The 461373-nt window shown below is 50.5% G+C and carries 387 protein-coding genes, 4 tRNA genes and 1 pseudogene (2 of these 392 running past the window's edge); 219 read left to right on the top strand and 173 right to left on the bottom strand.

Features of this window, described 5'->3' with window-relative positions:
* From truA to D4L85_RS09525, 5 genes are all read left to right on the top strand, one after another.
* On the top strand, nt 1–730 hold the 3' portion of the coding sequence (truA, locus tag D4L85_RS09505) for a tRNA pseudouridine(38-40) synthase TruA (RefSeq protein WP_119754100.1). 26 nt of this gene lie to the left of the window's left edge; 730 of the gene's 756 nt are visible here — the last part of the coding sequence; its start codon lies beyond the left edge, outside the window; the stop codon is at nt 728–730.
* A 68-nt stretch (nt 731–798) separates the two neighbouring features.
* A complete protein-coding gene (locus D4L85_RS09510) occupies nt 799–2511 on the top strand; it encodes an ABC transporter ATP-binding protein (RefSeq protein ID WP_119758721.1) in 1713 nt (570 codons plus the stop codon).
* A 68-nt stretch (nt 2512–2579) separates the two neighbouring features.
* Nucleotides 2580–3314, top strand: coding sequence for a hypothetical protein (locus tag D4L85_RS09515; RefSeq protein WP_119754101.1), 735 nt, complete (start codon nt 2580–2582; stop codon nt 3312–3314).
* 101 nt (nt 3315–3415) lie between these two features.
* Nucleotides 3416–4168, top strand: coding sequence for a hypothetical protein (locus tag D4L85_RS09520; protein ID WP_119754102.1), 753 nt, complete (start codon nt 3416–3418; stop codon nt 4166–4168).
* Nucleotides 4169–4226: 58 nt separating this feature from the next.
* Complete coding sequence (locus tag D4L85_RS09525; RefSeq protein ID WP_119754103.1) at nt 4227–5252, top strand: tetratricopeptide repeat protein; 1026 nt, start codon at nt 4227–4229, stop codon at nt 5250–5252.
* An 8-nt stretch (nt 5253–5260) separates the two neighbouring features.
* Here the strand turns inward: D4L85_RS09525 and D4L85_RS09530 are convergent, their stop codons facing one another.
* Nucleotides 5261–7063 (bottom strand): ABC transporter ATP-binding protein, encoded by a 1803-nt coding sequence (locus D4L85_RS09530; RefSeq protein WP_119754104.1) that lies wholly within the window; start codon nt 7061–7063, stop codon nt 5261–5263.
* 155 nt (nt 7064–7218) lie between these two features.
* Between D4L85_RS09530 and D4L85_RS09535 the strand changes: the two genes are divergently transcribed.
* The 10 genes from D4L85_RS09535 to D4L85_RS09580 all read left to right on the top strand — a co-directional run bounded on the left by D4L85_RS09535 (nt 7219) and on the right by D4L85_RS09580 (nt 18608).
* Entirely contained in the window at nt 7219–8319 is a 1101-nt protein-coding gene (locus D4L85_RS09535; RefSeq protein ID WP_119754105.1) for a Glu/Leu/Phe/Val family dehydrogenase, read from the top strand.
* A 492-nt stretch (nt 8320–8811) separates the two neighbouring features.
* Nucleotides 8812–9951 (top strand): transcription antitermination factor NusB, encoded by a 1140-nt coding sequence (gene nusB, locus D4L85_RS09540; protein ID WP_119754106.1) that lies wholly within the window; start codon nt 8812–8814, stop codon nt 9949–9951.
* A gap of 114 nt (nt 9952–10065) precedes the next feature.
* Nucleotides 10066–10374 (top strand): YtxH domain-containing protein, encoded by a 309-nt coding sequence (locus D4L85_RS09545; RefSeq protein ID WP_073143396.1) that lies wholly within the window; start codon nt 10066–10068, stop codon nt 10372–10374.
* 52 nt (nt 10375–10426) lie between these two features.
* Entirely contained in the window at nt 10427–10954 is a 528-nt protein-coding gene (locus D4L85_RS09550; protein WP_228450836.1) for a DUF1573 domain-containing protein, read from the top strand.
* 101 nt (nt 10955–11055) lie between these two features.
* Complete coding sequence (yajC, locus tag D4L85_RS09555) at nt 11056–11364, top strand: preprotein translocase subunit YajC (RefSeq protein WP_073143397.1); 309 nt, start codon at nt 11056–11058, stop codon at nt 11362–11364.
* A 97-nt stretch (nt 11365–11461) separates the two neighbouring features.
* Nucleotides 11462–12406 carry a CdaR family protein gene (locus tag D4L85_RS09560; protein WP_119754107.1) on the top strand — a complete coding sequence of 315 codons (945 nt, stop codon included), beginning with the start codon at nt 11462–11464 and terminating at the stop codon, nt 12404–12406.
* 4 nt (nt 12407–12410) lie between these two features.
* A complete protein-coding gene (gene coaE, locus D4L85_RS09565; protein ID WP_119754108.1) occupies nt 12411–13031 on the top strand; it encodes a dephospho-CoA kinase in 621 nt (206 codons plus the stop codon).
* Between the two features lie 61 nt (nt 13032–13092).
* On the top strand, nt 13093–14133 hold the full coding sequence (locus tag D4L85_RS09570; protein ID WP_160143634.1) for an efflux RND transporter periplasmic adaptor subunit: 1041 nt from the start codon (nt 13093–13095) through the stop codon (nt 14131–14133).
* Between the two features lie 31 nt (nt 14134–14164).
* Complete coding sequence (locus D4L85_RS09575; protein ID WP_119754110.1) at nt 14165–17281, top strand: efflux RND transporter permease subunit; 3117 nt, start codon at nt 14165–14167, stop codon at nt 17279–17281.
* Nucleotides 17271–18608, top strand: a complete 1338-nt coding sequence (locus D4L85_RS09580; protein WP_160143635.1) for a TolC family protein — start codon at nt 17271–17273, stop codon at nt 18606–18608. Before D4L85_RS09575 ends, D4L85_RS09580 begins: the two co-directional genes overlap by 11 nt.
* 38 nt (nt 18609–18646) lie before the next feature.
* On the opposite strand, the gene D4L85_RS09585 is transcribed toward D4L85_RS09580, so the two are convergent.
* Complete coding sequence (locus tag D4L85_RS09585; RefSeq protein WP_228450837.1) at nt 18647–18847, bottom strand: helix-turn-helix transcriptional regulator; 201 nt, start codon at nt 18845–18847, stop codon at nt 18647–18649.
* Nucleotides 18848–18972: 125 nt separating this feature from the next.
* Here D4L85_RS09585 and D4L85_RS09590 point away from each other — a divergent pair, with 125 nt between their 5' ends.
* Nucleotides 18973–19242 carry a hypothetical protein gene (locus tag D4L85_RS09590; protein WP_119754112.1) on the top strand — a complete coding sequence of 90 codons (270 nt, stop codon included), beginning with the start codon at nt 18973–18975 and terminating at the stop codon, nt 19240–19242.
* A gap of 288 nt (nt 19243–19530) precedes the next feature.
* Complete coding sequence (locus tag D4L85_RS09595) at nt 19531–20718, top strand: acetyltransferase domain-containing protein (RefSeq protein WP_119754113.1); 1188 nt, start codon at nt 19531–19533, stop codon at nt 20716–20718.
* A 55-nt stretch (nt 20719–20773) separates the two neighbouring features.
* On the opposite strand, the gene D4L85_RS09600 is transcribed toward D4L85_RS09595, so the two are convergent.
* Nucleotides 20774–21511: an FKBP-type peptidyl-prolyl cis-trans isomerase gene (locus D4L85_RS09600; RefSeq protein ID WP_119754114.1), complete on the bottom strand. Its 738-nt coding sequence runs from the start codon at nt 21509–21511 to the stop codon at nt 20774–20776.
* Between the two features lie 177 nt (nt 21512–21688).
* On the opposite strand from D4L85_RS09600, the gene D4L85_RS09605 reads away from it, so the two are divergent.
* Nucleotides 21689–21979, top strand: coding sequence for a DUF1330 domain-containing protein (locus D4L85_RS09605; protein WP_119754115.1), 291 nt, complete (start codon nt 21689–21691; stop codon nt 21977–21979).
* Nucleotides 21980–22002: 23 nt separating this feature from the next.
* On the opposite strand, the gene D4L85_RS09610 is transcribed toward D4L85_RS09605, so the two are convergent.
* From D4L85_RS09610 to D4L85_RS09620, 3 genes are all read right to left on the bottom strand, one after another.
* Nucleotides 22003–23145, bottom strand: coding sequence for a glycoside hydrolase family 5 protein (locus D4L85_RS09610; protein WP_119758723.1), 1143 nt, complete (start codon nt 23143–23145; stop codon nt 22003–22005).
* A 139-nt stretch (nt 23146–23284) separates the two neighbouring features.
* A complete protein-coding gene (locus D4L85_RS09615) occupies nt 23285–25063 on the bottom strand; it encodes a glycoside hydrolase family 15 protein (protein WP_119754116.1) in 1779 nt (592 codons plus the stop codon).
* Between the two features lie 3 nt (nt 25064–25066).
* Nucleotides 25067–27280 (bottom strand): bifunctional alpha,alpha-trehalose-phosphate synthase (UDP-forming)/trehalose-phosphatase, encoded by a 2214-nt coding sequence (locus D4L85_RS09620; RefSeq protein ID WP_119754117.1) that lies wholly within the window; start codon nt 27278–27280, stop codon nt 25067–25069.
* Nucleotides 27281–27862: 582 nt separating this feature from the next.
* On the opposite strand from D4L85_RS09620, the gene D4L85_RS09625 reads away from it, so the two are divergent.
* Nucleotides 27863–28837: a hypothetical protein gene (locus tag D4L85_RS09625; RefSeq protein WP_119754118.1), complete on the top strand. Its 975-nt coding sequence runs from the start codon at nt 27863–27865 to the stop codon at nt 28835–28837.
* Between the two features lie 99 nt (nt 28838–28936).
* Here the strand turns inward: D4L85_RS09625 and D4L85_RS09630 are convergent.
* Nucleotides 28937–29011 (bottom strand) — tRNA-Val (locus D4L85_RS09630).
* Nucleotides 29012–29256: 245 nt separating this feature from the next.
* Between D4L85_RS09630 and D4L85_RS09635 the strand changes: the two genes are divergently transcribed.
* The gene (locus D4L85_RS09635) at nt 29257–31746 is read left to right on the top strand and encodes an AsmA family protein (protein WP_119754119.1); all 2490 of its coding nucleotides are present in this window, start codon (nt 29257–29259) and stop codon (nt 31744–31746) included.
* A gap of 18 nt (nt 31747–31764) precedes the next feature.
* Here the strand turns inward: D4L85_RS09635 and D4L85_RS09640 are convergent, their stop codons facing one another.
* Nucleotides 31765–32427 (bottom strand): DUF2461 domain-containing protein, encoded by a 663-nt coding sequence (locus D4L85_RS09640; RefSeq protein WP_119754120.1) that lies wholly within the window; start codon nt 32425–32427, stop codon nt 31765–31767.
* A gap of 50 nt (nt 32428–32477) precedes the next feature.
* On the bottom strand, nt 32478–33761 hold the full coding sequence (locus D4L85_RS09645; RefSeq protein ID WP_119754121.1) for a UDP-N-acetylmuramoyl-tripeptide--D-alanyl-D-alanine ligase: 1284 nt from the start codon (nt 33759–33761) through the stop codon (nt 32478–32480).
* A gap of 145 nt (nt 33762–33906) precedes the next feature.
* Here D4L85_RS09645 and D4L85_RS09650 point away from each other — a divergent pair, with 145 nt between their 5' ends.
* The 6 genes from D4L85_RS09650 (at nt 33907) to ftsY (ending at nt 38598) form a co-directional block, all read left to right on the top strand.
* Entirely contained in the window at nt 33907–36135 is a 2229-nt protein-coding gene (locus D4L85_RS09650) for an FG-GAP-like repeat-containing protein (protein ID WP_119754122.1), read from the top strand.
* Between the two features lie 78 nt (nt 36136–36213).
* Nucleotides 36214–36861 carry an HAD family hydrolase gene (locus D4L85_RS09655; protein ID WP_119754123.1) on the top strand — a complete coding sequence of 216 codons (648 nt, stop codon included), beginning with the start codon at nt 36214–36216 and terminating at the stop codon, nt 36859–36861.
* 103 nt (nt 36862–36964) lie between these two features.
* Complete coding sequence (gene rpmB / locus D4L85_RS09660; RefSeq protein ID WP_073134563.1) at nt 36965–37204, top strand: 50S ribosomal protein L28; 240 nt, start codon at nt 36965–36967, stop codon at nt 37202–37204.
* Nucleotides 37205–37220: 16 nt separating this feature from the next.
* Nucleotides 37221–37403 (top strand): 50S ribosomal protein L33, encoded by a 183-nt coding sequence (gene rpmG, locus D4L85_RS09665; protein WP_119754124.1) that lies wholly within the window; start codon nt 37221–37223, stop codon nt 37401–37403.
* A 2-nt stretch (nt 37404–37405) separates the two neighbouring features.
* On the top strand, nt 37406–37561 hold the full coding sequence (locus D4L85_RS09670; RefSeq protein ID WP_073134559.1) for a DUF4295 domain-containing protein: 156 nt from the start codon (nt 37406–37408) through the stop codon (nt 37559–37561).
* 71 nt (nt 37562–37632) lie between these two features.
* Complete coding sequence (gene ftsY, locus D4L85_RS09675) at nt 37633–38598, top strand: signal recognition particle-docking protein FtsY (protein ID WP_119754125.1); 966 nt, start codon at nt 37633–37635, stop codon at nt 38596–38598.
* On the opposite strand, the gene D4L85_RS09680 is transcribed toward ftsY, so the two are convergent.
* Together D4L85_RS09680 and D4L85_RS09685 are read right to left on the bottom strand one after the other, a co-directional pair.
* On the bottom strand, nt 38572–39291 hold the full coding sequence (locus tag D4L85_RS09680; protein ID WP_119754126.1) for a DUF6048 family protein: 720 nt from the start codon (nt 39289–39291) through the stop codon (nt 38572–38574). The genes ftsY and D4L85_RS09680 overlap by 27 nt on opposite strands.
* A 15-nt stretch (nt 39292–39306) precedes the next feature.
* Nucleotides 39307–40143 (bottom strand): DUF6452 family protein, encoded by an 837-nt coding sequence (locus tag D4L85_RS09685; protein WP_119754127.1) that lies wholly within the window; start codon nt 40141–40143, stop codon nt 39307–39309.
* A gap of 102 nt (nt 40144–40245) precedes the next feature.
* Between D4L85_RS09685 and rimO the strand changes: the two genes are divergently transcribed.
* From rimO to D4L85_RS09700, 3 genes are all read left to right on the top strand, one after another.
* Entirely contained in the window at nt 40246–41577 is a 1332-nt protein-coding gene (gene rimO, locus D4L85_RS09690) for a 30S ribosomal protein S12 methylthiotransferase RimO (RefSeq protein ID WP_119754128.1), read from the top strand.
* Between the two features lie 68 nt (nt 41578–41645).
* Nucleotides 41646–43214: a bacillithiol biosynthesis cysteine-adding enzyme BshC gene (gene bshC / locus D4L85_RS09695; RefSeq protein WP_119754129.1), complete on the top strand. Its 1569-nt coding sequence runs from the start codon at nt 41646–41648 to the stop codon at nt 43212–43214.
* Nucleotides 43215–43245: 31 nt separating this feature from the next.
* Nucleotides 43246–43833, top strand: coding sequence for a 5-formyltetrahydrofolate cyclo-ligase (locus D4L85_RS09700; RefSeq protein ID WP_119754130.1), 588 nt, complete (start codon nt 43246–43248; stop codon nt 43831–43833).
* Here D4L85_RS09700 and D4L85_RS09705 read toward each other — a convergent pair.
* From D4L85_RS09705 to D4L85_RS09740, 8 genes are all read right to left on the bottom strand, one after another.
* Nucleotides 43830–44933, bottom strand: coding sequence for an agmatine deiminase family protein (locus D4L85_RS09705; protein ID WP_119754131.1), 1104 nt, complete (start codon nt 44931–44933; stop codon nt 43830–43832). The two genes, D4L85_RS09700 and D4L85_RS09705, sit on opposite strands and share 4 nt — an antisense overlap.
* Before the next feature lie 149 nt (nt 44934–45082).
* Nucleotides 45083–45928 carry a carbon-nitrogen hydrolase gene (locus tag D4L85_RS09710; protein ID WP_119758724.1) on the bottom strand — a complete coding sequence of 282 codons (846 nt, stop codon included), beginning with the start codon at nt 45926–45928 and terminating at the stop codon, nt 45083–45085.
* A gap of 188 nt (nt 45929–46116) precedes the next feature.
* A complete protein-coding gene (locus tag D4L85_RS09715) occupies nt 46117–47589 on the bottom strand; it encodes a glutamate synthase subunit beta (protein WP_119754132.1) in 1473 nt (490 codons plus the stop codon).
* An 11-nt stretch (nt 47590–47600) separates the two neighbouring features.
* Nucleotides 47601–52139 carry a glutamate synthase large subunit gene (gltB, locus tag D4L85_RS09720; RefSeq protein ID WP_119754133.1) on the bottom strand — a complete coding sequence of 1513 codons (4539 nt, stop codon included), beginning with the start codon at nt 52137–52139 and terminating at the stop codon, nt 47601–47603.
* A 274-nt stretch (nt 52140–52413) separates the two neighbouring features.
* Nucleotides 52414–53091: a tRNA (5-methylaminomethyl-2-thiouridine)(34)-methyltransferase MnmC2 gene (mnmC2, locus tag D4L85_RS09725; protein ID WP_119754134.1), complete on the bottom strand. Its 678-nt coding sequence runs from the start codon at nt 53089–53091 to the stop codon at nt 52414–52416.
* A complete protein-coding gene (gene ispF / locus D4L85_RS09730) occupies nt 53091–53573 on the bottom strand; it encodes a 2-C-methyl-D-erythritol 2,4-cyclodiphosphate synthase (RefSeq protein ID WP_119754135.1) in 483 nt (160 codons plus the stop codon). The genes mnmC2 and ispF overlap by 1 nt, the downstream gene beginning before the upstream one ends.
* Nucleotides 53574–53594: 21 nt before the next feature.
* A complete protein-coding gene (locus tag D4L85_RS09735) occupies nt 53595–54833 on the bottom strand; it encodes a M16 family metallopeptidase (protein WP_119754136.1) in 1239 nt (412 codons plus the stop codon).
* Nucleotides 54834–54921: 88 nt separating this feature from the next.
* Nucleotides 54922–57951, bottom strand: a complete 3030-nt coding sequence (locus D4L85_RS09740; RefSeq protein WP_119754137.1) for a sensor histidine kinase — start codon at nt 57949–57951, stop codon at nt 54922–54924.
* Nucleotides 57952–58076: 125 nt separating this feature from the next.
* Here D4L85_RS09740 and D4L85_RS09745 point away from each other — a divergent pair, with 125 nt between their 5' ends.
* The 3 genes from D4L85_RS09745 (at nt 58077) to ytxJ (ending at nt 62626) form a co-directional block, all read left to right on the top strand.
* Complete coding sequence (locus tag D4L85_RS09745) at nt 58077–60056, top strand: alpha-ketoacid dehydrogenase subunit alpha/beta (RefSeq protein ID WP_119754138.1); 1980 nt, start codon at nt 58077–58079, stop codon at nt 60054–60056.
* Nucleotides 60057–60245: 189 nt separating this feature from the next.
* Nucleotides 60246–62279 carry a hypothetical protein gene (locus D4L85_RS09750; protein ID WP_160143636.1) on the top strand — a complete coding sequence of 678 codons (2034 nt, stop codon included), beginning with the start codon at nt 60246–60248 and terminating at the stop codon, nt 62277–62279.
* 5 nt (nt 62280–62284) lie between these two features.
* On the top strand, nt 62285–62626 hold the full coding sequence (gene ytxJ, locus D4L85_RS09755; protein WP_119754140.1) for a bacillithiol system redox-active protein YtxJ: 342 nt from the start codon (nt 62285–62287) through the stop codon (nt 62624–62626).
* On the opposite strand, the gene D4L85_RS09760 is transcribed toward ytxJ, so the two are convergent.
* The gene (locus D4L85_RS09760; protein ID WP_119754141.1) at nt 62616–63020 is read right to left on the bottom strand and encodes an OsmC family protein; all 405 of its coding nucleotides are present in this window, start codon (nt 63018–63020) and stop codon (nt 62616–62618) included. The genes ytxJ and D4L85_RS09760 overlap by 11 nt on opposite strands.
* 73 nt (nt 63021–63093) lie before the next feature.
* Here D4L85_RS09760 and D4L85_RS09765 point away from each other — a divergent pair, with 73 nt between their 5' ends.
* Entirely contained in the window at nt 63094–63825 is a 732-nt protein-coding gene (locus D4L85_RS09765) for a hypothetical protein (protein ID WP_119754142.1), read from the top strand.
* A 64-nt stretch (nt 63826–63889) separates the two neighbouring features.
* Here the strand turns inward: D4L85_RS09765 and chrA are convergent, their stop codons facing one another.
* The gene (gene chrA, locus D4L85_RS09770; RefSeq protein ID WP_119754143.1) at nt 63890–65089 is read right to left on the bottom strand and encodes a chromate efflux transporter; all 1200 of its coding nucleotides are present in this window, start codon (nt 65087–65089) and stop codon (nt 63890–63892) included.
* 24 nt (nt 65090–65113) lie between these two features.
* Nucleotides 65114–66085: an isopenicillin N synthase family dioxygenase gene (locus tag D4L85_RS09775; RefSeq protein WP_119754144.1), complete on the bottom strand. Its 972-nt coding sequence runs from the start codon at nt 66083–66085 to the stop codon at nt 65114–65116.
* An 80-nt stretch (nt 66086–66165) separates the two neighbouring features.
* On the opposite strand from D4L85_RS09775, the gene D4L85_RS09780 reads away from it, so the two are divergent.
* The gene (locus tag D4L85_RS09780) at nt 66166–66909 is read left to right on the top strand and encodes a superoxide dismutase (RefSeq protein ID WP_119754145.1); all 744 of its coding nucleotides are present in this window, start codon (nt 66166–66168) and stop codon (nt 66907–66909) included.
* An 81-nt stretch (nt 66910–66990) separates the two neighbouring features.
* Here the strand turns inward: D4L85_RS09780 and recO are convergent, their stop codons facing one another.
* From recO to D4L85_RS09800, 4 genes are all read right to left on the bottom strand, one after another.
* Nucleotides 66991–67659: a DNA repair protein RecO gene (recO, locus tag D4L85_RS09785; protein WP_119754146.1), complete on the bottom strand. Its 669-nt coding sequence runs from the start codon at nt 67657–67659 to the stop codon at nt 66991–66993.
* Nucleotides 67660–67735: 76 nt separating this feature from the next.
* Nucleotides 67736–69967, bottom strand: a complete 2232-nt coding sequence (gene porZ, locus D4L85_RS09790; RefSeq protein ID WP_160143637.1) for a type IX secretion system anionic LPS delivery protein PorZ — start codon at nt 69965–69967, stop codon at nt 67736–67738.
* Between the two features lie 2 nt (nt 69968–69969).
* Nucleotides 69970–70566, bottom strand: a complete 597-nt coding sequence (locus D4L85_RS09795) for a thymidine kinase (RefSeq protein ID WP_119754148.1) — start codon at nt 70564–70566, stop codon at nt 69970–69972.
* 84 nt (nt 70567–70650) lie between these two features.
* Nucleotides 70651–71067 carry a 2Fe-2S iron-sulfur cluster-binding protein gene (locus D4L85_RS09800; protein WP_228450838.1) on the bottom strand — a complete coding sequence of 139 codons (417 nt, stop codon included), beginning with the start codon at nt 71065–71067 and terminating at the stop codon, nt 70651–70653.
* Between the two features lie 38 nt (nt 71068–71105).
* On the opposite strand from D4L85_RS09800, the gene D4L85_RS09805 reads away from it, so the two are divergent.
* Nucleotides 71106–72209, top strand: a complete 1104-nt coding sequence (locus D4L85_RS09805) for a hypothetical protein (protein WP_119754149.1) — start codon at nt 71106–71108, stop codon at nt 72207–72209.
* 57 nt (nt 72210–72266) lie between these two features.
* Entirely contained in the window at nt 72267–72953 is a 687-nt protein-coding gene (locus D4L85_RS09810) for a DUF2306 domain-containing protein (RefSeq protein WP_119754150.1), read from the top strand.
* Nucleotides 72954–72965: 12 nt separating this feature from the next.
* Here the strand turns inward: D4L85_RS09810 and rodA are convergent, their stop codons facing one another.
* From rodA to D4L85_RS09870, 12 genes are all read right to left on the bottom strand, one after another.
* Nucleotides 72966–74240, bottom strand: a complete 1275-nt coding sequence (gene rodA / locus D4L85_RS09815; protein ID WP_119754151.1) for a rod shape-determining protein RodA — start codon at nt 74238–74240, stop codon at nt 72966–72968.
* Nucleotides 74240–76054, bottom strand: a complete 1815-nt coding sequence (locus D4L85_RS09820) for a penicillin-binding transpeptidase domain-containing protein (protein WP_119754152.1) — start codon at nt 76052–76054, stop codon at nt 74240–74242. Before D4L85_RS09820 ends, rodA begins: the two co-directional genes overlap by 1 nt.
* 71 nt (nt 76055–76125) lie before the next feature.
* A complete protein-coding gene (locus D4L85_RS09825; protein ID WP_174236150.1) occupies nt 76126–76638 on the bottom strand; it encodes a Rod shape-determining protein MreD in 513 nt (170 codons plus the stop codon).
* Nucleotides 76635–77477, bottom strand: a complete 843-nt coding sequence (gene mreC, locus D4L85_RS09830; RefSeq protein ID WP_119754153.1) for a rod shape-determining protein MreC — start codon at nt 77475–77477, stop codon at nt 76635–76637. Before mreC ends, D4L85_RS09825 begins: the two co-directional genes overlap by 4 nt.
* A 3-nt stretch (nt 77478–77480) precedes the next feature.
* Nucleotides 77481–78506: a rod shape-determining protein gene (locus D4L85_RS09835; protein WP_073134508.1), complete on the bottom strand. Its 1026-nt coding sequence runs from the start codon at nt 78504–78506 to the stop codon at nt 77481–77483.
* A gap of 185 nt (nt 78507–78691) precedes the next feature.
* Nucleotides 78692–80218, bottom strand: coding sequence for a bifunctional phosphoribosylaminoimidazolecarboxamide formyltransferase/IMP cyclohydrolase (purH, locus tag D4L85_RS09840; RefSeq protein WP_119754154.1), 1527 nt, complete (start codon nt 80216–80218; stop codon nt 78692–78694).
* Between the two features lie 115 nt (nt 80219–80333).
* Nucleotides 80334–81164, bottom strand: coding sequence for an amidohydrolase (locus tag D4L85_RS09845; protein WP_119754155.1), 831 nt, complete (start codon nt 81162–81164; stop codon nt 80334–80336).
* Between the two features lie 173 nt (nt 81165–81337).
* A complete protein-coding gene (locus D4L85_RS09850; RefSeq protein WP_174236151.1) occupies nt 81338–82501 on the bottom strand; it encodes a methionine aminotransferase in 1164 nt (387 codons plus the stop codon).
* Nucleotides 82502–82505: 4 nt separating this feature from the next.
* Complete coding sequence (def, locus tag D4L85_RS09855; RefSeq protein ID WP_119754157.1) at nt 82506–83060, bottom strand: peptide deformylase; 555 nt, start codon at nt 83058–83060, stop codon at nt 82506–82508.
* 99 nt (nt 83061–83159) lie between these two features.
* On the bottom strand, nt 83160–83573 hold the full coding sequence (gene ruvX, locus D4L85_RS09860) for a Holliday junction resolvase RuvX (RefSeq protein ID WP_119754158.1): 414 nt from the start codon (nt 83571–83573) through the stop codon (nt 83160–83162).
* 277 nt (nt 83574–83850) lie between these two features.
* Nucleotides 83851–84357, bottom strand: a complete 507-nt coding sequence (locus tag D4L85_RS09865) for a dihydrofolate reductase family protein (RefSeq protein ID WP_119754159.1) — start codon at nt 84355–84357, stop codon at nt 83851–83853.
* Between the two features lie 159 nt (nt 84358–84516).
* On the bottom strand, nt 84517–85272 hold the full coding sequence (locus D4L85_RS09870) for a hemerythrin domain-containing protein (protein ID WP_119754160.1): 756 nt from the start codon (nt 85270–85272) through the stop codon (nt 84517–84519).
* A 206-nt stretch (nt 85273–85478) separates the two neighbouring features.
* Between D4L85_RS09870 and D4L85_RS09875 the strand changes: the two genes are divergently transcribed.
* The 3 genes from D4L85_RS09875 to D4L85_RS09885 all read left to right on the top strand — a co-directional run bounded on the left by D4L85_RS09875 (nt 85479) and on the right by D4L85_RS09885 (nt 88929).
* Nucleotides 85479–87101 (top strand): S41 family peptidase, encoded by a 1623-nt coding sequence (locus D4L85_RS09875; protein ID WP_119754161.1) that lies wholly within the window; start codon nt 85479–85481, stop codon nt 87099–87101.
* 147 nt (nt 87102–87248) lie between these two features.
* Nucleotides 87249–88439 (top strand): homogentisate 1,2-dioxygenase, encoded by a 1191-nt coding sequence (locus D4L85_RS09880; RefSeq protein WP_119754162.1) that lies wholly within the window; start codon nt 87249–87251, stop codon nt 88437–88439.
* A 40-nt stretch (nt 88440–88479) separates the two neighbouring features.
* On the top strand, nt 88480–88929 hold the full coding sequence (locus D4L85_RS09885; RefSeq protein ID WP_119754163.1) for an acyl-CoA thioesterase: 450 nt from the start codon (nt 88480–88482) through the stop codon (nt 88927–88929).
* Here D4L85_RS09885 and purN read toward each other — a convergent pair.
* The 6 genes from purN to panC all read right to left on the bottom strand — a co-directional run bounded on the left by purN (nt 88926) and on the right by panC (nt 94432).
* Nucleotides 88926–89507, bottom strand: a complete 582-nt coding sequence (gene purN, locus D4L85_RS09890) for a phosphoribosylglycinamide formyltransferase (protein WP_119754164.1) — start codon at nt 89505–89507, stop codon at nt 88926–88928. The genes D4L85_RS09885 and purN overlap by 4 nt on opposite strands.
* 75 nt (nt 89508–89582) lie before the next feature.
* Complete coding sequence (locus D4L85_RS09895) at nt 89583–90440, bottom strand: geranylgeranylglycerol-phosphate geranylgeranyltransferase (protein WP_119754165.1); 858 nt, start codon at nt 90438–90440, stop codon at nt 89583–89585.
* A 151-nt stretch (nt 90441–90591) separates the two neighbouring features.
* Nucleotides 90592–91434, bottom strand: coding sequence for a hypothetical protein (locus D4L85_RS09900; RefSeq protein WP_160143638.1), 843 nt, complete (start codon nt 91432–91434; stop codon nt 90592–90594).
* A gap of 679 nt (nt 91435–92113) precedes the next feature.
* Nucleotides 92114–93154 (bottom strand): lysylphosphatidylglycerol synthase transmembrane domain-containing protein, encoded by a 1041-nt coding sequence (locus D4L85_RS09905; protein WP_119754167.1) that lies wholly within the window; start codon nt 93152–93154, stop codon nt 92114–92116.
* A gap of 23 nt (nt 93155–93177) precedes the next feature.
* Nucleotides 93178–93525, bottom strand: coding sequence for an aspartate 1-decarboxylase (panD, locus tag D4L85_RS09910; protein ID WP_073134483.1), 348 nt, complete (start codon nt 93523–93525; stop codon nt 93178–93180).
* Nucleotides 93526–93589: 64 nt separating this feature from the next.
* Nucleotides 93590–94432, bottom strand: a complete 843-nt coding sequence (gene panC / locus D4L85_RS09915) for a pantoate--beta-alanine ligase (RefSeq protein WP_119754168.1) — start codon at nt 94430–94432, stop codon at nt 93590–93592.
* Between the two features lie 120 nt (nt 94433–94552).
* Between panC and D4L85_RS09920 the strand changes: the two genes are divergently transcribed.
* From D4L85_RS09920 to glmS, 3 genes are all read left to right on the top strand, one after another.
* The gene (locus D4L85_RS09920; protein ID WP_073134480.1) at nt 94553–95356 is read left to right on the top strand and encodes a glycogen/starch synthase; all 804 of its coding nucleotides are present in this window, start codon (nt 94553–94555) and stop codon (nt 95354–95356) included.
* Nucleotides 95357–95501: 145 nt separating this feature from the next.
* Nucleotides 95502–96842 carry a DUF4270 family protein gene (locus D4L85_RS09925; protein WP_160143639.1) on the top strand — a complete coding sequence of 447 codons (1341 nt, stop codon included), beginning with the start codon at nt 95502–95504 and terminating at the stop codon, nt 96840–96842.
* Between the two features lie 6 nt (nt 96843–96848).
* Nucleotides 96849–98684 (top strand): glutamine--fructose-6-phosphate transaminase (isomerizing), encoded by a 1836-nt coding sequence (gene glmS / locus D4L85_RS09930; RefSeq protein WP_119754170.1) that lies wholly within the window; start codon nt 96849–96851, stop codon nt 98682–98684.
* A 78-nt stretch (nt 98685–98762) separates the two neighbouring features.
* Here the strand turns inward: glmS and D4L85_RS09935 are convergent, their stop codons facing one another.
* Entirely contained in the window at nt 98763–99953 is a 1191-nt protein-coding gene (locus D4L85_RS09935) for a M20 metallopeptidase family protein (RefSeq protein ID WP_119754171.1), read from the bottom strand.
* A gap of 160 nt (nt 99954–100113) precedes the next feature.
* Here D4L85_RS09935 and D4L85_RS09940 point away from each other — a divergent pair, with 160 nt between their 5' ends.
* The 3 genes from D4L85_RS09940 (at nt 100114) to D4L85_RS09950 (ending at nt 104769) form a co-directional block, all read left to right on the top strand.
* Nucleotides 100114–102051, top strand: a complete 1938-nt coding sequence (locus D4L85_RS09940) for a 3-keto-alpha-glucoside-1,2-lyase-like domain-containing protein (RefSeq protein ID WP_119754172.1) — start codon at nt 100114–100116, stop codon at nt 102049–102051.
* A 3-nt stretch (nt 102052–102054) separates the two neighbouring features.
* Entirely contained in the window at nt 102055–103989 is a 1935-nt protein-coding gene (locus D4L85_RS09945; protein ID WP_418219864.1) for a DUF7133 domain-containing protein, read from the top strand.
* 129 nt (nt 103990–104118) lie between these two features.
* Entirely contained in the window at nt 104119–104769 is a 651-nt protein-coding gene (locus tag D4L85_RS09950; RefSeq protein ID WP_119754173.1) for a response regulator transcription factor, read from the top strand.
* Here D4L85_RS09950 and D4L85_RS09955 read toward each other — a convergent pair.
* From D4L85_RS09955 to carB, 6 genes are all read right to left on the bottom strand, one after another.
* Nucleotides 104748–105530, bottom strand: coding sequence for a sensor histidine kinase (locus D4L85_RS09955; RefSeq protein ID WP_160143640.1), 783 nt, complete (start codon nt 105528–105530; stop codon nt 104748–104750). The two genes, D4L85_RS09950 and D4L85_RS09955, sit on opposite strands and share 22 nt — an antisense overlap.
* A 113-nt stretch (nt 105531–105643) precedes the next feature.
* On the bottom strand, nt 105644–106183 hold the full coding sequence (locus tag D4L85_RS09960) for an SPOR domain-containing protein (protein WP_119754175.1): 540 nt from the start codon (nt 106181–106183) through the stop codon (nt 105644–105646).
* Nucleotides 106184–106188: 5 nt separating this feature from the next.
* Nucleotides 106189–109557 carry a preprotein translocase subunit SecA gene (gene secA, locus D4L85_RS09965; protein ID WP_119754176.1) on the bottom strand — a complete coding sequence of 1123 codons (3369 nt, stop codon included), beginning with the start codon at nt 109555–109557 and terminating at the stop codon, nt 106189–106191.
* 137 nt (nt 109558–109694) lie between these two features.
* Entirely contained in the window at nt 109695–110468 is a 774-nt protein-coding gene (gene dapF / locus D4L85_RS09970; protein WP_119754177.1) for a diaminopimelate epimerase, read from the bottom strand.
* Nucleotides 110469–110513: 45 nt separating this feature from the next.
* Nucleotides 110514–110732, bottom strand: a complete 219-nt coding sequence (locus D4L85_RS09975) for a hypothetical protein (protein ID WP_119754178.1) — start codon at nt 110730–110732, stop codon at nt 110514–110516.
* A 136-nt stretch (nt 110733–110868) separates the two neighbouring features.
* A complete protein-coding gene (gene carB / locus D4L85_RS09980; protein ID WP_119754179.1) occupies nt 110869–113685 on the bottom strand; it encodes a carbamoyl-phosphate synthase large subunit in 2817 nt (938 codons plus the stop codon).
* A 178-nt stretch (nt 113686–113863) separates the two neighbouring features.
* Between carB and D4L85_RS09985 the strand changes: the two genes are divergently transcribed.
* The 3 genes from D4L85_RS09985 to D4L85_RS09995 all read left to right on the top strand — a co-directional run bounded on the left by D4L85_RS09985 (nt 113864) and on the right by D4L85_RS09995 (nt 118079).
* Nucleotides 113864–115558 carry a GMC oxidoreductase gene (locus D4L85_RS09985; RefSeq protein WP_119754180.1) on the top strand — a complete coding sequence of 565 codons (1695 nt, stop codon included), beginning with the start codon at nt 113864–113866 and terminating at the stop codon, nt 115556–115558.
* A gap of 50 nt (nt 115559–115608) precedes the next feature.
* Nucleotides 115609–116955, top strand: a complete 1347-nt coding sequence (locus tag D4L85_RS09990) for a Gfo/Idh/MocA family protein (protein WP_119754181.1) — start codon at nt 115609–115611, stop codon at nt 116953–116955.
* An 80-nt stretch (nt 116956–117035) separates the two neighbouring features.
* Entirely contained in the window at nt 117036–118079 is a 1044-nt protein-coding gene (locus tag D4L85_RS09995; RefSeq protein WP_119754182.1) for a DUF6807 domain-containing protein, read from the top strand.
* Nucleotides 118080–118081: 2 nt separating this feature from the next.
* Here the strand turns inward: D4L85_RS09995 and D4L85_RS10000 are convergent, their stop codons facing one another.
* The 8 genes from D4L85_RS10000 to D4L85_RS10035 form a co-directional block, all read right to left on the bottom strand.
* Nucleotides 118082–121621: a S8 family serine peptidase gene (locus D4L85_RS10000; protein ID WP_119754183.1), complete on the bottom strand. Its 3540-nt coding sequence runs from the start codon at nt 121619–121621 to the stop codon at nt 118082–118084.
* 103 nt (nt 121622–121724) lie between these two features.
* A complete protein-coding gene (locus D4L85_RS10005; RefSeq protein WP_119754184.1) occupies nt 121725–123056 on the bottom strand; it encodes a DUF58 domain-containing protein in 1332 nt (443 codons plus the stop codon).
* Entirely contained in the window at nt 123057–124034 is a 978-nt protein-coding gene (locus D4L85_RS10010) for an AAA family ATPase (RefSeq protein WP_119754185.1), read from the bottom strand.
* Between the two features lie 44 nt (nt 124035–124078).
* The gene (locus D4L85_RS10015; RefSeq protein ID WP_119754186.1) at nt 124079–125257 is read right to left on the bottom strand and encodes a DUF4350 domain-containing protein; all 1179 of its coding nucleotides are present in this window, start codon (nt 125255–125257) and stop codon (nt 124079–124081) included.
* 8 nt (nt 125258–125265) lie between these two features.
* Nucleotides 125266–126072: a hypothetical protein gene (locus D4L85_RS10020; RefSeq protein ID WP_160143641.1), complete on the bottom strand. Its 807-nt coding sequence runs from the start codon at nt 126070–126072 to the stop codon at nt 125266–125268.
* 25 nt (nt 126073–126097) lie between these two features.
* Nucleotides 126098–127084, bottom strand: coding sequence for a hypothetical protein (locus tag D4L85_RS10025; protein ID WP_119754188.1), 987 nt, complete (start codon nt 127082–127084; stop codon nt 126098–126100).
* Complete coding sequence (locus D4L85_RS10030; protein WP_119754189.1) at nt 127071–128030, bottom strand: stage II sporulation protein M; 960 nt, start codon at nt 128028–128030, stop codon at nt 127071–127073. Before D4L85_RS10030 ends, D4L85_RS10025 begins: the two co-directional genes overlap by 14 nt.
* Before the next feature lie 71 nt (nt 128031–128101).
* Nucleotides 128102–129352: a dipeptidase gene (locus D4L85_RS10035; protein ID WP_119754190.1), complete on the bottom strand. Its 1251-nt coding sequence runs from the start codon at nt 129350–129352 to the stop codon at nt 128102–128104.
* 42 nt (nt 129353–129394) lie between these two features.
* Between D4L85_RS10035 and D4L85_RS10040 the strand changes: the two genes are divergently transcribed.
* From D4L85_RS10040 to D4L85_RS10060, 5 genes are all read left to right on the top strand, one after another.
* A complete protein-coding gene (locus D4L85_RS10040) occupies nt 129395–130123 on the top strand; it encodes an RDD family protein (RefSeq protein WP_119754191.1) in 729 nt (242 codons plus the stop codon).
* 1 nt (nt 130124) lies between these two features.
* A complete protein-coding gene (locus D4L85_RS10045; RefSeq protein WP_119754192.1) occupies nt 130125–130364 on the top strand; it encodes a cytochrome b5 domain-containing protein in 240 nt (79 codons plus the stop codon).
* A gap of 136 nt (nt 130365–130500) precedes the next feature.
* A complete protein-coding gene (locus D4L85_RS10050) occupies nt 130501–131346 on the top strand; it encodes an N-acetylglucosamine kinase (protein ID WP_119754193.1) in 846 nt (281 codons plus the stop codon).
* 3 nt (nt 131347–131349) lie between these two features.
* Entirely contained in the window at nt 131350–132156 is an 807-nt protein-coding gene (gene murQ, locus D4L85_RS10055) for an N-acetylmuramic acid 6-phosphate etherase (protein WP_119754194.1), read from the top strand.
* Nucleotides 132149–132715, top strand: coding sequence for a hypothetical protein (locus D4L85_RS10060; RefSeq protein ID WP_119754195.1), 567 nt, complete (start codon nt 132149–132151; stop codon nt 132713–132715). The genes murQ and D4L85_RS10060 overlap by 8 nt, the downstream gene beginning before the upstream one ends.
* Here the strand turns inward: D4L85_RS10060 and D4L85_RS10065 are convergent.
* The 4 genes from D4L85_RS10065 to era form a co-directional block, all read right to left on the bottom strand.
* Nucleotides 132697–133323 carry a SprT family zinc-dependent metalloprotease gene (locus D4L85_RS10065; protein ID WP_119754196.1) on the bottom strand — a complete coding sequence of 209 codons (627 nt, stop codon included), beginning with the start codon at nt 133321–133323 and terminating at the stop codon, nt 132697–132699. The two genes, D4L85_RS10060 and D4L85_RS10065, sit on opposite strands and share 19 nt — an antisense overlap.
* Before the next feature lie 65 nt (nt 133324–133388).
* Entirely contained in the window at nt 133389–133571 is a 183-nt protein-coding gene (locus tag D4L85_RS10070; RefSeq protein WP_119754197.1) for a hypothetical protein, read from the bottom strand.
* Between the two features lie 74 nt (nt 133572–133645).
* Nucleotides 133646–134953: a ribosome biogenesis GTPase Der gene (der, locus tag D4L85_RS10075; protein WP_119754198.1), complete on the bottom strand. Its 1308-nt coding sequence runs from the start codon at nt 134951–134953 to the stop codon at nt 133646–133648.
* Between the two features lie 15 nt (nt 134954–134968).
* Entirely contained in the window at nt 134969–135784 is an 816-nt protein-coding gene (gene era, locus D4L85_RS10080; protein ID WP_335621961.1) for a GTPase Era, read from the bottom strand.
* Between the two features lie 321 nt (nt 135785–136105).
* Between era and D4L85_RS10085 the strand changes: the two genes are divergently transcribed.
* Both D4L85_RS10085 and D4L85_RS10095 read left to right on the top strand, forming a co-directional pair.
* Nucleotides 136106–136178: transfer RNA gene (locus D4L85_RS10085), tRNA-Met, on the top strand.
* 489 nt (nt 136179–136667) lie between these two features.
* On the top strand, nt 136668–136928 hold the full coding sequence (locus tag D4L85_RS10095) for a GIY-YIG nuclease family protein (protein ID WP_119754201.1): 261 nt from the start codon (nt 136668–136670) through the stop codon (nt 136926–136928).
* Between the two features lie 253 nt (nt 136929–137181).
* Here D4L85_RS10095 and D4L85_RS10100 read toward each other — a convergent pair whose 3' ends face one another.
* Complete coding sequence (locus tag D4L85_RS10100) at nt 137182–137985, bottom strand: polysaccharide deacetylase family protein (RefSeq protein WP_119754202.1); 804 nt, start codon at nt 137983–137985, stop codon at nt 137182–137184.
* Between the two features lie 338 nt (nt 137986–138323).
* On the opposite strand from D4L85_RS10100, the gene D4L85_RS10105 reads away from it, so the two are divergent.
* From D4L85_RS10105 to D4L85_RS10120, 4 genes are all read left to right on the top strand, one after another.
* Complete coding sequence (locus D4L85_RS10105; RefSeq protein ID WP_119754203.1) at nt 138324–140837, top strand: phosphocholine-specific phospholipase C; 2514 nt, start codon at nt 138324–138326, stop codon at nt 140835–140837.
* A gap of 238 nt (nt 140838–141075) precedes the next feature.
* Nucleotides 141076–141771, top strand: coding sequence for a hypothetical protein (locus tag D4L85_RS10110; protein ID WP_119754204.1), 696 nt, complete (start codon nt 141076–141078; stop codon nt 141769–141771).
* A gap of 251 nt (nt 141772–142022) precedes the next feature.
* The gene (locus D4L85_RS10115; RefSeq protein WP_119754205.1) at nt 142023–142862 is read left to right on the top strand and encodes an alpha/beta hydrolase; all 840 of its coding nucleotides are present in this window, start codon (nt 142023–142025) and stop codon (nt 142860–142862) included.
* A gap of 231 nt (nt 142863–143093) precedes the next feature.
* Complete coding sequence (locus D4L85_RS10120) at nt 143094–145445, top strand: ABC transporter permease (protein WP_119754206.1); 2352 nt, start codon at nt 143094–143096, stop codon at nt 145443–145445.
* Nucleotides 145446–145450: 5 nt separating this feature from the next.
* Here the strand turns inward: D4L85_RS10120 and D4L85_RS10125 are convergent, their stop codons facing one another.
* A complete protein-coding gene (locus D4L85_RS10125; RefSeq protein WP_119754207.1) occupies nt 145451–145951 on the bottom strand; it encodes a transposase in 501 nt (166 codons plus the stop codon).
* Nucleotides 145952–146154: 203 nt separating this feature from the next.
* On the opposite strand from D4L85_RS10125, the gene D4L85_RS10130 reads away from it, so the two are divergent.
* From D4L85_RS10130 to D4L85_RS10140, 3 genes are all read left to right on the top strand, one after another.
* A complete protein-coding gene (locus D4L85_RS10130) occupies nt 146155–146976 on the top strand; it encodes a LytTR family DNA-binding domain-containing protein (protein ID WP_160143642.1) in 822 nt (273 codons plus the stop codon).
* A gap of 78 nt (nt 146977–147054) precedes the next feature.
* Nucleotides 147055–148197, top strand: a complete 1143-nt coding sequence (locus D4L85_RS10135) for a serine hydrolase domain-containing protein (protein ID WP_119754209.1) — start codon at nt 147055–147057, stop codon at nt 148195–148197.
* 114 nt (nt 148198–148311) lie between these two features.
* Entirely contained in the window at nt 148312–148803 is a 492-nt protein-coding gene (locus D4L85_RS10140) for a hypothetical protein (protein WP_160143643.1), read from the top strand.
* A 67-nt stretch (nt 148804–148870) separates the two neighbouring features.
* Here D4L85_RS10140 and D4L85_RS10145 read toward each other — a convergent pair whose 3' ends face one another.
* Nucleotides 148871–150931: a copper-translocating P-type ATPase gene (locus D4L85_RS10145; RefSeq protein ID WP_228450839.1), complete on the bottom strand. Its 2061-nt coding sequence runs from the start codon at nt 150929–150931 to the stop codon at nt 148871–148873.
* Between the two features lie 129 nt (nt 150932–151060).
* Nucleotides 151061–151134, bottom strand: a tRNA-Cys gene (locus tag D4L85_RS10150).
* Between the two features lie 470 nt (nt 151135–151604).
* Between D4L85_RS10150 and D4L85_RS10155 the strand changes: the two genes are divergently transcribed.
* The 11 genes from D4L85_RS10155 to D4L85_RS10205 all read left to right on the top strand — a co-directional run bounded on the left by D4L85_RS10155 (nt 151605) and on the right by D4L85_RS10205 (nt 162700).
* Entirely contained in the window at nt 151605–152039 is a 435-nt protein-coding gene (locus tag D4L85_RS10155; protein ID WP_228450840.1) for an AAA family ATPase, read from the top strand.
* Nucleotides 152029–152796, top strand: a complete 768-nt coding sequence (locus D4L85_RS10160) for a tRNA(His) guanylyltransferase Thg1 family protein (RefSeq protein WP_119754212.1) — start codon at nt 152029–152031, stop codon at nt 152794–152796. The genes D4L85_RS10155 and D4L85_RS10160 overlap by 11 nt, the downstream gene beginning before the upstream one ends.
* On the top strand, nt 152793–153341 hold the full coding sequence (locus D4L85_RS10165) for a prolyl hydroxylase family protein (RefSeq protein WP_119754213.1): 549 nt from the start codon (nt 152793–152795) through the stop codon (nt 153339–153341). The genes D4L85_RS10160 and D4L85_RS10165 overlap by 4 nt, the downstream gene beginning before the upstream one ends.
* Nucleotides 153342–153761: 420 nt before the next feature.
* Nucleotides 153762–154184, top strand: a complete 423-nt coding sequence (locus D4L85_RS10170) for a hypothetical protein (protein ID WP_119754214.1) — start codon at nt 153762–153764, stop codon at nt 154182–154184.
* A gap of 11 nt (nt 154185–154195) precedes the next feature.
* The gene (locus tag D4L85_RS10175) at nt 154196–155215 is read left to right on the top strand and encodes an SPFH domain-containing protein (protein WP_119754215.1); all 1020 of its coding nucleotides are present in this window, start codon (nt 154196–154198) and stop codon (nt 155213–155215) included.
* 24 nt (nt 155216–155239) lie between these two features.
* Nucleotides 155240–156169: a diacylglycerol kinase catalytic domain-containing protein gene (locus D4L85_RS10180; protein WP_119754216.1), complete on the top strand. Its 930-nt coding sequence runs from the start codon at nt 155240–155242 to the stop codon at nt 156167–156169.
* A 10-nt stretch (nt 156170–156179) separates the two neighbouring features.
* A complete protein-coding gene (locus D4L85_RS10185) occupies nt 156180–157142 on the top strand; it encodes an ADP-ribosylglycohydrolase family protein (RefSeq protein WP_119754217.1) in 963 nt (320 codons plus the stop codon).
* 2 nt (nt 157143–157144) lie between these two features.
* Nucleotides 157145–158734, top strand: coding sequence for a class I SAM-dependent methyltransferase (locus D4L85_RS10190; RefSeq protein WP_119754218.1), 1590 nt, complete (start codon nt 157145–157147; stop codon nt 158732–158734).
* A gap of 398 nt (nt 158735–159132) precedes the next feature.
* Nucleotides 159133–161199, top strand: a complete 2067-nt coding sequence (locus tag D4L85_RS10195) for an ATP-dependent metallopeptidase FtsH/Yme1/Tma family protein (protein ID WP_119754219.1) — start codon at nt 159133–159135, stop codon at nt 161197–161199.
* Between the two features lie 31 nt (nt 161200–161230).
* Nucleotides 161231–162220: a hypothetical protein gene (locus tag D4L85_RS10200; RefSeq protein ID WP_160143644.1), complete on the top strand. Its 990-nt coding sequence runs from the start codon at nt 161231–161233 to the stop codon at nt 162218–162220.
* 126 nt (nt 162221–162346) lie between these two features.
* The gene (locus D4L85_RS10205) at nt 162347–162700 is read left to right on the top strand and encodes a cyclic-phosphate processing receiver domain-containing protein (protein WP_119754221.1); all 354 of its coding nucleotides are present in this window, start codon (nt 162347–162349) and stop codon (nt 162698–162700) included.
* 49 nt (nt 162701–162749) lie between these two features.
* Here the strand turns inward: D4L85_RS10205 and D4L85_RS10210 are convergent, their stop codons facing one another.
* The 3 genes from D4L85_RS10210 to D4L85_RS10220 form a co-directional block, all read right to left on the bottom strand.
* Nucleotides 162750–163580, bottom strand: coding sequence for a hypothetical protein (locus tag D4L85_RS10210; RefSeq protein WP_160143645.1), 831 nt, complete (start codon nt 163578–163580; stop codon nt 162750–162752).
* Nucleotides 163581–163904: 324 nt separating this feature from the next.
* Nucleotides 163905–164912 carry a bestrophin family protein gene (locus D4L85_RS10215; RefSeq protein WP_119754223.1) on the bottom strand — a complete coding sequence of 336 codons (1008 nt, stop codon included), beginning with the start codon at nt 164910–164912 and terminating at the stop codon, nt 163905–163907.
* Nucleotides 164913–165177: 265 nt separating this feature from the next.
* Complete coding sequence (locus tag D4L85_RS10220; RefSeq protein WP_119754224.1) at nt 165178–165636, bottom strand: lipocalin-like domain-containing protein; 459 nt, start codon at nt 165634–165636, stop codon at nt 165178–165180.
* 172 nt (nt 165637–165808) lie between these two features.
* Here D4L85_RS10220 and D4L85_RS10225 point away from each other — a divergent pair, with 172 nt between their 5' ends.
* The 6 genes from D4L85_RS10225 (at nt 165809) to D4L85_RS10250 (ending at nt 173359) form a co-directional block, all read left to right on the top strand.
* Nucleotides 165809–166861 carry an endo alpha-1,4 polygalactosaminidase gene (locus D4L85_RS10225; RefSeq protein WP_228450841.1) on the top strand — a complete coding sequence of 351 codons (1053 nt, stop codon included), beginning with the start codon at nt 165809–165811 and terminating at the stop codon, nt 166859–166861.
* A gap of 92 nt (nt 166862–166953) precedes the next feature.
* Complete coding sequence (locus tag D4L85_RS10230) at nt 166954–168162, top strand: hypothetical protein (protein ID WP_119754225.1); 1209 nt, start codon at nt 166954–166956, stop codon at nt 168160–168162.
* Nucleotides 168163–168264: 102 nt separating this feature from the next.
* Nucleotides 168265–168939 carry a response regulator transcription factor gene (locus tag D4L85_RS10235; protein ID WP_119754226.1) on the top strand — a complete coding sequence of 225 codons (675 nt, stop codon included), beginning with the start codon at nt 168265–168267 and terminating at the stop codon, nt 168937–168939.
* Nucleotides 168940–169064: 125 nt separating this feature from the next.
* Nucleotides 169065–169823: a sensor histidine kinase gene (locus D4L85_RS10240; protein WP_160143646.1), complete on the top strand. Its 759-nt coding sequence runs from the start codon at nt 169065–169067 to the stop codon at nt 169821–169823.
* Between the two features lie 188 nt (nt 169824–170011).
* Nucleotides 170012–170413 carry an Hpt domain-containing protein gene (locus D4L85_RS10245; RefSeq protein ID WP_119754228.1) on the top strand — a complete coding sequence of 134 codons (402 nt, stop codon included), beginning with the start codon at nt 170012–170014 and terminating at the stop codon, nt 170411–170413.
* Between the two features lie 9 nt (nt 170414–170422).
* On the top strand, nt 170423–173359 hold the full coding sequence (locus D4L85_RS10250; RefSeq protein ID WP_119754229.1) for a PAS domain S-box protein: 2937 nt from the start codon (nt 170423–170425) through the stop codon (nt 173357–173359).
* On the opposite strand, the gene D4L85_RS10255 is transcribed toward D4L85_RS10250, so the two are convergent.
* The 4 genes from D4L85_RS10255 to D4L85_RS10270 are packed head-to-tail and all read right to left on the bottom strand — an operon-like array spanning nt 173356 to nt 178488.
* Nucleotides 173356–173727 (bottom strand): response regulator, encoded by a 372-nt coding sequence (locus tag D4L85_RS10255; RefSeq protein WP_119754230.1) that lies wholly within the window; start codon nt 173725–173727, stop codon nt 173356–173358. The two genes, D4L85_RS10250 and D4L85_RS10255, sit on opposite strands and share 4 nt — an antisense overlap.
* Entirely contained in the window at nt 173724–176303 is a 2580-nt protein-coding gene (locus tag D4L85_RS10260) for a PAS domain-containing protein (RefSeq protein ID WP_119754231.1), read from the bottom strand. The genes D4L85_RS10255 and D4L85_RS10260 overlap by 4 nt, the downstream gene beginning before the upstream one ends.
* Nucleotides 176304–176309: 6 nt before the next feature.
* Nucleotides 176310–176678, bottom strand: coding sequence for a response regulator (locus tag D4L85_RS10265; RefSeq protein WP_119754232.1), 369 nt, complete (start codon nt 176676–176678; stop codon nt 176310–176312).
* 4 nt (nt 176679–176682) lie between these two features.
* On the bottom strand, nt 176683–178488 hold the full coding sequence (locus D4L85_RS10270) for a PAS domain S-box protein (protein ID WP_119754233.1): 1806 nt from the start codon (nt 178486–178488) through the stop codon (nt 176683–176685).
* A gap of 306 nt (nt 178489–178794) precedes the next feature.
* On the opposite strand from D4L85_RS10270, the gene D4L85_RS10275 reads away from it, so the two are divergent.
* Complete coding sequence (locus tag D4L85_RS10275; protein ID WP_119754234.1) at nt 178795–179982, top strand: MFS transporter; 1188 nt, start codon at nt 178795–178797, stop codon at nt 179980–179982.
* A gap of 241 nt (nt 179983–180223) precedes the next feature.
* Nucleotides 180224–182200: a glycoside hydrolase family 127 protein gene (locus D4L85_RS10280; RefSeq protein ID WP_119754235.1), complete on the top strand. Its 1977-nt coding sequence runs from the start codon at nt 180224–180226 to the stop codon at nt 182198–182200.
* 45 nt (nt 182201–182245) lie between these two features.
* Here the strand turns inward: D4L85_RS10280 and D4L85_RS10285 are convergent, their stop codons facing one another.
* The 3 genes from D4L85_RS10285 to D4L85_RS10295 form a co-directional block, all read right to left on the bottom strand.
* Nucleotides 182246–183538, bottom strand: a complete 1293-nt coding sequence (locus tag D4L85_RS10285; RefSeq protein ID WP_119754236.1) for a PAS domain-containing protein — start codon at nt 183536–183538, stop codon at nt 182246–182248.
* A 144-nt stretch (nt 183539–183682) separates the two neighbouring features.
* Nucleotides 183683–184639, bottom strand: coding sequence for an SRPBCC family protein (locus D4L85_RS10290; protein ID WP_119754237.1), 957 nt, complete (start codon nt 184637–184639; stop codon nt 183683–183685).
* 42 nt (nt 184640–184681) lie between these two features.
* Nucleotides 184682–185233 (bottom strand): hypothetical protein, encoded by a 552-nt coding sequence (locus D4L85_RS10295; protein WP_119754238.1) that lies wholly within the window; start codon nt 185231–185233, stop codon nt 184682–184684.
* A gap of 280 nt (nt 185234–185513) precedes the next feature.
* Between D4L85_RS10295 and D4L85_RS10300 the strand changes: the two genes are divergently transcribed.
* From D4L85_RS10300 to nagA, 6 genes are read left to right on the top strand one after another with little or no spacing between them, the layout of a single operon-like run.
* Nucleotides 185514–186812 (top strand): prolyl oligopeptidase family serine peptidase, encoded by a 1299-nt coding sequence (locus tag D4L85_RS10300; protein ID WP_119754239.1) that lies wholly within the window; start codon nt 185514–185516, stop codon nt 186810–186812.
* 36 nt (nt 186813–186848) lie between these two features.
* Nucleotides 186849–188252, top strand: coding sequence for a Gfo/Idh/MocA family protein (locus tag D4L85_RS10305; RefSeq protein ID WP_119754240.1), 1404 nt, complete (start codon nt 186849–186851; stop codon nt 188250–188252).
* Nucleotides 188252–189379, top strand: a complete 1128-nt coding sequence (locus tag D4L85_RS10310) for an acyltransferase family protein (protein WP_119754241.1) — start codon at nt 188252–188254, stop codon at nt 189377–189379. The genes D4L85_RS10305 and D4L85_RS10310 overlap by 1 nt, the downstream gene beginning before the upstream one ends.
* 55 nt (nt 189380–189434) lie before the next feature.
* Nucleotides 189435–190187, top strand: coding sequence for a glucosamine-6-phosphate deaminase (locus tag D4L85_RS10315; RefSeq protein WP_119754242.1), 753 nt, complete (start codon nt 189435–189437; stop codon nt 190185–190187).
* A 29-nt stretch (nt 190188–190216) separates the two neighbouring features.
* The gene (locus D4L85_RS10320) at nt 190217–191575 is read left to right on the top strand and encodes a sugar MFS transporter (RefSeq protein ID WP_119754243.1); all 1359 of its coding nucleotides are present in this window, start codon (nt 190217–190219) and stop codon (nt 191573–191575) included.
* On the top strand, nt 191550–192731 hold the full coding sequence (gene nagA, locus D4L85_RS10325; RefSeq protein ID WP_119758730.1) for an N-acetylglucosamine-6-phosphate deacetylase: 1182 nt from the start codon (nt 191550–191552) through the stop codon (nt 192729–192731). Before D4L85_RS10320 ends, nagA begins: the two co-directional genes overlap by 26 nt.
* A 226-nt stretch (nt 192732–192957) precedes the next feature.
* On the opposite strand, the gene D4L85_RS10335 is transcribed toward nagA, so the two are convergent.
* Nucleotides 192958–194343 carry a radical SAM protein gene (locus D4L85_RS10335; RefSeq protein WP_119754245.1) on the bottom strand — a complete coding sequence of 462 codons (1386 nt, stop codon included), beginning with the start codon at nt 194341–194343 and terminating at the stop codon, nt 192958–192960.
* Nucleotides 194315–195094 (bottom strand): prolipoprotein diacylglyceryl transferase family protein, encoded by a 780-nt coding sequence (locus tag D4L85_RS10340; protein WP_228450842.1) that lies wholly within the window; start codon nt 195092–195094, stop codon nt 194315–194317. Before D4L85_RS10340 ends, D4L85_RS10335 begins: the two co-directional genes overlap by 29 nt.
* A 186-nt stretch (nt 195095–195280) precedes the next feature.
* Here D4L85_RS10340 and D4L85_RS10345 point away from each other — a divergent pair, with 186 nt between their 5' ends.
* Nucleotides 195281–195721 carry a hypothetical protein gene (locus tag D4L85_RS10345; protein ID WP_119754247.1) on the top strand — a complete coding sequence of 147 codons (441 nt, stop codon included), beginning with the start codon at nt 195281–195283 and terminating at the stop codon, nt 195719–195721.
* A gap of 1 nt (nt 195722) precedes the next feature.
* Here the strand turns inward: D4L85_RS10345 and D4L85_RS10350 are convergent, their stop codons facing one another.
* Nucleotides 195723–199010, bottom strand: coding sequence for an FG-GAP-like repeat-containing protein (locus D4L85_RS10350; protein WP_160143647.1), 3288 nt, complete (start codon nt 199008–199010; stop codon nt 195723–195725).
* Between the two features lie 260 nt (nt 199011–199270).
* Here D4L85_RS10350 and D4L85_RS10355 point away from each other — a divergent pair, with 260 nt between their 5' ends.
* Complete coding sequence (locus D4L85_RS10355) at nt 199271–201250, top strand: SBBP repeat-containing protein (protein ID WP_160143648.1); 1980 nt, start codon at nt 199271–199273, stop codon at nt 201248–201250.
* Nucleotides 201251–201314: 64 nt separating this feature from the next.
* Here the strand turns inward: D4L85_RS10355 and D4L85_RS10360 are convergent, their stop codons facing one another.
* The 4 genes from D4L85_RS10360 to D4L85_RS10375 all read right to left on the bottom strand — a co-directional run bounded on the left by D4L85_RS10360 (nt 201315) and on the right by D4L85_RS10375 (nt 206844).
* Complete coding sequence (locus tag D4L85_RS10360) at nt 201315–202340, bottom strand: fatty acid desaturase (protein ID WP_119754250.1); 1026 nt, start codon at nt 202338–202340, stop codon at nt 201315–201317.
* 150 nt (nt 202341–202490) lie between these two features.
* Nucleotides 202491–205127, bottom strand: coding sequence for a TonB-dependent receptor (locus tag D4L85_RS10365; RefSeq protein WP_160143649.1), 2637 nt, complete (start codon nt 205125–205127; stop codon nt 202491–202493).
* 39 nt (nt 205128–205166) lie between these two features.
* Complete coding sequence (locus tag D4L85_RS10370) at nt 205167–206147, bottom strand: FecR family protein (protein WP_119754252.1); 981 nt, start codon at nt 206145–206147, stop codon at nt 205167–205169.
* 115 nt (nt 206148–206262) lie between these two features.
* Nucleotides 206263–206844, bottom strand: coding sequence for an RNA polymerase sigma-70 factor (locus D4L85_RS10375; protein WP_119754253.1), 582 nt, complete (start codon nt 206842–206844; stop codon nt 206263–206265).
* A 340-nt stretch (nt 206845–207184) separates the two neighbouring features.
* Here D4L85_RS10375 and D4L85_RS10380 point away from each other — a divergent pair, with 340 nt between their 5' ends.
* Nucleotides 207185–209926, top strand: coding sequence for a tyrosinase family protein (locus D4L85_RS10380; RefSeq protein ID WP_119754254.1), 2742 nt, complete (start codon nt 207185–207187; stop codon nt 209924–209926).
* A gap of 137 nt (nt 209927–210063) precedes the next feature.
* Here D4L85_RS10380 and D4L85_RS10385 read toward each other — a convergent pair whose 3' ends face one another.
* Both D4L85_RS10385 and D4L85_RS10390 read right to left on the bottom strand, forming a co-directional pair.
* Nucleotides 210064–211131: a hypothetical protein gene (locus tag D4L85_RS10385; RefSeq protein WP_119754255.1), complete on the bottom strand. Its 1068-nt coding sequence runs from the start codon at nt 211129–211131 to the stop codon at nt 210064–210066.
* Between the two features lie 75 nt (nt 211132–211206).
* Complete coding sequence (locus D4L85_RS10390) at nt 211207–211488, bottom strand: hypothetical protein (RefSeq protein WP_228450843.1); 282 nt, start codon at nt 211486–211488, stop codon at nt 211207–211209.
* Between the two features lie 243 nt (nt 211489–211731).
* Here D4L85_RS10390 and D4L85_RS10395 point away from each other — a divergent pair, with 243 nt between their 5' ends.
* The 4 genes from D4L85_RS10395 (at nt 211732) to D4L85_RS10410 (ending at nt 221315) form a co-directional block, all read left to right on the top strand.
* Nucleotides 211732–212625, top strand: a complete 894-nt coding sequence (locus tag D4L85_RS10395; protein ID WP_119758731.1) for an SDR family oxidoreductase — start codon at nt 211732–211734, stop codon at nt 212623–212625.
* A gap of 21 nt (nt 212626–212646) precedes the next feature.
* The gene (locus D4L85_RS10400) at nt 212647–213561 is read left to right on the top strand and encodes a helix-turn-helix domain-containing protein (protein WP_119754257.1); all 915 of its coding nucleotides are present in this window, start codon (nt 212647–212649) and stop codon (nt 213559–213561) included.
* Between the two features lie 339 nt (nt 213562–213900).
* Entirely contained in the window at nt 213901–220710 is a 6810-nt protein-coding gene (locus tag D4L85_RS10405; protein ID WP_119754258.1) for an FG-GAP-like repeat-containing protein, read from the top strand.
* A 152-nt stretch (nt 220711–220862) separates the two neighbouring features.
* Nucleotides 220863–221315 carry a hypothetical protein gene (locus D4L85_RS10410; protein ID WP_160143650.1) on the top strand — a complete coding sequence of 151 codons (453 nt, stop codon included), beginning with the start codon at nt 220863–220865 and terminating at the stop codon, nt 221313–221315.
* 36 nt (nt 221316–221351) lie between these two features.
* Here D4L85_RS10410 and D4L85_RS10415 read toward each other — a convergent pair whose 3' ends face one another.
* From D4L85_RS10415 to D4L85_RS10430, 3 genes are all read right to left on the bottom strand, one after another.
* On the bottom strand, nt 221352–221954 hold the full coding sequence (locus D4L85_RS10415; RefSeq protein ID WP_119754260.1) for a peptidoglycan recognition protein family protein: 603 nt from the start codon (nt 221952–221954) through the stop codon (nt 221352–221354).
* Between the two features lie 185 nt (nt 221955–222139).
* Nucleotides 222140–222763 carry a fibronectin type III domain-containing protein gene (locus D4L85_RS10420; RefSeq protein WP_119754261.1) on the bottom strand — a complete coding sequence of 208 codons (624 nt, stop codon included), beginning with the start codon at nt 222761–222763 and terminating at the stop codon, nt 222140–222142.
* A 1024-nt stretch (nt 222764–223787) separates the two neighbouring features.
* Nucleotides 223788–224093, bottom strand: a complete 306-nt coding sequence (locus D4L85_RS10430) for a hypothetical protein (protein WP_119754263.1) — start codon at nt 224091–224093, stop codon at nt 223788–223790.
* Between the two features lie 297 nt (nt 224094–224390).
* Between D4L85_RS10430 and D4L85_RS10435 the strand changes: the two genes are divergently transcribed.
* Together D4L85_RS10435 and D4L85_RS10440 are read left to right on the top strand one after the other, a co-directional pair.
* Nucleotides 224391–224822, top strand: a complete 432-nt coding sequence (locus D4L85_RS10435; protein WP_119754264.1) for a helix-turn-helix domain-containing protein — start codon at nt 224391–224393, stop codon at nt 224820–224822.
* A gap of 254 nt (nt 224823–225076) precedes the next feature.
* A complete protein-coding gene (locus D4L85_RS10440; RefSeq protein ID WP_119754265.1) occupies nt 225077–226174 on the top strand; it encodes a hypothetical protein in 1098 nt (365 codons plus the stop codon).
* 213 nt (nt 226175–226387) lie between these two features.
* Here D4L85_RS10440 and D4L85_RS10445 read toward each other — a convergent pair whose 3' ends face one another.
* The 9 genes from D4L85_RS10445 to D4L85_RS10485 all read right to left on the bottom strand — a co-directional run bounded on the left by D4L85_RS10445 (nt 226388) and on the right by D4L85_RS10485 (nt 235495).
* Nucleotides 226388–226954: a hypothetical protein gene (locus D4L85_RS10445; protein ID WP_119754266.1), complete on the bottom strand. Its 567-nt coding sequence runs from the start codon at nt 226952–226954 to the stop codon at nt 226388–226390.
* Nucleotides 226941–227486 carry a hypothetical protein gene (locus tag D4L85_RS10450; protein WP_119754267.1) on the bottom strand — a complete coding sequence of 182 codons (546 nt, stop codon included), beginning with the start codon at nt 227484–227486 and terminating at the stop codon, nt 226941–226943. Before D4L85_RS10450 ends, D4L85_RS10445 begins: the two co-directional genes overlap by 14 nt.
* Nucleotides 227487–227647: 161 nt before the next feature.
* Nucleotides 227648–228589, bottom strand: coding sequence for a putative phage abortive infection protein (locus D4L85_RS10455; protein WP_119754268.1), 942 nt, complete (start codon nt 228587–228589; stop codon nt 227648–227650).
* Between the two features lie 44 nt (nt 228590–228633).
* Nucleotides 228634–229008, bottom strand: coding sequence for a very short patch repair endonuclease (locus D4L85_RS35095; protein ID WP_418219876.1), 375 nt, complete (start codon nt 229006–229008; stop codon nt 228634–228636).
* 38 nt (nt 229009–229046) lie between these two features.
* Complete coding sequence (locus tag D4L85_RS10465) at nt 229047–230726, bottom strand: ATP-binding protein (RefSeq protein WP_119754270.1); 1680 nt, start codon at nt 230724–230726, stop codon at nt 229047–229049.
* Complete coding sequence (locus D4L85_RS10470) at nt 230701–231771, bottom strand: DNA cytosine methyltransferase (RefSeq protein ID WP_119758732.1); 1071 nt, start codon at nt 231769–231771, stop codon at nt 230701–230703. The genes D4L85_RS10465 and D4L85_RS10470 overlap by 26 nt, the downstream gene beginning before the upstream one ends.
* Before the next feature lie 77 nt (nt 231772–231848).
* Nucleotides 231849–233981: a Z1 domain-containing protein gene (locus D4L85_RS10475; protein ID WP_119754271.1), complete on the bottom strand. Its 2133-nt coding sequence runs from the start codon at nt 233979–233981 to the stop codon at nt 231849–231851.
* Between the two features lie 120 nt (nt 233982–234101).
* Nucleotides 234102–235106 (bottom strand): HNH endonuclease, encoded by a 1005-nt coding sequence (locus tag D4L85_RS10480; protein ID WP_119754272.1) that lies wholly within the window; start codon nt 235104–235106, stop codon nt 234102–234104.
* Entirely contained in the window at nt 235103–235495 is a 393-nt protein-coding gene (locus D4L85_RS10485) for a (deoxy)nucleoside triphosphate pyrophosphohydrolase (RefSeq protein ID WP_119754273.1), read from the bottom strand. Before D4L85_RS10485 ends, D4L85_RS10480 begins: the two co-directional genes overlap by 4 nt.
* A gap of 488 nt (nt 235496–235983) precedes the next feature.
* Between D4L85_RS10485 and D4L85_RS10490 the strand changes: the two genes are divergently transcribed.
* From D4L85_RS10490 to D4L85_RS34615, 3 genes are all read left to right on the top strand, one after another.
* A complete protein-coding gene (locus D4L85_RS10490; RefSeq protein WP_160143651.1) occupies nt 235984–236580 on the top strand; it encodes a hypothetical protein in 597 nt (198 codons plus the stop codon).
* Nucleotides 236581–236781: 201 nt separating this feature from the next.
* Nucleotides 236782–237444, top strand: coding sequence for an HNH endonuclease (locus tag D4L85_RS35100; protein WP_418219866.1), 663 nt, complete (start codon nt 236782–236784; stop codon nt 237442–237444).
* A complete protein-coding gene (locus tag D4L85_RS34615; protein WP_162500952.1) occupies nt 237363–237707 on the top strand; it encodes a hypothetical protein in 345 nt (114 codons plus the stop codon). The genes D4L85_RS35100 and D4L85_RS34615 overlap by 82 nt, the downstream gene beginning before the upstream one ends.
* A 173-nt stretch (nt 237708–237880) precedes the next feature.
* Here the strand turns inward: D4L85_RS34615 and D4L85_RS35060 are convergent, their stop codons facing one another.
* On the bottom strand, nt 237881–238123 hold the full coding sequence (locus D4L85_RS35060; protein WP_119754277.1) for a CDGSH iron-sulfur domain-containing protein: 243 nt from the start codon (nt 238121–238123) through the stop codon (nt 237881–237883).
* A 496-nt stretch (nt 238124–238619) separates the two neighbouring features.
* On the opposite strand from D4L85_RS35060, the gene D4L85_RS10510 reads away from it, so the two are divergent.
* Nucleotides 238620–239831, top strand: coding sequence for a DUF5018 domain-containing protein (locus tag D4L85_RS10510; RefSeq protein WP_119754278.1), 1212 nt, complete (start codon nt 238620–238622; stop codon nt 239829–239831).
* Between the two features lie 214 nt (nt 239832–240045).
* Here the strand turns inward: D4L85_RS10510 and D4L85_RS10515 are convergent, their stop codons facing one another.
* From D4L85_RS10515 to D4L85_RS10535, 5 genes are all read right to left on the bottom strand, one after another.
* Nucleotides 240046–240855, bottom strand: a complete 810-nt coding sequence (locus tag D4L85_RS10515) for a helix-turn-helix domain-containing protein (RefSeq protein WP_119754279.1) — start codon at nt 240853–240855, stop codon at nt 240046–240048.
* 2 nt (nt 240856–240857) lie between these two features.
* On the bottom strand, nt 240858–241901 hold the full coding sequence (locus D4L85_RS10520; protein WP_119754280.1) for an SDR family oxidoreductase: 1044 nt from the start codon (nt 241899–241901) through the stop codon (nt 240858–240860).
* A gap of 328 nt (nt 241902–242229) precedes the next feature.
* The gene (locus D4L85_RS10525) at nt 242230–243576 is read right to left on the bottom strand and encodes an alkaline phosphatase family protein (RefSeq protein WP_119754281.1); all 1347 of its coding nucleotides are present in this window, start codon (nt 243574–243576) and stop codon (nt 242230–242232) included.
* A gap of 1270 nt (nt 243577–244846) precedes the next feature.
* A complete protein-coding gene (locus D4L85_RS10530; RefSeq protein WP_119754282.1) occupies nt 244847–245431 on the bottom strand; it encodes a Crp/Fnr family transcriptional regulator in 585 nt (194 codons plus the stop codon).
* A gap of 32 nt (nt 245432–245463) precedes the next feature.
* On the bottom strand, nt 245464–246054 hold the full coding sequence (locus tag D4L85_RS10535) for a hypothetical protein (protein ID WP_228450844.1): 591 nt from the start codon (nt 246052–246054) through the stop codon (nt 245464–245466).
* Between the two features lie 271 nt (nt 246055–246325).
* Here D4L85_RS10535 and D4L85_RS10540 point away from each other — a divergent pair, with 271 nt between their 5' ends.
* The 4 genes from D4L85_RS10540 (at nt 246326) to D4L85_RS10555 (ending at nt 248893) form a co-directional block, all read left to right on the top strand.
* The gene (locus D4L85_RS10540) at nt 246326–246715 is read left to right on the top strand and encodes a hypothetical protein (RefSeq protein ID WP_119754284.1); all 390 of its coding nucleotides are present in this window, start codon (nt 246326–246328) and stop codon (nt 246713–246715) included.
* Nucleotides 246716–246723: 8 nt separating this feature from the next.
* Nucleotides 246724–247566 carry an IS3 family transposase gene (locus D4L85_RS10545; RefSeq protein WP_119754285.1) on the top strand — a complete coding sequence of 281 codons (843 nt, stop codon included), beginning with the start codon at nt 246724–246726 and terminating at the stop codon, nt 247564–247566.
* Between the two features lie 456 nt (nt 247567–248022).
* On the top strand, nt 248023–248307 hold the full coding sequence (locus D4L85_RS10550) for a hypothetical protein (protein ID WP_119754286.1): 285 nt from the start codon (nt 248023–248025) through the stop codon (nt 248305–248307).
* 67 nt (nt 248308–248374) lie between these two features.
* Complete coding sequence (locus D4L85_RS10555; RefSeq protein WP_119754287.1) at nt 248375–248893, top strand: hypothetical protein; 519 nt, start codon at nt 248375–248377, stop codon at nt 248891–248893.
* A gap of 65 nt (nt 248894–248958) precedes the next feature.
* Here D4L85_RS10555 and D4L85_RS10560 read toward each other — a convergent pair whose 3' ends face one another.
* From D4L85_RS10560 to D4L85_RS10595, 8 genes are all read right to left on the bottom strand, one after another.
* Nucleotides 248959–249699: a LytR/AlgR family response regulator transcription factor gene (locus tag D4L85_RS10560; protein ID WP_119754288.1), complete on the bottom strand. Its 741-nt coding sequence runs from the start codon at nt 249697–249699 to the stop codon at nt 248959–248961.
* Nucleotides 249696–252743 carry a sensor histidine kinase gene (locus D4L85_RS10565; protein ID WP_160143653.1) on the bottom strand — a complete coding sequence of 1016 codons (3048 nt, stop codon included), beginning with the start codon at nt 252741–252743 and terminating at the stop codon, nt 249696–249698. The genes D4L85_RS10560 and D4L85_RS10565 overlap by 4 nt, the downstream gene beginning before the upstream one ends.
* Before the next feature lie 66 nt (nt 252744–252809).
* Nucleotides 252810–253892, bottom strand: coding sequence for a hypothetical protein (locus D4L85_RS10570; RefSeq protein WP_160143654.1), 1083 nt, complete (start codon nt 253890–253892; stop codon nt 252810–252812).
* Nucleotides 253893–254107: 215 nt separating this feature from the next.
* Entirely contained in the window at nt 254108–255481 is a 1374-nt protein-coding gene (locus D4L85_RS10575; protein ID WP_119754291.1) for a glycosyl hydrolase family 18 protein, read from the bottom strand.
* A 416-nt stretch (nt 255482–255897) separates the two neighbouring features.
* Nucleotides 255898–258204 (bottom strand): GH92 family glycosyl hydrolase, encoded by a 2307-nt coding sequence (locus D4L85_RS10580; protein WP_119758733.1) that lies wholly within the window; start codon nt 258202–258204, stop codon nt 255898–255900.
* A gap of 111 nt (nt 258205–258315) precedes the next feature.
* Nucleotides 258316–259905 carry a SusD/RagB family nutrient-binding outer membrane lipoprotein gene (locus tag D4L85_RS10585; protein WP_119754292.1) on the bottom strand — a complete coding sequence of 530 codons (1590 nt, stop codon included), beginning with the start codon at nt 259903–259905 and terminating at the stop codon, nt 258316–258318.
* Nucleotides 259906–259910: 5 nt separating this feature from the next.
* Entirely contained in the window at nt 259911–263252 is a 3342-nt protein-coding gene (locus D4L85_RS10590; RefSeq protein ID WP_119754293.1) for a SusC/RagA family TonB-linked outer membrane protein, read from the bottom strand.
* A 209-nt stretch (nt 263253–263461) separates the two neighbouring features.
* On the bottom strand, nt 263462–264433 hold the full coding sequence (locus D4L85_RS10595; protein WP_119754294.1) for a FecR family protein: 972 nt from the start codon (nt 264431–264433) through the stop codon (nt 263462–263464).
* A gap of 564 nt (nt 264434–264997) precedes the next feature.
* On the opposite strand from D4L85_RS10595, the gene D4L85_RS10600 reads away from it, so the two are divergent.
* The 5 genes from D4L85_RS10600 (at nt 264998) to D4L85_RS10620 (ending at nt 275434) form a co-directional block, all read left to right on the top strand.
* Nucleotides 264998–265576 (top strand): RNA polymerase sigma-70 factor, encoded by a 579-nt coding sequence (locus D4L85_RS10600; RefSeq protein ID WP_119754295.1) that lies wholly within the window; start codon nt 264998–265000, stop codon nt 265574–265576.
* Nucleotides 265577–265938: 362 nt separating this feature from the next.
* Complete coding sequence (locus D4L85_RS10605; protein ID WP_228450845.1) at nt 265939–269049, top strand: SusC/RagA family TonB-linked outer membrane protein; 3111 nt, start codon at nt 265939–265941, stop codon at nt 269047–269049.
* 45 nt (nt 269050–269094) lie between these two features.
* Nucleotides 269095–270714, top strand: a complete 1620-nt coding sequence (locus D4L85_RS10610; RefSeq protein WP_119754296.1) for a SusD/RagB family nutrient-binding outer membrane lipoprotein — start codon at nt 269095–269097, stop codon at nt 270712–270714.
* An 81-nt stretch (nt 270715–270795) separates the two neighbouring features.
* On the top strand, nt 270796–274119 hold the full coding sequence (locus D4L85_RS10615; RefSeq protein ID WP_228450846.1) for a VCBS repeat-containing protein: 3324 nt from the start codon (nt 270796–270798) through the stop codon (nt 274117–274119).
* 1 nt (nt 274120) lies between these two features.
* Nucleotides 274121–275434: a vanadium-dependent haloperoxidase gene (locus D4L85_RS10620; RefSeq protein WP_119754297.1), complete on the top strand. Its 1314-nt coding sequence runs from the start codon at nt 274121–274123 to the stop codon at nt 275432–275434.
* Nucleotides 275435–275457: 23 nt separating this feature from the next.
* On the opposite strand, the gene D4L85_RS10625 is transcribed toward D4L85_RS10620, so the two are convergent.
* From D4L85_RS10625 to D4L85_RS10635, 3 genes are all read right to left on the bottom strand, one after another.
* Nucleotides 275458–276543, bottom strand: a complete 1086-nt coding sequence (locus tag D4L85_RS10625; protein WP_119754298.1) for a DUF2652 domain-containing protein — start codon at nt 276541–276543, stop codon at nt 275458–275460.
* A 146-nt stretch (nt 276544–276689) separates the two neighbouring features.
* Entirely contained in the window at nt 276690–279128 is a 2439-nt protein-coding gene (locus D4L85_RS10630; protein WP_119754299.1) for an outer membrane beta-barrel protein, read from the bottom strand.
* Nucleotides 279129–279203: 75 nt separating this feature from the next.
* On the bottom strand, nt 279204–280262 hold the full coding sequence (locus D4L85_RS10635; protein ID WP_160143655.1) for a helix-turn-helix domain-containing protein: 1059 nt from the start codon (nt 280260–280262) through the stop codon (nt 279204–279206).
* Nucleotides 280263–280817: 555 nt separating this feature from the next.
* Here D4L85_RS10635 and D4L85_RS34735 point away from each other — a divergent pair.
* From D4L85_RS34735 to D4L85_RS10655, 4 genes are all read left to right on the top strand, one after another.
* On the top strand, nt 280818–281606 hold the full coding sequence (locus D4L85_RS34735) for a LuxR C-terminal-related transcriptional regulator (protein WP_119754301.1): 789 nt from the start codon (nt 280818–280820) through the stop codon (nt 281604–281606).
* 121 nt (nt 281607–281727) lie between these two features.
* Nucleotides 281728–282837, top strand: a complete 1110-nt coding sequence (locus D4L85_RS10645; RefSeq protein WP_119754302.1) for a flavin-containing monooxygenase — start codon at nt 281728–281730, stop codon at nt 282835–282837.
* A 109-nt stretch (nt 282838–282946) separates the two neighbouring features.
* Nucleotides 282947–283354, top strand: a complete 408-nt coding sequence (locus D4L85_RS10650; protein WP_119754303.1) for an ester cyclase — start codon at nt 282947–282949, stop codon at nt 283352–283354.
* 9 nt (nt 283355–283363) lie between these two features.
* A complete protein-coding gene (locus tag D4L85_RS10655; protein WP_160143656.1) occupies nt 283364–283822 on the top strand; it encodes an anthrone oxygenase family protein in 459 nt (152 codons plus the stop codon).
* A 319-nt stretch (nt 283823–284141) separates the two neighbouring features.
* Here D4L85_RS10655 and D4L85_RS10660 read toward each other — a convergent pair.
* Nucleotides 284142–284226: transfer RNA gene (locus D4L85_RS10660), tRNA-Ser, on the bottom strand.
* Between the two features lie 78 nt (nt 284227–284304).
* Complete coding sequence (locus tag D4L85_RS10665; RefSeq protein WP_119754305.1) at nt 284305–285840, bottom strand: putative Ig domain-containing protein; 1536 nt, start codon at nt 285838–285840, stop codon at nt 284305–284307.
* 55 nt (nt 285841–285895) lie between these two features.
* Between D4L85_RS10665 and D4L85_RS10670 the strand changes: the two genes are divergently transcribed.
* The 3 genes from D4L85_RS10670 (at nt 285896) to D4L85_RS10680 (ending at nt 287505) form a co-directional block, all read left to right on the top strand.
* A complete protein-coding gene (locus D4L85_RS10670) occupies nt 285896–286243 on the top strand; it encodes an MGMT family protein (RefSeq protein ID WP_073134248.1) in 348 nt (115 codons plus the stop codon).
* A 134-nt stretch (nt 286244–286377) separates the two neighbouring features.
* Nucleotides 286378–286692: a hypothetical protein gene (locus tag D4L85_RS10675; protein ID WP_160143657.1), complete on the top strand. Its 315-nt coding sequence runs from the start codon at nt 286378–286380 to the stop codon at nt 286690–286692.
* 357 nt (nt 286693–287049) lie between these two features.
* Complete coding sequence (locus D4L85_RS10680) at nt 287050–287505, top strand: nuclear transport factor 2 family protein (protein ID WP_119758736.1); 456 nt, start codon at nt 287050–287052, stop codon at nt 287503–287505.
* A gap of 34 nt (nt 287506–287539) precedes the next feature.
* On the opposite strand, the gene D4L85_RS10685 is transcribed toward D4L85_RS10680, so the two are convergent.
* On the bottom strand, nt 287540–288994 hold the full coding sequence (locus D4L85_RS10685; protein WP_119758737.1) for a sodium:solute symporter: 1455 nt from the start codon (nt 288992–288994) through the stop codon (nt 287540–287542).
* Nucleotides 288995–289378: 384 nt separating this feature from the next.
* Between D4L85_RS10685 and D4L85_RS10690 the strand changes: the two genes are divergently transcribed.
* The 4 genes from D4L85_RS10690 (at nt 289379) to D4L85_RS10705 (ending at nt 292289) form a co-directional block, all read left to right on the top strand.
* Nucleotides 289379–289660, top strand: coding sequence for an ATP-dependent Clp protease adaptor ClpS (locus tag D4L85_RS10690; protein WP_119754307.1), 282 nt, complete (start codon nt 289379–289381; stop codon nt 289658–289660).
* Nucleotides 289661–289684: 24 nt separating this feature from the next.
* Entirely contained in the window at nt 289685–290290 is a 606-nt protein-coding gene (recR, locus tag D4L85_RS10695) for a recombination mediator RecR (protein ID WP_119754308.1), read from the top strand.
* A gap of 141 nt (nt 290291–290431) precedes the next feature.
* Nucleotides 290432–291631, top strand: a complete 1200-nt coding sequence (locus tag D4L85_RS10700) for a pyridoxal phosphate-dependent aminotransferase (RefSeq protein WP_119754309.1) — start codon at nt 290432–290434, stop codon at nt 291629–291631.
* A gap of 193 nt (nt 291632–291824) precedes the next feature.
* Complete coding sequence (locus D4L85_RS10705; protein ID WP_119754310.1) at nt 291825–292289, top strand: hypothetical protein; 465 nt, start codon at nt 291825–291827, stop codon at nt 292287–292289.
* Nucleotides 292290–292364: 75 nt separating this feature from the next.
* On the opposite strand, the gene D4L85_RS10710 is transcribed toward D4L85_RS10705, so the two are convergent.
* A complete protein-coding gene (locus D4L85_RS10710) occupies nt 292365–293345 on the bottom strand; it encodes a helix-turn-helix domain-containing protein (RefSeq protein WP_119754311.1) in 981 nt (326 codons plus the stop codon).
* A gap of 330 nt (nt 293346–293675) precedes the next feature.
* On the opposite strand from D4L85_RS10710, the gene D4L85_RS10715 reads away from it, so the two are divergent.
* Nucleotides 293676–294569 carry a response regulator transcription factor gene (locus tag D4L85_RS10715; protein ID WP_160143658.1) on the top strand — a complete coding sequence of 298 codons (894 nt, stop codon included), beginning with the start codon at nt 293676–293678 and terminating at the stop codon, nt 294567–294569.
* 317 nt (nt 294570–294886) lie between these two features.
* Here the strand turns inward: D4L85_RS10715 and D4L85_RS10720 are convergent, their stop codons facing one another.
* Nucleotides 294887–296092, bottom strand: a complete 1206-nt coding sequence (locus D4L85_RS10720) for a carboxypeptidase-like regulatory domain-containing protein (protein ID WP_119754313.1) — start codon at nt 296090–296092, stop codon at nt 294887–294889.
* A 151-nt stretch (nt 296093–296243) separates the two neighbouring features.
* Between D4L85_RS10720 and D4L85_RS10725 the strand changes: the two genes are divergently transcribed.
* Nucleotides 296244–297371, top strand: a complete 1128-nt coding sequence (locus tag D4L85_RS10725; protein ID WP_160143659.1) for a sensor histidine kinase — start codon at nt 296244–296246, stop codon at nt 297369–297371.
* Nucleotides 297368–298111, top strand: coding sequence for a LytR/AlgR family response regulator transcription factor (locus D4L85_RS10730; RefSeq protein ID WP_073134231.1), 744 nt, complete (start codon nt 297368–297370; stop codon nt 298109–298111). Before D4L85_RS10725 ends, D4L85_RS10730 begins: the two co-directional genes overlap by 4 nt.
* A 61-nt stretch (nt 298112–298172) precedes the next feature.
* Here the strand turns inward: D4L85_RS10730 and D4L85_RS10735 are convergent, their stop codons facing one another.
* The 3 genes from D4L85_RS10735 to D4L85_RS10745 are packed head-to-tail and all read right to left on the bottom strand — an operon-like array spanning nt 298173 to nt 300843.
* Nucleotides 298173–298823, bottom strand: a complete 651-nt coding sequence (locus D4L85_RS10735; protein WP_119754314.1) for a DUF4230 domain-containing protein — start codon at nt 298821–298823, stop codon at nt 298173–298175.
* Between the two features lie 21 nt (nt 298824–298844).
* Nucleotides 298845–300287 carry an energy transducer TonB gene (locus tag D4L85_RS10740; protein WP_119754315.1) on the bottom strand — a complete coding sequence of 481 codons (1443 nt, stop codon included), beginning with the start codon at nt 300285–300287 and terminating at the stop codon, nt 298845–298847.
* Nucleotides 300280–300843 carry an RNA polymerase sigma factor gene (locus tag D4L85_RS10745; RefSeq protein WP_119754316.1) on the bottom strand — a complete coding sequence of 188 codons (564 nt, stop codon included), beginning with the start codon at nt 300841–300843 and terminating at the stop codon, nt 300280–300282. The genes D4L85_RS10740 and D4L85_RS10745 overlap by 8 nt, the downstream gene beginning before the upstream one ends.
* Nucleotides 300844–300929: 86 nt before the next feature.
* Here D4L85_RS10745 and D4L85_RS10750 point away from each other — a divergent pair, with 86 nt between their 5' ends.
* The 10 genes from D4L85_RS10750 (at nt 300930) to D4L85_RS10795 (ending at nt 312049) form a co-directional block, all read left to right on the top strand.
* Nucleotides 300930–302852: a vWA domain-containing protein gene (locus tag D4L85_RS10750; protein WP_119758738.1), complete on the top strand. Its 1923-nt coding sequence runs from the start codon at nt 300930–300932 to the stop codon at nt 302850–302852.
* 160 nt (nt 302853–303012) lie between these two features.
* Entirely contained in the window at nt 303013–304248 is a 1236-nt protein-coding gene (locus D4L85_RS10755; protein WP_119754317.1) for a glycosyltransferase family 2 protein, read from the top strand.
* Between the two features lie 13 nt (nt 304249–304261).
* Nucleotides 304262–305164, top strand: a complete 903-nt coding sequence (locus tag D4L85_RS10760) for a hypothetical protein (RefSeq protein WP_160143660.1) — start codon at nt 304262–304264, stop codon at nt 305162–305164.
* 72 nt (nt 305165–305236) lie between these two features.
* Nucleotides 305237–305827 (top strand): sigma-70 family RNA polymerase sigma factor, encoded by a 591-nt coding sequence (locus D4L85_RS10765; RefSeq protein ID WP_073134221.1) that lies wholly within the window; start codon nt 305237–305239, stop codon nt 305825–305827.
* Nucleotides 305828–305830: 3 nt separating this feature from the next.
* Nucleotides 305831–306097: a mycothiol system anti-sigma-R factor gene (rsrA, locus tag D4L85_RS10770; protein WP_228450847.1), complete on the top strand. Its 267-nt coding sequence runs from the start codon at nt 305831–305833 to the stop codon at nt 306095–306097.
* A 6-nt stretch (nt 306098–306103) separates the two neighbouring features.
* The gene (gmk, locus tag D4L85_RS10775) at nt 306104–306667 is read left to right on the top strand and encodes a guanylate kinase (protein WP_119754320.1); all 564 of its coding nucleotides are present in this window, start codon (nt 306104–306106) and stop codon (nt 306665–306667) included.
* 82 nt (nt 306668–306749) lie between these two features.
* Entirely contained in the window at nt 306750–307337 is a 588-nt protein-coding gene (gene nadD, locus D4L85_RS10780; RefSeq protein ID WP_073134215.1) for a nicotinate (nicotinamide) nucleotide adenylyltransferase, read from the top strand.
* A gap of 21 nt (nt 307338–307358) precedes the next feature.
* Nucleotides 307359–310094, top strand: a complete 2736-nt coding sequence (locus D4L85_RS10785; RefSeq protein ID WP_119754321.1) for a DUF5686 family protein — start codon at nt 307359–307361, stop codon at nt 310092–310094.
* A gap of 127 nt (nt 310095–310221) precedes the next feature.
* Nucleotides 310222–311160 carry a lytic transglycosylase domain-containing protein gene (locus D4L85_RS10790; protein WP_119754322.1) on the top strand — a complete coding sequence of 313 codons (939 nt, stop codon included), beginning with the start codon at nt 310222–310224 and terminating at the stop codon, nt 311158–311160.
* 127 nt (nt 311161–311287) lie between these two features.
* Entirely contained in the window at nt 311288–312049 is a 762-nt protein-coding gene (locus D4L85_RS10795; protein WP_119758739.1) for a creatininase family protein, read from the top strand.
* A 373-nt stretch (nt 312050–312422) separates the two neighbouring features.
* On the opposite strand, the gene D4L85_RS10800 is transcribed toward D4L85_RS10795, so the two are convergent.
* Complete coding sequence (locus D4L85_RS10800) at nt 312423–313187, bottom strand: segregation and condensation protein A (RefSeq protein WP_119754323.1); 765 nt, start codon at nt 313185–313187, stop codon at nt 312423–312425.
* A gap of 140 nt (nt 313188–313327) precedes the next feature.
* Here D4L85_RS10800 and dxs point away from each other — a divergent pair, with 140 nt between their 5' ends.
* The 3 genes from dxs to D4L85_RS10815 all read left to right on the top strand — a co-directional run bounded on the left by dxs (nt 313328) and on the right by D4L85_RS10815 (nt 316867).
* Nucleotides 313328–315241, top strand: a complete 1914-nt coding sequence (dxs, locus tag D4L85_RS10805) for a 1-deoxy-D-xylulose-5-phosphate synthase (protein ID WP_119754324.1) — start codon at nt 313328–313330, stop codon at nt 315239–315241.
* A 14-nt stretch (nt 315242–315255) separates the two neighbouring features.
* Nucleotides 315256–316029 carry an alpha/beta fold hydrolase gene (locus tag D4L85_RS10810; protein WP_119754325.1) on the top strand — a complete coding sequence of 258 codons (774 nt, stop codon included), beginning with the start codon at nt 315256–315258 and terminating at the stop codon, nt 316027–316029.
* Nucleotides 316030–316129: 100 nt separating this feature from the next.
* The gene (locus tag D4L85_RS10815; protein ID WP_119754326.1) at nt 316130–316867 is read left to right on the top strand and encodes a hypothetical protein; all 738 of its coding nucleotides are present in this window, start codon (nt 316130–316132) and stop codon (nt 316865–316867) included.
* A 182-nt stretch (nt 316868–317049) separates the two neighbouring features.
* On the opposite strand, the gene D4L85_RS10820 is transcribed toward D4L85_RS10815, so the two are convergent.
* From D4L85_RS10820 to serS, 3 genes are read right to left on the bottom strand one after another with little or no spacing between them, the layout of a single operon-like run.
* Nucleotides 317050–317472 (bottom strand): hypothetical protein, encoded by a 423-nt coding sequence (locus tag D4L85_RS10820; protein WP_119754327.1) that lies wholly within the window; start codon nt 317470–317472, stop codon nt 317050–317052.
* Between the two features lie 58 nt (nt 317473–317530).
* Nucleotides 317531–318571 (bottom strand): nucleoid-associated protein, encoded by a 1041-nt coding sequence (locus D4L85_RS10825; RefSeq protein WP_119754328.1) that lies wholly within the window; start codon nt 318569–318571, stop codon nt 317531–317533.
* Nucleotides 318572–318621: 50 nt separating this feature from the next.
* Entirely contained in the window at nt 318622–319896 is a 1275-nt protein-coding gene (gene serS / locus D4L85_RS10830; protein ID WP_119754329.1) for a serine--tRNA ligase, read from the bottom strand.
* Nucleotides 319897–320186: 290 nt separating this feature from the next.
* On the opposite strand from serS, the gene rho reads away from it, so the two are divergent.
* Nucleotides 320187–321791, top strand: a complete 1605-nt coding sequence (gene rho, locus D4L85_RS10835; protein WP_119754330.1) for a transcription termination factor Rho — start codon at nt 320187–320189, stop codon at nt 321789–321791.
* Between the two features lie 115 nt (nt 321792–321906).
* Here rho and D4L85_RS10840 read toward each other — a convergent pair whose 3' ends face one another.
* On the bottom strand, nt 321907–322245 hold the full coding sequence (locus D4L85_RS10840) for a hypothetical protein (RefSeq protein WP_119758740.1): 339 nt from the start codon (nt 322243–322245) through the stop codon (nt 321907–321909).
* A 97-nt stretch (nt 322246–322342) separates the two neighbouring features.
* Nucleotides 322343–323476, bottom strand: a complete 1134-nt coding sequence (hemW, locus tag D4L85_RS10845) for a radical SAM family heme chaperone HemW (protein ID WP_119758741.1) — start codon at nt 323474–323476, stop codon at nt 322343–322345.
* A 64-nt stretch (nt 323477–323540) separates the two neighbouring features.
* On the opposite strand from hemW, the gene D4L85_RS10850 reads away from it, so the two are divergent.
* The 7 genes from D4L85_RS10850 to porN all read left to right on the top strand — a co-directional run bounded on the left by D4L85_RS10850 (nt 323541) and on the right by porN (nt 331157).
* Nucleotides 323541–324647, top strand: a complete 1107-nt coding sequence (locus D4L85_RS10850) for a DUF4271 domain-containing protein (protein ID WP_119754331.1) — start codon at nt 323541–323543, stop codon at nt 324645–324647.
* Nucleotides 324648–324664: 17 nt separating this feature from the next.
* Nucleotides 324665–325441: a uroporphyrinogen-III synthase gene (locus D4L85_RS10855; protein WP_073134198.1), complete on the top strand. Its 777-nt coding sequence runs from the start codon at nt 324665–324667 to the stop codon at nt 325439–325441.
* Nucleotides 325442–325551: 110 nt separating this feature from the next.
* Nucleotides 325552–326502 carry a PorP/SprF family type IX secretion system membrane protein gene (locus D4L85_RS10860; RefSeq protein WP_119754332.1) on the top strand — a complete coding sequence of 317 codons (951 nt, stop codon included), beginning with the start codon at nt 325552–325554 and terminating at the stop codon, nt 326500–326502.
* 125 nt (nt 326503–326627) lie between these two features.
* The gene (porK, locus tag D4L85_RS10865; protein ID WP_073134195.1) at nt 326628–327713 is read left to right on the top strand and encodes a T9SS ring complex lipoprotein PorK/GldK; all 1086 of its coding nucleotides are present in this window, start codon (nt 326628–326630) and stop codon (nt 327711–327713) included.
* Nucleotides 327714–327784: 71 nt separating this feature from the next.
* A complete protein-coding gene (gene porL / locus D4L85_RS10870) occupies nt 327785–328609 on the top strand; it encodes a type IX secretion system motor protein PorL/GldL (protein ID WP_073134193.1) in 825 nt (274 codons plus the stop codon).
* Between the two features lie 44 nt (nt 328610–328653).
* Entirely contained in the window at nt 328654–330246 is a 1593-nt protein-coding gene (gene porM / locus D4L85_RS10875; protein ID WP_119754333.1) for a type IX secretion system motor protein PorM/GldM, read from the top strand.
* Nucleotides 330246–331157 carry a type IX secretion system ring subunit PorN/GldN gene (porN, locus tag D4L85_RS10880; protein WP_119754334.1) on the top strand — a complete coding sequence of 304 codons (912 nt, stop codon included), beginning with the start codon at nt 330246–330248 and terminating at the stop codon, nt 331155–331157. The genes porM and porN overlap by 1 nt, the downstream gene beginning before the upstream one ends.
* Before the next feature lie 30 nt (nt 331158–331187).
* On the opposite strand, the gene uvrC is transcribed toward porN, so the two are convergent.
* From uvrC to porW, 3 genes are read right to left on the bottom strand one after another with little or no spacing between them, the layout of a single operon-like run.
* Complete coding sequence (uvrC, locus tag D4L85_RS10885) at nt 331188–332984, bottom strand: excinuclease ABC subunit UvrC (protein WP_119754335.1); 1797 nt, start codon at nt 332982–332984, stop codon at nt 331188–331190.
* A 5-nt stretch (nt 332985–332989) separates the two neighbouring features.
* Nucleotides 332990–335299 carry a transglycosylase domain-containing protein gene (locus D4L85_RS10890; protein WP_228450849.1) on the bottom strand — a complete coding sequence of 770 codons (2310 nt, stop codon included), beginning with the start codon at nt 335297–335299 and terminating at the stop codon, nt 332990–332992.
* Nucleotides 335268–337871 (bottom strand): type IX secretion system periplasmic lipoprotein PorW/SprE, encoded by a 2604-nt coding sequence (porW, locus tag D4L85_RS10895; protein ID WP_160143661.1) that lies wholly within the window; start codon nt 337869–337871, stop codon nt 335268–335270. Before porW ends, D4L85_RS10890 begins: the two co-directional genes overlap by 32 nt.
* A gap of 95 nt (nt 337872–337966) precedes the next feature.
* Between porW and D4L85_RS10900 the strand changes: the two genes are divergently transcribed.
* The 12 genes from D4L85_RS10900 to D4L85_RS10955 all read left to right on the top strand — a co-directional run bounded on the left by D4L85_RS10900 (nt 337967) and on the right by D4L85_RS10955 (nt 346440).
* Complete coding sequence (locus D4L85_RS10900; RefSeq protein WP_228450850.1) at nt 337967–338827, top strand: M23 family metallopeptidase; 861 nt, start codon at nt 337967–337969, stop codon at nt 338825–338827.
* 12 nt (nt 338828–338839) lie between these two features.
* A complete protein-coding gene (locus tag D4L85_RS10905) occupies nt 338840–339271 on the top strand; it encodes a bactofilin family protein (protein WP_073134182.1) in 432 nt (143 codons plus the stop codon).
* A complete protein-coding gene (locus D4L85_RS10910) occupies nt 339225–339461 on the top strand; it encodes an AtpZ/AtpI family protein (protein ID WP_119754338.1) in 237 nt (78 codons plus the stop codon). Before D4L85_RS10905 ends, D4L85_RS10910 begins: the two co-directional genes overlap by 47 nt.
* The gene (locus D4L85_RS10915; protein WP_160143662.1) at nt 339458–339832 is read left to right on the top strand and encodes a hypothetical protein; all 375 of its coding nucleotides are present in this window, start codon (nt 339458–339460) and stop codon (nt 339830–339832) included. Before D4L85_RS10910 ends, D4L85_RS10915 begins: the two co-directional genes overlap by 4 nt.
* A 90-nt stretch (nt 339833–339922) precedes the next feature.
* Nucleotides 339923–340969, top strand: a complete 1047-nt coding sequence (atpB, locus tag D4L85_RS10920) for a F0F1 ATP synthase subunit A (protein WP_119754340.1) — start codon at nt 339923–339925, stop codon at nt 340967–340969.
* A gap of 58 nt (nt 340970–341027) precedes the next feature.
* A complete protein-coding gene (gene atpE / locus D4L85_RS10925; protein ID WP_073134174.1) occupies nt 341028–341276 on the top strand; it encodes an ATP synthase F0 subunit C in 249 nt (82 codons plus the stop codon).
* Between the two features lie 79 nt (nt 341277–341355).
* Nucleotides 341356–341850 carry a F0F1 ATP synthase subunit B gene (gene atpF, locus D4L85_RS10930; RefSeq protein WP_119754341.1) on the top strand — a complete coding sequence of 165 codons (495 nt, stop codon included), beginning with the start codon at nt 341356–341358 and terminating at the stop codon, nt 341848–341850.
* 3 nt (nt 341851–341853) lie between these two features.
* Nucleotides 341854–342414 (top strand): ATP synthase F1 subunit delta, encoded by a 561-nt coding sequence (gene atpH / locus D4L85_RS10935; RefSeq protein WP_119754342.1) that lies wholly within the window; start codon nt 341854–341856, stop codon nt 342412–342414.
* Nucleotides 342415–342427: 13 nt separating this feature from the next.
* Nucleotides 342428–344008 carry a F0F1 ATP synthase subunit alpha gene (atpA, locus tag D4L85_RS10940; RefSeq protein WP_119754343.1) on the top strand — a complete coding sequence of 527 codons (1581 nt, stop codon included), beginning with the start codon at nt 342428–342430 and terminating at the stop codon, nt 344006–344008.
* 23 nt (nt 344009–344031) lie between these two features.
* A complete protein-coding gene (gene atpG / locus D4L85_RS10945; protein WP_119754344.1) occupies nt 344032–344922 on the top strand; it encodes an ATP synthase F1 subunit gamma in 891 nt (296 codons plus the stop codon).
* Nucleotides 344923–344980: 58 nt separating this feature from the next.
* Nucleotides 344981–345811 carry a hypothetical protein gene (locus tag D4L85_RS10950; RefSeq protein ID WP_119754345.1) on the top strand — a complete coding sequence of 277 codons (831 nt, stop codon included), beginning with the start codon at nt 344981–344983 and terminating at the stop codon, nt 345809–345811.
* Nucleotides 345793–346440 carry a class I SAM-dependent methyltransferase gene (locus D4L85_RS10955; RefSeq protein WP_119754346.1) on the top strand — a complete coding sequence of 216 codons (648 nt, stop codon included), beginning with the start codon at nt 345793–345795 and terminating at the stop codon, nt 346438–346440. The genes D4L85_RS10950 and D4L85_RS10955 overlap by 19 nt, the downstream gene beginning before the upstream one ends.
* 38 nt (nt 346441–346478) lie before the next feature.
* Here D4L85_RS10955 and D4L85_RS34675 read toward each other — a convergent pair whose 3' ends face one another.
* Nucleotides 346479–346856, bottom strand: a complete 378-nt coding sequence (locus D4L85_RS34675) for a helix-turn-helix domain-containing protein (protein ID WP_185154865.1) — start codon at nt 346854–346856, stop codon at nt 346479–346481.
* A gap of 171 nt (nt 346857–347027) precedes the next feature.
* Between D4L85_RS34675 and D4L85_RS10965 the strand changes: the two genes are divergently transcribed.
* Nucleotides 347028–347444, top strand: coding sequence for a hypothetical protein (locus D4L85_RS10965; protein WP_119754347.1), 417 nt, complete (start codon nt 347028–347030; stop codon nt 347442–347444).
* A gap of 12 nt (nt 347445–347456) precedes the next feature.
* On the opposite strand, the gene D4L85_RS10970 is transcribed toward D4L85_RS10965, so the two are convergent.
* Nucleotides 347457–348107, bottom strand: coding sequence for a DUF4349 domain-containing protein (locus tag D4L85_RS10970; protein WP_160143663.1), 651 nt, complete (start codon nt 348105–348107; stop codon nt 347457–347459).
* 58 nt (nt 348108–348165) lie between these two features.
* Nucleotides 348166–349035, bottom strand: a complete 870-nt coding sequence (locus D4L85_RS34740; RefSeq protein ID WP_228450851.1) for a YdeI/OmpD-associated family protein — start codon at nt 349033–349035, stop codon at nt 348166–348168.
* A 303-nt stretch (nt 349036–349338) separates the two neighbouring features.
* On the opposite strand from D4L85_RS34740, the gene D4L85_RS10980 reads away from it, so the two are divergent.
* Genes D4L85_RS10980 through hemH form a run of 3 tightly spaced genes read left to right on the top strand, consistent with a single transcriptional unit; the run spans nt 349339 to nt 353350 of the window.
* Nucleotides 349339–351165: a PAS domain-containing sensor histidine kinase gene (locus D4L85_RS10980; protein ID WP_119754349.1), complete on the top strand. Its 1827-nt coding sequence runs from the start codon at nt 349339–349341 to the stop codon at nt 351163–351165.
* Nucleotides 351165–352334: a hypothetical protein gene (locus tag D4L85_RS10985; protein ID WP_119754350.1), complete on the top strand. Its 1170-nt coding sequence runs from the start codon at nt 351165–351167 to the stop codon at nt 352332–352334. Before D4L85_RS10980 ends, D4L85_RS10985 begins: the two co-directional genes overlap by 1 nt.
* Nucleotides 352335–352342: 8 nt before the next feature.
* Nucleotides 352343–353350, top strand: coding sequence for a ferrochelatase (gene hemH, locus D4L85_RS10990; RefSeq protein WP_119754351.1), 1008 nt, complete (start codon nt 352343–352345; stop codon nt 353348–353350).
* Here hemH and D4L85_RS10995 read toward each other — a convergent pair.
* Together D4L85_RS10995 and D4L85_RS11000 are read right to left on the bottom strand one after the other, a co-directional pair.
* Nucleotides 353347–354087: a LytR/AlgR family response regulator transcription factor gene (locus D4L85_RS10995; protein ID WP_228450852.1), complete on the bottom strand. Its 741-nt coding sequence runs from the start codon at nt 354085–354087 to the stop codon at nt 353347–353349. The genes hemH and D4L85_RS10995 overlap by 4 nt on opposite strands.
* A complete protein-coding gene (locus D4L85_RS11000) occupies nt 354084–355181 on the bottom strand; it encodes a sensor histidine kinase (protein ID WP_119754352.1) in 1098 nt (365 codons plus the stop codon). The genes D4L85_RS10995 and D4L85_RS11000 overlap by 4 nt, the downstream gene beginning before the upstream one ends.
* A 189-nt stretch (nt 355182–355370) precedes the next feature.
* Here D4L85_RS11000 and D4L85_RS11005 point away from each other — a divergent pair, with 189 nt between their 5' ends.
* Nucleotides 355371–355667 carry a hypothetical protein gene (locus D4L85_RS11005; RefSeq protein ID WP_119754353.1) on the top strand — a complete coding sequence of 99 codons (297 nt, stop codon included), beginning with the start codon at nt 355371–355373 and terminating at the stop codon, nt 355665–355667.
* A gap of 61 nt (nt 355668–355728) precedes the next feature.
* Here D4L85_RS11005 and D4L85_RS11010 read toward each other — a convergent pair whose 3' ends face one another.
* Genes D4L85_RS11010 through D4L85_RS11020 form a run of 3 tightly spaced genes read right to left on the bottom strand, consistent with a single transcriptional unit; the run spans nt 355729 to nt 357889 of the window.
* Complete coding sequence (locus D4L85_RS11010) at nt 355729–356127, bottom strand: DUF2721 domain-containing protein (protein ID WP_119754354.1); 399 nt, start codon at nt 356125–356127, stop codon at nt 355729–355731.
* A gap of 6 nt (nt 356128–356133) precedes the next feature.
* Nucleotides 356134–357372: an MFS transporter gene (locus D4L85_RS11015; RefSeq protein ID WP_119754355.1), complete on the bottom strand. Its 1239-nt coding sequence runs from the start codon at nt 357370–357372 to the stop codon at nt 356134–356136.
* 4 nt (nt 357373–357376) lie between these two features.
* Entirely contained in the window at nt 357377–357889 is a 513-nt protein-coding gene (locus D4L85_RS11020; protein ID WP_119754356.1) for an AAA family ATPase, read from the bottom strand.
* Nucleotides 357890–357976: 87 nt separating this feature from the next.
* Here D4L85_RS11020 and D4L85_RS35030 point away from each other — a divergent pair, with 87 nt between their 5' ends.
* Entirely contained in the window at nt 357977–359446 is a 1470-nt protein-coding gene (locus D4L85_RS35030; RefSeq protein ID WP_119754357.1) for a flavin monoamine oxidase family protein, read from the top strand.
* Nucleotides 359447–359462: 16 nt separating this feature from the next.
* On the opposite strand, the gene D4L85_RS11030 is transcribed toward D4L85_RS35030, so the two are convergent.
* The 4 genes from D4L85_RS11030 to D4L85_RS11045 form a co-directional block, all read right to left on the bottom strand.
* Nucleotides 359463–359864: a response regulator gene (locus tag D4L85_RS11030; RefSeq protein ID WP_119754358.1), complete on the bottom strand. Its 402-nt coding sequence runs from the start codon at nt 359862–359864 to the stop codon at nt 359463–359465.
* A 36-nt stretch (nt 359865–359900) separates the two neighbouring features.
* Entirely contained in the window at nt 359901–361382 is a 1482-nt protein-coding gene (locus tag D4L85_RS11035) for a sensor histidine kinase (RefSeq protein ID WP_119754359.1), read from the bottom strand.
* A 99-nt stretch (nt 361383–361481) separates the two neighbouring features.
* Complete coding sequence (locus tag D4L85_RS11040) at nt 361482–362252, bottom strand: sulfite exporter TauE/SafE family protein (RefSeq protein ID WP_228450853.1); 771 nt, start codon at nt 362250–362252, stop codon at nt 361482–361484.
* 146 nt (nt 362253–362398) lie between these two features.
* On the bottom strand, nt 362399–363085 hold the full coding sequence (locus D4L85_RS11045) for a septal ring lytic transglycosylase RlpA family protein (protein ID WP_119754361.1): 687 nt from the start codon (nt 363083–363085) through the stop codon (nt 362399–362401).
* A 169-nt stretch (nt 363086–363254) separates the two neighbouring features.
* Between D4L85_RS11045 and guaB the strand changes: the two genes are divergently transcribed.
* The 8 genes from guaB to D4L85_RS11085 all read left to right on the top strand — a co-directional run bounded on the left by guaB (nt 363255) and on the right by D4L85_RS11085 (nt 373076).
* The gene (gene guaB / locus D4L85_RS11050) at nt 363255–364727 is read left to right on the top strand and encodes an IMP dehydrogenase (RefSeq protein ID WP_119758745.1); all 1473 of its coding nucleotides are present in this window, start codon (nt 363255–363257) and stop codon (nt 364725–364727) included.
* Between the two features lie 188 nt (nt 364728–364915).
* On the top strand, nt 364916–366991 hold the full coding sequence (locus D4L85_RS11055) for a GAF domain-containing SpoIIE family protein phosphatase (RefSeq protein ID WP_119754362.1): 2076 nt from the start codon (nt 364916–364918) through the stop codon (nt 366989–366991).
* A 74-nt stretch (nt 366992–367065) separates the two neighbouring features.
* Nucleotides 367066–367410, top strand: coding sequence for an STAS domain-containing protein (locus D4L85_RS11060; protein WP_073134124.1), 345 nt, complete (start codon nt 367066–367068; stop codon nt 367408–367410).
* A complete protein-coding gene (locus D4L85_RS11065) occupies nt 367400–367819 on the top strand; it encodes an ATP-binding protein (protein ID WP_073134122.1) in 420 nt (139 codons plus the stop codon). Before D4L85_RS11060 ends, D4L85_RS11065 begins: the two co-directional genes overlap by 11 nt.
* A 45-nt stretch (nt 367820–367864) precedes the next feature.
* The gene (locus D4L85_RS11070) at nt 367865–369793 is read left to right on the top strand and encodes a peptidylprolyl isomerase (protein ID WP_160143664.1); all 1929 of its coding nucleotides are present in this window, start codon (nt 367865–367867) and stop codon (nt 369791–369793) included.
* An 85-nt stretch (nt 369794–369878) separates the two neighbouring features.
* Entirely contained in the window at nt 369879–370688 is an 810-nt protein-coding gene (locus tag D4L85_RS11075) for a peptidyl-prolyl cis-trans isomerase (protein WP_228450854.1), read from the top strand.
* 1 nt (nt 370689) lies between these two features.
* Nucleotides 370690–372108 (top strand): peptidylprolyl isomerase, encoded by a 1419-nt coding sequence (locus tag D4L85_RS11080; protein ID WP_228450855.1) that lies wholly within the window; start codon nt 370690–370692, stop codon nt 372106–372108.
* On the top strand, nt 372108–373076 hold the full coding sequence (locus D4L85_RS11085; RefSeq protein WP_119758747.1) for an AAA family ATPase: 969 nt from the start codon (nt 372108–372110) through the stop codon (nt 373074–373076). Before D4L85_RS11080 ends, D4L85_RS11085 begins: the two co-directional genes overlap by 1 nt.
* Nucleotides 373077–373087: 11 nt before the next feature.
* On the opposite strand, the gene D4L85_RS11090 is transcribed toward D4L85_RS11085, so the two are convergent.
* The 7 genes from D4L85_RS11090 to D4L85_RS11120 form a co-directional block, all read right to left on the bottom strand.
* The gene (locus D4L85_RS11090) at nt 373088–374509 is read right to left on the bottom strand and encodes an amidohydrolase (protein WP_119754365.1); all 1422 of its coding nucleotides are present in this window, start codon (nt 374507–374509) and stop codon (nt 373088–373090) included.
* Nucleotides 374510–374674: 165 nt separating this feature from the next.
* Nucleotides 374675–377206, bottom strand: coding sequence for a heme lyase CcmF/NrfE family subunit (locus D4L85_RS11095; RefSeq protein WP_119754366.1), 2532 nt, complete (start codon nt 377204–377206; stop codon nt 374675–374677).
* 96 nt (nt 377207–377302) lie between these two features.
* Nucleotides 377303–377707 carry a cytochrome c maturation protein CcmE domain-containing protein gene (locus tag D4L85_RS11100; protein ID WP_119754367.1) on the bottom strand — a complete coding sequence of 135 codons (405 nt, stop codon included), beginning with the start codon at nt 377705–377707 and terminating at the stop codon, nt 377303–377305.
* An 86-nt stretch (nt 377708–377793) separates the two neighbouring features.
* Nucleotides 377794–378030, bottom strand: coding sequence for a CcmD family protein (locus D4L85_RS11105; RefSeq protein WP_119754368.1), 237 nt, complete (start codon nt 378028–378030; stop codon nt 377794–377796).
* Nucleotides 378014–378691: a cytochrome c biogenesis protein CcsA gene (gene ccsA, locus D4L85_RS11110; protein WP_119754369.1), complete on the bottom strand. Its 678-nt coding sequence runs from the start codon at nt 378689–378691 to the stop codon at nt 378014–378016. The genes D4L85_RS11105 and ccsA overlap by 17 nt, the downstream gene beginning before the upstream one ends.
* Nucleotides 378692–378752: 61 nt before the next feature.
* Entirely contained in the window at nt 378753–379409 is a 657-nt protein-coding gene (locus D4L85_RS11115) for a heme exporter protein CcmB (protein ID WP_119754370.1), read from the bottom strand.
* Nucleotides 379406–380260, bottom strand: a complete 855-nt coding sequence (locus tag D4L85_RS11120) for a hypothetical protein (protein WP_119754371.1) — start codon at nt 380258–380260, stop codon at nt 379406–379408. Before D4L85_RS11120 ends, D4L85_RS11115 begins: the two co-directional genes overlap by 4 nt.
* A gap of 92 nt (nt 380261–380352) precedes the next feature.
* On the opposite strand from D4L85_RS11120, the gene D4L85_RS11125 reads away from it, so the two are divergent.
* From D4L85_RS11125 to D4L85_RS11270, 30 genes and pseudogenes are all read left to right on the top strand, one after another.
* Nucleotides 380353–381372, top strand: a complete 1020-nt coding sequence (locus tag D4L85_RS11125) for an NAD-dependent epimerase (protein WP_119754372.1) — start codon at nt 380353–380355, stop codon at nt 381370–381372.
* Between the two features lie 16 nt (nt 381373–381388).
* On the top strand, nt 381389–382639 hold the full coding sequence (locus D4L85_RS11130) for a nucleotide sugar dehydrogenase (RefSeq protein ID WP_119754373.1): 1251 nt from the start codon (nt 381389–381391) through the stop codon (nt 382637–382639).
* A gap of 8 nt (nt 382640–382647) precedes the next feature.
* A complete protein-coding gene (gene galE, locus D4L85_RS11135) occupies nt 382648–383676 on the top strand; it encodes a UDP-glucose 4-epimerase GalE (RefSeq protein ID WP_119754374.1) in 1029 nt (342 codons plus the stop codon).
* A 24-nt stretch (nt 383677–383700) separates the two neighbouring features.
* Complete coding sequence (locus D4L85_RS11140) at nt 383701–384840, top strand: DegT/DnrJ/EryC1/StrS family aminotransferase (protein ID WP_335621962.1); 1140 nt, start codon at nt 383701–383703, stop codon at nt 384838–384840.
* A 1-nt stretch (nt 384841) separates the two neighbouring features.
* The gene (locus D4L85_RS11145) at nt 384842–385426 is read left to right on the top strand and encodes an acyltransferase (RefSeq protein WP_119754376.1); all 585 of its coding nucleotides are present in this window, start codon (nt 384842–384844) and stop codon (nt 385424–385426) included.
* Entirely contained in the window at nt 385423–386334 is a 912-nt protein-coding gene (locus D4L85_RS11150; protein ID WP_119754377.1) for a Gfo/Idh/MocA family protein, read from the top strand. The genes D4L85_RS11145 and D4L85_RS11150 overlap by 4 nt, the downstream gene beginning before the upstream one ends.
* Nucleotides 386335–386372: 38 nt before the next feature.
* Nucleotides 386373–387239, top strand: a complete 867-nt coding sequence (rfbD, locus tag D4L85_RS11155) for a dTDP-4-dehydrorhamnose reductase (RefSeq protein WP_119754378.1) — start codon at nt 386373–386375, stop codon at nt 387237–387239.
* A gap of 45 nt (nt 387240–387284) precedes the next feature.
* Nucleotides 387285–387707, top strand: a complete 423-nt coding sequence (locus D4L85_RS11160) for a GtrA family protein (RefSeq protein WP_119754379.1) — start codon at nt 387285–387287, stop codon at nt 387705–387707.
* 162 nt (nt 387708–387869) lie between these two features.
* The gene (gene pseB / locus D4L85_RS11165) at nt 387870–388880 is read left to right on the top strand and encodes a UDP-N-acetylglucosamine 4,6-dehydratase (inverting) (protein ID WP_119754380.1); all 1011 of its coding nucleotides are present in this window, start codon (nt 387870–387872) and stop codon (nt 388878–388880) included.
* Nucleotides 388877–389755: an aldo/keto reductase gene (locus D4L85_RS11170; protein WP_119754381.1), complete on the top strand. Its 879-nt coding sequence runs from the start codon at nt 388877–388879 to the stop codon at nt 389753–389755. Before pseB ends, D4L85_RS11170 begins: the two co-directional genes overlap by 4 nt.
* A gap of 31 nt (nt 389756–389786) precedes the next feature.
* Nucleotides 389787–390938, top strand: a complete 1152-nt coding sequence (pseC, locus tag D4L85_RS11175; RefSeq protein ID WP_228450856.1) for a UDP-4-amino-4,6-dideoxy-N-acetyl-beta-L-altrosamine transaminase — start codon at nt 389787–389789, stop codon at nt 390936–390938.
* Between the two features lie 2 nt (nt 390939–390940).
* Nucleotides 390941–391609 carry a class I SAM-dependent methyltransferase gene (locus D4L85_RS11180; protein ID WP_119754383.1) on the top strand — a complete coding sequence of 223 codons (669 nt, stop codon included), beginning with the start codon at nt 390941–390943 and terminating at the stop codon, nt 391607–391609.
* 51 nt (nt 391610–391660) lie between these two features.
* Nucleotides 391661–392419: a cytidylyltransferase domain-containing protein gene (locus D4L85_RS11185; RefSeq protein WP_119754384.1), complete on the top strand. Its 759-nt coding sequence runs from the start codon at nt 391661–391663 to the stop codon at nt 392417–392419.
* Nucleotides 392420–392425: 6 nt separating this feature from the next.
* On the top strand, nt 392426–393715 hold the full coding sequence (locus tag D4L85_RS11190; RefSeq protein WP_119754385.1) for an aminotransferase class III-fold pyridoxal phosphate-dependent enzyme: 1290 nt from the start codon (nt 392426–392428) through the stop codon (nt 393713–393715).
* Nucleotides 393716–393724: 9 nt separating this feature from the next.
* On the top strand, nt 393725–395164 hold the full coding sequence (gene pseG / locus D4L85_RS11195; protein ID WP_160143665.1) for a UDP-2,4-diacetamido-2,4,6-trideoxy-beta-L-altropyranose hydrolase: 1440 nt from the start codon (nt 393725–393727) through the stop codon (nt 395162–395164).
* On the top strand, nt 395161–396207 hold the full coding sequence (pseI, locus tag D4L85_RS11200) for a pseudaminic acid synthase (RefSeq protein WP_119754387.1): 1047 nt from the start codon (nt 395161–395163) through the stop codon (nt 396205–396207). The genes pseG and pseI overlap by 4 nt, the downstream gene beginning before the upstream one ends.
* Nucleotides 396208–396682: 475 nt before the next feature.
* Nucleotides 396683–396838: pseudogene (locus tag D4L85_RS35105) on the top strand (DapH/DapD/GlmU-related protein); the annotation flags it as partial.
* 410 nt (nt 396839–397248) lie between these two features.
* Nucleotides 397249–398247 carry a phytanoyl-CoA dioxygenase family protein gene (locus D4L85_RS11210; RefSeq protein WP_119754389.1) on the top strand — a complete coding sequence of 333 codons (999 nt, stop codon included), beginning with the start codon at nt 397249–397251 and terminating at the stop codon, nt 398245–398247.
* Nucleotides 398248–398279: 32 nt separating this feature from the next.
* Complete coding sequence (locus D4L85_RS11215; RefSeq protein WP_160143666.1) at nt 398280–399566, top strand: MATE family efflux transporter; 1287 nt, start codon at nt 398280–398282, stop codon at nt 399564–399566.
* Nucleotides 399553–400878, top strand: coding sequence for a capsular polysaccharide export protein, LipB/KpsS family (locus D4L85_RS11220; protein WP_119754391.1), 1326 nt, complete (start codon nt 399553–399555; stop codon nt 400876–400878). Before D4L85_RS11215 ends, D4L85_RS11220 begins: the two co-directional genes overlap by 14 nt.
* Before the next feature lie 4 nt (nt 400879–400882).
* Entirely contained in the window at nt 400883–402157 is a 1275-nt protein-coding gene (locus tag D4L85_RS11225; protein WP_119754392.1) for an O-antigen ligase family protein, read from the top strand.
* 24 nt (nt 402158–402181) lie between these two features.
* Entirely contained in the window at nt 402182–402970 is a 789-nt protein-coding gene (locus D4L85_RS11230) for an FkbM family methyltransferase (protein ID WP_119754393.1), read from the top strand.
* Between the two features lie 15 nt (nt 402971–402985).
* Entirely contained in the window at nt 402986–404119 is a 1134-nt protein-coding gene (locus D4L85_RS11235) for a glycosyltransferase family 4 protein (protein ID WP_119754394.1), read from the top strand.
* Nucleotides 404095–405384 carry an O-antigen ligase family protein gene (locus tag D4L85_RS11240; protein WP_119754395.1) on the top strand — a complete coding sequence of 430 codons (1290 nt, stop codon included), beginning with the start codon at nt 404095–404097 and terminating at the stop codon, nt 405382–405384. Before D4L85_RS11235 ends, D4L85_RS11240 begins: the two co-directional genes overlap by 25 nt.
* Nucleotides 405381–406166: a WecB/TagA/CpsF family glycosyltransferase gene (locus D4L85_RS11245; RefSeq protein ID WP_160143667.1), complete on the top strand. Its 786-nt coding sequence runs from the start codon at nt 405381–405383 to the stop codon at nt 406164–406166. The genes D4L85_RS11240 and D4L85_RS11245 overlap by 4 nt, the downstream gene beginning before the upstream one ends.
* A 279-nt stretch (nt 406167–406445) precedes the next feature.
* Complete coding sequence (locus D4L85_RS11250; protein ID WP_119754397.1) at nt 406446–407252, top strand: glycosyltransferase family 2 protein; 807 nt, start codon at nt 406446–406448, stop codon at nt 407250–407252.
* Nucleotides 407253–407337: 85 nt separating this feature from the next.
* Nucleotides 407338–408387: a glycosyltransferase family 4 protein gene (locus tag D4L85_RS11255; RefSeq protein ID WP_119754398.1), complete on the top strand. Its 1050-nt coding sequence runs from the start codon at nt 407338–407340 to the stop codon at nt 408385–408387.
* A 72-nt stretch (nt 408388–408459) separates the two neighbouring features.
* Nucleotides 408460–409494 carry a phenylalanine--tRNA ligase subunit alpha gene (gene pheS, locus D4L85_RS11260; protein ID WP_119754399.1) on the top strand — a complete coding sequence of 345 codons (1035 nt, stop codon included), beginning with the start codon at nt 408460–408462 and terminating at the stop codon, nt 409492–409494.
* Between the two features lie 6 nt (nt 409495–409500).
* Nucleotides 409501–410370, top strand: coding sequence for a 3-hydroxyacyl-CoA dehydrogenase NAD-binding domain-containing protein (locus D4L85_RS11265; RefSeq protein WP_119754400.1), 870 nt, complete (start codon nt 409501–409503; stop codon nt 410368–410370).
* Nucleotides 410345–410809, top strand: a complete 465-nt coding sequence (locus D4L85_RS11270) for a Rieske (2Fe-2S) protein (protein WP_119754401.1) — start codon at nt 410345–410347, stop codon at nt 410807–410809. Before D4L85_RS11265 ends, D4L85_RS11270 begins: the two co-directional genes overlap by 26 nt.
* Before the next feature lie 91 nt (nt 410810–410900).
* On the opposite strand, the gene D4L85_RS11275 is transcribed toward D4L85_RS11270, so the two are convergent.
* Entirely contained in the window at nt 410901–413468 is a 2568-nt protein-coding gene (locus D4L85_RS11275) for a phosphoenolpyruvate carboxylase (RefSeq protein ID WP_119754402.1), read from the bottom strand.
* Nucleotides 413469–413710: 242 nt separating this feature from the next.
* A complete protein-coding gene (locus D4L85_RS11280) occupies nt 413711–414127 on the bottom strand; it encodes a DUF1573 domain-containing protein (protein ID WP_119754403.1) in 417 nt (138 codons plus the stop codon).
* Between the two features lie 227 nt (nt 414128–414354).
* On the opposite strand from D4L85_RS11280, the gene D4L85_RS11285 reads away from it, so the two are divergent.
* Nucleotides 414355–415620, top strand: a complete 1266-nt coding sequence (locus tag D4L85_RS11285) for a sensor histidine kinase (protein WP_119754404.1) — start codon at nt 414355–414357, stop codon at nt 415618–415620.
* 18 nt (nt 415621–415638) lie between these two features.
* Nucleotides 415639–416325: a response regulator transcription factor gene (locus D4L85_RS11290; protein WP_119754405.1), complete on the top strand. Its 687-nt coding sequence runs from the start codon at nt 415639–415641 to the stop codon at nt 416323–416325.
* Between the two features lie 101 nt (nt 416326–416426).
* Here the strand turns inward: D4L85_RS11290 and D4L85_RS11295 are convergent, their stop codons facing one another.
* The 8 genes from D4L85_RS11295 to D4L85_RS11330 form a co-directional block, all read right to left on the bottom strand.
* Nucleotides 416427–417872: an amino acid permease gene (locus D4L85_RS11295; protein WP_119754406.1), complete on the bottom strand. Its 1446-nt coding sequence runs from the start codon at nt 417870–417872 to the stop codon at nt 416427–416429.
* 161 nt (nt 417873–418033) lie between these two features.
* Nucleotides 418034–418729: a lipoprotein signal peptidase gene (locus D4L85_RS11300; protein ID WP_119754407.1), complete on the bottom strand. Its 696-nt coding sequence runs from the start codon at nt 418727–418729 to the stop codon at nt 418034–418036.
* Nucleotides 418730–418777: 48 nt separating this feature from the next.
* Nucleotides 418778–422206 (bottom strand): isoleucine--tRNA ligase, encoded by a 3429-nt coding sequence (ileS, locus tag D4L85_RS11305; protein WP_119754408.1) that lies wholly within the window; start codon nt 422204–422206, stop codon nt 418778–418780.
* 146 nt (nt 422207–422352) lie between these two features.
* Nucleotides 422353–424779 (bottom strand): efflux RND transporter permease subunit, encoded by a 2427-nt coding sequence (locus D4L85_RS11310; protein WP_119754409.1) that lies wholly within the window; start codon nt 424777–424779, stop codon nt 422353–422355.
* A 180-nt stretch (nt 424780–424959) separates the two neighbouring features.
* The gene (locus D4L85_RS11315; protein ID WP_119754410.1) at nt 424960–426285 is read right to left on the bottom strand and encodes a deoxyguanosinetriphosphate triphosphohydrolase; all 1326 of its coding nucleotides are present in this window, start codon (nt 426283–426285) and stop codon (nt 424960–424962) included.
* A 146-nt stretch (nt 426286–426431) separates the two neighbouring features.
* Nucleotides 426432–427022 carry an LURP-one-related family protein gene (locus D4L85_RS11320; RefSeq protein ID WP_119754411.1) on the bottom strand — a complete coding sequence of 197 codons (591 nt, stop codon included), beginning with the start codon at nt 427020–427022 and terminating at the stop codon, nt 426432–426434.
* Between the two features lie 118 nt (nt 427023–427140).
* Nucleotides 427141–428685 carry a glycine--tRNA ligase gene (locus D4L85_RS11325; protein WP_119754412.1) on the bottom strand — a complete coding sequence of 515 codons (1545 nt, stop codon included), beginning with the start codon at nt 428683–428685 and terminating at the stop codon, nt 427141–427143.
* Between the two features lie 123 nt (nt 428686–428808).
* On the bottom strand, nt 428809–430086 hold the full coding sequence (locus D4L85_RS11330) for a sensor histidine kinase (RefSeq protein WP_119754413.1): 1278 nt from the start codon (nt 430084–430086) through the stop codon (nt 428809–428811).
* Between the two features lie 259 nt (nt 430087–430345).
* Here D4L85_RS11330 and D4L85_RS11335 point away from each other — a divergent pair, with 259 nt between their 5' ends.
* Together D4L85_RS11335 and D4L85_RS11340 are read left to right on the top strand one after the other, a co-directional pair.
* Nucleotides 430346–431203 (top strand): universal stress protein, encoded by an 858-nt coding sequence (locus D4L85_RS11335; RefSeq protein WP_228450858.1) that lies wholly within the window; start codon nt 430346–430348, stop codon nt 431201–431203.
* A complete protein-coding gene (locus D4L85_RS11340; RefSeq protein ID WP_119754414.1) occupies nt 431196–432443 on the top strand; it encodes a cation:proton antiporter in 1248 nt (415 codons plus the stop codon). Before D4L85_RS11335 ends, D4L85_RS11340 begins: the two co-directional genes overlap by 8 nt.
* A 21-nt stretch (nt 432444–432464) precedes the next feature.
* On the opposite strand, the gene mazG is transcribed toward D4L85_RS11340, so the two are convergent.
* Nucleotides 432465–433277 carry a nucleoside triphosphate pyrophosphohydrolase gene (mazG, locus tag D4L85_RS11345; RefSeq protein WP_119754415.1) on the bottom strand — a complete coding sequence of 271 codons (813 nt, stop codon included), beginning with the start codon at nt 433275–433277 and terminating at the stop codon, nt 432465–432467.
* Nucleotides 433278–433652: 375 nt separating this feature from the next.
* Between mazG and glmM the strand changes: the two genes are divergently transcribed.
* The 3 genes from glmM to D4L85_RS11365 all read left to right on the top strand — a co-directional run bounded on the left by glmM (nt 433653) and on the right by D4L85_RS11365 (nt 436795).
* Nucleotides 433653–435056, top strand: coding sequence for a phosphoglucosamine mutase (gene glmM / locus D4L85_RS11355; RefSeq protein WP_119754417.1), 1404 nt, complete (start codon nt 433653–433655; stop codon nt 435054–435056).
* A gap of 26 nt (nt 435057–435082) precedes the next feature.
* On the top strand, nt 435083–436228 hold the full coding sequence (locus D4L85_RS11360) for a cysteine desulfurase family protein (protein WP_119754418.1): 1146 nt from the start codon (nt 435083–435085) through the stop codon (nt 436226–436228).
* Between the two features lie 90 nt (nt 436229–436318).
* Nucleotides 436319–436795: an SRPBCC family protein gene (locus D4L85_RS11365; RefSeq protein ID WP_119754419.1), complete on the top strand. Its 477-nt coding sequence runs from the start codon at nt 436319–436321 to the stop codon at nt 436793–436795.
* Between the two features lie 158 nt (nt 436796–436953).
* Here the strand turns inward: D4L85_RS11365 and D4L85_RS11370 are convergent, their stop codons facing one another.
* From D4L85_RS11370 to D4L85_RS11385, 4 genes are all read right to left on the bottom strand, one after another.
* A complete protein-coding gene (locus D4L85_RS11370) occupies nt 436954–437820 on the bottom strand; it encodes a Calx-beta domain-containing protein (protein ID WP_160143668.1) in 867 nt (288 codons plus the stop codon).
* A 170-nt stretch (nt 437821–437990) separates the two neighbouring features.
* Entirely contained in the window at nt 437991–439778 is a 1788-nt protein-coding gene (locus D4L85_RS11375) for a MutS-related protein (RefSeq protein WP_119754421.1), read from the bottom strand.
* Nucleotides 439779–439811: 33 nt separating this feature from the next.
* A complete protein-coding gene (locus tag D4L85_RS11380; protein ID WP_119754422.1) occupies nt 439812–440294 on the bottom strand; it encodes a GAF domain-containing protein in 483 nt (160 codons plus the stop codon).
* Between the two features lie 14 nt (nt 440295–440308).
* A complete protein-coding gene (locus tag D4L85_RS11385) occupies nt 440309–440668 on the bottom strand; it encodes a cupin domain-containing protein (protein ID WP_335621963.1) in 360 nt (119 codons plus the stop codon).
* A gap of 43 nt (nt 440669–440711) precedes the next feature.
* Between D4L85_RS11385 and D4L85_RS11390 the strand changes: the two genes are divergently transcribed.
* On the top strand, nt 440712–441407 hold the full coding sequence (locus tag D4L85_RS11390; RefSeq protein ID WP_160143669.1) for a glutamine amidotransferase-related protein: 696 nt from the start codon (nt 440712–440714) through the stop codon (nt 441405–441407).
* On the opposite strand, the gene ribD is transcribed toward D4L85_RS11390, so the two are convergent.
* Nucleotides 441378–442442, bottom strand: a complete 1065-nt coding sequence (gene ribD / locus D4L85_RS11395; RefSeq protein WP_119754425.1) for a bifunctional diaminohydroxyphosphoribosylaminopyrimidine deaminase/5-amino-6-(5-phosphoribosylamino)uracil reductase RibD — start codon at nt 442440–442442, stop codon at nt 441378–441380. The two genes, D4L85_RS11390 and ribD, sit on opposite strands and share 30 nt — an antisense overlap.
* 29 nt (nt 442443–442471) lie before the next feature.
* On the opposite strand from ribD, the gene prmC reads away from it, so the two are divergent.
* Nucleotides 442472–443383: a peptide chain release factor N(5)-glutamine methyltransferase gene (gene prmC, locus D4L85_RS11400; protein ID WP_119754426.1), complete on the top strand. Its 912-nt coding sequence runs from the start codon at nt 442472–442474 to the stop codon at nt 443381–443383.
* Nucleotides 443384–443413: 30 nt separating this feature from the next.
* Nucleotides 443414–444187: a Rossmann-like and DUF2520 domain-containing protein gene (locus D4L85_RS11405; protein WP_236849100.1), complete on the top strand. Its 774-nt coding sequence runs from the start codon at nt 443414–443416 to the stop codon at nt 444185–444187.
* Between the two features lie 70 nt (nt 444188–444257).
* Here the strand turns inward: D4L85_RS11405 and D4L85_RS11410 are convergent, their stop codons facing one another.
* On the bottom strand, nt 444258–444776 hold the full coding sequence (locus D4L85_RS11410) for a GNAT family N-acetyltransferase (protein WP_119754428.1): 519 nt from the start codon (nt 444774–444776) through the stop codon (nt 444258–444260).
* Nucleotides 444777–444831: 55 nt separating this feature from the next.
* Entirely contained in the window at nt 444832–445947 is a 1116-nt protein-coding gene (locus D4L85_RS11415) for a serine hydrolase domain-containing protein (RefSeq protein WP_119754429.1), read from the bottom strand.
* Between the two features lie 98 nt (nt 445948–446045).
* On the opposite strand from D4L85_RS11415, the gene hemB reads away from it, so the two are divergent.
* The 3 genes from hemB to D4L85_RS11430 all read left to right on the top strand — a co-directional run bounded on the left by hemB (nt 446046) and on the right by D4L85_RS11430 (nt 450243).
* Nucleotides 446046–447035, top strand: a complete 990-nt coding sequence (hemB, locus tag D4L85_RS11420; RefSeq protein WP_119754430.1) for a porphobilinogen synthase — start codon at nt 446046–446048, stop codon at nt 447033–447035.
* Nucleotides 447036–447049: 14 nt separating this feature from the next.
* On the top strand, nt 447050–449035 hold the full coding sequence (locus tag D4L85_RS11425) for a sensor histidine kinase (RefSeq protein ID WP_119754431.1): 1986 nt from the start codon (nt 447050–447052) through the stop codon (nt 449033–449035).
* A gap of 68 nt (nt 449036–449103) precedes the next feature.
* Nucleotides 449104–450243 (top strand): helix-turn-helix domain-containing protein, encoded by a 1140-nt coding sequence (locus tag D4L85_RS11430; protein WP_160143670.1) that lies wholly within the window; start codon nt 449104–449106, stop codon nt 450241–450243.
* Nucleotides 450244–450278: 35 nt separating this feature from the next.
* Here the strand turns inward: D4L85_RS11430 and ruvB are convergent, their stop codons facing one another.
* Nucleotides 450279–451310, bottom strand: coding sequence for a Holliday junction branch migration DNA helicase RuvB (ruvB, locus tag D4L85_RS11435; protein ID WP_119754433.1), 1032 nt, complete (start codon nt 451308–451310; stop codon nt 450279–450281).
* 144 nt (nt 451311–451454) lie between these two features.
* Between ruvB and D4L85_RS11440 the strand changes: the two genes are divergently transcribed.
* The 3 genes from D4L85_RS11440 (at nt 451455) to D4L85_RS11450 (ending at nt 454366) form a co-directional block, all read left to right on the top strand.
* Nucleotides 451455–452480, top strand: a complete 1026-nt coding sequence (locus D4L85_RS11440; protein WP_119754434.1) for an FAD:protein FMN transferase — start codon at nt 451455–451457, stop codon at nt 452478–452480.
* Nucleotides 452481–452489: 9 nt separating this feature from the next.
* Complete coding sequence (locus D4L85_RS11445; RefSeq protein WP_119754435.1) at nt 452490–453248, top strand: ZIP family metal transporter; 759 nt, start codon at nt 452490–452492, stop codon at nt 453246–453248.
* A 101-nt stretch (nt 453249–453349) separates the two neighbouring features.
* Nucleotides 453350–454366, top strand: a complete 1017-nt coding sequence (locus D4L85_RS11450) for a radical SAM protein (protein ID WP_119754436.1) — start codon at nt 453350–453352, stop codon at nt 454364–454366.
* 21 nt (nt 454367–454387) lie between these two features.
* On the opposite strand, the gene D4L85_RS11455 is transcribed toward D4L85_RS11450, so the two are convergent.
* From D4L85_RS11455 to D4L85_RS11465, 3 genes are read right to left on the bottom strand one after another with little or no spacing between them, the layout of a single operon-like run.
* The gene (locus D4L85_RS11455; protein ID WP_119754437.1) at nt 454388–455569 is read right to left on the bottom strand and encodes an amidohydrolase family protein; all 1182 of its coding nucleotides are present in this window, start codon (nt 455567–455569) and stop codon (nt 454388–454390) included.
* Nucleotides 455566–456231, bottom strand: a complete 666-nt coding sequence (locus D4L85_RS11460; protein WP_119754438.1) for a class I SAM-dependent methyltransferase — start codon at nt 456229–456231, stop codon at nt 455566–455568. Before D4L85_RS11460 ends, D4L85_RS11455 begins: the two co-directional genes overlap by 4 nt.
* Nucleotides 456231–457733 (bottom strand): B12-binding domain-containing radical SAM protein, encoded by a 1503-nt coding sequence (locus D4L85_RS11465; protein ID WP_119754439.1) that lies wholly within the window; start codon nt 457731–457733, stop codon nt 456231–456233. The genes D4L85_RS11460 and D4L85_RS11465 overlap by 1 nt, the downstream gene beginning before the upstream one ends.
* Before the next feature lie 240 nt (nt 457734–457973).
* Here D4L85_RS11465 and D4L85_RS11470 point away from each other — a divergent pair, with 240 nt between their 5' ends.
* The 3 genes from D4L85_RS11470 to D4L85_RS11480 all read left to right on the top strand — a co-directional run.
* A complete protein-coding gene (locus D4L85_RS11470) occupies nt 457974–459068 on the top strand; it encodes a glycosyltransferase family 4 protein (RefSeq protein WP_119754440.1) in 1095 nt (364 codons plus the stop codon).
* A 35-nt stretch (nt 459069–459103) separates the two neighbouring features.
* A complete protein-coding gene (locus tag D4L85_RS11475; protein ID WP_160143671.1) occupies nt 459104–460204 on the top strand; it encodes a glycosyltransferase in 1101 nt (366 codons plus the stop codon).
* Nucleotides 460205–460414: 210 nt separating this feature from the next.
* Nucleotides 460415–461373, top strand: the beginning of a protein-coding gene (locus D4L85_RS11480) for a tail fiber domain-containing protein (RefSeq protein ID WP_160143672.1). 1156 nt of this gene lie beyond the right edge of the window; 959 of the gene's 2115 nt are visible here — the first part of the coding sequence; the start codon lies at nt 460415–460417; the stop codon falls past the right edge of the window.

Consider the following 461373-nt stretch of genomic DNA (forward strand, 5'->3'; position numbering starts at 1 on the left):
CAACGGTAAAAACTACGCCGGCTGGCAAAGCCAAGCCAACGCCACCGGCATCCAGACCGTGGTGGAAGACGCGCTTTCCAAACTCCTCCGCACCCCCATCCGGATTGTAGGAAGCGGCAGAACCGATACCGGCGTGCACTGTGAACAGCAATTTTTTCACTGCGACCTCGAAAAACTCCCCTTTGACCACCCCACGCTGCTGCAAAAACTCAACTCTTTCCTCCCCAGGGATGTGGCCATCCCATCTGTCCGCCGGGTAAAAGACGACGCCAGCGCGCGCTACGATGCGGTGGAGCGTACCTACCACTACCGGATCACCCGTAAAAAAAACCCGTTCAAGGAAGGTCTGGCCTGGCATTATTTTAAGACCGCCGATGTTCAAACCATGAACAGCGCGGCTGCGTTATTACTGGGCGAGCACGATTTTGAATGTTTCAGCAAAGTAAAAACGGATGTAAATCACTTTCTTTGCGACATTAAAAAAGCAGCCTGGCGCGAAGAAGGAGATTTGCTGGAGTTTACCATCACGGCCAACCGCTTCCTCCGGGGAATGGTCCGTGCCGTCGTCGGCACATTGCTGGACGTAGGTACTGGCAAAACGTCGCTGAAGGAATTTCAGGCCATCATCCAGAGCCGCGATCGTAAAAAGGCCGGGGCCAATGTTCCTCCGTATGGTTTGTATCTGTCGAAGGTAAAATATCCGCCTTCGGTTTTTGTAAAAGAATCTTAACGCCACCCGTGGAGAAAGAAAAAGTAAGTAGCGGCAATATCATCGACTGGTCGGTGCTCTCGCGCCTGATGAAATTTGTAACCCCGTACCGCTGGCGGTTTGTTGTTGTGATCGTCCTCACCGTGGTGCTCGGCGTACTCGCGCCCACACGGCCCTTCCTCATTCAATATACGCTCGACAACGATGTTGCCAATGGCGACTATGCCGGCATGGTGAACATGATGTGGATCCTGCTGGGTCTCCTCGTTTTCCAATCCATCGCCCAATACATCCACACCTATATTTCGGGCTGGCTTGGCCAACAGGTCATCCGCGACATTCGCGCCAAGCTCTACGAACACATCATCAGTCTGCGCCTCACCTTCTTTGATAAGACCCCCATCGGCCGGCTCGTCACTCGTACCATCTCGGATGTGGAAACGCTCGCCGATGTTTTCAGTGAAGGTCTCGCTGCCATGGTGGGTGACTTGCTGCAGATCGTTTTCATCCTGGGATTCATGTTCTACCAGGACTGGCGTCTGGCCCTGCTCAGCTTGTCGACCATACCGCTGTTGCTGATCAGCACGTACGTATTCAAAGAAAAAATCAAAGTGGCATTCAATGATGTGCGCAACGCGGTGGCCAATCTCAACACCTTCGTACAGGAACACATCACGGGCATGAACGTCGTCCAGATCTTTGGCAGCGAAAAGATCGAGTTCGAAAAATTCAAGGAGATCAACGAAGAGCATAAACAGGCCAACCTCCGTTCGGTGCTGTATTATTCGATTTACTATCCCGTGGCCGAGATCATTGCCGCCGCCGGCATCGGTTTGTTGGTGTGGTATGGCGCAAAGGGCATCATTAATTTTGAACAGACCGGGCTCACCACCGGCAAGCTCGTGGCGTTTATCATGTACATCCAGATGTTCTTCCGCCCCATCCGGATGATTGCCGACCGCTACAACACGCTGCAAATGGGGATCGTGAGTTCGTCGCGCATCATGAACCTGTTGGATGCCACCGAGCATGTGCAGGAAAATGGTGAGATCAAACCCACGCAGATCCAGGGCGCCGTGAGATTCGAGCACGTGTGGTTTGCCTATAACGAGGCCAACTACGTTTTAAAAGACATCAACCTCGACATCCAACCCGGCGAAACCGTGGCCATCGTGGGGGCAACCGGGGCTGGAAAATCCTCGATCATCAATTTGCTGAACCGGTTCTACGAGATCAACCGCGGCTCCATCCAGGTGGATGGCATCGACATCAAAGCATATGAGCTGGGATCGCTCCGCAAAAACATCGGTGTGGTGTTGCAGGATGTGTTCCTTTTCTCCGATACCATTTTTAATAACATCACCCTCGATCATCCCGAAGTGACGGAGGATATGGTTTGGCACGCCGCCGACCTGGTGGGCGCCCGCAAATTCATCGACCGCTTGCCCGGAAAACTGGGATATAACGTCATGGAACGCGGCTCTACGCTCAGTGTGGGGCAGCGGCAGTTGATTTCGTTTATCCGCGCCATGGTCTATGATCCACGGATCCTGATCCTGGACGAAGCCACCTCATCCGTCGACAGCGAAACGGAGGAAATGATCCAGCAGGCCATCGGTAAAATGATGAAAGACCGCACCTCCATTGTCATTGCCCACCGCCTTTCCACGATCCAGAAGGCCGACAAAATTATTGTGCTCGACCATGGCGAAATCAAGGAAATCGGGCGTCACGAGGACCTGCTTTTACAGGAGGGTTATTATGCCCAGCTCCACAGGATGCAGTATAAGGAGTTTGTTTGAAGCTGGCATCGGCGCAATTAACGTTTGAAGGCCGGCACTGAAGGACAAAACGTTTATATTTGTCCTGAATGCATTTTCAGAAAACGTTTTTCATTCTGTCATTTTGCCTTTGCGCGATCGCTACCTATGCGCAAAAGGCCCGTATCTACAATGGCGGCAAAAGCATGTACACCCGCGAGCGCTATGGCGCCGCAAACAAAGTGAAAGGTGCGAAGGCCAAAACGATCTGCCCCATCTTCATCACCAGCAAATATCCCTACCAGGGCATCGGCATCAAGCTTGGCGACCCTTTCGCCATCACCTATAAATATTACTTCAATAAAAGGGTTGCCGTGGCCGTCGACCTTGGGAAGGCCTCCAGCGGGCTCTACAACCGCTATTTCCGTGAGAAGTTCGACCAGTACGCTGTGCGCGACACTTTTTCCAACAAAGAGGCCACCATTGAGTACTACACCCACAAAGTGCTCGCCGATCTTATCGGCGAAGTAAAATTCCTCTACCATTTCGATGCCTCCCGGGTGTCGCAGGGCTTGCAGTTCTATGTTGGCGCCGGCTGGGAGTGGAAAAACACCAAACTGCAATACGACTACACCTACAAAGCCGATGTTTTCTCACCCGATAAATTCGGACGTTTCACGGAGACGCGATTTACGATGGGGCCTCAGGCAGTGGTCGGCATTGAGTATGCTTATTTCAAGATCCCCATTTCAGCGTTCATGGAGCTGGAATATTTTGCCGACGTGCTGGCGGACCCTGGGTGGAGAAGGGCTGAGGGGGGTGTTGGGTTGAGGTATGTTTTTTAGCGGGTAGCCCTTTTGGTTCTGTGATTTTTAGAATCCTCTATACGACAGTCATTTTGTAGTCGTTTGATTTACATTCCCGGTTCTTTACGTTCTGAATTGCCATGAACGATTCACGTGCACTTTTTTTGATGTTTGTCTTACTGTTATTCTGCGACGTACTCCAGGCACAATACCCGTTCGAAAAATTTCCCGCTATTCAGTACAAGGAGTTTGACAATTGGAAAGAATACGATCGGCTAGAGAAAGAACAAAAAATACATTTCACACTAACCATCCCCGATTTTTACGTCAACCACGATACCGTAACGATCCAACTCACGGGTTTTCGGGACAGGATGGACACTGCTCTTATTCGGGTCTTTAGAAATAAAAATCTAATTAAAAAGATAAAAGAGCCCATGTTCTTCATCAGTACGAATGTCAGAGATCAGCCGGTGCGTGTCGCCGATATAAATGGGGATTCACTAGACGATATAAAGTTGGTGATTCCCTACATGGGCAACGGCATCGCTAGCTTGAACGTGCGGGTGATCTATTTTTTTCAAAAAACCGACGGCAGTTTTCACAAAATCTCTTTCTTCGACAAAATGGGCGGGCCCGAGCGAGATTTTAACACCGACAACAATTTCGAGATCGTCACCATGACGTTGGATCATTATGAGAATCACAGCTATTGGACGTTCAATATTTACAATTTTGAAAACGGTACGTTGGTGAATCAAAATCAGAAATATGGATACCCCATTATGATCCAGTTTCTTTACCGCGACAACTATAAGGTAACGAACAAAATTTCTGCGCAAAAAATGAAATCTTTTGAAAAGACATTGCCGGAAGACTTCGACAAAAAATAAAAGCTGTAAATTGCATCTGCTTTAACCCCCACGCTGCGAAAGAGAGCGTCAACCGCCCATGAAACCGATAGCCATTACTGTTGCACTTCTCTGTTGCTTCATCACACCTACGTATGCGCAACACGGCGACGATGTTGACAGTCTGGAATATTTTAGTGACCAGGAAGATTTGGAAAAGGCCACCGTCTATTTGGACAACCTTATAAAAATGGATCCAACCTCGGCTGCCCTCCGGATGCGGAGAGCCGAATGGCTGGTCAAAATGCGCCAGTTTGACGAAGCAAAAAAAGAATTCACCAAAGTCATTGAGATCGATCCGGCAATATGGCAAGCTCACGGACAAAGAGGATCGATCTATCTGAATTCCAAACAATACGATTCTGCTATACTTGATTTCACCCAGATCATGGGCACGAGCCGGGAAGTGGATTCGTTGACGTATTCATTCAGGGCATATGCCTACCTGGAATCGAAAAATTATAAGGCGGCGTCGCGTGACTATGATTCTATCATCCGGCTGAGACCCAAAGATCCTAACCTCTTAAACAACCGGTCTTATGCCCGCGAGCAACTGGGTGATCTTAAGGGTGCGTTGCAAGACGTGAATGACGCGATCGATGCCGACAAAACATATGTCAGGGCGTATGGACCTCGAGCCCTTCTTTATTTACGGATGGGTGATCGGGATGAAGCCCTTGCCAGTATAGAAGTGTATCTAAAAGCTTATCCCCGCGATGAAATGGCAAATTGTCTGGCAGGGGAGCTTTTGTCTCATAAAAGGGATTATGAAAATGCAATTCCTCACCTCACGGTATGCGTGCAAAAAGAGGCTCGCAAAGACGCCTATCTGTTAAGAGCGATGGCCTATTACAACACAGGCGACTGCTCGGCGGCGATAACGGATTTTTTAAAAATCTTAACATTCAAACTCAGCGCGCCAGAAGAGGCCGAAGCATTGTATCACATCGGTGTCTGCAAGAACCGGCAAAAACCGAAATCGGGATGCGATTATATCAGGAGGGCATTTCAAAAAGGCACATATGATGAAAAGCAAAAGCATGCCTTATTGACGGAATGTCAATGACCTCCTCTCTATTGGTCATAATCCTTTGCCTCGGCCTCGTCGAGCTGTCCTTGTTTTTCGAAGAGGTCTTTGTACATACCCTCGGCCGCGATGAGCGCATCGTGCGTGCCTTCTTCGACAATATGACCATCGACAAGCACCACAATGCGGTTTGCTAACTTGGCAGACGACACGCGATGAGAGATGATGATGGTCGTACGTCCTTGCATGATCCGCTTCAGGCTATTCAAGATGGTGTTCTCCGTTTTCGTATCCACTGCCGACAGCGCATCATCCAACATCAATATCTTCGGCTCACGCACAATGGCCCGCGCAATCGACACGCGTTGCTTCTGTCCACCGGATAAGGTAATGCCCCGCTCGCCCACGCGTGTACTGAATCCGTTGGGAAAGCCCATAATGTTTTCATACACATCCGCATCTTTCGCGGCCTGGATCACCTTCTCCTCTTCGGGGTCCTTCAAGCCGAAGCCGATGTTGTTATAAATGGTGTCGCTAAAAAGAAATACATCTTGCGGCACATAACCGATCTGGGTTCGCAGCGCGTGCAGGTCGTAGTCGGCGATGGGGACACCGTCGATCAGGATCTCGCCATCGCGCGCGTCATACAAACGCGAGACCAGCGCCGACACCGTGCTTTTGCCCGAGCCGGTAGTGCCGATGATGGCCAGCGACTCGCCGGGCTGGATGGAGAACGAAATATTTTTTAACGCTTTGATTCCCGTGTCGGGATAGGTAAAGGATACATTTTTGAACTCCAGCTTTCCCTGGATCTCGCGATCGAGTTTTTTTTCCGAGACGATGTTGGTCTGGATCTTCAAAAACTCATTGATGCGTTTCTGCGAAGCTTCGGCGCGTTGCACAAGGCTGCTGGTCCATCCCAATGAAGTGACGGGCCATGTTAACAAGTTCACATAGATGATGAACTCGGCGATGTTGCCAAAGGTGAGGTTTCCTTGGATCACCTGCACACTTCCGGCATACACGGTGAGGATCGTGCTGATGCCGATCAGCCCCATGATGAGCGGGAAAAAGAGTGACTGCACTTTGGTGAGCTTCAGCGATTGCCGGCGATAGATATCGGTTTCCGATTCGAACTTGGAGAGCGACTGCTGTTCCCGGTTAAAGGATTTCAATACACGAATACCGCTGAAGGCTTCTTGAACAAACGTGGAGAGACGCGATTGACTTTTCTGGATCTGCTCCGACCTTCTTTCCATTTTATTGTTTACCAAAAAAATGCTGAGCGAAAGAAAAGGCAGCGGGCTGAGTGCATACAATGTTAGCTCGGGGCTTTTGCTGAACATGAAAGGGATCAGCATCATGAACAGCGTGATGAGCTGAAGACCGTACATAATGGCAGGCCCCAGATACATCCGCACGCGCCCAACATCTTCGGCAATGCGGTTCATAAGGTCGCCGGTGTTGTTCCTTCTGTAAAAGCTGAGGGGGAGGGTTTGATAATGCTCGAAGATCTCATTCTTCAGATCATATTCCACGTAGCGCGACATCACGATCAGCGTTTGCCGCACAAAGTAGAGGAAGATGCCGCGCAGGAAGGCCATCAATAAAATAAGTCCTGCATAGACTAAGATGCCGAAGGCAAAAACTTTGAAATAATCCTGCTGTTGCGGTGTGCCTTTGAAGGCTTGGAAGATGCGGATATTATCGGCCACCAGGTCGATGGAGTGTCGCACGATGATGGCGGGAACGATCTGAAAAATGTTGGAGATGATGACCCACAGCGTTCCGAAGAGGAGCAGCCATTTATATTTTAACAGGTATTTATTGAGGTACTTTAATTCTTTCATTCAAAAAAATTTGGCGGGCCTTCCGTTAAACGAAATATACTTCCAATAGTTCTTGCAAACGTTTGAAACGACGTAATTTTGCGTATTCCTTAACAAAAAGGGACCTTGGAAAACCGGGGTTTAAAACTACAACAATCAAACGTAAAACAAATCCGATGGAGATTAAAGAACTTGAAAAAGTGCAACACGCGGGCATCTTCGGCACGCTGTCACAACTGGGTCATGAACAAGTCGTGTTTTGTCAGGATTCGGCCACGGGCCTCAAAGCGATCATTGCCATTCACAACACAGTGCTGGGTCCCGCCCTCGGCGGCACGCGCATGTGGAACTACACTTCAGAGCAAGAAGCCCTCACGGACGTTTTGCGTCTCTCGCGCGGCATGACCTTCAAAGCCGCCATCAGCGGTCTGAACCTGGGCGGTGGCAAGGCTGTCATCATCGGCGACGCCAACACCATGAAAACGGAAGCCTTCCTGCGCCGTTTCGGAAAATTTGTGAACAGCCTCAATGGCAAATACATCACTGCCGAAGACGTGAACATGAAAACGACCGACATGGAGTTTGTCGCCATGGAAACCAAACACGTCACCGGCCTCCCCGAATCCATGGGGGGTGGCGGAGATCCTTCGCCGGTAACGGCCTATGGCGTTTACCTGGGCATGAAAGCCACCGCTAAAAAAGTATACGGCAACGACAGCCTCAGCGGCAAGAAGATTGCAGTTCAGGGCATTGGCCAAGTGGGCATGCACCTCGTGGAACATCTCGTAAAAGAAAACGCCACGGTCTACATCACCGACATCCACGAAGCCAAAGTAGCCGACATCGTCCGCAAACACGGCGTGACGGCCGTAGGTCAGGATGCCATCTATGACCTCGACATGGACATCTACGCCCCCTGCGCCCTGGGTGCCACGGTAAACGACGACACGATCGTCCGCCTCAAGTGCAGCATCATCGCCGGCGCCGCCAACAACCAGCTCAAAGACGAAGTAAAACACGGCTACATGCTGGTTGACCGCTCCATCGCCTACGCTCCCGACTTCCTCATCAATGCCGGAGGACTGATCAATGTCTATAACGAATACCTCGGGCACTATAACCGCCAGCGGGTTATGGAGCAAACGGAGAAGATCTATGATACGTGCTTGAATATTTTAAACCTGGCCACCCGCGAGAAGCTGTCGAGCCAGGAAGCGGCCATAAAGCTGTGTGAGAAGCGGATAGCGGAGATGGCGCTTGTGAAAGTATCGAGATAGCTTTTCAGGAGCCAGAATCCAGAAGCCAGGAGCCAGGAGCTAGTGCTTCGGCGGCAGTAGCCAGTAGTCAGTAGCCAGTAGGGTGCGGGAGTGAGGTGTGAGGGTCGAGTGTTGGTGGTTTGAGTTTGTAAACGTTTCCGCTGACTTACCATGACACCCACCAATCATTCCAACGCACTTGACGCTGGCTCCTGAATACTGGATTCTGAAGACCAACCCCTAAGTACTGACCCCCGGGATCCTGACTACAGACTCCCAAGTACTGGTGGCCCTGGCTACTGGCTACTGACTGCCGCCTGCCAAGCACTGGCTTCTGGCTCCTGGCTCCTGATAACATCCTCCCAAGCTCAAGAAATCCCCATCCCGTTAGTGAAAGCTGGCGGGATGTTTTATTTTTGTGCCCCCGTTACCTTTTGTATAATAGTGATGGGTTAATCGTCTGGGTTTGGATTTTTTTGGGCCCGGATTTTACTTTAAACGCTGTTCTTTACCATGCTTAACAGAAGAAGCCTTCGAATAAAAGTGATGCAGAGCCTGTTTGCACTGCAACAATGCAAAGAAGCCAATTATGAATTGTGCCTCGAAAAAATAAACGAAGCCTTTTTGCCCGACCTCAATTCCATGGAGGTGCAGGACAAGCCGCTGCTGAACGCCCAAAAGAAAAAGGCGGCAAAACTGTTTGAATCCACGTTTGCCAAGCATGAGACCTCGGTGGACCATGAAGATGCCAAGATCAAGAAAGTGGTGAACGAATGCTTCGTTTTCTACAGCAAACAAACCAAAAAAGACACCGATTTTTTCCGCAAGAACCTGGTGAGCGAAGTAGAGAAGATCTACGACCGCTACATCGAGGTGCTCAAGCTGGTGCCGGCCTTTGCCGAACTGGCTGCCGCCGATAAAAAAGTGAGCCACAAAAATTTTGTGAACAACGCCTGGATAAAGGGCCTGGTGGAAAGTGAAGCGCTGAACAAAGACGCCCTGAAATTGGGCCGTCACTGGCAGGACAAGCCGGAGCGCGTGAAGGTGTGGTTCCGCGATGTGATCCGCCAGGAAAATGAATACCTGAACTATCTCGACAAGAAAAGTCCCACGCTGGAAGACCAGAAAAAATTCATCAACCACCTCTACAAAAAAGTGATCCTGGGAAAGACCGTCATCAACGACTTTTTTGAGGAAGAGGTGTTGCGTTGGGCAGAGGACAAGGACATTGTGAAAGGCATGGTGGAGAAGACCATCAAGTCGTTCGATCCCGAGGCAAAGACGCCGCTGACCTTGCACACGTTGTCGATCAACTGGGACGACGACAAGGCATTTATTGAAAACCTGTACGACACCACCGCGTCGCTGGATGTGAAATACAAAGAGCTTATTGCCAACAACACGCGCAACTGGGAGGTGGACCGTTTGCCGCTGACCGACCGGGTGATCCTGGAGATGGCCATTGCCGAGTTGCTGATTTTCCCCAACATTCCGGTAAAAGTTTCTATGAACGAATACATCGAGCTGGCCAAGAACTACAGCACCCCCAACAGCCGCCAGTTCATCAACGGCATTCTCGACGTGATTGCCAAGGAATTGAAAGACGCCGGCACCCTGAAAAAGAGCGGTCGCGGGTTGATCGACAACAAATAAAAACGCCCTTTGCCGGGTTAATCACCGGAACGTCCCGGCAGGGCCGGAAGCGATTTGTTAAAAATTGTTAAAATTTTGAATTTGCGCAGAAACCCTAATTAATTTTAAACTTTTATGAGCAAAAAGAGCGGAAATACATTGATGGCTTTTCTTTTCGGTGCGGCAGCGGGCGCGATTTTGGGCATACTGTACGCTCCCGACAAGGGAACAAATACCCGTGAAAAGTTGTCGTTCCAGTTAGACAAATACCGGAACATGCTCCAGGACCTGATCAACGATTTCGTGTCAGGTAAAGAAACACCGCTCACCAGCGAAGCCAAATCGCAGGGCCAGAAAGTGGTGGACGAAGCGAAGAACAAGGCCGAGCGCCTGTTGGAAGATGTGGACGACTTGTTGGAACAGATCCGCGGCAAAAAAGGTTAACCCCGCTGAACGTTGAATTGAAAAACAGAAGAACCGATAAATTTAAATGAACATGAAACAGTATTTGGTAAAGCCTTTCATTCTGCTGGCCTTTGTGGCCGTGATGACCAGCGCCTGCAAGGACAAGAACGCCGAGAAGCGGATCGCACAACTGGAAAGCCGCCTGGCTGAATTAGAAGGCAAGAAAACCGCCACACCGGGAGCACCCGCCCCCACCACGCCGGCCCCTGAGGCAAAACCCGAAGGCCCGCTGCCCAAGATGGAATTCCAGACCCAAGACCACGACTTCGGCACGATCAACGAAGGCGATGTAGTGGAATATACTTATGCCTTTAAAAACACCGGCGAAGCACCCCTCATCATCCAAGGTGCGCAAGGCTCCTGCGGATGCACGGTGCCCGATTGGACAAAAGAGTCCATCCCGGTTGGTGGAACGGGCTTTGTGAAAGCGAAATTCGACAGCAACGGAAAATCCAATATTCAGAACAAGACCGTGACGGTAACGGCCAACACCTGGCCCAAACAAACGGTGCTGCGCTTCAAGGCGATGGTGACCCCCAAGGCGGGCCCTGCGAAGTAAGCGCATCCGAGATCAACCAACGCATCCCAATCTGCCTGAGCAGGTTGGGATGTTTGTTTTAATTGAGATACCTTTGAAGCCTTAAAAAAAATTTCAGACTTATGTATTCCATCCTATTGCAAGCATCATCCGGATTTCAGGTACAACAATTGATCCCCATTGCCGGTATTATCCTGGTGTTTTATTTCTTCATGATCCGTCCGCAGCAAAAGAAAGCCAAAGACGGAAAGAAGTTCATCGACGAACTGAAGAAGGGCGACTATGTTGTAACTATTGGAGGCGCACACGGTTATATAGCCGAAATGGAAGGCGATACCTTTATCTTGGAAGTGGAGAAAGGCGGACGCATCCGCTTCAATAAGACCGCCATTTCAATGGAGGCTACCAAAGCCGCCAACACAAAAAAATAATACCGGATTGAGGGGTTAAACCAAAACGGGACACGATCCCGGCGGTACGCAGTGACGCAACATGTGGACTGTGAAAAAGTAATTCGACCGATACGCGATGAGTTTTTTCAAATCCATATTCAACATACTTCGATTTAACCGGAAAAACTGGAACGCCATCGTGCTGTGCATTTTTGCCGCGATGGTGTTCTGGTTTTTTAATGCCCTCAACAAGAACTACACCACCAATATTAATTTTCCGTTAGCCTTTGATTACGACCACGAAAACTTTGTCCCCGTGCGCCCGTTGCCCAAGTCGGTGCGCATCAACGTTTCGGGCATCGGTTGGAACCTGTTCCGCCGCAGTGCCGGGTTGAAAGTGCCCGCGCTCGTGATCTCCCTGGAGCGACCTGCCGACGTGAGAAAGATCGTGGGGAGCACTTTGCCGGCGTTGTTCTCCACACAGTTGGAAGAGTTTAAGATCAACTTCGTTATTAGCGACACCCTGCGCATCGCCATCGAACCCAAGGCCTCGCGCTGGATCCATCTGCGCCTCGATTCGCCGAGCATCTTATTTCGCGATGGCTATGCCATCACAAGCCCCGTCTCGGTCGTGCCGGATTCGGTGTTTATCGAAGGGCCGCAAAAGCTCATCAACAGTTTGTCCAGCCAGTTGTATTTGAAGATACCCGATCGCAACATCGACGAGAACTTTCACGACGATGTGGAGGTTACATTCCTGAACAACGAGTTGGTGAAGCGCGACCCCCCGACCGTGGCCGTGAGCTTCTCCGTCGATCGCATGGTGGAGCGCGACGACTCCATTTCACTGAAAGTGATCAATCCGCCCAAGCGCGCATGGGCTTTCATCGAGCGAAAGAAAATTCCCTGCAAGGTGACGATCCCGCAAAGTGCGTTGGCTTCTTATCATCCTGACTCGGTAAAAGCGGTAGTTGATTTAGGGAACCTGGGCCGTGGAGAAAAGAAACTCTTCCCGGTGTTGACGGGTTTACCTCCCTATTCAAAAGTGCTTGCCGTGGACTCCATTTACGTAAAGTTTTAACCTTTTGCATCAACCGCTACAAATTGGCATTACAGGGGGCATCGGCTCAGGCAAGAGCCTGGTAAGCAGAATTTTCCGGGCACTAAACGTACCCACGTATGATGCTGACAGCCACGCGAAAGAACTAATGACCACCGATGGAATACTCGTGCAACAGATCAAGAAAGAATTCGGAGAATTGTCGTTCCATGAGGATGGGAGCCTGAACCGTGGATACTTGAGCCGCACTGTGTTTAATGATGTAGAGAAGTTGGAAAGACTGAACCGTTTGGTGCATCCGCGGGTAGGCCAAAATTACAAACAATGGGTAGCGCGTAACCGGCACTATCCTTATGTCCTGAAAGAGGCCGCCCTGCTCTTTGAAGCAGGGTCTCATCAATCACTAGACAAAGTTATCGTGGTTCACGCTCCGGAAGCCTTGAGAATAAAACGTGTGCTCGCCAGAGACCCGCAGCGCACAGAAGAACAAGTAAAAGCCATCATCCGAAACCAAATGCCGGAGGAAGAAAAAATGAAACAGGCAGACCACATTGTCGTAAACGATGAAACAGCGTTGTTGATTCCGCAGGTTCTGGAGTTGCACCAACAGTTCATCGCCGTCGGCCTGACTCCTTCACGCGCCTGAACCGGAATCCATCCTTCGTGTTAATCTAAATAGCTATCGAACTTATAATATGCGTTCATTTTTGAGAATCAGTGGAGTATTTTTTGCCGTAGTGGTACTGGCGTCGTGCGCAAAAAAGAAAGATTTCGCGACCGGTGGCAAGAAGCCGCAAGGGCCGTTGTCGGTGGATGGATTTGTGGTAAGCGCCCGTTCGATCAGCGAAAAAATTGAAGTGCCCGGCTCGTTATTGCCTTTCGAAGAAACACCTATTCGCGCGGAAGTGGGAGGGCGCATCGTGCAATTGAACATCAAAGAAGGTGGTCTCGTCCAGGGAGGAACGTTGTTGGTGAAATTGTTCGACAAAGACCTGCAAGCCAGCCTCCACAAGCTGGAAGTGCAATTGCAGATCAAGCAAAAGACCGAAGAACGCAGCAACGAGCTGTTGAAGATCAATGGCATCAGCCAACAAGACTATGACCTCAGCGCACTCGATGTAGAAAACCTGAAAGCCGATATTGAGTCCACCCGCATCGCCATTTCCAAGACAGAGATCCGCGCGCCGTATACCGGCAGAGTTGGTTTACGCGGCATCAGTCTCGGTTCCTACATCGCGCCCACCGACATCATCACCACGTTGCGCCAGGTAGACAAACTGAAACTTGAATTTTCTATTCCTGAAAAATATGCCAAGGAGATTGTAGCCGGATACGTAGTCACCTTCATGGTCGACGGCGGCAAGGACTATCACCGAGCCACGGTGATGGCCACCGAAAACAGCGTAGACGCCAACACGCGTACACTCAAAGTGCGGGCCACCGTGAACGAGAACCACCGCGAGCTGGTGCCCGGCGTATTTGCCAAAGTGAATTTGCAATTGGGTAAAGACGACCAGGCATTGCTGGTGCCGACCCAGTCCATCATTCCCACGGCCCGCGACAAGCAAGTTATTTTACTCCGAAAAGACAGCGCCTCCTATACGGTGGTCGAAACCGGTATCCGCGACTCAGCCTTTGTTCAGATCGTGAAAGGGTTGAAAGTAGGCGATACCGTGATCACTACCGGGTTAATGGCCATCCGGCCGAATGCAAAGATTAAAGTCATGCGGGTTTCATCCCAGAAGTGACAGGATCATTTTTTTCTAACGTCTTTAGGTTATGAACATATCAGAAATAAGTTTAAAACGTCCCGTCCTGGCGTTTGTGATGAACATCATCATTGTGCTGTTTGGGATCATCGGTTTTAAATTTTTAGGGATCCGCGACTACCCGGCCATCGACCCACCAAACGTGAACGTGCGCACGAGCTATTCGGGCGCCAACGCCGACATCATTGAGTCGCAGATCACCGAGCCGTTGGAAAAATCCATCAACGGCATCGCGGGCATCAAGAACATCACCTCGTCGTCCAGCCAGGGTACCAGCAACATTAACATTGAGTTCGAGTTGGGTGTGGATTTGGAAACGGCGACAAACGACGTGCGCGATAAAGTTTCACAATCGTCGCGCTCGCTTCCGCAAGATCTCACGACACCTCCCGTCGTATCGAAGGCCGACGCTAACTCCGACGCCATCATCTCCATGACGGTGCAGAGCAAAACACGCAACCCGCTGCAGTTGACCGAGTATGCCAACAACACCCTCGTTGAACGCTTGCAGACAATTCCCGGTGTGAGCAGTGTGCAGGTTTGGGGTGAAAAAAAATATGCCATGCGCATCTGGCTCGACCCGGCCAAATTAAGCGCCTACAGCCTGACGCCACTGGACGTGCAGGCCGCTTTGAACAAGGAAAACATCGAGCTTCCCTCCGGCAAGATCTCCGGCAACAACACCGAACTTACCGTGCGCACCTTTGGAAGGTTATATACGGAAGAAGATTTTGAAAATGTGATCATCAAGTCGGCGCCCAGCGGCGACATTCGCTTGAAGAATATCGGTGAAGCTGTGTTGGGCCCGGAAAGCGAAGAGTCGATTCTGCGTGAGAGCAATATCCCCATGGTCGGCCTCGCCATCGTGCCGCTGCCCGGCTCCAACTATGTAGAGATTGCCAGTGAGTTTTACAAACGCCTGGATCAGATCAAGAAAGAAGTTCCCGAAGACATAGAGCTGAGCATTGCCATGGACCAAACGGTGTTCATCCTGCGCTCTATTGAAGAAGTGGAGGAAACGCTCATCATCTCTTTCCTGCTGGTGGTGCTCATCATCTATTTGTTCTTCCGCGATTTTGTCATTGCCATTCGCCCGCTCATCGACATTCCGGTGTCGCTGGTGGCCACGTTCTTTATCATGTATCTGCTGGGCTTCTCCATCAATGTGCTCACCATGTTGGGCATCGTGCTGGCTACCGGTCTTGTGGTGGACGATGGTATTGTGGTGACGGAAAACATTTACAAGAAACTGGAGAGCGGCATGAATAAATACCAGGCCGCCCTGGAGGGATCGAAAGAAATCTTCTTTGCCGTTATCTCCACCTCCATCACGCTGGCGGTCGTGTTCCTGCCGATCCTGTTCTTGCAGGGTTTTGTGGGACGCCTGTTTCGCGAATTTGGTATCGTGGTGGCCGGCGCTGTGCTGGTGTCCTGCTTTGTGTCGCTCACGCTGACGCCCGTGTTGAGTGTGAAGCTCACGCGCAGCCACCATGAGCACTCGTGGTTCTATCGCGTCACCGAACCATTCTTTGCCGGCATGGAAAATGGCTATAGCCGGATGCTGGCGGCGTTCATGCGCGTGCGCTGGGTGGCCTTCGTGATCATCCTGGCGTGTATTGGCTCGTTCCTCATCATTGGCATGAACCTGCAATCGGAACTCGCACCCATGGAAGACCGCAACCAATTCCGCTTGCAGCTTTCGGCAGTGGAAGGCACTTCCTATGACTACATGGACACGTATGTGCAGGACATGACAAAGTTTATCATGGACTCCGTTCCGGAATACAGAACCGCCCTTTCCGTGACCGCCCCGGGCTTCTCGGGCGCAGGTTCGGTGAATAGCGGATTTGTTCGCATAACCTTGTCCGATCCCCAAGACCGCACGCGATCACAACAGCAGATCGTAGACTACGTCGGCAAAAATTTGTCGCGTTTCCCCGAAGGCCGCGCTTTCGCGATACAGGAACAAACCATCTCCGTGAACCGGAGAGGAGGGCTCCCCGTGCAATTCGTGATCCAAAACAACAACTTCGACAAATTGCAAAAAGCATTGCCCAAGTTCCTGGACGCTGCCAACAGCAACCCGGTGTTCCAGGGCGTGGACATCGATTTGAAATTCAATAAACCAGAATTAAAAGTTGAGATCAACCGTCTGAAGGCTGCACAACTCGGCGTGAGCGTTCAGGACATAGCCCAAACGTTGCAGCTGGCCTATAGCAACCTGCGCTTTGGCTACTTCACGAAAGATGGAAAACAATACCAGGTGATGGGCCAGGTGTCGCGGTTGGACCGCGATGACCCGGACGATCTTAAGAACCTGTATGTCCGCACCTCGTCCGGTCAGCTCGTTTCGATCGACAACCTGGTGAACGTAGAAGAATCCACCACGCCACCTTCGCTGTATCACTTCAACCGCTATAAATCCGCCACGATCTCGGCCGGTCTGGCGCCTGGAAAAACCATCGGCGACGGCATCAAGGTGATGAATGAGATCAAGGGGCAGGTGTTGGACGACACCTTCACCACGTCGCTGGCGGGCACATCGCGCGACTATGCCGAAAGCTCGAGCAACACGATGTTTGCGTTTTTGCTGGCCCTGGTGTTGATCTATTTGATCCTCGCCGCGCAGTTTGAGAGCTTTGTCGATCCGTTTACGATCCTGTTCACGGTGCCGCTTGCGCTTGCCGGGGCGTTCATTGCGCTGTATGCCTTTGGACAAACCTTGAATATTTTCTCACAGATCGGTATGATCATGCTCATCGGTTTGGTAACGAAAAACGGTATCCTCATCGTGGAGTTTGCAAATCAAAAGCGTGAAGAAGGCATGTCGCGTTTGGATGCCGTGCTGGAAGCATCGCGTTTGCGTCTGCGCCCGATCCTGATGACCAGCTTGGCCATGGCACTGGGCTCGCTGCCGTTGGCATTGTCGCTTGGAGCAGCCTCTACGAGCCGCCGGCCGTTGGGGATCGTGATTGTTGGTGGGGTTATGTTTGCGCTGATCCTCACCTTGTTTGTGATCCCCGCCATGTATTCGTATTTGTCGCGTAAGAAAAAGCATGTTGACTTTGGTAAAGAATTTAAAAACGAAGAAGTCCCTAAAAAAGCGGAATTGGTTTATGAAGCGTAGTGTATTAACAGCGGTCTGCTGTGCTATTATTTTTTCGGGAACCGTTGTCGCGCAGGAAAACACCGCTACGCAGGTAAAAATAGAATTGGATCAGGTCGTGGCGTTGGCGCTGGAGCAAAACTATGATGTGAAGCTCTACAAGAGCTATCAGGAGCAGGCCGCCACCGACGACAAATATTCGGTTGGCGTACTTTTGCCGGTCATCAACGCCACCGGTAGCCGCATTTGGAACTCAACGGACCAGCGGCAGGTTTTGGCCAATGATAGTGTGACGCAGCGTAAAGGCGTTAGATCCAATAGTCTGAACGGTACCCTTCAACTGACGTGGACCTTGTTCGACGGCGCCAAAATGTTTGCCACACGCGCCAGACTTTCAGAAATTGAACAGCAGGGTGAGCTGAATGTGAAGGGGCAAATGGTGAATACCATCGCGCAGGTGGTGAACAACTACTACAACGTGGTGCGCCAGGAACAGCAGTTGAGGGCCATCGTGCTGCAGATGTCGGTAAGCGAGGAGCGGGTGAAACTGGCCGATCGGCGGTTACAGGTGGGTACCGGCGCCAAACCTGAATTGTTGCAAGCCAAAGTGGACCTCAATGCTCAACGTACGGCTGTGTTGCAGCAACAAACTATCATTCAACAACTGAAAGACCAGTTGAACGGCTTGGTGAACATGCAGCTGCCTGCCGTTTACAATGTGGCAGACACCATCATCATTGACCTCGATTTGAAGGAGGAAGAGATCGCCACAAATATCGAGAACACTAACTTCAGCTTGTTGTCATACAAAAAGAGTATCGATGTGGCTGCTTTCGCGTTGCGCGAACGTCACGGGGAACGCTACCCGGTGATTAACTTTACGTCGGCCTACACCTACTCGCATTCGATCAACTCGTTAGTTATCAATAATTTTACACCATTGGACAACCGGAACAATGGATTCAACTATGGTCTCACCCTAAACATGCCTATCCTGAATGGATTCAACAACCGGCGCAATATCCAGCAGGCCCGGATCCTCGTCGAGCGTCAGACGATTTTGTATAATCAACAAAAGAACCTGGTCGATGTGGGGGTGAAGAATGCGTTCGTCAACTACGACAACGCCAAGAAGGTGCTGCTGATCGAAGAAGAGAACATTTTGGTAGCCCGGGAAAACTTATTCATTTCATTGGAAAGTTTTAAACGCGGCGTGGCCACCTTCATCGAATTGCGCACGGCCCAACAAAGCCTGGCCGATGCCTACAACCGTTTGATCAACGCCCGTTACCTGGCCAAGATCGCCGAAACGGAATTGCTGCGCCTCAACAGCGGCTTGTTGAAATAATAGAGCTTGAAAGCAAAACGTTGACGAGGGCGGAGGGCTCAGATCTTGAGCAATTCGGCCAGCGTGATCTCCAGGGCGGAGGCCACTTCGTAGAGCGTGTAGGCCGTGGGGTTGGTGGTTCCCCGTTCCAATCGTTCAATGCTTTGACGATCTTTCAGACAAACGCGAGCCAATTCCGCCTGCGACCAGCCTTTCTTTTCCCGCAACAGGACGATACGCTTCCCCAATTTCCGTGACAATTCCTGCTTTTTCAATCGTTTAACATTGTTGAGAGTAAGTTCCAGGAAATGCTCAAAAAATGTGTCATCATATTTGTTGACACCGGGTTTATTCTTTTTTAACTTCCTGGTAAAGGTGAAGATCCATGCCATCGAAAAAGAAAACAGCCAAACGCCATCCCGCCTTGCCACAGCCGTTCCGCCTCACGCGGGCGGGCATCCGGGAGCTCAACAATCTACTGGAGTTCACTTCTCCCGAGGACCTGCGCAACACCCTGATCGAGATCTACCACACCTACATCATCCAGCAACACCACGCCCTGCCCGTCAACTTCGAAACCATGTCGGGTCAAATGTACATTCTGCTCGAAACCCTGAAGCATCTTCAGCCAACCGAAAAAAAGCCGGAGTCATAATTCAAAAGCGCTAACGCAGGGGCCGGCGCTCCTGGAACCATGCTGTGCGTTCAAACCTACACTTCAACCGATAACGGAGAACCGCGGACACGAATAGTCAGGTCAGTTGCCATCAAATGGATAACAAACAATCGGCAAAAAATCTTCCCCTTCCAACCCGATTCTTGTTATCTTCAAATCCTGGAAAAAATCACCTCGCCTGATGAAAAGATTTCAGTAATCATTTCTGGATCCCCACTAAATCCTTTTTTCAACGCCTTCGTTGAATAGAAATCTAATCCCTCTTCCATGATAAAGAGCGCTTCAACCCAACGCATTGAATCCATTGACCTCCTCCGCGGCATTGTCATGATCCTGATGGCCCTTGACCACGTGCGCGACTATTTCCACGCCGACGCTTTTCTTTACAATCCCGTCGATCTCAGCAAAACAAGTGTCACTTTATTTTTTACACGCTGGGTCACGCACTTCTGCGCGCCCGTATTTGTTTTCCTCGCCGGCACTTCGGCGTTTCTGGTGGGAAGCCGGAAAGGAAAACAAGAGCTCACCATGTTCCTGCTCAAGCGCGGCCTCTGGTTGGTGGTCCTGGAACTGACGATCATAAACTTTTCATGGTTTTTTAATTTTCATTTCCCATTGCCCTCCCTGTTCGTGATCTGGGCGTTGGGTATGGGCATGATCATTTTGTCGGTGTGCATCTACCTGCCGTTCCCCGTCATTCTGGGACTGGGCGTTGTGCTGGTGGCCGGTCATAATTTATTGGACGGCATTCACGTGGAGGGCGATGGTGCCGGCGCTATTCTTTGGTCGATCCTCCATGAATTCCACCTGTTTGCCCTGAGCCCCGATCGCAACCTGTTCGTTGGCTATCCGCTCATTCCCTGGACCGGCATCATGTTGCTGGGCTATTGCTTTGGCACGTTGTATACATCTTCTGTCGCCGCTGCGGATAGAAAAAAGATATTGGTATACTTGGGCAGTTCTGCCATCGCGTTGTTCATCGTCATCCGCTTCTTCAACAGCTATGGCGAGCCCAATCCCTGGTCGGTGCAATCTTCCCCCGTGTACACGTTCCTGTCGTTCATCAACGTCACGAAATATCCGCCATCGTTGCTGTACGCACTCATCACGCTGGGTCCAGCATTGTTGGTGTTGGCGGGTGTGGAGGCCTGGAGGGGAAGCGTGGCTGCGGCCATCACTACCTTGGGCCGTGTGCCGATGTTCTACTACTTGTTGCATATTTACCTGATCCATATTCTGGCCATCGTCGCCGCCTTGGCCACGGGCTATCAAGTATCGGACATGGTCTTCACCACGTGGGTGACCGACTCCCCGAATCTGAAAGGCTATGGCTTTGGATTGCCCGTGGTGTATCTCATTTGGTTTGGGGTGGTCGCGGGATTGTATCCTTTATGCAAATGGTACGAACGCTACAAAGCAGAGCATCGCGCGCAGTGGTGGCTGAGCTACCTGTAGGCACAAAAAAAATCCCGGAGGCTGTCCGGGATTTTTTTTTGGTATGGGATGTCGATCAATTCACTTTGATCAGTTCCACTTCAAAGATCAGTGTCGAGAAAGGAGGGATAGTTCCTCCGGCACCTTGCGCACCGTAGGCCAGTTCCTGGGGAATGAACACCATCCATTTGTCGCCTTCGTGCATGAGTTGGAGCACTTCGGTCCAGCCGGGAATGACTTCGTTCACACCAAAAGTAGCGGGCTCGCCGCGTTCAACAGAACTGTCGAATACGGTGCCGTCGGTGAGCTTGCCGATATAGTGCACGGTAACCTTGTCGGTGGCCACAGGAGCCTTGCCTTTGCCGGTGGTGAGCACTTTGTATTGCAAGCCGCTGGCGGTGGTCTTAATGCCTTCTTTGGCTTTGTTTTCGTTCAGGAACGCCAGGCCGGCTTGTTTCGCCTTTTCGTTCTTGGCTTCCATGGCGCGCGTCATGTATTCTTGCACGGTGGCCATGGCTTCCTGCTGTTCCATTTTCGGCTTCTTGTTTTGGAACACGTCTTTCACAGCAGCGATGAACATGTCTACATTGATGGAGTCGCCGCCCTGGGTTTTCAGGTTAGAGCCCAAAAGCATGCCCAGGCCATAGCTGGCCTTATCGTGAATGTTGGTGGTGTCGAGGGTAACAATCTTCTCCATTTTGAGCTGCACGATCTGCGACTTCAAAGAAGTGATCTCGGCCTGCAATTCTTTCTTGGATTGGGCGAAGAGTGTGGTGCTCACCAGGAGCGAAATACAAAAAACGAATAGTTTCATGAGTTATGCGGATATTAATAATGCCGCAAAGAAAACAAATAACCACACAAAAAAGTATGTAACCCCCCACAATTTAGCCGAGGTTTTTCGACGGGCCGGTGACAAATCCGCAAACTCCGTTTACTTTTGGCCTGCCCACAAAAGCATCCAAATAGTCCATCCTAAAGCAAAAAATACATGAAAGCCTACATTATCGTTGACGTGACCGTGACCGATCCCGTGCGCTACGAAGACTACAAAAAACTGACCCTGGCATCGCTTCGCCCGTTCGACGGCAAATTTATCGTGCGCGGCGGCGCCACCGAGGCATTGGAAGGCGATTGGAAACCGGGACGCCTCGTGGTGCTGGAATTTCCCTCGCCCGAGCAGGCCAAAGCATGGTGGTCGTCGCCTGGCTATGCACCGGCCAAAGCCATCCGGCAATCGGCCTCTACGGCTAATTTATTGCTTGTTGAAGGGGTGGAATGATGATCGTTAGTTGATCCTTCCGATTAAGCACGGCGCGTGATCAGCTTCAGCAGTTCGCGATCCAGTTTTTGGCCATGCCAGTCTTCATAGACCACATCGGCACGGTTGGAGTTGAGCACGCCGAAATCGCCGCTAAATTCCCAGAGCGCAAAGCCGATCTTGTATTGGTTCAGAATGTCGAGCACGTCTCCGAACCACGCCAGGAAAACTTTGTGTGGCGTTTTGTTCCAGCATCCGCATTCGCCGCAGTGAACACCAATCCCTTTTTGCACCAGCTCACCCCAGGGCTTGTAATAATCCTCCAGCATCTGGCGGCTCAAATACTTGTCGCCCACCTGGCCGGGCCATTTGGGTTCGGGCAGGTGCTCGGGATCTTTGTTGGCCCACGGTGCTTTGTAGTGCGAGATGATGCCCGGCATATAGCCACGGCAGCTTTGTGAGATGTTAAGATCTTCCAACTCCGGAATAACATTGTTGCCCACCTGGTTGCCATCGGCCAGCACAATGCGTGCGGGATTTTCTTTATGGATCACATCCAATGCGCCCTTGGCAACTTTGCGATAGAGCTCTCCGGGAACAGCGCTCGACTTCGAGTGCTGGTCGTTCATGTCTTCGCGCATGGAGGGCTCATTCAGCAAGTCGAAGCTGAGCTTTTCTTTGCTGAGGCCCTTGTAGCGCTTGGCCCAGAAACTCCAATGGTGATAGAACGCATCCTGTGCCGCCTGGTCTTTCCAGAGATTGAAAGGCTCATGGAAACCGGCATTGATGCAATAGCCCGGCGCGCGATGCAGGTTCAAACTCACGTGGATGTTGAACTTGTGAGCGGTCTCTACCAGCGCATCAATTTTTTCCACCGCTTTCAGATTGATCTTGTAGGTGTCTTCGGCAGTGATGTCTTTGGTTCGATCGATATCGAGGTAATACGGATAGGCAATGGGAATTCTCACAAAATCAAAGCCCCAGTCGCGCATCCATTCAAAATGATCGGCGCTTGTTCCGCCGCGCGAATGCTCAGGGTCTGGCGAAAAGAAATCCAGTATGTTGAAACCGCGCCATGGGGGGAGTTTGTTTTTGCTTTGGAACGGTGCGGCCCACGCTTGCGACCCGGCCAGACCCAGGGCCGTAGCGGTCAGGGCGGAATGTGTGATGAAGGTTCTTCGGTTCATAGCGAATAGGGAGTAGGGAATAGCAAGATAGGCATAAGGCCAGGGTGTCGTCACGCCGCTTGCGTAAAATAATTCTTTCACACGAGCCGTAGTTTTACGTGCGTGAAATGGACGGCACCGCGATCAAGCTTGAGGAGCCCTAGAATTTGAAGCTCGGCAAGTCAAGTTTTTTCGAGATCCGAAAGACGGCATTGATCAGCCCCACATGACTATAGGTTTGCGGATAGTTGCCCCACTGCGATCCGTCCAGGCCCACATCTTCGCTGAAGATGCCGAGGTGATTGGCATACGGCAAAATGCCATTCAAAGTCTTGATGGCATCGTCGACACGACCCACACACGCCAGCGCGTCGACATACCAGAACGCGCACACAAGGAACGTGGCCTCCGGCTTGCCAAAATCATCCTGGTGAACATAGCGATAAAAGAGCCCCTGGTCGGTGCGCAGCAAACTCTCCAACGCCTTCAAATGCTGTTGCGCTTTGGGCGATGTGGGGTCGAGATAGTTCATGGTGATGAGCTTGAGCGTGCTGGCATCCAAATGCTCCGAGCCCAACGCCTGGCGATAGACACCGGCCGCCGGGTCGTAGCATTTTTCAATTCGCTCCACGCTCATCTTCAGCAAACGCGATGCACGTTGCACCAGCTCGTTGTCCTGCATGAGCGTGCCGATCTTCAAGGCCGCATGACATCCCGCCCAATGGAAGAGCAATGTATAAGTGTGAATCTGTTTCACATTCCGGAATTCCCACAACCCGGCGTCCGGCTCGTCGAGGGTGACCTCGATCCAATGCAGCAAGCGCGTGACCAGGGGTTTGTACATCCGCTTTTTGGAAAAACTCAGACGCTTGTCGGTAAAGAGCGGCAACAACCCCACGAGCACTTGTCCATAGACATCGTTCTGAATTTGTTCATAGGCTTTGTTGCCCACGCGCACCGGCTGATTGCCCAGATAGCCTTGCAAGGGAAGATGGATCTCCTCGATGTCTTTTTGCCCGGTGATGGTGTACAAAGGCTGCATGCGATCGCCATCGCGCATCAGGATATTCTGAATGTATTCAAAGTAACTCTCCAACTCATCAAAGTGGCCCATTTCGTTGAAGGCCTTCAAGGTGTAGTAGGAATCGCGAAACCAACAATAGCGATAGTCCCACGTGCGTGCGCTGCCGTTATGTTCCGGCAAGCTCGTGGTGCCCGACGCGATGATGCCGCCGGTGTCTTCGTATTGGTGCAGCTTGAGCACAAGCGCCGAGCGGATCACGCTGTCCTGGTACATGTCGGGCACATAGGTGCTCTTGATCCACGTTTGCCAATGACGCACGGTCTTGTTGATGAAATCTTCGGCCGTCGCTTTGAGCGGTGCCTCTAACGGTTCTCCGTAGGTGAAGACCAGGTAGCGGTTTTGATCCAGAACAAAATCCTGCTCCTCACGAATGTAGGACAGCGACAAGTCTGTGGTAAGCCGCGTCTGCATACCAAAATTGAGAAAGCGAATGTGATTACTTCCCGTCACCACTTCCGGGATCATATTGCCATATTCCCCCACCGGTGCGCACTTGACTTTGATGACCGGATTGCCCTCGATCAATTCCAGTTTACGGATCAACATCAAGGGTTTGAAGAAGCGCTCGTACTGAAAAAACCGTGGCGCACAGTCGATCACCCTGAACTTACCCTGCGCACATTCAAATTCTGTGCACAACACATTGGTGCTCTCGATATAGTATTGCCGGCTCGTGAATTCTCCCTGCGGAGCGATGGAGAATTCGCCCCCGCGTTGCTCGTCCAGCAAGGAACCGAACAGGAACGAGCTGTCGAACCGGGGCAGACACATCCATTTCACATAGGCATGCGTGTCGATGTAGGCGATGTAGGAACAGTTTCCTACAAGACCCATGTTATAGCGATGGATACTCATACGTTAATCAACCAGTTGATAAAGCAGACCGAGAACTTCCTTTTGTGACGGAACGGTGTATTGCGCCTGCGTGTGACCCGGACCCACCTTGATCGTAATGCCTTTGTCGGCAAGCGCCCTGAACATATCTTCATCCGTTTTGTCGTCGCCAATGGCCAACACAAATTCGGAGGGATTTTCCTGGATAAGATTGCGCGCGGCCACACCCTTGTCCACACCGGCCACGCGCACTTCAATCACCTTGTTGCCATCGATCACCTGGAGTTGGGCATTGCGCACCAGGTGGTACAGGTTATCTAACAACTCGCGCGAGCGCACGAATCCGAGCTCGGGATCTACATTGCGATAGTGCCACGCCAGCGTATGATCTTTTTCTTCAACAAACGAACCCAGACTGCGTTGCGTGAACAGATCCAGCATAGGACGGATCAACGGCTTCCACGACTGATCGGCCGACTGCTCGTTCCACGTACCTTCCGGGTGGCGTATAGCCGCGCCGTGTTCTGCCACCAGGTTGATTGGTAGATTTCGAAACCAGCCTTCCAGCAACGGGTAAGCCCGGCCGCTGATGATGGTGACCTGCGTACGATCGTCGGCCGAAAGCCGGGCCAGCAATTGTAACAAATTCTTATCGGGCACGGCCTCTCTTGGATGTTTCGCGAAGGGTACAAGCGTGCCGTCGTAGTCCAGGAAAAGGTGTCGGCTGTGAGCGGCTTTGAAAGCCGTGGCAATAGAAGTGCGCGCGGCGCGGTTTACGTATTTGGTCTCCTGCATTTTTTGCAGCTCTTTCACATCCTGGAGTTGTTTCAAAAAATCGTTCACCCAATGAATGACGGTGTACTCCTGCAGACGCTGTTGAAGGATGGCCATGTTTTGTTTTTGGGTTTCTTCGGGTTGTGTGAGGGCCGTAAAGATGGCCTGGGCCATTTCTTCTTTGTCGACCGGGTTCACCAAAATGGCTTCTCCAAGCTCGCTTGCAGCGCCCGCCAGCTCGCTGAGAATAAGCGTGCCGCGGCCATCGCGCTGGCTGGCCACATATTCTTTGGCCACGAGGTTCATGCCGTCGCGCAACGGTGTGATCAATCCGATGTCGGCCGACTGATACAAGGCCGACAACTCGGCAAACGACAAATGACTGTAACGATAAATGATCGGCTGCCAGGTCAGCGTAGAGTATTTGCCATTAATGCGGCCCACCTGTTCTTCGATGAGCTTGCGCCGTTGATTGTATTTCGAAATGATCTGCCGCGAAGGTACGACCACCATAATAAACACCACCTTTTCTCGCCAGGTGGGATGTTGTTCCAAAAATCGCTCGAAGCCCGCTAACCGGTGGGTAACACCCTTGGTATAATCCAGCCGGTCCACAGAGAAAATAATTTTCCGCTCCCCAAAGTTTTTAAGAATAACTTCTTTTTGCTGCACCACGGGGAGTTGTTCCGATGCGTTATGGAATTTTTCATAGTCGATGCCCAAGGGAAAGAGATCGGCCTTCACGATGCGGTCGTCCACATAGATGGCGCGGTAGTAGTGATCCAACCCCGCCACCATGCGCACGGTCTTCAAAAAATGCTGTACATATTCCTGTGTATGAAAACCCAGCAGGTCGGCGCCGAGCAAACCGTGAATGATCTTTTCTTTCCACGACCGGTGCATCAACCGGAAGATCTCGAAGTTGGGAAAAGGAATGTGCAGGAAAAATCCGATGGTGACCTCGGGCTGCATTTTGCGGATCATGCAGGGCAGGAGCATCAATTGATAATCGTGGATCCACAACACATCGCCTGGTTTTAAGAAGGCGATCAGCTTATCAGCGAAATGTTGGTTCACCTCTTCATAGGCGCGAAAGGTGTCGTCGTCAAATTCTACAAAGGAAGGGAAATAGTGAAAGAGCGGCCAGAGGGTGGCATTGCAGAAGCCGTTATAGTAGCGGTTGTATAATTTGGTGTCCAGAAAAAGCGGCGCTACTTCAAAATCCTGGGGGCGTCTTCTTTTGTCGTTGTTGAAACTTTCCCATCGCTTTTCCGGAAAGTCGGCCGATCCGATCCACCACTTTTCGTCAAACGTATGAGAGGTATCTCGCGCAAAATAACTTTTGAGGGCGCTCACCAAACCACCGTCGCTCTCTTTCAGCGTGATCCTCTTGTTCTTCTCTAAAAGTTGAAACGGCAGGCGGTTCGACACCAGAACAAGCCTCCGGTTTTTCTTTTCGTCCATATCTCGGGGTTAAGGGTAAAATAGGGTTCGAGACAACGGAAAGTATGCAACAACCGTCCCAAAGCATAGTTGAAAGGAGTTTTTTACTCAAAAGGCATCCCTGTTATCGGGAGAAATCGAATTTCTGATGATATTATCAGGGATTCGAAAAAATTGTGCCCTAAAAAAGAGAGATCGTTGATGGCGCGCTATGCCTGAAACTGTGGTAAAGATTCCACACATAGTTGAAAGCAAAAAATATTCCTGATATGGAATACCAGCCGAGTAGCGAGGTTTTTTCCGTAAAATGATTGGTAACATTGATAGGAAAAGCCGTTCAAAAAGTCAGGGAAGGCTTAAAGGCTAAGCAAGGAGGCCTTGCGCTGACTTCGGGCAAGAGGACTGCGCGTTATCATTGAATTGGAGAAAGGCAGGCACTTGTCAACTTGATAAGGTTTTGGCGGTTTAGTTACGGTAGATATCAAAATGGAACTAACGCTGCCCCTACTGAAAGGTGACGAGAGCGCGAAATAGCGAAAGCTTGCCTTGTCGACGGAGTGACCATTTGTTATCTTTAAATAAATACCTATCGCGAAATAGATCATGGAAAACGGGTGGAAAAAATTTCTTCTTAAATCCGGCCTCCCGTTTGAATACGAGGTCAAGGAATGCTTCGCCAAAAGTGATTGCACTGTCTGGGACGAATATTATTATTTAAAAGAGGACGAAAATAACGTTGAAAAAGAATTTTCATACGATCTCGATGCGAACACTTGGAGAGATGGGTGTTCGATCGATTTCATGGTCGAATGTAAGTATAAGACTGAACCGACTAAATGGTTTTTCACACCAGATCCTTACGCCTATCAGCAAGAAGTGAATCGAAATTCATTTCTTCATCCAATGGATCATTTCACGAAGCAAAAATTTCTTTTTAACAATCCGCCCTTTGATAAAGTGGTCGAAGAACCGCTCGGTCCGTTTTGCCTGAAAGGAATTGAGATACTTAAAAATGATGGTGTTGAAGTAAACATTACTCGGGCTATAAGCCAACTTTCGTATGCATTTGTTGACAAGATAATCAGTGCAATGGACAGTCAACTAAATATTGAGAGTTTCTTTGAAACTGTTTTCTTGCACGTTCCAATTATTATCACGAACGCTGAGCTTCACCTGTTAAAGACCAACGTAACGACGAAGGAAATTGAGGACTCGAAATCAATTGAGGAGATTTCCACAAAACATAATTTTCTATTCTATAATAATAAGCCCGGTGGACATCTTCACGATTATAATCGTTCGAAACTTGTCGGGTTCTTTGCGTCACAGGATCAAGAAAAAATTAAAACTCGTATTAACTCTTTTACAACTGATCTAAATCATCTGGTTGAGGTTATCTCAACGAACTACTGTCCATCAGTGATTTGCATCATGCATCATGACGAACTACATCAGAACTATAAAACACTATTCGATTATATAGATTTCCTAACATTTCACACGGAAAGCCTTCAGCAAAGAATTAAACAGGTTAAAGCTGATGCCGATCAAAAATTTAGAGAATTCGGAGAAATATGAAAAAGAGGAAATAGACGGGTGGATGCAGAGCTATAAGGTGTGAATCCCTTATAAATAAAAAGCCACTTACAAGCTGTCTTGTAAGTGGCCGACTTTCCGTGGGAGCTGAGGGGTTCGAACCCCCGACCCTCTGCTTGTAAGGCAGATGCTCTGAACCAGCTGAGCTAAGCTCCCATTAAGTTGATATCCCCATCGTTTTGGGATTGCAAATGTAGTAGAGAATTTTATTTGTGCAAAAAACTTTGTCCGAAGTATTGAAAATTTGGCCTCCGGAACGTCAAAAAACCCGAAATAGGGTCAGGACACGGACTTTGCAAAGGTTTTCGGCCTTATAAACCCGCTTCAAGGCCCGGGAAACTGCCTCAGGCAGAGTTGGTTTGGATTTTGTCTTGTACTTTTGCACCATCATTTTTTAAGCTTTGAAAACCTTCCGGAAAATCCTTTTTTATCTCCTGCTGGCAATCGTTGTTCTGGTGGCGGCCCTCTCCCTGTCGGTCTTTCTGTTCAAGGACAAGATCATCAACCAATTCATCCGGGAGGCCAACAAGCAGCTGAACACCCCCGTCAAGATCGCCAAGATCGACGTTTCCGTGTGGCAGAATTTCCCCATGCTCTCGATCGTCATGCACGATGTTTATGTGGAAGACAGCCAACCCGGTCAGTACCCCTTGCTGACGGCTGCCGAGATCTCGTTCCAACTCAGCCTGGTGGATGCCTGGCACGAAGACTATAAGATCCAGGGCCTGCGTATCAAAGACAGCGAGACCAATCTCAAGATCAACGACAAAGGCGAGAATAACTACACCATTGCCAAGGACACCGGCGGAGAAGGCGGTGGCGGAAGCATCAGCTTCGACTTGCGCAACGTGAACCTTCAAAAGACCACCGTCCACTATACCGACGCCAAGTCCGACCAGCGGTTCACGTTTGTGAGCCAGGCGCTGGTGTCGTCTATCCACACCGTGAACGACGTCTATAACATCGACGCCGCCGGCGAAGTGACCACAGAGCAGATCGAGATCAACCGCACTTCTTTCCTGGCGGGGAAATCGTTTCAACTGGAGAGTCAACTCATTTACGACGACCTTCAAAAGATCCTCACCATCAAACCTTCGGTGCTCAATTTGAAGAATGCCGGCTTTGACGTGAGCGGCACGTATGCCTGGAAAAAGAAGAACCTGATCGACCTGGTCGTGAAGGGGAAAGACACCGACATCCAGACGATCCTGTCGCTGCTGCCCGGTTCGGCCGCCAAGACGTTCGAAAAATATAAGAGCGATGGCGATGTATACTTCAACGCAAAGCTCAAAGGAGAGATTGGCAAGCACAAAAGTCCAGGACTGACCATCGATTTTGGTTTTGCCAATGCCACCGTATATCACCCAGACTACAAATCGCGCATCGAAGAAGCCAGTATGACCGGCTCTTTTGCCACACCGGAAGTGATGGAAGTGTCGCAGGCGGTGCTGGTGCTCAAAGACATCAAGGGAAAACTGAACAGTGAACCCTTCTCGGCAAATTTCGTCCTTCAGAATTTTAACAACCCGGAAGTGATCTGCGACTTCAAAGGACGGGTGGATGCCGCGGCGGTGCTCAGTTTCTATCCGATCGAAAACCTGACCGATGTGTCGGGAGCCTTGTTGGTCGACGTGTCGTTTGAAGGCCGCGTGGAGCTGTTGAAAAAGAAGGCCACGGCGCAGCGGGTATCCACGCAAGGAACCATCGACCTTCAAAATATCGGGCTCACCTATGGGGAGGAGAAGATCAAGCTGCAAAACTTGTCGGGCAACCTGCAGTTCAGCAACAACGACCTGGCCTTGAGCAATGTGACAGGCCTGGTGGGCAACAGCGATTTCATGTTCAATGGTTTTTTTAAGAACATCATCACGTTCCTGCTGTTCGAAAATCAACCCATCGGTATCGAAACGGATTTGAAGTCGAATTTTCTCGATGTCGATCAGCTCTTCGCGATGGGGTATGGCAATCCGGCGGCGGGGAAGAATCAGCAATACGAATTCAGCATTTCGCGCAACATCAATCTGAATTTTAACTGCGATGTAAAACGCCTGCGCTACAAACGGTTTCATGCCAGCAACATCAAAGGCGATTTGCTGGTGAAAAACGAAATGGCTGTGGCGCGCAACATCAACCTTCATGCCATGGGCGGCAACATGACCTTGGCGGGCATTGTGGACGCGCATAACCCCAAAGCGATCGACGTGGTGAGCAACGCGAAGTTCGAGGGCATCTACGTCGACAGTGTGTTTTATGTATTTGAAAACTTTGACCAGGACTTTATCCAGGACAAACACCTGAAGGGGCAGACCTATGCCGACGTGAGCCTGGAGATGACGCTCAACCAAAACCTGAAGCTCTTCAACGAAACGCTCATCGCCGACATCAGTGCCAACATCAAGAATGGCGAGTTGAACAACTTCGAGCCCATGAAAAAGCTGAACCGCTTCCTCAACGACGAAGGCCTTAGCAAACTGCGTTTCTCCGACATCAAGAACGACATCCACATCGAAAAGAAAACCATCTACATCCCGCAGATGGAAGTGCGCAGCAACGTCACCTCCATAAAGGTGAGCGGCACCCACACCTTCGACCAGCACATCGACTATCACATCATTGCCCCCCTGCGCAACGACCGGAGCATCAACTCCGTGGAAGCCCGCGCCGCCCTGGAGGAAGACGGCAATGGCCAAAGCAAACTCTTCCTCAAGATCACCGGCACCACCGACGACTACCGCGTCAGCCTTGACACCGACGCCGTGCGCAAAAAGATCGCTTCTGATCTGAAGAAAGAAGTGCAGGAGCTAAAAGACGCCTTCAAAAACAAAGGCACGAAAAAGAAGAAGGAAGTCGAGTTGGAAAAAGACGAATACTTCGAGGATTGGAATAACTGATCAGATGTGTTGCCCCGATCAGGCTATCGCTTCCTTTAGATAATCCGTCAACGGCTTTGCGGCACTCATCACCGTAGTTAACTTCTTGAGGAATTTTTTGTCGAGCACTTCCTTGTCGGTGAAGTTGTGTACCAAAATAAAGCTCTTCAAGCGCAGCCATTCAATGTAAGGATGATCTTTGTCGTAGCCTTTGGGCGTGGTCTTTAAAGCATCTTCGTCCCAGAATTTCGGAAAGGTCGATTTGAATTTTTTATCGTTCAGGATCTTGGCCAGTTTATCGCCCGTGTAGTCGATCTCCTGGCGGATCTTGGCCAGATTTTCGGGTATGGGTTGGAACAACCCCACGGCCACAAAGCTTTTATCGCCCGGTTCGAGCTGAAAATAATAACCCGGCGTGCCCATGCCTTTGCCCGTTGACGACAACGCGGCGCTCATGTTGGTTTTGTAAGGCGTTTTGTCTTTGCTAAAGCGCACGTCGCGATAGATGCGGAAGGTGAGCTTCTTGGCGTCTAGCCCGGCCAGCGAATCGTCGTGGGGGATCATTTCCTCCAGCAGGTCGGCAACAAACAGGTCGAAGTCGGCCTTCAGCGCGGTGTATACCGGCTTCTTCTTCTCAAACCATTCGCGGTTGTTGTTCTTGCGGATATCTTTTAAAAATTTGAATGCGCCTTCGAAGTCCATGACGTAATTTAATTATGGATGGATGATTTTTTTGTTTGATAAATTAATACCTAAAGAAATTCCACGATCGTTTCCAGGCCGATGCCGCGCGAAGCTTTCACGAGGATGGTGGCGTTTTGCGGAGGATCTTTTTTCAGGGCCTCCACTAACAACGATTTATTTTCAAAAAGGATGGCGCCGGGAAATGCTTCTTTGGCGGCTTTCATCAGCGTACCACAGAGATACACTTTGTCGAAGCCAAGCTTTTGCGCCAATTGCCCGATGAGGCGGTGTTCTTTTTCGGCCTCTTCGCCCAGTTCGAACATGTCGCCCAGGATCACCATTTTGTGCGGCGCTTTCATGGCGGCCAGATTTTCCAGGGCCACTTGCATAGAACTCGGGTTGGCGTTGTAGGCGTCGAGGATCACCGTGTTGGTTTCCTTCTGGATCATCTGCGAACGCATGTTGCCGGGCAGATATTCAGCAACGGCCTGGTTGGCCAACGCGGCCGGCACCTGGAAATATTTGCCGATGCAGAGGGCCGCGGCGATGTTTTCGAAATTGTAGGCGCCAATGAGATGCGTCAGTACATCTTCGCCGTTCTCGGCTTTGATCTTTACAAAAGGATCGGCGCCCATTAGGGTTGCCTCGTAATAATCTCCCTTTGCGGGGTAAAATAATGGTGCCTTAAACCGCTTTGCCATGTTGGCCAGGATCTCGTTTTGTGAATTGATGAACACCGTGCCGTTGTGGGTGAGTAAGTGTTGGTACAATTCCGACTTGGCGCGAACAATATTTTCAAACCCGCCAAACATGCCAATGTGCGCCCGCCCGATATTGGTAATAAAACCATGCGTGGGGTTGGCAATGGAGCAAAGCAGCGCGATCTCTCCCAGATGGTTCGCCCCCATTTCCACCACGGCCATTTCGACAGAAGCATCGATCGACAACAAGGTGAGCGGCACGCCGATGTGGTTGTTGAGGTTGCCCACGGTGGCATAGGTCTTGAATTTTTTGCTGAGCACGGCGTTCAGCAATTCCTTGCTGGTGGTCTTTCCGTTCGACCCCGTTAACCCAATCACGGGGATGGTGAGCTGATCGCGATGGTGCCGCGCCAGCTTTTGCAACGTGGCCAGCACGTCGTCTACGACGATGCAACGGTCGTTCACGGCATATTCTTTTTCGTCCAGCACCGCGTAGGCTGCGCCGTTGTCGAGCGCTTGCTGGGCAAAGGTGTTGGCGTTGAATTTGTCGCCCTTCAATGCAAAAAAGATCGAACCTGCCGCGATCTTGCGCGTGTCGGTCGAAACTTTGCCGGATTGACGATACAACGCGTATAATTTCTCTATCTCCATCGCTCGCTTTTACAGTTTCTTTGTGCCGGTTACCTCCCCCCGGCCATCCTAACTTAATAGGGAATGTTCACCGGGAAAAAGTATCTTGCGGGAAAGATAACAGGTGACTCCGGCTCACGTTAAGGATAAAAGAAAATTTTTTTTGATGACCAACCTACTGCGTCTTTTCCTTGTGCTCTTGCCGTTCTCCCTGCAGGCGCAGTTTACGTACGTGCTCGACCAGGACGTGCCGGTAAAAAACGCGGATGGGTCGGCCGTGCCGATGCCCTGGGTGGGGGGTCTGAACGCGGCGCACTACAACACCATGGACCTGGACAACGACGGCAAAGACGACCTGGTGCTCTACGACCGCAATGCCGACAAGATCATCACCTTCCTGAACCGCGACAACCAATACCAATACGCTCCCGAATACGAATCGTTTTTCCCGGACGAAGTGACCAACTGGATCCTGCTGCGCGACTATAACTGCGACGGCAAGAAAGATATTTTCACCGGCGATATTCTGGGCATCAAAGTCTTCACCAACGTGACGCAGCCCGGTCAGCCGATGGCCTGGAAACAATTCTTTTTCTATAGCGGCCCCGGCAATACCAAAAGTTCCGTATTGCTTTCGCTTGGATTTTCAGGACTCATCAACGTACAACTCCAGTTCGATGACCTGCCCTCGCTGCTCGACGCCGATGGCGACGGCGACCTCGACTTGTTCGACATGCGCTTTGTGGGCAATGGCACGGTGGAGTATCACAAGAATTTCAGCATCGAACGTTTTGGTACCTGCGATTCGCTCACCTTCGAACGCCAAACCCAGCGTTGGGGTGGCGTGACGGAATGTACCTGTGGCAATTTTGCATTCAACGATGAGGACTGCCCGCCCCCGGGTGGCCGCCAGGATCCCACCGGTGGCCGTACGGAACACGCGGGTGGCAAAAGCCTGCTCATCCTCGATGCCAACGGAGACGCTACACTGGATATGTTGTATTCGGAAGCCACCTGTTCCAATCTTTATTACCTGCCAAACCAAGGCACGCTGGATGCGCCCTCGATCCAATCCTTCTCCATTTTTCCACAGCCCCGCCCGGTGAACTTCCTAGTTTATCCCGCGGCTTTCTATGAGGACCTTGACTTCGACGGCACGAAAGATCTTGTTTCGATACCCAACATTTTTGCCAAGACATTTTTGAACAGCGACCTGGCGCACTCCAACTGGTTGTATAAAAACACGGGCACGAACGCGAGCCCCTCGTTTTCGTTTGCGCAGGACAACTTTATGCAAGACAAAATGATCGACGTGGGCGACAACTCCGTACCGGCCTTTGCCGACTATGACGGCGACGGTGACTATGATCTTTTTGTAAGTGAGAACACATCGAACGGCACCGACATTGTCGCCACGGTGAAGCTATACAAGAACACCGGCACCACCGCTGCTCCCGAATTCACCCTGGACCACGACGACGCGTGGGGCTTTTCAGGGTTGTCGTTCTACAATCTGAAGATCCAGTTTATCGATGTGAATGGCGACAACAAGATCGACCTCGTCTTCACCGGCACGGCGTTGCAAAACGGCGTCACCAATTTGTATTATGTACTCAACACCGCCAATTCCGGCATCAGTTTGGGGAATCAACAGATCCAACCAACCGGTTTCCAGATCTTCGCTTCCGAAAATATTTCTGTCGTGGATGTGGACCGCGACGGCCTGGTGGACTTGCTGGTCGGGAAGACCAACGGCTCGGTAGAATATTGGAAGAACAACGGCTCCGCCGCCAGCCCCAGCTTCGCGTTGCAAACCAGCAGCTATCTCGGGCTGTCGTCGACCGTGCTCCGTCAGAACCTCACGATTTCGGTTGCCGACCTGGATGCTGATGGAAAGACCGACATGCTCATCGGCAACCAGGACGGTCGCATCACCGTCATCAACGATTTCCGGACGGCGGTCGACGCCACCACGGGTGCGACCCAGATTGTTTACAATCCCATTGCCCAAGCCTACCAGGCCCGCAACATGGGCGGCCGCATCTGGACGGCCCCCGCCAACCTGTTTGGTACCACCAAACCCGCCATCGTCGTGGGCAACATCCTGGGGGGACTCTCCATTCTGCGCAACGACGACGGAGCGCTGCTCCCCGAAAACGCGACCATCGAGGTCTATCCCAATCCCAGCCCCAAAAACGGCAACGTCACCATCAAGGCCGACCGCAACGTGACCCTGCAGATCTTTACCAGCGTGGGCCACCGGATCACCGGCCCCATCCAGGTTCCGGGCAATTCCGAGTACGGCCTGAACGTACCAAACCTGGCGGCGGGGGTCTATATTCTCCGGTTCACCCAAAACAGCAAAACCTTTGTGAAGCGGCTGGTGGTTTATTGAGCATTCCCCATCTTTGCATCGGAAAATCTTCCTGGGTTTCAAAAACCATGATTATTTACTTAAGTCAACAAATTTTAAATGCCCTACGCTTTCATTTTTGACATGGACGGGGTCCTGATCGACAGCAATCCCACCCATAAGATCGCCCTGCAGCAGTTTTGTGAAAAGCATGGCTACCACCTCACCGAGCAGCAGTTGCGCGAGAAGATCTACGGCCGCACCAACCGCGACTGGCTTCTGAACTTGTTTGGAAATCTCAGCGACGCCACCCTCCGCCAATATGCCGACGAGAAAGAGGCCCTTTTTCGCACGCTTTATACGGACATAAAACCCATGGACGGCCTCTTGTCGTTCCTGGAAAAGCTGGATCAGCAGCGCGTTCCCCGGGCGATTGCCACCTCGGCACCCCGCGCCAATGTGGATTTCACGTTGCTCCATACCGGGACTGAGCGATTTTTCCCGACCATATTAGATGACTCTTTTGTGAGCCAGGGCAAACCCAACCCGGAGATCTACCTCAAATCGGCGGCAGCCCTTCAGTTCGAGCCGGCGCGCTGTGTGGTGTTCGAAGATTCGCTCGCAGGGGTGCGGGCAGGGAAGGCGGCGGGCTGCAAAGTAGTGGGCGTCACCACCACGCACACCCCGGAAGAGCTTCACGAAACGGATCTGACGATTGATAATTTTGTGGATCTGGAGCCTGAATGGCTGGTTTCCAAGCTTTTTTAGAAGGAATTCCGGATTATTTGCCGGGGGCTTTGGAATATTAGGTGGCTTTTAGCGATATTTGCAGTCCCTTTTTAGGAGGGTACATTTTTAAAACCAAGCGGATATGGCACGAGTTTGTCAAATAACTGGAAAAAGACCTCAGGTAGGTAACAACGTTTCGCACGCGAACAATAAGACCAAGAGAAGATTTCTTCCCAATCTTCAGAAGAAGCGTTTCTACATTCCTGAAGAAGATAAGTGGGTAACCTTGAAAGTGTCTACGAAGGCCATCAAGACCATTTCGAAATACGGCATCACCGCCGTGATGAAAGAAGCAAAAGCGAACGGCAACCTCGTGTTGTAATAAATCATAAAGAATCATGGCAAAGAAAGGTAACAGGATCCAGGTGATTTTAGAGTGCACAGAGCACAAAGCTACGGGCATGCCGGGCATGAGCCGCCACATCACCACCAAGAACCGTAAGAACACAACGGAGCGTTTGGAGTTGCGCAAATACAACCCCGTGCTGAAAAAATATACTGTTCACAAAGAAATTAAATAACCATGGCAAAGAAAGTAGTTGCGTCCCTCAAGAAAACCGACGGCAAGAGCTATGCTAAAGTGATCCGTGCGGTGAAGTCTGAAAAGACCGGTGCTTACACCTTCAAAGAAGAAATTGTTGCTGCTGACCTGGTGAAAGAAGTCCTGGCCAAAAAGTAATTCAATTCGGTAAGAATTTGAAAAGTCCCCTCGCGGGACTTTTTTTGTTTTAATCAATCTCCCTCTCATTTATGGCATTATTCGGCAACCTGTTCTCTTCCGAAAAAAAAGAATCGCTCGATAAAGGCCTGGAAAAATCCAAGGAAAGCTTCTTCGGCAAACTGGGCAAAGCCCTGGTCGGCAAATCGACCGTCGACGACGAAGTGCTCGACAACCTGGAGGAGATCCTGGTGTCGTCTGATGTGGGCGTGACCACCACCCTGAAGATCATCGAACGCATTCAACAGCGCGTGGCGCGTGATAAATACCTGGGCACCTCCGAGCTGGACCGCATCCTCAAAGAGGAGGTCGCCGGCCTGCTGTCGGAAAACAACACCGACGACATCGGAGACTTTGAAACCCCCGCGGACAAAAAGCCTTATGTGATCATGGTCGTGGGGGTGAACGGTGTGGGCAAAACCACCACCATCGGGAAGCTCTCGGCCCAGTTCACAAAAAAAGGAAAGAAAGTATTGCTGGGCGCTGCCGACACCTTCCGGGCTGCGGCCGTGGATCAATTGAAATTGTGGGGTGAGCGTGTAGGCGTGCCGGTAGTCTCAAAAGGGATGAACACCGACCCCTCTGCCGTGGCCTACGATGCCGTGCAGGCTGGCGTGGATCAGAACGCCGACGTCATCATCATCGATACGGCCGGAAGACTTCATACCAAGGTGAACCTCATGGCCGAGCTCACCAAGATCAAACGCGTCATGCAAAAAGTGATCCCCGATGCACCCCACGAAGTGTTGTTGGTTTTGGATGGGAGCACCGGTCAGAACGCCATGATCCAGGCGCGCGAGTTCACCAAGGCCACGGAGGTAACGGCGCTCGCCATCACCAAGCTCGATGGCACAGCCAAGGGCGGCGTGGTGATCGGCATTTCGGATGAATTTAAGATCCCGGTAAAATATATCGGCGTCGGCGAAAAAGTCGGCGACCTCCAGACCTTCAGCAAGACTGAATTTGTAGACTCACTTTTCCGGAGAAACAGTGGGTAGTTTCCGGAAGGGAATGCGAATGAAGATCTGATAGTTGAAGCCCCAGTACGAATCTTTTTCGGCCAGGCCATAGCCGGGCACATCGTGCGGCAACATGGCCGGTGTGCCGCCGGTGCTGAGACCGAATTTGAAACGGGCCGTGTAGCCCATCCAGATCATTTTCCAAATCTTTACGCGCAGTCCCGTAGTCAGCTCCAGCCAATGTGCGCTCACATCGGTATTGTTGTAGGTCCCGCTATACACATAGTTAGTTCCTGGGGCCCAAAGCGAGTCGACGACAATCACGGAATACTGTTCCGAAAATTTTGACACGCCATAGCGAAATCCAACAAAGAACATGTTGCGGTCCGGATCGTTCTTCAGAAAATTCACGTCTATGCCTACGCGGAAATAATTGCCGGTGTTCGTATAGTTGCTGCTGTCGCCATCGGAAAGATAGGTGCGCCCCCAATGGCCGTAGTCAACCGCCAGATAGTAGCGGTAAAAGTCGATGTCACCATTGAACTCCCAGCCTTTGAAAGTCTTGTCATAATGGCTTTTTGCCAAAGCAATGGCGTCGGTGCCAAAGCGCACCCCGGTGGGCCGGAAGTCAGGCTTCACCTTGACCTTCGTCGTGTCTGACTTTTCTTTTTCCTGGGCAAGCGCCGGAAGGGAGAAGAACAGGAGAAGCGCTATGGTATAGAATAACTTCAAGATGAATCGGATGGGCTAGTTTAGGATGGTTTCAAGGTTGAGGATAGCAGGGTCTATGGTGTTTTTATTGAGAAATTTGTAATGCAGGGTGTCCCCGACCAGTGTGGTGGTCTTCGCTACTTTCAGGGCTGTAAACAACGTAGTCGTATCGCACGCGTCAACCGCCCACAGTCTTCTTTGGCGGGTATAGGTGATATCGAGCACACGGGTCCCCACCGAACCGAAATCAAATACATACTGCACGTGGTCTGTCTTTTTGTTGAGGGGCAGGTACACCGACGAAAGCGTATCATTCGGGAGCGTGATCACAGCGTCGAAATCTGATGTGATCGATTGGATGGCCACCAGGCTATCTTCCGTGGTGGTGGACGTAAGCCTGTGCTTAAAGCTCACCCCAAAAAAATCGGGATGAGCACAGCGAAAGATCTGAATGTTTACCGACGAAGGATTTGTGGGCTTGGTACTATAGATGCTGAGGGAATCGAACGTGTTTGCCCGCACGTCGAGTCCATCGAAAACATGGCGCTCGCCGCAATCGGCGGAAACGAATTGGATTTTGGCATTATATCCTAAAAGAAAGGAATCTTTGCGGCCGTCGGTCCAGTGAAAAACATATTGTAATGTGTCGCTCAGGGGGTCCAGGGGCAGGCCAATGGAGGAAGCGATGGTGGAGACTACCGTGATGTTTGTACCGGAGATTTCCGCGTGGTCGAGCGTCTTTTCGTCGGCACCAAAGCCCATGACCCTGAAATTGATGCCGAATTCGCTGTTAGTCAACCGAAAGCAATCGGGGTTATCGAGGCACGAAATGGCAATAGCAGCTAAAAAAGTGAACCAGATGGCTTTTTTCATGGTTATGATGCGGCTGTAAAGATAAGTTAACGGCCCAAAGCCCAAATTCCGTGCCCGTTAATTTTTAGTATTTTTGCACCCTATTACAAGACGCGAATTGCATTGAAAACGAAGGGAACCAAGAACACCAAAGTCAACATCGTCACCCTGGGCTGCTCCAAGAACCTGGTAGACTCCGAAGTACTGCTCACCCAATTGCGGGGCAACGGCATCGACGCCGTGCACGAGTCCAAAACCGACGACGCCAGCGTGGTGGTGATCAACACCTGCGGTTTCATCGATAACGCCAAACAAGAGTCCATCGACACCATTCTGCGCTATGTAGACGCCAAGGAAGAAGGGATTGTGGACAAGGTCTACGTGACCGGCTGCCTTTCGCAGCGCTACAAAGACGACCTCGAAAAAGAAATCCCCGAAGTGGACGCCTGGTTTGGCACCCGCGACCTGTCGCGCATGCTCAAGGTGTTCAAGGCCAATTACAAGCACGAACTGGTAGGCGAGCGCATACTGACCAACCCAAGCCATTATGCCTACCTGAAGATCTCCGAAGGCTGCGACCGCCCCTGTTCATTCTGCGCCATACCCATCATGCGCGGCGGCCACATTTCGCGGCCCATGGAAGAGCTGGTGCTGGAAGCCCGGAACCTGGCCAAGAACGGCACAAAAGAATTGTTGCTCATCGCCCAGGACTCCACCTACTATGGGCTTGATCTGTATAAGAAAAGAAATCTCGCCGATCTGCTCCGGAATCTTTCGGATGTGGAAGGCATCGACTGGATCCGCTTGCACTATGCCTTCCCCACCGGTTTCCCCATGGACGCCCTGGAAGTGATGGCCGAGCGCAGCAACATCTGCAAATACATCGACATCCCCCTGCAACATGCATCCACCCGGATGCTGCAAGTGATGCGGCGCGGGACCACGCGCGATAAGACGGAAGCCTTGTTGCAAACCATCCGCGAGAAAGTGCCGGGCATTGCCATCCGCACGACCATGATCGCCGGCCATCCCACGGAGAGCCAGCAAGACTTTGAGGAGATGATGGACTTTGTTGAGAAGTCCCGCTTCGACCGCCTCGGCATATTCTCCTATTCACACGAAGAAAACACACACAGCTATAGCCTGCCCGACGATGTGCCGGCAGAGGTGAAACAACAACGCCTCGAAGACGTGATGGCACTACAAGAGGGCATTTCGCTGGAGCTGAACTCGCAAAAGATCGGCAAGACCTTCAAGGTATTGGTCGACCGCAAAGAAGGCGGCAACTTCATCGGCCGCACCGAGCACGACTCGCCCGAGGTAGACAACGAAGTGATCATCGAAAGTCCCGGTGACTACCTCCGGTTGGGAGATTTTGTTAACGTATTCATAACGGGTGCTACCGAGTTTGATTTAACCGGTAGCGCGGTTCAAGGAGCGGCTGTAAAATCTTAAACCTAATCCATAAATTGCCGTTATTCGGATTATGGTTTTAAAGCGTCCCACCAACTTTAACTCTTGCCATGCAGCTTGATAAGGTCTCCCTTGCTGATACCCATGCGTTCAGCAATTTCTTCCTCGACTATCTGCAGCAAAAAGAAACACTCAAACCCTTTTATCATCGTTTTCCCACCCTCGAAAATTTCGGCGGACAGATCGCGGATAAAAAGTCTTCGTTCACCCCGCATCAACGCGAGGTGTTGGTCACAGCACTGCAAAAACAATATGAAGGCTTCACGCTCTCACCGGCGGTTGCAGAAAACATTGCAGCGCTCAAAGCGGGAAATACTTTTTCGGTGACCACCGGGCACCAGCTGAATATCTTTACAGGGCCGCTGTATTTTATTTTTAAGATCGTCACGGTCATCAACACGTGCCGTGAACTGAAGGCGCGCTACCCCGAATCGAATTTCGTGCCCGTCTATTGGATGGCTTCGGAAGACCATGACTATGAAGAGATAAAATACTTCAAACTGTTTGGTAAAAAATATACTTGGGAAACCGATCAGAAAGGCGCGGTAGGACGATTCCACACCAAGGGATTGGATAAACTTGCACAGGAGATATCTGGAGACACCAAGATCTTCACGGAGGCCTATTCAAAACGAAAGACGCTGAGTGCGGCCGTAAGACACTATGTAAATGCCTTGTTTGCCAACGAAGGCCTCGTGGTCATCGATGGCGACGATCGTTCTCTAAAGTCGCTGTTCGTCGATGTGATGCGTGAGGATGTGCTTCGTCAAAACACGAAGAAGCTCGTGGATCCCACCAACACCGCGCTGGAAAATCAGGGCTACAAGACGCAGATATTTTGTCGTGATATAAATTTCTTTTACCTGGCATCCGGCGTCCGGAACCGTATCGAAAAACAAGGTGATCGCTTTACTGTATTGGAGAGCGATCTTTCTTTTTCGGAGCAGGAAATGGAAAAGATCATCGCTGAAGAACCGGAGAAGCTTAGCCCCAACGTGATCCTACGGCCGTTGTACCAGGAAATGATCCTGCCCAACGTGGCCTATGTGGGCGGTCCGGCCGAAGTGATCTACTGGCTGCAATTGAAAGAAGTGTTCGATCAGTTCAAGACCCCTTTTCCGATGATCATGCCCCGCAATTTCGGGATGGTCATGGATCACGAAGTGGCGCGCAAATTTTCCAAGACCTCGCTACAGCTCAAGGATCTGTTTGAAGAAAAGAATTACCTGTTCAATCATTGGGTACTCACGCATTCGCCGCGCAACCTCACCGTGGGCCAGGAGCGCGCTGCTGTCACCGAACTCTTTGCGACGTTGAAGCGACGGGCCGAGTCCATCGATACCACCTTGGAGCCTTTTGTGGGCGCAGAGGGAAAACGGGCTTTGAATAGCCTGGAGAAAATTGAGCGCAAGCTGCTGCGCGCCGAGAAACGCCAGCACGGCGACAAGCTCCGCCAGATCGAAGCGGTGAAAGACCAACTTTTTCCCAACGGCGGATTGCAGGAGCGCACCGACAATTTTCTCAACTTCTACCAGCGCGACCCGGAGTTTATTACTCGCCTGTTGAAAACATTCGATCCCCTGGATTACAGCTTCAACATCTTGTCGTACGTAGACTAGGCCGAATGCAATAGCCTGCTATCTTTGTTTCATGACCAAAGCATCGCTGCGAAAAGAGTTTCTGCAAAAGCGGCTGGCACTCTCCGAGGCCGACTACGCGCAGTTGAATTTTCAGCTTTACCAAATTTTTTTCTCCAGCATGGACCTCTCCTTCATCAAGGTGCTGCACACCTTTTTGCCGTTGCAAAAAAATAAAGAACCCGATACGTGGATCATCATCGACCGGATACGGCGGGAGTTTCCGCATATCCTTTTGTCCCTTCCCCGCATAGACCAAGCAACAGGAGCCTTAGAGAATATTTTTTTTGAAGGCCTACACCAATTGGAAAAGAACACCTGGGGCATAGCCGAACCCAAACAAGGTGTGCCCACACCGCCGCAGCAGATCGATATGGTTTTGGTACCCCTGCTGGCGTGCGACACGAATGGGCAACGCGTTGGCTATGGCAAAGGATTTTATGACAAGTTCCTGGTGACGTGCCGACCCGATTGCATCACCGTGGGCATTTCCTTTTTTGAGCCGGTCGAACCCATCGACGACGTCAATGCGTTTGATGTGCCCTTGCAATACTGCCTCACACCGACAACGCTACACCGTTTTCGTCAAACGTCCTTTTAGACAGCAGGCTCCTGTTGGCTCAGGCAGTGGAAGGACCCCAGCCCCCAAATGATATCAAGCGAATCGAGGCCGATCACTTTGCGGTCGGGAAAGCATTGCTGCAGAATTTGCAGGGCTTTGTCGTCTTGCTTATCGCGGAAGGTGGGGACCACTACATATTTGTTGCTGATATAGAAATTCGCGTACGATGCAGGAAGCCGCATGTCTTCGTAGACCACCGCCGAGGGTAGCGGCAACTCCACAATGTTGAGTGGCTTGCCATTTTCGAGGCGAAGCGTTTTTAAGGTCTTGAGATTCTCGTGGAGGGGCTCGTAGTTTTCGTCTTGCTTATCGGTTTCCACCACGGTCACGACGGTGTCTTCATTGACAAAGCGCGTGATGTCGTCGATGTGGCCGTCGGTGTCGTCGCCGACAACACCATCGCCCAACCAAAGAATATTTTCAACACCGTAAAATTGATGAAGGAATTCTTCGATCTCTTTTTGATTGAAGGTGGGATTCCGATTCGGGTTGAGGAGACAAGAAGTCGTTGTCAAAACGGTGCCCTTTCCATTGAAATCTACCGAGCCGCCTTCCATGACGATGCCCGGGTAGATAATGGGGATATTATAATGCTCTGCGATGTGCGTGGGAATGCGATCGTCCAGGTCGAACGGAGGATATTTTCCACCCCAGGCATTATAGCCCCAGTCGACAATGATCTTTTTTTGTGTAGTCTTCGGGTTGATCAGGAACGCAGGGCCGTGGTCGCGGCACCAGGCATCGTTGGTGGGGTGGACGAAGATGTTGATGTTTTTGAAATCGCCGCCGGCTTGTTCGATGTGTCGCGTGGCTTTCGCCTTCATCGCTTCATCGACTACGTTGATGTTAACTTTTTCGCCCTCGGCGACGAGCTTGATGAACTGGGCGTAGATGGGGTAGATGGTTTCGATCTTGCCGGGCCAGGAGGCTTCTTTGTGAGGCCAGCTTAGCCAGGTGGCAGTGTGGGGTGCAAACTCTGCGGGGAAATGATAGCCGAGTTGCTGAGGGGTGTGCGTGGCGGGAAGGCCAACGGTTTTGAAATCAGAAAGCTTAGTGGTTCGAAAATCGGATGGATGCATCTGTCGGTTCAGTTTCGGATAGAAAAATCAAAAGTTGAACCGCAAAGACGCAAAGAGCGCAAAGTCAACGCAAAGAAAATACAAGCCTTGCTTTGCGTTAACTTTGCGTCCTTTGCGTCTTTGCGGTTTAATGTATTTTTTCGGACGCCTCAGTCTTCATCAATATACCGCTTCGTAATCGGCTGATACGAATCGATACGACGGTCGCGCAAAAACGGCCAATGCGTTCTATACCGATCGGTTTTACTCAGGTCAAGCGACAACACCTTCACCTCTTCCTGATCGGCGGAAGCCTGATACAAAATGCTTCCAAACGGGTTCGAAAAAAACGATCCTCCCCAGAACTTCATCGCCCCATCCTGCTCGAACCCAACACGGTTCACGCTCACCACGTGCACACCATTCGCCACGGCGTGACTGCGCTGAATGGTTTGCCAGGCATTGTATTGCTCCGTGTTTGTTTCTTCGTCCTGAGAAGTGGCCCAGCCGATGGCGGTGGGATAAAATAAGATCTCTGCGCCCATCAACGCGGTGATGCGGGCAGCTTCCGGGTACCATTGATCCCAGCAGATGAGCACGCCGATGGTGGCAAACCGGGTCTTGAAAACTTTATAGCCCAGGTCGCCGGGCGTGAAATAGAATTTTTCATAATACGCCGGGTCATCGGGGATGTGCATCTTGCGATACTTGCCCAGGTAGGCACCATCGGCATCCAGCACGGCGGTGGTATTGTGATAAATGCCTTCTGTGCGTTTTTCGAAAAGCGACGCGATGATGACCACCCCAAGTTCTTTGGCCACGACCTTCAGGGCATCGGTGGAGGGGCCGGGAATGGATTCGGCCAGTTTAAAATTCTGGTAATCCTCCACATCACAGAAGTACAAAGAAGTAAACAATTCCTGGAGGCAAACGATCTGCGCGCCTTTCGCGGCGGCTTCGCGGATCTTGGTGATCGCCTTTGCCAGATTTTCGCCCGGGTCTTTGGTGCACGACATCTGCACGAGTCCCACATTCACTGTTTTTCCTGCCACGTTTTATAAAATTTTTATGGGTGCAAAATTAAAAAAGTAAATCCGGTTCATAACTATGAATCCCCGGCTATGGTTCCCCTGAAAAATGTGGTGGAAATAAAAAAACCTCCCGGTGACGAGAGGTTTCTTCATATAAAATTAATGTTGAGCGATCAGGCTTCGTGGCTGAGGTGCACGAACGATTCGTCCTTGGCTTCCAGGTTCGATTCGCCCATCAGCCAGGTGTCTACCGCGCGGGCGGTTTCACGGCCTTCGGAGATGGCCCAAACGACCAGCGATTGGCCTCTGCGGATATCGCCGGCGGCGAAAATGCCTTCCTGCGACGTCATATAATTCTCGGTGCGGATATTGCCGCGTTCGTCGATCTCCAGCTTGAGTTCTTCCACCATGCCGCCTTTTTCGGCGCCCACAAAACCGATGGCCAACAGGGCCAGTTCGCAGGGGATGATGCGCTCGGTGCCGGCAATCTCTTCAAAGCCCATTTTGCCTTGAGGATTCACGCCCCACTTAATGTCCACGATCTTCAGACCGGTGAGACGGCCTGTGTTGTCGCCGAGGAATTCTTTTGTGAGGATCGCCCACTGACGCGCTACACCTTCTTCGTGCGAAGAGGACGTGTTCAGGATCATGGGCCACAGCGGCCAGGGGTTGTTATCGGCGCGGTCTACAGGAGGCTTTGCCAACAACTCGATCTGAGTTACCGATTTTGCATTCTGACGGTTGGACGTTCCCACGCAGTCGGAGCCGGTGTCGCCACCGCCGATGACCAGAACATTTTTGTCGGTTGCCAGGATCTCTCCGGAGAAGATCCGGTCGCCGGCCACGCGCTTGTTTTGCTGGGGCAGGAAGTCCATGGCATAGTGCACGCCGTTGAGTTTACGGCCTGGGATGGGCAGATCGCGCGGGGCAGAGGCACCACCGCACATGACGATGGCGTCGAACTCATCTTTCAAATGTTTTGCGCTGATGTTCACGCCCACGTGCGCGTTGGTGCGGAAGATGATGCCCTCCTGTTCCATGATACGGACACGACGTTCGATCACGGTCTTTTCCAGCTTGAAATCAGGAATGCCATAGCGGAGCAAGCCACCGACCCGGTCGCTGCGCTCGAACACAGTCACCCAATGGCCAGCCTTGTTCAACTGCGCGGCGGCAGCCAATCCCGCAGGGCCAGAGCCAACGATCGCGATGCGCTTGCCGGTTCTGTGCTTGGGAGGATTTGCTTTGATATAGCCCTTCTCGAACGCCTGCTCGGCGATGGTCTTCTCGATGTATTCGATGGTGACCGGCTTGTTGTTGATGCTGAGCACGCAGCTGGCTTCACAGGGTGCCGGGCAAATGCGGCCCGTAAACTCCGGGAAGTTGTTGGTGCTGCTCAGGATCTTGATCGCATCTTCCCACTTGCCTTGATACACGGCATCGTTGAAGTCGGGGATGTTGTTGCCCAGCGGGCAGCCGTTGTGGCAGAAGGGCACGCCGCAGTCCATGCAACGCGAGGCTTGCTGCTTCACTTTTTCTTTATCGAGGGGATTGTATACTTCCCTGTAATCCTTGATCCGTTCTTTGGGATCGCGCGACTTGGGCATCTCGCGATCGAACTTCATAAATCCATCTATCTGTCCCATGTTCGTCTAAATCAATTTTTAACTGTAACTTTTCCAACCTTGGCTGCCGGTACTTTCGAGGCTTTTGCTTTTTGCAGCACCGCCTTGTAGTCTTTCGGCATCACCTTCACAAAGAGTTCGGAAGCTTCTTCCCACTTCTCGAGGATCCACTCTGCCGGGTCGCTGCCCGTATACTTGAAGTGTTTCTCGATCATGGCCTTCACTTCTACCTTGTCTTCCGCTTCCATGGTCTCTACATCGACCATGTCTTTGTTGCAAAGGCGTTCCAGGGCGCGTTCGGGATCAAATACATAGGCAATGCCACCGCTCATCCCCGCAGCGAAGTTCCGTCCGGTTTTACCCAGCACCACCACGCGGCCACCGGTCATGTACTCGCAAGCGTGATCGCCTACGCCTTCCACCACCGTGGTCACACCCGAGTTACGAACGCAGAAGCGCTCGCCGGCTTGTCCGCGGATATACGCTTCACCGGAAGTTGCACCATAGAAGGCTACGTTACCCACGATGATGTTGTCTTCGGGCTTGAAGGTCGACTCCTTGTCGGGATACACGATCAGTTTTCCACCCGACAAACCTTTTCCAAAGTAGTCGTTTGCTTCGCCCTCCAGTTCGAATGTCACACCCGGTGCAACGAAGGCTGCAAAGCTCTGGCCTGCCGATCCTTTGAATTGGAAGTGGATGGTATCTTCCGGTAAACCTTTGCCTTTATATTTTTTCGAGATCTCGTTCGACAGCAATGCGCCCGTGGTGCGGTCGGTATTGCGGATGATGAATTTCTCTTGAACCGGTTCGGCTTCGTCCAGTGCGGCACGTGCAGCTTCCACCAGTTTCCAATCCAACACTTTCTCCAACTCGAAATCCTGGTCGATCTGTTTGTAGAGACCGATGTGTTCCAACACAGGCTCGCGTTGCAGGATCGGGGAGAGGTCGAGTTTCTTGATCTTCCAGTGGTCGATGTCCTGACGCACGCGCAGCATGTCGGCACGGCCCACCATTTCGTTCACGGTACGGAAACCGAGTTCGGCCATCACTTCACGCAGGTCGTGCGCGAGGAAGGTGAAGAAGTTCACGACGTGGTCCGGATCGCCCGTAAACAATTTGCGCAGGTCGCTGTCTTGCGTGGCAATACCTACGGGGCAAGTGTTCAAGTGGCATTTGCGCATCATGATACAGCCTTCTACAACCAGTGCAGCCGTAGCAACACCCCATTCTTCGGCGCCCAGCAAAGCAGCGATAGCGATGTCACGGCCCGTACGGATCTGTCCGTCGGTCTGCAGCACTACGCGGCTTCTCAAATTATTTTTCACCAGGGTCTGGTGCGCTTCGGCCAAGCCAAGTTCCCAAGGCAGACCGGCATGACGCACGGAGCTGATCGGCGATGCACCGGTTCCTCCATCGGAACCGGAAATGAGAATGGCATCCGCTTTTGCTTTTGCCACACCGGCCGCTACGGTACCCACACCGGCCTGAGAAACAAGCTTCACGTTGATACGGGCCTGGCGGTTGGCGTTTTTCAAATCATAGATCAGCTGTGCCAGATCTTCGATCGAATAGATATCGTGGTGAGGAGGAGGCGAGATCAATCCTACACCGGGTGTAGAGTGACGCACGCGTCCGATCCATTCATCAACTTTGTGGCCGGGCAACTGACCACCTTCGCCGGGTTTTGCGCCCTGCGCCATTTTGATCTGGAGCTCGTCGGCGTTAGCCAGGTAGTAGCTTGTCACACCAAAGCGACCCGATGCCACTTGCTTGATGGCCGAACGCTCCCAGTCGCCGTTAGGCTTCTTCTCAAAACGTGCCTCATCTTCTCCGCCTTCGCCGCTGTTGCTCTTGCCGCCGATGCGGTTCATGGCAATGGCCAGCGTGCTGTGGGCTTCGTGCGAAATGGATCCGAACGACATGGCTCCGGTAGCGAAACGTTTGAAGATTTCTTCCACCGCTTCCACTTCTTCCAATGCAATAGGATTGCGCTTCTTGAATTCGAACAGACCGCGGAACGTGAGGGTGTCTCTCGTTTGGTCGTTGATCTTTTGCGCGTATTTTTTGAAGAGCTCGTAGTTGTTTGACTTAGTCGAGTGTTGCAGCAAGTGGATCACTTCGGGGCTGAACAAGTGTTTCTCACCCCGGCGTTTCCACTGATATACGCCGCCTACCGGGAGCTCCTTGCTTTCGTTCTCATAAGCAAGCTCGTGACGCACCAGTACTTCCTTCGCGATATCATCAAACGACAAACCTTCAATGCGGCTGATCGTTCCTCTGAAACATTTCTCCACCACATCGCTACCAATACCCAGCGCTTCAAAGATCTGTGAAGACTGGTACGACTGCAGTGTGCTGATACCCATCTTGGACATCACCTTCAACAAACCATTGCCAACGGCCTTCTGGAAGTTGGAGTAGGCTTCTTCATCGGGAAGGGGCTTGTAGAAAGCACCTTGCTTGTTGAGGAAGTGGATGGTCTCCAAGGCCATGTAGGGGTTTACAGCGCTGGCGCCGTAGCCCACGATGGTGGCAAAGTGATGCACTTCCCACGCGTCGCCCGCTTCTACGACGAGGCCGGCTTGCGTGCGAATTCTTTTTTCTACCAGGTATTGATGCACAGCCCCTACCGACAACAGCGAAGGGATGGGTGCAAATTCGTTGCTGATCTTCCGGTCCGACAGGATCAGGATCTTCTTTCCGGCACGCACGGCCTTTTCGGCTTCGTTGCAGATGCGGTCGAGGCTTTCCTCCAAACGGCCCGGCTCGCCATCGGCTTTGAACACGCACTGAATTACAGCGCACTCAAAACCCTGATCTTGCAAGTGTTTGAATTTTTCCAGGTCGGCGTTGAGCAACACCGGTTGTGAGATGTGGATCTGGCGGGTATGCTCAGGCGTTTCGGCCAACACGTTGAGGCTTGAGCCCACGCGTGTGAACAGCGACATCACCAACCGCTCGCGGATGGGGTCGATGGGCGGGTTACTTACCTGCGCAAAATGTTGTTTGAAATAATTCGAAAGGTGACGGCTCTCTTTCGACAACACGGCTTGTGGCGTGTCGTCGCCCATGGAGCCAACGGCTTCGTATCCTTTTTCGGCCATGGGGAGCAACAGCATCTTCACATCCTCGGCCGTGTAGCCGTAGGCGTTCTGGCGTTGCACAAGTGTCTTTTCGTCGAAGTTGCTTTCCACCCATTCGTGTTCGGGCTCCAGGCGCAGTTTCAACCGGTTTTGGATGATCCAGTTGTAGTACGACTTGCCTTCGTATACGGCACGCTTCACTTTTTCGTCGTCCAGCACTTTGCCCAAGTTGGTGTCAACCATGAGCATCTTGCCGGGGGTGATGCGTCCTTTTTCGATGATGTCTTTGGGATCTACGGGCAATGCGCCGGCTTCGGAGGCGGCGATCACGCGGCCTGAACGGGTCACGCAATAACGCAAGGGGCGAAGGCCGTTGCGGTCAAGCGTGGCGCCAATGCGTGTGCCGTCGGTGAATACGAGGGCGGCGGGGCCATCCCACGGTTCCATCATGGACGCATGGTATTTGTAGAAAGCCTTGCGGTGCGGGTCCATCAGCTTGTTGTCTTGCCACGCTTCGGGCACCAGCATCATGAGCACGTGCGGCAATGAACGTCCAGACAAGACCAGCATTTCTACCAACGCATCCAGGTTGGCGGAGTCGGAGCCGTCGGGACTGGTGATGGGCAGCAGCATCTTCAATTCTTCGTCGGTAAAGAACGTCGATTTGAAGAGGGCTTCCTTGGATTTCATTTTGTTGACGTTCCCGCGAATGGTGTTGATTTCGCCGTTGTGGGCGATGAAGCGGAACGGCTGGGCCAGTTTCCAGTTGGGGAACGTGTTGGTCGAAAAGCGGGAGTGTACCAGCGCCAAAGCGGTCTTCAGGCGGGGGTCCTGCAGGTCATAAAAATATTCGCGAAGCTGTTCGGTGCGCAGCTGGCCTTTGTAGATGATGGTGCGCGCCGAGAAGCTGGTAATGTAAAATTCCTTGTTGCTGCCTTTCACATCGCGGGCAATGGCGTGCGAGGTGAGGTTGCGCAGCACGAACAATTTGCGTTCGAAGCTTTCGCCTACGAGTGTTTCGTCCTTGGCCTTCACGAACACCTGCTCGATGACAGGCTCCACTTCGGCAGCACCGGGACCGGGCACGCTGTGGTCTACGGGCACCACGCGATAGCCGAGCAACTCCAGGCCAAGTTCTTTGATATTCTTTCTAAGCACCTCGCGGCAGGCGTTCATCACCTTTTTGTCGCGCGGGAAAAACACCATACCGGTTCCATAGCGGCCCGCGGCGGGCAACTCGAAACCGAGACGGTTACATTCTTCAACAAAAAAATCGTGGGGCAACTGGATCAGGATCCCCGCGCCGTCGCCGGTTTTGGGGCTACTTCCCTTGCCTCCGCGGTGTTCCATGTTTTCGAGCATGGAGAGGGCATCGCGCAGGTTTTGGTTAGTTTTGGTGCCGTTGATGTTGGCGACGAAGCCAATGCCGCAGGCATCATGTTCCAGTTCAGGGGTGTACAAACCACGTCTGGTCTTCTCTTTCATCTTCTGGTCGTTTAATTATGCGTCAAAATACACCGCTCAGGGCAGAACGGAGTTTTGAATTTATCAAACAAACAGAAGGAAATTGGGGCCTTTTATGACTTCTTCCCAATTTTTTGAATCTTTTTACTATTGATCCGAAAGGTTATAAAAATTACAAAACGTCAACGATTGCAGGGTCCGCAATTTTGAAAAATTGAATTTAGAGCGAAATCGTTTGATATTTTTCAATTTTCAGAACACTTGTTAGCGTCATTTTTACACTTTCATGATGGCGTCAACCCGCCACCGCACGCGTCGCCCGCACCATCTCCTTCTTGCCGGGCGGGCCGGATAGGGTCTCCGTTGTGAGCCCCAGACTTTTGAGGTCGCGCTTTAACTGGCCCTTGGCGCAGTAGGTAACAAACACCCCGCCAGGCTTCAGCAAAGCGGCTACCTTTTCCAGTATAGGCAGCGTCCACAAGTCGGGTTGCTTGTTGGGAGCGAACGCGTCGAAGTAGATCACATCAAACGACGAGGCCGGGAGAATCACATTTTCCAATGTTGTATGCATTTTTCGCAGACGAAACGAGGCGACGATCGGTTGTTCCGTTTCCCAGGGGACCTCGTGCAGTGAATAGAATTTCTTTTGGGCTTCTTCCGTGGAAGCATAGTTCAGCGTTCGCCAGATTTCTTCCGGCACGGGGAAAGCTTCAATCGATGTATACGAGAGGAGCACCGCATTTTCCAAAGCATAATGCACCGTCAGCAACGCATTCAGCCCGGTGCCAAAGCCGACTTCGAAAACGGAAAGGGGTTCGTCGTGCGAATCCTGCAAGCGATGCTCCAACCCATTCCGGATAAAGACGTGCACCGATTCTTGCACGGCGCCATGTACGGAATGATACGTTTCATTCAGCGCCTCGTTTCGCAATGAATGCGAGCCATCGCCGGTGGTGATGATGGTGAGCGACATTATGCTTTCTGGATCAACGCCACGGCATAAGCACACACGCCCTCTTCGCGTCCAACATAGCCTAGTTTTTCGTTGGTCGTGGCCTTGATCGACACATCGTCTTCGGTGATGTCCATGAGCGGAGCCAGGATCTTTTTCATGGCGGGAATATGCGGATTCACCTTGGGTTTCTCCAGGCAAATGGTGCAGTCTACGTTGCCGATGCGCCACCCTTTTTCGTGGACGAGACGCGTCACTTCTTTGAGAAAGAATGTGCTGTCCATGTTCTTCCACCGGTCGTCGGTGTTGGAAAAATGGAAGCCAATGTCGCGCAAGTTGGCGGCACCCAGCAGGGCGTCGCAGATGGCGTGAATGAGCACGTCGGCGTCGGAGTGCCCAACGGCACCCTTAGGCGCATCGGGCAACGGCATGCCGCCGAGGTAGAAATTTCTGCCTGCTTCCAATTCGTGCACGTCGAAACCCATGCCTACGCGTATCTTCATCGGTCGTTCAGTTTATGCATCCTATTTTTTTTCCGCGCGATAATAAAGTACGCTGGAATTTTCTTCGCGCAGAATCGACCGGGCCACGCGCTGCATGTCGGCGGTTGTCACGGCGCGGATCAGTTTTGCTTCTTCGTTCACCAGGTTGGTGTCGCCCGATAGTTTGGCAAAGGCCAGGTTCATGGCGCGGTTCATCACCTCCACCTCGCCAAATTCAAGGGTCGACTCGGTTTGGTTTTTTACTTTTTCAAGCTCCTCCTCGTCGGTTCCTTTGGCCACGAGCGTGGACAGAATTTCATTCACTTCGCCCTCGGCTTGCTCCACGGTGATGCCGTCCTTCACGCGGCCGCTGATCACAAACAGACCGGGATCTACCGTCCCCATCACAAACGAAGAAATGGAAGTGAAAATCTCTTTCTCTTTCACCAGTTTCTGGTATAGACGGCTGGATTGTCCGCGGCTCAGCACGTCGCTCAGCAAGTCGGAAGTATAATAATCGGCGTCAAAACGCGCGCCCATGTGATAGGCTTTGTAAAGGGCATTTGCCGGAACGTTGGCGTTGACATCCAGCGCCCTTTTTTGTTTTTGTGCGGGCTCTTTGGGCAGCGAGCGCGACTGCTTGCCGGCGCGGATCGGGCCAAACCATTTTTCGGAAAGCCGTTTCACTTGGTCCACCGTTACGTTTCCGGCGACCACGAGCACGGCGTTGTCGGGTACATAGTGATGGAAGAAAAATTCCTTCACATCCTCCATCGTGGCGTTCTCGATGTGGCTGATCTCCTTGCCGATCGTAGCCCATTGATAGGGGTGAACATGATAGGCCAGCGGCCTCAGCTTCAGCCAGACATCGCCATACGGCTGATTGAGATAGCGCTGTTTGAATTCTTCGATCACTACCTTCCGTTGTACTTCCAGCACCTTGGGATCGAACGACAAACCGTTCATGCGGTCGCTCTCCAGCCAGAAACCGGTCTCGATATTGGAAGCGGGGAGCGTAAGGTAATAGTTGGTGATATCGGTATTGGTGAACGCGTTGTTTTCGCCGCCCACGCGTTGTAACGGTTCGTCGTAGTTGGGAATGTTGGCCGATCCGCCAAACATCAGGTGCTCGAACAAATGGGCAAAGCCGGTTTTGTCCGGGCGCTCATCGCGGGAGCCGACGTCATACAAGATGTTCATGACTGCGATCTGCACCGTGGGATCTTCGTGCACGATCACGCGGAGCCCGTTCTCCAGTTGAAATTCGCTAAAGGTTATCATCGGGCACAAAAGTAATAAACCTGGCGATGTTTGATGGTCAACAAAAAATTAAGTTTCAGGAGGGAAACCGAAAGCCGGTCTTCCGCGTTTAGGCCGGCTGCACCTGCTCGAGGTGGACCCGGTCGGGCAGGGTGATCGTGAAGGTTGCGCCTTCGCCAAAGACGGATCGCACCTCCACAAAGCCACCCAATTTGGTGACCGTCTCTTTCAAAATATACAAACCCAATCCGGAGCCCTGTGCATTTTCGGTGGCGCGGTAGAACATCTCGAAAATACGTCCCAGGTGTTTTTCCTCGATGCCCTGGCCATTGTCCTCCACCACGATCAGGTATTGCTTGGCTTTACACCGCAGCTCGATATTCACATAGGGTTGGCGACCGTTCTCGAACAGGTGAAATTTAATGGCATTGGAGATCAGGTTGTTCAGTACGATCCGTACCCGTATCGGGTCGCTGATCAGCTCGGCCTGAAGTTCGTCTTTCACGGCGAACCGGATCTTGGCAAAACCCGGGGAGTATTGAAGATCTTGTAAAATGCTTTTCACCATATCGTCGAAGCGGAACGGTTCCAGCTTCACGGGCATGCGCGTGTTCCGCGAATAGCTCACCACGTCTTTGATGAATTCCTCCAGCTTCAGCACGCTGCGTTCCATCATGGTGAGGTATTCTTTGTGCCCGTCGCCGGGATTGTCGAGGCGCGCCACGCGGATCAGACCCAGGATGGATTTCAGCGGTGCACTCAGGTCGTGCGAGGCGCTGTAGACAAAACGGTCCAGTTCATTGTTGCGTACCGTAAGCTCTTCATTTGCTTTTTGCAGCTCCTCCGTCCGTTTGTTTACCAGGTTTTGAAGAAACTCTTTGCGCTTTTGCATGATCCGCGAGCTGACGCTGAACGAGGCCCACGAAATGAGCAGCACGGCACAAAGCACCAGCATGATAAATTCGGCGCGTTGCCAGAATGGCGGCGAGATATAAACGTCCACCGTGCGCGTGTCGCTCCATCCTAGACCCATGTTCTTTTTGGCACGCACCTCCACGGTGTGCTTGCCGGCCGAAAGATTGGACAGACTCGCTTCGTGATGTTCCATTTTATGCCACATGCTGTCGCCCCGCATGCGCCACTGCAGGTTGATCTTATTTTCGGGAAAGGTGATGGGCGAGAACTGGATGTTGATGAAAGAACCGTAAGGAGCGTACACGCCCTTCACAAACGGGGTATGCTTCGCGTCTACCTGCGCGCTGACGGCATAAGGTCTTACGGTCTTCTTGTTTTCGGTTAGCGACTCCTGGGTATAGCCCAAACCGAACGAGGTACCGATCCACACATCCCGGTCGGGGTCGATCGAGAGACCGTGATCGGTGATGGCGTTGCTGGGCAACCCGGAGTTCTCATCGTAGAGACCGAACTCGCCGGAGACTACATTGTAACAAAACAGTCCGAAAGAATTGGAGAAAATGATATTCTGCCCGTCAAGCGTTTCCACAGAGCTGACGGAAAAGGTGGAGAACACTTCGCCAAATTCTATCCGTTTGATCGTGTGGCCATCATAGCGCAGCAATCCCTCTGTCGATGCGATCCAAAGAATGTTGCCCTGGAAGGCCATGTCCTGAATGTTGAAGTCACCGTGCGTCTGGAACGTAACGGGGAGGCTAACATTTTTAAAGGCAGAGGCTTTGTGGGGTTTGAGAAACAAGTATCCACCCACGCCGCTGGCCGCGACATATATCCCCTCCGGTCCTTCTCGCACCAGGTTGATCTCGCTTTGCCTGGAAACCGGAACTTCATAGTGGCGGACGGTCAACGAATCGGTGATCACCGTGACCCGGTTTGTTCCCGCCTGACCCAGCCATACGTTGTCTTGTTTGTCGATATAAAGGTCGTGTACAAAATTCCCCTGCGAGGCAAAGTTCCATTGCTTTTTGACAACGCCATTCTCAAATAGAAAGACATCCGACACGCTGCTGGCCCACAAGCCTCTTTTGTTGAACGCGAGCGATTGGAAATAAGCATCTTTATTGTTGTAGCGCAACGTGTGCTCCCAACTGCCGTCGGTGGCGGGCTTTAATTCCACAAGGGTTTCTTTGGTACAGTAGTAGGTGAGGTGGTGGTTGCCGTCGTGGGCGATGCCTTCGATGAAGTGGCCTTCGGAATTCACGTCGGCCTGTAAAAAAATCTCTTTCTGCACCAACACGATTCCCTTGTCGGTCGATACCCAGATGTCGCCTTCGCTGCTGGCATAGCAACTGTTGATCCCCTTGAAACTATAGTCCAGTACTTTCAGGTCGAAGTAGTTGTTGTGCGACAGGCGGTAAAGCTCCTGGTCATAGGTGCATACCCACAACGCATCGTCGGTGGCCATCAGGTAGGATGCATTTAGAATGGGAAGTACCTTCTTGGCGCTTTTAATATGAAGATCTTCCATTTCTGCTTCGAACAACCCACTGCCGCTGGCCACCAGCAGTTTGCCCTGGAAGAACAAGACATGGTTTACGTTGCGTGGCAACTCGCCGGGTACGGGCACAAAGTCGCGCAGAAGATCGTCGTAGCGAAAAATATTTCCCTGGTAGGAGACCGCATAAAGATTATCGTGCGAATCTTCAAAGAAACTGAACGATCGAATGAAGATGGGCGAGCGGTTGGCTTCCCCGAAATTGAAACGCTTGACAGATTTTCCATCGTAGCGCATCACCGATTGTGGCTCGCCCAGCCAGATAATACCATGACGATCTTCATAGATTGATTTGGGAGACCACACCGTAGAATCGGTTGGCGTGCGCGAACCCTGAATCAAGGTCTTGAAGAGCACCGTATCGATCTTGTTTTGGATCTCCACCACGTCCAGGTCACCGATGACCAGCAATCGCCGGCTGCGCGTTTTTAAAAAACCTTTTATGTACTGGCTGCGAAAAGCGTGTTTGTAGGTGGTGAACGAAAGACCGTCGTATTTCACCAGACCATCGTCGGTGGCCATCCAAAGGAAGTTGAGGGAGTCTTCGGCGACGGCCTTGGTCACGTCGCTGGGCAGGCCTTGTTCAACACGGTAGAGGCGAAAACGGTATTCCTGGGCGGTCAGCCCTGAGAAAATTAACACAAACAAGGCCAGGATGCCGAAACGCATGGTTTAGATCTAGGAATACCCTACCAGTATAGAAGTTTTTCCCTGAATTTCAAAGGTTTGTAAATACGCTCCACCCAATTCAGGACTCGAAAACTCGGTTAACTTTGCGGCCACATATTCGCGATATGATCTTTCAGAAAAAGCACCTTAGCGACAGCACCTTAAAAGGTCTTTACCAAGCCCTGCTCCGTCCCCGCCTCATTGAAGAAAAAATGCTGATCCTGCTGCGGCAGAATCGCATCAGCAAATGGTTCAGCGGCATCGGGCAGGAAGCCATCGCCGTGGGCATCACGCAAGCCCTGGACAAGGATGAGTACATTTTGCCCATGCACCGCAACCTGGGTGTTTTTACAGGCCGTGAAATGCCTTTCGACCGGCTGTTTGCCCAATGGCAAGGCACACCCATGGGCTATACCAAAGGCCGCGACCGCTCTTTCCATTTCGGCACGAACGAGCACCACATCGTCGGCATGATCTCACACCTCGGTCCCCAAAACGGTGTAGCCGATGGCATTGCCCTGGCCTCAAAACTGAAAGCAGAAAACAAGGTCACGGTCGTGTTCAACGGCGATGGGGGCACCAGCGAAGGCGACTTCCACGAAGCCGTGAATGTGGCGGCGGTGTGGGACCTTCCCGTGATCTTCGTTATCGAAAACAACGGCTATGGATTGTCCACCCCAAGCCAGGAACAATTCCGCTGCGAGAGCTTTGCCGACAAAGGCATCGGCTATGGCATCGATGCCCTCAGCATCGACGGTAACAATATCCTGGAAGTATACGACACCGTTCGGCTGCTCGCAGAAAACATGCGCCAACAACCCCGCCCGGTGTTGCTGGAGTGCCGGACGTTCCGCATGCGCGGACACGAGGAAGCATCGGGAACGAAATACGTACCCAAAGCCCTCATGGAAGAGTGGGCCAAGAAAGATCCCGTAGACAACTACGAACAATACCTGCTCAAAGAAGGCATCATCGACCAAGCCTATGTGGACGATCTTCGCCAGATCATAAAAAGAGAAATTGAAGAAGGCCTGGCCATTGCTTTCGAGGAAAAACATCCCGCGGCCGACACCGAGGTGGAGATGGCGGATGTGTATGCTCCGTTTCAACAAGCGGTGGTGGAACCGGCATCAGAACAAAAATCAGAGAAGCGATTCATCGACGCCATCAGCGACGGACTGCGACAAAGCATGGAGCGCTACGACAACCTGGTGTTGATGGGTCAGGACATCGCCGAATACGGGGGCGTGTTCAAGATCACCGAAGGATTTGTGGAAAAGTTTGGCAAACCACGGGTGCGCAACACGCCCATTTGCGAATCGGCGATTGCCGGTGCGGGTTTAGGACTGTCCATCAAGGGCATGAAGGCCATGGTGGAAATGCAGTTTGCCGATTTCGTAACAGAAGCCTTTAACCAGATCGTGAACAACCTGGCCAAAGCCTATTGGCGCTGGGGACAGAACGCCGACGTGGTGGTGCGCATGCCCACCGGCGCGGGCACGGCTGCAGGTCCTTTCCATTCGCAAAGCAACGAAGCCTGGTTCTTTCACACGCCCGGTCTCAAGATCGTCTATCCTTCCGATCCTTATGATGCCAAGGGATTGTTGTGTGCTGCCATTGAAGACCCGAACCCGGTGATGTACTTTGAACACAAATTGCTCTACCGCTCCATAAAAGACACCATCCCCGACGATTACTATACCGTGGAGATCGGCAAGGCAAAACGCTTGCTCGAAGGAACGGATGTGTCCGTCATCACCTACGGCATGGGCGTTCATTGGGCACGCGAGATCGCCGCAGAATTAGACGGCGTTTCCATAGACCTCGTCGACCTGCGCACCTTGTTGCCCTGGGACAAAGACATGGTTGCCGAAAGCGTGAAGAAAACCAACCGTGTGCTGATCCTGCATGAGGATACATTGACCGGCGGCATTGGCGCCGAGATCAGCGCCTGGATAAACGAGCATTGCTTTTCGTCGCTGGATGCCCCAGTAAAGCGCGTGGCCTCGCTGGATACCGCCATACCCTTTGCCCCGACCCTGGAACAGAACTTTTTGCCCAAGGGCCGGTTGAAAAACGCCCTTGAAGAGCTGTTGAAATTTTAATACCGGCAGTCGAAAAGAAAAGGGGTTCGGCTGGCGTTTTCATAGCCCGGGCCGGGCCCTGGAGAGCAATCATAAATTTTCCTTATCTTAGCCTGTTTCTGAGACCATTTTTTGAACGCCATCGCGCACCATACTCCTGTCCGTTCTTCAACCTGGAAATTCCTGGTCCTGGGCATCCTTCTGATGTTTTTGGCAGCCCCTTCATTTGGTCAAAATTCGAAGGGCGACCGGCCAAGCCGCGAGAGCCGTTTTAGCACGCCCTTCCGCAAATCCGGGGGCAGCGGACCCGGAAGAAAAGCCAGAAATAAAAAACGGATAAAATCCAGCGAGCGATCCTCCGCCGGCAACGCGCATGCATATGTGCCGCATCGCAGGGCATCGGGTACCGATCGTCCGGGCAAACCCATCCGTCCCCTCTGGGCGCCCAAACCTAGGAAGAATGAACAAAAAGCGTGGCGTGGCGACATTACCGGGCGCCGCATTCGCAACCGGGAATCAGCCGGAAGCGCACGCAATGTCTATCCTCAATACAGCCGATACACGAACAATTCTTCCGGTCGCCCAAGATCCAACACGGAACAAGCCATGTCGAACAGGGGCACGTTGGCGAGGCTGAAAAAAATTCAAGGCCCGCTTCCGAAAGAAGGAGGTCCCAAACCTCGCATCATACCGCGGTCTGGCTCTCGGGCATTTACCGCGCGCAAAAGCATAAATGTCTACGCTAACTTTCCGCGTCCCAAGCGCAGGGCTGAGCAGGCCACCACGCGCGACCTGGCAGGAAAACCGCTACGCAAGAGAACACCCCAAACTTCCAGCGGTCGTGTGATCGCCCCAACGTTCCATCCCTATGCCGGCAGAAAGTCGCGCCTGGGCGACAAGGCCTATAAAGGGCCTGCGGCGGGTGGTCATCGCACCACCATGCGCCGGGGCGAAAATGCATGGACGGGCGATGTGGCCGGCCGCAGGGTGAGGGGAAGAAATTTTAGCAGCAAGAGAAGAGTTGAAGGCCTGCCGATCTTATCAAAACGGCCGCGGTCGATCTCCGGAGCGGTCTACGGGAAAGCTCGGGGCTACCAGGCGAAGACAAAACCGAGAGAGAGCCAAGTAGGAATGCCCGTACCGCCGAAAGGACCCGGAAGGAGCGACGAGAGCATACGCCGCTATCAAAACCACACAAAAGGGAGAAAGATCTATGGCGGTGGAGGCTCTGTGAGCGGCGGATGGAACAACAATGGCCAACCTTTAATGTCGCGTAGACCTTCGAGACAAGGAGCAGGTATAGCAATCTTTCAAGGAAATATTAAAGGCCATCGCCCCGACAAAGGAGGTGGCAGCGTGAGCGGCCGCCTGTGGAACAACCAAGGCCGCCCGCTCGACGGAACCGCTCCCAAAACCAATGGCAAGGAAGCGTTGTTCTCAGGAAATGTCAGGGCTCGTCGCCCTGAAAAAGGTGGTGGCAGCGTGAGCGGAAAATTGTGGAACAACAAGGAACACGCCATCATCGTGAGGCATCCAAAGAACGGTGGCAGGGAGGCTCTTTTCCAAGGGAACATTCGCGGTCACCGGCCGGAAAAAGGTGGTGGCAGCGTGAGTGGAAAATTGTGGAACAACAACGAAGAGCCGATCATCTCCAAGACACCGCTCAACGACGACACCCAGGGTCTCCAGGTCAAAGTGAAACGCCGTCCCTATGTCAGGAACAAGAACTCGGCGGATGAGGCCTTGTTAAAATTAAAGCCGACGGATGCCACCTTCCAGGCGGGTGAGCTGCAGGTGAAAGTGAAGCAACGCGAATACGGCAAAAAGCCTCATGCAGCCGAGGGCGCCATGCCCGGTATAAAACCATCCAAAGCGACCGTAAAAGCCAGCGAATATGCACGCAGCATGAAGCGTAATTGGGATTACGTTCGCAACCCGAGCAGCTCGGAGGAAGCCCTGAAAACCCGCGAGCCCGGCAAAGCATTCGCGCGCGCGTCGGCCTACCAGGGCAACATCAAAATGCAAAAATTCAAACTCTTTGCGAAAAACAAAGAGCAACACCCCGATACCAAATTTATCAAGCTCAACAAAAACAACGTTGACGACGAAAGGGATATGCTCACGAACTTTAAGCTATGGTGGGCGCGTTTATTCAAGAAACAAGATACACAGCCTGACCACTTGAAAGAAAAGGGCAGAAAGCCCCGTTATGACAAAGGTGAAGCGGGAATGTGGAACGACTAACAGTTATGAAGTGGAGTGAGCTGAAATCCCCTCAACAGGTAGATCAAATCCTGGAGGAATCCAAAGAAAAGGCCGTGCTGATCTTTAAACACAGCACCCGTTGTTCCGTGAGCCGCATGGCCCTGGATCGCCTGGAGCGCAACTGGAACGAATCGGAGATGGGTCATCTCAAACCCTATTTCCTGGACCTGATCAACAACCGCGATATTTCCAACCGCATTGCCGACCAATTTGAGGTGGAGCATGAATCGCCCCAGGTGCTGATCATCGAAAAAGGCGCGGCCGTCTATGACGAGTCGCACATGGGCATCGACTACCGCGCCATCCGCGACGTGCTTAAAAGTTAAATGTTACCGTTTGCTTTATGTTTTCCGAAAGGCTCAGTGCCACGGGGCAGGTGAGCGCGGCGCGTCGCAGCTTTTCTTTTTGAACATCGGTGGCCACGAGGTTGTCGTGGGTGAAGGTGATCTGGACCTCCAGAATTCTGCGGGGAGAGGGGTGCATGATCTTGACGATCTCAGAACGCAGGCCGGCCAGGTCGATATTCTCGCGTTGGGCCAAAATCCCCATTAGGGTCATCATACAGCTATTCAGGGAGGCGCAGGTGAGGTCGGTAGGGCTAAAAGCCTCTCCTTTGCCGTTGTTATCGGGGGGCGCGTCCGTTATCACCACATTGCCCGACTTAAGATGGGTGACTTCTGTTCTTAAATCGCCCTTGTAATACCCGGTCATGGAAACCATAAAGAATAACTTAGAGTTTAGTGTTTGCGTTAGGTAATTTTAACCCTAAATTTATCGTAAAGATTTCAGACAGATGCGGCGGCGCGAAAAGTTTTCTCTCCTTACCTTTTTCCTGGTGTTGATCGTTGCGGGGACCTACGGCCAAACACAAGACAGCTATGAATACGGTTCGGAATTTACGTGGGGTATAAACAAAAATACTTCCGGAGGATTGATCGGTGGTCTCGTGTTCAAAAAAGCCCGCAAGCTCAATGACCGCGTTCTGGAGACGTTTGGCCTGGAATTGATGAACGTGAAACATCCCCAGGAAAGAAGAACCAACTCCATCCAAACCGGCAATCTTTTCATCTACGGCAAATCGAATTATCTCTATGCCATCCGCCTGCAATATGGCCGCGATATCATCCTGTTTAAAAAAGCTCCTCACCAGGGCGTTGAAATAAAAGGCGTGTTTGCCATTGGTCCCACCATTGGCGTAGTAGCACCTTATTACGTTGAATATTTTCCGGAAGGTGGAGGCAGCTACACCGTGCGCGCCCCGTATAACCCGAACATCAACATCGACTACATCGCCGGCACAGGAAGACTTTTCGAAGGCTTGTCGGAATCCAAGATCAAGCCCGGGCTGAACTTCAAAGCGGCCATGAACTTTGAGTTGGGAACGATCAAAAGCCAGGTGACGGGTTTTGAAGCGGGCTTTTTAATCGATGCGTATTCCAGCACCATCGAAATGATGCCTTCCACAAAGAACTATGCCGTGTATCCCACGCTGTTCCTCACCCTCTTCTACGGCAGTAGAAAATAATCTCTGTTTATTTTTTTGAGAAGCTAGTTTAGGATGGTCGTTGAGCCGTTCGGCAAAATTCCTTTTAGAATCCCCTCAGCAGAAAGCCCAAGATCAACCCGCCAAGAATGATCAGCGGGGAAGGAATGCGCGTAAAGGCCAGTAGCAGGAACGTTATGATGGTCGTGGAGAAATTCAATAGCGTATTCTCCAGCGGCTGAAACATGATGATTGCCGACGTCGCTACTAATCCAGCGCTAGCCGCCGTAATGCCTTCCAACGATGCGCGCACGGCCCTGTATTTTTTTAAGCTCTCCCAAAACCGGATCGTGAAAAAGATCAGAAACGTACCCGGCAAAAAGATGCCCCCCGCCGAAGCTAGCGCCCCTAATAATTTTCCCAGCGTGCCCTGGTCGCGCATGGAAAGCGTGCCGATGTAAGCACTGAAAGAAAACACCGGCCCGGGTAAGGATTGTGCGATGGCGTATCCCGAAAGAAATTCTTCGTGCGAAGTGGGGTGGTAGGGCTTTGGTGCATACTGAACGAACTCGGTGTAGAGCAAAGGTGCCAGCACCTGTCCTCCCCCAAACACCAGGCTCCCGTTGCGATAAAAATTTTCAAACAATCGGACCGGCAATGCCTTCGTGATCGCGCCCAACACGGCGGCAAAAATGAGCACGCCTGCCCAGAGCAGAAAGTTATTCCAAGGCACAATTACTTTTTTTCGATCCAATTCCTTGGGCTGTGCTTTATATTTTAAGGCGGTGATCAATCCGGAGACCACGAGGATGATCGGAAATACGTATGGGGTTTGTAAAAAATACGAAGCCACCGCGGCCATGACCATGAGGGCAATGCCCGTTTTGGTGGTCACCGTCTTCTGACTGATCATGTAGGCACCATAGCTCACAAACCCTACGGCTATGGGCTGGATGAACCGCGTGAACTCCAGCGACCAGTTCTTGGCCTCGATGCTCGACATGATCATGGCGGCTGCCGTCATCAGCGAAACGGCGGGCAAGATCCACACCAGCAACGTGAGGTAGGCCAGGTTGGGTCCGCCGATCTTGAAACCGATGGCGGTCAGCGTTTGGGTGGACGTTGGACCGGGCAGGATCTGGCAGAGGGAGTTGATCTCCATCAGTTCCTCTTCCGTGAGGTAATGACGTTTGTCGATGAGCACCTTGTGAAAATGCGCAAGGTGCGCCTGCGGCCCTCCGAATGTGGTGAGGGCCAGGCTGAGCACATCGCGCAGAAAAAGGTAATATCGGACGCGTTGGACCACCAGGTTAGGGCTTTGTGGTGGTCGTCATTTCTTCAAGCCAATTTCACGAAGGCGTTGATCCAGAAATTCGCCGGCCGTGATGTCGGGCCAGGCTTTCGGTTGTGCTGCGCTTACGCAGTGGGGTAACGCCGCCAGGCTCATCTCCGACCGGGGGTGCATAAAGAACGGGATGGAGTAGCGTGGGGTGTTCATGAGTTGCCGGGGTGGGTTCACCACGCGGTGGATGGTGGACTTCAGGGTTTTGTTGGTGAGACGTTCCAGCATGTCGCCTACGTTTACCACCAATTGGTCGGGCAAGGCTGTGATGGGAATCCATTTGCCATCGCGACGCAACACCTGGAGGCCGTCGGCGCTGGCGCCCATGAGCAGCGTGATGAGGTTGATGTCGCCGTGTTCGGCGGCGCGTACGGCGTCGGCAGGAACGGCATCGGGATTTTCGATCGGGAAGTAGTGAATGGGGCGAAGGATGCTGTTGCCGTGTTTGATCTTGTCATCGAAATAATGCTCGGGCAAGTTCAGGTAGAGCGCGATGGCGCGCAGCATATAGGTGCCGGTTTTTTCCAGTGCGCGGAACACATCAGTAGACACTGCTTCAAACTCGGGCACCTCGGCAGGCCAGATGTTTTCGGGATAGCCTTCCTTGGCCAGCTCCGCCGGGGGCAACTCCTGGCCCACGTGATAGAATTCTTTCAAGTCGCCGGTGTTTCTTCCCTTTGCGTGTTCTTTGCCTTTACCGGTATAGCCGCGTTGTCCGGCCAGGCCGGTGAGCTCGTGTCTTTTCTTCACCTCATCGGGCAGGGCAAAATATTTTTTGATCGCTGCATATAACTTATCCTGCATCTCGGTTGTTAGGAAATGATGTCGAATGGCGGCGAAGCCAATGCTGTGGTAAGCGGCACCAAGATCGGCGACAAATTTTTTCTTCTTCGCGGGATCATCACCATAAAAATCGGCGAGATCGAGCGATGGAATTTCGTCATATAATATTTCTTCCATAGGTAATGAGCGATGTTAATTGGTTCAGCAAGCTAAAGATTTTTAAGTAAATTTACTTCAGACAAAACGCACCACAATTTATGAACACCTCACGCAGAAAGTTTATTCAGAATTCACTGAAGGCAACGGTAGTGGCCACAGTGAGTTCACCGGTCATTGCCAAGGCCACAGCCGCCTTTTCTACCAAACCTTCAGATACGAACGTTGAAACAAAAACTTTAACTGCCCTGCAATTTTCGCAGGTGGCGTTGCCCTATGCCTACAATGCGCTCGAGCCCAGCATCGACGCCACCACCATGGACATTCATTACAACAAGCATCATACCGCCTACATCAAGAACGTGAATGATGCCATTGCTGCCGATAAGATCACCTTTGCAACGGAGAAGGAATTCTTCGCCAACGCCTCCAAACTGTCGCCCAAAGCTAAGAACAACGGCGGTGGTGCCTGGAATCACAACTTCTTCTGGCAAGTGATGGGCCCTCCCGGTGGTGCCGGACCCACCGGAAAGATCGGCGATGCCATCAACGGCGCGTTCGGTTCGTTCGATAAATTCAAAGAACAATTCACCCAGGCCGCCATGGGCCGCTTTGGCTCCGGATGGGCCTGGCTGGTCAGCGATGGCGGCAAACTCAAGATCGGCTCCAGCCCAAACCAGGATAATCCCCTGATGGACAGCAGCGAATTGAAAGGCACGCCGATCCTGGGACTCGACGTGTGGGAACATGCCTACTATCTCAAATACCAAAACAAACGCAATGACTACGTGGCTGCCTGGTATAACGTAATAAACTGGGACGAAGTGGCCAAACGGTTAGGATAGACCGGTTAGATTCAATCTATAAAAAAAGAAGGTGGCGTGTTCCACCTTCTTTTTTTTGAAAATGCCCCACCGTTTTTTGAATTAGCCCATCACATCGCGCAATACTTGTACCGACCGCATCTCCCCAAAGGTGTCAATATGATCGGCATAAAATTTTAGCAACAGTTCAAGGATCGCCCGCCGCTGTGTATTGGTCAGGGGGATAAAGGTGTTGTAGTCGGCATGAATAAGTTGGTCCAATAGCCGTTCCGTTTCTTCGTCGGATGCTCGTGGGCCCAAAACTTCAATCAGGTTATACGCGCCAAATCCGAGAAGCCGGCTCAGCTTGAGGAGGAACATGAGGTGAAAATTCTCTGCTTTTTCCGTCATCCGGTCCAGAGCCTGCAAGGATTCCATGAGGAAGGCACACAAATCTTGCGCGTGACTCTCGTCCTTCACGGTCTTATTCAAAACTTCGTTTATAAAAATGGCCAGGGCCGATTTCTTGATGTCTACCGGGATGGTTTGATAGGGATAGAAGCACTTCACCTCTTTGATCCGGTTGATGTTGGCATTCTCCCGATGGTAGACCACCATGTCCAGCAACGTGAGCGGTTGATACAACGCGATCTTATTCTTTGAAGATTTACTCCGCACACCGTTCACGATGTAGCTCTGCAAACCGAAAAGTTCCGTGAAGATGTTGACAATGATGGACGTCTCGCCATACTTCGTAAACCTGAAAACGATGCCCCTGGTCTTATGCAGCATGCCGGAAAGTTACGCGATAACCGAACGGACCGCTTCACTACGCCATGATTTTTATTGCGTAGATCTCTTTTTACACTTAATCAACAAAGGCAATCTTGCCCACAACACTTTCCGCTCCGTCGGGTGTTGCACTGAACACGAGATAGATCCCCGTCGACGGACGTTTCCCGGTATAGTCAAGGGCATTCCATGAGGCCGTGCCGCCGTTGGCCTGGGTTTGCCAGATCAATTTGCCGGTGATGTCGGTGATCTTCACGATCGCGTCCGTCGCCAGCCCCGTGATGCCCACCGTGCCGGCGAACTCGGCGGAGACGGGATTGGGAAAGATCTTCACGGTTTGAAAGGTCGATGTGCTTTCCGTGGCATCGGCGCGAAAAGACACTATGCCTTCGTCGGTAGCAAAGAAAACTTCCCCACTTTTTCCATCGATCGCGATATCACGGATCACGTTGGAGAGCAGGGGACTGTTTGCCGTGGTGAAATTATAGACTTGACTTTGTCCATCCGGGCCGAACAACCAGACCCCGCGTTCGGTGCCCATCCATTTCCGGTTGCCTCCGTCTACGGCGATCGCCGTTACTTTATCGTCCTTCAGCAGAAAGCGGTCATCGAAAATCGGCTTGATGGCATCCACCGCTCCGTCATAGACGCCATAAGGATCGATGAAGTACGCCACGCCCTGGTCAGTTCCAACCCAAACCAGCCCGTCGCGGTCGATGGCGATGGAGCGCACGGCCTTGCTGGGTAACCCGCCCGCGCTCGCAATGTTGGTGAGGTAGACCGACTTGGTTTTGTTGAACGCCACCAGGCCACCACCGGAATCGGGGTTGGGCACGACCCAGACATTGCCATAAAGATCCGTGGCCAACTTTGTTGGAAAGCGCGCCGCCGAATACGTAAAGGAAAAAGATTGCCAGGTGTTGTCGCTCTTCAACAAATGCAACGGCTTTGCGGCGCCATAGTTGGCAACCCACAACCCGTCTTCGGAAACGGCCAGGCTGGTGATGTTCACATGACGATCCGGTGGCGTCGAATTAACGAGCGGACTATTGGTCTCGTCGTAAAGCGTTACTGTGCCTTGTTCATCGCGTTGTTGCACACCCCATCCAAAAGATGATACGTATTGCCTCGTCGCGGAGTAAGCAACATCGGTGAGATCCTGCAACGCCGTGGTCTCCAGCGACCAGGACCCTTGTTGAAACATATCGAGTATGCCCGGGTTGCCTTGTCCTTTGAAATCAGCGGTGTGTCCGCCGGCTGCGGCATACAACACTTGATTTTGAGACGTCAGGCGGACCGCTGTGGCATTGGCGGGACTGTTGGGTACATAGCGGGTGAAAGGGCCATTTGCGTTCGTGACCAGGCCGTTGAGGGCGTCGCCGATCCACAATTTGCCGGCGTCCAGCAAGGCCATAGCGGGATGCGTGATGAGCTTGTCGGCCACCAGCGACAATGCATTGGAGGCGGAAAGCGTCCAGACCTTATCATCTTGCGCAATGATGAGCGTCGATTCGGCCGCGTTGAGGGATTGGAATGTGGCGCCTTGCAAAAATGTTTCTTTGGTCCAGCTTCCACTGCCGTATTCAAAAATGCCCGAAGCGTTGATGGCGGCGTAAACTTTTTCGTTTACCGACGCAACGGATTGGATAGACGCATTGAATTCGCCGGTGTCAAATCTTTTCCAGTTGTTAAAATCCAGCAAGTTGTCGTCGAGGTTGCCGGCGATCACGCCCTTTTCGGTGGCCAGGAAAACGCTGTCGGTTGTGAAGGCGCTTTGCAGGATCTTCAGTGTTTCGCCAGTGGCACCCAAGTCGCGCCAGGTTTCTTTTACCTGTTTGTTCCGGACATCGAAGAGCACCACACCATAGTCTGCGGCGAGATAGGCGACGTTGTTGCGAAGGGTGATGTTGTTAATTTTCTTTGAACCGGCAAGAGAGGAATTTTTTGTGGGGTCGAGACTGGTGATCACCAGTTGGTTATCGACAATATCCAGGATGCCATTCTCGTAGGCGATGAGCAGTGTCTGTGAAGTGGCGTCGTAGGCAATGGAAGTGATGGCTTGCCCTTTCAGACCATCGAGTTTTGAATAGGTCGTGATGCTGTTGTCGGCCCGGTCAAATACCATCACACCGTTGCGTGCTGCCGCGTACACTTTTTGATTGCCTAGCGCGATGCTGTTGATCTGGTTATAGGAGATGTGCATCCGCCAGTTGCCCAACGGGATGTCGCCTTGGGCAGCACCCGGGTGAGGGAGTAAAGTGAAGCTTAAAAATAAAGCTGTAACGATCCGGCAAAGAAGACGGGGCATTTTCATTTCTTTCTTTCTTTCATGCCTTGCAGGAAGGCGGTCCGGCTGCGCGCCTCATATTCTCCTTTTTCGCCCAGCATCACCTGCGCATCGTTGTCGCTCAACCGGAAAGAGAACGACGCCAGTTCGCCGGTTTGTGCACAGATGGCGTGAACTTTTGTGACAAACTCGGCCACGGCCAGCAATTGCGGCATCGAGCCAAAAGGTTTTCCTTCATAATCCATGTCCAGTCCCGCCACGATCACGCGCTTGCCCTGGTTGGCCAGCGTATTGCATACGTCTACGATAGCATCGTCAAAGAACTGGGCCTCGTCAATGCCCACCACATCGCAGGTGCCGGCCAGCAGCAAAATGTCGTTGGCGAAATTGACGGGTGTGCAGCGAATGGCGGTTTCGTTGTGCGACACCACCTGCTCCTGGTGATAGCGCCGGTCGATCACGGGCTTGAAGATCTCCACATATTGTTTGGCAATGATGGCCCGGTTGAGCCGGCGGATCAGCTCCTCGGTCTTACCGGAAAACATACAGCCGGCGATCACTTCGATCCAGCCCGCCTGTTCGCGCCTGGATTTTCCGCCAAGATGGGGTTCGATAAACATGGGCTTAAAGATAGAGGTTGTCGCCGGATGTGGGGTGGAAGGCAAGGGCAAAGTTTCTGCGGTTGACCGGAAACGTGGGCGAACTTAGGGTGAGTACTGAACGTGGGGCAGCTTGCCCGATTCCGGCACCCGGATGCAAACATCATCCTGTAGCGTGGCCTGGCACGCCAGCCGTTCATTTTCCCGCAACAGGCCCTCCTGGCGATATCGCAATTCCGGGGCCGTGGGCGCGTTAAGATGCTGCAGACCGCTCACGACAATGGCTTTGCAGGTGGTGCAGCGGCCTTTGGCACCGCAGGAGTGCATCCAGTCAACCCCGTGGCTGTGCAGGTGGTGCAACAGGCTTTTGGAGAGATCGTGGACCTCCAATTCGCGGTGAAAAAGATTTTCGATCGTGAGCTTGGTCATGGCGTTTTCGGTAGATTGAAATAGGGAAAATTCAACGGCAAAAACCAGGGTTGATCCGGAGGGTCCGAACGTGCACATTGCTGAATTATCCATTAACTTTATAGCCAAAGTATTAATCTGACTATTACCGCATGGACGAAAAGATTAGTCTGGAAGCCATCGCCCTCTATGGCGATGCCTACGCCGACAAAGTGCTGAAGGGATTCTTTGCCTCGAAGGAAAAAATCACGGGACAGGAAATTCTGTCGCTGTGCAACGTACAGCAGGTAAATCTTTTTATCGTGCGCGAGCTGTTCAAGGCGTGGCGGGAGGAGACCAAGAAGCTGAAAAGCGCCTACTTCGACTATGAGAACGAAGAAGTGAAGGATTCGCTTGAGAATTTAATGCGGGTGTTGTCGCAAAACATTTCCATCGGCCAGGCCCACTTTGCGCCCTTGTTGAAAAAGGCCGTGAGCCAGGCCCTGCTGGCCGTGTTCGATCCCTACGATTTCTTTGCCATGGTCTTGGCCGGAAAAAACAATAAACTGGAAGTGGCGCCCTTTCGTGAAGAGATCAAGTACCTGAAAATAAATAAGGCGCCGCTGGAGCGCATGTTGCAAAAACTGGAAGAAAGGGATGTGAAGGAAATCTCCGGAAACGAAGCCTTTGCCATCCTGGACCAGATCCTGGAAGAAGTGAACTTCAACCCGGAAGATGTGGAGGAATACCTGGAAAAATTCTCTGCTGTGGTGCCCCTGGACGCAAACAAATTTTATGTGTCCAAAATGCAGGCTCCCGAATTCACGGCGCCGCCCACGACTCCCAGACCCACACCTCCGGCCAGCCCGCAACCAGGCCAGCCGTTGATCACGCCGCTGGTAAAAGAAACACCTGCACCCGAGCCTCCTAAACCCGCGCCGCAGCCTCCCAAGCCAGCGCCCGAGCCAAAGCCCCCGGTGCCCCAGCCCTCGCTGAACGAATCCATCAAGCAACAGCCCCGCGCGGCGGTGATCGACAATTTTCAAAAGATCGGGAAGATCAAAGACAGCCTCACCATCAACCAAAAATTCATGTTCACCAAGGTGCTCTTTCACGGTGACTTCGAATTGTTCAGCCGCGCCATCGACCAACTCGATCGGTACGACAACATCAAAGGGGCTATGCGCTACATCGAAGAAGAACACGCCGCCGGTTGGGACCACGACAGCGAAGAGTTTCATGAATTTATGGAGCTGGTGGAAAGACGATTCCTGTAAACACCACCCGCAAAGTCCTTTCCCGGCATCTTTCATTTTATCACCTAACCTAAACCGATGGAAAAACTCTTCAAGATTGTTCTGTTCCTTCATATTTCCGGAGGCGCCATCGGATTGATCGCCGGCACCATCAACATCATCAAAAGCAAGGGCGACAGGCTTCATCGCAGGGTGGGCAAGGCCTTTCTTTTTGCCATGATCACGGCGGGAGCATCTTCTCTGTTGTTATCGGCGCTGCATCCCAATTATTTCCTATTCATGGTGGGCGTGTTCACATTGTACCTGGTCGGCACGGGTGAGCGTTACCTGTATCTGAAAAAGCTTGGCGAAGGCCAACAGCCGGCGGTGATCGACTGGATCCTTACCCTGAGCATGATTGTCTTCGGTTTCGGATTTATGGGATTGGGTGCGTATCAGTTATGGAAGGGAGAACAGTTTGGCGTAGTCTTCCTCGTTTTTGGATTTTTTGGTCTGAGGCTCGCACAAAAAGATGTGCGCTATTATCGGCATACCATAGACAGCAAAAGATTCTGGCTCGTTGCGCATTTGCAACGAATGATCGGCTGCTACATCGCGGCACTCACAGCATTTCTTGTGGTGAACAACAACACGTTCGCACCGCCCCTCGTCGCCTGGCTTTCCCCTACAGTAATTTTGGTACCACTCATCGTGCGCTGGTCGCGACACCATCGCGGTGAAATGATCCCGGTACCTGCGGCCGCCGAAAGCGAAACAAAGAAATAGATAGAGGAAACGTTAGATCCGCTGCAATACTTGCATCCGGTGAATGTCCAGCTTGAGCAGGATAAACAACAGGATCGTAAAGCCCCACAACGAAGATCCGCCATAGCTAAAGAACGGCAATGGAATCCCGATCACAGGGAACAACCCGATGGTCATCCCGATGTTGACGGCGAAGTGGAAAAAGAAAATGCACGCCACCGAATAGCCATACACCCGCGCAAAGCGATTTTTCTGTCGCTCCGCCAAAAACACAATCCTCAGCAGCAACCCTACGAAGAGGGCCATGATGAAGAGGCTTCCCAGCCAGCCGTGCTCCTCGCCGATCGTGCAGAAAATAAAGTCGGTGCTCTGCTCGGGCACGAAGTCGAACTTGGTTTGTGTGCCTTTCAAAAATCCTTTCCCCAGGAATCCGCCGCTGCCGATGGCGATCTTTGACTGGGTCACGTTCCATCCAAATCCAAGCGGGTCGGCATCGGGATTGATGAGTGCCTTGATCCGGTTTTGTTGGTGGGGGCGCAACACGTTCGTCACCACGTAATCCACGCTCTTGATCACCCCGCACAAAGCGAAAGCTATGATCGTGAGTGTGGCAATACGCTTTGGCTTTTTCTTGCCCATGATAATGGCTACGAGCAGTGCAATAACGATCGCGCCGAACAGGTAGTATGACTTGACCAGCAGCGTGAGGATAAAGATCGCTGCTGCAGCCACGCCACAAATGATTAGCATCGGCGACATGCCTTCGCGGAAAAAGACTAACGTGAAAACGGTGAACACCAGTGCGGTACCCGTATCCTTTTGCAACAGGATGAGCAACATCGATGCCCCGATCATGGCAAAGAGAATGATCTGGTTGCGCAATTGGTCCATCCTAAACCCAACGGAACCGATATACTTGGCCACGGCCAGCGCCGTGGCGAATTTGGCGAACTCCGAAGGTTGAACACCAAACGATCCAATGCCCAACCAAGCCTTGTTACCACCCACTTCTTTTCCGATGATCGGCACCAGCAACAACAGGAAGAGGATCGCCCCATAGATGACATACGCGAAGGTTTCGTAAAACCGCATGTCGATGATGAGAATGGCCAGGATAATAAAAATAGAACCAACAATGAAAATAAGTTGCCGCCCCGAGTTGATATCGACATTGAAGATCGAAATGCTCTTGGCCTGGTCGTAGGTAACCGCGTAGATGTTGATCCATCCCAGGAAGACAATGGCGAAATAGAGCGCCACGGTCACCCAATCCATCTTGTCGGATATGATGTCGTTGTTGTTTCTCATCAGTTCAGGAATTTTCCTTTCAACACATATTCCTCGATTTGCGGACGCTGCGTGGCGCCGTACAAGTATTTCTCAATCATCAAACTGGCGATAGAGGCCGCGGAACGTCCACCCTGACCGGCGGATTCAACATACACAGAAACGGCGATCCGCGGATTTTCTTTCGGAGCGAAGGCAATGAACACGGCGTGCGCAGGCTTCGGATCGTTCTGAACGGTTCCGGTCTTGCCACACACAATAACATCTTTCAGTTTGGCCCGGTACTGGCCCGTTCCCTCTTCCACCACGCGCTGCATCGCGTCGGCCGCTACCCTGAAGTACATCGAATCGATGGTAGTGTAGTGCTTTTCTATATACGCAGGCAAGGGTTTGCCGGAATTGCCAATGGACTTCACGAGATGTGGCGTGATGTAATATCCTTTGTTGGCCACTGTGGCCGCAAAGTTGGCCATCTGTAGCGGCACCACGAGGTTTTCGCCCTCACCGATCGCGATGGAGTAAATGTTTGAAAATTTCCAGGGCCGCCCACCATAGGCACGGTCGTAGAAGGCCGGGCTGGGTACCAATCCGTTTTTCTCGTTTGGCAAATCAATGCCAAGGCGCTTTCCAAAACCGAAACTGCCGATGTGCTTGTCCCATTCGGCCAGACCGATGCGCGTGTCGTCGAACGGATTGTTGGACTTGCCCTTGTTCAGCATGCGGCGGAGCACGTCGCGGAAATAGGGGTTACAAGAGTTGGTGATGGCCCCGCGCAGGTCCTCATTGGTATGTGGGCCGTGGCAGTCGATGATGGAACGGTCGCAGCGGATGCGCGTCTCCGGTGTGATCACCCCTTCCTGCAAGGCCACCATGGCCTGCGCAATTTTGAAGATGGATCCGGGACGGTACTGGGCCATGAGGGGCCGGTTGAACAGCGGCTTCATGGTATCATTGCTGATGAGCACGAAGTTGGAGCTGTAGTTCTTTCCCGTCAACAGCGTGGGATCATAGGATGGACCGGAGACCATGGACAAAATCTCGCCCGTGCTCGGTTCGATGGCGATAATACTTCCGGATTTCCCCTTCATGAGGTATTCGCCGTATTTCTGAAGCTCCAGGTCGAGGGTCGTAGTTAAGTCCTGGCCTGGGGTGGACAAGGTGTCCATTTCGCCGTCGCGGAAAGATCCTTTTTCGATGCCATCAACGTTCCGGAGTTTGAAACGCACGCCGCGGGTGCCGCGGAGGTATTGCTCGTAATAGGCCTCGATGCCGCTTTGGCCGATGTAGTCACCTTGTTTATAGATGCCGGTTTTATCTTTTTCCAGTTTTGTTTTCGAGATCTCGCTCACATACCCAATGGCATTGGCCGCCGCCTGGGCGTTATAGGCGCGCGTGGTACGGGCCTGGATGTAGAAGCCGGGAAACTCGTCGATGTTGTCTTCGATCTTGGCAAAGTCGCGTGCGGAAAGTTTCGTCAGGAAGATGGTGGGTTTTACCGGGGAATATTCCTTTTTCAGCTTCAATTCTTTGAAGGTTTGAAGCAGCTCTGCACGGGTGAGCGAAAAGACATCGAGGAAACGGGCGGTGTCCAGGTTCTTCACTTCGCGGTGGATGATCTGGAGATCGAATTCGGGTGTGTTATATACAATGAGCTTGCCGTGGCGGTCGCGGATCAGGCCGCGCACGGGATAGTCGATCTGGCGTAAGATGGCGTTGCTGTTAGCCAACTGGGCATAGCGGTCGTCCAGCACCTGGATAAAGAAAAGTTTCACCAGGAAGATGAGGGCCACCAGCACAAAGACGATCTGAATTATTTCTTTCCTGCCTTCATTCATTTTTCGACAAAATTTTAAATCCTTCTACCGGGCGTAAAAAAAATACAAAGGACACATGTCGCGCGCAAAGCTTAGCGACCTCTTCCGCTGGGGAACAAGAACTGCGCAATTAAAATTACAAACAAAGTAAAAAAAGTGCTGGTAATTGCTTTCCACAGCGTGAACCAAAACATACCGAAGCCACCGGCCTCTATATAGAACAGCACCACGTGGTGCAGGAACAGCATGGGTGTGATGTAGACCACGAACCATTGCGCGCCATACGACAGCGAAGGTACGGCACCGCTGTCGTAACCGCCTTGCGGTGTAAGATTATTGAGCCAATAGTTGCGCACGTACATAATGAGCACGCAGGCGAATGCGTGCTGCCCGATGCTCTCGTAAAAGAGGTCTACCGTGAAGCCCATCATAAACCCGATGCCCATCAGGATGAGCGGGTTGGTTTCCACGGGGAGCACCAGCAGATAGGCCACATACAAAAAACAAAAGGCGGTGTGCCACAGCACCACGTTTTGCAGGATCAATACCTGGTAGAACAGGTAAATGAAAAAGGATATGATGCTTAAGATGCTGAACCTGCTCATCGTTCCAGTTTAAGAATAACCTGTTCCACCGAATCCTGCTCTTGCTGCAGATTGTTTTTGACCAGGGTCACGAAAGACAGCTTCCGGAAGTCCTGGCTCAGTTTCACCTGCAGGTCATAGAAAAGCGCTCCATTGCGAAGCTTCACATCGTCCACCACACCGATCATGACGCCTTCGGGGAAGATGGCATTGAAGCCGGAGGTGACCACCGAATCGCCCACGATGGGCTTGACGTGGGGTGGAATGTATTTTAGGATGATATGATCCGGATCGCTGCCTTGCCATTGCACGGTGCCGAAATCGCCGGTGCGCTTCAGCAGCGCCGACACCATCCAGTCGATGTGCAAAATGGAGGTGACCACGCTGTAGTGGCTGGACACGGTTTTTACTTTGCCCACCACGCCCAAAGGACTGATCACGCCCATGCCCGCTTCCAGGCCGGCGTCTCTCCCCTTGTCGATGGTGATGTAGTTTTTAAAGAAGTCAACATGGTTGTTGACCACCTTGGCGCTGATGAAATCGTATTGTTTCACCATCACCGAGTCGCGGATGGTCAGTGAATCCAGGGGATAGACCAGGGGATGCCCGGGACGGCCCAGCTGCTTTTTAAGGGCGGCGTTTTCTTCGGCCAGCATCCGGTTCACTTCGCTAAGCTGGAAATAGTCGCGCACCCCTTGCGAGAAGTTGTTCATGGTGGCGACGAGCCCATTGGAGGAATTAAAGAACTTGGTGCCCTGGTACTGATTGTTCTGCACGATCAGCCAGGCGCAAAAAATCTCTAATGCTAGAAAGGAAAAAAAGGCGCGGTTTTGATAAACAAACAGAAGGAGCCGCTCCATGTCTTACGTCATCAATACTGCACGATATTGTTGAATATTTTTCAAGGTCTGGCCGGTGCCGCGAACCACGGCACGCAGCGGATCGTCTGCCACGTGAATGGGCAACTTGGTCTTTAAGGCCAGGCGCTTGTCGAGCCCGCGCAACAAAGCTCCTCCACCCGTCAGGTAGATGCCACGTTCGTAGATGTCGGCCGACAATTCCGGGGGTGAGGTCTCCAACGCTTTCAATACGGCTTCCTCCAGTTTGGAAACGGATTTGTCGAGTGCGAAAGCAATTTCAGAATAGCTGATCTTGATGGTCTTGGGGATACCGGTCATGAGATCGCGACCGCGGATCTCGTAGTCCGGGGGGCCGTCATCGAGTTCCGTCAAGGCCGAACCTACTTCGATCTTCACTTTCTCGGCAGAGCGCTCGCCGATCAGCAGGTTGTGCTGGCGGCGCATATAGTCCAGGATGTCGCGGTTGAAGGTGTCGCCGGCGACGCGGATTGACTGGTCGCATACGATCCCCGAAAGGGCGATCACCGCGATGTCGGTAGTTCCTCCACCGATGTCGACGATCATATTGCCGATGGGTTGCTCGATATCGATGCCCGTGCCGATGGCGGCAGCAATGGGTTCATAGATCATATATACTTCCTTGGCGCCGGCATGTTCGGCCGAGTCGCGCACGGCGCGCTTCTCCACTTCGGTGATGCCCGAGGGAATACAGATCACCATGCGGTATGACGGTGGGAACAGGCGTTTGCCCGTGTCGATCATTTTGATGAGACCGCGGATCATCATCTCGGCTGCCTGGAAGTCGGCAATCACGCCTTCTTTCAAGGGGCGGATGGTCTTGATGTGATCGTGGGTCTTTTCATGCATTTGCATAGCCTCCCGGCCGATGGCCAGAACTTTCGTATTCACTTTGTCGAGCGCGATGATGGAGGGCTCATCGACTACGATCTTATCTTTGTAGATAATCAGGGTGTTTGCAGTGCCCAGGTCTATCGCAATATCGCTGGTGAAGAAGTCAAAAAATGCCATGTATGTCTTTTGCCTATTGTTAAAAGTAGTGAACGCCTGATATACTGGAGGGTAAAACGCAAAATTGCATTTAATTTACCAAATTAAAGATTTACGCTTCAAAAATGTAAGTTTTTTAGCGCCAGTAAAAATAATTTATCGCTCGGAACTTACACTCGAAGAAGTAATCAACAACTACAACATTATTAGTGTTTGAAGTGTCGGATGCCGGTGAAGACCATGGCCATTTCGTGTTGGTCACAAAAGGCAATAGAATCCTGATCCTTCACCGAACCCCCGGGTTGAATGACCGCCCTGATCCCATGTTGTTGAGCAATTTCCACACAATCCGGGAAAGGGAAGAAAGCATCCGAAGCCATCACCGCACCGTTGAGCGCGAAGCCAAACGCGGCCGCCTTCTCGATCGCTTGCTTCAAAGCGTCCACGCGCGAGGTCTGCCCCACGCCACTGGCGACAAGTTGTCCGTCAACTGCCAGGATGATCGTGTTGGACTTGGTGTGTTTGCAGATCTTGCTGGCAAACAACAGGGCGTCTACCTCCTGGGCGCTCGGTACACGCTTCGTCACAACCTTCAGATCTTCCTTGGCGTCGGTCTTTAGGTCGAGGTCTTGCTCGATCACGCCGTTGAGGATGCTCTTATATTGAATGGTTTCCTTCAGCGACTGTTTTTGCAGCAGGAGCATCCGGTTCTTTTTCGATTTCAACAAGGCCAAGGCGTCCTCGTCGTATGCCGGGGCGATGAGGATCTCGAAGAAAAGTTTGTTGATCTCCTCGGCGGAGGCCAGGTCGATCTTCTTGTTCGTGGCCAGCACACCACCAAAAGCAGAAAGGGTGTCGGCCTGGAAGGCTTTCAGATAGGCTTCCTTTACCGTGGGGGCTACCGCCACACCACAAGCATTGGTGTGTTTGATGATGACAAACGCGGTCTCGCCATCGAATTCCTTCACCAGGTTCACGGCGGCGTCTACGTCGACAAGATTGTTATAGGAGAGCTCTTTGCCATTCAATTGCTCGAACAAACCGTCGAGATCACCATAGAAGGTCCCCCGCTGGTGGGGGTTCTCGCCGTAGCGGAGGGTGCGCCCGTCGGGGATGCTCTTCTTGAAACCGGGGAATTGGAATTCCTGGTTGAAGTAGTTGAAGATGGCCGTGTCATAGTGCGATGTGACGTCGAAGGCCATGGCGGCAAACTTTTTCCGCTCCGCCAGCGAGGTCGTGCCGTTGCCTGACTGCAGCAGATTCAGCAAGGCGCCGTAGTGCTTGCGCGACGAGACGATGAGCACATCCTGGAAATTTTTGGCCGCGCCGCGGATCAGCGAAATGCCGCCGATATCGATCTTCTCAATAATATCTTCTTCACTACCCCCTTTGGCCACCGTTTCTTCAAAGGGATATAAGTCCACGATGACAAGGTCCAAGGGCGCAATGTTGAATTCCTGGGCCTGTTTCAGATCACCCGAATCTTCACGCCGGTAAAGGATTCCTCCAAAAACGGCGGGGTGTAGGGTCTTCACGCGACCCCCAAAAATGGAGGGATAGCCCGTGAGTTTCTCCACCGGCACCACCGGGTAGCCGAGCTTCTCAATAAATTCCTGCGTGCCCCCGGTCGACACAAACTCCACGCCTTGCTTGGCCAGCGTGTGAACGATGGGTTCCAGATTGTCTTTATAGAAAACAGAAATGAGGGCGCGGGTGATCTTGCGGCTGGACATGGAAGTTTATGAGATTAAAGCGTTTACAAATCGAGGTGCAAAAGTAGGCGTTGCGCAACGAAATAGAAAACAGCCCCGAGAAATTTCCGGTCCTTCCCCTCAAGCCCGCGGGAGATTATCCGGGGAGATAATCCGACTCTTCGTATTCCTCAAACTCGATCGTGAAATCATCGGCGTCCATGAACGCCGGGAAGCGGTCGCGGAACGCCTGGAGTGCGTTGGCGCTGAGTTCGGTTGTGCGGATGGCTTCCATGCCTTCGTTGGTATAGATCGTGTCGCCTTTGGGACCGATCACCGACGAGTGGCCGTTATATTCAATGCCCTGGCCGTCCTGGCCGATGCGGTTCACGCCCACGATGTAGCTTAGGTTTTCAATGGCGCGGGCTTTTAAGAGCGTATCCCAAGCATCGATGCGGGTAATGGGCCAGTTGGCCACGTAGATGGCCGCATCATAGGAAAGCCTTTTCGAAGTGAGGTCCCACTTGTTGCGGCTCCACACCGGGAAGCGCAGGTCGTAGCAAACCAGGGGGCAGATCCTCCAACCGCGCCAGGTGCCGATGAGGAGGCTCTCGCCGGGCGCATAGGTTTTATGTTCGTTGGCCATCCGGAAAAGGTGGCGCTTGTCGTAAGTCTTAAAATTTCCGCCCGGCTCCATCCACAGCAAACGGTTGTAATAGCGGTCGTGGACCGTCACAATATAGCTGCCCAGGATGAGCGCGCCGGTTTGATCGGCCATCTGCTTCATCCATTTGAAGGTGCGCATGTTCATGTGTTCGGCATATTTCTGTGCCGACATCGTGAATCCGGTCGTGAACATTTCCGGGAGCACGATCACGTCCGTCGAGCCACTGATCTGCCAGATCTTCTCCTCGAACGACGACAAATTGGCGTCGACGTCTTCCCAGTGAATATCCGACTGAATTAAGGTGATTTTTAAGTCGTGCATGGCAGGTGTAAAATTATCCGGACCGCAAAGAAAACAAATGCCGCGGGAAATGCGAAGCGCTTTTTGGCCGTCGCATAGAAAGCGTTTAAAATCGGCGGACAGCCACGTTTTCGGGCCTTTTTATTTTTTTATGCTCCGAGCTGTTGGAAGATCGGTTCCGTTTCCGGGACGGCCTAAAGTTTCCGGAGAATTTCGCAGGCCTTAGCCAGCGTCTCTTCCTTTTTAGCAAAACAAAAACGCAGCAGCCGGTTGTCGGTCTTATCCTGGTAGAAAACGGAGACCGGGATGGCCGCCACCTTAAATTTCTGCGTCAGCTCCTCGGCCATGGCCACGTCGGGCTGTGAGGAGATGCCGCGGTAGGAGACCAATTGAAAATATGATCCTTTGCAGGGTCGCGGCTCAAAGGACGAACCCTTGATTTGTTCCAGGAAGAAATCGCGCTTTTGCTGATAGAAGTCACCCAGTCGTTCGTAGTGATCCGGTGTTTGCAGGTACTCCGCCAACGCCAGTTGCACCGGGGTGTTCACCGAAAAGGCAATAAACTGATGAGCCTTGCGCACCTCCTTCATGAGCGCCGCCGGTCCCACTGCATAGCCCACTTTCCAGCCGGTAGCGTGGAAGGTCTTGCCAAACGAAAACACGGCGAGACTTTGTGCGGCCAGCCCGGGATAGCGCAACACACTTTGGTGTGGCGTGCCGTCATAGATGAGTCGTTCATAAACCTCATCGCTCAACACGAGCAGATGGTGTTGCAAGGCGATGCGCTCCAGCTCGCGCAGGTCGGCCTCGGACAACACCGCGCCGGTGGGATTGTGCGGTGTGTTGATCATGATCATGCGGGTGCGCGACGTGATCTTTTGCCGTACCTCGGCCCAATCGATGGAGAAGTCGGGCTGGCGCATGTGGAGGTGCACCGGGATGCCTCCGTTCAAGCGGACGGCCGGGTTGTAGGAATCATACGACGGATCGAACAACAAAACTTCGTCGCCCGTGGTGATGAAAGCGGCAATGATGGAGAAGATGGCTTCCGTGGCGCCGGGCGTAACGGTGATCTCGGTTTCGGGATCAACGGTACGTCCATACGTGCGGCCGATCACCCCGGCAATGGCGTTGCGCAACGCCACGGCCCCGGGCATGGGGGCATATTGATTGTGGTCTTCCACCATGTAGCGATGCACCAGCTCGATGATCGTGCGGTCGATGCTGAAATCGGGGAAGCCTTGCGACAGGTTGATGGCACCGTAGTCCAGCGCCATCTTCGACATGACAGTGAAGATGGAGGTGCCAACGTCGGGTAAGCGCGAGGGAATATTCATGGGCAGCGGAGAGGTTGCCACGGCATTATTTTTTCAAGGGCGCGGCGATCCGGTACTCTGTGTCCACTTTGCCTTTGGAGATATCGGCCAGCTTTCCCTTCAGCAGTCGCTTCTTTAATGGTGTCAGGTAATCGACGAACATTTTTCCTTCGATGTGGTCGTATTCGTGCTGGATGATGCGGGCCTTCATGCCGTCGTAGTGCTCTTCATGGAGCACCCAGTCGGCGTCGTAGTATTTGATGATGAGGTTTTCCTTGCGGGATACTTTTTCGCGGATGTTTGGAATGCTGAGACAGCCTTCTTCATATTCCCACGGTTCGCCGGCTTCTTCCACCATCACCGGGTTGATGAAAACCTTTTTGAAGTCGGCCATGGCCGGCTCGTCGTCTATGATGGTGCCATCGACCACAAACAGCCGGATACTTTTTCCGATCTGTGGCGCGGCCAGCCCGATGCCACTGGCATTGTGCATGGTTTCAAACATGTCTTCAATCAACTGGTGCACGTCCGTGCCGTGTTCCAGGTTGCTCGCCCGCTGACGCAGCACTGGATCGCCGTACATGATAATAGGATAGATCATGGCGCAAAGGTAATAACACACAATTAATTCTTTCTCGCCCACGAAGATACTTTTGGAGCAAAATCTTTTCCGGGACCGGGCCTGAAACGGAGGAGGAGACTAGCGTTTTGCTTCCAGGAAGGATTGCAGGATGATGGTGGCACTGATCTTGTCGACGTTGCCCTTTTGCTGGCGGTCCTTTTTCTTCATCCCCCCGTCGATCATGGCGCGCATGGCCATGCTGCTTGTAAAACGCTCGTCGGCCAGGTGGACGGCCTTGTCGGGGAAAGTTTTTTTCAACGTCTCCACAAATTTCCGTACCAGCGGCGCAATGGCCGAGTCTTCGTTCAAAAGGGTCTTGGGCATGCCGACGACAAACTCGTCGACGGTTTCTTTTTTTGCGTAGTCAACTAAAAAAGTCAACAGGCCTGCCGATGCAACGGTCTCCAGCGGCGTGGCAATAATGCGCAAGGGATCCGTCACAGCAATGCCGGTGCGCTTAGTGCCATAGTCGATTGCGAGAACCCTGCCCATTGAGAAGTGTGTTGAGGTGGCAAGCTACAACAAAACTTGTGAAGTGCTTCTGGCCGATCAGCAAAAGCACGTCGTTCCGCAGGCACGCCCCTCCTCTGGCTTCGCACGATTTCAAGGAACCCCGTGGACAGCACAATTGGATCAGGCAGCATTTGATGGGACCAGCGGCCTATCGGTGTTTGCCAGGTCTTGTTCTACATGAAGCCGCACTCGAAACTCTGGATGTCTTGAATCTAAGCGTAGTTCTTTAAAAAAAATCGTGCCCGCGACATGAGAGTCACTTCTTATAATACAGCTGCACCAGCCCCGAAGGATATGTAATACTATCCATCAACTTAAAAGCCTTCCGCTCATTTAACTTCCGGAACAAAGGCAACCCATCGCCTAACAGCACCGGGTGCACCGACAGCATCAGTTCGTCCACCAAATCATTCTCCAGCAAAGGATGGATGATTTCCGCGCCACCAAACAACCAAATGCTCTTCCCTTCTTTTTCTTTCAGTGCTTCAACAAACTCAGCAATGTCGTCACGGGTGAACACCACGTTTGCATACGGTGTTGATTTTTCGGTGCGTGTGAAAACGTAGTTCGTATATTCCGGATAGGGTGCGCCATACTGCAGAAGAAGCCGGTACGATTTGCCGCCCATGACCACGGCGTCGATGCTGTTGAGGAAGTTGGTCATGCCGTAGTCGGCGTCGGCAAAGCACCAGTCGTATTCGCCGTTGGGGCCGGCAATAAAGCCGTCGAGGCTGACGGCCAGGTTCAGAATGATCTTTCGCATAGTAGGTTAAGGAACGGAACTACAACGTTGGAGATGCGTGCGCCAATATGTTTTTCGACGAAAGTTTTACCGCAGTTGTTTTACGGATGAGCCACAGAATATTTTGCCGCAATTCGCGGGAGACGTTTTTTGTCGGGACGTGAAACTGTTGACGTGTCGTTAATTCAGCTTGGCTTTTTCGAAGAAGGTGGTCTTCACTTTGCTTTCCAGGGCCATGGCCTTGGGGAAGAGGATTTCGTTTTCGATGCGGGCGTGGGTGATGAGGCTTTTTTCGAAGCCTTTCAATTCGTTGTATAAAACTTTTACGTGCAACGGCGCCTGGGGCGTGAGGGTATAATCTTTTGTGATGTTGCGGATGCCTTCCATTTCGTCGTCGTGGGCTTCGTGTTCCATGGCGAATTTTTGGACGGAATTTTTCTCCATCAGGTAATACAATTTCGTGGGCAGGTAGCGGCCTTTTGCTGCGCGTTCCAGCGCCTGGATGTAGCTGAAAAGCGTGTCCTCCTCTTCATAGATGTGCGCGATAAAATCTTCGACGAACAGCGGGAAAACAATTTTCAGGTCGCGTTCCACCGTCCGGAAATCTTCGTGGTTTGCTTTAAAGCTCTCCACGAGTCGCGCGATGTAGGGAAGTTTATGCTTGATGAATAAAAAATGCGAATGCTTCAGGTATTCGATGATGAGGTCGGTGGGGTAGGAAACCAGCGGCAGGTCGGCTTCCTGGAGATGCGAAGGCGCCTCCATTTCGCGGATCACCTGGTCCACTTTCAGGCCGCGTTGTTGGCACACCTGGTCCAGGGTGAGCTCGGAATATTCATAGAACCGGATACCAAAATAAAACAGCACATAGGCATGGACATAGTTGCGGTCCACCAGTTCCGAAATGCGCGTATCTTTTAGGGCTACCTTGCTCATGATTCTTGTAAAGATAAACGAAAATTCGTGTTTCTGGCGACTTTTTGACCCCGAAGAAACAGATTTAAAACGGCCCATTTTTGGATTAGGATGGAGCCCTCCCTGGCCTGGGAGCCCATCCAGGCACAATTTGTGCACAGACTATACGAGTTTGACTGCCAACATTTAATTTAGCGGTTCGTTATTACTTTTTATTTACTTACGAGATGACGGAGAATAGCAATTCAAAATATCAGATCAGGCTCCCCCTGGTGCTGTGCCTGGGCCTCGCGGCGGGCGTTTTTGTGGGAGCGCGCCTGAATACACCGAAGGGATCCAGTGACGTGGGCAGCGAAGTCCAGAAATTTCGCGAAGTGCTCACCCAGATACAAAATGATTATGTGGACACCGTGAACACCAGCGAATTGGTGGACGACGCCATCCAGCATATGCTGAACAAGCTCGATCCCCACTCGGCCTACATCAATGCGGCCGACCGTATTGCCGCCAACGAAGACCTGCGTGGTAATTTCGACGGCATTGGCGTGGAGTTCAACATTTTTCACGACACCATCGTGGTGGTCTCCGCCCTCAGCGGCGGCCCCTCGGAAGCCCTCGGCATCCAGTCCGGCGACAAGATCATTAAAGTGGACGACAAGCTGCTGGCCGGCATTGGCGTGCAATCGCCCGATGTGATGAAAGCTTTGAAAGGACCGAAAGGGACCGAGGTAAAGGTCACCATCCTGCGCGGCAGTAAAGAGATCGACTATAAAATTGTCCGCGACAAAATTCCGCAATATTCTGTGGACGTGTCCTACATGGTCGATGCACAAACCGGCTACATCAAAGTGAACCGCTTTGCGGCCACCACGTTCGAGGAATTCCACGAGGCCTTGAAGAAATTGAAGGAAAGTGGTATGAAACGACTGGTGCTCGACCTCCAGGGAAATCCTGGTGGCTACATGAACATGGCCATCGACATGGCGGACGAATTTTTGTCGGAAGGAAAAAAGATCGTGTTCACCAACGGCAAAGAGAAAAAATACAACTCCGAAGCCATGTCAACGGCGCGCGGCGATTTTGAAACTGGGCCACTCATTGTGTTGGTCAACGAAGGCAGCGCCTCCGCTTCCGAGATTCTATCGGGTGCCTTGCAAGACAACGACCGCGCACTCATTGTAGGTCGCCGCAGCTTTGGCAAAGGATTGGTGCAGTCGCCCTTCGACCTCAGCGATGGTTCCGAACTTCGCCTGACGATTTCACGCTACTACACGCCGACGGGTCGCTCCATCCAAAAGCCCTATGAAGATGAGGATGAATACTCCCGCGACATCATCAGCCGCTACAACCACGGAGAATTTTTTCACGCAGACAGCATCCGCTTTAACGACTCGTTGAAATATGTCACACCGAACGGTCGCACCGTCTACGGCGGTGGCGGTATCATGCCCGACTATTTTGTGCCCCTCGACACCACGTTGAACAGCCATTATCTCAACGAACTTTATACGTCCACCTCCATCCAGGAATACACCTTCGGCTATGCCGAAACGCACAAGGACGAGCTTCAGAAAAAAGGATTTCAAAGCTTCCTGAAGAACTTTAATGTTTCGGACGATATGCTGGAAAGCCTCGTAAAAGTGGGCGAACGCAACAAAGTGAAGCCCGACCGCAAAGAGCTTCGCCTGAAAAAGAAACTGTTCCAGGTCCACATCAAGGCACAAATTGCCCGCAAGCTGTGGAACAACGAAGGCTTCTTCCAGGTGATGAACGAAACGAACGAGATCTTGCTGCAGGCGATGAAGCTCTTCGATCGCATTCCCAATGAACTCGACCGCCGGAAAATGTGATCGACGAAAAATAATATTCAGCAAATCCCGGTATGATCCACATGCCGGGATTTTTTATTTGGCAAAAGTTGAAATTACAGAACAGTCTTCCGAATGGTGGGAACGCAGGGCGCGATTGTTTATTTTTGATAAACTAACCTTCGCGCCATGTACTATCATCGTCTGGGCCAGATCCCGCCAAAGCGACACACACAGTTCCGCCAACCCGATGGGAGCTTGTACAAGGAAGAAGTGGTCAGCTCCGAGGGGTTTTCCGGCATATACTCCATCCTATACCACACGCATCCACCCACGCGCGTGAAGCAAGTGGGAGAGGCCGTGAAGTTCGGCCCCACGCGCATCGACGAATATTCACTCCGCCACACGCACCTCAACACGTCCAAAGTGGAAACCACCGGCAGCGACTATCTCGATGCCCGCAAGGTGCTGCTCATGAACAATGACTGCTCGCTTTCCATCTGCGCCCCCGCGAAGCGCACCATGGATTATTTTTATAAAAATGCAGAAGGCGACGAAGTGATCTTCGTACACGACGGCGCCGGCACGCTGATCTCTCCATTTGGTAAATTGGATCTCCGCAAAGGCGACTATGTAGTCATTCCCCGCACCGTCATCTATAAACTTGAATTTGAAGAAGGACCGTTGCGTCTGCTCATCATTGAATCAGCTTCGCCGGTGGAAACGGTGAAGCGTTATAGAAATCAACTGGGACAATTGCTCGAGCATTCTCCATATTGCGAGCGCGATATTCGCCCACCCCACACGTTGGTGAACGACACCAGCAAAGGAGATTTTTTGTTGAAGATCAAAAAACAGGGCTACCTGCATCACTACGTGTATGACTACAGTCCACTGGATTTGGTGGGTTGGGATGGATTCTTGTGGCCCTATGCATTTTCCATACACGACTTCGAACCGATCACGGGCCGGCTGCATCAGCCACCCCCGGTGCATCAAACGTTTCAGGGACACAATTTTGTGATCTGTTCGTTTGTGCCGCGGTTGTTCGACTATCATCCGCTGTCTATTCCCGCGCCCTACAATCACAGCAACATCGACAGCGACGAAGTGTTGTACTATGCCGAAGGAAACTTCATGAGCCGCAAAGGCATCGAACGCGGTTCGTTCACGTTGCATCCGGGCGGCTTGCCCCACGGGCCCCATCCGGGAACGGTTGAAAAAAGTATCGGCGCAAAAGAGACACACGAACTGGCCGTGATGCTCGACACGTTCAAGCCACTCTTTCTCACCACCGACGCCCTGGCCTTCGTCGATAAAAACTATCCGATGAGTTGGACAGAAGGCTCCGGAAATTTTAATGAGGTGAACGCACCCTAAACCAGCGGCATCCGTTAATTTTCCGGTAAATACTTTTTGAATGAGCGCCAAGTACGTTAAGACCATACAGATCCGCTGGGCGGATATCGATGCCAACCGCCACCTTCGTCACTCTGCCTACTACGACTATGGCGCCACGTTGCGCATGATGATCCTCAGCGAGAACGGCCTCACCACTGAGAAGCTGGAGCAACTGCAGATCGGCCCGGTACTGTTTCGCGAGGAGGCTGTCTTCCGGCGCGAGATCCGGTTGGAAGATGTGATCACGGTGGATGTGGAACTGCTGAAAGCCACGCCCGACTATGGCCGCTGGAGCATCCGGCACAATTTCCTTAAGGCCGACGGCTCGCTGGCGGCCGTCATCAACATCGATGCAGCCTGGATCGACATGGTGAAGCGCAAGCTCACCGTGCCCGACCCATTCATTCAAAACATCTTTGCAAATTTCCCCAAGCCCGACGACTTTGAGTTTGTCGTGAAGAAGGTTTAGGCTGAGCCGAGGATCCACTCCTCGATCACACGCGGATAGTGCGCATACTCCAGCCGATGCACCTGTTGTGCGATGGTTTCGGGCGTGTCTTGGGGACCAACCGGACAAGAAATCTGAAAGATCACGCGACCTTCGTCATAATGCTCGTTCACCAAATGGATGGTGATGCCGGTGGAGGTCTCGCCCTGTTCTTTTACGGCCTCATGCACTTTCATGCCATACATGCCCTTGCCCCCGAATTTGGGCAACAACGACGGGTGGATGTTGATGATGCGATCGGGGAAAGCGTCGGTGAGATAATGGGGAACGAGCCACAAAAATCCGGCAAGCACCACGTGGGTTACCTGTTTCTCCCGGAGCCATTCCAGCACGATCTGGGATTCTTTGTATTCTTTACGCGTAAAGACTGCGGTAGGAACATTGAATTTTTCCGCACGTTTCAATGCATACGCTTCCGGGGTGTTGCTGAGCAACATCGCCACCTCCACTCGGGGATGATGGCGGAAGTGTTTCATGATCTCTTCTGCATTTGTTCCGCTTCCGGAAGCGAAAATGGCGATTCGGAATTCTTTCGGCATGTGGACTTACCCCGTCAATGATTCGGGGCCGCAAGATCGCAGAAGATTTTCAAACAAAAAATTTCGGGGCAAAGCTTAAATGAAAGCCATGCTGGAGATGCCCAGCAACATAATGACCTTGCAAAAAGCACTGAGCCAGGCAAAGTCCTTTTTCATATCGGCCCGCAGCAGGCGATAGAACAGCCACAGCAGAGGGATGAACAAGAACACAACATAATATTGCAGGGGGAGCGCTTCGTACAGCACGTTAAGCGCGAACACCGTAGCGGAAAAAATGGCGAGGATGGCATAGATGATCACCTTCGTTCGGCGCATGCCCAGCACGATGGGTAGCGTTCTGCATCCAAAGGTGTTGTCGCCTTTCAGGTCTTCCATGTCCTTGATGATCTCGCGCACCAGGGTCATAAAAAACGCAAACGCCGCATAGATGATGACCATCGCGCTGTGCGTTCCGTAGTAGAGGTCCACCACATAGATCGAAAGGCCCGTGAGCATCGCCACGGTCAGGTTGCCCACAAAAGGCAGGCGCTTCAGGCTGTTGGAATAGAGCCACAACAGAAAAACGGAGAACACATTCACCGCCCCAATGCGCCACGACAAAATCACCCCCAATAAAATACCTGCCGACGAAAGGACCACGTGAAAAAGAATCGCATACCGCCGCGTGATCTGCTTGCCGATCACCACGCGCTCGGGCTTGTTGATGTAGTCGATCTTTACATCATAATAGTCGTTGATGATATACCCCGCCGCCGCTATGGACACCGTTGACAGGGAAAGAATGGCCAGGTGGACGTCGGTGAAGGTTTGGGGGCCGATCAAAAAGCGGGCGGTAAAATATTGCGCGAAGGCAATGATCACAAGGTTCCCGAACCGCGTCAGTTTGAACAACGATTCCACAAAATTGCTAACCTGTGATAATTCCTGTGCCATGGTCGGAGAATAGCGGGGTAAAAATAACTACGAAATGCGACCGGCAAAGGGTGTAAGGAATTTAGTTTTTTTATCATAGGTCCATTAAAAACAGCAGCGGCCCGGAAACACAAGGCTCCCGGACCGCTTGCTTACTTAAAACCAGAACCCACTAGCTCCCAATCGTTACCGAATAGGTTCTTCTGAAAGTGGTGATCGTAATGACATTGTCGCACACGCCATCGCCATAGTAAACTGTTCTTTTGCGGACACTATAGCCGTTCAGCTTGGTCAGCTCCACCACACCGGACACACGGGCGAAGTTGCCTTGGGCAGCACACGACCAGTCGGAGATGATCGGCTCCACAATTTCCTGCGTGAAGCTCCGGCCGGTGGTAGATTCGCCGGTGACCGTGCCCGTGATCTTGTATTTGTTGTTGGTGGGATCATCATCGCCGGCGCCGGCCAACCATTCCCGCGTACGGCTACCATTGTAAACGACTTTCTGGCCGTTGGGGAAGGTGATGGTGAGATCCTTAAGCCTGTTGGTGGACTGCAAGTTATCGTCGGCATTGATGGAGACGTCGCGCAATTCGATGGTGCCCGTCACGCCTTTATTGTTCACAAAAAAGTTTTCGAAGGTGATGATGCGGTTCGCGAGACTGTCGCCAACTTCTGAGCTATACGCGATCAGGATCTTTCCTTTTCTTTCGCGGCCATAAGGGCCGACGCATCCATCGCCGAAGTCGATGGTGATGATGTGGTGCTCTTTGTCATTGGTGACGGTAGCGCACATGTTGTACTTCACCCGGCCGCCGGAAACGGTCAACTGGTGCTCGCCTTGGTAGGCCATCTCCAAGGCGTCGTCTGCGGAATCGTCACCCTCGGAGGAGGTTTCTACGGCTTGCTCCTCTTCGGTGTCCGTTCCTTGTTGCATGTCTTCGTCGCGATTACATGATACGGCCAGGAGGCCTACGAGCATCATCGCGCCGTATGTTGATTTTAAGAAGTTCATTTTCATTTTTTATTTATGGTTAAGCTCTTGTTATATAAAATACAGAACCCACACCTTGGCCAAGTTTGGAATTCGAAATGGAGTGCAGCGTTTGCTGCAGGATATCTTTCGTTGTTGGGAAAGATGTTGCTTAGAGGAAGGTGAGGGGCAAAGGTTTAATGATGGTCAAATTTTTTTTTGAAAAGAATGCAATGCGATCTGGAATGCATGAAAACGTGGATTTGGCTTTGTTGTCTCGGCCAGGGTTAGGGACTGCGGAACGCACTTTGGGTTGACGTCGCTTGGCCGCCGAAGCTTCAGCGAAGGAGGGTGTCTTTCTGTGTTCGCTGAAGTTAGGTTTAAGCTGATTCTAGGCGATAGAAATCATCGGGGATGGGGTTGTGGGGCTGAGCGCTTGGTGAGATAGTTGGGTTTTGTGCGTGGATTTTTTGTTGCATTTCATAGCTCCGCTCCGGGGCCGCGGGGGCCCCGCATGTTCCCATCAGGGCTTAACCCTATCCGCACATTCCATTGCCAGGCCGAAGATAGGCTTAGGCCCTGATGGGAACATGCTGGAAGAGGTGTGGGTGTGGGGTTGGGTGTGAGAGTGTGAGTGTGGGTGTGAGTGTGGGTGTGAGTGTTGGGTGGGTGGGGTGTTGAGTATAGGGGGGATTCTTGTTCTCCGGGGGTTGGGGGTGTCTTATTCTTTAATGGGTTGAATTTCTTTTGACGAGGATACGGGGCCTCGTTTTACCAGGAAGGATGTTGCTATCAGGGAGATGGCTCCGGCTACGATCATGATGAACGTTTGCCATCCGTGGAAGATAAAGGTGAACGCTACGGCGTCGCTCTGGGGGATGCTGTACAAAAAAACAAGGCCTTGTGGGACTAGCACGTGATAGGAACCTGTGCCCCCTGGCAACGGTGCGGCCATGGCAATGGAGCCAATCGCAAACAAACTGAGCACTGCGTGAAAGCCCAACTCGCTGGTGGCCGGGAACGCTTTTATGACGGCATAGCTCATGGCGAAATACAATAACCAGATGAGCACGGAGTGAAAAATGAACAATCCCTTGTTCTTCAATTTGAAAACCGACAACACACCATCTTTAAAGCCATGCCACGTCTTCATCACCCAGGCATTCATTTTTTTGTTTTTCCGGACGAACCAGATGCCTACACTGCCCAGCACGACCAAGCCGCCCACCAAGTAGAGCAACACGGTATATTTCGATTGGTGGTCACCCTGCCCGATGGGCAGCGTTTCGATGAACGCAAATAATTTCTGCGACTCGAGTATAAAAGAAAATGCAATGAGAATGAGCAGGCACAAGACATCGACGATCCTTTCCAGCACCACCGTACCAAAGGAAATTTCCACCGGGATCTTATCGAGCTTGTAAAGATTGTAGCACCGCGACACTTCACCACCGCGGGGAATAACCAGGTTGACGAGGTAGCCCACCATCAGGGAAAAAAAACTGTGACTCAATTTAGGAGACTCGCCCAGCGGGGTCAGCAGCATGCGCCAGCGTTCGGCCCGCACCACGTGGCTGGCCATGGCAATGACGGCCATCAACAACAACCATCCTTTGTGGGCGCTGTCCCAGGTATGTTTCAGATAGTCCCATTTGTTCTCGCCTTCGGCAACGTGAAGACCGCGGAGCGAAAACCAGATGAGCAGCGCGGTGGCTGCCAGGATAAACATGTATTGGAGGAACGTCTTGAGGCTGGAAGACACGATTTGGAATTAAAAATTTCCGCTCAAGGTAGTTTATTATCGGGAGTTGGGAAAATGATAGTCGGTTTGAAGGTTTTGGCCTTCTCGAATTTCATGGATGCATAAGAGATGATGATCACGATGTCGCCCACTTGCGCCTTGCGTGCAGCAGGTCCGTTCAGACACACCATGCCCGAGCCTCTTTCGCCTTTGATCACATAGGTCTCCAGGCGCTCGCCATTGTTCACGTTCACCACGGCCACTTTCTCCCCTTCGATCATGTTGGCGGCGTCCATCAGATCTTCATCGATGGTGATACTGCCCACATAGTGCAATTCCGCTTGCGTGATCTTGGCGCGGTGAATTTTCGACTTTAAAACTTCTATTCTCAAGGTGCTTAAAGTTGGTTGCTTCTAAAACTGTAAAGGCAAAAGAAAAGTTTGTTACGCATTTTCACTACAAAAACAGGTTGTCGATCAAACGAATTTCACCTGCATGGCCGGCGATGCAAAGGATCACATGCCCGGCGTCTTTAACGTTATCTAAAACCGTTAAGTTTTTGCTATCGGTCGCCTCGAAATATTCCAGTCGCATGCCCGGTTCCTGGTCAACCATGCTCCGCACACGTTGTTTTACCTCGGCAACGGCCTGGCCGCTGCGAAGGGCTTCGCGGGCATAGGATAAAGCTTTATAAAAAATCGTTGCGTGGGCTCTTTGGTGCTCGTCCAACCGCAAATTGCGTGACGACATGGCCAAACCGTCAGCCTCACGCATGGTGGGCACGAAGTGAAGCTCCAGGCCGAATTTTAATTCCTCTACCAGCGTTTTAATAACAGCAAATTGCTGCCAGTCTTTTTGTCCGAAATAGGCATGGTGAGGTTCTACGATATTGAACAATTTGGAGACCACGAGGGCAACACCGCTAAAATGTCCTGGCCGGAATTGACCTTCCATCACTTTGTCAAGATGGCCGAAATCAAATTTAAGCCGGGACGGTTGGTCATACATTTCTTCTGTTTCGGGGCAAAAAACAGCGTCGCAACCAACTTTTTCCAACAAAGCCACATCCTTGTCGAGGGTCTTGGGATATTTCTTCAAATCCTCGGGATTATTGAACTGGGTGGGGTTGACGAAAATGGTGGCGACGGTGACCGAATTCTGGGTTTTAGAGGCTTCTACCAGCGAAATGTGGCCCTTGTGAAGGGCGCCCATGGTGGGCACCAGACCAACGGTTTTACCGGCCAGTTTGGCGCCTTTTAGGAATGCTTTGAATGGGGCTATCTGCTTGAAAATCTCCATTTTAGGCCATTTTGGCAAGGGGCGCAAAGATATAGGGAAAACTGAAAATAAGTTGATCAAGGGGGTAATTTTTTGTACTTTTGTGGCTCAATTTTTCATTCTACTTTAAATTCAATCAATATGTCAAAACTTCGAGTTCTTTATGTAGCCAGCGAGATCAACCCGTTTCTGCAAACCTCCGAAGTAGCGGACTTTGTGCGCAAACTTCCACAGGCGATGCAGGAAAAGGGGATGGAGATCAGGATTCTGGTGCCGCGGTTTGGGATTATCAATGAGCGTAAGAACCGGTTACATGAAGTAGTGAGGCTGTCGGGTATCAATATTGCGGTGGGAGACGAAGAAAAGCCGTTGATCATTAAAGTGGCTTCTATTCCGAATGCTAAGCTTCAGGTCTATTTCATCGACAACGAAGATTATTTTCATCGCAAGTCGGTTTTCCATGATAAAGAAAACAACTTCTATGAGGACAACGACGAGCGCGCTATCTTCTTCTGCAAAGGGGTAATCGAAACGGTTCGCAAATTAGGCTGGGCTCCCGATGTCGTGCATTGCAACGACTGGATCACCAGCTTCATTCCACTGTACCTGAAAACCACGTACAAGAACGATCCGTTGTTCAAAAACGCAAAAACGGTTTTCACCATCTACAATAATTCCTTCTCTCACAAGTTTAAGGGAGATATCATGGACAAAGTGAAGATGATGGATATCGAAGACAACATGCTGGGCAATCTGAAGACCGCCGATTTCGAAGGCTTCATCAAGCTGGGTGTTGAGTTTTCCGATGCCGTGATCGTGGCCGGAGAGAACAAAAAGCTGGAAGGCCTGTTCAAGAAGATCAAAGAAAAGAAAGTTGAAAACTTTGATAACGACGAAAACTCAACCGAATCGTATTATAATCTCTATAATGAACTTATGGGTTAACCGTATAGGGCAACTGACCATATTGGCAGTTGCCCTATTTTTTTTAGCGTGCCAAGAAGACGTCAGCCTCCTCGGATACCAAAATCCAAATTCAAAGCTTAAAGTTTCCTATGTTGAAATACCGATAGGCAGCAGTGTGCTGCTGATGGACTCTATTCGTACGAGCAACTACACGTATTCGGGCGAGACCAATCGACTGTTGGTGGGAACCTACAAGGATGAAGTCTTTGGCAATATCACCGCCTCGGCGTTCAGTCAATATCTTCCCGCAACGGGAGACACACTGAGAGGTTCGGCCGTGTTCGACTCCGTGACGCTGCGTCTGAAATATGATTTCTATACCTATGGGACACCCGACGGTTCGGGACAGGCACTTTCTGTCTATGAACTCGACAACCCGCTGGATCCTAAGGCCTACTATGTCAACCACTCCGACATACCGGCCTCGGCGCTGCTCGGCACCAAAAACTATGGCGTGAACAGCACGGACTTCAAGAAATTCGTTACCGATGGCAAAGACACCATCATCACACTGAACGTTCCGCTGGAGTCTAGTTTTGGACAGCGAATTTTTAATAGCGCATTGGAGTATCGCCTTCAATACATCGACGCCAAAGCGACGGGTAAAACGGCGGAGGAAATAGCAGAGTTGATGTTTATTAACCCGGCGAAGTTCACCGCGCAATACAAAGGCATCGCCATCAAGCCCACCAGCGGTGATAAGATCGTCGGTTTTGATCCTTCTTCGACTGAGTCGCGCATCATTTTACATTATCACGATGCCAAAGACGACAGCCTGACCTTGTCGCTTCCCTTGACTACGGTTTACGGATTTAATCAGATCAAAACAGATCGTTCCGGGTCCGCCTTGGGAGAAATGAATGACTTCTATAAGGATTACCTCGTGGATGGAGACAACCGTTACGTGCAATCCGGAACGGGCGTGGTGACCAAGCTGGACTTTAGCAAATTCTATGACTTTGCCGATACGCTGAAAAACTCTGTGATCCATTCGGCGGAACTCGTAGTGGATAACGTTCAATCGTCCACCACGAATGGTCCGCCTGCAGGTCTGTCGTTGCGCATGCTGCTCGACAACAATCATTTGAACAAGTACAATGCTAAAAATAACCAGGACCAATACGATTTGGTGTATTTCACCAACTTGAGGATCCAGGCAGCATTTCTACGTTACGATTTTGCGTCGAGCGGTAGTGGCGCGGTGCCCATCATCGAAAACGACAGTGCGTTCTTCGCCGCCGGCGACAGAATTGCTTACTTGCCCTACTCGGGCACGACGACTTCATACCGGGGAGACTGGACCTTGTTCTTTCAGAAATTGTCTGAGAAAGATGACCAGAAAACGCGCTTCAAATATTTTGCGCTTTATCCTACGGGCACCAAGACGCTAAACCGCGCGGTGTTCCCGAAGAATAGCATCAAATTGAAAGTGTTCTATACCAAATCGACAGCCGTCGCAAATTAAGACCTTATGTGTGGAATAGTTGCTTACATCGGCCATCGCCAGGCCCACGAGATCATTATAAAAGGATTGAAGCGTTTGGAATACCGGGGCTATGACAGCGCCGGCATCGCTTTGTTGAACGGAAGCCTGAGCGTCTACAAAAAGAAAGGCAAGGTTTCGGATCTTGAAAAATTCCTTCAGGACAAACCCCTCAACAGCAACATTGGGATGGGTCACACCCGCTGGGCTACGCACGGCGAGCCCAACGACCGCAACGCGCACCCACACTATTCTGCGAGTGGCAAACTGGCCATCATTCACAACGGTATCATTGAAAATTATGGCGCACTGAAGCAGGACCTCATCAACAAAGGCCACAGCTTCCTGAGCGACACCGACACCGAGGTGCTCATCCATTTCATTGAAGACATAAAAGAACACAACAACGTCGCGCTCGAAGAAGCGGTGAGACTTGCGCTGACCAAAGTGGTGGGCGCCTACGCCATCGTGGTGATGTCGTTGGAAGATCCTTCGTTGTTGATCGCTGCCCGCAAAGGCAGCCCGCTGGTGTTGGGCATCGGGAAGGGTGAGTTCTTCATGGCCTCGGATGCGACACCCATCATTGAATACACCAACGAAGTGGTCTACCTGAACGATCAGGAGATCGCTGTGATCAAGAACGGCGAGCTCAGCGTGAAGAACACGGCCAACTTGCCGCTCACACCCTATATTCAAACCATCGACCTGGAGTTGGAAGCCATTGAGAAAGGCGGCTTCGAACACTTCATGTTAAAAGAAATTTTCGAGCAGCCCCGCTCCATCCGCGACTGTATGCGCGGTCGTCTCGATTCGACCCAAGGCCGCCTGGTGCTGGGAGGCTTGAGCGAATACATCACCAAGCTGGTGAATGCAGACCGTATCCTCATTGTGGCCTGCGGCACGTCGTGGCACGCCGGTTTAGTGGCGGAATATTTCTTCGAAGAATTCTGCAGAATTCCTGTAGAGGTAGAATACGCGTCCGAGTTTCGCTATCGCAATCCCGTGATCCGCGAAGGCGATGTGGTCATTGCCATTTCACAATCCGGTGAAACCGCCGATACACTGGCCGCGATCGAGCTGGCCAAATCAAAAGGCGCCATCATCTTTGGAGTGTGTAATGTCGTTGGTTCTTCTATTGCCCGTGCTACACATGCCGGTGCATACACACACGCCGGCCCCGAGATTGGGGTGGCCAGTACGAAGGCCTTCACGGCGCAACTCACCGTGTTGAGCATGATCGCCCTGTCGGTCGCCCAGCGCAAAGGCACCATCACCGAACAGAAGCTCCATGAGCTATTGGTAGAAATGGAAACCATTCCTGCCAAAGTGGAAAAAGCGCTGACGCTGAACGACGAGATCAGAAAGATCTCGGCCCTCTTCAAAGATGCCCGCAACTTCATCTACCTCGGCCGTGGCTACAATTTCCCTGTGGCCCTCGAAGGCGCGTTGAAGCTGAAAGAAATTTCCTACATCCACGCCGAAGGCTATCCCGCTGCCGAAATGAAACACGGCCCCATCGCCCTCATCGACGAGGAGATGCCCGTGGTGTTCATCGCCACACGCGATAGCTCATACGAGAAAGTAGTGTCCAACATTCAAGAAGTGAAAGCACGAAAAGGCCGTGTTATCTCCGTGGTAACGGAAGGCGACAAGTTGATTCCCGCCATGTCGGAGTTTGTCGTGGAGGTTCCTGCCGTGCACGATGCATTGATGCCGCTGGTGTCGGTGATACCATTGCAGCTTTTGTCGTATCACATCGCTGTGATGCGCGGTTGCAATGTGGATCAGCCTAGAAATTTGGCGAAGTCGGTGACGGTGGAATAAGGCGTCGTATCAAAAATAAAAAGAGAGGCTGTCTTTTTGAAGGCAGCCTCTCTTTTTTTTTGCGACGGTGTTTGGGATCTATGGAAGCTCCAGTTCCTTCACCGCCATCCAAGCCATCAATCCAGGACCGATCTTCAACGCGTCTTCGTCGATATCAAATGTGGGCGTATGCACATAGGAAGAGATGCCTTTCGCATCGTTGCGCGTGCCCAGTCTGTAGAAGGCAGCGGGAATAACTTGTGAGTAATAGGCGAAATCTTCTGCGCCCAGCGTGATGTCAATGTTGAACACATTTTCCTTGCCTACATATTCTTCGGCAGCGGCGCGTATTCTTCGCGTGAGCTCGGGGTTATTTTCCAGGTAGGGATAGCCCCGTGAAATATCAACCTCACACCGACCGCCCATACCTTCGGCGATGCTCTCGGCCATCTTCTTGATCTTCACCAAAGCGGACTCGCGCCACTCTTCGTTCATGGCCCGGAACGTGCCGGCGATGTTCACCTCGTTGGGGATGATGTTGGTGGCGCCGTGGCCAATAATATTTCCAAACGTGAGCACGGTGGGCTGTCGTGGATTGGCGTTGCGACTAATGATTTGTTGCAGTGCAATGATGATGTGAGAAGCAATAACGATGGGATCGATGGCCAGGTCCGGTGCGGCGCCGTGCCCTCCCTTGCCAATCACTTTCAGATAAATTTCATCGGCGCTGGCCATATACATGCCTTCGCGAAACCCGATCTTGCCGGCCGGCAGCAAGGGGAACACGTGTTGCCCGAGAATAGAAACCGGTTGAGGATTCTTCAGCGCGCCATCGCGGATCATATACGAAGCACCCCCGGGATTTTTTTCTTCCCCGGGCTGAAACAACAAGCGCACAGTGCCTTCAAACTGGTCCTTTACCTGTTGCAGGATTTTGGCGGTGCCCAACAGCGACGACGTGTGCACATCATGCCCGCAAGCATGCATCACCCCAGGGTTGGTAGACTTGTAGGGCACTTGGTTGGCCTCTTCGATCGGCAGCGCATCCATATCGGCACGCAGCGCAATGGTTTTCTTTTTCGGGTTGCGTCCCTTTATCTCTGCGAGAACGCCCGTTGTCGCAATGGTTTGTGGTTCGATGCCAGCGAGGCGCAATTGCTCGGCAACATATTTGGCGGTATTAAATTCCTGATAAGATAACTCAGGATGGGCGTGTAAATGACGGCGGTAGGCGACCACGCTTTCACTATAAGTTTGTGAAAGGGTCTGTATTTGTTGAAGGAGGCTCATGAATCGTTGTTAAGAAAACAAAGGTATCCATTAGCGATCTTATTTGAAATCCGGGGACACAATTCCGAGGGCAAACATCAGTGTATATTTTGTAAACAATCTTTGCGATTAAAGAGCGAAGGTCGATATTAGCGAACTTCATTTTTAATCCTTTTTCATCATGTATAATGTCAAAAGATGTTTTTTCCTGGTGGTCGCCGCGGCCGGATGCCTCACGGTGCGTGCACAGGAATCGACGTTCAGGAAAGTTTCCTTCGAAGATATGTCCGATTTCAAATCCCAGGCGGGCAACTGGCAAGTCGTGGGCGATGTGACCATAAATCCCGCAGCAGACATTCACGAGGCGCACGATAAACCGGCGGCTCCCGAAACCAAAAAGAAGAGCAAGCGCTCCAAAGAAGAGGCAGCACCGGCAAAGCCGCAGGTCGTTTCGTTCCAACCCGGCAAAGGCATATTGCTCAACCTGAACGACGAGACCAAAAAAGACAACCTGGTCTCCACCTTCGAACACGGCGACATCGAACTCGAGTTTGAAGTCATGTTGCCCAGAGGTTCCAACTCCGGCGTATACTTCCAGGGTCGCTACGAAATGCAGCTCTTCGACAGTTGGGGTGTGAAGGATCCGAAGTTCTCCGACATCGGGGGCATCTACCGCAATTGGGAAACCGAACGAGGCAAGATCTATATGGGCAAGGCCCCGCTCTCCAATCCGGCGAAAGCTCCGGGCTTGTGGCAAAAATTCAAAGTATCGTTCCGCGCCCCGCGCTTCAACGCCGCGGGACAAAAAATTGCCAACGCGCGCTTTGTGTCCGTTGAGTTGAACGGCGTGCTCATCCACGACAACGTGGAAGTGCCTTTGCCCACGGGTGGCCCCATCGAAAACAACGAAAAGCCCATGGGGCCGTTGCTCATCCAGGGCGACCACGGCCCGGTAGCCATCCGCAATATGTCCTACCGCCTCATGAAAGAGGTGAACTTCTCGCTCTCCAACATCACCTACAATACCTACTACGGAAACTTCAAAACGATCTCGGATTTCACCGCGCTGAAACCCGCTGCCACAGGGTCGATCCCCCAGCTGACGTGCGAAGTATTGACGAATGAGAATGCTTACGGCGTTTCCTACAAGGCCGATCTGGACGTGCCGCAGGATGGCACCTACCAGTTTCAATTGGCGCACACCGGAGGGGGCCGCCTGATCATCAATCATCAACAGCTCGCCGACCTTCAGCGTCCCGATGCCTATTCCGACCAGTGGGCAACGATTACCCTAAAAGCAGGTAAAGTGCCGGTAGAGATCTATAATTACAAAGACGCTTCCTGGATGCCGCCACGCCTCGGCCTCACCGTGAAGAGCGCCACCACCTACCCACAAGCGCTGCACGCTTTCAATTCACTTCCTCCCGATGACGAACCGGTGTCGCCCATCTATCTCGATGCGACCAGCGAACCCCGGTTGCTGCGCGCTTTCCTCGACTTCAAAGGCGACCGCGCACAGCGTCTGACGCATACCATTGGTGTGGCCGATCCCAGCGGCACGCATTATGTCTACGACATGAAATCGGGCAACCTGGTGTGCGTATGGCATGGCTCGTTTGTGGATGCCACACCCATGTGGCACGATCGCGGCGATGGTTCATTCCGTCCGCGGGGAGCAGCCCAATATCTGTTCAACAACCAGCCGTTGGCTTTCCTCGCGTCTCCAAGCGAACCGTTCCCTGTCATCCTGAAGGAAGACCTGGTGAAAGAAAACGAACACCGCGGCAAAGGATTTGAGCTTGAAGCAACCACACACCGTCCCGTATTCAAGTATACCTATGAAGGCCTCGATGTAGAAGACAAGATCTATCCCGACGACCAGAACAGGGTCATCACACACGAAGTGAATATTAAGAACCGCGGCACCAAGACCGGCCTGTATTACAAGCTGGGCGAAGGCAGTGCCATCGCGCAGATGCCCGACGGTTCCTACGCGATCGACGACAAGCAGTATTACATCAAGGTGACCACCGGCCAGCCCGTTGTACGCGATGTGAACGGCAAGAAGGAATTGATCGTGGCCGTAGACAGTGCTGTTAAATATTCCGTGATCTGGTAACCCATGAACGCTAAGAAAATGAACTCTATTGCAAAGAAATTTTTCGCTTATGCGCTTCTGGTTTTCGGAGCGGTGAGCGCTATGGCACAAACCCCTCAGGAAGAGGAATACTACAGGATCGTCACCGTGCCCACACCCGAAGGCGTATTGCTGGAAGTGGGTGGCGTGGCAACACTGCCCGACGGACGCATCGCTTTGAGTACACGTCGCGGAGATGTGTGGATCATTGAAAATGCGGATGGCTCCGCCCCGCAGTATACGTTGTTTGCTTCCGGTCTTCACGAACCCCTGGGCTTGCTTTATCACCAGGGCGCCCTCTATGCGGCCCAACGCGGCGAACTCACGAAGCTGGTCGACAAAGATGGCGACGACAGAGCCGATGTCTACGAAACGGTATATGCCTGGCCGCTCTCCGGCCACTACCACGAATATTCCTTTGGCCCCAAATTGGCGCCAGACGGAAACTTTTTTGTGACGGGCAACGTGGCCTTTGGTGACGAAGAGTGGTGGCGTGGCGAGAGCCGCGTGCCCTATCGTGGCTGGACCATGAAGATCCACACCGACGGCACCCTGGAACCGTGGGCCACGGGCATGCGCTCGCCCTGCGGCATTGGCATGATCAATGGCGAACTGTTCTACGACGACAACCAGGGCGACTGGCAAGGCACCGGCTCCATCTATCACCTCACCAAAGGAAGCTTCACCGGCCACCCCGCCGGTCTGCGCTGGACCAGCCTGCCAAACTCCCCCGTGAAACTGACCACGGCCGAGCTATACGCCAAGTTTGACCCGCGCCAGTTTAAACGCGAAGGCCAATACGTGAAGCCCGAGAACGTGGTAAACGAAACACCCGCGTTTCTTTACATGGTGAAAAAGGAATTCCCCGAAACAAGACTACCTGCCATCATGCTGCCACACGGCGTGCTGGGCATCTCCAATTCGGAGATCATTACCGACGACACCAACGGAAAGTTCGGCCCCTTTGCAGGGCAGATCTTTGTGGGCGATCAGGGTCAAAGTAAGATCATGCGCGTGGTCATGGAAAAAGTGAAAGGCGAATATCAGGGCGTTGCCTTTGATTTTAAAAGCAGCTTTCAGTCGGGTGTGTTGCGGATGAACTGGGGTCACGATGGCTCCCTGTTCGTGGGCGAGACCAACCGCGGCTGGGGATCGGCTGGCACCACCACCTCCGGCTTGCAGCGCCTGGTCTGGACGGGAAAAGCCCCGCTGGAAATGTATACCGTCCACGCCATGCCCGATGGATTTGAAATTGAGTTCACCCTGCCGGTCGACAAGAAACTGGCAGAAGACCTGTCGTCCTACAACGGCCGGAGCTTTATCTATAAATACCACGCCGTGTATGGTAGCCCGACCGTTAATGAAGAAAAACTGAACATCAAAGGTGTCAAAGTTTCTGACGACGGGAAGAAGGTTCGGTTGGTGATCGACAACTTGCGACAATATTATTTGCACGAGATCATGGTGGGGGGTATCCGCACGCAGACCGGGTTGGCCGTGTTGCATCCCACAGCCTACTATACGCTCAACAACATACCTGAAGGCGCGCCGCTGCCGGCAAGCGAATGGAGCACCAAGCGCTCTGTTCCGCTGGCGAAACCGGTGGCTGTAAAAACGGCAGTGGCAGCTCCCAAGGCGGCACCGCTAAAGGCACCGACCTACGCAGAGATCGAACCGCTGCTGGTTAAAAACACTTGCACCGCCTGCCATCAAGCCAGCAAACGCCAGGTGGGTCCTGCTTTTGCCGATGTGGCCAAGCGCAAGTACAGCAACGAGCGCATCGTGCAACTGATCTACAACCCCGAGCCCAAGAACTGGCCCGAACACGAAACCCCGATGGCGCCCATGCCGCAAGTGCCAAAAGCCGAGGCCTTGAAAATTGCGGCGTGGATCAATTCGCTGCGTCCGGAAAAAGATTAAAAACGGCTCCCCCCAGTTTATAAAAAGCCCTGGACGCAAAAGCGCCAGGGCTTTTTTTGTATTAATACCTGGAAAAAATGTGCAGAAAACAGGGCGTGTGCCCTAGAAGTTTTCTCCACAAATTACGAGATGTCATTTCTTCCATCCAAAAACAAGCTCACGTTCCTTCTCGCTGAAGACGACCGCATGGTGCGTGAGGGCTTCAAGGCATTGCTTGAACGAGAACCGATGGTTGCCTCGGTCGTGGAGGCCGGTAGTGGCGACGAGGTACTGGCCATATTGGCCGTTCAGTCCATCGATATTATTTTGCTGGATGCGAAAATGCCGGGTGTGCCCAGCATGAACGTGGTGAAGCAAGTGGTGAGTGAATACACCGACACAAAGATCATTGTCGTGTCGGGCCTGAGCGGCACGGCCCTTCAATTCAATTTGCTCCGCGCCGGCATCCATGGATTTGTGCAAAAGCTGAACGGCTTTGACGAAGTGCGCAAGGCCATCGATGCCGTCATTCATTCGAACCAGTATTTTCCCCCCGCCATTCTCAAGTTGCTCCAGGAAAATTTCAGGGAGTTCAATTCCCCACCACCCATCCAGCTCACCGACAAGGAATTTCGCTTGCTGCGCGCCATCGTAGACGGTCTTCCCACCAAGCGCATTGCCGAAAAACTAAACATCGCCATGAGCACGTGCGAAACAAACCGCAGCCGGCTGTTAAAAAAAACGGGAACACAAAATACTGCCGAACTGATTGCCTTTGCCTATAACAATGGTTTGATCTGATACGGATAGATCAAGGTGACGATAGTGCCCTTGGCGCCCTGGCGAAAATTTATGGAGGCATCTAATATGCTCAGGCGCATGCGCAAGGGAAAGAAGAGTGACCGGGTTTTATTCAAGGTGTCCCGGAGTTCGTGAAAAGCCTGGCCGTCGTCTTCGATGGTGATATACAATTCGTCGGTGGCGAATTTCAGATGCACCTGGATGTGCCATGCGATGGTGTGCTTTAAGATGTTGTTGATCAACTCCTCGGTGACGCGAAGGAGGTGTTGCCGGTGTGAGGGGATCAGTTCGCATTCTTTGCCCTCGCTGCTGAATTCAATAAACGCTACACCCGGTACCTCAATTCTCCGGCAGAGTTCCTGCATCAGACCACCAAACGAATTGATCTCATCGTCGGGCAAAAGGTGGCGCGAGATCTTGCGGATAGAAGCGACGATCTGCTGAAAATCTTTTTTCATTTTTGATGTGATCATGTGCACGGCCATCAGGCTGTCGGCCAATTCCAGCTTGTCGACGTATAGCCGGTAGACAGTCAGCTTTTGGATGAGTTCGTCGTGAAGCTCGGCACCCATTTTTTGAAGCTCATGTTCATATTGATCGATGAGCTCGTGCACGAATTCTTTTTGATAGTCATTCGACTTTACAGACTCTGCACGCTCCTGAAGCTTTTGGATTTCCGCTTCGCAGTTATAGCGTTGGATCACCTGATGAAGATGGATCAGCAACGAGGCGGCTATGAGCACGAGCAAGACGTAAATCATGATGCATGGGGATGAGAGGCCCACATGCGATTTACATCAGACCACTGCAACCAGATTGCAGTGGTCAGGAAATTTTAAAAATTGGAGATCACCCCGGAAATGGGGAGTCATGTTTAGTTGATGGCCACCCGGTCGGGGATGATGATGGCGGTGGGAAAGCGTTTTTTTACTTCCGTGAAATCTTTCTGGGCATCCAGGCGGCTGATGTATTTACCCACCTTCACCCGGAAGTTGGGTTGAGCATACTGCACGTCGGCTTCCAGATCGGGCAACGAGGAGGCCAGGGTTTTCTTGGCATTGAGCGCCTCCTCCCGTTTCAATCCGGAATAGATCTGGATGGTGAAGCCGTCTACGGCCTTGCTTTGCAGGTTGTAGCGGTCGATGCTGTCGAGCACCACGTCAACCTTTTTGTTGACGGCGTATTTTGGCTCCACATAAGCCGTTGGCTTGCGGCCATCCGGCGTCTGGGTAGTCGTTGTACCCGTGGTGGTGGTCGTCGTAGGGACCTGGTCAGGCTTGGGACGATACACCGATAGATCCTCGGTATATTTTCCGCTACCGGTGGATGCCGTGGAGGTTTTCTTTTGGGTGGCACATCCCACAATGAAAAGCCCCAACCCCAGGATGTAGATCGAATGACGCAATGATGCCATAAGCTTTAGTCGATTATGATACAGCGGTTGTGGAGAATATCGTCCTCAACCTTTTTGTATTTAACGTCGCGCAACACTTTTCCGTCGGGATACTGAACGCTCACTTTGTCGTTTCGACCGGCCAGTTTCTCGGATTTGACGGGCATCACCTTCTCCTGCGGGGGCCGGTTGGGTTGTTGCTGTTGCGGCGATCCTTCGCCGCCGCCACCACCACCGCTCAACAATGAGCGCGATTCTTCTTTCTGTTCGTTCAGCTTCACCTTGGTGCGGGGCGCCCGGGCCTCCTGCACGTCGTTGGATTGCTGCACGGGAATGTCGGCTTTCAACAGGAAGGAAATGGTGTCCTCGTTCACCTTGGCGATGAAGCGCTTGAACAATTCGAAGCCTTCGAATTTATAGATCAGCAAAGGATCCTTTTGTTCGTACACGGCATTTTGAACGGACTGCTTCAAGTCGTCCATCTCGCGCAAGTGCTCTTTCCAAAGCTGGTCGATGATGGCCAACGCGATCATCTTTTCCATGGATTTGATCAGCTCGGCGTTTTCCGTTTGCAAGGTCTTTGCCAGGTTGGCCACGACGCCGATCTGTTTCTGACCATCGGAGAAGGGCACCATGATGTTGTCGACCGTTGCGCCGCGGGACTTGAAGAGGTCGCGGAAAATCGGCAACGCTTTTTCGGCTACCATCTTGTTCTTGCGGTGGTAGTTGTCCAGGGCTTTGTGGTAGAGGTCGTCGGTCAGCTTTTGCTGATCCATTTTGTCGAACGTCTCTCTTGATATTTCATAATCCAGGCCCAGTGTGCTGAGGGCATTCAGGCGAAGGCTTTCGTAGTCGCTGGCGTTCTTGGCGTTGATCACCATGTCTTCGCAGGTGTCGAAGAGCATCGTGAGGATGTCCAGCTCCAGGCGTTCGCCAAACAAGGCATTGCGACGGCGTTTATAGATGACTTCGCGCTGCGAGTTCATCACGTTGTCGTATTCCAGCAAGCGCTTGCGGATACCGAAGTTGTTTTCCTCCACTTTTTTCTGTGCCCGCTCGATGGAGCTCGTCACCATGGAGTGCTGGATCACTTCCCCTTCTTTCAAGCCCAGGCGGTCCATGTACTTGGCGATGCGCTCGGGCATGAACATGCGCATGAGGTTGTCTTCCAGCGAAACATAGAACTGCGAAGTTCCGGGGTCACCCTGACGTCCGGAACGGCCGCGCAACTGGCGGTCTACACGGCGCGATTCGTGGCGCTCCGTACCGATGATGGCCAAACCTCCGGCGGCGCGCGATTCGGGGGTCAGCTTAATGTCCGTTCCCCGGCCGGCCATGTTGGTGGCGATGGTCACGGTGCCGGGTTTGCCGGCTTCGGCCACGATCTCGGCTTCGCGTTGGTGCTGTTTGGCGTTCAATACCTGGTGTTTGATCTTTCTCAGTTGCAACAGGCGGCTCACCAATTCTGAAATTTCCACGGAAGTGGTACCCACCAGTACAGGTCGGCCTTCCTGCGTGAGCTTCACGATCTCGTCGATCACGGCATTGAATTTTTCGCGCGTGGTCTTATAGACCAGGTCGTCGAAATCTTTGCGTACGGCCTGCCGGTTAGTGGGGATGGTCACCACGTCCAGTTTGTAAATATCCCAGAGCTCGCCTGCTTCCGTTTCGGCTGTTCCGGTCATACCGGCCAGCTTGTGGTACATGCGGAAATAGTTTTGCAGGGTGATGGTGGCGTAGGTTTGCGTGGCATCCTCCACCTTCACGTTTTCTTTTGCTTCGATGGCCTGGTGTAAGCCGTCAGAATAGCGACGGCCTTCCATGACGCGGCCCGTCTGTTCGTCGACGATCTTCACTTTGCCGTCTACGATGATGTATTCCGTGTCTTTTTCAAAAAGTGTATAGGCTTTCAGCAGCTGGTTCACGCTGTGGATGCGCTGTGATTTTACCTGGTAGTCGCGGATCACCTCTTCCTTTTTCTGGAAACGGGCGGCCTCGTCGAGCGACGCGTCTTTCTCGATGTGGCTCAATTCGGTTCCGATCTCCGGAAGGATAAAGAACTTTGGATCTTCGCCTTCGCCCGTGATCAGGTCGATGCCTTTTTCGGTGAGGTCTACGCTGTTGTCTTTCTCATCGATAATAAAATACAAAGGCTTGTCGGCCTCGGGCATGTTGCGCTTATTATCTTGCAGGTAGTAATTCTCTGTTTTTTGCAGGAGGGTCTTCGTGCCCGTTTCGCTCAGGTATTTGATGAGGGGTTTGTGCTTGGGCATGGCGCGGAAGGCGCGGAAGAGCGGAAGACCGCCTTCTTTTTCGTTGCCTTCGGTAATGAGCTTGCGCGCGGAGTTCAAATATTCGTTCACCAGTTTCTTCTGCGCTTCCACCAGCTTGTAGATGCGGGGCTTCAGGTCGGCGAACTCGTGCTCGTCGCCGCGTGGAATGGGACCGGAGATGATCAATGGCGTACGCGCTTCGTCGATCAAGACGGAGTCCACTTCATCCACCATGGCAAAATGGTGTGAGCGTTGCACAAGGTCTTGCGGCTCGCGGGCCATGTTGTCGCGCAGGTAGTCGAAACCAAATTCATTGTTGGTTCCGTAGATGATGTCGGCCTGGTAGGCCTTGCGGCGGGCTTCCGAGTTGGGCTCGTGTTTGTCGATACAGTCGATGGTGATGCCATGGAATTGGAAGATCGGCGCCATCCACTCGCTGTCGCGAACGGCCAGGTAATTGTTCACCGTCACCAGGTGAACGCCGCGACGGGAAAGGGCATTGAGAAATGCCGGGAATGTGGCGACGAGTGTTTTACCTTCACCGGTAGCCATCTCGGCGATCTTGCCTTCGTGCAACACGATGCCCCCGATGATCTGCACCTCGTAGTGCACCATGTCCCAGGTGATGAGGTTACCGGCGGCCATCCATTGGTTGGCCCAAATCGCCTTGTCGCCTTCGATCTTGATATTGGCCTGCGTGGCAGCAAATTGACGGTCGTAGTCGAGGGCAGTAACTTCCAACGAAGTGTTTTCCTTGAAGCGGCGAGCCGTTTCGCGAACAATAGCGAAGGCACGGGGCAACACTTTGAGAAGCACTTTTTCCAGTTCTTTGTTGCGTTCGCCTTCCAGTTTATCGATCTCGGCAAAGACACCTTCCTTGTCGTTGATGTCCATGTCGGGGGTGTCGGCAATCTTTTTATGCAGGTCAGCCAGTTTGTCGTCGATCGACTTCAAATCGGCATTGATCTCGGCTTGTATGAGTTGGGTTTCGTTCCGGAGTTCGTCGTTGCTGAGGGTTGTCAGCCTTTCTCCCGCCTTTTTGGTTTCCTCCACCAGAGGCATGATGCGCTTGATGTCTTTCTCTGATTTCGTCCCAAAGATCTTGGCAATGAATTTTAGCATACTTCAGTCATTAGTCGGTTTAAGGTTAGCCTTGAACGGGTTCATCGGGGAGGTAAAACGATAAGAAATCCGCAAAAAGGTTAACTGCCCAAATGGGGCTTAAAGTTAATTTGTTTTTTGAGATTCAGGATGAACAATTACAGTTCCAAACTGCCTTCGAAGACCATTTTGGCAGGCCCGATCAGGAAAATTTCTTCAAATGTGCCGGAGTGGCTGGATTTGAATTCCACCAGGAGGTTGCCCCCCCGGGTTTGGATGCTCACGGGCGACGGGTAGCCCTTGAAAGAAGCTGCCAGGGCGGCAGCTGTGACACCCGTGCCACACGATAAGGTTTCGTCTTCTACACCCCGTTCATAGGTGCGCACCTTCAGGGCTTGGTTGGGCAGGCGCTCCACGAAATTGACATTCGTTCCGCCCGGTTTGAAGGCTTCGCTGTAGCGGATCTTGCGGCCCTCTTCAAACACGGGATAGGCATCCACGTCGTCTACAAACCGTACGATGTGGGGCGAGCCTGTGTTCAAAAAATAGTCGTCGCCTATTTTTCGGGTTTCGCCGACGGGGCTCATCTTCAGGCGGATGATGCCGGAAGGAAGTAGCTCGGCCACGTGCTCGCCGTCATAGGCGTTGAACGATGCTTTGCCGTTGACCATGCCCAGCCGGGCGGCAAATTGAACGGCGGCGCGGCTGCCATTGCCACACAGGCTTTGGGATCCGTCGCTGTTATAATATTCGAGGTTGAAGTGCAGGGTGGGGTGTTTTTCGATAAGCATCAATCCATCGGCGCCTACGCCAAACTTGCGGTCGCAGAGGGCCTCGATCTGTTGACGCGTGAGCGAAAGACCGGCTTCCCGGTTGTCGATCACCACAAAGTCGTTGCCCGTGGCTTGATATTTATAGAAATGGATTTTCACTGGAGTTTCGCTTGTTGCGTGAGAGAAGGTTGCGTTGGGGAGGATTTATTTTATTTCCTCGTAGTCGATGTATTCACCGGCCTTGTTGTTGCCCTTGCCCTTCTTGTCTTTTTTCACATCTTCATTCGCTTCAAAATTGCGGCGTTGCTGCTGTTGCTGGTTGCGAAATTGTTGAGAAGCCGCTCCCGCCCGGAAAAACAATCCGCCGATCTTATAGATCACATACGATACAAGAAATACGGTGAGGAGGAATTTGAAAACCATAAGCGTTATGCTTTAAACCGGTAAACCGGAAAACAAAGGTATAGGTTCAATTTTAAACGGACAATTCTTAACTAAAATCTTAAAGGTCAGCGTGTTTGCGATGATTTTGTCAATCGCAAACACGCTGCATTGAAAATCAGCGGCTCAAATAGAGATTACGTTCAGAATAAATCTTCATGAAATAATCGTCCATCAGGTCGTCGATGAAGTAGATGGACTCGCCGGTCGATTTCATTTCGGGGCCCAGTTCCTTGTTCACTTCAGGGAACTTATGGAAGGAGAACACGGGCTCCTTGATGGCATATCCTTTTTTGGTGGGATTGAACGTGAAGTCTTTCACTTTCTTTTCGCCCAGCATCACCTTGGTGGCGTAGTTCACATACGGTTCATCATAGGCCTTGCAAATGAACGGCACCGTGCGCGAGGCACGGGGGTTGGCTTCGATGATGTATACTTTGTCGTTCTTGATGGCAAACTGGATGTTGATCAGACCCACGGTCTCCAAGGCCAGCGCGATCTTGTGCGTGTAGTGCTCGATCTGCTTGATCACAAAGTCACCGAGGTTGTAAGGCGGCAACACGGCGTATGAATCACCGGAGTGAATACCTGCCGGCTCGATGTGTTGCATGATGCCGATGATGTACACGTCCGTGCCGTCGCAAATGGCGTCGGCTTCCGCTTCGATGGCGCCGTCGAGGAAGTGATCCAGCAACACTTTGTTTTCGGGAAGGTGTTTCCAGATGTCGAGGATGTGATCTTCCAACTCTTGTTCGTTGATCACGATCTTCATGCTTTGTCCACCCAACACATACGAAGGCCGTACCAGCAACGGGAAGCCTATGGTTTTCGATACCTCAATCGCCTCGTCTGCATTTTGAGCCACACCGAATTCAGGATAAGGAATGGCAAGTTCTTTCAGCAGGGTAGAGAAGCGTCCGCGATCTTCAGCAAGGTCGAGCGCATTGTAGGATGTGCCAATGATCTTGATGCCGTACTTGTGCAGTTTCTCGGCCAGCTTCAACGCCGTTTGTCCACCCAACTGCACGATAACGCCTACGGGTTTTTCGTGTTGGATGATGTCATAGAGATGTTCCCAGAATACGGGTTCGAAGTACAGCTTGTCGGCAATGTCGAAGTCGGTGGAAACCGTTTCGGGGTTGCAGTTGATCATGATGGTTTCGTAGCCGCATTCTTTTGCAGCCAACACGCCGTGCACACAGGAGTAGTCAAACTCAATGCCTTGTCCGATGCGGTTCGGGCCCGAACCCAACACGACGATCTTTTTCTTGTCGGAAACGATCGATTCGTTTTCGGTGTCGAAGGTCGAATAGTAATACGGTGTCTTCGCTTCAAATTCGGCGGCGCAGGTGTCCACCAGTTTGAACACGCGCTTGATGCCCATGTCGATGCGCTTGTTGTGGACGTCGCTTTCATAGCAATCCAACAGGTGGGCGATCTGGCGATCGGCATAGCCCTTCTCCTTGGCTTTGCGCATCAACTCGGCGGGGATCGTGTGAAGTTCATATTTGGAGATCTCTTTCTCCATTTCGATGAGCTCCTCAATTTGTTTGAGGAACCAGCGGTCGATGCGCGTTAGCTTCTGCACCGTCTTCAACGGTATGCCTAGCTTCAGGGCGTCGTAGATGTGGAATATGCGGTTCCAGCTGGGGTGTTCCAGACTGTAGAGCAGTTCGTCTTGTTTGGTCAGTTCTTTTCCGTCTGCGCCCAACCCATTCCTGCGGATCTCCAGCGATTGACACGCCTTCTGCAGCGCCTCCTGGAAGTTGCGGCCGATCCCCATGGCTTCGCCAACGGATTTCATTTGCAGTCCCAGCTGGCGGTTGGCGCCATGGAATTTATCAAAGTTCCAACGCGGCACTTTCACGATCACATAGTCGATGGCCGGCTCGAAGTAAGCCGTTGTAGTTCCCGTGATCGCATTCGAGAGTTCGTCGAGATTATAACCGATGGCCAGTTTCGCGGCGATCTTGGCGATGGGATACCCGGTGGCTTTCGAAGCCAGGGCCGAAGAGCGCGACACGCGCGGGTTGATCTCGATGCCGACGATCTGGTTGTCGTCGTCGGGATTGAGCGAGAACTGTACATTACAGCCTCCCGCAAACATGCCGATGCCGTTCATCATTTTGATGGCCAGGTCGCGCATGTGCTGATAGACCGTGTCGGGCAGGGTCATGGCCGGCGCCACGGTGATGGAGTCGCCGGTGTGGATGCCCATGGGGTCGAAGTTTTCGATGGAGCAGATGATGATCACGTTGCCGATGTTGTCGCGCAACAGCTCCAATTCGTATTCTTTCCAGCCCATGATGCTTTGTTCCACCAGCACTTCGTGGATGGGGGAAGCATGGAGGCCATTATTGAGGGCGTCGTCAAAATCTTCGGGGTTGTTCACGAACGCGCCGCCGGTGCCGCCCAAGGTATAGGATGGTCGAATAACGAGGGGAAAGCCGATTTCCTGCGCGATCTCTTTGCCGTCCAGGAAGGAGGTGGCGGTGCCGCCTTTGCAGACCATCACGCCCAGCTCGATCATTTTGAGGCGGAATTTCTCCCGGTCCTCGGTGGTCTCGATGGCTTTTATATCTACGCCGATGATGCGCACGCCATAGTGCTGCCAAATGCCGGCTTTGTCGCAATCAATGCAGAGGTTCAACGCCGTTTGCCCGCCCATGGTGGGGAGCACCGCATCGATATGATGCTTTTCCAGAATTTCGCGGATGGATTTCTTCGTGAGCGGTTTCAGATACACGTGGTCTGCCGTCACTTTGTCAGTCATGATGGTGGCAGGGTTCGAGTTGATCAGCACCACTTCTATACCTTCTTCACGCAGCGAACGCGACGCCTGTGAGCCGGCGTAATCAAATTCACATGCTTGACCGATAATAATGGGACCGCTACCGATGATGAGTACTGAGCGAATACTTCTGTCTCTTGGCATTGTTTTAAGATGGGAATGGGGTGAACAAAATTGCGCAAAAATAAAACACAGATCGGAATGATTTCAAAAATGGGGATATTAATTATTGGCGGGTTTTAAGCGGTCCCGCTACCGTTTGAAACTTTCCTTTCCAAAGTATTAGGGATTTTTCCAACTTTTAACGTCATAAGAAAAAGGGATGAATCTGAACGGGAAAACAAAATCGGCCAATACATACGACGCCATCGTGGTGGGTTCGGGCATTAGCGGTGGGTGGGCTGCCAAGGAGCTTTGTGAAAAGGGATTGAAAGTGTTGATGCTGGAACGCGGCAAACCCCTGGAACATCCCAGCTACCCAACCAGCACAAAAGATCCATGGCAACTGGATCATGGGGGGAAACTCACTGCAGAGGACCGGAAAAAAAGCCACGTCCAGGCCCGCCACTACAGCTTCCGTGGCGACAACAAAGCCTTCTATATTAATGACCTCGAGAATCCCTATACCGAAGTAAAGCGATTCGACTGGGTCCGCGGCAACATCGTTGGGGGAAGGTCCGTGCTTTGGGGCCGGTTGTGCTACCGCTGGAGCGATCTCGACTTCGAAGCCAACCTCCACGACGGCCACGGCGTGGACTGGCCCATCCGCTATAAAGACCTGGCACGCTGGTACGACTACGCCGAGCGGTTTATCGGCGTGAGCGGCACCCGCGAAAACATTCCCCATCTACCCGACGGCATCTTTCAGCAGGGTATGGAGATGAATTGCGTGGAAAAGGATTTTAAGCAGCGTATGGCCAAAAAATATCCCGATGTGGCCATCACCATTTCGCGTGCGGCCAACCTGACGGCGCCCGTGAAAGGAAGGGGCCAATGCCAATATCGCAACCTCTGCCACCGCGGCTGTCCCTATGGCGCCTATTTCAGCACCAACGCCAGCACGCTGCCGGCCGCCTTTGCCACGGGCAACCTGACCCTGCGCCCAAATGCTTTGGTCAACCGTGTTTTGTATGACACGGGAAAGGGAAAGGCCTCCGGAGTGGAGATCATCGACACGGAAACGAATGAGGTGGTGGAATACTATGCCCGCATCGTGTTTTTAAATGCGGCCACGCTGGCGACGGCGCATATTCTTTTGAATTCTGCATCCGATCGCTTTCCCAACGGTCTGGGGAATGGCAGCGACCAGATAGGACGCAACCTGATGGATCATCATAAAGGAGCAGGTGCCAGCGCTTCCGTGGAGGGATTTGAAGACTCTTATTATTTCGGACGAAGACCTACCGGGATCTATATTCCCCGGTTTAGAAATCTGAAAGACAAACACAAAGATTTTATCCGCGGCTATGGCTACCAGGGCGACGCCTCTCGCGGAGGATGGTCGTCTTTCACCACCAGCACCCATTTGGGAGCACCGTTGAAAGAAGCGGTTCAGCAGCCCATGGATTGGTCGATCAATTTTGGCGCCTATGGCGAATGTTTGCCCTACGCGGAAAATCGTGCGACGCTTAACCCCTCCGTTAGAGACAAATGGGGACGACCCACGCTGACCATCGACGCCGAATTCAAAGAAAACGAAAAAGCGATGCAGCGCGACATGGCTTCGACCATGGGTGAAATGCTGGAAGACATCGGTTATAAAAATGTGAAGATGCACATGAACACATCGTTTCCCGGCAACGCCAACCACGAAATGGGCACGGCGCGCATGGGACGCGACCCCAAGACGTCTGTTCTCAATGCGTTCAATCAAATGCACGAAGTGAAAAATGTCTTCATCACCGACGGCTCGGCCATGACCTCGTCGGCCTGTGTGAATCCTTCACTCACCTACATGGCCTTGACCGCCCGGGCCTGCGACTATGCAGTGAAGGAACTCAAACGTTTAAATCTTTAAATATTTTTAAAACATTCATAACCGCCTAAAACCTCAAAACAAAGAACAGTATGCGTAGTACACGAAGAGAATTCATCAAACGATCCACCGCCATTTCCATGGGTGCGTTGGCGTTCAGTGCAAAGAGTTATGCCAACATCATCGGCGCCAACGACCGCGTGCGGGTGGGAGTAGTGGGTTTTTCCGACCGGTTCAGGGGAGCGCTGTTGCCCTCGTTCATGAATCACTACAAAGAACTCAACTTCGACATCGTGGCGGTTTCCGATATCTGGAAATATCGCCGCGAAGAAGGACAAGCTTATCTGAAAGAAAAATTCGGCCACGACATCAAGGCTTGTGTGAACAACGATGAGTTGTACAAGACCAAAGACATCGACGCGGTGATCATCAGCACGGCTGACTTTCAGCATGCGCTGCACACCATCGAAGCCGTGAAAGCCGGATGCGACACCTACACGGAGAAGCCTTTTGCCGAAACCATGGAAGACAATCGCGCGGCACTGAAGGCTGTTCGCGAATCCAAGAAGATCGTGCAGATCGGATCGCAACGCCGCAGTGGCAAAAACTATCATGCAGCCAACGACTTTATAAAAAGCGGCAAGTTCGGCAACATCACCATGGTGGAACTGACCTGGAACGTTAACCAGCCAGGCCGTTGGCGCAGGCCCGAAATGGTGGCAAAACTGCGCGAGGCCGACACCGACTGGAAACGGTTTTTGATGAACCGCCCCGTGGAGGCTTTCGATCCCCGGAAATACCTGGAGTTCCGTTTGTTCTGGCCCTATTCTTCCGGCATGCCCGGCCAATGGATGAGCCACCAGATCGACACCGTGCATTGGTTCAGCGGCTTGAAACATCCGCGCAGCGCCGTATCCAATGGTGGCATTTACCAATGGAAAGACGGCCGCAAGAATTGGGACACCACCACCGTGGTCTTCGACTATGGACCGGAAACCGACCCGACGTCGGGCTTCCAGGTGATCTTTACCTCGCGGATGCACAATGGCGACGAAAATCCCGCGGAGATCTATTACGCCAACGGCGGTGAGCTGAACCTGAACACCAACAAAGTATCCGACAAAGGAGGGCTTTCCGAGAAAATGGCCAGCGCCATGGGCATGCACGCCAACCTCTTGCCCGACCTCGACCTCACGGCATCGGCCGAAAAAGTAGTGACCTCCGCCAACACGGGCGGCGACTCACTCACGTCGGCCCACATGCGCAACTGGATGGAATGCGTGCGCAGCCGCCAGGAGCCCAACGCGCCGGTCGAAGCCGGATATTCACACGCCATTGCCAGCATGATGTCAACCGCCGCAGCCCACACCGGCTCGCGCGCCACCTTCGACGAAAAGACACAAGAAGTGATGGCCAACGGCAAACCGTTCAAGTACTAGTAATCCATGTTTTTAATGCCTGCATTCCTGTCGCGAAAAATCAACGACAGGAATGCGGGAGTTTTTTCTGAACGCACCCTATGAAAAAAATATTCCTCTTCTTCCTCCTGTTGATGCAGCTTTCACTGATCGCGCAAAAGAAAAACGACGACGGTTTTCACCTCGTCGATCAAATGGATAAAAAGCAAATCGATGTGCTCTACAACGGCAAGTTGCTCACCTCCTATTACTACGCCGACTCGGCCATGAAGCCTATTCTTTATCCGATCAACTCCCTGGGGGGCATTACCGTGACACGCGGATGGCCCATGGCGCCGCGTCCGGGCGAACGTGTAGACCACCCGCATCACCTGGGGATGTGGTTGAATTATGAATATGTGAACGGCCTCGACTTCTGGAACAATTCCACGGCCATCCCTTTCAAGGACCGCGCGCACTATGGCAGCATCGTGCACCAGGCCGTGGTGCAAAGCTCGCCCGGCAAGGACAAGGCGAAGCTGGAAGTGACGGCGAATTGGGTCGACCATTATGGCAAGATCCTGTTGAAGGAAAAGACACTGTACACGTTCCAGGTAGAAGACAATAACTTTATCATCGATCGCACCACGCAGCTCACGGCTGTGGTGCCCACCGTTCAGTTCAATGATGTGAAAGACGGATTTCTCGGCATCCGCGTGGCCCGTCAACTGGAACACCCTTCCGATGAAGCCCAGATCTTTGTGGACAATCAGGGGAACTATACATCGGTGCCCGCCATTAGCAACGAGGGTGTCACGGGCGAATACCTCAGCAGCGAGGGAAAGAAAGGCAACGACGTGTGGGGCACCCGTGGCACGTGGGTGAGCTTGCGTGGGAAGATCAATCGTCAACCGGTGTCCATCACCATCATCGATCACCCAAAAAATGCCGGATACCCTACCTACTGGCATGCGCGCGGCTATGGTTTGTTTGCGGCTAACCCGTTGGGACAAGACGTGTTTAGCAAGGGCACGGAGAAGCTAAACCTGGCATTGAAAAAAGATGAATCCACGACATTCCGTTATCGCGTGGTGATTCGGTCGGGAAGCGAGTTGCCGGTCGAAGCGATTGGCAAACTGGCCAAGTCGTTTGCAAAAGTGAAGTAGCCCTAGCGCAGGATCACGATCTTCAGCGTCCGTGATGCGCCGGTGGCGGTTGTTACGATGAGGGTATACACCCCGTTGGCCAGCTGGCTTAGGTTGAGGGGATAATCATTCAGCTTGCCCTCAGCGTATTCGTCCAGTACATGTTGTCCTTGTGCGTTGAAGAGACTGAGCACGGCGTTTTCTCTTCCCGGATAATTTATCGCTACCAGGGCGGTGTTCACCGGGTTGGGATGGGCTGTTAGCTGATTCCCAATGCCCGGTTCAGCGTTTGTAACGATATCGATGTGTTGTGTAGACCTGCTCTGACAATAGTTCGATGCTGTCACGGTTAGCGAAACTACATAGGTGCCCAGGGCGTCATAGACGTGCGTCGGGCTCTTGTCGTTGCTTTCTGTGCCATCGCCAAATTCCCAGAACCATTCGGCATCGGGCGTGTCGTCGGGCGTGAATTGAACGGGCGTGCCGGGTGTGAGATCGACCGACATGGTGAAGGCTGCGGAGGGCACGGGTTTCACCGTCACGGTGAGCGCGTCGGGTGACGTGCAATTCAGAGCATTGTCGCGCACCACCACGTTGTAGGTGCCCGCGGTGCTCACCTCGATGCTTTGTGTTTTCTCACCCGTGTTCCAGGTATATTCATCGGCCTCATTTACGGAAAGTATCACCGACTCGCCGTCGCACAGTACAGGGCTGCGCGAAGTCGTGATGGTGGGATTGGACTTCACAAATATATGCGCCGCTGTGCGCAGGCTTTCATAGGATTTTTCGGCGTTTGAAACGTACAGCACCGTGTCGTTGAACATGGCCGGGGTGGAGAGGTCGGTGCCGGTGTGGATTGGCGCGCCGCCGGTAAAATCTTTGTACCAGTTGAACTTGGTTGCTCCCGTGGCGTGTAACAAGGCGCTGGATCCAAAGCAGACCTCGACATCAGCAACGGCTGGCATAGGCGCTTTCAGTGTGTAGTTGTAGACCGAGTCGGCATATTTGGCGCTGGTGATCGCATCGACCGTGTTGCTGGCCGCGTGCAGGGCGAAAGCGATCGTGATCTCTTGGCCGGCGGCGATGGTGTAGGGCCCTGAGGCTACTGCATGGCTCACGTCATTGCCCGTGGTGGGATCACCTGCCTGGATCTTGGTGAGGCCGCTGGAAATGGACAGGAATTTTTCGCTGTCGGTATAGCCGTCATAAACCCCAAAGGGATTTCCGGCAATGGTCTGATCATTGTCGATGGCATAGTACTGAGGCTTCGAGCTCAGCATCTGGATGCCCACCGTCGGCGAAGTGGTGGGCAGCGCCGGATAGATATAGCCCAAGCGCGTGGCGGCATCCCAGGAGGCGCGATCTCCGGCACCGCTGTTCTCCACATCCCAATCGGCATACAGACCCATGTAAAAACCGTTGAACGCGGTAGCAGCCGTGTTTTTGATCTTGTATTCCAGGATGATAAAATTTTGATAGGGTACATTTTTCCAAACCAGGCTGCGATACGAAACGAGCAATGACGCAGACGCCGCATCCGGGGCATTTTGAAATGCGCCGCTCACTTCGGAATAGGAGCGTGTGCCCGGTGTCGATTTCATGATCTTGGTGGCCGAGGTAAAGTCCTGGTCGTACTGACCACTCAAAGCCCGCACATTGTTGAACAGCACCGATGAAGAAGTTCCCATGATCACCCCCATCTCATACAACAGCGACCGGTCGTTGTAAATAAATCCCGAGCCGTTGGTTTGCGATTCGGGGTTGGAAAAACCGATGCGACCTGCGGAGCTGAGGGTGGTGGTGATGTTATTTTCATTGATGTCGATAAACGACGGCACGACAAAATTTAACAATTGAAAGTCTTCATAGGCGCCGTCTTTGAATGTGAGCAGGATTTCGATCGGCTGATCGATGGGCACGGTGGGCGAGAGCGACAGCTTCAACGGCGTGTTGGTGTTGCGCACCTTGCCATTCTCTGCGATGGTTCCCAGGTTAACAACATTCTGGGTGATGGTGATAAAGGTCGAGGATGACGAAAGCGTAACGGTCAGTCCACTGGACGAGGCTTTCAGATAATTTGTAAAATCAAAATACAAATTGGCATCGTCGCCCCGGTCCGGGGGTGTGCCATCATCTTTCACCAGCAGTTGTTTGCTGGCGCGGATGGAAGGACTCTGAAAGGTCAGCGCGTTGGCGATGTCCAGGCGGCCTTTGCCCAACTTGTTGATGTAGCCGGGATTTTTGTCATACAGGGTTGCATCGGATGAAATTCTCAACTGCTCCGCCACTTGCAAGGGGGTCAGGGACGGATCTACCGTCCACAACAGGGCGGCGGCGCCGGAGACGATGGGTGCCGAAAAAGAAGTGCCGCCGTCCTGGCCATAGCTGTTGTCGAAGGTGGTCGTGTAAATGTTGGAGCCCGGGGCAGAGAGGTCTACCGTGCCGCCGTAGTTTGAAAAGGAAGAGCGGACATCATTTTCATCAGAGGCCGCAACGGACAATACGTTGTCGTAGGCTGCGGGGTATAATGGTGACTCCACGTTGCTGTTGCCGGCAGCGGCGACTACCAAGCATCCCAGATCAAGTGTCACGTGGTTGATGAGGTCTTGGGCGATGCTGCTGGCGTTGCTTCCGCCCCAGGAACAGTTGATGATCTTTGCGCCGTGGGTGGCCACATACAACACACCAAAATAGGTATTGGAAGAATAAGAGGACGCGTTGTCAGGCTGATCGTCGGAGTAGTGCTTGGTGAACAACAATTTGCTTTTGAAGCCCACGCCCGCAATGCCGATGCCGTTGTTTGTTGCCGCCGCCGCGCAGCCGGCCACCATGGTGCCGTGACCAAAAAGATTTCCTTTGGGCACGGAAGGATCATTGTCGCCAATAAATCCCGGTGTGCCGACCAGCGAAGCTTTGGCGCCGGAAAAATCCCAGCCGCGGTTGTTGTCGATATAGCCGTCGCCGTTGTTGTCGAGGCCATCGAGTGGCTCGGCCGGGTCAATATAAAGTTGGCTTTGTAGGTCGGGGTGATCCAGGTCGCCGCCGCTGTCGACAATGCCGATCACGATCGATGCATCGCCCTGCGTGACGTCCCAGGCTTCGTAGGCGCGAATCACCTGGAGATAGTATTGCGAACCGATGGAGGCATCGTTCGGAGTCATCAGGGAAGACACGGTGAATTCCGGCTCCACCGTTTCGAAATATCCGGTGGCATAAAGTTCCTCGATGTAGTCATCCATCGACCGGCTTTTGTCGAAGGCAAGTTGGTAGTACAGTGAAATGTCGACGTTCAGTTTGCGGGGACCGAGACGTCCCTGTGATTTTTGCCGCTCGGCCTGCGACACGAAAGGTCGTGGCTGGGCCGACCGGATGGCGGCGGGCATTCGTGCGTTGGCGGATTTGGATTCAAAAATGCCTTTGTATTCAGGCTTGAGTTTTACCCACACCGAACCGGGAACATAGCTGGCGGGGTCAAGACGCCTTGCCGGCACTTTGCCCGTCTGGCCTTGCGCGCAAAGGAACAGGAGAACCCCCAGAAAAGTTGTCGCCAGCCGAGCCTGCATGCCTGCCAAATTTTTTTAGATCAATACTAAATACACCGGACGATATTAAAGGTAAGAAGGGATCGACAAAGAAACGCTCGAAAACACGAGAATTAATGTTTCCTTAAATCATGCCCCGGGCCTTCAGTTCCAGGTATTTGTTGATGGTGTTCACGGTCAGGTGCTCGGGCGTGGTGAGCAGGGCCTGGATGCCGTGTTGGGACAGCTCTTTGGCGATGAGTTTTTTGTCGTAGCTGAACTTCTCGGCGATGGCTTTGTAGTAGACCTCCTTCAACCCTTCGGCGGGTGTTTCGAGGAAGCTTTTCATTTCCGTGTTCTCAAAGAAGATCACTACCAATAAATGCTGTTGCGCCAATCGTTTCAAATACGGCAACTGGCGGTGAAGACCATGGATGGACTCGAAGTTGGTGAAAAGCAACAGCAGGCTGCGCTGGGTCACTTTGCGCCGCACGTGCGCAAAGAGGGTGGAATAGTCCGTTTCGCGGTAGGCGGTTTTCTGGTTGTAGAGCACCTCCAGGATCTGGAACATCTGGTTGTTCTGGCGACTGGCCGGCAACATGGTGCCGATCTTGTCTTGAAAGGTGATGAGCCCGGCCTTGTCCGATTTTTTTAGCGCCACACTGGAAATGACCAGGCTGGCGTTGATGGCATAGTCGAGCAAGCTCAGCCCGTTGAAAGGCATTTGCATGACGCGTCCCTTGTCGATGAGGCTGTAGACCTGTTGTGAGCGCTCGTCCTGGTAGTGGTTCACCATGAAATGATTTTTGCGCGCCGTAGCTTTCCAGTTGATGGTGCGGAAATCGTCGCCGTTCACATATTCCTTGATGGACTCGAATTCCATGTTTTGACCGATGCGGCGGATCTTTTTGATCCCGTATTCGGTGAGGCGGTTGGAGATGGCCAGCAACTCGTACTTGCGCATCTGGATATAAGACGGATACACCGGCACCAACGCATCGCCCGAGAAGCGAAACCGGCGCGAGAAAAGTCCCAGGGGTGAACGCGCAAATACATTCACGGCGCCAAACGAGTACTCGCCCCGTTTTGTAGGACGCAGAAAATATTTGATGACCTTCTTCTCTCCCGGAAGAATTTCCAGGGGAAACGTGAGGTCGCGCCGTTGGAATTGGTGCGGTATTTCATCGATCACCTGCAGCGCCACCTTGAACAAATAGAAATTTTCGAGGTGGATGCGGATCTCGTTGTCGTCACCGTTGGAAAGCTTTTCGGGGGTGAAGCGAGAGCCGTGCAGGCCGCGTCGCGTGCGGAAAAGCAGGATGATGTCCGTGACCATCACCGCGAGCACAAGATAGAACAGTCCCTTCGGCACCATGGTCCACGCATCGGCAATAAAACTGACGATGAAGGCGACCACCACCGCGCCGAGGGCGATGAAGAGGCGGTTGTTGAGGTATAGCGCGCGCAGCAGTTTCACTTAGCGGGGCACTTCAATTTTGTCTACGATCTGTTTCACCACGTCATCGGTGGTCACGCCTTCCATTTCTTTGTCGGGCGTGAGGATCACGCGGTGGCGCAATACGGGGAGGGCAATCACCTTCACGTCTTCGGGGGTCACAAAGTCGCGACCGTTCAGGGCTGCGAAGGCTTTCGTTGCGTTCAGGATCGCCACCGAGGCGCGTGGCGAAGCGCCAAGGAACAGCGCGGGACTGTTGCGGGTCTCGTGGATGATCTGGGCGATATAGCGCAGTACGTTGTCTTCCACATGAAGTTGGCGGACCACTTCACGGTAATTACGGATCTCTTCGGCCGAGAGCACGGCCGTTACGCCGGTGAGCGGTTGTGAGTTTTTGCGTTGGTGATGTCCGGTGAGGATGGAAACTTCCTGGTCCAGCGAAGGGTACGTCACTTGGATCTTGAAGAGGAAACGATCCAACTGTGCTTCGGGCAGACGATAGGTGCCTTCGTGTTCGATGGGGTTTTGCGTGGCCACCACGATGTAGGGAGGCTCCATGGCATAGGTGGTGCCGTCCACGGTAACTTGCCGTTCTTCCATCACCTCAAACAGGGCCGCCTGTGTTTTGGCGGGAGCGCGGTTGATCTCGTCGATGAGGACGATGTTGGAAAAGATCGGACCGGCCTTGAACTCAAAGGCGGAGTTCTTCACGTTGTAGATGGAGGTGCCCAACACATCCGAAGGCATGAGGTCGGGTGTGAATTGGATGCGGCTGAATTTTACGGAGATCACTTTCGACACCAGCTTTGCCGTTAGGGTCTTGGCCACGCCGGGAACGCCTTCAATGAGCACGTGGCCGTCGGCGAGAATGGCGGTGATGATGAGGTCCACCATTTGCTCCTGGCCCACCAGGACCCTGCCTACTTCTTCTCTTATCTTTTTGATGCTTTCGTTGAGGGCGCGCAGGTCGAGCCGGCTTTCAAATACATTTTCTTCCATGATGTGTTTTTTTCTTGAGCGTTGTGGCCGGGGTTTGCAACGGTTTAGCGATTGAATTTTTCCAGTCGTTCGTCAAACTCGATCAATATGTCGGCCAAAATAGTTTTGTTCTTTTGAATGTAGGCGATAATGTTCACCAGCGCGCGAACCTCCTCTTCCGGCTTCCCCGATTTTTGTGTCAGTGTGTGGACAAAATCTTCGTCGAACACAATGTGGGTCAGCCAATAGCGGGAGCGAAGCTGGTCTGCAAAATAGTGAATTCTTTTTTCGGCGATGTTCTTATGTTCGGCGCGCTGGTAGTAGAGGTTGCCGATCGTGTGCACAAAGTCCAGCGTGGTGTTGGTCAGGGGTTTGATGATGGGGATGATGCGTTGCTTGCGCTTCATCTCAAAGAGCATGAACACCAGCAAGGCCACGAGGGTGATGTAGTAGGCCCATCGCAGCGGTTCGGTGGTGAGGATGAAACGCAGCGGCGTGGAGATCTCCCGGCGGCCCAGGTGATAGTATTCGGTCCACCACAGCGGCGAGGAGGGCAAATAGGAGAGCGTGTTGGAAAGGAAGCGGTGGTTTTGCCCGTTCAGCAGGTAGATGTTGGTGAACGCCATGGGTGTGCTGTTCAAAATAAAACTGCCCTTGCCCCACTTCACACGGAGGGTGATCGGCTGGTTCAATTCGTTCCGGGCAATCACCGTGGTGCGCGTGGTGTCGAACCGGGTGAAGTAGTTGTGGATGTTGCCTGTCCGGAACATGTAGTGTTGCGTGGTGTCCATTGCGGGGCTGGCAAACTTCAGGTAGCTGCTGTCCTGGTTGAAGAGGTTGTTGTTGCCGGAAAACAAAAAATCGGATGTGCGCAGATCCAGCGTGTCGCCAAATTGACTATAAAAGTAGTGCGCTGAGATGAACACGGAGCCGCCTCCGTTCACATGATCCAGTAAAACATCGGTGTCTTCTTTGGAGCCTGAAAAATTGGAAGCAACGATCAATACGTTGGCGGATTTCGGCAGGGAATCCTTTAGCTCGTAGAGGGTTTTATAGGTGTGATGAACGCCTTGTGGAAACAGCGCGGGCAACACGGCGTTGAAGACATAGGCGCCATAGGGATTCCGGTCTTCCTGTGCAAAAGTAATCGTCCAGTCGTGCTGCTTCGGACTCAATAACTTCACCGCCAGGAAAAGTCCGAAGGCCGAGCAGATGTAGAGCAGGTATTTCCAATCTTTCTTCATAAACGGCCTCAGGCTAACTTGCTCCTCCAGGTGCTGAACGTTTTCTGTACGGTCGAAAACATGGTCGCATTGATATTGAAATTGCCGTACCAGGCATATTCGAAATAGTAGTTCAGCTCGTTAAAGCCGTCGTGGAGGTCTGCATTTTTTAATTCCGTAAGATAGTCGTGATTGGTCTTGCCTTGCTCCCAATGAACGAAGCCTTTGTCGGAAAGTATTTTCAACGCATACAGAAAAATGAGACGCACACCCGCGCGATGATCGTTCCGGGCAGCGGCCTCACGGATCAGTTTCTCAAAATCCATTTCATGAATGTTCTCGTCCAAAGCGCCGTAACGGATGGTGCTGGCGCCTTCGCCTGCATAGAAGATGCGGAAGGCATTGATTCGCAAGATGGTTAGAATGATCACGATGACAAGGCCAAAGCCTACCAGGAAAGTGATTACGCGGCCCCAGTTAGTGCCGACTGCGTTGCGAAACAACGCTGAGAGAAACTCTCCCAAATAGCCCATCAAGCGGTCCCACAAACTTTCTCCTACCGTGGTGGGTTCCTGGTATTGAAACGTGGGATCATTTTTTAATTCCTCTATCTGCTCGCCATTGAAACCCCGCGCGGTCACGGCAGTTGAATCCGGTGGAGCGTTGAAAACTTTGTGGTCGTCGTCATCGTCCTCTTCTTCGGAAAAAAGATTTTCGTCGTCGCCGTCATCACTCGCGTGAATGGAGTCTGTTTTCACCCCCACGGAATCTTCCTGGGCATAAGCAAGGGATGTAAACGATAAAAAGAGAATGACAAGGCCCGCGATCCGTTTCACGTTCTTCCGCAATTGTTAAGACTTTTTAGTATTGTTCTTCGTGTGTGGAGGCCGGTCCCTCGGTGCCCAGATTGTCGATGTGTTTCATCAGACCCGGGGCCTCTTTGCGTTCGACCAGATTAAAATACTGGAATGCGATGCCCAGGTTCGGCAGCGCACCCAACAGCACCTGCACCAAATAGGACAGTGAAAAGAAGGCTACGGACAGGATGTTCATACTGGACGACGGTCCCTCAAACGACTCTGTCGACGTATTGTGCAAGGTATTCACCACCGTCAGCGCATAGTAAGGGATGGAGACTACATAGGAAATGACGGTCCCGATGATGATCAGCACGAAAAGAAGACCGAACGTGCTCCACCACTTGCCCCGCACCAGCATAAAGGAACGGCCGATCGCTTCGAAAAATCCCTTGTTCTCATAGGTGCGGATAATGAATGTGAGCGAAACAGCAAATAGCGCGTAGACGAAAAAAAAGAATATGGCGAAGCCGGCCAGCACGACCAGGGCCGTCGAGATCTTGGCCAGCACGATCACGAAGATGACAATGACGAGGTAGACGGCCATCAGCAACAGGAAAAAGAAAAACACCGTACCGCAATACATCCAGAACGTACTGCGAACGCGCTCCCAAACGTCGCTGAACTCAATTTTATTGGTCTTCTTTTCGTCGTAAAGGACAATGTAATTGTTGATGGTGGACAGGGCCATCACCGAACTCACGACGGAGAGGACGATCATCAACAAGATCTGAAGCCAGAAGGTGGGTGTTGTAAAGGATTTCGTCATCATGTCCGACGCGCCGAAGCGCGCCATGCTGCTGGTGAGGGCTTGCAGATCCGTCATGAATGTGCCCACCATCAGGCCGGTAGCGATAACAGGCGGTCCCGCGATGAACAGGAGGCTCTTGCCGAGACCCTTGAAATTTTGACGAATGAACTCGAAGGTAACATTCATCTTGTTGCTGAAGTCGCGCGTACGATGAAATTCGATCACTTTAAAATTTTCCATGGCGTTTGAGGCGTAGGGGGTAGATGACAAAATAGTAAACCATGAGCAGCGCCGAAAGCGATATGATCAAAGTTTTCAGGCTCCAATGCATAAAGGCATAGCGGGTGACAAAAGACTCGATGAATCCGGCCAGGATAAAGAAGGGAACCAATCCCATCACGATCTTCAGCCCTTTCAGGCCACCCTGTTTGAACGAATCCAATCGCGAATAGGTGCCGGGAAACAACAAGCTGTTTCCCATCACGAAACCAGCCGCCCCGGCAATCACGATCGATGTCAATTCGATGGTGCCGTGCAGCATGATCACCGGAAGGGCTTGTCCCAATTGTTGCTCCACATAAAAGAACATGATGAATGCGCCGACCATCAAGCCATTGTAGAACAGGTTGAATCCCGTTCCCAGCGAGGCTAAGATCCCGAACACGAATACGCGAAAGGAAACGTAGATGTTGTTGATGGTGATCATAAAGAACATCATGAGCGGCCCACTGTCACCATACACGGCCGTGGGGTTGCCATTCTTGATGTTCTCCAGCGTCATGTTCACATAGCCGTCGCCCAGGATCAGCCGCACAAACGTGTCGTCATAGCGGGCAGAGACGGTGCCGATGACACCGGCCACGATAAAGATGATGAACGAGTACAGCAACGGTTTTTGCGTGCTGTACATCACCTCGGGCAATTCGTATTTCCAGAAGGTGACAAAACGATTGCGTTCTTCTTTTTTGTTTTTATAGATCTCCAGGTGAACCTTGCTGGCGAGCGCATTCAGATAGTGCGTGGTGCGGCTGTCGGGATATTGCGTGCGGGCAAACGAGAGATCGTCGGTCACCTGGATAAACAGTTCGGCCAGCCGGTCGGGCGGCGCCTGCTGCTGATTTTTGACAACATGTTCAAACTCCTCCCAGCGCGATTTGTTCTGTTTTATAAAAGCCGCCTCCTTCATTGTTCCACCTCTTGGATAACTTGTTTCATGGTCCCCTCGCAGGCGGACCTATTTTAAATTTTGCCTATTCCTTATTTCACCGAGGCCGAGGCCTGTGACGCAGCAATCACTTCGTTCCATACCCGGAAAACATTTTTAGAGCAGATCTTTTCAATGTCTTCGGGCGTATAGCCGCGTTTCAATAACACATAGAATAAATTCGGATACTCCGACACATCTTTCAGACCTAGCGGCAGGCTGTCGCCCACGCCATCGAAGTCAGAGCCGATGCCCACATGGTCGATGCCGATGAGCTTCACGATGTGGTCGATGTGGTCGGCCACGCGTTCCACATCCGAATACAGCGCCACATGATTTTTCGAGTACTGGTCGATGATGGTTTGTGCGGCCGAGTCGCGGGAATTCAGGCCTTGCGCCTTCAATTTTTTCTCCACCGTATCCAACACGGCGATGTTCGTGCGCGCTAATGAATCCAGGAAGGAGGCGCCGAAATTGATCTGGATCACGCCGCCGTTTTTGCCCAATGCCTTGATCATGTCATCCGACATGTTGCGCTGAAACCCCGGCGTAAAGAACCTGCACGACGAATGCGATGCAATGAGCGGTGCCTTGGCGATGCGGATCACATCAAAGAAAGTGCTGTCGGTAACGTGTGAAATGTCTACCATGATGCCCGTGCGCTGCATTTCGGCCACCACCTTTTCGCCAAAGGGGCTCAGTCCATTCCACAAGGCCGTGCTATCATAGGAAGAGTCGCAAATCTGGTTGTTCTTCGCGTGGGTCAGTGTGATGTAGCGGATCCCGCGGTCGTAGAAATACTTTACATTTTCGAGTTTATCTCCGATCGGCGCGCCATTCTCCATGCCCATGGGCAGGGAAATTTTGCCTGCCTTGGTGTTGACTTCAATGTCTTGTGGCGTCTTGGCCAGGGCATATTTGTCGGGAAGGGAAGTGGCAATGCCTTCGATCAGCGCGATCAGCGAATCGGCCAGGCTCTTTCCATTGTCGGCTTGCTTTTGATAGCGCGACGGGATATAGATGGACATGAAGGGCGCGTCGAGACCGCCTTTGCGGGCCCGCTCAAAGTCGAAATCGCCTTTCTCATCGTTTACAGGGATGCCCAGGTTCTGCGGTGCCAGCTGGAAATGAATCTCCTGGAGCCGCTCGGGGAAGTCTACGTGGGTATCGACAAGAATAAATTTTTGGGCCAGCTCCCGGGCCTGGTTGCGGAGCGCCTCATCGGAAGCGGTCTCCGTCTTCTTTTCCTGGCAGGCAATAAGGGCAATCGCGGTTATTCCCAGCAGGACAGAAGTAAATTTCATGGTTAATGCTTTAATTTGAAATTTGCACAAAAATAGAAGGCGATGCAAACCATTCGAGTACGCACCACACAAAATGTTTTTATCGATTATCCATTGGCCAGCATTGGCGACCGCATCGTGGCCTACCTGATCGACCGGCTCATCCTTTTTCTCTACATCCTGTTGGTCATATCGCTCATGGTGGGTATGAAAGCATTCGAAAATGAAACCCTCCTGATCACCCTGGGCCTGATCTTCATCGTATTCCCGATGATGTTCTACGGCCTGCTTTTCGAGATCTTCATGAACGGCCAAACCCCGGGCAAGCACGCCATGAAAATACAGGTGATCCGCCTTGACGGCACCCCGGCCTCCGTAGGCGGCTACCTTTTCCGGTGGCTGTTCAGCATCGTGGATTTTGGGATTTTCGGTGGGGTGGTGGCCGTGGTGATCATCGCCGTCGGCGGGAAAGGCCAACGCCTCGGCGACATCGTTGCCGGGACAACCGTGGTAAAACTGGCGCAACAAAAGGAGATCAATTCCAGCGACATTTTTATCGTGCCCGAATCAACCTATGTTCCAACATTTGAACAGGTGGTTCAGCTGAGCACGCGCGACATCGAGGTGATCCAGCGCGCCCTCGACGCCAACCGCGACCATGGAACGTATCAACCCATCGAGATCATCACCGAAAAGATCAAGAGCATGCTGGGCATACACTCCGACCTGCCGCCGTCCGAATTTCTCTATACCATCGTGAAAGACTACAACAGCCTAACGGCTGGAAGGTGAAATGGACAATCTCCCGGAGTATACACGCGCCTACCTGGCCCTGCGCAACGGGCAGGACAAGCCCGAAGTGTGGGTAGCCTACAACGGACTTATCTATGATGTTACGCGCTCGCGTCTGTGGATGCGAGGGAAACACTATGAACACTGGGCCGGTCAGGACCTCACCGACGAACTGAAGGACGCCCCACACACCGAAAATGTGTTCGACCGCTTTACGATCATCGGTAAGTTGAAACACTGATCGAAAAAATCTGTTCGCACACGAACACATTGTCCACTTCTGTTTTTTCTGTTAAATACAAATTTTAGCTTTGCGTTGATTTTACGATAACGATGTAGTCTAACTCAGTCCCACGAAATACACTTACCTTTAGCAAATGATTCTTATAGCAGATAGCGGAGGCTCCAAGACCGACTGGAGGCTCCTGGAAGCCGATGGCACCATCGATCAGGCCGGCACGCCGGGCTTCAACCCCTATTATCAACCCATCGAAGACTTGAAGAAAAACGTGCATGAGGTGTTGCTGCCCCGCATCAAACATCCCGTGACGAAAATATTTTTCTATGGCGCCGGCGTGTCGTCTATGAAAAATCAGCTCACCATCAAGAGTGCTTTCCTGGAATTTTTCCCCGAGGCCCACATCGAGATCGGTTGGGATTTGTTGGCCGCGGCGCGCGCCTTGTGCGGCCACGAGCCCGGCATCGCCTGCATCATGGGCACCGGCTCCAACTCCTGTTTGTATGACGGCCAGAACATTGTGGGCAACGTCGCTAACTTGGGATGGATACTTGCCGATGAAGGCTCCGGCGCCAATATCGGCCGGAAGTTTTTGGTAGACTACCTGCGCGAAATGATGCCCGAAGGATTGCGCAAACAATTTCACGAGCGCTTCCCCCTCACCCGCGAAGAGTTTTTGGAGAAAGTCTACCAGCAAGAGCGCCCCAGCGCTTTCCTGGCAAGCTTCGCCAAATTTATTTTCCAACACCTCAAAGAACCCTATTGCTACGAGCTCGTCTATAACAGCTTCTCGGAGTTCTATGAGAACAACGTGATGAAGTACGAGAACTATCAAAAACTGAAGGTGCACTTCACCGGCTCCATTTCGTTCTACTTCAGCGACATTCTCCGCCAGGTGGCCAACGACAAAGGCATCACCGTGAAGAATATCCTGGAAGGCCCCATTGCAGGCCTCACCCTGTTCCACAAGAAAGACCTGAACTAGGCCATGGCTACCACCGAGGGCGCATCGCACTACGACCACCTCGAGCACATGAGCGTGCACGACCTGCTGGCCAACATCAACCGCGAAGACAAGAGCGTGCCCCAGGCCATCGAAAAGGCGATCCCCCAGATCGAAGCCCTGGTCAATGTCATTGTCGACCGCATGCAGCACGGCGGCCGGCTGTTCTATATTGGCGCCGGCACCAGTGGCCGGCTTGGGGTGGTCGATGCTTCGGAAATACCGCCTACGTATGGAGTGCCCCACGGCCGCGTGATCGGCATCATCGCCGGTGGCGACGGTGCCATACGCAAAGCCGTAGAAAAAGCCGAAGACAATCCCACGCAGGCGTGGAAAGACCTGGAAGAATATTCCATCAATCAGCAAGACGTACTCATCGGCATCGCCGCCTCCGGCCGCACGCCCTATGTGATCGGCGGTCTGAAAGACGCCCGGGCCAACGGGGTGGCCACCGGCTGCATTGTATGTAATAGCAACTCCGCCGTGGCTGCGCAGGCCGACTTCCCCGTGGAGGTGATCACCGGCCCTGAATTTGTTACCGGCAGCACCCGCATGAAGGCCGGCACCGCCCAAAAGCTCACGCTCAACATGGTGTCTACCACGGTCATGATCAAACTGGGCCACGTCCGGGGCAACAAAATGGTGGACATGCAACTGACCAACGAAAAGCTCGTGGATCGCGGCGTGAAAATGGTGATGGACGAACTGAAAATTCCCTATGCCGAGGCCGAACAATTGTTGCATCAACACGGTTCTGTGAGGAAGGCTGTAGACAGCCGTCGCCATGCATGACATCGAACCTTACTACAACTGGCTGAAATACTACGACCCCGCCGACGACGAGCGCTCGCCCTTCCACGGCAAGCAATATAACCACGACGTCTACTCCGAAACCATCTATGGCTACTACATCGACCCCGCCTGGGATTCCATCGGGTCGGAGACGCTCTATGTAAAAATTCTCTACGCCGACTACCTCCAGGGATTTGCCGTGATCGAATTCATCGGCGAATGGAACGACACCCTTCACAACGACATCATGACGCTCAAGCGAAACCTGCTCGAAGTCATGATCAACGAAGGCATCAACAAATTCATCCTCATCGGCGAAAACATCTTCAACTTCCACGGCTCCGACGACAGCTATTACGAAGAATGGTTCGAGGAAGTAGGCGACGGCTGGATCGCTGCCGTTTCGTTTCCTGACTTCATCTTGGAAGAATTCAAGAAATACCACCTCGATAGCTACATCAACATGGGGGGCACCCTGCAGATCCCGCAGTGGCGCACGTTGCAACCGTTGAATTTTTTTGATTTGGTGAACAGCCTTGTTCAGAGAAGGCTCAACTGAACGTTGGTGACCAGCGCATCTACCGGCACCAGGTAATCGCGTTTAGACTTCAATTCCTTACAAAGGACACGGGTGCGGCGAAGCTTGCCCTTGATAAAAAACTTACCCTGCAATTGGAAAATGCTGCCTTCCGGGATGTCGGAAAGCACGGCCATGGATTGGGCATTTTTATCAAATTTACGGAAGGCGGCCGTCAGGTCGGTGTCGGCAAAGGAACTGGCCTTGGGATTGATCATGTGACGGCGCAGTTCATGTAAGATTTCCTCAGGAAAAACACTTTCCCAGAGTAAAGGAACCGTCAAATCGGTGAAAGTGGTCTTCCATTTCTCACCGTGAGGGTCAACCCTAGCCCCATGGGCGAGGTACACCCGGAGGTGGGCTACTTCGTGCACATAGGTCAACAGGAAGAGGTAGGGATTGAGATCGTTGTTCAGCGTGATGCGGGGGTGGGCCTTGGTGTGCTTGCTGGTGAAGTCGCCCACTTTTGTCTGACGGCTCCTGGTGATCTTGAGTTCGAACGGGCTTTGCTTCCACAAGTTGAAACAGTATTCTACCGCAGAGGGTGGAACATGCGTTTGCAGGATAGCGAAAACCTTGTCGGCCGTCATAGAGGCTGTAAAATAAAAAAGGCTTTAGAAACCTAAAGCCTTTTCGTCTCAATCTTAAGGATTGATTACTGAACTTTCGTAGTGTCAGTTTTGGTAGTGTCAGCAGCAGCAGAATCAACAGCTGCGGGAGCAGCAGCTTCAACAGCAGCAGAATCTACGTCGGTAGTAGCAGTTTCAGCTTTCTTGCCACAAGCAGCGAAAGCCAAAGCGAAGCCACATACGGCTACAAATGCGATCAATTTTTTCATAGTTTACAGGTTTTAAAAAATTCACCGCAAATATAACAGTTATCGCCCACACGGGGCCCAGGGGGTAATAAAATTTATTTTTTTCTAAAGATTAACCGTATGGGTACACCCTCAAAATCGAACTGAGCACGCATCTTATTTTCGAGGAAACGCTCATACGAAGGCTGAATGTACTGGGGCAGGTTACAGAAGAAAACAAACGATGGAAACCGGGCGTTTACCTGGGTTATGTATTTTATGTTGATATGCTTCCCCTTAATGGAGGGGGGTGGCTGACGCTCGATTTCGGGCAAAATGGCATCATTTAGCTTCGAAGTGGGTATTTTTTTGGTCTTATTTTCAAAAACTTGTACCGTTTTCTCGATCACCTGGAAAATGCGCTGTTTGGTCAAAACCGACGCAAAAATGATGGGAAGGTAGTCGATGGGGGCAATCCGCTCTTCAATCTCCTTCTTGAACTTATCCGATGTCTTCGAGTCTTTCTCGATCAGGTCCCACTTGTTCACCATGATCACCATGCCCTTGCCCTGCCGTTCGGCGAGGCTGATCAGGTTCACATCCTGTGCTTCCAATCCTCGCTCAGCATCGATCACAATGATCACCACATCGCTGTCTTCCAACGCCCGCAGTGAACGCAGCACCGAATAGAATTCAATATCCTCCTTCACTTTCCCTTTCTTCCGAACCCCGGCAGTGTCGATCAGGATAAAGTTTTTGCCATACATCTTATAGTATGAGTGAATAGCATCGCGTGTAGTGCCCGCTTCATCGGTAACAATGCTGCGCTCCGTGCCCAACAAGGCATTGAGGAACGAAGACTTGCCCACGTTGGGCCGCCCCACGATGGTGATCTTGGGAATGCCTTCGTCGGGATCTTCCACGCCTTCGGAGACGAACGTTTTCACCACTTCGTCCAGCAGTTCGCCCGTACCGCTACCGTTCTCCGAGGAGATGGGGTAGATCTCGCCAAGGCTCAGCTCATAGAACTCGGCAGCCAACATGGATTTGTCGGGCGTGTCGGTCTTGTTGGCCGCCACGAACACGGGCTTCTTGGAGGCGCGCAGGATGTTGGCAAACTCCTTGTCGAACCCCGTGATGCCATCCCGAACGTCGACCATGAAGATGATGGCCGTGGCCTCATCGATGGCCAGCTTCACTTGCTTGCGGATCTGTGACTCGAACTTATCTTCCGAGCCGGTGACGTACCCGCCCGTATCGATCACGGTAAAGAACTTGCCGATCCACTCGGCATACCCGTAGTGACGATCGCGCGTAACGCCCGCCATGTTGTCCATGATGGCCTGGCGCTTTTCCACCAACCGGTTGAAGAGTGTGGACTTGCCCACGTTAGGCCTACCTACTATTGCTACAATGTTTGACATCTTACTAAATTATGATCACTCCAGGTATCCGAACTGTTTCAGCTTAAAAGCCTGCTTGCGCCAGTTGTCGGCCACCTTCACGTGTGTTTCCAGAAATATTTTTTTGCGAAAGAACTGCTCCATGGCCAACCGCGCCTCGATGCCCACCTTTTTGATCAGGCTCGCACCCTTGCCGATCAGGATGCCCTTCTGCGACATGCGCTCCACATAAATGACGGCGCTGATGCGAATGATGTCGGGCTCTTCTTTAAAAGACATGATCGACACCTCGGTGCTATAGGGAATCTCCTGCTCGTAGTTGAGGAAGATCTTCTCGCGAATAATTTCCGAAGCAAAGAACCGCTCGCTGCGGTCGGTATACTCATCCTGCGGAAAGAAGGCTGGGTGCTCCGGCATGAACGACAGCAACTTGGGCAGCAACTGGTCCACATTCTCACCCGTCATGGCCGACACCGGCAACACTTCCCGGACGTTGGGCAAGGTCTGTTTCCAATAGGCGCTCTTATCCAGCACCTGTGACCCTTTGGCCCTGTCAATCTTATTCATGACCAACAGGATAGGCGTCGTGATCTTGAGAAAGCGCTCGAACAACTCCGGTTCAAACTTGTCTTCCAGCGAAACCACCAATAATATCACGTCGGCGTCTTCCAGCGAAACTTTCACATAGCTCATCATCGCTTCGTGCAAAGAATATTTGGGCTCCAGTATCCCGGGCGTATCCGAATACACCACCTGGTAGCCGTCGCCATTGAGAATGCCCATGATGCGATGGCGAGTGGTTTGTGCCTTCGCCGTGATAATCGACAGGTTTTCGCCCATCAGCTTATTCATAAGCGATGATTTACCCACATTGGGTTTCCCCACGATGCTCACAAAACCCGACTTAAAACCTGTTTCCGCCATAATGATTTGCAAAGGTAACTTGTTTTTTAAATGTGCGCGACCTACTTTTGCGAACCCTTTAAATAACCGCGTGCGGAAACTTTAAATCGGGTAAAAAAGTTGAGATAAATACCTGGAAGTCGGTCGGACTTCGGAAAAGACATATCGCGGGTGGAGCAGTTGGTAGCTCGTTGGGCTCATATCCGCTAAAGCGGACACAGGTTCGAGAGTTTAGAGAAGAGACAAAGTTCGAAAGAACAAAAGACATATCGCGGGGTGGAGCAGTTGGTAGCTCGTTGGGCTCATAACCCAAAGGTCACAGGTTCGAGTCCTGTCCCCGCTACTAGAAAGTAAAGGCGATCATTTTGATCGCCTTTTTCTTTTATAATGAATTTGGTTTGGATAGCTCGTTGGGCTCATATCCGCCTAGGCGGACACAGGTTCGAGTCCTGTCCCCGCTACTAGAAAGTAAAGGCGATCATTTTGATCGCCTTTTTCTTTTATAATGAATTTGGTTTGGATAGCTCGTTGGGCTCATATCCGCCTAGGCGGACACAGGTTCGACTCCTGTCCCCGCTACTTAGAGTAAAGGCGATCAATGATCGCCTTTTTCTTTTTATAGCGAATTTGGTTTACATACGGTTGTGGCTCGTTGGGCTCATATCCGCCTAGGCGGACACAGGTTTGAGTCCTGTCCCCGCTACTATAGGTTAAGATGCCCTTCTCTTTTCCATGTTTTAATTGGATCGCAGATTTATTAAGTTGTAGAGCCTCACATTGTCCGAAAGGCCCTGCCCTCTCCATTCACCGTTGTCATTTAACGATCCGTCATATGTCATTTTATGTTTATGTCCTCCATTCAGTCAGATTGAACAAGATTTATATTGGATTTACTTCCGATCTGGAAGCCAGACTAAAGTCGCACAATGAATTGGCCACCAAGGGCTGGACGATAAAGTTTCGGCCGTGGATTCTTGTTCATTGCGAAATCTTTGCTTTGAAGGCGGATGCTATGAAGCGTGAGCGAGAATTAAAGACCGGGAAGGGCAGACTCTTCATTAGGAAGGGAATTTTACAACCGGTGACTAAATGAATCAGCTCGATGGGCTCATATCCGCTTAGGCGGACACAAGTTGGAGTCCTGATCCTCCCTTACAATATGTCTCTATTGGTTCTTCTGGCAGTTTTTGTTGTCTGAAATTTTTGAGCTGTAAACGGAGCTGAACTGAAGACAGGTCAAGCAATAATTACGTCTTCGTTTCTTTTTTGGGGTGGCCGATTACGCCAGTATTTAATTGACCATTGTGGAGAATAATCACACACAAGTGGACTGACCATTTTGGCATTCACGGCTTCCGCTCCTTAATATACTTCACCACACTACCCACAGGCGCCACCCAAACACCATTAGCAGGATCTTGCGCATATTCCATAAGCTTCCTAAGGGTTTCCAAGCGCGTGGTCTGTTCTCCCGAATCATTCATCTCATGCCCTGCGAACACAATCCATTGGTGATTTTTTCGAGCGCTTTCAATGAGCGGCAAAATCGACTCAAAGGTCTTTCCGTCGAGCTCCATGCCGGTGATTTGTGCCATGTCGCAAAACGTGGGATCATTTGGTCCCTCATCGCGCCACCCACGTCCCGAGATGAATAACTCGGCTACGACGGGCACGTAACTCTTTGTATTCAATCCACGACCAACAAATTTCTGTCCACAGGGATAAGCAAAGACCAGGGGCTTCACACCTAACATCGATTCGATTTGTTTATTTGACTCGGTCAGCTCTTTTCGAATGTCCGCCACGGAAAATTCTTCCAATGCTTTCTGACGCGCCCAGGGAAAATTTCCTGAGCACGGATGATTTAAAGAGTGATTCCCGATTTCATGCCCGCTGGCCACAGCCTTTTTCCATCCCGTCAGTTGCTCCTTCACCGGCCCGGGCAAAACATAGAACGTTGCTTTCACCCCGTATTCATCGAGCAGTGCAGTTCCTTTTTCCACCTGGCTTGCACGTGCGTCGTCGAAGGTTAGACTGATGGCTACTTCCTTCCCGGAAGGCCATGAGAAAGAAGCCGGTTGCTGGGCATGCAGCGCAGAACACAAGGTGGTCATAGATAGGACGAACAGATAAAAAGATATGCGCTTCATGTTTCAGATGATTTGATGATTGGGTCATTTAATTTAGTTTAAATGAATGAATTATTAATTCTGTTTTTAAAAAAGCCAACTCATTTGCCATCTGTTCAGCGGTTTGTTTTTGGATAACCACGGAATGGGATCAGCGGTCACCATTCTTAATGCCTGAAAACGTATGTGGCCTCGGTAGTGCAATGCGTCCTGTGCGCGCTATCATTACCGCAGGCTTAAGCAGATAACATAATCATAAGATAACGGGCGAAACGAATCCACTACATTTGGAAAGATTATATATAGTAAACATTGTATATACAGAGTAAACATTATAAAATAAAAACATCAATCACAGCATGGAATCAAGAAGAGACTTTTTGAAGAAGGCGGCGCTGCTCTCGGGTATGGGAGGCGTGTACAGTAGTATCCCCGCATCCGTGGCGCGCGCATTTGCCATCGACCCCGCCGTGGGCACAACCTATCTGGACGCCGAACACGTTGTCATTCTGATGCAGGAGAACCGATCGTTTGATCATTGCTATGGCTCCCTCAGCGGAGTGCGGGGATTTAATGATCCCCGCTTTGTGACGCTTCCCGACAAAAAGCCGGTCTGGATGCAGACCAATGAAAAAAATGAAACCTATGTTCCGTTCCGTCTCAACATCAAAGAGACGAAGGCCACGTGGATGGGTTCGCTGCCGCACGGCTGGACCGATCAAGTTGACGTGCGCAATGGTGGAGCCTGCGACCAATGGCTGAAAGCGAAAAAGTCAGGTCACCCGGAATATCGACAGATGCCGCTCACACTTGGGTTCTATAGCCGTGAAGACATTCCTTTTTATTATTCACTGGCGGATGCCTTCACGGTTTGCGATCAGAATTTCTGTTCGTCGCTGACCGGCACCACGCCAAACCGGCTTCACCTGTGGACGGGCAAAGTCCACGAAGATGCAATGAAGCCTGCCCGCATCCGGAACGAGGAAACCGACTACGACGCCGAAGCCCAGTGGAAAACTTTTCCCGAACGGTTGGAGGAAAACGGCGTCTCCTGGAAGATCTATCAGAATGAGCTGAGCGTTGGGGTGGGTTTTGAGGGTGACGAGGATGACTGGCTGTCTAATTTTACGGACAATCCTATTGAATGGTTCTCGCAGTTCCATGTCAAATTTCACCCCGCGTATATCAAATACCTCCCGAAAAAGATAGAGTGGCTGAAGTCTGAAATTGCAAAAGGAAAAGCGAAGCTGGCGACCCTTACCGCAGGAACTGATGATCATACAAAATTGAAGCGAAGTCTCGAGCGGGGTGAAGAAGAACTTGAGATCTCACGCCAGGATGTGACCGTCTATACGATGGATAACTGGAACAAGCTGTCACAGCACGAGAAGGATATCCACCACAAGGCTTTCACCACCAATATCAACGATCCTGATTATCATACGTTGGAAACCGTCACCTACAACGACAACGGCACAACGCGCGAAATGAAAGTTCCCAAGGGCGATGTGCTTTTTCAATTCCGCAAGGACGTGAACGAAGGCAAGCTCCCCGCCGTGTCGTGGCTGGTGGCGCCTTCTAATTTTTCGGATCACCCGGGGTCGCCCTGGTACGGTGCCTGGTATTTGTCCGAATCGATCGACATTCTTACGAAGAATCCGGAGGTGTGGAAAAAGACCATCTTCATTCTTTGCTACGATGAGAACGACGGCTACTTCGATCACGTACCACCTTTTGTTCCGCCGGTGCCGGGCCAACCCTCGACCGGTAAAGTATCCGCATCGATCGACACGGCGATGGAGCATTTGTCGCTCGACATGGATCTGAAACGCAAGCCCGCCAACCAGGCGCGCGGAAGTGCTGTCGGTCTCGGGTACCGCGTTCCATTGGTTATTGCTTCCCCTTGGAGTCGGGGTGGTGCCGTGAATTCGCAGGTATGCGATCATACTTCCATCCTCATGTTTCTTGAAAAGTTTCTCACAAAAAAAACAGGTAAGCGGATCGAAGAATCAAACATCAGCTCCTGGCGCCGCGCCGTGTGTGGCGATCTTACTTCCGTCTTTGCTCCTTACAACGGCGAGCCTGTTGCGCTGCCTGATTTTGTGGAGAAGAAGCCGTTCTATGAATCCATTCACAAGGCGCAGTTCAAAGATGTTCCAGTGATGCCGCCGCCGGTGACGACGAATGAGATTGAACGGGCCCTGGCGTCCGGTACATTTCCCGCGGCGATGCCGGTGCAGGAGAGCGGTATGCGAAAATCGAATGCACTTCCCTATGAACTTTATGTGACGGGCGGGGTGAGTGCAGACCAAAAATCTTTTCGGTTTGTATTTAACGCGGGTAAGGGTGTGTTTGGGGAAAGATCTTCCGGGGCGCCGTTCATCGTGTATGCTTTTGCTAACGAGTGGGCCACACGGTCGTATGCCGTCGCGCCCGGCGAATCGGTTACGGACGAATGGTCTCTCGATGCTTTCCCCAATGGACGCTATCATTTCCGCGTAGATGGCCCGAATGGATTTATGCGCGAGTTCAGCGGCAGCCTGGGAGCCGGCGATCAGGTAACGGTGGAGGCCCCCTATGAAAAAGGAACTGGAAAAAATCTCACCGGCAATTTGCTGCTCACCGTAAACAACCGACAGGCAAAATCCGTGACGGTCGAGGTCGTTGACGAGGCTTACGGTCAGAAGAGCCTGAAGAAGGAGATTGCCAAGAATGCTGCCTATACATTCAAAGGTGATCTGACCAAGAGCTTTGGCTGGTACGACACGTCGGTCCGCATCACAGCAACTGATTTCGAAGTGCGCCTGGCAGGACGAGTGGAGACCGGCAAAGAAAGCAAGTCCGATCCAGCGATGAATAAGCAAGGAGCGTGACACGGGTCATAATTTTCTCTCGATAAGGTGAGCTGACAAGCGACATGCGTTTGACTCTGTAAATGAGATGCTTGAAGTATTTCAGTTTTCAAAACGGACAAAAAAGTGAGCCGCAACCAGGTATTCATTTTTAAAATCTATTTGATACTTGAAATGTGTAGGTATCTTTAAGCGACCAAAAGTATATGCCGGACATAAGTCCGGTATATATCGTTGGCGTTAAGTACAGATAGTTGAGATGAAAAGAATAATATTGTTAGGACTCGCCCTGTCGGGCGTAGTTTGTTCCTTCGGACAAAAGAACTTCGGGATTAAGATCTATCAAAATACGGACTTTTTTGAAACCCAATACTATAATAGTGGGCTCAATAGGAGGACGAAAGTTGACAATGTCAATTTCAGCAGATTCAGCCTGGCGTTGGATATGGAAACGAAAAAGGGCTACACGCATGAAATTGAATTGATGATTCCAGAACTGTCGAAATCGCTCGACAACATTCAATTTCCAATGAATTACAAATTCCGGGAAGCGGAATGGCTTGATGGTGAAGCTACTTCATATTCACTGCGCTACGAATTAAGTAAGACATTGACAAACAAAGTCAAGCGATTTGGTTTTAACCTGGGATTGGGTATAAATCCTTACTATGTGCACGTTGAGTATATTCCCAACATTGAAAATGCTTATCATCTGTCGAATAAATTGTATGGTTTCGCGGTGAATGCAATCCCAAGAGTAACGTACAAGCTCAGTCCACGCTTCCGTTTGGATTTGAATGTGCCCTTGAAGATTTATGATCTGAGGGGCGAGAAAACCCGAATAAAGAATCCCAATATCCCCTTGCGACAACAAGAGACCACCGAGCACAGCAATATCTTCTTTGAGAGCGCCTATACGATCAGGCTGGGGATAATGTACAAGTTGAATAAGTGACCCTGGCCCTACGGCGACTTGCGCCACTTGAGTAGCATACCGTTTTTGAAATGACCGAACGCTGCGCGTGGACCGATCTGATCATCTGCGTGCAAGGAATTTCCGTCTTTAAAAATTTGCGAACGGCTGACCGAACGTCTCTCTGCAAACGAAATCATAACAAAGAATTAAAATGGACGGCAGGAAAGTTCTTCTGGCGGAGACGTAGGGCAGCTGAAAAACAACTAAATTTCCCTAAACCCACAAAATCTATGGAAACCCTCACACAGCCCCTCACGGCCACCTTCGATGTAAGCAACGGACAGAAAGTATTCTATCGCCATTGGAAATCTGCCGGCAGCCCCAAAGCTGTCGTGGTCATTGTACACGGATTCAATTCACACAGTGGATACTACCAATGGACGGCCGACCAATTGGTCGACAGCGGCTATGAAACGTATGCGCTGGATTTGCGTGGGCGGGGCAACTCGGATGGAGAGCGTTTTTACATTGCCGACATGAACGAATTTGTGGACGATGTAGATCAACTGGTTTCGGTCGTCAAAGCGGCGCAGCCGGACTTGCCCGTTTTCGTATTGGGACACAGCGCCGGTGGCGTACTCTCTTGCCTTTATATGTTGGCGCACCAGGACCGTGTCAACGGATTCATTTGTGAAAGTTTTGCCTACCAGGTGCCGGCGCCCGATTTTGCTATTGCGGTATTGAAAGGCCTGAGTCATCTGGCACCACATGCCCATGTGCTGAAATTAAAGAACGAAGACTTCTCGCGCGATGCAGCCGTAGTAGAAGCCATGAACAACGATCCGTTGATTGCACACGAAGTGCAACCCACACGAACGGTACAACAGTTGGCGGTGGCGGATGAACGTCTGAAAAAAGAATTTTCCACCATTCAGATTCCGTTATTTATTATTCATGGTTCCGAAGACAAAGCCACCAGACCCAGTGGAAGCGAGTTCTTCTACAAGCAAGCGAGCTCGACGGATAAAACATTAAAAATTTACGAAGGACATTATCACGACATGCTGAATGACCTGGATAAAGAGGTGGTGATGGGCGACATCTTGGATTGGCTGAATCAAAGGGCCTGACTCGTCATCTGTGCGATATCTGAAAACAAGGGGCTTAACGGCTCCTTTTTTTTCAGCAGGAATGTATGAGAGGCAAATCACCCTATGGCTAAAATCTATGGCGAGCTATCCATCCCTTATTTTTCGGCATGTTTGAGATGGATGAAGTCCACGGGCCTATAAAAATGTCCCAAAACGGACAGCCTGTTGATCAAAATAATATTTAATTTAGTCCCGTTTAACGCTTCCCCTATGCTAAGGAATTTTCTCGCCGTGGCCTTTCGTAATTTCATGCGGCAGCGGCTCTATTCTCTGATCAATGTTCTCGGGCTTGCCGCCGGATTGGTGTGTACGTTGTTTATCTACCTGTGGGTCCGTGATGAATGGAGTAAAGACAAGTTTCATCGCGATGGCGAAAAGATCTTTCAGGTGCTTGCCAACCTGGAGTTTAACAAGGGTGAGATCTTAACCTGGGTTGCCACACCCGGGCCGCTGGCGGAGAACATCAAGCAGAATATACCGGAGGTGCAGACGGTTGTCCGCACCATGGGCACCGGCTCGGTGCTGTTCCAGTACGGCGACAAGAGCTTTATGGAAACGGGCTACTATGCTGACGCGAATTTCTTCAACCTGTTCAGCTTTGCCATAAAGCAAGGGAGGCCCAATACCGACTCCTCGGATATTTCCACGATCTCCATCTCGCAAAAGCTGGCAACGAAACTGTTTGGCCAGGACAGTCCTCTGGGCAAGACCGTGAGTGTGAACCACAAACTTGACCTGGTGATCGGCGCCGTGTTCGAAGACGCGGGAACAAAATCGTCGCTTCAATTTGACTGCATCCTGCCCTTTGAAATTTACAAGAAGGACCGGGGTGAAGGTTTTAACTGGGGCGACTTTGATCACCCTACCTACGTGAAGCTCCATGATCCTTCCCAGGCGGACGATGCTTTGGCGAAGATCAATGCGAGTGCGAAAAAAGCAAGTGAAGAAGCGGGCGTGTCGTATTATATGCAGCCGTTCTCGGACTATTATCTCAACAGTCAATATCAAGATGGGAAGCCGGTGGGCGGCCGGATAAAATACGTTAAGATCTTTTCGATCGTTGCGATTTTCATCCTGGTCATTGCTTGTATCAATTTCATGAACATGGCCACGGCCAAAGCCGCGACGCGCGCCAAGGAGGTAGGTGTTCGGAAAGTGGTAGGCGCACCCCGGTCGTCGCTGGTGTTTCAATTTATCTCCGAGTCCACCTCCATCAGCCTGATCGCAACCGTGTTGGCCTTGGTTTTTGTGACCCTCATGTTGCCGCTCTTCAATTTGCTGGTGAACAAACAAATCGAGATTGATTTTATGGACCCGATTTTCCTGGTCAGCTTGTTGCTCATCGTGATCGTCACGGGGTTGCTGGCGGGAAGTTACCCGGCATTTTTCTTGTCGTCGCATCAACCCGCCAATGTGTTGAAGAATTCATCGCGGCAACAGGTGAGCGGATCGGCGCTCCGGAGAGGCCTTGTGGTCTTTCAGTTTGCGTTGACGGTGATATTGATTGCCAGCTCGCTCGTCATCTATTCACAGATCGACTTCATCCGAAATAAAGACCTGGGCTATAACCGCAAGGCCGTGTTGACCTTCAACATGCGGGGCGAGATGGGTAAAAAATTTGATGCTTTCAAAAATGAGGCACTGGAATATCCGGGCGTTAAACTGGTTTCGCGTGCCGACAATAGTCTCGTACAGGTTAACAATCAAAACGGATCGGTAGAATGGCCCGGCAAGCCCGCGAACAGCAATGTGTTTTTCAGGACGGTGGTCGTCGACTATGATTTTCTCGAGACGATGGATTTGAAATTGGTGGAAGGCCGGTTCTTTAATAAAGCTCGCAACGACAGCAGTACGTTTGTGATCAGCGAACGCGCCGCCGAGATCATGAATCTGAAAGATCCGGTAGGAACGCGGATCGTGCAGTGGGGGATACCGGGCACCATCATTGGTGTGGTGAAGGATTTTCACAGCCAGTCCTTGCACCAGGACATTGATCCGATTGTTTTTATGTGCAACAGCTTCTGGGGAAATCAGGTCTTCGTTCGATTTGATCCCGCCCAGCTCCAGCCGGTCGTGAAAAAACTGGAAAGCATTTATAAGAAATACGACGCGCAGTTTCCCTTCACCTACTCGTTTCTGGACGATGATTTTGAAAAACTATACAACAATGAAAAGGTGACAGGCTCTCTCGCCCTGGGGTTCACCGTGATGGCCATCATCATTTCAGGCCTTGGCCTGTTGGGTCTGGCAGCCTTTACGGCCGAGCGGAAGAAGAAAGAGATCAGCATCCGCAAAGTGCTGGGCGCCTCTGTCACCGGCATTGTATCGATGATGACCGTCGACTTTGTTAAACTCAGCGTCGTGGCCTCCGTGATTGGTTGTCCGATTGCGTACTGGCTGATGCAGCAATTGCTGGAAGGATATGCGTATCACACCGAATTGAAGTGGAGCCTTTTTGTTGCCACCGCCGTTTGTGTGTTGTGTATGGCATTGTTAACCGTGGTCTTTCAAGTGGCGAAGGCGGCAGTTGCCAATCCGGTGGATGCACTTCGGAATGAGTAGCCCACTTAGTTCAAATTCAAGATCTTTACGCACAATGGAATTAATCCAATGGAAACGGCTATGAAAATGCCCACACGGATATAGTTCATGGTCCTCCAGCGCGTTGTTCTGTTTAATAGGTCGGTCCCAACGCCGGGGTGGTTTGCGGCTTTTTGAAATTCAATGATGTTGGGTGCAAAGTAGATCAGCGTCCAGGCTCTTACGGCAAAGTGTACAGCAAACAAGATCAAAAGCCAGTTTCTAATCGGATCTAATTTCCAGCAAAAGATGATCGCGAGAATGAACGTGATCTCATGAATGGAATGCATGACGATCCAAAAAGCTTTGAAGTCAAGCCCATATTTGCCTTTGAACATTTGAAATGATTCCGGTGGAGCAGCCGTCCATTTTGGAACGATCACGGCGGTCTCAAAAATCTGTGCGCCGTTCATCAGAAAATAGACAAGGGTTGTTATGAAAAGCCAGACCTCAGCTCTGAATAAATAGTCGGTTGTAATGTCATTCATAGTTTAGATGGTTTTTTACTTCGTTGACGCGAATCGACGGAAAATATTCTTCAACGATCTGAATTTGTTCTCCGGTAATGATCTCCATGGATTGGACGTTTAGAAAATTGAAACAAGGACGCCGATTTAAGCTGGCCCACCCTTGTAAAGAACATTTTACTTTCTGAATTTCAGAAAATTTATCGCAGAAAGTAAACATGAGGTTGCGACGGATCTTAGAGCCGGTTTTCCTGGGCTGCACAGCCAATGTGGCCATTAACTTCCTGTTCAATCCCCGTGCTTTCGAGGTTATTCCAAACGAATTCATCGTTGCGTGTATTTTGTCGATACCCATCACCGAAGGCAATAGATCCATCGATCGCAGGCTCGAGAAAAGGATTACCTGGCTGGAAAATCCCCGGAAGCGTTTGGTCACTCATTTTTTACTCATCTCCCTTTTGCTTTTGATCTTTCTGAACGTTCTCGGGAATGGCTATATGTGGATCGCCCAAAAGGGATTTTTTTCCTGGAAGGAATTGCTCACCATCAATCTCGTCACCCTCTGTCTGGCGATGATCCTGACCTTGATGCAATGGGGAACTCATTTCTATTCGCGCTGGGTCCACGCCGAAAGCAAGGCATCGGCGTCCGCAAAGATGGCCAAGGACCTGAAGATGAGCATCGCCGGAACTTCGCAGAGCATTGAAATACAAAAAGGAATCAGCAAGATCAGAATGGAAATTCAAGCCATCCGCATGGCCAAAATAGCCTTCGGCACCGTGCGCCTGTATTCAAACGACGGTGAATGCGGTGTTTTCCCCGGTACGCTAAGTCAACTTTCCGCACAGCTACCAGGCTACTGGTTTTTCCAGGTAACGCGCGACGCGATTCTCCATCGCGAAATGATCAACAGCATCTCGACGTCCACCTTCGGAAAGATTCAAGTCACCATCAAACAACCCCATGACGCCGGCTTCATCGTGAGCAGACCCAAGGCGGCTGCCTTTCGAAAGTGGTATAATAGCAAGTCAGCCCGAAAAGAATAGCAACTCATTTCCTTTTCTGTTTTCCGGCCTACACCGCGCGTCAGAAGCCGTTTTTTTTGCACATCATAAAAAACGGTCATGCAAAAAAGATTACCCACTTTAGGGCTCATCGGATTACTGTCGCTGTTCATTACGCCGAGAGGATTTTCCGAAAAGCGACCTCCCGGAAAGTATAAGAGGATCCAAAAATATCTGGACCAAGCCACCCGCAGCAAACTGGCCGGCGTGGTGGTCTATATCCAAAGCCCGAAACACGGCGAATGGATCATCCCTTCCGGGTATGCAAACCTGGAGAAACGGACAGCTCTCCAGGGCGATCACATTTTTTCGCTGGCGAGCATCGGAAAGATGTACAATGCCGTGGCGGTGTTGAAGTTGGTGGAGGAGGGGAGGTTAAAATTGGACGACAAAATAGCAGACCACCTGCCCGTGGAGATCATACGGAACCTGCCCAATGCTACCGAGGTAACGCTTCGCCATTTGCTGCGACACGCATCCGGATTTGTCAACTACGAAAAAGATCCGGAATTGATCCGGCAGTATGTATCGGGGCAACTAAAACTGGATATGCTGAGCCATTTGGATGCCCTGAGGAAATATGTCTTTGGCAAAGCGGCCCTTTTTAAACCCGGCGAGAAGTATAGCTACAGCAGCACAAACTATTTGTTGTTGGCCATGATTGTCGATAAAGTGATTCCCGAAGGTCATTCGGAGTATCTGCGCGAGCTGATCCGTGAACATGGTTTTTCAAACACATACTATCGTCAAACCCCACCTCAAAAGAATGTAAACTACTATGGCGATTTAAACCAGGATGGCGTAATGGACGATCTCACCGCACAAACCATCGAGACAACCAACTGGTTTGCCGGCGACGACGGGGTATACGCTCCCATCGGGGAGGCTGCCCACTTCCTGCAAGCCCTGATGAAAGGCAAAATTTTGAATGAGCGCTCTCTAAAAGAAATGCAAACCTGGAACAATGCCCGGAAGCCCGACTACGGACTTGGCCTGATGGCAGACAAATCTTTTCCTTATGGCTTGTTGATGGGACATTCAGGACGTGGAATTGGTGTCACCACCGATCTATACTACTTCCCGAAACAAGATATGGCCGTCGCCATTTTTTGCAACACGGGTTTGAGGGGTTCGGCGCCGCTTTTTAGCAGGGCATACCTTAAGATGAGAGGCAGGATAGTAAAAAAGCTATTTTTGTTTTAACAGCGGAAGATGTGTCCTGACTATTCTAAAAAATTTGATCTACGCAAAAGACTGCGCACTTGCTTTTGATCTTTGTGGCTATAAAATGCTAAGGTTTATGTCTATCCCGCAGGAATGCTGCCGACGTCGAAATACTGGAGGGCGCATCGACTGGGCAGAGGAAATGGTGGAGATTTTGGTAGTGAAAAAACAATGTTTGAATCTTATTTAATTGATGACATGGATACTCAAGAATTGCTGAAATCCTTAGAAGCCCTAAAAAACGTTGACGAGAAATCGTATTTCGCAGTGAAACAGTATGGGGGCGGACCCGAAGAATCGTACGCGTTGACCAATAGAAATGGAATCATTTCTGTCGCCAAGGCGCTCCTGAAATTGTTGGACGAGCATGACAAAACCGGCAGGACCGAAATGCCTTTTGGCATTTTTGACGAACGCGGCGACACGGTTATCGAATACATCACATTCAAGGAACCGCCGAAAGTTGAGATCGAAAAGCCTTCCAGGCTGGTGTGGGTCGGTTGTACCGCGGTAGGCATTGCCTTGGTTGTTGTCTTCATTGTAGGATGCATTTCGATAACGTCATGGCTAATTAATCTATTTTGAAGATGTTTTTTTGATAAGGGAGAGTGCATTCGGGCGGGCCCCCGCGGCCCCGGAGCTATGAGGTGCACTATTTTATCCTCAACATTCTCGCATTAATCGCCACCACCACAGTACTCACACTCATCAACACCGCACCCACCGCCGGGCTCAGCATGATGCCGACGCTGTATAAAACGCCTGCCGCCAATGGTAACGCCACAACATTATATCCGGTGGCCCATGCCAGGTTCTGAATCATTTTTCGATAGGTAGCTTTGCCAAACAGGATCAGGTTGGCGACATCTCTCGGGTTGCTGTTCACCAGCACGATGTCGGACGTCTCTGCAGCAATGTCGGATCCCGAACCCACGGCGATCCCCACGTCGGCTTGTGCCAGGGCGGGAGCATCGTTCACGCCATCGCCCGTCATAGCGACAAATTCTCCTTTGCTTTGCAGCTCCTTTATTTTTTCAAGCTTTTGATGAGGGAGGACTTCGGCCATAAAGCCGTCCATACCCAACGCGTCGCTCACAGTTTTTGCCACAGCCTTGTTGTCGCCGGTGAGCAGCAGCGTCTTGATATTTTGGCTGCGCAACACACGAATGACCTCAGCCGACTCCGGACGTACTTCATCGGCCAAAGCTACGAACCCGGCAACAGTGTCGTCAATCATCACATACACGACGGTCTCCGCTTCTGTGGACTGAATGGGTTCAACTAAATTATTTTCCCTTAAAAAGAGCGGGCTCACCACCTTCACCGCTCTGCCATCGATGTTGGCCTGTATGCCTTTACCTGTGATAGCTTTGAAATCTTTTAAAGGGGAGAGCTTTTGATTGAGTTCCTTTGATTTTTTCACAATCCCTGTAGCAATCGGATGCTCTGAATTTCCTTCGAGCGATGCAGCGAGGGCCAGAATTTGGCCTTTCTCATAAGCCGTGTTCAAGGATTCATATCGCACCACATTGAATTCACCACGTGTCAACGTTCCCGTCTTGTCGAAAACCAGGGTCGAGATCTTGTGCGAATTTTCAAACGCTGTCCGGTCTTTTATGAGCAGCCCGCTTTGTGCCGAGATCGCTGTTGACCGGGCCACGACCAAAGGCACTGCCAAGCCCAGCGCGTGTGGACAGCAAATCACAATGACGGTCACCATCCGCTCCATCGCGAACGCCAGATCTTTTCCCAGCACCAGCCAAACGATGAAGGTGGCCGCGCCGGAAAACAGAGCGATCAGCGTGAGCCATTTTGCAGCCCTGTCGGCAAGCAATTGCGTTTTGGATTTGGCGTCCTGCGCATCCGTTACCAGTTTGATTACTTGTGCCAGGTAGGAGTCTTTGCTGCCATGCGTAACCTTTACTTTTAAAGATCCTTCTCCGTTGATGGATCCCGCAATAACCTTGTCGTTGAAATTTTTCTCAATAGGTCTCGACTCCCCCGTTAGCATCGACTCATTCAAAAAGCTTTTCCCCTCCACAATTTCCCCATCGGCCGCGATCTTTTCGCCCGGCTTCACCAGGATGATATCGCCCGCCTTCAACGTCTCGGTCTTAACATCCATCACATGATCGCCATGCACCAGGTGTGCATCCGAGGGCATCAGTTGAACGAGCAGTTCCAACTCCCGCGAAGCACTCATGATGGACTTCATCTCAATCCAATGCCCCAGCAACATAATAAGGATAAGGGTTGCCAGCTCCCAAAAGAAGTCCATCCCCTCCAACCCCAACACTATGGCTACGCTATACGCATAAGCCACCGTGATGGCCACCGCCACCAACGTCATCATCCCCAGCGATCTCGATTTTATTTCATCCACCAACCCCGTCAGAAACGGCCATCCCCCATAAAAGAACACAAAACTCGCAAGCAAAAGCAGTACATAGTCCGAACCTGGAAACCCCCAGTCAACCCTCAGCCAATGCCGGATCATCGGCGACAAAGCCATGATCGGCACCGTCAGCCCAAGAACAACATAGAACCGCTTCTTAAAATCATCGATCATCCCGGCATGATGGCCATGCCCCGAATGATTCGCGTGACCGGTCTCAACAGGACCAAGCGGCGAATCGTGATGATGATCCGGAGTAGGGTGATGAGCATGTGCCTCATGGGTCATGTCCTTCGAATGATCGTGACGGTGTTCCATAAAATGGGCTTTTGTGTTTACTGCCATAAAGTAAACAAAACACAGCCCCCGCAGTGTTGTATTTAACCTTAAAAGATTTACAGAATTAAGGGCAAGCGAACAAATGATTCGGTGCTAACGACCCAATAGAGTCAGCGATCGGATTCGAACCGATGAATATCTCTTTTGCAGAGAGACCCCTTAGACCACTTGGGTACGCCGACATTTTTTAACAAACACCATCCACCACTTCCCAATAAAGAAGTGTTAACAAAACAAAAAGCCCCGGACAAATTGCCCGGGGCTTGTATTACATTCGTTATACGATCTATATCATAATACACTCATCCGGGCAAAACGTATCGAAGCCATACAACATCCACCATGCAGCTGGTTGAAATTCATCGATATAACGCGGCCAGATTTCATTTTTTTGTTTTCGTGATCAAAGATAAGATAACTTTTTTCGACAAATCAAAAGAACTTTAAAAACTTAAGCTACTTTTGCTTCACGATGTCATTACAACGCAATATCAACGGACTAAGTTTCAACGGACATGCCCATGGGGGAATGATCTGTGCCCGGCGTTGTACATAATATGGTTTACGAATACGTATAACGGATACAACAAAGCCCGGGCCGCATAAAACGCCCGGGCTTTTTATTTAATGTGTTTTGAATATGGAAATGATCATGTTGATAGGAATCCCCGGAAGTGGCAAGAGCAGCTTTTGCAAGGAAAATCTGTTCGACACGCACGTCCGCATAAGTCTTGACCTGGTCAACACCAGGAATAAGGAATGGCAGTTCATGGCGTTAGCTTTTTCCCTTCATCAACGAATGGTGTTGGACAACACCAACGTGACCAAAGCGGAGCGGGCCGTATACATCGCCGAAGCAAAGCGAAACAAATTTACCTTAACCGGTTACTATTTTGAGTCGCGACTGGAGACGTGCCTGAAGAGAAATGAGGGGCGCACGGGTAAGGGGAAAATTAATAAGGTTGGGGTGATCGCCAAGCACAAGGCTCTGGAACTGCCGTCCTATGCCGAGGGCTTTGACAAATTGTATTATGTAAGAATAGAAAACGATCAGTTTCAGATAAACCCATGGAACGATGAAATTTGAGATGTTAGATAAAAAAATGCGTGTTTTCGAGCAAAACATGGATCAAACCGTATTGCCCGGACTTTACATTGTCGCGCGACTCGACGGCCGTGGCTTTACAAGGCTCACCAAAGACTTGCTAACCCTCGAGCGGCCGTTTGATTTGCGTTTCAGAGACGCCATGATCGAAACCGTTAGAGGCCTGATGAATACAGGTTTTAAAATCACGTATGGCTATACGGAGAGCGATGAAATATCATTGCTGTTCGATATCAATGAGAACAGCTTCGGTCGGAAAGCCAGGAAGCTGGTCTCCCTGTTGGCGGGCGAGGCCAGTGCAAGATTTACGCAGGCCCTGGGAAGCCTGGGCGTATTCGATTGCCGCATCATTCCCCTCCCCAACGACGATCTGGTCATTGATTATTTCCGGTGGAGGTGCGAGGACGCCAATCGAAATGCACTCAATGCCTGGTGCTATTGGAAGCTTAGAGACCATGGAATGTCTGCACCGGAGGCGACAAAGCAATTGGAAGGCAGGTCGATCGCCGAAAAGAATGAAATGCTTTTTCAATTCGGCATCAACTACAACGAATTGCCCGCATGGCAAAAGCGTGGTGTCGGCTTGTTTTATACCGAAGTCGAAAGAGCCTCCCTGAACCCGATGAACAACCAGGAAGTAACCGTTTCGCGGAAACAACTCGCCGTGGAGACGGCGCTTCCCCGGAATATGGAATATGATATATTCATAAAAGAACTGCTTACCCGAGAGACACCATGAAAGCGACTGAACTAAAAAAGAACATTTTCCTCATCGAAAATTTCTGGACGACAGACCAATGCGACGACTATATTCAGATCGCCGAAGCCATGGGCTATGAACCTGCGACGATTCAAACCGACAATGAACCACGGCTGGTGGATTTTGTAAGAAACAACGACCGCGTCATCTATAAAGACATGGAACTTGCTCGCCGGCTGTGGGATGAAGTCGCGCCTTATGCTCCGCGCGAAATCGGTGAATCCGTTGCCATAGGAGTCAATGAACAATTCCGGTTTTATAAATATCAACCCGGTCAGCAATTCAGAAAGCATCGCGATCAGAGTTACATCAGAAATCGAAGTGAAGCGAGTTACTTTACATTCATGATTTATTTGAATGATGGCTTCAAGGGCGGCGCTACGACTTTCAATGATCTTGTGGTTGAACCCAAAAAAGGTTCCGCTCTGATCTTTTATCACTACCTGGAACACGAAGGAAGTGAAGTGCTGGAAGGAATAAAGTACGTGCTTCGGACGGACCTTATGTTTAGACTGAGAGAGTAGGTTCGCGCTGACAGCGTGGTGAGCGTTTGGTGGGATAGGTTTTTTTGGTGTTACTTTTTTTGGGGCATTTCATAGCTCCGCTCCGGGGCCGCGGGGGCCCGCATGTTCCATCAGGGCTTAACCCTATCCGCGCATGCCAGGCCAAAGATAGGCTTAGGCCCTGATGGAACATGCTGGAATGTGTGGGGGTGTGGCGAGTATGGCGTGTGGGTGTGAAGGTGAGGGAAGTGTGGGTGTGGGCTTTTGGATGGTTCTATTGTGGTATTCTTCTCCAAACTTCGATAATTTTCAAATTAGCGTAAAAATTACGCAAATAACCTTCCTTATTTGAAACTGGCCTTGTACATTTGCGTATATATTACACAAATAGCTCTCAAATCTTAGAAGAGGCGAAAATTTTAACGCTAACGTTTACTCCCTATGATCACAAAAGCCATACGCAACTGCCTCGCCAATGCAAAAGAGAGAAAATGGGACAAAACCTATTGGGCGTTCGATATTCACGGGACCATACTGCGGCCCACCTGTCAGACCGGCGTGATCTCTACGGAATTTTATCCGTTTGCAAAGGAAGTATTGCAGCTTTTGTCGACTCGGAAAGACATTGTCAGGATCTTGTATACGTGTTCGTATCCGAATGAGATCGTGGAGTATGTAAAATACTTTGAAGATCACCAGATCCATTTCGATCACGTCAACGAGAACCCGGATGTTGGTGCGGGTGCGTATGGGTTCTATGAGCGGAAATTTTACTTCAATGTACTCTTTGAAGACAAAGCAGGATTCGACCCGTTGACGGATTGGGAGGATGTGCTAAAACTAATTCAGACTTTTGAAATTTAATCAGTAAAAATATGTTCGGTATCAACTACATCAAATTCGATTCCATGACGTATGCCATTCACTACGCGCATGGAAATGTCAAGAGAGAGGGAAGGGGCCTGGCCTTCTTCTATTATTCGCCTACGTCGTCCATTACGGCTGTGCCGCTGGGCAGCAAGGACATTTTGTTCATTTTCAATGAGACCACTAAAGACTTTCAAACGATCACCATACAGGGACAGATCACCTATGCGATCGAGAACCCCAAGCAGCTTTCCGAAATGCTTGATTTCACGTTGGATGACGGGCGAAAGCTCAACGAAGCCAACTTTGAAAAGTTGAGCCAGCGACTTAACAATGAGGCGCAAACCGCCACATCGTCCTTTATCCAAAGCATCGGGCTGAAGGAAACCCTGAGGAGTGCACGCGAGATCAGCGACCGGATAAAGGCAGGGTTGGAGCAATCCGACGCGGTAAAGCTGTTGGGTGTGTCCATATTAAGTGTCGACGTGCTTGCCGTGCGGCCCACGCCGGAGATGGCAAAGGCGCTCGAAACCGAGATGCGCGAAAGCCTTCAGCGCGAGGCCGACCAGGCGATCTATGAGCGGAGAAATTTTGCTGTGGAACAGGAGCGCATGATCAGCGAAAGCGAACTCAATACCGAGATCGCCGTGCAGGAGAAACGGAAACAGATCAACGAAAAGCAGGCCGAGATCAAAGTAAAGGAAGCCGAGAATGCCCGGCGTCTTCGCGAAATGACGGTGGCTGCCGATTTGTCCGTGGAAGAACAAAGAACCAAACTCATCGAAATGCAAGTCGAGAACGAGCGAAAGGTTGCCGATGCGAAAGGCTACACGTTGGAAAAAACGCTGACGCCCTACAAACAAATGGATTGGCGAACCCTGATGGCCATTAATTCCAAAGGCATCTCGGCAATCGACAACATCGGTTTTGCCTTTCGGGAGTTAGCAGAGAATTCCAGTAAGATCGGGACGCTAAACATCACACCCGATTTGTTGGATACGGTCATCAAAAATCAACGGTCAAAGTAAAGAACGGCTTCGGCCGTTGCGACTATGCAAATCGAAAAAGCAATCGTCATCGTTAACAAAACAAGACTCGAGAACTTGATCGAGCGCTTCAATACCAAGGCGCAGGCGAAGTTCTATATCGAGCACGCAGGTGGCGACTTCGGTGACTATGAGCGCGAGCACGAGATCTTTCATGCGTCGCTGGAAGCGGTGAAGAAAACCGTGCAACATCACTTCAAGATGAAGGTTGTTGAGCGGGCGTTCATCACCAACTTTCTTTTTGCCAAAGACGATCTGGTGGTTGTGGTGGGACAGGATGGGTTGGTGGCAAATGCGGCCAAATATGTCAACGGCCTCCCCATGCTCGCCATCAATCCCGACGAGAAACGTTATGATGGTGTGCTCTTGCCTTTTAACACAACAAACTATGAAACCGGTCTTCAAAATGTATTGACGGGAAAAGGAAGGTTTCAGGAGATCACACTTGCCGAGGCGCGTACAAATGATGGCCAGCGGCTGCTGGCGTTCAACGATTTGTTTATCGGCCCGGCCACGCATGCGTCGGCGCGGTATAGGATCACGCATGCCGGGCGGTCGGAGCAGCAAAGTTCAAGCGGCATCATTGTGTCTACCGGCGCGGGAAGTACGGGATGGCTTAGTTCGGTCATGAACATGACAAACGGTGTTACGGCCGTCTTTGGTAAATTTGCAAAGTCCAATGTGTCGTTGGCCTTGCCGTGGAACACCGATGCGTTGGCCTATGTGGTCCGGGAGCCGTTCCAAAGTAAGCATTCGGGCATTAGCCTTTCGGGCGGACTGATTCATTCAGGAGAGCGACTTAGTATCGAATCGTACATGCCTTCGAGCGGGGTGATCTTCAGCGACGGCATCGAGTCCGATTACATCCAATTTAATTCGGGGACAAAAGTTGAAATTGCGACGGCTTCTCAAAAGGCTGTGTTGATCTTAAAATAATTTTGCGCAAATGAAATTTGAAAATATAACCTCCTGCTTCCTCGGCCTTGCCATTGGTGATGCGTTGGGCGTGCCTGTCGAATTTAAAGGCCGGTCATACTTCAGCAACCAACCGGTACGAGGCATGTTGGGATATGGCACCTGGAATCAGCCCCCAGGCACTTGGTCGGACGACAGCTCTCTCACCTTCTGCCTTGCCGAGTCTTTGGTCGCGGGATATGATTTGAATGACATCGGAAAAAAATTTGTTGCCTGGTATTCCAACGGCTACTGGGGAGCGCATCATAAATTGTTTGATGTCGGAGGCACTACCCGTGTTGCACTGGCTAGAATAAGAGACGGCGAAGATCCGAAGTTCGCGGGCGAGCTTGATGAGGATTCTAACGGCAACGGCTCTTTAATGCGCATCGCGCCTGCGCCGCTTTATTTTTGTAATGAAACGGATGAGGTTTTATTCGAGCGTATAAAAGAGATCTCTTCCGTAACACATGGTCACTTCAGATCGGTGTTGTCCTGTTTTATTTTTTCGAAAGTGATGATCGAACTATTTAAAGGGGAAGATAAATCGAGCGCACTGCAAAATGCCGTTGAGGCTACAAAAGACTTCTCGCATAGGAGTGAATTTAATGTCGCTGAACTGGAGAAATTCGATCGTGTACTATCCGGAAAGATACAGCACGTCCACGCAAACCAAATATCCAGCTCGGGCTATGTATTGCATACCCTCGAGGCTGCGCTGTGGTGTTTTCTCAATACTGATTCCTATCGCGATGCCGTATTGAAGGCGGTTAACCTGGGTGGCGATACGGACACAACGGGCTGTGTAGCCGGGGCGCTGGCGGGACTGTATTATGGCGAATCTTCTCTGCCGATGGAATGGACCATAGCCCTCGCCAGAGAAAAAGACATTATTAAATTGGCCGGGGACTTTACGGAATCGATAAAGAACAAGATATTAGATGGAAAATCCTGATCATGTATCTACTTTTTCCTGGTCGTCACCAGCTGCTTACTAATTTTCAGTTTGAATATCTCCACTCCATTATCAATAATGTAAGCAAAAGCAGCGACATCAATGGCCAGCCGTTGAAGCTGGATGCAACGGTGCAAGCCGTTATTTTTGCCGTGACGTCCGCTAACCATAGCAACACCCGGAGGAATCCGCTGCCGTTTTATCTTCGTGCACTGGCCATCCAGGAGTTTGCCCGTGAGTTCAATGTGCCCGTGTATGTATATGGTATCGACGATGTGGGCAATCTCCCGAACTTCGCCAGCTATACGCTTAAAACCGTTAAGCACGAAAGCGAGGGACTTTTTAACCTTTCTCCGTCCAACACAGCGGTGGTGTGTTCAACACCGGTGTTAACCATGTACGAAAAATTGGGATTCGCTATTCTTCCAGCCGAACTCAGCGATCGAAAGGCGTGGACCTACCAACATCAGCTTCCCTGGGATCTTGTCGAGAAAATCGCCAACGACCCGGAGTGGGGCTCAAAAGCCGAAATTGTTCGCGACATCCATGTTTCGTCGCGGGAGCTCTGGGAAAAATACCGGCTCGACCATAAGGTAAGGCTCCTCTTCAAAGACACCATGATCGGCGACGACGGCGACATCACCACCACCCGCGACTATAACACCTATGTGCGGCAGATGGACGAGATCGCCGAACTGAAATATCGCGAAACCGCATCCCATGTCAGGCCGGGTCGCATCGGCGACATTGGTTGTGCCGTGGGGTCCTGGATCAAGCTGGCGTGCAACGACGAGCGCTATCGTGAATCGGATTTCTATGGCATCGAAGTCGCCCGCCACCTCTACGACATTTGCTATCAGCGAAAACACAATGGTGAATTTGCCAACCCCTTTGTTTTCTTCCTGCAACGCAATGCGGTGACAGGCCTGGTGTTCGACGCCAACTCGATGAATACCATCCACACCTCATCCCTCACCCACGAAATCGAATCGTATGGCAGCCGGAACGAACTCCTGCAGTTTATTCGAAACCGCTACCAGGAATTGGCCAATGGCGGCATCTGGATCAATCGCGATGTGGTCGGCCCAAGCGACAAGGAAAAAATTGTGCTCATGAAATTGACCACGGCCGATGGCAGGAATGATGACTACGATAAGGTGCATACGGGCCGCAAGGAACTGAGGGATTACCTGGCCGGACTTTCCACCTACGGCAGATTTCTCCGGTTTGCGCAAGACTTCAGGAAAAAGGAAGGCTACACGCTGAAGCATAAAATCCTGGAGCGGGAAGGAGAATATTATATTCAGCTCACTCTTCAGGATGCTTGCGAATTTATGAGCCGGAAAGATTACATCGACAATTGGCAAAGCGAAATGCACGAAACGTTTTGCTTCTGGGATTTTGACGAATGGAAACAGCATCTTGAGCAGGCGGGATTCACGATCGCCCCCGAATCAAAAGCCTACACCAATCCGTGGATCGTAGAGAACCGGCTCCGCGGCAAACTCGAGCTCTTCGAACAAACGGAAAATGGCCTGTGGCAAATAGAGTATCCTGTAACAAATATGATTTTGTTGGGAGAAAAGCGATGAGGGGAGAATTCCATACGGCCCGACCGTTATTTAGAATCTCTCCAACTTTTTAAAAAATTCAAATCACTTCACAGAGAATTTGAAATACAATCCTAACTTTGCTTTAGCATTTCACTCTAATGTATAACCCAAAATAGAGTAAAACATGTTGGTCCTAAGTTTACATATCCCCAAATAGCAGCCCCGGCAAGCATTCTTACCGGATCAAACCCGCTGTATCTAACAAATTTAGATTTCAAAACATCAAAGGCCACACCTGGCTTTGAAAGGAGTTTCTTTATGCATTCAAAAGAATGCTATAAAAAATATCTTTCATCCATAGGCACGCGATGAAAAGGAAATGAAGACTAAAGAATCATCCTTGCCCACGGCAAGGATCAAGCAATCATTTTGAAAAAATGGAAACAACAACTTTACATAAAGAGCTAATAGAAAAACGCCAAAAGCTTCAAACGATCACCGCCGCACTCAAGGAGCGTTTCCTTGGTCTCGACGGTGTCATCGATGAAGTCATGGCCATCTTATTGCCGTGGCATCTTTTCCCCGAAGCACAACTGCGTCCCACGGTAATCAACCTCTGGGGCCTCACCGGCTCCGGCAAGACCGCTTTGGTGCAAGCCATCGTCGAGCTCCTGGACCACCGGAAATTATACAGTCACATCGACATGGGTGAATTCGAGTCCGACAGCGCCACCTGGATGAAAAACATCCTCACCGACGATCTGGCTTTTTTCCACGAGAAACCCGCGCTCATCTGTCTCGACGAATTCCAATTTGCCCGGACCCTCGATGCCAACAGCAACGAGCTTGGCAAAGACAAACTCCGTGTCATCTGGGATCTGCTCGACTCCGGCAAGATCGAATACATTCCCAGCCGCGGTACATTCTATCTTTTCCGCGCCGACAGCTGTCTCCGGCGCATGGAGCGCGCATACAAAGGCAACGTGGCGCTGGCACAAGGCAAAGTTGTCGGCGAAACCGAAACCTTCATGAAGATCTTCGAAGGCTTCTATTTCGACAACGCCAACGCGAGCATGACGGTCGACTATTTCACATCGGCCGACTTCATCGAAGGCATGTACTATCTCATCGACAACGACGAGTGCTCCAAGGAATACATCAGGCAACGCATTTTTGCTGCCACGCTTCCCGAGCTCATTGCTTTTGTGCTGGAAGGCATGCAATCGCGTCCCGCCACAAAAACGTTGGACCTTTCGCACGCCATCATTTTTGTGCTTGGCAACCTGGACGAGGCCTACACCATGAGCCACAGCATGAACCCCGACATCAGCGCCGACGAGTTCCACGAGCAAACGTCCAAGATCACCATCGCGCACATCAAACGCGCGTTGCGTCGAAGATTCCGTCCCGAGCAGATCGCGCGGTTGGGCAACAACCACGTCATCTACAAGTCGTTCAACAGTGCCCAGTTCCGCCTGCTCATCCAGCAGGAATTGAACCGGGTGGGAGATTTCATTCGGCAAAAGTTTGGATGGATGACCCGCTTCGATGAGTCGGTGGCGGACGTGGTCTATGCCGAAGGTGTTTTCCCCGCCCAGGGCACGCGCCCCGTGCTGACGACGGTGAAGAACCTGGTCGAGTCCCGGATCAGCAACCTCGCCGTTTCCATTCTCGAATACCAATGGACCATTCACGAAATTGTATGGGCTTTCCACGACGGACATTTTGTGTATACGCTGCTGAACGCGGAAGGCGAAACCGTGTCCACCATCTCCGACAAAGCGCGCCTCAAGCTCGAGAACCTGCGCAAGAGCGTGGACCCCGAACTCCAGGCCCACACCGCCGTGCACGAAGCCGGCCACGCCGTGCTCGCAGCCCTCACGTTGCGCATCGTTCCCTCCGCGGTAGTGTCGCGAACGGCGTCGGACGCCGAAGGATTTTGCCTGATCACCTTTCCAAAAGGCCCCATGACGCGCGAGACATTGAAGAAAGATATCGTCATCACACTCGGCGGTTATGTGGCGGAGCGCATGGTCTTCGGCGAGGAGATGACGTGCTCCGGCGTGTCGGCCGACATTCAGGAAGCCTCATCGCTGGCAAACAAAGCCGTGCGACAATTTGCCATGGGCAGCGACCCGATCTACCTGGCTGTGGAGAGCACGCAAAATGAAGAGGCCTTCTTTCTCTCCGAGCGCTACGCTACAGAAGCCATCAAGCTCGTCCGTGATGGCGAGCGTGAGGCAGAATTAATTCTGCAGCGCAACAAACTGCTGCTGCTCAAAATGGCGGAGTACCTCACGAAGCATTCGAGAATGGAAGAGGCTTTGATCGGGGAATACGTCATGAAATATGGCAAAGAATCGTGGCTGGAAACCGAGGGATTGATAAAGAAGGATCAGTACTACCGGTTCAATACCGTGATGGAAGACCAGTTGCGAGCGTTGGAAAAAAATGATGTGGAGACCGTAATGGAAAAGCTCATCGCCGAAGTGACGCGCGGATAAAGTAAATAATAATGATAAACGAAAATGAATAATGTTAAAACGAAGTAATATTAAAGTGGATTCCACCCCAACCTCGCTCCATTGGTATAATGGCGCTTTGGTGGATTGGACGTCGGGAATCCTGTATAAATTGAATGGCGAACAACAACGCAGCCAATATAGTATTGGCGGCTCTTTTGATGGCGTGCGGCAATCGTCCGACGGCGTGTATGCCGTTGTTTTTGACCGACACGGAACGAAGGGGTTGGTGTTGAAGCATGGAAAAATCATAAGGGAGATCAATCGCTCTTATTATTGTGCTCAAGCTTATGAGTATCCGATTGAGATCATAAAGTTGCCCGAGGGGTATGCTATTGTCCATTGCCCGGAGGAATATAATTTGATTGAAATTGAGCTTATAGAATCCGGAAAGAAAGTAACCCAAACAGAAGGTAGAAAACCCGCGGACTGTTTTCACACCAGGTTGCAAGTCAACCCCTCGAACACGCACATGTTGAATGCCGGTTGGGTATGGCATCCTTATGGGATCCTGGAATTGTATGATCTGAAGCATGCCATCGCAGACAACAGCCTGTTCGATAATTTGTCTGTGAAGATTCCCATCAGCGGGGAAGTAGGTTCGGCCGCGTTTTTGGGTGATGATCATTTTGTCGTGGGAACAACTTACGAAGGACCCCTTGACGATGAAGCGCCTGACGAGAACGAATTAGGACCTAATCAGATTGGACTGTTCTCTATATCCGCGAATCGATTCGTGAAGGTGTGTTCGGTTGATCGTACCATCGGGACTTTGGTGCCGATGAGTGCAGACTATGTTTTGGATTTATATCAACATCCCAAGGTCATCGACATTAATAGTGGAGCAGTTCTGGAATCCGTTACGGACATTGATTCCGGCAAGCAGGACTTGGCGATTACTCATCGTTCGGACATGATCCCTCCTATGGCCATTTCGCTTGCAGAGCGAAGAATTGCGATTGGAGCGGGGAACGCAATCGAGATACTGGAATGGCCCGCGTAGGGCAGCGGAAATAATCACCCTAAAGATCTGCCGTGTGAATGCGACGATCATGGTTTTGAAACTAATGATCAAAAAAAGAGACGATCGCACACGCTATAACTTACTTTTGAATTCACGGCCATAGAAATGAACTACAAGCTTTTCCTCGACGACCTCCGCCAGGTCCAAAGCATTTACCCTCACGCTGCCGAATCCGATTTCGTCGTCGTCCGCTCCTGTGCCGACTTCATCAAAACGATCCAACAAAAGGGCCTCCCCGAATTCATAAGCTTCGACAACGACCTGGGCTGCGACGAAAACGAAGTTCCCCTGCCCGAGGGATACGATGCGGCAAAATGGTTGGTCTATGAAAGCGGCATGGATTTGTCCGAGCTAAAATTCAGCGTCCATTCTTCAAACCCGGTGGCCAAGGTGAACATCACTTCGCTGCTGGATAACTATATTAAATTTTTGAGATCTTCGAAGGGGACAAACTTTTAGGACTTCTCTATTCGAGCTAGGCCGCCGTAACAACCCACGCGGGCGGCTGTCACTTTTTTCTTTTTCCTTTGGTGAACCCCGGCTCCTTCTGATCCTGTTGTGTAAACCGCATGCCGGGCTCACTTTTATCCGAACTATGACGTTGGTAACGGATGGATCGTCTCGTGCCCTCAATCTTGCGTTTAATGGCTAGTCGTTTCTGTGCCACTTTGTCGTCGTCGAGTGTGAAGTTATCGTTGTCGTCTAACTTTGGATCGAAGAAACCGGAATACCCGCCGGGGTTCACCCCAAATGATTTCAGGGTAGAGCCGTCCTTGTTAACGGTTCCCATAAAATCATTGCGACCTGCGAATTCATCGGTGCTGGTAAAATATAAGGGCAACAGAAAGTTGGACACTTCGATGCCGTCGATCTTGTAGCGTTCGGACTGGACGGCGTCGCACATCTCATACCAATGGAACACGGTTCGTTTCACCTTCGGGTTTGGGTGGGGGCCAGCAACGAGGAGATTCACTTCCGGGTCGCCTATTAATTCCATCACCTCATGCGAGAGTGTGACCGACCACGCTTCCCCCAATTGCCTGGCGATGTCCAGGAAAACGAAGCCGAATGGTATGCCCCGGTTGTTCAGATCGTGATAGCCAATGGCATCCTCAACATCGGCTTTGTCCCATAGATAAATAACGGCGTCGCCTCGCATGTCGATGGCCCGTTGTGTATCGGGATTTTTACTACTTCGTCCTTCCAGTCGCACGGTTGCGCTCAGGCTCCAATACGGTTCGAAGTCTTCTTTGATCTGACGGTTGATGGCCCTGATCACGGTTTGAAGTTCAGCGTCCGAAACTTTTCCATTGCTGTGGTTGATGATGGAGATGATCATATTTATTTTGATTTGTGGGTCTGAGGGTAATTTTTTTTTTGTGATCGATTGAACGCTCGTAGTTACCGGCAAACCTTTCGCATGGAGGGAGCCGGCACAGTCCAAATAAAGGCTAAAAATAAAAAGCCCACCTTTCCATCACTTTGCAGCGACAGAACAGATGGGCTCATAAATCGAATATAAGAAATGACCTGGTATTTACAATGCTTTACTCATTTAAATGATCATGGTGACCAGAATCATCATTCACTTTCGGCGTTGTAACATTCAAGACGCAACAGTAGTAAAAGGTTCCCTCGCAAAAGTAGCGTTGCTTTTTCCGGACTAAAGAATAATGTCATGTTTTGGTTCCAGGGCAGGAGGCAAATCGGTTTCCCCCAGCATTTCCCGGAGATCGATTTCAATCATTCGGCACAACTGGGAGATGGGCACATCATTGGCGTTCCCTTCAAATGGATTTTCCGTGCTTTCCCCAACCTGATCCAAGGAAGTATACACCCAAGAGATCAATAGGCTAAAAGGAATGACCAACCAGATCATATTTCCTTTCATGAATCCTTCAACGCCTTCGTTAAGCTTGTCAAACTCGCGTAGCATGCCGAATGGAAGAAGAAAGGAAAACAATTTCACGAACATCGAATTGATCGTAGCAAATTGCCTGGGATAAGGAAAATTCTTGATCCGTTCGCTCCGGCCTTGTTGCGTGTAAAATTCTTTGATGGTCCGCTGCATTTCAACTAGCTGAAGCACGACGATCTCCTGGTTGGCGTAAAGCTCCTTTAAGGTCTTGCTTTGCAACGCCATGATCTGCGTGGCTTTACTTTTGGTTGACAATATATAGGTTAACTCTTCTGGTGAAAGATATTTGGAAAGTTCAGTGTCCAAAGAAGTCTCGTTTTCGGGAACGCTATAATATTTTTGATACTCTATATTATATCGCTTGCGAACATTTTCCCAGGCTCTCTTTTCCCGCATCTGAAAACGCATCACGGTCAGCCAGGCGAGGTGCCGGTAAATAAGTTGTTTTGTTTTCTCTGGATTGCTCAAAAAATCCCGGCAGATGATGCCCCACGATCGGCTGTTGTTCACGATCTCTCCCCAGATCTGCCGGGCCTCCCAAGTGCGGTTATACGTTTGCGTATTTTTGAAGCCTACGATGAATGCCGTAGCGGTACCTAAAAGCGCTACGACTGTCCACGGAATCGCCACCCATGTTAGCCCAGCTACTTGGTAAAGAACGACCGCAGTAATGCCGATGGCGGCTAAGCGATAAATGTCCCTCCGGGTCCAAATGAGAAACTCAAAAAATTTGTATGATTTGCCGGTGTGCATGGAAATGAATCTTGCGTGAAAGGGGTTGAATATACGTCATCGGGTTGTCAGATGCCAGTGTCTCGACCAACCCAATTTATACCCAGCCTTAAAATGTCTTCTCTATTTTCGCACTGAGCGTTTTGTGCGATAGTGTGGGGTGATCCGTAAATCTTTTGCGCATTTCATAGCCCCGGAGCGGAGCTATGAAATGCAACAAAAGATTTGCGCACAAAGATCAACTATCCCATTGAATGCTCAGCCCCCAAACACAGACAAAAAAGGTTCAACTAATCCTTTCCCAAACCAACGTCCGAACAATCTCCTCCCCCTCCAAAGTCGTTGTCTCCAATTGAATAACCAGCCGGTCATCACTAACCTTCAAATCCCTATAAACCGTCATCCCAACATTAGAAGGCGTAATAGATCCCATCAACGTATGCGCAACCTTCCCGCTCTCGTTGTCTATTGCATACGTTCCAAAATACGCATCATAGCCACCCGCCGCGCTGGTATTATTTTGCCCTGCAGTAAAAACTTGTTTATTCGAACCCTCTGTCCGGTCGCGTTTCATAAACTGCGCCGAAAAACGATCCTTTGCATACGAAAGAATCCCCATCGGATCGGACCCCAACACGGGATCGATCCTCCGCTGTCCATCTTTGGTATAATCCTCCCGCGAGATCAACCACCAAATACCTTGCATGGCGGCCAGGGAAGCAGTAGAAGAAACTGAAGTGGTCATGGTCTTAATTTTTTTCTAAGATATCAATGCTTTCAGTATTTTCGGTCTCCCGGGAGAAAGTTCTATTTCATTTCGTAAATTTTCGCGGACGATTCATCACCCGAACGGGTTATTGCCCGCACGGGACTTTAGTGCGTACATTTCATGATCGTTTCGTCTAATCGTCATCACCATGAAACTCCAACAACCCCACCCCCAAACACGCTCGAGTTTTTATCAACTGTTTTTCAAAACAAACAAAGCTTTGTTGATGACGCTGTTCGCATGCATCGCGACCGCGTTCCTCGCGTCATGCAAGGACGATGAAAAAGAAAATGGCCCCACCGGCGACACCGAATTCAAACAGAAAATGCGGGCCTTCGTTATCGACATAAGCCAATACGCCAAAGCCACCCAGCCAAACTTCAACATCATTCCGCAAAACGGGATCGAACTGGTGAGCAGCAACGGCGACAATTCCGGCGCGCCACACACTGCCTACCTGAACGCCATCGACGCCAACGGCCAGGAAGATCTGTGGTATGGCTATGACAACGACGACCAGGCCACGCCCAATGACGTGAGCACCTATCTGAAAGAGCTATTGGCGATCTCAAAGAACGCCGGCAACACCATACTCGTAACCGACTATTGCTCCACCACTTCAAACATAGAAGACTCCTATCTTCAAAATAGCAACGCCGGCTTCATTTCGTTTGCCGCCACACAAAGAGAACTAAATATCATCCCAACTTTCCCAAAACCGATTCATGGTGAAAACAATGCGGTAGTGACGTCGCTGTCACAGGTAAAAAATTTCTTATACCTCATTAACCCCGCAGATTTCCCCACCAAATCGGATTTCATAAGCGCGGTAACGGCCACAAACTATGATCTTTTGATCATGGACCTATTCTTTTCAGACGGCACAGCCTTCACAGCATCGGAAGTGGCACAGTTGAAGAACAAAGCCAACGGCGGAAAAAGACTGGTCATCTCTTACATGTCCATCGGCGAAGTGGAAGACTATAGGTACTATTGGCAAGCTGCCTGGAACACCACCAAGCCCTCCTGGATGGACGCCGAAAACCCGGATTGGCCGGGAAACTTCAAAGTAAAATACTGGGACCCGGAATGGCAGCACATCATTTTTGGCAACGATCAATCGTATCTGAAGAAAATATTAGACGCTGGTTTCGATGGGGTCTACCTGGACATTATCGACGCCTTTGAATTTTACGAGTGAAACTGAATAGCCCGCCCGTTTCAGGATGAAATCAAGACCGGGTTAAGTGAGCCATTAACTTTTGTATCTTGTTGTCTTAATCATACTGTTGCATGGATGAATTTAAAGCGGACCTTTACGATTATGATTTTCAAGCCATCTACGATACCATAAAAGAACACTATCCCATTGAAGAAGACCACCATCATTATACACGGGAGACCCTGAAGACATTTGCAGGCTATAAAAAGATAGAAAGGCTGGTCGGGGAGAATTTCTTTGACAAAAAGAACTACAAAACGCGTTGGACCGACTTTCAGAAATTTTTAAAGCAATCCATAGACAAGAAAATAGACAACACCCATACACTGGCCAATACTTGTTTTAGCGGAAACGTTACGGTGGACGAACTGATCACCCGGGAATATGTAAAGACAAAAGCGCTACGCTATTTTATCAGTGTCTTGGGGCCGTACTACAGTATTTATGCCGTTGATCATTCGGAAGTAAAGCTGCCAACAAAGATGAGCGCGTATAGGAATGAGGAAACGCGCATCATTTCTTATCATGCCGATCATGTGGCAACCGTCTCCCCGGTATTCGAATATGAATCGTCGTTTGTGCAATTGCAGACCAGGATCAAGGAGAGGTTCCCTACTTACAAATTTATTCCTTACGAAATCGGCGTTTCTACTATCGATGGCATTTCAGTCTATTCGAATGTATTTGGTGGCGACGAGGATGCACATAAAGACTCAATTTATCGGGGATTATTCGGTCCGCTCGTCGCGCCGAAGTGTGCCTTGCGGGGAGATAAGAAATATGGTTTTTCGGAATGGTTGAAGCCGCTATCAAAGGCAGAATCTGAGGGGCTTGAACTATTGAGGCAGCACATTGCCCAAACGGCCAGTCCATCAATGCAAAAGCAAGCTTCCATCCACAAAGTATGGAAGATAAAGCACTGGAAATTATTACAAGTGATGCACAACCCTGGGGGTGGACTGTTCGGCGTGAGCCTGACTGACATCATGGATCTAACCGATCCCGAAAAAATTATCTGTCCTGCCGGAATAAGAAACGCGCCCGAGATAAGCAGCTATAAAATGGATGGAGAGAATTTGATCTTCAATGAAAAATTATCCTATAACATTCTCGAAGTTTCACCAGATGAATTGAAAGTTGTCATGCATGTAAATATAGACGCCGGACCCCGGTCTATTAGAGGAGCCCTTTGTGAACTGACCTACGAACCGTTGACCGAATGGAAAGATCCTCAAGCCATCTGGACGAGTATGCACAGACTCGACAAGCCCACGGAATAATTTATGCTGTTTCATTTTTTCATGGCCGTCAAAGTTTCTAAATTAGGAGGGGCTCTGGGGTGTGGAGCCCGTTTCGTGCGATCATACTAAACCCGTTTTATCATGGAAAAGACCATCCGCACATTGATTGTAGACGATCACGGCCTGATGCGGCAGGGCATGATCTCCATGCTGGCAAGCGAGCCCGCCATTGAAATTGTCGGCACCCTCGAAAGCGGCGAAAGTGCCGTGAACTTTGCCAACGACAAGGCGCCGGACCTCATTCTCATGGACATTGTCATGAAAGGCATGACGGGCATCGAGGCCACCCGCTGGATCAAAGAGCAGAATCCTAAGATCAAGATCATCCTCGTCTCTGGCGAAGTAACCAAAGACTTCATCACGGCCGGCATAAAGTCGGGTATCGATGGCTATCTTCCCAAGGATTCCGACAAAGAAACTTTGCTGCAGGCGATACAGACCGTGATGAAAGGCGAGCGGCATTTCAGCCCGGAGATCACGGCGCTGGTGTTTGAGGATTTTTATCTAAAAGAAAAAGACGGCACGGGACTCCCTACACGCAAGACCACCGAACTGACAAAACGCGAAGAAGAAGTGCTGGTACTCATCGCCGACGGCAAAACGCTAAAGGAAGCGGCCGATATTCTTTTTATCAGCGTAAAGACGGTTGAAACCCATAAGATGCACATCCAGGACAAGCTGGGTCTTACCAATACGGCACAGTTGGTAAAATATGCCATCGAACACGACCTCATTTCGGTGAACCGCAAGAAGTGAATCACTTTAGGAACATCAGCCTTTTCCTGATGTCCCATACAAATCCCTGATTTTTCAGAATCCGTCGCTCCCCGATGCATGGCGCAACGCCAAAATGCAATTTTGTCTCATCAAACAACACGACGATGAGAGACACGAAGATTGAAAACGAAGCCGTTGCACAAGAAAACGTTACCTCGCTGGCCGGCCTGGAGCTGGTGAAGGCGAAAGGAGAGATCGAACAATTTATTTATAGCTGCTCGCATACCCTCCGCGCGCCGTTGAAGTCCATCGCCGGCCTGGTCCACCTGTTGAAAAGCAGTGAAGGCAACCCGGAGATCGATCCCAGATTCTTTTTGGAGTCGATCGAAAAAACATGTAGCAAAATGGAATTGTTGCTCGATGATTTCGAACAATTCCTTGCGAATTCGCGTCAGCGGGTGGCCACTCACCCGGTAGATGTGAGGGAGATCTTGGAGGAAGTGCTGCAGGACTTTCAGGTCGTGATAGAAGAGGAACACATTCAGGTTTCCATGAACTGCGACCAAACGGTCCCATTCTACACGGACAAAAACCGCTTCCGGGTGGTCTTGTCACATCTCATTTCAAATGCCATTCAGTTTCGGAACAATGAAAGAGAAAAGATGGAGGTGCGCATTCACGTGAAGGTATTTCCATCGTTTTGTACGGTGCAGGTGCGCGACAACGGCGTGGGCATCGAGGACCAGGTTCGCTCGCATATTTTCGATCTCTTCTATCGCGGCTCCATGCAGTCAACCGGTTCCGGTGTGGGGTTGTATATCGTGAAAGAGGTTCTGAACAAGATGAAAGGTTCGATCACCGTGCGATCGACAGAAACGAAGGGGTCCACCTTTCTGATCTCTATACCCAACTTGATGCCATAAAAAGATTACCCAGGTTAATATTATGATCAGGATAGGCTGTGTAGGAAGGTTCCGCCGGGCGTCAGATCAGGGATTTCCTGATGCCATCCCTAACTTCCTGATTTTTGAAAATCCGTATCGCACTGATGTTTGCCGCCCCCACAGGTTGCAATTTTGATCTACAAATAAACCCATTACTCAGTATACCCATGAAAACAAAATGTAACGAGGTTGCCGCACCCATCACAACCTTCATCGTATTGGATGAAAAAAGATTCCTGGCCTTCACCGGCTCCAACGATGGTGTGATGCGGGCCACCGCCTCGGCTTTTATCAAGCACATGCCCACCATGACACAGGACCTCACCGACGCCGCCTGGACCGACGACCGAGAGCGCGTGCGTGCAATGCTTCACAAGATCAAGTCGGCAGCGGGCCTCTTCGCGTCTGCCCTCTTTGTGAAGACGATGGCGACTTTGGAAACTAATGTAGATGGGCTCACCAAACCGGAGGTGGTTCAAAGTACCAGCCGCATCACGGAAACCATAGACCTGTTGAAAGAAGAAGTCCGGATCTTTTTGGAAAACCTGAACGCAGTCGTCTCTAAATAAATCAACGAAATGTTAGCCATCCGCCGATCCAACCACCCCGATGATGCCGAGCGCAGAAGGCTCGAAGCGCTTTACCGCTCGGGTATCCTCGACACGGAACCCGAGCAAGCCTTCAACGACATTGTTGATCTGGCCGCCACGCTTTGTGATGTGCCCACGGCAATGATCAGCTTTGTGGATGCCAACCGGCATTGGTTCAAGGCTACATCGGGCACCTACGTGCCAAGCCCCGATCGAACAACGGCGTTTTGTGCGTATGCTATTCAACAACCCGGTATATTATTGATCCCCGACGCGAAGCATGATGTCAGGTTTGCCGATCATCCTGCAGTGGCAGGTGTTTCGGGTATCCGTTTTTACGCCGGCGTACCCTTGGTCACACCTGAGGGCTATGCGCTGGGTACGTTGTGTGTTTGGGATCTTCAGCCGCGCACGTTGTCACAAAAACAGGTCGACAATCTTTATGGCTTGGGACGACAAGTCATGAAGCTGCTTGCCTTGCGGCAGCACGTTCAGGAGTTGGAAGATCAAAAGTCATTTTTACAAGGACATAACCTCAGCCTGCACCAACTCAATCAGGAGTTTCAGGCTTCCGAGGAAGAGATCCGCAGCAATCTTGAGCAGATCAGCGAGCTGCAACAAAACCTGGAATCGCAGGAGCGTCAATACCGCGAGCTGGTGGAAAACGCGAGCGACCTCATCTATGAATTGGATGCCGATGGGAAGTTTACGTTTGCCAACAGCCTCATGCAAACCGTGGTGGGGTTCACCAAGGAGGAGTTGAGCAAGATGCACTATTGGGAGTTGGTTCACCCGTATTACCTGGAAGGCGTCATAGAATTTTATCGCCGCCAGCGCAAAAGCCTCACGGAGAATTCTTACCTGGAATTTGTGCTCAACGCCCGCAACGGCGAAGAGGTTTGGGTTGGTCAAAATGTGCGCATGTTCTTTGAGGAAAACGGACGTGTCTACAAAGTGAGCGCGATCACCCGGAACATCACCGAGTTGAAATGGGCGGAACGGAAACTGGAAGGCAGCGAAAAAAGATTCAGACTTTTATCGGAACATGCTCCCGTGGGAATTTTTCAGACCGACGCCGCCGGTCAGTGCACCTACGTGAACCTTCGTTGGTGCGAGATCGCCGGCCTTTCGGAAGAAGACGCCATGGGCGATGGCTGGATAACGTCCATCCACCCCGACGACCGTCACCGGATGGTTCACGCCTGGCGCAGTGCCATCGCCGCACACGAAGAATTTGTTTTAGAGTTCCGGTTTATCGACCAGTGCAAGAACATTCGCTGGGTGACCGGCCGTGCCCTGCAGATAACCGACGACCAAGGCCTGCCTGCGGGCTATATCGGAACGCTCAACGACATCACCGAACTGAAGGAAGTTCATCGCAAGCTCGAAGAACGCGAGGAGATGTATCGCTTGTTATCGACGAACTCGGGTGACATGGTTTCCCTCTACAAGGCCGACGCAGCCTCTACCCGTGTTTTTGTTTCACCGAGCGTACGCTACATTTTGGGTTATGAGCCCGACGAACTGATCGGCCAATCTCCCTATGCGCTCATTCACCCGGAAGATGCCGAGCGTGTGCGGGGTATGATCGGCGACATTGTTCGTCGTGGTACCATTGCCATTATGGAATATCGCCTGCGCAAGAAGAACGGCGAATTCATATGGCTCGAATCGAATGCCCGGCCCTTCCTCGATCGCAACGGGAACATGTTGGGCTTTCAATCGTCGGCCCGCGACATCACGAAACGCAAACAGTTTGAGGCATCGTTGCAGGAGGCAAAAGAGAAAGCGGAAGAAGCTACGTTGGCCAAAAGCCAATTCCTGTCGAGCATGAGCCATGAGATCCGTACGCCCATGAACGCCATCATTGGTCTTACGAATTTGTTGCTGCTGGATCGGCCGCGCAAAAATCAACGCGAACAATTGGGCCTGCTCAAATTCTCGGGCCAGAACCTGCTCACCATCATCAACGACATCCTCGACTTCAGCAAAATCGAAGCCGGCAAGATTGCCCTCGAGCACGTCGACTTCGACCTGACGCAACTCATCGCGAAAACAAAAGATATGCTGGAGCACAATGCCCAACAGAAGGGCATCCCGCTTCAACTGGTGTACGACCAGACGCTTCCGGCGGTCGTCAAAGGCGACTCCGTGCGATTGGCGCAAGTGATCACCAACCTGGTGAGCAATGCCATCAAGTTCACCGAATCAGGTTGTGTGACGCTGGCGGTGCAAGACGAGGGCACGCGCCAAGGCAAGCGGATCGTTCGCTTTTCCGTTACCGACACGGGCATCGGCATCGAGCCCAGTAAGATCGATGCTATATTCGACAGCTTCGTTCAGGCCGATGCCGATACCACACGCAAATACGGCGGCACGGGCCTTGGCCTCTCCATCGCCCGAAACCTGGTGAACCTCATGGGCAGTGATATTGCCGTCGAAAGTACTCCCGGTGTGGGCTCCACGTTCAGTTTTACTTTGCCGGTGGAAGAAGGGGTAAACACCGCGAGCGTTCAGCAGGAAGAGACAACTGGCGGTGCCCTTCGGAACATCGACATCCCGGTGCTGCTGGTTGAAGATAACGAGATCAACCAGATGATCGCCTGCAGTTTCCTCGAGTCGTGGGGCGTGAAGGTGGATGTGGCCAACAACGGTAAAGAAGCCGTAGAGAAAGTTGCGAAAAAGAATTATGCGCTGGTGCTGATGGACATACAAATGCCCGTGATGGACGGATATGAGGCGACGCGTCAAATTCGCGCGATGCCCGATGCGCACTACCGCAATATGCCGATCCTGGCGTTGACCGCTTCGGCCATGCTGGGGATGCGCGACAAAGTGATGGAGGCGGGGATGAACGATTTCATCAGCAAACCTTTCGTGCCGGAAGATTTGCATCGAAAGATCACCCTGCACGCTCGCGGCTAGCGATGATGCAATAAGATCTGAATATGCTCGAGTAACCTGTCAATGTTACAGGGCTTTTTCAAAAAACCTGCGGCGCCAAGATGAAGGCTTTTGTCTTCATTCTCCGGTGTAGCGTTGGCGGAGAACACCAGAACAGGAATGGTGTTGTGGACGGGGTTTGACTTCACGTTCTTCAGGAACGTGAAGCCGTCCATCTCCGGCATGCGCAGGTCGGTGATGATCAGGTGGGGAACAAAGGTCTGTAACTTTTCAAGCGCCTCGCTGCCGTTCGTGGCCCCTTGCATCTCATAACCCTCCATGTCCAGCAGCTCCAGCAGGCTTTCCAACACGTCGGGCGTGTCTTCGATCAACAAGATCTTTTGTTTCATACGCGCAAGGGTAGGGTAACGGTAAACGAAGTGCCTTCGCCGGCTTGGCTGCTGAGGTGAATTTGCCCGGCCAACAGATCAACCGCTTTTTTAACGATGGATAAACCGAGGCCCGTGCCTTGAATGGTGCCCACATTGGCGCCCCGGTGAAACGCCGAAAAGATGTTTTGCTGATCTTCAGATGTGATGCCGATGCCTTTGTCTTTTACTTCTAGCTTGAGAAAATCGGGCGAATTGGTGACGCGCAGCATGACCGACTTTTGGTCCGGAGAAAATTTGATGGCATTGGTGATGAGGTTGATCAGAATGTTGCGCAGCAATTTCTCGTCGGCGGCAAACGATTTTACCGAGCACTGGATGAACATCTGCACCTGGTGCGTCCGCATGCTCTCTTCCACCTCGCGGACGGTTTGCTGAAAAAATGTCTCGATGTCGACCTGGGTATACTTGGTATTGATCTTGCCCGCCTCGCTTTTGCCGATCATCAGGATGTCGTCCAGCAGGTAGGTCATGTGGTCCACTTGCTTTTCGATGGTGGCCAGCTTTTTTATAAAATCATCGGCCGATATTTTTTCGCGGTGTTTTCGCAGAAAACCGGTGGCGAGCGCAATGGTCGACAACGGCGTCCGGAATTCGTGCGACGCGATGGAGACAAACCGGCTCTTCATTTCCACCAGTTCTTTCTCTTTGCGCAAAGCTTCGTTCAGCTCGCGGGTGCGCTCCTGCACTTTTGCTTCCAGGTTGACGCGGTATTCGATGAGTTCGGTGATGTTTTGACCCACCATCAGCACGCCGGTGATCTGTTGCTCTGAGTTTCTGCGGGGCGTGGTGTTGAGCAGGAAAATGAGATCGCGCTGGTCTTTCGACACCATGGGCAACTGCAGGTTGTCGAGCGGACTGCCTTTGAACGCACGCTCCAGCAAAAGCATAAATTCCTGGCGATGATCTTCGCGGATACAAAGCCCGATGTTCTTCCCCAACATTTCATTTTTGGTGTAGCCCGTAACCTGTTCGGTCACACGATTCCATTCGTTGATATAGCCGTTGCGATCGGCACCGAAGATGGGTGCATTGGCGTGCTGAATGAGTTCCGAAAGCTCGCGGGCAATGGCCGTGATGTTGCGTTCAAATTCTTTTTGGCCCGTGATGTCCTGCATCGAGCCGATCATCCGCACGGGATGTTCGTCCTGGTAGATGATGTAGGCGCGATTCAATACATACTTATATGAATCATCCGCGCACCGATAGCGGTATTGCGAGATCCAGTTGGTCCGCAGTTGGGCAAAGGCTTGTCCGATCTCCAGGTTCACGCGTTCGAAATCTTCCGGGTGAATTTTTTCTTTCCACCATTCCTTGGCCGTGCTGATCTGCCGGTCGGCATAGCCAAAGATGGTTTCGATGCCGTGGTTCCACACTTCAGAGTCGCGTTCGATGTCGCGGTCCCAAATGGCGTCGTTGGTGGCGCGCGACAGGATCTCGTAGCGTTGGTTATATTCCAGCAGCACTTCTTCAAACGTCTTGCGCTCCGAGATATCCTGGATCACGCCGAGCATCAGGCGGGCCTCATTTTCCTGTTGAATAAAATCCGCGCGCACGTGCACCCAACGAAGCGAGCCATCGTCTTTGCGAAGGATGCGGTGCTCCACGTTGAACAGCTCGCCGTTGTTTATCGCCTTAAGAGCGTCCTCTTTCACGCGTTGCAGGTCGTCGGGATAGACCAGCGCCAGGTAACTTTGCAAGGCCGGTTGATAAGCAGGCGAGACCCCAAATATTTTCCGGGTCTGGTCGTTCCACTCGGCGCGATCCGCTTCCGTGTCATAGGTCCAGTAACCGATCTTCGCGATTTCATAAGCCTTGATCAAGAGGTGCTGGCTCTTTTGGATCTCCAGCTCGTGCAACTTGCGCTCCGTGATGATGATGGTTTCCGACTGTTGATGGATCACCTGCGTTGCCTCCAACAGCTTGTCGTTGGTGGACGACAATTCTTCATTGATCGCCTTCAGTTCTTCGTTGGAGGCCATCAGCTCTTCGTTGGTGCGTTGAAGTTCCCGCGTTCTTTCCTGAACCGTATGCTCCAGGTTGCGGCGAGTTTCTTCCAGGGCGATGTTGCGTTGCTCGAGCTTGTTCACGAGGTCGGAACTGTACTGGTGCATCACTTCGATGGCGACGGGCGAACCTTTCGTTCCCTCCCGGCGCCGGGCCGGAGCGATCAATAATGTTCGCACCGCCTCCACCAACACATGGATCGGCGCCGGTTTCCGGATAAACAAATCGGCGCCCATGTCTTCGGCGATCTTCTCTTCGCTGAGCGACGTGTAGGTGGCGGTGTAGATGATGATGGGAATGTTGCGCAGTTTTTCGTCGTGCCGAACTTTGTAGCACAAATAATAGCCGTCGACGTTCGGCATGAGAATGTCGGTAACGATGAGGTCGACCGCTTCGGTGAGTAAGATGTCCATCGCTTCCTGGCCATCGCGTGCGGTCAGGGTAGCATAGCCCTCGGCCTCAAAGGTGGCCTCGAGCAATTTGCGCGACAGGGCCGAATCGTCCACGAGCAAAAGCTTGTATGCGTTCATGCAGGATTACAGGTAAGGGATAATTTGATCTTTGAACCGCCGCGTGTCGATGGGTTTGGTGATGAAACCGTCGCATCCGGCGGCGAGCGCTCTTTCATGATCTTGCTTCATAGCGAAGGCGGTGAGCGCGATGATGCGGATATGACGGGTGGCGTCATTGGCTTTCAGCAGGCGCGTGAATTCCAGACCGTCGATGCCCGGTAAGGCAATGTCCATGAGGATCAGGTCGGGATGTTTTTTTTCGATGGATGCGAGCGCGCCCTCGGCATCGGAACAACGCACGACCTGAAACCCTTCGATCTCCAGCACGTCGGAGGCCAACTTGAGGTTGGTGGCATTGTCGTCTACGATCATAATAATTTTTTCGGTCGTCATAGCGCTAGGTTAGAATGATGTGTAGAGGCATGATGATCCAGAAGGTGGTGCCGCGGCCCGACTCGCTCTCCACGCCGATCTGGCCGCGGTGAAGTTCGACGATGTTCTTGGTGAGCGCCAATCCCAATCCCGAGCCTTCATGCTGGCGGGCCATGCCGGAATCCAATTGCACAAATGGAATGAATAGCTTTTTTAAGTTCTCTTTGGTGATGCCGATACCGGTGTCGGTCACCCGCACCATGAACATGTCGTCAGCGTGTGGCATGGCGCTGATCTGCACTTCGCCACGCTCGCGGTTGAACTTGATGGCATTGGACAAAAGGTTATAAAGGATCTGCCGGAACTTGTTTTTATCGATACGGACATAGGACAGCGCCTTGGAAAGCTCCAACCGGATGGTCACTTCTTTTTTGGCGGCAATAGATTCCAGCGTGTTGATGACGCCCGTGATGACCTCGTTGAGCGAGAAGAGTTCCACCGAAAGTTCTGTTTTGCCGGATTCGATCTTGGCCAGGTCGAGCACGTTGTTGATGAGTTGGAGCAAATGTGATCCGCTGTCGTGAACATCCTGTAAGTATTGTCGTTGGCGCGTGTTGAGCGGGCCGATCTTCTGATCGATCAACAACTCCGAGAACCCCAGGATGGCATTGAGGGGCGTGCGCAGTTCGTGCGACATGTTGGCCAGGAAATCGCTCTTGAGCCGGTTGGCCTCCAGGATCTTTCGCTCGGTGATGTCGATGATGGAGGCCAGCACGAGGTTGCCTTCCTGCGACTCGATTGGATTCAACCCGATCTCTACGGGAAATTCACTGCCGTCTTTGCGCAACGCATAAAGATCCCGACCCACGCCCATCGGACGCATCTGCGGCATGGCAAAAAAAGTGGCGCGGTAGTGTGGATGCATGTTGCGAAAGCGGGAGGGTATGAGCAACTCCACCTCTTTGCCCAACAATTCCGGCCGCGCATAGCCGAACAGTTTTTCCGTCGCGCCATTCACCAACGCAATGCGCCCTTCTTGATTGATGAGGACAATGGCATTGGGCGCCGACTCCACCACCAACCGGAAGCGTTCTTCTGCGCGTTTGCGCTCCGTGATGTCGATGATCGCGGCCAGCACCATGGGCCCTTCCGGAGTTTCCATGGGATTGAGACCGATCTCGACGGGAAACTCGGTACCATTTTTTCTGCGGGCAAACAAGTCGCGCCCCGCGCCCATGGTGCGTGTTTTCGGAGCATCCATAAACTTATCACGCCATTGGGGGTGATGATACTTAAACTGTTCCGGCAGCAACAACTCGACGGGATGATCGATAAGCTCTTCGCGCGTATAGCCAAATAATTTTTCCGTTTGCCCGTTCACAAGATTTATTTTGCCTTCGCGATTCACCAATACCATGGCGTTGGGCGCCGACTCAACCACCAACCGAAATCTTTCTTGTGCCAACCGGCCTTCATGTGGTCGCGAGATCTTGATGAAGCCGGTAACACCAGTGTGGTCGTCGTGCAAGGCCGTGATCACCTCACTGGTCCAGAAGGCCCGGTTGTTTTTGCCTACGCGCCACCCTTCGTGCAATGCTTTGCCTTTGTCGGTGGCTTCTTTCAACAGGCTTTCGGGTATCCCGGCGGTTTGATCTTCGACGGTGTAAAACATGCTGAAAGACTTTTCCAACACCTCTTCGAGCCGGTAGCCTTTCATTTTTTCGGCGCCTTTGTTCCATCTTTTAACATGGCCTTCCTTATCGAGCAATAAAATGGCGTATTCGTCCACTTCGTCAAGTGCCTCCCAGTGAAATTCATCCGTGTTTTTCATGTAGCGTCGCGTGTTGGTCCCAATGCATCTACCGGTCCGGGCTAGGCTTACTCGACAAGACAGCTCCCGGAAAAAATCAATCGCCTTCAAAAGACAAAGCCCATCACATGCTTCGGAGGCGAAGCCATGGATGGGCTTCGATCAAGGTACGGAATTGCCTATACGCTCACAAACATTGCATGGAAAAATTGGGCGACTTGTCTGACGTCTTGAAGCCGACGGTGTTGAGCAGGATCTTGAAGCCGGCAGATATTTTAACGAAATACGTTTTACCTTGCGGGTATCTGGATAAACCAAACGGTCAAAATGAGGCTAGTCTTACCCGTCATCGTCGTTTCTCAATTCTTTTGTACTTCACTTTGGTTTGCCGGAAATGCGATTGCACCAGACATCGCCAGGGATCTTCACCTTGAACAACACTTTTTAGCGCACCTCACAAGCGCCATACAATTTGGCTTTATTTCCGGGACCTTATGTTTTGCGGTCTTTTCAATTTCGGATCGTTTCTCTCCTTCCCTGGTATTTTTTTGTAGCTCCATCTTCGCCGGACTTTTCAACCTGGGAATGAGTATCCCGGGGATCCATACTACCGAATTGCTTCTGTTCAGATTTTTAACCGGATTTTTTCTGGCCGGCATATACCCCGTGGGTATGAAGATAGCATCCGATCACTATAAGGAAGGTCTCGGAAAGTCCCTGGGCTTTTTGGTGGGGGCTTTAGTGCTGGGCACAGCATTTCCCCATTTATTGAAAAACAGTATATCGGGCTTCCCCTGGAGATATATTGTGTATGCCACCACCGCCCTATCGGGCTTGGGCGGGCTTTGCATTTTGCTATTCGTGCCCAACGGTCCCTATCGCAAAGCGGGTCAAAAATTGAACCTGAACGAATTCATGAAAGGATTCAGACTTCCCGACTTTCGGGCGGCGTCGTTTGGATATTTTGGGCACATGTGGGAGTTGTACACCTTCTGGGCATTTCTGCCGTTGATGCTGATGAACTATAACCACCGCTACCCGGAGACGAATCTGAACGTTTCGCTGTGGTCATTCCTGATCATTGCATCGGGTGGGCTAGCGTGTGTTTTTAGCGGGGTCGTTTCACAATTTCTTGGGGCAAAGAAAGTGGCCACTATAGCGCTATCCTTGTCGTGCTTATGTTGTGTGACATCGCCGCTTTTCCTTTTATCCGACTCCATTATTATACTGATTGTCTTTCTGATCTTTTGGGGACTTGTAGTAATCGCCGACTCTCCCTTGTTTTCAACCCTGGTCGCGCGGAGTGCGCCGGAAGAATCGCGGGGCACTTCACTCACCATCGTGAATTGCATCGGATTTTCGATCACCATTGTGAGTATTCAATTTATAAACGCGATTTCGGATAGCGTGAATGCGCAATATGTTTATACGCTACTGGCCATTGGGCCGGTGTTTGGGCTTATCGCTTTGTTGAAAAAAGAGAAATCGAGCGCGCCTAATGCGTCACATGCATAACCAAAGACTAAGCCTTCTAGCATCCTTTTCCCCATTGTTTAAAAACTAGTTGTGCGACCGGCGTGAATTGCGGTGAAAGGCATTCCGCAGCGATCTTGATCTTGTAGTGTGAAATTCAACCCGTAGATCTCTATCCCCGGATCACGCTTCCATTTATTGGAAAAATGTAACTTTAAGCGTACTTTAGACACTTATAAATTCAAAAAGCATAAATCTTTAAAAAAAGACCACTTTTTCGAACATGAAGACTTCAAAAATCGCCGGAATAATTTTGATCGCGACCGTCTCCATTGCATGGCTGAGCTGCAGCAAGCCCGAGCAGTCGTCAACGCAGAAGCGCTATCCGATTTCCTCCATTGATATCAAGAATGTTATTCTCACCGATAGCTTCTGGCTCCCCAAGGTCAAATTGATTCAAGACACCACCATCAAACATGCTTTTGAAAAGTGCGCCGAGGAAGGACGCATGGAAAATTTTTTGATCGCTGGCAAAACCATGGAAGGAAAGGCGAGGGGCAAGATGCCGTTTGACGACACCGATCTGTACAAGACCATTGAAGGCGCTTCTTATTCTTTGATCAGCATGCCCAATCCCAAGTTGGATGCCTATCTCGATTCGATCATCTCCATCATCAAAATTGGGCAGGAGCCGGACGGATACCTCACCACGTGGTTCACCATCGACCGGACCAGCCCGCCTGCCGATTGGGTTAAGCCTTCCAAGGAGAGATGGGAAAATGAGATCACAAGCCACGAACTTTATAACAGCGGCCACTTGTTCGAAGCGGCTGCTGCCCACTATTGGGCTACGGGAAAGAGAAACCTGTTGGATATCGCGCTCAAAAATGCCGACTTGCTGGTGGCAAACTTTAAACCCGGCCATTTGCAGCGCCCTCCCGGTCACCAAATTGTAGAGACCGGTCTGATTAAACTGTACGACATCACCCACAACGAAGATTATCTAAAGCTTTCAAAATATTTTATTGATCTGCGGGGAGACAGCACTACCCACCCACTATACGGCGCTTACTATCAGGACCACGAACCCGTAATTGATCAATCAGAAGCTGTGGGTCACGCCGTGAGAGCCGAATATTTGTATGCAGGCATGACCGACATCGCCGCCATTTACCACAACCCCTCGTATTCAAAGGCGCTCGACAAAATATGGGACAACACGGTGAACAAAAAAATGTACATCACCGGGGGTGTAGGAGCAAGACACGACGGCGAAGCCTTTGGCGATGACTTTGAACTTCCCAACCTTTCGGCATATGGCGAAACCTGTGCCGCCATTGGAAGTGTTTGGTGGAATCAGAAAATGTTCATGCTTTCCGGCGATGCCAAATACTACGACATCGTGGAGCGGACCCTCTACAACGGTTTGATCTCCGGTATGTCGACGGACGGCAAGATGTTTTTCTACACCAACCCCTTGGAGTCTGACGGCAAATTTCAGTTTAATAAAGGAGCCTGCACGCGCCAATCGTGGTTTGATTGCTCGTGTTGTCCCACCAATATGATTCGTTTCATTCCGTCGCTGGCGGGGTTGATCTATGCTTCCAAAGAAGACACCGTGTATGCCAACTTGTTCATATCAAGCCAGGCGCAATTGCAAAGCAAAAACGGGAAGATCAAATTAAGTCAACAAACGGGCTATCCCTGGAGAGGAAACGTGACCTTCACGATCGAGCCCGAAAAGAAAACAAAATTCACTTTGCAAATCCGTGTTCCAGGCTGGCTCAGAAATGAAGCCGTGCCCGGAAATCTTTATGCTTACGTGAATGCCCAGCCTGCAGAACCCTCGTTGAGCATCAACGGAAAAAAGGAAAAGCCACAGATTTCAAATGGCTACATGACCCTTACGAAAGAATGGGAAAAAGGTGATGTGGTTGAGCTGTCGTTGCCCATGAACATTCACAAAGTAATGACCAATGGACCCGTTGCGGACAACAAGAACAAGGTGGCTTTCGAACGAGGCCCGATTGTTTATTGCGCAGAAGGAATAGACAACCCGAATCTTTCAACCCTTGCATTGCCTGACGATGTTAGCTTGCAATCGAAGAAGAAGGATCTTTTGGGCCAATCGGTGAATGTACTCACCGGAAAAATTCAAAACGAAAACCTGACATTGATTCCGTACTACTTGTGGTCGAATAGAGGCGTTGGCCAAATGAAAGTGTGGCTGCCACAAACGGAACCTAAGGCAAAATTGTAAAGGAGTTGGTTGGCCGACCGCTTTGCCGTGGCGAGCGATAAGAAACTACTTGCTATTGTGCCGGCTGTCCATCATCTGCTCCTGATGGTTGGATACATACGCTACCAATTCGCTTGTGGCCGCGTTAAGCTCTTCTGAGCAGGTGATCAACTTGTCGGCGATGAGTTCGAATTCTTTTTGATCGACGACATTTTTTATCACCAGCGAGGAAAGCCCGTTGATGCGCGCCAGGGGTCCGCGGATGCCGTGTGATGCGCGAAAGGCAATGGATTCCAACAGCGAGATGGTTTCCTCTTGCAGTTTGTCGTGCATTTTCCGTTCGGTGATGGACAAGCCCAGCGTAAGAAAGCTTTTTACTACGCCATCACTGTCGCGTATGGGGATCACGATGCAGTCAAACCAAATGAGTGTCCCCTGTTTTGTTTTGTGCTCCACTTCGCCTCGCCAGGTCTCTCCCTTCATGAGGATTTGTCTTCTTTCTGTGAAGAATGCCTCGGGATGATTAATGGATGTCAGAACCCGGTAGTGATTGCCAATAAGTTCTTCCTGGGTGTAGCCCGAGACCGCGATCACCTGGTCGTTAACTTTTATGAAGTTGCCGTCGAGGTCGCTCACGGCAGAGTAGATGCTCACATCGATGGCATCGATATAGGCCTGGAGCTGGGCACTTTTTTGCCGCACCATCAGGTCGAGGTTTTCCGAGAATGCCGTCAGCTCTTCATTCGTTGCCTGGAGCTCTTCGTTCATGGCCTGCGTTTCGCGATTCGCCTGTGTCAATTTTTCGGCGTAGTCCCGGATCAGCCACCGGAACACCAGCGATTGGGCGAGCACGATAAAGCCGGAAAGAAACATGATGGAGTTTTGGGCTATCGCGTAGGGAACCGTTGGGTTGGGAACAAACGGTTCGTGGCTGTCATACCACTGATAGGCAACGTAACACAGGAAAGCGAACAGGAAGGAAAGAAAAACATGCTTTAATTTATTGAACACGACCACCGAGCAACAGCCAAGCGCGATGAGGAGATATTCCGTGCCCGAACGCCTTTCCAGGAGGGCTAGGGTTAAAACCATAGCCATGAATACGTAGGAAACAACAAAGCGGGCCGCCCGGAAGTGGAACCTGGAATGCAGGAAAAGGACCAGCAGGATCATGGGCACGTAACCCAACGCTTGCAATACACTCAACGAGCCCAACAGGACAAATACGATGACAAACAAAATGGTGAGGACCAGCGACATGACCAGGAAAGCATTGATGGACAACAGTCGTGCCCTCTCTGACTGATCCATCCCCGCGTGGTGGCCAAGGTGGATGAGTTTATTCAGGTATTCTTTCATTTGCCGCAGCTTCTGATTCTTGTTGCTAACACAATCCGGGTGTCATAAGCCCGGATGCTTGTTTCTATCTAAAGATAGCAATTATTCCACGGTTGGGATGGACCCACAATTATGGTGATGTTCCATAGCTATTTTCGAAAGAAGTCATTCGTCACACCTGTTTTTAATGACCGCTAACAGTCTTTCCTGAAAGTCCGTCAAAAGTCTTTGTCCCCAGAAGGAGCTATAACCGTTGATATGGGTGTCAAGCCGGTAGGTGGAAGATAGCGTCAATTTTGTTTGTTGCGCGCCCATTGGCTCCAGGTCATACGATGCATTCAAAAAAACGAAATGATTTCCTTTCAGGATGTGTTGATCGAAAACAGTCTGTCTGATCGACGACGGAATGATGGCAATCGTGAACCCTACGCTTTTATTTCGCTCCCATGTGGTCACCGTTTCTTTAAACGTCAGCCCTCCCTCGAAGTGCCCGATTCGCGTTGCTCCAACCGTGTCCCGGTCAAGTTCTGCATAGAGCGGTCTGGGGATGCCGGCATAGTTGAAAAAACCTTTTTTGTATTCCTCGGGGCGGATCGCTTTCACCCTGACGATATTTTCCCAAACGGTCTCGGGTTTGGCGTGGATGATGACGACGGTTTCTACTTCGAAGGTCTGGGATGGTGCCGGGAATTTCACTTCCGCAAACCCGGCCAGCAGTGGCACAAGAAAGAGGGAATAAAGTACCCCATTCTTATTTCTTCTCCTTTCAATGAGTTTTCCAAAAATAATGCCCCCTAAGCCGGCGGCGATGAGAAACGGGATCGAAATGATCACAATGCAAATCATATCTTCTTTGCCCGTCCAAAAGGCAATCACAAAAAAAAGAAAGACGGCGAGGATCGGGCGGGTTATGCAATAGCGATTTGATGCGAGCTGTTCTTTCGTGGCAAAAAATAAGGGCGTGATGCCAATAACGAACGGTACGATCCAAACGAAGGTGATGGAAAACAGATCGGCAAAATCGAGGTTGTGCTGTATCCCAAAAAATTCCCTCATGATCAGTCCGTAGAACGAACCGATGATGATGCCGCCATATTTTGTAAAGATGTTTCTTATTTTCATTTCGCTTGATGAAACGCCACGCCAAAATAACGACGAAAAGTGTCATGGTAAAATTTCCACGCCTTGGTCTCGCTGTTGAAATGGCTCGTATTCTAGCAGTCCATCTCTTATCAAACAATCTTTTAATCGGTTGTCGAATCTGGGATCTTCCCCGTAGGTGTTACCGTCGGGTAACCCAAATCCTATTTTGAACCCCAACATCGGATAGGTATAAACGCTGTCGCAACCGAACGAGGAATACAGGTTCCAAAGCCAAAAACCATAGATTGGCTTCCCGTCCACCACGACGGCAACGGGTAATCCCTCCAATGGAATTTTTAACCTTTGTATTTTCGCTCGTCCCGCCTCATTCAGTTGAACCCTCTGACTGTTCCAGTCAAAATATTCGACGTCCGATCGTTCAATTAAGGGCTCATCAAAGAGGACATCTTTTGTTGGGTCAAGGCAATAGCGACAGGCCGATGCCTTTATGAGGTCAGGGTAGATCTCCTTAACCCGATAGACCTCAAATCCCCGCTCGTATTGGCAAGACGAACAAAAAAGCAATGCAGATAAGTGGAATAAGACGTTTCGCCGGAGTGCGCTGTTTTTCATTTCTCTGTATATTTATCAGGGTTCGAGCAAGGGTCGTACCGAATCATATCCTTAGGAAGGAAAACCCGGATCGATCGCGAATACGAGGTCTTACCCGTCGAAGCCGCCCAAATACCACGGGCGCCTTTTATAACGCATTCTCTACGATCGAGACCTATTTAGAAGCGCGGACAGGTGAAAGAGGGAAAAGAATGATTAGAAAAGTGACAAGGTTGGCTCTTCTTTTATTATAGGCATAGCGGCACCAGGGAAGCCATCTATTCGAGAAAACTTATAGAACATGAAAAATAAGCGAAGAGATTTCCTGAAGCTTACAGGGATGACCGGTCTTGGCTTAGCCACGGGTGGTCTTTCCAGTGTTTTTGGTGCAACCGTAAATCATTCAAATGCCATGGAGAAAAATTCCGCTCTAAAAAATGCTATTGTGGACGACAAGAACTCCAGCGTGATCGGCGCCTATGGCAAATGGGCCGCAGGCTTGATCGATAACAAATTGCCCGCCTTGTCATTCCGGAAAAAGGAATTTACTAACCTGGATGCATGGAAGAAAGATGCCCGCAAGCGACTAACGGAACGACTCGCGATACCGGAGATGGGAGGGACTCCCGTGGTAACGGTTAAAAAACAGTATTCATACGACGGCCTGCACATCGAAGAACTGAGCTGGCAACTACCGTACGGAGCGGCAACGGACGCCATTCTGCTAAAGCCCGTGAATGCCAAGGGAAAGTTGCCGGGTGTCCTGGCGTTTCACGATCACGGAGGCGTGAAATATTTCGGCACGCGGAAAATAACCCGCACGTCGGACACGCTTCACCCGCTCATGGCCGAGCATCAAAAGTTCTATTATGAAGATCTGGCCTGGGCTAACGAAGTGGCTAAACGCGGCTACGTGGTGCTGGTTTCCGATGCCTTTCCGTTTGCGAGCCGGCGGGTGTTGATGAACGATGTCGCCCCGGAATCTTTGCGTCATGGATTGACGGATGACGACCCGGAAAGTGTAGAGCACATCGAGGCGTATAACAAATGGGCCTCCGACCATGAGCACATCATGTCTAAATCTTTGTACAGCGCGGGAACAACCTGGGCCGGTGTGTTCTTTGGCGAAGACAAAAAGGCGCTGGACATCTTGTGCAATCGCCCCGACGTGGATGTGAAAAATATAGGCTGCTGTGGACTCTCGGGCGGCGGCATGCGCACCGTATTCATGGCGGGTCAGGACGATCGGATCAAGTGCGCAGTTTGCGTCGGGTTCATGACCACCTGGAGGGATTTTGTGTTGAACAAATCGGTCAATCACACCTGGATGACCTATGTCCCGTTGTTGCCGAATGAATTGGATTTTCCGGAGATCCTTGGCCTGCGCGTTCCCTTGCCCACGATGGTGTTGAACGATACGGAAGACGAGCTGTACACACTGGACGAAATGAAAAGTGCCGATAAAATACTGGCAGAAGTATACGCGAAAGCAGGAGCGACCGATCGCTACAAATGTAACTATTACCCTGGTCCACATAAATTCGATAAAAAAATGCAAGCCGATGCGTTTAATTGGTTTGATAAATGGCTCAAGGGGTAGGCAGTTTTTTTAAAAGCAACTATTAAAAGAAATAAAATGAGTACAAGCCGCAGAGAGTTTTTAAAAATTTCAAGCCTTACCGGCATGGGATTGGCCAGCACGTCGGTGCTGAAAGGTTATGATCATCTTCAGGAGGGTAATGCAAAGAAACCCGCTCCTCCGCATTTCAATATGTGCGGGTATGCGGCGCCGAAGATTGAAACGGTGCGGATCGGCTTTGTTGGTTTGGGAAACCGGGGCCCCGCGGCCGTCGAGCGAATGATGCATATTGAAGGGACCGATATAAAAGCTTTGTGCGATCTGCGGCCGGAGAAAGCTAAAGCTGTGAGACAAAAACTGGAAGGCACGATCCATCATCCCGAGGTTTATACCGGCAAGGAAGATGAATGGAAAAAAATGTGCGACCGCGCCGATATTGACCTGATCTATATTGCTACACCCTGGGCTTTGCACACGCCAATGGCGGTGTATGCGATGAACCACGGCAAACACGTGTGCGTTGAAGTGCCCTCTGCCAAAACACTGGAAGAGTGTTGGCAATTGGTAGAGACATCGGAGCGTACAAAAAAGCATTGCATTATCCTGGAGAACTGCTGTTATGACTTTTTTGAGCTGCTTACGTTGAACATGGCCCGCCAGGGTTTATTCGGAGAACTTGTCCACGGCGAAGGAGCCTACATTCACACGTTGCTGGAGAGTAATTTCTCCAAAGAAAAATATTATGACATGTGGCGCTTGAAAGAAAATCTGCGGAACGGCAATTTATATCCTACACATGGATTGGGACCGGTAGCACAAGCCCTGAACATCAACCGCGGCGATAAAATGGATTATCTCGTGGCGATGTCCGGCAACGATTTTCAAATGGCCGCCATGGCCAATGAATTGGCCGCCAAGGACGATTTCTTCAAGCCCTACGCCAACAAGAAGTTTCGCGGCAACATGAACACGACCACCATCCGCACCAACAAGGGCCGCACGATCATGTTGCAGCATGATGTGACGTCGCCCAATGTGTATTCGCGCATTCATAAGATCAGCGGAACAAAAGGCTCTTGCTTGAAATACCCGGAGCCGGGTAAGATCGCATTCGGTCATGAAGGTTGGGTAACCGATGAAGAATTTAAAAACCTGGAAAGTAAATACACCGCACCGATCGTCAGTAAAGTGGGCGAGATGGCAAAACAAGTAGGGGGTCATGGCGGTATGGACTTCCTGATGGACTGGCGCACGATCGACTGTCTGCGCAATGGTCTGCCCATGGACATGGACGTTTATGACGCGGCCCTTTGGAGCGCCATCGCTCCGTTGAGCGAGAAATCGGTTGCCAACCGTTCCAATTCAGTGGACATTCCTGATTTTACTTCAGGCTCCTGGAAAACAAATCAACCCGTTGACATTTCTCTGGTAACAGGCGGCACCACAAAAGTGATCATGTAATGGTAGAGCAAATTCATAAGACGCCCCCATCAACCTCACTGCAGTCGTCGCAGCGGCTACTGTCGCTGGATTTTATGCGGGGTTTCATCATGGTGCTCCTGGCCTTGGAAGCCAGCCGGCTCTTTGATACGCTTTTTGAAGCATCGGAAGGAAGCTTTACGCAGGGGGTGTGGCTCCAGTTCTTTCACCACCCCTGGCACGGCCTGCGGTTCTGGGATTTAATACAACCCGGTTTTATGTATATGGCCGGCGTAGCCCTGGCGTTGTCGTTGATCAAACAAGAAGCGACGGGAGTAACTTGGGAACAGTCGTTTAAGAAGATGCTGAAGCGTTCCGCAGGACTGCTGGCGTTCGGCGTGCTCAACTATGCCGTGCATGCCGACGGATTGCACCTGAGATTAACCAACGTGCTCACCCAGCTGTCGTTTACGTTGCTCGTTGCGTTCCTGATCTTTCGCTGGTCGGCCGTGGCTCAGATTGCGGTGTGTGTCGGCTTATTATTGCTTCGGGATGCATTGTATCACTTTACCAATATTCCCGGCTTTGATCAGCCTGACGTCAATCAGCATAATTTCGGTAATTATGTAGAACTGGTTTATTCGGGCCGCATTATCGAGGAGGGATGGGTCTCGATCAATTGTATCCCCACGGCGGTGCACACCATTGCCGGAGCGTTGACAGGCAAATTGCTCGTGTCGGGAAAGGAAAAAATAAAACCGATGCTCCTCTGGGCGATGATCTGTTTGATTGTCGGTCTGGGGTTGGATTTCGCAGGCATCAGTCCGGTGATCAAACACATTGCTACCTCTTCGTTTACGCTCGTCTCCCTGGGCATTTGTTTGGCCGCCTATGCGGGTTGCTATTGGTGGATCGATGTTTTGCAACACCGGAAATACCTCCAGTTCTTTGCCATCATTGGCATGAATTCGATCTTCATCTACCTGTTTTTCGCCATTGTCGGCTCACGCTGGTTCAATGACTATATCTTTGCCCTGGTCGGCGGATTGTTGACGCTGATCCACACACCGGTCGTACTCGGTGCGATCCTTTCATCCCTCTGCATCTTTGCACTCGAATGGGGATTGTGTTACTTTTTGTATAAAAAGAAAATATTTTTCAGGATATAGGATAATCTTTTTGACAGGTGATTTATAACAAGTTCTAAAAAATAAAACGCAAGAAATGGATATTAAAATAGCCGAGAATGCTTCTGAATTAGGAAGGAGCGCAGGAGCCGCAGCTGCACAAGCCATCCGCGAAGCCATTGCCTCGAAGGGAAGCGCCCATATTATTCTGGCCACAGGAACCAGCCAGTTCGAAACACTAAAGCAACTCATTTCAGAAAATATCGACTGGAGCAAAGTGGTCATGTTCCATTTGGATGAGTACATCGATTTGCCGGTAACACACCCGGCCAGTTTCAGAAAGTATCTGCAGGAGAAATTTATATCAAAAGTACCAGCGTTGAAGGCAGCCTATTTAATCAATGGCGAAGTAGATCCACAGGCCGAATGTGATCGTCTTGGAAAAGCCATAACCAGTCACCCGATTGATGTGGCCCTGGTGGGAATTGGGGAAAATGGTCATTTGGCATTTAATGATCCCCCGGCAGATTTCGCCACCGAGAAACCGTACATCATCGTGGAGCTTGATCAAGCCTGCCGGCAGCAACAATTGGGCGAGGGATGGTTTAAATCCTTGGAAGAAGTTCCTCCTCAGGCAATCAGTATGTCCGTAAAACAGATCTTAAAATCGAAAATAATCATTTGTTCGGTGCCCGATAGCCGCAAGGCAACGGCGGTGAAGAACACGGTAGAGCAAAAGGTCAGCAATCTTTATCCAGCCAGCATTTTACAACAGCATGCCGATTGCCGGTTATATTTGGATAAAAATTCAGCCGCCTTGCTTTCGAAGAATGCTTCACCCGTAGCCTAGTTTTATAGCACGAGATCAATCCCGGACAAATGACGAATAAAATAGAAGTCAGTTCCCTTACGAAAAGACAAACGATCATTTCTGTTCTTATCATTGGGTTGCTCTTTTTTATTTTTGGTTTTGTGTCCTGGGTGAATGCCATCCTGATCCCGTACTTCAAGATTGCCTGCGAACTCACCAGCAATTTCCAATCGTACCTGGTGGCCTTTGCGTTTTACATCTCGTATTTCATCATGTCGGTGCCCTCTTCCTACCTATTGAAAAAAGTAGGATTTAAAAAAGGGATGATGATCGGGTTTATGGCCATGGCCCTCGGCGCCTTTATTTTTGTGCCCGCCGCCTATACCCGCACCTATGAAATTTTCCTGCTCGGTCTTTTTACAATAGGAATAGGGTTGGCCATTCTCCAGACCGCCGCCAATCCCTACATCACGGTGTTGGGCCCGAAAGAACGGGCGGCGCAACGCATCAGCATCATGGGCATCTGCAACAAAGGCGCCGGGATCCTGGCGCCTTTGGTGTTTGCGGCAGTAATATTCAGAGCCACCGATACCGATTTGTTCAAAGAATTGAGCACGATGGATGAAGCAGCAAAAAATGTTGCCTTGGATGAGTTGATACGAAGAGTCGTTGTTCCCTACAGTGTTGTGGGCACGGTGTTGTTAGGTCTTGGACTCATGGTACGCTACTCGCCTTTGCCCGAGATCAACACCGAACAGGAGAGCAAAGAGGTGGCGGCATCAAACTCGGGCAAGAAAAACATTTTCCAATTTCCACACCTCATCCTGGGCGCAATCGGTATCTTCCTCCATGTAGGAACACAGGTGATTGCCATCGATACGATCATCGGCTACGCCAACTCCATGCATATTGATTTAGTGGAGGCAAAAGTGTTCCCCTCCTATACGCTCACGGCCACCATGTGCGGCTACATTCTCGGGATCATCTGCATCCCAAGATTCATCAGCCAGGTCAATGCGCTGCGGATCTGCACACTGCTGGGAACCTGTCTTACGCTGTTGATTGCTTTTGCAAAAGGACAGGTGATGCTCTTTGGCCACGTGACCGACGTTTCGATCTGGTTTGTGGTGTTGCTGGGCCTTGCCAATTCCCTGGTTTGGGCTGGCCTGTGGCCCTTGGCCTTGGATGGACTGGGCCGTTTCACAAAACTCGGTGCGTCCGTGATGATCATGGGATTATGCGGCAACGCGATACTGCCGCTTTTGTATGCTCACTTTGCAGATGTGTACAGTGTGCGGGCGGGCTATTGGGTATTGTTCCCCTGTTATCTCTATCTTGTGTTTTATGCTTTTTCAGGACACAAGATCAGGAATTGGGGCTTTTACAAACCATCTCTAAACGATGCCGCAGCGACTAAAAATATATAACGGAAGACTCATAACGCCGGCTGGAATTATCCCGGACGGAACGATAATCATTACCGATGGTGTCATAACGGATGTAGGCAAAAAGAATATCGAAGTTCGCGACGCAATTGAAATAGACGCACGAGGGAAATACATCTCCCCAGGATTTATTGACATACACGTCCACGGCGGTGGTGGCTATGATTTTATGGATGCGCATGAAACGGCTTTCTTGAAAATTGCCGAGACCCATGCTCAATACGGAACCACGGCCATGCTTCCCACAACGCTCACCAGTACAAAAGAGGGAATACTGAAAACACTGGCGGTCTATGAGGAAGCTGATCGAAAAAATATAAACGGTTCACAATTTTTGGGTATGCACCTGGAGGGGCCTTACTTTGCCCTGAGCCAGCGCGGCGCACAAGACCCTAAATATATTCGCAATCCCGATCCGGAAGAATATAGAGAGATCCTATCGAAAACTTCCTGCATCCGCCGCTGGAGCGCTGCCCCGGAGCTGGAGGGAGCAATCGAATTTGGCAAGTATGTAAAATCAAAAGGAATATTGCCGGCCGTAGCACACACCGATGCGATTTATGAAGACGTGGTGAAAGCATTTGAAGTGGGATACACACTCGCCACACATTTGTACTCTGCCATGTCGGGTGTCACGCGGAGAAATGCGTTTCGTTATGCGGGAGTTATTGAAAGCGCTTTCATCCTCGATGACATGGACGTGGAGATCATAACGGATGGTGCACACCTGCCCGCGCCTTTACTGAAACTGGTCTATAAAATAAAAGGTGCCGATCGAACAGCCCTGATTACCGATGCCATGCGGGCAGCCGGCACGAATGTCACTGAAAGTATTTTAGGAAATAAAGACGATGGGTTAAAAGTAATCGTGGAGGACGGCGTAGCAAAATTGCCCGATCGCACTTCCTTTGCCGGAAGTATTGCCACCGCCGATAGGCTGATCAGAACCATGACCTCGATGGCAGAAGTTTCGTTGTCCGATACCATAAAAATGGCCGCCGCCACACCCGCCCGTATTTTGGGAGTAAACGATCGCAAGGGTGAATTGGTGGTTGGCAAAGATGCCGATATCGTTCTTTTTGATGATGCGATAAATGTTTCGATGACGATGATAAGAGGAAGGATCGTGCATCAATAGCCCGGCACAGTAGGTTGGATGAGCTGTTGCTTTTACCCAAGTATGGAAGCACAGATGCCGCCCCCAACAATTAACCACACCGCCGCGACAATAAACACGATCTTGGCTGAATCCTGGTTGCGATTTCGCCTGACCATCCCCATAACGAAGAGGAGCACCGGCGGGCCGAACGTGATGAGAAAACAAATTACTATTAAAAAGCCTATTCCATTCATATAGATTCTGCTTAGCTGATAAGTTGTTGTAAATACTCCCGCTTCTGATCGCGATAAAACAAGTTCATGGTTTCGAACGGAATTATTTTGTAGTCCTTGTTCACAATGTGAACGCACGATTTCTTGACCGAACGGACATCAAAATTATAGGCATCGATAAATTGCATGATGATCACCCTGAACAGGTTGTCGTAACTGAGCGAAGGCGCTTGTATTTGAGGCAGACAGCAAAGCAACGAATGCAGTTGTTCTGTGGTGGATTCTACCGAATTTCCTGTGCTAAACAAGTTGATCATCCGGGAATGTAGCTGAGCGTCTTGTTCATATACAATGGTATTGCGACTGTTATCCAACAAGTCTGCGGGATTGATGTAGCGTGTTAACGGAAAGACCGATCCGCCTAGCTTCAAAGCATAGCCCATCACCAGCGCATCCGGGTTGCAAGGCACGGGAATGAGGTCGTCGGGATTAAAAATATTGGTCTGCTCCAGAATTTTCCGACGCACTTCCGTGAGGGTGATCCGGTCGGTTAAAGCATTGAAGTTGTCCAGTCGACCCGCAATCTGCGTGGGCTGCAAAGTGACACCGCGAACACAGCGCTGCTTCAATGCAAATTCAATCACTTGCCCGATCTCATCGTCGTTGAGATTTTTCTGGACCGTAACCACCAACGTGGTCGACAAGTTGAGCGCGTTTAAATGCTCAAGAGCTTCTTCCCGAATGGTCGAGAGGCTTGCTCCCCGCATCACCTGCAGCACTTCATTTCTGAAGGAATCAAACTGCAGATAAATTTCAAAGGCGGGCTGATAGGATGCCAGTCGCTTCGCGAGTTCAAAATTCCGGGCGATCTCGATGCCGTTGGTGTTGAGCATGAGATGTTTTATGGGCAGCGACTTGGCGTAGTCGAGGATCTCGAACAATTGAGGATGGAGCGTGGGCTCGCCACCGCTGATCTGGACCACATCGGGCTCCCGTTCATTGGCGACCACGGCGTCTAACATTTTCTTCACTTCCTCCAGCGTCCGGTGTCTGCCATAGGCTGGCGATGAACCGGCGTAGCAAGTAGGGCAGGTCAAGTTGCAACGGTCGGTAATTTCTACGACGGTCAGGCAGGAGTGTTGCTCGTGGTCCGGGCATAGGCCACAATCGTAAGGACAGCCATAGTGCGTTTTCGTGTTGAATACATAAGGCGTCTCCGATGGCTTATTGTAGTTCCGGATATTCTTATAATAGGCAACATCATCGGCAATGATAACTTTCGATGCGCCGTGCTCCGGGCAACGCTTCAGCATGTATACCTTCTCGTCTTCAAACACAATTTTTGCGTCGACGCGTTTCAGGCACTCCGGGCAGAGACTTAAAGTGAAATCATAATAGGTATACTTTCGCGTAGGCACGGGGAAGATGGATTAAGGTTTTTCTATAGTATACAAAACATCCGATACAAAGCCACTGGATGCTGCTCAGACCCAACACAAAAAATGTATTGGGTTTGATAAATTCGATCAGAAACCGGAATCCGAAATAGCTCAACATGAAGAGCTTAAAAAGGAGTCCGTTTTCTAATTTGTTTTGACGGTACAGCTTCCTCAAGACAAAGAATAACAGTGCGAGAAACAAGAGTTCATACAAGGCAATCGGATGGCGCTTCAACCCGTCCCCTAAATCCATCCCGGTCACAAAGGAAGTCGTGATCCCATAGGTAAACTCGTTCACGCCCGACAGGAAACAACCAATCCGGCCGATGAAGATACCCAGTATGATCGGCAATGTGAACAGGTCACCAGAAGAATTTTTTTCCTGGATGATCCACTTGGCCGTTTCCACACCGAGCAAGCCTCCAAACAATCCGCCCATGATGGTTTTTAGATTGAATAGTTGCGTGAGGCTTATGTTCGCAAAGTCCAACATCGGATTTTCAAGAAACCCCATTATGCGCGAACCAAGAAAAGCGCCTAACGCGGCGCCTAACAGGATAGAGAGCCGGTTAGAATGTGCGATGGGATCCATGCGGTTTTTCCGCAGGTAGAGGTAATAGCGATAAGCAGAAAAGAAGGCCACATATTCTACGATCAAGTGAATATTTAACGGTATCCCTGCAATCGTAATTTCAAAAGGAATGGATAACACGGCGTCTGGGTTAGACAAAAATAGAAATATTTGATAAACGCGGTATACTGACTTGCAATCTTAACGGTGCTAAAGCCTCCATGTGAGACCGTTATCGTATTTCCAGCTATGCCTTTGGATTTCTCACTATGTGTACTCAGGCGAAATACAGACTACAACCCTTATCTTGTGAACAAATAAAAGCCGGAAGGGTAAAGAAGTCATATGAATAAGAAGCAAATAGTGAAAGCCATCATCGTCTTAATTTGTCTTACAGGATACCACCAACTCTGTGCTCAAACGCTAACCAAGGAAGCCATCACCGGTGAATGGTTGTGCCGGGAAGCCACCAACCTGGCCGACGATCCGGAAACCAAAGCCGCCATGGAAGTGATGAAGAAGGGTTTTTTAAATGCACGATTTATCTTTAAAACGGATGGGATTTTTAATTTAATACTTTCCAAAGAAAGTCCGGCCGTCCTAAAGGAAATGGATTTTCTAAACAACAGAAAATGGTTCTTTTACCCGGACAAGTCCATGATCGCAATAGGAACGCCAAAGGAGAATCTTATGCAAATATTCGTAGAGGAACAGAACGGCAGTACGATTTTTCTCATTCACGAAACTCCCTTGGCCCTGAAAATGGAAAAGGTGCAAAAGGAATAACCTAGCGTTTCACTACCCGCCGTTGCACTCGTACACCGCTGTCGTTGATGATTTCAAGCAGGTAAATCCCGGGCGTAATCTCATCCGTGTCAAGGCGGGTCGCATCAAGAAACGTGGTTCGTACAATGTTGCGACCGAGCAGGTCGGTAAGCACGGCATCATGCCTTGTTGGCGAAGGATTCGTTGCCGTAACCGTGATGCTGTTAGTAAAGGGATTTGGCGATACGACGATGCTATCGTCGGCATCGTGTTCGATGGCCGTGACCACGGTATCGGGTATCAGTGTAAGCGAAAAATAGGTAAATGCAACCAATGAGCCGTCGGTGGCGCTCAGGGTGATGCCTGATTTGCCTGCTTTGTGCTTTTGCATTAGTTTCATATACGTATTCCCTGCGGTTGTTGAAAAGGATATGCCACTGCTGACGATGATGGTCTCGTCGGTAGGATCGCCCGCCAGTCGCAGGTCGCCAATAGGGTTGTCGACGTCGGTAACGGTGATCAATACCGGCGCGATAACATCGCTCACATACGCTTCGATGTCGCTTACAGCGCTCCACACGGGCGGATCATTTACCGGTCTTACCGTGATGATAATTTTTTTACTCACTACATTATTTTCCGCGTGGCCGTCGTTGGCTGTGAGGGTAAGCTCCACCTGGCCAAACAGGTCCTTTCGCGCGGTGAACGTTATCTGGCCCGTCTGTGGGTTTAGCGCAATATTAACGAAATCGGATGTGGCAGGCGTGAGCGAAAAGTTGATAACGTCGCCAATCTCGTAGGGAATGCTTTCGAGTGCGGGGGTAACGTAGGCGTCAACCGGAAAATCTTCATCCATCTGCTTCGTTGCTACCACCGAGAATGACGGGGGATCGTTTGCAGGCGCTACCACCAGCGTTACCGTGGTGGTGTTGGCCGAATAGTCTGTGCCGTCGTGGGCCAGGGCAACAAACGACACGGTGCCATTGTAATTGGCGTCGGGTTCGAAGCGAAGATTGCTAAGCTGTGCGGTAGCAAGTTCCTGGCCTACGGTGACCAGCGTAGTGCCCAGCAAGAACCGGCCATTCGTAGGTAGGGTCTTGATGGCGACCTTTTTTAACTGATCGCCTACGTCCGGATCCGAAAAACGTGTAGTAAAGTCGGCGGCTGCAAATGTGAAAGGGGTATCTTCCGTCGCGTTAAGCGTAAAATTTGCCATCGTGGGCAAGCAATTGGTGTGGGCCGTGGCTGTGGTAGTTGGCAATAACGAGCCGTTGGCGGTAACCGCTCGCACACGATACTGGTAGTCGGTACAGGGCGTTACATTAGTGTCCACGTAGGATTCTGTATCGGGCGCCAGCGTGGCCAACAACTGAAATTGGCCGCCTGTGGTTCGGCGCTCCAATAAAATACTCGTTTCATACTGCGAGTTGTCTTTCCAGCTCACGTTGATGCGCGAAGCGTTTACAGCCTGCGCGACAAGGTTGCTGGGGGGCTCGGCAATCATGAGCACGAGCGAATCATATGGCGAGGCGTGACCTGCGTTGTACGCGTTTACGCGGTAATAGTAATAGGTCTCGTGTTGAAAGGCAAAGTGGTCGGTGTACGTTGTGGCGTTCTGTGGTAACGTAGCCAACGCTGCAAATCCGGTTGTCGCCGACAAGGATCGCGTCAAGTTGTAGTTGGTTTCCAGCGCGGAACGATCAAGCCAGGTAAGCTTTACGTCGTCTTCGTCGATGATCTCCGCCGAGACACTCTCGGGACCATTGAAATGATAGAACGATTTTTCGGCCGAGAACACGGAGCCCGCCTTGCTGCCATCTACGGCCTGCACGGCATAGTACAGCGTACCCTCGGGCACATTGTTGGCAAAACCATGGCGGCCGTAGCCGTTAGGGGCATTGGTCGTGAGCACGTAGCCGGTGGCGAGGTTCACGGCAGGCGTGATAATTTTTTGTGCATCGCTCCGCAAATAAAAATTGTAGTCAAGTCCGTCTAGGGGTGTTTCGGCGTCGGCACCAAGGCCCCACTGCAACCTGATCTCGCGACGGAAGAACTTCTCGGTAAACGTAGACGAAAGCGGTGGTTGCGGCTTAGTGTTCGACTTCGGTTGTGCGTCTGTGCTGGTGTTTTTAAAATATCCCGATAATGGTGTAGAGCTGGAGTTGGGCTGCGTAAACAAATAGCCCATAAAGCTGAGGTCGGGGTCGCCGTCGTTGTCGAAATCGCCGGCGTCCAGCGACATGTCGTCCAGGCGATCAATCTCGGGCTCTTGCGTTGGCACGAAAACTTCATTGCCAACATTGGCATACCGGCGATTGGTCTGGCTATACGCGCCATTCGCACCGCCGGCACGTCCTGTGAGCAAAATATCGAGATCGCCATCGCTATCGTAATCATACCAGCGAATGCCGCCGTTTCCGTTTACGCCCAACCCTTTCAAGGCAATGTCCGGTCGTGACACAAGCGATTCCTTGCTGTTGCCGTTTTTATTTTCATAGATGAGCGACACGCCGTTGTTCGACTCATCCAAGCCCGTCGACAACAAGTCCAGGTCGCCATCCCGGTCGAAGTCTCCCCACTTCACGCCGCCGTTGAATAATTTTTGAAAGGTTGATTTTGTGTCCTGTGCGAAGGTTAGGTTGCCGTTGTTCAAATGCAACGTGGTGCCATACACGCCCGACATCATAATGTCGATTCGGCCATCACCGTTGGCATCTGCGCAGGCGATGGCACAGGCTAAGCATTCGGGCAATCCGGAGTTGTCGGATCGGGTAAACCCTGCACCGGTGTTCACATACATATAGGTGCCATAGTCATTGAAATTGCTGCCGTCGTTGCCGGCCATGACGATGTCGAGATCCTGGTCGTTGTCGGCATCAAACCATACGACGGTGCCGCTAGAGATGGGCGTAAAAGTTTGCTGCTGCTGAAACACAAAATTGCCGTCGTTGCGATACAATGCGGCAAGTTTCGAAAGGCTGGTGTTGCCGGTGATCAGTATGTCGGTGTCGCCGTCCTTGTCGTAGTCGGCCGTGGCAAAGGTTCCGTAGCTCACGCCGGGTAACGAAGTGGTGCGCAGGGTAAAGGTGCCCGCGACGTTTTCATATACCAATGCGGCGCCTTGATACTGTTTATTCTGCCCGATAAAAATCATATCAAGGTCGTCGTCGTTATCCAGATCTACCCATTCCGATTTGCCGAAGGCCACAAACGTAAAGTCGGTGATTACTTTTTTATAAATGGCCTGTGCATTGCCCTGTGGAATGCAGGCCAGAAAAAGCAACGATGAGAAAGCGATAATTTTACCCATTTTGGGCAGTAAACGCGAAAGAATACAAAGGGTAAAGGCCTTGCGCTTCGCGAGCTTTAGCGGGGAATGCATTATAGTTATCGGGGCTTGATTTTCAATCAAAAATAATCATTCGGTGGCTATTCCGTTGCGGGTTGGAAAAATAAAGCATGGCCGGCCCCATCCCTTGGATTTCAGATCCCTTTAAAATACTTTTGAAATGCGCTTGTTCGTGGCACTGCCCCCATTTAGGATGGCGCCGGACCGTTAAGCATAATCACATGAGAAACCTGTACGTTTTTTTATTTTTCCTCCTTAGTTTCTTTACAGTATCGGCACAAGACTGGACCTGGGGCCTGAAGGCAACCGGATCGTTCAATGCCTATGGTGCCTCGAGCGTGGCCGTCAATCATCGCGGCGATATCGTTATGGCAGGCCATTACCAGAAAGACATGGCGCTTGGCTCTTTTACGTTGCCCACGGCCGACGATTATTATACCAGGATTTTCATGTGCCGCGTAAATGCGTCACATGAAGTGCAATGGCTCCAGGCGGTGGAGGATGAAAATGGAAACTACGGCGACGACCTCGGCCTGGCGATAGACGACGATCAGAACATCTATCTAACCGGCAATACCGATGGCAAAATTTTTGTGACCAAATACGACTCGCTCGGCAAGGAACTATGGCACAATGATCTGGGCGGTAAATCCTACGGCTACGGCAGCGCCATTGCGCTGGACCAGTTCGACAACGTATACGTCACCGGCGGCGGAGGCTGGAATTTTTTTATGACCAAGCTTGACTATAACGGCAAGGTCGTTTGGACAAAGGATATTTGGGTGAACTCTTCCGCAGGCTGCTACATCTCCGACATTCAAGTGGATGCGCTGGGTAACATTTACTTTGTGGGCACATTCGGTATCGACAAACTGCCGCTCGATCAATTCACCGTCACCCACGGCAGCGGGGGCACCAACATCGTGTTTGGCAAAATGAACACCGAAGGAAAATTCGTCTGGGTGAAGAGCATCGGCGGCTACATGCTCGACTCACCAAGTCTGGAGCTTACCCCCGACGGTCACCTCTTTCTGGGTGGCGGCTTTCACGAATGGATGGTACTGCCCGAGACCTATATACAAGGCCCCTGTTGTAATGAGGGCGCACCCTTCATCGCCAAATTTAAAATCGATGGAACCTACGAGTGGGCCAAAACGGCAAACTCCTATTATGGGGTGGGCATGATACACGACATCAGCACCGACCACGAGGGCAACCTGTACACAAGCGGTGGGTACTTTACATGCTATGGAACCTTTTGCACGGAGAGCGATTACTATATCGAAAAATACGACAAGGATGGGCAGAACCTTTGGCGCAAAGAATTTGCGATGGCAAGCCTCGACATAGATAAAGGTATCGACATCGACAACAACGGTAATCTGTACTTGATGGCAGCCAACCAATCGGCTACGTTTATCGACCCCGACACGTATGCGAACACCATTACCCTCGGCGTTGGACAGTTCGACACCAAAGCATCCACGTATAAAAAAACACCACGTCCACTGATCGAAAAGTTTTTCTGGAAATGTACTGCCGATGAAACGGTGCAGCTCACCGCCAAGGGACAAAACATCCAGTGGTATACCGACGCCGCGCTCACGCACAAAGTTCACAGCGGCAACACCCATACGCCAAACGCCACCACCGACACCCTGTATGTAACCCAAACGCTACACGGCATCGAAAGCTGGCCTAAGGTCGTGCTCGTGTTAGGCCCCATTTCGTCGAAAGGCTTGGTGTTGGATAAGGATTCGTTGATCGCTCCACAAAACGACTTCTACACGTACCAATGGTATTACAAGCAAGACTCGATCAAGAACGCCACAAACTTTTTTATCCGTGTCGACACCACGACCCAATATGAAAACTTCAGTGTGGTGATAGCCCTGGGCAAATGTGTGAAGAGCCTGAAAGGAAGCGCTTCGCTGGTGACGGCCGTATCGCCGGAGACACCGGCTACCGTGGAGTGTTTTCCCAACCCTACTACGGGAATGGTGATATTGCGCACGCGCAACGGGATGCCGTTTACGTGTCAAGTGGTCAACACGCTGGGCTTGGAAATTGCCAACACACCAGCGGCTTCAAGCACCGACGGCCTCTATCAAATTGATCTCCATGACCAGCCGGCCGGCACATATTTTATCAAGATACAAGCCGACAACACAGTGCACGTGACAAAGGTGGTGAAACGATAAAATCCCACAATCTCTATTTGCACACCTGAAGAATCTTTTTTTTATAAACCATGCCCTACTTGGGCTAGGCCCCGGATTTTGTGGCTAACGATCCCGCTTCCACCAGATCGAGGTCTGGCTTCGATTCGTCCGTGAGCTTTACCTTGCCTCGTTCCTGCCGCACCGTTCGCGAAAACAGGGAGATGTTCTTATCGAACAGGAAGCGGAAAAAGAGCCGCGTCCACGAAGCATGCGATAGCAGGGTATTGTAGAAGGTCGGTGCTTGCTTCTTCAACCGCGGCAACCGGTTCCAGGGCACCGAAGGAAAGTCGTGGTGTTCGTTGTGAAAGCCCACGTTGAAGGCGACAATATTCAAGGGACCATAGTAGCTATACGTCTCCTGATTCTCGTCCAGCGTGAGATAATGTTCCTGGATCCACCGCGCTCCCAGGGGATGAAGCCCGATCGAGAAAAAGAAGCTCGCCAGCATGAACATCAGCGCGCCCGGCCCAAAGAAATACCAGATCACAACATCAAAGGCGACCTGCACCACCCAGTTGGCCACGATCCAGCCGTCCACCGGTTTGATCTCCTTTAGCCGGACTGTTCTTGTCACCTGGAAGAACGGGAACAGCAACAGCCAGAGCGCCTTGCCAACCGTGGAGTTGCGGATCAAGCGCGCTTCCCAAAAGTCAGGAAGATCGGCATCGAGCTCATGAACACCTTGAAACGAATGGTGCTTGATATGATAACGCTTGAACGAAATCGCCGACGGGAACACATGCGGCAGGTTGGCAACGATGGCGAAGATGTTGTTCAGCGCCTTGCTGCGAAACAGCAGGTAGTGCGAACATTCGTGGATCATGACGAAGAGCGAATGGTTCAGAAACGCCCCGACCCCGTAGGCCAGCAAGAGCACAATCCACCACGCACTGTCTTTCACCCAATAGGAAAGCCCGATCATGGTCCCTACCAACCCGATGATCGCCAGGCTGGTGAACGGATTTTTCCCCATCAGCGCTTTTACTTCCGGATGTTGCTTCAGGATCTGGAGCGTGCGGATGCGATGCGGTTCGGGTGTTCCTGAAAAATGGAAGTGGTCGTCAGACATTACAATGCTGGGTTTAGGGAAAAGGAAAGATTGGAAAAAAATCCTCATTACGCAAGCGAACATCTCCCGTGGCGCACAGGACCCCAAAATATATTCGCCATCCAGATCCAGGAGAGTAAAGATCTCCTATCGAAGCCTTCCTGCCGATTTTTAAAACTCCACCTTAAAATTGAGAACCGGAATTATACCGATGCCTGTGTCAGGATTGGGAACGATTTGATTATTGGGGCCAATCATGGACTCATAGCTAATAACATTTTTCCGGTTCGTGAGGTTTTGTATGTCGAGCGAAATAATCCATGAGTAGCGGGGATTATTTCTTCGGTACTTCAAACCAAAATCAAATCGTAAATAATAGGGCATTTGTTGGGTATAGGTATCTGACGCAACCGAATAAAGATAATGCTGCCCGGAAGGTGTAGTGCCCATTTGTTTAGGCGTGTATCGAAATCCGCCGCGAGTAAGTGTTTTAAAGTTTATACTAAAGATATTTTGCCCGCTCCTTCCTACTTTAAAATCCTTTCCAACCAGCAAGTTGGCCTGGTACTTTGAATTGAAATACGTGTTGTAGGTTTGTCCGTTTGCAGGCTTATATTTTGAATCAAAGAGCGAACCGGTTACTAAAAAATAGTAGCGGTTAGCATAGAATTTTTCTAAGGTTACTTCAATTCCCTTATTGTAGCCCGTGCCATCATTGACGAGCGTTGAGTCGGGAATTCCATATTCACTGTTTATTCTTGAGTACGTGCTGCCCGGATTCGCCGTAACCGGCACAGCATACAGATATTGATAATAGGCTTCTATTTTTAAGCGAAGATCCTGCCAGATCGATAGATCATAGCCGATCACATGATGCATCGCTTTTGTGAGTTTCAGGTTTTTGTTATCAGCGGTAGTTCCGTCCGGGGCGGTTGCTTGTGAAAAATAAACGGATATGGGCTCCACCTTGGAATGCAATCCAAAGCCATAGCTAAAAGATGATCTGGTGCTGGCCTGCCATTTCAGTCCCAATCGCGGCTCTAATGAATAATTGTGATTCAACAGGAAAAGTGTGTTGTGTATACCAGAATTTATTTCGAATGTATTGGTCACGCGATACTTCCATTCAAAAAAAGCTTGGGCAAATCCGGTTGTCCCCTTCTGGTCGACAGCCACTCTGCTTATACCCGGATGTTGGTTTCCGTCGGCATCGATCGATGGTGGATCGAATTGCTTTCCATAAATATTAAAAAATAAGTGGCTATAAATAAGACCGGCACGAAGGGTGTGTTGGGCGTTGAGTTTATGATTGATCGTAGTGGCTGCTCGTATCGCTGGGTAGCTGTACGTACTGCTGTCGGTCATTTCACGTTCATCATTTTTCAGGTTTCCTTCCTCAAGTCTGTCGTATTGGTCGGCTACAGACACAATTGTTTTCAGGAAAGTTTTATTGTTGGGTAAGGTGATCATATGTTTCATGCCCACCACGCCCATCTTATGGTCCTCATTCTGATAGTCTCTCAGGTTCAATTCCCCGGTTGAGCTTATTCCTCCAATTCCAAAGAGAGAAATAGTTCCGGCTTTTTGGGTATCGAAATGAATGTTAAAGTTCACATCCTGAAAAATGGGTGGCTTCTGGCCTTCATCCAAACCTAGCAAACCCAGGTTATTTAAAAACTGAAGATTGCCGTACCGGTAGTTGAATAAGTAGGATATTTTATGATCCCTGCCCAGCGGGCCTTCCAATGAGATCTGTGAACCAATCATGCCGACCTGGATTCCATATTCACGCTTATCGGCGTTACCCTTTCGGAGATTGAGATCAAGTATACCCGAAGTCGAGTTTCCATACTCGCCTGGGAAGGCGCCGGTAAAGAAATCGGAATTGGCGAGCACATCGGAGGAGATGATGCTGAAAACTCCTCCTCCATCACCCTGGCCATTATTAAAATGGTTTGGATTGGGTATTTCAATTCCTTCGAGTTTCCAAAGAAGTCCCAAGGGGGAATTCCCCCTGATCACAATGCTATTACGGGAGTCGTTGGTAGCCATAACCCCGGCAAAGGCGCTTACCATGCGGGCAGGGTCATTATACCCGGCAGCATAGCGGCTGGCGTCCTCGGTTGTAATCTGCCGTGCGCTCACCGTGGCCATCGAGTTCAGCGGCAGGTCTTTGTCCTGATCGGCCTTAACAACAACCTCGTTCATCTGCATCACCGATTCGCGCATTTCAATATTCAGAAGCGTTTCCTTTCCCGAAATGACCGAAAGATCGGAAGCCGTAAATTCTTCATAGCCGACATAGGTGAATTTAAGACTTTGCCTGCCCACCGGCACTTTGAACGAGAACATACCATTGGCATCAGACACTGCGCCCAGGAGGGGCTGGCTATTGATCAAAACAATGCTGACGCCAATCAAAGGAACCTTACTTTCTTTATCGATGACCTTGCCTTTGACGGTTTGGATCAAAGTTTTATGGCTTTGTATGGCCTCGGGCTCTGAATTTTTTTTTGAGAGTAAAATGTTGTCGTCAATCACTTTGTATGCGATGCCGGCAGGATCGAATATCACCGGTAAGAGTTGAACGACGGATTGCCGGGTGGCAGTGACCGTAACTTTCTTTTCTTTCAACAAGGTTTCAAGCTCAACATCATATGAAAATCTATAGAGGGTTTGTTTTTTTATAGCTTCAATGACATGGGCTATCGGAACATTCTTCAGGTTTAGGGTAACGGTGTCGCGTTGAGCAAAGGTGTTGATCGTTGTTGCCGAGATAAGCAACCAGATAAAAATACAATACCGCATGATTATTTTCTTTGTGGCTTTTTGATGCATTTAAACGACTTACAATACGGTAATAGAAATTTCTTTACCCTGCACGGTGTACCGGATGGGCGCAATGAACCCCAGCATTTCCAAAACTTTATCAATGGACTGACCTTTTCGGAAACTGAAATTATAGGAGGTTTGCTTGGCCTTCGGGTCGTTGATTGTAAAATGAACCTGGTACAATTCGGAAAGCTTTTGCGTGATATCGCCAAGTGTGACATTGGTAAGGGAGACCAATCCATAACGCCAGGCCGTATAGTGTTCCGTATCCACGGCTTTGACCGATAAATACTGACTGGTTTTGTCATACTCTCCCATTTGCCCAGGGGTCAGCACGGCGAGGTTATTCCCCTGCTTATTTTGAATGACCACTTTTCCTTCCACGAGGGTGGTTTCAGTCTTTCTATCCGAAGCATAAGAACGCACGTTGAATGAAGTTCCCAATACGCGTACCTGCACGTTGTCCGTTTGTACTTTGAAAGGATGAAGTGAATCGTGCGCAACTTCGAAATACCCTTCTCCGGTGAATTGGACAATTCTTTCAACGCTTGAAAATTTCTCAGGATAGGTTATGCTGCTGTTGCTGTTAAGCCATACCCTGCTGCCATCACTTAACGTGACAAACTTGCTGCTATCGGTTTGAGCTATTGACACCGTAATTAACCCGGGAGCTGTGTACAGATGATGATAAGTTGTATAGAGAGCAGGCAATGCGAGCGCGAAAATGAATATGGCCGCATATCTGGCGAGCCGGAGATACACTTGTTTTCTTCTTCGCGATTCAGCAAGGTGGATGTTCCGGTGAAGATCTATCGTTGCCTTGTTCAGCTGGTCACCCGTGCCGAAATGCTTTACGCGACGGTAATTCCATAAGGCCTTGTATTCAAAGAAGCGCTTTTTGTTTTCAGGTGACTGCTGCAGCCATTCGAGGAACAAAGTTTCCTCCTCCGGGGAGCATTCTCCCTGCAGGTACTTCATCATTATTTCTTCATCCATTGTCGTCTTGGTTTCTTGCTATAATACCAGTAAGACAAAGCAGAAATCAAAAACTTCTATACGATTTGAAAAAAAATGATACTTTTTTTTAGAAAGGACTAAGGATGGGATTTGTTTAAATGAGGAAGGCAAGGAAAAACAGTGTCAACTTCGCGTGCAAGAGTTGCCGGAGGACCTTTAAAGCATGATTTATGTGTTTTTCAACCGTACTTTCCGAGATCTCAAGCAATTGGCTGATCTCCTTGTTTGGCATGTCTTTTATGTAACTTAATGTAAACACTTCACGACACTTCTGGGGAAGGCTTTCAATGGCCCGGTCAATTTCATTTCGAAGATCATCCATGTATAATTTACGAATGGTCTCGTTTTTATCGGGGTCAAAGAAACTCAACTGGTAAGCTCTAAGGTCATTTTCAATATGCCGGTGATTGATGGAAAGCATCTTTTGCCGATTGATATAATTTAAACACCGGGTATAGGTGGCTTTAAACAGATAGGCTTTTATAGAAGTATGTATGCTAATGTTCTCCTTATTTTCCCAAACATAAACAAACACTTCCTGGACAATATCTTCAGCGGCCTCTTCGTCTACAAAAAGACAGGCATAGGCGCTGAGATTTGGGTAGTGGTCTCTAAAAAGACAAGTGAATGCCGCTAAGTCAATTTTAAAGGGATGTATTTTATTGCCTTCTGACATTTTATGCGCTCAATTATTCAAGCTGCACAATAACGAATCAATATGCAACAACGCGTTCTTCAGCATGCAATAAGTTTTATTTTTTTTCCGCTCACTGAAAGCCCGTGATTCCTCAAGAGATCCAGGACTTACTAAAGGACCGATTGATTATGTGTTCGAACAATGGGTAAAAGTCCCTGGTTGTGGTGATTGTATGCTCGCAAGCGCTTGACTATATTTATTGTATAGAGCCCATCTATTCTGCGCAGGCAGAGAGATGGGCTTTTGCATTCAAGAGTTTTCATTCTTGGTGCATGTGTGTGCTTGAATGTTGTCAGAAAAAAAATAACCCCTCAATACCATGGCACTAGGAGATGGAATACGCAGAAGCATCCTGGATGTGGATGCCTCTGAAAGACTGTTGCTCAAGAATGCAATAGTAGAATTACACAACCGCCACTTTGCAGGTAGTCGTACAGATAGCCCCCCAGGTGGTGTCAGTCACTGGTTCAAACAAGATGAGATCCACGCGGCGACACATGTTCATGGCGGACCTGAGTTCCTTCCGTGGCACCGGGAGTTGGTGAACCGGTTCGAGATCATGTTGCGCCAAGTGGACTCGCGTTTGTCTTTGCATTATTGGGACTGGACCCGCGATGCATCGCCTTTGTTCACTTCAAACTTCATGGGCAGTGGTAGTGGCGATGCCGGTGATCCCTGGTTAGCCGCCGGAATTTATAATCCGACAGCCAGTCCCTACCGCAGTGATGACCCATTTGACACCCCAAACTATAATCCCTTCGATCCACCGCGAACCCTTTCGCGAAATTATCTCGGCGGGACATTCCCTGCCGATACCGACACGGACGTTGTCATGGCAGGGAACTATCAGAATATGCGCGATCTTTTGGAAACTGCGCATAATAGCGCGCACGGGCTCATAGGTGGAACATTGGATAATGCCCATATTTCATTTCGTGATCCGTTCGTATTTCTGCTGCACTCAAATGTTGACCGCCTCTTTGCGCGATGGCAAACCGATCCGGCCCACACCGACCGTCTTGATCCGAACCTGGTGTACGGTTCAGAGTCTGCGGCTATGAATATTTTGGTGGAGCCGTGGTCAACCGGTCATGGATCTTTTCATGACATACGTCCATGGACAGCCCCGGAGAGCATGGGTGAGCCACACGACTACAAACATCTTTCGGTGGTCACACCGCCGTGTTATGATACCAACTTCACCAATGTCGTGCGGGCCATTGTTCTCACCAGCGGGTCGCCGCCGATCATTCAATTCAATGATGTACCCGAGACCGAGTCCGCGATGCGGGCGGCGACCTTCCGTGTCTATGGTTGTGGGACGGCGACGTTTCGCGTTAAGGCCACCACCCCGGTGACACCGCCGTTTTCCATTCTTCAGCCCGCCACCGGGATATTGGAAATGGATCATGAGTCCGTTCCTTATCGCGACGGTAGGATCTGGTTTCTTTTTACAGCAGGAGCCATGGCACCCGTAGCGGACGAGAACATCACCATTGAATGTGTGGAGAGCGGACAGGAATTTAATTTTATCCTTCGCGCCAACATCATTGAAAAGCCGACTGTGGCCGTTGCGTTGGCGATGGATCAGTCGGGCAGCATGAATGATCCGGCTGGAACGTCGGGCATTTCGCGTCTCAATGTTTTAAAGGATGCCGCCTTGAAATTTGTGGAACTCATCGGGCTTGGCCATGGCATCGCCATCATTCGATTTGATCACGATGCCTATCCACCGAACGATGCCACATGGCCGGGTCTTCCGATAACGAAGATCAATGATGATACGATGTTTGATCCCGGTCGCATATTAGCACGAAATGCGGTTACCGCGCATGCCACGAATATCGATGGCTGGACCTCTGTGGGTGACGGGCTGGTAGAGGCAAGGAATCTGCTGATCGGCATTCCGCCGGCTGACTACGACTTTAAGACCCTCATCGTTCTCACGGATGGTCTTGAGAACCGTGAGCAGTGGCTTGCGGATGTGGGTGGTTCGATCGACAGCCGCACCTTTGCCATTGGCCTTGGCAATGAAACCCAGGTGAACACGCTGGCGCTTCAGACGATCGCCAACGGTACGGGTGGATACCTGTTGCTTACCGGTTTGCTCTCTTCCAGCATCGATGATTATTTCCGGTTAAGCAAATACTTCATCCAGATCATGGCGGGAGTAACCAATAATAATATCATTCTGGATCCTAACGGGTACATTTCTCCCGGTACTACGATACGGATTCCATTTTATGTTTCGGATACCGATATCGATGCTACCACGATTTTGATGACTGATTATAATGTTGTTGATCTTATGGTGGAAACACCTTCGGGAGATGTCATTGATGCGGGTAATGCAGCCGGTTTAGGAATCACCTATAACGTCGGGGCCAGGACGCGGTCTTACAAATTCACGCTGCCGGTTGCTTTTGCAACCAATAATCACGCGGGACAATGGTATATCGTCCTTCGCGTGAACAAAGTCGAGTGGGATCGATACAAGCCTAATACTAATGCGACCACGGGCGGTCAGGGGCCTGGAGCTGCGGGCGCGCGATACAGCGTAGTCGTTCACACGTTCAGCAATTTGAGGATGAAGCCACGCATTGACCAGAGCAGTCTTGAGCCGGGTGCCTCGGTGAGCTTACGTGCAAACCTTACGGAATATGGTATTCCCGTCGAGGGGAGGGCCAGGGTGCAAGTGGAAGTAAAACGTCCTGACAATAGTGTCGTTCCTTATGCGCTTGCGGAAGGTCCGGAAGGTAATTTTGAGAACACCTTCCAGGCGAACATGACCGGCATCTATAATTGCCGTTTCATGGCGAGCGGAACAACGTTGCGTGGCAAACCCTTCACCCGCGAGCAAACCCTCACGGCAGCCGTATGGAATGGAGGTGATAGACCTACGACACCCACAGGCAACGAAAATGAAGGAGGAAGACCTGGCAATACAGGACCGGGTAGAGGCGATGACAAGAAGGATTGCTGCAAGACACAGGTGCGGCTAATGTACTTCTCGCTATTCCTGTTGCTTTTGATTGCTATTATACTTTGGATAAAACTTTGATATCGCAAGAGTGTATGTGGTTTCACATAGCCTGTAGCGACTAGGTTGGGATGTGACCGGGGCACGATTTGTGTTCCGGTTGCTACTAATTCGCGGTGAATATTCCAGACAGGTCCTGGCGTTGTGATTATAATGATCTAGTGTCCACTTGTTTTTAACACTACTCCATACTTCTTATCGCTAATATTAAATTCCTTTTTAAGGTCTTTCTTATATATCACCCTTATGTCTAGCAAATTATTTTTGTCAATCTTATAGAGTTCCGCTTCTATATTTTCTGTCAGAATTTTGCCGTTGAGAATGTAAGCTATGTCGGCATCATTATCCTTCGATTTAATGACTTTTGAATACTCTGCAGATTTTGAACCAAACAACTTACTGTATTTTTCTCTCGCAGCTTCCTTCGTCGTGAGATAGACTGCCCCATTCTTTCTTCCTTCTTCGCCAACCAATTTGACGGCGTCGTCACCCTTGTACACCGTAATGAAGGCAAATTCATTTGGCTGATAGGTCGATTCTAAATATCGCTGGTTTACGCGTATGCTATCAACAAAAAGCACGGGTTCGTTTGGATTGAACAGTTCAATTTTAGCATTGCTTTTATGGAGTACCTTATAGCACGAAAATACAAGGTCGATGGCATCGACGGGCTTGTCGAGATAAAACGCCTCATTAATCGGGAATTGAGGTTTTATATTCTTGTCGATCTTTACATAGAATGAAATGGTGTCATTGGAAAAATTCCAGTAATCAGAGCATCCTCTCGATCCCCATTTATCTATAAATTTTGGATAAATTTTGAAAACATCTTTAAGCGTCAGATTACTCATGTCGACGTATGCCCCATTGGGTAAGCTTCCTTTAAAATCTTTCGTTAGCCGGATCTTGCTTACATAGTCACTGGTTTGCTCGGTTTGAAAGATCAGTCCGGAATATTTTTTAGAGGCGTATCCCTTCCCACTCTCATATCGTGAATCTTGCCCGTAACAGTTTTTGGGAGAGTCCATTTCTTCCACTTCAACTTGCGAAAAATCGGAAGATAATGTCCGCAACTCATGTAACGTGGTTTTGCACAGGCAAAAATCTGAAATAGTTATTGCTTTATAATTAATCACATCCGACTTGCTGTTATCTGTTATCTGCGAATGGGATGGAATCACCATGAATGTCATGAAGATGATCAGAGGAACGTAAGTCGCTTTCATTTTTATTATAAGTTTTTAAAGCCGCGCCATTGGTTAATAAAACGATCGGCGTAAATAAAAGCAAAATTCAATACTTTAACGAACCGCCTCCACCTTTTCAAACCGGTTGTCAAACCCAAGCAGGTTACTGATCCCTTTTACACAAGGCTGGTTTTCATCACTCCAAACGAATGCAAAACCCCACGAATCTTTTGAAAACACAAAATTTCCGAGGTCTGAATTCACGACAAACTGTATCTCATCATTCATCCAAAGATCTACGGTGCTTTCAAGTTTTGGATGGAAGTTTTTAATGGCATCCAAAAAGTCAGACAGAAATTCTTCCCTTTCTGCACCGGTAATAAATTCGATCAGCATTTTATCCGAGCCATAGGCCGGCCGAAAAGAAAACTTATACCGGGTGTCGTTCGGTAAAGGCATAGTGTCATTTAGTATAATGATGTTGCAGCGCGATGGCGCTACGGGAAAGATAACAGATTTGAACCGCCTTTTTTATCCCTCGCAAATACTAAACCCCGTTTTGGCAAAACCAAAAGTAGATTTGGATAAATCGCTTTGCCGGGCACGAGCGAATTTTGTTTCAACAAAAAAATGAAACATATGAAAGTATTTGTCACAGGAGCCACAGGCTTCATTGGTACCGCGCTCGTCCAGGAATTGACCAAAGCCGGTCACCGGGTTTTAGGGCTTGCCCGCTCTGCTGCTTCGATTGAAAAACTTAGAGCCGCCGGCGCCGAAGTTCAACAGGGCGACCTGGAAGACCTGGATAGTTTACGCGCGGGAGCGGCGGCGGCCGACGGGGTGATCCATGCCGGGTTTGTACACGACTTTTCCCGCTTCGCAGAAGTATGCCAGATCGATAAAGTGGCGATAGAAACTCTGGGCGCAACACTAGCCGGCTCCAATCGCCCGTTTATCGTTACGTCGGGAACGGCACTCGTCAACCAGGGTGTTCTGGCCACCGAAGAGATGACCAGCGAGCATGATCTCACCCGGATTCCGCGTGTCTCAGAATCTTCGTTGGATCCTTTTACATCGAGAGGCGTGCGCACAGCCATTATTCGATTAGCGCCATCTGTTCACGGCGAAGGTGATCACCACGGTTTCATACCGACACTGATCAACATTGCCCGGCAAAAAGGTGTTGTCGCTTATATTGGTGAGGGTCTCAATCGCTGGAACGCGGTGCACCGGCTGGACGCTGTGCACTTGTATCGATTGGCTTTGGAGAAGGGTGAAGCCGGAATGAAATATCACGCCGTGGGCGATGAAGGCATCACACTCAAAACCATCTCTGAAATGATCGGCCAGCAATTGAACCTTCCCGTGATCTCCATTGCCCCGGAGGAAGCGCCCGCGCATTTCGGCTGGTTTGCCATGATGGCCTCGCTGGATTGTCCTGCCTCCAGCCAGCTCACACAAAGACGTCTGGATTGGAAACCGGTGCACCCCACTTTGCCGACGGACCTTGCCAACGGTATCTACTTTAAATGATTACGCTTATCTTGTAGTGCCATGTCAAAACAACTGATCCGTTTCAAAACCATCAGCGAATTTCACCGGATCGCGAATCTGCCCAAGCCGCAGCATCCGCTCATCACGTTGGTAGATTTGAAGATGATGGGGCGGCCGCCGGAAGGGACCTATAGCAGGGTTTACGATTTTTATTCCATCTCCCTCAAAAAGAACTTTCATCTCCCGATGCTGTACGGACAGCAACCCCATGACTTTGATGAAGGCGTGCTCCACTTCATGGCGCCGGGACAGGTGATCACCGTGACGATCAACAAAGACCAGGTACACGATCCTTCCGGATGGATGATCTTATTCCATCCGGATCTATTGTGGAATACGCCACTCGCCAAAACGATCAAACAATATGAATATTTCGGCTACGCCGCCAACGAAGCCCTGCACCTTTCCGACAGGGAGGAGGCAATGATCAGCGGCATTGCAAAAAATATAGAACATGAATACCAGGCCAATATCGACAAGTTCAGCCTGCCCGTGATCGTTGCCCAACTCGAGCTGCTCTTCACTTATGCCGACCGGTTCTATCAACGCCAGTTCATCACCCGCAAGGTGGCCAGCCATGAAATACTCACTAGAATGGAAACTTTGGTCGACGACTATTTTGCCAGCGGCATGTTGATCAAAGAAGGTCTGCCCACAGTTGCATACATTGCCGATGCCCTGCACGTATCGCCCAACTACTTAAGTGGCCTGCTCAAAAATCTCACCGGCCAAAGCACCCAGCAACACTTGCACGACAAGCTGATCGAGCTGGCCAAAGAAAAGTTATCGACCACCACATTGTCGGTTAGTGAAATTGCCTATGAATTGGGGTTCGAGCACCTGGCGTCGTTCAGTAAATTATTCAAGACGAAGACGAACCTATCGCCTTTAGAGTTCAGGCAGTCGTTCAATTGATCTAATATAAAATCCACTATAGGTTTCCTCTTGTGTAGGTATAATCCCGTAGACGAAGAATGGAAAAATTGATCGCACGGGTGTTCGCGCTTTGCCCGTAATTCTCTTTTTGGGCTGAAGATTTCTCGTTTTAAGAAAAATGATGCACCGATAGCTTGCAGCGCGTGGTGTGTCCGTTGTGACAATCATTTTAAATGGACAAAATATTACATCGGCGCGATTTTTCGAGGCCCGATAGTACCACACATAAAATCTAGTTTTAAATTTCCGTGTTATTTCGGTCGTTAGCTCCATTTGCTGAAAGACTTAAGTTACCCAAATGATAATCACCGTAGGTCTATGAGACGAATTCTACTGTTTTCCCTGTTAATTTCTTCCCTTTCATCATACTCCCAGCTTTCGCCTTCATCCGGAAGTTTTCAGGGGATATGGGGTGGCAAATCGATATTTGGTGACCTCGACAACGATGGTGACCTGGATTTGATCGTATCGGGCAATACCAATTTTCTCAACACTACCTCGACCATTTATCGCAACGATGGCAATGGAATTTTCACGGCCGTAGCCACGCTGGCCGGGACAAACGACGGCAGCGTCGACCTTGGCGATTACGACCAGGACGGGTTGATCGATATTTTGATGGTGGGCAGCATTGAAAACACGACGAGTGTCGGAACGCTTCTTCTCAAGAACCAAGGCAACTTTCTGTTTCAAAAAACCAGCCATTCCCTCCCTAACATCATTTGGGGCGAAGCCAAGTTTGCGGACTTCGACAACGACGGAGACGAAGATGTAGTGGTGCTGGGCTCGAACATATCGGACAACTATCATGATATCTTTATCAACACCAATGGCGTCTTTAAAGCCCTTGGTTTGAACCTCGCCAGGTATAGCGACCCCGCCATAAGTATCGGTGACTACGACCTCGACAGCGATCTCGACTATGTTGTGGTGGGATCAGGCACGTCCAACACACCTGCGATTTTCAAGAACGAAGGAGACAATAAGTTTGTACCCGTTTCCATTTATGACAATCCCATCTCCGATGGAGCCGTGGCCTGGGGAGATTTTGACAACGACCGCTACCTGGACCTGGTGATCATGGGATTTGACGAGATATTGGCAACCGATCGGATGGTCCTATTGAGAAACACAGGCGCCGATAAATTTACAAATGTGGCTACTCCCTTCGAAGGTGTGTCGGGAGGGAATGTAGTGCCGGGAGACATGGACAATGATGGCGATCTTGATGTTATTGTTACCGGTAGAAAACGAAGCAGTACAACGGTGGCCAGTACGACGGCCTACTTCAATACGAACGGTGCCTTTGCAAAGCAAGCCATTGCACTGCCGGCCCTTACTTTCTCCAATGTCACACTCGGCGATGCCGATAACGATCTTGACCTGGATCTGGTGGTGTCGGGTTCAGAGATCGGCAGCCTCCTGAATGGTAAGACTTACCTTTATTTGAATTCACCCACCACAGCCAATACAAGACCAACCGCCCCGGCTTCACTTCAGGCTACACCGGATGGTCAGCAGGTAAAATTGTCGTGGGGTGTAGGTACGGATGGTCAAACACCATCAAGCGGGTTAACGTATGCCCTCTATGTCAATAGTGCTCCGGGTCAAAATCATTCCGGCGAAAGTTTATCGACGGCTGCCGGATTCAGAAAGGTTGTCAAAATGGGCATCGCTCAACACAATCCGTCATGGAAGGTTGATAACCTGGCACCGGGCACTTACTATTGGGGTGTTCAATCCATCGATGGAGGCTTTATGGGCTCGCCCTTTAGTACAGAAGGAAGTTTTGTCATTGGAAGCAATTCTCCGGTGCTGACCACGCTGTCTTCGCTTGCCGAACTGGCCGGTAGCTCCATCATCATAAAGGGAAAGAATTTCATCGGAACGTCGTCGGTAAAGTTAAAGGGTGTGGAAGCCGTTTTTCAAGTCATCAATAGTACAACACTAAAGGTGGTCATCCCCACGGTGACAGGGGCAGGCAATTTCGCGGTAACCAATCCGGCGGGAACAGGCACTTCGTCACAATCTTTCTGTGTTATTCCTGCAAAACCCGTTTTAACCGGAAACACCAGTGTTTGTCCCGGGGTAGAATCTTATCAGGTAAACGGTATTGCGGGCGTGATGTACCACTGGACGGTGGACAATAGCAACGGTGAAATCGTTGAGGATAATAACAGCCAAGTAAAAATTAAATGGCGCAGCCGAGGACAATCCGTTGTGCGCGTAGTGCCCGAAAGTTGTGAAGCCGGCCCCGAAAGCACATTGGCCGTCCAGATAAAAGGGCCCGCGCTGAAACAAATATATGGCAGTGTTTCGCCCAAAACTGAATCGATTGAACAATACTACGTCAGTTACGTTGCCGGCGAAAGTTACCAATGGACCTTGACGCGCGATGGACAGACCGTGGGATCGTCTAATTCTTCGGACTTCACCATAAAATGGACGCAGCCTGGAGCATATGCTCTGCGCTTGAACACTAGCAATGCGGAATGTGCTGCAGCACCCGTCGAACAAGTCCTCACTTTCGATGTCGTGCTGAATGCTTTCAGCTATCACTCCCAGATGCCATTTGATGTCACGAGCAGCCTGTCGCTGGCAGATCTTGACAATGATGGCGATCAGGATTTTATCGCCAACGGAAATAGAATTTTCGAGAACATCATGCCGGCCGGATTTCGGGAAAAGACGTCGTCGCTTCCGGTTTCTACAAATGTTCGCTTTGCCGACACCGATGGTGACAATGACCTCGACATTTTGATGACCTACCGAAACGCACCCTACTACACGATAGCTGAATTCGAAAACCAGGGTGATTTCAAGTTCGGGGCAGCCAAAAAAGTAGCGGATAATCTATCGACACCCGTGGCAGATTACATCGACTTTGATAATGATGGTGATCTTGATATTGTTTCCATGGGGTCGGCCAGTATCCTGGTATTCGAACGCCTTGCCTTGAATAGCTTTCTCCGGACAGAGGCCTACACGCCTGTAGAAACAGCAAGCCTGAAGGGAGCAATGGATATCATCGATTTCAATGCAGATGGAAAGCAAGACATCGTTACCGGTGCCGGAGGAGTTTTTCTGAATACCGGGGCAAAATCGTTCGTTGCTCAAGTCATTAACTACCCTCAGACTAACGGCGGATTTGTGAAATGGGAAGATATGGATCAGGATGGCGACTTTGACCTGGCTTACGGTGGCACAAACAGTATTGAACTGTATCAGAACAATGGCAACGCTTTTGTCAAGATCTATACCGATCCCAATGCTCCTTTTTCGTCTGTGCAATTTGCAGACATGAATGGCGATGGCTGGAAAGATTTGGTTTCGGGTCAGCGGCCCGTGCGTGTTTCCTTCTATGATCACAGCAGCAATTCCTTTGGCAATATCATACAACAATTCGATGCCTTTGGCGCGTGGCGATCCACCGACAGTTCGTTGTCTGGCGTGATGGATTTGAATAAGGATGGAAAAAATGATTTGATGCTTTACTGCACATTTCTAAGCAATTCGTCTCTGCAATTTTTCACGAACAATGCGGAGGCCACATTGCCACCCACCCCGGTTCAATCACTGGCATCGAAGGTGGCTGGCAACGAGGTCACGTTCACTTGGCAAGGCGATGCAGCAAAGTCATTTGAGGTTATTGTCGGGACAACGCCCGGAGCGTTGGACAAAGTCTCCACAAGAAGTGATCTCACATCAGGCTATCGCAAAGTGCCCGTCATCGGAAATGCAGGCAACCGGAATTCCCTCACCTTAAGCAAGCTCTCACCAGGTACATATTATTGGAGCGTGCAAGCCATCGACAACGCCCTGCGCGGATCTGTGTTTGCAACGCCATTGTCTTTCACCATTCAAAACCCCCTGTTGAACGCACCGGATCAACTCCGGATTTCTTCGACGTCTGCGGGCATTTCGCTGACTTGGAAAGATAATTCCGATAATGAAACTGGTTTTATCATTGAACGATCCAGCGGAGTCGCGGCGAATTTTGTGCAGGTTGGCACGGTGGCGTCAGGCGTAACGGTTTTCAATGAGTCTATTTCCCTCGATGAAAATCAATACTACAGAATTAAGGCGTTTAACGACAACGGCCAGTCCTACTACAGCGAAATTATAGGTACCCCCGATGCGGTTATTTCTACTTTTCCATATTTTGAAAGTTTTGAAACGACAACCAGTCCATGGCACCAGCTTGACGATCAGGAAGAGAGACTGATCTATTCCCCTTACCAACCTAACAACTGGACCCGGTACAGCAACGTTTTTGGCAGTATAGACGGTAAGTATTCTCTTCGCATCGAAGAGCGGTACGAATCGACGGCATACACGGTGGGGATTGAAAGTCCATATTTCGATATGTCGCGAATGACAAATCCTTGCCTCGTTTTCTATGTGTCAGGACCCCAGCAGGATTTGTCGTCATCGGTCAGTGGAATCAGAGTCTACGCTTCCGCGGACCAGAAAAAAACCTGGAGCAATATTTATGGTTTTGCAACAGGATCGTCTGGTTGGACGCGACTACAGGTTCCATTGCTTACCTACAAAACAAATATTTCAAAGCTGCGCGTCGTCGGATTGCTTTCCTCCAACCAATTGCAAGTATTGGCCTTCGACAATATCAGGATTGTTGAATGCCCAACGGATCCGGGCAACCCCAAGGTTACCCAGTCGGGATCCAGCGACTTATTGTTAACCTGGACTGAGTCATTAAACGCATCGCAATATTTTCTGGAAAGAAGCGTGGACAACGGTTCGTATAAGGCAATCGACACCTTAGATGCCCCGGTAACTTCCTATCTCGACAAAAACCTGGCCACCGGCAAGACCTATCGATACAGGATGTATACCGTGAATAATGAAGGACCGGCCTATTCCAACTATGTCAGATTCTCTGCGACGATGTTGTCAATTGCTCCGGTGGTGGAACACATAGCCGATCAGGAAATGAAAGCCATGTCCCAATTTTCGGTCGAGATGAAGGTCACGGACGATACACCCGTTGCTTCGCTGAATATTACGGCCGAATCGGGCAACACATCGCTTCTTCCATCCGGAAATATTTCGATCGAAAAGAAAGTTGGCGTCATGGTGATAAAAGTAGTTTCCAATACAGAAACGACCGGCAGCTCCCTGATAACGATAAAAGTAAACGACGGGACCTATACTATCGAAAGCGCTTTCGGTCTCACCATCAAAGAAAAGAACGTTGCCCCGGTGATCGTCTCTCAAAAACAAGTGAACACCATAAACGAAGATGCTTCATGGACGATGGCAATAGACCAGCTTGTCGTGGAGGATACGGATAGCGACATCAGTCAACTGAAATTAATGGTGCTTCCAGGGGCGGATTATTCGGTTTCCGGAAATGTAGTAAGTCCTGCAAAGAATTTTAACGGCACCTTGTCGGTTGCGCTCCAGGTCAGCGACGACGTCGACGCCAGCGAACCCTTTGAATATACGTTGAAGGTCGCCGCCGTAAATGATGCACCGGTCATAAAAGGAACCTCACCGTTGGGCAACTTCACGGAGGACCAACCGATATCCATTCCTTTAAGCATGCTTCAGGTCGAAGATCCGGACAATGCTTTTCCAGGTGATTTTTCAATGATCATCACGGCTGGTCAACAGTATACAGTACAACAAGGCACGCTTATTCCTGCCAAAGATTTTTATGGAACCTTAACCGTTCCCGTCCAAGTCTCCGACGGTTTGGCGTTAAGCAATGTATACGAACTTAAATTGACACTAACACCGGTGAATGATCCACCGGTTGTATCCGGGACGAATGGGCCTTTTGTCGCCAACGAGGATGAGCGATTCGTCATTCCGGTAAAGCAGTTGGTGGTGAAAGATCCGGATAACCAACTGGCAGAATTGTCATTTGTCCCCGAGCCCGGAGCGCATTTCACGATTTCGGGTGGATATATCCTTCCGGAAGAAAATTTCAACGGAACGCTCAAGGTGATGGGAAAAGTATTTGATGGAATGAGTTACAGCGATGCCGTTGAAGTGGCTGTGACGATAGTGCCCGTCAACGACATCCCCGTAGTGACGAACAGCCGCGCATTATCCGTGAATGAAGATCAGGAGTTTGCAATTCCCCTGGCGTTGTTTGACGTCTCTGATCCCGACAATGCGTTCCCGCAAGACTTCACACTGGATGTGCACGATGGAACAAATTATAGCGTTCGCGATGGCCTGATCATTCCGGATAAAGATTTTTACGGAACGCTCGAAATACCCATTGCGATGAATGACGGAGCAGATGCTTCCGAGCCATATAATTTTCAAGTCGACGTGTTGCCAGTCAATGATGCTCCGAAGGTACTTGGACTTCGGGAAGCCCTTACATCGCCGGAGGATACCCAGGTCACCATCAAGCCAGATGTGCTGATCATAGAAGATGCCGACAATGTGACCGCTGATCTTCGTGTCATCGTCCTCGCCGGGGAACATTATTCGGTAAACGGGAATGACATAACACCGGGAAATAATTTCAATGGCAAAATACTGGTGTCGGTCAGGGTAAGCGATGGCATAGCCAACAGTGAAGTATTTACTATTCCAATGGATGTGCAGCCCGTTAATGACCCTCCCGTCATCGAGGGAGCGAATAGATCCTTTACTTCGGCAGACGGTGAGCCTATTGCATTGGATGTAAAAGATTTTGTCGTAGTGGATCCTGACAACGAATTTCCGGTGGATCATACCTTGATCGTTCTCAACGGTGATCACTATACGTTTGAGGGAAACATTATTTCGCCGGTGAAAGGATTTGCCGGAACTTTAGAAGTATCCATCCAAATATCAGATGGAACCGATGTTAGCAATACGTATCGTGTAGAGGTAACGGTCGAGCCGGTCTTGGCTGTTGAAGAACACAATTTGGATGGCGTAACACTTTACCCCAACCCTAACCGCGGAAAATTCAGATTGAGTCTTCCCTCGATCACAGAAAGGGTGTCGATATCGATTAGCGATAATATGGGACGTAAACTGTATGACAACAGCATCACCGGCTCTGAAGTGGAGTTAGATCTTCAGATGGCTCCGGGCATGTATGTCCTTGAAATGGCTTCGGGCAGCAAAAAGGTTATTAGGAAGTTTATTGTGAACTAGAAAATCTAATCCCATTTGGTGGTATAACGTTATGAGACGAAAGCCCGAACCCAGTACGGGTTCGGGCTTTTGGTTTGTTTCCTTCTGCTGCAAGATTGAGCGTGGTCTTGCTGATGGACAGCTATGACAAATTGGGAGCTATACAGGAAAAAATGAAAGGAAAGACTTTAGTAATACTACTCTCTATTTGCCTGGTTGCCGGATTAATCTGGGTTGGCATTTCTATCGACTATTGGCGCGTCCTTCATTTTATAATCTGGAGACCCCAAGTGACGATAAGAAAAGTCCATTTTCCCGGTGCTGACAAGAATTTGTACCTGAAAGCATACCACGATGGGCTTAACCGCACGGTTAAAGTCATTTCAGAATCTGGAAGCAGGTTCACCGGGCCGGATAGCGAAGAAGATTTTATGCTGTCTACACAACAAGATTTCTTCTATGAGACCAATGGCGACACGCTTAAAGTCTATCTGCCGGAAATTTTTACAACCCCCGGAAATCCGCCCGAAGGGATAGTGGTACAGCAATATCTTCTGGAAAATCCTGACTATATGAATCTTTACGACAAGAGAAGAAAAGGAGATTTGCACCTTGATATCTTTTGAAGCACCGCGAAAGACACCAAACGCGGCACAATCAGCTTACGCAACGACCACAACTTGTTCAACCAATGGCAGGAAATTCTTCTGACAGGCTTCCTTGGTGTTGCCGCCAAAGAAGTTTGTGCCTGGGCATGTTTTTGTGGTGCCGGTGCCCTCGACAACCTGTTTGCCGGTGTTCAAATCATACCAATGATGGTAGACAACAGACTTGGTGCTGATCCCTAATTTGAATTTAGCACACAGCAGCGCGTTGATGGTCACAATGGTGTGCTTGTGCTCTTCCGTCATCGTGTCTTTTCCCAGATCAAAATTGCCCAGGTGTTCCATGCAGATCCCGTTCGCATTGGCACCTTTGATGCCGGCGGGAAGCGTTTCGAAATTTCTGCAGATCGCCAGCATGCCATCGGGAAAGGTGGTGATGTTTTGTGCGATCTCGCTAAAGCCCCGTTCCTGGTGCGCAGCTTCCATGGAGACCAGCCATGTAAAGTACTTATCGGTTTTCCGTTTGTTAAAAGCCTTGTAGTCCGGAAGAAAGGTGTGGTGATTTTGGATGAGGCTGATCTTTCTGTGCAGGATCAGGTTGTCCAGCCACGATGCAAATTCGTCGAGGGTGAACAGAATGAATTTTCCTTGTTGGGTCATCGCTATCAGAATTTGAGGTTAAACATTTAAAATGGGATAAAACAAAGAGCCCATCACGCACCCTGCTTGAAGCAGGGCGATGTGATGGGCTCCACATAATGAATATAGCACATTGACTTTGATTTGCAATAACCCAATGCGAACCTGGAGTTGATTCAGGATGCACGAGCTACTGCCGTGATCCCCTATGCCACAAACCGCATCACTTCATCGGAGTAGATGATGGTGGGGTCGGCCCCAACACCGGCTACGCGGAAGGTGTATTGTTTACCCGGTTCCAGGTGGTCGATGATCTTTGTGCGCGCGGTGCTGCCCACCGTGTGCCATTGGGTTTCGTCGGCGACGGGCACCAGGGCATATTGAAAGAAGTAACTCATGGCACCGGTCACTTTTGCTGTAGTCAGTTTAACAGAGCCCGGCTTGCTGGTGAGTTCGATGCGGAGATAAGCCGGTTTCTCCAGGCGGCCATAGGGCGAAGGACTCTTGCGCGCCTCGAATCCTGAGCTGAGCAGGATGCCCAGATCGTTGTTGCTTTTCACTTCTACCAGTGTGGCCAGCATGCGGAAGGCATGTTCAACGGCATCCCTCGCTTCATTTTTGTGAAAGGTGTCTTCTTTGGAGCCCGGCTGTTGATCGGCCAGCGCTTGTTCATAGTTGGTGACCGCCGTTTTCAAGGCATCCAATTCCGGCAGCGGCGCCGGGAAGTTGGGGTTGTTGGTCATGCTGCTGATCACGGACTGAACCTTCCCCATCAACGCGTCATCCGAAAGGCCGTTTATGTTCAGTGCGACCCTGTTTTTCTTTCTCATAATTTTTGAAATTTATTTTTCGTTATGCCAGGTCTATCGGCAATCGCCATGCCGGGCCAAAACACTCTGTTTTACGACAAGGCCGGTGTGAAAAATTACATGCTTAAGATCACAGACCTCACGCAACACCATGCAATGCGAACCGTTGATCAACGCAGCAACCGGAAGGTGAACGGAAGATCAAAGTCTGTTTTACTTTGTGCCGTCGTTAAATTTTGTCAAATCAATTTGGGAAGTGGGGTGGCAAAGGAGGTGTACCAAAGTTTAGTCACATTTCTACATGCATGATAGAGAAGGCATTGTTGGTGCATGCCGGCAACGAAGGATTGGCCCTCGACGGCGCTGAAAAAATGGTAAAGCATATTCTCTTTGGAGCAAAGGGGAATATTAAAATCGATTTTTGATATTCTTTTTAGAGTAAAGAGAATATTAAAAACGACAAACCATATTCTTTTTGGCGCAAAGAGAATATTAAAAACGATTCTCAATATTCTTTTTAGGGCAAAGAGAATATTAAAGACGACAAACTATGTTCTTTTTAGAGCAAAAGGAATATTAAAAATGACAAACCCTGTTCTCTTTGATACAAGAGAAAGGACAGACGCGATGTACAGGACTTGTTTTTGAGGCAGCCATTGAAAAAGAAAGTGATAAACTGAATTCTTTTTGCAGTGGGAAGTATGAATGATGGTGAGGGGTGTATAAGAGCAGAAGCGAAGGTATTACCTGCGGCTTGGTGCTCTTTATTTTAAGAGCAGGCAATGCCCGGTAAATGATGGTGGGTGACGACAACGCGATATTCAGCTGATATTGCCGATGAAAAAAAGTTGAACGATGTATTGACAGCGACAGACAATCGTTGCGATACTGCAACGACATTTCAGTATGCGTATGATTTTTGGAGGGTGCTTCGATGACGGCGTGACGATTGTGATCAACTGCAACTATACACTTCATGCAAGGGTTGTCCCGATTGGGCACAACAAATTCCCAAAGCTGGTCGCTTACTGCAAATTGCATTGCGTTAATGATGAGGTAAGCTGCCGCTGGTATCGCTGATGATCTTGTCCAATTGTGCCGACACAATGGCTTTAAGGAAATTATCGAGACAGTAGAAGTGTGTCACCATTTCGTCGAAGTGGGTGGGCAGGTTTTCGTGTTCGTGGCGGACATAGTTGTGATAGAGTTCCAGCAGCGTGTTGCGCAGCTCGTGGGGCGGCAGGTTCGTGAGCATGTCGTGAAGCAGGTTCAGGGCTTCGTCGGTAAGCAGGGTGTTGGTGGGGAGGGAGAAAGTTTTACAGGGCACAGCCTGGGGTTTGGTGGTGAACATACGGTTTGCGTTTAGGTTGGCAACCAAGGTCCACGTCCGGGCTGAAAGCTGCAAATCCAATTTGAATAGTCCCTAGCCTTTGGTCCTGCGTATTAGGTGCGACTATAGCTCCTCGTCTTGGGGCTCCGTAGACAGGCCGGTTCCGCCTATAGACACTAGACATCGGCTGCCGGGTCTATAAGCTACCACTACTGAGCTCGCGCTATTTTCGTCCCTAACGCCCGGGATTATCACAGAAGCCCATTAATTTCAATGTACTCAGTACTAAATACTAAAGACTAAATACTATTTTTGAGTATGACAGCCGAAGCCACTCCCAAACCACACCTTGGCCGCAACATCCGCCACTTTCGCCAGGAAAACGACCTGAAGCAAGACGAACTCGCCGACCTGATGGGCGACCCCTGGACTCAGAAAAAGATATCCCAACTTGAGGCCAAGGCCGCCATCGACGATGGTATCTTAGAGCAAGTGGCCCGGGCGTTGAAGATAAGTGTGGATGACATAAAAGAGTATAGCAATGTGCCCGTTGTGAATTATGTTCAGAATAACTTCGAGGGTTCTAATACCCAGGCGCCCAATGTTAATAATCTTCAATGCACTTTCAATCCGTTGGATAAAGTTATGGAAGCGCATGAGGATGTGAAACGATTGTATGAGGCGCTTTTGAAGGAGAAGGATGAGAAGATTGCGTTGTTGAATAAGATGTTGGGGAATAAACAGGGATAGGCCCAAAGAATAACGAAGCTGGTTTTAAGAAAAAAAGGTACCGAGCCTTGCGCTCCTTTTTTTGCGGATTAACTAGTGCCTTTGCCAGCGATCAAAATTCTTGCACGTGGTCTCTTGGCCAGTCAGCCACACCTTTGCGCTATTAATTGATAGGTTGTGGGATCACATAAAGACTCTTGCCTGATGTAACGTCATTCAACGCGTCGTTCCTGTTGGTCTAAACACGTTTATGTCAACTTAAAAAAATACCCACCATGAAAACATTTACACTTTTACGGAGATTGCGCTTTGCTGCAATAGTTTTCCTATGCGCTCTAAATTTTTCATTTGCCAGTGGAATTCAAAGCTTGTTAATTCCTAAGATTGATGCCCCGGTAAAGGCGAAAAATGGCATTATTGAACTTCCGGCCTTTTGCGCGGATATTTCGAAAACGTGGGCCAATGATGGGACCATTCTTGAAACAATTTTCTGGGGTGGATCTGAAACTGCCGTGCATCTAATTATCGCCGGTCAGTCTAAGACGTTGACCTTATCGTCGCTATCAAAGCAAATTAAGATTGTTGCCGCAACAAGGTCGATTCTTATAAAGACGTTGAGTAAGTCGATTCGCCTCGTTAGCATCGAGTCTAATGGATTTATGGTCGGCAACAAAGCGAATCTACCTTATATTACGAGGGATCAGTATCTAGCAAGCCTAAATAGTTTCAATGATCCAAATTACAATATCAATTCGCAATACCACTCCATGTATCAGCAGTTATTGTGGAAGATTATCTATAATGCGGAACGTGCAAACGAGCCGATAAAGATCAAAAGACTTACAGAAATTGCTGAAAAGAATTTTGCAAACAAAGACTTAGAAATTAGAATTTTGGGATCAGACAAAATTGAGTTAGTTGATAAGGGAAAAAATATTAAACTGATACAAGACTTCTATACCTATCAGAACGTAAATATCTATAACCTAAAAAGGCTGCAACTCGATGAGGGGGATTCGTGGGAAATCTGCCTAAATTTTGACCCTGCGGATTCATCATTGATCTCGTTTTCAATGTCAGGCAAGTACGAAAACGTTGTGCCAATCGAAATAGTTTATAGTTCCACAAATCAAATACGCCTTTCCTCCTATATTAAAAAAGAAATTGAACTTAAACCAGGAATCGATATTGAATGTGGGATAGCTATTGAAGTCGATCCGAAGGAAGGCGAGATTAAAGCGGACTCACCATTTCAGAAATGCGATGTGAAGGCATCTGGTAATGTTTGTAGTCAAGAGGGTGTACAATTGGAAGTAGAGGTTTGTGGGATAAAATTAAATTTGAATTTAACGCAGATCTTTTTTAATGACTGACGCTTGTGGCTCTGTGCACTAAATGACGGTCTTGTAACAACATTCATCGTGTAAAGGTTATCGCCAATAACTCGGTTTAATCTAATATGGCAACGATCGGTCCCGTTCTTGTGGAGGTGTGAGCGCCCAAAGTTGCATTAAGTGAGGGTAGCTTCCATCACCATACGCTTATCAACGACTCTCTTTAGATAAGACACTGCCTAATAAAGTGTCTTATTCTTTTGGCCTCCTGATATGCCAAACTTCTCGCATCGTTCTAATTTGCTGAGAAGACATCTTAAGTGATTCTTTTTTTGAGTATCCTTCTCGACGATAGTTATTTGATAGGGTGCCGGCAAGGAGGGCGTTCCATTTATTGTCAAAGGCAACGTCAGGTACTTCAATCAATATGGAGTTCTCGCCGTTGATATCCCTGGCGCGATCACCCGGTTTTCCTGCTTGTAGAAAGAAACCTCTGGACTGAATGATTCCGTCAATAAGCGAGAATTCTTTGGTCAACTGAAATACAATGGCGAAGGTGATTTCCAACGGTTTGATGAATTCCAGATGTAAAAAAATCTCTTTTGGTTTAAATAGGGTTTTTGATCGCCCCCATGTGACTTTCGTGTCGCCTGAGGTAGTCAAGAGATGCATTTTAATAAGGTCCGAAATGCCGGGAAATTCAACGGCATTTATAACCAATATTGGAAGAAGACGACCTTCAGCCAGATTAGGGCTAGAGATCATGCCATTGTGCATTATAGGAACGACATGGTTTATCTCAATTTTATTTTGACTCATGTAGAAAATCTTTTAATAGAAAACATTCGGCAAATGCCACATTTCCTCCCGTGTCAATAGCATTGATAAGAAATCTTTCAATACGACGGCCCCCAAAAATTTTTGCTGGTTCTTCGAAGATAAGCCATTTTGACTCTGTAGACCTTTCTTCAATCCGGATATCAGCCGGAAACGATGAAAGTGACTGAGGCAGAAACTTAACGTGAGACGGTTCATGGTCGAGGGTAACTCTAGAAACAGAGTCATCTTCTTTTACATATTCGATTTGGAGCGTTGACCTGTATCCTCCTTTTGAGTCAGAATGATTTGTAATTGTACAATGAAAGAAAATAAACTTCCGTGGTTCTGCTTCGCGATTTATCCATCGGTAGCCATCGATGAGGTATACAGAAAAATTTGCCTCCCTTTTCTGATGGTCAATGCGTGATAGCTCAAGCGCTTTTTTTGCAATTCGATTACTGTTATAGGCATAAAATGCGGAAAGAATCGCTGCGATTGTCGCAAACATTGTCAAGTAATCCTGTTGATGCATAACAGCTAATGTGAGGTCGATAATGCTTTACAATTTATTAAATTCCATTGATTTTCTAAAGTTGCCCCGCCTTTGCAGCGTTTTCAAGCTACAGTTTGAGCGAGCTATTCAAGGCGAAGAGATGTTTTTCTAGACTTTAACAACATTCATTAAAGAAAATGTTATTGCCAATAACTCGGCTTAATCCAATATAGCAACGATTGGTTTCCTTCTTGCGGAGGTGTAGGACTCCAAAGTCTCAGTAAGTGAGGGTAGCTATCCATTAAAATGCTCTTATCAACGATTCTCTTTAAATAACCCTCCGGTACTTTGTCCTCGCTGTTCAAACTTTTAAGCAATTCATACTTTTCAATCAAGGGAAAAAATTTTTGACCATAGTCATGAAGGCCGTTATAAGCTATAAGTAAGATTTCGTAATTAGACAATTGGGCCCTGAGAATTTTGATGAATTCCAGTTTTTTGCTGTTGCTCAATGAAGACCTTTCTGCAAATCTGACAATATGGTAAAGGTTTCTGAAATAGTGACTGAGATCACTTTGATGTAGATGGAAAAAATGGTCATATATTAGCAATAACAACTCCTTTCCTTTTTTGCCAAAGCAACGGCCTCTGAGTCGTTCGTCTATCTCATATAATGGCTTAGGTTGATATTTAACGATGAAAAACTGGGAATGCGGAAGGGTAGCAAATGGCTTAAATTGAATTGCATCCGACTGGCACAGAGTTTCATAGTCTACAGCAATTCTTTCTGCGATATCGTCAAAAAATTCTCTGCCTTTGCTTGCAGATCCTATTCCCTCGATTTCCGTATTTATATTGTCAATGAGCTTGTGATGCTGATCGATCAGTTTAAAAAAATTGTTACTGAAGTTTTGTGCAGTATTGCTCTGAAGGTTTGCAATTACAAGTAGTGTACTTCCGAGCGTTAAAAGAGGAACGACAAGCCCAGTAACAAACGGGTGAATATCTTTCGCTTTAGTAGCATCAGGCCTCAGAAATTCACCACCCAAGTAACCGCCAAAGACTAAGTACCAAAATGTCAACGATGTGGCTGCCACCAATAAAATATATGCTAGCGTTGTGATGGAAAATAGATTTTTCATTTAAGGAGGTGACTTTTGTTTTCCAAGGCTAAAACTTCATCCAACTATTCGCTAGTGAGTTTCGTGAAAAGTTTATCCAAAAATTCGCTTTTTCTCAATTGACATTGCCAGACAGTAACAACACGCCAGCCCGCTTTTTTAAGGACCCTGCTTTTAGTTCTATCTCTTAACCTGTTTGCTTCTACCTTTTGTTTCCAAAAGACACTATTTGTGTCAGGCAGCTTGTAGTATTTGCAATTTTTATGGCCATGCCAGAAACAGCCATGTACAAATATTACTGTTCGCAATTCTGATAGAGTAAAATCCGGTGTTCCCGGAAGAGACTTTAGATGTTTTCGATATCGAATTTTGTTTTTTCGTAAAAGTCTTGACAGTATTCTTTCAGGCGCAGTATTTTTCGGGCCGACTCGTGACATCATCCACGACCGCTTCTCTTTTGTTACTGTATCCAAATTATTTATTTAATTGTGCCCCCTGAACTCAGTAAGATCTTGACCCTGTCTTTAATATTCTCATAAACTGAGTTCAACTTTCTCTTTGCTTTTTCTGTCAGTAATGCAGTATGAGCAAGTGCGTCTCGGATGGGTTTGTATTCGTTTGCGTCTCTTGACAGGCTTGCTTGCTTTAGTTGATCCCCTTTGTCGACCAAATAGCTCAGATCATCCATTGACAGATAGCTTAAATCGCTCCCTTTTTGCCTGATTTCAATACTGAGGTTTCCTTTGCCTTTGTTTTCAGTTTCTTTTTCTTTCCACCTTTTTACCACTTTTTGCGCTTCTGTCGAGAGAGATATATTTTGGTCGCTAATGTATTTTCGAACCAGGTTCTCTGAAATGAAACATTCCGCGTAAGAGCCGAAATTGAACTCGGCATCCTTTTCCAAGTCATCTACCCATTGGAGTACTTTGGTTCTATTCTTGGACTTTTCCGGTGGCGTATATTCTGCTGACACGGCATTGAACAAATCTCTTGATGTCCGTTCCTTGACTGTCATTCTAGGATTCTCCGAGTCGCCAGGTAATCGATACTTGATTCTCAGGCGATCCCAGTCATCGATTACTTTTTTCATTATTTCATCTCTAAAATTTTTCAGAAAGAGCTGATACTTGGTGTCATCCGCTACCACGCCTTCCCTATCGCTAGTAAAACGATCTTTATCGCTGTCATCCAGTTCGTCAAAGTGAATTTGTCCATATAAATAATCTTCAACAATTCGAGCAGTGGGGATGTGCTTAAGGATGTTTTTCTCCCGCAATCGGCCATTGACAAAAAGATCAACGCTAACTCTTTCATCTAAATTCATGATGTTCAAATCGCGAGGTTTGCCAACGGTTGCCAAAAAACCCCGGATGTTACTTTTTGAATCGATCGTTTTTCGCTCCTTAACATTGGCAAGTTGCTTTTTAACGTATGGATCTTCTATCTCATTTACGTTCCATAAAAACTCGGTTTTTTCTGAAAGGTCATCAAGATCACTGAGTGAAATTTTGTTGTTATCGATGAATATATTGAACGACTTATCAAGTAGAGAAAAACGAAAGTATAACGCGATTAATTTTCTAAGGATAGCAAGACTGCTCTTAATTCCACCTTTGATATCTTCGAAATGGATGATCGATCCATGGCCGTGATCGGTCATATATTTTTTAAGGCCCTTTGATTTCTCACGCCAGGAACCTAATGGATACTGCTGGGGTGTAAGATCATTGGTAATTGCTAGGTCAAGGCCAGAATTGTCGATCACACCACCGACATATTCCCCTTTCTTTGTTTTCGATATCACGGTAATTCTTTCTGCGCACGACAATAGGGCTAGTTTCCCGATTCCTTTTCTGCCAATGAAAGGCCTTCCCTTCGATGATTTAGATTGTCCACCCTGGCGCTTTGAGTAACCGATTTTTAAGAATTTGTTCTGAAAGTCATCAGCGGTCATTCCGATACCATCGTCTTTGATTACGAAATTGTTATTTGATTTGTCGATATAAATCCAAACGTTCTTGGCGTCGGCGTCCCAGGCATTTGAAATGGCTTCACCCAAGACGGTGATGAAGCTTCTGTAGAGGTTTCTCCCTAGATGGTTAAGTACACTCAGCGAGATGTTGAACGAAAATTCATCGAGTTTTATTTTTTTTGCCATGATGCTTACGGATATGACTTCGGATCGATTTGCCGATTACAAACCCAAGCTCTACTGGCACCGCATTTCCGATGTGAACACCAAGGTTAGTCAATTGAAAATCTTCATGCTCATCTTCAATGAATTTGTAATCCGCAGGAAATGTTTGGAGTAGCGCTGCTTCTCGCACAGTCAAAGCTCGATCCTGTGTTGGGTGACCGAAACGCCCCGTGCCATAGTTATAGAATTGAGTTGTGATCGTCGGAGCTGGTTCATTCCAGGTCATTCGGCCATACACCGATTTATAGCTGTCTCCCGATTCGCGTGAATGGCATGCTAACCTAAGTTCTTCGTCCCAATCAAGCCAGCTTCCGTTAGGTTTGGAAGCCTTTATCCTTTTAAGATTGAGATCGGTGAGTTTTGTCGTCCTATGGAGGGGGTCAGTTTTACAAATTTCGCCGGATTGAACGGGCGGTAAATGGCCAATTGCCTCTTTAGTGGTGACAAAGTGCGGGTCTTCATGGGTACTTGGAATAAGTTCTATCTTCCCGAAACGTGACGCCAATAAGACTAGCCTGCGTCTCTTTTGAGGAATGCCAAACTCGGGACAATAGACGTTCGAATAAGAGACATGGTATTTTTTGGATTCCAAGAAGTTTATGAAGTCTTCAAAAATTTTTTGGTTTGACAAGTTCGGAACATTCTCCATGGAAACTATGTCGCATCCTGTTTCATCAATTAGCCGGACGAACTCGTTCAGAAGTCGCCACCTATTGCCTTTCTTTCTATGCTTGTTTTTGTTAGTGTGTGATGAGAAAGGTTGACAGGGCGCGCATCCCACAAGTATTTTGACTCGATCGTCGTCTGACCAGTAATCTTTTTTTAGCTGCTTCCCATTCAATTTAGCAATATTCTGAGCAATAAAGTCTGCCTTCACATTCGCCTTGTATGCGTATTCACAGGTGTCATCGATATCAATTCCTGCAACCATGCGGATACCGGCTTTCTTCATGCCGTATGAAAGCCCCCCTATACCACAGAATAAATCAATCGCTGAAATTTTCACTTTCAATAAAAAAATTTAAGAGGTTACAGAAAAAATAAATTTGTTAAAACAGATTTTGTCAATTGCTTCAAATTTAATCATTTCTTGCTGAATACAAATGCCTGCTTGAAGACATTTGGAACAACTATCGTGGGATAGACAAAAGTCTTGTTCTCACTTACCGGACTTCCTTTCTTCCCAGTCACAGCCATTATCCAAAGCGTAGGTATAGAATCGGCTCGTGCCTGCTTTTGCTCGTCCCCACTTAACGTACCGGATGAAAGGAATCCTCCCTCTTCAACATTTCTTGAGGCAAGACGGAACTTCAAATTGACATTGTTACCTAGTCTTTGTTGTAACTTTTCCAATACTGAGTCTATTGTTTTGTCATGCCAAGAATTTTGTGATCTGGTCTTTATCATGGCGACTATTTCGATGGCACGATCAGTAGAAATTTTCGCGCCTGTTCTGCCTCTTTTGTCCATTTCTTTTAGGTCAGTAATTCCGCCCAATTCTTGTGATATCATTCCTAACACCGATCGGTACGTATTGAGTGTCTGCGGTAACTTTATATAGTTAGGATATATTTGAACGCCAGACCATATGACGTCTGTCGCATTGATGTCCAGTACTCCTCTTCTCGTTGCTCGAAGACCGGGAGAAAACTCGACAGGAAAGGCGCTGGGATTTTGCGTTGAGTTATTAAATATAAATCCGCGCAGTCCGGTGTCTGAATAATGGATATCACGAAACCGGTAATACAATGCCTTTGTGATGAACAGTCTCGTATAGGGCAATGTTTTTAAGCGGTATCCAAACATTCTGGCATGCTGATGCATCGTGTCTATCTGCGACGAGACAGCGCTGCGTACATAGTAGGTAACGAGCAAATTTGGTATTGCGATTCCTCGCCCTAAGGTATTCCCTCCAATTAAAAAATTAAAACCAGGTCCATACTCGATACCCTGCCGCTTCGAATTTGAAGCATTGATGACAAGAATCTTTTTTCTGAGCAACTCCTGTTGTATTGTCTTCTTCAAATCTTCTAATGGCGGTGTCTTTTCGCCGAGTTGCTTTTTAAGTTGCTCATATTGTTCAGCAAGTCCTTTGTTGATTTCATAATTATCATCAAGTCCCATAAGAGCTTTTTTGACCTCAGTCAAGAAGGCTTGTATCCGCTGCGATGCGCTCTCTTGCTCTTTGTTTCGTAAACTTGGATGACAGAGAAACTGATAGCCCTTATCTCGTTCTGTGGGTCGTTGCGGAAATCCGATTGTTTTGACGGCAGCTGAACCGGAAAGCAAAAAAAATAAAATTGAATCCTTCAAGCCTGTCGGGATAGGAGACTTCAAGCTCAACAAGTTCAATTGGTCATTTCCCGGAATTATAGATACAAGACCTTTTGGGTTAGCTTCCGGTTCATCAGTATTGAAGAAATAGTCACCTCCCACGTAGCCATCACCATGTGCAAGCATTTCAATGAATTGTGGACGATTATCGGAAGAGCCACTCTGCAGTAAAACTGCTTGCGGTGTACCTGTTACAGAGACATAAACAGATCTCGAAAACCCCCTTCTCAATTTTTTGATGAGATTGTTTATCGCGCTTGGCTCGAGTGTCAGATCACCGGTTCTGGTTCTTTTGTAAGTGTTTGTGTCCAATGATGCTTGGTCACCTTCATCATCAAACATCAATACTGGATGGCCTTGAGCGCCGATTTTTTTTAAAAAATCAGTTATATTTTTAAGGCTGTTTACGCCTTTGGATGCAACGATCAGGAGCCTTACATCCGGATTGGCGAGGTCCAATTTTGCATCTTCAACACGCTGATCTAGTTCGTCGTCTTTCGTAAATACGCTCACACCCCTTAGGTCTTTGATAAAATCGAGATGGGTCTGACTCACCAAATCATTGATATTACTTGTCAGAACCGTAGCTATGCGAAAACCGTTGTCGAACGCCATAGCTGTGCTTACAATCATGGCTCTCGTCTTGCCACTTTGAATTCTCCCATATATAAGACCGACAGCCCCCGATGTTGGAGCGGTTGAAGATTTGGATACACCTTTTCCATTCTTTCCCACTTGGCCTGTGCCAACAACCTGGTCATAGGAATCAACAACCTTTGTTACAATGCTCTCGGCAGTCGTTATTGCGCGCGAGCGGTCTTCGCCGGTGAGGCCTAAACTTTCGATCGTTTCATTCAGGAAACGTCCATTTGTTTCAATCATAGCCAAGGGTAGTATAAAAACTGAAAACGCCCATCCATACCAATCCCAAAGGGACTAGCTGATGGATGGGCATCCATAAATTTAGAAATAATATTGTTTACAACAAACTGGTGTGGCGGCCTAAGGGCTACTTTCTTTCCTTCTTTGAAAACTTTGCCATCTGGCCCTGAGCGCATCGGTACTAGGTTGTATTGAATGACCGCATTGCAACGCGACCCCGTCATATTTGTCATATGAGCTGCCTTTGAGCGTATCAGCGATCTTTACTTCTAATCGATCCGGCTCTATTCCAATCAAATCTAAATCGAACAAGGTGTGTACATCTGAGCGTAGTATCAGTCCATTATGGATATTGTTGTCCTTGACACCGCGATATGGGGAGATATGGGCTGCCTCGAGAATGTCCTTGATTTTACAGCCGGTTACCATACAACGCTCACCATAACGCGTCATTAATTTCATCCTGAATGCCCGTTGACCTCGACGTGCTTTTATTTGGCTATTGATTATGGCCCGCTCATCTACGTTACTTAGTTGGTACGGATTCTCAGTTGCTATTGGTAAAAGCTCCGCGGACTCGTCAGGCCCAGGGTACGAGTTCCTCACAAAAAATTGGCGAGACATTGCTGGAAAAATCTCTTCCAGAAACTTTACATCCAGTGCTTGGATCGATAGGTTTCGATTGTAATTTCGTTTATAGTATGGACGTATTTCGCTGATCGAAAAATCTCTTGATGGTTCAATAAATGTGCTTGGATATTCGGCTTTGAATTTGATTGAGTCAACGGTCTCTTCAATGGGCTCGTCAAATTCATGACCTCGATTACATCTGTAGAGCGGACTTTTATGGAGTCTGGCATCGTAATTCGTTGCACCGCAGTGGGGACATTTACGTCTGATTTTTAAACCTTTTTCCGTCGCAATGCTTTCGACTTTTGCGAAGCCGAGAATTTTAATTTTGTTTACAATAATGATTACATCGCCAACCTTTAGCTGCCTATGGTTGGGTACCGAGTCGTCGTAATTGTATGTGCTTTTCGTGGTGTCATTATATCCTTCGATACTCTTATAGGCTCGATCTTCATCGCTAACAGTCTTGACTATCCACAAATTTTGATCAATCATGAACGACAAATTTTTAAGTATTCAGTCACTACGGGAATATCGGCTGGACACCAGTCAAATGTTGCCAGTGCAAATCCAGGGCTCACCCATCTTATAGCGTTATGGTCATTCATCACTATCGGTCCGGAAATATATTTGCACACAAAAGGGATCAACTTAATTGAAATAGGACTTTGCTCTGTTACGGTTGGCGTCAGTGGTCGTATTACCTCGATTTCTATTCCCAACTCCTCACGTATCTCCCGATAAATACACTCTTCGGCGGACTCCCCTTCGCATAATTTGCCGCCCGGAAACTCCCACTTCAAGCCTAGTTGCTTTTCTTTCGACCTTTGCGCTACAAGCACTTTTCCGTGATTCTCGATTATTGCACACGCGACTTGTACCATTGGAGGGAAGAGATGGTTAAGGGAAGATGAACTGGCTGGCTAATCGCAAGATAAGACTAATTGCCGCTTCGCCAAAAACTACGGAAATTCTATTAACAGGCTTCTATTGGAAGGCAAATTCCGTTTTTAGAGCCCTTCACTACTTCGCGACGTTGTGCTACTGAAGACGAAGGACGGAAATTTTCGTTCGTTTCTAAACGGCGCTAAAACGCCTCAGATTACGAATTGAAATTTTTTTGCTGTGCAAACCTGCGTCAGTCATAGGTATTTTTTTGATCAATTTACTTACCTTGAGTTGTCTTAGTAAAAAGAGATTATATAAAGGATCAGTTGGTAAAGCGTAGCGCCATTTTCATGACCTAACTATGTTAGATATTTTTTTAAGTGAAGACAGGAACACAGTTTTTCGGGAGAAACTCGTGAACTATAAGTTCTTTTACGAGGTAAAGCACTCGGCAGCCAAGGCAAACAGTGATATCCGAATATATATGCCCGAAATTGACCGGGACGGCTATGACGTATTACTTGACGATGGCGAACAGATTGTCCCACTTCAACTAAAAACTTACCTGTCGAGCGCGACTACGAAAAGGTGGGTGGTAAACAAGGGATTGCTGAGACCTTTATACTTGAATTGCCAGAGCCTGGGGTTTGAGTTTAGTCCAGAAGGAAACGGGATTGAAGGAGGTCTTGTGGTTGTTAAAATCATAGCAAATGCCGATGAGATTAGAAGTTTTGAATGGTTTTATTCTGACTGTTATATTCTTACTGCTTTTGAAAGCGGCTTGGTAACTCATAAGCCTAATCCTCATCTAGACCACATCACAAGTTTCATGAGTCGTCTTCGAACTGGGTATCAAAAGGAAAAACTAGAGATCACTAAACTGTGTATGGTTAAAGTAAAATCCATCGACGATCTCCTTGCTCTTGCCGGAATGCCCTCAAAGAAGCAACAACAATGGAGGCTGTCTTTTAAAAACAGTTACCACAGTTTACGCATGGGAACCATTTCGCATGAGGAGAGATCAGAGTTGACAGACATCCTGCAAAGTCACATCGATGATCCTAGGCTTACCGTCGGTTAGCAACGTCATCTTCATGAATTAAAGCAAACTGCCGAGTTCCATTCGCTAATGGCAAGATTAAGCCGACGCATGGTTTGGGTACCATTGCTGGGGCGGAGTAACACTTATGGTAGGCCCTATGAGGGTCTTTGAATTAAGTCAAAACGAAATTTGGGCCTCGCTTTTAGAATAAAAAAGAATCACAACGTTCCAAGCCTAGCTATGTCTCTTGAGTTACTGAAGAATTATTATCTACATAAGTCAGTCGAGAATCTTACCGAAAGATACATACGAGACCAAACCAATAAAACCTGCAGATATTGCCATGGAAAATTTCCTGAGGTGACATTTCTGACGAAACCTCACATAATACCAGAACTGTTCGGGCGCAACTCTGTCACTTCAAATTTTGAATGCGATGATTGCAATAAACGTTTTCAAAAATATGAAAGTGATACATCCAGCATGATTCAGCACTATCTGGGTTTGCTGAATATCAAAACAAAAAATGGTGTTCCCACATTTCAATCAATCAAAAAATCAGGTGAGAACTCATCGGTGTTGAGGCGAGACGAACACCAGGTAAATCTCGCGTTTGGAACCAATGCGAATGACTTTGAATTAGACGAAGAAAATAGAATTCTAACAATCTATTTCAGAACAAAAAAATTCATGCCATACTCAGTATATAGGACGTTCCTAAAAATGGGTATTTCACTTTTGACTGACGACGAGCTTAGCTACAATAACCATTACTTGAAGCTTCTGAACTCAGAGGTGCCTCTTAAAAACGGTATGCAACATTGGATCGCCTACAGATATGTATTGAAACTAAATATTATTCAAAACCTCAGGTTAATCTTTATAAGGCCGAACAAACTTTAAGCGGTAAGGGAGTTTATCCGGAATACATGATGATGATACATTTTGCCAACGTTGTATTTCAATTTTTCTTGCCGATCTCCTTCAAAAATATTAGCGAGTTTGAGCCTGGAAATAATCTTCAAATTGAACTTTTCCCCGTATTCCTACTGGAGAATATTGAAAGAGTAAAAACAGTGAACATCCGTCGGTTCGATTTGAGCCAAACGAAAAAAGTCTCGGTCACCGATAAGATTGTTTTTCATTACGGTGAGAAACATCCGTGATTTTCATTCACTAGTGCAGAGCCCGGAAAACCGCAAAAAAACTCGATGATTTTCATGGTCTTAATTTGTCCAACTTCAGTTGCTTGAGCCTTTGCCAAAGCTTCGGGAGGCGAGACAGAGGAAGGAGTCAAACTGTCTTCAAGACCGCATTCGACCGCTATGCTGATTTCCTTCTATTTTTTAAGGGTATTATGCGTCCCATCACAATAAGGCGCCGACTTCGTCTGCTTGCACATACAAAGCCACACCTTCCGCTTAGTAGACACACTGAATCTTCGCGGTTCAAACCCTGTGGCCTTATGTGAGACTTCGTCACAAAGCGGCTGTGTTTTCGATTGGCCGCAACGGCACCATGAATATGTTTTTCCCGGCTCAAGTTCTATTTCCCTGGGCCCACTGGTAGTAGGATTCTCCATCAGCTTTTAAAATTTTGCGTGCGATCGAAAAATAGCGATAATCCATCTCATTTTGTATTTCCTGTCCTAATCTGAGGAGCCCGGGGTAAGCTTTAGAACAAAGCAAGGGGTTTGCAGCGGGTAGTGCAACGGCTCGTTCGGTCTCATTCTAGCGCCCCAAAAAGTCAGGTTGTTGAAGGTGTTTTGGACGTTATTATTCCCTTGTATGAACACAAAACCGCCGAATTTTTGAATAAATCTTTCATCAAAGCAATGTTATGGCGGCCCTCCCTACACATTCATTTTTACCGGATAATTTGAGCCTAACTGGTTTTAATTAAATGAGTTAACGGTACGCGTAGGCGAAGCTTTATGACGCTATCATCCCTGATAACAGGCGCGTTTCTGGTGACTTTCTGCTGCAATTATTACGCCTGTATGCCTACCGTTGTAACTTGATTTCCTATCCTGTTTTTTTGAGGGATACTTGCACCTCACTTAACATTAATCATTTTGTATGAAAAGAATTAAGCTCAGTTGTCAATTCATTCTTGTTGTGCTCCTGGCCGTTTTTGCGAGCTGCAGTAATGATTCAGAAGATCCTACGCCCAATCCGCCAGCGAAAAGCGATGCCAAGACCATCATCGTGTTCAAATTTTCGGCGTTTAACCCGGAAGTTGGTGGGATCTTTATAGAAGCAGAAAAAAAAATTAACCTCATCGTACCGAACGGCACCGACGTGACGGCGCTTGTCCCAACGATTGTAGTGTCTGAAAAAGCTACGATTTCTCCCACCACCGCTGTGGCGCAAAATTTCAAATCCCCTGTGGAGTATACGGTAACGGCGGAAGATGGCACCACGCAAAAGTATACCGTAACCGTTACGGTAAGCACGGCGGTGTCGTTCACCCTTAGTCCGATGACGACACCAACCGATATTGAGCAAGATGGCGTCCTGATCCTCGACGGAACCCAGTTTGGTTCTTATGAGAACAATAAGGTTGTATTGAAGAATAAAACGACCGGCACCGAGGTGGAGATCAAGGCGGCTTCTGCGTCTACCGCCACGCGCCTGTTCTTTAAAATTCCGGCCGACCTGGTGCTGGGTGACTATACCTTCACCGTTTTTGTAGGCGCACAGTCGCTTCAGGCGGCAGAGACATTAACCATTGTTCTTCATGCTCCTACCATAACTTCGGTGGATAAAACAACCGTTAACCCGGAAGATGTTATTGTCATTACTGGTAAGTACTTTGCGGCGAGTGGAAATGAAGTGAAATTAGAACAGGATGGTTTTGTGTTTACCCTGAAAGTGATCACCGAATCCGCTACGTCCATCTCGGCACAACTGCCGGAAAACATCTTCGACGGTGAACATACCCTCAGCGTGATCTCCAATGATATCGAGCGTTTTTACGGTCAAAAGATCACGGTCGCTCCGCCGGCAAACAAACCGGAAATCACACAGATCGACAAGTCCACGTATAACAAAGGCGACGTCATGACCCTTACGGGTAAAAATCTTAAAAAGACAGGCGTAGTGACGTATATCTACTTCGTGCCCTTCACATCGGGTGTGGGATTCACAGGAAGCGGTGTTGTGAATAGCGACGGAACGGTGATGACGTTCACCATTCCTTCAAACTTGTCGGCCGGCACCTACGAAGTTATCGTGGATGTTGACGGAACCGAAAGTGAAAGCTATCGCGACATCATTAAGATCAATTAATATATAGTCTGGTCTGATCATTTAAAATGGCAGCTCCGCGAGCTGCCATTTTTCTTGTTGGGACATTTGCTGCGTAAAAAAGGTGTCGTTAAGGGGCGACACCTTTTAATCTATAACTCTACTTGTTTCATCGGCACAAAAATGGAGCGTGTTCATTGGCGTCGGCTCGACAAATGAAGGCCTGTTTGTCTGTTCCGAACCTTGTGAAGGGTAGTTATTTTGGAGATCGACCTTTTTTTGCCTTGTTAAGTTGCGTGGGCGGATGTCCGAACAGTTTTTTAAAGGCAAATGAGAAATGGGAGAAATTTTCAAATCCTAGATCAAGGTAGACGTCCGATGGTCTTTTATGTTTCTTGTCAATAAGATAGTGGGCTTCCTCAAGTCTTTTTTGAACCAACCAATGACTCGGCGTTGCCTTGAATATTTTTTCAAAATCTCTTTTAAAAGCCGACAGGCTCCTGCCCGTTAAATAGGCAAACCGCTCGATGCTTACGTTGAACTTATAATTTCGATTCATGAACTTTTCAAGATCTATTTTTTCCGGATCGCCGAAGTCGAATAAAATGTCGGCTAGCTCAGGGTTGGCCTTCAGCAATATCAAAAGCAATTCAGTTCTTTTGATATTCAAAAAATCCTTCTCAATCACGCCCTTCTCATTGAAATAAGGCATCAGGGATCGTACAAAATTTTCAACCAACTCATTTTTCTTTAGCGGCATGATGGCATCGACTGTCTTTTTGCCTCTCGGTAGGAATCTGTATGAATCGTTAAACGCAACTAAAAATTCCTGTTCAAACAAAATGTAGATCTTTTTGAATGCGCCGTTAATGGTTTGCTTGGTGTACTTTGCCAAGTGATTTCTTCTGCCTATCCCATAATGGCCTGGCGCTAGCTTGTATTCTTTACTACCATCGTAAACCAGCATGGCCCCCGAAACCAAATACATAAAGCAATGGTCGGGTATAAATTGCTCCGTAGACGGTGATGGGCTTATATAACAAGCAGAGATGGCGGTTTCTTTCATCGTTACCCTTTAATTAACCCTAATCGGAATAAACTTTCGGCTGTTGCCACAATAGCTTCTTCGTTTGACCGTGGTGACCAATTTAGCAACTCTTTGGCCTTTTCTCCACTCGCTTGCGCATATTGTCCCAGTAATGCTACCAGCATTTTTAAGGAAGGATTTTTCAGTGCCGCTAGTCTTAATTTCCAATTGGGCAGTTCTTTGGTGGGGACTTTTTTCGCATCGTCGCCCAATCTGCGTGTCAAAATTTTAGCGACATCAAACATCGATAAGGCGTTACCCGTAGTGGCGAGAAATCTCTCGCCTTTTGCTTTCGGACTTGTCATGGCGAGCAAATGTAAATCAGCAACATCACGGACATCCACATAACAGGAATCAATCTTAGGGCAAGCGACGACTTTACCCTCTAACATTTGCCGGATCATTTGTTGCGAATGGGAGAAATCTTCTCCCAAAACAGGTCCCATCACCGCTACCGGATTGATGGTGGCGAGCTCAAGGCTGCCGCCTTCATCTCTCATGAAATCCCAGGCGGTTTTTTCCGCCATGGTTTTTGATTTTTGGTAGGGATGGATCTTTGCCTGGAGATTTGTCCAATCTTTTTCTGTGTAAGGTGTCTTTCGGTTTTCGTGTCCGCAACCAATGGCGCCGTAGGCAGAAGTTAACACCACGCGCTTTACACCCGCGTTTCGCGAAGCCTTCAAAACCCGTATCACACCTTCTTTCGCCGGCTTAATTAATTCGTCTTCGTGTGTGAATTTAATGGCGGGTGTCGGGGATGCAACGTGCAAAACAAATTCACAATTCTTAACAGCCTCATTCCAATTTTCGTCGTCGGTAAGATCCGCTTTTATGAATGAAAGGTTGTCAAATGAAGTAATGCCTCCATTTTTAAGCATCCCGTGCACTTCAGTTTGCCGGTTCATGGAACGAAGTGTTGTTCTCACCGAATAACCTTGTTGAAGTAATTTTAAGATGCAGTGAACGGCAATGAAGCCTGAACCGCCTGTGACTAAAACTGTTTTGTCGTTGTTTGAACCAGCCATTTTTTTTAATGTTTAGGCTACAAACTTCGGCTATAAGCAGGCGGCAAGTTTTGTTGTATCGTCCAAAATTAGTGTGTTTAAAAGTCCAAAATACCTCCTATCCGTCGCCATGGAATCCGGCAGGGATTGCAGAGCCTGCTTTCGAATGCCGGGTTGAGCTTGGTCATCATTTTTTTTTCGCCCCATGGTTCGTTCATCACATCGGCGGTCCAGTCGTAGATGTCGTCGGGCGGTTCTTGGAAGGTAGTTACGGCGGCCGTAAAAGTTTTGGGTTTCGTTTCTGGAGAATTTCAGCGACCAGCGTGGGTGGCGTTTGACCAAAGGGAATTTACTTCGACTTCAACAACCCTGGAAAGAATATGCCATCCGGTGACTCAAACGAAAGATCAAGCAACGCGCTAACCAGCGGCGCGATGTCTTCGAGTCCCATGAGCGGCACGACTTTGCCTTTTTGAAATCCTGCCCCGGATCCGATGAAACCGGTTTGAATGTTTTTGAAGTCGGGATAAAATCCGTGTGTTCCACCTTTGCCGGGTTGCACCGGGGTGCCGTCGGCCGTTGCGCTGATGGTCACGCCTTCAATGGCCGAGATGGCCAGGGTGACGTTGGGATCGGCGCCGATCTTTTTCATTTCGTCGGGGGTCAGGATCCTGAAAAGCTTCTTTTCGTTGTCGGGAAGTTTTTGGAGAATGGCCTGCACTTGTTGGAGGGTCTTCGTGTCGCCTTTGGTTTTCAGGTGAAGAAACGCCGAACCACCCGAAGCGTGAAACGCTGCTTTCCAGTTGCCGCGGTTGGGAGCCTTTTCGATGAGGCCTGCGCGTTCGAGCCAGACGTTGGGGGCAAGGGTGGTGTGAATGTCGACAAAGCCATGATCGCCGACGATGAGAAATGCTGTGCTGTCTTTTATGCCGGCCCGTGCGGCACTTTCTATAATTCTTCCGATCGCGTTGTCCACGCCGGCAACGGCCTTCCGCACGTTTTCACTATCGCGACCGTCGGCGTGAGCAAAGTGGTCGACACAAACCAAATGCACGGCGGTGAACTGTGGGCGATAGGTTTCGATCAGGTACGACGTCATGCGACCCAGGTTTTCGTCCATCAGCAAATAGTCGCTGTTCAGTTTGGTGCCGTCGAGTTTGCCCGTCGCGTTTGCCTCGACCTCGGCAAACAACGATGAAGGTGAAGTATGTTTGCGCAGGGGACCGAGCCGGTCGCTGCCATCGGGTTTTGCGGGCCACACTTCGGGAAAGTTGTAGTCGATGGGCGCACCCACCGTGACCGGCCATTGTATGCCGGCGGTTTTTAGTCCCTTCTTTTTGCAGGCGTCCCACAGCGTTTCCACTTTTATCAGGCTTTCATCCCAATACCAATTGCCCGTTTGTCCTTCCGGCTCAAAGGGCGTGTTGTAATAAACGCCATGCTTGGCCGGCAGCGCGCCCGTGACCATGGTGGTGTGCGAAGGAAACGTTACGGTTGGAAACACACCGCGTACACCGTCGGCATACACGCCGTTGCGGGCCAAGGCTTGAATGTTGGGCGCCGGCCAGGATGGATCTTTATAAAACTCCGGACGCAAACCGTCGATGCTGATCATCACTACATATTTTGCTTTCTGTGCAACAGAGGATGCCAGGGCTATTAGAACCAGGCAAGTCGTAAAGAGAAATTTCTTCATGGGGGGTAGGGGGCGGTTAGCTTTTCGTCTAAGTTAATAGTATCCAAAGTAAGCCCTAATCGCCATGCGCTGGTGCAGCGGAAGGTACTGTTAAAGAAATGATGACGGTCTCGTAACGTCGGGATAAAATTGCGGGGATCTCATTAAGCAGTTGTTATTCGTATCGCAACGATAGCGCGACGGCCTTGCACCTTTCAGTTTGTTCCGTGGTGAACGTGCATGTTTCAAAATAAATTTGTGAGCGTGATTGAAAACAATGCCTTCAATATCTTGGGTAGATATCCTCAGCAGTAAACAATATTTATCCCGGGTTTCAACTCGTGGCTCTTTTGTCAAGGCTGATACTTTAGGCTACCCATTAGCGCTGGCGTGATTTGATCGATACGTTTTGAGATCACGGAATTGGTGTTCCCTTTTTTCCGGTATTCTCTACTGTTGTTCGCTTTTTTACAATTATGAAACACGCCTTAGAACCTACCTTGTTCTACACCGATATCACTATCGGCAAATAAAATTCAATTAAACCCTCTAAACGTAATCAGTTATGCAATCAAACAAACCATCATCCCAGTTTATCGCAGGAAGTGTCAGTATTGATGACCTACTAACCGGCCTAAAGTCAGGCAAAGTTCCCATTAGCCGAAAGTTTGCCGGATGGGCGAAAGATTCTAAGATTCCAGATTGTGTTGCGTTTTCTCCTTCTTCCAGCTGCGACTTGTGGTTTGACATACCAAAGGAAGCCATTGAAAACGTTGAAGTTGTAGGCTCCGCTCCATGCGAAGACCATGTTCATGCTGAAGTTTCGATCAGCTTTGTCACGGACAATTCATTTGTGGACACAATTTGTCAGTTGTTGTCTCACTTCTATTGGTCATCAAATTCGATTGGTCCTGTGGAATCTCCGCAGTCCAAGCTCGACTGCGACTACTACAATCGAATGTGTAGAAAATATGGTGGTGAATGGTGCAATATAGTGCGAAGGGCATGTGGGTCAAAAGGCTCATAAAATACTGGGTAGATTGCAGATCAAACCCCAAGTCCACGGTTTGCAAAATGGGAGATGAGATGACCAGTCGGCTCGAAAACCGGGGCAAGAGTCTATCATCGCGCTGACAAACCGACTGAGAGCGGCATCGAAGTGGAGCAATCCGTATCAACACCGAGATTTCCATTTAAAAAAGGCCGGATCGATCCGGCCTTTTTGCTGGAGGTAAAGTGATGGTTTGCGCAGCGCGTTATGCGTCCCATCACAATAAGGCAGGTTCATCCTTCATTTTCCAATGCGTTTTCTTATGCGGCTGAGCGACGGATTGGTAATGCCCAAGTATGAGGAGATATGGTAGGCAGGGATTCGCTGGATAATGTTGGGATGCTCTTCCAGCAGCCTCACATAACGCTGCTCATGCGAAAAGAAAACAAACTCCTCCGTGCGCGTTTGCGCATAAGAGAAGAATAGCTCTGCCAGTAGCCTGCCAAATTTGCTCCACGCTGAACTTGATTCATACAGGTCATTGAGATCCTTATAGGATATGGATATGATCTCGGAATCCTCCATCGCTTCTATAAAGTACCAGCAGGGATTGCGTGTGATAAAGCTCCTGAAAGACACCACAAATTGGCTTTCCGAGAAAAAGAATAGATTTTTATCTTCCTGCTTCTCGTCATCGTGGTAATAGATGCGAAATATACCCTTCACCACAAGCCCCAGGTCGCTGCAAACCATGCTTTGCATATTGAAGAAGTCACCTTTTTTTATTTTCCGCGACCTCCAGAAGGGAAGACCCTTACCAATTTCATCGTCGGGCATGGATGCGAATTGCTTCAGATGCAGGACCAAGGTGTCTTTGGTGTCCATAGTGATGCTGTCAAAATTTCGTAATACATATGTCAATCGCTTTGCGCGCTCCTGTTCATTTTTCTTTGTCGTACCATTTGGTAACTGATACCGGCAAGAAACAAGATGAACAGAAAAAGCAAAGTTACACCGATTACCGGATCGGTTGGTCCTTTTGCTAACGGGTTTCCCACGGGCACTCGTGTAAAAGTTTCATTTACGGTTGGTACTAACGAAAGAAAAAAGCTGAAGGACAGCAAAAAGGTCTCGAAGTACCTTGCCCTTGCATTCCCTTGTCGTTTCGCATGCAGGAAATAGCCTACAACGGCAAGTAAAAAAATGAACAATGAGAAGGCATGACCGGGGTTGATCCCCCCATTCCTGCTCAAGCCCAACGCGGTTAAGGAAGTGACCATCGTCCCATAAAAATAAATCCGTCCGCTGTTCGTCGCGAGATCAATTTTCCGGTACTTCACATATGACACTAAAGCTGCTCCAATGGCAACAATACCGACTGCGGTATGAAAGATGCCTAAATTTGATAATCCCATTTCAATTTTTTTTGACAAAGCTTTGCAGAAATGGAATAAGAGATTTTCACTTAAGTTAAAAAAGTAAAACTTGAGTGGGAAGGGAGGGGGCATTCACCTAACCCCAGGCTTTAGCCTGGGGTTGTCGTGTGATCAAGTAGAGGTGCCATAGGAAAGCCGGATCGATCTTCACGTTTCATGGCACCGATCGCACACGCTGCCCCGGGCTCCGATGCCGCGAGCCTCTCTATCTAGGTGTAGCGTATCCCTTTGAGCGACGTGACCTAATGGCACTTCGGGGCCAGAGATAGTGAGGGTGCGCCATGAACGTTCGTGCTACTTGTCTTGTCCTGAAATAGGTTTACACTAAACCAGTAAACCTGCAATGAGAACTAAAAAGAGAAAGTGGACCCGTTTAAGCGACGAAGAAAAGAAGCGGCTAATCGAATTGTATCATTCAAGAGGTGGATGCAAAGATGAATTTTGGCGTCAGTTCATAGATAAGGGCAGTAGAAATCAGGGTCGGTTATTGAGGTGGATGCGTCAGCTTGGTCTCGAGAAAAAACGTGTTCCAAGGAAACCCTTAAATTTGCGACCTATGGGTAGTAAGAAGAAGGGCAAAAAAGACTCAGATCAGGCGCTAACAGCCAGGATTAAAGAACTGGAAAAGCAGCTGGAGGATAGCCGACTAAAAGAAGAAGCTTACAGACGGATGATTCAGATAGCGGAGAAGGATCTCAAAATTGACATCCAAAAAAAGTCCGATACCAAGTAATCCATCAAATGAAGTTGCGTTACAAACACATCGCCCTGATCCGGCTATGTCGATTACTTGGTATAACTTCTCAGGCTTATTATCAACATTTCAAACATCAAAACTCTCAGCAGACTACGCTCAAAGTTGTATTGAGCCAGGTATATAAAATTAGGGACCGACATCCTCGCATGGGAGGAAGAAAAATTTATCGAATGATACAGTCTTTTTTGCACGAGCACCAAATCAAAATGGGCCGTGATGCATTTTTTAAGTTGCTAGAAATCAACAACTTATTGGTTGTCCGGAAAAAGAGAAAGGTATTTACGACAAACTCCCAGCACCACTTCCATAAATACCCTAATTTAATTAAGCAATGCATTCCAGATCGCGTAAACCAACTTTGGGTAAGTGATATAACTTATTGGAAAATTAATAGTGGATACGTTTATATCAGTTTGATTACGGATGCCTATTCGCGAAAAATTATTGGCTATCATGTAGCCAAGACACTGGAAGCTACTGGAACTGTCCAAGCATTAAAAATGGCTCTACGTACAATCCAGACGAAGCCCATCAGCCTAATCCATCACTCTGACAGGGGTCTGCAATACTGCTGTCGCCAATACACGCAGTTGCTTCGGGATAGCCTGATTCAAATTAGTATGACAGAGAATGGAGACCCCTATGAAAATGCTTTGGCTGAGCGTGTGAATGGTATATTAAAAGAAGAGTACCTTAACGAATACTCCGTTCACAATTTGAATCAGGCCAAGATGACAATGGATTTGGTAGTTAGGCTATATAATGAAGAACGCCCTCATATGAGCTGTGGCTACCAGACTCCTGAAATTATCCATTCAAGATGTTGAAATATGGATAACTCTCAAAAGTACATTACTTTGAAAGGTATTCTTGTGGAGTTATCCACATTCCAACATCAAAACACGACAATAGTAATGATGTTAAATCTGTAAACTTATTTTAGGACGAGACAACTATGAGATGTGAGCGTGGCGCCGTTACTGCCGGTTGCTTAGCCCCAGGCTAAAGCCTGGGGTTATTAAATCCGAAGTGAGATATTGATTGTATGAATTCCTTTACCTCAGACAAGCGCCGCGTTGATTGAAAGCTTTTCTGAGATCGCCCACGGGCAAATCGGGAACCTCCATCGCTGGGAAGTGACCACCCTGGTCCATGGAAGAAATAGTGATCGGGTTCTCCTGTGAGCGATAGAAGTTTTTTGAAGAGGCGATTTATCTGCACGCTTTCCAAAATAGTACCTAAATTGTGCACTTATTAAGGATATCCACTAATCTTCTTTAAAAGTGTCCCACGTAAAATTCGATTCGACTGTCAAACAGAATCCTGCGCAGGAGAAAATCGTGAATGCTAAAGTTGAGCAATTCTCCGATGCAGTCACCCTCATACTTCGCGCGGAAGCTGCCACGAAGATGAAGAAACTTGTATACGTCTTCATAAGTGTCCGTCAACTGACGCCGGCAGCGTTTAGCTATACCGTCGACGATACCCGGGATAAAATCTCCCCCAGTGCCCACGCGTCTATCAAAATGAAATTTGAGGAAATATTTAATGCCCCGGCAACGAAGTGATGCTTGTCAGCTTATTCAGAATGCATTACGTGCAAATTCAATGACATTCAGCCAATACTAATTTTTTATGGAAAGAGAATTCGAAATCATTCAAAACGACAGGAAATTAACATTGATAATTCCAAGAAAAGGCGATGGACTCATCATCGTCTTGACAGGAACATGGTCTGCGATGTGGGTATACATGCTATATCTTCAAATACGTGACGGCTTTGTTTTTCAATATCCCGAAGTTGTATGGGGATTGGCATTTTTTACACTATTGTGCTTTTTTGTTTTTAATGTTTTTCTTTGGCATGTGAGAGGTAAGGAAAAAATAACGCTGGACGGCGTTCATCTGAAGATCGAAAAACATGGAACATTGCTGACAGCAACGAGGAAATATGAACTTAACTTAATAGACAATTTTGAAGTGGCAACAACGGACAATGTATCTTGGTGGCGTAAAAAGTATGGATTTGCCGGAGGAAGCATTTCGTTCGACTATTGGGACCGGCCTGAATACTTCGGACAGACCCTGAACAAAAGACAAGCAACGGAAATTGTTTCTTCATTGAATCAGAGAATAAAAAATCACGCACAATAAAATTGTTCCATCTCTTTATAGCGGATAAATTTGTGATAATTTCTGCACGCCAGGATTCGTCTTCACTATCGCTTTAAAATATTCATCACATCCCCCTTCCGTCTCCGTGAGATCTCCACCATCGATCCGTCGCTCAGCACGGCATGGCCTTGTGCGCTGACCGCGGTTACATAGAGGACATTCACCAGGTGTGATTTGTGTAGCCTGACGAATCCGTGGTCGCTCAACAACTCTTCATAGTCTTTCAGGATCTTGGAGACGAGCAGCGGCTTTCGGTTAGTGAACCGGATGAGGGTGTAGCTTCCCTCTGCTTCCAGCCGGATGATTTCCTCCGTATTAAAAAAGAAACAGCCATCCGTGGTGGATACCGCGAGCTTGAAATTTCTTTGTTCGGCATGGACATTATGCAGCAGGTTGCGATACAAGAGATCTTGCTCTTCCCCGGCACTCCGCTTCATCAGGAACCGGTTCATGGCCGCGCGCAATTCATTCGCATTGATCGGCTTGAGTAGGTAGTCCAGCGCGCTGAAGCGAATCGCCTGGATGGCGTAGTTGTCGTGGGCGGTGGTGAAGATGATATCGAATGTTGGTGTTTGAAATTTTTTCAGCCATTCAAATCCGTTGATCACCGGCATTTGAATGTCGAGGAAGACAAGATGCGGCATAAAGCTCCGGATACTTTGAAGGGCCTGCGCCGGACTCGTGGCGCTTTGCACGTGTGTAATTTCCGGCACATAGCGCTTCAGCATCAACGTGAGCGTTGTGATGGCAGAGGCCTCGTCGTCGAGTATGAACGCCTTGATCATGAGATGGGGTTAAGCGTGGTGTCATTTGTTTCCAGGGAAAGCTTCACGATGACCACCGTGCCGGCGACTTTGTTTTCATCGTCCCTCAGGTCGCCCACGTCCACCGTGAAGGGTAGCTGATAGCGCTGCCGGAGCATGGCGATCCGGTCCGAAATGAGTTTCAATCCTTTGGGTTTGTGACCTTTCAGACTTCCGTTCACGAGCTTCAATTGCGCGGAGGCATCCCGGCCGATGCCATTGTCCTTGATGGCGCACACCAAAACGTCCCCTGGAGACTGAAGGTTGAACAAGATCTCGACGCGTTTGCTGCCTTCCTTTGGCATCAGGCCGTGCCAGATCGCATTTTCAACAAAGGGTTGGATTAACATGGGCGGGATCCGGATGTCTTCGGTGTCGATATCGCCGTCCATTTGAATGGAATAACGAAAGCTGTCATCAAAGCGAAGTTGCTCCAACTGCATGTAACTGTCGAGCATATCGATTTCGCGTTGCAGCGAGATGAAATTCTCGTCGCTGGTGTTCAAGATCTCGCGATGAAGCGTTGAGAACATGCCCAGGTAGCGACCGGCCTCTTCCACATTTCCTTGCAGCACAAACTGCTGAATGGAGTTCAGGGCGTTAAAAATAAAATGTGGATTCATCTGGCTGCGCAAGGCCGTCAGCCGGGAGTGTGCCAGGTCGTGCTGCAGCGAGATCATTTCAATCTCGCGTGCCCGCTTCTGTTGTTCGCTGGCATAGATCATCTTCTCTCTTCGCTTCACCCACAGCCATGACGCGACGGCCAGGACACCTAACACCGGGAGAATAAAACCGGGTGTAAGCCAAAACGGGCTCTTCACTGTAATCTGCATCGACACCTCGTCGCTCGAAGCGCCTTTGTTCGTAAACGCCTTTATAGAGAACTTGTATTTCCCGGGAGAAAGATCATTGAAGGTCAGACTCCGTGTTGTCCCAACGGCTGTCCACGCGCCATCGCCAAATTTGTATGCATACTGCACGCTCTCCTGGTCCGGAAAGGCGATCGCGTAATAATTAAAGGAGAGCTCCCGTTGTTCGTAGGGCAATTCAATCGGCTGTGTGCTGGCGATGGTGATCGGCTCATCCGAATGATCTCGCGACGGCCTCGCTGCCGAAAGATAGATCCGGGGCTTGTTGGCGTCCATCAGCATCTTGTCTGCGCTAAAGTGCAGGATGCCCTTTGAGCAACCCGCCCAAAACATGCCGTTGCGATCCTGGTGGAGAAAAAGATTATTGTAGTTTTTAAACGGCCACCCATCATTTTGATCAAAATTAAGAACGACTTTGTTTTTCCGGATAACGGTGACACCCTGATAGTGGCCGATCCATACATTGCCCTCGCGATCGATCAGAAGATTATTGAAGACTTCCGTGGCAACTCCCCGCGACCGGTCAAATTTCTCCTGGACTTTTAGATCGCCCTGTTCATCAAACCCACACCGCCAAATACCCTCACCATCCACGGCCAACCAAACCTGGCCCTGTTCGTCTTTTTTCATGTCGGCAACGGAAATAATTTTTTTATCGAACGTGTAGGCCAGCAGGGAATCGTTCACCAATTTAAAAATTCCTTCCTGCCCGGCGAACCACATCGTTTTATCCGGCGATTCGATGGCGCTGAACAAGGTTGCATATTGCGAGTTCACCGCATCGATATAGAAATTCTTGAAGGCAACTTTTTGAGATGTCGGCGAATACGAGATCTGCGTAGCGCCCAGGTCGCCAAAAACAAACAATCTTCCGTCGGATGCCTCATAGAAGGCGCGATTTGAATTGTTCCTCAGACCATCGGCTTCGGTGAAAACTTTGTTCCTGTTGTTCACGCGATGGACGAGACCCTCATAGCCGGTGGCAAACCAAAGGTCGCCAGGGTATGCTTCATGAATGCCAAATACTTCAGCCCGGTTCACGACGCTATACAGCGGTGCCATGTGGTTATCCTTCCGGGTCAGGATCAACCCCCGGTTGCTGCCCATGAGCAATTGTCCGTCGGCTGTTTCGCACAAGGAATAGATTTCTTCGTAGCGGGAGGGACGTTGAAACGGGATCTTTTCAAAAGGCGAGCGTTTGATCTTCACCAATCCATCATGGGCGGCCACCCAGTAGTCACCCTGATCATCGACCAGGAAATCGCTGGCCCAGAGAATTCCGTAGGGAAGGAGATCAAGTTTTGTTTTCACGATATCGGAATCCGGATAGAGTTCAAGGGCGCCAGCGGGAGCGGGTAACCATACCGATTTTCCTTTTGATGTCGCATCCGGATGATAGTGCTCATCCAAGAGCAGGCGATCGGCTCCGGTGCGCGTGCCGCGGAATAATCCGATGGCATTGTAGAAATAGTACCGGTCTGCATTGATCCCACAAAGGCTCATGATCACACTTCCGGTTCCATCGTTTTTGTAAACGCACGTGAAGGACCGGTCGACGTAGCGATAAATATTATAGGGCCCGGAAAGATAGATGGCGCTATCGGCGCTCAAGGCCAGGTGGTAGATCCGGTCGCCGGCAAAACGTTGGCTTTGCCATGCGGGAAGTTGAAACGACGGCAGCGGGAGAATTTTACTTCCGGCCGCGGCAAGAATTTTTTCTCGTGAAACCTGGAGCGGGCCAATTTCCGAACCCAGGAGCACTTCTCCGCCGGCCAAGAAAAGAATGTCGTTTATGCCTTCAGATGCAGCGTCGCTCCCCGCTGTTTTATAAAATGAATCGTCGCCGGTTTTGATGAACAATCCGTTGTCGGAACCGATCCACAGCAAATGGTCATCATCCTCGGCAATGACATTTACCTTTCCAAACGGTTCGTTGGCTTTGGTGTGGGAAAAGTTTTCAAAGGTGTAGCCGTTGTATCGGCTGATGCCCACCGTTGTCCCCACCCAGAGATGACCCAGGTAGTCTTGCTCCAGGGCGACGCATTCAGACGAAGGCAATCCATGCGACGCATCCAGGAGTTGGCAAACGAGGGATTGGGCAGGGGCTTGAACCGCCAAACCATAGACAAGAAAAAAGATTGCGCGTATCGATTTCAAGCCCTGCCGATTCCCATGGGATAGTATAGAATCTGTACATAAATTAAAAAATTGCCGCGACTCCTGTTAGTTTGTCGCCGTAAAACTCGCGATCGGGAATCCCCAATCCGCGGTGGAGTTCCTTCGGATGGATACCGAGTAGCTGCCGTTGTGAGGCAATGCCCCCACGCCAAATTCTACGGAGGCGTGGTTCGGGAAACCGTCACCGGCACCCAAAGCCGAAATCGCTTGGTAGTCCAGGCCGCTTATCCTCACTTCACACGAGTTATAGAGTGAATACCCTGTAATGGTCAGCTTTGCAACGCCACCGCCGGACCTGCTGTAGGTTGACTGATCAAAGCTGGCCCCGTCGATGAACATGGGAGGCGACATCGACATGTATACTTTCCGGGTGACGGATCTGCCGTCGCCATTGATGATCTTAAAGTCAAACTGGTCGGTGATACAGTCGTCGTGCGTATTGCCAAAAAGTGTTTTAGGAATGCGCGCTCTCATTTTCGTGCTGTCGGGGAATTTTGCACCGCTAATAAGCACACCGTTGATATACAGTTCGCTCGCGCCGTAGAGACCTCTTGCCCCATCCGAAAACATGGTGTCGCCCGGACACAGGAAGAAGGAGCAGCCCGTGCCCACATTGGTGTTGTGATCGCGTTCAAAAATGCAGAAAGGCATACGTCTCACCTTCGTGAAGCCTGACACGAGTTTCTTGCCATTTGCTTTTATCCGGAAAGGCCAGGGTCGTTTCTGTTCGTTTCCGAGCTGGAAGTCGATGTATTGTGCGTCGGAAGCCTGCACGACAAGTTGCGTTTCGGAGGCACTGATAATTTTAAACTTGCCGTCGGCACCGAATTCGGTTCCATAAGGCGCGAAGCCGCTAAATATCGTTCCCATCTCAAACGTATCTTTCGCGGGATCGGCATTGAACCCGGTACCGGTTATCGTAATGACATCATTCGCATAGATGACACTCGGTGAAACGGAGGTAACCGTAATCTCCGATCCGCTGGGGTTGTTGGGATTGTTCGGATTATTTGGATTGTTGGGGTTGTTTGGGTTATTCGGATTGTTTGCGGTGGGGTCGTTCGACGTGCTGCAGTGCATGCAGATAACCGTTGCACCGATGATCAGGAGGCTTAGGTATTTTTTCATAACGCTGAAGTTTTTGCGCATTGAGCAACTAAAGCTGATCCGTTTGCAGCGCTGGGCCAAAACGGTTTAATGAACGGTAGGAAGGAGTTGGGGAATGGTTGGTAAGGTAGCGTCGCGGTGAAGCGGGACAGGAGTTGAAAAAAAAGAAGCCAGGTGTGACCACCCGGCTTCATTGCCCAAACTATCTGGCATTTTCAAACAACTGGTAATCTTTTCTAATTTCTAAACAATTCCCACTCCGACATTTGCATAACACTTCCGCTGCTCACCGCGGTGATGTTAAGCCTGTAGTAGGTATAAGCGGTAGAATTGGAGAACGTGTAAGTCTTCGTCAACAAACGGGAGGCAAAGGTCTGGTTGGTTTGCGTATCAAGCGTCGTCCACGACGTTCCATTATTGGAGCCCTGGAGTGTCCAGTTCTTTGGATCGCGTGCCGGAACATCATTCCCGGAAGTGATCGTGTATTTCACCACAACGTTTGAGGTGGTGGGCTGGAATCGAAGCCACGCCGCTGCATGGGCAGTGTAATATTTTGTTGCCGTACTATTGTCGATCACCTTGGTATAATCCTCTCCCGAGGGTGAACCGGTTTGGTATTGTGCGGTGAGTGTTCCGCCATAATTGGTAATGTCAGATCCGGCAGGAGGCGTGCCTCCTCCACTGGTTAGTGCTGCAAAGATGGCATCCGTATAGGACTTGCTCACATTGGCCGCGAAGACCATAATGCCGGCCTTCTCGGGATTGGGATGCCACTGTGCATTGGCAATCGCGGTGTTGAGATTGCTGAGCTGATGCGAATAGCCTTCCATTACTTTTGAGTTGCCCAGCGTAGCAGACCAGTAGCTGAAGTTATCCGTGCTGTAGGCCATGTCCATGACAAAGTTAAGATACTGACTGATGGAAACCTCCCTGAAATTAGGCCCCGGTGCACCACCAGAGTAGACAGCAGCTGTATACATTTTGTCGTTGGGACTCGACGAGAGCGGACCAAAGTAGGCGCCCAGCGCAGCGATTAAATTCCGGTAGTTTGTATTCGCCGTTGCTCCGTGTTCCACATCCAGGGAGATCCCGTCGAGGCCTACCGTGGTAACACAAGAATTAACGAAGGAGGCAAACTGCGTGGCATTGTACGCTGTTCCATTGTAGGTTGTAAAAGGAGTGGCCGTGCTCCACGAAGCCGCGTCGTCGACGTTCATGAGTACTTTAACACCGCGTGCGCGCAAGGTTTGTATGTCGGCCAACACTTGCCGTTTGCTGTGGTAGTAGGCGTTGTTCATCCAACCCGAATTGTAGTGAACGGTATCCGCTAACTCCCACAACGTTCCTTCAAAGACGATCACCACGTTGGCATTATCGGTAAAGGTTGTCAGGGGAAGAATGCCTTGACCAGAGGGTGTGGCATCAAAAGCGTAGTAGGCAACTTTCGATTGCCCGACGGCCGGCAGAGACAGCGGTTGTATCGAAATATCCGCGTCGGAGGTGAGCGATTTTCCAGCGGGGTTCCCATCAGGTGCTACCTCCATCGTACAGGAATTCATGAACGTGCATACCAGGGCAAATGCCACGAGTGAACAAAAACGTTTTTTCATAAGGGTGCTTGGTTTAGGTGAATATAAGTATCGTATGTTGACCACAATTGCGTCAGGAATAGACAGGCCGGGGACCTTCACAAAATCGCTTTCAACAGACAAACAGGCCGGGGACTTTTCCCGAAAATCACTTTTAACTAGACAAACAAGCCGGGGACCTTTTCCCAAAAATCACTTTCAACTCGACAGACAGGCCAGGGACCATTTCCAAAAATCACTTTCAACTATTCAAACATGGCCCTGCTATTTTATACAATCGCATCAACTGCTCACAACACACATTCAGGAATGGATTTTTATTTTACTTTTCTTAGGAGCGCTAAATATCAACGCTTTACGCAAGACGAGAGGGGCCTGCTATTCTCTGGGATGTTGAGATTATTTTTAATTCCGCAACGGGACGCTAGATCACGGCCCTATGGTTGCGTCGATCGGGCATGATCATCTTTGTTTGTGCCCCATTCTTTGCTTGGCGAAGGCCCCATTTGGATCTCCAGGCGACCACCTTTGACAATATCTGAATGTGTCAGATATGTTTTAGTATAGGGACTTCCATTGAGCACCATGCGTTGAATGTAAATATTTTCAGCCGCGTTGTTCTCGACCTCGATGTCGAAATAGGTGTTGTCAGAAACTCTTATCCGGGCACGATCCACCGCCGGGCTTCCGAAAACATACATGCCATTGGCCGGATTCACAGGATAAAAACCCAATGAAGAAAAAATATACCATGCCGACATTTGGCCAACGTCTTCATTTCCTGGAATGCCGTCGGGTGCATCGTGATAAAATTGATCTAAGACGTTGCGCACGGTTTTCGCAGTTTTCCATGGAGAGCCGGTGTAGCCGTAGAGGTATGCGATGTGATGGCTGGGCTCATTTCCAATGGCATATTGCCCGATCAACCCGGTGATGTCGGCCGACGCTTCTTCGCCCATGCTCTCGTTCACCACGAACAGGGAATCGAGTTTTTCTACGAAGGCTTTTTCGCCACCCAACAGTTGCATGAGCCCTTCAACATCCTGTGGTACCAGCCAGGTGTATTGCCAGGCGTTCCCTTCGCAAAAGTCATCCTTCATATGTTTTGCCGACACCGGGCTGAAGGGCGTGCGCCACGCACCGTTGGCCATCTTTCCGCGCATGAAGCGGGTCTTGGGGTCAAAGTATTGTTTGTAGTTGCCGGCGCGTTTGATGAAGTATTGATATTGTTTTTCATCGCCCAGTTTCCGGGCAACCTGTGCGGCACACCAGTCGTTGATGGAATATTCCAATCCAAGGGCAACGCTTTCTACGATGCTATCGGCTGGAATGTAGCCAAGTTGGTTCACGAAGGGCAAACCTCGCTCGTTCACTTGCGTGGAAGCCATCATAGCCTCCAATGCTTTTTTTTCGTCTACGTTGGCAATGCCTTTCAATACAGCATCGGCGATCACCGGAAAGCTGCTGTTGCCGGGCATGGTGTTGGTTTCATTTCCCCAGAGATGCCAAATGGGAAGTTTTCCCTGTTGCTCCTGAATTTTCAACATGGAGTTGATCATGTCTCCAACGCGATCGGGATTGATGATCGTGTGCAATTGATGTGTGGCCCGGTAAGTGTCCCAGAGCGAAAAGGTGGTGAGGTTTGTGAAGCTCGTGTCATGGTGAACCTGCTTGTCGCTTCCCCGGTAGTCGCCATTGACGTCGTTAAAAATGGAAGGGGCGATCATCGTATGGTACAATGCCGTGTAGAAGATCCGTTGTTGCGATTTGGTCTTGGTGTGCACTTGAATGGCTCCTAACGCGTGGTTCCACAAGCGATCGGCGTTTTCTACGACGGCGTCGAAGTTCCAATGTGGAATTTCCTGGCGGATATTCAAGGCTGCATTCTGCGCACTTACGGGAGAGATCCCAATTTTTACAAGGACAGGCTTTTCAGTGTCCAGTTTAATAACCGCCTTTGTTCTTTTGCCGGTCAAGGTTTTTCCGTTCACCACCGTGTCGCCTTTGGCCAGGACGAGTTGGCTTATGGGTGTTGAAAAGATGGCTGTAAAAAAGACGCGCTGATCAGGGGCCCATCCTTTCGAATACCGGTAGCCCGCGAGAGTGGAATCATTAACCTGTTCAACGTGCGTTTCGACGGGCGAGTCCCACCCGATGCCTTCCCCCAGATCAATCACGATATGTCCGTTCTTTCCAGGAAAGGTGTAGCGATGAAACCCAACGCGTTCCGAAGCGGTCAATTCCACGTTGATGTTATAACGACTTAGCTTGACCGAGTAATAGCCTGGCTTTACCTTCTCGTTCGCGTGCGTATACTTTGATGCATAGCCACTCTCGGGAGCCTCGGGCGTCCCTTTCGTATACTTCACCTCACCCATGGCCGGAATCACCAGGATATCGCCCAGATCGCCAATGCCCGTTCCGCTCAGATGGGTATGTGAGAAGCCGACCACGATGGAGTCGGAGTAATGATATCCCGAACACCAATCCCAACCGCGCGCAAAGTTCACAGGGCCGAGTTGAACAGCACCAAACGGAACATTTGCGCCAACAAAAACATGCCCATGGCCACCACTTCCAATATAGGGGTCAACGAATTGCGTGTAAGCCACGGTGTCCTCAGCGCCCGGCGTCTTTTCTTTTTCGGGATGACATTGTGTGAACAAGAAGCAAGAAAGGATCAGAAGCGTTAACGCGCCATGGGAGCGTGTCTTGGTTGCCCTATGGGCATATGGTGTACGCATGCGAGAGTTTGTCCGTTTGAGGATTGTTTTGATTAGGTTCCGATTGAGGGCCTGTTGTAAATGGAATCGCTTTTCGAGGCGTAAACACACAGACGGATTTATGCGGGCTCTTTAAAAATTTCCACCCTCAATATCCCACCAAAGGCGGGTTCCTCCATCATCCGGTCCGCGAAGATGTTGCAGCGCGCCTTCAATGCCTTGCCGGTTCGTACTGTATTCGTTTTGCGGATAGCTCAGCCGCCGGATTTGCACGTCGGTATCAATTTTACCACCGCTTTTATTCACGACAACCGTGAACAACTTCGGATAGCCCGTGCGCCGGAATCCCGTCCATGCTTCCTGTCCTTCGGGGAACGTCGCCAGCCATTTTTGCGTCATGATCTTATCCAGCTTTTCTTCTTTTGAAAGATTGTCATCCCATTTAATGGTCACCGTGGAAACGGCCGGACTATTATTGCTGGAATTTTTCGGATCGACGTAGGCAGCTTGCATGCTGACATCGTCCTGGAGATAATTTCCGATTTCCACGCCCCATTGTCTCATGGACACTTGCACGCCGGTTTCATAGTTGGTCTTGGCATCGCCGGCGCCTTGCCATTCCCGCAAAGAAGCTTCCGCCTTTAAAAACCAGCTCTCGGCTGCACACATGACCGGTTGCGGCGTGAAGACGAGAAATGTTTTCTCCGTGTTCAGACTGGCGTAGGTCTTATAAGTGTCCTTTGAAGATATGGCCGATCCAATGCGAATGCCAACGTACTCTCCTGAAAATGAGGGATCGGTGGCCGGGCTGGCATAGACGGGCAACCTCGGATCATGAAAGCCAATGAGATACGACAAAATGCACGCGTTAATTCTATTGTCATCCCAATCGTGTGTGATCATGAAGAGATCACTCGTTCCGTTGGTGGAGTTAATGGCCGCATCATCGTCAGGGTGGGCCATGAGTCCACCCGTGTCGTTAAGCGCTTTCTCTCCCTGCATTTTGGCCAATTGGGGATCGGCTTTCACAATGTGCATGGCAAGCCGCAAGCGCAGTGAGTTTGCAAATTTTATCCATTTCGTGTAGTCGCCACCAAAGATCAAATCGACGCTTCGAAAGGGGGCTTCACCCGGATGTTGTGTTACAAATGTTTTCAGGTTGGCCACGGCAGTGTCCAACTCCTGGAAGAATTGTCCATACACGCTGAGCTCCGTGTCATAAGGCGTGTAGGTGGTCGATGTCCCAACTTTACTATAGGGAATGGGGCCAAACTTATCCGTCACTCTGTGCATGGCTTCCACTTTGATAATTAGAGCGATGGCCCAGAGGTCTGGAGATCTTTCACGCGTTCCAAGCTTGGCCAGTTTGAGGATGGGCGACATGATGCTGATGTACATCGCGTCAAACCCGTCGCGATTCCAACTATCTACCAGAAAATAGTTCAGGTTATAGTCGGCCATAAATGGCGTGGGACACATCATGTAACCCGAGTAAGCATCCGTGCTCAGGTTTTGCGCGGTCTGATACTTTTCGAAAATTTTCCGTTGCAGGGGTTTAAAGACGGTGATGGGATCTACCTCGTCGTCCGAGATCCCGGTGGGGTCGGTGTTATATTCTTCAAATTTACCTGTGCAACGAAGCAAGACCAGACAGACCATGCAAAACACGATCAGCGAAGTCGCCATCCGGATAGCTCGTTTTACAGGTTCAGACCAAGTCATAGCGTTTAAATCGTAACATTCAAGGCAAAGCCAATATTTCGAATGGCAGGCTGGCTGAAGATGTCAATGCCGGATAAACCATTCCCGGTGGACATCAGCAGCTCGGGATCGTAGGGGGCTTCCCGATACAGGTAAAGCAAATTACGCCCGGTCAGGGACAAACGCAATTTCGATATGCCGTATTTCCGGACGGGAATGGAGTAGGCCAGCGAAACTTCGCGGAGGCGTGCCACCGTCGCACTGTAGATGTAAAGTTCGGAAACGCCTTGCCGGCCGCCGATGCTGGTATACCATTTCTGAGGATCCACTTTGGAAATGGCCTCGCCTTTTTCATTTACGCCATTCACCGACACATAACCCCTGTCGCGTGCATCACCCGTCGCTTTCGATATGCCATATTGATCCATGATGGCTTGTGTCATCGAAAAAACCTGGCCGCCGATTTTGGCGTCGATTAAAAAATTCAGCGTAAAGTTTCTATAGGCAATGGAATTGTTCCAGCCGGTTAGCCAGTGAGGATTGGGGTTGCCCAAATAGCTAAAACTATTATTGATGCGCGGTGTTCCATCGTCGTTCAGGACCATGCGCTGCGCGGCGTCGCGGATGACGGTGATGCCATAAATATCACCATACGAACCTCCCTTGGCCAGGACCGATTGATAGCTGGTGTTGTCGTTCGTCGTCAGTAAATATTTGTCGATTCCATTTTTTGAATCGACGTCGATAATCTTGTTGACATTGTGCGCGACGTTTATGGAGGTATTCCAACTGAAGCCCAATCCCATTCGCAGCATGTACTCCATCGAAAGCTCGACGCCTGAATTCTGCACGTTTCCACCATTCACATAGCCGGCGCTATAGGCCGTGGCAACGGAGGGCACCACTTTAATAAATTGGTTGAAGGTGTTTGACCGATAATAATTGAACGTCAGCGCAAGCCGGTTCTCAAACAGGCGGAGGTCCGTTCCCAGTTCATAGGTCTTGGTGCGCTCCGGCTTCAAGGTCTCAAAGGGCGCCGCTGTGCTCAGGGTTACCGATCCGGTGTTATCAAAAGAGTTTACCGGATTGGTCACGTATTGGGGAACCGTATTTCCCACCTCGGCATAATTGCCTCTCACCTTAAAATAGGAAATGCGGGCGGGAAGATCTAGGGCCTCCTTGAGCAAAATGGAAAGGCCCATCGAGGGATAAAAATAGGAGAGGTTGGGCGTAAAGGATAGGTTGGAAGACCAATCGTTGCGCCCGGTTAAGTTGAGGTGAAGCCAATCAAAGAAAGCAGCGTTGACCGTTCCAAAAATGGATTGCAATTGCGTATGGTTATCGGGATAGTTGGATACCGGATTAACCATACTGCTGGCGACAATATTTTGGGCTTTAAACACATCGGGCATGACCAGCCCCAGGCCGGGACCAATGGCTGTTCCGTCGAGGCGACTGTCGGTGATGCTCGTGCCCACCGTGCCGTTGATCCCGAAGGATGTTGGCATGGGAATTTTAAATGCCAGCAAGGCGTCGGCATACTTTTGTTGTTGCGTCTGTGTGTTGTCACTGAATTGTCCGTTGGGACGGGCCAACGTCGCTTGCGTCCCCGAAAAAAGATTTTGCTGATAGCGGTCCATGATCTGGTCCAGGTTGCCACGCAGTTGAATATTGATCCATCGATTCACATTGAATGCCACGCGACCCGAAAGGAGAAGCCTCCGCCGGTGAGAATAGTTTGGGTTCCGGTTGATGATCCACCACGGATTTTGTTGGATGTCCTCATTGGTAAACCAGTTCTGCCGTTCATAACCAACACGGTCTGCAAATTCATATTGCTCCTTGTAAGGCGAAATATTCATCTCGCTGGGGAATAAATACAGGCCGGTTAACGGGTTAAAGTACAATCCCAGGGAAGGCGTGTTGTCGACTTTCTGGGTGATGTAGTGGAGGCCACCATCGACCACTAATCTCCGGTCGAACAACTTTTGAGTTTGTTGCAGGCTGAAATTGTTTCTCGCCAGCGTATTATGGGGCACAGGTCCTTGGCCATTGGTGTTGGCAAACGAAAGATAGGTCCTGTTTTTTTCAGAACCACTCGAGAGGTTGATCGAATTGATCACGTTGACGCCCTTGTGAAAAAACGTGTTCAGTTTGTCGCCCGACGCCGATGCAATGGGTTCACCCCAACTGTCCCGGGAGTTGCTCCCGGTCCGGCCATAGCCCGTTTGGAATTGAGGCCGGTAGCCAACATCGCTTACGAAAATATTGGAATTGAAATTCAACTCGGTGATCCCTTCTTTTGCTTTTTTCGTGGTGATGATAATGGCTCCATTGGCGGCCTGACTTCCATAGAGCGCCGCAGCCGATGCGCCCTTCAGTACGGTAATGGATTCTACATCGTCTGGATTGAGGTTTGAAATGCCATCGCCTCCGTCGACTTGGCCTCCGAACGGCGAATTGGGCTGGCCGTTTGAGTTTGAACTGTTTAACATCGGCAACCCATCCAGCACATACAGTGGCTGATTGGATTGAGAAAATGACCGGTTTCCTCTCAGGATGACTTTTGCGGACCCTCCGATGCCCGATGCGCTGGGAAAAATTGTCACGCCGGGCACTTTGCCGTTCAACGCATTCATCATGTTGTCGGTCTTGGAGTGCGTCAACTCTTCTGCATTGATTTGTTGTGTGCCATAGGTCAGCGATTTCTCCGGACGGGGTATGCCCATGGCGGTGATCACTACTTCGGCAAGCGAGGTGAGTTCTTCCTCCAAAACGATCACCATAGACGTTTGACTGTCAACCTCCGCCTCATAGGTCGAGTAGCCGATGAACGAGACGACCAGTATAGAATTTGCCGGCACACTTTGAAGATTGAAATTGCCCTGAAAGTCGGTTGATGTTCCGGTCGTGGTGTTTCTAACGATGATATTAACACCGGCTAAACCGACACCTTTGGCATCGGTAACGTGTCCAGAGATCGCGATGAGCGGGATTCCATTTTCGAGCGAGGGTGCATCCCCAGGTTGACCAGCTGATTTTGACAGGACAATGTATTCGTTGTCATCCTGTATTTTGTATTCAATGTTTAAGGGAAGCAGGAGTTGATCGAGGATTTCAGCGAGCGTTTTCCCATCGGTTTCGGTCGATACAACCCTGGTGACGTCTATTTGATTTACGCTGTAGACAAACCTTACCCGGGTTGCGACCTCCAGCGTCTCCAACGCTTTTTTTAAAGTGATGTGTTGCAGGTTGAAGGAAACTTGTCTTTCAAGGACACTTTGCGCTTTGGCACGTTGGGCCAGGAACGTCATGCAGCAAAATAGCAGTATGGTATGCAGAACACATGCCTTGATTATTGCATTCATACGGCTCCCGTTCAGGTTCTTCTCGCGCGCCGTGCTTCAGGCCGGATACGCATTCATAGTTTGGAGCCTAAATTACGCCCTTTGTGGCGAAACTTAAAACGATTGCGATAAACAAAAAATAGCGAACGACAAGGGTCAATTACGGGAGATTACTGTGTGCCTCACACACCATGAAAATCGACAACATGGGCGTGTTGCAAACGAATGTTTCATCGGCATCCTTCACCGGTCAGTTGAACGGTGTTGCCGCTGATGGTATAGCGAACGCCCAGGGCCTGGCCGATCATATCCAATGTATTCTCGAGCGATTGATCTGAAAAATTTGCCCGGATCTTGCATGCCCGCAAGCCTTCATTGCTGAACGAAACGGTGACATCGAACTTTTCCTCGATGCGGTGTACTGCCGTTTCCAGGGAAACGTCATCGAAGATCATTTCATACTCCGTTCCGTCGATCGTGGCTTTCTTTTCTTCGACGGCCAGGGTTTCCTTCGAGATGCTTGACGTCGCTTCATCGTAGATCGCCTTCTCATTGGGCAAAACCACTTTTCCCTGGGGATCGTTGACGGAGGTGAAGGACACTTTTCCCGTCAACACGGTGAGCTCAACGCGCGTGGGAGAGGACTTCAGATTAAAGCTCGTTCCCAGCACGGTGGTCGTCACGTGGCCAGACTGGATGATAAACGGGTGGCGGGGGTCTTTGGCGACTTCAAATAAGGCTTCGCCATGGAGCGTCACGTTTCGCGTGTTTCCGGCAAAGGCAGACGGCGATTCCAACGAACTTTTACCCTTCAGCCAAACCAAGCTACCATCGGGCAGGCTCACCTTGGTAGTCGTTCCGTCGCTGGTATACGTTCTCAGGTCGTTTGAATTTGATCCAAGACGCCAAGCCAAAAATCCGACGGATGAAACGATGAGTAGGGAGGCTGCTATTTTTAACCATTTCCAATTTCCGGCCGGGGCAAGCGTTGAATTCTCTTGGTCAACGGGAGGGGTATCTGCGGAAGGTTTTATTTTGTGGAGGAGCTTATCTTTTAATCGACTCTTGTCTGTATCCGTAAGCGGGGAGTTCATTCCGGTATCGACGCTGTTGAACCAATCGTCCACCAATTTCTTTTCCTCATTGGTGAGTTGATCTTTTTTGTACAACTCGATCAAGCGATCAAAGCCAAACTCGTTCATAACATACAGACATTTAATAACCAGACCTCATTGCTATATCGCCCCAACCAGAGGGATACACACAGTCAAACTCAATATCTTTTTCACATTTCGCTTTGGAAGAACTTCCATCGCCATGCAAATCGGCTGGGCGCAAAGTTAACACATTCTCAAACGTTGCCATAATGGCGCGTGATACCTTCCAGGCCAAGAGCCCTCGCTTTCGTCCCGGGTTTGTGCCGATGTCGCACCATGGAATCCATCAGCAGCATTCGTTTGCGTTAACGGGGTTATCAAAATGTGTACAAAAAAAGATGCTCCACGAAAAAAAATGTTGTGATTTAACTTAACATTGATGAAGCACAGGGATTAATTAGACATAATCGTGTGCCATGGAATAAACACATAGTCAATTTTAAAATATTTTTTATTATGCTCTATTTCAATTAGTTACGAGCAAAATGAAGGACGTTGCGCCGTCTTAAAAAAGAGGAACGAAAGACATGACCGGGAACACATCAATCAAAATTCACCTTCTTTAATTCGAATACGTAAACTTTCTGTTATTTTAGTTACCGATACATTATGGAAACAACGGGCAGTCATCGTGATCTGGTCACTTCACTAAAGGAAGGAAACGAAAAATCGTTCGAGCTGATCTATGATCTACTGGCCAATCGCCTATACCTTTTCATCTTAAGGAAAGTAGGAATCAAGGAGACTGCCGAGGAGATCCTGCAGGAGGTGTTTGTTGCGCTTTGGAACAATCGACATACGATGGATGCCAATACATTCCTGGATCCTTACTTATTTAAAATAGCGAAGAACAAGATTTTTAGCTTCATGCGTTCTGAGCATGTCCGGAAGAAATATGCCGCCGAGTTCAGCTTGTTCATGCAAAAGTACAGCGACAATTCGCTGGAGGAGCTGATGGACGTAAAGGATCTTCATCAAGTGCTGCATGAGCGGATTTCCGAATTGCCCGACAAGTGTCAAACCGCTTTCCGGATGAGCCGGATGGAGCATGCCTCCATTTCCCAGATTGCCGAACAGATGAATATCTCGACGCGTACCGTTGAAAACTATATCACCCAGGCCTTGCGTCATCTGCGAACGCATCTGAATACCCTGTTCGCATTATTCTTTTCCCTGCTTCTTATTTAGCAAAAGCATTTCAGCCGGTCAATCAAAGCATTGAAGTCGCCTGGTTGCGCAAATTTCCTCTTATGATAATGGTGCGTCTTCTTATATAGAGGTGCCATCACTTTCTGGTCAGGCCGCTTTTGAACGTTGGCGATAGGGATACGTATGTGCCCGCCATTCCGCACACCTCTTTTTTCTCTGTTATAGCCGGATTTGCCTCCGTGTGCCGTGTCTCAAGATCTTCTGAAAAAAGAAATTCACCGGACTATGTGTGTTTGGCTTTTGAGAAACGATCTAGTGCGTAACGAGGGTTGGCACTCAGCGACGAGGGTCGGCCTAAGGCAGTCTAAACTAATCACTTAACTTTTTTTAAAAATCAGCCTATGATGAAAAAAATACGAATCCTTTTATTGCCTCTGGCAATGCTGCTTTGCGGATATGTCTCCGCACAAACAGTGACAGGAAAAGTGACCTCCGCTTCCGATGGCGCGCCCGTTCCAGGGGTGTCCGTAGTGGTTAAAGGTACGACGGTAGGTACAACCACCAATGCAGAAGGAGACTACACCCTTAGCGGTTCCGACGTTGGCGGCGGAACGCTCGTGTTTTCCTTTATTGGCTTTGAAACTCAGGAAGTTGCAGTAGGGAACCAAACGACGGTGAACGTGTCGCTCGCGGAAGATATTAAAGAGCTTGGCGAAGTCGTTGTCACCGCCCTCGGCATTTCGAAAGAGACCCGGACTTTGGGATACTCGGTGTCGAAAGTAGACGGCGAGCAGATGAACAAGGCGCGTGAGAACAACGTGGCATTGTCGTTGGCCGGCCGTGTTGCCGGTTTGAACGTGAAGGGTACCAGCGGTGGTCCCGGCGGTACCGCCCGCATCCTGTTGCGCGGTATGCCCAGCATGACCAGCGGTGGTGCGCCACTCTTCGTTATCAACGGTGTGCCGATGGACAACACACAACGCGGCAGTGCCGGCGAGTGGGGTGGATCGGACAACGGTGACGGTATTGGTAACCTGAACCCTGACGATATCGAAAGCATGACGGTATTGAAAGGACAATCGGCCTCTGCGCTTTACGGTTCGCGTGCCACGAACGGTGTGATCCTGATCACCACCAAAAAGGGCAAAAAAGGTGACTTCGCCGTAGAATACAACATGAACTACATGGCTGACAAGGCGGCAAACTATACCGACTTTCAGTATGATTACGGACAAGGCCTCAACGGTGCCAAACCCACAACGGCCCTGGAAGCACAACAAACTTCGCGCATGAGCTGGGGAGCGAAGCTCGACGGCACGCAGGTGATCCAGTACGACGGCAACTCGTATGCTTACTCCGCGCAAAAGAACAACATCAAAAACTTCTACAGAACGGGTTCTTCCATCACCAACACCGTTTCGGTTTCAAAGGGCGGCGAGAACGGGTCTTTCCGTTTGTCGTTGTCTAACCTGGACAACAACTCCATCGTGCGCAACAGCGGGATCGGTCGCAAGACGATCAACTTGAACATCGAACAGAACATCACCTCGAAGTTGAAGGTGAATGTGATGGCCAACTACATCGACGAGCGGTCTAAGAATCGTCCTCAATTGAGTGACGGTCCCATGAACCCCAACAACGGATTGTTCCTGGCGACCAACATCGACGAAAACATCCTTAACCCGGGCTATAACAAGACCACGGGTTTTGAGACACGCTACGGCGACGACGAGTACGTTACCAACCCTTGGTTTGTGGTGAACCAGTACGTCAACAACCTCTCCCGGAAACGCTTGATCTCTGCCGTTTCGGCACGCTATGATATCACGAAGTGGTTGTATGCACAAGGCCGCATCGGCTACGACATGATGAATGACGGTGTATTTAAAGTAGAGCCGTGGGGAACGGCATACGTGACGGCGCCCCTTCCCTGGGGGAACTTCCGCGGGAACCTGCAAGAACAATCTACAGCCCTGACCACGGAAGCCAACGTCGACGGTTTGATCGGCGTATCAAAAGAATTGTCCCAGGATTTCAGTCTGGATGCATTGGTCGGCGCAAACACACGGACCAACCAGTGGGAGTATCAGCGCGTCGCGGGGAGCACGTTCATCATGCCCTATCTGTACACGCTCAGCAACGTCGCTACGGTTAACACGAACCCGGCTGACAACTATAAGTTCACCAAGAAACGTGTCAACTCCGGGTACTATTCCATCGACTTGGCTTATAAGCACCTCCTGACGTTGAGCACCACCGGTCGTTACGATGCGTATTCAACGCTGCCATCCAGTAACAATACGGTATTTACACCTTCCGTTTCGACAAGCTTTATTTTCTCCGAGCTCACAGACCTTCCCAGCATGAGCCTTGGTAAGTTCCGCGCGTCATGGGCACAAACCAGCGGCGATCCAGCAGACCCCTACAAGACTCAATTGTACTATTCGTTGCAAAGCCCCATCAATGGAACTCCCATGGGAACCTTTAGCACCGATCAACCCAACGGCTTGCTGAAGCCCTTTACACTGACCGAAGTGGAATTAGGTGTTGAGTTGAAATTCTTCGAGAACCGCTTGGGACTTGACCTCGCCTGGTACAACAGAAAATCCAAGAACGAGATCATGCCCTCCACATTAAGCGCTGCCACCGGATTCACCACAGGCTATGTGGGTACAGGTTCTACACAAAACACGGGTCTCGAGGTTTTGCTGACCGGCAGCCCCGTGCGGACATCCAACTTCAACTGGAATGTTACCTTCAACATCACCACGGTGAAGAACAGAATTCTGGAAACCGATACGGATGGTAAAAACCAAAGCCTGGGATCCAATCGCGGAACTCTTGGCAATGCCATTACCGCCTACGTGAAAGGTTCATCAGGACCGCAGATCTTGGCCTATGACTACAAGCGCAGTGCGAGCGGTCAGATCATTGTTGACGCTTCCGGTCTGCCGGTTCGTGGCGATCTGGTCCAGATGGGACAGGTACTTCCCAAAGTATTTGGGGGTCTCACCAACGACTTCAGCTACAAGAACATCAACTTCTCATTCCTGGTTGACTACAACTTTGGCAACAAGGTATTGTCGGCAACGGAGTACTACTCGATCCTGAGAGGTTTGAACAAGAAGACGCTGGAAGGAAGACAGGAAGGTATCACCACCGGCGTTTTGGCGGACGGTACAACCAATACTACTACCGCTGCGCCTCAAGACTACTATCGTGCGGTAGCACAACAGATCACGTCCACCAGCGTGGTGAGTGGAGATTTCATCAAGCTGCGCCAGATGACCTTGGGCTACACATTCCCCGCTTCGGCCTTCGCAAATGTTCCGTTGATTCGTTCGGTACAGATTTCATTGGTAGGAAGAAACCTTGCCATCCTGATGCGTAAAGCGAAAAATATCGACCCGGAAGCGAGCTTCGCCTCGAACGTGAAGTACTACGGAATCGAAGGCACCAGCTTGCCCTCTACCCGCTCATACGGCTTCAACCTGAATGTGAAGTTTAAGTAATCCACGATCATGATGTTTAGTGTGAGACCTAAAAAAACAAATGAAATGAAAAGAACATTCACAATCATATCCCGACTTGTCTTGATCGTGGCGATCATGGTAGGTTGTACCAACGACTTTGAGTCGATCAATACCGATCCCACCAAGTCATCGCCCAGTACCTTTGATTCCAATTATTTCCTCTCAAACGCGCAGTGGACCTATGCCGACGGTATCACCGGATATAGTGGTCCCGTTTTGTTCCAAAGCGGCTGGGTTCAATTGTTGGCTTCTACCAGTTCTGGCGGTGCAAATTACTATTCCAATATGGACAAGTATGTTCCCTCCAGCAACACCAATTCGTATCAGGCTACCAGTTGGAACCAGTGCTACCGTTCCGGCGCCTTCGCCAGCGAGATGATCAAGAACACCGAGACCGATCCGGAAAAAGTAAACATTACGGCCGTGGGTCGCATCGTACGCGTGATGTCAGTACACTATATTACAGATGTTTACGGTGATGCTCCTTACTCGCAAGCCTGGAAGGCCAACAGCAATGTATCGTTGCCGGAGTACGATACTCAGCAAAACCTTTACAAATCGTTGTTAGCCGACCTGGATGGTGCGCTTACCTCCATGGATGCCTCAAAGGCAATCCCGTCAGCGGACATATTTTACAAAGGCGATTTTGCTAAATGGAAGAAGTTTGGTTACTCGCTGATGCTGCGCATTGCTATGCGCCTCACCAAAGCAGATGCCGCCACTGCAAAAACGTACGCTGAGAAAGCCGCCGCAGGAGGTACCTTTGCAAGCGCTGCCGATGATGCTTACGTGATCGCGGACAACGCTAACGGCTATCGCAACAACTACGCAGGAAGTCTGATGACAGCGGCCGACTACTACCAGGTGCGTTGGAGCAAAACACTGATCGACTATTTGAGCAGCACGAGCGATCCTCGTTTGGGTGTTATCGCTGAAGTGCCTCAGGACGGCCTTAAAAATAACCAGGATGCTACCAAGCCGGGTAATTCCACTCCCGCTGCCCAATTGGGTCTTCCCAATGGATTTGATCTGAATGGAGGCGCGACAGACATCACTACCTCACCGGGATATCCGGGCGGTACCGGAAGCGGTGCTGATGCAACGCCGATTGGGAAGTACTCTCGTCCCAAGACAGCCATCTACGGTAACTTCAATGCTCCCGTATTTGTTGTTACCTATGCGCAGACGGAATTGTTATTGGCCGAGGCTGCTGTCAGAGGATACAATGTCGGAGGCTCGGCTGCCGAACACTACGGCAACGGTGTAGAAGGTGCTATGTTGGCCCTCGCACCCTTCGGTGCCGCTGCCACGATTGATGCGGCTGTCGCTGCCAATTACGCAGCAGCGCACCCGCTGATCGAAACTTCGAATGATGCGTCTCTGAAAATGATCAACGAGCAATACTGGGCAACCAGCGGAGCCTTGATGAACTTCGCCGAGGCTTGGAACAACTGGAAACGTTCAGGATATCCTGTGCTGACACCGGTCGTTGCATCCGGCAACTTTTCGAACGGTGCCATTCCCCGTCGCGAACCTTACCCCACGACAGAATCTACCCTTAACACCGTCAACTATAAAGCAGCCGTGGATCGTCTCGACGGCAAGCAAGATAGTTGGAGTGCAAAAGTTTGGTGGGATCAATAAGAGAATCTCCTTCAAAGGGGCAGGCCCAAAGCCTGCCCCTTTTTTTTATTTTTTTTTTAGACCTCTAGGCTACTCGAAGATATGCGCGCGCGTTTGATGTTTTTTTTGCGGACCATGAAGTGGATGGTGCCGGTGGCCGTCATGGGTATGATCAGCGTTCATTCCGTTCAGGCGCAGCAAGAACCGTTGTTCGAATGGGTGCCACCCGCCCGCAGTGGTGTGACGTTTAAGAATACCATCAAAGAAACCGCCCGCAACAATGCCCTCACGTATGAAAACATTTACAATGGGGGTGGCGTTGCCATTGGCGATATCAACAATGACGGATTGGACGACATCTACTTGATCGCCAATGCCGGCAGCAACAAGTTGTATCTCAACGTTGACAATTTTAAGTTTAAGGACATCACATCGTCAGCCGGCGTGGCTTGCAGCACAGGTTGGAAAACCGGCGTGAGCATGGTCGATATCAACGCCGATGGTCTGCTGGATATTTATGTATGTCGCTCCGGCAAGGAGAATATTGAAGATCGAAGAAATCATTTCTTTATCAATCAAGGCAATTTGACCTTCGTAGACAAAGCTAAGGAAATGAATCTGGACGATCCTTCGTATTCAACCCAAGCCGCATTTTTCGACTACGATAAAGACGGAGACCTGGATGTTTATTTACTGGCTACGAATGTGAAGGTCATACGTGACCTTGAATTTAAAGATGCACGGACCACCGTGCACCCCTATGCAGGTGATAAGTTATTCAGGAATGATAACGGTCACTTTGTCGACGTAACGGCGAAGGCTGGCATTTTATCAAATGCATTGGGTTTCGGGCTCGGCATCGCCGTGTCGGATATCAACAAAGATGGCTGGCCGGACCTGTATATTTCAAACGACTACATCGAACCCGACTATCTCTATATCAACAACGGAGACGGTACATTTGCAGACAAGCTGCCTGAATACCTACGACATATTTCCCATTTCTCCATGGGAGTCGATGTGAGCGATATCAATAATGATGAATGGCCGGATATCTATACGCTGGACATGTTGCCGGAGGATAATTATAGACAGAAGTTACTCTACGGCCCCGATAACTATGAGCACTATGCGCTGTCGGTAAAGGAAGGGTTTTATCATCAGTACATGCGCAATATGCTTCATTTGAGCAATGGCAATGGAACCTTCAGCGAGATTGGTCAATTTTCAGGCATTTCAAACACCGACTGGAGTTGGGCACCCCTGTTTGCCGACTATGACAACGACGGTTGGAAAGATCTCTTTGTCACCAATGGATACTTTCGGGATTATACGCAGCGTGATTTTCTGAAGTACAAGGGCGACTATTATTTTAAAAAAGCCATTGCGGGAGAAAAACCCGATACACTGGAACTGGCCACCATGATGAGCTCTACGCCGCTGCATAACTATATGTTCCGGAACAATGGAGATCTGACGTTTTCCGATCAAAGTTTTGCCTGGGGTTTTGAAAGGAAGACCTTTTCGAATGGCGCAGCGTTTGGCGATCTCGACAATGACGGGGACCTGGACCTAGTGGTGAATAATCAAAACGAATCGGCCTTCTTATACAAGAATGTGTTGCGGGACAAGAATCCAACGGCATCCTTCCTTGGCATTAAGCTCAAAGGAGCTAAGGGAAATACATTCGGCATAGGCAGTAAGGTTTTTGTATACGCCGGCAATAGAAGTCAGTATTTCGAGCAATCGCCCGTGCGCGGGTATCAGTCAAGCGTCGCCACAACACTGCACGTTGGACTTGGGAATGAAAAGAAAATTGATTCCGTGAGAGTGGAGTGGCCGTCGGGAAAGGTGAGTTTGCTCAAGGATATAGCGGTCGATCAGATCCTGTCTGTCGAGGAAAATGATGGCGTCAAACACCAGGTTGTCGCTGAGAAATTGAATCCGGTGTTTGCAGTGTCGGAACCGCTGGTTCCCTATTCACACCGGCAATTTCCAATAAACGATTTTAAAAGACAGCCTTTGTTGTCGACCATGAAATCGAACTGCGGACCGGCAATAGCGACTGCCGACGTTAACGGCGACGGGTTAGTGGATGTTTTTGTAAGCGGATCCGAAGTTTTGCCGGGCAAACTATTTGTCCAAAGTAAGGAGGGCCGGTTCCACGAATCACTTTCCTTTCCGTCTTCGCAAAATGATGCGCGCACGGAAGTTGATGCCATCTTCTTTGACGCGGACAACGATAACGACCAGGATCTTTACGTGGTAAGCGGAGGTTATCATGACTATGCGGCAAAGGATCCCGTCTTCCAGGACAGGATCTACTTCAACGACGGTCAGGGTAATTTCACGCGACGCCCCGACGCATTGCCGGCGATACATACTTCTAAATCCTGTGCAAGAGCCGCCGATTTTGATTTGGATGGTGACGTTGACCTTTTTCTCGGAGGACGCGTCGTGCCGGGACGTTATCCAGTCGCACCTCCAAGTTATTTATTACTTAACGATGGACATGGGCATTTTAGCAAAATGGACGATGCCGCTCTTCCTTCCCTCGTAAACGCCGGGATGATCACGGATGCCATCTGGTTAGACCTCAATAGTGATCGATTTCCTGATCTGATTGCGGTCGGTGAGTTTATGCCGGTGAAAGTGTTCTTGAACAAAGAGGGAAAAAAGTTTGAAGAGGACGCTGGTGCATTTGTGGATGGTCCGCAGATGGGCCTTTGGAGCAAACTCGCAGCAGGTGATTTTGACCACGACGGAGATGTCGATTTGATCGCGGGCAACCACGGTCTCAATTCACAGTTCAGAGCTTCTGATTCGGAGATGCTGGAATTGACGTACGCCGATTTTGATAAGAACGGTTCGATCGATCCCATCCTCACCAATTTTATTCAACATCAATCTTATCCAGTTGCCGGACGCGATGAATTGCTGGATCAGGTGTACAGCCTGAGAAAGAAATTCACTTCCTATGCAAGCTATGCACCCGCGAAACTCGGAATGCTCTTTTCTGAAACGGAGATCGGGCAGGCGAGCGTGCTGCGCGCCAATGAACTTCGGACCGTGCTGCTGGAAAATGTGAATGGAAAATTTGTAAAACATGCTTTACCGCCACAAGCGCAGTTCGCGCCCATTGGGGCAATCGAGGTGCTGGATTATAATGATGATGGCAAGCTTGACGTATTGCTCGCCGGCAATGAAAGTGCTATGCGCATTCGGTTAGGGGCCATTGATGCAAACTATGGCCAGCTGTTTCAGGGGGATGGACAAAACCATTTTAACTATATTCCGCAGAGGCTGGCGGGTCTTTCACTAACCGGCGATGTCAAGTCGCTAAAGTGGATCACCGTGAACGGCCAGAAATATTTACTTGCCGGTATCAATAACAAGGAAATCGTAACCTATAAAAAGACAAATTAGGATGAAGGCCTGGTGCATGTTTGTGTTGATGTGTTGCTTTGGCATGGCTGGAGGAAAGGAGAAGCCCGTGCCGGTGAGCGACTTTGTAAAATCTGCTTTTTCGCTGTCGGAGGTAATGCTCCACGATGTGGTGAATCCGCCCGCGGCGAGTCGGTTCTACGCTTATTGCATGCTGGGTGCCTATCAGGCGTTAAACCAGATCGAGCGGGAGCCCTTTGATCTTCCGTCAAGGTTTAAAATTCGTCCAAGCTTTTCTAACGTCCCCATTCCATCCTGTGTATCGAAAGATTTTGTTGCGGCCTATGCGATGCTTGAAGTCGGCCGCCAACTGATGCCTTCGGGATATCTCCTTGAAAAAACACAGGCGACCTTGTTGCAGGACTTCAAAAAGAAATATCATTTTTCCTCGCAATGCCTGGAGCAAAATATGGCCTTTGCGAAAACCGTCGCTGCGCAGGTTGTTGAATATTCCAAGACCGATGGCTACTCGAAATTGAGTACACTGAAAAGGTATAGCCCCGTGGTAGCGGAAGGGCATTGGTATCCCACACCACCGGAATACATGGCCGCCGTGGAGCCGCATTGGCAAACGATTCGCCCGTTTTTTCTGGATTCTGCACAGCAGATCACCTCACGCAGCGCCGCCGAGTTCTCGACGGACAAAGACTCACCCTTTGGAAAATTGATGTATGAGGTTTATGATATCTCCAAAAAGATGTCGGCCGAGCAGCGGGCGATCGCCGGCTTTTGGGATTGCAATCCCTTTGCTGTTCAGTATTCCGGGCACATGGCGATAGGGATCAAAAAAATATCACCCGGTGGTCATTGGATGGGAATTACAGGCATTGCTTGCGTCTCTTCTTCGGCATCGATCGAGAAGACGGTCTTGGCACACGCACTCGTCGCACTCACGCTGCACGACGCCTTTATCAGCTGCTGGCATGTGAAGTATCAAAGCGACCGTGTACGACCCGAAACGGCGATAAACAAATACATCGATCCCAGTTGGAGGCCGCTCTTGCAAACGCCGCCCTTTCCCGAAAATACCAGTGGCCATAGCGTGATCTCCGCAGCATCTGCCTCCATACTCACCTTCCTGTTTGGCGACAACTTTAAGTTTACCGATACCAGTGAGGAATATTTTGGGTTGCCTGCTCGAAGTTTTGGATCCTTCCAACAGGCCTCGGCCGAAGCGGGTATTTCAAGGTTATATGGGGGAATTCATTTCAGGGACTCCATCGAGAATGGACAAGAGCAAGGAGAAGGCGTCGGGCAGGCGATCGTTCAAAAGATTCAAGAGATCGCCAGGCCTTAAAGTGCCAAGGTAAGCTCTTCGATTCACAAAAAATCTTTGGCGCTCGGGATGTACAGATCCTTCGCGAAGACTTTTAGGGTCTGTAGGGATTTTTGGAATGCTTCTTCGACCTTTTTCTTTTTTACCAGGCGAAATACGAATTCGGCCGGGAGTGTTTTGTTGAGGTAAAAATCAATCGTAAGTTTTGTTTTCAGGGGAGCTAATTTCTCCAGCGTGAAATAGGTAACGCTTTTATCCTTCTCGTCTGTTTCACTGAACTCAATTCGCTCCGGCTGATATTTGTAGTAGCTGCTGACGTAAGTGATCACTTTCCCATCGGTGTACGTGCAGCGGCAGCGCATGCCTATGCGCGGCAGGTAATGGCTCAATTCTTCCACCTTCTCCACACCTTCCTGCCAACGGGCGCGGTAATTGAAATTACCACAGGCATGGAACATGGTGATCATGTCGGTGTCGTATGCTTCTGAAACGGAAATTACCCGAAGTTTCTTTGCCAGCTGCGGCGGCAGTGCTTCCTCTTGCGGCAGCTCTTTTTTAAGGTAGCCAAGCTGAGCATAGTGATAGGAAACATCGCCGGTCTCGGTCTGCTTGGCTCCGATGTTCCATTCGATCCAGTCGGCCGGGCCGAGGGGTTTATCTTTCAACAGGCTTTTTGTGATCAGCCAATACTCATGGTCGGCGATATCATTTTTCAGGAGCTGGTGCGCAACGATGATGTCTTTCCCGATCAGCTTGCTGAAGTTCCGTACCGTGTACCCGGTGAACTCCCCATAGTGCGTGATGATCTTCAGTGAAAGGTTGATCGCAGAAAGACACGCCTTACATTGACAATATTTGCTCAACTCATAGGCGATCAGGTTCCGGTGGAAAGAGCAAAACATGTGCTCAACCTGTGTGTACAGTGCTTTCAGATCGGGCGGGTCGCCGAATTTGTAAAAAAGTATGGCATCGCCCTCTATTTCAGAGACCTCCAGGCCGATCTGGTTTGCGTTGATCAGGATCTCCAAAAGCTCCTGGATAATAAGACGACTGTGCTCGATCTCGGTTTCGCTCACGAACCGGGAGAAGCCGCTGATATCGGGGATGAATACGAGCCCTTTGTTTTCCATTGGTACGTAAAGGTATAAATTAGCCCTTAGAGGCTATTACTTTGATCCGGGGATTTTATAGGAATAAACCAACCAGCAGTCCCCTAGAGTCAACTTATACCCGTACGAAAAAAATATGTGGCGTGTTTTGCCAGAGCCAACGCAGCCTAGTTTATCCCAACCCGCTTCCGCTCCTCGTCTTGTCCGTTGTGCTTGCGCATAGCCTGTCCTGTCTTGCCAATGTTGTAAGTAAAGTTGAGCCGGATGACGCGGGTTTCGGGATAATTATAGAAATGCGCATCAAGCCCAGGGTAGGACACACCGTACGTTACCCGATTGGTATAAAAAATATCCGTAACATTTAAACGGAGTGAGCCCTTTTTGTCGAATACCTTTTTTTGCAGTCCCACATTCACGGAACCCAGTGCCGAAGTCTCGAAAAGCCCCAACATGTTAGGTGCATTGTACACCGTTGTAATTTCCCCGGTCAGATCCCACGGCAAGGTTATGGTTTGCGTAAGGGTGACGATGCCACTGAATTTGCCAATCTTATAAACTTCATCCAGGAGCTGTGTGTTAAAACGGTTGTAAAATAAATTGATGTTGCTATTGATCGTCCAATGCTTGTTGATGCTTATGGGGGCGCTCACCGTAAGGTAATAGTTTTGGAACGTGTCAAAATTTTTCTTGATGGCATATTCCGACACCCTGTCTTCTTTCAGCAATATAACAAACGCGATGTATTGTGAACTGGTACTGTACCCGAGGTTGATGGCAAAATCCTTGGCAATCGTCTGTGAGAACTGGAAGTTATGCGTGAACTGCGGGAGCAATGCAGGGTTTCCCTTCTGGCTGGCGAACGGATCGAAGTAGAAGACATAGGGGTACAAATCGTTGTAGGCCGGCCTGTCAATCCGATAACTGTAGGAAAAACCAAATTGATAATTTTCCCACGCGCTGTGATTCAGGCTGACGTTTGGAAACACCCTAAAATAGTCTCGCTCGATGGACAACTGCGTCCCTCTCGAAAAGCCTTCGTAATGCGTCTGCTCGGCCCGCAGTCCTACCTGCGTATCAAATCCCAACCATTTGGTTTTCAGAGTAACATAGCCAGCACCTACTTTTTCGGTATAATCGAAGTTGGTCGACCGGGTCAAATCAGTTTCAAATTGACCGCTTTGATTATTGGTGAAAACTATTTCGTTTATGGTGTTTACGTAACTGAACTTAATCCCGGTCTCCAGGGAGGTTTGTTTGTTCAAGCGATGCACGTAATCCATACGCGCAGTGTAAATATTAAATGAAGAGGGTTGGTCGCTCAATATATTGTATTGTTTTTTGAGAATGTCCGTTTGCTCAAATTGTTGGATCGCAAAGTTGTCGTTGAGCTTAAATTTGTAATTTGAATAGTCAACATCTATGGTGAATTCACTGCCGGTGCGCGAAAAAAGATGCTTGTATCCAATGGAGCTTGAAACGTTGTACCAGCGATAGCGTTGTTCGTTGGTCAAGATAAACGTTGAGTCTGCTTCGTTGCCGCGCGCTGATTTTATTTGCGTGAATGAATTGTTATCCGTGGTTCGTTCATTGTAACTGCCTGACGTGATCATGGCTATTGAGTTTTGGGAATTCCATTGCCATTCCGACCCTCCTTGCCAGGTGTGGGAAGGCAACTTTTGGATCCGGTCGAGCTGCTGGGTATAATAAACGGGATCACCGTTATTGCGAAGCGTTACACGATCGGTGTAGACATCGGCGAACCTTTTATTATAAGTGTATCCATAGTTGAGAAAGTGATTCCATTTCTTAGTACGATAGTTTAGGTTAATGCTCCCATTAGCTTTGCCATAACGGCCGTGGCCGGCTCCCGCGGTGATCGAACCATTGAACCCCTCCAGTGTATTCTTTTTTAGCTTAATGTTGATGACCCCGGCGTTGCCACTGGCATCATAGCGGGCTGACGGATTGGAGATCACTTCTATCGTTGCAATATTGTTTGCATTCATGCTGCGAAGCAGCGTGGCGAGTTCAGCAGGTGGCAGGTAGGTAGGTTTGCCATCAATCATAATATTGACCCCGGTTTTCCCATTGACCGAGATCTGATTGTTTTGATCTATGCTTACACCCGGCGCTCGCTCTAAAAGTTCAGCGGCAGAACCACCCGCCGCAATGATGGAGTTCTGTACATTCAGGATGAGTTTGCCGCCGTCTTGCTCCACCAGGGGTTTCTGTGCGTGAACCACCACTTCACCAAGAACCCGGGCATCTTCTTTTAGGATCGCTGCCGGGACGGTGTAAATGCTGGCGCCACCTTGTAGTTCGATGGGTATGGATTGCTTTTGGTACCCCACGAAGGTTAGCGTGAGGATATACTGTCCAGGGGCTACGGATTCAAAGGAATACTGACCGGTCGCATTGGTAATGACTCCCGTGATCAGGACTGAATCTTGTGGCTGTCGCAACAATACGGTAACATATTCCAGAGGCTCGCCTTGCTCATTGCTCACACTCCCTTCTATTCTCCCGGAGGTGGATTGGGCGACGGAACAAACCGTGGTTGTCATCACCCATGCTAAAATGGTCAGGTACTTAAACATCGTTCTCATGAATTTCCTTGTTTGATTTTCAAGTGAATTTCAGAGAAGCCGGGGAGTAACGCGTATACCCCGATCAAGTTTAACCTAATCGTCTGTCTTAAACTCGGGGTGATTTTGTTTTCGGTACTCCGAAGGCGTCACTCCCGTGAAACGTTTGAAGACGGTATTGAAGGTCACTTTGTTGTTGTAGCCAACGGCATACGCTATTTCTATGATGTTCAATTCGTGATCGTCACTGACCAGGAGCCGTTTAGCTTCATCAATTCTGTTGGCATTGATGAAATCAAAAAAGTTGGTCTTATAATATTGATTGATGACCTGTGATACAAAGTGCCGGTTGCTTTTTAATTTTTCGGCAAGGGTCTCCAGTTTGAGGTCGTTTTCTTTATAGAGTTGTTCCCGGGACATGAGCACGCCAAGATCCGCTGCCAGTTTTTTAGCCAGGGAGTCCGGCAGACCGGAGTTCTTATATTTTATGTCTTCGGCCTCGTTGGAAAGGGTTTCAATTGCGTGGAGAACAGGTGATAACGACTGACTATTTTGCTGAGGCTGATCCTTTAAACGAGGCCATAGGGAGTCCATGATGGGCTCTCCCTCTTTCATTTTTTCATACCGGTCGCCAAACCAGGCGAGCAGGACAATGGCGCCGCAAGCAGAGAGTGAAATGAAATAGTCGGCGAGCAATGTACTTTGCTGAGCAACAACGATTGACCAATACAGGATGGTCAACGCGATAAACAAGATATAGAACGCCAGTATCCAGTTAGCCCAGGGGCGCATGTATCCGATGCCCGAATGGGCACGGATCTTCCTGAATAAAACATAACCGTAAATGGAAAGATGAGTGATGTTGATGATCTCGGCGTAGTCAATCAGGTCGTTGATCGAATAGGAGAGTGGAGCCTGGTCCGGATGCAGGATCTTGACTTCCGGTGAGCTGAGATAATAGGGCATTTTGAGGCCCAGCATGATCAGGAAGGGCAAAAAATGAAAACTATAGCGGATCAGCGGTTTAGGATTCTCAAATACGGCATCAAAGTAAATAACGAGCAGCGGGCCATAGAGCAGGGCGAAGAGAAAGGTTGACGCGTAGAATTCAGGAACACGATAAACGTAATTCGTCCAATAAAGGCAGGACTCCATTAAACCGAGCGATTGCAAAAGAAGATAGAGGCCAAGGGCTTTCGATGCTCTATTATTGAGCCGGGGTACGATAATTAATTTGACCGAAAAAAATAACCCGATAGACGAAAGCCCGACGAACAAGAAATTCCAAAAATTTAGGGCGATTTCAGGCAGTTCCTTCATGGCAGAGGCCAATTTCAAAAAAAGGAAAGCCCGAACCTAATGGCACATGCGGTTTTTCGTGCATTTTAGGCCAGAATGGTTTAACCCGATAAGATCTTACCTACTCTCGTTCACAATTTTCCCGGTGCTTCCGGATGGCGGCATTCCTGATCTTTTAAGGAGGAAGTCACTTATGGCTGCCGTCGTTTCTATTTTTGATTATTTAAGTTGTGATCTCCTATGCTCCGACTAAAAATCACGGTATTCTGTGATATTTTCTTTTCTGTAGGGGACAGGTTCCCGGCTTGCGAACCTGTGAGTTGCTCCGTGCGTTAGTAAGAACGTATGAAGCGCTTGATGAGAATTGTTTTAAATTGCGCTGGACGGTTCACTATTTGATCTTGAAAGAATATGGAGTTTGTTTCTCGAGAACTGGAAGAAATCCTTGACGACAAAGCACGTTTTGTAACACCGTTGCTTAAGCAGTTAAAGCGGGATAAAAACAGAGTAGTCTATCTTGTCTCATGTGCCCAAAACAGATTTGTTTTTGTGAGTGAGGTCTTTAAGGATATTACCGGGTACAGTTCATCAGAATTGTTATACAGAGGCCTGGAATTTTGGATCCCTTTGATTCACCCCGAGGACAAGGCAAGGATCATGGAAACCATCATCGAAGGCCATAGGTTGTTGCTCGATCCGACGAGTCTTAAAGAGCCGGACCCAATGCAACTGACGTATAGATTTAGGAGAATGGATGGACAATGGATTTGGTTGGAGGAGACGAAGTGGATTATTCCCGTGGACAAGCACGTGAAAGACTTCGTATTGGGTTCGCTGAGGGATGTGACGCAGCAACGACTGGATGAGGATGTCAAACTCCATCAAAAGGCGATCGCATCCGACAACGAGGATAACCTGCTGAAGGTTGCGCTCGAATACAAGCAAGCCAATAAGAAGCAACTATTGGGTGGCCCACAGTCAAGTGAGTTGGAAAAAAATAAGAGCATAAATTTGTTGACGGCGCGGGAAAGGGAAGTCTTGAAACTAATTGCCGAAGGATTTTCCTCAAAGCAGATTTCCGACAAGCTCTTCATAAGTATCAATACGGTAGAAACACACCGACGACACCTGCTCGCCAAGCTAAACGTAAAGAATTCCATGGAGCTCGTTAAAGAAGCCTCAAGATCGTTCTGGCTTTAGGCCCCCCCAGCGTTTGCATAAGCTATCAAACGCCTTTCCACGCCGTATAAATCACCGATCCCCGTGATTTCATGCGTTGTTCTTTGACGCTATTCTTGTCTCGAAAATTCATTAATCTATTATGGATCGACTTGACAAGAAATTCATCAACACAATCGTAGTGGGAGGCGGCCAGGCCGGTCTGGCAACGGGTTATTATTTAAAACGGAACGGAATTGATTTTGTGATTCTGGATGAAAGCGAATCTCCGGGTGAGGTTTGGAGCAGAAGGTGGGACTCACTTACATTATTTACGCCATCTCAATACAACGGGCTGCCAGGTTATCCATTTCCATCGAAGCGGGGAACCTTTCCTAATAAGTCAGAAGTGGCGAACTATCTCACTCAATATGTTAAGCGATTCACCCTGCCCGTTCGATTTGGGAAAAAAGTAATAAAGGTTATCCCCGACACGAAGTATGCATTTGAGGTTATAACGAACGAAGACAGCTTTTTTTGTGACAACCTCGTGGTGGCCACAGGCAGCAATCAAAGACCAAATTTTCCGGGATTCAAACAGCTCATTAACCCTTCCGTTTTCAGCATACATTCCTCTCAATATAAAAATCCGTCAATGGTGCCGCCAGGTGATGTGTTGGTTGTGGGCGCCGGCAGTTCCGGCGTTCAAATTGCGATCGACCTTGCAAAGACGCATAAAGTGTTTTTGTCGGGCAAACCCACCTTTAAGATTCCCGACTTTGTGTTTAAATACCTCGGCCCTGTTTACTGGTGGTTCATCAATAATTTTATCAATATAAAAACACCCCTGGGGAGGAAAGCGAAAAAGAGTGTCCTTGCGGGTGGGGCGCCGCTCATCAACGTGTCGATGGATGATGTGCATGCTGCCGGAGTGACTCACTTGTCGCGTGTTGCTGGCGTTGACGATAGTCGGCTTAAGTTCGAGGATGGCAGTCTTCGAACATTTAACAGTTTAGTTTGGGCAACTGGCTTTAAGCCCGATTTCTCGTGGATAAATATGAAGCAGGAATTTGAAAATGGCTGGCCGAAAACAACACGAGGAGTTTCGACGGACGTAGAAGGATTATTTTTTGTCGGAATGTTATTTCAATTTGGATTAACATCGGCAATCCTTGGCGGGGTGGGACGTGATGCGAAATATATCTGCAATCAAATTTTGGAGAGAAACCAGGGGCTGTTCACGTCGTCGCCGCAGAGGAAACGAACGTTTTGAAAAACTGGTGATACTTCTCCCTATACCCTAATATCACTATTTCTTGTGATACATAAAGACATAGCGATGTCGCAGCTTTGTTCCTTTAAATATTCAATCCATTAAATATATGAATCAAAAGGAAATTGAAGTTTTAAGAACGGTAGTAGAACGTGGCTTCGGGCTAGCTGACATGAATACGATCGACCGGCTGATAAGCGAAGATGTTGTCGAGCATCAGTTTGGTCGCCTGAATGGAAGAGACGAACTCAAGAAATCGATCCTCGCCATTGCGAATGGATTTTCTGATCGTCAATACGAACTTGTACGGTTTAGCACGGATGGAGACGTGGTTTGGGGACATTTTAAATTTACGGCTACTCATTCAGGAGTATTCTTTGGACATCAACCGACTAACCGGAAAGTATCCATCGATGTAATGGATATAGCCAAAATCTCCAATGGTCAGATCGTCGAGCATTGGGGCGTCCCTGACCGATTTGCATTGCTGGTTCAGATAGGAGCGATCCTGAAGTAGAATATGTTTTTGAACTTTATTCGCTTTTTAAACACGTTCTCTTCAGCGCTGGTAATGGGCGCCGTGTTTGGTGTTTGGCTTGGATTCGATCCCTTCTCCCTGTCGCCGACTGCATACATTGAACAGCAACAAAACTTAATCAGCGCATTGAATGTGCTGATGCCGCGCTTAGGGTTTGTTACCATTATAGTTACTTTAATAAATGCATTTCTAAACAAAAGAAAAAAGATAAAGATGACCTGGCTGATCGTAGCGTCGTTATGTTTTATTGCGGCCGGATTAATTACAGCTTTTGGGAATCAAGTTATTAATGCGGTGGTTATAACGTGGAACCCCGAAAAACCCCCGATAGGATGGATGCGCTATAGAGACGAATGGTGGACATTACATTGCTACCGGACGTTGGCATCCGTTTTAGGGATGACAATCGTGATTTGGATAAATACAAAAACCGACACGATCCCTTAGCTGGGAGTCTCAATTAAACATACAGGTTCGCTTCGCGACATTTTTGTTGACCCCCATTCCTCACGCTCAAGGCAAAAGCTTGGAGTTCGTCAGGATACCAAAAAAAACCCGACGGAGCCGGGCCTGTGTTTTTGATTGCAGAGGAGGAGGGACTACTTTCAGTGATCCCTCAGGTGGGGAGTGTCAAACAAACTCCAAAACACTTCACTTCGCTCGTTTTTGTTTTCCGTATGTCTTCGCTTAAAAAACTGCGTTTTTGGCTCAGCCGTACGAAAAACAAAAAGCCCCGAGTTTCTCGGGGCTGTTTTGAAGTTGCTTGCAGAGGAGGAGGGATTCGAACCCCCGGAACCTTGCGGTTCAACGGTTTTCAAGACCGCCGCATTCGACCGCTCTGCCACTCCTCTTTCGTGTTGCGGTGCATTTTGGGAGTGCAAATCTAGCCGTTTCTAGCTTTCTGGCAAACCCGGGTCCGCAACTTTCTCCTATTTCGTTTCGTCGCCGTAGTCTAAAAACACTTTCTTGATGTCCCTGTCGTCGATCTTGCCCAGGTTTTTGTTGTAGGCGTCCAGTTCCAGCAGCACGATGCGTTGGTCGTTCAGGCTGGCGCGGAGTTTTTCGATGTCCTTGTCAAATTCGGCGCCGCGGCGGTTCATTTTCAGGGCGTATTTGCGCGCAAATTCGTCGCCGTTTGCCTGGATCTTGTTCCGGAGGTCGATGTTGATTTTGATTTTGTCCATGATGCTCTCCTTGCTGCGGCCGATCACTTCGGTAGCTTCCAGAGTACCTAGCGTGAGCACGGTCGTGCCCCCCACGCCGCTAACGGCCTTGGCAGTGGTGGCGTCATCTACAATGATGGGCGTGAAACCTGTCACGGCGCCCAGGCTGGCATTCATGATGCTGCGATTCTTCTTGCCTTTCTTTGCCTTTTTGAAGTCCTGGTTCAATTTCTTTTGATTGATGTCCAGTTGCTGGATCAGCACCATGCAGTCGATGAGGTTGTTACGGTATTTCGAAAACAAGAGCGCGTCTTTCTTGATCATGTTTTCGGTGTCCTGCACTTTGATCTTTATCCTCTTTTGTGTGCGGTTGTTCGATTTGTCGAGCACGAAAAAGGTCAGCTCCGGGGTCAGGGCGGTCTGGGCGTCGTCTACAAATTCGTAGCCGGGTGTCCAGGTAAACTCGTAGAGCAACTGCGTGTTTTCCTTGAAGGCTGTGGTGGGGATGCGCTTGTCGGAGGCGATGAAGCCGGCGCTGCGCACGTTGTCGTCGCCGTTGGGGTCGCTCAGGTAGATGCGCAGGTTCAATGTTTCATCTTCTTTGATGGCAAACACCGTGTCCATGGGCATGATCGTTATTTCCGGCGGCAGGTCCTGTTGCGTTTGGGCCACGCGCAGTTTGCCTCTGGTCTCGGCTTTGTCGGGCTGGTCTTGCACGATGAACTCGAGTGTGATCGGGTTGCTCTTCAGGTTCATGAACTGTGTGCGCGAGGGCGTCCAGGTGAACTGGCCTTGCGACGAGAATGCCGCGCCTTCGGGTAGCTCGGTTTGTGGCGCGCGAAACGACAGCGGGTCGCCATCCTGGTCGTAAACATAGTCGCTGCCGATCTGGTAGGCGTTCTCTTTGCCCTGCTTCACATAGAGCACGGGCAACTCCTCCACTACGGGCGGGCGGTTCACATGCTTCACGGTGAACGTGATCGTTTTGCGTTCGCGCTTGCCGTCGGCAAAGGCGGCTTGGAAGATCACGGAAAAATCTTTCGTCTTCGCCACACGATCCACGAGGTCGAACGACGGCTTCCAGCTAAAATTTCCCAGCGAGTCAAAGCTGATGCCGAGTCCTTCTACACCTTCGATCGAAAAATATTTTTTTACATCCGGGTGACTTTTGACCTGGAAGTTTAATTCCTCATTTTCGTTCAACACATTCCACCCCACTGAGTCGGGGAAGACCAGCTGAACTTGAGCATTTACGGAGAGGGTGGTGATGAGTAGGAGAGCAATGAGATAGAACCGCTTCACAATAGATTTTTAAGATTTTGGAGCGGTAAATTTAACAAGATCAAAATTCTATGATATGCCAACGGTCAAAAAGAAAGGTACAACCAACGACTTTTTCGCAGATGTGTATGAAGTTGCCCGCCTGATTCCCAAAGGCCGTGTCACCAGCTATGGGGCTATAGGCCACTATTTGGGGGCGAAATCGAGTGCACGGATGGTAGGATGGGCCATGCACGGCTGTCCGCGGGATGTGCCTGCCCATCGCGTGGTGAACAGCGCCGGCCTGTTGTCGGGCAAACATCACTTCAAAGACCCCAACAGCATGCAAAAGCGGCTGGAAAAAGAGGGGATCAAGGTTGTTAACGACAAGGTCAAAGACTTCAAAACCGTTTTCTGGGACCCTTCCAAAGAGCTCGCCTTATAGGGCCGTTTACCAAATCAAGAAAATTTTGTCCCGGATCAGGATAATTTTATAACCGACCACCCCAATTCAGCCCAATTTGGGCTTTTCGGTCCGTGGCATAGGGTTTGGCTTGTCTCCGCCAAAGAACGACCCCTATGAAGCTTCTCCACACAATTTTAGTGGTGGCCTTCGTGTTCACCGCTGCCACGGCCTTCGCGTCGGGCAACCATGCCGACGAGACCATCACGGTCGGCAGCACCAAGCATAGGACATTCTTTGTATTCAAGGCGCAGAAAAAATTTGTGGGCGCCACCGTAGAGATCTACGCTTCCAACGGCAACCTGCTCACTGCGCAGAGCCTTGAGCGTCGCAAAATGATCATCGACTTCGGCGGAGCAAGCACGGATACTTATACTATCCGCATCACCAAAGATGGTGCGCGCCGCGAGTATCAATACATAAAACACTAAACTTTTCGCAGGCCCTGTCTAGGCCGGCAAAGTTTAAAGATAGTGGGGTTGGTTTTTTAATCGGGATCGGGCCGTCTTCTCAAAAGGAGATCGGCCTTTTCCTTTTTTAGCCTGTTCCATTCCATCGACACAGAACACGCGGCGCTTGAAGACATTTTATCCATCTCCGTTGTCGTGCTCAGGGCTTTTGCTCGTGGGGCTTTGAGATACCCGGAAATTTCTTGGGATTGGTTAGTTCAACCGGATTGATAACGAGTGTCTGGAGATAAAACTAATATAAACGTAATACGTATAGCCAGTGGTAACAACAAAACTTTATTGAGAACCAACTACAAGCCTACTCAAAACTCAGATAAAATGAAGAAAAGAAATGTTCTTTTATGCCTTGTGCTATTCCTGATGAGCCACTTGGTTTTTGGACAAACTAAACAGGATAGCTTAGAAATCAAACAAGCTGCTCTTGACTATATAGAGTCTCAACACAAGCCAAATCCTAAGCAAATGGACCGGGCACTACACCCCAGAATGGTTAAACGTACGTTTTGGAAAGACAAAGGAACAGGGAAAGACTATGTACGAGAAACGACAACAGAATCTATGATTTTGCTTGCAGAAAGTTATAATAAGAATGGCGACAAATTCCCTTCGTCACCTAAAAAAGAGATTTTTCTGCTCGACGTTTCAGAACGTACTGCCTCTGTAAAATTAATGGCAGACGAATGGATTGACTATATGCACATTGTGAAGCTTAACGGTAGTTGGAAAATTATTAATGTTCTTTGGCAGTATAAAGACACAAAAGAGCATTTATGAAAAGGCTAAACGAATAAACAGCGACGGGCTAATACTACAAAGCCTTCTCCCCATCCCGCGAAACAATCCAAAGCCCGCCAAACGTAATCAACCCATTCAACACCAATATCTCCAGTCCAAACTTATACCCCCCAAACCAAGCCTCCGAATTCGAACTCACCACATATGACAACGCCGGCGACAATACGCAGATCACCGGCACCAACTTATCGCGTACTACCCGCTTCGTAAAAATCCCAAAGGTGAAAAGCCCCAGCAACGGCCCATAGGTATATCCCGCCACATTCAACACGGCATCGATCACCGAGCGTTTATTGATTTCTTTAAACACCACAATGATCAACAAGAACAATAACGAAAATCCCAAATGAACCAAAAACTTCTGCCGCTTCTTCGTCTTCTCATCCTTGTGTTTGAAATCCAGAAAATCAATACAAAAAGATGTCGTCAATCCCGTCAACGCAGAATCTGCGCTGGCGTATGACGATGCCGTTATCCCCAGCAAAAAGAAAACTCCCACCGCCAATCCCAACTCGTTCATCGCCAACGAAGGGAACAACTCGTCGGTGGCCGCCGGAATGGCCAGGTTGTTCGCCGAGCTGTACAAATAGAGTAATGCCCCCAATGCTAAAAACAAAACATTCACGATCACCAGCGTCAGGCTAAACCAGAACATATTTTTCTGCGCCTCCCCCAAATTTTTACACGTCAGATTTTTCTGCATGATCTCCTGGTCCATCCCCGTCATGGTGATGGCAATGAAAGCACCGCCGAGAAACTGTTTCCAAAAAAACATCGTCGAGTTAACGTCGTCGAAGTAGAACACGCGTGTATAAGGCCCGTTCTTCAACGTCGTCACCATTTCCGGCAGCGACCATCCCATGCGCTGCGTGATCTGCCAAACGGCGATGCACACGGCTGTGATCAAAAAGATGGTTTGGAACGAATCGGTCCACACAATGGTCTTCACCCCGCCCTTAAACGTGTAGACCCAAATGAGCACGATGGTCGTCGCCACCGTCACCACAAAGGGTACATGCCACGCATCGAACAGGAACAATTGCAGCACGGTGGCCGCCAGGTACAAACGCAACGAAGAGCCTATCGTGCGCGAGATCAGAAAAAAGAAAGCGCCTGTTTTGTATGACCAAAAACTAAACCGCTGTTCCAGATAAGTATAAATGGAAATCAGGTTCAGCCGGTAATACAACGGCATCAAAACCCCAATGATCACCCAATAGCCCACCAGGTATCCCAACACCACCTGAAAATATCCAAACCCGATTTTTCCCACATTCCCCGGCACCGAGATAAAAGTCACCCCCGACAGCGACGACCCAATCATCCCAAACGCCACCAAATACCACGGCGACTGCCGGTTTGCCGTAAAAAAAGTAGTCGTGTCCGCGCCTCGCGATGTGATCACCGAGATCAAAATAAGCACCCCGAAATACACGATCATGATCGTAACCACCAGCCCAGGAGTCATACTGTAAAGCGTTTTTTCCGATGCCAAGCAATCAGTAAATCCCCTAAAATCCAAATCCGCTTCTCCCGGACGCAACGCAGAACAGCGCCACCCCGCGCGCCTGCCTCAACCCAAACCTGCGCAAATCCCACGCCCTAATGCAAACCCGCACCAAACCCGTTCGGGCGGGCTATCCGTTTCAAGCCCGCACATCCCCTCTATACCCCTCCCATTCCAGGACCCGATTAAACCCATTTGTTGGTGTCCCACCAACAAATCACTCTCCGCATCCCCATGCACTCCGCGCCGTTCCCACCCCTAAAACGCCCACTTTCCCATCCAATTCACCTGGCCAAAAACCCGAAAAATAGCTACCTTTGTATCCTTGAAAATTTCCAGAAAGCCATGAAGCCCGCTTACCAGGAAGAAGTACTTGTAGAGGTATTGGAAGCCACTGAAACCATCGACCAGATGGACCTCGTGGTCTTCAACGACGACGTAAACACCTTCGAACACGTTATCGCCACGCTCATCCGCGTATGCGAGCATACGCCCGAACAGGCGGAGCAGTGCACGCTGCTCATCCATCACAAGGGCAAATGTGCGGTGAAGATGGGCACATTCGATTTCCTCAAGCCGATGCGCGAGGCCATTTGTGAAGCCGGCATCGACGCCAGGATCTTGTAATTTTTGTAAACGCAAACAACCCGGGTGGAATATCCTTCAAAACTCATTGAGAACGCCGTCAACCAGATCGCAAAACTTCCGGGCATCGGCAAAAAAACAGCCCTGCGGCTGGTACTTCACCTCATAAAGGACAAGGAAGAGAACACCCTGGCCCTGGCCGAGGCCCTCACCACGCTGCGCATGCAGATCAAGTTCTGCACCACCTGCCACAACATCTCCGACCACGACATCTGCTCCATCTGCCAAAGCCACCGCCGCGACCGCGCCTTGTTGTGCGTGGTGGAGGATTCCAAGGATGTGATGGCCATTGAAAATACCGCCCAATACAACGGCACCTACCACGTACTCGGCGGCGTCATCTCGCCCATGAACGGCGTGGGCCCAGCCGACCTCAACATCGAGAGTCTCGTGCAGCGGCTGCAGGGCCAGATCGAGATCAAGGAAGTGATCCTTGCCCTCAGCCCCACCATGGAAGGCGACACCACCGCATTCTACATCAACCGGCGCATCAAAGACCTTTCCCTCAAGATCAGCGTCATTGCCCGCGGCGTGCCGGTGGGAGGCGACCTCGAGTATGCCGACGAGATCACGCTGGGCCGCAGCATCATCGGCCGCACGCTCTTCGGCTGAAAAAGACCGTGCAGAATTTCTCGCCGCATTAACTACCTTTCGTTAGTAGAACCTCTTCGAAAATTTCTCCGTTAACACCGGCGGATATTTTCCAACTTCCGATTTTAATTATTTTCTTTGCCCGCTTTCATTTGAACAACTATGACAACAAAACTTTCCAACCGCATCGAAGCCATCCAGGAGTCAGCCACGCTGGCCATGGCGGCAAAGACTCGTGAATTCAAAAACAAGGGCATTGACGTGATCGGCCTTAGCCTGGGCGAGCCCGATTTCAAAACCCCTCAACACATTTGCGAAGCCGCGAAGAAAGCGATCGACGAAGGAAAGTATTTCGCCTATCCTCCCGTGCCCGGCTACCAGGATTTGCGCGAAGCCATTGCCGCCAAGTATCAGAAAGAAAACAACGTACCCTATAAAGCCGAAAACATCGTCGTTTCCAACGGCGCCAAGCAATCCATTGCCAACGCCATGCTGGCACTGCTCAACCCTGGCGACGAATGTGTGGTGTTCTCACCCTACTGGGTAAGCTACGACGCCCTCGTGCGCTTGTCGGAAGGCACGCCCGTTATCGTCAACGGCAAACTCGAAAATGATTTCAAGGTAACGGCCGCTCAACTGGAGGCTGCCATCACGCCCAAGACCAAGCTCATCATCTTCTCGTCGCCTTGCAACCCTACGGGTTCCGTGTTCTCGCGCAAAGAGCTGCAGGACATCGCCACCGTGGTGCTCAAGCACAAAGACATCATCATCATTGCCGACGAGATCTACGAACACATCAACTTCACCGGCGAGCAAGTGAGCATCGCCTCGTTCCCCGGCATGTTCGACCGCACCATCACCGTGAACGGCTTTGCCAAAGGCTATGCCATGACCGGCTGGAGAGTAGGCTACATTGCCGCTCCCAAATGGATCGCCGACGGCTGCAACAAAGTGCAGGGCCAGGTAACGTCCGCCAACTGCTCTATTGCCCAGCGCGCTGCCCTCGCGGCCATCACCGGCGACATCGAGCCTACCAACAAGATGGTAGCCGAATACCGCAACCGTCGCGAGCTGGTCTATAAATTATTGAAAGAACTCCCCGGCGTAAAAACCAACTACCCGGAAGGAGCCTTTTACTTCTTCCCCGACGTGAGCTCCTACTTCGGCAAATCCGACGGCACCACCACCATCAAAAATGGTGATGACTTCTGCATGTGGATGCTCGAAAAAGGCCACGTAGCCCTCGTCCCCGGCGGTGCCTTCGGCGACGACAACTGTGTCCGCCTTTCTTACGCCGCTTCTGAAAGGGATCTGAAAGAAGCACTGAAGCGCATGAAAGATGCGCTGGCCACACTGAAGTAATCAGCGGCGCCCGCCTTTGTTGGTGTTCTTCACCAACAAAAAGATTGGGCGATTGGCGCACCTTCATGGTGCTCCTCCATAAAAAATAATCAGCCCAACGGAACCCATGATGTGGTCCTGTTGGGCTGATGCATTTTTAGGAACGCCATTGCTTTCTATATTCCGGTGATCTCATTCATGTGTCCTCAATTAAATGAAGATAATAAGGCCTCATCAGTTCTATAAAGCACACAAGCACCTTTACAAACTGGTTCCTGTTGGGTTGATCATCGCCGCCATCTACTTTATCTTCCTGCATAAATTCGAAAAAGACGAACGCCCCATGGGTACCTACTATGCCTATCACCTAACGCATGAAGGCGATTCTGCAAAAGCTTTGATTATAGGGCACGACTTGGATTGCGGGTTGATTTCGAAGTACGCCAATTACATGCACGACGGCGCCCCATTGACTGAAGGTAGATTTTCCATGGATACCATTTTGATACCCACGGATGAGCCGGTAGAATTGGTAGGGACGGAGTGTGATTCCACCGTAGGGATCATTAAATTCAAGAACAGGTATTTCCGAAAGTGGGAAAAGGAAGGGAAGCACAACCCACTGTTGAAGAAGGGACTTGTTAGTTTGAAAGACATCCATCCGGCGAAAACGGACTAGAAGGCATTTGGCCCAAGGTAAATGCTGATGGATGAGGAACACCACCGAAGCGGTGGTGAAGAGCCCGGGCAGGCGTCAGCCAATACGACTCCTCAATTGCACGATCTTCTGTTCCATTTGATTAAAAAACTTCGCCCGCTCTTTTTCCCCCGTCGTACTGATTAGCACCGACTTGTTAATGAGATTAATAAGATAATCCTCCGTCTGCTGACAGAAAGGTTCCTGCGTTGTGGTAAGAATGTTCATCGTGTTATAAGGGATAAAGGTTACTCGTTTATCCCCCATCCGAAATAGAATGGTGTTGTCCGCGATCAGCAGATCGTTCTTATAAAGATGAAATTTATTCTCAACACTTGCCTTAAACCCTACACTCGCCCACGAACGAATCTCCTGCACCAGCGCGATGTATTCATTACAAAGCTGTGTCCCATATTTCGGGTCGGCGAAGAATCCGCACTCATGATAAAACTCGATCTGCCGCAACGTCACGTTCAGCGTCTCTTCACTCCATATTTCAATGCGTGGCGTCTCCGTATATCGCTTCCAGATCTTTTCCCCCAGCGCGACCAATTCCCTCGGGATGAGGTCGGGCGAGAACGGTACATTCTGATAGCCTTCTTCTTTCAACACAGAGTTCATCCAAAAGAACATTTTGAAGGGCCCCATCAGCGGCGAATTGAAATAATAGAACACCGGAATGTCTTTCGCGAAATAGATGAGCTGTTTGTCGGCAAAGGGAACCAACATTTCCAGGTTGTTCAACACAGACTTCAGCCATTTATCAAACGTGAAATGCTGCGAATCCACTACCCTGTAGTGAAACGACACCATTTCATTGGAAGGTGACAGCAACGCATCCACCGACACCCCAAAGCGGTTACAAAGCGTCTTCACCTCGTCCAGCGAAAGGATGGTTTCGCCCCGGATGCGGCGGTAGGCGCTGTCGCGGCTGATGTTCAGGATTTCCGAAAGTTCGTCGGCCATGGAAAGATTGGGGGGTAGGCGTTTCTTAACCTGGTCCAAAAAGGCCGATTGGATGTTGTCTGTGAGGATCATTTGCAAATAATACTACTAAAGTTTGCGGCCATTTGCAAAAAATGCAACTCGCGGGGCGTTTCCATCCCTTGTCAGGCAATCGACGGGTTAGTTTCCATTAATATTATTTCGGGGCTAGGAGAATATGCCACGGCCCGGCCCAACCCACCCATTACTTTCGAATCGAAGTTTCTCGCGGCCTTTTGGAGCGGCCGCCCACTGCGCCAGGCAGTACATCTTGAAACACGAAGCGGGGATAAAAGAGGAATGAGGAGGAGAGCGGGGGAGAAGTGTGGGGAATGTTTTCGAGCGCTGGGCGCGGGTCTTCACCAAGCACGAACAAACACCCTTATGAAACCTTATATCTTTCCCACCTTCAGCGAACCGGAGATCTTCCTGTCGCTTTCATCGGAGCCCCGTTCCAATAACCGCTGCACGCTGCTCATCATCGACACCGATGAATCCCTCGCGGCTTCGTTGGCCACCGCTTTCCAAAACAACTACAACGTGCATGTGGCCACCACCAGTGAACACGGCCTCGCCCTCGCGCAGCGCGTTATGCCCGACCTCATCCTTACCGAGCTGATGATGCTGACCAACGAAGGCATGCCGCTCTGTGCCCAGCTCAAACAGCAAAATTGTACCTGCCACATTCCGGTCATCCTCTTGTCGGAACAAACCGACCACTACAGCAGAATGAAAGGCCTCTACCTGGGCGCCGACGATTTTGTGGTCCGTCCTTTCCATTTCCTGGAGCTGCAAATGCGCATCCAAAACCTCATCCAATCGCGCAAAATGCTTCAGCAAAAATATAGCAAGGCCGCCACGCAGCAGACCGCGGTTGCCAACATGCTCTCGGAAGACGAGCGCTTCCTGCAACAAGTGATGGCCGTAGCAGAAAAGAACATAGAGAACAGCAGCTTCAACATCGCCGCTTTTGCCCGCGAAATGGGTCTGAGTCGTGCGCAACTCTACCGCCGCCTCATTGCCGTCACCGGCTATTCCGCCAACGACTTCATGCGCCGCCTCCGTCTGCAGCGCGCCGCCGAAATGCTCCACAAAAAAGTGGGCAACGTCAGCGAAGTCGCCTACCGCGTAGGCTTCACCAGCCTGTCCTACTTCGCCCGCTGCTTCAAAGAACACCACCAAACCTCCCCCAGCGACTACACCCGCCAACCCCAAAGACCCGAAGCAACCGACCGCGTCATCCGGGTGAAATCGAAATCGGAAGTGTGGCATGATTAAGCATCGCTTGGTCAGACGGATATCATTTGGATTAGATCCCAGGATGTAAGAGATACTTCGGATCAAAAAAAGGGAATGAATGAAAGAATAAACTTTTAAAACAGAACCCCTGATATCATCCAAGCCCGAATGGCTTTCCCATCATAGCCCCCAGTGAAACTGGGGGGTAAATTGTATTTTGTTAAAACAACCCGCCTAGACGGGTTATCCCGTTCTATGCACAGACAGCAAATAGACAAGTAACAGCAATTGGGCGGTTCGCAAAAAAAAAATCGATTTGAAGACCTCTTCAAGAGAGGGACGAAAAAACTCAACCCTTAGTTATTCTCAAACTGCTTCTCCAACGGCGCGATCTTCTCCAAGTCATCCAACACCTTCCGGTCGATCGGCGTCTCCTTGATCACGTTATACTCATCCCAAAACTTTTTATTATACGGATAGTCCTGATACTGCAATCCATAATTCCGCATCTTCTCCGTCGTCCCGATCCGCGACAGCGGGTTCGGCAACACATGGTTGATCAGCAAATGCTGCACCAGCTCCGTCTCAAATTTGAATTGATCGGTAGACGCATCATACCACCGCTCCTTCGACGTCACGGTAATATAGTTGAGATACATCTTCCCATCATACCGCTTAAAATCGATCGACTTCTTAAAGGAAACAAACTTGCTCACTAGGTTCCTCCGTTTCTCCTGGCTGTCGCCACTGATCTCGAACTCGAGGTGAAGAATAGAGTAGTCCGCCTTATTGATATACACCTGCAAGAAGAAGTCCTTCGTGTTCGACACCACATAAATTTCCTGGTCGTTATAGAACGAATCTTTTTCCCGTACGATGTTGTTCAGAAATTCATCGTCGGCATCGATCTGGCGATACCGAATGTTGTTGTGGAGCAACAGGTCTTCCAACAGGTTGCGCTGCCCGAAATAGGTGGTGAACTTATTGTCATACCCCAGGCTCTTGCGCACCTCCACCAATTTCACGCGCTCGCGCAGTTTGGATTTGTTGCGCGGCTCTGCATAGTTCTCGTCAAATATTTTTACGGCCGCTTCCAGCAGGCTGATATAGGTGCCGCCTACTTTTTTCACGTCGCGGTAGAAGCCATCGAGCATGAAGGGTTGCATGGGAAAATTTTGTTCCACGCGGCTCAAGGCGATCTGCAGGATCTCGCCCCCGGTGAGCGAGTCGGTCACTACGATCTCCGGCAGCATGGTGGTGGACTTCGACATAAGGATCACCCGGCTTTCGTTTTCCAGCAACGACCAGATCGGGGCCTCAAAATTCTCGTAGCCGATCATGCTGATGACGAGCAGCTCGTTGCGGTATTCCGATGGAAAGTGAAAATCAAATTCCCCATTCAGGTTGGAAATCGTCCCGATAGGTTTGCCCTTGATGCCAATGGAGGCATAGGTTAAAGGCTCCTGTGTTTCATTGTCGAGCACCCGGGCGGAGAGGGTCAATTTTTGCCCGTAGGCGCTAAAAAACAGGAGACTTGCCGCGAAAAGGAGTAGTACCCTCATGAAAAGTCCTCAAAGACGAAAGATGGCCATTTGTGCCCGTCTTTCAAACTCCCTGTAGGATATTCCCCGAAAATGAAGATTTACCCCCGTTAATCTTTCTTTGAACGGGTTTACGTTTCATTCCGTAACTTTAATGTACAATTTGTACCCCTTGAAATTTTTAGAGGACATACCGCGCATTTGGAAGAAAGCCTATCTCTGGCTGTGTTTCTGGTATGCCATAAATTATGGTGTTGGAACGTTCATTGAATGGGAACTGAACACACCACACACCTACATTTTCTGGAATGCCCTCTACCTTTTTGAGGCCCTTTGCCTCCTCATCATCGGCATTTTTTTCTATTCCAATTGGCTGTTCCAGTTCAGCATCTACGTCCAGGTGGCCGGTCACGCCATTGGGGCGACCCTGCACTTCCTGATCATGGGGTCGCTGTCGTATTACCTGGAGAATTATGTAGAAGGCTATATCGGCTGGGACGTGTGGCTGGCACACTTACAAGGGTTGTTGCGCTGGGAGGGGCTGCATTTTCACGATCAATACATCATCACCGTGGGGGTGTATTATGTGATCAGCTACTTCAAGGGTTTGCAGAAGCGGGAGGCCGAAAAAAGCGAGCTGTCGCTGAAGAACCGCGAAATGCAGATCTCGCTGCTGAAGTCGCAGATCAACCCTCATTTTTTGTTCAACACGCTCAACTCGATCAATACGCTGATCGGTTCCAGCAAGGAACAGGCCCGCAAAGTGATCACCCAGCTTTCCGACATCTTCCGCTATGCCCTGGATTCACATGGCGACCAGATGGTGAAGCTTATCCACGAATTGGATTTTATCGACAACTATATTCGCATCCAGCAGGTCCGCTTTGGCGACCGCATGAAGTTTGTGAAGCAGGTGGATTTCACCTGTCTGGGGGTGGAAATCCCGCCCATGATCCTCCAGCCGCTGGTGGAGAACTCCGTAAAATACGGCATCGCCCCCAAAGACGATGGCGGCACCATCATTCTCACCGTGAAGCGCTTTAACAATATGATCTTTTTTGAAGTTAAAGATGACGGGCTGGGCTCCAACGCCAAGAAGGTGATGGATGGCAGCTCCAGCGGCGTGGGCTTGAACAACACCGATCTGCGATTAAAGAGTATCTTCGGACCAGGTTCCGGGCTCCGCATACGGTCAAACGAGTGGGGATATTCCGTGAGCTTCTTCATCCCGTTTGAAGACGCCGAACAGCAAAACCAAGTATCATCAACCATAGACGAATTAAATAGCAAAGCAGTATGAACATAACCTGTGTTATCGTAGACGACGAAAAGTTAGCACGTGATCTTCTCCAGGAATATTTGCAACAGATGCCCAACATCCAGGTGTTGGCCGAAGCCAGCAAGGGAAAGGACGCCGTGGAAACCATCGACAAGTTGAAACCCGACCTCGTGTTTCTCGACGTACAAATGCCCGGCATGACCGGCTTCGACGTGCTCGACGAGATTACGCACGACCCATACGTTATTTTCTGTACGGCCTACGACCAGTACGCCATCAAAGCCTTCGAAAAAAATGCGGTCGACTATATTCTGAAGCCCCTGGACCAGGAGCGCTTCAAGCTCGGCGTGGAGCGGGCCATCAACCGCATGAAGGTGGAACAGAACAACGTGGGCGAACTGCTGCGCAACCTCAAGACCGAAAACAAGACCAGCTACGATTCGCACATCTTCGTGCAAAAATCGGAGAAGCTGCTCAATCTTCCCGTGGAGGAAATTGTTTACCTGGAAGCTTCCGGCGACTACACCATCCTCACGACAAAGAACGATCAGTTTGTCAGCTCTTCGGGTATCGGTAAACTGGAGGAGATTCTGAATCCGGAGACATTCATTCGCGTACACCGCAGTACCATCATCAACATCAACAGCTTGAAAGAAATTGAAAAGCATTTCAACGGCGGTATGGTGGTGAAAATGCTAAACGGCAAGAGCTTCCCGGTGAGCCGGACGTATGCGAAATTGATACGGAAGAAAGTAGTATAAGATTTTTTGATTCAACCCAGATTGGAAGGGCTGTGCCGAGAGGTGCAGTCCTTTTTTTGATTTATAATTTCTCGATCCGCGCGCGTTCTACGTAATGGATCTCCACGTCTTTGCCATGTCCTTTCAAGATGGCCCGCAACTTGGTCTCCATTTCTGTCTGTGCTTTGCTCACAAAGACACCTTGCTCGGCATAGGCGCGGGCGTCGCGCGTGAAGGCATTCATGGCCTGCGAGCGGTCATCCTGGTGCACCCAGTTCCACAAGCCGTGCTCGTCTTGAAACTTCACGTCTGGCATCGGCTCCAGCGACAACAGTTGCGCGTGGGGGAGGGTGACAATAGCTTTTGTGTCGTCGATGGTGATGCTGAACCTTTTATTTAGATCGAAGCCAGCCTTGGCTTCGAACGTTCCAGTGATGTCGATTTTTTTGGTGCTGCCCAGCATCGTATTCGTCCAGGCATAGTGATGTTGGAATTTCTGCGAAAGCGTGGCCACCTCCAGGATGGGAGTTTGTTGTTGCAGCACCACGGTGTTGTTCACGGTGACTTCCGGTGTCACGTGAAAGGCGGCGGCAATGTCGTGGCCAATTTGTTTTGCGCCGGCGTAGCTTTTCTCGGCCAGTCGAGTGGGAATAACCACCACGATAACATAGGCGGTAATAGCCACCGTGATCAGCAACACGATGAGCAATATGATCTTTCGGTTGGAGAACATGCGTGGGGTTTGGGTGGAGGATTATTTTTTGGGTAACACAAATTTCATTCTCACTTTCACCCGGTCGCGCACGGCCTCGTTGGCACGTTTGGTAGGAAACCATTTGGGGCCTTGACGCACCAGGCGCATCACTTCCTCGTCGCATCCAAAGCCGATTCCTTTTACTACGGAGAAGTCCGAAAGCAGTCCGGTTGATTCGACCGTAAATTGAATGGTCACCCGTCCTTCCACTTTATTTTCAATGGCTTGCTGCGGGTAGAGCAGATTTTTTTCAAGGTATTGTTTATAGGCGCGGCGTCCCCCTTCGGGGCTCGCGAGTTCCAGGGCTTCGGCGCGTTCCTCGTCTTTGTCGAAGGCCGGTTGATAACCGGTCACCACCACCTCGCTGAGTTGGGATGCGTCCACATCCAATTGTACGTCTACTTTGGCTTTTTTAGTGTCGACCTCCTGGCTGGTGTAGCCAATGTAGGTGAATGAGAGTTTGTCGTTTTCCTGGAGCGTGATCTGGTAATCACCCGTGGCGTCGGTAACGGTACCGATGCTGGAGCCTTTGATCATTACGTTCACACCGGGCAATCCCTCACCGTCTTCGCCGGTCACGCGCCCGGTCACTACTTTTGGTTTGGTCACTACTTTTGATTCCGTCACAGCCACGCCAGCCATACGGCCCTGCAAGGCTTTGGATAGAGCGATCGTTGAGTCGGCTTGTTGGTTTTTATTGGACGAAACGTATCCATCCAATGTAGAGGGGGCGGCCCGCTCACCTTGCGCTCTCTTTCTTTTGACATCGGATTGCACCAGGGCATCGTCGGCTTGTTCCTTGAGAATGAATTGATCTGCTTTTTCCTCGGGCACTGTGGCAGGCGCACTTTGTGTTGCCGATTCGGTTTTTGCCACTTGTGCCTGCTCCTCAGTTTCAGTGGCCCTGTACTCTGCTCCACTGGCGTCACCGGATGCGGGGGCTTCCAAAACTATCGGTGAGGGTTTCTGGTTTTCGTCGGATAGCGAAAAGGTTAAATTTTCCTGAGATGGCGGAGCTTGCGCCTGTGAAGGTTTCTCCTCGGCCGGCGTAGGAGCCGGTTCTTTTTTTGGAGGAGCCGGTGTTATTTTTTTATCTAGGTCCAGGTCCTGGATCATCGACAAATCTTCCCTTTTGTTCCGTGAGGAGAGTTGAAAAATGATCACGGAGGCCACGGCCACAACGGCAAGCCCCGCGGCAATGCGCGCGCTCCATACCCAAAGCGAAACGACTTTCTTTTCTTCTTTTCTGACGATGCGTTGTTGGAGTGCACGCTGCAGATCAAGCAGATCGGCCTCGAATTCCGGAGGCTCGATTTCACTGGCGCCTTCCAGGGCATCGGCCAAAAAAGGATCGCTCAGCGCCTTTTTTTCGAGCGCGTGCATTTCTGCGGGGCTGAGTTCGCCTTTCAGGTATTTGTCGATATCGTTTTTCAGGTCAGCCATGTTGCTCCATGCAGAGCTTCAGGTTGCGTTTTCCGTTTTGAATATAACTCTTCACTTTGTTTGCATCGTAACCGGTCAGGTCGCCGATGTCTTTATAACACTTTTGCTGAAGATAAAACAACTCCACACACCGTTTCTGTTCAGCGGCCAGCGTGCCGATGCACTTTTCCAGTTGCGAAAGGTTGGCCTCCAGGTCCGGTTCCTCTTCCAGATGCAAAGCGGGGCTGTCTTCCATAAGAAAAGGCGAAATTTCTTCGAAATTCTTGCCTTTTCGGGCCCTGAGCTGCATCAGGCAGTGGTTTCGGGCCGTCACATAGAGCCAGCTCTTAAAATGAGCAACGTCGTGTTCCTTTAAACTGTTTACCAGCTTTTCGAATATCTGCATCACCGCATCGCGGCTTTCCTCCCTGTCTTTCAGGTACTTCAGACACACTCCGTAGGTGAGCGACATGTAGCGGTTATACAATTCCCCCAAAATATCCAGCGCGCCCGACACCTTATAGTGTTGGATCAGCTCGGCGTCGGTCGACGCCTTATATTCTTTGGGAGAAAGCATTTTTGAAAAATAGTAAAAAAATAATTGGATGCTTTATGGAATCGGAAGACCGGCATCATCTCAGTAGCAAACAAAATCATTTTGCTATGAAAAAGTCAATCTGGATGCTCGTCGCGCTGTTCGTGGTCTCGGCCGGCTTTATGGCCCCACCCCAAACCCGCACCATTACTGGTAAGGTCACGGCCGCCACCGGGGGAAGTCCCATCATGGGCGCCACGGTTATATTGAAAGGCTCGGCCAGCGGAACCACGACTAATGTGGAAGGAAAGTATAGTATAGTGGTGCCGGTAAACGGCGGAACGTTGGTGGTTTCGTTTTTGGGCTACAAAGCTAAGGAGGTGAAGATTGGTTCGGAAAATATTCTAGACATTAAACTCGATGAGGATATTACCAAGTTACAGGAGCTCGTCGTGAAGGAAGACGAAAAGGCATTGCCGTCAGTTCATGTAGAGCAGGTGTTGCAAGGCCGGGCGGCGGGAGTACAGATCAGGGGCACGCGTTCGATGCATCGCAATAAGAGTGAAGTAGCGCCCTCGATGGGCTATGTAGCTGCAGACTATGAAGAGCAACAATCCCAATGGAACACCGAAGAATACGACGCCATAAACGAAAATATTTTTCACGACGCGTTAAAGAATCCACTGTCCACTTTTTCGATCGATGTGGATGCCGCTTCCTACAACAACGTGCGTCGCTTCATCAACAATGGCCAGCGCCCTCCGAAAGACGCTGTGCGCATCGAGGAGATGATCAATTATTTCGACTACGACTATGATCAGCCAAAAGGCGACGACCCCTTTGCCGTGATCACCGAAATATCGACCGCACCCTGGAATGCCAAACACAAACTGGTGCACGTCGGATTGCAGGGAAAGAAAATCCCGACCGACAATCTGCCGCCCTCCAACCTCGTGTTCCTCATCGATGTGTCGGGCTCCATGGACGAACCCAACAAGCTTCCGTTGCTGAAAACATCATTCAAAATGTTGGTGGAACAATTACGCGAACAAGATCACGTGGCCATCGTGGTATATGCTGGCGCAGCGGGATTGGTATTGGAACCCACCTCGGGCGCAGATAAGAAAACGATCATCGCAGCCCTCGACAATCTCCAGGCTGGCGGCTCGACGGCTGGCGGTGCCGGCATCCAATTGGCCTATGCCACGGCCAAAAAACATTTCAAGGCCGGCGGCAACAACCGCGTGATCCTGGCTACCGACGGCGACTTCAACATCGGCGAATCCAGCAATGCGTCCATGGAACGTTTGATCGAAGAGAAAAGAAAAGACGGCGTGTTCCTCACCGTGCTGGGCTTTGGCATGGGCAACTACAAAGATTCCAAAATGGAGATCCTGTCCGACAAAGGCAATGGCAACTATGCTTACATCGACAACATCACCGAAGCGCGCAAGGTGCTGGTGAATGAATTTGGCGGCACGTTGTTTGCCATCGCTAAAGATGTGAAGCTTCAACTCGAGTTCAACCCTGCAAAAGTGAAAGCCTACCGTCTTATCGGCTATGAGAACCGCATGCTGAAAAGCGAAGACTTCAACAACGATAAAAAAGATGCCGGCGAATTGGGCTCAGGCCATACGGTCACTGCTCTTTATGAGATCATCCCCGTGGGCGTGGAGAGCGAGTTCTACAAAATAGACGATCTGAAATACCAAACTGCGCAGGTAAACAAGTCGGCCAACACTTCCAAAGAATTGCTGACCATCAAACTTCGCTATAAAAAACCTGACGAAGACGTGAGCAAGCTCATCGTACACCCCCTGGTGGACGACAACACGCCACTGGCAAAGACCACTGACAATTTCCGCTGGTCGGCTTCGGTGGCTTCCTTCGGCATGCTGCTGCGCGAATCGGAATATGTCAATCATTTCACATACGACCAAGTGGTACAAATGGCACAGGGTGCCAGGGGCGAGGATAAGGAAGGGTACCGTATCGAGTTTATCAACATGGTGAAAGCCTTCGGATCAACGGCAAGCTCTGGCCGGCATTAGAAGGCGCCATGTTGATTAAATAACTTACCGTTGCCCTAGCCTATCGTTGCCTGTAACACCCGGGCCTGTCTCAAAAGCGCGAGTTTTTTGGACAGGCTTTTTTTATGACGCTTGTTTTAATTGCCGTCAACGCGGACCTTTGCAGGCATTACTACACCCAATGGTCAACATCAGCGCGGTCATCATCACGTTCAACGAAGAAAAAAGGATCGGCCGTTGCATCGACTCCGTGCGCAAAGTGGCCGACGAAGTGGTGGTCGTCGATTCATTCTCCCAAGACCGCACACGTGAAATATGCCTGGCGAAAGGCGTCACGTTCGTCGAACATCCCTTCACGGGGTTTACGGCACAAAAGAAATTCTCCGTCACGCAAGCTGCCCACCATTATATTTTGGCGCTGGATGCGGATGAATACCTGTCGCCGGAACTGGAACAGTCCATCCTCCAGATAAAATCAAACTGGACAGCCGATGCCTACGACTTCAACCGGCTGAATAGTTATGCCGGCAAATGGATAAAGTCCAGCGGTTGGTATCCCGACCGCAAGATCCGGTTGTGGGACAGGCGCAAGGGCAATTGGGCCGGTGGCAAAGTCCACGAAACGGTGACGATGCAGTCCGGTGCAAAAAAGGCGACGCTAAAAGGAGACCTGTTGCACGAGGCGTATCAAAATGCTTCACAGTTGATCCGCAAAATGCAACTGCAGTATGCCGACCTCTATGCCGAAGAACACGCCTTTCGCAAAACCGTCACGCCCTTCAAGATCTTCTATAAAACCGTGGCAGCATTCTTCAAAAGCTATGTCTTGAACGGCGGTATTTTTGATGGATACGAAGGCCTGCTCATCTCGGGTTCAAATGCCAACGGCGTATTCTATAAATATGCCAAGCTGCTCGAGCGCAACCGCTCACTTAAATTGTCACTCATCATCACCACCAACGAAACCGCGGCACTTCAGAAAATTTTTCAAAGCCTCAAAACCCAAACCGTTTTGCCCGACGAAGTGGTCACTCAGAAATTGACCGGAGAACAGCGCGACGTCGTGAAGGCGTATCAGGAAAGTTTGGCGATCTCGTTTGTGCAATCTGATGATGATAACATGCTGAGCGGGGCCACGGAAGAATACGTTTTATGGATCGAAGGGCCGGCAGATCTTTCCGAAGAAACCATCGCCCTGCACAAACAATACGCCCGGAAAGACAAAGCCCTCGTCGACGGCCGTTCAAAAAAAGGAACGATGATCTCTTTTTGGCGGGACGAAGCAGGCGCCGGAGCTCCGGACACAGCAAAGCCTTGGATCGAACATTTGAAACAGCGTTCTGTTTCCTTTTATGAATTGAAAAAAGGTGTGTGGGGCTACGGCGTCAACCGTACTTCTGCACCGGATATAAACTGAGCAAGCGAGAGCGATGAATTTACTCTACATAACGTTTGGCCCCCGACTCGAGATCCACCACCAGGCAGCGTTCTCTATGCTGAGCTTCCTCACGCAAAAAGAGCACGTCCATTCCATAACCCTCATCACCGACGCGCCCGAATTCTACGGCCATGTCCGCGATCACATCGAATTGATTGCCATCACGCCCGACACTTTGAAGGAATGGCGGGGTCCGCATGATTTTTTCTGGCGCATCAAGATCAAAGCCCTCGAACACCTCGCCCTGAAGTTGGGTGAGAAGCCCATGGTTTATCTTGACACCGATACGTTTTTATTTGGCGACGGTGCCGCCCTGGCCAAGCGCCTGAGCACGGAATCTTTCATGCACGAGAATGAAGGTGCGCTGGCAACGCTCAAAACAAAAACAGAACGACGCATGGCCGCCCAAATCGTGGGCAAGGCATTTGGTGGTGTGACGATCCGCGGCGATCATGCCATGTGGAATGCCGGCGTGGTGGCGGTGCCCGGCACAAATAATTTGAAGGCAATTCAACTGGCGCTTGCCATTTGCGATGATATGTGCGCCGCCGATGTGGAGCGCCGGCTGGTAGAACAATTTGCCCTTGCGGTGGCGCTCGCCGAAAGTTATCCCTTGCATGCCGGTGCCGATTTCATCGGACACTATTGGGGAAACAAGGCGGGATGGAACGAAGTGATCACAAAATTTTTTGTAGAAAGTTATCTACGAAAATCAACCCTCGACAAAGAGCTCGAGGCCCTTCGCACATTCGACTTTTTCAGTGAGCCGCTGCGCACACGACGGAGCAGTGCACATGCCCGCTGGGTTAGGATGCTGGATGGTCTGTACCCACCCAAAGGGGTCGTTTACGTCACGCAACCGGAAGGGGATGTAAACCGGAAAAAAGGGAGATAAACGGAGGGTTTCGGCCACTGGATTGCAGAATCGTATTTTTTAGGACTATCTTTTTACTATTTTTAGGCCCACATGGAACTAGAAGAGGCCCCGAAACAGCATTACTCAGAGGAGGAGAAACAAAACATCTTCAACAATGAGTTTATGCCCCATATACATTCAATGTACAACTTTGGTTACCGGCTCACGCTGGACCAGGACGATTCGAAAGACCTGGTGCAGGACACGTACCTGAAGGCCTATCGATTCATTGAATCTTTTCAGAAAGGAACTAACGCGAAGGCATGGCTGTTTCGAATTTTAAAAAACAGCTTCATTAATGACTACCGGAAGAAGAGTAAGGAGCCTTCGAAGGTAGACTACCAGGAGGTTGAGACGTATTATAACTCCGAAGAGGTTGACCGGCAAATAACGCCCGATCTGCGTGTGGAGGCGCTGAAAGATATGATCGGCGATGAGATATCAAATGCCCTCAACGCGCTCGACGTAGATTTCAGAACTGTGATCATATTATGTGATCTCGAAGGTTTTAAATATGATGAGATGGCCAAGATACTGGACATCCCCATTGGAACCGTTCGAAGCCGGTTACACCGGGCAAGAAACTTACTGAAAGAAAAATTAAGCGAGTACGCGAAACAAATGGGTTATAAAACTACCTGAACCATGAGTAATTCCGATCAGAGTCATATGAAGCAAGACTGTTCGAACAAACGAGAGTGTCTGGAGATGTTACAACTCATCCTGGATGGCGAAGCCACCCACGAACAGAAAGAAGAATTTCTCAAGCATCACCTCGACGAATGCTTGCCCTGCTATAAAAACTATCACCTTGAAATGAAGATCAAGGAGTTGCTCAAATCAAAATGCTGTGGCGGCCAGGCGCCTTCCGACCTGGTGGAGCAAATCAAAAGTAAAATCGGCGCAGCATAATTCCGGATGGCAGGCAAAGCACTCATTTTTTCAGCGCCCTCCGGTTCCGGAAAAACGACAATCGTCAAACATCTTCTTGAAAGCAACCCCACCCTCGGGTTCTCCATCTCCGCGTCCACACGCGACAAACGGGGACGGACCGAATCGCACGGAAAAGATTATTATTTTCTCACGCCCGAAGAATTCAAACACAAGATCGACGCCGATGAATTTATCGAGTGGGAAGAAGTCTACGCCGGCAATTTCTATGGCACCCTCAAGTCCGAGATCGACCGCATCTGGGCCGCGGGCAAAGACGTGATCTTCGACGTGGACGTGAAAGGCGGATTGAATCTCAAAAAATATTTCGGCGACAAAGCGCTCGCCATCTTTGTTAAAGTGCCATCCATCGAAGTGCTCAAGGCCCGCTTGAACGATCGCGGCACCGAAAGCGAAGAAAGCCTCTCACGCCGGCTCTTCAAAGCCAACTTCGAAATGTCGTTTCAGGATCAGTTCGATGTCGTGCTCGTCAACGAGCATCTGAATACATCCCTGGCCGAAGCCCAGCGACTGTACGACAACTTCCGCTAGTTTGCACATCCTGCAAAAGGCACTAATTTTACAGACATCCTTCCCATACAAAATTTTCCCTTAACCGGAAGGTCGAAACGCTATGAGCGCCACCCAGAAGATTGGACTTTTCTTCGGCTCCTTCAACCCTATCCATATGGGTCACCTCATCATTGCTAACCTGATGGCAGAAACCAGCGACCTCAAAAAAGTATGGTTCGTGGTGTCACCCCAAAATCCGCTTAAACCCGCCAAGGGATTGCTCCACGAGTTCGACCGCTATGACATGGTGCGGGCTGCCATTTTCGACAACTATAAATTGGAAGCTTCCGACGTGGAGTTTCACTTGCCAAAACCCAGCTATACCATCCATACGCTGGTACACCTGAAAGAGAAGCATCCAGACAAAGAATTTCGTATCATCCTGGGCGAGGACAACCTGGAGAGCTTCACGCGATGGAAGAATTATCAACAAATCCTGGATTATTACGGTTTATACGTTTATCCGCGACCCCACACGCAACTTTCAGAACTCCGGACGCATCCTAACGTTACCATGATAGATGCCCCGACCCTCGACATTTCGGCAACTTTTATCCGGAACTGCATCAGAAAAAAACAATCTGTGCGTTACCTTGTTCCCGACGCGGTGGAGGAGATGATCAGGGTAAAGGGATTTTATCAAGACTAATCAAATCACGAAACCGGCGCTATGCGTGTTCCAACGTTACCCTATAGGTTCTCCATCCAGAGAACTCTTTTGTTTTTCTCTTTATTTCTATTCTGTATCGCCGACGCCTTTGGTCTCGGGGGCATCCGCGGCCAGGTAAAAGACGACAAAGGCGAGCCTCTGCCGTATGCGACTATTTTTGTAAAGCAAACCGGAAGCGGCACCACCACCAACGTGAAAGGCCTCTACGAGATCACGCTCTCGCCGGGAAAATATGACGTGAGCTTTCAATACCTCAGCCACGAGTCGGTGGTGAAACAAGTTGAGATCGGCGACGACTTCATCGAGGTGAACGTGACCCTGAAAGATCAGGCCACTCTGCTGGAATCCGTCACCGTGAAGGGTGGCGATGAAGACCCAGCCTACACCATCATGCGCAAAGCCATCGCAAAAGCAAAGTATCACACACAGGAGATCGACACGTACTCGGCCCGCGTGTACATCAAAGGCACAGGCGTGCTCAAAGACTATCCCTGGCTGGCCAAACGCGCACTGGCCAAGGAAGGCATTAAGAAGGGCGATGCTTATGTGACCGAGTCGGTAAGCGATATAAAATATACCCGCCCAAAGAAATTCGAAGAAAAAGTCATCTCCATCCGCAGCGACGGCAACAGCAACAACACTTCCCCAAACCAATACATTTTTGGAAGCTTCTACGAACCGGAAATAGCCGAAACGATCAGCCCGTTATCACCAAAAGCCTTTTCATATTATCGCTTCGAGTACATGGGCACGTTCAAGGACCGCGACTATGAAGTGAGCATGATCAAGGTCATCCCCCGCTCCAAGGGCGACAACGTGATCGACGGCACACTGAACATCGTGGAAAACTGGTGGAGCATCCACAGCATGGACATCCACACCGTGAAGCTGGGCATCGACATAAACATCAAAGCGGTTTACGCACCCATCGAAGATAAGGCATGGCTCCCCGTGTCGCACCGCTTCATGGTTTCAGGGAAGATTTTTGGCTTTGAATTTGAATACAACTACCTCGCTACCGTAAGCAACTACAAGATCAAAATGAACCCCGAATTGTATGTGGAGACTGACAAAATGGAGGTGGTCGACGAGAAGGTAGACAAAGAAGAAGCAAAGAAGGTACAGCAAAAAGCCCTGGCCGCGCAGAAAAGCAAAGCCGCTGCAAACCAAGCCGCCAACCAGAAGCTGAGCAAGAGTGCCAAAAAAGCCCAGGCCGCCGAGGAACAATCCAAGCAACTGCAAGAGCGACTCGCCTCCGGCAAAGAGATCACCCGCAAGGAGTTGAACGGCATGCTCAAAGACTACGAAAAAGCCGAAGCCAAACAAGAGAAACAACCCGAAGTCCTGTCCGATGTCACGTTCAAGGTAGATAGCATGGCCTATAAAAAAGACTCCACCTATTGGTCGGAAGTCAGACCGGTGCCCCTGACCGAACAGGAAGTGAAAGGCTATCACAAGATGGACAGCATGGCGGTGGTGGAACGCAAGAAAGCCGAGGGCGACACGCTGAAAGAGTCAAAACACAAAGGCTTCCAACCGTGGGATCTTTTGATCGGCGATAGTTATAAAGTCTCCAAACATTCGAATGTAAAAATTCACTTCCCGATGCCGGGATTCAACACGGTGGAAGGATGGAACCTGGTCTACAAAGTTTCCTATGGCACGGTGCTGCAGGACACCAACAAAACGCGCCTTACCATTACTCCAGCCTTCCGCTATGCCTTTTCACGCAAAGTGGCCTCCGGCAACCTCACGTTTGCCCTGCGAAATAAAAAATACAAGTTCGACGTACAGGGTGGCCGTTACATCCAACAATACAATCGCGACGAACCCATTCTTCCCATCGTCAACGATTTTACCACGCTGCTCCTGGAAAAAAATCTCATGAAGATCTATGAGCGCGAATACGTCGATGTGAATTATACCCGCCACCTCAATGAATATTTCACCGTCAATACAACCTGGTCGTGGATGAACCGGCGCGAACTTTTCAACAACACGAATTATAAATGGGTCGATCGCGAGAAAATCGAAGGCTACACCGCCAACCAGCCCGTGAATGATGAATTGACCGATACGTCTTTCCCGGAACACCAGGCCTTCATTGGTTCTGTGGGGCTTGTGGCCCGCCCCTGGATAAAATACAACATCCGGAACGGACACAAATCGGAGATCCCCAACTCGTCGCCTTCCTTTATGTTGGACTACCGGCGCGCTTTCGATAACGTGTTGGGCAGCGACGTGAGCTATGATCAGATCGAATTGGGATTCAAACACCGGTTTAAAGTCGGAGTGCGCGGCACAACCGACATTGCCTTGCGCGCCGGCTCGTTCCTGAACACCGACAAGATGTATTTCATGGACTACAAACATTTCCTCGGCAACCAAACACCGTTCATCACCAACGACCCCGTGGGCAGCTTCCGGTTGCTCGACTACTACCGCTACAGCACGGCCGACAAATATTTTGCGGGCAATCTGCATTATCAGTTCCGGAAATTTCTCGTGACCAACATTCCGCTGGTGCGCCTGGCCGGCATTCGCGAAAATGTGTTTGTCAACTACCTGGCCACCCCCACGTCCAAGAACTACACCGAAGTGGGCTATTCCATCGATGGCATTTTGCGCATTTTCCGTTTGGAAGCGGCGGCAGCATTTCAGGATGGGAAATACCTGGATTATGGAATCCGGATTGGCATCACCTCCAATTTCATGGTTTCATTCTCGGATCAATAACGGGATTCGTCGAAAAATAGGGTGAAAGGCATGTGCGTGATGGTTTCGGTCGAACATTATATGGGGGGTATTGCGTTTGATCAGTATCTTGGGTCTCCAAATTTTTCCGGGATAACGTGCAGCGCAGATGAAAATGAACCTCTCCAACTTTCTATCGATCGGTTCTTTGATTATTCTTTTTGGATACATCACCTATAACGAAGTGTCCACACGAACCACCGAACACGCCATCTCCGACGAGGGCGTGTACGAAGTTCCGTTCGATGAATCCGATCAGCGTTTGCCCGCCGTGTCGTTCGATGTGCCAGCGGAAATGACCTTTGCCGGCGAGCCCGTGCCCCTCAGCATTCCCGACGTGCACGAGCGTCTCGACAAAGAATTGCAGATCAATTGCTACCTGCACAGCAACACCATATTCCTCATCAAGCGCGCCAACCGCTGGCTTCCACAAATGCAGGCGATCCTGGAGAAACATGGCATCCCCCAGGATTTCAAATACCTTCCCCTCATCGAAAGTAATTTATTGAACGTGGTGTCGCCCCGCGATGCCGTAGGCTATTGGCAGATCCTGAAAACTTCCGGCAAGGAATTGAACCTCGAGATCACCGACGAGGTGGACGAACGCTACGATCCCCTGAAGGCCACCGAGGCAGCGTGTAAATATTTGAAGAAAGCCTACCAGAAATTTGGAAGCTGGACCATCGTGGCCGCATCCTACAACCGCGGCATGGGCGGCATAGAACGGGCTTTGGAAGATCAACAGGAAAAGTCGTACTACGATCTGTATCTCAACGATGAGACTTCCCGCTATGTGTTTCGCATTCTGGCCATCAAAGAAATTGCCGAACACCCGCTGCGCTATGGCTTCAAGATCGACCCCGCCCACCTGTACCAGGAAGAACCGTTGAAATACATCGAGGTGACCGAGTCCATAAAAGACCTTGTCTCCTTTGCCAAAGCGCAGGGCACCAACTATAAATTGTTGAAGCGCCACAATCCCTGGCTCCGCGAAGATCGCCTCACGGTGAAACGCGGCGAGCATTACCGGATAGCCCTCCCGGCATAACGGATCGCGCCGGCAACTTCCTGTTCGCAGCTTTCGGACACACTGCTTTTTACACGTGCGGTTTGTGATTTGCATGAGTGAAACCATGCTTTTCTTTACCTTCGCTGTCGTAAAAAAAGAAATTGCTATGCGCCCGTACATCCTCGCCGAGAACAACTGGAAAACGATTAACGAAACAGGTTTCGAAGTAGCCGTGCTGCCCTGGGGGGCATGCGAGGCGCACAACTATCATCTGCCTTATGGTACGGATATTATCGAAGCAGATCAGGTGTCGGCCGAAGCCGCGCGCATCGCGTGGGAAAGTGGATCGCGCGTGATCGTGCTCCCCACCATTCCCTTTGGCGTAAACACAGGCCAGTTCGATGTCAAGCTCGACATCAACATGAACCCCAGCACGCAGTTCGCCGTGTTGCGCGACATCATCACAGTACTGAATAGGCAGGGAATTTTCAAGCTGATCATCCTCAACAGTCACGGCGGCAACGACTTCAAAACCATGATCCGCGAATTGGGGCTGGTCTTTCCCGACATGTTCCTTTGCTCCTGCAATTGGTATCAGGCATTGGATCAAAAAGAATTCTTCGAGAACAAAGACGACCACGCCGGCGAAATGGAAACCAGCGTGATCATGCACCTCCGCCCCGAACTGGTAGCACCCCTTTCCACAGCCGGCGATGGAGCAGCAAAAAAATTCCGGATCTCGGCGATGCGCGAAGGCTGGGCATGGGCCGAACGCAAATGGCTGCAGGTGACCAAAGACACCGGCGTGGGCGATCCCCGCAAGGCCACACCGGAAAAAGGAGCAGCCTATTTCAAAGCCGTCACAGAGAAAGTAGCCGGATTTTTTATCGAGGTGGCTAAAGCAGATCGCACCGATCTGTATGCCTAGTGGACGCTGAAATGAAAACAAGGAACAGGAAGCATTCGACTTCTTTGCGTACCCGCGCCCTCTGTATTTCTTTGCGTTGACTTTGCGCCTCTGCGCCTTCGCGGTTCAATGCCTTTAATACTTCCTTGTTGAGTCTTTCGAAGTAAAACAAATTTTGGCGGCCCCCTTCGGAGGCCTCAGGGTCGGGCTATCCGTTCCAAGTCCGTCCACGCCCAGGCCCACGCACTTCGGGCTTTCCACTTCTATCCCTGGCCGGTGTATGGAATGCCTTTGCTTCGAAAAAAAACACGCAACAAATACGGCGACTTAAAAACTACAGGAAATGCACGGGGCCGGATTGGCCACGTGCGATAAGAATGTTAACAAAGAAAAATTAAAGAACCGCTTCCGACGACTCACCCTTCGAGATCCAGAAATTGCCAAAGCCCTCACCAATCTGGATGGTCAGGATCTGCAACGCCAACATCTCCAGGATGGCCAGGAAATTAAAGATCACACCGATGCGTGTTGGATATTGTTCCAACAGCTCTGTAAACGACATGCGCTGACGGCGCGTAAGTTCATCCACGATATGTTTCTTTTGCCCCTCAACGGTATAAGGATATTGGATCACCTGGTGAACAGGTTTATTCTTTTCCGCATCAAAACGCTTCAACACTTTTTCGAAGATGGTCATCAGCTTGAACACCGTAACGTCCTGCAACTCGGCCTCCACGTTGGTGCTCTCGGCCAGCGTTTTCAATTCCTTCATCAGGTTGCCGCGGCGTTCTTTCATCAGTTCGGTCTCTTCCATTTTGTGGAAGCTTTCGATCACCGATTTGTATTTCTTATACTCCAACAGGTGCTTCACCAGTTCTTCGCGCGGGTCGATCTCGTTGCCGGCTTCGTCCAGTTGCGGGCGGGGCAGCAACATTTTCGATTTGATGCGCATCAGCGTAGCGGCCACCAAAATAAACTCACTGGCAACCTCGATGTTGAGGGCCTCCATTTGGCGGATATAGTCCAGGAAATCGTTTGTGATCTTGGCGATGGGAATATCGTAGATATCCAACTCGTCGCGCTCGATAAAGAACAACAAAAGGTCGAAAGGACCTTCAAAAAGGGGAAGTTTTACTTCAAAGTTTTCCTGCGTTGTCATAAGAATGGCCACAAATTTATTTAAATCCGACAATAAAAATGGATAGGGTAGAAATAACTAACTTTGTGGCCTGTTTGGCGTTGAAAAGCTCGATAGAACACTTAGCTTGTACCACTGTTAGGGTCCTTTGAACAAATACTATGCTGATAACCCCCGGAAAATTATTGGCCGGTATAAATAGCCCGGACGACATCAAAAAACTTGATCAGGCGCAGTTGGTGCAACTTTGCGAAGATCTCCGCCACTTCATCATTGACAACGTTTCCGTGTATGGCGGCCATTTTGGGGCCAGCCTGGGCGTGGTCGAGCTCACGGTGGCCCTCCACTACGTGCTCAACACCCCCTACGACCAACTGGTCTGGGATGTGGGCCACCAGGCCTACGGACACAAGATCCTGACCGGCCGCCGCGACCAATTCCACACCAACCGCCTCTACAAAGGCCTTTCCGGCTTCCCCAAAAGAAAAGAAAGCGAATACGATACCTTTGGCGTAGGCCACTCGTCCACATCCATTTCCGCAGCCCTGGGGATGGCCGCCGCATCGCAATACCTCAAAATTGAAGATAAACAGCACGTAGCCGTCATCGGCGACGGCGCCATGACGGGCGGCATGGCCTTCGAAGGCCTCAATCACGCCGGCGTTTCCGACACCAACGTCCTGATTATCCTCAACGATAACTGCATGGCGATCGACCCCAACGTGGGCGCCCTGAAAGATTATCTCACCGACATCACCACCAGCCGCACCTACAACAAACTGAAGGACGAAGTCTGGAACCTGCTGGGCAAACTTTCCATGTTTGGCAAAAGCGCCCAGGAGATCGTTTCAAAGGTGGAGAACGGCATCAAGGGCACGCTGCTCAGCCAAAGCAACCTCTTCGAATCGCTCAACCTGAGATATTTTGGTCCCGTAGATGGTCACGACGTCAATCACCTCGTAGCCGTACTCAACGACCTGAAAAACATCAAGGGTCCGAAAATTCTGCATTGCATCACCACAAAAGGAAAGGGCTACGCGCCCGCAGAAAAAGGCAACGCCACCACCTGGCACGCACCCGGCACATTCGATAAGATCACGGGAGAGATCCACAAAAAAATATACAGCGTCCCCCAAGCACCCAAATACCAGGACGTTTTTGGCCACACCATCGTAGAGCTTGCCAAGGCCAACGACAAGATCATGGGCATCACGCCCGCCATGCCTTCCGGCTCGTCCCTCAACATCATGATGAAGGAAATGCCCGAGCGCGCCTTCGACGTAGGCATTGCTGAGCAACACGCCGTCACTTTTTCGGCTGGTCTGGCCACGCAAGGTCTCATTCCGTTCTGTAACATCTACAGCACGTTCATGCAGCGCGCCTACGACCAGGTGATCCACGACGTCTGCATTCAGAACCTTCCGGTGAATTTCTTCCTCGACCGCGCTGGATTTTCAGGAGCCGACGGCCCTACGCACCACGGTGCTTATGACCTGGCCTACTTCCGGTGCTTGCCCAACATGATCGTGGCTGCGCCGATGAACGAAGCGGAGCTGCGAAACCTCATGTTCACGGCACAGCTACCGCGCACCGAGCAAGCCTTTTCCATCCGCTATCCCCGTGGCCAGGGCGTCATGCCCAATTGGCGTACACCCATGGAGGAGATCAAGATCGGCACCGGGCGTAAGATCCGTGCCGGCGAAGAACTGGCCATCCTCACCATCGGCCACATCGGCAACTATGCCGTCGAGGTGTGCGAGCGCCTGGCAGCCCAACACATCGAGGTGGCGCACTACGACATGCGCTTTGTGAAACCGCTCGACGAGGCCATGCTCCACGAAATATTTTCGACCTACAAAAAAGTGCTCACCGTGGAAGACGGCTGCGTGCAGGGTGGTTTTGGAAGCGCCGTGCTGGAATTCATGGCCGACCACCACTATCACGCAGACGTGAAACGCCTCGGCATTCCCGATGGCATCGTGGAACACGGCGAACAATACGAACTTCACCGCGAGAGCGGCTTCGATCCCGATGGCATCGAAAAAGCCGTGATCGGCATGTTGGAACACGCATAGCAACACGACGTTTGATGGGCAGAATTTTTTTCCAGGAACGTGGACAAGGACGACCAGTGATACTCCTGCATGGTTTCCCGATGCACCAAGAGGTGTGGAACGATTTTGCCCCGCGCTTGGCCGACTCCTGCCGCGTCATCACACCCGATCTCCCCGGTTTTGGCAAGACCCCCATATTGCCACAGGCATTTTCCATCGCCGACGTGGCCCTGGAAGTCCTGAATTTTTGCGCGGAAAAAGAAATTCACAACAGCGTGGTCATTGGCCATTCGCTGGGCGGCTACGTGGCCCTGGCGATGGTCGAAAAAAATCCCGTGCGTTTTGCAGGCCTCGGACTTTTTCACTCCACAGCCTATGCCGATTCGGCAGAGAAAAAATATTCCCGGACGAAGGTCGTGGAATTTGTGGATCAGCACGGCGCGGAACCTTTCACGTCCAATTTTATTCCGCCGCTTTTTGCCCGCCCCGATCATCCCGCCATTCCCCAGGTGCGCAAGCTGTCGGTCCAGGCGACAGCCGATGCGGTGAAAGGCTACACCATTGCCATGCGTGACCGCCCTGAACAACTCAAAACGTTAAAAAATTTCAAAAACCCTACTTTATTTATTGCCGGCGAAAAGGATGGCGGGATCCCGGTGCAGACCGTTCTGGAGCAGTCGAAGCTCTGTCAACAACCTGAAAATCACCTGCTTCAGGATGTGGCCCACATGGGCATGTTCGAGAAACCTGAACAGACAGCCGCTATTATCAGGGACTTTTTGGGCAAAATATCACATTTCAAAGATTGAAAACGGCATTTTGGCGACATTAACTACAACCCTTTGCTAGGTTTAAAGAAAAGAGGAAATTATATTTGCTATTAAGAATACTAATAACCAATCCGATTCTATGGAAGGAAATTTTGACGCATGGAACGCAATGGCCAAAAACATTGCTTATGTCGCGTGGGCAATCTCAATCTTGATCGTAATCTACCACGTGATTCGTCTGGCGACCATGAATGACGCCAAGGTGAAGTACGATTTCATCAACAAAAGCGAGATCAGAACGCTCTGGATAGCTGCTATTATCCTCATCATCGGATGCTGCTTCTACGCTAACGCCAACATCGGCGAACTGTCACCGTTGTGGATCTTCGTACGCGGATTTACCACGTTTGCTATGGGTATGATCGTGGCGTTGATCATTCAAAACATGCTCAAATTCTATTACCCCTTCTTCATCGAAAAACGGTTGAAAGCACTGCGCTACAAGCCGCGCGTTTCTCCGAAAACAGGCAAGGCCATGAAGCTCCTGGGCGAAGAAGAAGAAGATGCTTACCTCGATGAAGGTATGCAAGCCGAAGAAAACGTTTTCTCCGTCGACTACGACGTGTGGAAAGACGAAGAAACCGGCTACGTAAAGATCGAGCGCTATTCTGGTCACCTGCATGCGCTGCAGTGCCCTGAGTGCAACTACCAAACTTTCAAAGTAGTGCGCGAAGAGATCCTGAAGGCCCCTTCCGTAGGCGAAGAAGGCCAGCTGTTGAAACATTTCCAGTGCGGCTACTGTGGCTACAAAGCCAAGAAGACCGTGACACTGAGAATCTCCCAGAAATTCGAAGAGTCTTCGGCTGCTACAGCATAAGACTACACTTTAATCAAAATATGAAAGGCTGCCTTCTAAGAGGGCAGCCTTTTTCGTTTCACGCCTGCAGCAAGGAGCAGCGCGTTTATTCAATTCTGCATTCGACATTCGTGTTATTTCAATCCACCTTCGTGGGATGCTGGAATGGCTCCTGACTTTTTCAGCGCGACGACAACCGCTGGTTACTTACTATCAAGCCGTTCAATACGCGTGGCAAAATATCTTGTTTCACCTCGCCAGGGGAAGATCGCATAACGCTTAATGAAGTAGAGATTCACGCGCTCGCCGCTGAGGGCAACGGTCTCCAATTCCTTGATGAGGTCTGTGTCGCTTTTCTCGACCGAGAAATCGAACGATTCTGCAATGGGACTGGCGTTCTTCAAAGCCCCAAAAGCTTGAAGGTCGATCTTGCCTTCATACGTTTTAAAGGCCACGCCCTTTGTACTGATCCGCAATATTCTTCCGGCCATCACGCCGTCTTCATACACGCCCCAGTAGTAAAAACTGAAAAGCGAAATGAGGGTGATGACAACCAGCGCAATAACAATGCGGAAAACTTTTTTTGATGTGCGCTTAATTTTTTCGCCGAGGGTTAAACGTTCCATAGGTCTTTTTTTTAGAGGTCACTAAAGTTACTAAAGGGCCTGCTGATAAAAAAAGCCACTAGCTCTCCTCGTCGAAATAAATCTTGTAATAGTGCTTGTTCATCGCCTCGTCGTAACCCTTTTCGATGAGCTCGCGGCTGCCATGAATGTAGATGTGAAAATTCTTGTCGAGTTTGAGCACACTCTTGAAGACGCGGGCCTGGCGCTTCACCGCCTGCGCGGAGATCTCGAAATTGTCGGCGATCTGTGCGTCCGACATAAATGTTTTCTCATATTTCCGGAAAGACTCGATCACCGAAGCATCCGCCAGCACCTCCACTTCGAACTCGCTTTGGTTGAACTGCTCCTTCGATTTGAAGAACTCCATAGACCGGTTCAACAGGTCGATCTTGTCGGCCTTCGAAACGCTGAACTCTTCGTCCAACTGATCCCCTACATACTGGCGCGTGAGGTTCATGAAGTTGTGTGTATGATGAAAGGCATCCGACACGGGTTTCACATTGAGAAAATCACTTTTCCAAAACTGAGCGTCCGACTTGTTGGCATTGTCCACGATCAGGATCGAATACCCCTCTTCAACGCCCCGGTTCAAAATAAGACACCCCTTGTCGAGCTTGCGGATGTTCACACCTTCGTCGGCGTGAACGTTGAAGTCACCGGGATTTGCTTTTAACTTCAAATACGTCTCCTTGTTTTCTGACTTGAAGATGCCGATGGCATCCATCGCCTGGTTTTCGATCACCACCCCCGACAAACGGGCCACATATAAGTCACCCGACTTGATGTTGGGATGCTGTGTCGCTTCGTATAAATGCTTCGCGATGTTGACCGAGTTTTCGTGAAACGATTCGGCCTCTTCAAAAATGTTTCGTGCAAATTGAAACAAGGGGTTCAGGGAGAAATCCTCGTTCGAAAACGTGAACGCATAATATTCCGGCGTCGTAAAGTTGGATAGGAAATAGGTGAGGAGCAGTTCTTGCAAGGCATCGTCCTCCACATCCAGGGGTTCTTCGGATAGCCTCAGCAACTCTTGCGCACCACGGTTGCCCACCACATGCACCGACACCTGGAGAATACTACTTTGACTGCGTTCGATCATAAGCGCGGTAGGAAATGATCCGTCTTATCCCGGGGGATCGTTGACGAAAATTAGTTGATGAATTCAAATTTGGTATAGGGCACCAGCGCTTTTGGAATGCGAATGCCTTCCGGCGTCTGATTGTTCTCCAGCAGCGCCGCCACAATGCGAGGCAACGCCAGCGCACTGCCGTTCAAGGTGTGGAGCAGTTGCGTTTTGCCTTCTTTGTTTTTGTAGCGAAGCTTCAGCCGGTTGGCCTGGTACGTTTCAAAGTTGCTGACGGAACTTACTTCCAGCCAACGCTGTTGTCCTGCTGAGTACACTTCCATGTCATACGTCAACGCGGAGGTAAACCCCATGTCGCCGCCGCAAAGTAACAGCTTGCGGTAGGGGAGTTCCAGCTTCTCCAACAGGCCCTGCACGTGGGCACACATTTCGTCCAGGATGCCGTAAGAATCTTCCGCCTTCGCGATCTGCACGATCTCCACTTTATCGAATTGGTGAAGACGATTCAGTCCGCGCACGTGTGCTCCCCAGCTGCCGGCCTCGCGACGGAAGCACGGCGTGTAGCCCACGTTCTTCACTGGCAATTCTTCTTCTGCTACGATGACGTCGCGATAGAGGTTGGTGATGGGTACCTCGGCCGTAGGGATGAGGTAGAGACCGTCTTCGGTGATGAAATACATCTGGCCTTCCTTATCGGGCAATTGGCCGGTGCCATAGCCGGAAGCTTCATTCACGACGATGGGAAGCTGCACTTCCTTGTAGTTTTGTTTCTCCGCTTCGTCGAGGAAGAAATTGATGAGGGCCCGTTGCAGCTTGGCGCCCTTTCCCTTGTAGACCGGGAAGCCTGCGCCACTGATCTTGTTGCCGAGATCAAAGTCGATGATGTCGTATTTCTTGATGAGATCCCAATGTGGCAAAGCCTGTGCACCAAGCGTAGGAGGGGTACCGTGTTGGTGCACGGTGATGTTATCTTCAGCGCTTTTGCCGGCGGGTACCTTTTCGTGGGGGACGTTGGGGATCTTGTAGAGAATTTCAGTTTGCTTTTTCTCATACACATCCAGGTCGGCTTCCAGATTTTTGATCTTTTCTTTATCGGCAGCGACAGAAGCGCGCAAGGCCGTGGCCTCAGTGGCTTGGCCGCCTTTCATCAGCTCGCCGATCTTTTTGGAATCCAGGTTTGATTTTGCTTTCAGGTCATCCAACACCCTTTGCGTATCGCGACGCAACAGGTCATTGTCCAGGATCGCTTGTATGAGGACATCGGCGTCCTTCAGATTTCGTTTCCGGAGGCCTTCCAATATTTTCGCTGTGTGTTCGCGGATGACAACTGCCTGTAGCATGAGAATTTTTAGTTTTTTTTAAGGATTCAAAATTAGTTTTTTTGCACAGCGGACGGCTTTTTGGGGCGAATAAAATATTTTCACAATTTGATAATAGTCAAATTTCGCCTATACTTGCATCATCATACGGCTTCATCTCAAGCCCTCTGAACAAAAAATCCGAACTTTATTTACCCAAAACTTAGTTCTCTAGTTAGTTGTTTCCATGATCCTAACTTCAGCTTGGCTGATCACAACACAACCAATTCAACAAAAACACTTTTTTTCAACAACCTCATTTTTAAATTAACATGTACACTATTGACGACCTGAATGTCAGGCTTCTTTCAGAATTGAAAGAAATTGCGGAGGAGATGGGCGTGAAGAACGCAAAGAAGCTTTCCAAACAAGACCTCATCTACAAAATCCTCGATCAGCAAGCCGTCGCGGGCGAAGCAGCTCCCGCCAGAAAACCTCCCGTAGCACCTGCCGCTTCCTCCTCACCCGCCACCGCCTCTGCTTCCGCAGAACCCGAACGCAAAATGCGTCCCCGCCGCCGCGAAAATGTAGCCCCTACTCCCGCGCCGCCGGTCCCCAAAACAGAATCCGATTTTTCCAGTGACGAGATCCTGGATTCGATCGACATAAATTTTGATAGCACACCCCAAACCTTCGCCGAACCCGAGCCCGAAAACCTCGACAACGAACCGGAGATCAACACACAGGAAGACCTCATCCGCGCCGGCCGTGCCGATGTACGCGAAGAGCGTCCCATCCAATATCGTGTCGCCATCCGCGAATTCGACGGCGCCATCAACAACGAAGGCGTATTGGAGATCATGCAGGACGGCTATGGCTTCCTCCGCTCTTCCGACTATAACTACCTGGCCAGCCCCGACGACATTTATGTGTCGCCGTCGCAGATCAAATTGTTTGGTCTCAAGACCGGCGATACCGTAAAAGGATCGATCCGCCCCCCCAAAGAAGGCGAGAAATATTTCGCCCTCCTGAAAGTGGAATCCGTCAACGGAAAAACCACCGAAGAGATCCGCGACCGCGTAGCCTTCGAATACCTCACACCCCTGTTCCCTAACGAAAAACTGAAACTGAGCACGGCGCCCGACAACCTGTCGACCCGTATCCTCGACCTGTTTTCTCCTATTGGTAAAGGACAGCGCGGTATGATCGTGGCACAACCCAAAACGGGTAAGACCGTGTTGCTGAAAAACATCGCTAACGCCATCGCCGAAAATCACCCTGAAGTATACCTCATCGTGCTGCTCATCGACGAGCGCCCGGAAGAAGTAACGGATATGGCTCGCAGCGTAAAAGCCGAAGTAGTCGCCTCCACCTTCGACGAACAAGCCGAGCGCCACGTGAAAGTGGCCAGCATCGTGTTGGAGAAAGCAAAACGCATGGTTGAATGCGGTCACGACGTGGTGATCCTCCTCGACTCGCTCACGCGTCTGGCGCGTGCCTACAACACCGTGGTGCCTTCTTCCGGAAAGATCCTTTCCGGTGGTGTGGACGCCAACGCGCTCCACAAACCCAAGCGCTTCTTTGGTGCAGCCCGCAAGATCGAGAACGGTGGCTCGCTCACCATCATCGCCACAGCCCTTATCGACACCGGTTCGAAAATGGACGAAGTGATCTTCGAAGAATTCAAGGGAACCGGTAACATGGAACTCCAGCTCGACCGCAAGCTTTCCAACAGAAGAGTATACCCCGCCATCGACGTACCGGCATCCGGCACCCGTCGCGAGGACCTGTTGTTGAGAGAAGAAGAACTGCAGCGCGTGTGGATACTCCGCAAGTTCATGGCCGACATGAACTCGGTAGAAGCCATGGAATTCCTCCAAAACAAAATGAAGGGAACCCGCAACAACGACGAATTCCTCATCTCCATGAATGGATAAAACATAGCAAACCTTTAACTAAAAAAGAGGCTGCCCAAAAACGCAGTCTCTTTTTTTATTCCGGAAAACCGGGAGAGACAGATTTCGGGAAAGAGGGGGAAAGCCCCGGAAAGGGTCATTTCAATACCAAATCAATCAATTCACGCTGCACATTCCAATCTCTGGCAAGTTTTAGCATGGCTGTAGCTTCCATCTCGGTAACATAGCCCTTCAGGTTGTTCGCCTGCCACACCATGTTGATCAGTTCGATTCTTTTTTCCTTTGGATAGTCGGCAATGATGTCGTTCAGATAGAGGCGGGCCCGTTCGAAGGAAGTAAGGTGATCCTGGCCCACAAAATCCAGGGCCCATTTGTATTCCACATGGGCGTCCAGTTCGTCGGCCGTTTTGTCAAGGTCCAGCTTTTCCTGCTCGTCCAGTCCGTGATAGTGGAAAATGACCGATTTCAGGAGCATGTATACCTTTTTTTCTTCCGTTGATCTCACAATGATGGTGTTAGAGGATGAAACAACATCGAAAAATACAAAAGTTCTTCGTGGCACCGCGCCGCAATCAGGGCGTTAGTAAAAATAGATCGGAAGCAATTTTATCGGCCAGCAGTTTGCCGTTTTTGGTGAGGCGGAGCACCCGGCCTTCCAGGAGGGCATGCCCGTTTTCCACCAGCGCGCCAATATACCCCTCGTGGGCCGCCAGCAGGTCATACCCCCACAGGCTCAGAATGCGCGCCAGATCGGTCCCCCACGACGTGCGCAGGGTGGTGAGTAAATAGTCATTGATCTGGTCTTCGCGCGTGAGAACCTCTATCGTAGCGGGAATGCGCCGTTCCTGAAGTGCTTTCAGATAGAACGCATTATTGCTCACGTTAAATTGCCGGCTCACCCCATTGTAGGAGTGGGCGCTGGGCCCCACGCCCAGATATTTTTCCGACCGCCAATAGCTGCTGTTGTGTTTGGACTGAAATCCAGGCAGTGAGAAATTCGACACCTCATACTGCTCGAACCCCGCGCGCTCCAGCCGGTCGACCAGAACCAGCAACTGATGTCCTGCCGTGTCGTCGTTCACGGGCATGAGCTTTCCCTTGGCGGCCCACCGCCCGAACGTGGTTTTTTCCTCGATCGTGAGCGAATACGACGAAATATGTTGGGGTTTGAGACGCAAGGCTTCTTCGATGTTCCGTTCCCACACGACCTCGTCCTGGTCGGGAATGGCGTAAATCAGGTCCAGGCTGATGTTCTGGAACCCAACTTCGTAGGCGTCGGAGATACATCGCTTGGCCAAGGTGGCGTCGTGGGCGCGGTGGAGGAATTTTAAGACCGTATCGTCGAAGGATTGAATGCCGACACTGAGCCGGTTAATGCCTGCCTGGCGCAGAGCTTTTAGTTTTTCTCGGGAAAGGTCATCCGGATTGGCCTCCAGGGTCACCTCGGCAAGGGAATTGACCGAAAAGGTTTTATGAACCGTATCCAGGATCTGGTCCAACTCCCGTGGTGTGAGCACCGACGGCGTTCCTCCCCCAAAATAGAGCGTGTTCACCGCCTCCACACCGAGATAATCGCGTTGTAAAACCAATTCCTCCGAAAGCGCTTGTACAATAGCCGCCCGGTTTTCAAGATTGGTCGAAAAGTGAAAATCGCAATAGTGACACGCCTGCTTGCAAAAAGGAATATGAATGTAAATACCCGCCATAAAGCGATACAAACTTACTTGCATTTCGGATATAAGGCGATATTCTGATACTTTTGAAAGTTATATGAAGGCAACCTCGCATTTTTTGATCGCCGCGCTCCTGACCCTCCTGAGCGCCACCGCGCTGCTCGGCCAGGAGTATACGGTGTTGAAAGATTTGAAAGCCGAATGGCAGGTGAACCAGGAAGATCGCTTCGAGCCGTTCCAAAAGAAAACCGGCGACGTGAGCACGGTCTATTTCTGGATCGAAGCCGCAAAATATCCGGGTGTTGCACTCCACGTGAGCAGCACGGAACCCGTTTCCCTTTTTGTGAATGGCCAGTTGGCTGCCCAACACAGCACCGGTCTCTATCTGAAAATAGACAGTCTCCGCAAAGTATTTCACGCCCCCGTGCTACAGATCGGTGTGCACCAAACACGCGTCAAAGAAGGCGGTCTTCAGACCACGCTGGAGACGGTTTCCAATGCTGCCTCGACCGCCATCGTGCCGCTGCAGTTCGCCTCTTTTCGTGATTTTGCTATCGTGGGCATGATGATTTTGCTCACCATGTTGGTGGTAATCATCAAGCTGAACCCCAAACTCACCTCAGATTATTTCTCCATTACGAAAATATTTTCCATGCGTGAAGGCGAGGAAAGCCAGGTCTATTCGCGCATCACCAGCAGCACCAACGTTTTGTTTTACGCCTACAGCAGCTTGATGCTGGGCTATTATCTGATCATTATTTTTCATTTTCTGCCCACGCACTATTCGGCCGCACTGGCCTTCCAGGCTACCACCTTTTGGGAGGCGATGCGCGAGTGGACAAGGTTGAGTTTTATCGTGCTGGCACTGTTTTTCCTGAAGATTGTGTTGGTCTATGGCCTCTCTTTTGTGTTCGGCATGCGCGAAGTGAGTGGCATCCATTTCTTCAATTGGGTGCGGTTGTTGCTGGGCGTTTTCGGTGTTCTAACGATCATTCTCTTCCTCTACTTCATCACCCACGGACAGCGTGAAGGCTTCTACGTATTTCTGCTGAGCATGATGTCGTGGTTGCTCGCGGGATGGACCATCCTCATTCTTTTAAAGTTGCAGCGGGCGATGGGTCACTCAATGTTTCATTTATTTTCGTACATTTGTGCGACGGAATTAATACCCTTTCTCATAACAATTAAGGTTCTTTATAATTAGCCCGATTCGTTTACGTGATGAGTGAAATTGCTACTGAAAGGATGCGCAAAGTGAAGAGCATCCTCGTAACCCAAGAAGCTCCAGCAGATGCTAATTCTCCCTATTTAAAACTTGCTGAAAAGTTTAACCTGAAAATTGACTTCAGGCCGTTCATACAGGTCGAACCCGTACCCGTCAAAGAATTCCGTAAACAGAAGATCGACATCCTCAACCACACGGCCATCATCTTTACGAGCCGGAATGCCGTGGATCACTTCTTCCACATCTGTCAGGAATTGAAAGTGGAAATGCCCCCGGAGATGAAATACTTCTGTATCTCCGAACAAACGTCGAACTACCTTCAGAAATACATCGTCATTCGCAAGCGCAAGATCTTCACCGGCCTCAAAACCGCGCAAGACCTGTTGGAAATTCTGAAGAAGCACAAGAACGAGAAGTATCTCTTCCCGTGTTCCGATATCCGCAAGAATGACATCCCCGACTTCCTCAAAGACGGCGGATACCACTATACCGAGGCCATCATCTACCATACCGTTGCGGCCGACCTGTCCGACCTGAAGGAAGTGTTCTACGACATCCTGGCCTTCTTCAGCCCCTCGGGTATCAACTCCCTTTTTGTGAATTTTCCCGAATTTAAACAGAACAACACCCGCATAGCCGTCTTCGGCCCCACAACGGCCAAAGCCGTACGCGACGCGGGTTTGATCCTGGATATCGAGGCCCCGCTGCCCAACGCCCCGTCCATGACCGGAGCCTTGGAACTCTATATTAAGAAGGCTAATGGCATCAAGTAACTACTTCATTCATTGAATTTTACTAAGTGAGATATTTTATTACACTTTAATTACATTTGTTGACAGTGTCGTAAAAAAGCGTTTACTTTAGCTTCTACTTTTTAAACTTAATGCTGAAAAGGACTTTTTATACCCTCTCGCTGCTGCTTTTTACCGCAGGTGCTTTTGCTCAGCAAGACCCCCTCTTCACGCAATACATGTTCAATAACTTGTACATGACACCAGCGTACGCAGGGGTTGATGGTGTTACCCGTTTCTCGGCAATTCACAGAAGCCAATGGTTGGGCTACCAGTCGAGCTTTGGCGACGGCGGTGCTCCGACTACGCAAATGGTTACGTTCAACACACCCATCCACAAGCTCAACAGCGGCGCCGGTGCGTACATCATGAACGACAAACTCGGTCCTCAGAATAACCTCGAAGCGCAAGTGATGTATGCCTATCACCTCGGCATCAAAGACACCAAACTAAGCTTCGGTATCAAAGCGGGGATCTACTCGCAAACGGTCAACGGCAAATACTACCGCTACGTACAGGAAGGCGACCCGCTCATTGTCGAAGGAAAAGAATCACAAGTAAGACCCGACCTCGGTTTGGGCGTCTTCTATAGAGCCGAAAAATACTACCTCGGCTTAGGCTTCAACCACCTCCTGCGCTCCAAGTTCAACTTCGGCCAGGACAGCGTCCGGGGCGCTTTGGAAAATCACATCAACTTCACTGGCGGATACTTCTACGAGGTCAGCTTCGACCTGAAAGTACAGTTCTCTGCCGCCGTTAGAACCGATTTGAACAAGACTCAAGTCGATTTGGCGGGAATTGCCTACATCAAAGATACGATGTGGGGAGGCGTGGCGTTTAGACAATCGGAAGCGGCCAGTTTACTACTGGGTTATGCTCTGCTGAAAGACAAGTCACTGAAGTTGGGAACGGGCATCGACTTTATCGTAAAGGATCGGGCTGCAAAAGAGACTTTTTCACTGGAATTTATGATAAGCTATGATCTACCGGTAGTTGGCACCAGCGGCAAAAAAGTCGTTCGGACCCCCCGGTATAGGCACTAGCCGACATTTGATTTTGGTATTTTTAAGAATTTGTGGAATTTGTAAATAGTTTCTCCAAAAAGTAAGGCGAATAAAGGGTAACTTTCGAGCCTCAAAATTTAGCATAGCAAACTGAGCAGAAGTATATGAATAAATCGGTTGTTTCTAAAGTAGTTTTAGTATTCGCAGGGGCTGTTGCCAGTGCTTGTGGATTACTTGGCCTTGGCGGCAAAAAAGGCGGCGACCAAGGTGAACTCGTTGGTGTTCCCGGGCGAGAAGGCTGGGTGATGACCATCCCCTATGGTATGGTGCCCATTCCTGCCGGAACATTCCACATGGGGCAAGCGGATGAAGACCCTGCTTCTACGCAGATCAACTTCAACAAGCAAGTAACGATCGGTTCGTTCTTCATGGACGATACAGAAATCACGAACAATGAGTATCGCCAGTTCACAAACTTTTTCCTGGTCGATAACGGAAGCATCGAAGGCTTCGAAACCGTAGACGCAGAAACGTTCCGTCAGAAATACTATCCGGATACCGCTTCCTGGGTTCGCGACTTCGCACACCACATGGGCGATCCTATCCAGGACTACTACTACTGGCACCCCGGCTACGACGACTATCCGGTCGTGGGCGTGAACTGGGACGCTGCCGTGTTCTTCGGTCAATGGAGAACTGCTTACCTGAACGACTACCGCAAGAGCGTGGGCGACTTCCCGATGCCCGCCTTCCGTCTCCCTTCCGAAGCAGAATGGGAATATGCAGCCCGCGGTGGCCGCGATATGGCAAAATATCCTTGGGGTAACCCGTATATCCGTAACTCGAAAGGTTGTATGCTGGCCAACTTCAAACCCGGCCGCGGTAACTTCTACGACGACGGCTTCGCCTACTCCTCACCCGTACAGTCCTACTTCCCCAATGACTATGGTCTGTACGACATGTCGGGCAACGTATCCGAATGGTGCCTCGACGACTTTAACCCCGCATCCGTACCCACGGTATGGGACTTGAACCCGCAATACATCGACCCTCGTACCAACCCGGAAAGTGCCAAGTACAACCCCCGTGTTCCGCCCAAGAAAGTGGTTCGTGGCGGATCGTGGAAAGACGTGGCCTACTACCTGGAAACCGGTACGCGGACATATGAATTCAAAGATTCCACCCGTGCGTATATAGGCTTCCGTTGCGCCATGACGCACTTGGGCCGTTCATCAGGTCAGGAATTTTAGTACTCAGATCGACCCTAATCCATTTTCTATATTTTATAATATCAAAAGGCAAAACTTAAACCATTACTACAATGAGCAAGAAAAAAGGCGGATTTGTTGAACTACTCTACAAAACTATAATGCCAAAAGTCTATGGTATTGGTGCGGCAGTCGTAATTATTGGGGCGTTATTCAAGATCCTCCACTACGAAGGTGCTGACCAAATGCTGTTCATAGGCTTGACCACTGAAGCAGTTATCTTCTTTCTGAGCGCTTTTGAGCCGCCTCATCAAGAGCCCGATTGGTCGAAAGTATACCCCGAACTGGGCGAAGACTACGAAGCTCCTGCAACCCCCACCAGAATCTCTAACAAGCCTGCAGGCGCATCGCTGACACAACAATTGGATGTTTCCCTGGAGAAAGCCAAGATTGGCCCCGAACTGTTGGATAGCTTAGGCAAAGGTCTGACCAACCTGGCCGACTCTGCCAAGAAAATGTCGAACCTCTCCGATGCAGCCGTAGCCACTAACGACTACGCTACCAACGTGAAGAAGGCTTCTACGCAGCTTTTGGAAATGAACAAGTCCTACGACACTGCCATCAAGGCCGTATCGAGCATGTCTGAAGCTTCCAAAGATGCTGGCGAATACCACTCTCAAGTACAAAAAGTGACTAAAAACCTTGCTGCTCTCAATTCAGTGTATGAAATGGAGTTGAAGGATGCCGATAGCCACGTTAAAAACATGAACAAGTTCTACGAAAGCCTCACCGGCGCTATGACTGGACTCTCCAAAGTTGGTGATAACACGGCGAAGTTCACTTCCGAACTTGGTAAGCTCACAGACAACCTGACTTCTTTGAACAAGGTTTATGGCAGCATGCTCACCGCGATGAAAGGCGGCGGACAGAACGCATAATGAAATTGGGTTTTTAACGTTTATAACTTAAAAGGAACTATACAATGGCAGGTGGAAAAGAAACCCCGCGTCAGAAGATGATAGGCATGATGTACCTCGTGCTTACAGCGCTCCTCGCGCTGCAAGTAAGTAACGCGGTACTGGAGAAATTCGCCATCATCAACGTTACCCTTACCGGCCTGATCACCGACGGGAACAAGAAAAGCGACGAGATTTTGAAAGGAATCATTGCGGATGCAGGCGAAAGCCAGTCAGCCAATGTGATCAAGGCAAAAACGAATGCAGAGCAAGTGAGAAAAATCACGAAGGATGCATTGAACTATATTGATGAATTGAAGAAGCGTATGATGGCTACTTCAGGCACCGATAAAATTGATGAGAAATTGATCAACGACCACAGCTCGAAAGTAGCGGCGATGATGATCGATGTAAAATCAAAAGAACAAGAAGGTAAGAAATACGAAAAGCTTTTGAATGACTATGTCGCTCAACTGAAGGATCTTTCTGGACTTGACTTCGCCAAATTGGCAAAGCCGCCGAAAGATATTCCCATCTTTGCGACCAACGAAGATCACGTTCGTAAAGATTACCTGACATTTACCTTCGAAAACACGCCTGTGATCGCAGCGCTTGCCTCTGTAACCCAGACGCAAACCGAGATCCTCGAATATGAGGCAACAGCCCTCGATAAATTGGCCAAAGATGCTGGTGCAAACCGGATCAGCTTCGACCAGTTCATCCCGATGGTAAGAGCTAAATCCTCTACTGTCGCTGCCGGTGCGAAATATGAAGCGGAAATGTTCCTCACAGGATCTTCTACTTCGATCTCCTCGGAGTTCTACAAGGATGGTGCAAAGCTTCCGATCATCGCCGATGCAGGTGGAGTTCAGATGGGTAAAATTGAATTTACAGCTTCGGGTGGTGGTTATGATGCCACAGGTATCGCCAAAAAATCCTTCAAGGCTGAGATCAAAGTAAAAGGCCAGACCTTCACACAAAACATCGAGTATTACGTAGCACAGCCCGTGATCCGTGTGACAACGGGTAACGCTCCCACGCTCTACATGAATTGCGGAAATACGGTGAACATTGAAGTGCCTGCCTTGGGTACAAATTATAATCCTTCTTTCTCTGCAGCGAGTGCGGAGATCAGAAAGGGTGATAAGCCCGGCCGCGTTACAATCATCCCCAGTGCTCGCAAGATCACTGTAGGTGTTACGAATGGTGGCACGAAAATCGGCGATCAGCAATTTGATGTGAAAAACGTTCCGGATCCCCGCTATGTAGCCTACATCGGAAGCACAGCTGTGGATTTGAGAAATGGTATTAAGCCCAACCAACTCGCTAACCTGCGTTTTGTTGCTGAGCCTGAGAACAACTTCAAAGAAGAAGTTCCCAAGGACGCACGCTACAAAATCAAACGCGCAGAAGTGATCTTGGGTCGTGGAACGGCAGGTGTGCAACGTCTTAATGCAACCAACGAAAATCCGGATCTCCGCTCCTGGTCAAGCCAGGCAAGACCCGGTGACCGCGTGGTTATCGACATCAAGGAAGTTGCCCGCAGAACGTTCACCGATGGCGAAGAAAAGGTTCCCGTTAAAGGTTCAAGTGGTATTATAATCATACCGATAAACTAATGAAAAAGAGCATTTTTATAACACTGTTTTCAGTTGGACTGACCGGCGCATTTGCGCAGGAGGTGCAGGATTTGGAAGTTCAGTACAATCCGAATTCGCTCAATCCAATTCCCGTGTATGAGCAGCACTACAAAGTGCGTGTGTGGAGGAATATCGATCTCCGGGAAAAGCAAAACAAAGGCTTCTTCGCCAAAAACGGAGAGATCAGCAAACTCATTGTTGATGCCGTAAAGTCTGGAGAACTAACAGACATTTATAACAGTGACTCTTTGACTACCAAATTATCGAAGGAAGACTTCCTGGGACGGTTGGTACAAGAGCAAGCCCAGACCTTCCCGGCCTGGAACCCCACTACCGACTTCTACACGGATGATATCGTGAGCTTCAACGGCAAGAACTATCGCGCCGTGCAAGACAGCAAGGGCATCACGCCCAGCGAAGACGCCACCGACTATTGGGCAGCCACCAACCAAGGTAGCGGTCTCGAATACGCCGTAGGCGACATGAGCTCCATCCACATGATGGAAGACATGATCTTCGACAGAAGAAGATCCAGATTGTACTACGACATTCAGGCTTTTGAGATCATCGTTCCCGGTGCGAAGACCACCACAGGTATCGATAACTCGCTCGGATGGTTCAAATACAAGGACCTGGAGAAATTATTCAGAAACAACATTCCGAAGGCTGTTTGGTTCAATCGCCAGAACACCGCGCAAAACAAGAACTTTGCCGATGCATTCTTACTGAGATTGTTCCAAGGCTCGATCTACAAAGTGCAGAACCCCGACGATGAAACCATCGACGATACTTACCGTGGCAATGGACGTCCCTACAGAGAAGGCGTTTGGGCTCGCGAGTGGACGGAGATGATGCTCATGGAGAAGGAACACAACCTTTGGGAATTCTAAGAATTTGCTTTTTGATATTGAGAAGGGAGGTCACTTGACCTCCTTTTCTTTTATACCCAAAATGATCTCCGCCTTTTTGCGCCCTACCAGTTTCTCGATCTCCTCAAACGGCGCTTCCTTGATCTTCTTCACGGACTTGAAATGCTGTAATAATTTCACGGAGGTTTTCTGACCGATACCCTCAAGACCCTCCATCTCGGTTTTCAACTGCACCTTGCTTCTCTTTTGCCGGTGGAAAGTGATGGCAAAGCGGTGGGCCTCGTCACGGATCTGCTGCATCAATAACAGCCCTGGCGATTTTTTACTGATGTGCAGCGGCAACGGGTCCTCTGGATAGTAGATCTCTTCTAATCGCTTGGCGATGCCGATGATCGGGATCTGACCATAGAGATTCAATTCCTTTAATGCCTCGCAGGCACTGCTCAATTGTCCTTTGCCCCCGTCGACCATGATCAGGTCGGGGAGCTTGCCGGCCTCCTCCTGGATCCTTTTGTAACGCCGGCCAACGATCTCTTTCATGGATGCAAAGTCGTCGGGCCCTTCCACGGTCTTGATGTTGAAATGGCGGTAGCCTTTTTTATCAGCCTTCCCATCAACAAAGCGCACCATGGACGCCACCGGTGTGGTGCCTTGCAGGTTGGAGTTGTCGAAGCATTCGATGATGTTGGGCAAGTGTTGGATCTGCAGATCCTTTTGAAGGATCAGCAATACTTCTTTTTGCTTTGATTTCTTTCCCTCGCGGAAGATCTCGCGTTCACGTTTTAACTCAAGGGCGTTTTTGATCGACAACGCGAGGAGTTTCTTCTTGTCGCCGATCTGAGGGATCACGTTTTCGACTTTGTCTTCCAGCAGCGTGATCGCCACATTGCTTAAGATCAGTTTGTTCTGACTGTGGGTTTGCTCTCGTAGTTCGAAAACCGTAAAGCTCAGAATTTCGTCGTCGGGCTCGTCGAGTTTCTTCTTCACCTCCATGGTCTTGGAGAAGATAATCGCCCCTTCACGGATCATTAGGTAGTTCACATAGGCATAAGATTCCGTGCTGGTGATGGTGCACACATCGATATCCGTAAGGTCTTTATTGACGACAAGCGATTTGGATTGGAATCTTTCCAGCGTTTCCAGCTTCTCCTTATAAAAATGCGCCCGCTCGAATTCCATATTGCCGGCCGCTGTTTTCATTTGGGAGGTAAAGTGATTGTAGACGATGCTGAGATTGCCTTTCAGGATGTTGCGGGCCTGCTCGATTTCTTCCAGGTATGATTTTTCGTCCTGGTAGCCTTCGCAAGGACCCTTGCAATTGCCAAGGTGGTATTCGAGACATACTTTGAATTTTTTTTGCTCCACGTTCGCTTCGCTGAGCAGGAGATTGCAAGTCCGGATGGAGTATAGCTTGCGGGTTAACTCCAATACATTCTTCATGGCTACTACGCTGGAGAAAGGGCCAAAGTACTCGCCTTGTTTAGGCAGGTATTTGCGCGTGTAGATAATACGAGGGAATCGTTCCTTGAGAATGACCAAATAGGGAAACGTCTTGTCGTCCTTCAGCAGGATGTTGTACTTGGGCTGATTCTGTTTGATGAAATTGTTCTCCAGCAACAACGCGTCGAACTCGGAATTGGACACCGTAAAGTCGATGCGTTCGATCTCCGAGACCAGCTTGAGCGTTTTGCGATTCACGCCCGTGCTCTTGCTGAAATAACTGCTTACCCTTTTCTTGATGCTCTTTGCCTTGCCGACGTAGATGAGCACATCTTCGTCGTTATAGAAGCGATAGACACCAGGAGATTCCGGCAGTCGCTGAACAACTTCTTTGAGCCGGTCGTACATAGACTTTATTCGTTATTGGGGTTCCAATCTTCCTGAGGCGTTCCGGCATCGTCGGGCGGTAGCTCATACGAGCTACAGTCGAAGGTGATGTCCATTTTGGCGGCCGGCCTTCTGAACTGTCCTTTTTTATATTCCAGCGATGCATCGGCATACACTTTCAACATGAATTTTTCCCAGATGGGGCGTGCTGTTTTTGAGCCCTGCCCCAGATCCCATTGTTTGTAGTGAATACTGCGCTCATCGCCCCCCACCCAGGCACCCGAAACCAGGTCGCGCGTGATGCCCATATACCAGCCGTCGGAGGCGTTGTTGGTGGTTCCTGTTTTGCCTCCAATTTCGTTTTCGGTCTTGAGGTTAAAGTTTAGTCCTCGCGAGGTTCCGCCTTCTTCCTGCACACCGCCCATCAACATGTAGATCATCTTGTAGGCCGTTTGCTCACTGATGGCTTGCCGCGTTTTGGGTACAAAGTTCTCGATCACGTTGCCGTTTTTATCTTCGATCTGTGTGATGTAGAAAGGTTGCGTGTGAATGCCCGAGTTCACGAAGGTGCTGTAGGCGCCCACGATCTCATACAACGACACGTCGCTCACCCCCAGGCACAACGACGGCACAGCATCCAGCGGGCTGGTGATGCCCACGCGTCGCGCAAAGTTCACGACATTCTCGGGGCCCACGCGCTGCAGCACCTGGGCCGTGATGGAGTTCTTCGATTTGGCCATGGCTTGCCGCATGGTGAGCCATTCGCCCGTTCCACGATCGCCCTCCGCATTGGGCGGGCTCCACGTGCCACCCGGGACTTTGAAGGTGGGAGATACGTCCTGCAATTTCAAACAAGGATTGTAACCCGCTTCCAGCGCTGTGCCATACACAAACGGTTTGAAAGAAGAACCCGGCTGCCGTGTTCCCTGCCGAACGTGATCGTACTTGAAATATTTGTGATTGATGCCGCCCACCCAAGCTTTGATGGCACCGGTCCGGGCGTCCATCGACATAAAGCCGGCGTGGAGGAAGCGCTTGTAATAGTTCAACGAGTCCATCGAGCTGAACAGCGTGTCGCGCTCTCCGTTCCAGGTGAAGATGGTCATGGGTTTCTTCAACTTCAGCATGATTTTCACCGAGTCGCTGCCTGCGCCATAGCGGGCCACCAGGTTCCGGTAGGTCTCCGTTTGTTTGATGCGCGAATCGAGAAAACCCTTGATCTCATTCCAATCCTCGTCGATCCAGGGGTTCTTGCCTTTCCAATGGGTGTCGAATGTCTTTTGCTGAGGCTTCATGCTTTCGGCCATGGCCTCTTCGGCATAGCGTTGCATGCGGCTGTCGATCGTGGTATGGATTTTTAATCCCGATTCCCATAGGTCATAGCCGTGCTCTTTGCACCACGCCATGAGATCGTTCAGGATCACGGTACGGAAATAGGTGGCCAGCCCTTCGTTTTGATTTTGCACAGCATACTCCAGGTGGATGGGAAGCTTCAACAACGAATCGTAAGTTTCGCGCGAGCGGATGTAGCCGTGGTTGTATAACTTAAACAATACCTCGTTCCTTTTGGACAGGGCATTCTTGGGATTGCGCTTGGGGTTATAGAATGAAGGGGCCTGCAACATACCCACCAGCACCGCCGCTTCCTGGACGTTCAGTTCGGAGGGTTGTTTGTTGAAGTAGGTTTCGGCGGCCACTTTGATGCCGTAGGCATTGCTGCTGAAATCGCTTGTGTTGAGATACATGGTGATGATCTCCTGTTTGGTGAAGTTCTTTTCGAGCTTCACGGAGATGATCCATTCTTTGGTCTTGCTGATGAGAATGCGCAGCGGTCCCACCATCAAAGGTCCATCCAATTCCTCCCCGCGGGTGCTGAAGAGGTTTTTGGCCAGCTGTTGGGTGATGGTGCTTCCACCGCCCTTGGAAGACGAGTTGAACGTGAGCACCCCGAAGATCACCCGCATATAGGCGCGGAAATCCAGGCCGGAATGGTCATAAAAACGATGGTCTTCCGAAAGCAACAGGGTGTTCACCAGATCCGGCGACAGCTGTTCGTAGCTCACCTGGCTGCGGTTAAACCGGAAATAACGACCCAACGAAACACCATCGGCAGAAATCAACTCAGACGACAAGTCGTTCTTGGGGTTTTCAATGGCTTTCAGGCTGGGCATGTCGCCAAACAGGCCGAACAGGTTGATGCTCACCGAGAGCACGTAGAGTGGAAAACCGAGGATGATACAGAGGAAAAGTATCCAGATGCCTTTTGTAGCTTTTTTAAACCAAGGACTTTGGGTAAGCAGGATTCTATTGACTTTCTGCAGGGTAGTTTCTTTCAAAGAATTGGAGGTATTCATCAAGACCTTTTGTTCGGTAAAATATATCGAAATTGTCTTTTGTAATGACAAAGCTATGGAATTTATGGTTCCTTAACTCGGTGAGTGTGGAAAGCTTTTCGTTGAACGTTTTCTTGTACTCCAAGGCCCAGCTGATGCGGGGCAATTCGTCTACCAACGTGAGGACGTATTCGTCGTTTAGGACCAGGTTGCTGGTCTTCAATTTCAGCTCTTTGAAATTCTCCTCGTCAAATCGCTCCAGCATACCGCTCACCAACGCGCTGAGGTTATCGGCCCTGCGGTGAACCAACACAAAATAGTGCGGCTCTTCGAACGAGCGGATGTATTGTATGCCCTTCACTTTCTCCTGGTCGGCCTGGAAGGTGTGCGAAGCATCCAGCAATTTCTTGGCGTAGGTCGTCAGCGGATCGTCGGGATGGGCTTTTATAAACTGATCGAGGGCGAATTGATATTGGTTGATGTCTTCTGTTTTTCCCAACAGGATCACCTTCATCAGTTCGATGTTGGAAGAAAATGAGGTTTCGCCCATTTCCGAAGCCTGGTTAAGGGCTTGCAGGGCCTGCCGGTATTCGCCATTCTGATAAAGGTCGTAGCCTGTTTTGTACAGTTCTTTTTGCTTCTCGGCCGTTTGACTCGATTCCTTCAGATAGTCGGGGTTGATGAGGATCTTGGCGAAATCCGAATTCGGATACTTTGTCTTTAACAAGGATGCATAGCTTTCGGATTTGGCGGCGTCGACGTCTTTAAAGATCAGATAGAGCTTGTATAATATTTCGGGCTCATATGCGGTGTCCGGGAAACGGCGAAGCAAGGTGTTGTATGACGTTACGGCATTGTCTTTTTCCAGCAATTTAAAATAGTAGATATCGCCGAGGTTAAAATAGGCATCCTCGATTTTTTTGAGAGCCTCCTTTTTCTGCTCGTCGGTGCGTGGAATCTGTTTGTCTACGCGCGTGTATTCGGCGGCAACGGGATCGCTGGCGGCTGGCTCGGGCACAGCTTGTTGATCTGTGGCGGCCGGTGTGGCACCATCGGAGGCGCTGCGGGCTGCCGTGGCGGTGGACGTTCGCAGCGACCGTCGCCAGTTGTCTTCCAGTGCGATGTTACCCCAGATGCGTTTGAATTCGGTTTGGCCCAGCGACATGGCCGATGGATTGCCAAAATACCAATCGGTGGCGTCGTCGCCCTCTTGTTGTTGCCCGTTGTCATCGCCCGAGGAAAAAACATTGTTCGTGTTGGAGACGATCTCTATGCGGTTGCGCTTTTTCTTTTTCTTGCTCTCGTTGCTATCGGCCAGACGCTTCTTAGCCTGGAAGGCGGAGTCGATGCGCGCGCGCAGGGTAGACGAGTCCAGCGCTGACATAGCCAAAAGGCTGTCCTGCCATTTGATGGTATTGAGGTTCTTCACGAACTCATCCAGGATGCTTTGACGTGCCTTTATTCGATCGTAGCCCTCATAGTCTTTGGGCAGAGCATTGATGGCGCTATCGTAGTAGGCTTGTGAGAGTTCATATTTGCGCAGCGTGTCGTAGTAAATTTCTCCCAACCTCAGGTAAGCTTCGCCGTCGATTCTTTTGTTGTTGCCCTCGCGGATCGAGCGGTTAAAGTCCTCCAGGGCCTGCGTTAGATTTTTTTGTTTCAATTCAAAAACACCCATCTCGTAAAAGATCTTGTCTTTGAATTCCTTGTTCTTGCTATCCTTCAAAAGTTTCCGGAACGATTTGCGCGCCGCATTCACACTCTTGCTGCGCGATATTTCCGTTACCTGTGCCATATAGAGGCGTGCATAGAAGTCTACCTCGTATTCGGGATTGGTAGACAGGCAGCGCTTATAGTAATTGTACGCTTCTGATTCGAAGCCGAGTTTTTGATAGGTCTGTCCGACGATAAAAAAGATCCGGCCGGGACGATCTTTCTTTCTGAGCAGGGGCGTCACCTCCGTGAGATTTCTCACCATATAGTCAAGGTCGCCCTGTTCCTGGTAGAAGTAAGCTTTGGCCAACAGCAGGTTCTTCTTGTTCTCCTTGCTCAGTTTCCCTTTCTGCACAAAGTCGATCGCAGCTTGTGCATTGTTGTATTCTTTGTGTTCGGTGAAGGTGCGTACCAGCTCGATGATGGCGGCGTGTTTTGTGTCGAGGTCCAGGCTCTTGGTGTTCACAAACTTGAAGGTCTGGATGGCATTGCCCCAGTCCATGCTGTAGAACCGGGCCTTGCCCACCAACAGGTAGGAGTCGTCGACCCACTTGCTGTTGGGGTGGCGTTGGATGGCGAGCGAGGCCATCTTGATGGCTTCTTGTATGTCTTTGTCATAACCCTTGGCCTGAGCGGAGTCCAGCGCGGGGTAGAGTCTCAGGATGCGGTTGTAGTCATCGACCATACTGCTCCAGACGCTCTTTTCAACTTTCCTGATCTCTTCGCGTGCGTAGTAATATCCGTTGAAGTGCGCCGTTGTGTTGTGATAGGCAAGGGACGTTAGGGTCTTTTGGTCAGACGAACAGGCCGTCATGACAGCCAGAATGAAGACAAGCAGTATATAAAAAAGGGGGCCTCTCAAGTGACTGTGATTTGTGATGTTAAAAACGCAAAAAACCTAAATTCCATATTATAATAGCCTGGAATATCTAATTTTGTGCAAAAAAGCGGAATATTTTGAAGCCGAAAAAAACATTATCGAACTGGTTGACCACCCGTTATCAACTCGTTATCCGCAACGAAGAGAACTTCGCCGAAAAAACGAGCATGGGTTTTACCTACTCGAAAGTAATTCTTTTTTCAGTGATTTTATTTACGGGCCTTTTCACGATGAGCCTGTTTATGTCCAAGACGATCCTGGCCAAATGGTTTGACCCCAAACACGAGCAGATGGTGCTGAACCGGCAGCTGCTCGAGCTGGCCCTGAAGGTGGATTCGCTGGGTCTGGAAGTGGAACGCAAGGACCAGTTCATCGCCAATTTTCAGCGCGTGCTGAGCGGCGACACCAGCAACTTTGAAGATCCCGCCAAGACCCTCGGGAGCGATCAACAGCCCGTAGCGAAGCCTACCGACTTAAAAGCCACTCCCACCGATTCGGTGTTTCGCAAAGACTTCGAGCAATCGGACATGTCGCTGATCGCGCTCAACTCGAAATACAAGGAATTGCAGGAGACGTTTTTCTACTCGCCCATCACCGGATTTATCTCCGACCAGTATGATGTGAAAAAGGGTCACCTTGGGGTGGACGTTGTGGCGAAGGCGAACGAACCCATCAAGTGCATCGCCGATGGCACGGTGGTTTTTTCATCGTGGACCCAGGATTCCGGTTATGTAATAATGGTGCAGCACCGCGGTAATTTGATCTCCACCTACAAGCACAATGCCCAACTCTTGAAAAAAGTTGGTACTTTTGTCAACGGAGGTGAAATTATCTCTATAGTTGGCAATAGCGGAGAGTTAACCAATGGCCCACACCTTCACTTCGAATTGTGGTATAACGGCAATTCTCTGAACCCCGAAGAATTTGTAACTTTTTAAAACCAGAACGTCATGCTAACTTCTAAAGAACAAAAACGCGCAGCCGAAGAGATTAGCAACTCCAGCAACAACATCGGCAAAGGCACCTTTTTGGAGGGCAACATCGAAACGTACGGCAACATCCGCATCGAAGGAAAGATTACCGGCAACGTAAAGTCCAAATCCAAAGTGGCGCTGGGCACCTCTTCGCAGGTGCAGGGCAATATCATTGCTCAAAATGCCGACATCGAAGGCGAAGTGAAGGGAAAGATCGAGGTCACCGAATTGCTGGTGTTGAAAGCCACAGCCGTCATTAACGGTGACATCATCACCGGCAAGATGGTGGTTGAACCCGGGGCTGTTTTCAACGGCTCCTGCAAGATGGGCGCCGTGATCAAGGACATCAAAATCGGCGAAAATGGGCTTAACCGAGCCATCCCCCAACAAGAAGTTAAAAACGTATAACAGCTATCTGAAATATAGCAGCCTGGCCATTCAACTCCTGGTAGTGATCGGCGTGTTTGGATGGCTGGGACATTGGCTGGACCTCCGGCTGAAACTCAAAATGCCCGCCTTCATGCTGTTGTTTGGATTTGTGGCGTTTGCGGGCATGATGTACCAGGTCTACCGGTCAATAAAACGCGACAATCCTTGATCCGTTTTTTAATAGCACTGCTCGCATGTGCCGTGTTGCTCGCATTGGGCAGCCTGTACGCACACGCACACGGTTGGATCGGTGTGCTGCCTTCCTTTTTTTATCAGACGCTCATTTTCCTGGTGTTTAGCACCGCAATTATTTTCCGCTATCTCTATAAAAGCAACAAGACCGGTTTGTTCCTGCAATTGTACCTGCTCACCATGGTGGTGAAATTCATTGCCTACGGTGCCTACAATTTGTTTGTCATTCTAGAAGACAAGCCCGGCGCCGTGGCCAACGTCGTCTTTTTCATGCTCGGTTATTTCATTTTTACGGTCGTAGAGATCGCTTTTTTGTACCACCGGATTACCAGCGGCGGAGAGCGTTGAAGAGGGGTAAAATCTTTATAAAAGATTTTTTTCTGGAGCATTAATTAATACCTTTGCGCTCGTATTCAAAAACCTTGAAATTAGCCCTGAATGAGCGTATTTTTGAGTCTTTCCAAGAAATTTTCTGTTGCCCTCATCGTACTGCTCGCCGCCTTTTCGCCGGCCCTTTCTGCGACCGATGAAGCCCAGGTACACGAGCTGCAGGAAGAGCCTACCGCTTCCGAACACGGGTTCAATGCCAGCGAGGTGATTATCCACCACGTGCTGGATGATCATATTTGGCATTTGTGGGATCATGGCGGCACCATCTACCTGCCGGTGATCGTCTATTCTGAAAAAGGCCTGAATATCTTTTCTTCGCACAACCTTTACGACGAGCATCATAACAAAGTAGAATATAACGGCTACAAACTTGACGAACTGGGGCACATCGTGCTGAACGGTAAGTCTGTGCTGGATCTTTCCATAACCAAGAACGTGGCCATGCTGCTCATCAACGCGGCGTTGTTGTTGTTGGTGTTCATGGCGGTTGCAAAAGGCTATAAAAAGAACCTTGGTAAAGCCCCCAGCGGTATCCAATCGTTCATGGAGCCGGTGATCGTTTTTGTGCGCGATGAGATCGTGAAGCCCAACATCGGCAAACACTATGAAAAGTACTTGCCCTACATGTTGACGCTGTTCTTCTTCATCCTCTTCGGAAACTTCCTCGGCTTGTTGCCGGGTGCAGGGAACCTGACGGGTAATATCGCGGTCACCATGACCTTGGCCGTACTCACCTTCCTCATCACGAACATCAAAGGGAACAAAGATTATTGGGCGCACATTTTCTGGACGCCTGGTGTGCCGCTGCCCCTTCGCTTGATCATTTTGCCAGTTGAAATTGTAGGCATCTTTACAAAACCCATTTCGCTGACCATCCGTCTTTTTGTGGCCATCACCGCAGGACACATTGTATTGCTGAGCTTGATCTGCCTCGCGTTCATTTTCAAGAGCGTGTGGGTAGGCGCGGGATCGACCGTGATGGTATTGTTTATTAGTTTGATTGAATTGCTGGTTGCAGGTATACAAGCTTATGTGTTCACGTTGTTCTCTTCGTTGTACATCGGCATGTCCACCGCAGAACATGAACATCATTAAGATTTAAATAAAGATTTCCCCGGAGTCGGGGTTTGTTTCACTTAACTATTTTACAATTATGCTATTAGCTCTTTTATTGGACATCAGCTATGCGATCATGGGTGCAGGTATCGGTGCTGGTCTGGCTGCAATTGGCGCTGGAATTGGTATCGGCCGCATTGGTGGTTCGGCCATGGAAGGTATGGCACGTCAGCCGGAGGCTTCTGGAAAGATCCAGGGCGCCATGCTGATCATCGCCGCCCTTATTGAAGTGGCTGCCCTCTTTGCGCTCGTAATTTGCTTGCTGATCTCTCAGCGCGCAGCGTAAAAAAATCAGGAACCTGTCTTAGGCACTTGGCCGGGCAGGTTTCTCTTTGTTGAACTACACCAGATATTTTTTATAAAATATGGAACTTCTTACCCCCGGCACCGGCCTCATCATTTGGCAACTTATCATTTTCGTGCTGTTGTTTTTACTGTTGTCAAAACTGGCATGGAAACCCATTCTGTCATCGCTGAAAGAAAGAGAGAAATCCATCCAGGATGCTCTTGACACTGCCGAGAACACGCGTGCCGAGATCGCCAAGCTCAAAGCCGACAATGCGAACCTGCTGAGGGAAGCCCGCGACGAACGCGACAAAATGTTGCGCGACGCCCGCGAAGCCGGCAACCGTTTGAAAGAGGAAGCGCAGATCGCCGCCAAAAAAACGGCCGACAAGATCATCGAAGATGCCCGCGCGGCCATCAACGTCGAAAAACAGGCGGCCATGAAAGACATCCGGATCCAGGTTTCCAATTTTTCGTTGGAGATCGCCGAAAAACTATTGAAGAAAAACCTTTCCGACGATTCGTCGCAAAAGGCGTTGGTGGATACCTATCTCAAAGATCTAAAGATCAACTAAGGCATGGCAGACTCAAGAGCAGCGTCACGCTACGTAAAGTCTCTGCTGGGCCTCGCCGTAGAGAAGAATGCACTGGAAGCCGTGCACACCGACATGCAATTGCTGTCGAAGATTTGTAATGAGAACCGGGCATTCGAATTGATGCTCACCAATCCCATTATCAAACACGACAAGAAGAGAGACATCCTGGAAAAGTTGTTCCAAGGCAAAATGAATGCCCTCACACTTTCCATCCTCGACATCCTCACCCGCAAGAACCGTGAACCCCTGTTGCCCGCCATAGCCCGTGAATTTCACACGGCCTACAACGTATACAAAGGCATCGGCAAAGCGAGCATCACCACGGCCATTCCGCTGGACGCTAAGTTGCGCGGCGAGTTCGAAACCATCGTGAAACAACTGACCGAAAAGAAACAAGTCGAGCTCACCGAGAAAGTAGACAAAGACATGATCGGTGGCTTTGTGCTCAACGTTGGCGACCGTCAGATCGACGCTTCCATCAAGAACAAGTTGAAGGCGCTGAAAGTGAATTTTAGTTATAACCCCTACATAAAAGAATTTTAATCTCTAAAGAATCATGGCAGAGATCAGACCAGAAGAAGTATCAGCAATATTGCGCGAGCAACTTTCCCAATCCCGCACCGAAGCCGAACTCGAAGAAGTGGGCACCGTTCTCACCGTGGGCGATGGTGTGGCCCGTATCTACGGCCTTACACAGGCACAAGCCGGCGAGTTGCTGGAGTTTGAGACCGGCCTGAAAGCGCTGGTGCTTAACCTCGAAGAAGACAACGTAGGCGCCGTGTTGCTGGGCGAGTCCAAAGGCATCAAGGAAGGCGACACCGTGAAACGCACCGGCAAGATCGCCTCCGTGAATGTAGGCGACGGCATGTTGGGTCGCGTAGTGGATACACTCGGTCAGCCCATCGACGGCAAAGGCCCGTTGAGCGGCAAGCTGTATGAAATGCCACTCGAGCGCAAAGCTCCCGGGGTTATCTTCCGTCAGCCCGTGAACGAACCGCTGCAAACCGGTATCAAGGCCATCGACTCCATGATCCCTGTAGGTCGCGGTCAACGCGAGCTCATCATCGGCGACCGTCAGACCGGCAAGACGGCTGTGGCGCTTGACACGATCGTGAACCAAAAAGAATTTTACGAAAAAGGTCAACCTGTATATTGTATCTACGTGGCCATCGGACAGAAGGCTTCTACCGTAGCTTCCGTAGCTTCGGCTTTGGAGAAAGCAGGTGCTCTTCCTTATACTGTGATTGTATCTGCGTCGGCTGCAGATCCCGCACCTATGCAATTCTTCGCTCCCTTTACCGGTGCAGCGATTGGCGAATTCTTCCGCGACACCGGCCGCCCTGCGCTGGTGATCTACGATGACTTGTCGAAACAAGCTGTTGCCTACCGCGAAGTGTCCCTCTTGTTGAGAAGACCTCCTGGACGCGAAGCTTATCCTGGCGATGTGTTCTACCTCCACTCCCGTTTGCTGGAGCGGGCGGCGAAGATCATCAACAACGACGCCATCGCGCAGAACATGAACGACCTGCCTGCTTCCATCAAAGGATTGGTGAAAGGCGGCGGATCGCTGACCGCGCTACCCATCATTGAAACACAGGCCGGCGACGTGTCTGCTTATATTCCCACGAACGTGATCTCCATCACCGATGGTCAGATCTTCCTGGAAACAAACCTTTTCAACTCCGGTATCCGTCCGGCGATCAACGTAGGTATCTCGGTATCGCGCGTAGGTGGTTCGGCACAGATCAAGTCGATGAAGAAAGTAGCCGGCACGTTGAAGTTGGATCAAGCCCAATTCCGCGAACTCGAAGCTTTTGCGAAATTCGGTTCCGACCTGGATGCGGCTACGAAACTTACGATCGAACGCGGTCGCAGAAACACGGAGATCTTGAAACAAGATCAATATGCTCCCGTGCCGGTGGAAGAGCAAGTGGCCATCATCACGGCGTCGACCCGTGGTTTTATGGATCAAGTTCCCGTGAACAAAGTGAAGCAGTTTGAGAAAGAATTCCTCGACCTGCTCCGCGCCCAGAACCGCGGCTTGCTGGACAACCTGCGCGCCGGCAAATTTGAAGATGCCGATGTGGCCATCATCAAGAAAACGGCTCAGGACCTTGCATCCAAATACGCTGCTTAATCTGTAGACACTGATCACCAGGTATGCCTAATTTAAAAGAAGTTAAGAACCGGATCACGTCGGTGATGAGCACGCAGCAGATCACCAAAGCCATGAAAATGGTGGCGGCGGCCAAGCTGCGCAAGTCACAGGAAAGGATCACCCAGATGCGTCCCTACGCGCAGAAACTGAACGCTATTCTGAAGAATCTTTCAGAAGCCCAGCTTTCCGGCGACAGCGACAACTGGTACAGCAAAGTGCGCGAAGAGAAACGCATTCTCGTTGTGGCCGTGAGCTCCGACCGTGGTCTTTGCGGATCGTTCAACACCAACGTGATGAAAGGCGTGACCCGCCTGATCCAGGAAAAATACGAAGCGCAATCGCGTCAAGGCAACGTTGTGATTTTGCCTATCGGTAAAAAATCGGCCGAGTATTTTGCCAAGCGCAAGTATGAGGTCGTGGGCCAATACTCCGGTCTGTTTTCTTCCCTCACCTTCGCGCACGCTTCCGAAGTGGGCGAATACATTATGAAGGTTTTCCGCGAAGGCAAATTCGATAAGGTCGAATTGGTCTACAACGAATTCAAGAACGTAGCCACACAAATCCTGCGCACGGAACAACTGTTGCCGGTGGTGTCGCCCGAGCCTCAGGCCGGTGCTGCACCCACACAGATCGACTACATCTACCAGCCCAGCCAGCAAGAGATCGTGGAAGCCTTGATCCCCAACTCGCTGAAAGTACAGATCTTCAAAGCCCTGCTGGATTCCAACGCTGCCGAAAACGGTGCACGGATGACGGCCATGGACAAAGCCACGGAAAACGCGGGCGAGCTTTTGAAGGAATTGAAATTGAGCTACAACCGGTCACGCCAGGCGGCCATCACCAAAGAGATCCTCGAGATCGTGGGTGGCGCGGAAGCGTTGAAGTCGGCATAAGAATTATAGTTTTAAGGCATACATTTGAAGTCTCTCCGCTTGCGGAGAGACTTTTTTTATGACCGGATTTTCACGGGTATATCGCTACGTCAACCTCCTGAGCCTCGACATTGTGGTGGGAGCGGTGGTGAGTGCGCTTTTTTTTGCCCGGGTGCTGGACGTAGCCATCCGGCCCGTGGGGCTCCTAGCGCTGGGGTTGACGGTGTGGGTGATCTATACGGCCGACCACCTGCGGGACGCCTACACCATTGGCAAAAGTGCTTCCACATTGCGTCACCGGTTTCACCAGGAGCATTTTAAGACGTTGTTGATCGCGGCCCTTGCCGGGGTGCTGGTGAACGTGGTGATCGTGTTCTTTATACGGAAACAGGTTTTTGTCTGGGGCACGGTGCTGGCGATTGGCGTGGGGATCTACCTGATCGTGCAGCGGTATCTTAAGTTTTTAAAAGAGATCTGTATTGCCTGTCTGTACACCTGTGGTGTGCTGTTGCCTTCCATTACTGTCACGGGCGACACACTCACGACCGGGCACTACCTGCTCATCGTTCAATTCATGCTGGTCGCCTGGCTAAACCTGCTTATCTTTTCCTGGTTCGACCGCGAAGACGACAAACAGGATCGGCAACCTTCGTTTGTAACGATGTTGGGCGAGCCCGTCACCCGGGCAAGCATCTGGTGCCTGACCGGAAGCATCTTTGTGGTGGCAGGATTTTCTTTCTACCATACCGAAATGAAACCGGCTGTGCTCATCGTGGCAACGATGGGTTTGGTGCTGGCATTGATCTTTGCCTTTCGAAAGCATTTTGCCCAACACGACTCCTATCGCCTGCTGGGCGATGCAGTATTTCTCCTTCCCTTGTTCTATTTGGTATGGAGCAGCAATCTTTAAAAGGCTTTGATGTACTGGCTCCTGTATACGACCGGTTTGCCAGCCTGGTCTATGGGTCGGCCATACGCAAGGCGCCATTGTTTTTTCTGAAAGCCATACCCTCCTCCGCCGATGTTTTGATTCTGGGTGGTGGTACGGGGTGGCTATTGGCCGAACTCTTGAACCGGCATCCGGAAAGTAAGGTGTGGTATATTGAAGCCTCAGCGAAAATGATCGAGCAAGCGCAACAGAAGCTTTCGGAACGACAGAAATCCCAAGTGAAATTTATCCATGGAACAGAAGATTCTATTCCTGGCGAAGTTCAATTTCACGCGGTGATCACAGCTTTTTATCTGGATCTGTTTCCATCCGCGAAGTTACAGCGCGTGATCGATAAGATAGACGCATCGCTTACGCCCGAAGGTGTCTGGCTTGTATCCGATTTTATAGCGCGCAAAGTCTGGTGGCAACGGATATTGCTAAACGTGATGTATACATTTTTTCGCTGGTGCTGCGGCATCGAGGCAAAACAGCTTCCGCCATGGGAGCAGCAGATGACGGCGCAGGGGTGGGAGGCAAAGGAGGAGCAGCTTTTTTTTGGGAGCTTTATGAAAAGCGTCCGGTATTCCCGTCGGGGAAAAGAGCGTTAAGAATCAAAGGGTAAGTGTGGAAGAGCCTTGTCCGGGCGTTATTGAAGCATCATCGAATCTTTTCCCAGTTGCTGCACCAGCTCGGCTTTTTCCTCCATCAGTTTGATGATCCTGCGCAGGTAGTCGATTTCCTTCCGGGAGAGTTCCAGCTGTTTTTGAAAGTCCGAGGTTTCGGTTTTGAGTTGTTTGATGGCCTCGCCTTCTTCCTGGATGGGGGACGACACGTAGTACTGGAAGAAATTATGATCCAGCACCTGTGAAATTTTCAGGAGCAGGCCCGTGTCCACGTGACGCTTTTTAAAAATACGATAGACGTTTTGCCGAACGGTTCCCAACTCGTCGGCAAAATCAGTCAGCTTCATGTGGCGGTTGTCGAAGACTTCCTTGATTTTCTCACCAATTTCTATGGTTGCCATGGGGATTGGATTTTGTACTTCTAAGTTACGTAAAATTTGCGGTTACGGTTTGGCCCTTTTCAGGGGTGGTTTTGTAACCAATTATTTTACAGTGTCGCCTTTAAGCCGTAAACTTACGTATGCAAAGCCATGACTCTAGGTTTTGCCCCACCTCTCACCGCTTCAGAAAGCATGGTAAAAGCTTTTTATAAGGACGAATACGCCACCATCGAGCTGGACGAATCGATTCCCTGCATCAAGCTCACCCTGAATGGCGTGCCCCGCTATAGCGAGCATTACAACTTTGTGCAAATGAAGCGCCTGGAGCTGATGCGCCAGGAAATTCGCAACTACCCCAAACTCCATATGCTCACCGACAGTCGCACGGCCGGTCCCGTGCTGGACGAGGATGTGGCCTATTTCCGGGGCCACGTGATGCCGGAAATGGAGAAAGCCGGTGTCCGCTACCTGGCCATTGTCATGCCCAGCAGCAAATTCACGCAGCTCACGATCCGGGAAATGATCGACGAAGCCACTATCATGAAAGTGCAATTCTTCGACTCCATCCGCGACGCCCGGCACTGGCTCCGGAAGATGACACTGTTATAATCCAGGTTACATTTAGTCGCGAACGAAGAGCCATTTTATCCCTTTATACAGACCCACGAACGGATAGCCCAACAGGCCGATCTTATGCTTTTTCCGCAGGTGGATGGTCACCGTGGAAAAGGCCGCCAGGTGGTCAAAACGGGCAAGCTTGCCCTTGAGCAAATCGATCTCGCTGTTGAGGCGTTCCAGCTCCTTTTCAACTTTCACAGCGGCTTCGACGTTTTCTGCTTTTTCCAGTAACTGCAAGTAGCGTTGCCTGGCTTTCTCGGCGTTGTCGAGCCGGATGGTGTAGTCAGTATAATCATCGGTCACGTCCTGGCCAGAAAGGGAACGGGCTGTCACTTTGCCCATGGCAGACAGGTCCTGTAGAACATTGCTAAGCTGTGCGGCAGGCACCCGTATGGTTGACAGCTCGTCGCCAACGGTCATCACATAGCCGTCGTATTTTTTTGTGAGCAGGGGAAGCTTTTTGTTAAGGCTGTCGGGCTCCTTTAACAGTAGCGTTATGGAGGCGTTGTAAAGCACTACGCGGTTTTTGTCGGCCGCAGCCTCGGCTGTTGGTGCCGACCGGAGGTCACTCAAATACCGGGCGCTGTACGAAGTATGCGTCCCGCATGAAGCAAGGCATAGCAGGAGGGTGGCACAGAGAAGCATGTTTTTCATGGGATAGATTTTTTTACATCCCATAAAAAAACAAAAATCAATCCAAGCCGAAAGCTATTTAGCTGCCGGGGTTCTTTTTGCCCGCGAGGAGTTTTGTTAATGTGTCGTCGAGCCTTTTCAAGCGGGTTTCCTCTCTTTTGGCGGAAGTGATCCAGACCGCATATTCCTTGCGATTGGTATACGACAGGGTCTCGAAGAACTTCCGGGCAGCGGCATTCTTTTTCAACAGGGCCTGCAGGTCATCGGATATTTCCAGTACTCTTTCTTCGGTGTCTTTTTCGAGGGTGACATCGATCTTATCGCCGGCTTTTTTGCCGATCGCTTCGCGGATGTCTTTCCGGACAATGATGACGTGCCCACCGTTTCCCATCGGCGCCAGGATGCCACGATAGGGGTGGCCGTCGAAGGTGGCCTTCACTTTCACCTGGCCGCGGGTGCCATATTCTTTCTCAACATCGAAGGGCACGGTGATGAAGGCGCCATCAATTCCATCGGAAGGTTTTTCCATCGTAGCACGGAAGCGTTTTCCCGAGGTCTTCGAGGAGCGGTTCAGCACGGGGATTTTTGCACGCGAACGGAATCGTAGTGCAGACCAGGTGTCGTCGATGGCGACCAGGCTCACGGCTTCGTATCCTGCAGCTTGAAGCCCATCCCAGCCGTTGTCGCGGGTGATGTCGGTTTTAATAGCGCTGCTCTTCTTGGGATAGGCGACCCAAAACAAGGCATCTTCTTTCAATGCCTTCAGTGCCTTAGGAAGGAGCTTATCGAGTGCTGCTTTGTCTTTGGTGAAAAGCAAAACAAATCCATAGGAGACTTTTGCTTTTGGGGTGGTGTCGTAAGGCTTCTGATCAAAGCCCGAAGGAGCGTTCAATACCAGCCCCTCGTCGGTCGTTTTGACTTTCAATTTGCCTGTTAGAATCTTGTCCATAGCAGTTACATTTTTCCGGCTTAAGAATGGTTTTCTTACTTCCCATTGAGGGACATGAAACCTTCAAGCCCGTTCAAATTTAAAGGTCGAAGCCGAAAGGGAGGGTAAAATTTTAACTTCTTCCCCGAAAAAATACAGAATAAAATGGTGAAACTCCTTTATAATGAGGCAATAAACTTTGGAAAAGGGGGTGCTTTGCCTTGTTTTCTTAAGCCTATATAAATTATCTTGCGCAGTTTAAGATTAGACAACCATTCCTAGGCCCGCTATTTGCACTCAAGCCGTTTGCTTGTCACGAAACCTATGCGCGATCTTATAAAGCATTTGCCCGCTGTTATCTACGAATACACGATTCTGCCCAATGGAATCCGTCGTTTCGATTTCATCAGTGAGGCTTGCGAGTCGTTGCTGGGCATTTCGCCAGAGGCGGTCATGAACGACGCCGGGGCGATGGACGCCCTCGTACATAGGGAGGATATCGGGCAACTACAGGCCAGCTCGCTGGTCAGCGAACAGGCCGGGCGCGAATGGAATTGGCAAGGGCGCATGCAAGTGCGCGGCAAGATCAAGTGGGTCGAAATACGCTCGAATCACGAGCTTCGAAGCGACGGCGTCATCATCCGCCGGGGCATTATCCAGGACATTACCGAACGCATAGAAACCGCCCGCGAAAGCGAAGAGCGATATCAATCCTTGATCGAACGACTGCCCATTGGGGTGGTCATCCACAAACAAGGCAAATTGGTTTTTGCCAATGCTTTTGCCCACGCCATTTTAGGGGGTGAAAAAAGCGAGAACCTGGTGGGCACAGATGTATTGAACTTTGTGCACCCCGAATATCATCAACGCGTCATTCGTAGAATGAAAGAAGTGGCCGTAGGGTTGCCCGGGGCCATGATCGAACAAAAATACGTGCGCCAAGACGGCCAGGTCATCGACGTGGAGACGATGGCCTATCCGTTCACTTTCCGCGGCGAGCCCTGTGTGCAGGTGATCTTCCGCGACATTACGGAGCGCAAGCAGGTGGAGGCGCGGATCAAAAAGAATGAAACCCTGTTGGCCCAACTTTTTCAGAATGTGCCCATGGCCGTCGTACTGCTCACTGACTCGGGAAAAGTGGAGCAGGTTAACAGAGGGTTCGAAGAAATGTTCGGCTATACGCTCCCGGAATTGAAGGGGCGCAGCATCAACGATTTTATCGTGCCCGAGGAACTCACCCACGAGGGCGTCGACCTCAACAACCTCATCACCAGCCATCGCATCGTGAGCATCGAAACCGTCAGAAGGCATCGTCACGGCCGGATCGTGAACGTGATCCTTTACGGTATGCCGGTGATGTTGGACAACGAGACCATCGGGATCTATGGCGTATATGTCGATATCACGGAACGCAAACGGGTAGAAGAAGAATTGAAGATCCGCAATGGCGAACTCGACAATTTTGTTTATAAAGTTTCGCACGATCTGCGTGCCCCCCTGTCGTCCATCCTGGGCCTGGTGAATCTGGCCAAGCTGCCGGGCAACACCGACAACCCGATGGACTACATCGACATCATCGGCAGCAAAGTAGAACACCTCGACCATTTCATCGGCGATGTGTTGAGCCATTCCAAAAACCTGAAAATGGAGGTGAGTGTGCGCAAAGTCGACTTCACCAAGATCATCGAGGAGACCTTCAACGATCTCAACTACCTGGAGGGGGCCAAGGAGATCAAGCGCATGATCAAGGTGGAAGGCATCGATTTCTACAGCGACCCGTGGCGTATTGCCGAAATCCTGCGAAACCTCATTTCCAATGCCATTAAATACCGCCAGTTAGAACAAGTCGCTCCCGAAATTGGTATTAAAATAAACATTGATCACCTTCGTGCCGAAATGGTCTTTGCCGACAACGGCATCGGCATCAGTGAAGAGAACCTGGAAAGAATTTTTGAAATGTTTTATCGCGCCACAGAACAATCCGACGGATCGGGAATCGGTCTCTACATCGTGAAAAATGCCATCGACAAATTGGGTGGACAGATCACGGTGGCCAGCCGGTTGGGTCATGGCACCCGCTTTGCTATTTTGCTGCCCAACCGCATAAACAGTATGATTGGCAAAATGCCTTCCATAGGCGTTGAACAATAATGAAGATCTACGAAGTATCTACGCGCCAGCAGGCCCATGAATTTCTCATGCTGCCGGTGAAGCTTTATAAAAACGAACCCCACTGGATCCGTCCGCTGGACAAGGATGTGGAGGCTGTCTTCGACAAAGAAAAGAACAAGACCTTCCGTCATGGCGAATGCGTTCGCTGGATCTTGGTGAACGACAAACAGGAGACCATCGGCCGTGTGGCCGCTTTTGTGAATCAGAAAACCGTAAAGAAGGGGAACGACCAGCCTACCGGCGGAATGGGATTCTTTGAATGCATCAACAACAAGGATGCGGCCTTCATGCTCTTCAACCAGTGCAAGCATTGGCTCCAGGGCAAAGGCATGGAAGCGATGGACGGTCCGGTTAATTTTGGCAGCCGCGACCGGTGGTGGGGATTGCTCATTGAAGGCTTCGATCGCGAGCCGAACTACCAGTGCAACTATAATTTCCCCTACTACAAAGATTTTTTTGAGGAGTACGGATTCAAGGTCTACTTCTATCAACTCACCTTCTTCCGCCTCATCAAAGAGCCCGTCATCGAGCGACTGCGCGAGAAGGCGGCCATCACGGCGAAAGATCCGGACTACGATTTTCATTGCCTCGAAAAAAGCGAACTTCCTAAATTGGCCGAGTACCTGCACCACGTGTACAACAAAGCCTGGGCAAACCGTTCGGAAAATCCGGAGCTGAGCTTGCAGCAGGCGCGTTTGCTGGTGGCGCAGATGAAACCCATCCTGGACCGTCGCTTATTGTATTTTGGATTTTATAAAGGTGAGCCGGTGAGCTTCTTTCTATCGCTGCCGGAGATCAACCAGATCTTCAAATACGTGAACGGAAAACTGAACTGGATCGGCAAATTGAAGTTCCTGTATCACACGATCATGAAGACCAACCGCAAGGCGTTTGGAATTTTGTTTGGCGTGGTGCCCGAGCATCAAGGCAAGGGGCTGGACGGTGCCATGATCATGAATTCGCGGGTCGTGCTCCAGGACCAGTACAACCGTTACGATGAATATGAAATGAATTGGATCGGCGACTTCAACCCGAAGATGATCCTTGTCGTAGAACAGGTGGGCGGAACGGTCTGCAAGCGGCATGCCACCTATCGCAAGCTGTTTGATGAGACCAAACCCTTCAAGCGGGCGCCCATCCTAGGTTAGAGAAAAGTATGAAAAGCAAAACCGGCGTTTTACTGATAAATCTCGGCACACCCGATAGCCCCGCTGTTGGCGATGTGCGTTCGTATCTCTCACAATTTCTCAACGATCCACGGGTGATCGATCTGCCGTGGCTATCGCGAAAGTTGCTTGTGAACTTTTTGATCGTCCCGTTCCGCGCACCCAAGTCGGCCAAAATCTATCAAAAACTATGGACGGCCAACGGGTCGCCGTTGTTGTATTACAGCGAAAAGGCAAAAGATTTGTTACAAGCGTCGCTGGGGAGCGACTACGAAGTGCACCTGGCCATGCGCTACAAGAATCCTTCCATTCCTGATGTCCTGGAAGCGATGCGAAAGCTGAATTATGAGAAGATCGTGGTGCTGCCCATGTTCCCGCAATATGCGTCGGCATCGACGGGTTCGGCCTTGGATGAAGTGATGCGGGTGATGCGCACCTGGTGGGTGGTGCCGGAAGTGAAATTCATCAGCCAGTATTACGATCATCCGAAATTCATCGAGGCTTTCGTAGCCCGTGGACGCCAATATAATTTAGCGGACTACGATCATATTCTTTTCTCTTACCACGGCCTACCCGAACGGCAGGTAGATAAGGTGCACAACGATGGTCGTTGTGCAAATCACAACTGCGAGCAAGAGATCACCGAAGAAAACAAATACTGCTACAAGGCCACGTGCTATGGCACTACCCGGCTGTTGGTGGAAAAGCTGAACATTCCCGAGGGAAAATACACGGTCTGCTTTCAATCACGCCTGGATAAAAAATGGCTCATGCCGTTTTCCGATAAAGTCGTGGAGGAATGCGCTCGCAAGGGAATGAAAAAGATCCTTGTATTTTCGCCCGCCTTCACAGCCGATTGCCTGGAAACGATCATCGAGATCGGTGACGAATACCAGGAGATCTTTAAAGAACACGGCGGAGAAAAAGTGCAGCTGGTGGAGAGTCTGAATGATCATCCTACCTGGATCGACTGTCTGAAAGACCTGGTGATCACCTAATCGGTGGCGTCGTTCACGCCAACCTTATTCAGTCGTTTCATAATTTCCTGCTTATACAACGGACCCACGGGCAGTTCTGTCTTGCCCATGAACACGGCGTGTTGACTGTAGGAATCTATTTTCTTTACGGCCACAATGAAGGAGCGATGGATGCGCATGAAGTCTTCCTCCGGCAACATTTCTTCCAACGCGGTGATGGTCTGTTTGGTGATGACCTGTCTGGTGGTCACGATCTTTACATAATCTTTCAAGCTTTCGATGTATTGGATCTCGTCCACCATGATCTTTACCATTTTGCGGTCGGCGCGGACGTAGAGGAAACGCTCGTCGGCAGCGTGCAGCGATTCTTTTCTGCCGGGCGTTGGGGCTTGACGTTGTTCGAGGTCCAGCACTTTGTGCACGGCGCGCAGGAAGCGTTCCAAGGAGTAGGGCTTCAATAAATAATCGACAGCGCCCAATTCAAAGCCTTCTACGGCGTAGTCGCGGTGCGCTGTGGTGAAGATGACCCGCGGAGGATTGGGGAGCGCCTTCAGAAATTCTGTGCCCAGCAAGCGGGGCATCTGGATGTCGAGGAAGAGCAGGTCCACGGGATGCTGGCGGAGAAACTCGAAGGCTGCCAGGGCGTGATGGCATTCCCCCACGACTTCCAAGGTGGGCAGCGTTGCGATATACGTCCGCAACACCTCCAGCGCGGGGGGTTCGTCGTCGATCAGCAGGCAGCGAAATTTGGGGATCACGCGTAGGGTATTTTAATCTTGTCCAGCTCGATGGTTAAAGAGACCACAAACAGGTCCGTGTCTTCGGTGATACGGAGTTCGTGGCCGTTGGGATACAGCAGCTCCAGTCTTTTCTTCACGTTGAGGAGGCCTACGTGAGCGGAATTTTCCTGCGAGGTGCTTTCATCTACCCTTCCGTTTGCCAGTTTGAATTTCAGCACCGATTGCTGTACGTTAAGATCGAGACTGATCCATGCCTGTTCGATCATTTCGTTGGCGCCGTGTTTAAAACTGTTCTCTAGAAAGGGCAGGAGCAACAACGGCGCGATGTAGGGACGCTGCAGATCGCCTTGCACGTTCACGGTCATATCCAGTCGGTTGCCAAACCGTTCCTTCTCCAGGTCGATATAGTCATACAGCACTTGGATCTCTTTTTGCAATTCGATGGTGGCTCCCCGGCAATCGGTGAGCATGTAGCGCATGAGCTGCGAAAGCTTCAAGATGGTCTCGGGAGTGCGATCCGATTTTTTCAGGGCGAGCGAATAAATGCTGTTGAGCGTGTTGAACATGAAATGCGGATGCAACTGTCCTTGCAGCAATTCCAACTCGGCGCGAAGCTTTTCTTTTTCGAGCTTTTCGGTCTCGACGCGCTTGCGATAGAAATTCTTCACCAGCTTGATGGCCACGGCAAATCCAGCTGCTGTCATGGAGCCGCGCAGCCCGCCCATGAACGAATAAAAAACCGTCGTGTGTCTCATGGGAAAATCTACCCATGCCCGATAGCCTGCGATAACAAACTTGTTCAACAGCGTCGATATTCCGGCGGCTACCATGATCATGAAAAGCGTAGACAGCAAGGCCTGCCAGTAGCGGTCTTTCAGGATGAGCCTGGGCAGCACGCCGTAGATGATGCTATAGCTGAGAAACATATGCGCCGGCAAAAAGATAAGCGCTTCGACGAAGGAGATCTTGAACAGCGTGGAGGAGTCTTCGATATAGTAAAATCCATAGAGCACCCCAAAGAATAGCCACCACGCCAGCCAGAATAGAAAATGCCGCGCAAAACGGTAAGAAGGGATTCCGGACAGGACCAACCGCGAAAAGAAACTATCCATCGCTAAACTTACTCGTTCTGCAGCTAAAGGTTGTGGGAAAAAGTCATTTGTAGACAAAAGTGCCGTTATCGTCGATAAAACCATTTGATCGCCGGGCTTCTTCTCTATGTCTGGTAAAGGCCTGCATAAGGCTAAGTCTCAAATATTTCTCAACAGACTTCACGTATTTCCATCAAAAGATCAAAAGTTATGAAACGCCTTGTCCTTTTATCCGCCTTTGCGCTGTTGGCCCTGACCACAGCCTTTGCTCAAGCCTCGCCGTCGCCCGTTTATTGGGTTGTAGAAACCAATCCCAAGCACACCAATTATTCCATCGTCCGTTTTTATGACGCCGGCAATGCGCTGGTACATGAAGTCACGATCGATGGTGCCTACATCAACATAAAGAAAGCAAAATATAGAAAGAAGCTTGACCAGTTGTTAAAGCAATACAATGATCGCGACGCGGTTGCTTCAAAAAAGAACAGATCGAGACGTTCGATTTGATTTAGTAGTTAGAGCAAAAGCCCGGCATTCGCTGGGCTTTTTTATTTTTATTTTTCAGTAACTATTCCTCCAGCATGTCCTTCAACTCAATCTCCAACGCCCGCGTGCTGATATAAATTTCATTCAACGAAAGTGCCAGCGAGATCAGCAAAAACAATAAGCTCAGCCCAAAGCAGCTAAAAGCCATCACCTGATTCTCCAGGTAAAAGAACAGCATCGAAAGCACACAAAGGAAGAAGCTGCTGATCCCGGCGCCCTGCATGTGCTTGATCAGCGTCAACCTCTTTTTGAGATTCCGGATCTGAGCCTGAATAATCTCACGTTCCTCCTGCACCTGTTTGTATTTCGTGTGAAGGCTGCGGATCAATGTGGCCAACGCCAGGAAACGATTGGTGTAGGCCAGCATCAATAATGTGATGGCAGGGAAGAGCAGGGCCGGTGTATTGATGGAGATATCCATATCCGTTTAGTGAACACGTTGTAGTCGACGCAAAGATTTTGCCAGCACCGCGATTGTCCCAACCGAAACCAGCGTCATGCATCCCCCGAAAATTACCGAGGGCACAACCCTCAGCAATCTTGCCGCCACGCCCGACTCGAACATGCCGATCTCGTTTGACGAGCCGATGAAAATGTGATTCACGGCCGACACTCTTCCTTTCATGTTTTCGGGCGTTAGCGTTTGCAACAGTGTGCCGCGGATGATGACGCTCACGCAATCGAACATCCCGCTCATCATGAGCAGGAACAAGGAAATCAAAAAGTTGGTCGAAAGCGCGAAGAGGATCATGCACACGCCAAATCCGGCTACACAATATAAAAGAATTTTTCCGGTGTTCTTTTTGATCGGGTGATGGGTGATGTAGAACGCCATGAGCAACGCTCCGACGGATGGCGCCGCTCTTAATAGGCCAAGACCCTGTGGTCCCACCATCAATATTTCTTTGGCAAAGATCGGCAACAAAGCTACGGCGCCGCCAAAGAGCACGGCAAATAAGTCGAGTGAAATGGCGCCCAGGATAATTTGATGATGGAAGACAAACCGCAATCCTGCTTTGATCTTTTCAAAGATGCCCTGCTCTTCACTCTCAGGAGGGACCGGTTTATTGGTTACACCGATTGCCAGAAGTAATCCAGTCAGCATGAGCAACACATCGGCGGCATAAGAGGCCTGAATACCAAGCCAGCCATAAAGAAGACCCCCAAGCGCAGGACCGCCGATCGCCGCGGTTTCCCAAAGCGTGCTGTTCCAGGTGATGGCGTTGCTATACAATTCGCGGGGAACAAGTTGGGGCATGAACGAAAAGAGCGCGGGTGTGATGAAGCCGCGCGCAATGCCGCTGACAAAGATCACGGCGTAGATGGGGAGGGCACCATAGTTCAGAATAAACTTACCCGGCTCCAGCGTGAAAAAGAGCAACGACAACGAGCACAGCAATAAAGTTGCCAGGCAGATCACGATGATCTTTTTCCGGTTCATGATGTCGGCGAGGTGACCGGCATATAATGAAACGCTGATGGAAGGGACGGCTTCGGCCAAGCCGATCAAGCCGAGCGATAGTGGGTCGTTGGTGATCTCGTACACTTGCCAGGCCACCACGACGGCTTGGATTTGGATGGCCAGTGTCACGCAAAAGCGCGTAGAGATAAAAAGACGGAAGTCCGGGATCTTCAGGGCCGCATACGGGCCAGTCGGAGTACTCATGATGCTAGAGGATTTTTTGAACCGCGTCGAGGGCGGTTTGCTGACGCTGTTCGCGCGCGCCTTTGATTTCCACGAAGGGGACCGCCTGATTTTTCATTTCGTTCAGGTAGCGCTCGTAAAGTTCTTCGCGTCGCGTGGGGTGTTCGCGTTGGGGGTCGTCTTGCCAGGGCACGTCGACGTAGGTGAGCAGGTAGAGATCGTAAGGCCGGGTTGCGATTTCGTGGAGGATATCGGGCGCGCAGGAGCCGAATTTTACTTCGCTCCATACTTTGATCACATACAGGTTTGTATCGCAAAACAGCACTTTGTTGCTGTCGCGGGCATATTCATCTTCCAGCCGAAGCTGGCCGTGGGCGATGGTGAGTAGGTCGTGTTCTTCGTAGGGACGGATCAGGTGGTCTATGAATCCCCGCGCATATTCGGGCACCCATTCGGTCTTGAAATACCCAGCCAAAAATTGTGATAACTCGGATTTACCGGTACACTCCGGACCAATCACCGCGACTTTTTTAACCATTGGCAGTGAATTTGAATTCATAGGCCGAAAATCGTTTATATTTCTGTAAAATTAGCGCGATCCTTAACTTTCCAAAAAAATAGTAGCGTGAAGCGTAGAAAAGCTATTCAACGTCTTGGATGGGGATTGACCGCAGGCTTGGTCGTACCCTCCTGGTTAAGTTCCTGCAAAAAAGACGACGATCCGCAACCCAATACCGGCCCCACCGTGGCGGTTATTGGCGCAGGTGCCGCCGGCCTGTACGCCGCCGACATCCTGAAAGCACAAGGATACAATGTGGTGATCTATGAAGCCTCCGACCGCGTGGGCGGCCGCGTGCGTTCATTGAAGACCAGCGACAAACCTACGGCCGCGTTATACCTCAACTCGCAAACCGAATTGAGCAGCGACTATCCCAACGAGCTTGGCGCTGAGCAAGTGCTGGGGTCCGATTCGGCCTGGGGAAAGGTCGTCACTGATCTCAAACTCACCACGGGCAACATCACCACCGGCACAACCGACAATTATTTTCTCGACAACGCTCTTGCGGATGCGGCGACGGCAGGTGCCGATGCGGATTTCATGGCCGCACAAAACTTTTTCAATACACTCTCCACCTATAGCGGCCCCCACGTGTCGGTGCAAGATGCGATCACAGCGGCGGGACTTTCGTCGCGCACCAAAAACATTTTGAATTCGTGGATCGGAAATAAATATGGAACGTCCAACGATCGATTGGGCATTGCCGGGTTGGCCGAAGGTCTTGCCCTGCGATCGCGCAACAACACCATCCAAACCCTCGCCGACAATCCCATGCAGGATGCTTTGCTCTCGCGCTTTGGCCAAGTCGCCGACAGCGTGCAGGTGAATTCGGTGATCAAGGCGATTAACTACAGCAGCGATAAGATCATCATCAACGGACAAAATACTTTGAACGGGGAGCCGTTCACTGCCGATGTCGACAAGGTGGTCGTAACCGTGCCGGTGTCGGTATTGAAGGCCGGCGATATCGCGTTCAACCCGGCCCTGACGAGTGAAAAAACAACCGCGTTGTCGAACATGGATATGGATGCGGTGATCCGGATCATAATCGATTTCAAGATAAACTTCTGGGGCGCCACTTCCGGGTTTCTTTATGGTGGCACGACAGGCCCCGAATATTTCAACAGTGGTGCCTTGCGCAGTGAGTTCAGCAAAACGCTTAGCATCACCGTTGGTGGAGCACAAGCCGTAACGCTATCCGGCATGGGAAAGGATGCGATCCCCGCGCTGCTGGCCGAATTGGATACCATCTATGCGGGTAAGGCCAGTCTGAACGTCCGGAAAGATCTGGCCGAGGTCCCCAACATCATCGCGGTGATCCAGGATTGGTCGAAGGAGCCCTACATCCGCGGAGGTGCTGCTTACCTCAAGCCCAGCGGTACGCAACAGGATCGTGTGGCATTGGCCAAGTCGCTGAGCGACCGTGTTTTCTTTGCCGGCGAGGCCACCGACGTGAACGGAGAGTTTGGCACCATCAGCGGCGCGCTGCTTTCGGCAGAGCGCGTGGCGGCGGAAGTGATTGCTAAATTGGGTTGATTGCTTAAGTCTGGGATTACGCCCGGTCGCTCGTCATCAGTTCGTCGAGCAGTCCCGTGGGAACCGGTTTGCTGAACAGGCTCTTCACATATTTGTGATCTGTTGCGCGCCGGATGTCGGTGGGATCCAGCGTCGAGGAGAGCATGATGATCGTGGTCTTGTGTTTCACGCTTTCATCCACCTCGTCGTAGGCCTCCAGAAATTCGAAGCCATCCATTTCGGGCATCTGGATGTCGAGCAGAATGATGAGGCAATCGCCAATGGAGTCGCCGGAAACTTTCAACCATTCCAGGGCTTCGCTTCCTGTGCGGGCCTGGCTCACGTCTTCCACGGCAAGTTTCTTTTTCAGGAGCGTACGCGTAACCATCTGGTCCACCTCGTTGTCGTCCACAATCAAGAATTTACATTTCGGTTTCATGGGGGCTATGAAAAAAAAGTTGTGTTTTACGGTATGTCATTTCGCGTGATCCATAAGCGCGACACCTTCCAAAGATACAACATGGTTTTTAGGAATTTGAACAATAAATTTTGATCCCGCATTTTTTTCCGATTCAACGGCAATAGTCCCGCCCAATTTATCAACCGCTTCTTTCACGATGTAAAGTCCCAGCCCGGAACCTTTGTTCGTGTTTTGGGTGACGAAAAACATCTCAAAAATATGTTTCTGGTCTTCCGACCTGATACCGATACCGTTGTCTTCAACAACGATCACATGATGCGTGTCCGTAGCAAAGGTTTCTACGCGCAGAAAGCTTTCTTCTTTTTTTGCGTCACTATACTTGATCGCGTTGGAAATGAGGTTGTTGAACAGAATGCTGAGACGCAGTGGGTCGGAGTAGGCCTTATCCGACCCGAACACGGTGCGCATCTTGATCTTCTCTGCGCCCAGCATGAACCGGTGCTGGTTCAGTGCGCTCTCGATCAGTTCCACCAGGCTAACCTCCTGAAGTTGCAGCGACACTCTTTTGTTTTTGGAAAAATCGATGATGTCGTTGATAAATTGATCTTGCTTTTCCAGGCTCTGCTGCATCAGGGCCAGGTACTCTTTGATTTGCATGACGTTATCTTCCAGGTTGGCCAATTCGATCAGACCTTTTAGCGAGGTGATGGGCGCCCGGAGGTCGTGCGAGGCGCTGTAAACAAAATTGTCGAGCTCGTGGTTGGTGATGGTGAGGTCGGTATTTTTGGATTCCAACTCCCGTTGTGATCGCATGATCTTGCCGATCATGGAGGCGCCGTAGCCAATAGCGCTACCGATGATGATCAGCGTAAAGAAAAAATTGGCCACAAAAAGATAGGCGTTGATCCGGCGCGAGGCGTCGCCCAATACATTCGAAAAAGCGCGTTCCTTTGCCGTGAGCAGACCGGTGATCGAATTGATCCGACTGATCACCGCATCCTGGTCCGCGCGGGTCCAGCGCCCGGCTTTGACTTTCGTATGAATTTCTTCCGCGAGTAAATATTCCCGGTGAATGATGCCGTCGGCCTCTTTCCAGATAGCGATGGCGTTGGCCATGAAAGAAATGCGGCCGAAGTTCCGGAACAACCAGATCATGTCGTCGTGGTCGTCGGGATGATTGCGGCCCTGGAGGAAGCCTTTTTTGATCACGTCCAGGTTCCCATCTTCCTGGGAGAGCGCGACGCGCGCAATGCTGTCGCCAAACGTGACGGAGAGCTCCTGTTTGAACTGTTCCCAATGAGCCTCATCGCGCGTGTTCACATACATGATCAGGTGACGGGCCGCGCCTTTTTCTCCTTTTGAATATTGTGATTCGCCATTGGTGTAGGCCCGGACAGCAGAAAGCGTTTTAATGGTGAGGTAGTTGACGACGATCAGCGAAGCCGCGGCCGCGATAAGGATAGCCAACAAAATGAACACATTGCGCTGTGCCAGCGGGTTGAAGCTTTTCAAAAATGCGACCAAACGGTTTGTCATGAAACTGGATTTGAATCCAACGGCGATAGAAGAAATAGAGGCTTACCAAGTTAGGCAAATTTGACAAAGGTGCCAGCAAAACCCGAAAAGAACGCCATCCTAAACCAGCACGATTTCGTGGAACAAAATCCAGCATCCCATAACCAACACGAGCCAACCAAACGCTCTGCGCAGTTGTGCGGAGGGGATCTTGTTCGAGAGCCGGCTGCCAATCAAAACACCTGCAATGGCGAGGGCTGTGATCAGCAACAAGAATTCCCAATCGATACGGTAGTTCATCACGTCGCCTAAAAATCCCGTCAGCGAATTGACGGCGATGATAAAAAGCGAGGTGCCCACGGCGGCTTTGAAAGTCAGGCCGGTCAGCAAGACCAGGGCAGGGATGATGAGGAAGCCGCCGCCGGCCCCGACAAGTCCTGTGAGAAAGCCGATGAGGATGCCTTCCAGCACAATGAAGAACGCCGCGTAAGAACGTTCGTCGCTTTTGAATTCCTGGCGCCCCCGGATCATGGAGATCGATGCCAGCACCATCAGCACGGCAAAGAGGCCCAGCAGCAGGAGCCGTTTGGTAATGATGACAGAATCCGTTTGCCAGATCACATCCGGAATGGCCGGCACGATCCACCGGCGCGTGGTGAAAATGGTGAGGATGGAGGGAATGCCGAACTGAAAACCGGTCTTGATGTTGACGAGTTGTTCTTTGTATTTTGGGATGGTGCCCACCAGGCTGGTGGTGCCCACAATGAAAAGCGAATACGCGGAAGCATACACCGCATCGACGTGAAACAAGTATACCAATATGGGTATCGATAGGATGGAACCTCCTCCTCCCAGCAGGCCCAGGATGAGGCCGATACATACGGATGCCAAATAGCCAACAATTTCCATGAATCCACACGGGGAGGTGCGAACGCCATCGTTACACGTCTTCCCCTTCCCAACAAAGGGAATGCTTTTTCATGGAAAATGAAATTAACCGACTACTTCCATAGAGTTTGAAGCCAGCCGGCGACGGCTCAAAGACGGTTGTATTCGACGATGAACACGTCGGGAAATTTGTTGCGCAGTTCTTCGCGGAACTGTTCCGCTTTTTCGCGCGACGAGAATTGACCCAGGATCAGGCCATAATATTTTACGCCGTTCAGCACCTTTACCTGCACAGTGACATCTTTCTTATATGAGTTCTTCAGATTGTCGGCCAGGCGCATAAGGTTGACCAATTCCTGGTAGGTGCCGATCTGCACGCCGTAGCCTTTGGGATGATTGATCCGGGCGATCCCGAATTCATAGAATTCCTTTTCGTCGACCGATACCTGGTCGATGGGGCGGCCGGGGTCGCTGGTTTTGCCGTCGCCGGGATCGATCACTTCCAGGGAGACGTCGGCCAGGCCCAGGTTGGTGTAGCCCAGTTGTTCGGCGGCGGCGCGGGAGAGGTCGATGATCCGGCCTTCCACGTAGGGACCGCGGTCGTTGATGGTCACTTCAACCGTTTTTTTGTTGGCCAGGTTGGTCACGCGCACTTTGGTGCCAAAGGGAAGTGTTTTGTGCGCCCCGGTGAATTTGTGACGTTTGTATTTCTCGCCGCTGGCGGTCATGACGCCCTCAAATTTGTCGGCATAAAAAGAGGCTTTCCCGGTTTGGATCTGCGCGAAGGAAACGGTTGCAAAAAGAACGATTGCACTCGTGAACAAAGATCTCAGCATAAGATAAGGTTTAGCGCTCAAAGATAGCTTGACGGCCCAATTTGAGCATAAATTTTCTCGTCCAAACCATCGCCAAAGAAATATTCCCTGCAATTGGAGTCGTTTGGTAAATTAATGGTCGAAAGTCTTTACCTTTGCCCGGCAAATAATGAATCGTAAATTATTTGCCATGCCACTCGATACATCCAAATTTCTCTTTGAAGCGCTTACGTATGACGATGTGCTTCTTGTTCCTGCCTACTCTGAAGTACTGCCCCGCGACACCGACACGTCAAGCAAGCTCACTCCCAACATTTCCCTGAACATCCCCCTGGTATCTGCCGCGATGGACACGGTAACGGAAGCCGAATTGGCCATTGCCGTCGCCATGGAAGGCGGTCTGGGGTTCATCCACAAAAACATGAAGATCGAGTTGCAGGCCGAGCAGGTGCGCAAGGTGAAGCGCTCGCAAAGCGGTCTCATCCTCGACCCGGTGACCCTTACCATCAACTCCACCGTTCGCGAAGCTGAAAACATCATGCGCGAGTTCAAGATCGGGGGCATTCCCATCGTCGATGGCAACAGCAAACTGGTGGGCATCATCACCAACCGCGATTTGCGTTTCCAGAAGGACATGAACGTGCCCGTGGAAAAGATCATGACAAAAGACAACCTGATCACGGCCGCCGAGGGCATTACCCTCGAACAGGCCGAAGGCACGTTGAAGAAATATAAGATCGAAAAGCTGCCCATCGTCAGCAAAAAAGGCAAGCTCATCGGCCTGATCACCTTCAAAGACATCCAGAAGAAAAAGAATAAGCCCACGGCCTGCCAGGACAAGTTTGGCCGGCTCCGGGTGGGTGCCGCAGTGGGCGTGACTCCTGACATCCTCGATCGCATCGATGCCTTGAAAGCTGCCGGTGTGGACGTGATCAGCATCGACACCGCCCACGGTCACAGCAAAGGTGTGATGGAAGCTGCCAAACGCGTGAAGAAAAAATACCCCGAACTCGACCTCATCGTGGGCAACATCGCCACCGGTGAAGCGGCCAAAGCGCTGGCCAAGGTAGGCGCCGACGCCGTGAAAGTGGGTGTTGGCCCCGGCAGTATTTGCACCACCCGCATCGTTGCCGGTGTCGGGCTTCCTCAACTCTCCGCTGTATACGAGGCATCGAAAGCCCTGAAAGGCTCCAACGTCTGCGTTATTGCCGACGGTGGCATCCGTTTCTCCGGCGACATTGTAAAAGCCATCGCTGCCGGCGCCGACAGCGTGATGATCGGTTCCCTGCTGGCCGGCACCGAAGAGGCACCGGGTGAGGTGATCATCTATGAAGGCCGCAAATTCAAATCCTACCGTGGCATGGGCTCCCTCGAGGCCATGGAGGACGGCTCCAAGGACCGTTATTTCCAGGATGTGGAAGACGACGTGAAGAAGCTCGTGCCCGAAGGCATTTCCGGCCGCGTTCCTTTCAAAGGATTGGTATCGGAGGTGCTCTATCAACTCACCGGCGGGTTGCGTGCCGGCATGGGCTACTGCGGTGCCAAGAACATCGAGAAGCTAAAGCTGGCCAAATTTGTAAAGATCACGGCCGCCGGCGTAACCGAAAGCCACCCGCACGACGTGAGCATCACCCGGGAGGCGCCCAACTATAGCCGCAAATAGAAAATATTCCGAAAAGAGAACGGCCCAGGGAAAAACACTCCTTGGGCCGTTCGCTTATGTAAAAAATGGCATTAAATCGAGAATATGGAGCCCGCCCCCCTTTCTGGGAGCCTGAATTTCTCACTTTATTCCTATAATTGTAGGCCAATCTCAGGATTGGTTTTTTTTGGTTAAAATCCGGCTGTTCAGTGCGTTCCAAAGCAATTACCAGGCTCTTGTTTACCGTGGGTGTCATCACCTGGCTGGCCTTGGTGTTTACGGACATTTCCATCCTGTTCAGCACCACCAGTGGCATTAAGCCGGAAGTGCCCGTTTGGTTGCCGGGGATCATCCTGAACCTGTTTATTCTTTCGCTTTTCTACTACTACAAGCTCAAGATCGAGCGCGACGAGGTTTTGAACTTCGTGGACCTGCTCTGGCGCGTGTTTGCCACGGGGTTGATCTCCACGGTGATCTCACTGGGGTTGCGCGTGGTCGATCACTTGTTGGGCAGTCCGGCCATCACCTCGCGGTCGGCTTTCAATATTGTTTTTAACGACCTGATCTACCTGATCAACCTCGGTCTCATGATCGGCTTCCTCATGATGGGCTACAGCGCCTGGAAGCGACTCATCCTCTACCAAAAATCGAAATGGCTGTTACGGCTGTGGGCATTTTTCGAGGTGGGCCTGTTGATCTCGCTGCTGTATAACACCTTCCGCTTTCCCCAGGTGCGTTGGCTCCACGTCACGTTGCTGACCATCTTCGTGGTGGTGGGCCTGATCTTGTCGGGGAACATGAAGTGGGTGGCGTTTTTGAACTTCCGCCAGAAGTGGACCAGCCTCCTGTTGTTGCTGCTCACGATCTTCTACTTGTTCTACAGCTTTTTTACAAACCAGTCGTTGTCGGACAGCATCGTCAAGGTTTCGGAAAACTTTACCGACTACCACAGTCACATTTTCATTTTTTCGCTCATGGTCTTTGTGACCGTGTACAGCATTTTTTCATTCCTCGTTATTTTATTCAACCTTCCGACAACCTCCGTCTTCGAACAGAAACTGGAGGAGGTGGTGAACTTTCAGCGCATCAGTCAATCCATTCAAACCGAGCAAAGCGAAGAAAGCGTCTACAATATTTTACTGGAGACTTCCGTTAGTTCCGTGTTTGCCGACGCGGCGTGGCTGGAGATCAACAGCAATGCCCACGAACATAAACTCTTCACCTATAAGATCACCGATAAGGAGTCGCACGACATCATCAATCACCTGAACGCGCACAACATCAAAGGGGTGTTCGATCAGGGAAGCGAGAAGACCAAAAATTTATCGAAACACCTGGCCACGCTGAAAGGTTCGCGTTTCCGTTCCATCCTGGCATTTCCCATCTATGTAAAGGGAGATAACATTGGAACCTTAGCGCTGTTAAAAGAGTTACCAGATGGATTCAATAAGGAAATGACCAAGATCGTTTCCACTTTCTCCAACCAGGCGGGAATTTCCATCGAGAACTTCCGGTTGATGGAGGAAGCCCTGCAGAACGAACGTTACAAGGAAGAGCTGAAGATTGCCAAAATGGTGCAAAAGAGCTTGCTTCCTACCCTGTTGGAGCAGGATCACGATTTCGATGTCGCTGCATTTTCAGAATCTGCCGATGAAGTGGGTGGTGACTATTATGACACGTTGCGCATAAACGATCACCTGGTTTCCATCATCATCGCCGACGTGTCGGGCAAGGGCACGACGGCGGCGTTTCACATGTCGCAAATGAAAGGGATCTTTCATAGCCTGGCCCAGCGCGACATCGAACCCGACGATTTTATGGTACAAGCCAACCAGGCGCTGGTCTACTGCCTGGAGCGTGGCTCGTTTATTTCGGCCACGTATTTTATTATCAACACCCAAACCAAGAAGGTACGCTATGCCCGTGCAGGACACTGCCCGGTGTTGTATTATCATGCCGACCGCGAACTGACCGAATACTTCAAAGACAAGGGGGTGGCCCTGGGCATGGTGCGCAACAAGAGCTATAGCAACTTTATCCAGGCCAACGAATTTGCGTATAAGCCGGGCGATATGATGATCCTCTACACCGACGGTGTAACGGAGGCCAAAGACGCCAAAGGCGAGGAGTTTGGCTACGAGCGTCTGGCGGCTATGGTATGCGATTTACGCGACCTGACGCCCGCCCAGGCCCAGGACCATATGATCCACAAATTGTATGAATTCTCGGGTACGGAAAATATCGACGACGACTATACGACTATGATTGTAAAATTTAAATCCTGAAAAAGTTCCTTTTTCACTTGAAAAAGAGGCCATTAAGGAAGTCAACATAAAATTTAAAACCACGTTAAAAACTTATGATCCACATTAAAAGACTACAGGAAGACGGCGCCGACGTGATCGCGCTCGTGGGCGAAATAGACGCCAGCTCTTCCATTGAGCTTGACCTGGCAATAGCCAAAAGTGTGGGGGAAGGATTCTCCAAAATACTGATCGACTGCAGTGCTTTGGAGTATATCTCTTCGGCGGGCCTCGGCGTATTCATGTCCTACATCGAAGAGTTCAAGGACCGCAACATTAAAATGGTTTTATTCGGAATGAGCGATAAAGTAGCCAATACGTTCAGTATCCTGGGACTTAACGAGCTTCTGCACATCGGGAAAGATAAAGTTCAAGCTAAGCAAATCGTCAATGAACTATAAGTTTAAAGTTGGGTGCAGTATAGAGAACCTGAAGGGGGTCAGAGATTTCATCAGGGGATCGTTGAAGAACCATAACATCTCCGAATTGGAGATCAGCGAGATCGTGCTCGCCCTGGACGAGATGTGTTCCAACCTCATGATCCACGCGCACCAATGCAACCCCGATGACCTCTTCGAGTTAGTGATCAATGTAGAACAAAACCACCCCCTCGTTTTCGAACTCATCGACGACGGAACGGTTTTCGATATCAACGAATTCAACACCCCCGCCCTGGATAACATCGTGCACGAAAAACGGAAGGGAGGCTTAGGCATCCGCCTGGTGAAATCCATCATGGACAAGATAGAATATCAAAAAACCGGTGGCCGGAATATCTGTCGCCTGGTCAAGACCGTTCACTTTATTTAATCACCTGAACATCCGCCCAAGCCCATGTTGAAAAGCGCAGTAACGATGCTACTCTGCAGTGCACTTCTTTCGGTAAGTGTCGCCCAAACCCCCGCCAAACCCATCACCGTTTTTTCAGTAGGGGGGAAGCCCGTTAACTCCGATGAGTTTCTCTATCTCTACAAAAAGAACCACCCCAACAAAGCCACCGATTACACAACCGAAAAGATCGACGAATACCTCGCGCTCTTCATCAATTTCAAAGTAAAAGTCGACGAAGCCAAGCGCCGCGGCATGGACACCACCGCCGCGTTCCTGAAAGAATACAATTCCTATAAAGACGAGCTACGGAAGCCCTACCTGCCCGACGCCAAATTGATCGACAGCCTCGTTCGCCTCACCTACGAGCGCACGAAAGAAGAGATCAGGGCCTCGCACATTCTCATCAGCGTGTCACCCGATCCTTCACCCGAAGACACGCTCAAAGCCTACAAGAAGATCACCGACGTGCGCAACCGGATCTTGTCGGGCATCGATTTCGCGGAGGCGGCCGCTACGTTTTCAGAGGATCCTTCGGCCCAGGCCAATCGCGGCGACCTGGGCTATTTCACGGCCCTGCAAATGGTGTATCCCTTCGAAACAGCAGCCTATCAGTTGAAAGTGGGCGAAATAAGCCAGCCCGTAAGGACACGGTTTGGCTACCACCTGGTGAAGGTGACCGACCGGCGTCCATCGCCCGGCACGGTAGAAGTGTCGCACATTATGCTGCGCACCGGCGACGGAAAAGACAACGAGAAAGTGAAGAACACCATCTTCGGCCTCTATGACCAATTGCAGGCCGGCGTGAAGTGGGAGGAGCTTTGCAAACAATATTCGGAAGACCCCAGTTCGAAAGACAACGGCGGCAGGCTTCGGCCGTTTGGTCCGCGCGAAATGTCGGGTGTGCCGGAGTTTGAGAAGGTGGCCTTCAGCCTGAGAAAGCCTGGCGAATTGTCGGATCCCTTTCAAAGTCAATACGGCTGGCACATTATCCGCCTGGAGAAAAAGATCCCGGTGCCCACCCTCGAGGAGGCAACGCCTGCCCTGAAAGCCAAGGTAGCCCGCGACGAGCGGAGCGAAGTGTCGAAACAAGCCCTGCAAGCAAAATTGAAGCAGCAATACCAATTCAAGGAAAACACGGCGGCCAAGGCTGCGGTTATGGGCCTGGCCGATTCATCGCTGATGAAAGGCACCTGGAAGGCGCCCGCGTTGAAAACGGAAAAGGAGACCCTGTTCACCCTCATGGGCAAGCCCCACAACATAAAGGACTTCCTGGTGTATGCTCAGAAGAATCAACGCGCCAACATCCAGGCGCCCCGTAAATATTTCGAGGATCTTTACAACCATTATGTCGAGGCCAGCATCATGCCGTTGGTGGAAGAAAAGATCAAGGCCCGGAACCCCGACTACAGTTTCCTTTTGAGGGAGTATTACGAAGGCATCTTGTTATTCGAGATCATGGAAAAGGAAGTGTGGAACAAGGCCTCGCAGGATTCGGTTGGCCAAAAGGCCTATTTTGAGGCCCACAAGGCCGATTATACAGCCGGCGACCGGGTGAAAGCGGCGTTTTATTCCGGCAGCGTGGGCGATTTTATGACCCCGCTCCGCGAATTGATCCTGAAGGGTGACGAGGCGAAAGTCCAGGAAACGGTGATCCTGCGGAAGCTAAAAACGGAGGCCGGCTATTATAAAAAAGAAGACAAAGCCGTCCTTCAAAAGATGCCCTGGACCAAAGGCGTGTATCCCGCGGAAAACAATGGAATATATTACCTTGCGTGGCTAAAGGAGATACTGCCCCCCGGCTTTATGGCGTTTGAAGAAGCGAGGCCCCAGGTGATCTCGGATTACCAGACCTTTTTGGAGAAAAAATGGCTGGAACAGCTCAAAAAGAAGCATACCGTAAAGGTGAATGAGAAAGGCAAAAAATTCATATCGGAACAACTTCAGGCAAAATAATCCACCTGTGGGCGGAGGCATGAACGGTCTTGGAACCGTTTTTGTATTTTTGTGCCTGCTTTTGTCCGGATGTGACCTCATTAAAATGAAGGGGACCCACGCCGAAGGCGATGCAGGACGGACGCCCGTGGCGCGGGCCAACGATTTTTATTTATACAAGGACGAGCTGGCCGGCATCACCGCCCCCGGCACTCCCCCCGCAGACAGCGCCAAACTGGTGGAGGCCTATATCAACACCTGGATACGCAAACAACTGCTCATCCAGGAAGCCTCTACAAAAATTGATATCAATGAAGCCCAGGTTGAACGAAAGATCCTGGACTATAAGTATAGCATCATTGCATACGAATACCAGACCTACTACGTGAAGCAACACCTGGATACCATCGTTGCACCGGGTGAGATCGCCACGTACTACAAGGACAACATTGATAATTTTATTTTGAAGCAAAACATTGTGCAGGGTGTATTCATTAAAGTACCAAAGAATGCGCCACGCACCGGCAAGATCAAGGAGTTGATCTATTCCGAAAAGGACAAGGACAAACGGGAGTTGAAGTCGTATTGCCTCAGCTTCTCGTCGGCGTATCACATATCCGACTCCACATGGGTGGTGTTTGACGACCTGGTGAAGAACTCTCCGCTGGCGGAGATCCCCAACAAGATCCAGTTCCTGAAATCGAACCCCTACTATGAAACGTCGGACGAAACGTTTTTATATTTCCTGAAAGTGGGCCAGTACCGGATCTCCGACAACGTGTCGCCGCTGGAATTTGTGAAGGACGATATTCAAAACATCATCCTCAACAAACGCAAAGTGGAACTGGCCAAACAACTGGAAGACGAAGTGTTTAAGGAAGGACAAGATCACAATGAGTTTGAGATTTTTAATTGATATGAAGAGCGTACGGATTATAAAATTTGCAGGGCTGGTAGTGATGGCGTGTTTGGCCATGAGCGCCTATGCGCAGGAGCCTGCCACCAGCGAGCCCCCGACCGGAGGCGAAAGCCCCACGGGCGGAGAGAGCACCGGTGAAAGCAACAGCTTTGTAGTGGACAAGATCATTGCCAAAGTAGATAACTACATCGTGACCAAATCGGAACTGGAGCAAGCCTACCAGGACTACGTGACCAACGGTGGTTCGCCTTCGGCACAAGCGAAGTGTTCGTACCTGGCCATGCTGGTGCGCAACAAGCTCATGCTGGCCAAAGCCGAGATCGACTCGGTGGTGGTGCTGGATGGCGAAGTGGATCTGAACACGCAGAACCGCATGGACATGATCGTGTCGCAATCGGGCCGGTCGGTAAATGACCTCGAAGAATTGTACGGCAAAACCCTGGAACAAGTGAAGCTGGAGTTGCGCGAGCAGGTGCGTGAGCAAATGATCGTTTCCAAAATGGAAGAAGAAATGACCAAGGGCGTGGCCGTTACCCCATCGGAAGTGAAGCGGTTTTTTTCTAAGATCCCGAAAGACAGTTTGCCCTACATCTCCGCATCGGTGGAGGTGGCACAGATCGTGCGCATTGCCAAGGTCAGCGAAGCACAAAAAAGTATTACCCGGGGCGAGCTCATGGACCTCCGCAAGCGGATATTGGCCGGCGAAGATTTTGCCGAACTGGCCCGCAAGAATTCCGACGACCCCAGCGTGATCCAGAACGGTGGCGAAATGGGCTGGTCGGGTCGCGGGCGCATGGTTCCGGAGTATGAGGCCATGGCCTTCAAGTTAAAACCCAACGAGATCTCGATGCCCTTCAGCTCCCCTTTCGGTATGCACATCATGCAACTGATCGAGCGCCGTGGAAGCGAATATAACTCGCGCCACATCCTCATCTCGCCAAAGCCTTCGAAAAAAGATCTTCAAGATGCCACCCGCTACCTCGATAGCATCCGGACACTGGTCGTAAACGACAGCATCAAGTTCCAAAAAGCAGCAAAGGAATTTTCAGACGACGTGCCCACCAAAGGCAACGGAGGTTTCTTTAGCGACCGCGACGGCGGCACACGCCTCACCGTGGATGAACTGGACCCCATCATTTTCTTCAAGCTCGATTCCATGACCGTAGGTGAGATCTCGCAACCCATTGCCTACCGGACCGACGACGGCAAAGACGCCGTACGCATTTTGTTCTACAAAGGCCGGGTAGCCCCCCACGAGGCCTCGTTGGAGCAAGACTGGACAAAAATTCAAGCGGCCACGTTGGCTGAGAAAAAAGATAAGATTTTACAAAAGTGGTTTCAAAAAGCACGGACCGATGTGTTTATCAACATCGACCCGACCTACGATAATTGTGGACTATTAGACGAGCGACGATGATACAATTTTCTTCTGACGTAGAAGCGGCCGACGCCCTGGCCGCAGCCTATAAAAAACTCAAAGCAGAAATTTCCACCGTCGTCATTGGCCAGGATGAGGTCGTGCGGCAAGTGCTGACCGGCATTTTTTGTCAGGGGCATTCGTTGCTTGTCGGTGTGCCCGGGTTGGCGAAAACCTTGCTGGTGCAGACCATCGCGTTGGCGCTCGACCTGGAATTCAAGCGCATCCAATTCACGCCCGACCTCATGCCCTCCGACATCATTGGCGCGGAGACCATGGACCGCGAGCGCAATTTTAAATTTGTGAGAGGCCCTGTGTTTGCCAACATCGTGCTGGCCGACGAGATCAACCGCACGCCACCCAAAACACAAGCCGCCCTGCTGGAGTCGATGCAGGAGTATTCCGTGACCATTGCCGGCACGCGCTACGACTTGCCCCGCCCGTTCTTTGTGTTGGCCACGCAAAACCCCATCGAACAGGAAGGAACGTATCCGCTACCCGAAGCGCAGCTGGACCGTTTCATGTTCAATATCAAGCTCACCTATCCCTCGTTCAAAGACGAAGTGGAGGTAGTGAAAGCCACCACCTCAGACGAACCGAAGAAGATCAGCAAAGTGCTTTCTGGCGAAGAGATCGCCTATTTCCAGCACCTCATCCGTCGCGTGCCCGTGGCTGATAATGTGATTGAATATGCCGTGGGCCTGGCCAACAAAACCCGCGCGGGTGTGACCGGCGGCTCGGCCATCGCCAACGACTACCTGGAGTGGGGCGCCGGACCCCGTGCTTCTCAATACCTGGTGTTGGGCTCGAAATGCAACGCCATCCTTAACGGCAAATACTCACCCGACATCGAAGACGTCCGGGCCATCGCCAAACCCGTGCTGCGCCATCGCATCGTCCGCAATTTCAAGGCGGAGGCGGAAGGCATCAGCGTGGACGACCTCATCGAAAGATTGATGAACGCTTAAACTCGGGAAGTTCAATCGCGGTAATTCAGCGCCGGCTGACGATCGCCGATCAAGGCTTCGTATTTAAAATTTTCGCCCCTTCTTTTTCTTAGCTCTTTCCAGGATTCTTCAATCACCTGAGGAGAATCAAATAAGTCCATGGCCGTAAAGGCAAGGGCCTTCGCGGCTACCATCATGCCTTTGAAACCAATGCTGGTGCCGCCGGCAGCAACGGCCTGCCAACTGTGGGCGGCCGTGCCCGGAACCCAGGTGGCCGTGGATAGACCAACCGTTGGAACCACCCAACTCACATCGCCCACGTCGGTGGAGGCGGGGCCTTCCACAATTTTAAAGGGTTCAATTTCGTTGGAACTCTCCAGTTTCGGGATCGTGCCGGTGAACGTTTGCTGGATCTTGGTGCCGAATTCTTTTTCTTCTGGCGTATAGGTGTAGCCGCCGGTGGCATGCAGGTTTTTGTCCATGATGTGCGCCAGCGTCTCGTTGGGCAGCATGTTGTATACCCCACCCGTTACTTCCACTTCCATGCGCGTTTCGGTGCCGAGCGCAGCGCCCTGTGCGGCTTTCACAATACGCTCCCAGATCGCTTTTACGTCGTCGCGTTTGGGATGGCGTACGTAATAATATACTTCGGCATACGCGGGTACGACATTGGGCGCTTCGCCACCGCGGGTGATCACGTAGTGAATGCGGGTTTCCTGGGGCACGTGTTCGCGCATCATGTTCACCATAACGTCCATGGCTTCCACGGCGTCCAGCGACGAGCGGCCGCGCTCGGGAGAGGCTGCGGCGTGCGAGGCGGTGCCATAGAATCTGAACTTGCCGTTTTTGTTGGCCAACGAGCCGCCGGTAGCTGCCGTATTGCCATCGCCGGGGTGCCAATGGAGCACGACGTCAACATCGTTGAAGAGGCCTTCTCTGACCATGTATACTTTGCCGGAGCCGCCTTCCTCGGCGGGCGTGCCATAGAATCGCAGGGTGCCTGGTTTTTTGTTGGCGATCAGCCAGTTCTTTACTTCAATGGCGGCCGCCGCCGAAGCCGTGCCAAACAAATGATGGCCGCAGGCATGACCGGAGGTTTTTCCGTCGATGGTTTTTTTCTCGGGAACAGCGTCTTGCGAAATGCCGGGCAAGGCATCGTATTCTCCCAGGATGGCGATCACCGGCTTGCCGGAACCGTAAGAAGCGACGAAGGCCGTGGGGATGCCCGCGATGCCGGTTTCCACTTTGAAGCCTGCTTGTTTAAGGGTTTCCTGGAGCAGCGCCGAACTTTTAACTTCTTTGTAGCCCACCTCGGCAAAGTCCCAGATCTGTTTGGCCACGCCGGAGTAGGTTTGATATTTAGAATCGATGACTTTGGCGACTTCCATTTTGGTTTTCTGCGCCACGGCGACGAGCGACGCGCATAGCCATGCGGTGGTGAGGATTTTCTTCATAGGTCGGTTAATGGTTTAGGGAAAATAAGGAAAGCCCTTCGCAAAATCCAACCTTTTCCAACAACGGCGAACAAATTGCACAGCAACGGATTGTGACGACGACAACGCCACGCCCTGGTCACCACGGACGGCGCGGGCGCTGATCGAATGGTTTGGGATGGACGCTTATTCGAATCCTTTGGCCTTCATCTTCCGGAACTCGCGCACGCGGCGTGTCATGGCTATGCCAAAGCCACCCATCAGCACCAGGGTGCCGAGCCAGAGCAGGTTGATGTAGGGCTTCTCCAGGGCCTTGATCACCACCCAATCTTTTTGGCGCGTGTTGATGCCCAGCGCAAATTCGTTGGTTTCGGGGTGAATGTTCAACAAGGTGATGCGGAGACCCAGCTCGGCCACCTCGTCGGGGATACGGCCTGCCATTTTATCTTTGATGAGGAAAATGGGTTCGGCATAGTAGTCACCTTTTTCGCCTTGAATGTGGATCTTGGCTTTCACGGCCACGTCTTCCGGATTGAGGCGCACACCGTTCACCTCAAAAACGCGATCGATCGATTCCAGCACGCAGACATAGTCGTTGGCATAGAATTGTTGGTTGATCTTCACGTTCATTTCCTCCAGCTTGCTCCACTCGTCTCCCTCCGATGGTTTCATCACGGACGATACGTGTGTGTAGAGATCGGCCGAGACCGTTCTGTAAATATCAGGCGACACCAAAAGGCCTCCCATTTCCGGGTTTATCTGTGCACGCGGATACAGCGTATAGGCACGACCGTTTTTCCGGAGTTGAATTTCATAGAACGTGTTTTCTCCGTGAATGTCGATCGTGTCGTTCGCTTTGAAAGTTGTTCCGTTGACCGTGAAATCGCGTTTGGCCACCACCAGATCTCTGTCGCCGGTGGGCTGCACGTCGCTTTTGCGTATATAGCCACCGTGGTGTCTTGGTTCCAGGCGTTCGCCCAGGAATTCGATGTCGTAGCCCCACATGGTGCGGGGTTCGTTTATGAAGAGGAGGAGATTGTCGCGGTTGAAATCTTCGCTGAACTCATTCGAGATGCGCATGCCCGTGTTGTTCAGCGAAACGATCTTTGAATAGCCGGCAGAGAACATAATGCCCAACAACATCATCCCAACGCCGATGTGGGCCACTGCACCACCCGAAAGCCCGGGGCTGGTCTTCAACAAGGAAATGAGAATTTTTATATTCGACACGACGGTGAAAACGCCGGCCAGGGTGAGGATCACATATGTGTAGGTGTAGACTTGCCCGATCGTCACGATCAGCGCAAAAACAATGAGCGTGAGCAGCACGGGAAGGGTCAGCTCTTTTTTGAGTTGATCCTTGTCGATCTTCTTCCACCAGAAAAATTGTCCAACACCGGAAAGCAACCCGACCACTACAGCAAACCACAGTTGGAACCGCGAGTAGAACGTGATTTGATCGCCGGGGATGGCAAGATTTGAAGTGATGCCAATGCCGTGGAGGATCTTGTTCCAAACGGGAATGGACGTGGGCAACAACACCTGGAAGCCCATGAGGCACAAGGTTACGGCGCCGATGAAGATCCAGAACTCACGTGAATACGTTGAAGCTTCTTTTTCGGAAGAAGGAATTTCACGCCAACGGAATATGGCCAACGCTACGGCGGCAATCAGAAAGAAGAAAAGGTAGATGAGCAACTGACCCGAAAGTCCCAGGTCGGTAAAAGAATGTACAGAAGCATCGCCGAGCACGCCGCTGCGGGTGAGGAACGTGGCGTAAAGGACGAGTATGAAGGTAGTGATCACCAGGATGATGGACGCCTTCAAGGCGGTCTCGCTGTTTTTGTAAGTGATCATGGTGTGTATTGATGCGACCAGGACCAACCAGGGGACGTATATCGCATTCTCCACGGGATCCCAATTCCAATAGCCACCAAAGTTCAAGGTTTCATAGGCCCAATAACCACCCATGAGAATCCCCAACCCCAACACGGCGCCACTGAACAACGCCCACGGCAGCGCGGGACGGATCCAGTCCTGGTATTTTTTCATCCAAAGCCCCGCGATGCAAAAAGAGAACGGCACCAGCGTGGTGGCGAAGCCCAGGAAAAGCGTGGGCGGGTGAATGACCATCCAATAATTTTGCAGCAGCGGATTGAGACCGTTGCCGTCCTTTGGCACAAACTCAGGTTGGGCCATGAATATGGGGGCCTCGTGCATCGCGTCGCGCAGCAAAATGAAAGGTGAGCTTCCGATCTTGGATCCAAGCCCCGGAATGACCACACCGAGGATCATCGAGGCCAGGAACGCCTGCACCAGGGCAAACACCGTCATGACGGGCGCTTCCCAGAATTTATTGGTGTGGACCAGGACGAGCCCCAGCATTGCTTGCCAGAACAACCACAGCATGAAGCTTCCTTCCTGCCCATTCCAAAAGGTGGAGATGAGGTAATAGACGGGCAGCTTGCGATCGGAGTAGTTATAGGCGTAGTGATATTCGAAGTAGTGATTGGCGATGATGACAAACAGCGTAATGCAGATGCCCACCACGGCCGCGGCATGCGCATAGAAACCGGTTCGCCCATTGTGCAGCCAGAAGGTCTTTTTCTCCAGGTCGTTGACGGTGGTGGCCTTGAAATAGGCAAAGGCCGTGACAAGCGAGGTGATGAAAGAGGTGATAACAAAAAGGTGACCCAGGTCACCGATCAGGTAATGCATGCTGGCTGATTTAGTGGACGATCCGCAGGGCGCGAAATGAAAGGTGTGGGTGTGATACTATAGAAGCCGGCGCTGGCTGACGGCATTTGGAGCAGATCAAACATTGATCTTTTGCTCCTGGTATTTGGAAGGACATTTGAGGAGGATCTTGCTGGCGTTGAAATCCGCGCCATGATAGCTTCCGATGACCACCACTTTTTCGGAACGCAGAAAATCGGCGGGCATGGGTTGGTTATAGTTCACGCGCTGTTCCTTACCGGTGTCGTCGACCATCACAAAGGAAAAGGACACCCGGTCGGCTCCTTCGGTGATGCCGATCACGTGGCCTTCGTCATCTTTCTTGAGTTCGCCCACCACGTGGATCTCCTTTTTGTTGCCGGACGTGGACAGGCTGAGCGCCTCGTCAAAACCGACATAGGTGCTGGCGTCGTTGGAGGTGGAAACGATGATGCCGATTGCGACGGCAATGACCACCAGGATAAGAATGTGTGATTTTTTCATAAAGCGCTTCCCTTCAAAGTCGAGGCAAAATTAGCCACAAACGACTAGAAATTCAGGTAATTTTTTACCTGAAATACGGTGGCTGCCTATTTGGTTGAGTGTTTTTTTTCGGCTAGAAGATCTTCCAGCTTTTTCACTTTGCGGTCCATCAAAAAGAGGTAGGTGATAAGGCCCGCCAGCACGATGAGGATGATGGCGACCACCACATAGATCTTGCCCTCGGAGCGGAGGCCGTCGGCCATGGGCACGTCGGATTGCGCGTTTGCGGAAAGGCTAAGGGCCATCAAAATGAGGCCCAGGAGGCTGCTAATGAGTTTTTTCATCTTCTAAGTCGTGAATTTTATCTTCAATGGCCCGCATTCTCACCCGCAGGGAGGTTACCCAGACGCCAACCAGGATCCAGCCGATCACCGCGGGATAAAAGACCATGCGCATGCGGTTGTCGAGGTCATACATATTGAAACCCGGGTTGCCGCCGCTGCCGGGGTGGAGCGAACTGGTGAGGCGGGGGATGATGAATATGAGCGGGATCATTGCCGCAAAGGCGAAAATGTTATAGACGGCGCTGAGACGGGCTTTTTGTTCTTCATTTTCCACGGAGCCGCGCAGGATGAAATAGGCCAGATAGACCAGGAGCGCAATGGCGGCACCGTTTTGTTTTGGGTCGCCGTGCCAGAAGGAGCCCCAGGCATAGTTAGCCCACAACATGCCGGTGAGCATACCCAAAATGCCAAAAACCAGGCCTACGTTGGCGAATTCTACGGCTTTGCGATCCGTTGCCACCGCGGGATTGAGCAAGTACAGAACAGAATAGACCACGGAAACGAGAAAAAGGGCCACCATCCCAAACCACATGGGCACATGGAAATAGAGGGCCCGGATGGTCTCGTTCAGGATGTTGAGCCGTGGAACATCCATGAGCAGGCCGCCGATGTGAACGTAGAAAAGTAAAGCGACAGCAAGAATTTTTAGCCAGTTCTTCATGGAGGAGACAAACAAGGGGTGCAAACGGATTTTTCGAAAAATGAGTTGCCCGCTTCTTTTTTTAACTGCGCCAAATATACGGGAAGAGCATGTACGACAGGCCCGTGAGGATGCAATTTATTGCCAACAGGTTTAGCAATTCGTCCACGCTGACGGAGCGGTCCAGGCCGTCGAGTACGTTTTTGGTGATCTTGATGGCCATGAGGAGCAGCGCCAGGATCACGGGGAAGCTGAGCACGGCCATCAGGATGTTGCTGTTATTGGCCTTGGATGCAATGCCGGAAATGAGGCTCAGCGCTGCCGAAAATCCGAACGAAGTGAGCAAGAGCGTGAGCAGGAAAAGTCCCTGGTCCTGGATGGGGTTGCCGATGAAAAGGGAGAACAGCGCATAGCCGGCCAGCGACAAAAGCAGGCACAGCAACGTGTTGTACAGGATCTTGGAAAGAATGATGGCTTGCGGGCTGGCCACGGCATAATAATAAATGAACGAGCCTTTTTTCTCCCCGATAAAGCTCTTCGCCACGCTGTTGACCACCGAAAACAAAATGGCCAGCCAAAAGAGCGCCGACCACGTGGCTTCATTGATGGAATTCTGACGCAGACTGAAGGTGAGGTAGCAAATGAAGATGAGACTGAACAGGTAGACGCCGATACCGGAGATCACCGCTTTGCGTCGAAGCTCCAGGGTGAGTTCCTTATGGATCAGGTGCAGGATCATGCGGCGTGCCGGGCGGCTTCTTCCATGCGAAGGAGTTTGCGGACGGATTTGAAAACAAGGAATATAACCACCAGCAAAATTCCCATCGATGAGCCCGCGATCAAGGATAACGACAGCAGGGGCTTAACCGGTTTGTCAAATCTTGTAAAACCTTCCAGAAGTTGCACGCTGTTAACGAGTTCAAGATCATTTTGGTACTTGATCCTTTCGCGGGTCAGGTCAATGATCTTTGTGTTCACCACCGTGGGATCGAACATGACGCCGTTTTTTGAATTTTGGAAAAAGTCGCCGCTATAGATTTTGGCCTTCAGTCCTTCGAGGTCTTTTATTTCCTGATCGATCTTGGCAATGACGGTTTTCAAAAACTCCCGGTTCTGATTGACCCTGATCTTTACATATTCGTTGTTCTCAAAATAACTGATCAGTCCCTTTTGAAGATCCGGCAGGATGTCCTGACTAAAAACATCAACGGTGATCACGAAATACGTCCGGTCTATTTCTTTCGAGATCTCGCCTTCATTGGAATAGGGGCTCTCAATTTTAATGTATCCGAGGTTCAGGGCGGTTTGTTCGGTAACGCCGAGCTGTGAGGCCAATGCCGTTCGGTTTCCTTCCCGGATATATTGATTCAGGTTGTCGACAAGTTTTTTGCTATACGACTCCGTCATGATCTTCGAACTGACGATCATTTTGTTTTCGTAGACCTTCCGGGAAGAATAGTAGTATCCGAAACCGAGTGCAGTGCCTAAAACAAAGAATAAAAGGAGGAGCCAGAAATTACTTCTTATCGCTCTGACGGCCTGGAGCACAAGGGCTATCAGGTCAATCTCGTCTTTCCGGGCGTCTGTCATTCGGTATTTTTTTAAAATCGGGCCGAAATTTAGAAAATATTACAAATTCCCCCTAATCTGTTAATTTTGTCCCCTTAATTCAGCAGCCATTCATGCATTCAAACTCAACGGTACTGGTCACCGGAGCAGCCGGCTTCATCGGGTTCCATCTCACACAAAAGCTCACCGCCCTGGGATTCAGGGTGGCAGGCCTGGATAACCTGAACGACTATTACGATGTTAACCTCAAAAAGTCGCGTCTGGACATTCTCAAGACCCTTCCCGGCTTCACGTTCCATCAGGTCGACTTAGTGGACTATGCGTCGCTCAACAGTCTTTTTACAGAACAGCGTTTTGATTACGTCGTGAACCTTGCCGCACAGGCGGGGGTACGCTATTCGCTCACCAATCCGCACGCGTATCTGGAAAGCAACCTGCACGGGTTTCTGAACATCCTGGAAGTCTGCCGCCATCATAAGATCAAACATTTGGTCTATGCGTCGTCAAGCTCGGTGTATGGTGCAAATAAAAAGATGCCTTTTTCGGTGCACCACAATGTAGACCACCCGATATCGCTCTATGCGGCTTCGAAAAAATCGAATGAACTGATGGCGCACACCTACGCGGCGTTGTATAATCTGCCGACGACGGGGTTGCGCTTCTTCACGGTATACGGCCCCTATGGCCGACCCGACATGGCCTTGTTTCTTTTCACAAAGGCCATCATCGAGGGCAAACCCATCGACGTCTTCAACAACGGAAAGATGAAGCGCGACTTCACCTACGTAGACGACATCGTGGAAAGCATCGCGCGCCTGGTGCCAAAGCCCGCGCGCCCCAACGCGCAGTGGAACGGCATGACGCCCGATCCCGCGACAAGTTTTGCGCCTTACCACATCTTCAATATCGGCAACAATCAACCGGTGGAACTCATGCGGTTCATCGAGGTGATCGAGGAGAAGCTGGGGAAGAAGGCCATCAAGAACATGATGCCGCTCCAGGAGGGCGACGTGCCCGAAACATATGCCGATGTGGAAGATCTGATGCGCGAGGTTGATTTCAAACCGGCCACGCCGATCGAAGAGGGTATTGGAAAATTCATTGCTTGGTATACATCCTATTATAAACACTAAACAAAAACGTAGGCTCGTGGAAAAAATTAGCATAGTAGGGCTGGGGTACGTTGGTCTGCCCCTAGCCGTGGAGTTCGGAAAGATTCTGCCGGTGGTAGGATTCGATATCAACAAAGAACGCATCGAAGAGTTGAAGCGCGGCTACGACCGCACAAAGGAAGTGGATAGCGACGAATTGAAAGCCTCCACCCACCTGCAATATGCTTTCGATACGGCGGCGTTGAAGGACGTCAATTATTTTATCGTCACCGTTCCCACACCGATCGACGAATTCAAGAAGCCCGACCTTCGTCCACTGGAAGGCGCCAGCAAAACCGTGGGAAGCGTGCTGAAGAAAGGCGACATCGTGATCTATGAATCGACGGTTTACCCGGGATGCACAGAAGAAATTTGTGTGCCCATCCTGGAGCGCGTGAGCGGTCTGAAATTTAACGTGGATTTCTTTTGCGGCTATTCGCCCGAGCGGATCAACCCCGGCGACAAACTGCATCGTGTCACCACCATAAAGAAAGTCACCAGCGGCAGCACACCCGAGATTGCCGAGAAGGTGGATCAACTCTACCGGAAGATCATCACGGCCGGCACACACAAGGCCTCGTCGCTAAAAGTGGCCGAAGCTGCCAAGGTCATCGAAAATTCGCAGCGCGACCTCAACATCGCTTTTGTGAACGAGCTGGCACTCATCTTCGACCGCGTGGGCATCGACACCCACGAAGTGTTGGAAGCAGCGGGCACCAAATGGAACTTTCTTCCCTTCAAACCGGGATTGGTTGGAGGGCATTGCATTGGGGTGGATCCTTATTATCTGACCCACAAAGCAGAGAGCCTGGGCTATCATCCGGAGGTGATCTTGTCGGGAAGACGGATCAACGACAATATGAGCGTTTACGTTGCCAACACGATCATTAAACTGATGGCGAAAAATGAACAGCCCATCCACGGTGCAAACGTGCTCGTGCTGGGGATCACGTTCAAAGAAAATTGTCCCGACATCCGAAACAGTAAAGTGATCGATGTCGTAAGAGAACTGCAAAGCTTTGGCACAACGGTAGATATATTCGATCCGCAGGCGGACGCAGCAGAAGTGAAACACGAATACAATGTGCCGTTGGTATCGGGCTTAACGAAAAAGTATCATGCGGTTGTGCTGGCAGTGAATCATACCGATTTCAGTACGCTGGATTGGTCTGCCTTCACCACGGCGAAAACGGTGGTATACGACGTAAAAGGTTCTTTGGATAGAAATAAAATCACAGCACGACTCTAACACAAACTATGGCTTTAACAAAAAAAATCCTCGTTACCGGCGGCGCGGGCTACATCGGTGCACACACTGTAGTGGAACTGATCAACGCCGGCTACGATCCCGTGATCATCGATGATCTTTCGAAAAGTGATCGCACATTGTTGGCGGGCATTGAAAAAATTACGGGAAGGAAAGTGGATTTTCACAAGGGTGACTGTTGTGATAAAGCCTTTGTAACGGGCGTTTTTAAAACGGCAGGACCGTTCTCCAGCGTGTTGCATTTTGCGGCCTACAAATCGGTGGGCGAATCGGTGGAGAAGCCGTTGATGTATTACCAAAATAATATCGATTCGCTGGTCACCGTGCTGGATGTGATGAAAGAAAATGGTGTCACCGATCTTATTTTCTCGTCTTCTTGTACCGTCTATGGCCAGCCCGACCACATACCGGTCGACGAGTCGGCGCCGTTCAAGCGGGCGGAGTCGCCCTACGGTGCCACGAAGCAGATGTGCGAGCGCATCCTGGAAGATGCTCACCTCAATGGCTACCGCGTGGTTTCGCTGCGGTACTTTAATCCCATCGGGGCGCACCCCAGCGCCGAGTTGGGTGAACTGCCCGTGGGTGCCCCCAACAACCTTGTTCCCTACATTACGCAAACTGCTGCCGGTGTTCGCGAGAAGCTCACCGTCTTTGGCAATGACTATGATACGCCTGACGGCTCCTGCCTCCGGGATTTTATTCACGTCGTAGACCTGGCCATTGCCCACGTGAAGGCAATGGAGTACCTGGCGAAGCGCCCTGAAAAAAAATTGGTCGAGGCTTTCAACGTAGGGACTGGAATCGGTGTCTCCGTATTACAGCTTTTGGACAAATTCGTGAAGGTGACCGGCGCGAAGCTCAACTATGTTATCGGTCCCCGCCGGCCCGGTGATGTCGAAAAGGTGTATGCCGATCCGTCGAGGGTGAATGCGGCCCTTCAATGGAAGACAATATATTCCGTAGAAGATTCGCTGCGCGATGCGTGGCGATGGGAGAAGAAGGTTCGAAACCTTCAGTAAACACCGCAAAAACAAATTCGATACGTGACGACTGATCTCATGCAACAAATAAAGATGGTTGATCTGCACACGCAATACTTGCGCATCAAAGCGGAGGTTGACGCTGCCATGCAGCATGTGCTGAACACCACCGCCTTTATCCAGGGAAAAGAAGTTGCTGAGTTTGCTGAATCGCTCGCTCACTTTCTCGGCGACGTGAACGTTATTCCTTGCGCCAACGGAACCGATGCCCTTCAAATAGCCTTCATGGCTTTGAATGCAAAACCCGGCGACGAAGTCATACTGCCCGTGCATACCTATGTGGCCACCGCCGAAGTGCTGGCGCTCATGGGATTGAAGCCCGTCTTTGTGGACGTGGACGAGCACACGTTCAATATCGATGTTGCGCAAGTGCAACAAAAAATTACATCGCGCACCATCGCCATCGTGCCGGTTCACCTGTATGGTCAGTGTGCCGACATGCAACCGCTGCTGGAGCTTGCTGCCAGACAGGGCTTGTCCGTGATTGAAGATGCAGCCCAGGCGTTGGGTGCTGTCTATACCTTTAAAAACGGCATCACGAAAAAGGCCGGCACCATGGGGACCATCGGTACCACGTCGTTCTTCCCTACAAAAAACCTGGGATGTTTTGGCGACGGCGGCGCAATTTTCACGTCCGATGCCGCGCTGGCCGAGAAGATCAGGATGATCGCCAACCACGGTCAAAAAGTAAAATACCATCATGAACTCGTGGGCGTAAACAGCCGCCTGGACACGCTGCAAGCGGCCGTGTTGAAAGTGAAGCTGAAATATCTTCGCGACTACGAATCGCTGCGCAACGACGTGGCCCGTTACTACGACGCCAAGCTTTCGGGCGTGCCGGCATTGAGAATACCGGCGCGGGTTGGAAACTCAACGCACGTTTTTCATCAGTACACCGTGCAGGTTTTGAAGGGCGATCGCGATCAATTCAAGAAATACCTGGAAGAGAAAGGTATACCGACCATGATCTACTATCCCGTTCCGCTTCACTTGCAGAACGCGTACCGGCAACCGGAATACGGCCCTGGATCATTTCCGGTGACGGAAAGACTTTCAAAGACGGTGATCTCACTGCCCATCCATACGGAGATGCCCGGTGATCAATTGGAATTTATCAGCACGACCATAAAAGCCTATTTTTAACATGACCGACGCAAAGGAATTTTATGTCCATCCCACGGCCGTGCTAGACGAAGGCTGCGAAATAGGAAAAGGAACAAAGATCTGGCACTTCTCGCACATCATGCCCCACTGCAAGATCGGGGAGAATTGCAACATCGGTCAGAACGTGGTGATCTCTCCCGAAGTGGTGCTGGGAAAAAATGTGAAGGTGCAGAACAACGTCTCTATCTACACCGGTGTGACGTGTGAAGACGATGTTTTTTTGGGTCCCTCCATGGTGTTCACCAACGTGACCAACCCGCGCAGCGCTGTCAATCGAAAAAATCAATATGCAAAAACACGGGTGAAGCGAGGTGCTACCATAGGGGCAAACGCGACCATTGTTTGCGGGCACGACATCGGTGAATTTGCTTTTATCGGTGCAGGAGCGGTGGTCACCAAGACCGTGCCGGCCTATGCGCTGGTCGTCGGCAATCCCGCGCGGCAAAACGGCTGGATGAGCGAGTACGGACATAAGCTGAATTTCAAAGAAGGCATAGCCACTTGCCCCGAAAGCAAGCAGCGCTACCGGCTTCAGGATGGTGTGGTTTCTAAAATAGAAGGATGAAAAATTTTGCATTGATCGGTGCCGCGGGTTTCATCGCGCCCCGTCACCTTAAGGCATTGAAAGATACGGGCAGCAACCTGGTGGCGGCGCTCGACAAACACGACAATGTCGGTGTACTGGATTCCTATTTCCCAAACGCCGATTTCTTTACGGAGTTCGAGCGCTTTGACCGTCACCTCGACAAGCTGAAACGCAAAGGAGAGAAGGTCGACTACATCACCATTTGCTCACCAAACTATCTCCATGATTCGCACATCCGTTTTGCCCTTCGTTATGGTGCAAACGCCATATGTGAGAAGCCTCTCGTGCTCAACCCCTGGAACCTGGACGCGTTGGCCGAAATTGAAAAGGAGACGGGCAAAAAAGTGTTCACCATTCTTCAACTGCGCCTGCACCCCAGCATCATCGCCTTGCGCGAGCGCGTGCTGAACGGTCCTAAAGACAAAGTTTACGACGTCGATTTGAAATACATGACCTCGCGCGGCCACTGGTACCAAAGCAGTTGGAAGGGCGACCTGTCGAAGTCAGGGGGCATTGCGACCAACATCGGCATTCATTTTTTTGACATGCTGATGTGGATCTTTGGCGAGGTCAAGAAGAATGATGTATACAGTCTCACGGCCAGCCAGGGATCGGGATATATCGAATTGGAAAAAGCGCGGGTGAATTGGTTTCTCAGCATCGACTACGACGATATTCCCGAGGCGGTTAAGGCCCAGGGAAAAAGAACCTTCCGCACGTTGAGTATGGAGGGCGAAGAGATCGAGTTTAGCGATGGCTTTACCGACTTGCACACCAAAAGTTATGCAGAGATATTGAAGGGCAACACGTTCGGCTTGCAGGAAGCCAAACCGTCGATCGAATTGGTGTACGACATTCGCAATAAAGAACGCTCGCCGAAACCGTAAGGCGTATAGGATCACAAATTTTTTAAAACCCCTCTCACGTGAAAATACTCGTCACCGGAAGCAATGGTCAATTGGGAAGCGAGCTCAAGCTGCTTGCTGCTGTTTACAAGACCTTCGACTTCACCTTCATCGACGTCGAAGAAGTCGACCTCACGCAAGCCGATTCCATCCGCAGTTACTTTGCCGCCAAGCAATTTGATTTTCTGATCCACTGCGCCGCCTATACTGCGGTCGACAAAGCGGAAGAAGAGTCACGACTGGCCTACGCCATAAATGCCGACGCCGTAAAAACGCTGGCGGAGGTCTGTGTGGAAAAAAAGATCCGCATGATCTACATTTCCACCGACTACGTTTTTGATGGCGAGGCCAACCAGCCGCTCACAGAGATGGCCGTGCCCAGTCCAGTGTCGGTGTATGGAAAGTCGAAGCGGGAAGGCGAAAACCATGTGCTGTCTATTTTGAGCAACGCCTATATCATCCGGACCGCCTGGGTGTATTCTACTTTCGGAAAGAATTTTGTGAAAAGTATCCGGCATCTGGCCAGTCAGCGGGAGTCACTGGGGGTGGTTTGTGATCAGATCGGTACGCCAACGTATGCTTTTGACTTGGCTTCGGCCATTTTGCAAATCGTGGAGGCCGTCGCCCAAGGGCGCGTGGATGAGCCCGGGATCTATCACTATACGAACGAAGGGGTGACCTCCTGGTACGACTTTGCTTATTTCCTGGTCAGGGAAAGCAAACTGAATTGCCGGATTCAACCGATTTCGACAGCACAATACAAGACGGCAGCCGTCCGGCCCAAGTTCAGTCTGCTGGATAAATCTAAAATTAAGGCTACTTTTGCGCTTCAAATACCCCATTGGTCGGAGAGCCTGAAGGTATGTATTGAGAAACTATCAAGCTAAACGGGGTCAAAACGGCGGTTTTGGCGTGCAAAAGAGAGATTTTGAATGGTTAAAAGGTTATTTCAAGGCAGTTTTATGCGCTATCTCGTCGTTGGGGTGACCTCTGCCGGCCTGGAATTCCTTCTGTTGATTTTCTTTGTTGAGCGGTTCGATCTGACCCCCCTGATGGGAAATGTATTTGCGTTCCTGATCACCTGCATTCTAAATTATACGCTCAGCCGGAAATGGGTGTTCGAGCGCACGGGCGAGCGAAAACGGGTTGAGTTCTTTCTGTTCATGTTTTTTGTTACCTGCGGATTGCTGATCAGCCAATTGGTGATGTGGATCGGTGTCGATCAATGGCACATCGACTACCGGATCTCTAAGGTGATCGCCACGGGTTTTGTTGTCATATGGAATTTCTTTACACGGAAGTATCTCGTTTTTAATCGTCTGGAGTCGTTGCGGGCCTTGTTCTCGAAGCGATAACGGCAAAGGGATTTTTTTATCGTCATCCGGCAAGCCAACCCTGACGGACGACGCACTGATACGAATGGCCTGAAGGTTTTTTAGGAAGGGTTGATCGAAATGAGATTTTAATGCAGTAGTTCAATAGAATGGTTTACACGTTCAATTTTTAATGTTCATTCAATGCTAAATGGTAAAAGTGTTCTGATCACCGGAGGAACCGGTTCATTCGGAAAAAAATTTGTTGAGGTGGTTTTAAAAAAATACCCACAAGTAAAGAAGCTCATCGTTTATTCCCGCGACGAGTTGAAACAGTTCGAAATGAGCCAGACTTTTCCTGAATCGAAATATCCCGCCATGCGCTATTTTATCGGCGACGTGCGCGATGCAGAGCGAATGAAAAGAGCTTGTGAGGGTGTGGATTTCATCGTGCATGCCGCGGCACTGAAGCAAGTGCCGGCAGCCGAATACAACCCCATGGAATGTATTAAAACGAATATCATCGGTGCCGAAAATGTGATCAATGCGGCCATGGACTGTGGCGTTAGCGATGTGGTGGCCCTTTCTACCGACAAGGCTGCTGCGCCGATCAATTTATATGGTGCCACAAAGCTTTGTTCCGATAAGCTCTTCGTTGCCGCCAACAATTTTAAGGGACCGAGAAAGTTGAAATTTTCGGTCGTGCGCTATGGCAATGTCATGGGATCGCGCGGCTCGGTCATTCCTTTTTTTATGGAAAAAAGAAAAGACGGCATGTTGCCCATTACCGATGAAAACATGACGCGTTTCAATATCTCCCTGGAAGAGGGTGTTGAGCTCGTTTTGTTTGCCTATGAAAATGCCCTGGGTGGAGAGATTTTCGTTCCGAAGATCCCTTCATATTCCATCATGGAACTGGCCGAGGCCATCGGACCGGAGTGTAAAAAAGAAGTCATTGGAATTCGCCCAGGCGAAAAGGTCCACGAGGAAATGATCACCGAATCGGACTCCTTCTACACGGCCGATGTCGGGCGTTATTATGTCATTCTTCCCCAGTCACCCTCCTGGAGCTACGACGATTACTTTGTTAAAAAGAAAGCGGAACGCGTGCCCGTGGGATTCAAATACAATTCCGGTACAAACAAAGAATGGCTGACCAAAGAGCAGCTGCGCGAATTGATCAATGTGCACGTTGATCCAAACTTTAAAGTGTGAGCCTCGATCATCTCAGGAAGAAGATAGCCATTGGGACCGTACAATTAGGCCTTTCCTACGGTATTAATAACCAAACCGGAAAGCCTTCTCAGGATGTAGCCTTCGACATTTTGCGAAAAGCTTCGGACTATCGCATCCACATGCTGGATTCGGCCGAAGCCTATGGCGACTCCCTGCAGGTGATTGCCGCGTTCCTGAAGTCGGGTCATCACAGTTCGTTCGACATCATCAGTAAATTTATAGGAGATGGAACAGCCTTGTCCGGTAAGGTCGAAGCGACGCTGGAAGCGTTGGGCATCCCTTCGCTGTATGCCTACATGTTCCATCGATTCGAAGACTACCGCTCGGGTAAATACCGCGATGAATTGCTGAGCTTGCAAAAGACAGGCAACGTCCGCAAGCTTGGCGTCTCTTTATATGGCACACACGAATTGGAAGCCGTGGTGAACGATGCGGAGATCGGGGTCATTCAACTTCCCCTGAATCCCCTGGCCAATACTGCCGAAACGATCCGCCTGGTGAAGGAAGCCAAGGCGAAAGGCAAGGAAATTCACGTGCGTTCGGTCTTTCTGCAGGGATTGCTATTCAAAGACCCCGATGAATTGACCGGAAACCTGAAGGGGCTTTACGAACCGCTAAAAACCTTTCATAAAATTCTCAAGGATTACAACCTCGGGGTAAGGCAAGCGTGTCTAAATTACGCTTTGCACCAACCCTGGATTGATTATGTGATTATTGGTGTAGAAACAAAAGAGCAGTTGGAGCAAAACATCGAAGCCATTACGCCCCATTTTTCACAAGCCCTGGCGCAGGAGTTGGAGTCCATTTTTGTGCCCGACCTGTCTTTGTTGAATCCCTCCACCTGGAAACCCTAAATTGTATTTGAAACGCCACCCCTAAATAAGCATGAAAGTTATTCCATACGGCCGACAAGACATTACCCAACAAGACATCGATGCGGTGATAAAAGCACTGACCTCTGATTTTCTTACGCAGGGTCCCACCATATTGGAATTCGAAAAAAAATTTGCTGACTATGTCGGCGCCAAATATGCCGTTGCCGTAGCCAACGGTACGGCGGCCCTGCACCTGAGCACGATGGCGCTCAAGGTGAATAGCCAGTCAAAAGTGATCACGACCCCCATCACCTTCGCGGCCACGGCCAACTGCGTGCGGTATTGTGATGGCGAAGTTGTGTTTGCAGACATTTCCCCGGAAACGGTTGTACTCGACGTCGATAAAGTTGCCGCCCTCCTCAAGGCCTCACCAAAAGGTACGTATCAGGGGATCATCCCGGTTGACTTTGCCGGCTACCCGGTGAACATGGAAAAGTTCCGGGCCCTGGCCGACGAATACGGACTTTGGATCATCGAAGACGCCTGTCACGCGCCCGGTGCCTATTTCACCGACAGCAAAGGACAACAACAATGGTGTGGCAACGGCGTGTTCGCCGACCTCACCGTGTTCTCATTCCATCCCGTGAAGCACATTGCTTGTGGTGAAGGCGGGATGATCACGACGAACAATAAAGAATTGTACGACAAGCTCATGGTGCTGCGCACGCACGGCATCCATCGCGATCCGGCCCACCTGAACGAAAATCATGGAGGTTGGTACTATGAAATGAAAGAGCTCGGCTACAACTACCGGCTCACCGACATTCAAAGCGCGTTGGGCATCTCGCAACTGGCAAACGCCAACGAAAGAATGAAACGCCGCCGCGCGATTGCCGAACGGTATGACCGGGCATTTGCCAAGGCAGGTATTGCACTTGCCGCTCCAGGGAAAGGCATTGGCCATGCTTACCATTTGTACATCATTCAAGTGAACAACCGGAAGGCCTTGTACGACAAGCTTCGCGAGAAAGGAATCTACGCCCAGGTGCACTATGTTCCCGTGCACACCATGCCTTACTACCAAGGGCTGGGCTATAAAAAAGGAAGCATGCCCGTTGCAGAAGCGTACTACGACAAGTGCCTGAGCTTGCCCATGTACCCAACCCTTACGGATGAAGAACAAGAGTACGTGATTAGCGTTATATTGGCTAACCCCCAATAGTCATGAGAATCAGGAATCAGAAGGATGCTTTTTTGAAGTACGAAGCCGACAACTATTTCGCGCGTAATAGAAATGCGAAGTATAAGGGCGAGACTGACGTTGTCTTAAAAATGCTGCAAGAATACAGCGTGCAGCCCAACCGTGTGTTGGAAATAGGATGCAACTCCGGCTATCGCCTCGATGCCATCTCCACGCTGTTACAGTGCCCCGACGTTACCGGGATCGACCCCTCGAAGCAAGCCATTGACCTCGGGCGGAGCAAATATCCTCACATTCATTTTATTCACGGAACAGCTGATGACATGTCGTCGCTGCGGGCAGCTTCGTTCGATCTGATCATCATTGGATTTGTTTTATATGTAGTCGATCGCGACATTCTTTTTAAAGTGGTGGAGGAAACCGATCGCTTGTTGATGGATGGCGGACTTTTGGTCATCGTCGACTTCTTTTCCGAAAAGCCGGTGCGCAACCCCTATCAGCACATCCAGGAAATTGAGGCCTTTGCCTACAAGCAAAACTATGATGAGATGTTCACGTCATCGAGGCTCTATCACGTGATCGATAAACGGAGCATGGATCACACGAGCAAAGACTATGACGCATCGAATGATTTTTACAATAAGTATGCGATGACAACTTTGAAGAAGGATCTTGCTGCCGGGTACCGGTAGAGAAACCTGCTGGCATGGAGTTGTCTTTTGAAGTGAAACAGGATAGCAAAAATGAAAATTGTCGCCATTACACAAGCACGCATGGGATCGACCCGTCTTCCGGGAAAAATTCTGATGCAGATACAAAATCAAACGTTGTTGGAACTGCATGTCCGGAGAATCCAAAAGTCACAAAAAATAAATGAGTTGCTGGTGGCAACTACCGTGGATGCTGAGGATGAAAAGACCCTGGGAATTGCCGGTAAATTAGGTGTGCCGGCCTATCGCGGATCGGTGCAGGATGTGTTGGATCGATTTTATCAGGCGCTGCAAGGAAAGTCTGCCGACTACGTGGTGCGACTGACTTCGGATTGTCCGTTGATCGATGGCCAACTGATCGACAAAGTAATTCAATTTGTCATCGACCGGAACCTCGACTACGGTTCCAATACGTTGAACCCCACGTATCCCGACGGCCAGGACATCGAGGTATTTAAATATCAGGCCATCGAAAAGGCATGGAAAGAGGCCAACTTGCTCTCGGAGCGGGAACACGTGACACCCTATATCTGGAAAAACTCCAGCTACAAAGGAGGTCACCTCTTTGCATCCGACAATTTTGAAGAAGGCTATTCGTTCGGACACCTGAGAATGACGGTCGATGAGCAAAAGGACTTTGATGTGATCAACGCCCTGATTACCGGGCTTGGCGCAGACGGCAGCTGGCTGGACTATGCGCGCTACCTGGAGCAGCACAAAGACGTGAAGTCACTCAACGAAGCCATTGGCCGCAACGAAGGCTACAGCAAGACATTGAAAAAAGATAAATAACCAATCATGAGCACCCGCTATAAAAAATCCGAAGAATACCTGGAACGTGCGTTGAAGACCGTGCCCCTGGGGTCGCAAACGTTTAGCAAAAGCAAAACACAACTTCCCATCGGCGTGTCGCCTTTCTTTGCCGAAACCGCAAAGGGTGCCTATCTCTACGACGTCGATGGAAACCAGTATATCGACTTTGTGAACAGCCTCTGCTCGGTAACGTTGGGGTACAACGATCCCGATGTCACAAACGCTGTGGCCGAACAATTGCAAAAGGGTATCATCTACTCACTGTCGCACGAACTTGAATTCAAGGTGGCGGAGAAAATTGTCGAGATCGTTCCTTGTGCAGAGATGGTGCGCTTTGGAAAAAACGGGTCCGATGCCACCGCCGGCGCCATTCGTCTGGCCCGCGCCTATACGCAACGCGATCACGTGCTGGTGTGTGGCTATCACGGCTGGCAGGATTGGTACATCGGTTCCACCACACGCGACCAGGGCGTGCCGAAGGACGTAAAGAACCTCACGCACAAATTCTTCTACAACGATATTGCATCGCTCGAAACAAAATTGAACGAGCTAAAAGGCAAAGTGGCCGCCGTGATCCTGGAGCCCGTGAACGTAGCGGCCCCCGAAAATAACTTCCTCGAAAAAGTAAAAGAACTTACCCATAAGCACGGTGCGCTGTTGGTCTTCGACGAAACCATCACCGGGTTTCGCTATGCTAATGGCGGTGCCCAGGAATTTTTTAACGTGATCCCCGACCTGGCCACGTTTGGAAAAGGACTTGCCAACGGCTATCCCGTTTCCGCCGTCGCCGGCCGGGCAGACATCATGAAACTGATGGAAGAGATCTTCTTCTCGTTCACCTTTGGTGGCGAAACCTTATCGCTGGCGGCGGCCTATGCCACCATGAACAAACTCCAGCGTGAACCGGTCATTGCAAAACTTTTTAACACCGGAGAGAAAGTGATCCAGGAAGTGAACGCAGCGATCAACGACGCCGGTCTTCAATCGATCTTCAGTGTGGCCGGATACCCGGTGTGGTCATTCTTTATGATCAAAGACACTCCCCAATACAATTCGTGGGAGTTCAAAACCTTGTTGCTGCAGGAGATGTTCCAAAACGGGATCTTCACCATCGGTACGCACAACATCAGCTATGCCCATGAACCCGAGCACGTGCAAAAACTGGCGCAGACCTATCGCGGCTACTTCAAGAAAGTGCAGGAGGCCATCGAAAAAAATAATCTTCGCAGCATGCTCCACTGCGAGCCCTTAAAGCCATTGTTCAAAGTGCGATAAAAAACAGGCGTGAAAACACGGGTCTACTTACGTGCCGATGGTAATGCGAAAATGGGCTTGGGCCACATTCACCGTTCGTTGGCATTGGCGGAAATGCTACGCGACGACTTTGAATGTCATTTCGTGATCCACACGCCCTTGCCCGGCCTTCGTGAGTTGATCTTAAAAAGTTGTGCGAGCATTATTGACCTTGGCGATCTTTCGCAAGAGGAGGAGTTGAAATACCTCCTTGACCTTTTCAGGCCGGAGGATGTGATCGTGCTGGATGGCTATGCTTTCAAAACCGAATATCAGCAACGGCTGAAAAACAAAGGGCATGTGCTCGTCTGCATCGACGACCTTCAGTCCTATCATTTTGTAGCCGATGTCGTGATCAACCCGGCGGGTGGAGTAGATCTTTTCCGGTACTCCGGGGAGGCCTACACAAAATTTCTCTGTGGTCCCACCTATGCCTTGCTAAAACCTCCCTACCTGGAAGCCGCCCGAAAACGCGGCGCCAGAACCGGAAAGCCGTCGTTGCTGATTTGTATGGGAGGTGCCGATCCCGATAACCATACACTGGCCACGCTCAAGGAGAATGTCGGCCAGGGGTTCGATACCGTGTATGTCATCATCGGGGAGGCCTACGTGCACAAGAAGGAACTTTATGAAAGCGTAAACGCGTTTCAGCAAAAGATTGAAGTATTGAATAACCTGGACCCGCGGGCGATGGCAGCCATCATGAAGGAATGTGCCGTGGCCATTTGTTCTGCCAGCGGGGTGGCCTATGAATACGCAAGCGTTGGCGGAGAGCTATACATAAAGCAGACAGCAACCAATCAAACCCTGTTGTACCGGTACCTGATCGATGCCGGTTTGGCCTTTCCTGTCGGGGAATTCAGGGCGGATGAAGCCCGTGTGAAGGCAGCCGATCAACAGCAATCGCGGGTGTTCGATGGCCATTCGGGATCCAGGATTTTAAAGGTGTTTAATCGCCTCGACTTCGGGCTCAACGCCGCGCTGCGAAAAGCTACAGGCGATGATTTGCTAAAAGTCTTTGAATGGGCAAACGATCCCGAGTTGCGCCGGCAATCCTTTAGTACACAAGCTGTATCTTTGGAAAACCACACGAAGTGGTTCACCGGGAAGTTGGCCGACCCTGCGACGGAACTGTATATCGTGGAGTATAAGCATCTCCCCGTAGCACAAGTCCGGTTCGATGTCAAGCTCGAAGCCACCATCATCAGCTATTCGATCGATGCGCGGTACCGGGGCAGAGGATGGGGACAGCCCGTATTGCAATTAGCCCTGGATGCCTTTCAAAAAACACATCGGGGGACTAAAAATATTGTGGGCTATGTAAAGATGAACAATATAGGGTCGACAAAAGTGTTTCAAAACCTGGGGTTTGCCCAGCGGGAAACAAACGACTATCCTGAATCATATAAATTTGAATTAAACGCATCATGAAAGAAATAAAAGTTGCCGGTAAAGTGATCGGCTCTCATCACAAGCCCTTCATCATTGCCGAGATGTCGGGAAATCACAACCAGTCCATCGACCGCGCGTTGGCCATTGTGGATGCGGCGGCGGCGGCCGGTGCGGACGCCATCAAGCTGCAAACGTATACTGCCGACACGATGACCATCAAGGGCGCCTATACCATTAGCGACGAGAAGTCGCTATGGAATGGAAAGGAATTGCACGATCTCTATTCGGTGGCCCACACCCCCTGGGAGTGGCATAAAGAAATTTTTGATCGCGCACGCAAGAAGGGCATGGTGGCCTTCAGCTCACCCTTCGATGCCACGGCCGTCGATTTTCTGGAAACGCTGGATGTGCCTTTGTATAAGATCGCCTCCTTTGAAAATACCGACCACCCCCTCCTGAAAAAAGTAGCCAAGACGGGCAAGCCGGTCATTATGTCGACCGGGGTGAGCTCGCTGGCGGATATTTTTGAGTCCGTCGAAGTGTTGAAAAAGAACGGATGCCGCGAGCTGGTGCTGCTGAAGTGTACCAGCACTTACCCGGCAACCCCTCAAAACACCAACCTGATGACCATCCCCGTGATGCAGGAAATTTTCTCCGACTGTCTGATCGGTCTTTCCGATCACACAATGGGCGTGGGTGCCTCCGTGGCCTCCGTTGCTCTCGGGGCACGCGTCATTGAAAAACATTTTACCCTGCGTCGTGCGGACGGTGGTGTGGATAGCACGTTCTCGTTGGAGCCGGAAGAATTGAACGCCCTGGTGGTTGAAAGCGAGCGCGCCTACCAGGCATTGGGTCATGCCAATTTCAATGTGCTGGACGTCGAGCGCGACAGTAAAAAATTCAAGCGATCCATTTATGTAGCAGAAGACATTAAAGAAGGCGAGCGGTTCACCACATCGAATCTGAAAGTGATTCGTCCCGGCGATGGACTGGAGCCGCGGTTTTACGAGAGCCTCATCGGATTGCCCGCGAAGAAAAGTATGAAGAAAGGTTCGCCCCTGCATTTTAACGACATTCTTTAATGGGAGCGGTGACCGGCAACACTCCATACACGAACCTGCATAGACCCCGTACGACATGAAGAAATTTTTGTTTTACGTCAGGTTTATGCTGAAGGGTGGCTACGTCAATGCCTTCAAAAAACTGGAGTATACGAGCACTTCGTGGTTGGGGAGATCGGTCAGCATTTTTTTTGAACCGGGCGGAGATCGTCGCCAGCGGATAGCGTTGGGAAAAGGCGTGCGCGTTGGAAATTTTTCCGATCTCACGGTCGGGCTGGATAATGCGATCGTACTCAAAGATTTCACCACGCTGAATACGCATTGCAAAATAATCGGCGATGTCACCATCGAGCGGTATTGTTTATTGTCAGCCAACATTTTTATTTCGTCGGGTGTGCACTATGCCACCCGTTATCCACACCTGCTCATCCGGCAACAGGATGAAAGAATTTTATCAACCGCGGAAGGGCGTCAACAACATTCCAAGCCGGTGCACATTGAAGAAGATGTGTGGATCGGCTTCGGCGTTTTCATCAAGCAAGGCATCACGATTGGACGCGGGGCAGTGATTGGCGCGAACGCTGTCGTTTTAAAAGACGTGGCACCCTATGAAGTAGTGGGTGGGAATCCGGCAAAAAAAATTAAAGACCGGTTGGTGTTCAACCCGCCGGCAAACCTTGACGCAGGAAGGGAAGAGGATCGCCCTTATTTCTATCGCGGATTTAAGCACATGGCCGTGGACGACGCGAACCCGTCGGGGCGAATGGGAATATGGGCGTTGGACGAGGAGTGTACCGTCGCCATACCGGCCGTTGGTTTGGAGAGCATCCGGATCAACGGCTTTTCAATTTCCCAACAACCGATAGAGGTTCGGATCTTGATCGATGGGTTTGATATGGGAGTGCACGCGATCCGGGAAAAGACCTTTGAATGGCACGTGCGCCCGGCGGATCCGGCGTTTGCTTCCCGGAAGGTTAATCTCTTTTCTTTTGTTACTTTTGTGGTTCCCTACGAGAGGAAGGAAGTTTTCGGTATAAATACTATAAAATTAGCTCAAACGATATGATGGAAAGCGTCAAAATAGCCGCTGCGAGCCTGGCTTTTTGGGTAGGCTACTATTGGTACAAACTCTTTGATAAAACCCCGTGGTACTCCTACCTAAGCCTGCGAAAATTATTCTATACCTCCAATACACAATTCAATAAACGGCTGAGCGATCGTATTGCCAAACAAAATCCCGTGTACCCGATCACGTCGGCAAATGGCGTGCTCGGAAACCTTTCGCAAGGCGATCTGGCCTCGATCAGCCAGCGCATCCAACAAGATGGCTACTATGTTTTCCCAACCTTTTTGGACGACGCCACGATCGCGTATCTAACGGAATTGTCGTTTCGCACAAAAGCCAAACTGATTCCCAAACCCGCACAGGGCAACGCCGAGGATTTCTTCAAACGCGACGAACCGCAGACCATCAAATATCAATATTTTGAAAAGGATCTGGTGCAGGATGCGGTTATTCAGAAACTCATTGCCGATCCCAGCATCCTTGCCGTATCCCAGGCCTTCCTGAAGTCCAAGCCCGTGTTGGATCTCATCTCGATGTGGTGGTCCACAGCCGTGAGTTCACAAGCCTCTTCCGAAGTGGCGCAGCTCTATCACTGGGACATGGAGCGGATCAAATTCCTGAAATTTTTCTTTTACCTCACCGACGTAGATACCAACACCGGCCCGCACTGCTATGTGAAGGGCTCCAATAACGGTTTCCCCGAAGCGGTTCGCCGCGACGGACGCATCCAGGACGAGGAGATCAGCAAAGCTTATCCGGCCGATAAACTTGTGGAGATCACCGGAAAGCGAGGCGCTATCCTGGCCGTGGACACCAGCGGATTTCACAAGGGGAAAAACCTGAGCCGCGCAGATCGCTTGCTCCTTCAATTTGAGTTTGCCAACAGTTTGTTCGGCATCAACACCGAGAGTTTCGAAATCGCCAACCCGTCACCCGAATTTAAAAAAGCATCAACGGCATATCCCTTTGTTTTTCAAAGGTACTTGTTAAAATAAGTTCTAAATCGGCCAAAGCAAACATGTTCAACTTGTCGAAATCTTTGGGCGATATTTCATTTCAGAGAATTAAAGGAACGCTGTTTAATTTTGCTTGCCGGTCGGCCGGGATCTTTGCGAAATTTTTGCTGATCGTCTACATCAGCAAAAACATGTCGCTGGAAGACCTGGGTTTGTATAACATCATCGCCGTAACCGTGGCGTGGTCTGTTTACGTGGTCGGTTTCGAGTTTTATGCCTATTCACTTCGTCATATCGTGGGTGAAACAACAACGGTAATCTCCAGTCATGTTTTCAACCAGGTGATCTTTCACATGGCGGGATATTCCGTTTTGTTTGTGCTGAGTCCCGTGCTGGTTGCGTTCGATTTTGTGCCGCTTGCGCTGCTTCCCTATTTCGTGCTCATCACCGTGTTCGACCAATTGTCGCAGGAATGTTTTCGGATTTGTGTGGCCCTGGAGCGGTCGCAGTTTGCCAACTTCATTCATTTTATAAAAAGCGGCCTGTGGGTGTATCCCCTGTTGTTGCTGCCCTATTTTTTTAACCAGGACATCAGTGTCCATCTCATCCTGAGTGCCTGGCTGGCCGGCACCATCGTCGCCTTTGGTATCGGCGCGTTGAAGCTGGCGCGATTGAATGTGCTGAATTTTCGCGGCGTCCGAATGGACTTCGGTTGGATCAAACAGGGCGCGGTCGTGGCGTTCCCCTTCTTCATCATCTCCATCTCCCAGTTGACGATGGATTTTTCTGATCGCTACCTCATCGATTTCTTCTTAACCAAAACGGATGTGGGCATCTATAGCTTCTACTATGGTATTGCCAACGTACCCATCACGTTGATCACCAGCGTGCTGGTTTCCCAGTATTATCCCCGGATCATCAACATCTATAAATTCCCCACGCCCGAAAAGGAGCGAAAGCGCGTCGCACGAAAGTTCATGGTGCAGTGTCTGGGGCTGGCCGTCGTCACGAGCGGAGCGTCTTTTATTTTGATCCAGTTTTTGTTGAAATTCATTGGCCGTCAGCAACTGCTGGATAACATCGACTTGTTCTACCTGATGTTGGTGCAGGTGATGTTGTTCGCCATCCAGGTGGTGATCCAAACGGTGTTGTACGCCCGGCATGAAGACAAATATTTATTGTACAGCGCACTGGCAGCAGCCGTGATGAATATTGTCATCAACCTGCTTTTGGTTCCTGCGATCGGCGTAAACGGCGCAGCCATCGCCACGATCCTGTCGATGGCGTTGATGTTGGTGGCGCGCTTGTACAAACTAAGAAGTATGAAAAACACAAACGAGAAATATGGAGCAGTTTGATATAGCCCTCATTAGTTCCTATCACCAGGATATACTCTCTGTTGATTGGGTGCTGACCATCGGGGAGGTTGGAAAGCGCGGTACCGTGATCACCCCCAACCCCAATGAATATGAGATGCTGATGGCACAGGGGGCGCATGCTATTTATCTGAAACACTATTTCCCGCCCAGCGTGCCTCCGCTGGAAGAAATAGAAGCCTATTTCAAAGCCCGCGGCGTAAACGATTTGAAGGACTATGTGGCCACGGAGAAGTCCTATTATTTTCAAAGCGATGCGCACCTGATCGCCTATGCATACCAGTATGCGTTCGCATTTGAAAGGATCTTTGCAGAAATAAAGATCAACGCCATTCTACACCCGGTGCAAGGCGGGGAGGTGGTGAGACGGACCGCGGCACTTATTGCAGACCTGCGATCGGTCAGTGTTATTTTTCTTGGCGAAACGTTTATACCGGGTACCATGAACTTGTATTCCGACGAGTTTAGAACGGTATTGAAGCCGACCTTTCACCCTGAACTTTCTGCCGAAAAGGCAACCGAAGTCATTAACGATAAGATAAGCCGGAAACCCGTCGTTCACTACAGCACACAGCGGAGGAGATTCAAAGGAACGCCACTCCTGAAAAAAATGTACACGCTGGTCAAGGATGGCAACTGGAATATTCTGCGGGCCTACATTGCGCGAAAGAAAAGCTTGTCCATCGACTATGTGATCAAGGCCGGCTATACCAAACTCACGGGTGTGTTCAAGCCTCTGGATACCACTGAAAAATATTTTTACTATCCTTTCAATGTGGATGCTGAATCCGAGTTGTTCATCCGGAATCCCGGTTTTGTCGACCAGGTGGCGGCGATGGAAAAGTTGGCGAAGGTTCTGCCCAAGGGATATAAACTATACGTCAAAACACACCCCGGCGTCGACGGGCATTTGTCGATACGCAGCTACCGGCGATTGCGAAAGATCAAAAACGTAGTGCCGCTAAAGCCCACCATCAACAGCTTCGATGTGGTGAAGCATAGTCAGGGTGTCGTCATGGCGTCGTCCACGGTGGGGCTCGAGAGTTACATCATGGGGAAAGCCACCTGCGTGGTGGGGCTTTGGCCTTATACTACGTATGGGAATTTTGTTACGGTGAATGATCTGAGCGAAACCTTCGACCGGATCCTCACCCGGAAAACGACCAACGATCCGGTGAAGTTTGTTCAGAACCTTTATCGCGACACCATCGCGGGCTCCATCTACGGAAGCGCCGATGACTTCAAACTTTTGATCAACAATTTGTTCGAATACACCCATCTGAAAAATCGCTGAGCGAATGCGTGGAAACCGGTCCATATTGCTCCTGTTCTCGGTACTGCTAAACATCAGGTTGCTGACGGAACTACCGCGCGCACTAAGCCTGATGGGCTGGGCAGATTTTGGCGAGGCTGATTTTAACCGGCTGGCGTCCACACTGCTTTTGCTGTACTGTATGGTCGTCCTCTGCGTGAAGAGGAAGCTCATCAGTCCGCGATTGTTAAGCCAGGTGATTGTTTTGGCCCTTTGTTTTTTTCTGGCGTCCACGGCCATTGCGATCAACACGTTCATGACGATCGGCATGCCGATCAGCGGCATCTTCGTGGTGCTGTTGCGTTTTTTGATCGAGATCGTGCTGGTGGCGTTCGCGTTCAACTTTGTGGTCACACCGCGCGATCTGCAGGATGTTTTTGATTTTGTGTTCAAGCCGGCCCTGGCCGTATTCGTTCTGATCTCTGCGGTTCAAATCGCCACATCAAGCTATGCCGATATCCAGGGTGTGCATCGCATTCAAGGCCCCTTTGGGAGTCCCACGACGCTGGCCGGCTTTCTGCATCTTTTTATCGTATTGACTTTTTACTATTACGAAGGCCGCCGCACGACCATGTTCTGGATCTTGCTCGGCGTGCAATACCTGCTACTTTTTTACACGGGCAGTATCGCTACCGTTGCCGCAGCTTTTCTTTTTTTGTTCCTGGTGGGTCGCAAGCAACATTGGATGCGGCTCAAAGTGTTTTACCGCATGGTGCCGTTTGTCGTGGGGGCTGTAGTAGGGGGAATCGTGTTGAAATGGGAGTCCATCGCCAACCGGCTCTCCGTGGTCATGAATTTGCAAAATTTCAAACTATCGGAGGGGTCGTCTTTAAAGTGGCGTTTTGATGCTTGGGCGGCTTACGTGTCGCTTTTAGAGAATAGTTTTGTGAAATGGATTTTTGGACTGGGCGTCGGCACTCAGCGATTTATTTTACACCCCGCATATCCCAACAGTCTCTGGAGAAAATTTGATGCACCCGGTACGCACAACGACTACCTGGCCGTATTGGTCGACTTCGGTGTCTTGGGGTTAATTCTTATGTTGGGCGGTTTATATCTGTTGTTCCGCGCGATCCGAAACGTCGAACGCAATCATCCCAAATTATACTACCTGAGATTTTACCTCGTTACCGTGTTGTTGATCATGATGACGGAAAACTATATAGATCAACTTATTATGTTTACATTTCTGATATTTTTAACGGCCATTATCCGCGTCAATACCGCAGTGGCCGCTCCACCGGTGGCAGAGAATGCATAAGTACTTTTAAAAAAAATTAGTGATATGGCTTTCGAATTTCTAAGACCTTTTAAAGTTGCAAAAGAACGGGTAGGAAGGAACTGGGATGGGGGATATGTGTTGGAGAGCGATTCACTGTCGAGTGTGGAAGTGACGTATTCCTATGGCGTGGGCTGGGAACTTTCATTTGAGAAAGCATTGTATAGCCGTACACATAAAACCATCAGACTTTTCGATCCCACTCTGTTTGATATGGGTAATATTCCCACCCAATCGAAACGGGGGTTGTACTGGCTGGGCCGCTATGTCGCGAAGGTGGTATACTTTAAATCCATTTTGCTCAGCTTGCCGCTGCGCGGATATGGCCTGAAGTTTTATAACGAAGGTCTGTCAAAAAGTAAAAACGGGAAATACAATTCCTTCACCAATCACCTGGCCGAATTCGGCGACGAAGGAAAAAAGGTCCTGCTGAAAATCGATATTGAAGGTGGCGAATACGAAATGTTTGAAGATGAAAAATTTCTGAAATCGTTGGACAATGTCGTGCAGATCGCCATGGAACTTCACGACCTGGAGAGCGAACTCGGCCGCGTGGAAAAAATCGTGCAGCGCCTGTCGGACCGTTTTTCGGTTGTGCATTTTCACGCCAACAACTACGGCTATCTTTTTGAATCGAGAGGCAAAAAAGTGCCGTCGGTGATCGAGCTCACGTTTTTGAACAACGCCTATCTGAAACAACGCGTAGCCGATACGGCACCCCTGCCCGTTTCAAACCTCGACTACCCCAACGATCCCCAAAAGCCGGATATTGAATTATCACACCTGTTCAGTTGACAATCCCGGCGGTTGATGAAGAAAAAGCGAATATTAGTAGACTTGTTAAACCTGGCAACCTCCGAGATCGCCGGAGTGGGTGTGTTTGCCAGAAATTTGTTCGACCTGTGGTTGAAGGAACCGGATCAACCCTATGAAATAGTTTTTTATTCCAGCTATGTCGTAGACGTCGAACGGGTATTGGGCATTAAGCCGTCGAAAAATATCCGGATAAAAAAGATAGGCCTCAAACATGTACTCGCCCGGTTCCTGTATCAACAAGTGGTCATGCCGTTCAGCTTGCTCCGCTACGATCTTTATTTTAATCCGACCTTAGGCATTCCATTTCTGGCGCGGATCACGGCGCCCACGACAAAATTGGCCGTGACGATACACGACTTGATCCCTTTCTTTTATCCGCAAAAATATAGCCGCCTGAGAGGGATCTTGGTGAAAGTCGTGAGCAAGTACGCAGCCAAAGCGGCGCACCGGGTGATCACCGTGTCGGCGAATTCAAAAAAAGATATTGTCAACATCGCGCGGATCGATCCGGACAAAGTGACGATCGTCTACAATTTCATTCCCACGACCCCGTTGTTGTCGAATGCAAAGGATGAACATTTTTTTCTTTGCATTTCCACCCTGGAGCCCGGCAAGAATGTGGAAAATACGATTCGTGGATTCGCCCGGTTCTTGGAGAAATATAAACAGCCCATCCAATTTTATTGGGCGGGGCGCGTCGGCTGGGTCTATACCCAGGCGGACCTCGACAACATGGTGCGGTCGCAGAACATGGTTGGATCTTTTATTTTCTCCGGATACCTGGATGAAGAAAAGAAACGGGAACTGCTCACCAACTGCACCGCGATTGTCTACCTCAGCCACTACGAAGGTTTTGGGTTGCCGGTGTTGGAGGGCATGATGTATAACAAACCGGCCGTGGTGTCAAACAATTCTTCGTTGCCCGAAGTGGTTGGAAAGACCGGCGTGTTATGCGATCCGCTTGACCCGGAGTCGATCGCCGATGCCATGCAGCAGGTGATCCTGAATCGGGATGCGCTGACGAAGGCCATTCCGGCTCAACTCAAAATATTTTCGCCGCAGGAACAACTGAACGTATTTAAAGATACCGTGAACAAGTTGCTATGGCCCCACAGGAGAACGCCTTGAAGATGGAAGCAAACAACAAACCCACATGGAGGGTATACAACGGCTATTTACTGGAATACAGTATCTACGCGTTCGTGATCACCTATTTGTATACGATCCGGCTCTCCAATGCCGTTGCCCTGGTGATGTTGTTCTTTGCGTTGCTGTCCAATCCCTTGAAAGATAAGTGGGCAAAGCTGAAGTCGCGGAAGGAATTGATGCTGCATCCGCTTTACTTCATTTTGATCAGCATCGGCGTGTTGTACAGCACCGATATGAAATACGGCGTTTCGTTCATCGACCGTTCGATCCCATTTTTTCTGATGTCTGCGCTGTTGGGGACAAGCGAGTTCAATGAAAAAAGAATCGTGCCCCGTGCGGCCATGATTTTTGTTCTGAACACCATCGTGGCGGCACTCTATTGCCTGGCGCAAAATGTGATCTTCTTCCGGGAGAACCACGTCGATTTCAAACGCTTTTTCGATTGGGAATATTCGTACGAACACCTCTCCGATTTCATTGGTCTTCACCCGACCTACTTTTCCATCGTTGTGCTGAGCGCGATCATCATCTTGATCTTACTGCCGGGCATCACCGTGCTTTGGCAAAAAATAGTAAGGGTATTGCTGGTGGTGTTCTTGTCGTTTTTTATCATCCTTTTGGGATCGAAGATCTGCATCGTGATCCTTTTCGCGTATAGCAACGTGGCCTTGCTGCTCTACCTGAAGCGCAAGAAAAATTTGAAAGCGATTTTGTTATACGTCTTCGTGAACGTGGCCTTGTTCACCATTGCTTTCAATACGCATGTGATCTATTGGCGCTTTGCCATGGCTTATGAGACGGCCAAGAATACGTTGAACGGAACGGGACAATCGGAGTACCGATTTATGCACTGGAAATGCGCCTCGTATGCCATTAGACAAAAACCCATTTGGGGCTGGGGTACGGCCGATTCAACTACTCCGCTCAACGAATGCTACAGGGCCAGCAACATGACCGAACTGTTGGACTACAATGCACACAATCAATATCTGGACACCTGGGTCAAAATTGGCCTGCCGGGACTGATCATCGTGTTTTTGTGTTTGGCGGCCCCTTTTTATGTGGCCGTGCGTAGAGGAGATTATGCGTTTGCTGCCATTTTCAGCGTTTATCTTGTGGTAGCACTGACCGAATGCATCTTTACGGTGCAAAAGGGGATTTTACTACACAGTTTCATAACTTCAATTTATTTCGGCCATATTTGCATTTTGGCAAAAAAAGGAGACCCATTGTCACAACTATGATTGATAAAATCCAGGTAGCCAATATTCCCGTCAATTTGTTCACGGTTTCAACATTGCATGAAACCGTCAGAGAGGTTGTCCGGGATCAGGATCGGCGGATTTTTCTTCACGCCAATGCTCGCCTATTGGAGCTTGCCAACACAAAAGAAAAATGGCTTGTCGATTTTTTTAATGAGCCGAAGAACTATGTGATGTGCGATGGCTCCGGAATTCAGTTGGCAGCCAAACTGACCGGGCAGCCCGTGCCGGAAAAGATCCCCTATAACATCTGGATCTGGAGCTTTGCCAAGTTTTTGGAGCGCGAAAAGATGACGCTCTTCTTACTGGGCGCCGACAAAAAAACCATTGCCGCCGCAAAAACGGAATTGGAGCGGCATGCGAAGGATATTCGTGTGGTGGGAATCTCTCACGGCTATTTCAGCAAGACAAAAAACTCGCCGGAGAACATCAAGACCATAGACTTTATCAATAGCTGCAAGCCCGATGTTCTGCTGGTCGGATTCGGCATGCCGATCCAGGAGCGCTGGATAAAAGAAAATGTGGATGCCTTGGACGTCCGGTGTATATTTTCCTGCGGTGGCGCTTTTGATTTCATCTCCGGAAACAAACCCGTGGCACCAAAATTTATCCGCATGATCCACATGGAGTGGCTCTTCCGGTTTATGCTCGACCCGATCCGGTTGTTCAGCCGGGTCAGCATCAGTTTCTTGCGATTTGGAAAGGTGCTCGTCAAAGAAGTGATGGGAAAAAACCGGAACAATACACCGCTGCCCCTGGAATAAACTCGCCGTTCATACTTCCGGTTTCTTGAGCACGCCGACTTTCTGATAAAGATTCAAGGATGGCGTTTACAAATTTACTACTTTAGCCACTGTGGCTGTAGAACTTGCCCCCGCGATTTCGCCATTCATCATCTCCCCACTTTCGTTCCTTTGATCGTTTCGTATTTCTCAAAAAACTGGACGAATATTTCTCATGAAAAAATTTTCTCTTCGCCGGATCGATCGACAGCATCGACGCAGTGGCGGCGCTGCGGAACGAGGCAATAACCCGGTGGTGTTATGAAATTTTCGTTAACAGCGTCGCTCGTCATCTATAACAATGATCCCGGAACGTTGGTGAACACGCTCACCAGTTTTCTATCCACAACACTTTCCGGTCATCTCATCCTCATCGACAATTCAGAGAAGCCGACGGCAAAAGACCTGATCACCGATCAACGGTGCCACTACTTTTTTAATAACGCCAACGTTGGATTTGGAGCCGCCCACAATATCGGCATGAAGCGAATCCTCGGGGAAGCAAAGTATCACCTGATCCTCAATCCCGATGTCACATTCGAGCCAGGGGCGTTGGAAAAGTTGTATGAATACATGGAACACAACCCCGACATTGGCCTGCTCTTGCCCCGTGTTTCCGATTTTCAGGGCGAGCCAAAATTTCTCTGCAAGCGACTTCCCGCACCGCTCGATCTTTTGGTGCGAAGGTTTGGATCAAAATTTCTGCAAGCGATCTTCCAGAAACGACTGATGCGCTATGAGATGCGCGACAAAGACTACAGCCGTCCCTTTGAGGCGCCCTATCTGTCGGGATGCTTTATGTTTTTTCGCGTGGAGGCGCTAAAAAAAGTCGGCCTTTTCGACGAACGCTTCTTTATGTACATGGAGGATGTCGACCTCTCGCGGAGAGTCCACCAACATTTCAAAACGGTGTATTATCCCGAGGTCCAGATCCGTCATGGGCATGCCCGCGAATCCTACCGTTTCAACGGGCTCCTGTTTGCTCACATAAAATCGGCCATTCGCTATTTCAATAAATGGGGCTGGTTTTTTGATGTCGAGCGGAGGGAAGTGAACCGCCACCTCTAGAAACCCGCTAGAATTGACTCGGATTCTAGCCGAATTCTTTCAATTCCTTCCAAATTCACTATTTTTACCCACTTTTGAATTTCCTATGGCTGTAGAGCTTGCCGCTGCGATTACATCGTTTGTTATCTCCTTTCTCATCGTTCCGGTGATTATCAAATACTCCCTGCGGAAGAACCTCGTAGACGTCCCCGGGCGTCGCAAAATCCATAAAAAGGTCACCCCGTCTATGGGGGGCATCGCCATCTTTATCGGCTTTTTTATCTCCTCGCTGATTTGGATCGACATCCAGGGCTGGGGCAATATCAAGTTCATCCTCGTAGCCCTGTTCGTCATCTTTTTTATCGGCGTGCGCGACGATTTAGTTCCCCTGCGGCCGCTCATCAAGCTCATGGGCCAGATCATGGCGGCATCGCTGGTGATCTTCTTGTTCGATCTTCGCATCCGCACCTTCTATGGCCTGTTTGGGGTCAATGAGCTGCCGACGCTGGTCAGCTACGCGGTCACGTATTTCACCATCATCGTCATCACCAATTCGTTCAACCTCATCGACGGGCTCGATGGGTTGGCGGGCACCATTGCCATTGTGGCGCTGCTTTCCTTTGGTGTGTGGTTCTTTTTGGTGGGCGAAGACATCTTTTCGATCCTTTCGTTTGCCATGCTGGGCGCCATCTTCGCGTTCCTCATTTTTAATTGGGAGCCTTCGGAGGTGTTCATGGGCGACACGGGGGCCCTGGTGATCGGCATGATGCTGGCCATCCTGGTCATCCATTTCATCGATGTCAACTATGCCTTGCCGGCCATGGCGCCCTACAAGTTCAACGGCTCCGTGGGGTCGGCGGCGTGTTTCATCATCATTCCCCTGGTCGATACGCTCCGCATTGTGATCCTGCGGCTCTCCAAAGGGCAATCGCCTTTCAAGCCCGACAAGAGCCACATCCATCATGCCATCATGCGGTTGGGCATGACCCACAGCCAGACCACACTCATCCTGGGGGGTGTTCAGCTGTTGTACATTTCGTTGGCCATCGCCTTCAATCACCTGTCCGATATGTATGTGCTGTCGGGGTTGGTGGTTTTGTCGTTTTTGTTGAGCGTCACCCTGGACCGGCTCATCATCAACAAACTGTCGGATTAGGTCGGACCGTGGCGGGGACGATTGACAAATGCCCGCGTAAAACCGTATTTTTGGAGCTTTATAGAGTGTTTCATGGAAGAAAGAATTCAAACCCTGCTCAATGAAGTGAATGCCTACGCCGCCGGCGACAAAGCCGCGCTGGAGGCTTTCCGGTTGCGCTATGTGAGCAAGAAAGGTGCTGTGAGCGAGCTGTTCGAGGAACTGAAGCAGGTGCCGGTCGATCAAAAGAAGACGCTGGGCAAAGTGCTCAATCAACTGAAGCAGACCGCCGAGGCCCGCTTGCAGGAATTGACCGAACAATTGGAGTCGGCTCCGGTGTCGAGCGCCGAGATCGATCTTTCGTTGCCGCCCATCCCAAACCAACTGGGCAACCTCCATCCCCTGTCGCTCACCCGCTACCGCATCATCGAGATTTTCGAGCGCCTGGGTTTCAACGTGGCCGACGGCCCGGAAATTGAAGACGACTTTCACAACTTCTCGGCACTCAACTTCCCCGAGAACCACCCGGCCCGCGAAATGCAGGACACGTTCTTTATCGAAAAGAAAAGTGCCGGCAGCCAGCAGGATATTTTGTTGCGCACCCACACCTCCAACGTGCAGATCCGCATGATGGAAAACCAGAAGCCTCCCATCCGGGCCATCATGCCGGGAAGAGTATACCGCAACGAGGCGATCTCGGCGCGGGCACACTGCTTCTTTCACCAGGTGGAAGGCTTGTATGTGGACAAGAATGTGGGCTTTGCCGATCTCAAGCAAACGCTCTATCACTTTGCCAAGGAAATGTATGGCAAGGACTCGAAGATCCGTTTCCGGCCGTCGTACTTCCCGTTCACCGAACCCAGCGCCGAGATCGACATCTCGTGTCTCATCTGCAAGGGCGTGGGCTGTAACGTCTGCAAGCACACGGGTTGGGTAGAGATCGCCGGCTCCGGCATGGTCCATCCCAACGTGTTGCGCAATTGCAATATCGACCCTGAAGAATACACCGGCTTTGCTTTTGGTATGGGCATCGAGCGGGTGACCATGCTTCGCTACCAGATCAACGACCTGCGGTTGTTCTCCGAAAACGATGTTCGTTTCTTGCGACAGTTTCAACCGGTGGTATAAAAAGATATGATGGTTGAGTCCATAAAAAATGTGGCCATAATCGGCGCCGGCACCATGGGCCAGGGCATTGCCCAGGTGTGTGCCTTGGCAGGTTATCCGGTCATGCTCTATGACACGCAACCCGAAATAACAAAGACCGCCATCGCCAACGTCCGCAAGCGGATGGAAGCGGCGGTGGAGAAAGGCAAGCTCTCGGCAAACCTGAAAGATGAAGCGCTGGCGCGTATCGTAGCCGTTGGCGATTTTCGCCAGCTGCAAGTGGACATCGCCATCGAGGTGGTGGTGGAGAAGCTGGAGGTGAAACAAAAGATCGTGGCCGAACTGGAAAAGCTCAACGCCATCGACTGCATCCTCGTGAGCAACACGTCGTCGTTTCCCATCACGCAGATCGCGTCGGTGATGAAGCACAAAAACCGTTTTGCGGGACTTCATTTTTTCAATCCTGCGCCGGTGATGAAGCTGGTGGAAATTATTCGCGGTGCGGCCACCAACGACCATACGATCAAAGTGCTGGAAGCGTTTGTAGAGAGTCTCTCGAAGATCTCGGTGATGGCCACCGATTCGCCGGGATTTATTGTGAACCGGGTGGCCCGGTTATTTTACGCCGAATCCCTCAAGATCGTGGAGGACGGCGTTTCGGATTATCAGACGGTTGACCGATTGCTGAAGGAGACCGGGTTCAAGATGGGACCGTTTCAATTGATGGACCTCATTGGGGTGGACACCAACTTTGCGGTGACCACCAGCATGTATAACGCGTTTCATCAGGAACCCAAGTTCAGACCCAGCCGTCTCCAGCAACAAAAAGTAGATGCAGGACAACACGGACGTAAAAGTGGTAAAGGTTTCTATGAATATCCTCAAACAGAACAGTGACGCATGGCCCACCCGTTGGGCTGTGGTTTTTCTCTTTTTATTTTTGAACTGCTCGCCCGACCAAAGCGACGATGCCATCCCCTACCAGCCCTTTGCTGACATTGTGATGAATCTCAATTTGCCGGAGAACACCGCCCTGCGGGTCACGGGAGGATTCCGCTACATTGATGGCGGCATCCGGGGCATCATCTTGTATAACCAGGGGTCGAATGTTTATTCCGCCTACGAGCGCAACTGCTCCTATCACCCGAACGATGCTTGTGCCACGGTAGACGTGGATGCGTCCAGGCTCTTCATGATCGACCCGTGCTGCCATTCGCAATTCAGTTTTACCACCGGCAACCCCCAGGGCGGAGCCGCCTCGCGACCGCTAAGAAAATACCGCACAACGCTGCTCGCCAATACGCTCACCATCACCGATGAGATCGTAGACCAATAAGATCAGAGAATTTTTTAGAGTAATAGCATGAAACGATGGCCTGTCGTTTGACAGGACGAATCGTTTCATGCATGACAGGATATCGGAAAGCTTACGCTGAATTCCGCGCAGCGTTGATAATACCAAACATACACCGCACCACCAGCGACCGGTATTGTTTTTCAAAAGGCTTATCCGCAGCCTCCAGGTGGCGCAATTGCTGTAACGCGAATTGCTGGATGGTGATCATGGGCAACACGATGCGCTCGCGCAATTTCACCGAATCGCGGTTCATAGGCGTGTTATCCATTAACCCCGGAAGTCCCGACACTTCCAGGATCATCTGGGCGGAGAGCTTGTATTCGGCGTGCATCTTTTTCCAGAACTCGCTAAACTCTTTGTCCTTGGCCAGGTAGGCCGTGGCGGGATAATACGTTTTGGTGAGCGACATCATACTGTTGCTCAACAGCGTGCGGAAGAATAGCGACTCGTTGAAAAGATTTTTCAACTCGCGAAACTTGCCTTGCTTCTTCAATTCTTTCAGCGCGGTACCCACGCCATAAAAACCGGGAATGTTTTGCTTCATCTGCGCCCATGAGCCCACAAAAGGAATGGCGCGCAAGTCTTCAAATTTCAAACTTCCGGAATTGCGTTTCACGGGACGCGACCCGATGTTGATATCGCCAAAGAACGAAAGCGGCGTGATCTTTTCCAGGTAAGGAACAAACTTCGGATGTTTCTTCAAGTCGAGATAGGCCTTGTGACCTTCTTCCGCCAAAGCGTTCATAAGGCTGGTCTCGTCTTCCTTGAACTGGTGTTTCTTTTTGAACACGGAGTTCTCGATGCCGGCCGACAAAAGCTGTTCGATGTTATAGCCGCACGAAACCGGCTTGCCAAAGTTCGAGCTGATGGTCTGTCCCTGGATAGTGATCTGCACCTCCTTGTCTTCGATGGTGTCGCCCAGCGAGGCATAGAAGTCGTGGGTGTTGCCGCCGCCGCGGGCGGGCGGGCCGCCACGGCCGTCGAAGAACACGGCGGTGAAGCCGTTGTCGCGCGTGATGCGTGTCAGGTGTTCTTTGGCCTGGAAGATGGACCAGTTGGCGCGCAGGTAGCCGCCGTCTTTGGTGCCATCGGAGAAGCCTAACATGATGGTCTGCTTGCCACCGCGGCGCTTCAGGTGCTCGCGGTAGGCTTCCACGCTATAGAGTTTGGCCATGATGCCCGGGGCATGGGCCAGGTCCTCGATGGTCTCGAACAGGGGCACGATGTCGAGGGCCAGCTCGTCGTTCTTGCCCAGGATCAGGTTGGCCAGTTGATAGACGCGGATCACGTCCAGCGCCGACTGGCAGTTGCTGATCACGTAGCGGTGACAGCCCTCCACGCCATTGTCTTCCTGGATCTGGCCGATGATGTCGATGCTTTCGATGAGCTCGCTGATAAATGTGTCCTCGAACTTCATAGAGGTGGGCTTGAAAGAAAGGCCGAGCAGTGTCTCGATCTTCTCTTCTTCCGAAAGCTTGTCGAAGTTTTTGAGGGCTTTGTTTTTGGGTTTCAGTTTTTCGAGCATCGCTTCCCAGGCATAGGCGTGTTTGCGGCTGTCCTGGCGAATGTCCATGCTGGCGAAATAGAAGCCGAAGATCCGCACCTTCAGAATGAAGTCGTCGAGCAGGTTCAGGAACAGTCCCTTGTGGTCGCGGATCAATACCTCGCGAACTTCGAACAGGTCGTTCAGCAGTTCATCGGGGTGGCTGTAGATCTCGCCTCCGAAACCACCGCCAAAGGCCATGGGATATATTTTGCGCTCGGCGCGGGCAATGATGTGGTCAAGTCCTTTGAATGTGAGGCGGCGCTTCAGGAACCGGATGTCGCGGTAGTAGCACTTCATCAGGGTTTGCTGAAGGTTTTGGGCCACCTTCACCGTGATCTCGTGCGTAACAAACGGGTTGCCGTCGCGGTCGCCGCCGGGCCAGAAGCCGATCTTGATCAGGTCGTAGTTGGTCCACTCCTCCAACTTCATGTTCAGCCCGTTCATCAGTTGGGTGATGATATCGGGGATGACGTTGTAGAAAACATTTTCCAGGAACCACGACAGGCTCACTGCCTCGTCGAAGGGCGTGGGTTTTTCTTTGTTGATGAACGCGGTTTTTCCCAGTTGGCGCAGCAACAGGTTGATGTGCTCCAGCCGGTTTTCGTGGATGGCCTGCTCCAGGTCGTTGAGGATGGCCAGCACGTTGCCGGGGTAGAACTGGGTAGGGTGGGCCGTGAGCACGATGCGCACGCTGAAATCCTCCAGCCGTTTTTTCAAATCATCGAGGAGGTTTTCGGCCGTGGCGCGGAGCAACAGTTCCGAAACGCTTCCCTTACCCTTCAGGTCGTTGATTTCCGCGAAAGCGGAATCTTCCACGGAGTCGAACAACACCACCTGGCGCTCGATGTATTGAATGAAATTGAACAGCAGGTTGAACTGCTCTTCGCGGGTAGCCTGGGGCGTATAGTTGGCGAAAAATTTCTTGATGATGGTCTTTGGATCCTTACCCTTTTCATAGTCGGTTTCGCAGGCTTGCTGCAGCAGGGGAAGTAAGGTCCCGGTTCGGTAGATGCCCGTATAGGGAAGATTGAGAAAAAGGCTGTTATACATGTGATAACGTGTTGAAACAGCCTCGTTGAATTGACTTGCCATGGGTTTGATTTGAACGCTAACAAAGTTATCAAATCCTCCCTAGGCAGGTGATGACGCTCTATGAATTGCAGATTTTATTTTCGAAAACGTTTACGGGATAGGAAAGCCCAAAGCCTTTTTGGACACACCCGGCACGCGAAACATCGTCCGTGTGTGATGTTTCAAGGCTTGATAAATTGAAAAAGCAGAAGCCGTTTGGATACAGCTCCTGCCTTCGTGATCGGTCTCGGGGAATCGGTCGTTTAGGGCATCACTTCGCCGCTGATATTCAGCACCACGGCGCCGCCGCCTGTGTTGGCATTCACGGTGATCGTTTTGTTGAACACCCCGGCGTGGGCGGCGTTATAGGTGGCCTTCACAAATCCCTGGCCTCCGGGGGCAATGGGCTCCTTGGTATACTCGGCCACTGTGCAGCCGCATGACGCCTGTACCGAGGCAATGATCAGGGCGTCTGTGCCGCTGTTGGTAAATTTGAACTCATGGGTCACGGGCTTGTTCAGCGCGATCTTGCCAAAGTCAAAAGAGGTGACATTCCAGTTGAACGCCGCTACTTTGCTGGCGACCACCGAGGTGGACGAGGCGGCAGCCGTGGGTGTGGATTGCGCCAGCAGGGCGGTGGCACAGAGGCTAAAGAAGAGGCCTATCATACATTTTTTCATAGGTAAAAAGATTTTGGTTTTTAAAATGAATACACAAAATGGTGGGTGGTGGACCGTGCAAAACCCCGCCGGCTGCGCATTACAGGCGGTGTCGGGGCACTTCCCTCCCCATCAACAACACAAAGCTCAGGAATGCCGTAAATACCCTTTGTTAACGGCTTTCTAAATTTTGTTAACGACTTGTTAATGTTTTTTAGCCCCTTCGGGCATTATCGTAACTTTAGCTTGTGAAAAGTTCAACCATCCGTCTGGTCGTCATCCTGGCAGCGCTCTGCATCGTGGGCATCACCATCACGCAGATCTATTGGGTGCGCCGTGCCTTCGATTTGAAGGAAGCCGAATTTGAGCGCACCGTGAACACGGCGCTCTATAACGTGGCGCAGCGGATCTACGAGATGAACAAGACCCCATCGCCTTCCAACAATCCGGTGAAACAACTGTCGACCAACTATTTTGTGGTGATGGTGAACAGCGAGATCGATGCGGGCATTTTGGAATTTTTGCTGCGCAATGAATTTGAAAAACGCGGCATCGTGGCCGACTTTGAATATGGCGTCTACGATTGCCACAGCGAACGCATGGTCTATGGCGACTATGTTCCCATGCAGACCGCAAAAGAAAAAATAACCAGTAAAAGACTGCCGCAGTGGGCCAACGAAGGCTATCACTTTGGCGTGCAGTTCCCGAACCGCGCCGCACACATCACAAACCAAATGGGCATCTGGTCATTCTCGTCGGTGGTGTTGTTGCTGGTGATCGTGTTCTTCTCCTACACCTTGTTCGTGATCCTGAAACAGAAAAGGCTTTCTGAAATTCAGAAGGACTTTATCAACAACATGACGCACGAATTCAAGACACCGATCGCCACCATTGCCGTGTCCACGGAAGTGTTGAAAGATCCGGGGATCGTGCACCAACCCGAGCGGCTGTTGAACTACACCACCATCATCGAAAAAGAGAACCTCCGCCTGAAACAACAAGTGGAACGCGTGTTGCAAATGGCCCGCCTCGATAAAGAAGACATCGGGTTGCGCAAAGAACGCGTGGATGTGCACCACCTCATCGAAGACTCCGTCCGGCACTCAGCGTTGCCGTTGCAGGAGCGCGAAGGCTGTGTGGCGTTTGAGTTTAACGCCCGCCTCCATGAAATGGAAGGCGACAAACTTCACCTTACCAATGTGTTCAATAATTTGGTCGACAATGCCATCAAGTATTGCAAGACCATCCCAAAAATATTGATCCGCACCACCAACGACGCCCGTGGCCTGCTGGTGGAGGTGCACGACAACGGCATTGGCATCGGCCCCGAAAACCAAAAACGCGTCTTCCAAAAATTCTACCGCGTGCCCACCGGCAACGTGCACGACGTGAAGGGCTTTGGACTAGGCTTGAGCTATGTGAAGACCGTGGTAGAAGCCCACAAAGGCGGCGTGTCGCTGCAAAGCGAGTTGGGTAGCGGAAGCGTATTCAAGATCTATTTACCGTTTGCCTGAGCAGAAAAACACAACCGGATGAGCGATAGCAAAAAAATATTACTGGTGGAAGACGACCCCAACCTCGGTTTTGTCATCAAAGACAACCTGAGCATCAAGGGCTACGACGTCACCTTGTGCAAAGACGGCGAAGAGGGCGAACGCAGCTTCTTCGCGCATCCCTACAACCTTTGCATTTTTGATGTCATGCTGCCGCGGAAGGATGGCTTTTCGCTGGCCCGGAGCGTGCGCGAAAAAAATAAGAGCATCCCCATCCTCTTCCTCACCGCCAAGTCGATGATGGACGACAAACTGGAAGGCTTCCAGGCCGGCGCCGACGACTACATCACCAAGCCGTTCAGCCTCGAGGAGCTGCTTTGCCGCATCGAGGTATTCATGCGCCGGGGTGCGGTGCAACCAGGGAGTGACGAGAAGCGATTTTTCCTGGGAAACTTCGAATTCGATTTCTCGAACCTCACCCTCAAAAATCACCAGAGCGAAAAAACACTCACCCAGAAAGAAGCCGATGTGCTCCGGCTCCTTTACCTGAACCGCGAGCGCGTGCTAAAGCGCGAAGAGATTCTGAAACAAGTGTGGGGCGACGACGACTATTTTATGGGCCGCAGCCTCGACGTATTCATTTCAAAACTCCGGAAGTATTTGAAGGACGATCCCACCGTGCAGATCGTGAACTATCACGGTGTGGGATTCAAGCTGGAAGCATAGTCTTGTCGCACTGGACGATTGGTTTATCAAGCCATACCGCATCAAAATAAAAAAGCCCACCGCCTGTTGAAGACGGTGGGCTTTTTCTATTGAGCGAATGCCTATTGAAGCTTTCTCAAATTGCTGTTTGATTTGCTGTAGAGGAAGTAGATGAACAACCCGATGATCATCCAGCCACCCGCAGCCAACAACGTATTCTGAGGAAGCGACAAGATCATGGCCGAACAAATTACGATCCCCAGAATTGGAACGAGCGGCACCAAAGGGGTTGCGAAAGGACGCACCGCTTCCGGATTTTTTCTGCGCATCACCCAGATGCCTGCACAAACCATAACGAAGGCGAACAGCGTACCAATACTGGTTAAATCACCCGCCATGTTCCCAGGAATAAATCCGGCGAACAGTCCTACGAACACAAACAGGATCATGTTCGACTTATAGGGTGTTCTGAATTTAGGATGCACCTCGGCAAACACTTTGGGGATGAGGCCGTCGTTGGCCATGGAATAAAATACGCGTGACTGACCCATCAACATGACCAGGATCACGGAAGAAAATCCTGCCAGGATGGCTACCGTGATCAACGTTGCCAACCACTCATAGCCGGGCATGTAATGCTGAATGGCATAGGCCACTGAAGCTTCTTTGCCCACCGTCTTAAATTCTTCCCAATTGGCAATGCCGGTGAGCACGCGCGAGAAGAGAATATAGAGCAACGTACAAACGACAAGCGAACCCAAGATACCGATCGGCATATCACGCTTCGGATTTTTAGCTTCCTGTGCGGCAGTCGAAACGGCATCGAACCCGATAAAAGCAAAGAACACAATAGCCGATCCACCAAGCACACCACCCCAACCGTGACGGTTGAAGGCCTCGTGACCCGGCGCATTGTCAGGAATAAGAAATGGCGTATAGTTATCGGGATTGATGAACTGCCAGCCCAGGGCAATAAAGATCAACACGATCGACACTTTCACAAACACGATGATGGCGTTGACCGCTGCCGATTCTTTTGTGCCTTTGATGAGGATCAAGGTCAGAATGAGCAGGATCAGCAAAGCGGGTAAATTCACGATACCGGAAACACCGTCCAGGGAAGTTTCCATCGGCGAATGGCACCATTGATAGGGTATTGTCCCCCCTAAGAGATTGTTGAGGTATTCGCTCCACGCAATGGAAACGGTGGCTGCTGCCAGCGCATATTCCAGCACCAGGGCCCAGCCGATGATCCAGGCGATGAATTCGCCCATGGTCACGTAAGCATAGGTGTAGGCGCTTCCGGCCACGGGGATCATGGAAGCAAATTCGGCATAGCACAGGCCGGCAAAGGCACAACCCACGGCTGCCACAATAAAGGAAATAACTACTGCAGGACCGGCAGCTTCGCCTGCCGCCGCGGCCGTTCGCACAAACAAACCGGCACCGATAATGGCGCCAATGCCCAGGGCGATCAGGTTGCCCGCGCCCAAGGTGCGCTTCAGGCCCTTTTCGGAGTCGCCCGTCTGCATGAGCTGTGCTAAAGGCTTTTTGATAAACAAACTCATCGTTATTCTTCTTAAGGTTAGGTGAAATTTTAAGTGCCTAAAAGTAAGAAGAATAATGTATTTGGCTAACGCTTATTAGTTTTCACGGAATAAAATTCTTCCGCAACCGATGGGCGGCGATCCTAAAATATGGAAGAGAAAAAAATGGATTAGGGCGAATTTCAGACCTGTGGCGAATCCGTGGGTTTCTCCACGGTTTCTTGCGGGGGCTCCTCGTTCACGGGCGGGATGGCGGCCACAGGCTCCGCATGGGTCTCCACCGGTTCGCCATGGAAGCGCTCGCCAAAATACCGGCGCTGGAAAATGAGGATGATCACTACCCCGATAAAGATCGAAGAGTCGGCGATGTTGAACACCGGGCTGAAGAAAAGGAAATAGTCTCCCCCAACATAGGGCACCCAATCGGGCCAGGTATAGTCGAACAAGGGAAAGAACAACATATCGATCACCTGCCCGTGAAACCAGGGCGTAGGCGAGTTTGCGGGGTTGTTGTTGAGGAATACGCCATAAAACGTGCTGTCGATCACATTGCCCACGGCTCCACCCAAGATCAACGCCATGCACCAAAGAAAACCTTCGCTCGATCCCTTCTTGGCCATCTTCACGAGATAGTAGCCAATGCCGACCATGGCCGCGATGCGGAAAACCGTCAATGCCAGTTTGCCAAACTCGTTGTTCCAGCGGATGCCGAATGCCATACCCGGGTTAAGCAAGTAATGGAGTTTGAATCCGTATTGCTCGTTGCCCACCACGGTGATCTCCTGGTGCAGATACATGAGGTTGTGCACCAACAACTTTGACGTTTGGTCCACGAGGATAACGGCCAGGGCAAGCAGGAAATATTTGTAAATCTTCATGATCAGCGTTGTGTTCCCGCGTGGAAGGCCCGGCGCGGGGGTGTTCCGTTAGTTGTTGTTTACTTTGATTTTTACTTTCAGCACCACGTCGTCCATGTCCACGTCAACGGCATCGTCCACGGAAGGTTTGATGTCGAGGGTGGTGGCCTGGGTTTCGGTTTGTATGTAGTTGCTGAATTCTTTCAGTGCGGCATTCACGGCGTCGTCGGACGGTTGCACTTCAATGGTGATCTTGTCGAGCACCTCCAGGCCTGTTTCTTTGCGCAGGTTTTGGATGCGGTTCACAAAGTCGCGGGCGATGCCTTCTTTTTTCAATTCGTCGGTGATGGTGATGTCGAGCGCAACGGTGAGCTCGTTCTCCGTGGCCACCGCCCAGCCGGGGATGTCCTCGGACGTGACGAGCACGTCTTCGAGCACCAGGTCGTAGCCGCCTTTGGAAAGGGTGCCTTTCCGTTCGATCTGCTGAATGTCTTCTTTGGTAAAGGTGTTCACCACGGCAGCAACTTCCTTCATCTTCGGGCCATATTGTTTGCCCAGTTTGGCAAAGTTGGGCTTCACCTTCTTCACCAACACGCCCGACGTGTCGTCGATGTACTGGATGTATTTCACGTTCACCTCGGCCAGGATGATCTCCTCTACCGACTTGATGCGGGCCGCGAACGATTCGTCGAGCGCGGGCAGGAGGATCTTTTCCAGCGGGGTTCTTACTTTGATCTTGCTGTTCTTGCGGATGGAGTGCACCAGCGAACAAATGCGCTGTGCATAGTCCATGGATTTCTCCAACGCTGCGTCTATGCGGCTGGGTACAGGCTGGGTTAGGTCGGTCAGGTGAGCAGAAATGTGACGGAACGGCGAGTGCGAGGCGATGGCGCGTTCGCGGATGCTGTCGGTCAGGTTTTTGTATAACCACTCCGCATAGAACGGGGCGATCGGCGCCATGAGCTGTGCGGTTACAGTGAGACATTCGTAGAGCGTTTCGTAGGCCGCCTTTTTATCGGTCGACATTTCACCTTTCCAAAAACGCTTCCGGTTCAGGCGCACATACCAGTTGGAGAGGTGATCGTTCACAAACTCCTGGATGGCACGGGCGGCGCGCGTGGGCTCGTATTCGTCGTAGGCCTTGGTCACCTCAATGATGAGCGACTGCAGCTTGGAGATGATCCAACGATCCAGGTGATTCAACTGGTCGTAGGGAACATTGTTCAATTCTTCTTTTTCAAATTCGTCGATGTTGGCATACAGCGCGAAGAAGGAATACGTGTTTTGCAGTGTGCCAAAGAAACGGCGCTGCACTTCCACGATGCCCTCGAAGTCGAACTTGAGGTTGTCCCACGGCGGCGCGTTCTCGATCATGTACCAGCGCACGAGGTCGGGGCCGTATTGCGCCAGTGCCTCAAACGGGTTCACTACATTGCCTTTGCGCTTCGACATCTTGTTGCCATTCTTGTCGAGCACCAGGCCGTTGGAGATCACATTTTTGAAAGCGACGCTATCGCACAACATGACGGCGATCGCGTGCAACGTAAAGAACCACCCGCGCGTTTGGTCCACGCCTTCGGCGATGAAATCGGCGGGATAGTTTTTATCGAAGATGTCTTTGTTCTCGAAAGGATAGTGCCATTGCGCATAGGGCATGGCGCCGGAGTCGAACCACACGTCGATGAGGTCGGCCTCGCGATACATGGGCTGGCCCGAAGCGCTCACCAACACCACGTCGTCAACATACGGACGGTGCAGGTCGAAGTCTTTTGGCAACTCGGCTTTCATCAAACCAGCCTTCACCGACTTCGCTACTTCCAGATTCAATTCATCCAGCGAGCCGATGCAGATCTCTTCCTTGTTGTCTTTCGTGCGCCAGATGGGCAGTGGCGTGCCCCAGTAGCGCGACCGTGACAAGTTCCAGTCCACCAGGTTTTCCAGCCAGTTGCCAAAGCGGCCTGTGCCGGTGGACTCGGGTTTCCAGTTGATGGTCTTGTTCAACTCTACCATCCGATCTTTCAACGCAGTGGTTTTGATGAACCAGGCATCGAGGGGATAATACAACACGGGTTTGTCTGTGCGCCACGAGTGCGGATAGGTGTGTTCGTATTTCTCTACCTTGAAGGCTTTGTTCTCTTCTTTCAGGATGATGGAGATGATGACGTCCGTCGTTTTGTAGTCGGGGTTTGTTTCATCTTCATCGGTATAGTTCTTTACATAGAAATCGTCGACGCCAAGCGGCTTGTGGGTCTTGATGTGATATTTCGCCACACCTTCCTTCAGCCGTTCGCCGATCACGGAAATGAATTTTCCTTTTTTGTCCACCGTGGGCACTTCGTTGCCGCCTTCGTCTTTCACGGTCAGGGGAGGGATGCCGTTTTGTTTGGATACGCGGAAGTCGTCCGCACCAAACGTAGGGGAGGAGTGCACGATGCCCGTACCATCTTCGGTGGTCACAAAATCGCCGGCAACCACTTTGAACGCCTTGTTGGCATCATAGAGCGGCTGCACATACGGCATGAGCTGATCGTAGGCGAGACCCACCAACTGTGTGCCGGCAAACTCCTGCACAACTTTGTAGGGGATCGCTTTGTCGCCGGGTTTATAAGCGTCGAGCGAAAGGTCTTTATTCTTCTCCGGAAAATATTTGCCCAACAGATCTTTGGCCAGCACCACGCTCACAGGCTTGAATGTGTAGGGGTTGAACGTATCCACTTGTACATAGCGGATCTTTTCGCCAACCACCAGTGCAGTGTTCGAAGGCAGCGTCCACGGGGTGGTCGTCCAGGCGAGCAGGGATACTTCGCGGGTGGTGGCCTTGCGCAAAAATTCCGATGCGCTGTCGGCCTTCAGGGTGAACTGGGCCACGATGGAGGTGTCCTTCACTTCCTTGTAGCAGCCGGGCTGGTTCAACTCATGCGAGCTGAGGCCGGTTCCATCGGAAGGGGAGTAGGGCTGGATGGTGTAGCCTTTGTAGAGCAGGCCTTTGTTGTAGAACTGCTTCAGGATCCACCACAGCGATTCGATGTATTCTCTTTCGTAGGTGATGTAAGGATGGTCCAGGTCGACCCAATAGCCCATTTTCAGGGTGAGGTCGTCCCATTGGTCCTTGTACATCATCACCGTTTCGCGGCACTTCTTGTTGTAGTCTTCGATGGAGATCCTGCGGCCGATGTCGTCTTTGGTGATGCCCAGTTGTTTCTCTACCTGCAGCTCCACGGGCAGGCCGTGGGTGTCCCAGCCGCCTTTGCGCTTCACCTGGAAACCTTGCAGGGTCTTGTAGCGGCAGAAAATGTCTTTTACCGTGCGGGCCATCACGTGGTGAATGCCGGGTGTGCCGTTGGCCGACGGCGGGCCTTCATAAAAGGTGAAAGAAGGCGCTCCTTCGCGGTTGCTGACCGATTTTTCGAAAATCTTTTCTTTTTTCCAGAAATCAAGGACTTCTGCTGCCACTTGGGCAAAATTCAACGCTTTATATTCCTTGTAAGGGCCGGCCATTCTGATAAATACGGTAAAATTGAGGTTTTCTGCTTTTTATAGCCCGCAAAGATATTTGTTTTTAGTAAACAGTCCACAGACAAAGGCCTGTGCGGTTCCGGGCTTTTTTAGGTGCAGGAGAAGGCAAATTTTGCCCTGTGGCGCACCTATTCTGCTGCCGAATGCCGGTTGTGGATTTTGATCTTGCTGAGGTCGATCTCTTCGTCCTCGTGCTCGCCATAGAAGCTGGAATCGAAGTCTTCGATCAGGTCGCCCTTTCTGCGTTTCGGCTTGTCGAAGGTCATGATCAGCGCGGGGAGCAGGATCAGGTTGGTGAACATGGAGATCACCAGCGTAACGGAGGTGAGGATCCCCAGCGCAATGGTCCCGCCAAACGATGAAAAGGCAAAAATGATAAACCCGGCAAAGAGCACCACCGAGGTATACATAATGCTTTTGCCGGTTTCCAGAATGCTATCGCTCACGGCCTTGGCAATAAAGAAATTGTTGGCCAGAATCTCCTGCCGGTATTTGGCCAGGAAACGAATGGAGTTGTCCACCGAAATACCGAATGTAATGCTGAAGATCAGTGCGGTGCTGGCTTTGAGCGGGATATGAAAGTATCCCATCAACCCGGCGGTGATGAGCAGCGCCAGCAGGTTGGGGATGAGCGAGATGATGATCATGCGCACATTGGCAAACAGGATCGCCATGGAGAGCGTGATGAGGATGAAGGCCAACAACAAACTCTCCTGCAGGTTGGCGACCAAAAATTTATTTCCCTTGATGAAGATCTTCGACGTGCCCGTGATGGTGGTGATCACCGAATCTTTCGCCGTGGAGGTAAAGATCGTCTTCATGCGTGGCTCGATGACCTGGTGCACGAGAGAATCCAGTCGTGTGGAGCCGATGTCGGCGATCTGGCAGGAGATGCGCATTTTGCTGAAGGTGGAATCGACAAACGATTTGTAGAGCCCGCTGCTGTCGGTCTGCCCTTTCATGTAGCGCATGATGAAGCCACCCTCGGCTTTGGTGGGGAGTGTATATTTTGCAGGGTTGTTGTTGTAGAACGCCTGCTTTGCCGCCTTCACAAACGTGAGCACCGAAATGGGTCGCGACATGACCGGGATGGAATCCAAAAAACTTTCAAACTCGTCGACCTTCTGCAGGTTCTTCACATCCAGAATCGGTCTTCTCTTTTTTGTTTTGAATTCTACCATGATCTCCAGGGGCATGATGCCGCTGAAGTTGTTCTCAAAAAAATTCAAATCTTTCTTTACCTGGCTTTGTGCCGGCACATCGTCGACCATAAAGGCTACCGACCGGAGTTTTGAAATGCCATAGAGCGACAGCAAGGCCACGGTGAGCGAAACAGCGTAGATGGCCAGCCGGTGGCGGTGCACCAGGCCATCGACCACTTTCAAAAAGCCACCCATCATCTTAAAGTCGAGGTGGCGCAAATGTTTCGGTGACGGCACGGGCAGCCAGTACAAAATGCTGGGGATCATGACCAGGCTCACAAAGAACAAGGCCAGGATGTTGAGGCCCGCCACGATGCCAAACTCGCGCAGGATAATAATATCGGTGGAAAGCAGCGTGAGAAAACCGATCGCCACGGTAAGGTTGGTCAGGAACATGGCCAATCCCATTTTGCGCACCACGATGGTGATGGCCTCCATCTTATCTTTTGTGCGGGCAAACTCCAGGTGGTATTTGTTGAGCAGGTAGATGGCGTTGGTCACGCCGATGGTCACGATCACGGGCGGGATCAGTCCGCTCAGCAACGTGATCTTGAACGCGAACATGGCCAGCGTACCCAACGTCCACACCACGAGGATGCCGATGATGATCATGGAGAACAAGACGGCGCGGAACGAACGGAAAAACACGAACATGATCAGCCCCGTCACCAACGCCGAAGCGAGGAGAAAAATGTTCATCTCGCGCTTCAACGCTTTGGCCACAACGGTACGGATAAAGGGCAGCCCGGCATAGCGAAGCTGGATCTGTGTTTTATCTTCGAATTTCTTGCCCGCGTCCTGCAACGACTGCGTCAAGGCTTCGCGCTTTTTAGAGTTCATCACTTCCTTCTTTACCGACACCAGCATCATAGTGGACCCGTTGGAAGTATTCACCAATTGGCTTTCATAAAGTTTTTGATCGGAGGCCAGGATGAGCAGGCTGTCAAGTTCTTTTTGTGAGGCAATGGTGTCGTTGAAAATATCGGCGAGGTAGAATTTGGCCTGTGCCGTGTCTTTCAGGATCATCTTCAACACGGGGAGTGCCAACACGTTGGTGACGCCGTTGATCTTCTTGACGTCTTTGATGAGGGCGCGGTAGGCTTTGAAATTGTCGAGCGAGTAGATGGCGCTGTCTTTCATGCCCACGGCAATGATATTGGCGTCTTCGCCAAACTGGGCTTTGAAACTGTCCAGGTACAATTGGTCGGGGTCATTGGGCGGAACGGTGCGGGCAAACTCATAGCTCATTTCTACCCTTGCGGCATAGTAGCCCATAACGATGGTGATGGCGCCGATGATGATGCTTAGTAATAGCCTGTTTTTGATGATGGCTTCCGCAACTTTATTCCACATGATAAACGCGTCTGGTTAAGAATGCATACGCCTTGGGGTGGCGCAATTTTCGGTCCAAAGCTAAGGATTTTTGGGGTTTTTGCGCCCGCCTTCGCTAAAGCTTCGGCGGGCAAGGGAAGGCGAAGCGGAAGCAAAAATAAGAACTGGCGCCTTCAATATAAGGATCGCAATGAAGGTTGGTTAGGCCATTCCCTTGATCTTCCGGTAGAGGGATAACGCATGCCTATCGGTCATGCCCGAAACAAAGTCGGTGACGAGCCGCAGCATGCCATATACCTGGCCGGGTTGGCGCTCTATATCGCTCCGGATATCTTCGGGGAGTAGAAGTTGGAGGTTTTGATATTTTCGCGACTTCGTGCCGTTCATCAAATACCAACCGGCCGTGGTAAATTCTTGTAAAAGTCCGGGCAGCACCTCGTGTCCCGCGGCTTCGATCTCCACCACGGTGCGGGCGCGGTAGATCTTTTCGATCGAAATGTTGATGATCTCTTTCAACGCATCCCGCGAAGGACAATGGTCGGCCAATGCCTGGTCGAATTTGCCGGCCAGTATAGCGTCTTCGTTGGCCAGGAAAAGCGACGAGCATTCGTCCATCAGGTCGCCGATGGCCAGGGCGCGCAGGTAGCCGATCTTCTCCGGAAGGCTGTGGAGGTGATCCAGCTTGCCGAGCTTGGTTTTGTTTTTGGTGATCAACCCTTCGAACAAACCCCGGGCCTCTTCATAGCTGACCAGCCCAAGGCTACAGCCGTCTTCCAGGTCGATGATGCTATAGCAAATGTCGTCGGCTGCCTCCACGAGGAATGCGAGTGGGTGGCGCGCAAAGGCGCAGTCCGCGGCGGGGATCAGTTCCAGGGCCTGGCCCACTTCGCGGAAGATCTCTTTTTCGCTTTCGAAGAATCCGAATTTCTTCTGGCTTCGCAGCGTCTTGTCGCGCTTTGGAAACCAGGCGGGGCAAGGATATTTGGTGAAGGCGCCCAGCGTGGCAAACGTGAGCTTGAGGCCGTATTGATTTTTATTGAGGATGCGAAAACCCTGGGCATTGCCTTCGAAGCGGGTGAGGTCGCCCCATTCGGCTTCGCTTACTTTGTCTTTGAAGAATTGTCCCTGTGGATGGTGAATAAAAAAATCGGAGAGCGCATCCTCACCGGCGTGACCAAAGGGTGGATTGCCCAGGTCGTGTGCCAGCGATGCGGCGGCCACAATGGCGCCGAAATCAAAAAGGGAATGCGATGCTTTCAACTCCGGGTGACGCTGCAGGATGATCTCGCCCACCCGTTTCCCCAACGACCGGCCTACACTGGAAACCTCGAGGCTGTGGGTGAGGCGTGTGTGCACAAAGTCGTGTTCGGGCAGCGGGTGCACCTGCGTTTTGTCCTGCAGCCGCCGGAAGGGATGCGAGAAAATGATGCGGTCATAGTCCTGCTCAAACGCGCTGCGCGAGGGCTCGGTGTTGGCCACCGGCTTTTGGCCTGTGCGCTGGGAGGAAAGTAGTTGATGCCAGATCATGAATGACGATGTTGATCGCAGATGCGTTGGAACCGGGTATAAAAATCAGCGGGCAACCGCAATACGTATTGCGATAGCCCGCACAAAGATATTATTTCCTATCAAAAGCCCCGAGAAACCGCAGGCCTGGGATGGACGAGGATGCGTTATTCTTTTAAAACAAAATCAATGCACATCACCGCCGCCAAAATGAGCTGTCGCAACGGGTGGTTGGCGGGCACTTCGGGTTTGATCTGCAGCACATAGTTGTCGGCCGTGGTGAAAAACTCCTTGCCAAAGCCTGCCCATTTTTTGGTCACGTAGGCAAACTCCCGGTTGTCGCCGGCAACGAATTTGAAATCCCAGCTCGTCCACTTGCCTTTCAGCGTGCAAAGCACCTGGTCGTTGGCATCCAGCACATCGAACTTGCCGCCGATGCTGAAAAACTTTTGCTTGAACTTGCCCACGAGGTTGCCGTTCTCGTCCAGCACTTCCACGGTGGAGATAAAGAACGACGTGCCGCGGCGCACCGAGACCACTTTTTCGCCTGCGGGCGTGCGGATCTCGATGTCGAAAGGGGTCATGCGCTTGTAGTCGGTGAAGCGAAACATCTTGGTGAAAAAGCCAAGGTTCTCTTCACGACATTCCAGGATGATCTGGTTAGACTCCGGATCGTAGATGTCGAAATTGTTGGCCGCTTTGAAAATGCCAGTGTGCTCTTTCACAAAGAAGAGCTCTCTGTTTAATACAGGGTTCATAGAATATGGAGGGATTGGTTAAGATTCAGGTTCAGAGGGATGGCAGAGGTGTAGATGCTAGTTAACAGAAGATTTATAATGAAACAGGCCATCGGTAAACGATGGCCTGCTGCAGGGATCAGATCTTTCTCAGCAAGTTATTGATCGAACAAGCCTCGATCAGTTGGGCTTTTACATCGGAGATTTTCACGCGCTCTTGTTTCATCGTGTCGCGGTCGCGGATGGTAACGGTGTTGTCTTCCAGGGTTTGATGATCCACCGTGACGCAATAGGGCGTGCCGATGGCGTCCTGTCTCCGGTAGCGTTTGCCGATGGCATCTTTTTCTTCGTAAAAACAACGCAGGTCGAACTTCAGCTCGTTCATGATCTCCATCGCTTTCTCGGGAAGGCCGTCCTTTTTCACCAGGGGTAGGATGGCTACTTTATGCGGGGCCAGCGGCGCCGGAATTCTCAACACCACGCGCTCGCTGCCGTCTTCCAGTTTCTCTTCGGTGTAGGTCTTGGAAAGAACGGAGAGGAACATGCGGTCGAGTCCAACGGAAGTCTCGACAACGTAGGGTATGTAGCTCTGATTTTCTTCCGAATCGAAGTACTGTAGTTTTTTGCCGGAGTACTTTTCATGATTTTTCAAATCAAAATCTGTGCGCGAGTGAATGCCTTCCAGTTCTTTGAAGCCGATCGGGAAATTGAACTGGATGTCGCACGCGGCGTTGGCGTAGTGGGCCAGGTTGAGGTGGTCGTGGAAGCGATAATTTTCGGCGCCCAGCCCCAGCGTTTGGTGCCAGCGCATTCTTTTTTCTTTCCAATACTCATACCACTTCATTTCTTCACCGGGCTTGATAAAGAATTGCATCTCCATCTGTTCGAACTCCCGCATGCGGAAAATGAACTGGCGGGCGACGATCTCGTTGCGGAAGGCCTTGCCGATCTGCGCAATACCAAAAGGAATTTTCATCCGGCCGGTTTTTTGCACGTTGAGAAAGTTTACAAAAATGCCCTGCGCCGTTTCGGGGCGGAGGTAAATTTTGTTGGCGTCGTCGGCCACGGAACCCATCTCGGTGGAGAACATGAGGTTGAACTGGCGCACATCGGTCCAGTTCTTCGTGCCCGACACGGGGTCGGCAATGTCGAGGTCGATGATGATCTGCTTCATCGCGGCCATGTCGGCATTGCTGGTGGCCGCTTTGAGGCGGGCATTGGTGTCGTCGATCTTTTGTTGATATTCCAGCGTGCGCGGGTTGGTGGTGACAAACTTTTCTTTGTCGAACGACTCGCCAAAGCGGTTGGCGGCTTTCTCCACTTCCTTTTTGATCTTCTCCTCCATCTTAGCGATGGCGTCTTCGATGAGCACGTCGGCGCGGTAGCGCTTCTTGGAGTCTTTGTTGTCCAGCATCGGATCGCTAAAGGCATCGACGTGGCCGGAAGCTTTCCAGGTGGTGGGGTGCATAAAGATGGCGGCGTCGATGCCCACGATGTTCTCGTGGAGCAGGGTCATGAATTTCCACCAGTATTCCTTGATGTTGTTCTTGAGTTCGGCCCCGTTCTGACCGTAGTCGTAGACCGCGCTGAGGCCGTCGTAAATTTCACTGGAGGGGAAAATGAAACCATACTCCTTGGCGTGGGAGATCACGTTTTTAAAAAGATTGTCTTCTTGAGCTGCCATAGAACGGCAAAGATAATATTCGCGGGGAATCGGCAGCGCGGGAGTAGTCGATTTTTACTTGCCTCCCGACTTGCCCGTCGTAGCTTTAGCGAAGACGGGAGCTTCAGCGAAGGCGGGCGGCCCTCACCTGGGTAGCCGGACGGTAAACGTCGTACCCAATCCCGGCACAGATTCCAATTGAATAGAGCCCGAAAGCTTCACCAGCGCCTCTTTCACAATATAAAGCCCCAACCCCGAACCTTTAGACTGTTCGTTAGCACGAAAGAACATCTCGAATATTTTGGAGTGAAATTCCGGCGAAATGCCCTGCCCGTTATCTTCCACTTTGATGGAGATCACATGGCCGCTCGCCTGGTATTTCAGACGGATGTATTGTTCCGGCTTGCGCACATCGTGGTAGCGCACGGCGTTGGAGATCAGATTGCTGATCACCACCTGCAAACGGGCCTTGTCGGACTCGATGTAAACATCGTCGGCGATCTCGATCTCGAAGTTGATGCGTTCGGCCTCGGGCTGATATTTGAGGCTTTCCCACACGTCCTGGGCCAGGTCGACCAGCTTCACTTTTTCGCGGCGGATCTCCAGGCGGTTGTTGCGCGAATAGTCGGTGATGTCTTTGATGAACCGGTCCAGCGAATGGATGCGGTCTTTGATCATGGTGAGGTATTTTTTTACGTCTTCTCTATGCTCCGCGCGCTCGGTGATGGTGATGAGACCCATGACGGAGGTGAGTGGTGCGCGGAGGTCGTGCGACGTGCTGTAGACAAACCGATCGAGCTCGGCGTTGGTTTTGGTGAGCAACGTGTTGTTGGCCACCAACTGCATGGCGTTGTGGTGATTCAGGCTGATGAGCAGGTACACGGCCATCATCCCACCGGGCAATGCCAGTGTGAAATTGATGACCACAAAAAACAGCAAGGTATCTTCGTCGTAGTTGCGCGGGGGCAGGATGCTGAAGTCTACGAAATAGGCCAGCACAAAAAGAATATAGGTGAACGCCGCAAAGAGAATCGAAAGCAAACGCTGCTTGTAATTAAAGACGGCAAAGGCCGCCAGCGCATTTACAATAAAGAAAATGAACGCACCCGTATTGGGCGATTCACTGGACGCAAAAATATAAACCGTAAAGTTAATGGTGGGCAACAAGAAATAGTTGGCCAGGCAATGATCGCCTTGACGGTGAATGGCAATGGAGAGCAACAGGAAAAAAATAGCCGAGATAAAGATAGGAGTGGTTTCATAGACACCCGCCGCCAGGTCGAAGGTCATATAGAGGAGGCAGATCACCACACCAATCAAGGCAAATTGCCCGGAGAGCATGGCTTGTTTGAACTCGCCATACGACTCTATATACTTATCTTTCCCGATGATGAGGTCCCGCACAGTTTTTCGCACCGACATACCAACAGTAGTTTTTTAACGATGCAAAGGTTGAATTTTCTATGAACCGACATTTTTGCAATATGAGTGGCACGGTATGCATGCAAGATTTTCAAGAGAAATGATAAAGTTTTCGTAAAAGTCAACGTATGAAATGGCCGGGAACGGCGGATTTGTGACGATTGAAACGACACGAGGAATACATTTTCGGCCCCGGCAATGGTTTTCGGAGGTCGTATGAATAAAATAAAATGAATACCTTTCCACGTTCGAACTACCCATGATCATCCGTAAGATAGGACTAGCCATTGCCTTTTCGCCACGCCTGGAAGCGTTGCTGGCCGAGGCCGGTCGTCTGAAACGTATGTGGGACGCCGAACTGCTCCTCATCCACGTCGGCGATCATGGCCTGGAAGAAGAGTCCAAACTGAACGGCCTGTTGCGCACTGTCGGTCTGTGGGGGGATGCCGGTGTGAAAGTTTTTTGGGAAAAAGGAAAACCCGGCGACCGCATCCTCAGCACCTGCAAAAAAGAAAACATCGACCTGCTGGTAGCGGGCGCGTTGAAAAAAGAAAACCTCGTCCAATTCTATCTCGGCACCATCGCCCGTCAGATCTTAAGAAAGGCAGATTGCTCTGTGCTCTTGTTCACCTCGCCCAGCATTACTCCGCAGCCTTTTAAGAACATTGTGGTAAACGCCGAAGACAACCCCTTTGTGGAGCAAGCCCTGGGCCAGGCCTGCAGCATGGGTCTGAAAGATAAGGCGCACTGGCTGCATGTGGTGCGCGAAATAAAAATGTATGGTCTCACCATGGCCACCGAGCAATGTTCGGAAACCGAATACGAGGCCATCCGCCAGAACCTGGTCCGAGAAGAAATTGAAAATGTTGAAAAGATCCTCCAACGTATACCGCACGAAGGCTTGAAAGTGAATATCAAACTGGTGGCGGGGAAGTCGGGGTTTGAGCTCTCGAAATTTGCACAGCGCAAGCATGCCGACCTCTTGGTGGTGGCTGCAGCGCAACGCAGGTTCTCGTTGTTCGACCGCGTGTTCACCCACGACCAGGAATATATTTTTGCCGACCTGCCGTGCAATCTGTTTATTGTCAATCCACGAAAGGAGGTCAGCCATGGGTAAATTAGGACACGCCGATGTGGTGCACTTGTTGGTGCAGCTCAGCATCATGTTGGTGATGGGAAGGCTTTTCGCCGAAGTGTTCCGCAAACTCAACCAACCCGCCGTCGTCGGCGAGATCATTGCGGGTATTTTGTTGGGCCCTACGGTGTTGGGCATGATTCAACCCGAATGGTTTGAAGCGTTGTATCCTCAAAATGCCGCCGCGGGCATTGTGCTGACGGGCTTTGTGCAAGTGGCCGTGATCATGTTGCTGTTTATCGCGGGTCTCGAAGTAGATCTTCACATCGTGGTGCAACAAGGCCGGCAGGCGCTCATCACCAGCATGTTTGGACTCGTCATTCCTTTCTCGCTCGGATTTATATTCCCCTACTTCTTTCCCACATTTTTTGGAATTGCCGATGCCAACGGGCGCCTAACCTTTGCGTTGTTTATGGGGACGGCGATGGCCATCACCGCCTTGCCCGTGATCGTTCGCATTTTGATGGATCTGAATTTGTTCAAATCGAAAATGGGATTGCTCGTGGTGGCTTCGGCCATGGTCGATGACCTGATCGGGTGGATCATTTTTTCGGTGCTCCTGGGGTTGATCGGAAAAAAGACGGGCGATCACATGCCCTTGCTCAATACCATTGTGTTGACCATCGGCTTTGCAGCCTTTATGCTCACGATCGGGCGGGGACTCTTGAATCGCCTGTTGCCCTGGATCAATAAAAAGATGGCCTGGCCGGGCGGCGTGTTATCGGTGTCGCTCGCTTTGTGTTTTCTGGCGGGAGCATTCACGGAATACATCGGCATTCACGCCATTTTTGGTTCGTTCATTATGGGTGTGGCGCTGGGAGACTCCGAGCATTTTTCGGAACGCGCCAAGGAGATCGTGCACCAGTTCATCAATAATATTTTTGCGCCGTTGTTCTTTGTGTCCATTGGCTTGCGGGTGAACTTCTTTTTGAACTTCGACTTTGGATTGACCCTCATCATTTTAGTGATCGCCTTCGCGGGAAAAATTGTGGGCAGCGGACTGGGTACGCGACTCGGAGGTTTCTCCTGGAAGGAATCCTTGGCGGCAGGCTTTGGGATGAATGCACGCGGAGCCATGGAAATTATTCTTGGGCTTATTGCCTTGGAGAATGGCCTGATCAACGAGCGCGTGTTTGTGTCGCTTGTCATCATCGCGCTGATCACCAGCATGACCAGCGGGCCATTGATGAAGTGGAGCCTGGCCCGGAAGTGGGAGCATTAGTCCAAGCTCATTGTCTCTATTTTAGAGACCCTTGGCCTTGTTCCAGTAGACATCCATTTCGGCCAGCGTCATCTCGCCCATCTTCTTACCATCTTTAGCGGACTCGGTCTCCAAGTATTGAAAGCGTTTGATAAATTTTTTATTGGTACGTTCCAAGGCTTCCTCCGGATCGATGTTGATGAAGCGCGCATAATTGACCAACGAGAAAAGTAAGTCACCGAATTCGGCCATAGCTTTTTCGTGGTTGATGGCTTCGGGGGCAGTGGCGTTGAACTCTGCTTTGAATTCCTGCATTTCTTCCTCTACCTTCTCCCACACCTGTTCTTTCTTCTCCCAGTCGAAGCCCACACCGCGGGCCTTGTCCTGGATGCGAATGGCTTTGACCAGCGCGGGGAGTGAGCCGGGCACGCCTTGCAAGACCGATTTGTTGCCGGTTTTCAGTTTTATTTTTTCCCAGTTGGATTTCACGGTCTCTTCATCGTTGGCCACCACGTCGCTGTAGATGTGGGGGTGGCGTTCGATGAGTTTGTCGCAGATGGCGTTGAGCACGTCGGCCACGTCGAAGGCTTTTTGTTCGGAGGCGATGCGTGCGTAAAAGACATTGTGCAGCATGAGGTCGCCGAGCTCCTTTTTGATTTCGGGCAAGTCGTTTTCCAGGATGGCGTCCGACAGTTCGTAGGTCTCTTCGATGGTGAGGTGACGGAGGCTTTCCAGGGTTTGCTTTTTGTCCCACGGGCAGTTTTCGCGCAGCTCGTCCATGATGGTGAGCAGGCGGTTGAATGCTTCGAGTTTGGCTGGACGGTTGATATCGGGCGTGACGGGGACTTTTTTCATGGTGCGTGATTTCCTGAGGGTTTAAAATTATAAAAAACCGGCGGGGTTCAATGTTGTTTTTTTGTTGAGGGTGCTAAGATGGATGGTGGGGTTTGGAATGGGGCTGGAAGCTGGCTTGTTGGTGAAGAACACCAACAAGGGCGTGAGGGCGCGGTAGAATCTCTATCGGGGCGATCGGCCAGGGATAGAAATGGAAAGCCCGAAGTGCGTGGGTGTGGAGCGTGGACGGACTTGGAATGGATAGCCCGGCCCGAGGTTTCCGAGGGGGCCGCCAAAAAATTATTTTTATCGTTGCGTTCGCTGAGTGGTTAGTGGCTCGCACCTTCCATTATTCTTATTAATTTTGCCTCACTTTTTAAATAAAAACCCCAAATCGTGGCTTTAATCAAATCTATTTCCGGCATACGTGGGACCATTGGCGGCAAAACCAATGAAAATCTCACGCCCGTCGACGTCGTCAAGTTTACGGCGGCGTTTGGGACGATGATCAAGAAGAAAACCGGTTCCACCAAAGTGGTGATCGGGCGCGACGCCAGGCCATCGGGCGAAATGGTGAGTGCCCTCGTGGTGTCGACCCTGCAAGGCTTGGGTATCGATGTGATCGATCTGGGCCTGTCCACGACACCCACCGTGGAGATTGCTGTTCCCCTGGAAAAGGCAGCGGGGGGTATCATCCTCACTGCCAGCCATAATCCGGTGCAATGGAATGCGCTGAAGCTGCTGAACGACAAAGGAGAATTCATTTCGGGCAAAGACGGCGAGGCCATGCTGAAAATTGCCGAGAATGAAGAATTCGACTTTGCCCCGGTAGGCAAACTGGGTCAGTATACCAAAAACGACACCTACCTTCAGAAGCATATCGACATGATCCTGAAGTTGCCCCTGGTGGATGTGGAAGCCATCCGGAACCGGGGCTTTAATGTGGTGGTGGATGCCGTGAACTCAACGGGCGGCATTGCCGTTCCTTTGCTGCTGAAGGCTTTGGATGTGAGCGTGAAAGAACTGTATTGCGAGCCGACGGGCCACTTCCCGCACAACCCCGAGCCCCTGCCGGAACACTTGACGGACATTTGCCGCGAGATCAAAAAAGGCAAATTCGACATGGGCATCGTGGTGGACCCGGATGTGGATCGCCTGGCGTTTGTGTCGGAAGACGGCACGCCTTTCGGCGAAGAATATACCTTGGTGGCCGTGGCCGATTATGTGCTGAAGGCATCCAAGAAAAAGAAATTGAGCACGGTGTCGAATCTTTCATCCACGGGCGCGTTGCGCGACATCACGGAGAAAGCCGGCGGCCAATATTCGGCTGCGGCGGTGGGTGAAGTGAACGTGGTGACGCTGATGAAAGAAACGGGAGCCGTCATCGGTGGCGAAGGCAACGGCGGGGTGATCTATCCCGAGTTGCACTATGGTCGCGACGCCCTGGTGGGCATCGCCTTGTTGCTGACGCACCTGGCCAAAAGTGAAACCAGCCTGCTGCGCCTGCGGTCGACGTATCCGAACTATGTGATCTCCAAAAACAAGATCGAGCTCACGCCAAACATCAACGTGGACCGCGTGCTGGAGGAGATGACGAAGAAATATAAAAAACAACCCATCAACACCATCGATGGCGTGAAGATCGAGTTCGACAAAGAGTGGGTGCACCTGCGCAAATCCAACACGGAACCCATCATCCGCATTTATGCGGAGTCGGACATGGAAGTGAAGGCTGATAATTTGGCGAAGAAGATGATTGCCGATATAAAAGAGATCATAGCCGAAAAGGTCGTGGTCTGATCGTTTGATTTATAAAGAAGAGAGACATGCAAGTTTACCTGGATAACGCTGCCACCACCCCGTTAGATCCCGAAGTATTTGAGGCGATGAAACCTTTCATGCTGGAAAACTACGGCAACCCATCGTCCACCCATGCACATGGTCGCAAGGTGCGGGCCGCCATTGAATCGGCGCGCAAGAAAATTGCCGAGCTGCTGCATTGCACGCCCGGAGAGATCATTTTCACCAGCGGCGGAACGGAAGCAGACAACACCATTATCAACAGCAGCTTGCAGACCTACGGCATCCGGAACGTGATCTCATCACCCATCGAACACCACGCCGTGGAGCAGACCCTCCACAACCTGGAGAAACGCGGCCTCATCAATTTATTGATGGTGAAGCTGGATGAAAAGGGACACGTGGATATGGATCACCTGGACATCTTGCTGAGAGAAAATCCGAAGGCACTGGTGTCGCTGATGCATGCCAACAATGAAGTGGGCAACGTGATGAACATTCAGCGCGTGGGTGAATTGTGCGATCAGTATGGTGCGTATTTTCATTCGGACACCGTGCAAACGGTGGGACACTATCGGCACAACCTGAGCGAGATCAAAGTGCACGGCATGGCTGCTGCGGCACATAAGTTTCATGGTCCGAAAGGCGTGGGCTTTATGTTCATTCGTAAGGATAAAAAATTGCAGCCCTTTGTGTATGGCGGCGGCCAGGAACGCAGCATGCGCGGTGGAACGGAAAATGTGTATGGCATCATCGGGCTTGCCAAAGCGCTGGAGATCGCCTACCAGGATATGGATGAGCATATGCGGCACATCAAGCAATTGAAGGGAAGGATGATCGAAAAATTGAAGCAGAATCTTCCCGGCGTGGATTTTCATGGGGACTCTGCGAACCTGGACAAGAGCTTGTACACCGTGTTGAATGTTTGTTTGCCGGAGTCGGAAGACAATGGGTTGATCTTGTTCAACCTGGATTTGCAAGGTGTGTCGGCATCGGGCGGGAGTGCGTGCTCCAGCGGGGCCGTTACGGGGTCGCATGTGTTGGGGGCGTTGTATCCGGGGTCGAAGCGTGGGGCGGTTCGGTTTTCGTTTAGTAAGTATAATACGGTGGAGGAGATTGACTATGCGGTGGAGAAGTTGGCGGCGCTGTATAGGGTTGAGGTTGGCGGGTGATTCTTTTTTGAACCACCCTCCTTCGAAGTTGGCGCAAAAGAAAATTTTTGATAATTCTGTAGGCCCCGCTTTGGTACGGCCTAAGAGCAAATGAACATTATTCGCCTGGAGACTTTCATTGAGGCGCCTGTTGACAGGGTTTTTGATCTGTCGCGGAGCGTCGAATTGCACAAGCTTTCTACTCAGGGCACGCATGAAGAAGCGGTCGCGGGTAAGATGGCAGGATTGGTGGAGTTGAATGATTCCATCACGTGGCGCGCCAAACATCTCGGATTTTTTCAGCGACTAACCGTGAAGATCATCGCGATGGATCGTCCGCGTTCTTTTGTGGACACGATGCTGAAAGGCGCCTTTGCCTCCATGAAACACACCCACCTCTTCGAAGCCTCCGGCGCAGGCACGCTCATGACCGATGTGTTTGAATATGAATCGCCGCTTGGCATGTTAGGCAGAATAGCAGACAAATTGTTTTTGACAGATTACATGACAAAGCTGTTGATCAACCGGAACGTGGAGATAAAGGCCGTTGCCGAGGGTGATCGGTGGAGAGATCTGTTAACGATGTAGGTCAATAAAAAAACAGAGGTCACAAAATCAACAAAGTAACCCCTCTGCGTCAACTTTGCGTCCTTTGCGCCTCTGCTCTTCTGTGCCCGCTGACTTGCCCGACGTAGCGTTAGCGAAGGCGGGAGCTTTAGCGAAAGCGGGTAAAAATTCATCCGAGGTCACAACCCATTCAACACTTTCGCATTCAATTTGTATTTCACCAGCTGCGGAGCAGCCAACCGGCTAAACGTATTTCCTGATTTTTGAATCGGCCCATAAAACAAGGCTGACCCCACGTCGCTGGTCGTGAAAGACCCTGTGCTTTGTTTGGTACCATTTGCCGTGGTGCTAAACCCCAAGGTGAATGGCACGGCCACGTTGCCCTCGTGGTATACGGCCGCCACATAATACTCTGTATCTTTCACCGCCGAGCCGATCACATAACTTTCGAACCCCGAAGTTTTTTCGCTGTAAACATCCTGGTTGACGTCAAGCGAGGTCACTTGGTTGTTTTCTACGACCACGTTGTAGACAAGGTACAGGTCGAGATTAGCGGCGTCGATGTCTACCCCTTCACCCAGATCCCACGTAAGGTCCACCTGCATGCCATCGGTGGGGATCTTGTCGTTGTCGGTGATGGTGTAGGTATAAGAAAGACGGTCGGAGTTGGTGTCGAGGGTTTGACCCGTTACGCTCGTGATCTCGAAGGTGAGCTTTTTATCGGTGGCTTCGATGACGGAATCGTCGATGATCTTGAAATCGATTTGTGCCACGGACGAACCCGCTTTCACCGTGAGGGGTGAGGGCGTGAGCAAGGTATAATCGCCGTTGAGGGCGGCCGTTCCTTTCAGGGCAAAGGCCACCGTGACATCACTGCTGGCAGCTTTGTTTAGCTTTAGGGTGGCCGACTGTGTGCCGGCATCTTCTGCCCCCGTTGACGCCGCCACGTCGAAACCCGTAGGCTGGCTGTTGTCGTTATCCTGACACGATATGAAAAGCACTGTTATAAAAAGGCCAGCCCATCCTGTCACGCTTCCAATCTTCATAGCATTTTTTGTTTGAATTCTTGTGCTAAGAACGGTTTGAAAAAGGGTTTTTGTGGGGTGGGATTTGTCAAAGTAGACCAGGCGTGGCATTGGCAAGACAACACCGCGGAAGGTGTAGATAAGAAAAAGAGCTCGCGGGCAATGGATCGTGAAAAATGAGCGAAAGGAGACTAGTCTTTTGGGATGATGCCCATCTTTTTCATGAGGAACGTGGCGTTCATTTTTTGGGCGAGGCCTGGCTTTAGTTTGTAGTCGAAGGAAAGCTGGTCGTTTTCGATGGTGGCTTCGAAGCAGAAGTTTTTTACGTGGGTGGGGTATTCGGTTTCCAGTTCTCCGAGGGCAAGGTCATGTGTGGCGATTAGCGCGAGGCAGGGGTGGGGGATGAGTTGTTTTACCAGGGCGATGGAGCCGGCTTGTTTGTCGGTGGAGTTGGTGCCTTTCAGGATCTCGTCCAGCAAAATGAAGAGCGGCTTGTCGCTGCGCAGTTCGTCCATGATGGTTTTGAGACGGTTGAGTTCGGCGTAGAAATAGGATTGATGGTCTTTCAACGAATCGGCTGTGCGCATGCCCGATCGCAGGCCGATGACGGGGCAGCGGAAAGTGGTGGCGCAAACCGGTCCTCCACTTAGCGCCAGCACAAGGTTGACGCCGATGGTGCGAAGAAACGTGCTCTTCCCCGCCATGTTCGCGCCCGTGATGATGAGCACCGACGGTCCTTGCCCGAGGGTGACGCTGTTGGGAACGCATTCGCTTTCCGGGATCAACGGATGGCCCATACGCTCTGTCTCGATGGACAACTGCGTGTGGATCGCAGGATATGTAAAGGACGGATGATTGAATGCAAACGTACCCATGCTGCACAACATTTCCGTTTCACAGATCACGTCCAGCCACATTTTCAGGTTCGAGGCATTGTCGGCTTTCCACTTTTCGAGCCGGTAAACAAATTGCAGGTCGTAGAGCAGCGTGCTGTTCACCAGCAGGTTGGTCATGGCGTTCAGTCGTGCGTTGAGGGAGCTGACCAGTCCGGCCAGCGCTTTTACTTTCACGTCGGCATCTTTCGCCTGCGCGGAAAGATTTTGCAGCAAGGGGGAGTCGAATTTCTCGGGTTGCAGATAGTGGAGCAGGTGTGCATATTTTTCGAGAATGTTTTTTTTGCGGCTGATGTAGTCGTGAAAAACATTGACGCGCTTGATGTACAGACCCAAGAATGCCCACTGCGAGAGCGAGAGCACGATGGCGATCGTCTTTAAGACGGGAAAAAAGAATGCGCCAAGAATAGCGCCCACCGTGATCGCCGGAACCACCACTAACAAAACTCCGAAGAAGGATTTGTCAAACAGAAAAGAAGGTTGCCGAAGCCATTCCAACAGTTCGGCGCGGTCGCGCGCCTGCTCGTCGATCTCCTTTCCGGCGGCTTGAAAGTGTTGCCGGAAGTTGGTGTTTCCCGCCAGCTCACGCACGGCTTGCTGGTGCGCCGCGATGTCCTCGGCCGATGCGAGCGGTGTGGACAGGCGAAGGGCCATCTGTTTTTTGCCGTCCAGCGTGTTGCATCGGTTTACGGCCTGGAAGAGCGAACCTTCTCCGAAAATATCGAGATCGTGCGAATAGGGATGATGTCCGTCGATAAATTCAATGCCCGGCGCAAAGCCGGAGATGTCGCCCGTCAAGGCACGGCCTTCGGCGAGGTTGATGTTGAGCAAGTTTTCGGTGTGTACTTTCTCGGCATAGAGCTTTGCGTGCCGTTGCACGAGCACGACGAATAGGACGAGCAGGACGAACGCTGCATAAAAAAAATAAGTTGTCGAGAAGCCGAAGTATAGTGCGCCTAAAAAACCTACCGCGGTGAGAAGCCTCAGGTTGGAGATGAGGTTTATGTTCTTTTTCTGTTCTGCCAGCGAAGCTTTGAAGGTGGCGACGCGTTTCTCATAAAATAAAATGCACTCTTCCCGGGTCATGCAGCGAAGGTAAGCCAAAGTTTTGGTTTAAGATCAGAGCAGGTTTTCGATGATGCGCATCACCTTTTCGAGCTCGCGTTGGTCGGTGTCGTCGAAGTCGTTGAGCACATCGCTGTCGACGTCCAGCACCAGGGCGACGTCACCGTTTTTAAAAGCGGGCAGCACGATCTCCGACTTTGAAGCCGAGCTGCAGGCAATGTGACCGGGGAACGCTTCGACGTCGGGCACGAGGATGGTCTTCTTTTCTTTCCACGATGTGCCGCAGACGCCCTTGCCGAAGTTGATGCGCGTGCAGGCAATCGGTCCCTGGAAGGGCCCCAGCACCAGTTGATCGTTCTTCACCAGGTAGAATCCCACCCAAAAGAAGTTGAGGGTCTGTCGCAGGGCGGCGGCAATGTTAGAAAGGTTTGCCACCAGGTCGGGCTCGCCCGTCACCAACGATTCGATCTGGGGAATCAAGGTGGCGTAGCGCTCGGCTTTGTTGGTGGTGGGAGCGATGATCAGTTCTTCGGCCATGATGTTCTTACAAATTATATTTTCTCCAGCGCTTTCCGGGTTCGTTCATTTTCCACGTTGCCGGTGTTGAGGGTGGAGGCGGGTTCGAAGAGCAGCAATTCCACTTCCTCGTCGGCCACGGGCTTGTGCTCTACCCCGCGGGGTACAATGATAAACTCTCCGGGGTTCACTTCCACGGTTTTTTCGCGGAATTCCATTTTTAATTTTCCTTTGATCACCAGGAACAGTTCGTCTTCGTGGTCGTGGTGATGCCAGATAAATTCACCCTTTAATTTCGTGGCCTTTACGTGCTGTCCGTTCAGTTCACCCACGATGCGCGGGTTCCAATAGTCCGAAAACGAGGCCAGCTTCTCCTGAATGTTGACTTTTTGCATAGTATCTTTTGGTTTTATTTCCGTTATTCGAAACGTCACTTTTATGAAACGCATTCGCCTCGCCTTGGTTGGCGACTTTAGCAAAAAGATCCCGACCCTCCGGGCCCTCCAGGAAGCGATCGATCATTGCCGTCCCTTCCTGGACTTTATGCTGGAAGCGGTGTGGACCCCCACGGCCTTCCTGGATGAAACCACTTTTCACGAAAATAAATTTCATGGCGTCCTCATCGCGCCTGGCTCACCCTACGACAACGACGAAGCCGTGTACAACACCATTCGCTGGGCCCGCGAAAATGATTTTCCCTTGCTGGGCTTTTGTGGCGGGTTTCAATACATGGTCATCGAATATGCCCGTAACGTGCTGAAGATGGAAACGGCGTCTCATGAAGAAAGTGACCCGCAGGGCAAACGCCTTGTGGTCTCTAAAATGAGTTGCTCTTTGAAAGGATTGACCGAAGAAGTGCGCATCACCGACCGCGAATCGTGGCTCTTCAAAGTGCTTCACACCGAAACGCTGACGGGACATTTCTTTTGCAGCTATGGTGTAAATCCCAAATTTCAGTATCAGATCAACAAGGCGCCTTTTGTATTCACCGCGCTATCTCCACAAGGCGAAGCGCGCGCCGTCGAGTTGAAAGGCCATCGTTTTTTTAACGGCACCTTGTTCCAGCCTTCGCTGGACTCGGCACCCGGCCATCCTAATCCTTTGCTATTGGACTTTCTTTGGAGATGCCGCTAAAGGCCGCAAGATCTTCAGCGTATCTTCCGCCAACATATGCTGTGCAGTTAACCTGCCGCGGATAATGGGTGCAGCAATGCCCTTCTCAAAACAACGCGGTGATTGAAATATGCGCGCTTCATCCCACATTCCCGTGTTAATGAAATGCTGCAACGTATGCGCGCCACCTTCCACGAGCACGGATTGAATCTTTTGTTTGTGTAGATCTTTTATGAGTTGCTGCAGAAAATCATTTTCATCCAAACGCACATAAGAAAGTCCGGGATGCTCTTCGTGTTTCAGCACATTGTAGCGCAGCGTTTTTTGCGATCCATCGAACACGTGCAATTTTTTATCAAGCCGCAAGAAACGATCGATGACCACACGAATGGGATTGCGCCCGCTCCAGTCGCGCACCGTCAATTGGGGATTGTCGTGGGCGACCGTGCGCGACCCCACCAGGATCGCATCCAACCCCGCACGCCATTGATGCACTACTTGTCTTGACAACTCGTGACTGATCCACTTCGAATCATAATTTTCGCGCGCGATAAACCCATCGGCTGTCTCGGCCCACTTCAGCACAATGAAGGGGCGTTGCTGCGTGATGTAGGTGAAGAACGCTTCGTTGAGCGTGTGTCCTTCTTTGTCCAGGATGCCCGTGATCACCTCGATGCCGGCGGCGCGTAACTTTTTGATGCCCGCACCCGAGACGAGCGGGTTGGAGTCGAGGTTGGCCACCACTACTTTTTTTACGCGATGGGCGATGAGCATGTCGGCACACGGCGGCGTTTTGCCAAAATGCGAGCAAGGTTCGAGGTTCACATACACCGTGCTCTCCGCGAGCAGCGCCGGATTATCCACGCTGTTCACCGCATTCACTTCGGCGTGGGCTTCGCCGTATTTTTTGTGCCAGCCTTCGCCAATGATCTTGCCGTCGTGCACGATGACACAACCTACCAGCGGGTTGGGGCTCACTTGTCCACGACCCAGTGTAGCCAGCTCGAGTGCACGGCGCATAAAAAGCTCGTCGGTATGATGGTCGTGTTTGGTCATTGGCTTATACTTGCAAAGATTGCCAAGCGATGAAGAATTCCAAAGCGTTGTTCCGGTATTTCGTGAGCCGCATCCGTTCCGAGGATGCGGATGAGGTCAATGCCATGGCCTACATTGTGCTGGAACATCTTTTTTCAATTTCCAGAACCGATGTGTTGGCGGAGAAACCCGTGACCGTTTCGCCGGAGGCGGAAGAAGAAATGAACGTCATCCTAAACCGGCTCAATACCGGCGAACCCTTGCAATATGTGTTGGGGGAAGCGGAGTTTTATGGGAGAAGGTTTAGGGTGAGGCCGGGGGTGCTTATTCCGAGACCGGAGACGGAGGAGTTGGTGCGGGAGGTGGTCGAGTCAGGAGCCAGAAGCCAGGAGCCAGGAGCCAGGAGTCAGCATTCGGTAGTCAGGAGCCAGGGGTCAGTAGTTGGGGGTGGGGCTGTTCGGGTGTTGGATATCGGGACGGGTACGGGGTGTATTCCGGTTACTTTGTTTTTGGAGTTGGTGGGGGCGGAGGTTTTTGCGGTGGATGTTAGTGATGTGGCGGTGGCGGTGGCCAGGGAGAACGCTTCTTTGTGGAATGCCAAGGTTGAAATTGTACAACTCGATATATTGAAAGAGGCGTTGCCTTGGGAAGGTCTGGATGTGATCGTGAGCAATCCGCCGTATATTCCTTGGAGTGAGAGGGTGGATATGCGAAGGAATGTGACGGATTTTGAGCCGGCGTTGGCGCTTTTTGTGCCCGAGGATGATCCGTTGATCTTTTATAAGGCGATCGCAAAACAGGCTTCGCGCGCCCTTCGCCGGTCTGGGTTGCTCGCGGTGGAGATCAATGAGCGGTTTGGCGAAGGTGTGGCAGAGGTCTTCCAGAATGCGGGATTCAAGGAGGTGGTGATCATAAAGGATATCTTCGGGAAGGAAAGAATTGTAAAAGGTGTTTTAGGTTGATATTTTTGGATGATGACAAAACCGGCTTCCGTGTCTTTTATTGGTTCGGGCAACCTGGCCTGGCACCTTGCTCCGGCGTTGGACAACGCCGGGTTTGCTGTGAAGGAAGTGTATAGTCCCAATCCTTCGCACGCGGGGCAGCTCGTCGAACGTCTGTATGAAGCAGAAGTGAAAGCTTCGCTTGACTTTTCGACAAGCGCTTCCAAGATCTTTGTTATTGCTGCCACCGACGATGCCATTCCCGATATTGCAAAAGAGATCGTGTTGCCGGAAGACTCCATCCTGGTCCATACGTCGGGCGCGCAGCCGTTGAGCGTGTTGGGCTATGCGGCGACTTCACGCACGGGAGTTTTTTATCCGTTGCAAACGTTTAGCAAATCGCGAAAGATCGATCTGGCGGCTGTTCCTTTTTTTGTTGAGAGTGAAAGCAGCGACACCGAGAAAGTGCTGACGGCCATGGCCAAGAGTGTGAGCAAGCAGGTGTTCAAGATCACCTCACAGGAGCGCAAGGCCCTGCACGTGGCGGCGGTGTTTGCTTCGAATTTCACCAACCACATGTTGTTGCTTTCGCAAGAGATCATGAAAGACAACAGCCTGAGCTTCGACTGGCTGAAACCCCTCATCTCCGAAACGCTCAACAAGAGTCTCACCATCGGTCCCGAAAATGCGCAGACGGGTCCCGCCCGGCGCGGCGATTTCGAAACACTCGATCAACACCTGGAATTTTTGACGGCAGAAGATGAAGAAGTGGCAGAGCTTTACAAAGTGATCAGCCAGCACATCATTGACCGGTATCAGAAATAGATCCTTCCCGATTGAGATCACCCGGTGTCCTTAGAACAAAATGTATTGTAGGGATCGGCCAACGGTGCCGCTACAGTTTCATCTCCAGCAGCACGATCGGCAACTTTCGGTTATGGGCCGGCAATTCCGGAGTGTCCGGCGTCACATAGTGACCGATAAATGTAAATCCAAAACTTTTGTAGTAATCGATCAGGGAAGGATTGTTATCCCACGTATCCATCCGAACGGTGGCAAGTCCTTTTTGCCGGGCGTGATTTACGGCCCACGCTAAAATTTTCCCAAATAACTTTTGACCTTTAAAAGCAGGGTTCACCACAATTCTGTGGAGATACATGGACGTGCCATTCTCCATTTCCCTCCAGATCACGGCATCGGTATAGCAAACGCTAAAGACGATGGCGATCTGCGACTGGATCACGATCTTGTATTGATTCCCGTCTTTGACGTCTTTCACTAAAGCACCCTTGTCGTAACCTCTCCAAACCGGCGCACCTTTTTTCTCCTGGTAGTCAATGGAGTGATCGAACAGCGTATAGACGAATCCCAGGTCGGCTGGGACCGTGTTTTCAATTTGGAGTTCCGCAGTCATGAATGTATGTAACGGAAGACCGTGAAAAAAGATAGTCGTAAGTTTCCGTGATCTTTTACTCGAGCCAATTCCGTTTCTTCAGCTCTTGCAATATGAACGAGGTGGTCGTCTCCATCTCATACGCTTCGCGCGGGGCATTGCAGAGGATGACGAAAAATATTTTTTTCTCCGGCACCGTCACGTAGTTCGTGAGAAAACCGCCTTGGCTTCCCGGGTGGCCGATCAACGTGACGCTATCTTGTTGCGTGATAAACCACGGCCAGCCGACAAACGGTTTGTTCGCACTGGTCCACTGCGGGTAGGTTTGGATGGTTCGCGCCTCCCGGATGGTTTCTGCCTTCAGAAATTTTGCTTGCTGAAAGGCTTGCTCATAGCGCATCAACTCCTCCACAGAACTCCACACGCCACCGTTGCCCGCCGCCGGGAAAGTAGGTTCTTCCCCATAATCATCTTCGATCCATTGTCCGTGGTGGAGCACGTAGCCGTGCGAGACGCCTTGTTCCGGATGCGGACCGTCCGTGATGGTGCTGGTGGTCATGCCCGCGGGGTCAAAAATATTTTCCTTCACAAACGTCTGCCATTTCTGCCCGCTCACTTGTTCCACGATAAGCGCCAGACCATTATAGGCTGGGTTGGAGTATTCGAATTGGGAACCCGGCGCAAACGACAGGGAATCGAGCTGGGTTTCGGGATACCAATTTTCGGCGTCCTTGGCCGTGAGGTAAAATACGGTATCGCTATTCACCCGGCGGTTGTCGGCCAAACCCGAAGTATGCGTGAGCAGGTGTTTGATCTTTACCCGGCGGGCGATGTCCTTGCTTTTAAATGCTGGAAAATACTTGAGGAGGCTGTCTTCCACAGACAATTTTCCCCGCTCCTGTAGGATTAGGATGGCGCTTGCCACGAACGTTTTGGAGACGGAGCCGAGATTGAACAGCGTTTTGGTCGTGATGGGCGCTTTGGTCTTCAGGTCGGCCAGGCCATAGCCTTTGGCAAACACGATGCTGTCGCCCTTCATCACCAGGACAGCGGCGCCGGGCTCCTGGTCCGGAAATTCGGCGCGGAAATGGTCGTCCAGCGCGGTGGCGATGGGGGATTCCGTTTTCTCTTTTGTGGCACAAGAGAGCAGGGTTACCAGAAAAAAGGCGATCGCGAATGGAAACGATTTCATTATTTTTATCCGTTAAAGCATTGGAGTGCCCATCAAGATCAATATTTTTTTGGTTTACCGGAAGCATTAACTTGGGGGGTTTTTAACAAAAGTGTCCTATGTCACAAGAGTTTACCTTTCACCGGCGGCCGAGGCGAAACCGGAAAAGTGAAGCCGTGCGCAGCTTGGTAGAAGAAACGCGCGTCACCACCGACGACCTCATTTTCCCGCTTTTCCTGTTGGACGGCAAAAATCAAAAGACCGAAGTGGCCTCCATGCCCGGCATTTTCAGGCGGTCTGTCGATTTAATGTTGAAAGAAATAGAGGAATGTTTGAAGATTGGTATACGTGCCTTCGATGTTTTTCCTGCTGTGGAAGACCAGTGGAAAGACAAGGAGGCCACCCGAAGTTATGACCCTGATTTCTTTTATCTGAAAGCCCTCCGCGGAATAAAAAAACATTTCCCCGAAGCCTGCATCATGACCGATGTGGCCATGGATCCCTATAGCTCCGACGGCCACGATGGCCTGGTGCGCGATGGCAAGATCCTGAACGACGAAACCCTCGACATCCTGGGCAAGATGGCCCTGGCCCAAGCCGACACGGGCATCGACATTTTGGGGCCCTCCGATATGATGGATGGACGCGTGGGCTACATCCGGAACCTGTTGGACAAAAACGGCTATACCGATGTGTCCATCATGAGCTACACGGCAAAATATGCCAGCGGATTCTACAATCCCTTTCGCGACGCACTGGACTCTGCGCCCAAGTTCGGCGACAAAAAAACATACCAGATGAACCCCGCCAACCGCCGCGAAGCCCTCATCGAAGCCCGCCTGGACGAAGACGAAGGCGCCGACTTTTTGATGGTGAAGCCGGCCCTGGCCTACCTGGATATTATCAGACTATTAAGAGATAACACGGCTTTGCCCATCACCGCCTACAACGTGAGCGGTGAATACAGCATGGTGAAGGCCGCAGCACAGAAGGGATGGTTGGATGGAGAACGGGTGATGAAGGAAACCCTGCTGAGCATTAAGCGCGCCGGTGCCGATGTGATCCTGACCTATTTTGCAAAAGAATTTGCACAGTCCCTGAAACAATAAAAACCCGCACGCGCATGCTGCGACGCATACTCCTGGTTCCCGGTTTTCTCATCGTGACATTCTCCGGAATGTCACAAGCGTTGCTGTTGACCGAAGGAGGACACGTGCCGGTGAAAAGCAACATGGTCTACTGGCGCGACGAAACGGGCCAGCTCACGCTCGGGGACATCGAAACCAAAACCTTGCAGCCCGTGGCCGGAAATGAGTCGCCGGGATTCGGGTTCGATCGTGCCGTGTATTGGTTTAGGATGGACGTTGAAAATGTGTCGAAGGCCGAGAACTGGCTCGTCGAAGTAAACTACTCGCCGCTGGACCGCGTCGACCTCTTTTCACAAACCGATTCTTCCGGCGCATGGACACAGCGCACCGCGGGCGATTTCTTTCCCGTCACGTCCTATCGCCACCCGGTCTTCACCGTGAAGGTGCCCGTACATGAAAAACGCTCGTTCTACCTGCGCGTGCAGACCACGTCGTCGGTGCAGGTTCCCGTGGCGTTTTGGGACCAGGGCGCGTTCACCGAGGCATCGAACAACATCCAGATCGTGAACGGATTGTTCTACGGCGCCATGTTCATCATGACGCTCTACCAATTGTTCTTGTTCCTTTCGATCCGCGACCGGATCACGTTCTATTACGTGCTCACCTTGGTGGCCATGACCAACGTGGTGGCGTTCTTTCAAGGCTACAACTATCTTTATCTCCATCCCCATCAACCCATCTTCAACGATTACTTTGCGATCCTCACGGGCCCGGTGTTCATCCTGTTTTCCACACTGCTCACACGCGCTTTTTTGAAGTTGAGGCATTTCAGTCGATGGCTGGATGGTTTGCTGCTGGCCAACATGGTGTTGGACGTGGGCGTGGCCGTGGCGATGCTCATTTTCTTCCGGGAGATCTCGTATAAGTATCATCACTATTTCATGCTGAGCCATTGCCTGTTGGCCTTGTCTTCGGCCGGCTATTGCTTATCGAGAAATTACCGGCCCGCGCGCTATTATCTCATCGCATGGGTGTCGCCCTTGCTGGCGGCGGCGTTGTTCACGTTGAGCAACCTGGGGTATATCTCCGGCAACCTCAGCACCAACTATGGCGCGCTCATGATCGGCTGCGTGTTGCAAACCCTCTTCATCTCGTTCGCCTTGGGCGACCGTTGGAGCACGCTCGAAAAAGAAAACCACGATGCCAAGGAATTGGAGCTGCGACGCGAGCAAAGCGAAAAAGAACGCCTCGAAGAAGAAGTTCGCCTGCGCACCGACGAGATCCACCAGCAGAACCTGCAGCTCGAAGAAGTGAACAACGTGAAGGACAAACTTTTCTCTGTGGTATCGCACGACATCCGCGGGCCGCTAAGTTCGTTGCACCTGGCCCTCACGCTCGCCAAGTCGGGAACGCTGAGCAACGACGAGTTCCAAAAAATTACAACAGGTTTGGAAACGCGCCTCGCACAAACCACGGAGTTCATCGACAACCTTTTGCAATGGGCCAAACTCCAGATGAAGGGTGAGAAATACGAACCGGATCGCCTCAACCTGTCGGACCTTGCGCAGGAAACCGTGCGCTTGCTGGAGTCCGAGTGCCGTGATAAAAAAATCACCTTGAAGAATACGTTGCAAGGTGAACTGGAGGCCTATGCCGACCTGAACATGATCCGCTCCGTGCTGCGCAACCTGCTGACGAACGCCATAAAATTCACCCGCGCCGAAGGCACCGTCACGCTCAGTGCCTACCGCGTCGACAGCAAGATCATCATCTCCGTGGCCGACACCGGTGTGGGCATTCCGGCCCGCAACCGCGAGCGGCTCTTCACCATCGGGAGCATCACTACACAAGGCACGCGCCAGGAGAAAGGCACCGGCCTGGGCTTGTTGTTGTGCAAGGAATTTATCGAGAAGCACGGCGGCAAGATCTGGTTTGAGAGCGAAGACGGTAAGGGCACCACCTTCTATTTTTCGTTGTCCCAATTCGTGGAAAACTACAATGCCGCAAAAGCGCAGCGCTGATTTCGTGGTAAACTTTTTTCATCTTTGACAGAATAGCCTTTAATTTCGTATTGCATACGCTCATCACCATGCCCTACCGCATCGACCTGTTTGCTGTTTTTATTTTTCTTGGCATCGTGCAGGGCATTTTCCTGTCGTTGTTTTTCCTGTCGAAGGAAAACCGGCAAATACAGGCCAACCTGTTTCATGGCATGTTGCTGCTGGCCATGGTAGGCTGCACCCTGGAGATCTTCCTGATGTACACCGGCTACATCGTGCACTGCCTCTTCCTGGTGGATTTCTCGGAGCCTCTCGGCATGGCCATCGGTCCGCTGTTCTATCTATTGGTGTTGAGCTATATTCACGGTGGAATATCAAAAAAACAATACGGGCACCTGGTCTTCCCGGTGGTCTATGTTTTTTTGGAATTGCCTTTCCTGCTGCAGCCCGATGACGTGAAATACAATGCCTACATCTGGGCCTATCACCCGGAGTTGCCGCTGCGCGATGTGACGGCCGTATATGATGCCCGCATGTTTTGGGTGACCGACCACGCAACCGAAACGATCTTGATCAGCTTAGCGCTGTATGGTATCCTGAGTGTGATTGCTGTGACACGGGCCTTCCGTCAAAAGAAAGAATCTTTCTGGAAGCCGGCACACCCCGTGCTGAGAAGTTTGCGCGAACCTATCGTGCAAATGATCACGGCGTCGGTGATCGTGCTGGCGGTGAAGCTCACCAACGTGGCCGATACCGGCGATCATCTCTTTGCCGTGTATGTGTCCATTGTCATTTACTTCACCAGCTTTCGCGTGATCCGCCGCTCCGGATTTTTCAAACACGCATCGCTCGCCGAAGCGCCCAAATACAAAAGCTCTTCGCTTTCGCCCGACTTGCAAAATGCCCTCGTTGAAAAGTTAAAACTGCTGATGGCCGAGCAAAAGCCTTTTCTCCAAGCCGACTTCTCTTTGCCCGAACTCGCCCACCAGTTGGGGTCCACCGTGCACATCGTGTCGCAAGTGATCAACGAACGGTTGGGAAAAAACTTCTTCGAGATGGCGGCCGAATACCGCGTGGAGGAAGCGAAGCGTTTGCTGAGGGAACAACCCAACATCAAAGTGGAGGAGATCGCCGAACAGGTAGGCTATAGTTCAAAATCTTCTTTCAACACCGTGTTCAAAAAATACACCGGTACTACGCCCTCGCGATTCAGGGCAGAAAAATCATAACGTAATCCTTCATACAAAATGAGGGCAACCGTCACTCAATCGAATAACCCGGGAGGTTTTGAAGCGGGAGGAGCAAGCTTCAAATGTTTGTAGGCGCGCTCGGCGGCTTCGCGTCCGCGTGACGTGCGCTTCAGATAACCTTCCTGGATCAGGAAAGGCTCATACACTTCTTCGATGGTCTCGGCTTCTTCGCCCACGGCGGTAGCAATCGTCGTGAGACCCACCGGACCGCCTTTGAATTTTTCGATGATGGTAAGCAGGATGCGATTGTCCATTTCGTCGAGGCCGTTCTCGTCCACGTCGAGGGCTTTCAGGGCCAGTTGTGCGATGGGCATGGTGATCATGCCGTCGCCTTTGATCTGGGCGAAGTCGCGCGTGCGGCGCAGGAGGTTGTTGGCAATGCGGGGTGTGCCACGGCTCCGGCGTGCGATCTCGAAAGCGGCATCGTCGGCAAGCGGAGTTTGTAAAATGGTGGCCGAACGTTTCACGATCGACGTCAACAGCGTCGCATCATAATATTCTAAGCGGGCATTGATGCCGAAACGCGCCCTCAGTGGTGACGTGAGCAACCCCGCCCGCGTGGTGGCGCCGATGAGCGTAAACGGATTCAACCCGATTTGTACCGACCGTGCATTGGGGCCCGAGTCCAGCATGATGTCGATGCGAAAATCTTCCATCGCCGAATACAGATATTCTTCTACAATGGGGTTGAGGCGGTGGATCTCGTCGATGAACAAAACGTCGTGCGGCTCCAGGTTGGTAAGCAGCCCGGCCAGATCGCTGGGTTTGTCGAGCACAGGGCCGGAAGTGATCTTGATGCTGGATTCCAACTCGTTGGCGATGATGTGCGACAAGGTGGTCTTGCCCAGCCCGGGAGGGCCGTGCAACAAAACGTGATCCAGCGATTCGCCCCGTTGCTTGGCGGCCTGCACAAAGATCTTGATGTTGTCCACCACTTTTTGCTGACCGGTAAAGTCCTGGAAGGAAAGCGGACGAAGCGCCTTCTCGATCTCTTTTTCGGCAGCTCCCTGCCCCTCGTTGTCGCCTTTGAGATAATCTTCCCGCATGGCTGAAAGTTAAAGAGTTATACGCCACACCCCGTCAATGTTGGAATAATTTTGTTCAAAGACCGTTCATAAAAGGAGGGAATTACTAGATACAACAATGTTGCATTTAGTAATTTTTCATACCTTGCACCATTATTTCCCCCGATGGAACACCGACTTCAAAGAGTACTCCCGTCTTTCCTGCTGGTCATTCTCATCGCCGGAACGGCTTTCCAACGAAAAGCACCTGTTCCGCTCCGGATGGAAGGCGCCACCATGGGCACCACCTACCACATCACCTATTTCGACAAAAAGAAAAGAGATTTTAAAAAGTCCGTGGACTCTTTGCTGGTGATCGTGAACCGGTCCATCAACACCTACGATCCACAGGCCGAAGTTTCCCTGTTCAACAAAAGCACAAAGGGCGTTGCCATCCGCTTGCCCTACTTATATCCGCCGATAAAAAAAGCGCACGAGGTCTTCGCAGCTTCGCAAGGCGCTTTCGATCTAACGGTGATGCCATTGGTCAATGCCTGGGGTTTTGGTCCGGCAAAACCCATGAAGCCCGATTCAAGTAAAATTGATTCGCTGCGAACATTCGTGGGCTTCCAAAAGATCCGCTACACGGCCGACAGCGTCGTGAAATCGGACCCGCGTGTTCAACTCGACTTTGGCGGTATCGGCCAGGGCTATGGGGCCGATGTGGTCGCCGGTTTTTTGAGGTCGAAGGGAATCACGGACATGTTGGTTGAGTTAGGAGGAGAGGGCATGGCCGTGGGCCGGAACCTGGCCAGCGGCAAGCCGTGGCAAGTGGGCATTATCGATCCGCGCTCCACCATCGATCACCAATTTTTCAAAGCCTATGTCACGGTGAAAGACCGGTCGTTCACTACGGCGGGCAACTACTTCAATTACTACGAGATCGACGGCAGAAAATATTCACACACCATCGATCCTCAAACCGGTTTCCCTGCTCAACGTGCGCTGCTGAGTGCCTCCGTGTTTGCCGCCGACTGCATGACGGCCGACGCCTGGGACACAGCGTTCATGGTGATGGGTCACGAAAAGGCGATTGGGCTTCTGACGCAACACCCCGAGCTCGAGGCCATCCTGATCTATTCGCGGCCCGACGGCAAGCTGGAAACGTATGCCACACCCGGACTCAAAACGTCTGTCATCTTCGAACCCTAACACAATTTCATGATCTTAAAACTACTCGTCCTTTTTCTAACGCCGTTGTTGTCAGGTCTCCTCATCTACCTGGTGCCGAAAAGCAAGGGTGTGAACTATAAATTGTTGCTGGTGTTTTCGGGGTCCTACCTGTTCTCTATCACCGTGATTCACATCTTGCCCGAGTTGTACAAGAAAGGCGATGCCCTGGAGCTCATTGGCCTGTTTGTGCTGGCCGGATTTTTCCTACAACACTTGCTGGAATATTTCACATCGGGCGTAGAGCACGGTCACATCCACACCCAACCCCACCAGCACGGCCACCATCTTGAACACCAGCGCAATATGTCGGCCTTGGTGCTGCTCGCAGCCTTGTGCATCCATGCGTTTTTAGAGGGCGGCATGTTGGCGCAGCCCGTGAACATGGGCCCTATGTATGATGTGAACGCTGTTTTGTTGGGCATCGCCCTGCACCGCGCACCCGCCGCATTCGCCTTGATGACCGTGCTGGCGTTCCAGCTTCGCTCCAAGAACAAAGCGCTGCCGCACCTCATCGGATTTTCATTGGCCGCACCTGCGGGATTGATATTGAGCACCCTCCTCGCGAGGCACGAGATCCTTACCTCCACCGGGCTCATGTATCTCTACGCCCTGGTGAGCGGAAATTTTTTACACATCTCCACCACCATCGTCGTAGAAAGCAGCCCCGAACACCATTTCAACGCCCGGAAAATGGCCGTCGTGATTTTGGGAGCGCTCCTGGCACTAGCCGCAGAATTCTTGATGTAGGTCGCGAAGCTCTTTGCGTCGACTTTGCGCCCTTGCGGTGTAAACTGAATTTTAACACCAACGATTTTTCTTCCTGCCCTATCGTTCTGTAACTTGAACCCGTGATCAAAGCCATCCTCTCACGCCTGACAGACACCCTCCACGAGCTCCCCGTGCTGGTACTCATGCCCCACAGCCGCTGCAATTGCCGCTGCGTGATGTGCGACATCTGGAAAGCCAACCAGCAGAAAAAAGAAATCACCACCGAAGAATTCTCCAGACACGTAGAAGCGTTTCGCCGGTTGGGCGTGAAATACATTGCCCTGTCGGGCGGCGAAGCCCTCATGCACTCGAACCTGTGGCGGCTGTGCGAAATGATGCGATCGGCCGGCATGCACATCAGCCTGCTTTCCACGGGCATGACGCTGGCGCAACATGCCGCCGATGTGGCGAAGCACGTGGATGAAGTGATCGTCTCCCTCGACGGTCCGCCTGAAGTTCACAATGCGATCCGCAATATTTCCTCGGCATATGACAAGCTTTCGCAAGGCGTGGCGGCGGTGCAGAAATTGAAACCCGATTTTCGCATCACCGGAAGATGCGTTTTGCAAAAGCTGAACTACCGTCATCTGCCCGATACCATCCGCACAGCACAAACCCTCCGCTTGCAACAAATTTCTTTTCTGGCCGCCGATGTTTCTACCTCCGCCTTCAACCGCGACGCACCCTGGACGGAAGAGAAGGTGGTGCAGATCGAATTGAACGAAGCAGAGACGCAGGAGTTTGAATCGCTGCTCAAGGAAACGTTTCGTGAATTCGAACCGGAATATCAAAACAAGTTCATTGCCGAAAGCCCGGCGAAAATGCTGGAGCTGGTGCAATACTATAAAGCGATGCTGGGCAACGCGTCATTTCCAGCACGAAAATGCAACGCGCCATGGGTGTCGGCCGTGATTGAATCCGATGGTGAAGTGCGGCCTTGTTTTTTTCATGCTTCCTATGGCAACCTTTTTTCCTCTACGTTTGATGCCATCATCAATTCAGAACCGGCGAAAGCCTTTCGGCGAAAGCTGGATGTGAAAACCGATCCGGTTTGCCAACGGTGTGTTTGCTCGTTGCACCGGGGTGTTTTGTCGTGATCGTTTTTTTTTCGTTGATGATCAAACTTCAATGAGCCGCCATAGGGGATTCTGCTCAAGAATTTTAGCTCCCACTTTTTTTTCAATGCGACGCTTCAAATCGGCAACCGGCACATTGGTTCGCTTGACATGACCTTCTATCGAAAAAGCGTTTTTGCAAAGGTTTTGTTCGGGGGAAATTGATGTGTCAACGCTACGGAGCGCGCCGTTCAGGATCACCGCGGCGACGTCGGCAGGAGTGACGCTGAAGAGATTATCCACATAATTTTCTTTTAAGGCTGGCGCCACGAAGAGACTTGCCGGTTGCCACGGTTCCAGTAGCGGTCGTGGCATTTTTAAAATGGACGCACCCCCGTTGGTCACCATCGCGTAGATTTCATCTGCCGTCGCGTCGCCGGTTTGTGATGCCACCAGCATTTCGTGTAGCAAGGTGGGCGAACCGGTCATCGTTGAATCTGTTCCGAGACCGATGGGTGCAAAATCTTTTAGTTTTTTTATGGCTGCCGTCTTGCCAAACATGAAAAGGTTCGATGCCGGGCACCACACCACGGATGCCTTCCGCTCTTTGATCCGTGCAAGGTCCGCATCGTGCAAGGCGATCGCATGGACGAGGATCGTATTGGATTTGAGTACACCCCATGCATCCAATGTTGAGATTTCCTGGAAGGCGCCGGCGTCCGTTCCTTCGGCGGCATGAATAATAAAAGGTGTGGAGGTATCTTTTGGAAAAGCGCTTTCGATGTTTTTGCCAAAGGCTACGGAATGTGCCCAGGTCATTTTTTTTACAACGTTCACGGGGAAAGTATCTTTTTCGAAAACCCTGTCCCACGGATTATGATGGGCCACGGTGGTCACTCCACTGATCAGATTCTTTATCCCACCCCACAAAAGCCGGTCTTGCTTGTCAACGTTTTCAATTTCCTTGACGGGTGATTGATCGGGTTTATAAATACTGTGCGACCAATCCACATAGCTCGCGTGGGGAGGAGCGCCCAACCGTGGGTAGAGATTCATCTCCAGGTGGTCGTGTGCATTGATCAAGCCAGGATATACAAAGTGCCCGGAAAACTCCAGCACGGCTTCGCCTTTCTCAGGCTCGATCCGATCGTCCATGACAGCGATCACGCCGTGCGCTATCCGGATATCGCCGGCCAGCATCTGACCGTTGATTTTCCAGCGGACGTTTTTCAACAGGAGCTTCATGCATCATTCCTTTTCATTCTCCGGACGCGCATGCCAAAAACGACCGGCGTATTTTCGTGGTGTGGCTCTTCCAGGATATCAATGGCCATCCCATGCCGGGTAAAACAGGAAAAATAAGATTGGAAAAGATGAAGATGGTGGCGGATCTCATAGACCCGACCAGACGGCTTGTCACGAAATGTGCGGCGGGCATGTTGCAGGGTGAGGAAGGGGTGGAAGTCGGTGATCAGCAACACACCCTCGGGATGCAAAGCATTCAATAGATTGTTCAGCGGCGGGTCGAGGTTTTCGATGTGCCCCAACACCAGGCCGCAAACGATCATGTTGAAATGCTTCGGTCTTAATTTTACAGTGGAGAGGTCATCGCAGAGAAACTCCCCGGAAGGACACTGCTGATGCGCCAGCGAAACCATGGCCGGGGAAAGATCAATGCCCTGAACAAAAGATGCGCCTTGTTGTTGAGCGGCTACACAAAATTTTCCATGGCCGCAACCTGCGTCCAGAAAAGTTTTGCCTTGGAGGTCGGTCATGAACTTTTCGATGAACTGATCGGAAGCATTTTTTATCGGGTTGGATTCTTCCCCATACGACACCGCCCACCGGTTATAACCTTCCAACGGCGAGAGCACGGCGCGCTCTTTTTTTCCGGACCACCACGCCATTACAGGCCCTGGATTTCAGGTTGACGATAACGAAGCCAATATTTCATAAGCGCTTTCAATTCGTAAGGGTGACTGAAGATATTCATGCGATAGCGCAAGGATGAAAATGCGCGGATCATTTTTCGCTGCAGGTCGGAAAGTTTGTAGTCGCTCACCGTCGGATAGTGCGCATGCATCACCGTCTCGAAGTCGTGGATGTAGCGGATCATTTCGGGCGTGAGCCACGGCGTTAAAAATTCGCGGTGCAGGTCGAAGTTGAGCCACTGGGGTTGCATCCACTCCTCCAGCGTTTCTGGAAAAGTAAAACCCCGCGCTGCCGATTCCGCATACAGGGTCGATCCCTCTGTGGGCACGGGCGTGTAGACATAGATGACGATCTCGGTTTGCGGATTGATGGTCTTGATCTCCTTGATAAAGGCCACTTCATCGTAGATCTGTTGCCACACTTCCTGCTCTGTGGGTGCCGGCAACCCCAGCACAAAGGAGTATTCCGGGATGATGCCGAATTGGCGAATACGTTTTGCAAAAGCCTTGATCTTTTCGCCGGTTTGTTTGCCGCCCTTATCCATGTTGTGCAGCAATTTGTTGTTGCCGCTCTCGGCGCCGAAGAAGATCATGGTGCAGCCGGAGTCGGCAATGGTGGCCAGCGACTCGTCACTGAAGTAGTCCATCGTATCGATCCTCCCCTCGGCCCACCACTTCATGTTTTCGGGTTTGATGAGCCGGGCAAATTCAACCGACCTTTTTTCGGAAACGAAGAAATTGTTATCATGAAACTGGAATGCGTTGCCGCCATACGTTTCCTTGAGGTGTTTGAGATCGTGATAAACGGCCTGCGCCGACTTGCCTTTCCACCGCGCATCAAAGATGGGCACTACACCGCAGAAAGAACAGGTGAACGGGCACCCGATGCTGGAGTGATAGGCGATCGTGCGTGATCCAAGGAAAGTCTTGCCGAGGTATCCTTCTATCGAATAGAAATCATTCAATCGTTCATAAGGCAATGCGGGCAGCGAATCCTGGTCATAGAGTGCCGCCTTTTTGGTTTTGAACACTTCGCCGTCTTTTAAATAGACCAGGTTCTCGATGTGTTCCAGCGATTGTCCGGTGGAGAGCGCCGTCAGGGCGGCTGGAAAGGCTTTGTCGCCCGGTCCATTCACCACGACATCGACCATCCCAGACTGGATCACGGTGCGATGATGGTTCGAAGCAAAATAACCGCCCCAAATAATGCGGACCTCTGGAAATTGATTTCGGATGGTCGTTGTAAAGGGAATGGCTTGTTTCAGCTGCGGTCCCGGCATGACGGTGCAGGCGAAAAATCCAAATTCACCCGTAGCCAGGTAGCCGATGATCTTTTTCAGCGGATCGCGCTCCCGGTTGCCATCCACCACGGCATAGTCCACCACCCCTTCCACCGCGGCGGCGATGGCCAGGATGGCATTAGGGATGATCCTAAGGGTATGCCCTGCGCGCGGATTGAAAAACAATACTTTCTTCATAGGCGAAAAAGTAAATGAAGATAAGGATTATAAACGCATTTATGTGCTGTCCGGATCTTCCTGAAAACGTCAGGACGGTTGATTGGACGAAAAGGTTGGCTGGTCGTGAAAACAAAATGCAAAACATAACACTAGAGGGGGATCTTCGATGAAATTTCGTCGGTCATTTCTTTTTGTGAAGACGACCGTTACTTTTTTTGTGACACTATTGATTAGATTTATAACATCAATCTTCGTGACTTGAAAATCGTCAACGTTTCTTATAACATACCCACTCCTGAATGTACCGATCCGGAAGCATGGGTGAAAAAGATCAGGTTTTCCACCGGCATCTTCGAAAGTATGGCAAGCTATGCCGAGATTGTGGCAATCCATCATATCCGGTACAAGGGCGATTTTTATAAGAATGGAGTGACGTACTATTTTCCTGGATACACCCGATGGCAACTTTTGATGCCGTTTGCATTCAACCGCTATATAAAAAAATTGCGGCCCGACGTAGTCATTGTCCATGGCCTGATATCGCCGTGGCAGGTCGTGATGCTGCGCGCGGTCTTGGGAGGCAACGTCGGGATCATTGGGCAACATCACGCTGAGCGGCCACTGAGGTATTTTCGGGCGTTCTTTCAACGATGGGCCGATCGCTGCTTCGACGCATACCTGTTTACCTCGCGCAACTTAGCCATCGACTGGAAAAATAAGCACCTTATCCGTAACCTTGAAAAAGTGAAAGAAGTAATGGAAGCATCTTCTCCATTTCATTCGCTCGATATCAGCGAAGCGCGTAAAGTTACAGGTGTTCGTGGATCGACAACATTTATTTGGGTGGGAGGCTTGGAGTTACGAAAGAATCCCGTTATGGCTGTGAAAGCCTTTGTTGATTTTTTACAAACTGAACCAGAAGCCAGGCTGTACATGATCTATCAATCTACTGAGTTGTTGCATGACGTAGAGCAAGTTGCTTTGTCTCATCCCAATATTTCCCTCGTGGGACAGGTGTCGAACGATGATTTGCTGTATTGGTACAACAGCGTACACTATGTGATCTCGAGTTCTTTTTACGAAGGTTCGGGTGTTGCAGTGTGTGAAGCGATGTCGTGTGGTTGTATACCCATCCTCACCGACATCCCTTCTTTCCGCATGATGACCGGCGTGGGCAAGGTTGGAGTGTTGTATGAATCGGGCAACGAAAAAGGCCTTGTCGATGCGCTGCACAAGGCGCTGACGTTGAATGCAGCTAAAGAAAGGGAAAACGTTCTGCAGCAATTCAAAAATGTTCTTTCTAACGAAGCCATTGCCCGCAACACCATGAACATAATCGAGGAAATTATATGAACCCGGCGAACGCCTCGGACAAAAAGAGGATCGCTATGATCATCCCGGGCGGCATCGGCACAGGGAATAACAACATTGGCGTTCCGGTGTTGGAGCGAATGATTCGATTGCTGGCGCTTGAATTTGATGTCACGGTCTTCCAATTATACAAGCGGAACAAAGGTTATAGCGTCGATGGATTTGAATTGATCGACGTTTATTCATCGCGGCCTTGGGTAAGGGCTTTGAAACTTTTTTTTGTTTTTCGTCGCGTCCATCGTCTCAAAAAGTTCGAGGTTGTGCACGGGTTCTGGATTTTGCCAAATGGGTTCTTTGCCGTCGCCTTAGGAAAAATTTTCGGCCTCAAGAGCATCGTGAGCATACTGGGAGGCGACGCCATTGCCCTGCCGGAGATCAACTACGGTCAACTGATCAAGCCGCTGTATCGCCGAATAAGTTTTTGGACATTGAGGAAAGCGGATGAGGTTACGGCATTAACGCGGTATCTGGTACACAATCTTCGTTCCATTGGGATGAAGCCTCGAGAAATCCATATCATCCCCTGGGGAATTGACACGAACCTCTTTGCCTTTCGCGAAAAGGAAGTTCAACAACCCATACGTTTTCTTCACATTGCCAATCTTCACCCGGTGAAAGATCAGGAGACCTTGCTGAGAGCTTTCAAGATCATAGCCGAAAGCGTGGAGAGCCATCTCACGTTGATTGGTGAGGGCGTATTGGAATCGCGCCTAAAGACATTGGCCGGGGAGCTCGCTATCGAAAATTGTATCACCTTCCTGGGGTTACTTCCTTACGAAGCATTGCCCGAATATTATACCGATGCCGATATTCTGCTGCACACTTCACGCTCCGAGGGTCAAAGCGAAGTGGTGACGGAGGCGATGAGCAGCGGCGTCGTGGTATGCGGAACAAAAGTTGGGCTGATTTACGACCTTGAAGAATTTTGCGTAGCCGTTCCGATTGGAGACCACCGAGCATTGGCGCGCGAAACATTAGCCTTAATAAAAGACTCAAATCGCATCAATGCGCTGCGAAAAGACGCATTTGTATGGGCAAATATTCATTCAATACATTGGACTGTTGGACAAACGGGGGGATGTTATCGTAAAACGATTAGGTTCAGCGGCAAGCGATAAGAGATAACTTTACTATCGCCATACGACGTTTCCGATGCGTCGATTTCCGTAGGGGCGTGATAGTTCCTTAATATATATTTAAAGACTGTAAGTCTTGATTCATAGATGGAATTGGTTAATTTCATCTACTCAAATCGACCTGGCCAGCGCCCGCTGGAACTCGTAAAAGCCGTTTTTAGAAACACGTTTTTCACCTTAAATATAAATGCTATGAAAAAATTAAGACTTGCTATTGCATTCGCATTTGTTTGTGGGTTATCAAATGCACAAAACAACACAAGTTTTGGCACTTCGGCCGGAACAGTGGGAGTTAACAACAGTTTCTTTGGTTACTTTACCGGTAACGTAGCGACAAGTACAAGTGAAGACAATTCCTTATTTGGAAAATCAACCGGAAAATCTTTAACGACTGGTATCCGAAATACCGTGATGGGATCAGAAGCTTTTTTCTCAAATACCACAGGTAATTCAAATAGTGGATTCGGATACAGATCACTTTACACTAATTCCTCAGGCTACTATAATTCGGCCATAGGGGCGTATTCTTTGTTGCTAAATACAACAGGACATGATAACACTGCCTTGGGTTACACGTCACTTTATAACAATACTTCTGGAATTGGTAACATGGCGGTTGGTAGTTTTTCGCTATTTGCCAATACTACAGGATCTAATAATACAGCTTCTGGAACTAATTCCCTTCAGAATAATTTAGCTTCAAATAATACCGCGCATGGGGGCTATTCGTTATTTTCTAATACAACAGGAACTGGAAATAGCGCAATGGGCTATCGAGGACTATACTTTAACACGATAGGAAATTCCAACACTTCAAGCGGACAAGATGCTCTGTACTCTAATACCTCTGGCAGCTTCAATACTGCTAATGGACAAGAAGCTCTTTATGCCAACACGACAGCATCTGGGAACACGGCAAATGGATATAGAAGTTTGTACTCCAACACGACGGGTGCCAACAATACAGCAATCGGATATTTAGGTCTAACATCCAACACTATTGGGGCCAACAATACGTCCACGGGATACCTGGCGCTCAATGTGAACGATACAGGTAATAATAATACTGCCAGTGGATATCAAGCACTTAAGTCAAATACTTTTGGGTCCTACAATATCGCCATCGGCGGGAACGCATCATTTTCTAATAC

Origin of the sequence: Chryseolinea soli (assembly GCF_003589925.1) — a bacterium.
Classification (GTDB): Bacteria; Bacteroidota; Bacteroidia; order Cytophagales; family Cyclobacteriaceae; genus Chryseolinea; species Chryseolinea soli.

Coding starts and splice junctions, on each gene's coding strand:
- D4L85_RS09510 (WP_119758721.1), top strand. CDS start 799: ATGAAATTTGTAACCCCGTACCGCTGGCGGTTTGTTGTTGTGATCGTC.
- D4L85_RS09515 (WP_119754101.1), top strand. CDS start 2,580: ATGCATTTTCAGAAAACGTTTTTCATTCTGTCATTTTGCCTTTGCGCG.
- D4L85_RS09520 (WP_119754102.1), top strand. CDS start 3,416: ATGAACGATTCACGTGCACTTTTTTTGATGTTTGTCTTACTGTTATTC.
- D4L85_RS09525 (WP_119754103.1), top strand. CDS start 4,227: ATGAAACCGATAGCCATTACTGTTGCACTTCTCTGTTGCTTCATCACA.
- D4L85_RS09530 (WP_119754104.1), bottom strand. CDS start 7,063: ATGAAAGAATTAAAGTACCTCAATAAATACCTGTTAAAATATAAATGG.
- D4L85_RS09535 (WP_119754105.1), top strand. CDS start 7,219: ATGGAGATTAAAGAACTTGAAAAAGTGCAACACGCGGGCATCTTCGGC.
- nusB (WP_119754106.1), top strand. CDS start 8,812: ATGCTTAACAGAAGAAGCCTTCGAATAAAAGTGATGCAGAGCCTGTTT.
- D4L85_RS09545 (WP_073143396.1), top strand. CDS start 10,066: ATGAGCAAAAAGAGCGGAAATACATTGATGGCTTTTCTTTTCGGTGCG.
- D4L85_RS09550 (WP_228450836.1), top strand. CDS start 10,427: ATGAAACAGTATTTGGTAAAGCCTTTCATTCTGCTGGCCTTTGTGGCC.
- yajC (WP_073143397.1), top strand. CDS start 11,056: ATGTATTCCATCCTATTGCAAGCATCATCCGGATTTCAGGTACAACAA.
- D4L85_RS09560 (WP_119754107.1), top strand. CDS start 11,462: ATGAGTTTTTTCAAATCCATATTCAACATACTTCGATTTAACCGGAAA.
- D4L85_RS09575 (WP_119754110.1), top strand. CDS start 14,165: ATGAACATATCAGAAATAAGTTTAAAACGTCCCGTCCTGGCGTTTGTG.
- D4L85_RS09580 (WP_160143635.1), top strand. CDS start 17,271: ATGAAGCGTAGTGTATTAACAGCGGTCTGCTGTGCTATTATTTTTTCG.
- D4L85_RS09590 (WP_119754112.1), top strand. CDS start 18,973: ATGCCATCGAAAAAGAAAACAGCCAAACGCCATCCCGCCTTGCCACAG.
- D4L85_RS09595 (WP_119754113.1), top strand. CDS start 19,531: ATGATAAAGAGCGCTTCAACCCAACGCATTGAATCCATTGACCTCCTC.
- D4L85_RS09600 (WP_119754114.1), bottom strand. CDS start 21,511: ATGAAACTATTCGTTTTTTGTATTTCGCTCCTGGTGAGCACCACACTC.
- D4L85_RS09605 (WP_119754115.1), top strand. CDS start 21,689: ATGAAAGCCTACATTATCGTTGACGTGACCGTGACCGATCCCGTGCGC.
- D4L85_RS09610 (WP_119758723.1), bottom strand. CDS start 23,145: ATGAACCGAAGAACCTTCATCACACATTCCGCCCTGACCGCTACGGCC.
- D4L85_RS09615 (WP_119754116.1), bottom strand. CDS start 25,063: ATGAGTATCCATCGCTATAACATGGGTCTTGTAGGAAACTGTTCCTAC.
- D4L85_RS09620 (WP_119754117.1), bottom strand. CDS start 27,280: ATGGACGAAAAGAAAAACCGGAGGCTTGTTCTGGTGTCGAACCGCCTG.
- D4L85_RS09625 (WP_119754118.1), top strand. CDS start 27,863: ATGGAAAACGGGTGGAAAAAATTTCTTCTTAAATCCGGCCTCCCGTTT.
- D4L85_RS09640 (WP_119754120.1), bottom strand. CDS start 32,427: ATGGACTTCGAAGGCGCATTCAAATTTTTAAAAGATATCCGCAAGAAC.
- D4L85_RS09645 (WP_119754121.1), bottom strand. CDS start 33,761: ATGGAGATAGAGAAATTATACGCGTTGTATCGTCAATCCGGCAAAGTT.
- D4L85_RS09650 (WP_119754122.1), top strand. CDS start 33,907: ATGACCAACCTACTGCGTCTTTTCCTTGTGCTCTTGCCGTTCTCCCTG.
- D4L85_RS09655 (WP_119754123.1), top strand. CDS start 36,214: ATGCCCTACGCTTTCATTTTTGACATGGACGGGGTCCTGATCGACAGC.
- rpmB (WP_073134563.1), top strand. CDS start 36,965: ATGGCACGAGTTTGTCAAATAACTGGAAAAAGACCTCAGGTAGGTAAC.
- rpmG (WP_119754124.1), top strand. CDS start 37,221: ATGGCAAAGAAAGGTAACAGGATCCAGGTGATTTTAGAGTGCACAGAG.
- D4L85_RS09670 (WP_073134559.1), top strand. CDS start 37,406: ATGGCAAAGAAAGTAGTTGCGTCCCTCAAGAAAACCGACGGCAAGAGC.
- ftsY (WP_119754125.1), top strand. CDS start 37,633: ATGGCATTATTCGGCAACCTGTTCTCTTCCGAAAAAAAAGAATCGCTC.
- D4L85_RS09685 (WP_119754127.1), bottom strand. CDS start 40,143: ATGAAAAAAGCCATCTGGTTCACTTTTTTAGCTGCTATTGCCATTTCG.
- bshC (WP_119754129.1), top strand. CDS start 41,646: ATGCAGCTTGATAAGGTCTCCCTTGCTGATACCCATGCGTTCAGCAAT.
- D4L85_RS09700 (WP_119754130.1), top strand. CDS start 43,246: ATGACCAAAGCATCGCTGCGAAAAGAGTTTCTGCAAAAGCGGCTGGCA.
- D4L85_RS09705 (WP_119754131.1), bottom strand. CDS start 44,933: ATGCATCCATCCGATTTTCGAACCACTAAGCTTTCTGATTTCAAAACC.
- D4L85_RS09710 (WP_119758724.1), bottom strand. CDS start 45,928: ATGTCGTGCACCAAAGACCCGGGCGAAAATCTGGCAAAGGCGATCACC.
- D4L85_RS09715 (WP_119754132.1), bottom strand. CDS start 47,589: ATGGGACAGATAGATGGATTTATGAAGTTCGATCGCGAGATGCCCAAG.
- gltB (WP_119754133.1), bottom strand. CDS start 52,139: ATGAAAGAGAAGACCAGACGTGGTTTGTACACCCCTGAACTGGAACAT.
- mnmC2 (WP_119754134.1), bottom strand. CDS start 53,091: ATGTCGCTCACCATCATCACCACCGGCGATGGCTCGCATTCATTGCGA.
- ispF (WP_119754135.1), bottom strand. CDS start 53,573: ATGAAGATACGCGTAGGCATGGGTTTCGACGTGCACGAATTGGAAGCA.
- D4L85_RS09735 (WP_119754136.1), bottom strand. CDS start 54,833: ATGATAACCTTTAGCGAATTTCAACTGGAGAACGGGCTCCGCGTGATC.
- D4L85_RS09740 (WP_119754137.1), bottom strand. CDS start 57,951: ATGCGTTTCGGCATCCTGGCCTTGTTTGTGTTAATTTTCTCAGGGCTG.
- D4L85_RS09745 (WP_119754138.1), top strand. CDS start 58,077: ATGATCTTTCAGAAAAAGCACCTTAGCGACAGCACCTTAAAAGGTCTT.
- ytxJ (WP_119754140.1), top strand. CDS start 62,285: ATGAAGTGGAGTGAGCTGAAATCCCCTCAACAGGTAGATCAAATCCTG.
- D4L85_RS09760 (WP_119754141.1), bottom strand. CDS start 63,020: ATGGTTTCCATGACCGGGTATTACAAGGGCGATTTAAGAACAGAAGTC.
- D4L85_RS09765 (WP_119754142.1), top strand. CDS start 63,094: ATGCGGCGGCGCGAAAAGTTTTCTCTCCTTACCTTTTTCCTGGTGTTG.
- D4L85_RS09775 (WP_119754144.1), bottom strand. CDS start 66,085: ATGGAAGAAATATTATATGACGAAATTCCATCGCTCGATCTCGCCGAT.
- D4L85_RS09780 (WP_119754145.1), top strand. CDS start 66,166: ATGAACACCTCACGCAGAAAGTTTATTCAGAATTCACTGAAGGCAACG.
- recO (WP_119754146.1), bottom strand. CDS start 67,659: ATGCTGCATAAGACCAGGGGCATCGTTTTCAGGTTTACGAAGTATGGC.
- porZ (WP_160143637.1), bottom strand. CDS start 69,967: ATGCCCCGTCTTCTTTGCCGGATCGTTACAGCTTTATTTTTAAGCTTC.
- D4L85_RS09795 (WP_119754148.1), bottom strand. CDS start 70,566: ATGTTTATCGAACCCCATCTTGGCGGAAAATCCAGGCGCGAACAGGCG.
- D4L85_RS09800 (WP_228450838.1), bottom strand. CDS start 71,067: ATGGATAATTCAGCAATGTGCACGTTCGGACCCTCCGGATCAACCCTG.
- D4L85_RS09805 (WP_119754149.1), top strand. CDS start 71,106: ATGGACGAAAAGATTAGTCTGGAAGCCATCGCCCTCTATGGCGATGCC.
- D4L85_RS09810 (WP_119754150.1), top strand. CDS start 72,267: ATGGAAAAACTCTTCAAGATTGTTCTGTTCCTTCATATTTCCGGAGGC.
- rodA (WP_119754151.1), bottom strand. CDS start 74,240: ATGAGAAACAACAACGACATCATATCCGACAAGATGGATTGGGTGACC.
- D4L85_RS09820 (WP_119754152.1), bottom strand. CDS start 76,054: ATGAATGAAGGCAGGAAAGAAATAATTCAGATCGTCTTTGTGCTGGTG.
- D4L85_RS09825 (WP_174236150.1), bottom strand. CDS start 76,638: ATGAGCAGGTTCAGCATCTTAAGCATCATATCCTTTTTCATTTACCTG.
- mreC (WP_119754153.1), bottom strand. CDS start 77,477: ATGGAGCGGCTCCTTCTGTTTGTTTATCAAAACCGCGCCTTTTTTTCC.
- D4L85_RS09835 (WP_073134508.1), bottom strand. CDS start 78,506: ATGGCATTTTTTGACTTCTTCACCAGCGATATTGCGATAGACCTGGGC.
- purH (WP_119754154.1), bottom strand. CDS start 80,218: ATGTCCAGCCGCAAGATCACCCGCGCCCTCATTTCTGTTTTCTATAAA.
- D4L85_RS09845 (WP_119754155.1), bottom strand. CDS start 81,164: ATGCACGACTTAAAAATCACCTTAATTCAGTCGGATATTCACTGGGAA.
- def (WP_119754157.1), bottom strand. CDS start 83,060: ATGATCTATCCTATTATCATGTACGGCGATCCAGTGCTGCGTCAGCGG.
- ruvX (WP_119754158.1), bottom strand. CDS start 83,573: ATGGGCAGGGTTCTCGCAATCGACTATGGCACTAAGCGCACCGGCATT.
- D4L85_RS09865 (WP_119754159.1), bottom strand. CDS start 84,357: ATGCGAAAGATCATTCTGAACCTGGCCGTCAGCCTCGACGGCTTTATT.
- D4L85_RS09870 (WP_119754160.1), bottom strand. CDS start 85,272: ATGAGCAAGGTAGCCCTAAAAGATACGCGCATTTCGGAACTGGTGGAC.
- D4L85_RS09875 (WP_119754161.1), top strand. CDS start 85,479: ATGACGGAGAATAGCAATTCAAAATATCAGATCAGGCTCCCCCTGGTG.
- D4L85_RS09880 (WP_119754162.1), top strand. CDS start 87,249: ATGTACTATCATCGTCTGGGCCAGATCCCGCCAAAGCGACACACACAG.
- D4L85_RS09885 (WP_119754163.1), top strand. CDS start 88,480: ATGAGCGCCAAGTACGTTAAGACCATACAGATCCGCTGGGCGGATATC.
- purN (WP_119754164.1), bottom strand. CDS start 89,507: ATGCCGAAAGAATTCCGAATCGCCATTTTCGCTTCCGGAAGCGGAACA.
- D4L85_RS09895 (WP_119754165.1), bottom strand. CDS start 90,440: ATGGCACAGGAATTATCACAGGTTAGCAATTTTGTGGAATCGTTGTTC.
- D4L85_RS09900 (WP_160143638.1), bottom strand. CDS start 91,434: ATGAACTTCTTAAAATCAACATACGGCGCGATGATGCTCGTAGGCCTC.
- panC (WP_119754168.1), bottom strand. CDS start 94,432: ATGGAGATTTTCAAGCAGATAGCCCCATTCAAAGCATTCCTAAAAGGC.
- D4L85_RS09920 (WP_073134480.1), top strand. CDS start 94,553: ATGTCAAAACTTCGAGTTCTTTATGTAGCCAGCGAGATCAACCCGTTT.
- D4L85_RS09925 (WP_160143639.1), top strand. CDS start 95,502: ATGGACTCTATTCGTACGAGCAACTACACGTATTCGGGCGAGACCAAT.
- glmS (WP_119754170.1), top strand. CDS start 96,849: ATGTGTGGAATAGTTGCTTACATCGGCCATCGCCAGGCCCACGAGATC.
- D4L85_RS09935 (WP_119754171.1), bottom strand. CDS start 99,953: ATGAGCCTCCTTCAACAAATACAGACCCTTTCACAAACTTATAGTGAA.
- D4L85_RS09940 (WP_119754172.1), top strand. CDS start 100,114: ATGTATAATGTCAAAAGATGTTTTTTCCTGGTGGTCGCCGCGGCCGGA.
- D4L85_RS09945 (WP_418219864.1), top strand. CDS start 102,055: ATGAACGCTAAGAAAATGAACTCTATTGCAAAGAAATTTTTCGCTTAT.
- D4L85_RS09950 (WP_119754173.1), top strand. CDS start 104,119: ATGTCATTTCTTCCATCCAAAAACAAGCTCACGTTCCTTCTCGCTGAA.
- D4L85_RS09955 (WP_160143640.1), bottom strand. CDS start 105,530: ATGATTTACGTCTTGCTCGTGCTCATAGCCGCCTCGTTGCTGATCCAT.
- D4L85_RS09960 (WP_119754175.1), bottom strand. CDS start 106,183: ATGGCATCATTGCGTCATTCGATCTACATCCTGGGGTTGGGGCTTTTC.
- secA (WP_119754176.1), bottom strand. CDS start 109,557: ATGCTAAAATTCATTGCCAAGATCTTTGGGACGAAATCAGAGAAAGAC.
- D4L85_RS09975 (WP_119754178.1), bottom strand. CDS start 110,732: ATGGTTTTCAAATTCCTCCTCACCGTATTTCTTGTATCGTATGTGATC.
- carB (WP_119754179.1), bottom strand. CDS start 113,685: ATGCCAAGAGACAGAAGTATTCGCTCAGTACTCATCATCGGTAGCGGT.
- D4L85_RS09985 (WP_119754180.1), top strand. CDS start 113,864: ATGAATCTGAACGGGAAAACAAAATCGGCCAATACATACGACGCCATC.
- D4L85_RS09990 (WP_119754181.1), top strand. CDS start 115,609: ATGCGTAGTACACGAAGAGAATTCATCAAACGATCCACCGCCATTTCC.
- D4L85_RS09995 (WP_119754182.1), top strand. CDS start 117,036: ATGAAAAAAATATTCCTCTTCTTCCTCCTGTTGATGCAGCTTTCACTG.
- D4L85_RS10000 (WP_119754183.1), bottom strand. CDS start 121,621: ATGCAGGCTCGGCTGGCGACAACTTTTCTGGGGGTTCTCCTGTTCCTT.
- D4L85_RS10010 (WP_119754185.1), bottom strand. CDS start 124,034: ATGGAAGAAAATGTATTTGAAAGCCGGCTCGACCTGCGCGCCCTCAAC.
- D4L85_RS10015 (WP_119754186.1), bottom strand. CDS start 125,257: ATGAAGAAAGATTGGAAATACCTGCTCTACATCTGCTCGGCCTTCGGA.
- D4L85_RS10025 (WP_119754188.1), bottom strand. CDS start 127,084: ATGGAAAATTTTAAAGTGATCGAATTTCATCGTACGCGCGACTTCAGC.
- D4L85_RS10030 (WP_119754189.1), bottom strand. CDS start 128,030: ATGAAGGAGGCGGCTTTTATAAAACAGAACAAATCGCGCTGGGAGGAG.
- D4L85_RS10035 (WP_119754190.1), bottom strand. CDS start 129,352: ATGAAATTTACTTCTGTCCTGCTGGGAATAACCGCGATTGCCCTTATT.
- D4L85_RS10040 (WP_119754191.1), top strand. CDS start 129,395: ATGCAAACCATTCGAGTACGCACCACACAAAATGTTTTTATCGATTAT.
- D4L85_RS10045 (WP_119754192.1), top strand. CDS start 130,125: ATGGACAATCTCCCGGAGTATACACGCGCCTACCTGGCCCTGCGCAAC.
- D4L85_RS10050 (WP_119754193.1), top strand. CDS start 130,501: ATGATTCTTATAGCAGATAGCGGAGGCTCCAAGACCGACTGGAGGCTC.
- murQ (WP_119754194.1), top strand. CDS start 131,350: ATGGCTACCACCGAGGGCGCATCGCACTACGACCACCTCGAGCACATG.
- D4L85_RS10060 (WP_119754195.1), top strand. CDS start 132,149: ATGCATGACATCGAACCTTACTACAACTGGCTGAAATACTACGACCCC.
- D4L85_RS10065 (WP_119754196.1), bottom strand. CDS start 133,323: ATGACGGCCGACAAGGTTTTCGCTATCCTGCAAACGCATGTTCCACCC.
- D4L85_RS10070 (WP_119754197.1), bottom strand. CDS start 133,571: ATGAAAAAATTGATCGCATTTGTAGCCGTATGTGGCTTCGCTTTGGCT.
- der (WP_119754198.1), bottom strand. CDS start 134,953: ATGTCAAACATTGTAGCAATAGTAGGTAGGCCTAACGTGGGCAAGTCC.
- era (WP_335621961.1), bottom strand. CDS start 135,784: ATGAATAAGCTGATGGGCGAAAACCTGTCGATTATCACGGCGAAGGCA.
- D4L85_RS10095 (WP_119754201.1), top strand. CDS start 136,668: ATGTCATTTTATGTTTATGTCCTCCATTCAGTCAGATTGAACAAGATT.
- D4L85_RS10100 (WP_119754202.1), bottom strand. CDS start 137,985: ATGAAGCGCATATCTTTTTATCTGTTCGTCCTATCTATGACCACCTTG.
- D4L85_RS10105 (WP_119754203.1), top strand. CDS start 138,324: ATGGAATCAAGAAGAGACTTTTTGAAGAAGGCGGCGCTGCTCTCGGGT.
- D4L85_RS10110 (WP_119754204.1), top strand. CDS start 141,076: ATGAAAAGAATAATATTGTTAGGACTCGCCCTGTCGGGCGTAGTTTGT.
- D4L85_RS10115 (WP_119754205.1), top strand. CDS start 142,023: ATGGAAACCCTCACACAGCCCCTCACGGCCACCTTCGATGTAAGCAAC.
- D4L85_RS10120 (WP_119754206.1), top strand. CDS start 143,094: ATGCTAAGGAATTTTCTCGCCGTGGCCTTTCGTAATTTCATGCGGCAG.
- D4L85_RS10125 (WP_119754207.1), bottom strand. CDS start 145,951: ATGAATGACATTACAACCGACTATTTATTCAGAGCTGAGGTCTGGCTT.
- D4L85_RS10135 (WP_119754209.1), top strand. CDS start 147,055: ATGCAAAAAAGATTACCCACTTTAGGGCTCATCGGATTACTGTCGCTG.
- D4L85_RS10140 (WP_160143643.1), top strand. CDS start 148,312: ATGCTGCCGACGTCGAAATACTGGAGGGCGCATCGACTGGGCAGAGGA.
- D4L85_RS10145 (WP_228450839.1), bottom strand. CDS start 150,931: ATGGAACACCGTCACGATCATTCGAAGGACATGACCCATGAGGCACAT.
- D4L85_RS10155 (WP_228450840.1), top strand. CDS start 151,605: ATGTTGATAGGAATCCCCGGAAGTGGCAAGAGCAGCTTTTGCAAGGAA.
- D4L85_RS10160 (WP_119754212.1), top strand. CDS start 152,029: ATGAAATTTGAGATGTTAGATAAAAAAATGCGTGTTTTCGAGCAAAAC.
- D4L85_RS10165 (WP_119754213.1), top strand. CDS start 152,793: ATGAAAGCGACTGAACTAAAAAAGAACATTTTCCTCATCGAAAATTTC.
- D4L85_RS10170 (WP_119754214.1), top strand. CDS start 153,762: ATGATCACAAAAGCCATACGCAACTGCCTCGCCAATGCAAAAGAGAGA.
- D4L85_RS10175 (WP_119754215.1), top strand. CDS start 154,196: ATGTTCGGTATCAACTACATCAAATTCGATTCCATGACGTATGCCATT.
- D4L85_RS10180 (WP_119754216.1), top strand. CDS start 155,240: ATGCAAATCGAAAAAGCAATCGTCATCGTTAACAAAACAAGACTCGAG.
- D4L85_RS10185 (WP_119754217.1), top strand. CDS start 156,180: ATGAAATTTGAAAATATAACCTCCTGCTTCCTCGGCCTTGCCATTGGT.
- D4L85_RS10190 (WP_119754218.1), top strand. CDS start 157,145: ATGTATCTACTTTTTCCTGGTCGTCACCAGCTGCTTACTAATTTTCAG.
- D4L85_RS10195 (WP_119754219.1), top strand. CDS start 159,133: ATGGAAACAACAACTTTACATAAAGAGCTAATAGAAAAACGCCAAAAG.
- D4L85_RS10200 (WP_160143644.1), top strand. CDS start 161,231: ATGTTAAAACGAAGTAATATTAAAGTGGATTCCACCCCAACCTCGCTC.
- D4L85_RS10205 (WP_119754221.1), top strand. CDS start 162,347: ATGAACTACAAGCTTTTCCTCGACGACCTCCGCCAGGTCCAAAGCATT.
- D4L85_RS10210 (WP_160143645.1), bottom strand. CDS start 163,580: ATGATCATCTCCATCATCAACCACAGCAATGGAAAAGTTTCGGACGCT.
- D4L85_RS10215 (WP_119754223.1), bottom strand. CDS start 164,912: ATGCACACCGGCAAATCATACAAATTTTTTGAGTTTCTCATTTGGACC.
- D4L85_RS10220 (WP_119754224.1), bottom strand. CDS start 165,636: ATGACCACTTCAGTTTCTTCTACTGCTTCCCTGGCCGCCATGCAAGGT.
- D4L85_RS10225 (WP_228450841.1), top strand. CDS start 165,809: ATGAAACTCCAACAACCCCACCCCCAAACACGCTCGAGTTTTTATCAA.
- D4L85_RS10230 (WP_119754225.1), top strand. CDS start 166,954: ATGGATGAATTTAAAGCGGACCTTTACGATTATGATTTTCAAGCCATC.
- D4L85_RS10235 (WP_119754226.1), top strand. CDS start 168,265: ATGGAAAAGACCATCCGCACATTGATTGTAGACGATCACGGCCTGATG.
- D4L85_RS10240 (WP_160143646.1), top strand. CDS start 169,065: ATGAGAGACACGAAGATTGAAAACGAAGCCGTTGCACAAGAAAACGTT.
- D4L85_RS10245 (WP_119754228.1), top strand. CDS start 170,012: ATGAAAACAAAATGTAACGAGGTTGCCGCACCCATCACAACCTTCATC.
- D4L85_RS10250 (WP_119754229.1), top strand. CDS start 170,423: ATGTTAGCCATCCGCCGATCCAACCACCCCGATGATGCCGAGCGCAGA.
- D4L85_RS10255 (WP_119754230.1), bottom strand. CDS start 173,727: ATGAAACAAAAGATCTTGTTGATCGAAGACACGCCCGACGTGTTGGAA.
- D4L85_RS10260 (WP_119754231.1), bottom strand. CDS start 176,303: ATGAACGCATACAAGCTTTTGCTCGTGGACGATTCGGCCCTGTCGCGC.
- D4L85_RS10265 (WP_119754232.1), bottom strand. CDS start 176,678: ATGACGACCGAAAAAATTATTATGATCGTAGACGACAATGCCACCAAC.
- D4L85_RS10270 (WP_119754233.1), bottom strand. CDS start 178,488: ATGAAAAACACGGATGAATTTCACTGGGAGGCACTTGACGAAGTGGAC.
- D4L85_RS10275 (WP_119754234.1), top strand. CDS start 178,795: ATGAGGCTAGTCTTACCCGTCATCGTCGTTTCTCAATTCTTTTGTACT.
- D4L85_RS10280 (WP_119754235.1), top strand. CDS start 180,224: ATGAAGACTTCAAAAATCGCCGGAATAATTTTGATCGCGACCGTCTCC.
- D4L85_RS10285 (WP_119754236.1), bottom strand. CDS start 183,538: ATGAAAGAATACCTGAATAAACTCATCCACCTTGGCCACCACGCGGGG.
- D4L85_RS10290 (WP_119754237.1), bottom strand. CDS start 184,639: ATGAAAATAAGAAACATCTTTACAAAATATGGCGGCATCATCATCGGT.
- D4L85_RS10295 (WP_119754238.1), bottom strand. CDS start 185,233: ATGAAAAACAGCGCACTCCGGCGAAACGTCTTATTCCACTTATCTGCA.
- D4L85_RS10300 (WP_119754239.1), top strand. CDS start 185,514: ATGAAAAATAAGCGAAGAGATTTCCTGAAGCTTACAGGGATGACCGGT.
- D4L85_RS10305 (WP_119754240.1), top strand. CDS start 186,849: ATGAGTACAAGCCGCAGAGAGTTTTTAAAAATTTCAAGCCTTACCGGC.
- D4L85_RS10310 (WP_119754241.1), top strand. CDS start 188,252: ATGGTAGAGCAAATTCATAAGACGCCCCCATCAACCTCACTGCAGTCG.
- D4L85_RS10315 (WP_119754242.1), top strand. CDS start 189,435: ATGGATATTAAAATAGCCGAGAATGCTTCTGAATTAGGAAGGAGCGCA.
- D4L85_RS10320 (WP_119754243.1), top strand. CDS start 190,217: ATGACGAATAAAATAGAAGTCAGTTCCCTTACGAAAAGACAAACGATC.
- nagA (WP_119758730.1), top strand. CDS start 191,550: ATGCCGCAGCGACTAAAAATATATAACGGAAGACTCATAACGCCGGCT.
- D4L85_RS10345 (WP_119754247.1), top strand. CDS start 195,281: ATGAATAAGAAGCAAATAGTGAAAGCCATCATCGTCTTAATTTGTCTT.
- D4L85_RS10350 (WP_160143647.1), bottom strand. CDS start 199,010: ATGGGTAAAATTATCGCTTTCTCATCGTTGCTTTTTCTGGCCTGCATT.
- D4L85_RS10355 (WP_160143648.1), top strand. CDS start 199,271: ATGAGAAACCTGTACGTTTTTTTATTTTTCCTCCTTAGTTTCTTTACA.
- D4L85_RS10360 (WP_119754250.1), bottom strand. CDS start 202,340: ATGTCTGACGACCACTTCCATTTTTCAGGAACACCCGAACCGCATCGC.
- D4L85_RS10365 (WP_160143649.1), bottom strand. CDS start 205,127: ATGCGGTATTGTATTTTTATCTGGTTGCTTATCTCGGCAACAACGATC.
- D4L85_RS10370 (WP_119754252.1), bottom strand. CDS start 206,147: ATGGATGAAGAAATAATGATGAAGTACCTGCAGGGAGAATGCTCCCCG.
- D4L85_RS10375 (WP_119754253.1), bottom strand. CDS start 206,844: ATGTCAGAAGGCAATAAAATACATCCCTTTAAAATTGACTTAGCGGCA.
- D4L85_RS10380 (WP_119754254.1), top strand. CDS start 207,185: ATGGCACTAGGAGATGGAATACGCAGAAGCATCCTGGATGTGGATGCC.
- D4L85_RS10385 (WP_119754255.1), bottom strand. CDS start 211,131: ATGAAAGCGACTTACGTTCCTCTGATCATCTTCATGACATTCATGGTG.
- D4L85_RS10390 (WP_228450843.1), bottom strand. CDS start 211,488: ATGCTGATCGAATTTATTACCGGTGCAGAAAGGGAAGAATTTCTGTCT.
- D4L85_RS10395 (WP_119758731.1), top strand. CDS start 211,732: ATGAAAGTATTTGTCACAGGAGCCACAGGCTTCATTGGTACCGCGCTC.
- D4L85_RS10400 (WP_119754257.1), top strand. CDS start 212,647: ATGTCAAAACAACTGATCCGTTTCAAAACCATCAGCGAATTTCACCGG.
- D4L85_RS10405 (WP_119754258.1), top strand. CDS start 213,901: ATGAGACGAATTCTACTGTTTTCCCTGTTAATTTCTTCCCTTTCATCA.
- D4L85_RS10410 (WP_160143650.1), top strand. CDS start 220,863: ATGAAAGGAAAGACTTTAGTAATACTACTCTCTATTTGCCTGGTTGCC.
- D4L85_RS10415 (WP_119754260.1), bottom strand. CDS start 221,954: ATGACCCAACAAGGAAAATTCATTCTGTTCACCCTCGACGAATTTGCA.
- D4L85_RS10420 (WP_119754261.1), bottom strand. CDS start 222,763: ATGAGAAAGAAAAACAGGGTCGCACTGAACATAAACGGCCTTTCGGAT.
- D4L85_RS10430 (WP_119754263.1), bottom strand. CDS start 224,093: ATGTTCACCACCAAACCCCAGGCTGTGCCCTGTAAAACTTTCTCCCTC.
- D4L85_RS10435 (WP_119754264.1), top strand. CDS start 224,391: ATGACAGCCGAAGCCACTCCCAAACCACACCTTGGCCGCAACATCCGC.
- D4L85_RS10440 (WP_119754265.1), top strand. CDS start 225,077: ATGAAAACATTTACACTTTTACGGAGATTGCGCTTTGCTGCAATAGTT.
- D4L85_RS10445 (WP_119754266.1), bottom strand. CDS start 226,954: ATGAGTCAAAATAAAATTGAGATAAACCATGTCGTTCCTATAATGCAC.
- D4L85_RS10450 (WP_119754267.1), bottom strand. CDS start 227,486: ATGCATCAACAGGATTACTTGACAATGTTTGCGACAATCGCAGCGATT.
- D4L85_RS10455 (WP_119754268.1), bottom strand. CDS start 228,589: ATGAAAAATCTATTTTCCATCACAACGCTAGCATATATTTTATTGGTG.
- D4L85_RS35095 (WP_418219876.1), bottom strand. CDS start 229,008: ATGATGTCACGAGTCGGCCCGAAAAATACTGCGCCTGAAAGAATACTG.
- D4L85_RS10465 (WP_119754270.1), bottom strand. CDS start 230,726: ATGGCAAAAAAAATAAAACTCGATGAATTTTCGTTCAACATCTCGCTG.
- D4L85_RS10475 (WP_119754271.1), bottom strand. CDS start 233,981: ATGATTGAAACAAATGGACGTTTCCTGAATGAAACGATCGAAAGTTTA.
- D4L85_RS10480 (WP_119754272.1), bottom strand. CDS start 235,106: ATGATTGATCAAAATTTGTGGATAGTCAAGACTGTTAGCGATGAAGAT.
- D4L85_RS10485 (WP_119754273.1), bottom strand. CDS start 235,495: ATGGTACAAGTCGCGTGTGCAATAATCGAGAATCACGGAAAAGTGCTT.
- D4L85_RS10490 (WP_160143651.1), top strand. CDS start 235,984: ATGCCCGAAATTGACCGGGACGGCTATGACGTATTACTTGACGATGGC.
- D4L85_RS35100 (WP_418219866.1), top strand. CDS start 236,782: ATGTCTCTTGAGTTACTGAAGAATTATTATCTACATAAGTCAGTCGAG.
- D4L85_RS35060 (WP_119754277.1), bottom strand. CDS start 238,123: ATGGAGAATCCTACTACCAGTGGGCCCAGGGAAATAGAACTTGAGCCG.
- D4L85_RS10510 (WP_119754278.1), top strand. CDS start 238,620: ATGAAAAGAATTAAGCTCAGTTGTCAATTCATTCTTGTTGTGCTCCTG.
- D4L85_RS10515 (WP_119754279.1), bottom strand. CDS start 240,855: ATGAAAGAAACCGCCATCTCTGCTTGTTATATAAGCCCATCACCGTCT.
- D4L85_RS10520 (WP_119754280.1), bottom strand. CDS start 241,901: ATGGCTGGTTCAAACAACGACAAAACAGTTTTAGTCACAGGCGGTTCA.
- D4L85_RS10525 (WP_119754281.1), bottom strand. CDS start 243,576: ATGAAGAAATTTCTCTTTACGACTTGCCTGGTTCTAATAGCCCTGGCA.
- D4L85_RS10530 (WP_119754282.1), bottom strand. CDS start 245,431: ATGGACACCAAAGACACCTTGGTCCTGCATCTGAAGCAATTCGCATCC.
- D4L85_RS10535 (WP_228450844.1), bottom strand. CDS start 246,054: ATGCCCCCTCCCTTCCCACTCAAGTTTTACTTTTTTAACTTAAGTGAA.
- D4L85_RS10540 (WP_119754284.1), top strand. CDS start 246,326: ATGAGAACTAAAAAGAGAAAGTGGACCCGTTTAAGCGACGAAGAAAAG.
- D4L85_RS10545 (WP_119754285.1), top strand. CDS start 246,724: ATGAAGTTGCGTTACAAACACATCGCCCTGATCCGGCTATGTCGATTA.
- D4L85_RS10555 (WP_119754287.1), top strand. CDS start 248,375: ATGGAAAGAGAATTCGAAATCATTCAAAACGACAGGAAATTAACATTG.
- D4L85_RS10560 (WP_119754288.1), bottom strand. CDS start 249,699: ATGATCAAGGCGTTCATACTCGACGACGAGGCCTCTGCCATCACAACG.
- D4L85_RS10570 (WP_160143654.1), bottom strand. CDS start 253,892: ATGAAAAAATACCTAAGCCTCCTGATCATCGGTGCAACGGTTATCTGC.
- D4L85_RS10575 (WP_119754291.1), bottom strand. CDS start 255,481: ATGAAAAAACGTTTTTGTTCACTCGTGGCATTTGCCCTGGTATGCACG.
- D4L85_RS10580 (WP_119758733.1), bottom strand. CDS start 258,204: ATGCGTACACCATATGCCCATAGGGCAACCAAGACACGCTCCCATGGC.
- D4L85_RS10585 (WP_119754292.1), bottom strand. CDS start 259,905: ATGACTTGGTCTGAACCTGTAAAACGAGCTATCCGGATGGCGACTTCG.
- D4L85_RS10590 (WP_119754293.1), bottom strand. CDS start 263,252: ATGAATGCAATAATCAAGGCATGTGTTCTGCATACCATACTGCTATTT.
- D4L85_RS10595 (WP_119754294.1), bottom strand. CDS start 264,433: ATGAACGAGTTTGGCTTTGATCGCTTGATCGAGTTGTACAAAAAAGAT.
- D4L85_RS10600 (WP_119754295.1), top strand. CDS start 264,998: ATGGAAACAACGGGCAGTCATCGTGATCTGGTCACTTCACTAAAGGAA.
- D4L85_RS10605 (WP_228450845.1), top strand. CDS start 265,939: ATGATGAAAAAAATACGAATCCTTTTATTGCCTCTGGCAATGCTGCTT.
- D4L85_RS10610 (WP_119754296.1), top strand. CDS start 269,095: ATGAAAAGAACATTCACAATCATATCCCGACTTGTCTTGATCGTGGCG.
- D4L85_RS10615 (WP_228450846.1), top strand. CDS start 270,796: ATGCGCGCGCGTTTGATGTTTTTTTTGCGGACCATGAAGTGGATGGTG.
- D4L85_RS10620 (WP_119754297.1), top strand. CDS start 274,121: ATGAAGGCCTGGTGCATGTTTGTGTTGATGTGTTGCTTTGGCATGGCT.
- D4L85_RS10625 (WP_119754298.1), bottom strand. CDS start 276,543: ATGGAAAACAAAGGGCTCGTATTCATCCCCGATATCAGCGGCTTCTCC.
- D4L85_RS10630 (WP_119754299.1), bottom strand. CDS start 279,128: ATGAGAACGATGTTTAAGTACCTGACCATTTTAGCATGGGTGATGACA.
- D4L85_RS10635 (WP_160143655.1), bottom strand. CDS start 280,262: ATGGAGTCCTGCCTTTATTGGACGAATTACGTTTATCGTGTTCCTGAA.
- D4L85_RS34735 (WP_119754301.1), top strand. CDS start 280,818: ATGGAGTTTGTTTCTCGAGAACTGGAAGAAATCCTTGACGACAAAGCA.
- D4L85_RS10645 (WP_119754302.1), top strand. CDS start 281,728: ATGGATCGACTTGACAAGAAATTCATCAACACAATCGTAGTGGGAGGC.
- D4L85_RS10650 (WP_119754303.1), top strand. CDS start 282,947: ATGAATCAAAAGGAAATTGAAGTTTTAAGAACGGTAGTAGAACGTGGC.
- D4L85_RS10670 (WP_073134248.1), top strand. CDS start 285,896: ATGCCAACGGTCAAAAAGAAAGGTACAACCAACGACTTTTTCGCAGAT.
- D4L85_RS10675 (WP_160143657.1), top strand. CDS start 286,378: ATGAAGCTTCTCCACACAATTTTAGTGGTGGCCTTCGTGTTCACCGCT.
- D4L85_RS10680 (WP_119758736.1), top strand. CDS start 287,050: ATGAAGAAAAGAAATGTTCTTTTATGCCTTGTGCTATTCCTGATGAGC.
- D4L85_RS10685 (WP_119758737.1), bottom strand. CDS start 288,994: ATGACTCCTGGGCTGGTGGTTACGATCATGATCGTGTATTTCGGGGTG.
- D4L85_RS10690 (WP_119754307.1), top strand. CDS start 289,379: ATGAAGCCCGCTTACCAGGAAGAAGTACTTGTAGAGGTATTGGAAGCC.
- D4L85_RS10700 (WP_119754309.1), top strand. CDS start 290,432: ATGACAACAAAACTTTCCAACCGCATCGAAGCCATCCAGGAGTCAGCC.
- D4L85_RS10705 (WP_119754310.1), top strand. CDS start 291,825: ATGAAGATAATAAGGCCTCATCAGTTCTATAAAGCACACAAGCACCTT.
- D4L85_RS10710 (WP_119754311.1), bottom strand. CDS start 293,345: ATGATCCTCACAGACAACATCCAATCGGCCTTTTTGGACCAGGTTAAG.
- D4L85_RS10715 (WP_160143658.1), top strand. CDS start 293,676: ATGAAACCTTATATCTTTCCCACCTTCAGCGAACCGGAGATCTTCCTG.
- D4L85_RS10720 (WP_119754313.1), bottom strand. CDS start 296,092: ATGAGGGTACTACTCCTTTTCGCGGCAAGTCTCCTGTTTTTTAGCGCC.
- D4L85_RS10730 (WP_073134231.1), top strand. CDS start 297,368: ATGAACATAACCTGTGTTATCGTAGACGACGAAAAGTTAGCACGTGAT.
- D4L85_RS10735 (WP_119754314.1), bottom strand. CDS start 298,823: ATGTTCTCCAACCGAAAGATCATATTGCTCATCGTGTTGCTGATCACG.
- D4L85_RS10740 (WP_119754315.1), bottom strand. CDS start 300,287: ATGGCTGACCTGAAAAACGATATCGACAAATACCTGAAAGGCGAACTC.
- D4L85_RS10745 (WP_119754316.1), bottom strand. CDS start 300,843: ATGCTTTCTCCCAAAGAATATAAGGCGTCGACCGACGCCGAGCTGATC.
- D4L85_RS10750 (WP_119758738.1), top strand. CDS start 300,930: ATGAAAAAGTCAATCTGGATGCTCGTCGCGCTGTTCGTGGTCTCGGCC.
- D4L85_RS10755 (WP_119754317.1), top strand. CDS start 303,013: ATGGTCAACATCAGCGCGGTCATCATCACGTTCAACGAAGAAAAAAGG.
- D4L85_RS10760 (WP_160143660.1), top strand. CDS start 304,262: ATGAATTTACTCTACATAACGTTTGGCCCCCGACTCGAGATCCACCAC.
- D4L85_RS10765 (WP_073134221.1), top strand. CDS start 305,237: ATGGAACTAGAAGAGGCCCCGAAACAGCATTACTCAGAGGAGGAGAAA.
- rsrA (WP_228450847.1), top strand. CDS start 305,831: ATGAGTAATTCCGATCAGAGTCATATGAAGCAAGACTGTTCGAACAAA.
- gmk (WP_119754320.1), top strand. CDS start 306,104: ATGGCAGGCAAAGCACTCATTTTTTCAGCGCCCTCCGGTTCCGGAAAA.
- nadD (WP_073134215.1), top strand. CDS start 306,750: ATGAGCGCCACCCAGAAGATTGGACTTTTCTTCGGCTCCTTCAACCCT.
- D4L85_RS10785 (WP_119754321.1), top strand. CDS start 307,359: ATGCGTGTTCCAACGTTACCCTATAGGTTCTCCATCCAGAGAACTCTT.
- D4L85_RS10790 (WP_119754322.1), top strand. CDS start 310,222: ATGAAAATGAACCTCTCCAACTTTCTATCGATCGGTTCTTTGATTATT.
- D4L85_RS10795 (WP_119758739.1), top strand. CDS start 311,288: ATGCGCCCGTACATCCTCGCCGAGAACAACTGGAAAACGATTAACGAA.
- D4L85_RS10800 (WP_119754323.1), bottom strand. CDS start 313,187: ATGACAACGCAGGAAAACTTTGAAGTAAAACTTCCCCTTTTTGAAGGT.
- dxs (WP_119754324.1), top strand. CDS start 313,328: ATGCTGATAACCCCCGGAAAATTATTGGCCGGTATAAATAGCCCGGAC.
- D4L85_RS10810 (WP_119754325.1), top strand. CDS start 315,256: ATGGGCAGAATTTTTTTCCAGGAACGTGGACAAGGACGACCAGTGATA.
- D4L85_RS10815 (WP_119754326.1), top strand. CDS start 316,130: ATGGAAGGAAATTTTGACGCATGGAACGCAATGGCCAAAAACATTGCT.
- D4L85_RS10820 (WP_119754327.1), bottom strand. CDS start 317,472: ATGGAACGTTTAACCCTCGGCGAAAAAATTAAGCGCACATCAAAAAAA.
- D4L85_RS10825 (WP_119754328.1), bottom strand. CDS start 318,571: ATGATCGAACGCAGTCAAAGTAGTATTCTCCAGGTGTCGGTGCATGTG.
- serS (WP_119754329.1), bottom strand. CDS start 319,896: ATGCTACAGGCAGTTGTCATCCGCGAACACACAGCGAAAATATTGGAA.
- rho (WP_119754330.1), top strand. CDS start 320,187: ATGTACACTATTGACGACCTGAATGTCAGGCTTCTTTCAGAATTGAAA.
- D4L85_RS10840 (WP_119758740.1), bottom strand. CDS start 322,245: ATGCTCCTGAAATCGGTCATTTTCCACTATCACGGACTGGACGAGCAG.
- hemW (WP_119758741.1), bottom strand. CDS start 323,476: ATGGCGGGTATTTACATTCATATTCCTTTTTGCAAGCAGGCGTGTCAC.
- D4L85_RS10850 (WP_119754331.1), top strand. CDS start 323,541: ATGAAGGCAACCTCGCATTTTTTGATCGCCGCGCTCCTGACCCTCCTG.
- D4L85_RS10855 (WP_073134198.1), top strand. CDS start 324,665: ATGAGTGAAATTGCTACTGAAAGGATGCGCAAAGTGAAGAGCATCCTC.
- D4L85_RS10860 (WP_119754332.1), top strand. CDS start 325,552: ATGCTGAAAAGGACTTTTTATACCCTCTCGCTGCTGCTTTTTACCGCA.
- porK (WP_073134195.1), top strand. CDS start 326,628: ATGAATAAATCGGTTGTTTCTAAAGTAGTTTTAGTATTCGCAGGGGCT.
- porL (WP_073134193.1), top strand. CDS start 327,785: ATGAGCAAGAAAAAAGGCGGATTTGTTGAACTACTCTACAAAACTATA.
- porM (WP_119754333.1), top strand. CDS start 328,654: ATGGCAGGTGGAAAAGAAACCCCGCGTCAGAAGATGATAGGCATGATG.
- porN (WP_119754334.1), top strand. CDS start 330,246: ATGAAAAAGAGCATTTTTATAACACTGTTTTCAGTTGGACTGACCGGC.
- uvrC (WP_119754335.1), bottom strand. CDS start 332,984: ATGTACGACCGGCTCAAAGAAGTTGTTCAGCGACTGCCGGAATCTCCT.
- D4L85_RS10905 (WP_073134182.1), top strand. CDS start 338,840: ATGCTAACTTCTAAAGAACAAAAACGCGCAGCCGAAGAGATTAGCAAC.
- D4L85_RS10910 (WP_119754338.1), top strand. CDS start 339,225: ATGGGCTTAACCGAGCCATCCCCCAACAAGAAGTTAAAAACGTATAAC.
- atpB (WP_119754340.1), top strand. CDS start 339,923: ATGAGCGTATTTTTGAGTCTTTCCAAGAAATTTTCTGTTGCCCTCATC.
- atpE (WP_073134174.1), top strand. CDS start 341,028: ATGCTATTAGCTCTTTTATTGGACATCAGCTATGCGATCATGGGTGCA.
- atpF (WP_119754341.1), top strand. CDS start 341,356: ATGGAACTTCTTACCCCCGGCACCGGCCTCATCATTTGGCAACTTATC.
- atpH (WP_119754342.1), top strand. CDS start 341,854: ATGGCAGACTCAAGAGCAGCGTCACGCTACGTAAAGTCTCTGCTGGGC.
- atpA (WP_119754343.1), top strand. CDS start 342,428: ATGGCAGAGATCAGACCAGAAGAAGTATCAGCAATATTGCGCGAGCAA.
- atpG (WP_119754344.1), top strand. CDS start 344,032: ATGCCTAATTTAAAAGAAGTTAAGAACCGGATCACGTCGGTGATGAGC.
- D4L85_RS10950 (WP_119754345.1), top strand. CDS start 344,981: ATGACCGGATTTTCACGGGTATATCGCTACGTCAACCTCCTGAGCCTC.
- D4L85_RS10955 (WP_119754346.1), top strand. CDS start 345,793: ATGGAGCAGCAATCTTTAAAAGGCTTTGATGTACTGGCTCCTGTATAC.
- D4L85_RS34675 (WP_185154865.1), bottom strand. CDS start 346,856: ATGGCAACCATAGAAATTGGTGAGAAAATCAAGGAAGTCTTCGACAAC.
- D4L85_RS10965 (WP_119754347.1), top strand. CDS start 347,028: ATGGTAAAAGCTTTTTATAAGGACGAATACGCCACCATCGAGCTGGAC.
- D4L85_RS10970 (WP_160143663.1), bottom strand. CDS start 348,107: ATGAAAAACATGCTTCTCTGTGCCACCCTCCTGCTATGCCTTGCTTCA.
- D4L85_RS34740 (WP_228450851.1), bottom strand. CDS start 349,035: ATGGACAAGATTCTAACAGGCAAATTGAAAGTCAAAACGACCGACGAG.
- D4L85_RS10980 (WP_119754349.1), top strand. CDS start 349,339: ATGCGCGATCTTATAAAGCATTTGCCCGCTGTTATCTACGAATACACG.
- D4L85_RS10985 (WP_119754350.1), top strand. CDS start 351,165: ATGAAGATCTACGAAGTATCTACGCGCCAGCAGGCCCATGAATTTCTC.
- hemH (WP_119754351.1), top strand. CDS start 352,343: ATGAAAAGCAAAACCGGCGTTTTACTGATAAATCTCGGCACACCCGAT.
- D4L85_RS11000 (WP_119754352.1), bottom strand. CDS start 355,181: ATGGATAGTTTCTTTTCGCGGTTGGTCCTGTCCGGAATCCCTTCTTAC.
- D4L85_RS11005 (WP_119754353.1), top strand. CDS start 355,371: ATGAAACGCCTTGTCCTTTTATCCGCCTTTGCGCTGTTGGCCCTGACC.
- D4L85_RS11010 (WP_119754354.1), bottom strand. CDS start 356,127: ATGGATATCTCCATCAATACACCGGCCCTGCTCTTCCCTGCCATCACA.
- D4L85_RS11015 (WP_119754355.1), bottom strand. CDS start 357,372: ATGAGTACTCCGACTGGCCCGTATGCGGCCCTGAAGATCCCGGACTTC.
- D4L85_RS11020 (WP_119754356.1), bottom strand. CDS start 357,889: ATGGTTAAAAAAGTCGCGGTGATTGGTCCGGAGTGTACCGGTAAATCC.
- D4L85_RS11030 (WP_119754358.1), bottom strand. CDS start 359,864: ATGAAACCGAAATGTAAATTCTTGATTGTGGACGACAACGAGGTGGAC.
- D4L85_RS11035 (WP_119754359.1), bottom strand. CDS start 361,382: ATGACAAACCGTTTGGTCGCATTTTTGAAAAGCTTCAACCCGCTGGCA.
- D4L85_RS11045 (WP_119754361.1), bottom strand. CDS start 363,085: ATGCTGAGATCTTTGTTCACGAGTGCAATCGTTCTTTTTGCAACCGTT.
- guaB (WP_119758745.1), top strand. CDS start 363,255: ATGCCACTCGATACATCCAAATTTCTCTTTGAAGCGCTTACGTATGAC.
- D4L85_RS11060 (WP_073134124.1), top strand. CDS start 367,066: ATGATCCACATTAAAAGACTACAGGAAGACGGCGCCGACGTGATCGCG.
- D4L85_RS11065 (WP_073134122.1), top strand. CDS start 367,400: ATGAACTATAAGTTTAAAGTTGGGTGCAGTATAGAGAACCTGAAGGGG.
- D4L85_RS11070 (WP_160143664.1), top strand. CDS start 367,865: ATGCTACTCTGCAGTGCACTTCTTTCGGTAAGTGTCGCCCAAACCCCC.
- D4L85_RS11075 (WP_228450854.1), top strand. CDS start 369,879: ATGAAGGGGACCCACGCCGAAGGCGATGCAGGACGGACGCCCGTGGCG.
- D4L85_RS11080 (WP_228450855.1), top strand. CDS start 370,690: ATGAAGAGCGTACGGATTATAAAATTTGCAGGGCTGGTAGTGATGGCG.
- D4L85_RS11090 (WP_119754365.1), bottom strand. CDS start 374,509: ATGAAGAAAATCCTCACCACCGCATGGCTATGCGCGTCGCTCGTCGCC.
- D4L85_RS11095 (WP_119754366.1), bottom strand. CDS start 377,206: ATGCATTACCTGATCGGTGACCTGGGTCACCTTTTTGTTATCACCTCT.
- D4L85_RS11100 (WP_119754367.1), bottom strand. CDS start 377,707: ATGAAAAAATCACACATTCTTATCCTGGTGGTCATTGCCGTCGCAATC.
- D4L85_RS11105 (WP_119754368.1), bottom strand. CDS start 378,030: ATGAAAAAACTCATTAGCAGCCTCCTGGGCCTCATTTTGATGGCCCTT.
- ccsA (WP_119754369.1), bottom strand. CDS start 378,691: ATGAAGAACTGGCTAAAAATTCTTGCTGTCGCTTTACTTTTCTACGTT.
- D4L85_RS11115 (WP_119754370.1), bottom strand. CDS start 379,409: ATGATCCTGCACCTGATCCATAAGGAACTCACCCTGGAGCTTCGACGC.
- D4L85_RS11120 (WP_119754371.1), bottom strand. CDS start 380,260: ATGACAGACGCCCGGAAAGACGAGATTGACCTGATAGCCCTTGTGCTC.
- D4L85_RS11125 (WP_119754372.1), top strand. CDS start 380,353: ATGCATTCAAACTCAACGGTACTGGTCACCGGAGCAGCCGGCTTCATC.
- galE (WP_119754374.1), top strand. CDS start 382,648: ATGGCTTTAACAAAAAAAATCCTCGTTACCGGCGGCGCGGGCTACATC.
- D4L85_RS11145 (WP_119754376.1), top strand. CDS start 384,842: ATGACCGACGCAAAGGAATTTTATGTCCATCCCACGGCCGTGCTAGAC.
- D4L85_RS11150 (WP_119754377.1), top strand. CDS start 385,423: ATGAAAAATTTTGCATTGATCGGTGCCGCGGGTTTCATCGCGCCCCGT.
- D4L85_RS11160 (WP_119754379.1), top strand. CDS start 387,285: ATGGTTAAAAGGTTATTTCAAGGCAGTTTTATGCGCTATCTCGTCGTT.
- pseB (WP_119754380.1), top strand. CDS start 387,870: ATGCTAAATGGTAAAAGTGTTCTGATCACCGGAGGAACCGGTTCATTC.
- pseC (WP_228450856.1), top strand. CDS start 389,787: ATGAAAGTTATTCCATACGGCCGACAAGACATTACCCAACAAGACATC.
- D4L85_RS11180 (WP_119754383.1), top strand. CDS start 390,941: ATGAGAATCAGGAATCAGAAGGATGCTTTTTTGAAGTACGAAGCCGAC.
- D4L85_RS11185 (WP_119754384.1), top strand. CDS start 391,661: ATGAAAATTGTCGCCATTACACAAGCACGCATGGGATCGACCCGTCTT.
- D4L85_RS11190 (WP_119754385.1), top strand. CDS start 392,426: ATGAGCACCCGCTATAAAAAATCCGAAGAATACCTGGAACGTGCGTTG.
- pseI (WP_119754387.1), top strand. CDS start 395,161: ATGAAAGAAATAAAAGTTGCCGGTAAAGTGATCGGCTCTCATCACAAG.
- D4L85_RS11210 (WP_119754389.1), top strand. CDS start 397,249: ATGATGGAAAGCGTCAAAATAGCCGCTGCGAGCCTGGCTTTTTGGGTA.
- D4L85_RS11220 (WP_119754391.1), top strand. CDS start 399,553: ATGGAGCAGTTTGATATAGCCCTCATTAGTTCCTATCACCAGGATATA.
- D4L85_RS11225 (WP_119754392.1), top strand. CDS start 400,883: ATGCGTGGAAACCGGTCCATATTGCTCCTGTTCTCGGTACTGCTAAAC.
- D4L85_RS11230 (WP_119754393.1), top strand. CDS start 402,182: ATGGCTTTCGAATTTCTAAGACCTTTTAAAGTTGCAAAAGAACGGGTA.
- D4L85_RS11235 (WP_119754394.1), top strand. CDS start 402,986: ATGAAGAAAAAGCGAATATTAGTAGACTTGTTAAACCTGGCAACCTCC.
- D4L85_RS11240 (WP_119754395.1), top strand. CDS start 404,095: ATGGCCCCACAGGAGAACGCCTTGAAGATGGAAGCAAACAACAAACCC.
- D4L85_RS11245 (WP_160143667.1), top strand. CDS start 405,381: ATGATTGATAAAATCCAGGTAGCCAATATTCCCGTCAATTTGTTCACG.
- D4L85_RS11250 (WP_119754397.1), top strand. CDS start 406,446: ATGAAATTTTCGTTAACAGCGTCGCTCGTCATCTATAACAATGATCCC.
- D4L85_RS11255 (WP_119754398.1), top strand. CDS start 407,338: ATGGCTGTAGAGCTTGCCGCTGCGATTACATCGTTTGTTATCTCCTTT.
- pheS (WP_119754399.1), top strand. CDS start 408,460: ATGGAAGAAAGAATTCAAACCCTGCTCAATGAAGTGAATGCCTACGCC.
- D4L85_RS11265 (WP_119754400.1), top strand. CDS start 409,501: ATGATGGTTGAGTCCATAAAAAATGTGGCCATAATCGGCGCCGGCACC.
- D4L85_RS11270 (WP_119754401.1), top strand. CDS start 410,345: ATGAATATCCTCAAACAGAACAGTGACGCATGGCCCACCCGTTGGGCT.
- D4L85_RS11275 (WP_119754402.1), bottom strand. CDS start 413,468: ATGGCAAGTCAATTCAACGAGGCTGTTTCAACACGTTATCACATGTAT.
- D4L85_RS11280 (WP_119754403.1), bottom strand. CDS start 414,127: ATGAAAAAATGTATGATAGGCCTCTTCTTTAGCCTCTGTGCCACCGCC.
- D4L85_RS11290 (WP_119754405.1), top strand. CDS start 415,639: ATGAGCGATAGCAAAAAAATATTACTGGTGGAAGACGACCCCAACCTC.
- D4L85_RS11295 (WP_119754406.1), bottom strand. CDS start 417,872: ATGAGTTTGTTTATCAAAAAGCCTTTAGCACAGCTCATGCAGACGGGC.
- D4L85_RS11300 (WP_119754407.1), bottom strand. CDS start 418,729: ATGAAGATTTACAAATATTTCCTGCTTGCCCTGGCCGTTATCCTCGTG.
- ileS (WP_119754408.1), bottom strand. CDS start 422,206: ATGGCCGGCCCTTACAAGGAATATAAAGCGTTGAATTTTGCCCAAGTG.
- D4L85_RS11310 (WP_119754409.1), bottom strand. CDS start 424,779: ATGTGGAATAAAGTTGCGGAAGCCATCATCAAAAACAGGCTATTACTA.
- D4L85_RS11315 (WP_119754410.1), bottom strand. CDS start 426,285: ATGATCTGGCATCAACTACTTTCCTCCCAGCGCACAGGCCAAAAGCCG.
- D4L85_RS11320 (WP_119754411.1), bottom strand. CDS start 427,022: ATGAACCCTGTATTAAACAGAGAGCTCTTCTTTGTGAAAGAGCACACT.
- D4L85_RS11325 (WP_119754412.1), bottom strand. CDS start 428,685: ATGGCAGCTCAAGAAGACAATCTTTTTAAAAACGTGATCTCCCACGCC.
- D4L85_RS11330 (WP_119754413.1), bottom strand. CDS start 430,086: ATGTCGGTGCGAAAAACTGTGCGGGACCTCATCATCGGGAAAGATAAG.
- D4L85_RS11335 (WP_228450858.1), top strand. CDS start 430,346: ATGATCATCCGTAAGATAGGACTAGCCATTGCCTTTTCGCCACGCCTG.
- D4L85_RS11340 (WP_119754414.1), top strand. CDS start 431,196: ATGGGTAAATTAGGACACGCCGATGTGGTGCACTTGTTGGTGCAGCTC.
- mazG (WP_119754415.1), bottom strand. CDS start 433,277: ATGAAAAAAGTCCCCGTCACGCCCGATATCAACCGTCCAGCCAAACTC.
- D4L85_RS11360 (WP_119754418.1), top strand. CDS start 435,083: ATGCAAGTTTACCTGGATAACGCTGCCACCACCCCGTTAGATCCCGAA.
- D4L85_RS11365 (WP_119754419.1), top strand. CDS start 436,319: ATGAACATTATTCGCCTGGAGACTTTCATTGAGGCGCCTGTTGACAGG.
- D4L85_RS11370 (WP_160143668.1), bottom strand. CDS start 437,820: ATGAAGATTGGAAGCGTGACAGGATGGGCTGGCCTTTTTATAACAGTG.
- D4L85_RS11375 (WP_119754421.1), bottom strand. CDS start 439,778: ATGACCCGGGAAGAGTGCATTTTATTTTATGAGAAACGCGTCGCCACC.
- D4L85_RS11380 (WP_119754422.1), bottom strand. CDS start 440,294: ATGGCCGAAGAACTGATCATCGCTCCCACCACCAACAAAGCCGAGCGC.
- D4L85_RS11385 (WP_335621963.1), bottom strand. CDS start 440,668: ATGCAAAAAGTCAACATTCAGGAGAAGCTGGCCTCGTTTTCGGACTAT.
- D4L85_RS11390 (WP_160143669.1), top strand. CDS start 440,712: ATGAAACGCATTCGCCTCGCCTTGGTTGGCGACTTTAGCAAAAAGATC.
- ribD (WP_119754425.1), bottom strand. CDS start 442,442: ATGACCAAACACGACCATCATACCGACGAGCTTTTTATGCGCCGTGCA.
- prmC (WP_119754426.1), top strand. CDS start 442,472: ATGAAGAATTCCAAAGCGTTGTTCCGGTATTTCGTGAGCCGCATCCGT.
- D4L85_RS11410 (WP_119754428.1), bottom strand. CDS start 444,776: ATGACTGCGGAACTCCAAATTGAAAACACGGTCCCAGCCGACCTGGGA.
- D4L85_RS11415 (WP_119754429.1), bottom strand. CDS start 445,947: ATGAAATCGTTTCCATTCGCGATCGCCTTTTTTCTGGTAACCCTGCTC.
- hemB (WP_119754430.1), top strand. CDS start 446,046: ATGTCACAAGAGTTTACCTTTCACCGGCGGCCGAGGCGAAACCGGAAA.
- D4L85_RS11425 (WP_119754431.1), top strand. CDS start 447,050: ATGCTGCGACGCATACTCCTGGTTCCCGGTTTTCTCATCGTGACATTC.
- D4L85_RS11430 (WP_160143670.1), top strand. CDS start 449,104: ATGCCCTACCGCATCGACCTGTTTGCTGTTTTTATTTTTCTTGGCATC.
- ruvB (WP_119754433.1), bottom strand. CDS start 451,310: ATGCGGGAAGATTATCTCAAAGGCGACAACGAGGGGCAGGGAGCTGCC.
- D4L85_RS11440 (WP_119754434.1), top strand. CDS start 451,455: ATGGAACACCGACTTCAAAGAGTACTCCCGTCTTTCCTGCTGGTCATT.
- D4L85_RS11445 (WP_119754435.1), top strand. CDS start 452,490: ATGATCTTAAAACTACTCGTCCTTTTTCTAACGCCGTTGTTGTCAGGT.
- D4L85_RS11455 (WP_119754437.1), bottom strand. CDS start 455,569: ATGAAGCTCCTGTTGAAAAACGTCCGCTGGAAAATCAACGGTCAGATG.
- D4L85_RS11460 (WP_119754438.1), bottom strand. CDS start 456,231: ATGGCGTGGTGGTCCGGAAAAAAAGAGCGCGCCGTGCTCTCGCCGTTG.
- D4L85_RS11465 (WP_119754439.1), bottom strand. CDS start 457,733: ATGAAGAAAGTATTGTTTTTCAATCCGCGCGCAGGGCATACCCTTAGG.
- D4L85_RS11475 (WP_160143671.1), top strand. CDS start 459,104: ATGATCATCCCGGGCGGCATCGGCACAGGGAATAACAACATTGGCGTT.